The following is a 461,373-nucleotide window of genomic DNA, read 5'->3' as shown; positions in this document are numbered from 1 at the left end:
GCTGGCGTAGACGATGCGGCCGAGGCCCACCCACGCGTGCGCCGCTGAGCACATCGGGCAGTGTTCGCCGGAGGTGAAGACGACAGATTCAGCTCGTTGTTCGGGTGTGAGATGTTCGGCTGCCCAGCGAGCGATTTCGAATTCGGGGTGACGGGTGTGGTCGCCGCCGGCCACCCGGTTGCGGTCGGCGAAGAGTTCACGACCGTCGGCGTCGACGAGCACGGAACCGAATGGTTCGTCTCCGGCGGCAAGGGCTTCGCGTGCCAGGTCGACGCTTCGGGTGAGGAATCTGCGGTCATCATCATTGAGATCAAGTTGAGGTTCCATGTTCCTCATCCAATCACAGCGGGCAATTCTATGGTCCATGCCGTTCGAAGCCGTGTCATTCACCGAGGTCACCACCGAAGGCCTCGAGTCCTCTCCCGTCGCCGAGGCGCTGGCGAGCCTACGTGCCAACGAGGCACGGTACTTCTCCAATAAGTACAAACACACGTTCACCGTGACGCCGGCTGCTGAAGCTCAGGACGTTCTGAGGTGGGTCGAGGAGATCCTCGAATCCGGACGTGAGATCGTTCCGACCTCGCCGGCACTCGAGGTCAGCATCAACGACGTCGACGGCGTCTACTGGGTGGAGGCCGCGAACGACCCTTTGACGGGTGGTCGTTCGCGGACTCAGCTCATCGGGTTCAGTCCTTTTCAGGTTCAGTCTCTGAGGATGTACTTCAGGGTTTCGACCACCTGGTCGGTCGTCTGGCACCAGGCCTTGGCTTCGGCATCGACCTCTTTGAGCGGATGAATGATGTCGGCGTCGTGGAGGGTCACATAGGGTGTGCCGAGCGCTGCGCAGTAGCCGGCGTCGAAAGCGGCGTTCCACTGCTTGTACTTGTCACCGAAGCGCACGACGACCATATCGGCCTTCTCGATCAGGGTGCGGGTGCGGATGGCGTTGACCTTCGACGACTGGTGATCGCGCCAGAAGGAGCTGTCGTTCTCGCCGAGGTGGTCACCGGCGGCATCGCTGGCGGGGTGGTCGGTCACCGGGGCGGTGAATTCGATGTCGAGTCCGGCCGCTTCGGCGCCATTTTTGATCTCCTCACGCCAATCGGTGTGGATCTCTCCGGTCAGGTAAACACTGAAACTCATGATCGAATACTCCTGATTGCAATTAGCGTGGGACCGGTAAAGCCCTTCTGGGACCACCATAACCAATTGGTGATCGTCAGTATCGGTCTCACCCTGGAAGTCGGGGTCAGCGAAAGCGTTCGGACAGGTAGGCCTCTGCGATGCTCAGGTGTCCCTGGCTGCCGATCGAGTTCTTCGCCTTCTGCGTATACGCATGATTGGCGAGAGGGACCTGCACTGTCTGGACGTCGACTCCACGGCTTCGGGCCGATTCAGCCCATGCCAGCTGGTCACTCGGTGTGATGACGTCATCGCGCATGGCAGTCATCATGAGCACCGGTGGAGCGGGTGCTTCCAAATGGGTGACGGAATCGGCCACGGCGTATCGTTCTGGGTATTCCTCAGGCGTGCCGCCCGTATAGCTGGTCGCAAACAGTCGGGTACCGGTTCCTGCACCTGGCCCGGTGGGAGCGTTCTCGTAAAGGCCGGTCACATCGAACGCCGGGTAGTCGGCAATGACCGCGGCCGGAGCCGGAACCTTGCCACCACATGATGATTCGGCGGTGCCTTGCGCTGCGGCACCGGCGGTATTGGCGACCATGTTGCTGCCCGAGCTCTCGCCCCAGAACGCCAGGCGGTCCATATCTGCGCCGAGCGCGTCTGCGTTGGTCTGAATCCAGCTTGCCGCACAGGCGACCTGCGAAGGTGCGCTCTGCCAGGTGGCGTTGTCCAGGGTGGCGAGTTCGTATTCGACAGATACGACGAGATAGCCGTGATCAGCGAGTTCGCGGAGCTCGGAACTCGCGGCGTTCGGTTCGCCAGCGATCCATCCGCCGCCGTGGACGTACATGATCGTCGGAGCCGGACCCTTCGTTCCCTTAGGTTCGTAGATCGATACGGAAAGGTCGTCACCGGAGGTGGACTTGTCGTACACCTCGTTGCGGTCAGGCGATGCGGAGTCGATCGCCGAGAGTCCGAATGTGGCAGTGAACAGGTTCACCGAGCCGCCGGCGGCCGAAATAGCGCTGACGAGAACGATGATGACAGCGACGTTTGTGACAGCGGCGACCCCGCCGAGCACTGTGGTGGCTGTTCCGGTTCGGCGGAACCCTATGCGTACAGCAGCGATTCCGATCACGCACACGATCAATCCCACGACGGCTATCGGCGGAGCCACGGTAGGCGCCCATCGAGCCGCGAGTGGGCTGAGCGGACCAAGCCCGGGAATGAGGGATGCGAGGCCGATGACTGCAGCGATCGCACCGAGCGCGAGCGCGAGAATCAGGCCGGTAGCCCGACGTGTTGTGCCGACGCGCTGAGGCACCGGGGACTGTCGCGAACTCTTGCTGCTTGTCATCTTCGGTCCTCGACTTTCGAACTTTCGGGTTGAGAATCCCTCTGCAGCAGATCTCATGACTGCGACCATGTGCTGACGCCAGGGGTCACTCTAACGCAGGCCGATTCTCACGATCTTGACGATTCGGGTACACAGCCGCTTCTTCGGGACATCGAAGATGGCACCGTTTTCGCCCCGAGTATTCCTGGTTTCCTTGACGCCGTCAGAAGTCCGTTGGCAGTGTAGCGACATGTCGCTCTTTCGCACGCCTCAAGTCGTGCTGTTCACTCGAGACATCGACCGCGCGTCGGCCTTCTACCAAGCTCTCGGCTTCGAGGAAGTGTTTCGCACCCCGCTGACCGGAACACCCATCCACGTGGATTTCGCCCTTGACTGCTACCGAATCGGGCTTGCCACGGAAGCCAGCACCTGCGACGACCACGAGCTCGACCCGGTCGCCGTGGGACAGCGAACGGCGGTGATCCTCTGGACGGACGACGTGCCAGCCGGCTATGAGCGCCTCATCGGGCTCGGAGCAAGGCCGGTCAAGCCACCGGAGTTATGGCTCGACCGGCTGCTCATCGCCTGGGTCGAGGATCTGGACGGACACCTGGTTCAGGTCGTACAGAGCGTCAGCTGACCAGTTCCCGCCCCGGTGACTGTCGGACACAGAAGCGGAACTCCACCGGATTTCACGCGGTCGAGCCATTTGGAGCGCCGGACAAGTCAGCGACGCGACGAGCGCCCGATCCGAATCCCAGCCAAGTGTGCCGATTGTTCCACCAGCACCAGCCCAGTTTCGGTGGGCCTTTGCGGTCGCGACCGTCCCTGCCCGTACCGTTCGATATCCAGAGCGCAGGCGTTCGCGAATCGAATCCCTTCGCCTTTCGCCGACGCGATCCAATCATCATGTAGCAGGCGTTACGGTCGAGGGCAGCAGGCAGCTGCAACGCCAAATGCACACCTTCGACGACGGTGAAAGGTGTGCGTCCGCCCTTCGACAGCTCGTCCTGAGCCTCCGCCGGAGACCAATTGAGCATATCGTCGCCGCGCCGCGGATCTTCGAGCGCGTACACGAACGTGCCAGGCTCGGGCGCTTCGGCAGTGGGCACGAAATGGTCAAGGTCGTCCATGTCGACCACCACGAAGCCCTCCCGATCCTGCCCGCCCGAGGTGCGCCTCACATGTTGCACGAGAGTTCTGGCTGGCAGAACCCGTTCCGATACGACGAGCAGCGCTCCAGGAGCGACACGTTCCTGCAAGTCGGTGACGGCTTGATGCAACACATCAGTGGTGAGCTCGCCGCCCTCATCGTCCAGAAGGCCCGTCGCGATCAGCCTCTCGGCTTGCATTGCCAGCGGCGGCAGCTGCGGCACGACCATTCCCGATTGCAGTTGCGAGACTGTGCCGTCGCTCTTCTCATCGATCGTTTCGCTCACATCGCCTCCTCAATGTTCAGCACCAAACGAAAGTCAACGAGGATGAGCGATCATCTATTCCGAAGAAAGCGCAAGCGCCCGCTGAACACTTGGGTCAGCAGGGATTCGTCGGGCACTTATCGCTCCAGAGATTGAACCGGAACGGGACTAGACGTTGAAGCGGAACTCCACCGCATTCCAGCACGGTCGACAATCATGGCCCGACTCGATTGACATCGCCCCACCGCTTTTGCCGTGCTCCACATACTCAGCGACTGCTCGCCAGTGTTCGCCATTCACACCACCTGCAGCGGAACGATCGAAGCGATCTGCTCACCTGCCCGCTCCTCGGCCCGGTCGAGCTCGTAATGACTCTGCAGGTTGATCCAGAACTCCGCCGAGGTACCGAAGTATTTCGCAAGCCGCAACGCGGTATCCGCCGTGATCCCCCGCTTGCCGTGCACGATCTCATTGATCCGCCGAGGCGGGACACCGATGGACACGGCGAGCTTGTTCTGAGTGATTCCGAAACCCTCGAGGAAGTCCTCCATGAGGACCTCCCCGGGGTGGAACGGCTCGATCTCGTCAATGGTAGTCAACGATCTCCACCTCCTCCAGTCCGCAACTGTCAGTAGCGACCAGATTCACCACGGATCGTTGATTCTGACAATTCTAGACGTTGAACCGCAATTCCACTCGTTTCGTAGCTGAATCACCTCTGTAATAAGACGACCGCGACCGGCCCGCCCCGACGACATCCGTGGATACGTTCACGATTCCACAGATGTTCACCTGAATATCGTGAGCTACGCCTGCACCGGAGATGACCTCCGAGACGATTCGCGGTCCCAAGCGACTTTAATCCCCATTCAGGTACTCATGAACGGCAACACTAAGCATTGCCGCACCAGCGGCGTTGACTTACTTAGTCGCACGGTTGTCTGTTCGTTGGAAACTATCGCGCCTGTCTCTCCCGGGTCCAGCTTTGCCACGTTCGGCTCCAGCTCGCTGATAGCTTCGCATTCGGTGGTTCCTTCCGCGGCGTCGTTCCGCAGCATTTGCAGCTCCTTGAGAAGGTCGCGGAGGTCGTTGAGCTGGAGTTGGTGGCCGTACGCCATCAACTACGCCATTTCGAAGCCGTTTGAGTAAGCTAACACCCGGTCGAGGGGTCGCCGGGTTGTCGATGAACATCGGTGGCCTGGTAGCGCTCCTCGGAGTCCATCATTATGTATGACGCGGACACAATGCCGGCATGTACGACGGCAAGCGCGTACTCTACGACTGGACCAATCGTCAGCATCTGAACGAGGTCTGGAGCATGGAAGCCTGGGCCATCGCGATCATCGAACAGGGTGTCGAAGGGGCCGCTTAGTGGATCGAAAATGCGAATCCCGTCCAGTTGTATCTCAGGCAGACGAGATCGCGCCAACGTCGAGCCCTCGAGCTGACCCCGAACCATTCCCGAATTGTGTCAATGGCACTTCGAACACATTACGACCGTGCCGCCTGCAGTCGAATCCTGTGATGTGCTTCCCGCAACTCCACGATTTCACGACGCGTCACGCCGGTCACTCGGTTGCGCACGACGTGCACCACGTCATCACGGAATTTCGCGGATAGGACTTAGCCTTGATGACGTCGCCCAGGCCAGCCCTCAGGTCTTGCCCGATCAAATTGTCACGTAACCGTGCAGCAGCCCCGCATTGATGGCCTCACTTTTGGACGCAAAAGGCTCGTTTAGAACTGATAAATGCACAGAAATTTGATACAGCAGTGACCGTTTAGTGGTTTCTGACGAAAGTCGCGCAGATTACTAATAGAGCAGCCGCAGCGACTGCTGAACTCACTGACCACTGCACGCGTTTGTGCTTCGTCCACGCGATCGTTGCCATCACGACGATCTGTCGACTCAGCTGATCGAGAAGATCCACCTCGGCCAGTGCGGTTTTCAGCACAGTAGCCTCCCAATGGCGTGCGTGGCCGAAATAGATAAAGTTGTCAGCTGACTCCGCTTTCGTGTGCCTACCCCTTAGTCGAGGGAACACAACCAAAGCAGCAAAGGCGATCGACACGAGAAGTCCGAAAAGTCCAGTGTAGTACAGCGTTAAGAGAAATCCGTTTCCGAGCTCGGAGAACAGGCGCCCGGGCGCGGACAGCCCAATGACTGTCGCAAGAGCTGCTGACTCTATAGCGAAGGCAAAAGCCGCCTTGGCATCGACTTTTCCCGTCCAGTCGATTTGAGCAGCGTGTATGCGCCACGCAGCGTCAATCGCTTTCGAGTTGTCCGGTGCACTTACCAGGTCGTTTCTTCGTCGCACGTGATTACTCCAAATCTTCAAGCGCTTAGCGAACGCCAGTAGCTGGTCTTGAAGAGATCGATCTTGTGCGGACCAACCGTTGTCCCGAAAGGACCGCGCCAAGGGTTATCGCCGGACTTTAACTTCTTCTTCTGTGCTGCGTCGAGGTAGCTGTAGACGTTCTTGGTAACGATTATCGATTCAGGCTCTCTGATCTCGCTCAATTTGGCTGCAACATTTGGAGCCTGTCCGATGAAAACTAGGTCATTGTGATTGTGTTCGTTCACCCTGTTGCGAACACCTGCACGCGCAACGAATGTCTCACCGCTATCGATGCCGATCCCATGCCGCGGTACCCACACGCTAGTTCCGTTTGCGTCATGGCGGACCTTTACTTGAGGAGCAATGACCCGCTGGACCATCCAATTGATAGCGAACGCAGCGAGCACGGCATTGTTGCGTTTCCGTTTGCCTGCGAAGACCCCCATCACACGGTCCCCGTCAAAGCTCTTGATTTGCCCGCCATAGTGGCGAATTATCTCTGAAGCTCCACCGAGGTACATGCGGATCGCTTTGGCGGCAAAGGTGTTCTTGTAGCCCTTCTGCAGGCGCGTGGATTCTGCCAGATCCGCGTATAGAAACGCGGCATCAATCTTGACCGCGCCATTCTTATGGGTAACCGAGTCGGTAGATGGGACTTCGTTGCTTTCTCGAATGTTCCATTCCTCATTGAGGATCGTTGAGATCTGATCCTCGATGTCTGCGACAGTCTTCGCCATCAGATCTCCCACGACGCGTCGGAATGGTAAAGCGTTGTGTAATTTCCCAGTGCGGCAATTCCGTTAGACGACGTCCAAAAATTCCTGCCGTCCGCGAGGAGGCGAATGCTTTCATCAAGATCTTCGTAGACGGGTTTCGTGATGTTTGTGTTCCATTTGCGATGTTCGCTCAATCGAGCTGCATCGTTGGGCGCGTCACCAATTGAAATCAGGTCATTGTTGTCTCGAACACCACCACGAACAATGAGCGCTTCGCCTGTATCGATTCCGACACCGTGATTGATTGTGTAGCTCTGAGACACGTCTGTCCATTTGGCCTCGATTGCCGGTTGTATCACGCGATACACCGCCCAGTTGATGCCAAGCGCGGCTCTCACGGCCTTTACGTTTTTATCCGAGCCCATAAAGATCGCCATAACTCGATCCCCGTCAAAGCTGCGAATATTACCGCCGCAGTGTCGAAGGATTCGCGATGCCGAGTTAATGTAAGCGCGAATGATTGTAGCCGATGCCTCCTTCTTCAGAGTGTGCGCGAGCTTGGTTGAGCCGGCGAGATCTGCGTAAAGATAGGTCGCATCAACGAGCCGGCCTCCATTCTTCATCACCACGTCTTCGGTCTTTGGAACGACGGTGCCATTTGAGATGTTCCACGCGGCAGCGAAGATGTCGCCTACGGACTTTGCTATGGTCGGGTACACAGAGCACTCCTCACGGGTTGGAGCGCCAGCTTAGCAGGGGCCACGGACGTCCAAAGTCGACTCACAGTAATTGAAGTAGTGTCGCGCGCTGACGACGACGGGTCCCAACCACATTCGGAGCGCGGACGACCATAACGAGGCCCTGCCACCAGTGGATCGCGGACGGGAACTGGGACCAGGTTTTCTGGCTACTCCCACACAGCGAAGCCAACGGAGTGCTCAACGCCGAAGCGACCCCGTGAGCTTCTGGTCGGCGACCGCCTTAGGGCGGGGACACCCTGTAGAATCGTCCACACACGGGCTACCTTGTGCCCGGCAGTCAGATAGGTCTCTAGTCCCAGGGTGTCGAATCCGAAGGGGCGAACAACAACTGCGCCCAGATTCATCGACTACGCGTCGAGACGTACGCAATCGGCGCAAACATCGACGACCCGAGCGGCCGCGGTGATCGCTTCAGCCACGTCTTGGTTCGTCGCAGTCGGCCGTTCGTCGTCGGGATACTCTGTCGCGGTACTCACTTGACGCATCCATTCAATCTCGCAAGTCTCTGTCTTTGACGAAACCCGTTGCCGCGATCCCGGAGTTGCGATGAGCTCCGCTGACAGGACGGGCACGGAGACCTTCGGTAGCAAGAACAGCGACGAGCGCTTCGCGCGCACCATCATACGCCGCTGTGAACGCCATCGCTTGATCGTCGGTATCGGCAAACAGCTCAGCCGTTCGGGCATGACGTTCGCTGGAATCGACTACGGCCAACGCATGCTCGCGACTCATCTCTACTCTCTCCAGTCTCCGGTTCGCGAGCATTTGATCGACGATGTCAGTCAACGATCTCACCGAATCTCACAACTATAAGCGCGCGAACAAATTGTCCAGAGGATAGGCGACGGCTCTTCGGAATCCCAGTCGACCAACGCGATTCGCGTGAAGTTAACAGGAAGGTAAAGTTGGTCGCCTGCCTCCGCGGCCAAGTCCGTGAGCGACCTCCGCGGTGCGTCGCCACCGAAAAAGACGTCCAAGTCGTTGGGTAACGCGCCGCTCCCCGGGACCGTCTCGCGGTCCAGGATCCGTAAATGAGCAGCTTCTCCACCCCGTCGATCCCATCGAAGAGCTCGCGCAACACCGGCACCTGCCCGTAGGTCGCAACGATCAGATCTCGCATCAAAGCTAACAATGAATTGTCGCATTCGCACTCACGACACTGTTTCGCCCCTCGTGGTGGTCACAAAGCACGGCCGATTCGACCGGTCGCCCGACTTTCGCGATAAACGAATGGACCGCTCGTATGTGTCCGCCTCCCAAGCTCAGCCAACGTAAACTCCCGCTCGGGGTGGCCGAGAGTCTCAGCCAGAATCGCTCCAACCGCATCTGAGCGCACGAAAAGCGTCAGCTGCGGTGTCAACTTCTTCACAGAACACGAAGATGTCTTCCAGTTATAGGAACTGTCAAGAGTGCGGCATCACACATTGAAGCAAGACTCCACCACTCCCTGTAGGCGAAATGCCGCAACAATCATTCAACTGAGAGTTTCGGAGCAGATCCTCCCCGAGTACCCACTTAGCCCGACTATGCGCATTCCTTTGTTGTCTCGAGGATCACCCTCCGCCGGATCCACGAACGGAAACACGTCGCCGTTAAGAGCGTAGCTGGAACGACGATCTGCTTCCCAGCCACCCAGAATGACGCCGCTTGATCCACCGGGGATCCCGATTGGACGCTCCTCCTTTTGCTGCTTGGCAGCAGCGACCTTCCACCACTTCTGCGCTTCACGGCAGGCCCAAGGACTGATATGTCTCCGATGCCTGCACGGTTATAGTTACTCGCACTTTCCTACCGTTGACTGAAACTCCGTCCTCAGCGTAGTAGACTGCCACCCCCGGGAACTTCGCGACATGAATCGCGATAGCTTCTGCCTTGAGTGCGTCGACTCGAGGCGAGAATGGCTCCTCAGTTTGCAGAGGCTGATATCCATACGCCGCATCGCGGACCGCTTCGGCATCTGCCCTGTGCTTCTCCCAATCGCGATCTAGGCGATCTTCGATCCCCGCGAATAGAAGCCTCTCACTGCGGTCCTCATAAAGGCACAGCCACGTTCCTCCGACCACGAATATCCGCTCAGCGGTCCTCGGGCAAAGCATAGTCGATGCGTTCGAAACCACTCTCGCTCCGCGCACAGCTTCGCCCACTCACAGAAGCGGAACACGCGCAAAAGCCACAAGCTAGCACAATGCTCCACCGCGTTCCATTGCCGACTCTGCTCAGTGCAACTTTAAGAGCGCCGAGAATGCCTGCCCGAATGTAGACAGTCCGAACGGTCGGCAAGCCAGCAGTATCCGACCTGAATGTATCCCAGACGGACTGACGCCCTCGCCTGGGCGAGAGGACCATCGTCGTGACTCAATTTAAGCGTGAAGCAATCGACGATAGAGCGCCTCATTTATCCAGGTACGTTCCTTGGAGTCGACCTGAATCTGATCGTACAGTTCTTTTACCCCCGTTGCCCAAATTATTGACAGGTCATCAGAAAGCGGGCTCAGCCCTTCATACATGGCCTCGAGTTGCCACTCAATACCGCTGGCCCATAGCGCCTGATCATTACTCTTAATGACATCAAACATTCTTTCCAACTCTCGCGCTCCGAGCCCGCGCATACATTTCAGCAGGATTTGCATGGTGGATTCGGCGGACCTAAAGTTTGGCGATTTCGCTAAGCGCCCGAGACACAAATCAATAAACTGCTCATTAGGCGCGTTACGGTCTATAATTCTTGTAATCTCATCGGTGGAAAGCTCAGAAAGACGCGAAGAGTAATCTTCGCGACATGCATTATCGCCAGGGAATCCCCCGTCAAACACACGGGAATCAATTAGAACATCAATATCACGATTTGCAATTAGGCTGCGCAGTCGCGTTGCTGCAGTGTCGGGCAAGCAATCCCAGAACAATTCAAGACTCGCGTATGTAGCGAACGCATTCAGAAGCTGCGATTCGCTAAGTGTGCCGCTTACCTCTCGCTTTTCAAGCACTGACCGCAGTTCTTGCTCGAACAGATTTGGGAGATGACTTTTAATTGCCAGGCTCGCTCTCCCGCAACGACTCTGAAAAGTGGCCGAATCAACTGCAATCTCAAGCTCTCCGGCATCGGGTGGACGCAATGCGCCCTTTACGAGTACTTGCATAAGATTCCGCTGAACAATTTCCCGCGTTTCCGAAAAATAGCGCGCGTATACATACTCATCCACTTCCTTGCTTGGCCACGACTCAGAACCAATTTCGCTACCTAGAATGCCGATCTGAACCTTGCCGGCGACTGGACGCTGGGACAGGACCGAATCGACGGCACTGACGATATGAGCTTTAACCAGTTCTGGAGTGGGTGTGTAGACCCAATCAATCGAGGAGAAATTGGGATGTGCACAAAGATTTCGGTCCTTGTAGATTCTCTCTATTTCAACGCGCTCCCGCGCCGTGAGCAATTCAAGTTTTGCTGAAGAAAGGTCCAATAGAGAGCTTTCAAATGACTGCATCTTAGGCACGTCTTCGGCGCCGATCGCTTGATCGAGCTCTTTGATTGCACTCGCAGCCGCGCCGCCTTCTATGTCGGCCATCAGCCTAATCTTGGCGGTCAGATCCAGCGCCACGGCAGTCCATATGGCAATAATGGACGCCCGAAAAGCGCCAGCCCCATACGCTTTAACTGCTTCGTCGTAAAGCTTCTTGGCTGACAGATTTTTGATAGTTGAACGCAGGTAGTCAAAGTCGGCCATTAAACCTCACCCCATCAGGTCACACGTTAAACCTGAACTCCACGACATCGCCGTCGACCATGACGTAGTCCTTGCCTTCCATCCGTACCTTTCCGGCGGACTTCGCGGCAGCCATCGAACCGTTCGCATCGAGATCATCGAACGACACGATCTCGGCCTTAATGAAGCCCTTCTGGAAGTCGGTATGGATGACGCCGGCCGCCTCGGGGGCGGTGGCACCCTTCGGAATCGTCCACGCACGGGATTCCTTGGGACCGGCCGTCAGGTAGGTCTGCAGACCGAGGGTGTCGAAGCCGACGCGGGCGAGCTGGTCGAGTCCCGCTTCATCCTGACCGGTCGACTCGAGCATCTCCCGAGCCTCTTCTGCGTCGAGCTCGGCGAGTTCGGATTCGAACTTCGCGTCGAGGAAGATCGCCTCGACGGGCGCCACGAGGGCCCGCATCTCGTCCTTCTTGTCCTCATCGGCGAGCACCTCGTCGTCGACATTGAACACGTAGAGGAAGGGCTTGACCGTCATCAGCTGCAGCTCACGCAGGGCACTGACATCGAACTTGTCGGCCTGCATCGCCTGGTAGAGCGTCCGCCCGCCTTCGAGGATCTCGGTGGCGGCGTCGATCGCGGTCAGCTGCTCGGCGGGCGCGCGCTTGCCCTTGACTTCCTTCTCGATCCTGGGCCGTGCCTTCTCCAATGTCTGGAGGTCGGCGAGGATGAGCTCGGTGTTGATCGTGTCGATGTCATCGGCTGGGCTGATCTTGCCGTCGACGTGGACGACATCGTCGTCGACGAATCCGCGGATCACCTGGCAGATGGCATCGGCTTCACGGATGTTGGCCAGGAACTGGTTGCCCAGGCCCTCGCCCTCGGAGGCACCACGCACGATTCCGGCGATGTCGACGAAGTCGACGGTGGCATTGAGGATGCGTTCGGAGGAGAAGATCTCCGCCAACCTGCTCAGCCGGGCGTCCGGCAGTGGGACCACGCCCACGTTCGGTTCGATCGTCGCAAACGGGTAGTTCGCCGCGAGAACTTGGTTCTTGGTCAGTGCGTTAAACATGGTCGACTTGCCGACATTGGGCAGTCCCACGATTCCGATAGTCAAAGCCACGGTATCCAAGTCTAGCCCTCGCCGAGGTGGTCCTCGAATTCTCGTGTCAGTGCCCTCTGTCACCCTGGGACCATGAATGCTTTCCCCGCCGCCGCAGTCATCATCGCCGTCATCGTGGCGATCGTCCTCGCCGCCGCGCTCGGATTCCTCCTCGGGCGCAGTCTCACCCGGTCTCGCTATCTCGAGAGACTCACCCGCGCAGAAACCACGTCACACATCCTGTCCCAACGCACGGAAGACCTCGAGGCCGATGCGCAGATGGCCGGTGAGATCACCGCGGCCATCGGACCCTTGGCGGCAAGCGTGAAGAACCTGCAGGAGAATCTGCACGCCCAGGACCGCACACAGATCGAACAGATCACTCGCTTGAATTCCCAGATCGGGCACCTCAGCCAACAGAACCTCCGCCTCCAGGAATCCACCGGGTCACTGGCCAACGCGTTGAACTCAACCACGCACCGCGGAGACTGGGGCGAGGTCCAACTCAAACGCATCGTCGAATACGCCGGCCTCCTCCCCCACGTCGACTTCGACACCCAGGTCAGCGCCGAACGCGATGGTAAGCGCCACCGACCCGATATGGTCGTCCACCTGCCCGGCGGCGGCACGATCGTCATCGATGCGAAGACCCCGCTGTCGGCACGAATGAACGAGGACTCCGCCGAGGCGCCCGACTCTGGCACAGACAGTCACGATCATGCCCGCGCGCTGCTGCGCCATGTCGATGCTCTGGCATCGAAAGAATATTGGAAGGCATTCGAGGCCTCCCCCGACTTCGTCGTCTGCTTCGTGCCCACCGACGGTCTGCTCTCCGCGGCCGCGGCAAGCTACCCGAAGATGATCGATCATGCACTGGGCAAGAACGTCGTCCTCGCCTCACCGGCGACTCTGCTGGTGCTGTTGAAGACCGTGGCGCTCAACTGGCGGCAGGCGGACATGTCCTCTTCGGCTGCCGAGGTGCTGCGGCTGGGCACGGAACTCTACGAACGTATCGGCACTCTGGTGGCCCATGTGTCACGGATGGGTGCCAGCCTGGACCGCTCCGTCGAGGACTACAACCGGTTCGTCTCGTCCTTGGAGTCCCGGTTCCTCGTCACCGCCAGAAAGTTCCCGTCGACCGGGATCGTCGCCGACGAGCTCGACGCCGTGGCCGAACTCGATACTCGTTCTCGCGGCATCAGCGCCGAGGAACTCAGTCGGCCGCGGGCCATGGACTTCGATGATCGTGGTCCGACTCATCTGCGCGGTCGGCAGACGGGGACAAGTTGAGAATCGACAGCGTTTGTCGACTCCGTTGAGTCGTGGATGTCCCCGTCGCGCCGCGCAGCGGAATTGCTCAGCTCAGCCGAGTTTGCGCAGTTCCTTCGGCAGCGAGAAGATGAGGTCCTCTTCGGCGGTGACGACCTCTTCGACGGTGTCGAATCCGTATTCGGCCAGCAGCTGCAGCACGTCCTGGACGAGGTTCTCCGGAACGCTCGCACCTGAGGTGACACCGACCGTGGCCACCTCGTGGAACCATGTCTCGTCGATCTCGCGGGCGAAGTCGACACGGTAGGCAGCCTTCGCCCCGTGTTCGAGAGCGACTTCGACGAGGCGAACGGAGTTCGAGGAGTTCGCCGACCCGACGACGATGACGAGATCCGCGTCGGGCCCGACCTTCTTCACCGCGACCTGCCGGTTCTGTGTCGCGTAGCAGATGTCATCGCTGGGTGGATTCTGCAGGTGCGGGAAGCGCTCACGCAGGATCTCAACCGTTTCCATGGTCTCGTCCACGCTCAAGGTCGTCTGGGAGATCCACACCAGCTTCTCGGCATCGGGAACCTCGATGGTGCGAGCCTCCTCGGGGCTCTGCACCACAGTGATGTGGTCCGGTGCCTCCCCCATGGTTCCTTCGACCTCTTCGTGTCCGGCATGGCCGACGAGGAGGATGCCGAAGCCGTCCCGAGCGAACCGGATGGCCTCCTTGTGAACCTTCGTCACCAGCGGACAGGTCGCGTCGATCGTCGACAGCCCACGCCCAGCAGCCTCGGTGTGCACGGCCGGTGAGACTCCGTGAGCGGAGAACACGACCCGAGCACCTTCCGGGACCTCCGCGGTGTCATCGACGAAGACGGCCCCGCGTTCGGACAGGGTCTCGACGACGTGGCGGTTGTGCACGATCTCCTTGCGGACGTAGATCGGTGCGCCGTAATGCTCGAGGGCGCGTTCGACAGCGATGACAGCCCGATCGACGCCGGCACAATAGCCGCGCGGCGCAGCCAGCAGCACTCTCTTGTCAGCATTGACCGGAGTGCGGATCTCGCTAGGAGCCAGACGCCGGCGCGGAATGGTCGGGGCAGGTACTGAAACGACACTCACCCATTCAGTCTAAGCCGGAGGCGTCGACGGCGGCCAGGAATGGGCTGTGTCAGTGCCGTTCGTTAGGCTGGGTGTTCGGAAGGGGACCCACATGGCGCAAAGAATCTCCGGCACTCCCGGCACGCTCGGCGAATCCGTCGAGCCGAAGGAGCTCGCCGCCACCGCAGCCGAGACCACGGCGGAGAATCCGTGGCCGCTGAGTCTGCTGTCGTCGAAGATGAAGTCCTATATCGACCGCATGTCGAGCGTGTGGATCGAAGGGCAGGTCGTCGAACTCAACCACCGCGGCAAGGCCAGCTACCTGACCCTCCGAGACACCGATGTCGAGATGTCCCTGCCGGTCCAGATCTGGAAGAACGTCCTCGACCGGACCGGGACGCCGCTGACCGAGGGCAGCCATGTCGTCGCCAACCTCAAAGCCGACTTCTGGACGAAGACCGGTCGCCTGACGATGCGAGCCAACGACATCCGCGCCGTCGGCCTCGGCGAACTCCTCGCCCGCCTCGAACGGCTGAAGAAGCAGCTGGGCGCCGAGGGACTCTTCGATCCCAGCCGGAAGCGTCGCCTGCCGTTCCTGCCGAACCGGATCGGGCTGATCACCGGACGGGATTCGGACGCTCAGAAGGACGTCATCCGCAATGTGCACCTGCGCTGGCCGGCCGCCGAATTCGAAGTCCGCAACTGTGCCGTCCAGGGCCCGGATGCTGTACCGGGAGTGATGAAGAACCTCGCCGAACTCGATGCGGATCCGCAGATCGATGTCATCGTCATCGCCCGCGGCGGCGGGAGCATGGAAGACCTCCTGCCGTTCTCCAACGAAGCACTCGTGCGCGCCGTCTCCGCAGCGCAGACACCGGTGGTCTCGGCGATCGGACACGAAGCCGACCGGCCCATCCTCGACGAGGTCGCTGACATGCGGGCGTCAACGCCCACGGATGCCGCAAAGAGGATCGTTCCGGATGTCGCCGAGGAAGGCATGAATCTGCTGCGAGCCCGAGCCGAGCTCGAAGCCGCCGTCAACCGCATCCTCGACCGCGAACAGGAGATGCTCACCGCCGTGCGATCACGGCCGGTGCTCGCCGAGCCGCAGACGATGATCACCGCGCATGAGAACGAACTGACGGTGATCCGCCGCCGCAGTCTGCAGGCAACGAACGGACTGCTCATCCAGGCGCAGAACGAGATCCGGCATCTGCGCTCCCAGGCCCGGTCCCTCTCACCCCTGCGGACGTTGGAGCGCGGCTACGCCGTGGTGCAGACTGACGGGGGTCAGGCCGTCCGCAATGCCTCTGAGGTCGTCTCCGGTGACACCGTCCACGTCCGCGTCGCTCAGGGCCGTTTCGATGCGGAGATCACCGAAGTCACTCCGGAAAAGGATGATTCGACGACCGAGGATTGACCACAGTTCCGCACTCTGCCCACGTTCCACTCACTCTGCGAAGGAGACACCGATGACCGAACCGACGACTCAAGAAGATCAGCCCGATATCAGCACGCTCAGCTACGAGCAGGCACGCGAGGAACTCGTCGTGACCGTCAAGCGCCTGGAGACCGGCAATCTGCCGCTCGAAGAGTCGCTGCGGCTGTGGGAACGCGGCGAAGCACTGGCCGACCGCTGCCAGGCATGGCTCGATGGAGCGCGGGAACGCCTCGACAAGGCCCGTGAGGAGACATCGGACGACGCCGAGTAGAACTCCGGGTCCGCCGGAGTCATTTCAGTTGGGCGGCCACCTGATCGGCGAAGGTGTTGATGGTGTCCGGTGCGGCAGTGGCGCTCAGGACGACATACATATCGCCCTTGTGCGTGACCCAGTATTCCTTCGCCTCTGCGGTCCGATAGATCTGGAAGTCGGCACCACCGACAGTCACTTTCTCGGCAGCGACGGACTCATCGGTCTTCCGCTTCGCCCAGTTCTCACTCGCTTCGGCCTGTTCGATGCTCACCCACTGGTCGTCGGGACCGATGAACGACATGTACCACGAGGTGTATTCGGAGTCGCCCACACGATCGAGGCTGGCTTCATTCGAGGTCCATCCGCGCGGGATCTGCGGAACGATGAGGTCGAACTCGGCATTGCCCTGGGACTGCTCGGCGATTCCCTGGTAGTCGACGACGCGCTCGGAGTCGACTTCGGGCTGCGGGGCGAGGAACAGGATCCCGACGGCGACCGCCAGGCAGGCGAGGATCGCGATGACCATATTGACCCAGTTCGAGTTCTTGCGCAGGAAGCGCATCTCTTCCCGGGACCCCGGCAGCATCACTCCGGACTCGTCAGCCATGGACTCTCCCTTAGGACTCGGAGTCGTCTCGTCGACGACCGTTCGAGCACCCGTCTCGTCGGCAGCATTTCGGACATTCACATCGCCATTGTCCTCGGCTCGCGCGCGAAGGGCCAATTCCGGCCCGAGGACGTGACCGCGGCCACAAGGGGACACCGCTGTCGCGACCCCGATCACAGGGGTGGCACAATTGGAAGCATGAGTGACTCCAAAGAGCCTGTTGACGTGAAATCTCACCATGACCGAGGACGAGTTGACGAGGAGACTCCGCCTGTCGCAGTGACCGACTCATGGTCACAGAAGGCTCAGGTCGAGTCAGATGCTCCCGACCGCAACTTGGCTCTGGAGCTCGTCCGAGTCACCGAGGCCGCAGCCATCGCCGCCGCACCCTGGGTCGGCCGCGGCGACAAGAACGCCGCCGACGGGGCAGCCGTGGCCGCGATGCGCAATGTCATCTCCACCGTCCGCATGTCCGGCACCGTCGTCATCGGCGAAGGCGAGAAGGACGAAGCTCCGATGCTCTTCAACGGCGAACAGGTCGGCGACGGCGGCGGCCCGCACTGCGATGTTGCTGTCGACCCGATCGACGGCACTCGCCTGACCGCGTTGGGCATGCCCAACGCGATCTCGGTCATGGCCGTGACCGAAGACGGTGCGATGTATGACCCCTCCGCCGTGTTCTACATGGAGAAGCTCGTCACCGGCCCGGATGCCGCCGATGCCGTCGATCTGCGTCTGCCGATCGCCGAGAACATCCGCCGCGTCGCCAAGGCGAAGGGAACGAAGGATCCCGCCTCGGTGACGGTGATGATCCTCGACCGCCCCCGCCACCAGCAGATGATCGATGAGATCCGCGCCGCCGGAGCTCGCATCCAGCTCATCACCGATGGCGACGTCGCCGGAGCCATCGCCGCCTGCCGTCCCGGCACGGGCGTCGACATGCTCATGGGCATCGGCGGGACCCCGGAAGGCATCATCACCGCCTGCGCCATCAAGGCTCTCGGCGGAGTCATCCAGGGCCGTCTGTGGCCGCAGGACGACACGGAGCGCGAGGCCGCCGCCGAGGCCGGTCTCGATGTCAATCAGGTGCTCAACACCGACGACCTCGTCACCGGTGACAACAGCTACTTCGTCGCCACGGGCATCACCAACGGCGACCTGCTCGACGGAGTGAAGTTCCAAGGCGGACACGTCACCACGCACTCGTTGGTGATGCGATCGAAGTCGGGGACCGTCCGTCAGGTCTTCGCCGAGCACCAGGCCGCGAAGACCCACTCCTACGTGGAGGCCGCAGAAGAAGCCGCACGCCGCGGCCTGGTCTGACCTCCCAACGCACCCGGTCCCGGGCGCGATGCACACAACTCGGAAGCAGGTGCGAAAGCAATGCCCAATCAGGCGTGGAAACGACTCCTCGAGGGAAACCAGCGTTTCGTCGACGATGTCCCTCGGCATCCCAACCAGGACACTGCACGGCGCGAGTCCCTGTCGGACAGCCAGACCCCGTTCGTCACGCTCTTCGGCTGCTCGGACTCCCGCGTCGCCGCTGAGATGATCTTCGATGTCGGCCTCGGTGACATGTTCGTCGTGCGCAATGCCGGACAGGTCATCGACCCGGTCACCTTGGGGTCGCTCGAATACGGCGTCGAAATGCTCGGCACTCCCCTGCTCGTCGTGCTCGGACACGACAGCTGCGGGGCCGTGACTGCGGCCTACAACGCCTACGACTCGGGTGAGACTCCTCCCGGGTTCATCTCCGACGTCGTCGCCCGCATCCTGCCGACGGTGGCCAGGGCCCGCAAGAACGGACGGACCACGATCAACGAGACCGTCGGTCAGAACACCATGGACACCGTCGACAAGATCATGCAGCTGTCGACGATCATCAAGACCGCAGTCGACGACGGCCGACTCATCATCGTCGGACTCACCTACCAGCTCCACGACGGCCACACCACGGTCGTCGCCCAGTACGGAGGCGACGAGGCCGCGGTCTCCACCTACGCTTCTTAAGCGACCGACCGCCTCGGTGGTCACCCATTCAGGCTCTCAACGACCCTGAACTCCGCAATCATTTCCCCGGCACCCAACGGAAAGGACAACAATGATCGAAGAATTCCGCATCGAACACGACACCATGGGTGAGGTCAAAGTCCCCAAAGACGCCCTCTACAGCGCACAGACCCAGCGTGCCGTCGAGAACTTCCCGATCTCGGGCAAGACCCTCGAATCCGCTCACATCGCCGCACTGGCACAGGTGAAGAAGGCCGCAGCCAAGGCCAACGCCGAACTCGGCGTGCTCGACGAAGCTCGTGCCACAGCCATCCAGAACGCCGCCGATCAGGTCATCGCAGGCGAATTCGACGCCCACTTCCCCATCGACGTGTTCCAGACCGGTTCGGGAACCTCGTCGAACATGAACACCAACGAGGTTCTGGCCTCGCTCGCGACGAAGGCGCTCGAAGCCGACGGAATCAACGTCCACCCGAACGACCACGTCAACGCCTCGCAGTCGTCGAACGACGTCTTCCCCACCTCGGTGCACCTGGCCGTGACCAAGGCCCTGGTCAACACCCTCATCCCGGCCATGGACACCCTGGCGACTTCGCTGGAGAAGAAGGCGAACGAGTTCTCCTCCATCGTCAAGTCCGGCCGCACCCACCTCATGGATGCCACTCCGGTGACGCTCGGTCAGGAGTTCGGCGGCTATGCCGCTCAGGTCCGTTACGGAATCGAGCGCATCGAGGCTTCCCTGCCGCGCGTGGCAGAGGTCCCGCAGGGCGGAACCGCTGTGGGCACCGGCATCAACACCCCCGACGGCTTCTCCTCCCGCGTGGTCGAGATCCTCGCCGAGGAGACCGGACTGCCGATCACCGAGGCACGCAACCACTTCGAGGCGCAGGCCAACCGCGATGGACTCATCGAGGCCTCCGGCCAGCTGCGGACCATCGCCTACGGCTACATGAAGATCTGCAACGATCTGCGCTGGATGGGCTCGGGACCGAACACCGGCCTCGGCGAGATCGCCATCCCCGACCTGCAGCCCGGGTCCTCGATCATGCCCGGCAAAGTCAACCCGGTCATCTGTGAGGCCACCATTCAGGTCGCCGCTCAGGTCATCGGCAACGACACCTCCGTGTCGCTGTCGTCGACCAACGGCGCGTTCGAGCTCAACGTCGGCATCCCCGTCATGGCCTCGAACCTGCTCGAGTCGATCCGCCTGCTCGCGAATGCTTCGACCGTTATGGCCGAGAAGATGATCGACGGACTCACCGCCAATGAGGAACGTGCCCGCTTCCTCGCCGAGGCGAGCCCCTCCATCGTCACGCCGCTGAACAAGGTCATCGGCTACGAGGCCGCTGCGAAGATCGCCAAGCATGCCGTGGCCGAGAAGATGACGGTGAAGGAAGCGACGATCGCTCTCGGCTTCGTCGAGAACGGCTCCATCACCGAGGCCGACCTCGACAAGGCCCTCGACGTCACCACGATGATCGGCAGCTACAAGTAAGCCTCCGGTCTGACAGATCGAGACGGCGCCCGGACGGAATCGTCCGGGCGCCGTTTCGTGTCCGCGGCCCATTTCGAGCCCCGTCGACCGCTCACCCCAGCGTCGACCGCTCACCCCAGCGTCGACCGCTCACTGCACAGCCCGATACATCGGCGGTAACGTGAGCGGTCGGCGACCGGAACAGAGGCTCAGGACCGGAACGGGTCGAACTCCTCGAGCACATCGGTGACCAGAGCCGCGATCTCCGACCTCTCGGACCGTGTCAGCGTGACATGAGCGAACAGTTCGTGGCCCTTGAGCTTCTCGATCACCGCAGCGACTCCGTCGTGCCTGCCCACTCGCAGGTTGTCGCGCTGGGCGACATCGTGGGTGAGCACCACCTTCGAGTTCATTCCGATGCGTGAGAGCACGGTGAGCAGAACATTGCGCTCCAACGACTGTGCCTCATCGACGATGACGAATGCATCGTGGAGCGACCGTCCTCGGATGTGCGTGAGCGGCAGCACTTCGAGGATCTCTCTGTTGACCACCTCGTCGATGACGTTCTTGCTCACCAGCGCGCTGAGGGTGTCGAACACGGCCTCCGCCCAGGGGTTCATCTTCTCACCTTCGCTGCCGGGCAGGTAGCCGAGGTTCTGCCCGCCGACGGCGTAGAGGGGGCGGAAGACCATGATCTTCGAGTGCTTGTTCTCCTCGAGCACCTTCTGCAGGCCCGCCATGAGGGCCAGCGCGGACTTCCCCGTTCCGGCTCGCCCTCCCATCGACACGATCCCCAGGGCGTCGTCGAGCAGCATGTCGATGGCGATCCGCTGTTCCGCCGATCGGCCGTGGACGCCGAAGATGTCACGATCCCCGCGCACCATCGACACTCGGTTGCCGCTGCGCACACGGCCCAGTCCGGATCCGCGCGGTGAGGTGATGACGACACCGGTGTTGACCACCTCGTCGGAGACCTCCTCGGTGACGACCGACCCCGAATCGTAGAACTCGCTCATCTGCTCGTCGTCGAGGCCGAGCTCGCTCATCCCGGTGAACCCGGAGTCGACGGCCAGCTCCGCCAGATACTCCTCCGCGTGCAGACCCAGGGCCGAAGCTTTCACTCGCATCGGCACGTCCTTGGTCACGACGACCACGTCACAGCCTTCGGCCGACAGGTTGCGGGCCACGGCCAGGATGCGGGTGTCGTTCTCCGTCCGGTCGAAGCCGACCGGCATCGTGGAGGCGTCGATGTGGTTGAGCTCGACCCGCAGCGTTCCGCCCGCATCGCCGACCGGAATGGGCTGATCCAATCGGTCGTAGTCGGAACGGAAGTCGTCGAGGATGTGCAGGGCTTTGCGAGCGGTGAATCCGAGTTCGGGATGATTGCGTTTGCCCTCGAGTTCGGAGACGACGATGAGCGGGATGACGACGTGATGTTCGGCGAAGCGCAGAAGCGCTCCGGGATCCGACAGCAGCACCGAGGTGTCGAGAACGTAGGTGTGGACTTTTTCAGCCATGAGGACCTCTGAGGCGTGAGTTCCGCCGAGATCCGGTTCTGACATCCCCCGATCTCGGGTTGGTGTCGACCAACTACAGTCAACCTAACCCGGTTCGCCCCCGCAGACGGCAGCGGCACGCGCGTTCGGGCAAGTCGAGGTCATGAACTTCGAGTGAATGCGGGATTCCACCGTCACTCGGCCTTGAATCGGCGCGGGCCGCCGGCAGGCCCTATTTGCCGAAGCGGCGCTGCCGCAGACCGTAGTCGCGCACGGCGCGGAGGAAATCCGTGCGACGGAAGTCCGGCCAGTAGGCTTCGCAGAAATAGAACTCCGAGTAGGCGCTCTGCCACATGAGGAAGCCGGAGAGTCGCTGCTCTCCCGACGAGCGGATGATGAGGTCGGGATCGGGCTGGCCCTTGGTGTAGAGGTGTTCGCCGATCTGCTCGGGAGACAGCTCGGAGATGATGGTCTCGAGATCCGTGCCGTCGTCGGCCTGAGTCCGCAGCAGGGATTTCACCGCGTTGACGATCTCCTGTCGGCCGCCGTAGCCGACGGCGACGTTGACGCGCATGCCGCAGTCCTCAGTCGTCGTCACGGCTTCCAAGCGGGCCCGCAGATCCGGTGGAACGATCTCGAGATCACCGACGAGTTGGACCCCGACGCCGTCGAGCGCTGCGATCTTCTCCACCAGATCCGAGATGATCTCGATGAGGATCGACACCTCTTCGGCGGAACGGGCGAGGTTCTCCTTGGACAGAACATAGAGAGTGACGATCTCCACGTCGATCTCGTGACACCAGCCGAGGAATTCGACGATCTTCGCCGCTCCGGCCCGGTGACCGTCTGCGGTCGTGGCCCCGAATTCCTTCGCCCACCGGCGATTGCCGTCGGTGATGACGCCGACGTGCCGCGGAACCGGAACCGACTTGTCGAGCTCACGCTTGAGCCGTCGCTCGTACAGCCGATAGAGCAGGTTCACGGGTCGCGCCACAGCTGTCCTCTTCCATATGGGTCGTCGGTCGGCTCGAACACTGTATAAGACTACTAGCCGACGATGCTGAACGCGGCCTCAGGCGCGCTGGCTACTATGGACCCATGAACGCTTCGCTCACCGATTCCTCTCCAGCCGTCCCCGACGGCTCCGGGCCCGTCGGTTCAGCCGGTGCGGATGATTCACCGCCCGCCGATGACCACCGCATCGCCCGTCGCCGCTCGGCTCTGCGAGCCGAACTGACGAAACTGGCCGGTCAGGTCAAGCCGAAGCTGCGTGGATGGTTCCACGCCGGTGCTTTCCCTCTGGCGATGATCGGCGGCCTGGCGTTGGTGATCATCTCCCCGACGATCGATTCGCGTATCGCCGCCGCGATCTTCGCCGTCACCGGCATGCTGCTCTTCGGCACCTCCGCCGTCTACCACCGAGGCCGCTGGCGCACCCGCGCCCGCCTGGTCCTGCGGCGGCTCGACCATGCGAACATCTTCCTCATCACCGCCGGCACGTACACTCCGCTGGCCGTGCTGATGCTCACCACCGACCAGGCGATCCTCCTGCTGTCCGTGCTCTGGGGTGCCGCCGCCCTCGGAGTGGCCTTCCGTACGATCTTCACCACCGCGCCGAGGTGGCTCTTCGTGCCCATCTACGTCGGGTTCGGGGTCGCCGGAGTCGGATACATCCCTCAGATCTGGGCGACGAACTTCGCCGTCGGCCTCCTCGTCGTCCTCGGCGGTGTGTGCTATATCGCCGGCGCCGTGATCTATGGGATCAAGCGGCCGAACCCCTCACCGAAGTGGCTCGGCTTCCATGAGATCTTCCATATCCTCACGATCCTCGGCTACGGCTGCCATCTCGCCGCGCTCATCATCGCCGCCGTCGCCGCCTACTGAACTCCATTCGACTGAGTCCGGACGGTCCGCCCCGGCTCTCCGTCCTTCAGCTGAGTCCGCACGGACGCAACCGGCGCGATCACCCATCGGTGATCGCGCCGGTGTCTATGGGCACAGGACCTCAGAGCCTCAGGCTCGGCCATTCCGTTCGTCGGAGGATTCGGAGGAATCGATCGGCTCCTCCGTCGCGCCGCCTCGGCGATCTGCATCGGATGGTCCGGTATCGGCGGCTGCGTCGGAGTCGGGCTCAGCGGTCTCCGGTTCGGGTGCATCCGGCCCTGAGAGCGTCGACTGATTCGGCACCACATGCCTACGCAGTGGGATCGGGTAGGCATCATTCGCACCCGATCGGGCCCGCACCCGACGGACACGACGCAGAGCGTCCCGGATGAGGAAGATCGTCAGGATCACGATGACGAGGGTAGCCAGGAAGCCGATCGTTCCGGGTGTCACCAGATCCGGGTCCGGTGCGCCTCCGTCCGGAGTCGGGGTCGGAGAGGACGCGAATATCATGCGCGGGCATCGCTTTCGGTCGGGACTGCTGCTTCAGCGTCGAGGTCGTCGGCGGCCGGTGATGCCGGGAGCATCCCCTCATCGGGAACGCGACGACCGTCATCGAAGGTCACACAGGCGAACAGATCGGTCTCCTGGAAGTCGAGATCGCGGTTCAGCGGTTCACGGCCGGTGAGGTCGAGAGCCAGTTCGAACTCCTCGGTCGGCCAGTACGTGCGAGCGGCCTTGCGAGAAGCAGAGAAGAAGCCGCCCTCGGGGTCGATCTGAGTGGCATGGGAAAGCAGCGCCCGATCGCGAGCAGTGAAGAACTCGGAGCAGTCGATGCGGGTGCTCAGCCAGTTGTGGCGTTGATTGTCGCGCTTCTTGAAATCCTCGAGGTGGTCGGCGAACGGGGATTCGAGTCCCGCCTCGAGCATCTTCTCGTGGATGGTGATCCACTTCTTCGCCGACAGGTCCTGATTGAAGTAGATCTTCTGCACCTGCCACGGCTCACCGAGCTCGGGATGAGAGGCCGCATCAGCGGCGGCCTCGACGGCGGCCATAGTCACGGCATGGTTCTTGATGTGGTCGGGATGAGGATAACCGCCGAGCTCGTCGTAGGTGGTCACCACCTGCGGCCGGAAGGTGCGGATGATGTGCACGAGGGGCAGCATCGCGACCTCATCGGGGACCCGATAGAAGCATCCCGGAGGAGTCTGGTTGTCGAAATCACCGTCGGGCAGCCCCGAGTCGACGTGCCCGACCCAGACATGTTCGGCACCGAGAGCGGCGGCAGCCGTCGCCATCTCCTCACGACGGAGACCGGCGATATCGCGGCTGGCCTTCGGGCTCTGCAGCAGAGCGGGGTTGAGGATGTCGCCGGCCTCACCGCCGGTCATCGTGGCGATGAGCACCCGCGCACCCAGAGACGCGTACTTCGCGGTCGTTGCCGCACCCTTGGAGGATTCGTCGTCGGGGTGGGCATGGACGGCCAACAGGCGCAGCCCATGGTACGGAAGCGAAGTCATATCCTAAATGTCCCTTTCGATTCAGCCTGGTGGCCACCTCCTGCCGGCGCTGCGGCTGACATGATCGCCGGCAGAGGATCGACTACTCTAGATTAGTGCGCGAAGTACTTAATGAGGAATTCAATGACTGAGGTAACAGTGGCACCACCACTGCATGATGATCGCTACGGCCGGACCAGCAGGCCCACACGAGAGCTGAGTCGTCGAGCGAAGATCATCGCCGTCGTCGTCCTCGCCGCTGTGGTCGCCGTCATCGCTGTCTGGGCCTTCCGTCCGCAGACGAATCCCACGACACCGCGCACTCTTGACTATTCGGTTGTCGACGACTCGTCAACGCACGTCAGCGTCGGAATATTTCCGGATCAGGAACGCGACGTGCACTGCATCGTCCAGGCCACGAATGAGCACGAAGCGATCGTCGGCTTCACCGAGGTGACCGTTGCTGCCGATCCGAATGCCGATCCGAATTCGCCGAAGCGCGTCGACGTCGACCTGGCCACGACTCAGCTGGCGGCCTCCGGTCACGTGGACTCCTGCTGGTTCGAATAGGCCCGTCGCTCGAGCTCATCGGCCCCTGGTGTGAGCACAGGAGGCCGGGCCGCCTGAGTCCCTTCGAATAGTTCTCGCACGAGGATGCGGCTTGCGGCTGCGAACTTCCGGCTCGCGGCAGTCAACGTGATCGAGCTCATCGTTTTTCTCTGCAGATGCGTTACACTGTAGTTTCATTCAACTTCCGGGCGTGCCCATACGCCCGGTTTTTTCGTTGCCTGACACGCCCGTCAGTGCACCGACCGAATAAGGAGAAGTCATGACCGAGGAAGTCACCCAGGAAGAGACATGGTTGACCCAGGAAGCCTTTGACCGCCTGTCGAAGGAACTCGAGCATCTCTCCGGACCGGGTCGTGCAGAGATTGCTGAGAAGATCGAAGCCGCCCGCGACGAGGGTGACTTGAAGGAGAACAGCGGTTATCACGCAGCACGTGATGAGCAGGGCAAGCAGGAAGCTCGCATCCGCCAGCTCGAGGTGCTGCTGCGCAACGCCAAGGTCGGCTCTAGCGACAGCGACGGCAAGACCGTGGCCCCCGGAACCGTCGTCACTGCGACCGTCGCGGGCAACAGTATGCGGTTCCTGCTGGGCAACCGCGAGATCGCCGGGGACTCCGATATCGACGTCTTCTCGGAGAAGTCGCCGCTCGGAGCGGCTGTCCTCGGCGTCAAGGCCGGAGACACGACCTCATACGAGGCTCCGAACGGCAAGACCATCGAGGTCAAGGTCGATTCCGTCGAAGCCTTCACCGGCTGATCATCGACAGACGGAAGTGGGCGGGTGCGATCGCACCCGCCCACTTCTCTATTCACTCCGGTTCAGACGCGTCGTGCCGGGTCGCCTGGTCCGAGGTTCAGGCGTCGTCGGGGCTCTTCTTCGGCCGTCCGGGCTCTGCCGAACCGGGCTCACCCGACGTCGTCGAACCGGTTGTTCCGGTTCCTGCCGAATCGGGCGGTTCGGTATCTGATGCGCGTTCGACCTCCGCGGATTCGCGGACGGCATCGGTGAGCCGTTCCTTCGCTGTCTCCAGGACAGCGGTGGCTTCGCGCTCGTCCGGGTCTCGCTTCGGGTCTCGCACCGGATCATCCTCTGCGGCCTCGGAATCACCGGCGTTCGTGCGCACGATATAGCTGACGACGCTGTTGAGCACCGCCACCAGGGGAACGGCGAAGAGGGCACCGACGATGCCGAAGAGGAAGCCGCCTCCGGTGACCGCGAGGATCACGGCCAGCGGGTGGACGGACACGGCCTTGCCCATCAGGAAAGGCTGCAGGACCTGGCTTTCGATCTGCTGGACCGCGATGACCACGGCCAACATGATCACCGCGCTGACCAGTCCGTTCGAGACCAGAGCGACGAGCACGGCGACCGCGCCGGAGGCGATGGCGCCGACGACGGGGACGAACGAGGTGAGGAAGACGAGCACGGTCATGGGAATGACCAGAGGGATCCCGAGGAACGCAGCGCCGATGCCGATGCCGATCGCATCGACTGCGGCGACGAGGATCTGGACCCGCACATACTGCACGAGGGTCGTCCACCCGCGCCGAGCGGCTCCCGTGGCGACGGGGCGGGCGGGAACCGGCAGCAGGTTCATGACCCACCTGAAGATGTTCTCTCCGTCATAGAGGAAGAAGAACGTCGCGAACAGGCAGACGGCCATACCGGTGAGGAAGGTGCCCACCGAGGAGGTGGCCTCCAGAGCACCGCCGAGAAGTTGGCTGCTGTTGTTCTGGAAGAAGCTCGTCGCGGTCTTGATCGCCTCGTCGATATAGCTCGAGATGGTCGAGGCATCGATGCCGAAGGGACTCGTGGCCAACCAGCCGCTGATTCCGGACACACCGGCGATGACCTGTCTGACGAGATCGGGCATGCCGGAGTAGATCTGCTGACCGACGAGGCCGAAGAGGCCGAGCACGATGACGATGAACCCGATGAAGGAGATCGCAGCGGCCCCGCCGCGCGGTACACGCTTCTTCTTCAGCCACCCGGTCAGCGGAGCGAGCAGAGCGGCCAACAGCAGAGCGATGAGCACGGGCAGCACGACGCTGGAGATCTTCGACAGGAGCCACAGTGCCACGCCGATCGCCACGAGCACGACGATCGACCGCCACGACCACGCAGCAGCGAGTTTGAGACCCGGAGCCACATACGGTTTGGCCTCGGCCTCGATTCGACTGAGTGCGATCTCCTCGGGACTGACGGCCTGCGACGGGGTCATTTCGGATTCGGACTGGGAACGCGAGGATCCGCGTCCCCGCCGGAACGCCTCCCATGCCCCACGGAATCGGTTCGGAGGATGCTGCTGATCGTTTTCGGTCATGCTCCAACAATAGTTGTTGATGCACTGACAAAGGTGCAATGATGACGCCGGAGGAGGGAAACAGTGGGAAGACGCTTGATCTATACGCTGGCGACCATGGGAGCGACCGTCGTCGGCGCCGGTGCCTCGGCTGCGGGGCTGCTCCGCCACCAGGCAGGATCGCTGCGCAGCTCCTTCGACGACGACAAGAACCGTCACTTCTCCACCTTCACCGAGGCGATCGCCGCTCCACGGGACAACGACGATGATGACTCCGCCGCCCTGGCCATCATCGGCGATTCTTGGCTCTGCGGGGTCGACGTCGACGCCGATCAGGCGCCCCCGACTCTCATCGGCCGCGGTCTGGCGCGGATGCTCGGCACCACTGTGCGGGTCCAGACCACGGCGCGCCCCTCGGCACTGTCGGATGATCTGCATCGGCAGGTCGACGAGATTCTGCGCTCGCCGTGGCTCTCTCGTCAGCTCTCGGATCGCTGGAGCGAAGACCGCCGATTTGCGATCATCTCGATCGGCACCGGCGACATCATCCACCCGATCCAGGCGACCATCGGCGTTCCCGTGCTCAACCAGGCCATCAACAGGCTCCAGCGTGAGGGCCGTTACACCGTATTCGTCCTCGTCTGTCCCAATCTCGGCGGTCTGCCGGGGCTGCGCGATCCGCTCAAGACGTCACTGCGGCGGACCTCTCGGGTCCTCGCCGGTTCTCAATGGCTGGCAGCGCTGGCCGCACGTGCGGTTCCGCTGCGGTCGACGGGATCGCTGAGCGGAACGACGCGCCGGTCTCTGCTCAATGGCTCGGGACGATTCCCCAGCGAACTCGGCTATGCCCAGCTGTCCTCGACTCTGCTGTCCGCGATCGCCGAACGCATCGAAGCACCGGTCGTCGTCGATCGCAGCCTCGACATCCCTGAGAAGGGCGAAACCGCCCGCCGACACGAACTGGTCCCCGGTGCCGAGGCGCAGTCAGATGCCGAAGAATCAGCGGTGACAGAGGACATCAGGGCCGAACCGGTCCCGAATCACTCGGAGACCGTCTCGTGATCCCGGTCGTCCTCGCCTCCCAGTCTCCTTCACGTCGCCAGATCCTCCGGGACGGCGGAATCGACCCGGTCATCATCGTCTCCGAGGTCGACGAACGTGCCCTCGAGGACGATTTCACCGGCTCCGTCGGCGAACTCACCACAGCGTTGTCGGAAGCGAAGGCTCGTGCGGTCATCGACCGGATCATCGGATCCGCTCCCCCGGCACTCGAGGGCGCGGACACCGTGGTCGTAATCGCCGGGGACTCTCTGCTCGAATTCGACGGGCGAGCCATCGGGAAACCGGGAACGGCAGAACGCACTCGCGACGTGTGGTCGGCGATCGCCGGCCGATGGACGCAGCTGCATTCGGGTCATACGGTCGCCGTCCTCCTCCGGACTCCGCAATCGAACGGCGCAGCCGGGCTGACGGGAGCTGACGACCGCAGAGACACTGCCGATCGCGCCGATCGAACCGCCTCGGCGCCATTCGAACTCAGCGCCCTGCGCTCGAAACGGTCGGCCACCTCGGTGCTCATCGGCTCACCCAGCCCGGAGGAGCTCGAGGCGTACATCGCCACCGAAGAGCCCTTTCACGTGGCCGGGGCGCTGACGATCGACGGATTCGGCGGAGCCTTCGTCGACCGGCTCGACGGCGACCATCTCACCGTCCTCGGACTCAGCCTGCCAGTCGTTCGCGAACTGGTCACCGACATGGGCCTGTTCTGGCCCGATCTGTGGACTCTCCAGCGGTAGACTCGGTTCTGGTTCGGTGACACGCCCGAGGACATTGAAGTTCTCGTCCCAATTTTTTATCGCTGTCCTACAAACCCTTGGTGCTGTTCTCTAAATTGTTCTGTGATCATACAAAGGAGCACCATGACCACAGTCCTCTCCGACTCCACGACCTCGGTTCTGAGCACCACGGTTCCGACCGGGGCCGTCCGCCGAGTCCTCATCGCCAACCGCGGTGAGATCGCTCTGCGCATCATCCGGGCCGCCCACGACCTCGGCATCAAGGCCGTCGCCGTGTACACCCGCGCCGATTCCGATGCCGACTTCGTCGAACTCGCCGATGACGCGTGGCTGCTGGACGGGTCCGGGGCCGGGGAGACGTATCTCGACATCGACAAGATCCTCGCCCTGGCCAAGCGCTCCGGTGCCGATGCCGTCCACCCCGGCTACGGCTATATGGCCGAGAACGCACAGTTCGCGCAGGCCGTCATCGATGCCGGGCTGATCTGGGTCGGTCCTCCTCCGGCAGCGATCGAGCTCCTCGGCGACAAGTCCGGAGCTCGGGCCGTCGCCGAGGCTGTCGATGCTCCGGTCGCTCCCGGTTCCGACGGGGCCGTGGCCGATCTGACCGAGGCCGCCGAGGTGGCCGACCGGATCGGGTTCCCCGTCGTCGTCAAGGCCGTCCACGGCGGAGGCGGACGCGGTTTCCGCGCCTGTGCTGCCGCCGAGGACCTCGAAGCCGCCTATACTGCGGCGACCCGAGAGGCCCAAAGTGCTTTCGGCCGCGGTGAGTGCCTCATCGAGAAGCAGATCGTGCGCCCCCGCCACCTCGAGACCCAGTGCCTGGCCGATGCCCACGGCAATGTGCGGGTCGTGTCCACGCGCGACTGCACTCTGCAGCGCCGCAACCAGAAGATCATCGAAGAGGCGCCCGCCCCGTTCCTCACCGCCGAACAGGAGCGCATCGTCTCCGAAGCCTCGGCTCGTCTGCTCGCCCACGTCGGCTACGTCGGCGCCGCGACCTGCGAGTTCCTCCTCGGCGAGGACGGCACCATCATCTTCATGGAAGCCAATGCGCGCATCCAGGTCGAGCACACCGTCACCGAGGAGGTCACCGGAGTCGACCTCGTCGGCTGGCAGGTGCGCATCGCCTCGGGTGAGGCTCTGCCGGATGAGTTCCCCGCTGTGCGCGGGCACTCCTTCCAGTTCCGCATCAACGCCGAGGATCCCACGACGTTCTTCCCCGCCACCGGCGCAGTGAAGAACTACCGTGCTCCGTCGGGTCCGGGCGTGCGCCTGGACTCCGGCATCGGCGAAGGCAGCGTCGTCGGCACGGACTTCGACCCGATGCTGGCCAAACTCGTCGTCACCGGAGCCACCCGTGATGAGGCCCTGGCCCGAGCACGTCGGGCGCTGTCCGAATACCGCATCGAAGGCGTCTCGACGCTGCTGCCGCTGCACCGGGTGCTCGTGGACGAGCAGGCGTTCGCCGCCGACTTCATGGTCTGGACCAACTGGCTCGAAACCGCTTTCGTCAATCCGCTTGTCGATCCACAGCTAGGAGAACAGATGAGTACTGCAACCGACAGCTTCAGTGTTGTGGTCGAGGTCGATGGCCGTCGGATGACCGTTTCGGTCCCCAAGGACGTCATCTCGGACCTCGGTCATGTTCCCAGCCCCAGCGTGCCACGGCGCAAGCGCGGGCTGAGCAGCCGCAAGGGTGCGAAGATCGCCGACGACTCGAATGCGCTCAACGCTCCCATGCAGGGCACCATCGTCTCCGTCGCCGTCAATCCCGGTGACACCGTCGAAGTCGGTGACACCCTTGCCGTCATCGAGGCGATGAAGATGGAGCAGCCGCTCAAGGCCGGTCACTCCGGCACCGTCTCCGAGGTGCTCGTCGACGCAGGTGCCTCGGTGAAGTCCGGTGAGCCGATCATCCGCTTCGCTGCCTGAGGAGCATCGACTCCGGTGTTCAGTTCGTCCCGAACGCAGGAGTCCCGCGTCCACCAGTCCCTGCCCGGGTCACCGCTGAAGATCGGTGATCCGGGCAGTGATGTATTCGGACTCGGCATCGTTTCCGGGGCACTCGAGACCGGCGGCATAGGCGTCCTCGGCCTCGGCCGTGCGGCCGAGCTCGTCGAGGGTGATGGCTCTGGCGATGTGGAAGGGCCTGTGCCGCAGCAGCCGCGGATCTTCGGCAAGTTCGTCCAGGGCGCTCATGGCAGCTTCGGGGCCCGAGACCTGCCCGAGGGCGATCGCAGTGTTGAGAGCCACGACCGGCGACGGGTCGAGGTCGGTAAGCATCCGATAGAGCACGAGGATCTGCTTCCAGTCCGTTTCGGCGAACGTCGCGGCGTCGGCGTGGAGGGCAGCGATCGCCGCCTGGATGGTGAAGGCACCGGCCTCCGGCTCCCCGGCGGCCGTTCCGACGAGCCCGGTGCCTTCGGCGATGAGGCGGGAGTCCCACCGGCTGCGGTCCTGGTCGGCCAACGGCACCGGCCGACCGTCCTCGCTCACCCGAGCACGATCACGCGCCCGTGTGAGCAGGAGCAGAGCCAGCAGACCGCGAGCTTCGGTCTGTTCGGGCAGATATCCGACGAGCAGTCGGGTCAGTCGGATGGCTTCGAGCTGCAGGTCGACTCGAGTATGGTCCGGTCCTGCAGTGGCGTTGATGCCCTGAGTGAAGATGAGGGAGAGGACGCGCAGCACTCCGGGCAACCGGTCACCGACCTCAGCGGGCGCAGGGCGGCCGAAGGGAATCCCGGTCTTGAGGATCCGCTGCTTGGCGCGGACGATCCGCTGCTGCATCGTCGCGGTCTCGATGAGGAATCCGGCAGCCACCTCGGCGGTGGTCAGTCCCGAGAGGAAGCGCAGGATGAGCACGATGCGTTCCTCCTCGCGCAGGGTCGGGTGGGAGCAGGTGAAGAACAGGCCGAGGCGTTCGTCGGGCATGTCTGCCGCGTCCAACTCCTCGGCGAAGCGCTCCGCGTGGTCGTCGTGGTCACCTGGTCGCAGCTCGTCCTCGATGCGCAGGCGGGCGAGGTGCCGGGTGCGCACATCATCGGAGCGGATGAGATCGATGGCGCGGTTCTTCGCCGTGGTCATCAGCCATGCCTGAGGGCGTTCCGGCACTCCCCTGCCCGGCCATGTCTCGACCGCGCGCAGCACGGCGTCGTGGAGGGACTCCTCGGCGAGGTCGAAGTCCCGGAACCGGGTGACGAGCGCCGCGAGCAGCCGCCCGTAGTCCTCCTCGCCGATGGCGCTGAGGACTCGAGCGGCCGAATCGGGGGCGGGGTCCATCAGTAGTCGGCCACCGGACGGATCTCGATGTGTCCGGCCTTGGCTGCGGGGCTCTTCTTCGCCCAGGCGATCGCCTCGTCGATGTCGGCGACGTCGATGACGTAGCTGCCGCCGACGAACTCGTTCGATTCGGCGAACGGACCCGAGGTGACAAGCGCTTCGCCTCCGGACCCGCTCACCCGAACCCCGAGTTCGGGTCCCTCGAGGGCGAAGCCGCCGACGACGACCCCGGCCTCGCTGATCTCCTTATCGAATGCCATGAACTCGGTCGGATCCGCTCCGCCGTCCTCACCGCAGTCAGGATCCTGTGGGCGTCCCATCAGCAGAAGTGCGTATTTCATGTCGTTCTCCTTCGTCGTTCCTCATGTCATGCCGGGCGGCCTGACACCATGATGACGGTCGAGGAGCGAGAAGATCGACAGCTGCGGAGCAGAACTTTCCCGCGATCGTCGATTCGAGACTTCAGAGGTGGCGGTGGAGCTTCCGTGCCGCTTCGGTCAGCGATCCGCTCACCGAGGGGTAGACGACGAAGGAGGCGGAGAGCTGGTCGACGGTCAGCCGGTTCTCCACGGCCATGGTGATCGGCAGGATGAGCTCACTGGCCCGCGGTCCGACGACGACGCCGCCGAGGATGGAGCCGGATCCGCGCCGAGCGAAGATCTTGACGAACCCGTCCTCGATGCCGAGCATCTTGGCGCGCGGATTCGTGTCCAGAGGCAGCATCACGGTGTCGATGTCCGTCGGGTTCTCGCGGTAGTTCTGCTGAGTGAAGCCGACGGTGGCGATCTCGGGTGCGGTGAACACGTTCGAAGCGACATTGCGCAGCTTGAGCGGCTGCACAGCGTCGCCGAGTGCGTGGTTCATGGCGATCCGGCCCTGCATCGCGGCCACCGAGGCCAGCGGCAGCACACCGGTGCAGTCACCGGCGGCATAGATCCCGGCCCGCGAGGTCCGCGAGACCCCATCGACGACGATGTGTCCGGATTCGCTGACCCGCACACCGGCTTTCTCCAGGCCGAGGCCTTCGGTGTTCGGAATCGAACCGACGGCCATGAGGCAGTGGGATCCCTCGACGCGGCGGCCGTCGGCGAGCACCACCTCGACTCCGTCGTCGGTGCGGGTCACCGAGGCGGCGCGGGAGCGGGAGAGGACGTTCATGCCCTTGTTGCGGAAGACGAATTCGAGCACATCGGCTGCATCTTCGTCCTGCCCGGGCAGGACCTTCTCACGCGAGGACACGAGGGTCACCTCGGTGCCCAGGGCACGGTAGGCCGAAGCGAACTCGGCGCCGGTGACACCGGAGCCGACGACGATGAGGTGCTCGGGCAGCTCGTCGAGGTCGTAGAGCTGGGTCCAGGTGAGGATGCGCTCACCATCGGGCTGCGCAGTGGGCAGCTCACGCGGGTGGGCGCCGACTGAGAGCAGGATCGTCGAGGCCTCGAGGGTGTACTCGGTGCCGCCGGATTCGACGACATGGACCTGGTCGCGACCGGCCAGCGTCGCCGTGCCCTGAATAGCTTTGACACCGGCCCGGATGAGGCCTTCGTAGATGTCGTTGGCCTGGGCGTCGGCCAGGGAGAGGATGCGCTTGTTGACCGCTTCGAGGTCGGCGGTGACTCGGCGATCATCGGAATCGGTGTCCTCGGCGTTCTCGATCCGGATTCCGAGCCCGCCGGAGCGCTCGATCTCATCCATCATCTCGGCGGTGGCGATGAGCGACTTCGACGGCACGACATCGGTGAGCACGGCGGAACCACCACACCGATTCGCCTCGATGAGCATGACATCTGCACCGAGCTGAGCCGCGACGAGCGCGGCTTCGTAGCCGCCGGGGCCGCCGCCGATGATGACGACGCGATCTGCAGTGGAATCAAATTCAGTGTTCACACTCAGATTGTCTCAAATCGCCACGATGCTTGCGAACGGCCCCGCCGGATCGGTTCGGGATCGGTCCGATCAGCTCGGATCGACCACCTCGGCGGTGTCCTTGTGCAGGGTCGACAGGTGCACATAGGACTGGGCGTTCTGCCGGACCTTCTCCACTCCTTCATCCGTCATCTCCCGACGCACCTTCGCAGGGACACCGGCGACGAGCGACCGTGCCGGAATCTGTGTGCCTTCGAGGACGACGGCGCCTGCGGCGATGAGGGACTCGCTGCCGATGTGGGCGTCGTTGAGCACTGTGGAGTGCATTCCGATGAGCACGTCGTCGTCGACGACGGCACCGTGGACGAGAGCCTGGTGGCCGATGGAGACCCGGGCGCCGATGACGACAGGTTTGCCGGCGTCGGTGTGCATGACGGTGTTGTCCTGGACATTCGAGTCCTCACCGATCGTGATCGGGGCGGCCTCGGCGCGCAGAACACAGCCGTAGAAGACGCTCGCTCCCTTCTTCACATGCACATCACCGACGAGGGTGGCGCCGGCCGCGACGAACGCATCCGGATCGACCTGCGGCGTGTGGCCGCCGACGGAGACGATGCGGGGGCCGGCGAGATCGTTGGTCATGAGTCCTCCATCGGTTCACGAGATGTCTGTCTGCATTCATCTGCTGTCTGCATGTGCCTGACAGTCTAGGCCCAGACGCCGCAACAGGGGCGGAAAGACGAATCGCGGACCGATTTGCGCGATCGCCCTCATAGCAGGACAATGGTGAAAATTCTTGTCAGAAATTTCACACTGCCGGACCCTTGTGCGCCCAATTGCGTTATGTGAACCTTGACTGTGAGAGTTGCACGCCCGGAATTCGGGCGTGATCAACTGCGTTCACTGAATTCGTCGAAAGGTCACCATGGATTGGCGACACCGTGCAGCATGCCTCAATGAGGATCCGGAGCTCTTCTTCCCGATCGGCAACACCGGACCCGCGCTGCTCCAGATTGAGGAAGCAAAGACTGTCTGTCGCCGCTGTGAAGTCGCAGAGACCTGCCTGCAATGGGCCCTCGAATCCGGTCAGGATGCCGGAGTCTGGGGTGGTCTGAGCGAAGACGAACGTCGCGCTCTCAAGCGTCGCGCCGCTCGCGCCCGCCGCGCCGGCTGAGACGCCGGACATCGGGAGGCAGTCCCCTGAAGCTGCCGGACCCCTCACCGCATCACCCAGCACAACCGAAGACTGAGTCCCTTGTCTCCACGACGAATGATCGTCGTCGAGACAAGGGACTCAGTCGTGTGCGGGTCACTTCAGTCGTGTGCGGCTCAGTCGTAGGAATCCGGGCGCAGCGGCACATCGAGGACGGCGACGGTTCCGCCGCCTTCGCGGGCCTGCCATTGGATCGAACCGGCCAGATCGGCGGAGACCAGGGTGCGCACGATCTGCGTACCCAGACCATTGCCCGGATTCTGCGTCTCCCCCAGCCCGATGCCGTCATCGGCGATCGTCACACTCAGATGGTCGCCATTGCGCTCAGGAGTCACCCACACGTGGCCGTTGAGCGTCTCCCCCGGTTCCAATCCCTCGAGGTTCTCGGTGGGGAATCCGTGTTCGATCGCGTTCGTGATCAGCTCCGTGATGGCCAGGGCCAAGGAGGTGGCATCGGCTGAGGAGATGGTACCGAAGCTTCCGCAGCGTTTGAGTTCGATGTGCACCAGCGGACTGGTCAGCTCGGGCGTCAGACGCAGCCCCTTGTCGACGACTTCGTCGAAGTCCACCTCGGATTCGACGCCTTGGCTGAGCACGTCATGGACCACGGCGATGATCGAGACGCGGCGCATCGCCTCGGTCAGCGCGCCTTTGGCCTCGGGGCTGTCGATCCGGCGGGTCTGCAGCCGCAGCAGGGCGGAGACGGTCTGCAGATTGTTCTTCACCCTGTGGTGCATCTCCTTGATCATCGCGTCGCGCGAGAGCAGCTCCCGCTTGCGGCGACGGATCTCGGAGACGTCGCGGGCCAGCACGATCGCACCGATGCGCTCCCCCTCATCCGTCAGCGGAATCGCACGCAGGGACACACTCGTGCGCCCGACTTCGAGCTCGGTCCGCCACGGGGCACGTCCGGTGAGCACCAACGGGAGGGTCTCATCGACCTGCCGCAGATCTGCGCTGAGGCTCGAGACCACCTCGGAGAGGTAGCTGCCTTCGATCTCTCCTTCGTAGCCGAGCCGGTGCATCAGCGATACGGCGTTCGGGGACGCGTACTGCACATGCGAATCGCGGTCGAGGATGAAGATGCCGTCGCCGACTCGTGGTTCGCCGTGCCGGGCTCCGGACGGGGCGTCGCGGTCGGGGAACGTTCCCTGCACGATCATCCGCATCAGGGCCATCGCCGTTTCCCGGTAGTACTTCTCCAACCGGGACGAACCCCTGCGCCGGACCTCTTCCGAGTACCGGACGACGAGCGCTATGGCCTCACCGTCACGGATGATCGGAACCGCCTCGGCGAGGATATCGACATCGGAGGATCCTGCGCTGATTCCCATCTCTCGGGCCGCTGCGACGTGGGTGACATAGCTGCGAGTGCTGCTGGCCTGATCGAGCAGCTCCTTCTCCAGGCCGGTCGCCCGCGCTCCGATCAGGTCCCGGTTGAACAGTGTCGCTCCGGTCGTCGATCGCGCATGGGCCAGCACCGTATAGGCGCCGCTGGGCGACGGCACCCACAGCACGAGGTCGGCGAAGGAGAGGTCGGCCAGCAGCTGCCAGTCCCCGACGAGCAGATGGATGTGTTCGACGTCCGACTCATCCGTGAGGCCCTCGGCCGCCAGCAGTTCGTTGAGCACGATACGTTCCTCCCAGGTGAGATCAGCAGACCCGGGAGAACCGCGGATCTGCTGAGATGTCGATGTTCAGACGCTACCACTGAATCGGTCCGCGTTCTCACGCGCCGAGGCCGTGCCGTCCGGACGCTCACGACCGACACGGCGGCCGCGGCCGACCGTGGGGTCGGCCGCGCCCGAGATCAGCGTCAGCCGTTGTGTTCGCTCTCCCAGGCCGAGGAACGGACCATCGACCGCAGGGAGCGCAGCAGCACCGACAGCGGTGCCTGAGTGACCGTGTCGAGTCCGAGGATCGTCTCCGTCGTCTCCAGCACCCGACCGACGACTGTCTCGTTGCGTTCGAGCCATTCCGCCAGCCGCTGCTTCGCTCGCTCGTCCGGGGTTCCCGAGATCGGCGAATCCGTGGCGGCCAAGACCGTTCCGGTCACCGACAGGATCGCGGCGTAGTAGTCGTCGCGCATCGATCCGCGGGCCAGCGCCGACCACCGATCGCTGCGGTCGAGTTCGCCGATGAGGGTCAGTACCTGCGAACCGGAGAAGCGTTCGTTCACGGCGTAGTAGACCTCGGCGACATCCTCGGCGGATTCGTTCGCCCGGGCGGCCAGCTGGGTGATGTCGAGCAGCACGAACTCGTCGAGGAGGGCAGCCGAGCGCCAGGCGAGTTCGCTCGGCACACCTTCGTCGATGTAGCTCTGGGCCTTCGCGCGCATGGTCTCGGCGTCGTAGCCGTCGACGAGGTCCGGAACCCTGGAGCGCAGAGCCTCGACGACCTTGCCGTACATCTCGATGCCGGAATCGACGTCGAGGCTGTCAGGTGCCTGCTGCACGAGCCAGCGCGACGACCGATCGAGGAGTCGCACATAGTCGTGCTGGAGCTTCACCTGCACCTCGGTGGGCACCTGATTGTCGAGCGCGCACACCGCGTCGAAGAAGTCGTCGAGGCCGAAGATCTCGGAGACCACGACGAACACGCGGGCGATCTGCGGCACCGAAGCCGGGGTCTCTTCCAGCATCCGGTAGATGTAGGTCAGTCCGCCGCGGTCGACGAGCCGGTTGACGAGCTTCGCCGTCGCGATCTCACGGTGCAGCGGGTGTTCGGGGATGAGCTCACCGTACTTCTCCTGCAGGGCCTCCGGGAAGTAGGACACGAGTTCGCGACGCATCCACGTCTCGTCCGGCACGGTGCTCGCAAGGACCTCGTCGGCGGCGTGCATCTTCACATAGGCCAAGAGCACGGCGAGTTCGGGTGACACGTAGGAGCTGAACTCGCGTTTGGCCAATTCCTCGGCGTTCGGCAGGAATTCGACCGCACGATCGAGGTCGGCGTTCTTCTCCAGGTAGTTCAGCAGCCGACCGTACGTTCCCGACATCGATTCGGTCTGGGCCCGAGCCTCACCGAGGACGACGTTCTGCGAGTAGTTGTTCGCCAACACGCGGTCGGCGACCTGGTCGGTGAACGAGTGCAGCACCTGTTCCCGCTCCTCGGCCGCGAAGGCCCCCTTGTGCACGAGCGTGCGCAGGAGCAGCTTGATGTTGACCTCATGGTCGGAGCTGTCGACGCCGGCAGAGTTGTCGACGGCATCGGTGTTGACCTCGACGCCGCTCAGCGCAGCCTCGACACGCCCCAACTGGGTCACACCGAGGTTGCCGCCCTCACCGATCACGCGTGCCCGCACATCGGCGCCGTCGATCCGGATCGCGTCATTGGACTTGTCGCCGACATCGGCATGGCTCTCGGTCGAGGCCTTGATATAGGTGCCGATTCCGCCGTTGTAGACGAGGTCGACGGGTGCCCCCAGGATCTCGGACATGAGATCGGCCGGGCTGCGCTTTCCGGGTTCGACTCCGAGCACCGAGGCGGCCTCACGGCTGAGGTCGATCGACTTCGCCGAGCGGGAGAAGACTCCGCCGCCTGCGGAGATGAGCTCCCGGTCGTAGTCCTGCCAACTCGAGCGCGGCAGGTCGAACAGACGCTGGCGCTCGACGAAGCTGCGTGCGGCGTCGGGGTGCGGATCGAGGAAGATGTCCCGGTGGTCGAAGGCCGCGACCAGGCAGATGTGATCGCTGCGCAGCATTCCATTGCCGAAGACGTCGCCGCTCATATCGCCGATGCCCACGACCGTGAAGTCCTCGGCGGCGGTGTTGAGGCCGAGTTCGCGGAAGTGGCGTTCGACGGACTTCCACGCACCCCGGGAGGTGATGGCCATCGCCTTGTGGTCGTAGCCGACCGATCCTCCCGAGGCGAAGGCGTCGCCGAGCCAGAATCCGCGGCGTTCGGCGATCGCGTTGGCCACATCGGAGAACCGTGCCGTGCCCTTGTCCGCGGCGACGACGAGGTAGTAGTCGTCGCCGTCGTGGCGGACGACGCGCTCGGGATGGACGACGACGCTGGAGTCATCGGTGCCGTAGGTGAGGTTGTCCGAGACCTCGAGCATGCTTTCGATGAACACCTCGTAAGCGGCCTGGCCGGCGGCCATCCAGGCGTCCCGATCGCTCATCGGCGGCAGCTGTTTGGGGAAGAACCCGCCCTTGGCGCCGGTGGGCACGATGAGGGCGTTCTTGACCATCTGCGCCTTGACGAGGCCGAGCACCTCGGTGCGGAAGTCGTCGCGACGATCCGACCAGCGCAGGCCGCCGCGCGCGACGGTGCCGAAACGCAGGTGCACGCCTTCGACCTGCGGGGAGTACACCCACATCTCGAGCGCCGGCTTCGGCTTCGGTACGAAGCTGAGTTCGTCGGGCCGGATCTTGAGCACCAGTGCCGTCGGCAGGGCACCGGATTCGTCGATGTAGTAGTTCGTGCGCAGCGTCGCCCGCAGCAGCTCGAGTGAGGAGCGCAGCACTCGGTCGGCGTCGAGACTGGCGACCTCGCTGAGCGAGGACTCGATGGAGTCGTCGAGCTCGGTCATCGCCGTTTCGCGTCCGGCATCGTCGACGTCCGGATCGAACTTGGCGGAGAAGTAGTCGACGAGCAGCTTCGAGATCTGCGGATTGTCGCTGTAGACCTCGCCGACGTAGGCGTCGGAATAGGTGAAGCCTGCCTGGCGCAGGTATTTGCCCAGGGCGCGGATGATCGTCACATGCTGCCAGGAGAGTCCGGCGACGACGAGGCGGTCGAAGACTCCCGCTTCCTTCTTGCCGTCCCAGCCGGCCATGAAGGCCTCTGCGATGCGGTCGTAGTCGTCATCGGCCAACTCCTCGGGGAAGCTGAGTCCGAAGTCGTAGATGTACCGATGCGTTCCGTCGGCGAGGTCGAGTTCGTGGGGACGTTCGTCGACGACGTCAGCGCCGAACGCCGTGAGGAAGGGCAGGACCTCGGACAGGCTGACCCGGTCACGGCGGTAGAGGACGAGGCGGACGGAGGCGTCGGTGTTCTGGTCGGGACGGTAGAGGCGCACCGCCGGTCCCTGCCCGGCCTCGAGGGCTTCGAATCGGCCGACGTCGGCGACCGCCTCGGCGGGGGTGTGGTGCTCGCCGTAGCTGGGAGGGAACGACTTCGACCACAGGTCGGCCCGGGCGTGTGAGGCCCCGGTGTCGCCGGATTCGGCGGGAACGAGGAACGCGTGGACATCTTCTGACCAGGAGCGCACGGCTCCGACGATGCGGGATTCGACCTCATCGGCTCCGATCTGCGGCAGCTGGGAGTCCCTGGCGACGCGGGCCACGAAGTGGATGCGCGCCAGGGCCGATTCGCTCAGCAGCACGTCGAAGTCGACGCTGTCGGCGTTGTAGAACTTGCGCAGCACTTCCTGCACGCGCACACGAGCATCGGTGTTGTAGAGGTCGCGCGGAAGATAGAGGATGACCGAGACGAAGCGCTGGTACGGGTCGGTGCGGACGAACACACGCGATTCCCGGCGCTCCTGCATGTCGACGATCTCCATGACGACGTCATAGATCTCCTCGGTGTCCTCATGCAGCAGATCCTCGCGGGGGTAGTTCTCGAGGACTCCGAGGAGCTCGTTGGCCGAATGGGATCCGGTGGGGAATCCGCTGGCCGAGAGGATCTTCGCGACCTTCCGGTCGATGACCGGGATGTTGAGGACGCTGTCGTTGTAGAACTCGGGTTTGAACACGCCGACGAAGCGGCGTTCGCCGACGATCTCACCATCGGCGTCGAAGGTCTTCACGCCGATGTAGTCCATGAAGGAGGACCGGATGACCCGGGAACGCGAGTTCGCCTTCGTCAGCACCAGCACATGCGGTTCCAGGGCCTTGTCGGCGACGGCCCGGCTGAGCGGTGACTTCACGAGCGGGCGCAGGGCCGAGATGCCCATCGACGTGTCCTCGATCGGTTCGAGGCTGCTGTGCTCAGCGTCGTGGATGTAGTCGTATTCGCGGTAGCCGAGGAAGGTGAAGTGACCATCGAGCCAGGTGAGCAGGGCGGCGGCGGATTCGGCCTCGGAGGCCAGTTCCGGGCGCGGTGCGTGTGCGCTCAGCTCGGCGGCGATGTCCTTGGCCTTCGCGGCCATCGCCTGGGCGTCACGGGCTGCCGCGGCCACATAGTCGAGGACTCCGCGCAGGCTCTTTTCGAGTGCGTCGAAGTCGTCGTCTGAGATGCGGTCGATCTCGAGGCGGATCCAGGACTGCTGCTGTGGGGCACCGTCCGTGCTGTCGGCAGCGGCCTCGGAGACCGTCGGAATGCTCGCCGTGTCCGCGCTGAGCGCGGGAGCCTCTGCCGGCGAGAGGATCTTCTCGCCGGGGCCGGTTCCGGTGACCGTGATGATCGGGTGATGGACGCGGCGGATCGCCCTGCCGTTGGCGGCGAGGTCGCTGACGATCGAGGACACGAGATGGGGCATATCGGCGAGCACGATGGCGATGACCGTGTGGTTGTCGCGGAATTCCGGCGAGTCGACACTCGGATTGTAGATGGCGATCGCCGGCGACCGACCGTCGTATTCGGTGCCGAGCGCAAAATGACGGGCAGCCGCGGCCGCATACGCCTCGGGGTCGTTGGCCCCTGTTTCGAACCGCGGATAGTACGCTTCGAGGAAGTTCTCGGGAGCCGACTGTCCCCTCTGCTTCCTCCACTCTTCTGCAACGTCCGAAATTGAGACCTGAGTCACTGTTTCACCTCTATGATCAACGAGCATTCGTCATGCGATTCGACCTCGAATCGTCATTCCCCACACTATGCCCAAATATCGAGAAAGGCACGCCGAGCCGCATACGGTGGTGTACCGTTCATTCGCTGGCAAACTGGAGCTATGCGATCTCTGACTCTCAATCATGAATACTCGGTTGATCTGTCGACTTTCCTGGCCAAACTCGCCGATCCCGGCGTGTGGGAGAAGCTCGGCTCCGAGGCCGGTGCCGAATTCATGGACCCCGACACCGAAATGACCGTGCGGACCCCGATGCCCAAGGCCGAGCTGCCCGCGGCACTGGCCTCCAGGCTTCCGGAGAACACCGTGCTGGTCGAGGTGTACATGATTCCCGGGGATGTCCTCGGCGACGAGGCCGAGATCCGCATGACCGCACGTGCCGCAGGCGTACCTGTCGAGATCGATGCCGTCCTCGAGCTGCGCGAGGCCGAGTCAGTCACGAAGCTGGCCGCTCATGCAGAGATCAGCTCGTCGATCCCGATGTTCGGGGCGATGATCGAACAGGCCGTGGTCCCGATCCTGCAGAAGCGACTGAGCGATCGGCTGCGCCGCTTCGAATCCGCCTGAGGCCTCGGATTCGCCTGAGGCGTCGATTCCGTTCGGGGTGCGACCGACTCAGTTCGCGTCGGCGAGCAGCTGCGGCAGCTCAGATGCGTCATACCACAGCAGATCCGAGGCGCCGAGGCAGTCCTCGGCCGCGCTGACGCCCGTGACCTGTCCCAGTCGCACCGCTTCGTCCCAGACGAGGTCTTCGTCGAGATGGAAGCTGGCTGCCCGGGTCATATCGACCTCGGCGACGGTGATGAGATCGAAGCCGTCGGTCAGCGGTTCGGCCGGGCTCGACTCGGGGGCGTCATAGGCCACGATCACACGGCGGGCGGGAGTCGCCTCGGCGCCGGACTCGGTGTCAGCCGTGTCGGCATCAGCGGGATCGAAGGCCGCGTTCGCGGCCAGGGCGGCGGCGATGCACATGGCATCGAATTCGGCGGTTTCGAACTCTTCGCCGCGCAGGCCGCGCCCCTGAGCATCGGGGGCGACGGCGCGGACATCGGCCAGCGTCGAACGCAGCGCGGTCAGGGTGGTGGGAATATAGCAGCGAATGGCCATGCCCCTCATCCTAGTCCCGCGGTCCGGTCCCCTGGCTCACCCGCTTATTCTGTGTGCGTCCGCGACGACCGGTGCCGCGACGTTCACGGCCTCCTGGCGATCTGCGGGAGCGGCGCCGACCCGGCAGGAGTTCGTCGATCATCGCGGCGATGTCACCGACGAGGACGGACCTGGGATTCTGCTCGTGCAGGGTATGGCCGGCGAGCATCGCCGCCTCGGCGGTGGAGCGGTCGTCGGAGAGCAGGAAGTCCGGAGTGATGCGGACGAAGCGGTCGAGGACTTCCCTGATCCGCGTCTCGGCAGGATGGCCGACCGCGCCCGATCGCACCTTCGTGATCACCAGCCGCATCTTCTCCCGCACCGACTCGGCCCGCGGAGTGCCGAGGAGTTTGACCAGCCGCTGCAGACCGATCGGCTCTCCCGCGGCGAGGACGAGCACGATATCGGCGGCCTCGAGCGCGGCGCGGGTGGCGCAGTGCCGGTCATAGAAGGGATCGGCGAGGTCGTCATCGGGATCGATCCGATCGCTGACGTCGACGATGACCACCTCGTAGGCCTTGGCCAAGCGCTGCAGCACCGTCTCCAGAACGGAGGCTCGGATCTCCGGCCACCGCTCGGGCCGCGTGAGTCCCGTGACGACGTGGAAGTTCTCGCGGATCACCGCATGCGGCACCGAATGGGGGTGAAGACGTCCCGACGGGTCGGTCTGCGACCGGCAGAGGCTGGCCAGGTGGGAGGATTCCTCCGTCAGCCCGAGTGTGGACGCGACCATCCCAGAGACCGTATCGGCGTCGACGACGACGCTGCGCATTCCCTGACGGGAGGCCTGATCGGCGAGATTGACGGCCGTGAGGGTGCGCCCGGGCGACGACCCCGTCCCCCAGACCGCGATGATCACCCCAGCTGCACCGACGCCGCCCGGAGGCGTCGGCGGCCGCGGCGGCACCACGGTGGCGGCGCGGATGTCCTCGATGGCGGCGGCCATCGTGGGTGCATCCGCATCCGTTGCGACGACCGAGCTGATGCCGACGGCCTCGAGTGCGTGCTCGTCATCGCCGAACCCGAGCACCTTCGCCCCCGACGCCGTGATCGCGGCGATCACCTCGGCGTCGAGTCCGGGAAAGTAGCGGCCGATGATGACGACGTCGGCGCCCCCTGTGCGACAGTGGGCAAGCAGCTCCACCTCGTCGGCGGGTCGGGCGACGATCGTGACATCGTCGATCTCGCTGAGCAGCTCGAAGAGGATGAGGTCGTACTCGAAGTCGACGGCGAGCAGAATCTGTGTCATCACTGCTCGCCGTCGTCTGCCGGAACGGACGGAGCACCGACGACCGAGAGCACGTTGCGTCCGTCGAGGGCGGCGAGTACGCCGGGCAGATCGACCGAGCCGACGAACACTTCGATACGGGCGCCGTCACCGGCCCCGAAGCTGCCGACGTCTCGACTGATATGAGCGACCGGAGCGGAATCGACGATCTGCTCCGGTGGTGTTCCGTCGTCGTCGAGCCCGTTCTGCTCCGGCTGCGCCCAGACGTCGACGAGGCTGCCCGAGTCGACGACGCTCGGCACGGAACCGGCGATGTCGATCGCCACGACTCGACCGTCGAGCTCGGACAGAGGCGCTACCGCCGAGGCGGCCAGCAGCTCTCCTGCCGCGACGACGCTGCGTACGCTCGTGTTCGGCGGCAGTTCGGCATCGGCGGCAAGGTATTTCTTGCCGAGATCGGCGAGGTTGACCTCCGCGACGGTGAGGTCGGCCGGTCTCAGGACCTCACCGGGAACGAGTGCGTGTGCGCTCGCCCAGACTCGCGTGGTCGAATTCGCCGAGGTGACGAGCAGATAGGTGCCGACGACCGCGAGGACGACGAGCATCGCGCCAACCAAGAGCCGGGCATCGGTCCAGCGGGGGCGTCGGATTCGTTTCGAGAGCTCCATTGCATCTCCAGATTCGCAGAAGATTCACTGACAGAAACTGTTTCTCAGTGATAATATTGAGCATCAAATGATGCCAAAGCAAGGTTTTTGGCAAAATGCACCAACAAGCAGATGGACATCTGGTGGCAGATGGACATTTGGAACGGGAGAATTCACCTCATGGCCGTCGAAAGTCGCTTCCTGCCGCTGACCGATGTCGCCGAGCTGCTCAATGTCTCGATCGCTCAGGCTCGGGCCCTGGTCCGCTCCGGCGATCTCCGCGCCATCAAGGTCGGCGGGCGCGGGCAGTGGCGGGTCGAGAAGTCCGAGATCGAAGCCTATATCCAGCGCATGTACGAACGCACCGAGTACCAGATCAAGACCGGATCCATCGACGACTGACCTTCGCTCTTCGACTCTGCTCTTCATTGCGCCCGAATCATCCGAAAGGGTTCGTCCGGGCGTGGATGGCGCTGATCGCCGCAAAGGGAATGATCCGGCCGGCGATTTCGACATAGTCCGCGGCGACGAGGGCGCATCGTCCGCGAATCGCGCCCGAGCGGTCGGCGACGTCGATCGATACCTCTTCATGGGCCGCTGACCAGCGCCGCAGCGCCGAGCCCATCCCCAATCGCTCCAACCCACCGGCTTCGAACCGATGCACTTTCGTGGGCAGCCTGAGTCCGCGAACAGCCCTGAGCGCAATCGCGGAGACCTCGACCCCGGCGAGGACGACGATGTCCCGGCCGAGGAAGCACACTGTCCCGGTGATGTCACGATCGGACATCGTCACCTGCACCGTCGATCCCAATGATCCGCGCAGCCGCTCGAGCAGAGTCCTCTCGGCAGCCTGCCCGGCGACCTCATCACCGAATTCGCCCCTTCTGGCATGCGTCTGCGCCGCCGAGTCGGCGGCTTCGATATCCGCCAGGAGTGCATCAATGCGATCGTCCATAGTCGCCAAGCTTGCCCCAGCTGTAGTCCACTTTCAAGACTTGATTCGACGACACACCGAACTACAGTCATGTAGTTATAGACGATCTATTGACATCAAATTACATCTAACGGCACTATTAGATTCAATATCCAATGGAGGATGTCTAGATGTATCTCTTGATTGCATGTGCGGGTTCATGGCTGATTCTGCTCGGTTCCTTCTTCACCGCGTGGACACAATTGCCACCGCCGCGCACGACCGGCGACATCATCGTCATCGTCATCATCGGTTCCGGAGTGCTCCTGTTCTCGCGGATCGGCATCGTCTCGCTGCTGACACTGCTGCTGCGGGTTCTCCCATCGGGCCGCGTCCGGGCCGCACTGGCAGGAGCGGTCGTCACGGCGATGCCCCGGATACTCGCCTCGAGTGTTCTTGCCGTCGTCTCAGCCGGTTTGGCCGTCCACTCGGTTCACGCGGCACCGGTCGGAGACTCCGCACCCGGACCCGCATCGTCGCCGGACGCGGCCTCCGCTCCGGCCGATCCCGGATGGCCGACGGTCGGCGATGATGCACGGTCGCCGACCCCCGCTGACAATGTGGAGGGGTCCGACGTCGAGGAGCCGCCAGAGGAATCCGAGGCAGCCGATCGCCTACTTCCACCCGACCCCGGCTGGCCCGCCGAGCCGCCGGACGAGCGAGCATCGGATACGTCCGACGAAGCCGACGATGAATCACATCAGGCAGACGCACCCGACCACAGCGGGAATCCCAGCGAACCGGGTGAGAACGACGATTCCCCTGTTCCTGCGGATTCGGCAGCCGCCGCACATACTGTGACCCGAGGCGAGAGCCTGTGGTCGATCGCTGCGGAACTGACCGACACGCCGGCAGAGGTCCCCCAACTCGTCGCTGACATCTATACCGCCAACGAGGACACCATCGGACCCGATCCGAGCCTCATCATTGCAGGTCAGAGATTGGAGATCCGGACATGACCGCCCCGCTCACCCTCACCCGACCTCAGGCTTCGGCACCGCCTCGGCGACAGGTCTCACCGCGCTCCACGGCGCAGCCTCCTCGCCGGGTCAGCCGGCAGTCCCGAGGGCCGGACGATGCAGACGACCGGGCGAGGATCGCGGCCACGGCCACCTCGTTGGCGGTTGCCTGCCTCGAGGTCCTCTCCGGGGTCAGACGCAGCGAGACGATCGCCCGCTGGGTCGAACCGGAGCTACTGGCGAAGATCGATCACCGTTGTCAGCTGCGCGCCGAGGTGGCGCCGCACCGGGCGACCGCGCCCGGCGCTCGTACGGTGAGGCCGGGGACAGCGCACGTCTGCCAGGTCAGCCCCGAGATCGCCGAGGTCACGGTCATCGTCGCCGCCGCAAATCGCGTCCGGGCGGTGGCAGTCCGCTTGGAACTGCTCACCACCCGGTGGACGCTGACTGCCCTGGAGACGATGTGAGCCGCTGAGGGCTCGGTCTCAGCTCTTGGCCTTCTTCTTCGCGCGGCGTTCGGCGCGGTTCGCCGGAGCCGGTTCGTCGTCGTCCTCGGTTTCGGAGATCGCGGCCGAACCGGTCTCGGACGGGGCCGAAAGCTGCATCTTCGGAGTCGTGTGACGCAGCTCCTCGGCGTCGACCTCGACCTCGGCTTCGGCATCGTCGGAACCGGCCGATGACGTCACCTGAACCTGCAGCGTGTTGGTGAGGCGAACGACGTCCTCCTTGATCCCGTCCTGCATGGTGGTGAACATCTCGAAGCCCTCGCGCTGGTATTCCACCAGGGGGTCGCGCTGTGCCATCGCCCGCAGTCCGATGCCGTTCTTGAGGTAGTCCATCTCGTAGAGGTGCTCCCGCCACCGCTTGTCGATGACAGAGAGCACCACGCGGCGTTCGAGTTCGCGGGTGGCATCCTCGCCGAGTTCCTCTTCGCGCTGCGAATAGAACAGGGCGATGTCGGACTGGATCTCCTGGTTGAGACGGTTCTTCGTGAGGTTGCCGAGTCCGCCGAGTTCCTCGGCGAGGTCATCGGATGAGATCGACGGTGAGTAGATCTTTCCGAGGGCGTCGAAGAGCTCGTCGATCTGCCAGTCTTCGACCGGTCCCGTCGTCGCCTGGGCGACGTAGGCGTCGATGATCTCTTCGCGGAAGTTCGCGACCTGCTCCTCGAGGTCGGCCCCGTCGAGAACCCGGCGGCGCTCGTCGTATATCACGGTGCGCTGACGGTTGAGCACATCGTCGTATTTGAGCACGTTCTTGCGCTGTTCGGCGTTGCGCTGCTCGATCTGCGACTGAGCCGAGAGGATGGCACGCGAGACCATCTTCGATTCCAGCGGCACATCGTCGGGCACGTTCGCCGTCGCCATGATCCGTTCTGCGGCTCCCGAACCGAACAGGCGCATGAGATCATCGGTCAGCGACAGGTAGAACCGGGATTCACCGGGGTCTCCCTGACGGCCGGAACGTCCGCGCAGCTGGTTGTCGATGCGACGGGACTCGTGGCGTTCGGTGCCGAGCACGTAGAGTCCGCCGAGTTCGACGACCTCTTCGGCCTCTTCCTTCACCTTGTCCTCGGCGGCCTTGAGCACCTCCGGCCATTCGGACTCGTACTGCTCCTCGTTCTCGGCCGGGTCCAGACCGCGGCGTTCCATCTCTGCAACCGCGAGGAACTCGGCGTTTCCGCCGAGCATGATGTCGGTGCCGCGGCCGGCCATGTTCGTGGCCACCGTGACCGCGCTCTTGCGTCCGGCCATCGCCACGATCGAGGCCTCACGGGCGTGGTTCTTCGCGTTGAGGACCTCATGCTTGACGCCGCGTTTGGCCAGATGCTTCGACAGGTATTCGCTCTTCTCGACGCTCGTCGTGCCGACGAGGACGGGCTGACCGGTCTCGTGGCGTTCGACGATGTCGTCGACGACGGCGGCGAACTTCGCGACCTCGTTCTTGTAGACGAAGTCGGACTGGTCGACGCGCTGCATCGGTTTGTTCGTCGGGATCGGGACGACGCCGAGCTTGTAGGTGGACATGAATTCCGCGGCCTCGGTCTCGGCCGTACCGGTCATTCCGGAGAGCTTCTCGTAGAGACGGAAGAAGTTCTGCAGGGTGATCGTGGCCAAGGTCTGGTTCTCGGCCTGGACCTTCACTCCCTCCTTCGCCTCGATGGCCTGGTGCAGGCCCTCGTTGTAGCGGCGGCCCTTGAGCACACGACCGGTGTGTTCGTCGACGATGAGGACTTCGCCGTCGAGGACGACATAGTCCTTGTCCTTCTTGAACAGCTCCTTGGCACGGATGGAGTTGTTGAGGAAGCTGATGAGCGGGGTGTTCTCCGCGTCGTAGAGGTTCCCGATGCCCAGATAGTCCTCGACACGTTCGATACCGGGTTCGAGGACGCCGACGGTGCGCTTCTTCTCATCGACTTCGTAGTCGCGGTCGGTCTTCAGGCGCTTGACGACCTTGGCGAATTCGCCGTACCAGCGGTTCGCATCGCCTTCGGCGGGACCGGAGATGATGAGCGGGGTTCGGGCCTCGTCGATGAGGATCGAATCGACCTCATCGACGATGGCGAAGGCATGTCCGCGCTGGACCAGTTCGTCGGCCGACCACGCCATATTGTCGCGCAGGTAGTCGAAGCCGAATTCGTTGTTCGTGCCGTAGGTGATGTCCGCGGCGTACTGTTTGCGGCGCAGATCCGACGGCATGTTCGCCTGGATGCAGCCGGTCTCCATGCCGAGGAAGCGGAACACGCGTCCCATCAGCTCGGACTGGTAGGTGGCCAGATAGTCGTTGACCGTGATGATGTGGACCGGATCGCCGGTGAGTGCGTTGAGGTAGGCCGGGGCCGTAGCGACGAGGGTCTTGCCCTCACCGGTCTTCATCTCGGCGATGTTGCCCAGGTGCAGGGCGGCGCCGCCCATGAGCTGAACGTCGAAGTGTCGCATGCCCAAGGTCCGGCCCGAGGCTTCGCGCACGGTGGCGAATGCTTCGGGCAGCAGAGAGTCGAGGCTCTCGCCGTCCTTGTAGCGTTCCTTGAACCGGCCGGTTTCCTCACGCAGTTCGGTGTCGGTCATCTCGCTGAACTCATCAGACAGCTGGTTGATGGCATCCGTGTATCGGCGGAGCTTCTTCAGAGTTCTGCCTTCACCTGTGCGCAGAAGCTTCTCGAGGAAATTAGCCACTTTTCTCCTAATCGGCATGTCTGCCGGACAACGACTCGAACGACTGTATAGCCCCTAGCTTAATGGCAGGTGAGTACCTTCGAGGTCCACGGCGGTCAGGCCCAGCCATGTGGCCATCGTCGTGAGCTCGTCAGCGAGCTCCGCGGTGTGCTCCTCCCCCGGCTCCCATGTCACCTGGTGAGCACGCAGTATTCCCGCGGCGCCATCCCGGTGCAGGTCGACTCGCCCGACGAGCCGATCGCCGAGGAGGAACGGAGTGACGTAGTAGCCGTGGACCCGTTTGGCCGCTGGTGTGTAGATCTCGATGCGGTAGTGGAAGTCGAAGAGCCATTCGATGCGCGGCCGGTAGAAGACCAAGGGGTCGAACGGTGCCAGCAGGGCGCGGGCGTTCACGGTGCGCGGGGTCCGAGCCTCGTGCCATTTCAGGGCCGGGACGCCTTCGACGTCGACTTCGCGCAGCTCACCTGAGTCGATGAGCTCACTGATGGCGGCGTCGGTCGGTGCGCGCCGCTGCCGAAAGTAGTCGGCGATGTCCTCGGGGCGGGAGATCCCCAGAGCACGTGCCGCGATGCGGGTGAGTTCGACGACATTGTTCTCTGCCCCGGAGATTCCGCGTGGAAGCGGCGCATTCGGGTCCAGTCCCAGCGAAGGTTCATCCGGGGGCCCATAGGCCAGAGGCAGCTGCGGCAGCTCGGGTGAGACGTCGCGGGCCAGGGCATAGATGCGTTCGAAGTGGTCATTGCGTCCGGCGGCGCTGATGATGCCTCCGGCGAACAGCGCTTCGAGGGCGACTTTCACCTGGCTGGGATTCCAACCCCAATGGCCGCGGTGGATCTCCGGCAGATCATGGTCGACCACCTCGGCGACTTCCCGGGCCGTCATCGGCCGGGCGGACAGGGCGGTGAGGACGCCGACTTGGAGGTTCCGGAATTCTTCGCCGGTCTCCGGGTGGCGCTGTCCGAAGTCGTTGCGCCACCATTCGCTGTGCGCGCGGGCGAAATGCTTCCACGTCTGCGGGGGCACGAAGGCCGCGGCATGGGCCCAGTACTCGACGCCCATGCGCGGCGAAGTGTAGAAGAGCCGGTCCAGGGTCTCCCGCGGGTAGGGACCCAGGCGGGAGTAGTACGGCAGATAGTGGGATCGGACGACTCGGGCGACGGAGTCGATCTGAGTCAGCCCCATGGTGGCGAAGACATTCTTGAGGTGTCGGGCGGTGACCTTGGCCGGTCGCGGCCGGTCCAGTCCTGTCGCCGCGATCGCCGTCCTGCGGGCCGCGGCCCGTGTCATCCTCTGCATACCCCCACGCTATACCCCAATTACTACCTGACGGCGGCCCAGCAACCTTGCGCGAGGTTGCTGGGCCGCCGTCAGGTAGTAATTGGGTCAGTCGATGGCTTCTTCGAGTTCGTGGTCGAGGGCGATGACTCCGTAGCTCCAGCCCTTGCGGCGGTAGACGACGGAGGGTTTGCTCGACTCCTCGTCGATGAACAGATAGAAGTCGTGTCCGACGAGCTCCATCCGGTTCAGCGCCTCCTCGATGCCGATCGGTGAGGCGGTGAAGGACTTCTCACGCAGCACGACCGGCGAATCGCCTTCGGCCTTGATTCGGCCGTTCGTCTGATCGACGCCGCGGTCCTCATCACGCTTAGCCTTATCGGCGTCCGCATCGGGAATCATCGGCTCGGCCACCGGCATCTTCGCCAGCACCTCGGCAGTGGATTCCTTACGGTGATGACCCGACCGCGGCACCTTGTGCCGGTCCCTCGCTCGCCGCAGACGTTCGACGAGCTTCGCCCATGCCAGATCGAGTGCCGCATACTTGTCGCTTGCCATGGCCTCTGCCCGAATTGCCGGTCCCTTCGCCACAACCGTGAGTTCGACCCGCTCGCTCGTCTCGGGCTGGCGGGAGTTCTTTTCGTGAGTGACATGCACTTCGACACGCTGAGCGCGAGGGGCAAGCTGTTCGACCTTGGCGATCTTGTCCTCGATGTGGGCTCGAAAGCTGTCGGAGATGGTCAGTTGACGGCCGTTGACAACAATGTCCATGATGTGTCCTTAGCGACTCGCTCGTCGGATTCATCCGATCCCATGCCCTTGGATGGGTAAACACCGTTATACAGTAAAGGGAGAGACAAATCGAGTGCCCCCGCGACCGAGACCGAGAACAGCTCCTGCAGCGGGTCTGATCTGCACCGATGCTAGCAGACGTGCGCTTTCTGCCAAGGTTGCGCCGGTGGTGGAGAAGTCATCGATGAGCAGATCCGCAGACGCGGATCCGGCACCCGATACGCAACGTGTCTCCGAGAGCTCGGCGAGTCTCCTGCGGTCGAGATACTGCGTCCGCTCCGCATTCCGAGCCCGTTCGATCGCCCCGAGTCCGACCTGGTCGCGCGAACGCTTCGCCGCGAGCACGTCGTGGACTTCCAGAGGCAGCTCCGGTGACAGTTCCTTGGCCCGATTCGCCAGAGCCGCGGTATGCGATCCGCCCCGACGACGTCTGGCCCGATCCGAACTCGGTGCCGGGAAGAGTCGGATCGCACCACCCGCATAGCCGATGAGATCGAGGGCAGCGACAATCGACCGAGTCAATGCCAGGGCCAAGGGATCGAGGATGTCCCGACGTCCCTCGTCCTTGTACCCGACGACCATCTTCGAGATCTGCGAGTTGTATTCGCAGACCCCGACGATCGGGATCGTGCCGTAGCGCGGTTCCATCGCCCGTGGGATCCCACCGAGCAGCTGCAGGCAGCGGGTGCACAGCGAGACGTTCTCCCGCCCGCATCCGGCGCACCGGCGAGGCAGGAGCAGTTCGCCGACCTCCCCGAGCAGCCCCATGGGAGCAATCTACTCCATACCCGGCCCCACATGGCGGCTGCCTGCTGCCCTCCGTGCCACCTCCACCACCGCACTGCCCCTCGGGTCAGCCGGGGTACGAGGGATCCTTGGCGGTGACGTCGACGAGCTTCTGCCACGCGTTCGAGTTGTAGCTGTACAGCGCACCGTCGGAACCGGTGACGAGGATCGAGCGTCCGTCCGCTCCGCCGGCGATACGGCTTCCGCCGGACACCTCGCCGAGCTGTTCTGCAGGCCCGGTGACTCCGATGCGGAACGGCTGCGCAGCATCTCCCTCCTCTGCGGCCAGAGCCACGAGATTCGTCGATCCTGCCCAGGAGACGTCCTTGACCTCGTCGAAGTTCGCGCCCACTTCGATCGGTGTCTCGGAGACATGGCCGGCTGGATTGCCCGCCTTGTCCCTGGGCACACCGACCACGTCGACACGGTCCGGCTCCCCCTTGTGCCGACTGAGCAGAGCGACACGGGTTCCGTCGCGTGAGACCTCGATATCGACAAGCCGTCGTCCGTTGAGGAAATCGGCGGCCACGGTGAATGACTCGCCGTCTCGACCGACGGCTTTGAGCTCGCCCTTGTTCTCTGCCTCGCCCGTCCACGTCGTATTGAAGCGATCGATGCTGGGGCGCACGAGCTTCTTGCCCTTGAGGATCGGGGTGGCATCGACGGCATCGGATTTCAACCGCATGAGCTGCTTGCCGTCATCGGCCAGATACACATAGAGCGAGTCGTCCAATGACACCGCAGGATCGCTGGCCTTCGCCTTCCTTAGATCCGGACTGTTCTCGACCTTGGCGACGGTCGTTCCCGAGACTCGGGAGAGGTGGTCATCGGCGAGAACCACGGGTGGCCCGTCCACCTGGACCGAGGTGTCGGTCTTCGGCTGCAGGCTGGCCGGAATCGTCTGTCCGCCGATGCTCAGCTCGATGGCCGAGATCGAGGGTATGACCTGCAGAGTGGTGGCGATCTGCTGCCGGATCAGCCCCTTCTCGCGGTCGGACGGAGCCGGATTCTGTGCTCCCAAGGACACATGGGCAACACCGTTCTCGATCGTGACCACATTCGAGTCGCCGAGCTTCGCCCCATCGGGGATCGCGGTGATCACCGCTCCCGAGAGGTAGGGCGCAGGACCGCTGAGCAGCTCGTTCATCAGCACAGTCGGAGTCGAGGAGGACCGGAGGAACCAACGGGAGTCAGGAACGAGATACGAATAGTCGGAGGTGAAGAACTGCAGCGAATAGTTGAGGAAGATCGTGCGGAAGTCGGTCTGGCTGATGAGCAGCCCGTCCGGCGCCGAGGATATCCTCCACTCCCCGTTCTCCTGCCGCAGCGAGAACTCCAGGGTGGAACGAGTGCCCGGTTCGGTCGAGTTGTACACCCCGGAGGAATCGACGAGGCCGACGACCGGAGGCGAGATGCTCATCGACTTCTGATCAGAGGTGGTCCCGACGTTCAAGGAATCGAGATCCGTGCCGTTGGGCAGCACCGACACCGATTCCTGCGGACTCCATTTCTGTGCCTCGCTTTCGGTGAGGAATGACCGGGCCACGGAGAAGTTGTTGCCGGCACCCGCTCCGGCCCGGAGGAAGCCGCGCACGATGTCCGATGGGCTGTCGCCGGGTTCGGGACCGTCGGGGATCCGCGCATTGTTCGCACCTGCATCACCCGAGTCGTCTTCGATATGGCCGACGGGTGATGAGGTCGGGATCGACGAGCAGCCGACGAGAGCCACGGCCGTGAGGACGGAGACCAGCATGGTCTTCACCCGGGAGCTCCTGGGCGTCGAGCGGATCATGAGCGTCCTCCTCTGCTGTCGTTCACGCTGTCGCCGTCCGGGTCCGGTTCGATGATGTCCGGGGACTGGTCGCCCGCCTCGGCGGTGTCCGGCTCGCCGATTCGCTCGGTCTCCTGAGGCGATGCGGACTGCGAGGCCGCGGCGGCGGGGGTGTCCTGATCGACGTCGAGCATCTCCGGCTCGGTTTCGACGACGATGGGGATCGATCCGGTCTGGATGCGGACGGATCCGTCCGAGGACAGAGGTCCCGCCACGAGTGCGGAACCGCGGATCTGCGCATCGCGAGGCGGCAGGGGCAGCGGCGAGGAGGTGATCTCCTGGTCGGGGCGACGCGGGATCGTCAGCCGGAAGCACGACCCCTCGCCCGGTTTGCCCCAGACCTGCAGCCAGCCGTTGTGCAGGTGGGCGTCCTCGAGTGAGATCGCCAGCCCCAGACCCGACCCGCCGAGGGTGCGCTTGCGTGCCGGATCGGCACGCCAGAACCGGTCGAAGACGTGTTCGACCTGTTCTTCGTTCATGCCGACTCCGTGGTCGCGCACGCTCACGGCCACCGCCTCGGCGTTGGAGGCGACATAGACGTCGACGGGGTTGTTCTCACCGTGTTCGATGGCGTTGACGACGAGGTTGCGCACGATCCTGGTGATGCGCACCCGATCGACCTCGGCCATGACCGGCGACGACGGTGCGTGGACGACGATGGCCGTCGCCATCTGTTCGGCCACCATCGACACGGTCTCGATCACGGAGGTCACGATCGCGCCGATATCGACGGGTTTGGGCACGAGGGCCGCGGCGCCGGCATCGTAGCGGGAGATCTCCAGCAGATCGGAGAGCAGGTTGTCGAAGCGTTCGGCCTGCGAGTTCAGCAGTTCCGCACTGCGTGCGGTGACAGGGTCGAGGTCGTCGCGGGAATCATAGATGAGGTCCGCGGCGGCACGGATCGTCGTCAGCGGTGTCCGCAGCTCATGGGAGACGTCGGAGACGAACTGCCGCTGCAGCACCGACAGCCGCTCCATCTGCTCGATCTGGTGCTGCAGGGTGTCGGCCATATCGTTGAAGCTCTCACCGAGGACGGCGATCTCGTCATTGCCGTGCACGGGCATGCGTTCGTCCAGGTCGCCATCCGCAATGAGCCTGGCCACCTCGGCGCCGGTGCGCACCGGGGTGACGACCAGCCGAGTGACGATCCAGGCGACGGCACCGACGAGGACGACGAGGACGAGGGCAGCGACGAACATCGACCGCTGCACGAAGTTGAGCGTGTCCTGCTGTTCACTGAGATCGCCGAGGTAGTACAGCTGGAACTGGCCGGCCCCCGGAATCTGCAGCTCCTGCGAGATGAGCAGCCCCGGCCCCGTGCCGTCGGGCAGGCTCACCGACTGGTAGAGCTTGTCATCATCCGGAGCTTTGCGGATGGCCTCGCGCAGCTCATCGGAGATGGGCACCTGCGGTGACTCTCCGTCTTCGTTCGCCCCACCGGCCGTGATCGTCGAGAACGAGGAATTCGGATCCTTCGGCTGCAGGGTCAGCGAATACACGGACCCCGCCGAACGGTTGTAGATCGATGACAGCTGCGAGCTCAGCGTGTCCTGAGTGATCGCCTGACCGTCGACCGGTGCCAGTGAGCGCAGCTCGGCCAGGATCGACCGTGTCTGTGAGGACAGGGAATCCAGGCGGGTGTCGAAGAGGCCGCGGGCGATCTGCTGGGACATATAGGTGCCGACACCGAAGATCGCCACCGAAGTGAGCACGATGGTGAGCACGACGATGCGGACCTGCAGGGAGTGGCTGAACGATCGGAGGATGAAATTCCAGAACGTCTTCAGTGCCGAGGCCGCGGTGCGGACGGGTCCGTCCGCGACCGACTCGGAAGTCACGCGGCTCGGCCGGCCTTATAGCCGACGCCGCGGACGGTGACGATGATGTCCGGCTTCTCCGGATCGCGCTCGATCTTCGACCGCAGGCGCTGCACATGGACATTGACCAGCCGGGTGTCGGCGGCGTGACGGTAGCCCCACACCTCTTCCAGCAGGGTCTCGCGGGAGAACACCTGCCACGGCTTGCGGGCCAGGGCGACGAGGAGGTCGAATTCGAGAGGAGTCAGCGACACCGGCGATCCGCCCTTGGTCACCGTGTGACCGGCGACGTCGACGACGACATCGCCGACGGTCAGCAGCTCGGGAGCCTGCGGCTCTGAGATCCGCAGGCGAGCCCGGACGCGGGCGATGAGCTCCTTGGGCTTGAACGGCTTCGGCACATAGTCATCGGCGCCGGATTCGAGGCCGAGGACGACGTCGACGGTGTCGGACTTCGCCGTGAGCATGATGATCGGCACCGATGAGACCTCGCGGATCTCCCGGCAGACTTCGAGTCCGTCCTTGCCGGGCAGCATCAGGTCGAGGAGCACGAGGTCCGGATTGACCTTCTGGAACTCTTCGAAGGCCTGGTCTCCGGTGGCACAGAAGAAGGGCTCGAAGCCTTCGCTTTTGAGCACAATTCCGATCATCTCGGCCAAAGCCGTGTCATCATCAACTACGAGGATTCGAGCGTTCATGCTCCCATTGTCCCTTATGTTCGCGTGTTCTTCGGTTCTCGACACTCCTAGCCTATCGGGCGTTGTCGACGACCTCATGCACCGCGTCCGATGACAGCGGCCGCCGATGCTTCGGCCGCGGCCCCGAACAGGGCCCGGCAGGGACCCGATCAGGGACCCGACAGACTTCCGAGAGCACGGATCTGCGCGGTCGACGCGCACCGATCGGGACAGGGAGACCTCTCGGCGCTCTCCGGTGAATCATGGCAGGATTGGTGTGATGGGACAGACGAATGCATGGACCTCGGAGGTCGACTGGCGCACCGGCCGGTGGCAGCGTCGTTCGCCGTCCCCGCCCTCTCGCGGCTGGCAGCCGCCTCCACCGCGCGGGCTCCTGCCCAAACGCCCGCTGACCTTCATCGAGGCCCTGGATTCCGGCTTCCGCCTGCTGCGTTTCATCCCGACTCTGTCCGTCGGCTCCTCCCTCATCGTCTTCACCCTCTGGAGCCTGCTGCTCACCGCGATCGGCGCCGTCATCGCCGTGCAGTTCCTTCCGTTCTTCACCGACCTCAGCGGCAATGACGAAGCCGTCTCCGGCTTCATCGCCGTGGCCCAATTGGGGTCGGTGGCGGTGAGTCTGCTCAGCCTCGGATTGGCCCACCTGCTCTCCGGACTCATCGCCACGGGCACCCGTGCCTCCTTCGGCGCCCGCCGAACCACCTTGTCGACGGCATGGAAGTCCCTCTCCGGTCGCCGCTGGCGCCTCGTCCTGGCCACTCTGCTCATGAGCGGAATCAATCTCGGCCTGCTGCTGGCCCTCACCGCTCCGACTCTGCTGTTCGCAAGCGCCGATTCGGCGATCCTCGCCTTCGTCTGGGCCGCCCTGGCCGCACTGCTGTGGTTCGTCGCGCTCATCTGGATCAACCTGCGGCTGGCATTCCTCGGTTCGGCGATCGCGGTGGAGAATCTGAGCGTCCGCGCCGGACTCCGACGCTCGTGGAGGCTGACCGGGCGCGGCTTCTGGAGGATGCTCGGCCAACTGGCGCTCGGGTACTTCCTGTCCAATCAGCTCGTCCAGCTCATCATCACCCCGATCGTCTTCATCATCTCGCTGGCTCTGGGCGTCGGGATGTCGACGACCACCGAGTCGACGACGGCGCAGGCGGCCATCGCGATCGTCTCCGTCGGTCTGCTGCTCGGACTCACGCTCGTCTCCTCGGCCGTCCTCTTCGCCTATTTCGCCTGCCTGGTCACGGTCTGCTTCTTCGACCAGCAGATGCGGTCAGAGGGACTCGACCTCGTCCTCATCCGAGAAGAGGAGGACCGATGATCCTCTCCCCCATCGCCGAGGCGAGCATCGACCGGGACACCGGTCGCGAATGGGTCGAGCACGAACTGTCGAAATCCGAATACGCCGCCAACGATCTCACCCCCTTGGAGCAGATCGGCCGGTGGCTTGCCTCCCTGTGGGATTCGCTCGTCGGTGCCGCCCTCGGCGCGAACTCCCCGTGGCTGCTCATCGGCGTCGTCCTCGCACTCGCCGCGATCATCGCCGGAATCGTCTGGCGCGTTCGTCGGGCGGGATTCCGTCGTGTCGGCGTCCCGCTGTCAGCATTCGACCCGGTCGTGTCCCAGCCCGAACCGGGCCCGTGGCGCGAGAGCGCGGCCCGGGCCGCCCGCATCGGGGAGTTCGAGACCGCGGTCATCGATCAATCCCGTGCGATCTTCGCGGTCCTGTCTCTCAAACAGGTCGTCTCGCTCGAGTCCTCTGCCACGGCGAGTGAGATCGCCCGTTCCGCCGAGGCGGCCCTGCCCGACCACGGTCCCGCAGTCCACGGTGTGGCCGAGGTCTTCAACGACCTCCGCTACGGGGAGGCGACCGCGACGCAGTCACGTGCGAACCGCCGCCTCGACGAGGTCTATGCGGAGCTGTGCGCACTCGACCGGAGGCTGAGCGTCCTGCCGATCCGCCACCGCGACCGCCAGGGCGCAGGCCGGCAGGAGGCACCGGCATGAGCGCACAGTTGGACGTCGCCGCCCGTGGCACTCGCTCGACCGTGCGGATCCCGCTGCGTGCTCGTCTGCGTTCGGCTTCGGTGTGGATCGTCGCGGCCTTCGTCATCCTCATCACCGTGATCGCGCTCGTGCTGCTGACCGGTGATGACGAGTCCGAAGAGCCCCTGCACTATGATTCGACGGCGCGCACCGGCACGAAGGCCCTCGTCGAGACCCTGCGCGATCATGATGTCGATGTCACCACCACAGAGGATCAGGAGCAGGCTCGCACGGCCGCCGCCCGCGCCGACACCACCCTGCTCATTCCCACGAACACCGCTGCCCTGTCGCCCGGAGACATCGACGGTCTCCAATACGCCCTGGCCACCCACGGCAACCGGCTCGTCCTCGTCGACCCGGGTCCGACGGTCTCGGAGTTCACCGACCGGATCACCGTCAACGACAACCTCAGCCCGCTGGCGAACCCCGATGCGACATCCCCGGCGGCCTGCGACTCACCGCTGGCCCGCGGCGCCGGTGCCGTGACCACGGGCGAGGTCGAATACGCGGAGGCGAAGAAGGGCACCGACGGGGTCACCGCCTGCTACCCGTTCACCGGGCCCGGGGTCGCTGAGGTCGACGGCGCCGAGGTGGCCCCCGGGTCTGCCCGCGGACAGCTCGTCACCGATACAGGCGGTTCCGTGCCGCTGACCGTGCTCGGCAATCCCGACTGGGTGACCAATGAGAACATCGACGAAGAGGGCAATGCTTCCCTCGTGCTCTCGCAGCTGTCCCAGACGCAGAACCTCGTCGTCTACTATCCGACCTTCGACGGTTCGGGACAGCAGCAGCCCCCTCCGTCGACGATCGATTTCGTGCCCGGCTGGTTCCTCGCCGGAGTCCTGTGGCTGGTCCCCTGCCTGGTCGTCCTGCTGCTCGTCATCGGGCGCCGATTCGGACCGCTGGCCCTCGAGCGCCTGCCGGTCGTCGTGCCCGCTGTCGAGACCGTGCACGGCCGGGCCGCGCTGAGCTCTCGCAGTCACGATCGGGACGGGGCTCTGCACACTCTGCGGACCGGTGCGCTGCTGCGCATCGGCAGACGGCTGAGCCTCGGCCCCGATGCCCGCACCCCCGACGTCATCGCCCGTATCGCAGCCGCCACGGGAGCCGACCCGGGCCGACTCCACCACGTCTTCGTCTCCGCGTCGGCGCACACCGACGCCGAACTCACCGAACTCGTCCATCAGCTCACCCAGATCGAAAGTGAGATCCCATGACCCAGCCGCCCCAGGGCCCCACGACCCCTCAGGAACCGGTCGCCCCACAGCCGCCGGCCGCACCACGGCCCCAGGAGCCGGTCGCGCAGCAGACTCCCGCCGCGGACAGCGCAGCGACTCCGCAGGCGGAGCCGGACCCGGTCCGTGAGGCGTTCACCGGTGTGCGCACCGAGATCGCCAAGGCCGTCGTCGGACAGGACCAAGCAGTCACGGGGATGCTCATCGCGCTGCTGTGCCGAGGGCATGTGCTGCTCGAGGGAGTTCCCGGAGTGGCGAAGACCCTTCTCGTGCGCAGCTTCGCCGCCGCGGTCAGCCTGGACAGCTCGCGTGTGCAGTTCACGCCCGACCTCATGCCCAGCGATGTCACCGGGTCGTTGGTCTACGATGCGTCCGCCTCCGACTTCTCATTCCGGCCCGGCCCGGTGTTCACGAACATCCTCATCGCCGATGAGATCAACCGCACTCCGCCGAAGACCCAATCGGCTCTGCTCGAGGCGATGGAGGAACATCAGGTGTCCGTCGGCGGCCGCTCCCGGAAGCTGCCAGAACCGTTCCTCGTCGCGGCCACACAGAATCCCGTCGAATACGAAGGCACCTATCCGCTCCCGGAGGCCCAGCTCGACCGGTTCCTGTTCAAACTCGTCCTCGACCTTCCCGAGCGGGATCACGAATTCGAGATCCTCGACCGTCATGCCAGAGGCTTCGACGCCGGGTCCCTGACAGCGGCAGGTCTGCGTCCGGTCGCCGATGCCGACCTCATCGCCCGTGCTCGCGACGCGATTGCGAAGATCTACGTCGCCCCGCAGATCATCACCTATATCGTCGATCTCGCCCGAGCCACCCGCCAGACCCCGTCTCTGGCCCTGGGAGTCTCACCTCGTGGAGCGACGAGGATGCTCGGTGCCGCCCGTGCTCATGCGTGGCTGAGCGGCAGGCACTATGTCACCCCCGACGACGTCAAGGCCCTGGCCCATATGTCGCTGTCGCACCGGGTGATTCTGCGCTCCGAAGCGCAGATGGACGGTCTGGACGTCGGTCAGGTCCTCGATTCGATCATCGCCACCACCGAAGTGCCCCGCTGAATGACCACCCGTCTGTTCCTGCTCACTCTCCTCGGCCTCGTCCCCGTCATGTTGGTGCCCACGTGGCCGACGGCATCGATCGTGGCCGGGGTGATCGTCCTGGCCGCGATCCTCGATTTCTTCCTCGTTCCCCGGATCCACGGCTTGGAACTCCAGCGCACCCCGGGACCGATGGTCCGCCTCGGCGATGGCACCCATTGCACTCTGACCCTGATCAACGGAACGAACCGCCGACTGCGTCTCCACGTCCGCGACGCCTGGGCACCGAGCGCCGGCGCCGTTGCGACCCGCTCTCACCATGTGCTCGAACCCGGTGAGCTGGCGGAGGTGACCACCGAGCTGGAGCCGACGAGGCGAGGAGCGCTGCCGGGCGATCTGGTGACGGTGCGCAGCCGCAGTGTGCTCGGGCTGATCCACCGGCAGAAGAGCATCGATGTTCCCGCCTCGGTGCGGGTCCTGCCGCCGTTCGTGTCTCGGCGGGAGCTGCCGTCGAAGACGCAGAAGCTGCGCGAGCTCGAGGGGCGCTCGGCGGTGATGATCCGCGGAATGGGCACCGAATTCGATTCGCTGCGCGACTATGTCGACGGTGACGATGTCCGGTCCATCGATTGGCGGGCCAGTGCACGCGCTCAGGACCTCGTGGTCAAGACCTGGCGACCGGAGAAGGATCGTCGCGTCGTCATCGTCGTCGATTCCTCCCGTTTCGCCGCCCGTCGCTGTGGCGAAGGCACGGTCTTCGACGCCGCTCTCGAGGCATCTCTGCTGCTGACGGCACTGGCCACCGGTGCCGGCGACCGGGTCGATGTCATCGTCGCCGATGCCCGGGTACGTGCAGCCGCATCGAGCCATCGCGCTCACGACCCGGTCCATGACCTGTCGGTCGCTCTGACGCCGGTGCATCCGGAGCTCTACGAGGCGAACTGGGAGTCGATCGCCGCAGCAGTTCTGCAGACGTCCAGGCAGCAGGCGCTCGTCGTGCTGGTCACACAGCTCGACGAAGCGACGGTCGCCGAGGACATCCTGCCCGTGCTGCCGACTCTGACGGCACACCACCGCGTCGTCGTCGCCGGGGTCGACGATCCGGCATTGTCAGCGTTGGCGTCCCAGCGCGGCGATGTCGACGATGTCTACACGGCTGCGGCCGCCGAGGCCGAGATGCTCGCGACGGCGTCGCTGCAGACTCGACTGCGCGGGATCGGCGTCGCTAGCGTCCATGCTCTGCCCGAGAAGCTTCCCGGAGCATTGGCCGACCTCTACATTCGGCTCAAAGTCACCGGCGGGCTGTGACCGGTGCCCCTGTCACCGTCGAGCTGTGACCGTGACGCCGGTCAGCGGTCGGTCGAGATGACCGAGTACCCGGCCTGGTGATCGTCCAGATCAGCACTGAGTCCGGCGGCGGCAGCCCGCTTGCCGAAGTACCAGGCATAGACGACGACCGCGGCGGTGTAGGCCACGCCGATCGCAATCTTGAGCGCCGGCGGAATCGGGTTCGGGGTCACGAACCCTTCGATGAGACCCGAACCGAACAGCAGCAGCACGAGACCTCCGGCGACGACGAGCAGCGACCGGGCCTCGCTGGCAAGCTTGTCACGGCGCAGCCTGGGCCCCGGCACCACCCAGGCGAAGAAGAGACGCAGGCCTGCGGCAGCGGCGAGGATGATGCAGCTTATCTCCGGAACCCCGTGCGGCAGGATGTAGAGGAAGAAGTCGGAGGCTTTGTCGAACTCGAACATCATCGCCCCGGAGAAGCCGACGTTGACCGCATTCGAGAACAGTCCGACGATGACGTAGCCGCCGGTGATGCCCAGGAGAACGAACTGGACGGCGATCCAGGCGTTGTTCGTCCACACGCCGACGGCGAAGAAGCCGTTCGGGTTCTCCTTGTAGTAGTCGACGAAATCGTGTTCGGCGAATTGTCGTCGGAACTCACGATCGCCGAAGGTCTCGAGCACTTCCGGGTGTGTTCCCGCCCAGATGCCCGACACGACGGCGACGGCGAGGAATCCGGCGGCCACGATGACGAAGTCCCAGCGCAGCCGGTACAGCGACAGCGGCAGACTGATGACGAAGAACCGTGACAGCCCCGACAGTCCTCCGCTGGGCACCGACGAGAGATGATTGCGACTGCGGTGGACGATGGCCGAGAGCCGTGCGGCTTCGAGAGAGTCGGGGGCCACCGTCGTGATCCGTGAGAGATCCTTCGACGCGGTCCGGTAGAGCTCAAGGAAACGGGTCGTCTGCTCAGGTGTCAGCGTGTTCTTCTTCGCCAATGCCGACAGTTCCAGCCAGTCATCGCCGTGCAGCTGGGCCAGCAGGTTCGGATCCATCCCTCCAGCCTATCGGAGACGACGCACAGGCACCTCCGACGCCGCGAGAGGCACCCGGCATGCTCTCGGCGAAACGTCCGCCTCGGAACGCGGCGATATGGCACGATGGTCGGGTGAGTACTCTGATCACCGGTGAAGCCGTCGAACTCAATGTCCAGCCGGCCGCTCTGGCGGCTCGGGCATTGAGCGCTCTGATCGACTACATCGTCTATTCGCTGGTGAATATCGGATTGCTCATCGCGATGTTCTGGCTCATGCTCAAGGTGCTCGACCTCAACGGACTGCTTCTCGGCTCGCTCATGACCGTCATGACGATCTTCGTCTTCGTGCTGATGCCGATGCTCGTCGAGGTGCTCAGCCACGGCCGCTCGCTGGGCAAGCTCATCCTCGGGCTGCGGGTCGTCCGTGACGACGGCGGTGCGGTGCGCCTGCGGCATTCCTTCATCCGCGCCCTGCTGTGGCCGTTCGAGATCGTCTCCTCAGGCGGTGGCATCGCAGCCCTGTCCGGGCTCCTCTCACCGCAGGCCAAACGCCTCGGCGACTATCTGGCCGGAACCATCGCCGTCAGCGAACGCAGCCGACCTCTGCCGCCCATGCACACTCACGTGGCTCCGCATCTGCACGACTGGCTGGGCCGCACCGATGTGACGACGATCCCCGACGGCCTGCATCGGCGCATCGTCCAATTCCTCGCCATGGCGCCCCAGCTCGGAGCGGAATCGCGGTGGCAGCGAGCGATCGAGCTCGCGACCGAGCTCAATGCCTATGTTGCTCCGGCCCCGCCGGAGGGAACGTTTCCCGAACAGTTCCTGTCCGCGGTCATCCACCGCCGTCGCATTGCAGAAGTCGAGAAGCAGCGCCGACGTACGGATCGCGCGAATGCGTTCCGGTCCCGAGTCGACACGCTCCCCTACGGTCTCAGCCTCACCCGCCGCCGGTCCGGTCAGTAGCGGTAGTGCTCGGGTTTGAACGGTCCCGCCACGTCCACACCGATGTATTCGGCCTGTTCCTTGCTCAGTTCGGACAGCTTCGCCCCGAGAGCCGGCAGGTGGAGACGCGCCACCTTCTCGTCGAGTTCCTTCGCCAACCGGTGCACCGTGTTGCCGTAGTCGTCGTGGGCGTTCCACAGTTCGATCTGGGCGAGCACCTGATTGCTGAACGAGGCACTCATCACGAATGACGGATGGCCGGTGGCGTTGCCCAGGTTGAGCAGCCGTCCTTCGGAGAGGACGAGGAAGTCCGTGCGGTCACGGTCGAGTCCCGCCTCGGCGGGCACGGGTACGCTCCACTCGTGGACCTGGGGTTTGATCTCGATCTTCGTCACTCCGGGCAGACGGGACAGCCCGGCCAGATCGATCTCCTCATCGAAGTGGCCGACGTTGCCGACGATGGCACCGGGCTTGAGCGTCTGCAGCACCTCGACATCGAGGACCCGAGTGTTCCCCGTCGTGGTGATGATGATGTCGGCCTGGGGAGCCGCCTCGGCGAGGAGGTCGACCTGATATCCGTCCATCGTCGCCTGCAGCGCACAGATCGGGTCGATCTCGGTGACGATGACGCGCGCACCCTGCCCGCGCAGAGCCTCGGCGGCGCCCTTGCCGACGTCGCCGTAGCCGATGACGACGGCGATCTTTCCTCCGATGAGGACGTCGGTGGCGCGGTTGAGTCCGTCGGGCAGCGAATGGCGGATGCCGTAGCGATTGTCGAACTTCGACTTCGTCACCGAGTCGTTGACGTTGATGGCCGGGAACGGCAGTCCGCCCTGTTCGGCGAGGCGGTAGAGGCGGTTGACACCGGTCGTCGTCTCCTCGCTCACCCCCTTGATCCCGGCAGCCAGGCGGGCGAACCGGCCGGGAGTCGCCTCGATGGACGTGGCGATCTGCTTGAGCAGGACTGCGAATTCCTCCGAGTCCTCGGCTCCGGCGGTGGGCACTCCCCCGGCGGCTTCGAATTCCGTGCCCTTGAGCACGTACATGGTGGCGTCGCCGCCGTCGTCGAGGATGAGGTTGGGACCGTCTGCGAAGTCGAAGATCTTGTCCGCAGCCCACCAGTACTCTTCGAGGGTCTCGCCCTTCCACGCGAAGACCGGGACACCGGCCGGGGCGTCGGGAGTGCCGGAGCCGACGACGACGGCCGCCGCGGCTTCGTCCTGGGTGGAGAAGATATTGCAGCTGGCCCACCTGACGTCTGCGCCGAGGGCGACGAGGGTCTCGATGAGCACCGCGGTCTGCACGGTCATGTGCAGGCTGCCGGCGATGCGCGCCCCGGCCAGCGGCACCGTCGATGCGTACTCCTCACGCAGCGCCATGAGGCCCGGCATCTCCCTTTCGGCGAGGCGGATCTGGTGCCGGCCGGCCTCGGCCAGGCTGAGATCGGCGACCTTGAAGTCAGTGGAATCGAGCACGGTACCTCCATACGGCGGGCTGTCGGATCGGCTACGAGTCTATTGCCGGGTGGCCGGCTTGTCGCGTCGTGCCCGATCTGCGGACAGCACCGGCTTCAGGCGCGAGCGGTGACGAAGTCCGAGACCTGGCGGGTGAGTGCGTCGACCTGCGCCGGATCGGCGGCTTCGACATTGAGTCGGACGAGAGGTTCGGTGTTGGACTTGCGCAGGTTCACCCACCAGTCCGACCCCTGCAGACCGATTCCGTCGAGGTCATCGACGGTGCTGTCGGGGAAATCTCCGGCATGGGCGACGAAGTCGGCGAGCACGGCATCGGGATCGGAGACGGTGAAGTTGATCTCACCGGACTGTACGAACCTGTCGTAGTCGGCGACCAGACGAGAGGCGGGAGCCTGTGACCCGGCGAGGGCGGCGATGAGATGGCAGGCGGCGAGCATTCCCGAGTCCGCGCCGAAGAATTCGTCGAAATAGAAATGTGCGGAGTGTTCGCAGGCGAAGACGGCTCCGGTTTCGCGCATGAGCGTCTTGATGCCCGAATGACCGACCTTCGACCTCAGTGCATGGCCGCCGGCGGCTGTGATCGTCGCGGCCACACTGCGGGAGGTGATGAGGTTGTGGATGACGGTCGGGCGGTCATTCCCGAGCGCTCGGGCCCGGGCGATCTCCCGTTCGGCGACGAGTGCGCCGACGGCTGAGGCCGACATCGTCGCCCCGGTCTCGTCGATGAAGAAACAGCGGTCGGCGTCCCCGTCGAAGACGAGGCCCAGGTCGGCTCCGTTGTCGACGACGGCGCGTGCGGCGTCGACGAGGTTCTCGGGTTTGAGCGGGTTCGCCTCGTGGTTGGGGAAGGTCCCGTCGAGTTCGGTGAAGAGGCCGATGACGTCGAAGGGCACCGAGGCGGCTCCCGCGTCCGTGCCGAAGACCTCCCCGAGGAGGCGCCCGGCCATGCCGTTTCCGGCGTCGAGCACGATCGACAGTCCCGTGACCTCGTCGACGTGGGTGAGTTCGCGGATCCGGTCCGCGTACTGCTCCCGCATCCGGGATGCTGCGTTCTCATCGTCGGCGATGGTCCGGCCGTCGCTCTGCGGTGCGGTGATCGCAAGTTCCCTGACTCTCGAGAGTCCGGAGGCCAGGCTGACGCCGGCGGCGCTGGGTCCGCAGATTTTGATCCCGTTGTAGTCGGCGGGATTGTGGCTGGCGGTGATCATGGCGCCGGGCAGGTCGAAGATGCCGGAGGCGAAGTAGAGCTGATCGGTCGAGCACAATCCCAGCAGGACGGCTCTCGATCCGGCCGCGTCGACTCCGGCGGCGAAGGACTGGGCGAATCCGGGAGAGCTCGGTCGCATATCGTGACCGATGACCACCTCGGTGGCGGTGTGGATCTCTGCCATGGCGCGGGCCGTCGCCCAACCGAGGGCGAACAGGATGTCCTCGTCGAGCTGATCGGGAATCCGACCGCGGATGTCATAGGCACCGACGGCGGCGTCGAGCGCGACCGTCCGGGCCCGACCGAGTTCGGAGTCCGTCGGGATCTGCCGTGCGGGATCGGTACCGGACGAGCTCGGTTCGGGATGGTTCATGAGTCGCCGATGATGCGCAGGTGACCGTGTCGGCGTCCTGCGGCCGCCGGGTCGTCGGCCAGGGTCGGCGCGGTCCTGGGCGGGGTCCGATCGGCACCGTCGGCGGCTTCACGGACGGCGTCGGCGATGGCCAGCAGGTCATCGTGGCTGCGTTCGGGCGGGGCCTGCCCGGAGTCGATGCGGATGAGCTGCCAATCCACGGGTGGGGTCAGCTTCGCCGCATGTTCGGCGCACAGGTCATGAGCGCCCGGCTCGGCTCGCCTGCCCAGAGGTCCGATGACGACGGTCGCATCGGCGTGCACGTACGTCATGGTGGCGGCGGCGGGGCGCGAACAGCTGACTTTTGAACACATTCTCACGGCTGACACAGTCCCACACTCTACACGCCGCGACCCGCCGATTCGCTCAGGCACGGCGGCCCCGCACGTAGAATGAGATGCTATGAGACCACGGCGACATCGCGACCGACATGGGCGGGGACTGCGGTCTCCGCTGCACCGGGCCGAGGTGCCCGCGCGGCAGAGTCGGGCGGAGAGTTTCGCCGCGGTCGCAGCCGCCGAGTTCGCCCGGATGCGCAGACGCGAACCCGCTCTCCTCGCCGAGGTGGTGCTGGCCGTCGATTCCGTCCCGCCGGCGAGTTCGACCGAACCGAGCTTCGGTCGCGTCTTCCCGCCGGCCGGGGACCGACCCACCCATATCGTCCTCTATCGGCGAGTGATCGAAGACCATGCCGGCAGCGAGGCCCGCGATGCGCTCATCGCCGAGGTGGTGGCCGACCAGATCGATATCCTCCGTCGCACCTGAGACTGCTCGGTGGGCTTCCTCAGCGCACCGAGCGGGCCCGCCCACATCAGTTCACGGGACCTCAGCCGAGACGGATATCCCGGTAGGCCACACCCGCCGGGGCCGGCGCCGGAACGACAGTGGAGATACCGTCCTCGGTGGTCACGACGAGAGTCGCATGCACCCCATCGGCCTGCGACCCCGAAGCTTGGGCCCCCTTGAGGACGAGCGCGCGCACCGACTCCTCGGAGACGTCGCTCGGATTGAGCACGGTCGTTCCCGTCGGATTGAGATCGATCGACCGCGGGTCGGTAAGCGTTCCGTCGTCGAGCATTCCCTGCACCTGCACTTGTCCCTGACCGGGCGAGAGATTCAGGGAGGATTCTCCCGTGCGCGGAAGCGCCACGAGCTGGGTGTCGGCGAGAGACTCGGTTGACGGGATGCTGCCGAAGTCGGCGGCACCCTTCTCACCGTCCTTGCCGATGAAGCCCCCCGCCTGCACGCGCTGAGACGATTCGACGACGAGGCTCGTGGCATCGAGATCGCCGAGCTCGGCCTCGGCGACACCGCGGCCGACGACGGTCATGGACGAACGGGGGATGTCGATCTCACCGTCGGGTCCGTACGCCTTCAGGGACACCTCGGCGAGTTCGCTGCTCGGGTTCGCCACCCGCACCCGCACATCCTTGCCGCTGAGTCCGGTGAGCACCTGCTGGCGATCGGCCCCGGCACCGCCGGCGGCGAGGTCGATGCCCTGCGGTCTGAGGCCGTCGAGGACGGTCTCCTGGACCGAGCCGGCCAGCACTCCGCCGTCGACGGTGACATCGACGGCCAGGGCTTCGGCTCCTCCGGCCAGACCGCCCAGCGGGACGGCACGCTGCTCACCGGCCTTGATGCTCAGTTCGGTCGGTTCTGCAGTCTCACCGCCGGGAGTCATGAGGGCGACCTTCGCCTGGACGGGAACGTCTCCCGGATTGCTCAGCAGCAGCTGCGAGTTCGAGCCGGTGGCGCCGGATCCGGCGACGATCCGGAAGCTGCTCGACGCCTGGGCACAGGTGAGTGTGGCGAGGCCGGTGAGGTCGCCGGAACTGCCTTCGACGGTTTCGAGACCGGTCGTCAGGGCAGGCGCGCCGGGACGGGCGAAACCGGTGACGAGCTTCGTCGAGTCGACGCTGTCATCGCCGGAGACGAAACCCTGACCGGAGGGATTGTCGAAGTCGATCGAACCACCCAGATCGGCGACCTGGAGGCGAGCCGATGAGGTCGAACCGTCTGCAGCGCCGATCGGAGCGGAAGCGGAGACGACCCGGGTCGAGACCTTCGAATCGTCGACGAACTCGGCATCGGTGCCTTCGGCGTCACCGGCGGTGAGCAGCGGGCCCGGACAGACGACGCGGGTATCCGCGGTAGGCATGCGCACCTGTTCGGGGCTGCGGTCCAGCGTGCCGGGAGTCAGCGGAGTCAGGAACGAGGTCATGGCCACGAGCACTCCCGGCACGGCAATGGCCGCGAAGGTGACGATGCTGCGCTGATGCTTCATGCTCTCTCCTCCGCGCGACCGGACTTCTTCCCTGCCCGGCCGAAGGGAATGGCCACGATGAGGCTGAGCAGGCCGAGCACCCATCCGACGATGACTCCGACCGGGTAGAGCGGTGAGTTCAGCGTGATGTCGACCGTCCCTCCGGACGCGGGGAGGTCGAACTCGCTCGCCCACTCCTCTGCGCCGGGCTTCGGCTGCGGCAGCGGCTCGCCGTCGATGCGGGCGGTGATTCCGTCTGAGGCGTCGGCAATGGTCAGTGTGCGCCCGTCCTGGCCGGCCGGCACCGTCGCGGTGGTGCCCGTCATCGCCGCGGTGGTGACCTGCCCTTCGGAGTCGCGGATGAGGAATCGTCCGCTGTAGGGCTTGTCGACGCGCCACAGCTGTCCCGACGAGGTGGGGCCGACCGGCAGGAGACCCTCCGAGACGGACACGGAGTTGGTCAGGCTGCCGGCGTTCGGGCCGATGAGGACGAAATCGACCCCGAGCTCACCGAGGATGCTGCCGACGTCACCGGCGTCATCGGCCGAGAGCGCGGACGCGGCCTGAGCCACGAGCACCTGGTCGGGGGTGATCGGCAGCGGACGACGCTGCCACGGCCATCCTCCCACGGTCTCGGCCGAGGTCACGGTCGAGGTGCCCAGAACCGTGCCGTCGGCAGAGGAGACGAGAGTGGCCAGCACCTCTCCGTCGACATTGTCCAGACGGAGAGTGCGCGCCTGGGTCGCCCCGTCTGCGCGATCGGCGGCCAGGGCGGGGACAGTGCTCTCGGACGTCGCGGTGACCGGATCCGCCGAAGACGTGGCCCGTCCGGCGCCGATGGCGATGAGCCCGATGGCCGCCACGGTCACGAGCCCGACGAGGCCGCGCATGGGCGCACGACCAGCGGTCGCGGAGCTCGCTTCGGTGCCGCTCTTCCGGGGCGTCGAACCCGCGGTCCGGCCGCGCCCGGGACGTCGTCCGGCCGCGCGGTCGGCTCCCAGGGACAGCAGCAGGATCGAGCCGAGGCTGACCAGAGTCAGTCCCGCTGCAGGGTAGGACCCGATGAGATGGAACGGCCCCGTCTGCGCGGGCAGATGCACTTGGACCGCGGCGAGGATGAGACCGCCGAGGTAGAGCCCGACAGCCCAGGTCAGGCGGGAGAGTTCGAGCCGGGTTTCGATGAGGGCGAAGAAGGCCAGGATGAGCATCGGCAGCACGAGGACCGGTGCCCAGAGCTGGAGGGCACCGGCAGAGACCTCGCCGAGACCGAAATCGGCGATGAGGTTCGCCAGCCAGGTCATGTCGGTCGGAGCGGGGAAGCCGACGGCCAGAAGATACGTCGGCGCAGAGTCCGTGGCCGTGGTCTGCCCGGGCATGGTCAGCAGCGTTCCGGGTTCGCGGACCACGGCCCACAGCCATGGCCATCCCAGGAACACGGTCGGGGCGAGCAGCCACAGATGACGCAGACCGCGACCGGCGACCAGCAGCACCGCTGTGCCGAGGATCGTGACCAGCAGGAGGAGCGGAACTCCGGCGGTGATGACGAACAGCAGCAGCCCGGTGCCGGCCGCTGCCGCTATCGATCCGGTGGCCAGGCTGCGGCGCAGAGTCAGCACCACCAGCGGTGCGCAGATCCAGACGAGGATCACACCGAGGCGACCGTCCGACAGCGCGGTCGTCAGCAGCGGGGACGCGATCCACAGCAGAGCGGCGAAGCCGCGCACCCAACGCCTCGCCAGCACGCTGCCGGCACCCGCGTAGGCGGAGACGGCGGCCAGGATCGGCGCGGTCAGAAGCAGGGAGCGGACCATGACGTCGACATGGCCGAAGAAGAGCAGCGAGAGAGCACCGATGACGAGATGATAGGGGTCGGCAGGCACTGCCGCACCGGTCGAGACGTCGAGGTGGCGGCCGAGCAGGCGGTCGACGATCTCACCGAGGCCGATATCGGTCGAGCCCAGGGCGCCGCCGTCGAGGTGACCGGGGCCGAAGAGTCGAAAGCTGATGACACCGCTCATCACCACGGCGGCAAGGATCACATAGGTCAGGGGTGCGCGGAGCAGACTCGAACCGCCGGAGATCTCCAGACGGGAGAAGGAGTCGATGGCCTCCTCGGTGTCGCCGACCGGGTTGAGTTCGGCATCGGCGTCGGGTCCGCCGGTGGGAACCTCTGCCGGGCGCGGCTCGTCGCTGTCTGTGCTCATCGTCCGGCGCTGGACGGCAAGTTCTTCGTCGTCGGCGTAGAGAGCGGCGACGTGGGTGGTGTTCGATCGCTTGGCCGCTCGGTTGCGGCGGGCGTTGGCACGGCGCAGCGGCGCGGTGGTCGACACGTCGGCGGGCAGGCCGAAGAGCGCGGAGAGGTGCCATCCGGCAGGCTTGAAATTGTTCGCCAGCAGCCCGCCGACGATTCGACCGAGGTGGCCGAGAGCCAGCAGGCAGAACAGTGCGAACAGCCCCTGTCCGGCAAGGCTGAGGCGGTAGCGCTGCTCGGCCCGGATCTGGGCCTTCGACCTCGGCGGGTGGGGTGAGGAGCCGAGCCGGGCGGCCGAGGCCGAGGAGATCTCCAACCGCGCGCGGGGCGCCAGCAGAACTCGAGCGCCGAGGTCGCGGAGACGACGGGAGTATTCGAGACCGGAATAGGCGGGGCCGAGCACGCGGGACGGTGCTCCGATGCGCTCAAGTTCCGTGGTGGCCATGAGCAGGCCGGGCAGGTCGAGACCCAGCGTTTCGATCTGACTGTCACGCTGGCCCTGGTCGATCTCCCCGGAGCCCACGGGGTTGAACCGCTCCCCCGCCGAGGTGGTGCTCACTCCGGCGGAGACGATGCGACCGGAGGACATGAGCTTCGGTCCGACGGCGGCGATGGATTCGGTCTCCCCGATGGCGTCGAGCAGCTCATCGAGGCAGTCGGGTTCGGGACGGGAGTCAGGGGTGAGGAACCACAGGAAATCCGATTCCGCGACGTCCGGCATCTCGCCGGCTTCGCGGACCGTCCGACCCCCGAGATCCACCACAGGGACCTCGGGGAAGTGCGGACGAAGAGCTGTTTCGAGCTCGACCTTGCTGGCATCGTCGCCGGAGACGACGACGATGGTGACGGCTGGACTCACACGACCTTTTTCTTGAGCCGGCGGCGTTCGCGTTCGGACATTCCGCCCCAGATGCCGAAGCGCTCATCGTTGGCGAGAGCATATTCGAGACATTCGGAACGGACGTCGCAGGAGGCGCAGACCCGCTTGGCTTCACGAGTCGATCCGCCCTTCTCCGGGAAGAACGCCTCGGGGTCGGTCTGAGCGCAGAGGGCCTGGTCCTGCCAGGACAGTTCACCGTCGTCTGCAGCACCCAGGAGCAGCGACAGCGGAGAGACCGCGGAGTTGTCCGGCTGCAGCGGTGTCAGATCACTCGGATCGACGGCCAGCGGATCAGGCAGTGTCTCGGGTGTACGTGCTCCCGGTTCGATGAACCAGTCTTCGGCACGGCGGGAGGTGACTCCCGGTGCGGCGGCGAAGTCTTCTCTCTCCCGCCATTCTCTCTGTGCACTTTGCACGGTTTTCCCCTTTCTCACGCTTGAGCAGGTCCAGTACCGTGACTGAGGCGATCAGTCCGATGTACGGTCGAATCCTGAAGGATCCCTGCTCGGCGCGTTCCCCTTAGGTATAAATTACACGCGTGTCATTACCGCCCCGTCAAGCCCTTATGGAGTACTGAGACGCCCCATGAGACGCGATTCGAACACGCGTTCACATGCACACGCACCCAGAACCCCATATATAGGTCACGGTCCGGTCATAGGGCACAACCTGTGGGATCCGCCTGAACAAACCTGGAGAATTTAGAAAGTGGGCACCCGCAATGGGATTATGGAGGAATGAGAGTGGAATCACCGGCGGTCCGGCATGAATGATCGTCTGCTCACCGTCTACGCGCCTCCCGTCGAGGAAGAGATCGGGCAGGGTTCCGACCTCTCTGCGATCCTCATCAACGCTCTGCGGCGCAACCGCATCGACCTCAAGGACGGCGATATCCTAGTCGTCGCGTCGAAGGTCGTCTCCAAAGCCGAGGGCCGCCTGCGCACGGTCTCCGATCGAGCCGAGTTCGAAGAACTCGTCGCGGAGACCGGCACCCACCTCGTCGCCGAACGCTCCTATCGCTCCGGCACCACCGTTCAGGTCGTGCGCACTCCGGCGGGCACCGTGCAGGCCGCAGCGGGCCTCGACCAGTCGAACTCCGGCGGCGCCGTCATCCTCCACCCTCTCGACAGCGACCGGTCCGCCGATGGCCTGCGCCGACGGGTCGAACAGGCCTTCGAGGTGCGCATCGGTCTGGTCATCTCGGATACGAGTTCGCGGCCGTGGCGGGTCGGTGTCGGCGATATCGCCATCGGACTGTCCGGGTTCTCCGGCCTGGACGACCAGCGCGGGCGCCCCGATGACGACGGACGCGTCCAGACCGTGACTGTGCGCGCTGTCGCCGACGAGATCGCGGCGGCCGCGGACCTGGTCAAAGGCTCCTCCCGCGGACTGCCGATGGCGTTGGTCCGCGGGGCCGGCGGATACCTCGACAACGGCAGCGACGGTGCCCGGGCGCTGTCCCGCGATCTCGGCGAGGACTGGTTCCGCCACGGTCACGTCGAAGCCATTCAGCGCGGGCTGGGCGTCACCGACCTGCCCGGCAGCGCCCCTGCCGGCGACAACAGCGACGACATCCTCGAACGCGTCTCTCGAGCGATCCGCGTCGTCCGCGCCGGGCAGTCGCGGACTCCCGGCCATGCGGCGTGGCGGATGCGCATCGAAGGCTCCGGATCGCGGATCACGCTCAGCCCCTCTGATTCACCGGCGACCGCTCAGTCGGGCGGTCCCCCGCTGCTCGAGGCGATGGTCGGACTCGGATCTTTGGTCGAACGTCTCCACACCGCCCTCTTCGCCGAGGATCTCAGTGCTTCCACCCGCTATCACTGGGTCGACGGAGAGCTGGGGGCCTTCCCCCGCGGGGTGACGATCGACATCGGCCTCATCGTGCCCTGATCTGCCCGGCCGACACCACCCGACGTACACCGAAGAAAGCGGATATGGATCTCTCAGTCATTGCGCACACCGGCGGACCCGTCCTCATCTGGCGCGGCCCCGATTTCGATCGCCTCGATCTCACCGGCCCGGTCGTCTCCAACTGGGTGAATAAGGGAGTCGGTCTCTTCGGCGACTATGACCTCGGCCCGGACTTCACACTCTTCGCTCCGCTTCCGGAGGGACTGCACTGGCGCGAACTCGTCGCTATCCTCAGCGTCCTGCTGGCCGGAGGCCGCGTCAACATCGCAGCAGAACCGCCGACGGAGGACTTCATGGCTCTCGTTCCCGTCGGTCATGAGGATGATGACGCGGTGTCCGATGCCGACGAGGTCTTCGTCTTCAATCCCCCGGCCCTGGCGCTGAGCACTCCGGTCGATACCGATTTCATCGACGTCAATTCCGCGATCCGCGCCTACCCCGATGTCACTGCACGCCGCCTCGACGCTTCGGGAATCCTCGAAGTGGACGGTCAGGTCATCGACTGGACGCGCTCGGAGGCGACCGCGAAGACCCGCCCGCAGGGACTGCTCGTCTCGAACTCGACCCCGCTGCCAGGCGAATGGCCGCGCTTTCTGCAGCACCTCCTCGGTGGTGGTGAAGTCCTGCTCACCAGCAGAGTCGACGATGCTCGCATCACGGACCTGGCGGCCGGGCTGGGAGTGGTCCATGGCACACTGGGCACATGGACAAAGTAGTTGATACCCCCGCAGCAGCGGTGGCCGACATTGCAGATGGATCATCGATCGCCGTGGGCGGCTTCGGTGTCGTGGGCGTGCCCGAATTCCTCATTCGGGCTCTCCAGGACCAGGGAGCCAAGGACCTCGAAGTGATCTCGAACAACGCCGGCGTCGACGGCCGCGGCCTGGGCATCCTGCTCGCCGACGGGCGACTTCGCCGCATCATCGCCTCCTACGTCGGCGAGAACAAGGAATTCGCCCGTCAGTACCTCTCCGGTGAACTCGAGGTCGAACTCACCCCGCAGGGCACCCTGGCGGAGAAGCTGCGTGCAGGAGGCGCCGGAATCCCGGGCTTCTACACCATCACGGGCGCAGGCACCCAGGTGGCCGAAGGCGGCATGCCCTGGAAGTACGACTCGGACGGCAACGTCGTCACGGAGTCCCCGGCCAAGGAGACGAAGGTCTTCGACACCTTCGGCGAAGAGAAGGAATACGTCCTCGAGAAGGCCCTGGCCCCCGACTACGCACTTGTGCGTGCGGCAATCGGCGACCGGCACGGCAACCTCGTGTTCCACTCCTCGGCCAGGAACTTCAATCCCCCGGCCGCACAGTCGGCTCGCATCACCATCGCCGAGGTCGAAAAGCTCGTCGAACCCGGCGAGATCGATCCGGACATGGTCCACGTGCCGGGCGTCTTCGTCCACCGCGTGGTGCCGCTGACACCTGAGCAGGTGGCGGACAAGCCCATCGAGAAGCGCACCGTACGAGAAGCCTGAGGAGACACAGAAATGTCATTGACACGCAATCAGATGGCGGCCCGTGCCGCCCAGGAACTCGAAGACGGCAGCTACGTCAACCTCGGCATCGGCATGCCGACCCTGGTTCCGAACTTCCTGCCCGAGGGCGTCCACCTCGTCCTCCAGTCGGAGAACGGGCTGCTCGGCGTCGGCCCCTACCCGACCGAGGATGAGATCGACCCCGACCTCATCAACGCGGGCAAGGAGATCGTGACGATGAACCCGGGCGCCGCATACTTCGACTCGGCGGCGAGCTTCGGCATGATCCGCGGCGGCAAGATCAACGCCGCGATCCTCGGCGCCATGCAGGTGGCCACGAACGGCGACATCGCGAACTGGATGATCCCGGGCAAGATGGTCAAGGGCATGGGCGGCGCGATGGACCTCGTGCACGGCGCCCAGCGCGTCATCGTCATCATGGACCATGTCGCCAAGGACGGCTCGCACAAGCTGCTGACCTCCTGCGACCTGCCGTTGACCGGAAAGGGCGTCGTCGAACGCATCATCACCGATATCGCCGTGCTCGATGTCAGCGGTGATTCCTTCACCCTCGTCGAACTCGCCCCGGGCGTGACCGTCGACGAGGTCAAGGAGAAGACCGGCGCCGAGGTGATCGTCCCCGCCGACGTCCCGACCGTCGAGGTCGCCGCCTGATTCAGAACTGACCGGCCGGCTGCTCTGCCCCGCGCGAGGAGTGTCCGAACGAGGACACCTGCCGATCGACCTGTGGTCACGTTCGGATGCTCTGAACGCTCAGAAGTATCCGAACGTGATCACAGTTCTGTGTTCAGCCGCCGGCGGGGAGTCCGGTCCGTTCGCCGCAGACTCAGCGGCCGGCTGCTCCGGAGTCCAAGCCGGTGGTCGCCACGAACAGGTCGCCGTGGCCGTCTGCCGTCACAATCGGTTCGTTCGCCGCGATGAAGGCGCTCTGCCCACGCTCGAGGGTGAGCGTCGAACCGAGCGAGCTGAGTGTGACAGCACCCGCGGTGCACAGCGCGATCGCAGCACCGCGTCGCTCCACGGTCGTCGCCCGTGGGCACCGCAGCGCCTGCAGAGCGAAATCGTCGGTGGGGCCGAGCAGCATTCCGGAGCGGTCGGGTTCGACCATCCGCGGGGTGCCGGCGCGGAAGTCCGTGATCGTCGCCAGCTGTTCGATGTCGACGTGCTTCGAGGTCAGTCCGCCGCGCACGACGTTGTCGCTCGAAGCCATGATCTCGATGCCCGTGCCGAAGAGGTAGGCGTGCAGAACCCCGGCGTCCATGGTCAGCGCCTCACCCGGCTGCAGGTGGACTCGGTTGAGCATGAGCCCGACCAGAGCGCCCGGATCGTGTGGGTAGTCGGTGACGAGCTCGCAGAACGTCTGTGCTGGGTCGACCGCACTGCCGGACCGGCTGATGTGCCCGGATGGCTGTTCGTCGATTCCGTGGGCGGCCACCTCGTCGACGAGCCCCGGTGTCCGCGGGTCGCTGAGGATGATTTCGACGGCACGGGACAGGGCCTTGGACTCACTGAAGGACTTCAGCGCGCCGATGATCGCTCCCAGGACGTCCAAGGACGGCGGAGTCAGCGGCTGAGAGAGCATCCTTTCGAACGTCGCCCGCACAGCCTTGCGCGGGCGGAACCCCGTGAGCGCGTGGAAGTCCGTGAGTGCGTAGATGAGCTCCGGTTTCGCCGAGGCGTCCTTGAAGTTCCGGTCGGGAGCGTCCAGCGCCGGACCGTTCGCTTCCTCGGCGGCGAATCCTGCCCGCGCCTGCTCGCGATTCGGGTGCACCTGGATCGACAGGGCCTTACTGGCCGAGAGCACTTTGAGCAGGAACGGCAGTCGCGTACCGAAGGACTCGAGGGAATTGCGGCCGAGCAGGCCCTCCGGGTCCCCCGCCAGATATTCGATGAGGTTGGGCCCGAGCCGAGGCTCGGCCTCGGTCGCCACGCCGCCCGCTGCCTCCTGAGCGCCGAGGCGGTTCTGATGTTCCAGCGGAGATTGGGCGCGAGTGCGGCTGACGTCGAGTCGAGAGGGGCTGACCGGGTGGGCTCCGAGCCAGAGTTCCGCGCAGGGGGTGCCGTCCGGAACAGTGCCGAGGATCGCGGGAATCGCGTCGGTGCTGCCCCATTCGAAGTTCTTGACCGTGTTGTGCAGACGATGCACTGCGGGCCCCCTTCTGACAGTTGAGAGTCGTCATCACATCCGGTGTGTTCCGGGTGTGCTTCGACAAGCCTAGTCCCACCATCACACGCCGAGGCGGCACTTCACTGACTGTTCAACCGAAGTCACGATCAATTCACCGCTTGTCACCTGGGCTGATGCTTTCACACCGGTCACCATCGCCCGCAGGATCGTGGGGAGAACCAGAGAGTGCCCCGAGGGCGATCCGCAGTGGGATCGTCCTCGGGGCACTGTCTGGCAGACGCTGACCGCCCTGTCCTCGAAGCCAGGTGTCAGCCGACGACGCGGATGACCTTGGCTCCGCGGTTCAGCATCCAGCTGTAGCTGCGCTTCGTGGTGTTCGTCCGCGACGAACCGGCGTCGTACATCTGGCCCTTGGTCTCGGAGATGATTCCGATGTGACCGGGGATCCAGATGAGGTCGCCGGCCTTGGCGTCCTTGAGAGAGATCTCTTTGCCCGCGTAACGCTGCTGGCTGGTTGTGCGCGGCAGTTTGATGCCGTTCTTGCCATAGACGTACTGGGTGTAGCCCGAGCAGTCCCAACCGGTCTTCGGCGAGGTGCCGCCCCAGACGTACCTCACGCCGAGATTGGCCTTCGCGTCCTTGATGATGGACGCACGCTGGGCCGCGATCTTCTCGGCCTTGGACGGCTTGTCGTCCTTCTTGGAGTCATCCTTGGACTTGTCGTCCTTCTTGGAGTCATCCTTGGACTTGTCGTCCTTCTTGGAATCGTCCTTCTTGGAATCGTCCTCGGACTTGTCATCCTTCGAGTCCTTGTCGTCTGCAGAACCTTCCCCGGAGTCTGCAGGCGACTTGTCATCGGTGGAATCGTCTCCTGGCGGTGTCGTGCCGCCCGGAGAGTTATCGTCGCTGACTCCCCCGGCGATCGACCCCTTGGGAGAGAACTCGGTGGTTCCGTAGCCTTCGGCCCAGACCAGACGTGCGCCCTGGAAGAGCTGCTCACCGCGGCCCTTCTTGTAGACCACGTCCGACTTGGGGTAACCGAGGTGACCCTTGACGGTCCCCTTGTCACCCCAGTACTTCATGATGGTGCCGGAGGTGTAGTGAGCGCCGGTGTCCTTCGACCAGTAGAACGAGCCCTTTTCGAAGCGCTGCGCGGCGCCCCCGCCCTTGAGGCCGCCCTTCTCCGAGAGGTGGGCAGCCCCAAGTCGGTGACTGCATTGCCCTTGTACGCCGAGGCGATCGCCCCGGACAGGTGGTAAGCGCCGGTCTTCTTGGACCAGTAGACGGTGCCCTTCTCGAACTTCTGCGCCTTGGCGCCCGAGATGCCCTTGACGTCATATTCCTTGCCGAGAGCCTTGCCGAGCTTGTTCTTCTCGGCGTACTTCTCGATCGTGGTCTTCGCCTTCGGCTTCTCAGTCTTCTTGTCGTCGTCCTTCTTGTCGTCGTCCTTGCTGTCGCTGGGCTGCTCGCCGGTCTTCAGGATCGTGTTGACCGTCGAACGCATCTCGCCCAGCTTGGCGTAGAAGGCATCACCCGGGCACTCGGTCTGTCCCAGGTCGCGGTGTCCGACCAGGTTCGACTTCGTCGCCTTCGAGATTCCGTTGATCGAGAACTTCCACGCGATCGCCGAGGCGACGGCATCGCGGGTCTTCTTCGGCGGAGCCGCGCTGTTGTAGGTACCCAGCACGGAGATGCCGAAGGTTCCGGTGTTGTGCCCGGCGACGTGTGCGCCGATGACGGCCTTCGAGATGTCACCGCCGCGGGCCTGCCAGAGGCGACCGTACTTGTCTGCGACGACGTTGTATCCGATGTCGTTCCAGCCGCGACCCTGCTGGTGGTAGGCCTGGATACCACGGATGATTCCGGGAACGTCGGCCGCCGAGTAGCTGTTCGAGCCGGAGGTGTGGTGGACGACGGCCTGTTTGATGCCGCTGGCGTAGTCGGGGCTGCCGCGGTAGGCCTTGGCACCCCACGAGCTGCGTGAGCCGATCTTCGGCTTCGACACCTTCTTCGCCACGGTGTCGACTGTCGACGATCCGGGCACGTAGTTCTGATTGGTCACGGTCGCACCGGCGGCCGCGTCGACGTTCTCTGCAGATGCCGCCTCGGCGTCGGTCGAGTTATCGGTCGACTGCTCGGGCGCGGTCTCCGCGCCGGTGGAGTCGCCGCCGACCTGGTCGTCGAGTTCGACAGGATCGTTCTCGGCCACCGCCTGAGCGTCGCCGGCGTCTCGCTTCGGGTCGACGAGCACGAGCTCGGCCTCACTCGGCGCGGAATCACCGAGGATGCGCATCTGCACAGCAGAGGCGTTGGAGACCGTCATCGGTTCCGAGCCCTGGTTCTGTGCCTCTTCCTGCTGCTCTTCGTCCAGGGTGTTCCAATTGCCCCATTCCGAGCCCTGCTTGGTGCGGACCTGGATGCGGATATTGGACTTCGCCTGGGAGAACGTGAAGCCGATGAGGCTCGGGTTGTTCGCGGGAACGTCGAGGACATCGGAGATGAGCGCGATGTTCACTCCGTCTTCGGTCTTCTGACGGACCGAACCGGAGATGTCGTCTTCGTCCTCAGTCTTCGACTCGTCGGACGAATCCTTCGCACCCTCGTCCCCGGCATCGTCGGACTTCTCGTCGTCGGACTTCGGGGACTCGTTCTCTGCGCCTTCGGCGGGAGCCTGCTCGGACTCGGACGGAGCCGATCCCTCGGACGGCACGGCCTCGTCGGCTCCGGAGGTCAGTCCGGCGGAGACATTGCTGACCGAACCCGCAGACGCCGACGCCGAGGCGTTGACGATATCGGGCACCTTGGCCGATGCCAGGGCAGTCTGCGACTTGAAGATGTTCGGCAGATTGCTCGTGGCGCTCTGGTTGGCGGCAGTGGCGGTGGAATCACTGGAATCGCGGGCACCGGGGACGTTGAGTCCCTCTTTGCTGACGTTCAGCGCCTCTTTGGACACATCAGGCGACGTCGTAGCTGCGGTAGCCGACGGTGCCGTGACCGCTAAGGTGCCGACCAGCGCAACAGAAGCGCAGCCCGCAACAGTGGGCAATAGATATTTCATCGTTACAGCCTTTTCGAGGAAGACAGGGAAGTTCAGGCCTCGAGGTCCCCTTCACCGTTGGCAGAACGGTGGGCAACCCCAACATCTCAAAATTGTTACACATTTTCGGCGTGTCAGACTAGCCACAGAACGGAATATTCTAGTTACACGAGTGTGGTTCCCAGTATTGGCAAGCGACACACCGAGCAAAAGATTTTCCGGGAATCGTCATGGGATCGGCCGATTCGGTCATCGGACGCATCACGACCAGTCCCACAGCAGCGCCTCAGGGCACGTAGCAGATCGCCTTTGCGTCGGCTTCTTCGCCGTTGTCAGAAGAGGAGTCGCCGGCACCCTGGGCCAGCAGCTGCGGCCCTGAACCGGGGTTCGGATCGAGTTCCGCATCGACTCCCGCAGCGGCTGACAGGTCGCTTCCGGGAACCGAGAACGCGCCGTTGTCCTCGTCCGAGGATTTCGACGACTCCTCGATCTTATCGGCTACCAGCCGATGTGCCACATCGAAGTCGGGCCGCGACGGAGTGATGCGCGGCGGGGTGAGGTCGACGGACTCGATCTTCTGCGACTTGACCTTGAGCGCGAGATCGACGAACGAATCCACCTGAGACGACGGGATGTCCGTCGACACGGCCCCTGGAGTGGCTTTCGCGATCGACTGATAGCGAGTGAGCACTGTGGCCGGGTCGAGCTGCTTGACCATCGCCGTCTGCACACAGCGCTGGCGCACCATTCGCTCGTAGTCGCTGGAGAATTCGCGGGAGCGCGCGAACCACAGCGCGTGGAATCCGTCGAGCTTCTGCTTGCCCGGTTCGATCCACCCTTTGACCGGCCCGTGCTGGCCCGTGGTCGGATCGACCTTCGACGAGATCGGCACCCGTTTGCCGGAGACGAGGGTGATTCCGCCGAGGGAGTCGATGAGGTTCTCGAACCCCTTGAGGTTGATCATCGCGTAGTACTGGACCTCGAGGCCGGTGACACCCGAGACAGCATCCATCGTCGCCTGCTCGCCGGCCGTCTTCGGATCCTCGAACTCGTCCTTGTGCTGCTCGCCCTGCTGGAAGACGGCGTTGAGCAGACATTCGTCTCCGCAGTTGTACCCCTGCGGGTAGTGCTTGTGCAGCGGAGAGTCGTCGGGGAAGGGCACGTTCTCCATATTGCGGGGCAGACCGATGATGACGGGCTTGCCGGTCTTCGCATCGATCGAGACCAGAGACAGGGAGTCCGGGCGGATTCCTGTCCGGCCCTTTCCGGCATCCGAGCCCAGCAGCAGGATGTTGTACCGGCCGTCGACGGGCTTGAGCGCCTTGCCCGAGGCGAACAGGTCGCTCATCAGTCCGCGCTGTGAGTTGAGAATCGTCGTCCCCCAGGCCAGAGGGCCCACAACGATGAGCAGGAGAGCGCAGAAGGCCGCGACGAAGCGTCTGCGTGCCTTCCGGGAGATCGTGACGATCCGGATCCGGCGCAGGGTGTCCAAGAGACACACCGCCCAGTTGATCGCGATCACGGGCACCCAGATGGTCAGGAAGGTGAGGATGAAGGGGTTCGTGCCAATGGTGAAGAGGAACGTCCGGCTGATGAGGACGATCACTCCGGCGATGAGGGCCAGGATCCAGCTGATGGCGGTGATCGACAGAGAGATCTTCGCCCAGCGGCGGTTGCCGAAGAGGAGCTGCACTCCCCCGGGCACGAGGGCCGTGACGAGCAGCAGAAGCCACGCCCGCACATCACGCGTCGGCTGCGAGGCATACGACGGATGGCGGATCGGGTCCACATATCTCGTTTCGGCCACTGACTTCCCTTCGCTTCGGGCTCTGCTCACGGACTGATTCCGGCGTCGACATCCTCAGGAGGCCACGCACAGGTCGCCTCGCCTCATCGGGTGCCCACAGCAGACAACTGTGCCAAAGTCACTTCAGAGTCCACTGTGTTCACCTATTGTGTCGCGTGAGAACCGTCGATTCCGGCACATCCGCGCCGCGCATGTCGCATTCTTCGCGTGTGCGATTCTTCACAGGCAGAAAGCGGGCGCGGCAGACTCCCATCTGGGGAATCTGCCGCGCCCGTTCGTCACCGACCGACTGACACCGCGCACGGTCGGCCGCGGAGAGTTCGGAGCCCGGCTCAGGCGAGGAGCTTGCGCCCCATCACCATGCGCTGGATCTGGTTGGTGCCTTCGTAGATCTGCGTGATCTTCGCATCGCGCATCATCCGCTCGACCGGGTGGTCGACGACGTATCCGGCTCCGCCGAGCAGCTGCACGGCATCCGTGGTGATCTCCATCGCGGCATCGGAGGCGAAGGCCTTCGCGGCGGCACCGAAGTAGGTGAGGTCGTCGTCGCCGCGCTCGCTCTTGGCGGCGGCGGTGTAGGTGAGCTGACGTGCGGCCTCGAGCTTCATGCCCATATCGGCGAGCATGAACTGGATCGCCTGGTTGTCGGCAACGGACTTGCCGAACTGCTGACGGTCCTTGACGTAGGCCAGAGCGTAGTCGAGAGCACCCTGGGCGACGCCGACGGCCTGCGCGGCGATCGTGACTCGAGTGTGGTCGAGGGTGCGCAGGGCGATCTTCAGACCCTCCCCGGGCTCGCCGACGATGCGGTCGCCGGGCAGGCGGACATTGTCGAAGAGGAGCTCTCGAGTGGGCGAGCCCTTGATGCCGAGCTTGCGCTCCTTGTCACCGAAGGTGAAGCCCTCATCGGACTTCTCGACGACGAAGGCGGAGATGTTGCGTCCGCGTGCTCCGTCGGGGTCGGTCACGGCCATCACCGTGTAGTAGTCGGAGACTCCGGCGTTGGTGATCCAGGTCTTGACCCCGTTGAGGATCCAGTCGTCGCCGTCACGTTCGGCACGGGTCTTCATCGATGCGGTGTCCGATCCGGCTTCGCGCTCGGACAGGCCGTAGGAGAATCCTGCTTCACCGGCGGCCACGGACGGGAAGTACTTCTTCTTGATCTCTTCGCTGCCTCCGAGCTGGACAGGCATGCTGCCGAGCTTGTTCACAGCCGGAATCAGCGAGGACGAGACGCAGCCGCGTGCGACCTCTTCGATGATGATCGACACGGCCAGCGCATCGGCGCCCATGCCCCCGTACTCTTCGGGGATGTGCGCGGCGAAGAAGTCCGTCTCGACGAGGGCGTCATGCGCCTCCTGCGGATAGCGGGAGTCTGCGTCGACTTCGGCGGCGAACGGCGCGACCTTCTTCTCGACGACGTTGCGGACTGCGGCGCGGATCTCTTCGTGCTCTTCGCTGGGCTGGTACAGGTCGAACATCATTCTCCTCAGACTTATCAAACGTTCAGCAAGCCCTATTATTCCTGCAGCGCCCGCCCTTTGTCGAGAGCTACCTGCCGCAGCTGGGACCGATAGTCATCGAGACGAGTGCGCAGAGCCTCGGCTTCGGCACCGTGACCTGCCCCGAGGATGCGCGCCGCCAGCAGACCGGCGTTCTTGGCACCGCCGATCGAAACGGTGGCCACGGGCACTCCGCCGGGCATCTGCACGATGGACAGCAGCGAGTCCATTCCGTCGAGGTGCTTCAGCGGCACGGGAACACCGATGACCGGAAGTGAGGTCATCGACGCGATCATCCCGGGCAGATGAGCCGCTCCCCCGGCACCGGCGATGATCACACGGATGCCGCGGTCGGCCGCGGACTTCGCCCAGTCGACCATGTCCTCGGGCATCCGGTGAGCGGAGACCACCTCGGCGCTCGATTCGATACCGAGCTCATCGAGGGCATCGGCGGCGGCCTTCATCGTCGGCCAGTCCGAGTCCGAGCCCATGACGATGCCGACCGGAGCCGCCGTGTCAGTGGAGCCTTCATTCGCTGTGGTCATCAGTGCGTCCTTCGTTGCAGGCGATTGGAATCCGTCGGTGCGGATGGGTGGCGGATGGTGTCAGGGTACGGGTGGTGCCGGGGTGCAGACGGCGCCGGTACTCAGCGTGTGCTGGATTCGCCCTCGGCCCGGAGGTCCTCCGGAGCGGGCATCTGCGGGTGCGGATCGACATCGACGCCGGCGATGAAGTCCGCGGCATGCCGCGCACGGGCGAGCACGAGCTGTCGATCGTCGCCGTAGGCATTGACGTGGCCGACCTTCCTCCCCGGCCGCACGCCCTTGCCGTACAGATGGACCTTCACTGCCGGGTCATGGGCCATGACGTGCAGGTACGGCTGATAGAGGTCGTCGTGATCGGCGCCGAGGATGTTGACCATCACGGACACGTCCTCCCGTGCCGCGGGGCTGCCGAGGGGAAGGTCGAGGACCGCGCGGAGGTGCTGCTCGAATTGGCTCGTCACCGCTCCGTCCTGGGTCCAGTGCCCCGTGTTGTGCGGGCGCATCGCGAATTCGTTGATGAGGAAGCCCTCGTCGGTCTCGAACATCTCCATCGCCATGACGCCGGTGACCTCGAGGGTGCCGGCGACCGTGAGGATCGCTTCGGTGATGGCCCGCGCCTTCTCCTCGGACAGATCCGGTGCCGGGGCGATGGCCTCCTTGCACACGCCGTTCTGCTGCCAGGTCTCGACGACCGGCCACACGGCGGTCTGCCCCATCGGGGAGCGCCCGACCATGACCGCGAGCTCGCGGGTGAAGTCGACCTTCTCCTCGGCGAGCAGCTGAGGAACCTCGTTCAGCCATTCGACGGCCTCGTCGAGGTTGTCGATGACGCGCACGCCCTTGCCGTCATAGCCGCCGCGGGGCGTCTTGAGGATGAAGGGGTATCCGACGCGAGCGGCGAACGCCTCGACATCGGCAGCCGAGGTGATCTCCGCCCAGGCGGGGTTGGGCAGACCGAGTTCGTCCATCCTCCTGCGCATCCGGATCTTGTCCTGGGCGAAGATGAGGGCATCGGGGCCGGGGCGCACAGCGTGTCCGGCCGCGACGAGAGCCTGCAGGTGCTCCGGTGGGACGTGTTCGTGGTCGAAGGTGATGACGTCGACGGTCTCGGCGAAGGCCTTGAGCGTCGGATAGTCCGTATAGTCACCGACGGTCACCTCACTGATGACCTGCGTGGCGGGGGCGTCGGCGGTCTCCGCGAGAACGGAGAAGCGGACGCCGAGGGCTTCTGCGGCGGGGGCGAGCATACGTGCCAGTTGACCGCCGCCAATGACACCGATTCGAGGAAAAGTCACGTGTGCCATCCTATCGTGGACGTTCAGACTAAAAGGAGCGGGATCTGCAGTTCCTGCTCCGTGGTGGAGCCGTGGTGACCGATGAGCGCCAGCGCCGAGGCGGATTCCACATCCGAATCGACCACGGCGAAGCCGTCGGTGCAGATGACGAGGAAGTCCCCGATCCGCGGATGGACGTGCGGGGCGACGGGGCCGAAGTAGCCGCGGGCGATCGCCGCGGACTTCGGCAGGATGAGCCCACGGTCGCCGATCGTCTCCTGCCAGGCCGAGAGCACGTCCGCTTCGGCGCCGTCAGCGGCGTAGAGGTGCAGTGCTCGCGGCTCTCCGCCGACGTGGCGCAGACCGGCCTTGAGCTCGGGAAGCTCGGCGAGGTCGAGACGACGTTCGTGGTCGACGTCGACCATTCCGTGGTCGGCGGTGATGAGCATGGTCGCGTCGTGCGGCAGGTCGGAGGCGAGTCGGGACAGAGCGAGATCGACGCGTTCGAGCTCTTCGGTCCAGGCCGCGGAGTCCGCACCGTGCACATGCCCGGTCTTGTCGAGGTTGCCCCAGTAGAGGTAGACGAGGCGACGACCGGGAGCCTTCGCCTCGGCCAGGGCCTGAGCGCAGCGTTCTTCCAGGGTCTTCGAGTCCCGGAATCGGCCGCCGCGCAGCGATGCCCGGTTGAGCCCGCGCCCGGCGAACTTCTTCTCGCCGAGGCTGACCACATCGATCCCGGTATCCGTGAGGCGTTCGAAGAGCGTCGCATCGGGAACCCAGGCGACCGGGTCGACATCGAGGTTCCACGTCAGCTGGTTGAACACTGCGTCCTTCTCCGGGTCGAGCACGCGGTAGCCGACCACCCCGTGTGCACCGGGCAGGCGGCCCGTGGCCAGAGATGACAGGGAGTTCGCCGTCGTCGACGGAAACCCGGCGGACAGTGTCCGGCGAGTCCCGGCCTGTGACCGGAAGAAGGGAGTGTATCCGCTGTAGCGGCGCAGCTGCTGCTCGCCGAGACCGTCGATGAGAACGACGATCGTCGCCCGGGATTCCCGGTCGAGCCCGAGCGTTCGGGCACGATCGGACATCGACCCGTCGAGGGCCTCGGCCGCACCGAGTCCCAGCGCCGCAGCGGGGACGACATCGGAGAGCATCGGTCCGGCATAGTCCGGAGGCTCCAAGGGCTCAGCGCCGGATGGGGACGGCAGTCCGTGCCGCGTCGAGTCCTCGATCATCAGCGACGCGACCGCAGCCGGGCGTGGAAGACCGCGGCACGCAGCTTCCCGGCGAAGTCGGCCATGCGGTCGACGGCGGCCTGCCCCTCGGCTTCGGCCGAGACCCGGAGCATGACATCCTCGGCGAAGAGCGACCCTCCGTAGCCGTGATCGCCCACGCAGTTGGGATCTCCGCAGGTCTCGGGGAACGCCTCGAAGCGCTTCGACGCGCCCCAGGACATCGTCAGCGAGACCTCGACTGGCTTGTCACCGGGTTCGAAGGCGGCCGGATCGGCGAAGGTGCGGCCGACCATCACGGTGCCCAGGCGATCGAGTTCGATGTCCTCGCTGCTCGTGACCGCGCGCGGCTTGGAACCGGGTTCCGCGTTCGGATCGTCATCGACGTGGGCCAACAGCAGTCGGGTCTCGGTGAGCACGAAGGCGGTCACATGCCGGTGGATGGATTCGATGTCGACATGGGTGTCGATGTGGACGAAGTGAGCCAACACCGGTTCGTCGTAGAGAGAGTCGGCGAGTATGCCTTGAGTGAGCTGCGGGTAGTAGCCGGCCGACTGCAGATCGTGAACGAGAACCTCGGGTAATGCCATGCCCACCATTGTGCCCCACTCCCCTGACACATCCCAGCGAGGACCGCCATAACCGGGCGTCCGACGCATATGCTGGAACCATGGAAGACTATCCTGCCGGGTGGGAAGCCGATGTCGTCCTCCGTGACGGCGGCACCGCCCATCTGCGTCCGATCACCCCCGACGATGCCGCTGCCCTGGCCCGCATGCACGAGGCCCAGTCACCGGAATCCGTCTATCTGCGCTTCTTCGCTCCGCTGCCCCGGCTGCCGCAGCGCGATCTCGATCGCTTCGTCAACGTCGACCACCGCGACCGGGTGGCTCTGATCATGCTCATCGGCGATGACATCATCGGCGTCGGTCGCTTCGACCGGATCAGCGACACCGACGCCGAGGTGGCGTTCAACATCGCCGATGCCCACCAGGGCCGCGGGATCGGTTCGATCCTGCTGGAGCACTTGGCCGCAGCCGCGCGCGAATCCGGGATCCAGCGCTTCACCGCCGAGGTGCTGCCCCAGAACCGTTCGATGCTGCAGGTCTTCCAGGCCGCCGGCTACGAGGTCTCCCGCGGATTCGACGACGGCGTCGTGGCCGTGAACTTCGATATCGATCCCACGGCACGGTCCATCGAAGTGCAGGCGTCTCGGGAGCACAGGGCCGAGGCCCTGAGCGTGCGCACGGTCCTCCACCCCACCTCGGTGGCGGTGATCGGCGCCAGCCGCAAACGCAACTCCACCGGCCATCTGCTCATCCGCAACATCACGGCCGCGAAGTTCACCGGCGACCTGTGGGTCGTCCACCCCGAAGCCGATCAGATCGCCGGAGTCCAGGCGTATCCGAGCCTCGACGCGCTGCCGGGCAAGGCCGACCTCGCGGTCATCGCCGTTCCGGCCGAAGCCGTCACCGAGGTGGTCAAGGACTGCGCCGTGCACGGCGTCAAGGCCGTGCTCGTCATCTCCTCCGGATTCGCCGAGACCGGTCCCGCCGGGGCCGAACTCCAGCGCCGCATGGTCGCGACGTCCCGCGCCTACGGAATGCGTGTGGTCGGGCCGAACTCCTTCGGACTGGTCAACGAGGCCGCCGACATCTCGCTCAACGCCTCCCTGGCCCCGTTCCTCCCGGCCTCCGGTACGCTCGGCCTCTTCAGCCAGTCCGGAGCGCTGGGCACCGCTCTGCTCGCGGCCGCGAAGACTCGCGGCTTGGGCATCTCCACCTTCGTCTCCGCCGGCAACCGCGCCGACCTCTCCGGCAACGACCTCCTCCAATATTGGGAGGAGGATCCGGCCACGCAGACCGTCGGCCTCTATCTCGAATCCATCGGCAACCCGCGCAAGTTCTCGCGCATCGCCCGCCGAGTCTCCCGCGTCAAACCCGTCGTCGTCATCAAATCCGACCTCACGGGCCGGGAGCTGCCGCCCGGGCATATCGTGCGCACCTCGTCCCTGGCACCGAACACCCTCGACCAGGTGCTCGAGCAGGCGGGCGTGATCCGCGCGGATACGATCCACCAGCTCTTCGACCTCACCCAGGTGTTCTCGACTCAGAAGCTGCCGGCGGGCCGACGGGTGGGGGTCATCGGCAACTCTGCGGCGATGAGCACCCTGATCATGCAGCGTGCCCGTTCAGAGGGCCTGCGCGTCGACACCGAGCCGGTGTCCATGCACCCCGAGGTCGATGCAGACACCTTCCGGACCGAACTCGATGCGATGTACGCCCGCGACGATGTCGATTCGGTCATCGTCACCTTCACCCCGTCGACCGGCGCGGAGGAGACCGAGATCGCCGGACTGCTGTCCGAATCAGCGGCGCGGTCGGGAAAGACCACGGTCGCCTGCTTCCTCGGCATCCACGGTGTCCAGGACGAACTGACCACGTACCTCACCGATGACAGCGGCAACCGGGTCTCTCACACCGTCCCCAGCTACATCGGACCCGAAGACGCCGTGTGGGCTCTGGCACGGGCCACGGACTATGCGCGGTGGAGGGCCGCCGACCATGGTCGCTACACCGAATTCGACGATATCGACGACAAGTCGGTGCGGGCGATCATCGACGCCGCCCTGGAAGGGGCGCAGCCGGGAGCCCCCGTCCGGCTCGAACGCGACGACGTCCGGGATCTGCTCAGCGCCTACGGAATCGACGTTCTGCCCTATCTCACGGCCTCCTCGGTCGACGAAGGCATCGCTGCGGCGGAGAAGATCGGCTATCCCGTTGCGCTCAAAGCCGTGACCAAGGTGCTGAGGCACCGGATGGAACTCGGCGGTGTGCGCCTGAATATCGACACTCCCGAGGAGCTCGCCGAGGATTTCACCGCGATCCAGGACACGATCCGGCAGCTGGCCGGTGAGGAGGAGCCGCTCGTCGATGTCCAGGCCATGGCCCCGCACGGTGTTCCCTGCGTCCTCCGCGCCGGAGAAGACCCCCTGCTGGGCCCGCTGCTGGCGTTCTCTTTGGCGGGAGACACGACGGAGCTGCTCGGCGATGTCGCTCATCGGGTCGCCCCGATCACCGACAAGGAGGCCGGGGACATGATCCGGTCGATCAAGGCCTCCCCGCGGCTGTTCGGCTATCGCGGTCTGCCGCCGATGAACATCGAACCGCTGCGCAATGTGTTGGAGAGGCTCGCGGTGCTGGTGGAGAACCATCCGCAGATCCTCGAGATCGTCATCCACCCGATGGTCGCCACGGAGACCGAGTCGCATGTGCTCAGCGCCCACGTCGACCTGCTGCCCGACCCGACTCGGATCGACGGCACACGTCGCCTGCTGAGCTGAGTCGGCGCAGAGAGGTGACCTGCTGAGCTGAAAGGAGAATCCACGACCGCCGCAGGCTGTCTTCGAATTTCACTGTCCGAGCGCAAGATTGGCGCGTCCTATACCAATTCGCAGACTTGACGGGTAGTGTCTGTATCCGTTCACCACGAAATGTTATGAATTCGTGTTTTAATGAGTGGCCGCTCCGGCGGCCACTGTCTGTGGCCAGTCACTGGCCATCCACCGTCCCAGGCGTCCGCGGCCAGCGGGTGTCCCATGAGAGCGAGGCCTCACAGTCATGATTTCGCGCAGAGACGTCGTCACCGACTCCGCGATCGCCGTAGTCGCCGAACAAGGAGTCCGCGGACTCACCCACAGGGCGGTCGACGCCCTGGCCGAACTGCCGGTCGGGTCGACTTCGAATGTCTACCGCACCCGCGACGCCCTGATCACCGGAATCATGGAGCGCATCGGAGAACTGAACTCCCAGCAGCTCGAACGCCTGCCGGAACTCGTGGCTGCTCCGGGCGCCGATGTCATCGAAGTCGCCATCGATTTCTGCATGAACTGGCTGACCACCGACCGCAACCGGTTCTACACGATGATGATGCTCAGCCTCGATCCGGCGCTGCCGCCCGAGGCCGTGGTCGCCAAGGAGAAGAACCTCCGCGCGATCAGGGAATTCATCATGCGCTTCGCCGGTGTCGACGCCGAATACGCCCAGCGGGTCAACAGCTCGGTCGCGGGCATGATGGTCAGCGAACTCGTCGCCGGCACTGCGGATCGTTCGCATGTCGAGGCGTACCTCAGGGAGTTCTTCAAGTGGCTGCGCGGCAGCCGCGACAGCGCCTGAACTCCGACACGACCCCTCCGGGATCGCTCGATTGAGCGGGAGTTCGCAAATCGAACGCTAGAATCGACGGGTGCCCTCCCCCGCTGAGGTCCGGCTTCGGCGCGGGCGGGTGTTCGAATCGAACAGTTCGTGCGTCAAAGGAGTTCCATGCCCGAAGGCAGAGTCATCGAAGTCGACGTCTCCTCAGAGATGGAGAGCTCGTACCTCGAGTATGCGTATTCGGTCATCTACTCCCGTGCTCTGCCCGATGCCCGAGACGGTCTCAAACCCGTCCAGCGTCGCATCGTCTACCAGATGGGCGATATGGGGCTGCGGCCCGACCGTGGGCATGTGAAGTCCTCCCGCATCGTCGGCGATGTCATGGGCAAGCTCCACCCGCACGGTGATTCGGCGATCTACGACGCTCTGGTCCGACTGAGCCAGGACTTCATCATGCGTGTGCCGCTCGTCGACGGCCACGGCAATTTCGGTTCCCTCGACGACGGTCCCGCTGCCCCGCGCTATACGGAGGCCCGGCTGACGACCGCGTCGATGCACATGATCGCCGGACTCGACGAAGATGTCGTCGACTTCGTGCCGAACTACGACAACACGCTGAGCCAGCCGGAGGTTCTGCCCAGCGCCTTCCCGAACCTGCTCATCAACGGCGCCTCGGGCATCGCTGTGGGCATGGCGACGAACATGGCCCCGCACAACCCCGGGGAGGTCATCGCCGCCTGCGCCCACCTCATCCGCAATCCCGACGCCGGGCTCTCGGAGCTCATGCGCTTCATTCCCGGCCCGGACCTGCCCACCGGCGGTCGGATCATCGGTCTCGACGGAGTGCGCGAGGCCTATGAGACCGGTCGCGGCACGTTCCGCACCCGCGCCACCGTCTCCATCGAGAACATCAGTGCCCGCCGCAAGGGCATCGTCGTCACCGAACTGCCCTATCTCGTGGGACCGGAGAAGGTCGTATCGAAGGTCAAGGACGCGGTCGGGGCGAAGAAGCTGACCGGTATCGCCTCGATCGACGACTATTCGGACCGCAAGAACGGACTGCGGCTGGTCATCGGCATCAAGAACGGCTTCAATCCCGAGGCGGTGCTCGCCGAGCTCTACCGGCAGACTCCGCTCGAGGAGTCCTTCGGCATCAACAACGTCTGCCTCGTCGAGGGTCAGCCCTCGACCCTGGGACTGCGCGATCTGCTCATGGTCTACCTCTCCCACCGCATCGACGTGGTGCGCAGGCGCACGGTCTTCCAGCTGCGCAAGGCCAAGGATCGACTCCACCTCGTCGAGGGTCTGCTCATTGCGATCCTCGACATCGATGAGGTCATCCAGCTCATCCGCTCCTCGGATGATGCGGCCACGGCGCGCACTCGCCTCATGGATGTCTTCGAGCTCTCCGAGCTGCAGGCGACGTACATCCTCGATCTGCAGCTGCGTCGGCTCACGAAGTTCTCCCGGCTCGAACTCGAGGCCGAACGTGACGAGCTGAAGAAGAGAATCGACTACCTCGAATCGCTGCTGGCCGATGAGGCGAAGCTGCGTGAGCTCGTCGCCGCCGAGCTCGAGTCCACCGCCGAGGTCATCGGCTCGCCTCGCCGCACCGTCCTCATCGAGGGGTCGATGAAGGAGCTGACGGCCAAGGGCAAGAAGGCTCCGACGAACCTCAAGATCGCCGATTCCCCCTGCCGGGTGCTGCTGTCGACGTCCGGACGCATTGCGCGGACCTCGGATGCCGCTCCGCTGGCACGCGAGGGTCGACGCTCCAGCCATGATGCGCTGGTCTCCGAGATCGTCACCACCACTCAGGGCAAGGTCGGCGCCATCACCACCACCGGTCGCCTGCACATGGTCGATGTCGTCGATCTGCCGGCCCTGCCGCCGGCCGCGGCACGGCCCAATGTCGCCGGCGGTGTGAAGATCGCCGAATACGCGGCGCTGGAGAAGAACGAGAAGATCATCGGCCTGGTCGACCTCGACCGCGAATTCGTCCTCGGCACCGCCGACGGCGTCGTCAAACGCGTGTCGGTGGCCGGTCGGCCGAACAAGAACGAATGGGAAGCCATCACCCTCAAGGGCAAGGACTCCGTCGTCGGAGTCGCTCAGCCCGAGGACATCGACGACTCCCTCTCCGTGTTCGTGACCTCGAATGCCCAGCTGCTCGCCTTCGACGCCTCCGGTCTGCGCGCGCAGGGCTGGACCGCCTCCGGTGTGGCCGGGATCAAGGTGGCCGCCGAGGCGAAGGTGATCTTCTTCGGAATGACCCCGAAGGCGGCGAAGACCGACGAGGACGGTGCCGCGGATGCCGAGCTCGGCAGCTTCGCGGTCGTCACGATCGCCAGCGGTGAGAATTTCTACGGTGCCCCGTCGTCGTCGATCAAGGTCAGCGAATTCTCCGAGTTCCCGACCAAGGGCCGAGCCACCTCCGGGGTGCGCGCCCACAAGTTCCTCAAGGGCGAGACCGAACTGTCGCTGGCCTGGGTCGGCGACTCTCCGCAGGCCGCGGCCACCGCCGGCGGTGCACGCACGCTCCCGGCCGAACTGTCCCGTCGTGACGGGACGGGATCGCCGTTGGAGTCGAAGATCGATGTCATCGGCACCCTGCCCCGCCTCGGCGGCGCCGAAGCCCACGACCATTCAGCGAGCACCGACGATGGCGCCTCTGCCGATGCCTCCACCGAGGCGACTGCGGAGGCCGAGTCCGGGGCCGACCAGAAGGCGGCCGAATCCGGCGGAAAGCGATCGACCGGCAAGGGGCAGCGGGGACAGCAGGGACTGGCCACGAGCCTCGATGAACTCGACCTCGACCTCGATGAGGCCAAGGATGAGATCGCACGGTCGAAGTTCGACACCGATGGTGCCGTGATCGTCTCCCACGATGATGACGACGGAGACGACGACTCCGCCCTGTTCTGAGTCCTCTCAGCTCTCGGGTTCGTCGTCGAGGTCGAGGCGCATCTGAGCCGCGGTGCCGCGCTTCATCTCACCGATGGAGGTCTCACCGAGTCCGTGCAGCGATATCGAATCGCGGGGTTCGAAGACGTAGTCATCCGAAGCCGAGAGCACTCGTGCGGTCTCCTCGTCGGTGAAGATCGTGCCGGGATCGGCCACCGCCGTCAGACGTGCGGCGAGGTTGACGCTGGAGCCGAAGATATCGCCGAGGCGGGAGAGCACCCTGCCCCAGACGAAGCCGACGCGAGCCTGCGGCAGATCCTCGGCGGCGGTGACGCGTTCCATCAGCGTCATGGCGATCTCGGCTCCGGCCAGAGGGGTCGACGCGGCGAAGAACACTTCATCGCCGACGGTCTTGATGACCCGTCCGCCGCCGGTGGCGACGATGTTGTAGGCCATGCCCTGGAACTCCTGGACCATGTCCGCCAACTGGCGCGGCTCCATCTTCTGCGACAGACGGGTGAAGGAGACGAGGTCGATGAATCCGACGGCGCGGGCCAACGGCATCGACGAGTCATACCAGCCCTGTCTGTTGTCCATGGCCAGTCCGTCGGAGACATTGACATTGAGACGGCCCATGACGTCGGCGAGATTGCGTCGCCAGGAGTAGGTGAGCATCTTCTGCAGCGGGTCGATCATCTCTTCGACGACGGCCAGGGCGTCACGTCTCGCTTCCGGGTCGGTCAGCCCCTTCTCCTCGGTGAGGAACTCGACGAGGGTCTCCATCTGCCAGACGACGAGGCGGTCCGTCGTCTGTCCGATGGCCCGGGCCAGGGACAGTGCGGTGGTCTGGTCGATGAGACCGTCGGCGACGGGTTTGGCCCAGATCCGCAGGGCATGCGCATCGCTGACGGTGTAGGCCTTGTCCGTCGGCTTCGCCTGGGACATGCCGAGTGCCCGCCACATCTTCCTGGCCGAGACCGTGGAGATCCCGCCGAGTTTCGCGGCCTCCCGTCGGTCGAGGACGCGCTTGCCGTCGAGCAGGATCTCTTCGAGCCGTTCGGCCGCGGTCCTGGTCTCATAGATCGTGTCGTCGAAGTCGGGACCGTCATCATCGACCGCATCGTCGGCGTCGTCGATGATCGGCAGCGCTGTGGTGCGCGGATCCTCACGCAGTCCGCTGAAGAAATCCTCATCGACGTCGACGCCCGGTGCCGTGTCGGTGGAAGCCGTGTCGGTGGAAGCCGTGTCGGTGGAAGCCGTGTCGGCGGATGCCGGGTCCGGATCGGCCGCCACCTCGTCGGCGAGCTCTGCCCCGACCTCCCCCGCCTGCGGAGCGGAGCCTGTCAGACCGCCGACAGGTTCGTCGTCGCCGACGTCGTCGAACAGGGCGTCCGCGCTCGACTCGTCGTCCTCGCCGGTGAGGGCATCCGCGGGTCGGTCGTCCGCCTCGGGGTCCGCCGTCTCGGGCTCAGCAGCCGAGCGCACGTCGCGACCAGATGTTTCGCGCTCCGGCTGTGCCGCATCGTCAGACGGCTGACCGTCCGTGGAGGCGCCTTCACCGTCGGCGATCTCAGGACTGCCCAGCTGGTCGGGTTCGACGATGTCGAAACCGGCGGTGAAGTCCGACACCGCCATCAGCGATCGCTCCTTCCCGGAGCTGTCGGGGACGCTGCAGGACGCAGATGATGGACGTCTCCGGCGCTTAAGCACACACGATCGTCGATGATGAGGTCGGCACCGGAGTCGAGCCCCGTGGCGATGCCGATGATGTCGGAGCCGTCGGGCTTCTCCACGCGGACCTTCGAACCGAGCGTCACCATATGATCACGCACTCTCCGCGCTGTGCGGCTGTCGCGGAAATCCTCATCTCCATAGTCGATCAGCTCTCTGTAGCAGGGGATCAATGTGCTCAGAATTGAGACTAGCAACGCTTCATGATCAATTTCTGAACCGTCGACTCCGGTTTCGATCGCCAGAGAGCTCGCGTCCTCCCGTGGCAGATCCGCAGGCTCCGAACGGGTGTTCAGGCCCATGCCCAAGACGATCTGGGCACCGCCGGCCGAAGGTTCGACACGAGCGAGGATGCCGCACAGCTTCCTGCCGTCGGCGGTGAGCACGTCATTGGGCCATTTGATCGCGGCGGGCACCCCCACCTCGGTGACGGAGGAGTGCACGGCCTCACCGGCGATGAGCGGGATCCATCCCCATTGGGAGAAACCGGCCGGAGGTGTGAGCAGTATCGACCACGTCAGGGACCGGCGGGCGGGCACCGTCCAGGCCCGGCCCAGACGGCCGTGTCCGGCGTTCTGAAAATCTGTGCCGCGGATGGTGAACTCGGCCACCGGCGAATCGGTGCCGGCGCCCTCCCGGACCACTCGCGCAAGTTCGTCATTCGTCGATGCGCAGGTATCGTCCCAGATCAGCGGCGGGAGCGAGAGTCCACGATCCGCAGCGATGCGGCGCACTGAGTCGACGTCGACGAGAAGAGAGTTGTGTTGGCTGTTCACCAGTCCACTCTAGATTCTTTTGGTGAGAGTGCACAACGAAGTCTCACGTCATCGTTATTGTGGAGACATGACGGATACTCCACGGACCACAGCCGAGCGCATCGACGCTTTCACCCAGCGCAGGGAAGCGGCCCACACGGGCAATCAGCGCTCGGTGGACAATCAGCACAAGCGCGGCAAGCAGACCGCCCGTGAACGCATCGCGGCACTCCTCGATGCCGACTCCTTCCAGGAGATCGACGAATTCGCCCGCCACCACAATCACCAGTTCGGGATGCAGGACAACCGCCCCGACGGAGATGGAGTCGTCTGCGGTCTGGGCACGATCGAAGGCAAGACCGTCGCGGTCTTCGCCCACGACTTCACCGTCCTCGGCGGGTCGCTGGCCGAGGCGAACGGACGCAAGATCGTCAAGGTCCAGAAGCTCGCGCTCAAGCTCGGCTGCCCGATCATCGGCATCAACGACTCCGGCGGCGCCCGGATCCAGGAAGGCGTCGGATCGATTGCGCTCTTCGCCGAGATCTTCCGCCTCAACGTCGCCTCCTCGGGCGTGATCCCGCAGATCTCGCTGATCATGGGCCCCTCCGCCGGCGGCGCCGTGTACTCCCCCGCACTGACCGATGTCACGATCATGGTCGACCAGATCAGCCACATGTACATCACCGGTCCCGACGTCATCAAGACCGTGACCGGCGAATCGGTCGGCCATGAGGAGCTCGGCGGCGGACGGACGAACAACACCGTGTCCGGAAACGCCCACTACCTGGCCTCCGATGAGGATGACGCGCTCAACTATGTCCGCGATCTGCTCTCGTTCCTGCCGCAGAACAACCTCGATCCGGCCGATTCCGACGAGTTCGTCTCCGACCTGTCACTGACTCCCGAGGACGAGGCGCTGGATACGCTCATGCCGGATTCGCCCTCGCAGCCCTACGACATCCTCGACGTCGTCACCACGATCCTCGACGACGGCGAATTCCTGCAGGTCTCGGAGCTCTTCGCTCCGAACGTCGTCACCGGCTTCGGCCGCGTCGAGGGCGTGAGCGTCGGCGTCATCGCCAACCAGCCCATGCAGCTGGCCGGCACCCTCGACATCGATGCCTCGGAGAAGGCCGCACGCTTCGTGCGCCTCTGCGATGCCTTCAATCTGCCGATCCTCACCTTCGTCGATGTGCCCGGGTTCCTGCCCGGCACCGATCAGGAGTACGGCGGCATCATCCGCCGCGGTGCGAAGCTCATCTACGCCTACGGCGAGGCCACCGTTCCGCTCGTCACCCTCATCACCCGCAAGGCCTACGGCGGTGCGTACTGCGTGATGGGGTCGAAGCAGCTCGGTGCCGATATCAACCTCGCCTGGCCGAGCGCGCAGATCGCGGTCATGGGTGCTCAGGGCGCGGCGAACATCGTCTACCGACGCAAGCTCAAGGCCGTCGAAGAAGCCGGTGAGGATGTCGAGGCGGCACGTACCGAGCTCATCCAGGACTACGAGGATGCGCTTCTCAACCCGTATCTGGCTGCCGAGGAAGGCTATATCGACGCCGTCATCAGACCGAGCGAGACCCGCAGCCGAATCGTCCGTTCCCTGCGGGCGCTGAAGAACAAGCACGTCGACGCGCCCGCGCGCAAGCACGGTAACATCCCCCTATGAGCGATGATCTGCAGACCGACGCCGAGGCGAATCTGCCGGGCGAAGTCGACGCCGAGGTGACCGCGCCCGGTGAGGATTCCGTCACCGCGGAGGGTCTGGCCCCAGCCTCAGATGGGGCGCTGCGAGCGTCCTCTGTGTCGGGACGCTCACAGGTGCGCGCCGATGACGGCGAACCGATCAGCGACGAGATGGCCAGTGCGGCGGCTGTGGCCGCGGTCGTGGCGATCCGTCAGGTGGCGATCGCCTATGCGGCCCAGCAGGCCAGTGCGCAAGCCGAGTCCGAAACCCGCAAGGGTGATCGGGCCGGCTTCCGGGCTCCACGTCGAAATGTGCGCAAGCGTCTCCCCCAGACCTGGGACCAGCACCTGGGTCGCTGAGGCGCCGCCGGCCCCGGACTTCGTCGGACTCCCGTACTGGGGTCGGACTCCCGTGCCGACTGTCGCCTCAAGCGGCAGCGGCGAGCGACGGTCCTCAGTTCCAGTCGGCCGCTTCTCTAGTCGGCTTCTTCGCGGAAGAGCGCACGCAGTTCGTCGAAGAGCCTGTCGATCACGGGTCCCGGATCTCCGTCGACCCGCCGCATCCGGGTGAATGTCGCCTTGAGCGCCATCATCGCCAAGGCGGCGACGGCTTCGGCTCGCGGGGAGACTTCGATATCGTCGTCGGCATAGTCACCGGAGTGAGCCCCCATGACGTCCACCGGCGCCGAGGGGGTTCCGTCGAGGCGGCGTTGGATGATCTGCCGAAAGAGCCGTTCGTTGTTGCCCATCCGCGACATCTGCAGCGGTATCAGCGACGGGTCCTTTTTGAGCATGAGATGGTACTGGTGCATATCGTCGCGTTTCTCCATCCGAGTGGCGACGATGAATGCGAGCAGGTGTTCGAGGTCGGCGACGAGGCGTCCATGGGGTCCCCCGGCTTCGAACTCCTCGATGGCCGGTTGGTCCTCTTCGTCGAAGACGGTGTCCGCGCGACCGAGCAGCGCCTCGTCCTTCGATGAGTAGTAGTTGAAGAAGGTCCGTCGGGAGACTCCGCAGCGCTCACAGATGTCTTCGACGGTGACATTGTGATAGCCCTTCTCCAGGGCCAGGTCGATGGCGGCACGGCGCAGCGCCTGCCCGCGCTCGCGCTTCTTGCGTTCGCGCAGTCCCTCGACCGGCGGTGACGCTTGGACCTCTGAACCAGAACTCATGAGAACAGTATTGCAGTCAGCGCATTTTCACCGGAAATGCGCTGAGCGACCGTCTCGAGCTCAGTACCCGAGTTTCGCGTTCGTGAGCACCGGGACCGTCTCCGCCGCGGTGTCGGCGGCGTTGAGGTCGATCTCGACGATCTCGAGCCGTTCGGCGCCGTCGAGTGAGTTGAGCACCTCACCCAGGGGGTCGGAGACCAGACTGTGGCCGACCCCGGTCGGTCCCTTCTTCGGCACGGGGACCCCGGTGACTTCGGGATCGGCTTGGCCGAGGGCGGCGATGAACATGTTCGAGTCCAGGGCCCGAGCCCGGGCGAGGATCTCCCACTGTTCGGCCTTGCGCGGTCCTGCACCCCAGGAGGCGGCGACGACGGTCAGGCGTGCACCGCGACGGCTGAGTTCGGCGAAGAGCTTCGGGAACCGAATGTCGTAGCACAGGGCCAGGCCGATGTCCTCGCCGTCGACGGTGAAGAGCACCGGCTCCTCCCCCGCTTCGACGGTGTCGGATTCCTTGAAGCCGAAGGCGTCGTAGAGATGGATCTTCGCATATTCGCTGCGCCGGCCGTCAGGGGAATAGACGGCGAGCAGATTGATGACCTTGTCGTCCGTGGCCGCGAATTCACCGACGACGACGGTGATCCCGGTCTCGGCGGCGAGGTCACTCAGCGCCCTTCTCCACGACTCGGAGTGCTCCTCGGCGATGGTGCGCAGGCCGGATCCGAATGCCGACATCGTCGCTTCGGGGAAGACGACGAACCGGGCACCCGTCGCGGCGGCCCGACGGGCATAGGAACGGACCTTCTCGAGGTTGTCGGCCACCTCGGTGGTGGTGTTGATCTGAGCGAGCGCGAACTTCATCCTCATCCTCCGGGGGCGGCAGACTTTGGGGACTCAAGCCTATCGCGATCCCACCACCCCCAAAACTCCCCCTATTGCTACCTGACGGCGGCTCAGCAACCTCGTGCGAGGTTGCTGAGCCGCCGTCAGGTAGTTCGGGGAGTGCGGGAGCCTCAGCCGAGGTACTCGCGGCCGGGACGACCGCCGCGGCGACGCCCGTGCACCCAGAAGTACACGCCGATGGCGAGGACGACGAGTCCGGCGCAGACGAGGAACATCCCGTTTCCGCCGGTGAACGGGTAGAGGAAGCCGAGGATGACGGGGCCGATGCCGGACCCTGCGTCGAGGAGGAGGAAGAACGAGGCGGTGGCGACGGGCACACGGCTCATCGGCACGGATTTGACGGTGATGGCCTGCATGCACGGCATGAGAGAACCGAAGCCGAGGCCGATGAGCACTCCGGCCAGGACGATCCCCGTCATCGTCGGCGACAGTGCCAGCAGGACATTGCCGGCGATATCGGCGATGAAGACGGGGAAGATCACCGCATTGTCACCGAAGGTGTCCTGCAGCCGACCGACGAACAGACGGGCGAACAGAGACGCCACGGCAAAGGCCACGAAGAACAGGGACGCAGCGGAGGCGACGCCGTGTTCGGCCGCATAGCCGGCGAGGAACACCAGCGCTGCGGCGTAGGCGATGCCGGCCAGAAGCATGACCGAGCCGATCCGCAGACCGTCCCGATCGACGAGTGTGCCGAGTTTGAGATGCCATTTCGTGCGCCGCTGAAAGTCGCTGATCTCCTGCACCGGCAGGCGGATGAGGAAACAGCAGATGAGAGCGAGGACGGACATGAACGCCGAGGCGACGAAGAGCATGACGAAGTCGAACTCGCGGGGCAGGATGACTCCCAGATACGGTCCGAGCGCCGTCGACAGGGTCGTCGCAGTGCCGAAGTACCCGGTGCCCTCTCCCCGGCGAGAGGCGGGGATGATGCTCTGGATGGCCGTCATGATCGCGGTGTTCCCGGCCCCGAATGCGATTCCGTGGACGATGCGCAGAGTCAGGAGCACAGAGAGGTCGCCGGCGTAGATATAGGCCAGGGAGGCAAGCACGGAGACCGCCATGGTGATGATGAGCAGCTTGCGCCGACCGATGAAGTCGAGATACTTCCCGGTGAGCACGCGAGCGACGACGGCACCGACGACGAACGAGGATGAGGCGAAACCGGCAGCGGCCTCACCGGCGGAGAACCGTGCCACCGCGTACCCTGCCATCGACGTCATGAGCAGGTAGAAGACCATCGACATCGAGAGGTTGAGCCCGATTCCGACGATGAAGTCCTTCGTCCACAGCTTCGCTCGTGCCACGGGAGATCGGTCTCACTTTCTGCTGTCTGCGGGGAACAGTGACACATTAGCGGGTTCGCGCTGATTGCGCGGTCCGGTCCACCGCTGATGTGACTCAGCTCGCGATAGGGTGGTCACCATGACTGAGAAGAGAACCCCGTCCGCCGTCGATGCGGTCGCCGAAGACTACGTCGATGACATGCTCGCCCTCTCCCCTTCCCTCGCCCTCTACCTCGGACTCGACGGTGCGCAGGGCTTCGACGACTTCTCGCCGGCCGGACTCGCCGCGGTCAACGACGTCACCGTGGCGACCCTGTCCCGCCTCGATGAGGTCGCCGACCGCCCCGACCTCGACGAGGTCGACCTCGTAACCATCGATGCGATGCGTGATCGCCTCGGGGTCGACCGCGACTACTTCGCCGCCGGGATCAAGCACGCCAGCCTCAACGTCATCGAATCCCCGCTGCAGCAGGTCCGCGATGCCTTCGACCTCATGCCCACGGAGACCGTGGCCGATTGGGAGACGATCTCGACCACGCTGGCAGCCGTGCCCGGCTCGCTTGCCGGCTACCAGGAGTCCCTGGCGATGGCGCGCGACAACGGGCGCGTCGCCGCCCGCATCCAGGTCGAGAAGGTCATCGAACAGGCCCGTGCCCTGGCCGAGCCCGGCAGCAACTTCGATCGTCTCGTCGCCGGAGCCGACGTTCCCGACGCTCTGCGTTCGGATCTGGACACCCACGCCGAGGCAGCTCGCAAGTCCGCCTCGGGACTGGCCGATTTCCTCGGCGAACAGGTGCTGCCCGCCGCTGGAGACGATGAAGCGTGCGGTCGCGACGCCTATGCGCTCTACTCCCGGGACTTCCTCGGTGCTGAGGTGGACTTCGACGAAACGTACGCCTGGGGACTCGAGGAACTCGAGCGCATCGATGCCGAGCAGCGCGAGGTGGCAGAGAAGATCATGCCCGGCGCAGACCTGTTCGAGGTCATGGACGCCCTCAACAACGATCCGCAGCGGACCCTGCACGGCACCGAGGCGCTGCGGACCTGGATGCAGGAGGTGGCCGATGAGGCCATCCGCGAACTCGGCAAGTCTCATTTCGATATTCCCGAACCCGTGCGCACGATCGAGTGCATGATCGCGCCTTCGGCGACCGGCGGCATCTACTACACGGGCCCGACCGATGACTTCTCCCGCCCCGGCCGCATGTGGTGGTCGGTCCCCGAAGGCGTCACGGACTTCGCCACCTGGCAGGAGAAGACCACCGTCTACCACGAGGGTGTCCCCGGCCACCATCTCCAAATCGGCCAGGCCACCTACGTCTCCGACACCCTCAACCGCTGGCGCCGCCTCATGTGCTGGGTGTCGGGCCACGGCGAAGGATGGGCGCTGTACGCGGAGAAGCTCATGGCCGATCTCGGATTCCTCGACGACCCCGGCGATTATCTGGGCATGCTCGATTCGCAGCGGCTGCGTGCCGCTCGCGTGGTCCTCGACATCGGCTTCCACTTGCGTCTTCAGGCACCTGAGAGCCTCGGCGGAGGAATCTGGAACCGCGAGAAGGCCTGGCAGTTCCTCACGGACAATGTGGCCATGGACCGGTCGTTCCTGGCTTTCGAACTCGACCGCTACCTCGGTTGGCCCGGACAGGCGCCGAGCTACAAGATCGGCCAGCGTCTGTGGGAGCAGTACCGTGACGAGGCGAAGTCTGCGGCAGGATCCGACTTCGATCTCAAGGACTTCCACACTCGGGCATTGGGACTCGGCTCGGTCGGGCTCGATACTCTGGGCCGTGCCCTGAAGCGCTCACGGTGAGGGACCGGATGAAATCTGCTGAGAGTCCCCAGTCGGAGACCGTTCGGGTCACCGAGGCGCTGCGCAATGAGATCATCGAAGGTCATCGTCGACCGGGTTCGCGCCTCGTCGAACGCAACCTCGCCACCGAGCTCGGCGTCTCCAGGGTGCCAATCCGCGAGGCGCTGAAGAAGCTTGCCTCGGAAGGTCTGGTGACGAACCGGCCCAACACCTGGTCGACGGTCAGGGAGTTCTCCCCCAGCGACATCGCCGACCTCAACGAGGTGCGCACGGTCTTCGATGTCCTCTCCTTCGAACTCGCCGCTCAGCGCCATACCAGGGAGGGGCTGGCACGGTTGGAGGCCACGATGCTCAAGGGCCGGGAGCTCGCCGACGCCGGGGACGTCGCCGGTGCCCATCGCTGTGCCGCGGAGTTCCACGCCATCGTCACCGAGCTCTCGGGCAATGAACTCCTCGGTGAGATCGGCGCCCTGCTGGATTCACGGATGCGCTGGCAGCTGAGTCAGCATGATGACCTCGCGGTCGTCGCCACCGAGCATGCCGAGCTCTTCGACGCCATCGCCCGCCGGGATCAGGCGCTGGCCGGATCACTGGCCGGCCGCCACCTGGGAACGAGTCAGGAGCAGCACGACAAGCATTCGAAGCGGTTGGCCCGATCCGGTCCCGTCGAGGGTCAGGCCGACCCTGCCGCCGCCGATCCCGCTGAGGTTTCGGACGCTGGAGATCCGGCCGGCGCCGACTGACCGAACGGCCAGCCGCTGAGCTTCTTCTCCCGGGCAGGCGCATACGTGCGCACCTTCGACGTGCTCAACCCCAGTCCGACGAGAGATTCGGCCAGGCGCACGGCGGCTGCGACTCCGTCGACGACGGGCACGGAGCAGCGCTGCGTGATCGTCTCGCCGAGCTCCGCCATTCCACCGCAGCCGAGCACGATGACCTCGGCACGGTCACGGTCGACCGCCTCGGCGGCCTGATCGGCGATCGCCTCGATCGCGGCCTGCGGGTTCTCCTCGAGCTCGAGCACGGCCATCCCCGATGCCCGCACGGACACGCAGTGGGCGTCGAAGCCGGCCAACAGCAGTCGGTCCTCGATGAGCGGAACGGTCCGGTCGAGCGTGGTGACGACAGCGAAGCGGCGCCCGAGGAACATCGCCAGGGCCGCTCCCGCCTCGGTGATGTCGATGACCGGCACGTCCAGCAGCTCTTGCAGGCCTTCGCGGCCGTGCTCGCCGTACCCGGCTTGGATCACGGCATCGAACTCGCCGGGGTATTTCAGAACCGCATCCATGACGCCGAGGGCTGCCAGATGGCTTTCGACATTGCCTTCACAGGATTCGGCGCCGAAGTCGGGAGTCAGACCGATGATCTCGGTTCCCGCCGAGGCGGCCTGCCGTGCCGCGCGGGCGATGCCCTCGGTCATGGACTCGGTCGTGTTGACGTTGACGACGAGGATTCTCATCAGTCGGCTCCGATCAGTGGTGGGTGGGGACGGCGATCTCCTCGCCGTCGACCTCGCGGAAGGTGAAGTCGCGGCGGGCGATGACGAAGTAGATGAGGGCGGCGATCGCGGCCCCGGAGAACCAGGAGAACTCGGAGATCCCGGAGAAGGCGGGCACGAGAGCGAAGACGAGTGAGATCGCCGAGGCGGGGATGAAGGCTCCGATGGCTCTCCAGTTGACCCCGCGGTGGTAGAAGTACTCTCCGTCGCCGGCCTCGGTGTAGAGCTGGGGCACGTTGACCTTCGTCTTGCGCACCACCCAGTAGTCGACCATGATCACGCCGAACAGGGGTCCGAGCAGGGCGCCGAGTCCGCCGAGGAAGTAGACGATGACCACCGGGGAGTCGTACAGGTTCCACGGCAGGATGACGAAGCCGATGACGGCGGAGATGATGGCGGCGCTGCGGAAGTTCAGGTGGCGCGGAAACAGGTTCGTCAGCGCGTAGGTCGGAGCGACGAAGTTCGCCATGAGATTGACCGCGACGGTGAGCAGGAGCAGCGACAGGGAAGCCAGCACGAGCAGGACCGGGCTGCCGATGGACTGGACGATATCGGCTGGTGAGGTGATGACGGTGCCGTCGATCTTGTACTGCGCGCCGGCCAGAGAGATCACGACGAGACCGAAGACGAGCATGTTCACCGGGATGCCCCAGAAGTTGCCGACGACGATCGATCCGCGCTTCTTCGCTGCCCTCGTGAAGTCGGAGAAGTTGAGGACGAAGGTTCCGTAGATGGACACCCACAGCGCACCTCCGCCGAAGATGTGCGCCCACATCTCCCAGCCGCTGAGCGCATCATCGGTCGACCACGCGATGGAGAAGTCGACGCGGATGAGCATCCAGACGGCCAGGGCGAGGAAGGTGACGAGGATGATCGGTCCGGCGATGGCTTCGTAGCGGCGGATCATCTCCATCCCGTAGCTGACGATGATGACTTGGATGACCCACAGCAGGGTGAAGGAGAACCAGCCGAGTCCGGAGAGTCCGAGGAACTCGGCACCGACCCAGGACTGCAGGCCCGGGAACATCGTCAGCAGCATGACGTTGAGGACGCTCGAGGCCAGGTAGGTCTGGATGCCGAACCAGGCGATGGCGACGATGCCCCTCACCGAGGCGGCCAGCTGGGCCCCGTGGATGCCGAAGGAGATCCGGCTCATCACCGGATAGGGCACTCCCGTCTTGTATCCCATGAAACCGGAGAGGGTGAGCAGGAAGAACAGCAGAGCGGCACCGACGAGGAGCGCCACAAGGATCTGCCAGGCACCGAGGCCGAGAGCGAAGAGTCCCAGTGCGAACCCGTAGTTGCCCAGAGAGTGGACATCGTTGGCCCACAGGGTGAAGACGCTGTAGGCCGTCCAGCTGCGTCCCTCCTTGCGGGACGGGGCGAGGTCCGCATTGTAGAAGCGCGGACTGATGCGGTGGGCCGCCAGCTGATCGGGGCTGGGCCCCAGGCGAGTGGGCACGGGGGCCTCCGCCGTCTCGGTCTTCCTCATGCAGTCCACTCCTTGGATCCGATCAATGCCCAACTGGGATACCAAAAAGCAAACACAGCTCTGTGGCACCGGCTATCTGACGAATTCAGAGTAACCCAGCTCACACCGCCATGGCAATGAGTCGGGCCGGACGAATTCGCTTTGAGCCGATGTTTGCGGCCATCCACCACGACGGCAACGGGCGAGGGCGCGAAGCCAGCACCACCGGACGAGCGCGCCGAGCTATGGCATACCATTCGTGTTCAGCCTGGCCGTTTCACCTGGTCTTGGCCGTTTCAGCCGGTCGCCTGCAACGGACACAGTGGTGAGGCGAGAACACCCGGCGAGGCTCTCAGCTCTCGTGTTCGACATCCTTGGCGGTCGGGTCCCAGGCGACGATGCCGACCGCGATCGCGCCGGCCAGCGGTGCGCAGGCGACGATCCAGAACACTCCGGTGCCCAGGGAGGCCGCGAGGATCGGGAACATGATGAGCGAGACGATCGAGAACGCGCGCAGGACCGACTGATTGAATCCGATGCCGATTCCGCGCAGTCGCGTCGGATAGGACAAGGTCGCATAGTTCATGAGGTTCGCTCCCGGCCCGCCGGCCTGAGCGAAGACGAAGGCCGCGAGCATGGCCACGGCCACGAGGACGAGAGCCCCGTTCGGGATGCCCACCAGGGCCAGCGTTCCCAGAGCGAGTGCCTGGATGACGAATCCGATGAGGGTGATCTTCCGGGTGCCGAAACGGTTGACGATGCTCATGCCCAACAGGCCGCCGATCGTTCCGAAGCCCAGGTTGATGACCAGTGAGGCGATGATCGTGATCAGCGGGGTCTGGTGGAAGAGCGTGGTGATGATCAGCGGGGTGCCGTAGGCGACGGCGTTGTATCCGAAGGTCGAGAACACGGAGACGCAGAGCGCGACGATCGTGCGCACCCGGTAGCGCGGGGAGAAGAGTTCGGCGAAGCCGGCCCACCGTCCGCCCTTGACCGGGGCGGACGAAGCGTTCGGGGTCTCGCGGGCGTCGGCGGGAGCGAGTTCGACGTTGAGGTTGTGGTGGCTGCGCATGACTTCGACGGCGCCGCGCAGGTCGCCCTGGTTGGCCAGCCATTCGGGTGATTCGGCAAGGTAGCGGCGGCGGACGAGGAGGACGACGAGGGCGGGGACGGCACCGAATCCGACGACGATGCGCCACAGGATCGCATGCTGGTCATACGGCAGGGTGATGAAGATGATGAGCACGATGACGTAGCCCATGCCGGTGGCGAAATACCAAGCCGGTGACCAGGCGTTGACCCTCTGCGAGCGATTGCCTCTGCCTTTGAGCTTCGAGAATTCGGCGAGGAACGCCATCGCCACCGGCAGATCGAGTCCGACGCCGATGCCCATGACGAAGCGGAAGGCGATGAGGACCCATTCGTTCGGGGCCACGGCACAGCCGATGGCGGCGACGACGAAGAAGACCATATCGGCCATGAAGAGCCTGTAGCGCCCGAAGCGATCGACGAGGTATCCGCCGAAGAGTGCGCCGATGACGGCTCCGACCATGATCGCGGCGTTGACGAGTCCGGTCATGAAGCCGGAGAGGCCGAACTGCTCCTGGATGGCAGTGATGCCGAAGGCCAGGGAGGAGAAGTCGTAGGCGTCCATGAAGATCCCGCCGAGGGCGAGGATGATCACGGCCGTCGTCTTCGTCCCCTGGGAGCCGAATTCGGCGAGGATCGAGTGGATATCGGCTGCGGAGGAGACGATGCGCGGAGTCGGCATCGCCGCCTGCCGGTCACGAGCGGATGCGGATGGTGTCTGTGCCGCATTCGCGGCGGGATCTGTCGAAGTCACAGTCGATAAGTATGGTGTCGCGGCGGCCGGGCGCCGTCATCTGCTGTCACAGTTCGTCACGAGCACCGCGGGAAGGAGCGGTGGCGCCAGGTGCCCTGCCGACATGAGCACCATCGGCAGGCAGAGCATGGTTGGCCCGCCGCTCAGTCGAGGCGGTGTCCGCGCCTGTCCGGAATGAGGAACATCGCGAGCAACTGGATGAGATAGATGAGCGGCAGCAGCGCCAGCGCGAAGCCGAAGCCCAGATGTCCTGCGAGCAGGGCGATGACGACCGGGGCCAGTCCCCCGATGGCACGGCCGAGGTTGAAGATGACGTTCTGGGCCGTCGCCCTGATCGCCGTGGGATAGAGCTCGGCCAGCAGCGCCCCATGGCCGCCGATCATTCCATTGGCGAAGGCGCCCATGAAGAACCCGCCGGCCAGCAGTGCGCTCGGATCGGTGAACTGGCTGTAGGCGAGGATGGTGACGATGGCTCCGGCCTGGAAGATCCAGAAGGCGGGCCGGCGACCGAGACGGTCGGCGACCTGACCGAAGATGAGGATCCCGGCGAGCATTCCCATCACCGTCACTGCCGTCCACAGCGACCCCTTGGTGACACCCAAGCCGATCTGCTCGGACAGATAGTTCGGCAGCCAGGTGATGATGCCGAAGTAGCCGAAGTTCTGCACACTGGTGAGGACCGTCAGCGCCAGGGTGATCGTCGCCGTCTCCCGATCCCTGAACAGTCCGGCGATCTTCGCTCCGAAGGAATTCGGCACTCCGCTCGCTTCGTGATCTCCACCGGCCGCCTCGGCGCCCCTCTCCCGCTGTTCCTGGGCCCGGACGAAGGTCTCCGGCTCCTCGACGCCGCGCCGGATGATGAAGGCGAAGACAGCGGGGACGAGCCCGATGACGAACAGTGCCCGCCACCCCCACAGGGCGATGACGGGAGCCGAGACGACGGCTGCGGCGAATACGCCGAGTTGGAATCCCACTCCCACCCATGAGGTGGCGCGCGCTCGCCGGTCGGCACGAACCGCCTCGGCGGCCAAAGCCATGCCGATGCCGAACTCACCGCCGATTCCGATTCCGGCGATGAACCGGTAGGCAGCGAGGTCCCAATACCCCTGTGCCAGTGCCGACAGCCCGGTGAATACCGCGAAGATGAGGACCGTCCAGGTGAGCACCCGCACCCGACCGTACCGATCGGCAAGGGCGCCGAAGACGATTCCGCCGACCACGGCGCCGAGCAGTGTGATCGTCGACAGGGATCCGGCTGCGACGTCGCTGAGCCCGAAAGTGGCGATGATACCCGAGAGAGCGAAGCTGAGGATGAGGAGATCGAAGCCGTCGAGTCCGTAGCCGACGGCGGCGGCGACGAGCGCTCTGCGCCGGTATCCGCGATCCTCGGCAGTGTCTGTGGTGGTCAGCGGAGTCGATGCACTCATACGCGGTCTCAGTTCGGTTCACGGATCGGAAAACGGCCGCAGACCATTATGCCCCACGGCCGTTCCCCGGTACTTCAGCTTCTGTTCGCTCAGACGCGGGCACCCTCGCCGAGGCGGTACCGGGCACCCGTGTGATCGTCGGCCAGGCGGGGGCCGGCCCCGGTGAGCTGTTCGCGCACCGTGGCACCCGCGGTCGGTTCGGGCAGGAGTCCGCGGCGGCGCAATTCGGGTGAGACGTACTTCGTGAAGCGTTCGGCATCGGCCGGGCGCACGGCCGCGGCGATGTTGAATCCGTCGATATCGGCCTCGTCCATCCACCGCTGGAATTCGTCGGCGACCGTGGCAGGCGAACCGGTGATGACCGGCCCGCGTCCTCCGAGGGCGACGAACTCCGCAAGGTCGCGGATCGTCCAGGCCCTGTCTCCGGCCATGGTGGTGAAGGAGGCGAGCGCGGACTGGTTGGCGTCGGTGGAGACGTATTCGAGGGTGTCATCGGGCGAAGCGCCCGAGAGATCGACGCCGGTCCATCCGCCGAACAGGGACAGTGCGGATTCGGTGTCCACGTAGCGACGATAGTCGGCCAGCCGTGCTTCAGCCGCCTCATCCGTGTCGTCGACGATGACGGTGGCCAGGGCGAAGATCTTCACTGCGTCACGGGCACGTCCGCGCTCTTCGAGTCCATCGCGGACCTTGTCGACCCAGCTGCGCACGATCTCCGGTGTCGGTCCGGAGAAGAAGATCGCCTCGGCGTGGTCGAGCGCGAATTCCTGCCCGCGCTTGGACGCCCCGGCCTGGAAGAGCAGCGGGGTGCCCTGCGGTCCGGGGACGGCGAGCGCCTGGCCGGGGACGGTGAAGAACTTGCCCTCGTGGCCGATGTCGTGGACCTCGTTCGGGTCGACGAAGACGTTCGCGTCGGCATCGGCCTTGAGCGCGTCCGGGGTGATCGAGCCCTCGAACAGTTTGTACATGACCTCCATGAACTCATCGGCGCGGTCGTAGCGCTCATCGTGCGGGATCTGGCCCTTGAGTCCGAGGTTGCGGGCGGCGGAGTCGACGTAGCTGGTGACGATGTTCCAGGCCACCCGACCGTTGGTGAAGTGATCGAGGGTGGTCAGGGTGCGGGCGAGCAGGTAGGGCTTCTCGTAGGTCACCGAGGCGGTCACACCGAATCCCAGCGTCTTGGTGGCTGCGGCCATGGCGGGAACGGCGACGAGAGGGTCGAGCAGAGGGAACTGCACTCCCCCACGGTTCGTGACATCGGCGTTTCCGCCGTACACGTCGTAGACGCCGAGGATGTCGGCGAGGAAGAGAGAGGAGAATCCGCCGTCTTCGAGGGTTGTGGCCAGGTCCGTCCAGAAGGACAGCTGGGTGAATTCGTCGACTCTCGATTCCGGATGGCGCCACAGTCCGGGTGACTGGTGGACCGGGGTCATCATGTCGAAGGCGTTGAGCAGGATCGGTTTTGTCATGGGTGTCTCCTCTGGGTGGTGCGATGAGTGTGGGCCGACGAATCGGCTGGTGGCTTCAGGCCGCGGTGCGCGCGAGCGTTCGGGCAGGATCTTTGGCGCCGATGGCGGCGATGAGCGAGAGGACGCACAGCAGGGTGAGGTAGCCGCAGATGAGCCAGGGCGAATGGCCCCCGGCAACGTAGAGCAGTGCCGCGACCATCGGCATGATTCCGCCGCCGATGACGGTGCCCAGCTGGTAGCCCATGTTCACACCCGAGTAGCGGACCTCGATGGGGAACTGTTCGGCGAACCAGGCCGCCTGGGGACCGTAGACGGCATCGTGGGCGAGGTTCATGCCGAGGATGACGACCAGGGGCAGCAGTCCCAGTGGGCCCGCATCGAGGAAGGCGAAGAAGAACCAGCCGAATACGGCGATGCCGATGAGTCCGACGATGGTCACGGGTTTGCGACCGATCCGGTCCGAGGCCCATCCCCATGCCGGTCCGGTCACCAGACCGACTGCCGAGGCGATCATCACCGCCGTGACTCCCGAGGTCGAATCGCCGCGATTCTCCGCCAGGTAGCTGAGCATGTAGACGGTGATGAGGTAGAAGACGCTGTTCTGTGCCAGGCGCAGCCCGATGGTGACGAGCAGGACGCGCGGGTGAGCGGTCAGCACCTCCCGCAGCGGTGCCTTGGCGACCTTTCCGGAGTCCTTGAGCTCCTGGAATTCAGGTGCGTCGGAGACGCCGAGGCGAATCCACAGTCCCAGTGCCACGAGCAGCGCGGAGGCGAGGAAGGGGATGCGCCAGCCGAAGGCTTCGAACGCTTCGGCGCTCATGAGGTTCTGGACGAGGAAGAAGGAGCTGGTGGCCAGCAGCATTCCCGCTGCGGATCCGATCTGTGTGAAGGATCCGAAGAGACCGCGCTTTCGGACGGGGGCGTGTTCGACCGACAGCAGGGCCGATCCGCCCCATTCGGCTCCTGCCGACAGACCTTGGACGATGCGCAGGACGACGAGGGAGGCTGCGGCCCACCAGCCGATGGCGTCGAAGTTCGGGACCAGTCCGATGAGCGTCGACGCCGTCCCCATGGACAGCAGGGACACGACGAGCAGAGCCTTGCGTCCGACACGATCACCGAGGTGACCGGCGATGATTCCGCCCAAGGGTCGGGCGAAGAACCCGACGGCGAGGGTGGCGAAGGAGGCGAGTCGGCTGCCGAGTTCACTGTCGGAGGGGAAGAACTGGACGTTGAAGATCAGGGCCGCGGCGGTGCCGTAGAGGTAGAAGTCGTACCACTCGATGGTCGTCCCGGCGAAGGCCGAGGCCAGGACCCGCTTCTTCCCGGACAGGAACCGCTGCGGTGGGTCCTGGGTGCTCGGTGCGGTGACCGGCGTCTGCGTCATGCGGTGCTCCTCTGCGGCGGGGTTCGGGTCGGCTCGCTGCCAGTCGAGCGCGTGTTTCGTTGAGCAATCTATGCCCGGACGCCGCCGACACCTGCCTGCATGTGTCACGTCTCGACTCTCAGCGTCATATGTGGTCATAAGTCGTCTTCATATGACCTCGGCCACGACGTCGACGCCGTGGCTTTGCGATGATCGACTTCATCGACACCGACAGACGGCCCCGTCGGCATTGTCTGCTCAACGTCTGCTCAACGAAAGCAGCGGGCACCTGAGACACCGACGACCACACGAGCACAGAGGTGAAGGAATGACGCTCTTGGCAGACCGCACCGCACAATCACCGGCCCCGGTGAATCCGGCAACACCCGAGGCTCTCCGCGAGACCTTCTCCCATTTCCCCCAGGGGGTCGCTTTCATCGGCGCCGAAATCGATGCGGCACCACTGGGCCTTGTCGCCTCCACCCTCACCGTCGGCGTCTCCCTCGACCCGCCCCTGGTCAGCGTCGCCGTCCAGAACACATCGTCCACCTGGCCCACCCTGCGACGAGCCCCCGAGCTGGGCATCTCCCTGCTGGGCACCGACCAGGAGCACCTGGCCAGGCAGTTGGCCGCCAAGGACCGCAGTCGACGATTCACCGGCGTCAGCCCTGAGGTCACGGCCGGAGGCGCGCTGACGATCCCCGGCAGCTCGGCGTTCCTCTGGACCAGGCTCTACGATGAGGTCGCGGCGGGCGATCACACGGTGGCACTGCTCGAGATCCTCGGCACCCGAAACGATGACGGCCCCGAGGCCCTGGTCTTCCACCGCAGTGAGTTCAAGGGACTGCGCGTTTCCTGACCTCGCCTGAACGCTATGCCCCACCCTTGACTCGCATTCGAACTCGTGTTCGAATTATGCCATGCGGTGGAACGAAGCGAGCGGCAGCACCGACCCCGGCACACCTGTCCTCTTCGGGACGAAGGGCCTGGTCCGGTCGGTGCAGACGCCGGAATTCTCAGGAATCACCTTCCACGAGGTGCTGGCGAAGTCGGCGCTGAACAAGGTTCCCCAGTCCAGCTCGATGCCCTTCTCCTGGACCGTCAACCCCTACCGCGGCTGCTCACACGCCTGCGTGTACTGCTTCGCCAGGAACACTCACCGCTACCTCGATCTCGATTCCGGAACCGACTTCGATCGCCAGGTCGTCGTCAAGATCAATATCGCCGACGTCCTCGCCGCCGAGGTGGCGCGTCCGACATGGGCGAGAGACCATGTGGCCCTGGGCACGAACACCGACCCCTATCAGCGCGCCGAAGGCCGCTACTCCCTCATGCCGGGGATCATCACAACTCTGGCCGAGCAGTCGACTCCGATGTCGATTCTGACCAAGGGCACACTGCTGCGACGGGATCTGCCTCTGCTGGCCCGCGTTGCCGAAGACGCTCCTGTTGAGATCAGCATGTCGATCGCCGTTCACGACGACGCTCTGCAGCAGAGCCTCGAACCCGGCACGCCGACGACGAAGGCCAGGCTGGCCACCGTGCGCGCGGCCGCCGAACTCGGGTTCGATGTCACCGTCTTCATGATGCCGATCATGCCGAAGCTCACCGATTCCCGTGACCACCTCGAATCGGCTCTTCGGGCAATCAGAGACGCCGGGGCCGCGCGGGTCGTCTACGGGGCCCTGCACCTGCGCCCCGGTGCCCGCGAATGGTTCTTCGAATGGCTCGAGCGCGAACACCCAGAGCTCCTCCCCCGCTATCGCAGGATGTACGCAGGCTCCTCCTACGCGTCGAAGGAGTATCGACGGTGGCTGGGCGAACGCATCAACCCGCTCATCGACCGCTATGGTCTGCGCGGACGCAGCGATGACGACTACCCGGCGACATCGAGAATGCGCGGTCGACCGGGTGCGGACCGGACCTCGCAGCAGGCGGGTGCGCTGGCGGCACCGGTTCAGCTTTTCGCCGCTCCGAAACAGCAGGCGCTGTTCTGATCAGGAGGTCTGGAATAACTGCACAGCCGGCGCGGTTTGCCCTGATATGAAGATTGAGATCTGGTCGGACATCCCCTGCCCCTGGTGCTATATCGGAAAACGTCGCTTCGAGGATGCCCTCGACGACTTCGCTCACAAGGATGACGTCGACGTCCAATGGCGCAGCTTCCAGCTCGACCCGAGCCTGCCCGATCACTTCGACGGCACCGAGACCGAATACCTCAGCCAGACGAAGGGCATGCCCACCGCCCAGGTACGACAGATGTTCGACCATGTCACACAGCAGGCCGCCGGAGTCGGCCTGAACTACGACTTCGACTCGATCATCGTGGCCAACAGCTTCACCGCCCACCGCTTCCTCCACTTCGCCAAAACTCACGACCTCATGTCCGGGGCCAAGGAAACGCTGCTCTCGGGCCACTTCGAGAAGGGGCGCGACATCGGTGACATCGACTACCTCGCCGAGGCGGGAAGTGAGATCGGCCTCGATCCCGACGAAGTCCGCCGGATCCTCGCAACCGATGAATTCTCGGACGAGGTTCAGGCCGACATCAGTGAGGCCCGCGCGCTCGGCGCCAATGGAGTCCCGTTCTTCGTCATCGACCGCAAGTACGGCATCTCCGGAGCACAACCCGCGGAGGTCTTCTCTCAGGCCCTCGAGACCGCTTGGGAAGAAGGACAGAAGCTCACGGTCCTCGCCGGCACTCCGCAGTCAGCGGCCGAGGACTTCGCCGACGGCGCGGCATGCGGCCCGAACGGCTGCAGCTGACTCAAAGATCTCCCTCTAATTGCTACCTGACGGCGGCCCAGCAACCTCGCGCGAGGTTGCTGGGCCGCCGTCAGGTAGCAACAAAGGGGGTCAGGGCAGAGCCGTCTGCTGATCAGAGCAGCGGAACGCTCGGGTAGCGCACGGCACCGTCCGGGTCGGTCACCGGCGCTCCGAGCATCCCGGCTGCGGCATCGATGAGGAAGCGGCCGACCTGCTCCCAGCTGCCCTGGTTGGCGTCCTCATTCATCTTCGCCTCCTGGTCGGCGCAGACGCCGACGACCATGCTTCCCAGCAGGTAGGCGCGACCGCGCAGAACCCCTTCAGGGATCCCGTCGACCGCACCGTTGATGAAGCGCAGGTCATCGGGCAGGTCCGCGTCCCCGATCACCTCTCTGGCCACCTCGACGGCCGATGGGACCGCCGAGATCTGCGACATGAACTGCGCCCGCCAGCTCGGCTTCGGAAGACTGTCGAGCAGCTCGATGAGCGGGCGCAGACGAGTCGTGACGAGCTCGTGGATGTTCGGCGTCTCGTCCAGCTGCGACATCAACTCACGCCTGCGCCGAGACATTTCGTCGTGGTGGCGCTCGACGAGCGCGCGCAGCAGTCCGTTGCGGCCGCCGAAATGGTAGGCGATCGCCGAATGATTGGCTGCCCCGGCGTGTTCGACGATCCGCCTGTTCGATACCGCATCGATCCCATTGCGTGCGAACAGCTCTTCGGCGGCATCGAGCAGGGCATCCCGCGCCCGGTCACTCTGGATGGTCATTCCCACATCTTTCCATTCGCTCTGGAATTCACAAGTTTCCGATTTCACGATTTTAAGTCACGCGTCTTAAACTGGCGAAGTTCACAGTGGTCGACGAGGATCACACGATTTCCGATCCTTGAAGGGGACGACAATGTCCGATCGCCAACCACGGACGAGACGAGAAGCCCTCGAGTCCGAGCACCCGACATCGCACCTGGCTTCCGATTCCGGGTCCGGCTCGACTGTGACCACCGAGGACCAAGCAGCGGCCAAGCGCGCGAAAGCCGAATTCATCGGCCGCACCGTTGCGATCTTTCTCATGCCGCTCATCTTCGTGGGCATGATGATCACGAGCTACCTGGGAACGATGCACTCCCCCGAAGCCAACGACATGCCCATCGTCGTGGCCGGGTCATCGGCCAAGGCCGATGATGTGACATTTGCGATCAACGGCGCCGAACCCGACGCCTTCGATATCGAGACGACCGACGACGTCTACTCCGCTCGAGAAGACGTCTACAATCGGGACGCCTCGGCGGCGATCATCGTCACGGGCGATACCGCGACGATCGTCACCGCCAGCGGAGCCGGGGTCCAACAGTCGACCACTGTCGAGCAGCTCGTGCGTCCTGCCCTCGCGGCCGACGGGCTGAAGGTCACAACCGAGGACCTCGCCCCACTGCCGGACCGCGACCCCACGGGAATGGCGGCGATGTTCCTCATGACGTCCATCGTCATGGCCGGCTATATGCCCTTCAGCGTTCTGCGGTCGAATTCGCCTGAGCTGCTGAAGTTCAAACGCATCGTTCCGATCCTCGCCGGGTGGTCGGCTGCCATTGCCGGCCTCGTCTGGACCGTGGCCTGCCCGATCCTCGATGTCGTCGATGTCAAGGACACGGTGGCCGTCCTCGGCATCGCCTGGCTGGGCGTCTTCGCCATCTCCTCCGTCCAGCTCTTCATCACCCGCCTCGTCGGGGCCCTGGGTGTGATTCTCGGAATCCTCTTCCTCATGGTCCTCGGCATGCCGTCGTCGAATGTGGCGATGCCGGTGTACAGCATGCCGGAGTTCTTCCGCTTCACCCACGAGTTCCTTCCGATGCCGGCGATCGGTGAGTCTCTGCGCTCCGTCCTCTACTTCGACGGCAACGGCGTCATCGGTCACCTGTTCGTGCTCGCTCTCGGGGCGGTGGCCGGTCTGCTCCTGACGAAGGTCTATGACCACTTCTACGCAAAGCGAAATTCGCACCCTGTGCCCCTGGATGTCAATGTGGCGGCGATCCACGGCGGTCGGAGGCCGGATACGAAGCTCATGCGCTATATCTCGCTGACGCTCTTCCCCTTGGCGATGGTGACGATGATGATCACGTTCATGCTCGGCGCGATGCATTCGCCGACACCGAAGGATATGCCGGTGGCGGTCGTGGGGTCCTCGGTCGAGCAGGCCGAGGACACGATCGAGCAGCTCGATGAACAGATGGACGGAAAGTTCGAGTTCACCGCACTCGATGACAAGGGCGAAGCACGTCGACTCGTGGAGAACCGCGACGATGTCGCCGCGCTCGTCCTGCCCAGTGAGAAAAATCCCGAATTCGAGCTCCTGGCCAACCAGGCCGGCAACAACGCCTCCTACCGTGTGGCCGTCCAGGTCTTCGAGCAGGTGGCTCAGGCACAGAACTCCGATCTCACCGTCGACAACCTCGCGCCTCTGCCCGATCGGGACAAGAACGGCGTGGTTGTGATGTACGTGGCGATGGGCTGGATTCTCGCCGGATTCATGGTTGTCATCGTTGCCGCGAACGCCAACCCGTGGGTTCGGCCGCTGAAGCGGATGCTGCCGATCATCGTCGCCTACGCTCCATTCATGTCGCTGGTCGTCGCGACCATCTCCGGTCCGATCACCGGAGCCGTCGACGGGCACTTCGCGGCACTGTGGGGCGCCGGCATCATCGCCATCGCCTGCATCTCCATGTTCGCCATGGTCTTCGAAAGGCTCCTGGGCATGTTCGCGATCATCCCGGTCATCGGCACGCTCATGTTCGCCGGTGTGCCGTCGTCGAACGGTGCGCTTTCGCAGTACTTGGTGCCGCCGTTCTTCGCCACCCTGCACGACTTCCTGCCGATGGCCGCCTCGGTCGAGACGATCCGCTCGATCCTCTACTTCGACGGCGATGTCGTCACCGAACACCTGCAGGTCCTGGGCCTGTGGGGTCTGGTCTCGCTCGCGCTGGTCTTCCTCATCGACGGCGTCAAGCCGCCGCGCACGGCCCATGACTTCGGCAACCTCCATCTCGAACGTGAACGAGAGATCGCCAGGGAACAGCGGAAGCAGGCGCTGGCGCTGGGCATGTCCCCGGAGACATCGGATTCCGACGCCGAGGCGGTCGATGACCTGGCATCGTCCGGCGACTATTCCCACCAGACTGTCCAAGGATCCGTCGTCGATGACGAGGCCGACGCTCAGCAGTCCGTCCACAGAGCCCCGACAGCAGGCGACGGCCTGACCCGGCACCGCAGCCCCCACGAGGAATCAATCCCCTCCACAGTCTGACCTGCTACCTGACGGCGGCGCAGCAACCTCGCGCGAGGTTGCTGCGCCGCCGTCAGGTAGTAAATAGGGGTTGGTCGTTGGGCGTGGGGCTATGGTGAAGGCACTATGGTCAACTCCGCGTCGTTTGAGAACATCCTCAGCAGCACCGGGATCCTCGAGGCTGGCCTGCTGCTGGCCAGCTTCGTCCTGTGTTCCCTCATCGGCTTCGAACGGCAGTTCCGACAAAAGGCGGCCGGGTACCGAACTCATGTGCTCGTGGGCATCGGCACCTGCGCCTTCACCCTGATCTCCGCGTATGGATTCGCCGGAGTGCTCGAGAACGACGTCCGCCTCGACCCGTCACGGATCTCCGCGCAGATCGTCTCCGGAATCGGGTTCCTCGGCGCCGGAGTCATCTTCAAGGGACGCAACATGGTCCGCGGACTCACCACCGCCGCGACGATCTGGGTCACCGCGGCCGTCGGCATGGCCTGCGGCGCGGGAATGCTGCCCTTGGCCACGATGCTCACCGCCCTGCACCTGTTCACGCTGTTCGTCATTGCGCCCCTCATCCGCAAGATCCCCGACAGCGACCACCGCAAGCTCCTGCGCATCACCTACCACGACGGGGCCGGTGTCCTCCGCGAGATCCTCGCCCTCGCCGGCCGAATGGGATTCGCGAACACCATCGTCGATTCGCGGCGCTTCGAGTCCGCCGATGGGACGCGAATGGTGCAGGTCGACGTGAGGTTCGACGGCAAACGGCCGCTGCACCTGCTCGTCGCACCGCTCATGGAGCTGAGTGGAGTCGAAACGGTGAGTATGCGCGAAGACCGCGTCCACTCAGTCGATGATGACGGCGATTCCGTCTGAGCAGCAGACAGACTCAGAAATCGACACTCGAGAGCACGGCCTCGATTCCGGTCCGGACCCGCAGCCGGGAAGGCTCACCGAAGACGGTCGCCTGGACGACGGCCCCTTGGATCATGGCCAGCAGCCCCGGCACCATCACCGACGCCCGAACCCGGGCGGTTTCGGCGTCCACTCCCCGCTGATCCTGCAGATAGAGAGCGAGATAGTCGGTGAATTCCTCGATGAGGGATTCGAAGACACCGCCGGCGAAGCTCGCGAATTCTTTGTCATAGGAGGACTCACCCCACACCTGGACCATCACCGAGGCGAACGGATTGTCGATGAGCAGGGAGTCGATGAGCTCGAGGAACACCTCGACCGGAGCCGTCACCTCGCCTCCGGACTTGGCCGTCTCGAGCACCGCCATGCGCGGCTCCATCACCCGGCGGGCGACGTCGATCATCAGATCGGCCTTCGACGCATAGTAGACATAGACGGCTCCGGCCGACAGTCCGGCCTCCTTGACGATGTCGGCCATCGACGCGCCGGCGAACCCCCTGCGCGCAAAACAGGCCAGCGCGGCATCTTGAATCCTGGCACGCATCGCACTCTTGTGCTCCTCGGTGACCTTCGGCACATCTCCCCCAAAAACGAATGACCATTCTTGATATATCGTAGCCGATGGATTCATAATGAACGAGTATTCGTTTTCGATGATTGGACCGACATGCCGACCCAGATACTCAGCAGAGAAGACAAGGCCGCCACCTCGGCGGTGAGCGAGACACCGGAGCAAGCGGCGCCGGCCGCTTCCCTGCAGTTCGGGCGGGCCCTGCTCGTCGCCGTCCTCGCAGCCGCCGTCGTCAGCCTCGTCATGCTCGCATTCAGCTGGCCGACCGTGACCTCGGACCCCAAGGATCTGCCGATCGCCGCGGTCGGGGACGAGGAGCAGATCGACCAGATCGCCGGCAACGCACCCGACGGCATGCTCGATCTCACGACCGTCGATACCCGCGCCGAGGCAGTCAAGCTCATCGAGGAACGTGAGGTCTATGGCGCCTTCGTTCTCGAGGACGAACCGGAGATCCTCATCGCCAAGGCGGCCTCCCCCGCAGTCGCGCAGCAGCTCAGCACAATCGGCACCCAGATGCAGCACAGCATCGACCAGCAGGCGATCTCGGGCCTCCAGGAGGGTTCGAAGAAGATGCAGGAGCAGATGCAGAAGGCTCTCGAGGCCGCTGCCGCCGGTCAGGCCCCATCACAGGGCAGCCCAGCCGGCGATGGCGCCGATCCGGTCGCCTCCGCGCAGGAGGTACCGCAGGTCACGATCACCGACGTCGTGCCGCTGTCCGATGACGATCCCTCCGGTGCGGGCCTGGCCATCGCGGGTCTGCCGCTGACCCTCGGCGGCATCATCGGCGGTGTTCTGACGAGCATGGGCATCCGCTCACGGCGGATGCGCTTGGTCGGCACCCTCGTCTACGGAATCGTCGGAGGTCTGGCCCTGGCACTGATCATGCAGACCTGGTTCGGCATCCTGCAGGGGGATTTCGCGATCAACGCCCTGGCGATCGGTTTGTCGATCGCGGCCACGGTCGGCCTGATCAACGGCTTCGTCTCGCTCATCGGCCCTGCCGGCATCGCCGTCGGTGCGGTGCTGACCATGTTCATCGGCAATCCGATCGCCTCGCTCAATCAGCCGAAGGAGTTCCTCGCCGGCTCCTGGGGAGAGATCGGCCAGTTCTTCGTCCCGGGTGCGGCGGGCACCCTGCTGCGCGATCTCTCCTACTTCCCCGACGCGCCCCTGGCGCTCCAGTGGTGGGTGCTCAGCGCTTGGCTCGCCGTCGGCATCGCACTCATCCTCGTCGGCCACGTCATCGCCCACAGAAAGGCGCACGCGGCCGCCCACTGACGAGCCGTGCAGGTGCTGGACTCCCATCGATCCTGGTCTTCGCTTGATCGGAGGACTAGGCTCGGTGGGAGTCTGTGGTTTCACATGTGAGACCGAGAGGATGACATGGTGGCACCGAGCGATGTGACGATCTGCCGCACCTGCGGGGTGGAGACGACGACGCCTCCGCCTGTATTTTGTCCGATCTGTACCGACGACCGGCAATGGGTTCCGGCCTCCGGCCAGCAGTGGACGGCTCGGGCAGAGCTCGAGTCCGAGGGCCATCGCATCAGCACTGCGGAGCGGGAACCGGGCCTCTTCGCCATCCGCGTCGAACCGAAGCTCGGGATCGGGCAGACCTGCTATCTCGCCTGCACCGATTCCGGCAATCTGCTCTTCGACGTCCCCGCTTATATCGACGCCGAGGCGGTCGCGGCGGTCCGCGAGCTCGGCGGAGTTGCGGCCATCGCCGCCAGCCACCCGCATATGTTCGGCACCCAGCTGGAATGGAGCGCCGCATTCGACGATGCCCCTGTCTTCGTGTGCCGGGCCGACCTCGAATGGGTGCAGCGGACCGGGCCGGCCATCTGCCCCTATTTCCACGAGACGGAGCCGGTTCCGGGAGTGAGACTCCGGCGCGTCGGCGGTCATTTCCCGGGCAGTGCGGTGGCGATGTGGACGGGCTCCGACGGCACCGGAGTCATGCTCAGCGGAGATTCCATCGGCCCGGTGGCACGGACCGGGTGGGTGACCTTCATGCGCAGCTTCCCGAACTATCTGCCCCTGTCGGCCGCGGTCGTCAGGCGCATCGCCGCCTCGGTGGCAGAGCTCGACTTCGACCGCATGTACGGCAACTTCGGCCAGTCGATCGGTTCCGGAGCCCAGGCCGCGGTCCAGACCTCGGCGGAACGCTATGCCGAATGGGTCTCCGGCGAGAACGATCACCTCACCTGAGTTCTCCGCCGGTCGGTGGGACAGGAGCCGAATGCGCCTCGTCGGTCAGCGAGACCGGAACTGCGCGATGACCGGGCAGTCGAAGGGATCGGCTTCGCCGAGGCCCACCCGGTTGAGGTAGGCGATGATGATCTTGTAGGACTCGAGCAGGGTCGTCTCTGTGTAGGTGATGTCCTTCCGGCGGCAGTATTCGCGGACCATCGGCTGCACCCGGTGCAGATTGACGCTCGGCATGCTGGGGAACAGATGATGTTCGATCTGGTAGTTGAGCCCTCCCATGAGGAACCCCATGAAGCGACCGCCGGAGATATTGCGTGACATCAGCGTCTGACGACGCAGGAAGTCGATCTTCACATCTTTGGGAACGATCGGCTGGCCCTTGTGGTTGGGGGCAAAGGAACCGCCCATATGCACGCCGAAGACGGCGAGCTGGACGAGGAAGAACACGCTGCCGATGAGGGGACCTGCCGCCCAGATGGCGAGCGCGGGGAACCCAATGAGGCGGATTCCGATGAAGACGCCTTCGATCCAACGGCGTTTGATCGATGACTGGCCGCGGACGATGGCTTTGATGGATTCGACGTGCAGCTGGAGACCGGCCAAGGTCAGCAGGGGCAGGAAGAACCAGCCCTGACGTGCCGCGAACCATTTGGCCAGGCCCGTGCGTTCACGTGCATCCTCAGGAGTGAAGACGAGGGCGCCGGGAGCGATGTCTCCGTCGACTCCGGCCTTGTTCGGATTGGCGTGGTGAAGCGCATTGTGCTTCTTCAGCCACCATCCGTAGCTGAGTCCGATGAAGAGGTTGCCGATGATCGTCGACACCCACTCCCCCACTTTTCCGCTGGTGAAGATCTGCCGGTGGGCCGCGTCATGAGCGACATAGGCGGTCTGGGTGAACAGGGCGCCGAAGACCACTGCGGTCGCCAGCTGCCACCAGCTCTCGCCGATGAGGAAGAGCATGGCGAAGGACACGACGTAGCCGAGTCCGAGGAGGACGAAGCGCAGAGTGTTCCAGCCCGGTCGTCTGGCCAACAGGCCCGCTTCTTTGACCTGGGCCATCAGCGCAGTGAAATCGCTGGTGAATTCCTGCTCGGCGGTGCCCCTCTTCGCTCTCCTGCGTTCGAGCACTGCGGCCCGCGTGGACCGATCCGGTGCCGGAGTCGACAGTGCGGTCGCAGTTGGGGAAGACGGTTCAGAGGTCATGAGGTCAGACGGGTTCATGGTCCCCACTGTATGGATGTCCGCGCCGTTTTTCGTCACCCCTGGGAGCCGTTCTTCACCCCCTACTCGGGTAGGGGGTGTCCGAGCTGAGACCGTGTCCGGGGCTCAGCTGTTGGGGATGACGAGACCGGATTCGTAGGCGGCGATGACTGCTTGGGCGCGATCGCGGGCGTCGAGTTTGTACAGGATCCGGGACACGTGGGTCTTCACGGTCTGCACCGCGATGTGCAGGCTCGCTGCGATCTCTGTGTTCGAGGCTCCGCGGGCGACCTGGATGAGGATCTCACGTTCCCGGTCGGTGAGTTCGGGCAGGGCCGTGCGGTTGGGCGTCTGCCCGCCGGTGGCGAAGTGCTCGATGACCCGTTTGGTCACACTCGGGGCCAGCAGCGCCTCGCCTCCGGCGACGATGCGCACCGCCTCGGCGAGTTCACCAGGTGGAGCGTCCTTGAGGAGGAATCCGCTGGCCCCGGCACGGATGGCGTCGAAGACGTAGTCGTCGATGTCGAAGGTGGTGAGCATGATGATCCGGGTCGCGGCATTCGCGGCGACGATCGTGCGGGTCGCTTCGATTCCGTCCATCAGCGGCATCCGGACGTCCATGAGGACGATATCGGGGGCAAGGTCGGCGACGAGTTCGACGCAGCGTGCACCGTCTTCGGCTTGTCCGATGACGTCGATATCCGGATGGGCGCTCAACAGTGCGGCGAAACCGGCGCGCACCATCGCCTGGTCATCGGCGATGACGGTCCTGATCATGAGATCTCCTTGTCCGTGCCCGACGTGTCCGTGCCCGACGTGTCCGTGACCGGTGTGCCGGTGGTCGGTTCACTGCCGTCGGTGAGAGGTTCGCGCGGCGCCAGCGGCAGCACTGCTTCGACTTCGAAGCCTCCGTCGGCAGTGGCTCCGGTGCGGATCTCTCCGCCGACGGAGGCGGCGCGTTCGCGCATGCCGATCAGTCCCTGCCGGTCGTGCTTGTCGTGTTTCGCGGCTTCGCCGGGGCCGTCGCCGTGATCGTTGGTGACGCTGATCCAGACGGCGGAACTGCCGCCGCGGATGCGGATGGCGATGGTGGAGTTGCGGGCGTGGCGGATGGCGTTGCTCAGCGCCTCTTGGATGATGCGGTAGCCGACGAGTCCGGTGCTGTCGCGCATGAGGTCGTCGATGGGTTCGCCGCTGCGTTCGACGCTGACCTGGACTCCCGCCTGTCGGGCTTTGTCGACGAGCGGATCGATTTCGGAGAATTTCGGCTGGGGCGCCAGTTCGCCTCTGCCTTCATCGTTGCGCAGGACGCTGAGCAGCCCGCGCATCTCCGTCAGCGCGGTGCGGGCCGAGGTGGAGATGACGTCGAACTCTTTGGCCACCTCCGGGTCGATACCGGCATGACGGAAGGGTGCGCTGGAGGCCTGGATGTTGATGATCGACATGCTGTGGGCGACGATGTCGTGGAGTTCCCGGGCGATGCGCGCCTTCTCCTCGATGGTCACTCGTTTGGAGTGCTCCTCCGCGGTGTTCTCCTTCTCCTGGACCAGCTGGGAACGGATGAGCTGCCATTGTTGGATGATGACCGCGGCGAGATAGACGCCGCCGGCGATGCAGGAGTAGATGAGGATGTTGACGATGGCGCCATCGGTGCGGGTGTCTGCGACGAGCAGATGAGTGATGAGCACCGCGGCTGCCGAGCCTGCGATGCTGCCGAGCAGTGCGCCAAGGGCGACTCCCCAGTGGGCGCGGAGTCCGATGATGAGGATGATGACGATCTGAGTGATCATCATCGGGACCATCCACGGCCAGGGCACCCCGGACACGTGTGGCCCCAACAGCGGCAGCACCGTGCAGGCGGCGATCGACATGAGCGTGCCGAAGAGCGGGCGCAGCATGGACAGCGGCATCGATCCGACATGGACGATGGTGACGATGAAAGCCAGTGCGACGGGGGCATCGTTGACGGACACGGCGATCGACGATTCCACCGCCAGCATGACGATGGCCAGCACGATCACCGCGACCCAGGCCAGCGCCTCGGGGTTGAGTCGACGGTTCGGCGGCATGAACCTGTCGAATACTTTTGTGACCATCACAGACACCCGGTTCCCTTCTGCGATTCCGGTCGACCGTTGCGATCATAGCGCCTGGACTGCGTCATCACCTGGGAACGGCACATGGTGGTCGGCCGGGCCGGGACCGGGCACGCCCGTTCAGTCTCTGCGGATTCCTTCGGCCAGGTGCGTATGTTCTGTTCCCGCAAATCTCTCCCGGCTGCCCCAGGACAGCACGAGGTAGAGCACGAAGGAGATGGCGAAGGACGGGATCGTCGCTCCGATCGGGCTCGGATAGGCGTAGGTGAGCACGTAGGAGGCAAGAGCGCCGAGGATCCATACGCCGACGGCCACCCAATTGATTCCACGCGTGTAGGAGTAGTCGCCGCCGGAGTCCTTGAGGATGTCGGGTGAGTAGGCACGGCGTTTGATGATGTAGTAGTCGACGATGAGGATCGCGAAGACGGGGACGAAGAAGGCCCCGATCATCACCAGGAAGTCGGTGTACTGGTCGAGCAGGGCCAGCCAGGTCGACCCGATGATCGAGATCGCGCCGAGGATGAGCGCCGTCGGCAGGAATCTCAGCTTCGTCTTACTCTGTGCGCCGACGACGGAATTGACCATTCCATAGACGACCATCGTGTTCGTGGCCATGACGGAGAGGAAGATGACGATGGCCAGTGCCCAACCGAACTCGGCGGCCAACGCCGTCGGGTCGAATTCGGCCGGGTCTCCCCCGTCGAGCAGGATGAAGCTGAACGCCGTGAGACCGAGCAGCATCGCCAGCACGGTCGAGCTCAGGTAGCCCAGCCCCGATCCGACGATTCCGGCTTTCTGGGTGCCGGCCAGACGGTTGAGGTCACCGGAGAGCACGGTCCAGGAGATGGCTGTGGAGATGACGATATCGAGCGCGAGAACCGGAGTGAAGCCGAGTTCCGGCAGGCTCTCGATCCCTGCGTATTCGCTCGGTGAGTGTCCGGTGAAGGCGATGACGAAGACATAGGCCATGACCAGCAGGATGAGGAGAGCGAACCAGGGCTCGGCCTTCTCGATCCCTTCGTGGCCGAGGATCGCCAATCCGACGACGAGCGCCTGGCAGAGCACGGAGAAGAGGATCGGGTTGGAGAATCCCGTCGTCTGGGCGACGACGTAGTTGACGCTGATTCCCGCCAACATGGCCTGCACCCAGCTCCACCCCATGAGGATGATGACGTTGGCGGCGACGGGCAGGAAGCTGCCCTTGGCACCGAAGGCACCCCGGGTGATGGCCATGGTCGCCAGGCCCGTACGGGTGCCGATGTTGCCGATGAGCGTGAGCACGACGGTGCCGATGATCGTTCCGCCGATGATGACGATGACCGCCGTGGTGAAGTCGACGCCGGGGACGAACAGAGTTCCGGTCAGCAGGGTCGTGACGACGAGGTTCGCGGCCAGCCAGATCATGAACATCCGTCCCCCGCTCAGGGTGCCGCGGATGACCCCGGAGTCCTGACCGGATTCCAGTCGCTGCTCCAAACGGCGGTACCAGTTCACTGCGCGGCCTCCTCGGTGTCGGTTGTGCTTTGAGCGGCACCAGGCCCAGCGGCCGAGGAGTCCCCGGCCGCGTCCGGGACCGTGGAGAGGTGTTCGTGGATGGCGATGAGCTCACCATCGCCGAGGCGGCGGAAGATGATCGATTCGCGCTCCCGATACGATTCGCTGCCGTCCACCGTGTTCACAGTGGTGTCAACGGTATGGGAGAAGACGGCTCCGCCGGGGAAGGTCTGCACCAGCCGATCCGACGAGGTGCAGGCGGCCACTGACCATCCGTCGGCCAGCCACGAAGCCCACTCACTTTCGTACTCCGCACGAGTGTTCAGACGTCGGGTTTCAGGATGGAAGACGAACGAGGCGTCCTCCGCGAAGGCGGCGAAGTACGCGTCGGTGTCGGTGGCGGCAAAGGCCTCGACGATCGCCGAGGCGGCCGTGAGCACAGCGGATTCGCTGGGTTCCGGTATGAATTCGTGCATGGTCGACGGCGACCTTTCGTTGGCTGAGACGGAGAGTTGCGCACCCAGAACCAGTGGACTCCGAGGCGGTCAGTGAGAGCTGAGAAACACAATAGCGATCCAGTGACCAGGCGCACTATCCATGATGGACGAATTCTGTTCGACTCTATACGGGGCGGCGAAACTGCGGCAGAGTCCTTCCGGGGAACGTCGCTCTGAGTTCAGATGCCGAATGGGCCTGATCACACCAGGTGACATGCATTAATTTGTGTCGCGTGCCCCTGTGCCGGCGTATATTCGCCGGCTGACGTTCAATGGAGAGGCTGAGTCCATGAGTGCAGAACTGATCTGCGTCGTCGTCCTCGGACTGATGTTCGTCATCGGAACCTGGCGGGACATCAATATGGGTCTGCTCGGGTTCATCGCGGCTGCCGGCGTCGGCGGCCTCGTCCTCCACCAGGCTCCCGAAGAGTTCCTTGCGGGTTTTCCCGCCGATCTGCTCCTCACGCTCGTGGGCCTGACCTACCTCTTCGGCTTCGCGCAGAACAACGGCGTGATCGAAGTGATCGTCCGTTGGTGCGTGAAGCTCGTCGGCGGGCGGATCGGGCTCATGCCTTGGATCTTCTTCGCACTCACGGCGGTGCTCATCTCGCTGGGAGCGCTCTTCGCTGTGGCCATCATCGCGCCGCTGGCCCTGTCGTTCGCACGCCGGCATAGGATCAATCAGTTCATGGTCGGTCTGCTCGTCGTGCACGGAGCCTTGGCCGGCGCCTTCTCTCCGATCAGCGTCTACGGCATCTTCATCAATGACTATCTGACGAAGAACGGCCTCACCCCGACACCGGAGATTCTGTTCCTCGCCCCGTTCGTGTTCAACATCGTCTTCGCCGTCGTGGTCTGGCTCGTCCTCCACAGCAGGCCAGGACTGCGCGCCGATGCCGACGTTACGCTCGCAGAATCCGATTCCGCCTCTGACAGCGGAACGACGATTCGTCTCACGCGGTCCCAGATCCCGACTTTGATCGGGCTCATCGCCATGGCGCTGTCAGTGATCATCTTCAGTTGGGATGTGGGCCTGGTGACCATCACGATCTCGGTTGTGCTCGCCGCCGTCGACCCCTCCGCCGGCAAGGCTGCGATGTCGAAGGTCTCGTGGTCGATCGTCATCCTCATCTGCGGAGTGCTCACCTACATCGCAGTTCTGCAGGAAGCCGGGACCGTCGAATGGGTGTCGGCCGGCATCTCGGCGATCGGCGTCCCTCTGCTGGCGGCACTGCTGCTGTTCTACATGTCGGGTCTGATCTCGGCGCTCGCTTCGTCCTTGGCGATCATCGGAGTCGTCATCGCACTGGCAGTGCCGTTCCTCGAATCGGGAGACGTGCATATCGGAGGATTCGTCGCGGCTCTGGCGATTGCGGCGACCATCGTCGATATCAGCCCGTTCTCGACCAACGGCGCGATGCTCCTGGCCAATGTCCACCCGAGCATTCGCGACCGCTACTACAGGCAGATGATCGGCTACGCCGGTATCATGTGCCTCATCGGGCCCGGACTCGCCTGGGTGGTCGCCGCGGTTCCGACCGTGATAAGCGGCTGAAGATCCACCGCGGCGGGGCCGCGCAGGCCCGATGCGGCTCACATATGCCCGGTGGTGAGGAACTTCTCGTGCCAGGACAGAGCCTCGCCGAGGATGTGCGGGGTATGCCGGCCTCTCTGGTTCGCGGCGATCGACCGCTCAAGGTAATCGGTGAGGCGGTCCCGGTAGTCCGGATGGGCGCAGTTGTCGATGATCTTCCGTGCCCGGGCCACCGGCGGCAGTCCGCGCAGATCGGCCAGGCCCCGTTCGGTGACGAGGATCTGAGTGTCGTGCTCGGTGTGGTCGATATGGCTGGCGAACGGCACGATCGCAGAGATCGCTCCCGCCTTGGCCTGCGAGTTCGACACGAAGAAGTTGAGGTAGGCGTTGCGCGCGAAGTCACCGGAGCCGCCGATGCCGTTGATGATCGACGAACCGGTCACGTGCGTGGAATTCACATTGCCGTAGATATCGGCCTCGACCATCCCGTTGATGGCGATGACGCCGAGGCGACGAATGGCTTCCGGGTGGTTCGACATCTCCTGAGTGCGCAGCAGGATCCTGCCCTTGTACGACTCGATCCGGTCGTTGAAGTCCGTGGCCCGCTCGGCCGAGAGCGAGAACGCCGTCGCCGACACCGAGGTGAGCTTTCCGCTGTCGATGAGGTCGAGCATTCCGTCCTGGATGACTTCCGTATAGGCGGTCAGTCCCTCGAACTCACTGTCGGCGAGATTGCCCATCACCGCGTTGGCGACATTGCCGACGCCCGACTGCAGCGGCAGCAGTTCCGGCGGCAGCCGATCTGCGGCGATCTCATGACGGAGGAAATCAACGAGGTGACCGGCAATCGCCTTCGAGTCCTCGTCGGCAGGTTTGAACGGCAGGTTCCGGTCCGGAGCGTGAGTCTCCACCACGGCGACGACTTTTGCCGGGTCGACACGCAAGTAGGGGTCACCGATGCGCTGCATCGGCTCGAGCAGCTGGATCGGCAGCCGCTCGGGAGGACGCCGGGTTCCGTAGTAGACGTCGTGGAAGCCTTCGTAGCCGCGCGGATGCCAGTCGTTGACTTCGAGGATGACCTTATCGGCCAAGTCCAGCCACGTCTTCGAATTCCCCACCGAGCTGCCGGGCACCAGCAGGCCGTTGGGCAGGATCGCTGCTACTTCGACGACGGCGACATCGAGGTTGCCGTAGAAACCGAACCATGCCTGCTGGGCCGAATGGCTGAGGTGCGTGTCGACATACGCGGTGTCACCGGAGTTGATCGACGCCCGCATCGCCGGATCGGATTGGAACGGCAGTCTCTTGCTCACCGCGTTCGCCTCGGCGAGCACTCCGTCGAGCTCCGGCGCCGTCGATGCTCCCGTCCACAGTTCGACGCGGAAGTCTTCGCCCTGATCGTGGGCGGCGCGAGCGCGTGCAGCCACTGCCCCCGGCACTGCTTTCGGGTACCCCGAACCGGTGAAACCGCTCATCGCCACGCGTTGGCCATTGTCGATGTGGCGGGCCGCCTCCTCGGCGGTGACGGTCTTCGTGCGCAGTTCCGGGCAGGTGATTCTCGACATGGCTCGCAGTCTATCGGGCGGCCGTGTGCTCGGCCGAGGCGGTCCCGCTGTCGTTGCCGGAGACTCCGTATCCGCTGTCGAAACGTTCGGCGCCGACGTCGCCGAGTGTCGACTCGGGTTCGCTGCTTCGCATCGCAGGCTCAGCCTTCGACTGTCGAATCGCCGTCTGAGACAGGCTCGGCACTGGTATCGCGACGATCGTCGCCAACAGCAGAGCCAAGGTGAAGATCATCGTGCCGATGACCAGAGGCATACTCAGTGCCAGCACCCCGACGATCACAGCCGGCGCACCGGCCCCGGCGTAGAAAGCGAGATAGAGTGCCGCGGAGATGCCGGCCCGGTGCTTCGGCGGAGTGAGCACGTCGATCTCCCGGTTGGCTCCCCAGTAGCTCAGCCCGTGCCCGACACCCGTGGCCACGGCCGCGAACACCATGATGATCTTCACCGCCGCGGGGCTGATCTCCGGCAGATTCGATGACAGCAGGAGTGCCGCACCGAGCCCCATGAGCGTCAGCCCCAGGGTCTGCGCCGCACGAGGTTGGAGTTTCGGCGCTATCAGTTGGCTCGTGGCCGAGACGACAAGGACCGAGCCGACGATGAGTCCGGAAGTCAGGGTGTCCGAATTCGGGATGATCGATTGTGCCATCGACGGCAGCAGAGCAAGGAAGAGGCCAAGGGCCGTCCAGCCGATGAAGCCGGTCAGTGCGGCGATGTTGAAGTTTGTGCGCATGGCGCCGGGCACCGACGGCCACGTCGGCCTCCACCGCTGGCGTGTGATCGGCCGCTGCAGCGGCATCATCGCGATGAAGACCATGACGATGATGATGAGGACCACCATGACGAGGAAAGGCAGAACGAGCGGCGCGGTCGACAGAGATAAGACGACACCCGCGAGTATCGGGCCGAGTCCCGACCCCAGGACGAATGAGATCGTCGCCAGAGTCGATCCCAACCAGACTCTCCGTGCCGGTGAGGCCTCGACCATCAGAGCGATTCCGGCACCTGTGCCGAGTCCGAGTCCGATGCCGACCAGCGCCCTGCCGATGAACAGACCGGCGATTCCCGCGGTGTCGATCCCGAAGATCGCCGTACCGAACCCGACCAGCCCGATCGCGGCCAGCAGCACCGGCTTGCGGCCGAAGGCGTCCGCCGCCGATCCGAACAGCAGCAGGGACGGCAGACAGCTGAAGACATAGGTGGCGTAGAGCGACGTCATCAGGGATTCCGACATGCCGTGTGCTTCTTGCAGCAGCGGATACAGAGGGCTGGCCATATTCGCGGCCGCAGAGAGGATGAGCAGGACCAGCGCACCGAAGCACAGCTGTCGCCTCGTCCCTCTGATACGTGCGTTCTCAGCCAATCGGAACCTCCATCTCTTCGTCTCAGCATCTGTGGCCGCAGGGGCCGCAGGTGCGTCCCCAAGTCTGATCTGCGGATCGTGGAGACCAATTCGTCGCGCCCTGTCGGTTCCATGATGGAGCCACACGAGTATTGTTGTCTATCGTAAGAACTTACACGTAACCATTCGATAGGATCACATGATCGACAGTCGGCTCACCATGTTGAGCATGATCCACCGACACGGCACGGTCACGGCCGCGGCACACTCATTGCGCTACTCGCCATCGACGGTGTCCCACCAGGTCAAACAGCTCGCCGCGGAGCTCGGAGTCACTCTGCTCGAACAGCACGGACGCAATGTCAGGCTCACTCCGGCGGCCGAGGCGCTGCTGCGACATGTCGATGTGATGTCGGCAGAATGGGAGATGGCGCTGGCCGATCTCGGTCGCTTCTCCGAGACTGTGTCCGGCTCGTTGGGTCTGTGCGGTTTCTCCACCGCCGCCAGTCTGCTGCTGCCGCCGACGATGCGGGCTCTCAATGAGCAGTTCCCGCATATGCAGACCCAGACGATCGAGGCCGAACCCAGCGAATGCTTCGACTTTCTGCTCTCCGGAGATGCCGATATCGGCATTGTTGTCGCGGCTCCCGACATCCCTGCCGGCGGTGATGATCGGTTCAGTCACCACTTCCTCATCGACGATCCGCTCGATCTCATGGTTCCCCTCGACCACAGATTGGCGGACCGCGCATCGGTCACGATCGCCGAAACCGTCGACGAGACATGGATTCTGGGCAGGCCCGGCACCGGATACCACCAACTCGTCATGGCCAGCTGTGCGGCAGCCGGGTTCGCACCCCGCATCGGGCATTTCGCCGACGACTGGAACACCGGAACTGCGCTCGTCCACGGCGGCTTCGGAGTTTGTGTGGCCTCACGGATGTCGCGGTCACAGGATCTCCATCCGGTGCGCCGGATCCCCATCAGCGGTGACAATGCCCCGTCACGACATATCACGGCCGTAACTCGGACCGGGGCAGATACTCGTGAGACGGTGGCTTTCGCGCTCGAGACGCTGTCGGTTGAGACGAAGCGTCTGATGAGCAGCCTCGGGGAGGGACTTCGAGGTTGACGACAGCGCTCAGTGTGCCTCTCTGACGACGCGGAATCCGATATTCGATGCCGAGGAATCAGGTGTGTTCGAGGAGCGGGCTGCCACCCGATAGCGGTTGCAGTAGGAGTCGTGGCACAGGAACGATCCTCCGCGCATGATCCGCTTCTCTCCGGTGTCAGGGCCGCGGGGATCGGTGTGCGGGGAATGCTGGTAGTAGTCGCGAGCGAACCAGTCGGCGCACCATTCCCACACGTTGCCGACGGGGTTGTACAGCCCCAGTCCGTTGGGGGTGAAGTGTCGGGCCGGTGCGGTGCCGACGAATCCGTCGTCGAGGGTGTTCATACGCGGGAATTCGCCCTGCCAGATATTGCAGTTCCACTCCCCGTCGATCAGCAGCCGGTTGCCCCACGGGTAGCGGCGGCCCTTGAGTCCGCCCCGAGCCGCGAGTTCCCACTCGGCCTCGCTCGGCAGCCGAGTCCCGGACCAGTTGCAGAAGGCGCGGGCATCGTCCCAGCTGATGTGGACGACGGGATGGTCTCCCCGACTGTCGATGGTGGATCCGGGCCCTTCGGGTGCGGCCCAGTTCGCCCCTGAGACTTCGACCCACCAGGGCACACCCGGGGCCCGCCCGAGGACGTGAGCTCGCGCCCCTGGGTTGGACTCCAGGAGCATGGCGAACACCGCCGAGGTGCCCAGGTGCTCAGCAGTGGTGACATACCCGGTGTCGGCAACGAACCGGGCGAAATCGTCGTTCGTCACGCTTGTCGTCGCGATCTCGAATTCGGTGAGGCTCACGCGGTGACGTGGTCCCTCACCGTCGGAGGGATGCCCGTCGCCGAAGGGATCGCCCATGTCGAAGGTGCCGCCGGAGGTCACGAAGTCGAAGCTCAACGCGGGCGTCGGTTCCGGGCGCACAGGCGGACCAGCGACAGGATTCGAAGGATGACTGTCCGCCGCCACGGCACGGCTGACCGCAGGGGCGCAGCACGAATGGCCGTTCTGTTCCCCGGCGGCGCTCAGATCTCCGGTCGTCGTCACGTCTGGGCTCCCTCTTCTCTCCGGTTCCGCCTCTGTATCGGGCAGAGTCTGGGTTCACCTTATGACCTCGGCAGGGGTCGGGGACAGTCCGGGACCTGCCGGTCAGGTGAAAAGACTGCCATCTCGCGGCCTCGCCGTGAGAACCTGTACTCGCTGTCACGAATGCGAGACAGTAGGCAGATGAACAGATCAGCTTCGCACGAACCGCTGTTGCATGCCGCCCTCAACGGTGATCGCGACCACCCGGCGACTCCGCGGACACCACAGACCATCGCCGCTGAGGCGGCCGCAGCCGTGGCAGCAGGTGCTCAGGTCATCCACTTCCACCCTTTCGATGCGACGGGCCGACAGACCTTCCGTGCAGAGGCGGTCACGGCCGCGATCGCTGAGGTGCGTGCCGCGTGCCCGGGGGTTCCCATCTCCCTGAGCACCGCCGCCGAGATCGAGACGGATCCACAGCGGCGTCTGTCACTCCTCGCCGAGTGGACGGAGTTGCCTGACTTCGTCAGTGCGAATCAGGGCGAGTCCGGAATTCGCCACGTGTGCGAGCTGCTCATCGGGCGCGGTATCCGAATCGAGGCGGGCCTGCTCAGCGTCGACGATGCGATGGCGTTCGTCAATTCCGGTCTGGCCGACCGCTGCGAACGCGTGCTCGTCGAACCCACTGCGACTGATCCGGACCGTGCTTTGGCCGACGCCGCCGCGATCGAACGAGTCCTTGCCGAGGCGGGCATCGAACTGCCGCAGGTCCACCACGGGGAAGGCATCGCCTCCTGGGTCGTCAATGCCAGAGCCATCAGGCGCGGCCACGGTATTCGCACGGGCTTGGAGGACACTCCGGTCCTCATCGACGGTGCTCAGGCGGTCGGCAACGGAGAGCTCGTTTCGGTTGCCGCCGGTCTCCTCGCCGAGCTCGGGAACTGACTCGAGGTCAGACAGTCAACGGCTCCCCCGACTACCCTGGCCCCATGACTGATTTCCTCAAACTGCGGAAGTCCGCCCCGGACGGCTTCTTCGCCGCCGAGGCCGCCGGGCTGAGATGGCTGGCCGAACCGGGGGTGGTCTCGGTCGTCGAAGTGCTCGAGCACGGGCCGGATTTTCTGCGGCTGCGCCGTCTCGAAGAAACAGGTCCCGACGCCGAGGCGGCCGCCGCCTTCGGTCGCGACCTCGCTCGGCTCCACGATGCCGGTGCTCCCGGTTTCGGTTGGTCACCGGCCCCGCAGGCATTCTTCGGCCCCCTCGACAACCCTTTCGAAGTTCGCGCCGAGCCCGTTGGCGACTTCTCCGGCTATTGGGTCGAGCAGCGTCTGCGCCCTTTGGTCACAGCGATTGCCGGAGATCTCAAGGGCGAGGATCGGGCCATGGTCGCCTCGGCGATCGATGCCATCGCGTCGGGAGCCTTCGCCGGGATCTGCGGTGAAGGTGAGGAGGCACCGGCGCGCGTCCACGGCGATCTGTGGGCGGGTAACCTCATGTGGACACCGACCGGCGTCAGTCTCATCGATCCGGCCGCACACGGCGGTCACCGACTGGAAGACCTCGCCCTGCTCGCGCTCTTCGGCACCCCGTTCCTCGAAGAGATCTTCTCCGGCTACGAACCGACCCACCCGATGCCGGCCGGCTGGCGGGAGGACCTGCCGGCGCACAGCTTCTTCGCTCTGCTCGCTCATATCCGTCTGTTCGGGCGCGGGTTCCTCGGGCGGACGGTCAGTGCCGCCCGGTCGATCATCTCCCGGGCGGCACAGCTGGATCGGTGAGGTCACTGCAAGGAGATCTCCACCGGGTCGGAGAAGATCCCGCCGGCGAAAGTCAGTGTGTTCGGGTCAGCATCTTCGGGCACGTCGAAGACGAGGACGCCTTCAGCGGTGTTTCCGGGATTGATCTCTTCGAGGAAGAGGATGTTGTTCTCGGCCGCGTAGATTCCGGCTTCTGAATCCGCAGAGTAGGTGTTGCCGGCATCATCACCGAGTTTGATGTCGTCTTCGAAGAAGAAGTTCGGATCCGATCCGGTGTTCTTCACCGACAGTTCGATCTGGACGAACTGTCCCTGTGCCTGGGCGTTGAGGAATTCGTCGCCGACCTGTGAGACAGCATCGTCGACCTTGGCGACGGTGATCTCCCAGTCATCGGCGGCCACAGTGTCTCCGATACCGTATGAAGCTTCTTCGGCAGGCTTGTCCGCGGCTTCCTTCTCAGCGGCCTCATTCTCCGCAGGCTCCCCCGACTGCTGAGCGTCGGCCGAACCGCCCTCCGCAGTACCGGTGTCGTCTCCCCCGCCTCCGATCGCGCTGGCAACGGCGATGATGGCGATGACGACGAGCAGCCAGAACCACCAGCGCTTCAGCAGCGGCTTCTTCTGCTTCGGCGGCTTCTGCCAGTAGGGCTGCTGCTGCGAATAGCCGGCGGCTCCGTAGGTTGGTGCGGTCTGTGCGGGTGCCCATTGCTGGGGGTCGAAGTTCTGGGCTGGCTGCTGGTGGTGGGTGTTGTGAGGGGGCTGGTGCTGCGGGGACCATTGGTGCTGAGGCTGTGGTGACTGCGGCTGGTGCGGGGTGTTCCGGGGATTCCGCGAGTGGGACATGACGCTCCTTCGAAGCTGGATCTGGCTGACTGCTCCAGCTTCGTCCGTTCCGAGCCCCGGCACGTCCGCAATCGGGCTGGATCACTCCAGCCGATCGGTTGACTTCGTCCAGCCTGAAGGTGGACTACGTGTGTCAGCCCTCGCGGTTACGATTCTCTTGTGTCAGAACAATCCGTCCCTCGCCGCAGAATCCCGCGCGGAGTGCGCATCGCCGGGAGCATCCTCGTCGGCGTCATTGCCTACCTCTTCGGGTTCCTCACCTCGTCGATGGCGGTGACGGCGAACGCGTGGGCCTTCTCCGACGGCGAACTCAACGACACCGGGCTCGTGGCCATCCTGCTGCTGTTCTTCGTGTGGGGGCTCGTCTTCCTTCGACACCGATGGCCATGGGTGCCCTTCATCGCGGGCGGACTGCTCACAGCGGGATGGGGCGATGCGCTGATGCTGCTCATTGCGGTCTTCCACCTCGTCATCCGAGCGCCCAGGCGGCAGGCGATCACCGCCTCGGCGGTGGGCACCGGACTGATCGCGTTCTCCACGTTGAGGATGTGTCTGGCACCGGTCGAGCACAATCCCTTCAGCATCTTCTTCCTGCCCGACCCCGCGCAGGTCACGGGCCTCGAGGCGACCATCCCGCCGGAGGATTCGCACTTGGCGATCAGAATCATCACGATCGCGGCCGGGGTCATCGGGTTGTGTACGGCTCTGGGCGTCGGCGCGCTGCTGCGGCGGACTCGTCGGATGAGAGCGGTCGAATCGATCGCCGAACGTGAAGCCCTGCGCAATGAGTCGCTCACCGCCGAGATCGCGCGGCAGTCCGAACGAGAGCTCTTGGCGCGCGAGCTTCACGACACGCTCTCCCACCGGCTGTCGGTGATCTCTCTGCACACCGGTGCCCTTGAGGTCGGAGCAGGCACCGACCCCGAAGTCGCGTCGACGGCGTCTGCCCTGCGGGAGGAGGCCCGTGCGTCCATGGAGGATCTGCGCCATCTTGTCGGTGGCGTGAGGAACGGCAATCTGGCTTCTCCGCGACCGGGCCATGGCAGCTCCTCACCGCCGCGCCGCGCGACGATGTCAGCGATTCCCGAGCTCATCTCCTCCGTGGCCTCCACCGGTACGATCATCCGTCCTCTCGTCGTCATCCAGGACGTGGAATCATGTCCGCCTGCGCTCGACCGTGCGGCCTATCGCATTGTTCAGGAGGCGCTGACGAACGCGATGAAACATGCTCCGAGCCTGCCGGTGACGGTGGACGTCGCCGTCTCGGCAGCTCGCGGAATCCAGATCTCGGTGAGCAATCCGCTTCCTCGTGGTTCAGGTTCGGTCGGTGTTCCGCCTCGTCCTCGATACGCACCGGACTCGGCGCGGGAGCCCGGTGCCGGTGTGCCCGCTCACGGGTGGGCGCCGCCCGGGTCGAATCCGGTGCCTCAGGGAGCTCACCTGGGGTCGACCGGGTCGGGATCCGGGCTGATCGGCATCCGGGAGCGCGCCGCGATGTTCGGCGGCGAAGCCTCGATCGGGGTGGTCGGCAATGAGTTCCGTGTGCAGGTGAGCTTCCGATCCTTCATCCCTCCGAACTGATTCGCACCCGGTTCGGGCCGAGTGGGATCTCGCCGGACTGATTCGTATCCTCTCGGATCGTCGGCCGACAATCGCCGAACGGTCGATGTGGAACTGGGACTTCAGCACCGCGAGGAGCCGTGACAGGGGCCTCGGGTATTGTGACGTTCATGAACCAAACCGCCCCGATCCGAGTCATGGTCGTCGATGATGACCCCATGGTCATCACCGGGATCACGGGAATCCTCCAGGTGGCCGACGACATCGACGTCGTCGCTTCGGCGTTGAGCGGGGAAGAGTCCATCGAGAAGGTGTCTCGGCACTTTCCCGATGTTGTGCTCATGGACATCCGGATGCCGGGAATCGGCGGGATCGAGGCCACGCAGCGTCTGCTCAACAGCGTACGACCGCCGAAAGTGGTGTCCCTGACGAGCATGAGCAGTGACGTTCACCTCTTCAAGGCGCTCGAGGCGGGGGCCGCCGGATACCTGCTCAAAGACATCGGCCCTGTGGAACTCGCCGCCGCAGTCCGCAAGGTCCACGCCGGTGAGCCCATTCTCGCCCCGCAGTCCATGCGGCAGGTCATCGCCAAAGTCAGGTCGAGTTCCGATCATCGTCTGCAGCAGGAAGCCGTGGCACTGCTGTCGGAACTCACCGACCGCGAGCGGCAGGTCGCCGACCTCGTGGCCGAAGGTCTGTCGAATCAGCAGATCGCCGAGGAGACGTTCATGAGTCTGGCCACGGTCAAGACTCACCTCAATCGGATCAACGTCAAGCTGGACACGAATAATCGCGTGCGCATCGCCACGATGGTGGTCAGGGCTCAGAAAGGCTGAAGCCCGCCGGTCGGCCCAGACCGGCCCATTCAGCGTTTCTCGATCCGCCACATCCCGGAGCTCTGCTCGTCTTCGTTCGCCACTGACAGGTCGATGCCCTTCCTGTCACGGACCAGCGACACCGCCAGCAGTGAGATTCCCGCCATGACCAGCAGGTAGAGCGACACCGAGGCGGTGGTCCCTGTCGCCTGCAGCAGCCCTTGGGCGATCGTCGGGGCAAATGCCCCACCGAGGACGGCGCCCAAGGCGTAGGAGATGGCCACTCCGCTGAACCTGATCGATGCGGGGAAGAGTTCGACATAGAGGGCAGCCTGCGGACCGTATGAGAGTCCCAGCCCGATGGAGAAGACTCCCAGTGCCAGATACAGCAGGCCGAGGTTTCCGGTGTCGATGAGCCAGAACAGTGGGAAGGCCGTGATGATGAGGATGATGAAGCCGATGACGTAGGTCTTCACCCGGCCGATGAGATCGGCCAACAGCCCCGAAACCGCTGTGGAGATCAGCCAGATGAACGATCCGAATATGATGGCCAGCAGCACATCCGTCTGGTCGAAGCCGACGGGGTCGGTCGCATATTTCGTGACGAATCCGCCGGTCGTCATGTACCCGCTGGCGTTGTTGCCGGCGAAGATCAGCGCGGCGACGAGAACCAGGGGAAGGTGCTTCTTGAGGAGCACGAGGATCGGAGCCTTGCGTTTGGCGGTCTCGGCGTTCATCTCCTGGAACACCGGCGTGTCTTCCACGGCACGACGCACCCAGTAGCCGACACCGATGAGGACGACGGACAGTAGGAACGGGATTCGCCACCCCCATTCCATGAAGGCCTCACCCGGAGAGATGACACCGGTCATCAGGGCGATCACGCCGGAGGACAGCAGCATTCCCAGCGGAACGCCGAGCTGAGGGTATGAGCCGGCCCGTCCGCGTTTGTCAGCATCGGCGTGTTCGACGGCGAGAAGCGCCGCGCCGCCCCATTCTCCGCCTGCCGACAGCCCTTGGACGATGCGCAGAAGGATGAGCAGAACCGGTGCGGTGATGCCGATGGTCTCGTACGTGGGGATGAGTCCGATGAGCGCTGTCGCCACGCCCATCGTGACGAGGGTGACGACGAGGATGGCTCGACGCCCGAGCCGGTCGCCGAAATGCCCGGACAGGAATGCGCCCAGAGGACGGAAGAGGAACGAGATGCCGATAGTGGCGAAGGCCAGCATCTGGCCGATGCCCTCCCCCGCCGGTGCGAAGTACAAGTGCGCGAAGATGAGTGCCGCCGCTGTCGAATAGGTGAAGTAGTCGTACCACTCGATGGTGGTGCCGATGACGGCGGCGAAGGCGACACTGCGCTGGTTCGTCTTCTGCGTCGGCGCCGTTGTCGCCGAGGCCGGTGTCTGTGTCATGTGAACGTCCTTGTTCGGTTGTGGTCGGTTTACATCGTCCGGACTGGAGAGGTCGCCGTCAGACGGCAGCGAATGTGGTGCCGATTGTGGTGAGTACTCCTTCGGCCCACTCGCATGCCGCTTCGGATGCAGGCACGGCTCCGCCGGCATCGTGGCGGCCGTATTCGGCTTCCCGCACCGCGCCGCGCGCTTCAAGAGCTTCGGTGAGAAGCTCGCTTCCGCGCGAGTAGGTCCGTGTGTAGCTGGCATCGCCGAGGCCGAACATGGCGAAGCGGATTCCCTGGAGGTCGACGTCCCGAGCCTTCAGCGTCTGGTAGAAGTCGGTGGCCGATCTCGGCACGTCCCCATCGCCGTAGGTGGAGCAGACGATGAGATGGAACCGATCGGGGTCGAGATCATCCGGAGAGACCTCTGCGAGATCGGTGATCTCCAGGTCGTCACGGTCGCCGAGGTAAGTGCCGATCTCCTCGGCGACGAGTTCGGCATTGCCCGATTCCGTTCCGAACAGGATCGTAACCGGTTGACCAGCGGCCAGGCTCGCCGCTGAAATCGCCGTGGTGGCCTGCAGCGACTCGTCCAAACTGAGGTCGGCGGCTGCTGCCATGAGTTCGGCTCGCGAGGTGATCTTGGACCTGCACCGTCCGGGTCCGGCACCGAGGCGCTCCTTGAGATCGACGCGCCGCCATGAAGCGAAGTCGGTGGCAAGGGCATGCGGAGTCAGTCCGGGAGCACCGGTTGTCACCGATCCGGCGTTCCGTTCTGCCGCGATCTGCGCGGCCAGGCTTCGTGCATCGGCCCGCTGGTCGGAAATGGTCCCTCTGCCGTTGCCTTTGAGCCAGCCGATCGCGAAGAGACCGTCACTGATCCTTCCGTCGCCGGGAATCGGTGAGACGGGGCAGATGCCCTGTCGGGCACTCGTCATCGGATCGCGGACGAATCCGATCGCGGTGATGACCGAGTCGACGTCGAGGCGGATGCTGTGGTCGCCGGCGCGCCGCAGCTCGACCCCGGACACGGCACCGTCGCCGGTGAGCGCCTCGGGAATGGTCTCGAACCACCAATGGACGTGGATCGCATCGTGTGCAGTCGGTGATCCCGAGGTGCGGGTGAGTTCGGCGAGCGCGTCGAGCTTCGCGTCTTTTCCGGGGACTCGCGTGGTGAGGTCGACACCGTGGAGTTCGTGGACAAGGCCCGAGACTCGTCCGACTTCGCGGATCATGACGGGATCGAATCTCGCCGTGCCGGCAGGTGAGCGGCCGATGATGTCGATCCGAGAGATGTTCCGTCGCAGTGGGGTGTAGGCGCTGTCGTCGATGTCGCTGCCGTCGAGTGCCTGGGCGTCGCAACTGAGGAGTCGGAGCACATCGATGGCGACATTTCCCTGACCGATCACGGCCACTCGTGAACCGAGATCGGGAGTGTGGGTCCTGCCGTCATCGTCTCTCTCGTCGGGATGGCCGTTGAGCAGGCGGGTGATTCTGCCGGCCGAATAGACGTGCTTCAGGTCGGCACCAGGGATGTCGAGGGGACGGTCGTGGGACAGACCGCTTGCGAGGACCACCGAGTCGTAGCCGGACTTGAGTTCGTCCATGGTCACGTCGACGCCGAGTTCGGTGTTGCCGATGAATGTCGCACGGGGATCGGCGAAGAGGCGGTCGAACTGTGCGGAGACGGATTTCGTCCCCTGGTGATCGGCGGCCACTCCGTAACGCAGCAGTCCGTAGGGGACGGGAAGTCTGTCGAAGACGTCGACTCGACTTCCCGGCACCTGGCGGAGGATCTCCTTCGCAGAGAAGCAGCCGGACGGGCCGGCGCCGACGACGGCGATTCTCGGGCCTGCTGTGTCCGGCGCGGCACCGGCACCGTCCTGGGAACTGGAATCGGTTCGGTCATCGCTCTTGGTGCGGGAGATTCCGTAGTTCGGAGTGTCTTCTGCCGAGTCCCAGGTGACCGGAAGACTGAGCATGCCGCGGAAGACCCAGCCGCCTATTCGAGTTTCTCGGGTGCGGTCGATGTCGAGTCCCTTGAGGGAGTTGAAGAGCAGGGGAAGCGCCACCTCGGCGATCTCCGCCCGTGCCGCCCAGTTGCCCAGGCACACGTGCACACCTTTGCTGAAGGCCAGATGCGGTTTGACTTCACGGTGGATGTCGAAGCGATGCGCGTCGTCCCAGACGTCTTCGTCACGATTGGCCGAGAGCACGCAGATGCCCAATTTCGCACCCGCGGGAAGCAGTTTGCCGGCGAGTTCGGTTTCGCATGTGGTCTGGCGGGAGTACATCCCGATGGGAGCAACCCATCGGATGGTCTCTTCGAACACGGTCGGCCACAGTGCCGGGTCGGCGATCGCGGCTGCTCGCTGTTCGGGATTGTCGAACATGGCCAAGGCGGCGACGCCGAGGGCGTCGCGCGGTTCGTTGAGACCGCCGCCTATCGTCATCTTGATATTGGCCCGGATCTGCTCGATGGGCATCTGATCACCAGGCATAAACAGCAGTCCGGAGATCAGCGAGTCGTCGCGGTGGGTCAGGTGGTATTCGAGCATCTCGTCGAGCGCGGCGTCGACTTCGTCGAAGGACTTCTTGCCCTTCGCCCAGACGTCGGGGTCATCGGCGTAGTTGCCGGTGGCGTCGATCATCGTCTGCGACCAGCGCTGCAGATCCGACTGGTCGGCGTTGTAGAGACCGAGCATGCGGCGCAGCGTCTCACTCGCGTACGGAGCGGCGAAGTCCCAGATGAGATCGGCTCCGGGGCCCTTGCCGATGAGTTCGGCCAAGAGGTCCTCGGCGACCTCGCGGTACATCTTCGTCCAGACTCGTTTGACGTAGCCCGGTTTGAGGACCGGTTGCCAGGCACGTCGCTGTTCGTAGTGCATGGGATCGTCGCGGCGCAGCATCGAGTGCCCCATGGCTCGAATCTGCAGCGACCCTTTCTCGTCTGCGGAGAAGACTTCCTGGTCGTGCTCGGTGGCACTGACGGCTTCGTAGCTGGTGATGAGATAGCGGTTGACCGCAGGAACCCAATGCACGCCGCCCTCGGCGCGCAGACGTTCATAGATCGGGAACGGGTCATCGTAGAGCTCGGGGATCGTCACCCAGTCGGCGACCGGGATCGCCGAAGCCGTGTGGTTCGCCCTTTCGGATTCAGTGGGGGCATGCAGTTGAGAAGTCATCGCCGTCTCCTCTTCGTCGAGCGTATCTGTGAGGCTGTTCACATCAGTATGTGCACTACGCTTAGAAAGGAAAAGCGGAACTAACCGGACAACTAAATCGGATTAGCGAATATGAACTCTGACCAGCCACCGAATTTCACACTGCGACAGCTGTCCTATCTGATGACGGCTGCTCGATTGGGGACGATCTCGGCTGCGGCGCGGGAGCTGCACGTGTCGTCGTCGGCGATCTCCGACGCGATCACCACGCTTGAGCATGACCTGCAGTCTCAGCTGTGCATTCGGCGGAAGTCGCAGGGGCTGGCGCTCACAGCCGCGGGCCGACAGGTCCTCGACAAGGCCCGCCCTCTGCTGGCCGATGCACGTGATCTCGAGCGTCAGTTGAAGACGACGAACGGCGAACTCGCCGGCCCGATCACCATCGGCTGCTATCCGACATTGGCACCGATGATCCTCCCGGTCCTGCTCGATGGATTCGGGCGACTGCACTCGAAGGTGAGCCTCGAGATCATCGAGAACACACAGGATCTGCTGGTCGGCAAACTCGACTCAGGTGAGATCGATCTGGCCTTCGTCTACGAGACCCTCGTCCCGGGCACACCGAACCGCGCCCAGCTCTTCGCTCAGCCGGCACACGTCGTCCTGGCCGCCGATGATGAGTTCGCAGATCGGGAGATGATACGACTCGAGGATCTCGAGAAGAGGGACCTCATCCTGCTCGATTCGCCTCCGTCGAGTCACCACACCCTGTCGATGTTCGCCGAACGACAGCTCCACCCGACGATCCGCCACCGCACGACGAGCTACGAGGTGGTCCGGACACTCGTCGCCCGTGGACTCGGCTATGGAATCCTCGTCCAACGACTGTCGAACTCGAACAGCTACGAAGACCTGCCGCTCATCGTCAAAGAGATCGATCCCGCAGTGAAGCCGGTCAGCGTCGAGGTGATCTGGCCCGCACATACGACCATCGCACCCAGAGTGCAGGCGCTCATCGAATTCGCCCTGGCGCAGGAGTGGATCTGAGACCAGACACCCTGTCCCTGTGGGCGTAGATACCGCCGATGCAACTCGCTTACTCCAAAGTGCCCGCGAAGAAATCATCGACCACGGACGCCTCCGTTCGGCTCATCTGATCATTGAGGTCTTTGAACAGTCGCGCCTGCCTCGTTCCCGGCCAGCCCTCCGGCAGCAGCTGAGCGGGAAGCTGCGGGTCCGCCCGAGTCAACCCCAACCACTCGCACTGCAGCTTCACTCGTGCCACTAATGCCTCCACCGGCGAGGCCGATTCCGGGTCATACTGACCCCACCTGTCGCCGAACGCAGCGTACTCTGCGGACAGTTCATCCAGATCGAAAGCTCCAACGAGCTGGTCGTCGGTCGTCGGGGGTTGCGGCTTGCCGCAGATAACGATCGGTGAGACCCCAGCCCGCCCCAAATCAAGCGCAGACGGCAACTCCTGTTCCCCCGGCGCCACCCAAGTGCCTCCGTCGACCTGGCCGAACCCCGCCCACGACAGCTGGGACCAGATCTTCTGCCGCAGCGATCTCCGCGCCTCGGGAACCTGTAACCTCACCATCGTCCAGTTACCGTCCCAGCTATCGGGCTGCCAGTCGGCGAACATCTTCCGACCTCCCTCGCCGAGGATCCGAGAGCCGGTCTCGGTCAACGTGTAAAACGTCTTCCTGCCCTGCTTACGACGGGCGACGAAGCCCTTGGCAGTCATTCGCTGAAGCACCGACCTTGCCGCGGTCTCACCGACACCGAGCCTCTTCATGACGAAAACGATCGAAGCTCCACTGAGTGGACGAGACGATCCAAGCAAGTGCTCCCCGACGAGAGCAAAGAAAAGCGACTGCGGACGAAGGCTCATGCCCCGATTCTATGTGAGCCTTCCATTCGAAAGTGGCAATTACCCGCAAACTATTGACGTTCCGTAGACAGTTTGCATAGTATCGGAACCGGTTCGATCGCCGCCGATCAGACCGCCAATCAAGTGAGCCGTTCAGTCAGCGAGGATTACATGGCTTCCGCGAACTCCACCTCAAGCAAATCAACACCGATGCTCAAGCGAGCTGCTGCGTCGGCATACCTTGGCAGCGTCATCGAATACTACGACTTCTTCGTCTACTCGGTCTGCGCCGCCCTCGTATTCAAGGACGTGTTCTTTTCCAACCTCTCCCCTGCAGTCGGCACTCTCGCCAGTCTGGCCACATTCGCCACCGGCTATCTGGCTCGTCCCCTCGGAGGCATCGTCTTCGGGCACTTCGGGGACAAGCTCGGCCGCAAACGCATGCTCGTGCTCAGCATGTTCACCATCGGTATTGCCTCAACGGCAATCGGCTTACTGCCGACCTACGAGCAGGCGGGCCTCACCGGACCAGTTCTCCTCATCGTCATCCGTGTCGTGCAGGGCGTGGCTATCGGCGGAGAATGGGGCGGAGCCATGCTCATGTCGGCCGAGCATTCGACGAAACACCGCGGCTTCTGGGCCAGTTTCACCAGTGCGGGCGCACCAACCGGGCAACTTGTCTCCGCGCTCGTCATCGCCGCAATCCTGGCGGTCATGGGCCCTGAGGAATTCATCGCCTGGGGCTGGCGTCTGCCGTTCCTCGCCTCGATCCTCCTGCTCGTCGTGGGCCTCATCGTCCGCTCGGCTGTCGCCGAATCTCCTGAGTTCCTCGCCGCGAAGGCGCGTACACCCTCCCGTCGCATCCCGATTATCGCCGCTCTGCGCGGACAGCCGGTGACCCTGCTGTTCGCCGTCGGAGTAGGCCTGTCGGCCTTTATGTTCCAGGGACTGCTCACTACCTATTCTGTGGCGTACGGGGTGCAGATCGGTGTCGAACAGCAGACGATACTCAACGCCCTGTCCTTCTCCTCGTTCTTCGCGATCTTCGGCATCATCGGCTGGTCCCGACTGTCCGATACGATCGGTCGTCGACCATTGGTCATCGCCGGGGCCATACTCATCGCCGTGTGGGGCTTCGCACTCTTCCCGATGATCGAGACCAAGAACGGCGTCATCATCACCATCGGCATGATCATCGGCCAGGGCGTCATCCACCCGATGATCTATGGACCTTTGGCCGGTCTCTACTCGGAGCTCTTCGACACCGAGCACCGCTATACCGGGGCATCCCTCGGGTACCAGATCGCCGGAATCGGCGCAGGCATTTCTCCAGTCCTGTTCGCCGCGATCATGAGCTCGACCGAATCACCGTCCACCATCCCCTTATCGATCGTCATCACGGTCGTCGCCGCCATCAGCATCCTCTGCATCTGGAGGCTCGGCGAGACGAAATCCCGCAGCCTGTCAGCCCAGAACATCGTCGAGTCGCGGCCCAGCACTCAAAACGGCACTCCGTCAGCAGCAACGGAAGGGCAGGCCCCGTGACCTTCTGCCACCCCACTCTGACCCGACTCTCCGAAGTCCAGGCCATCGACTACGGCGACAAGCCTGCAATCACTTTCGCCGGTGTCCAACACACCTACACCGAGATGCACAAACGCACCTTGACCTGCGCGGCAGAGCTGCACGCGCAGGGAGTCCGTCGTGGTGATCGCGTTGCCTACCTCGGCCCCAATCATCCGGCCCTGATCGTCGCCCTGCTCGCCTGCCTCCGCCTCGGCGCGATCTTCATCCCACTCAATTGGCGACTCGCGCCACCCGAACTCGACTACCAGCTCGCTCTCACAGAAGTGTCTCTGTTGTACGTGGCGCCCGAATCGGCCAAGGTGGCAGCAGAGCTGCAGACCGATGTCGCCCAGGAAGCGGTGCCGTGGCACGCTGCGCCCAACTCGACGATGGGTCCGCTCTTGCCGGCGGCCGATGTCGACGGCGAGCACCCGGCGTTCCTTCTCTTCACATCCGGGACTACCGGGCGCCCCAAAGGCGCGGTCCTCTCTCATGCCAACCTGATGTGGAATTCTTTCAATCTTCTCCTCAACACGGACCTCACCGCCGACGACGTCACGCTGGTCACTGCGCCTCTCTTCCACGTAATCAGCCTCAACCAGCAGGTGATGACCAGTTACCTGCGTGGGGCGCACATGCTCATCGAACCGCGGTGGGACATCGACCGCGCGTTCGATGCCGTCGAGCACGAAGGGCTCACCTGGATGGCCGGGGTCACAACGATGTTCGCGGACATGCTGCAGTCGTCGAGGTGGGAAAGTGCTGACCTGTCCTCGCTGCGATTCGTCAATTCAGGCGGTGCACCGATCCCTGTCTCCCTGATCAAGAGCTACCAAGCGAGGGGCATCATGTTCTGCCAAGGCTACGGACTCACCGAGACCTCCCCGGGCTGCACTTTCCTGCCCGCTGCGCACGCCCTCGACAAGGCCGGATCGGCCGGACGTGCCGTGCCCTTCACCGAAGTCGATATCCGCGATGTCTCCGGAAATTCGTGCTCCCCCGGAGTCAAGGGCGAAATCGTCGCCCGCGGCCCCAACGTCACCAATGGCTATTGGCATGATTCGAATGCCACCGGTCAGGCATTCTCCCCTGGCGGATGGTTCCATACTGGCGACATCGGCTACCTCGACGACGACGGATTCCTCTTCATCGTCGACCGGCTCAAGGACATGTTCATCTCCGGTGGTGAGAACGTCTATCCCGCCGAGGTGGAGTCAGCGCTCTTCGAGCATCCAAGTGTCAGCGAAGCCGCGGTGGTCGCCGCAGCCGATGAGAGGTGGGGCGAGGTCGGCCATGCCTTCATCGTCGCAGCTGATTCGGACACCCGACCGACGCCGGATGAACTGAGCGACTACCTGATCGCTCGCCTAGCCAAATACAAGGTGCCGAAGTATTTCAGCCTCGTCGACGAACTCCCACGCACCGGCTCAGGAAAGATACACAAGGTCTCCTTGCGCGCCGCTGATGGGCTCGGCGCACACTCGAATCCCACAGCGACGACCACAAACCCGGAATATCCAGCACCATCCGCACCATCGAAGGACCACAGATGACCCACCTCCCCTCGTCCCGCGTCACAGGCGTCTCCGAAAAGCCGAAGTCGACCGAAATCTCCGAAGCCCTCCGGTTCGCTGCCGAGGGTGACATCGGAGTTCTCACTCTCGATCGGCCTGCCAAGCGCAACGCCCTCGACGATGCGACGATTGCCGCTCTCGGCGAATTCTTCCGCACCCTGCCCGCGGTCTCGGCCATAGTGCTGACATCCGTCGGCGAGCATTTCTGCGCGGGGCTCGATCTGTCCGAGATGGCTGAGCGCGACGCCGTGGGCGGACTCCACCACTCACGTTCCTGGCACACGACGATGAATGCGATCACCGATTCCGAGATCCCCGTCATCGCCGTCCTACAGGGCGGAGTCATCGGCGGCGGCCTCGAACTCGCGACCGCCGCGCACCTGCGGGTGGCCGAGGAGTCCGCATACTTCGCCCTGCCCGAGGGCAAACGCGGTCTCTTCGTCGGCGGAGGCGCCTCGGTACGGGTGCCCCGCCTCATCGGACTCAGCCGAGTCCAAGACATGATGCTCACCGGCCGCCGCTTCGACGCCTCCGAAGCCGAGAGCATCGGACTCGTCAACTACCGCGTCCCCGCCGGCGAAGGTCCGGCCAAGGCCCGGGAGCTAGCGGCGTCGATCGCTTCGAACTCCCCGGTGACGAACTATGCGATCACCCAAGCGCTGCCGCGCATCGCCGAAACCGGCCGCGACGAAGGTTACCTGCTGGAGGCACTCATGGCCTCCGTGGCCCAGTCGAGTGCCGAGGCAAAGGGGCTCATGCGTGCCTTCCTCGATGGCTCGGGCCCCAAAGTGAGGAAGTGAACATGGCTTCGATCATTCGAGAAGTCCCCTCCGGAGCAATCGGAAACAGCAGAATCGGCGACTTCCTGACCTGGGTGAACGAAAAGCACGGAATGTTTCTCACCAGCTGGAACGAGCTCTACAACTGGTCGGTCACCGACATCGAGGACTTCTGGGAATCTGTGTGGGACTATTTCGGCGTCTCCAGCCACACACCGTATGAGTCGGTGCTCGAAGAGCGTGTCATGCCTCATGCGAAATGGTTCACCGGTGCCACGCTCAACTATGCCGAGCACTCCCTCGGCGCCCCCGAGCAGGCAGACGACCTCGCCGTCACCGCGGTCTCCCAGACCCGCGACGGCTTCACCCTGAGCTTCGACGACCTGCGCTCCGAGGTCGCTCGAGTCCGTACCGGTCTCATCTCGCTCGGCGTGACCAAGGGAGATCGTGTCGTGGGCTACCTGCCCAACCAGCCCGAGGCACTCGTGGCGTTCCTTGCCGCTGCGAGTCTCGGCGCAATCTGGGCAAGCTGCGCGCCCGAGTTCGGCACCCAGTCGGTCATCGACCGCTTCTCCCAGGTCGAGCCCACCGTTCTGCTGGCGATCCCCGGCTACAGATACGGGGCCAAGGACGTCGCACGCTCCGACGAACTCGCCGAGGTGGTCGCCGCCCTGCCGACACTGACCCACCTCGTCCACGTCGAATACGGATCGTTCAGTCTCGACGCGGAACTGCACGAGGCCTTCACAACAGGCGCCGGGCTCGACCATCCGATCGCCGTCGTCGACTACGTTGAGTTAGGGACCACATCTGCGGGAATCGACGAGCCGACGACGGTCGAAAGTTCTCCGGACACGGCACTCACCGGGGTCGAATTCGAGCCGGTCCCCTTCGACCACCCCCTGTTCATCCTCTTCTCCTCGGGAACAACGGGGAAACCGAAGGCCATCGTGCACAGCCACGGAGGCATTCTGCTCGAGACGCTGAAGAATCACGGCCTGCACTTCGACCTGGGCCCGGGCAGCCAATTCTGCTGGTTCTCGACGACCGCGTGGATGATGTGGAACGCGCTGGTCGGCGGACTCGTCGTCGGCTCGGGAATCGTCATGATCGATGGCAATCCGAACTACCCCGATTCGAAGGAACTGTGGCGCATCGCGGCGAATACCCGCACTACGCTCATGGGTATGGCTCCCGGATCGATCATGAGCGCACGCAAGGAAGGCACTCGTCCCACGGAGGAATTCGATCTGGCCTCCGTCGAACAGTTCGGAGCGGCTGGCTCCCCGCTGCCGGCCGAGGGCTTCGAATGGCTTGTCGAACAGTTCGGGCAGGATGTGTTGGTCAATGTAGGCTGCGGCGGCACTGATGTGTGCACCGGAATCCTCCAGGGCTCACCACTGGCCCCCGTGTATTCCGGTGAGATGACGGCGCCCTCGCTTGGATTTGCCGCCAAAGCCTACGACTCGGACGGGCAGGAGGTCCTCGACGAGCTCGGAGAGCTCGTCATCACCGAGCCGGTTCCCTCGATGCCCGTGACTTTCTGGGGTGAGGATGGCGATGACCGATTCGAGAAGGCCTACTTCGAGAAGTTCCCCGGTATCTGGCAGCACGGCGACTGGGTGCGCTTCTCCTCCGACGGTGGAGTCGTTGTCACCGGCCGCTCCGACGCTACCCTGAACCGAGGCGGGGTGCGGCTGGGCACTGCGGACTTCTATTCCGTCCTCGACACGCTCGACGAAGTGGCCGATGGCCTGGTGATCCACCTGGAAGATCCTGACGGCGGAATGGGAGAACTCGTGGTCTTCGTCCAGACCGAATCCGGCGTGCCCTTTACTGACGACCTGTCGGTCCGCGTCCGCAGGGAACTCAAGACTCGGCTCTCCCCTAGGCACATTCCTGACGAGATCGTTCCGGTGACGAAGGTGCCGCTCGGACGCACGGGCAAGAAGCTCGAAGTCCCGGTCAAACGCATCGTCCAGGGCGCCGCTCTCGACGAGGTCGCGAGCCTCGGTGCCTTGCAGGATCCGAACTCGCTCGACGAGTACGTCGCTTTTGCCGAAGCACGGAGGGAAAGGGATTCAGCATGAACGCTGCGGAGAACACGCGGTCGCCGAATCATCAGGATGAAAGACTCGCAATCGCTGTCGTCGGCACCGGAGTCATCGGGGCGGCCTGGGTATCGGGCTTCCTGGCCGCAGGTCACAGCGTCACCGCCTTCGACCCTGCTGATGGAGCCGAGGAACGACTGCTTGAGCAGGTGAAGAGCAATCTCGAGATGACCACCGGAGTCAGCCACTCGCAGCTGAATCGCCTGGCCTTTGCGTCCACACTCGCCGAGTCGGTCGGCTCTGCCGACTTCGTCCAGGAGAACGGCCCAGAGCGCCTCGAAGTCAAGCAGGCGATGCTTGCCGAGATCGACGCAGCGGCACCCGAGGCGACAATCATCGCCTCATCGACGTCGGGCTTCGCCCCGAGCGAGATCTCAGCGGAAGCGACGAAAGCTCCGAGCCGCATCGTCGTCGGACACCCCTTCAACCCAGCCCACCTCATCCCGTTGGTAGAAGTGGTCCCCACGCCCGGAGCCTCCCCAGAGCTCGTCGACCGGGCGCTGTCGATCTACCGGTCGATTGGGAAGAAACCCATCCTCGTCCGAGCCGAGCTCCCAGGCCACGTAGTCAACCGTCTCCAGGCCGCGCTGTGGCAGGAGACCTATTCATTGGTCAATGAGGGCGTGGTCTCTGTGTCAGACATCGACACTGCGATCTCATACGGCCCCGGCCTGCGGTGGGCGATCCTCGGGCCGTTGGCTCAGCAAGCATTGTCCGGAGGCGCCGGCGGAATGCGTCACGTCCTTGACCATCTCGGACCGCCGCAAGAGGTGTGGATGCACGACCTCAAGAAGGTACATCTCGACGAAGATCTCAAGGGGAAACTCATTGCCGGCGTCGACGACGAACTCGTGGACAGGGACACCACTGCCATCGCTCGCCAACGCGATGAGATGCTCATCCGCCTGCTCGAGCTCAAGCAGCGCTATGAGGAGCTTCCCTGACCCGCAAAGTTCCTGTTCACACCACCACGAGGAATGACACCGATGATCTACAAGTCAGCCATCGACACCGAAACGATCCGTGCCATCGACGTCCACACCCACGTCGAAGCCGACGACCACCAGCACACTTCGCTCGACCAAGAGCTACTCGACGCTTCGGCGGGGTACTTTCGGGCATCGGTTCCACGCACCCCGACCGTTGCCGATCTTGCCGACTACTACCGCGAGCGGAAGATGGCGGCAGTGATCTTCACGGTCGACGCCACGTCAGCGCTCGGCGGACATCCGCCGGTTTCATCCGAGATGATCGCCGAACAGGCGGCGGAACACAACGACGTCCTCATTCCCTTCGGATCTGTCGATCCTCGAAAGCCGGCCGAGGCGGTCGACCGCATTCATGACCTCGCGACGAACTACGGAGTCAGAGGCATGAAGTTCCACCCCAGTCTGCAGGGGTTCGATCCGAGCGACTCCGCCTGCTACCCGATCTACGAGGCGTGTGCCGAACACGATCTCGTCGCGCTCTTCCACACGGGCCAGACCGGAATCGGTGCCGGGCTGCCCGGGGGCCGCGGGATCAAGCTGAGGTATTCGGACCCGATGCTCCTCGACGATGTCGCGGCAGATTTTCCAGGACTGACTATGATCCTCGCTCACCCGTCCGTGCCCTGGGCAGACGCATCGATCTCGATCGCCACGCACAAGGCCAACGTTTTCATCGACCTCTCCGGGTGGTCGCCGAAGTACTTCCCACCGCAGCTGACCCGGGCCATCGGATCGATGCTCAAGGAGAAGGCTCTCTTCGGTTCCGACTTCCCTCTCATCACCCCCGAGAGATGGATCAGCGACTTCGAGAAGCTGGGTGTCAAGGAAGACGCAGTGCCTCTGATCATGAAGGACAATGCTCTGCGCGTACTGCGCCTGTGAGAGTCAGACCGGGCTGCCGTCGGCCGGAAAAGCACAGTTGGCCGAGAAGCTTGCCTTCACCCCTCGAGGTGCTCGGTCAGCTTGAGCCCTCGCTGTGCCCACGCGATCTCACTTCGGGCACGATCAGCGAGTCCTTCGTAGGCGAACCGCTTGTAGGTGATTGTCATCTCACGGTCCTCGTCGGCCGTGACCGCAAGCCGCCGGTTGAGCATCGGTGATTCGAGCCCATCGATATTGGCGATCTCGTCTTCGATGTACTCGAGTTCACCTGTCCATACTTCGATGTGATTGCGAAGGAAGGAAATGCGCGCTTCGTGGTTCGCCGACTCGAGGTAGGCGGCTTTCAGATGAGATGCATCGCGCGTGCGCTGATACTTCAGAGGAGAATTCATCCACTCGATGAATGATGCCTCGCCTGACTCGGTGACGTGATAGACCCGACGCATCCCGGCGGTGCCTCGCGTCTGTTCTTCGGGAAGGATGAGTCCTTCTGCGGCCATCTTGCGCAGTTCCGGATAGATCTGCGAGTCGGGGGCGTGCCAGACATGGCCCACCGAAAGTGAGAACTGCTTGGCAAGATCATAGCCCGACATCGGTTCGATCCGGAGAAGCGCAAGGATGGCACTGCGTAGACTCATCTCGTTGATCCTGTTCTGTTTATCCGAAGACGAAGAGGGTCCGGGCTGTTCAACCCGGACCCTCTCACACTATCGTTCTCAGGCTTTGTAGCCGGTACGCCATCCTCCCTGGTAGGTCTGACGCGCAACAGTCGAGTACGGCACGGGGCTGACTACCGCGCGAACCTCGGTCTGCTCGTGTGGCTCGACTGAAGCCTTGGTGGTCCCGCCGTCCGGCTCGCCCCAGACGACCTTGAGCTCTGCCCCTTCGGGAACGTCAGGATCGACGACGGCCAGGGAGAGCCCCCGATGCTCGTTCGCCGAATAGCCTGTGAACATCGAGAAGCCGACCGTGTTGCCGTCGGCGTCGATCACCTTGTCGTAATTGGCCGAACCGTAGTTCGCCAGCGGAAGGTCGAAGTACTTGAAGTTCGGACCATCGACGTTCAGCGGCGAGGAGAGAACTTTGCCCAGATCGTCGGCGTCCCACGCGAGGGTGACCTTCCTGCGCTGCGCGGCCGGATCCATCTTCTCCAGGGCGCTGCGGCCGATGAAGTCGTGATCGAACTTGACGAACGATCCGTAGCCGAGTTCCCAAGGCGTCAGATAGTAGTCTTCGATGTTCTCCGAGACGAACGAACCTGCAAGAGTTCCGGTCGCTTCGTAGCTGTCGGCGCCGAGCCATTCGCGGAATGTCCGTTCTGCCTCGCCGGTGTAGATCGCGGGCAGCGGGGAGGGAATCCATCCCGATTCGAGGGTGTTCGATGGGTAGGCGCGCGAACCGACCTGGAGCATGCCGAACTGACTGCCGGCCTCAACGATAGCGTCACGGATGACCTTGTGGTCATCATATGGACCCCACAGCTCCAGGCCGGGGGCACCTGCCATGCCGTGACGCAGTGTGCGCACCTGCTTGCCTGCAATGGTCATCGACGCCATATTGAAGAAGCCGATCTTCTCCAGCGGTCCGCCGTTGAGCTCCTCGATGATGTCCCATGCTTTGGGGCCTTGGATCTGGTAGCGGTAGTAGCGACGACTGACGGGATCACCGTAGGGACGCGACGGAGATCGACGGTCGACCTCGATGTCGAGATCCTTGTAGTCGCCCGTCTCCGCGTGGAACATCAGCCAGTTCGACGCCGGCGCACGACCGACGTAGACGTACTCGTTCTCTGCTTCATGGAAGAGGATTCCGTCGCCGATGACGTGTCCCGACGCTGTAGTCGGCACGTACTGCTTGGCCTTGTTCACAGCGAACTTCGCAACCGAGTTGATTGCTGTGTCGGAAATCAGCTTGATGGCGTCAGCACCGCGCAGGAAGACATTGTCCATGTGGTGCGATTGGTCATAGAGGACAGCCGTTTCTCGCCAAGCGCGCTGTTCCTTGATCCAGTTCGAGAAGTCCGCAGGAACAACAGGATAGATATAGGATCCGATCTGCGAGTTGCGGAGCAGTTCGACAGGATTGCTCTTGTCGAGAATCTGTTGGAGATTGTCAGTCATCGTCGATGAACCTCTCTTGTTGTCAGGGATGCTCCGTACTGAAGCATCCGTTCTTCTTTGGTGTTGGTCGGGAATTGATGCGTTGATGTGGCCGACTCCGACGGACGGGGGGGGGAACAGGCCTCAGATCAGTCGAACACGATGGTCTGGTTGCCATGCCGGATGACGCGGTCATCGGCATGCAGTCGTACTGCCTTCGACAGCACTGCCCGTTCCACGTAGGCGCCTCTCGCCTGCATGTCTCCGGCAGTCATCGTGTGGTCGACCCGGGCGACGTCCTGTTCGATGATCGGCCCTTCGTCGAGATCCTTCGTCACGTAGTGGCTGGTCGCTCCGATGAGCTTCACACCACGTTCCTTGGCTTTCCTGTATGGCCCCGCGCCGATGAAGGCGGGTAGGAACGAATGGTGGATGTTGATCACGGGAACTTCGACATCATCGAGAAACGACTCGGACAGGATCTGCATGTACCTGGCAAGGACGACGAGATCGACGTTGCCAGCCAGCAGCTCGATGATGCGTACTTCTGCTGCGGATTTGTCCGGCCCCTGCGAAGGTACGTGGAAGAACGGGACGCCGAAGCTTCGCACCGCATCGGCGACGTCGGTGTGGTTCGAGATCACCAGGGGAATCGAGACCGGTAGTTCACCGCGCTGATGCCTCCACAGCAGTTCGAGCAGACAGTGATCACTCTTCGAGGCGAGCACAGCCATGCGCTTGAGAATCTTCTGCTCCACAAGGCGGTAATGCACTCCGAGGGGATCGAGAGTAGACGCAAGATCCGCCTGAATTTCAGGAACCGCAGCAGAGAGCCCCTCCCTGTGGAAGACGACACGCTGAAAGAAGTCCCCGCCTTCAGGATCGGTCGTGTGTTGGTCGAGGGAGACTATGTTGCCGTCGTTTCGCGCAATGAATGAGGTGACGGTTGATACCAGTCCGGATTGATCGGGGCCGGTGACGATCAGGGTTGCGTAGTCTTTGCGCTTTTCGGCGAGGTCGGTCATTCGATCACCACCTCACGTTTCTGCGTCGAACTTCTGCGCCCACTCGGCGGTGGCCAGCAGTCCGCCGAAGGTATAGAAGTGCGTCTTCAGGGTCTCCGGTGATTCCAGCCCCTCAGCCCGGTCAGACAAGTCTCGAACGAACCTGTCTGGACCGGCGGTGCCGACGAGATTCGTCAGTGAGAACCCGTACTTCTTGACGATTCCTGCACTTGTCCCTACACCGAATCGTCGGGCGTAGCCGAGCAGTCTCTTGATACCCGCCGGACCAGGTGTGCCTATCCGGATGACCGAATCGATGCCATGTTTGCGAACATCTCTGACCCATTCGCTGACGCGCTGCGCGTCGAATGCGAACTGGGTGAGCACAACCTGGTCCAGATTCTGTTCAGCCAACGCAGACGTCTTTGCGTCCAGGTGATACCAGAGAACGTCGTCGCTGATATCGGGATGCCCCTCGGGATAGCCACCGAGGCTGACTTCGGCAACGCCGTAGTCCTGCAGGATTCCAGTACGGATAACCGACAGCGAATCCTCGTAGGGACCTTCCGGCGCAGCGGGATCGCCCCCGACGACGAATATATGGTTCGTCGCATTGACTTGCTGCAACGCATCGAGAAAATCTCTGAGCTCCCGTTCGGACTTGAGCCGACGGGCGGAGATGTGGGGAACCGGAACGAATCCCATATCAGCGACGGCCTTCGACGCCTCGACTCGCATCGGGAGATCTTCATTGCCGAGGAAAGTCACGTTGATCCGAGTCCCCGGCGGGATCGCATGGGCTGCTTCTCTGAGATTGGGAATGTCCTTTCCTGTCATCTCGAGCGAGAAGTCGTCCAGTAGGTCCGTTGCAGTAAGTGACACCACGGTGAAAGTCCTTTCGTCAACACTGCTTCGTGTTTTCCAAATCACTATATGCATAGGTACTTACCTATGTCTATAGGTAACACTTCGAGCAGTCGATTCCTGCGTGCCCCACATAAATAGCAGGCGTCGACACCATCTGCAGAGGCAATCAGGCAACAGCCGGACATTGCCGACACAAACGGACGCTGATAATGTGCACCACATCACCATTTACCTATCGGAATAGGTATGCCGCAGCGAGGCGGCTCCAGCCGATACATCTGAATCGGAGAAATGCGTGGATCTACGAGAACGAATCAACAATTCCCACATGTCGGCGTATCAATGGCTGATCGTCGGCATCTGCACTTTCCTCAATGCACTCGACGGGTACGACGTCCTGGCCATCTCATTCACATCGAACGAAGTCAGCGACGAGTTCACCCTGTCAGGGACTGCATTGGGGCTCGTCATGAGCTCAGCACTCCTCGGTATGGCAGTCGGCGCACTGGTACTTGGCCCGATTGCCGATCGGATCGGACGCAAGAACATGATGATGTTCGCGCTCGTCGTCAATGCCGTCGGGCTGTTCTTCACCGCCACCTCGTCGTCGGCTGCTGAACTCGGCCTCTGGCGCGTCGTCACAGGGCTGGGCATCGGCGGCATCCTTGTCAGCACCAACGTCATCTCGGCCGAATACGCATCGCGCCGACGACGCGGCCTGGCTATCAGCATCTACGCCGCCGGCTACGGGATCGGCGCCGCCATCGGCGGAAGCATAATGATCAGCCTCATCGGAGCATTCGGCTGGCGGTCAGTCTTCGTCTTCGGCGGTAGCTTGACTGTCGTGTCTTTGATCTTCGTCGTTTGGCTGGTGCCAGAGTCCGCGTCGTACCTCTACAACAGGAAGCCGTCCGACGCGCAGAAGCGCCTCGACACCATCGCCTCGAAACTTGGATATACGGAACCGGTCGACCTCTCTGCAGCAGAAACGAATATGGAAGCTGGTGCGGGCACCGGCAAGGGCATGGGATCACTGCTCAACCGCCGCAATCGTCGAGTCACCCTCGTCGTCTGGGCTACTTTCTTCATCGTCATGTTCGGGTTCTATTTCGTCAACTCGTGGACTCCGCGCCTGATGAATGAGACAGGGCTCAGCGAGTCATTGTCTATGGTTGTCACTGTGGGCCTGACTGTAGGCGGGGCCATCGGTTCAGTGGTCTTCGGACTCTTCACCGCGCGCTGGTCGACCCGAACCGTCCTGATGGCCTTCTCGGTCCTGGCCGCGGTATTCATGGCAATCTTCGTCTTCACCGCACAGTGGCTGGCGATCGTCATCGTCTTCGGTGTGTTGGTGGGAATGTTCACCAACGGCTGCATCGCCGGCCTCTATGTCCTCACACCGCAGTCCTACTCGGCGCCGATGCGGTCGACGGGGTCAGGATGGGGAATCGGCATCGGGCGTTTCGGTGCCATCATCGCTCCGACAGCCACCGGCGCCCTGCTCGACAGCGGCTGGAGCCCGCAGGCGATCTACGTGCTCGTCGGCGTCATCTTGCTCCTGGCAGCGCTCGCATTGCTCGGCATGCGCGGCATCGATGTCGAAGCGAATCGAAAGCCGGAGCCTGTGACCAACACTGCTCCCTAGGGAGTTTCTCCTACGCGGAAATTCGAATCAAACGACGGAGAGTAGAGCCCACCAAGGGACTCCCCATCGGCGCTCGGGAGCCGAGAGGCTGACATGTCTGCGACTCAGACGAATGCGGATTCCCCCGTCAGTGCCCGACCGACGATGAGCGCAGTGACTTCGTGTGTGCCCTCATAGGAATAGACCGCCTCGGCGTCGGCGAAGAACCGCGCCGCGCCGTTCTCGAGCAGGATCCCGTTGCCTCCGAGAACCTCACGAGCCAGCGCAACGGATTCCCGCGCCATTCGGGCAGTCTGCATCTTCGCTAAGGCAGAATTCGCATCGACGAAGTTGCCGGCGTCCTGCTGCGCCGAGAGCTGGACGACCATGCCCAATGATGCAGTGAGATTGCCCAGGATCCGCGCGAGCTTTTCCTGGACCAACTGGTAGCCGCCGATCGGCCGGCCGAACTGCTCACGCTTCTTCACGTACGCGAGTGCCGCGTCAAGAGCTCCGGCCTGCAGACCGGTGGCGATCCACGCCACGTCCGATCTCATCACACGCAGAATCCGGTTAACGTCACGCCAGGAATTCACCTCGAGCAGTCGGGCCGATTCGGGGACCTCTACATCTGCAAACCTGATCGTAGAGTTCTCCATCGGACGCAGAGCGACCTTGCCGACCATGGTGTCCATACTCAGACCCCGGCTGACACGCGGAACCAGAAAGACTTTGACCTGGGAGTCCGCGACATCGCGCGCGAAGACCGCGATCAGGTCAGCCGTCGACGCGCCTCCGATCCATCGCTTCGCGCAGCGATGATCCACCGGCCTTCGCCGTTTCCTGCGTCCCCGTCGAATCGCGCAGTGGTGGCAAGACTTCCGGCGATGTCGGACCCGTGGTCAGGCTCGGTCAGAGCGAAGGCTCCCGAGAGGGCGAAGGAACGCACTTTCGGGTCGAGGTCCGCGACCTGCTCGGGCGCGCCGCCGTGGCGGACAGCGGCCCGGAAGAGTCCCGACTGACCGTTGTACATCGTGGCCACGGACACGTCGGTGCGCGCGAGGACATAGTTGCGGAAGCCTGAGAACATGCTCGAATCCGCTTCCACCTCAGCGACGCCTTCGGGTCGCATGAGGTCAAGTGACACCAGAGCCTCGCGTACGGCGGGAGGCATCGACGCTGACTCCCAGGCCCGAGACATAAGTGGGCCCACCTCCTCTGCGAGCACTGAGCGTAGCTTGTCAAGTGCGTCTCTGGCGGCTTGGCTCAGATGCGTCGAGGCAAACCCGTACGGGTCGAGTCCGATGGTTGTCCCCGAATCGATGATCGGCATTCTGCAGTATTTCCGTCCTTCGGCCTGTGTCCAGTGTGAGTGGGTTCACATAGAATCAAAAGCACAATAATCCTGATAACCAATCCGGAGATGCGAACATGCACACCTGACGAGTCCCGGATCTCAGCCTGCGTCAGCGCACCTTGGCCATCCGGACGGCCAACTTCAACGAGTCACCTCGGGCTGGTCAGCTCACCCTCTCGAACTCTTCTGAACAGATCCGCTTCATACAGCCGTCGCACCGCACCTCCGATCATCAAGTGATGGGGCCTCCCGTAGGACGAAAGTCAGATGACGACACGCTGGAGCAGGAGTGGAGTTGCCGCTGAGGGGAATGACCGCGCAACCGGTGCAGAATCAGACGCTGCGGTCGAACGACAACGTTGGAACTCCGAACAGAATTCACCGTTTCTTTATCCCCCACAGCAGAAGTGATTGTCCACTCCGTCTAAAATCGACCCTGATGGTTGCTGAACACTATGTCGAATCCGAGAAGACGATCAGCAGCCCCTCAGATCGCAGTCAGTGGACGGAACGAGCACAGGGGTTGCTGTCCTGGGCAACCTCATTCTGGGTCTTGGCGATCGCCTTCGTCATCGTCACAATCGCTGCGGCCGGTCCCCTGCGAGTCTGGGACTACAAGCTCAATCGACGATGGCTCTATCTCTTCGAACCCGACCTCGTCTGGTTCTTTCAGCACATCCTCGATCCCATCGCCGGTCAGGCCGTCTGCCTTCCCGTTCTGGTGATCACCGCGATCGTTCTGGCACGCAGACGCCGGTCCTGGCGACCGATCGTCTTCGCGATCGCCGTCGAAGCGGCTTTCTATCTCGGCGTCGGTTCGCTCAAGGTCCTCCTCGCCCGACCGGCGACGACCCTGCACGATCCGCGATTCTTCCACGGCGGTCTGATCGAGATCGGCGGCCGTGGAATCAGCTACCCGTCCGGGCACGCGGCCGAAGCCGTACTCATCTATGGTGCAGTCGCCTATCTCATCGCCACATACGGCAACGTCACCACACGCACCGTGCGCCTGCTGTGGTGGGGTGTCGCCGCGGTCAGCGTGAATTCAGTGGTCGTGTCCTTCACCCTCGGCTGGCACTGGGCCACCGACCTCATCGGGGGGCTGCTGATCGGCGGAGTCTTCCTGCGACTGCTCATCATCGCCGACAGGCGAATACCCGATCTCAACACCTGAGGGCAGTCACAGCCAAGTGTCATCGAGATCGGCGAACGTCGTCACTCTGCTTTCAACAAGATCGAACCACGGTCCGGTCTGCGGCAGTTCGTGGGCGAAGAAGTACCGCGCCGCGGCGATCTTGCCGTTGAGGAACGCCGACTCGCCGTGGTCGCCCGCGGTCGCTTCGGCCGCCATTCCCTGTTGCAGCCACAGCCACGCCATCACGGTGTGTCCGACTGCTTCCAGATAGGTCCACGCGTTGTCGAGCGCCGCCGCAGGATCCCCGCTCGACCATACCGTCGCGGTCACGGATTCGATGCGATCGACGGCCTTCCTCAGCGCTGCGGTCTCAGCGGACCAAGTCGAACGGCCGGCCGCCTCGGCGAGGGTCTCCCGCATCTGCTCCAGCAGCACCTGCAAACCCGCACCACCGTTCATAACGACCTTGCGACCGAGAAGATCCTTGGCCTGGATGCCATGCGTGCCCTCGTGGATCGGGTTGAGCCGATTGTCACGGTAGAGCTGTTCGACATCGTGATCGCGGGTGTAACCGGCCCCGCCGAGAACCTGGATGGCGTGGTCGTTGGCCTTCAGGCACCACACGCTCGGCCAGGTCTTGACGATCGGCGTGAGCACGTCCAGCAGCAGTGCGGCACGATCGCACTCCGCCTGGGTCTCAGCGGTTTCGGATTCGTCGAGCAGACGTGCGGCATAGAGGATGAGTCCGAGCCCGCCCTCGACGTAGCTCTTCGACGACAGGAGCATGCGACGGACATCGGAGTGCTCGGCGATCGGGACCGTCGGAACATCGGATCCCTTGGCACCGTCGGGACGACCCTGACGGCGGTCGCGGGCATAGCGGAGGGCATCGAGGTACCCGTGGTAGCCCAGCCCGACCGCACCGGCACCGACACCGATGCGGGCCTCGTTCATCATGTGGAACATGCAGGCCAGCCCCTTGCCCCGCTCCCCCACAAGGTAGCCGACCGCACCGGCAGAACCGGCCGGGGTGTGCGCCCCCTCGCCGAAGTTGAGCAGCGTGTTCGTCGTTCCGCGCCATCCCATCTTGTGGTTGAGTCCCGACAGCACGACGTCATTGCGTTCGCCGAGGCTGCCATCGACGTTGACGAGGTACTTCGGAACGAGGAACAGACTCAGCCCCTTGACCCCTGGCCCGTCGCCCTCGGCACGGGCCAGGACAAGGTGGACGATGTTCTCCGAGAGTTCGTGATCGCCACCGGAGATCCACATCTTCGTCCCATGGACACGGAAGGCATCGTCGCCGCTGTCGGGATCCGGTACAGCTTTCGTCGTGACGTCGCCCAATGAGGAGCCGACCTCGGGTTCGGACAGGCACATGGTGCCGAAGAACCGGCCATCGAGCTCGGGCACAACGTACTTCTCGATCTGCTCCTCGGTTCCATATTCGAGCAGCAGATTGGCATTGGCCATGGTCAGCATCGGGTAGCTGGCGGTGCCGATGTTGGCCGCCTGGAACCAGGCGAAGCAGGCCTTCGCGATCGTCTGCGGCAGCTGAATGCCGCCGACGCTCTCATCCATCGTCGCCGACAGCAGGCCGATGCCGGCGAACTGGTCGAGCGCAGACTTGATCTCAGGAATCAGCGTCACCGCGGTACCGTCGAAAGTCGGCTCGTTGAGGTCGGACTTGCGTGCATGAGTGGCGAACCGTTCCTTGGCAAGCTCCTCGCTGGCTTCGAGCACGGAATCGAAGACCTCACGAGAATGATCGGAGAAGCGAGGACGTTCGCAGAGTTCGTCGACCTTGAGCCAGTCATAGAGTTGGAACTCGATGTCCTTGGCGGAGAGGATGGATTCTGTCGCAGTCGTCAAGACGCCATTGCCTTCAATCTGTTCGGTCACGAGACCAAGCTATGGCTAAACATTCGTTAAGTAAAGTGATTCGCTCTCTCACGGTGCAAGGATTTGGCTGATGCCCAGCCGTGAGGTCATCCAGACGCTCCCCACCTCTGGGTTTCGGCCCCCGGGAGAGCTATAATTCTCTCCACAATCTGCGTGGGAATGGGGCGAAGGATCATGACCGCAGACACGAATCGGCCGTCGAAGTTGGCTCAGACGTTCAAACAGATCTCGAAGGCGTTCAAGAGCGCCAATATCGGCCAGGGACAGAAAGTCGGCTACCGAGAAGACAGCTCCGAAGAACGGCTGCAAGCCACGGCTGAGCACGAAGGAGTGAAGCTCTACCGCAATCCCGACGGATCACATCTCGCCGTCGACGAATCCCACTCGAGCTACGATGACTGAACATCGGCTCAGTATCCGGCGCTGCGTCTGCAAGCGAGGCACCCCCTGGACGAATCAATGAAAACGACTATGGTCACGAGTACAGCGTCTTCGCAACAGTGAGGTGGTGACAGATGACCGACCAGACTGATTCACAGAAGAAGGTCGACAAGATCAACGACACGCTCGACGAGCTCGGGGCGAGGGCCAGCGGACCCGATGTCGCCTATGGCGCGACTCCCGGATATGCCGAGGATGTGTCCGAAGAGGACCTGGAGAAGCTCGCCGAAGCGGAAGGTGTGACCCTCCGACGCCTCCCGGACGGCTCGCATGAGGCGATCGACGAGTCCGCCGTGACTCCATCCTCGGACACTTCGAACGCCGAGGATTCCACGACGTCAGCTGAGAGCTGATTCGTCGGCTCGAGCGAACATCGACAACCCGGTACATGGTCATCCATGTGCCGGGTGTCGCTGTGCCCCAGGTAGGATCACCGGGGCCATGGCGCCACACCGCACAGTCGGCGGAACAACGATGCTGATATGAAAGGCAGAGCCTATGCCCTCCCCCGCCGCCTCGCCTGCGCAGACCTCCGCGACGAAGACGGAGCCGTCAGGCTTCCTCCGGATTCTGCGCAACTACCGCTTCCCGATCTTCATCCTCACAGGGGTGGTCATCGGCGCGATCATCGGCCTCGTCTTCGGGAAACGCGCCACCGTCATCAAGCCGTTCGGCACGCTGTTCATCAATATGATGTTCACTCTCGTCGTGCCGCTCGTGTTCTTCTCCATCGCCTCCGCGGTCGCGGGAATGTCCTCGGCGGCGCGACTCGGCAAAATCATGGGCAGTATGCTCGGAGTCTTCGCCGTCACCGGCATCATCGCCTCCATCGTCATGGTCGCCGCGCTGCGCATCTTCAACGCCACCGCCGGCGTCGAAGTGGAGATGCAGGAGCCGGAGAACGTCGAGGACGTCGGGTCCATCGGTGACCAGCTCGTCCAAACCGTCGTCGTCGACGACTTCTCGAAGATCCTGTCCGCCGAGCACATGCTCGCCCTCATCGTGTTCGCCGTCATCGTCGGCTTCGCCACCAGCAGGATCGGCGACGCCGGCAAGCCGTTCGCCCAGTTCCTCAATTCCGGCACCGAGGTGTTCCTCAAGTTCACTTCAATCATCATGTACTACGCCCCGATCGGCCTCGGCGCCTACTTCGCCGCACTCATCGGCGACCTCGGCGCCCAGCTCGTGGGGGACTATGTTCGCGCCTTCCTCGTCTACTATCCGGTGGCGATCGCCTACTCCATCCTCGCCTTCACGTTCTACTCCTTCGTCTCCGGCGGCCGCCGAGGCGTCTCCCGCTTCTGGGGCAATATCCTCGAACCCACAGCGATCTCCTTGGGTACGTCGTCCTCGGTGGCGGCGATCCCAGCGAACCTGCGTGCCGGAGAGAAGATCGGAGTCCCACGGGACATCCGGGAGACGATCGTGCCGATCGGCGCCACGATCCACATGGAAGGATCGAGCCTGTCCGCGATCCTCAAGATCGCCTTCCTCTTTGCCGTGTTCCAGCGCGACTTCTTCACTCCGGAGAATATCCTCATCGCCATCGCCGTGGCGCTGCTGGCCGGAATGGTCATGGCAGGAATCCCCTCCGGCGGCTTCATCGGCGAGCTCATGATCATCACCCTCTACGGCTTCCCAGCAACGGCGCTGCCGATCATCCAGATCATCGGAACCGTCATCGATCCGCCGGCCACCACGGTCAATGCGGTCGGCGACCAGGCGAGTTCGATGATGGTCGCTCGCATCCTCGATGGAAAGGACTGGATGGATCGGACAGAGGACGATCACGATTCGATTCCGTAACCGCTGTGAATCTGTCACAGTCCGGAATCCACGGATTCGGACAAGACTCTTTCTGACGGAATGTCTCGGAGATGTCATCGCAACGCAATAGAACCTCCGTATTTCCGACGACGCGTCTCAGCTTCTGTTCAGGCTCGGGGACTCGGCTCTCACCTGGGATGACGATACTCGATTCCAGCAATGTTCCTGTCCCGGAAGAGGAGAAGTCACCATGCCCGCCTTCATCAGCACTCACGCCGCAAAGTGGGGCGTCGCTGCACTAGCCGGTCTCACATCTCTGGGCCTCGCAGTCGGTCCGGCATCGGCCTCCGTTGATTCAGCACCCGCGCCCAGTGCCGCTCAGGCACCCCAGAGTTCGGGACACCCGAAGCGTGCCGTCAAGTACGCGGACAAACTGATCACCGCCTACGGCATCGGTGATGACTCGGTCATGGATCGTCTCGCCACACGCAACGTCGTCGCTGCCCTCGCCGAACACAACGACGGGCACGCCACACGCTGGCACCGCACCTCAGCCGACTCCGGCAAGGGGTACACCTGGGTGTCCTACACGAACCTGGACACCCACGAGGTCATGACCCTGACGGTCAGAGACGCCAACGCCGTAGGCAAGGGCGGCGACGCTGTTCGTGAGGTCGAGTTCGTCGGCTGAGGACGACCCGCTGTCACGCCGTGACCCGAATCCTGAACGGCGTCTTGTCAGCACTGCCGACCTGCTCGGTAGACTCGGGAACCATGGTCGCCTTGAACGAAATCCCCCGTCGCCGCTACACCGCCGGCCCGACACCGCTCGAGCATCTGCGGCGACTGTCCGCCGAGCTCGGCGGACCGCAGGTCTGGATCAAACGCGACGACCGGCTGGGGCTGACACAGGGCGGGAACAAGACACGCAAGCTCGAGTTCCTCATCGCCGACGCTCTGAAGCAGGGAGCGGACACGCTCATCACCGTCGGCGGGGTCCAGTCCAACCACTGTCGGCTAACCTTATCCGCTGCGCGCACCGAGGGCCTCGACTGTCATCTCATCGTCGAAGAGGACCTTGGTCCCGACGGCACCGCCCTCGGTCCGGCAGGGGCGAACCCGCCGGAGCACACGGGCAATTTCCTGCTCTTCGACCTCCTCGGCGCGGATTCGGTCACCGTACTCGGCCACGGAGCTGACCTCCTCGGCGAGGCCGAGATTCTGGCCGAGAAGCTGCGCGACGAGGGCAGGATCCCCTATGTCATCCCGGTGGGCGGGTCGAATCCGATCGGCGCGCTCGGCTATGTCGACTGCGCCCACGAATTGCTCGATCAATTCGCCGCAGTGGGGCTGGACTCCCCCACGATCGTCACGCCGAGCGGCTCGGCCGGAATGCAGGCAGGACTCGTCGTCGGGCTCCATAGTGAAGGAAGCACTGTCCCGATCATCGGCATCAACGTCAGCCGGACACAGGCGGAGCAGGAACCGAAGATCGTCAACCTCGTCGATTCCACGGCACGGTTCCTCAACCTGCCGCCTGCCCCCCGCGATGCCACGACGGGACTCGGCGACTATGTCGGGACCGGCTACGCCTTGCCGACACCCGAGATGGTTGAGGCCGTGCGACTCTTCGCCCGCACCGAGGGAATCCTCCTCGACCCCGTCTACACCGGCAAAGCTGCGGCCGGCCTCATCGACCTCATCAGATCCGGCCGCTTCTCTTCCGAAGACGCGGTCGTCTTCGTCCACTCCGGCGGAGTCCCCGGACTCTACGCCCGCACCCAGGCGTTCGCCTGAGCACCTCCCACCACCCACAATCGACGGAAGGCAGACAGATGACAGTTTCGACAGCAGACCTGTGGGACGAACGCGGCGACGACCTCTATTCGATCGCTCTGAACTTCGGCGACTTCGGAGCCAAGACCTCATTCTCCGGACCGGCCCGCACGATCCGCTGCTTCCAGGACAACGGACTGGTCAAGCAGACCCTCAATCAGCCGGGCGACGGCGCCGTGCTCGTCATCGACGGTGACGGTTCGATCGCCACCGCCCTCATGGGTGACATGATCGCCGAGGCCGGGGTCCGAAACGGCTGGAACGGTGTCGTCATCAACGGCGCTGTCCGCGACCGTGAAGCTCTGGCCGAGATGGAATTCGGAATCAAGGCTCTGGCCAGCAATCCGCGCAAGAGCGCGAAAGACGGTGCCGGTGAGATCGACGTGACCGTGGAGATCGGCGGCGCGACGATCCGCCCAGGAGCGATGATCTTCGCCGACGCCGATGGGGTCGCCATAGAAAAGTAGAGGGGCAGAGACTCAACGATGAATGGTGTCGAAGCTCTGTTGAGCCGAGTCCCAGATGTCGGCAACGTCGATCCGACCGTCGGCGGTGAGATCCTCGACGGTCGAACGGTCGTAGAGGTATCTCCATTCCCCCGCCGCGACGTCTCCCGTGACCACGAGGATGTCGTAGTCGAAGGCTGCCTGTGAGGTCGCCTGGACGATGAACGCCGTGGCTTCCAAGTCCTTGGCCCTGTTCTCATCGGAGGCGAACTCGACATGGAGGCGTTCGGGTTCGGCCTCCTGGTTGAAGTCGGGGTTCGTCTCGGACTCGAGACTCACCTCGACACCGTCCAAGGACTGCGCCACATAATCCGAGAGCTCATCAAGGGAGTCGAAGCCCTGCTCCACGACATCCAGAGTCACCGTCGGAGTCGTTTCGGGTTCCGACGATGAGCCAGAATCGGAGCCGCAGCCGCTGAGGGCGATGAGTGCGGCGGTCAGGAGCCCGGCGAGAGCAGGGGCGGACTTCGAATCGAACCTCATGGCACCAGCCTATCGACGAGAGTGCGCTGGTGCCGCATCGCCTCAGTCGCATAGTGCGTGGTCGCACTGGGCGCAGTCACACGTTGAGCGGTCTCACCGCTTTCGGTGGATCGATTTGTACGTGATGTACTGGCTGAGCCCTTCGACGCCGTATTCGACGCCGAGGCCGGAATCATGGCGTCCGCCGAATGGTGCCGAATGGTTCGAACCGAAGAAGTTCACTCCCACCGATCCGGAGTCGACCTGTTCGGCCACCGCCTGAGCCGCCTCTGCGTCGGCGCCGAACACGATGCCACCGAGCCCGAACTCCGTGTTGTTGGCCAAGGAGATGGCTTCGTCGGGGCCTTGCGAATCGTCGTAGCGCAGGATCGAGATCACGGGGCCGAAGATCTCCTCCCTGGCGATGCGCATCTGCGGGGTCACCTCGGCGAAGACCGTCGGTCGGATGAACAGCCCGGCTTTTCCGTCGATGTCGACATCGGCGGCGGCTCCCCCGGTGACGGCGCGAGCGCCCTCCTCGTGGCCTGAGGCGATGTATTCCATGACGGTCTTGTACTGGGATCGCGATGCCACAGGCCCGAACACTGTGTCCTCGGCGAGCGGATCCCCTTGCTGCCCCTCGGCGATCGTCCGTCCCACCACCTCGGCGACCTCGTCGTACCGGGATGCCGGTGCGATGATCCGGGTGGAGATATAGCAGGTCTGCCCGGTGTTGCGCATGCACGATCGCACGAGCACCCGCCCCATCGCTTCCAGATCGGCATCAGGCAGCACGATCGCCGAGGATTTGCCGCCGAGTTCCAGCGTCACCGGACGTAGCAGCTCGCCACAGGCAGCGGCGATGCGCCGGCCCACCGGGGTCGACCCGGTGAACGCCACCTTGCTGATGCCCGGGTGACGGACGAGTGCATCGCCGAATCGGCCGGGACCGGTGAGCAGATTGACCACGCCGGCGGGCACTCCGGCAGCGGCGACGGCATCGATGATGAAGCGGATGGACAGCGGAGTCACCGACGCGGGTTTGATGACTACGGCGCACCCGGCCAGAAGCGCGGGAGCGAGCTTGACGACGACGAGGTTGATCGGGAAGTTCCACGGTGCGATGAGTGCACAGACTCCGATCGGGTCCCTGCGCACCACCGAATAGGAGTCGGCGGCGGCAGGGAAGTCACGAATGTCCTCGTCGTCGATCCACGCGGACAGGGTGGCGAAGTGGCGGAAGATTCCAGCCGCATTCGCCGCCGCTCCCCGGGTCTCGGAGATCGGGGTGCCGTTCTCCAGGGTGTTCGTCCGTGCCAGGTCTTCGCTTCGCGCTTCGATCTCCTCGGCGATCCGCACCAGGTATTCCGCCCGCTCGGCCGCGGTCAGGCTCGCCCATTCGTTCATCGATGACTGGGCTGCGGTCACGGTGCGATCGAGCTCCGCCGAGGTGGCTGCCGGCACCGAGCCCCACACTTCGTCCGTCGCCGGATCGATGACCGGGTTGCATTCGGAATCGGCAGCGGGTGTCCAGACGCCGTCGATGAAATGGTCGTCAACATGGCTGTACGGCAGGTCTCGGCGCAGGTCGGCTCGGGTCAGTGTCGCCGATACGATGTCAACGGTGCTCATCGGATGACCTCGGTGCGCAGCAGTTCCCGCTGACGATGCAGGTCTGCTTCGGCCATGGTCACTGCGGCTTCGGTGATGAGTTCGGGAATGATCTCCCGCTCCAACCTGTCGGTGTAGGTGGCCATGTCCATGTCGAACCACGACGCGGACAGGGCGATTCCCGCCCGGTCGAAGCGCCACTGACGGTCGGCGTCACGGACCAGGGCGTCTTCGAGGCTGAAGGCGACCGGGCGGGTGTCGTGGCCGTCGATGATCTCGCAGACGCGTTCGATGAACTCCTCGGAATAGCCGAGGTCCGGCAGAACCCGGCGTGCAACGAGGCAGCCTTCCCGTTCGTGCTCGAAGCGGATCGTGGCCTTGCGCCAGTCACCGCCGAAGCCTTCTGAGATGATCCGCGACTCGTCGACATGTGCCCAGCCGGTGTCGTGGAGGATGATCGTGACGAGCACGAGCTCACGGTCGGCCGAGGGGTAGGCGTCGCAGAGACGCTCGGCATAGGCGGCCGAGATCGGCAGGTGCACGTCGTTGCCGCGGGTGCGTGTCTCGGGTTCGATCTGCTTCCACAGTGCTTCGAATCCGCAGCTCGGGGTCGAACAGATCGGCTGAGTGTCGACCGTGCCCTCCATCGGGATGGGGCGGACGGGGTAGTCGGTGGCGAAGCGGACGGCGCGAGGGTCGGCTGCGGTGTCACCGGACTCTGCTGCCGCCCAGCTCGGATAGTCCTGTTCGCGGCTGCTGCTTTCGGTTCGGGTATTCATCGGGGATCCTCTCGGTCGACGGCGATGGATTTGAGCATGACGCTCATATCGCCGGCCTGGTCGGCAGGTATCTGTTGGTTCTTGGCCAGAGCGGTGCGCACGGCCATGAAGTCCAGCGGAGCATTGATGCAGTCGGCCGCGATGATCTGGCCATCGCGGTAGTACAGGACGCTGAACTTGCCTTTCTCGTCGTCGCGACGAACCACTGTGGAGTCGAACCCCATCGACAGTCCGGCGATCTGCAGCTTCATATCGGCCTGGTTCGACCAGAACCAGGGAATGCCTGCGTATTCTTCGCGTCGGCCTGAGACCGAATAGGCGGCGACCTTCGCATGTTCGATGGCGTTGTTCACGCTCTCGAGGCGGATCCGCTCCCCGTCCGGTGCGTCCGGCAATGGGTTGGGCATGTTCGCCACGTCTCCCACCGCGATGGTCGTACCGTCGGAGGCGAGCGCATAGCGATCGACGACGATTCCGTTGTCAGTCTCCAAGCCCATCTGCTCGGCCAATCCGGTGTTCGGGATGACGCCGATGCCGACGATGACCAGTTGAGCGGGGACCACAGTCCCGTCGGCCAGTGCCACTCCGGAGACGTTCCCACTGCCGTCGTCGATCAGTGTTTCGACCCGGGAGTTGAGGATGATGTCGAGTTCACGTTCCCGGTGTGCCTGGTAGAAGTACTCGGAGGTCTCCTCTCCGACAGCGCGCCCGATGAGGCGGGGACCGTGTTCGAGCACGGTGGCGTTCTTGCCCATCCCGTGCAGGGAACAGGCGACTTCGAGACCGATGAATCCGCCGCCGATGACGACGACGTCGGTGAAGTCATCGAGGCTGCCCTTCAGCGACAGTGCATCATCGGCGCTGCGCAGATAGGTCACGCCCGCAAGGTCGGCGCCGGGAACCTCGAGCGGTCTGGCCCGCGCACCGACGGCAAGTGCCAGTCGTGCGAAGGGGTATTCCTCACCGTCGGTGGCGATGGCGACGCCAGTTCCGTCCGGGTTCTTGTCGATCGTCTCGATGCGCGTGTTCTTGACGAGTTCGATGTTGTGCTCGTCCCAGTATTCGGCGCTGCGGAAGATGAGGTTCTCTTTGTCGACCGTTCCCTGCAGGAACTCCTTCGACAGGGCCGGCCGCTGATAGGGCCGATGGTCCTCTTCGCCGAGGAGGGTGATCGATTCGGTGAAACCGGTCCCCCGCAGTGAGATCGCCAGCTGCACTCCGGCCTGGGAAGCTCCGATGATGAGCATCCCGGTCTGTGTGCGAGCCGGTCGATCCTGTGCGCCGATCGGTCGCGTCTGCGTTGTCGTCGTCATGTCACACCTGTGTTTCCGGAGTGGTCACGTGCAGGTCGGTGTCGTCGGTGATCTTGAGCTGGCAGGACAGGCGGGAGTTGTCCTCCCGGTCCTCGGTCGTGCCCCACAGCATCTCGTCTTCCATCTCCGACATCGGGGCGAGCCCGTCGAAGTCGGATTCGTCGACGAAGACGTGACAGGTGGCGCATGAGAGGGATCCGCCGCATTCGGCGACGATGCCGGGCACTCCGTTGCGCACAGCGGTCTCCATCACGGAGTCGCCGACTTTGGCGTCGATGTCTCGAGTAGTGCCGTCGGAATCGGTGAAATGTACGGTCGGCATGTCATTCCCTTTCCTACAGTGGTGCTGGTGGTCTGTGGTTGCGGTGTCAGTGTTCAGATGAACTGTCGGCCGCCGTCGACGACGAGTGTCTGGCCTGTGATGTATCCGGCGTCGGGTGAGGCGAGGAACATCGTGGCGCCGACGATGTCGTCGGGTCGGCTGGCACGGCGGATGGCGCCGCGGTCGACTCCGTAAGTCTCGGCGTCGTCCATGAGCTCGTAGCTGGCCTCGGTGAGCGTGAACCCGGGAGCGATCGCGTTGACCGTGATGTCCCTGGTGCCCAGTTCCTTCGCCATCACCCTGGTGAGTGCGATGACTCCGCCTTTGGATGCCACGTAGTGAGCCCACTGGGTGGACCCGGACATCACCGTGGCCGAGGACAGGTTGACGACTCTGCCGCCCGCCGGCAGATAGGGACTGACTGCCCGGGTCACCTGCCAGGGTCCCTTGAGATTGACACCCATCACGAGGTCCCATTCGTCATCGGCGATGTCCTCGAAGGGTGATCGCGTGATTCCGGCGTAGATCGCAGCGTTGTTGATGACGACGTCGATGCTGCCACCGCCGAAGTCCGCGGCTGCTTCGGCGAGTCTCACTGTCGAGTCTCGGTCGGTGACGTCGACCTCGCAGGCCAGGGCCTCCACCGAGGCGGCGCGCAGAGCCGTGGCCGTGTCCTCTGCGCCGGCGAGGTTGATGTCGGCGACGATCACTCGATCGCCGTCCGCTGCGAATCCTTCGGCGAAGGCGCGTCCCAGTCCCCCGGCGGCGCCGGTGATGAGCACCGTGCGTGGATCACTCATCGTTCAGCTCGCGGCCGTGGCGTGGGCGTGGCTGTGGGCACCCGGGCCGCTGACTTCGGGGACCGCGTCCTCGAGGTCGAGGATCTCCACGGTGCCGCGGGTTCCGTCCACGCGCAGTCTCTGACCTGTCTGGATCGTCGTTGATGCGTTGCCTGTGCCGGTCACAGCCGGCAGCGCGTATTCGCGACAGACGATGGCGGCGTGGCTCATCATGCCGCCGATGTCGGTGACGGTGGCCTTGAGTTTGCCGAAGATCGGCCCCCAGCTGGGTGCGGTGACCGGGGCGACGAGGATCTCGTCCTGTTCGATCTCGTGGATCTGTGCGGCATCCATGACGACTCGGGCCACTCCTTCGACGACGCCGGGTGAGGCAGCCATCCCGCGCAGACCGGTGACGTTGTCGGAATCGGCCTCGAGCCAGGATTGGACCTGTTCGGTGGTGATTCCCCACAGCATCCGGGTGAAGGGTTCGGTGATGGCCTCCGGCGGGGTGTTCAGTGCCGGCTGCGGTCGTGCGGTTTTGAGAGCTGCGACGATCTTCTTGCGCTCTTCGACGATCGGCGGCCAGTAGGCGGGGGCGATCGGACCCTGCGGTGCGCCCACACCCCACGCAGTGACGAGGTCGAAGAGGACATCCCGGACTTCATTGCGGTTGAGGTAGAGGAAGTCGCCTGCTTCGGCGAAGACTCCGTGTTCGACGAGGGTTGCGGCGAGTTCGCGGACCTTGCGCCAGAACACGCCCATCGTCCAATGCTCGATGTAGAAGTTGTGGTTCTCCACATACGGGTAGGCGGTCGCAGCCAGCTGCCGTTTGGCCTCGAAGGTCGCACCCTGCTCGTCATCGAGAAGATCGCGATATTCGGAGACGATTCGGTCCTTCTCCTCGATGAGAGCTTCGGTCGGTCGCATGATCGTCTGCCCCTCGTCGAGGCGGCGGATGTAGTCGGCAATGAAACCGAGCGGGATCGAGAAGTTCTCTTTCCAGTATTCGTCGTGGGCGTAGAAGCCGTTGCCGGTGGTGAAGTTGAACCAGGGGTCCTGCGCCTTCTCCCACTGAGCCAGCCAGGCGGTGCCGCCGTCGGCTGCGGCGATGGCCTCAAGCGTCGCCTCGGCGTCGTCGGTGTTGTCGAACGCCGACTGCAGGCCGAGCTCGACGGCCGTGGTGGCCAACTGTTTGAGTTCGTCGTCGGGGCGGAAGAGCTCCATGTTCACCCCTTGGACCATCGTTGCGATCGACTGGTCGGGAATGTCGGGGAAGATCTCCTTGCAGTAGTTGAAGAAGTCGAGGTAGGCGATGTAGCCGAGGTTGAGGAACTCGAAGTGATACTGCCAGTTCTGATAGGCGAGCTGGATGAGGTGATCGAAATTCTCGAGCAGTCGCTCGGACCCGTCCTTGGCCTTCCCGGAGAGGATGTCATCCATGGGGACCATGTCGGGAAGCTTCGAGAAGTCGAGCGCCTCGATCTCGTCGATGGTTCCGCGGACCTTCGTCTTCCACTGTTCCAGCAGCGGTTCCCAGTTGGCGAAGTAGTGCCCGATGCGGGCTTGGAATTCCGGCAGTCGAGCCTCGATCTGATCGTCCGGCACGGGGATGGGCGACATGTACAGGTAGCCATGGTGGACGCGGAAGTCGATGCCGTTGGCATTGGGGATCATCAGGTGGCGAGCGTTGTACTGGCCGAGGCACTTGACGGCGAACTCTCCGCCGATGGTCTCGAACGGTTTGAACACGGTCGGCCAGTGCTGCGAATCGCAGAACCAGAACTTCTCGTCCTCGATCTCCTTGAGGCTGTCCTGGAAGACGAGGTAGTAGGGGTAGATCTTCTCCCAGCCTTCAGCGCCGGCGGGAACGGGAAGATCAGAGGGACGGGGAAACGACTTCATTGACATTGTCTGCTCCATTGCATCGGTGGTTCGTGAGTTCGGTCGTAGGTGAGTTGCGCTGCGGACGGGTTCAGCCGCTCTTCTTCATCAGGGAGGCAGTGATCGATCCGAGGTCGATTCCGCCGGTCGACGCTGCCGCCGGCGTCGCTGCGGCAGCCGGTTCCTTCTCAGTCTTCTTCTCTGCAGAGGAATGCACCGTCTCCGGACGGGACTGCAGCAGGAGCAGATTCTCACCCTCCGGCAGATCCCGATCGAGTGCCCACTCGATGTCCTGCGGGCATCTGTAGTGCTTCTCCGCCTGCTTGGCCAAGGTCGCCACTTCGGTCAGCTCCTCATCAGAGAGGCACCGGACTTCGGCGCGCTCGGCCGGAACCTCACGTTCGGTGAGCTCCCCGTCGGCGGGGACGAGTTCGATGTGCTTCTCCCCGATATGTTCGTTGACGACTTGGAGGGTGATCTTGTCCAACAGAATGTTGTCGGGGGTGACGAGACCGGAGACGACGGTCTCTCCGACGCCCCATGAGGCATCGACGGCGATCTTCGACCGGTCTCCGTTGGCGGGGTTCATCGTGATCGCCACTCCTGCGGTCTTCGCATTCACCATCTTCTGCACGACGACGGCCATGGACAAGCCCTCATCGGGAATGTTGTTCTTCAGCCGATAGATGATGGCTCGGGACGTGTACAGGGAAGCCCAGCATCGGCGGATGTGTTCGGTCACCGCTGCATATCCGGTCAGCCACAGGTAGGTGTCCTGCTGGCCGGCGAAGCTGGCATCGGGCAGGTCTTCTGCCGTGGCCGAGGACCGCACAGCCATGGGCACCTCTCCCCCGCAGGCATCTGCGAGCTCGTCGTAAGCGCTCTTCGTGGCGCTCCGAACAGTTTCGGGCACCTCGGAGTCGGTGAGCCGACGGCGGATGCGAGCGGAGATCTCGTCGACCTCAGTTACGTCATCGGGATCGAGCGCGCCGAGTTCGGTGACGATCTCCTCGGCGATGCCGGATTCGGAGACGAAGGAGTCGAAGGATTCGGTCGTGACGACGAATCCGGGTGGCACGGGCATTCCTGCCTGCGTCATGGTCACCAGCGAGGCGCCCTTGCCGCCGAGGTCTTCCAGGCGGGGTTCGGACGTGGAGTCGAATGACTGTACGAGACTCATGAACTTCTCCTTCACCAGGTCACCGGGACAGTCTTGGGAACACGGAACGAGAGGTTCTCCCGGAAGTCGATGCCCTCACCGTCGACGAGCTTGAGATTCGGTGCCAGGCGCGTGATCTCCTGCAAGCAGATCTTCGCCTGCAGCTTCGCGAGCATATTTCCCAGGCAATAGTGGATGCCGAATCCGAAGGACAGATGTTCGCGGGCGTTGGGTCGGTCGATGTCGAAGTCCTCTCCGTCGTCGAAGCGGGACTCGTCACGGTTGGCCGAACCCATGAGCAGCAGCAGTTCGTCGCCCTCGGCGATCTTCACTCCTCCCACCTCGGCGTCCTTCAGCGCTTTGCGGCGCCAGCCGACGATCGAACCGGAGTACCTGAGCACCTCGTCGACCGCTTTGGGGATCTTCTTCTCATCGTCGATGATCGCCTGCCATTGGTCCGGATGGGCAAGCAGCACTCGCAGCGTGTTGCCGATCAGCGTCGTCGTGGTCTCGTGGCCGGCGAAGAGGAGCGAGTAGAGGACGGAGGCGATCTCATGGTCGCTGATCTCCGCGCCTTCGGACTGTGCCGTGACGAGGTCGGCGGTCATCGAATCTCCGCCGTGCTCATGGGCGTCGGCAACGATGCTCAGACATTCCTGCCAATACTCGACGAGGTTGTGGGCATGTGGGATCTGTTCCTCATCCGACAGGTCTCCCCACGTCATGGCGGCACGTGAGTCGGACCACCGCTTGTAGGTGTCGACTTTGCCGATATCGGCACCGATGAGGGTCAAGATGGTGATGGTCGGGATGTCGTAGGCGAGATCGCGGATGATCTCACCGTCTTTGTCAGGACGCTTAAGCATCGTTTCGATGCGGCTGACGACGTTGTCGCGAATCTCCGGCTCGAGCTTCTTGAAGCGTCGCGGCGTGAATGCCTTCTGCACGATCTCACGAATGCGGGTGTGCTCCGGCGGGATCCGAGCCGAGAGTCCGGAGTAAGCGGTGAAGCCTCCGTCTTTCATGATCTTCGTGGCCTGTGGGCCGCGTTTGCGCACCGGGGCCTGCGCGTTCTCCGAGGAGAAGGTCTCCCAGTCTTCGAAGACCGCCTTGATGTCGTCGTAGCGTGTGACGACCCAGTAGCCGACCCGCTCATCGAACATCACGGGTTCTTCCTTGCGCATCTCGGCGTATGCCGGGAAGGGATTCTTCATGTCGAAGGGCTCGTACCCGTGGTGAGAGCCTTCAGCCGCGCCGCTGTAGGGGCACTTGCCGGTCTCTGCTGCGGATTGCAAAGTCATTCCATCTCCTGTGATGCGGGTCACTGCTGACAGTGATGATCACCCTACAGCCACGAACGAGATTCTCGATGGCGTGGCTTCCATTCAACGGAAGTTAGTTGGTAGCGCCGCGGTAATCGCCGCCCGAGGCTCCGATGACGCTTTTCTCGAGGTCAGCGGTCCAACAATGAGACGGACGCAACTTCAGCGAAGCGCTTGAGGCCAAGACTGCACCCGGTCTCGATCCCGCCATCATCAACAGCCCGGCAACCGACAGCTGGCACTGCCGGCGCTCCCCCTCACCGGTGCGAGCCCAGCAGAGTCTCGAGAGGAATCCTCGCAGTTGCCGCTTCGAGGCGCTCACTGATCCCCTTGAGCGCCGCCAGGTGCCGAGTCAATGTACTTGCCTTCTCGGATGCAACGACGAGGCCGATGCTCGCACCGATCCGGCCGGTGTGGAAGACGGGGACCGCGATCGAGCACGCGCCGGGCCGCTGCTCTTCGTTGGTCACAGAGAACCCCTCGGCTCTGATCTGCTCGAGCTGCTCGGCAAGCAGACCGGGGTTCGTCACCGTCCGCGGTGCCACCTGATCGAGCGGCTGCCGCAGGTATGCCTCTGAGAGCCAGTCTTCCTCGAAGGCGAGCAGCACTTTCCCGACAGCGGTGGAATGCATCGGCAGGCGGCCTCCGACCCGTGACGCCCGCGGGACCCGCTCGGTTCCGTAGACCCGGTCTATATAGAGCACCTCACGACCATCGCGGATCGCAAGCTGAGAAGTCTCACCCGTGAACGAATAGAGATCCTGAATGAATGGCCGGGCCGTCTCACGCAGCTGCCGGCCGACGTTCTGCCCCATCTCCCACAGCCGCAGCCCAAGCTGGTACCTGCCCTGCGGAGTCCGGGAGAGGAACTCCCATTCGACGAGCTCACCCACCAGTCGGTGCGCAGTACTCAGCGGAATCTGCGCCGCCTCGGCGAGTTCGGTGAGCGTGAAGCTGCGACGGGGCTCTTCGAAGGTCGTCAGCAGACTGAGGACCTTGTGAGTCACGGTGCGACCCCCCTTCGGCACCTCCGGGCGCTGATTGTGCTCCATGACCAAGAATCTATCGGATCTGTCAACGCTGCCGTCGAGAAGATCACGGACGGCAGGTCACCTCGGCGGGGAGCTGGAATATTTCCGACATGAGTCTTGTTGAACGTTCAACTACTTCGATATACACTGGACCCAACAGCCCATCCGCTCAGGAGAACAGCATGACCACCACCCCAATCCAGGCACCAACTTCCACCGCCCCGCAGACACCCGCCGTCGATGAGAAACGACTCAGCGCGGCCACCGGAATGGACGCGGTGACCCTGCGCGTCGGCGACCTCGAGAAGATGTCGAACTACTACTCGAACGCTCTGGCGATGGAACCACTCGAAGAGACCGCCCGCGATGGCGAAGTCCACCGTGTGCTCGGCCGCGGCGCCACTCCCCTGGTCAAGCTCGTGGCCACCCCGGGCCTGCCCGGAGTCGACGCCAAACAGGCAGGCCTGTTCCACACCGCCTTCCTGTTCGACACCAAGGAAGCCCTGGCCGCCACGGTCGCCCACGCCGCGCAGAACACCAACAGCACCTTCGTCGGCTCCAGCGATCACCTTGTCAGCCAGGCGTTCTACTTCACCGATCCCGAAGGCAACGGCATCGAGCTCTACGTCGACCGCGCCCGTTCGGAATGGACTCACTCGCTCGACGGTGAGGTCCAGATGGACACGCTCTACCTTGACCCGAACCGCTTCCTCGAACGCCACCTGAATCAAGACGTCCTCGCGAACACTGCCGCCGAACCCGGCATCGTCGGCCACGTCCATCTGCAGGTCGGCAACATCCCTCAGGCTCGCGAGTTCTACGTCGATGCCCTCGGCTTCGAGCCGTCGCTGTCGTCAATGCCCGGAGTCCTCTTCGCGGCGGCGGGCGGATACCACCACCACGTCGCCATGAACACCTGGAACAGCCGCGGCGCTGGTCCTCGCGCGGCCAGCCTCGGCCTCGGGGACGTCGCGATCACCGTTCCCGGACGCGAGGACCTCGACGCGCTCGTCGCTCGCCTGCGCACGCACAACCTCGATTTCGCCGATAACGGACGCTCCGTGCGCGTCGTCGACCCGTGGGGCACGCAGGTGACCCTGGCCACCGGAACCAGCTCCATCGACGAGACACTGGCGCGCTGACGACCTGCCGGTGCGAACATCTCCACCGGATACAACGCGCTGAGGCGGGTGATGCTCAATGGCATCACCCGCCTCAATCGTCTGCGCCGAGATCAGCTCGTGGAGTGCACTCGCTCGACAGCCGCCCGCGGATGCAGGTCCAGCCGACGCAGCAACTGAGCGTTGAGGGCGACGACGATCGTCGAGATCGACATCAGGATCGCACCCACGCTCATCGGCAGCACGAATCCGACAGGAGCGAGCACTCCTGCCGCCAGCGGCACCGACAGCAGGTTGTACCCGGCCGCCCACCACAGGTTCTGCTTCATCTTCCGGTAGGTCGCCCGAGAGAGTTCGACGATCGAGAGCACGGATCGCGGATCGTCGGAAGCGAGGATGACTCCGGCAGAGCCGATGGCCACATCGGTTCCGGCCCCGATGGCGATGCCGACATCGGCCTGCGCGAGCGCAGGAGCGTCATTGACACCGTCACCGACCATCGCCACACGACGCCCCTCCCCCTGCAGCTCGGAGACCTTCGCCGCCTTGTCGGCGGGATGAACGCCGGCGAAGACACGGTCGATGCCGAGCTCGGAGGCCACAGACTGCGCGACCGCCTCGGCGTCTCCGGTGATCATCACGACCTGTGCACCGATGGCGTGGAGAGCATCGACGGCATCGCGAGACTCCGGCCGGATCTCATCGGCCAACCGCAGGGCACCGACGACAGATCCGTCGACGAGCACGTGGAGGATGATGGCACCTTCGGCTCGCCAGGCCTCCGCAGACTTCGCCTCGGGCGCGTCATGCGCCTCGAGCAGTCTGGGACCACCCACCTCGACCGTCTGGCCCGCGATGACGGCCTTGACCCCCACCGCAGGTGACGACGAGAAGTCGGAGGCTGTCGGCACGTCGATCCCCCGTTCAGCCGCAGCCGTGACGATGGCTGCGGCCAGCGGGTGCTCGCTGTCGGCTTCGGCCGCAGCCGCCAGGCCGAGCACTTCGCTCTCGGTCCGCGTGGCCCCGGCACCCTCGACGACTTCGATGGCGGTGACCGTCGGCTGCCCCTTCGTCAGGGTGCCGGTCTTGTCGAAGAGCACGGAATCGACCGTGCGCATCGTCTCGAGCGCGAGCCGGTCCTTGACGAGGACGCCGGCACGGGCGGCACGTTCGGTGGCGATCGACACGACCAGCGGAATGGCCAGGCCCAGGGCGTGAGGACAGGCGATGACGAGCACGGTGATCGTGCGCACGACCGCCGAGTCCGGCATGCCGATGAGCGACCAGACGACCGCTGTGATCACGGCAGCGCCGAGAGCGAACCAGAACAGCCAGGCCGAGGCTCGATCGGCGATGCGCTGGGCTCGAGATGACGAGCTCTGAGCGTCGGAGACCAGCTTCTGGATACCGGCCAGCGTTGTGTCGTCACCGATCGCGGTGATCTCGACCCGAAGCCCGGAATCGGCGGCGACGGTGCCGGCCACAACCGAGTCGCCTTCGCCGCGTCGGACCGTCGCGGATTCTCCGGTGACCATCGATTCGTCCATATGGGCCGAACCGTCGATGATCCGTCCGTCGGCGGGCACCGAGGCACCGGGTCGAACGAGGACGATGTCCCCGACGACGAGGTCGGACGGAGCGACGCTCACCGTCTCCCCATCGATGATCTTCTCGGCCTCATCCGGCAGCAGCGCGGCGAGACTGTCCAGCGCCGAGGTGGTCAGTGCCAGAGAGCGCATCTCCATCCAGTGACCGGCGAGCATGATCACGACCAGCAGAGCCAGCTCCCACCAGAAATCGAGCTGCGGGTCGAGCAGGCCCAGCGACGACCCCCAGGAGGAGATGAAAGCGACCGTGATCGCCAAAGCAATGAGCAGCATCATGCCCGGACTGCGCCCCTTGATCTCGTCGAGTCCGCCGGCCAGGAACGGCTTTCCGCCCCAGACGTACATGACGGTGCCGAGGATCGGCGAGAGCCAGCGAAGCGCACCGAGGATGCCGGTGTCGGGAACCTCGTATCCGACGAGGTGGCCGAACATCGGACTGAATGCGACGACGGGCACGGCGATGACGAGCATGATCCAGAACAGCCTCCGGAACTGCGCGACGTGATCGCCATGGCCGGCATGACCCGCGTGGCCCGAATGGCCGGAGTGAGCCTCGTGACCGGAGTGGTCGCCATGACCACTGTGGTCATGGCGAGCGTGATCGGAGTGGGCCATGGTCTCAGTGTGTGCGGAATGGCCTGTCTCAGCAGACTGCATTCCGTATTGCTGATGATTCTGCGGCTTGTCCATACCCACAATCTATACCCCTATGGGGTATGGATCAATGGTGATGCCCCACACATGCAATCGCCTGCAACCCTGGCTCTCACGTCGCAAGCGCTCTAGCGTCGAAGAACACCGAATGGCACGGATACGCCCCACGAAAGGACTCATCATGAGGGCAGCACGATTCCACGCTCGCAAAGACATCCGAATCGAAGACATCCCAGAACCCGAACTGCGGCCAGGCACAGTCGCCATCGACGTCGCCTGGTGCGGGATCTGCGGAACCGATCTCCACGAATATCTGGAGGGGCCGATCTTCGTCCCGCCGGCGGGCCACCCGCATCCGATCTCCGGCGAATCAGCCCCAGTGACCATGGGGCACGAGTTCTCCGGCACGATCACCCACCTCGGCGAAGGCGTCACCGACCTGGACGTCGGCCAGAACGTCGTCGTCGAGCCCTACATCATTGCCGAAGACGTCGACACCGGCCCCGGCCAGAGCTATCAGCTGTCGAAGGACATGAACTTCATCGGCCTCGGCGGCCATGGCGGCGGACTGTCGGAGAAGATCGTCGTGCAGCGTCGCTGGGTGCACCCGATCGGCGATATTCCGCTCGATCAGGCTGCGTTGATCGAACCATTGTCAGTCGCCCACCACGCAGTCATTCGCTCGGACGCCGCATCCGGCCAGACCGCCATCGTCGGCGGCGCAGGACCCATCGGCCTCCTCACTGCCGCCGTCCTCAAAGCCAAAGGACTGACCGTCTACATCTCCGAGCTCTCCGAGGCGCGCAAGCAGATGGCACTCTCAACAGGCGTCGCCGACGAGGTCTTCGACCCGCGTGAGTCCGACGTCGCCGAAACCGTCCGCGAGCGCACGGGCGGACGTGGAGCCGACGTGGGATTCGAATGCTCGTCCGTCCCCGCGGTTCTGGACATGCTCCTCGACGCCGTCCGTCCCGGCGGAGTCATCGTCAACGTCTCCATCTGGGGGCACAAGCCCGAGGTCGATATGCCGAAGCTGGTCCTCAAGGAGATCGACCTGCGAGGAACGATCGGCTACTCCGGCGACCACCCGGAGACGATCAGACTGGCCGCCGGCGGCACCATCGATCTCTCAGCCTTCATCACCGCACGCATCGGCCTGGACGAGCTCATCACGGGCGGCTTCGACGAACTCATCAGCAACAACGAGCACCACGTGAAGATCATCGTCGACCCTCGCGCCTGACCCCGCATTCACGCACCCTCCCCGCGGGAGGAACGCACCTCCGCGAACATTGCATCAACGTGCAGTTATGACTCATACTTGCTCATACTGTTCAACTTCGCTTCTGATCGTCGACTGCCCTCGGGCATCGCAGGTCGTGTCGAAGTCAATGAGAACCACACACCCTGGCTCGCCTGCGAGCCGGCCTCACCGCGGAGGACCCCATGGACCTGCAACTCATACTGGCGTTGGCCGCCGGCATCGTGACGATCGTCGTCATCGTGCTCGCAACCCGACTCGACGCCTTCATCGCCCTGCTTCTGGCGGCCGTCGTCACCGGCATCGTCGCCGGTCAGGATCTGCTCTCGATCATCGACTCGATCACCACCGGCTTCGGCGACACCCTGGCCAGCATCGGCATCGTCATCGGCCTCGGCGTCGGCATCGGCAAGATCCTCGAAGTCTCCGGAGCCGCCGACTCCCTCGCCCGCGCCTTCCTCCGTGCCTTCGGCAAGGGCCGTGAGCCGTGGGCGATGGGAACCGTCGGCTCGCTCGTGTCCATCCCCGTCTTCTGCGACTCCGGCTACGTGATCATGAATCCGCTGGCTCGTTCGATCGCCCGCGTGAAGAAGGGCGGCTACGTCACCCTCGCGCTGGCTCTGGGCTGCGGTATGACCCTGACTCATCACATGGTGCCGCCGACGCCGGGCCCTTTGGCTGCCACCGGCATCCTCGGTGCCGACATCGGATCGGTCATCCTCGCCGGCATCGTCTTCACCGTCATCCTCCTGCCCGTGGTCGTCGTCTACGCGCGCTGGATCGGGCCGAAGCTCGAACCCGTGCTCAACAGCAAGGTCAGGCACGACGTCTATTCCGAGGTCTCGGCCGCCTCGGCGGAGGGCACCGACGAAGGATCATCCAGGGTGTCCACCCTCACGGGCGACCATGAGCACTCCGGCGACAGCTCCACCGACTCCGCGACGTCGGAGGACGCGGCCGGCGCCGACCGGTCCGCTGGCCCTGTCAAGAAGCCCGGCGCCTTCCTCGGCTTCCTGCCGCTCATCGTCCCGCTGCTGCTCATCGTGGCCAACACGGTCGGCACCGCAATCGACAAGAGCGCACAGGGAGAGCTCGCCGGCGACGCGTACGAACCCTCCGCCTGGGTCGCTCCGCTGGCATTCTTCGGCAACCCGGTCGTCGCCCTGATCATCGGCCTCATCCTCGCCGTCTACACGCTGCTGCCCCGTGTGACCCCACGCAATCAGGTGCAGAGCTGGCTGGCCGACGGTGCCGCCTCGGCCGGTCTCATCCTCCTCATCACCGGCGCCGGCGGCAGCTTCGGACTGGTCCTGCGCGAATCGGGTGTCGGTGACGCCCTCGCCGAGGCGATCGCCTCGATCAGCCTGCCCGCGCTTCTCGTCCCGTTCCTCATCGCCTCCTTCGTCCGCCTGGCTCAGGGATCGGGTACGGTCGCGATGATCACCGCTGCCTCGGTGACGGCTCCGCTCATCGCCCCGCTGGGACTCGATCCGCTCGTGGCCGTCATGGCCTGCACCGCCGGTTCGATGGTCTTCTCCTACTTCAACGACTCCTACTTCTGGGTCGTCACCCGATTCGCCGGACTCGACGGCATCAACGCCATCAAGGGCTGGTCGGGAATCACCACTGCCGTGTGGATCTGTTCCCTTCCGCTGCTGTTCGTGCTCGACTTGATCGTATGAGCACCTCCCACATGCCGGATCCCGGCACGACGGCAGCTTCCCCCTCGGCGCAGGCGAGCCCGCGCATCCTCATCGTCGCCGACGACCTCACCGGCGGCAACGCCTGCGGGGCCCTGTTCGCCGAGGCGGGGCTGCGAACGATCACCGTCACCGACACCAGCCCGGCCGGTGGCGTCGACCTCGGAGGACTGCTCGATGACTTCGATGCGGTCGTCGTCAACGCCGACTCCCGCCACCTGCCGCCGCAGCAGGCCGGCATGGTCTACTCAGACCTCATCGAGTCCGCCGGTGCCGTCGACCTCGTGGCCTGCCGCATCGACACCACTCTGCGCGGCAACGTCGGGCCGGCTGCAGCCGCCGCCATCTCGGCGCGCAGGCGTGCACTGACCGCGCCCGACGGTCAGCAGCACCGCGTCCTGGGACTGTGCGTGCCGGCCTTCCCCGCCGCCGGCAGAACCACCGTGCAGGGGCGGCAGCTGCTGGGCGGTCGCCTGCTCGAACACACCGAGCTCGCCTACGATGTCCGCTCCCCCATGCACACCTCCGTCATCGAGGAGATCCTCGCCGCCGGCACGGATCTCGACTGTCACGTCATCGCTATCGCGACCGTCCTGGCCGGCCGTGAGGCCGTGGCCACCGCCGTGCTCGACGCCATCGGGGAAGGGGCCGACGTGCTCATCGCCGATGCCCTGACCACCGACCATATCGAGCTCGTCGGTTCCGTCATCGCTGAGATCAGCAACGACCTCGCCGAGGCGGCCACTCCGGAGATCCGCAACCGCGCAGGTCTGGCCGACGGTGAGCTGTTGGACTGGGTGACCATCGATCCCGGACCCGGCAGCCTCGCCCTGGCCCAGTCACGGCTGCCTGCTCGTGCCGATGGCATCCTGCTCGGCATCTCGGGTTCGGCCACCGAGGTCACCCGCTCTCAGCTCGCGGCCGTGGCCGAGGACCCCACGGTCACGGTCCTCCGTGCACCCGTGGACGACGCGGGCCTGCCCGATGTCGAGGCCACACTGGGCCTCATCGATCAGGCCGCCTCGGCGCGGGCGATCGTCATCGCCACCGTCCTCGAGTCCAGCGATCTGCGCGAACTCACCGATGCCGAATCCGAGCAGACGACACGGCGATTGGCGCTGATCGCCTCAACGGTCATCTCCACCATCCCGATCTCCGGCCTCTACACGACCGGCGGAGACGTCACCGCCACGGTGATGCGCGAGCTCGGCGCGATGGGGATGGAGATCGACAAGGAGATCGTGCCCCTGGCCGTGGGCGGCCGCCTCGTCGGCGGGCGCGCCGACGGACTGCCGATCGTCACCAAGGGCGGTCTCATCGGCAACGCCGGCACTGCCGTCGAATGTCTCGAGTTCCTGTCGACCACCGCCCGCGTCAGACGAGACTGAATCGTGCACGACGAACCTTGCACCCCCATCGACCGACAAAATCCGAACCATCTGAGGAGACAGCAATGACAGCACCAGCACTCGCCGTGACCGTGGGCGATCCCGTCGGAATCGGACCGGAGATCACCGCCACCGTGCTCGCGGAGTTCGCGGGCAGAGACGATCAGCACGGAATCGCCGTCGCGGATCTGGCCGTGATGAGACGTGCCGTCGACGTCCTCGGACTCGATGTCGAGCTGCGCGCCATCTCCGACTGGTCGACCCCGTCGGCCGGTGAAGGTGTCATCGACGTCTTCGACATCGGCGTGCTCGACGATGACCTTCCCGAGTGGGGCGTCGTCGACGCGCGCGCCGGCAGGGCTTCGGTGGCCGCGATCGAGATCGCCACACAGGCGGCCATGGATCAGCAGGTCGCCGGAATCGTCACCGGCCCCATCAACAAGGAAGCCGTGTGGAAGTCCGGATCGCAGCACCTCGGGCACACCGAGATGCTCGGTGAGCTGACCGGAGTGACGAAGCAGGACACGATGTTCGTCGTGGAGAACACGAAGGTCCCCGACCACAAACTCCAGATCTTCTTCGCCACCCGCCACATGTCCCTGCGCAAGGCCATCGACGCCCTCACCGTCGAGACCCAGATCGACTCGATCGAACGCGCCCATCGTGCCCTGCAGCTCTACGGCGTCGCCTCGCCGAGGCTGGCCGTCGCCGCGCTCAACCCGCACGGTGGTGAGAACGGCGCCTTCGGCGACGAGGAGATCGAGATCCTCCGTCCGGCCGTCGAGAAGGTCAATGCCGGTGGCGCCTTCGAAGTCGCCGGACCGATCCCGGCCGATTCCGTCTTCCATCAGGGGCTGACCGGCCGCTTCGACGGCATCCTCTCGCAGTACCACGACCAGGGACACATCGCGTCGAAGACCTTCGACTTCGATGGGACGATCTCGGTCACTGTGGGCCTGCCCATCCTGCGCACCTCCGTCGATCACGGCACGGCCTTCGACATCGCCGGTCAGGGCATCGCCGATGCGGGCACCATGCGCTCGGCCTACCGGGCGGCGATCGGTTACGCGCCGTTCGTCGACGGCATCCGCGCGGAGTACCTGCCGAAGTAGGCTGAGTCATATGACCGACCGCGGCGACTGAGCCGCGGTCGGCTCTGTGACCGAGGAGAGGAAGACAGATGGCGATCCGATCAGGGACCCAGCGGCGCCGCGAAGCCATTCTCGGCCTGCTCAAGACCGGATCGTGGAGCATCCCCCGCCTGGCCGGGGCTCTCGAGACCTCGGAATCGACGATCCGCCGCGACCTGCGCGATATGGCCGCAGACGGTGAGATCATCCGCACCATCGGCGGAGCCGCTGCGGCAGGGTACGTCGAACCGCCGCTGGGTGAACGGATGGAACAGCAGGCCGAAGCGAAGGACGCCATCGCCGCCCGCGCCCTCGCACGCCTCGACGATGCCCGAGTGCGCACCGTCTTCCTCGATGCCGGATCGACGGCTGTGCGTCTGGCCGAGAGGATCAGGGACCGCAGCGAGCTCACCGTGGTCACCCGCGGCCTCGAGATCGCACTGACCCTTGCCCATCCTGCCGGACCCACTGTCATCATGATCGGCGGTGAGGTCTCGACCCTGTCCCACGGAACGACCGGGGCGCTGTCGGACCATGCGCTGGCCCGCATCCATGTCGACATCGCGTTCCTCGGCGCTGATGCCGTCGACACCGCTCAGGGGCTCGGCGAACCGAGCCTCGACGAGGCCCGGACGAAGGAGCTCATCGCCGAGCGGGCCGGCGCTGTCATCGTCCTCGCCGACAGCTCGAAGGCAGGCCGCGAGGTCGCCGCCTGGGCACCGTTGCCGCCCGGTTGGACGTGGATCGACGAACACGGTGAGCACACCCAGGGCTGACGGCCCGCAGCCGCCGGTCCGAGCGTTCTCACACCTTCTGTTCGCGCGCCATCTGCCGGACGTAGACAGGAGCGGCGACCAGCGCCGGCAGCATCACGAAGCCCACTGGCACAGCGGTGATGACGATCGCCGACTGCAGAGCCTCCACTCCCCCGTCGCCGAGGCTGATGAGCACGGCGGCTGTGATGCCGATGAGCAGAGCCCAGGTGGCGCGCAGCCTCGGAGAGGGTTCCCCGGAGGTCATGCACGACTGGGACATCGCAAACGACATCGAATCCGTGGTCGTGGCGACGAAGGTCATCGTCAGGACGAGGAAGCCGAGGCTGATGACCAGCGACAGCGGCAGGTGACCGCTGATCGCCATGACCGCCGCGGGAAGTCCGCCCTCCATAAGCGGCTCCGAGATCGCCCCGTCCGACTTCTGCTCAAGGAAGATGCCTGTGCCGCCGAGCACTGTGAACCAGAAGGTCGTGGCCACGGGAGGCAGCACCGTCGTGCTGATGAGCAGATCGCGGACCGTGCGGCCCTTGGAGATCCGGGCGACGAAGATCGCCATCAGCGGCGCATAGCCGAGGAACCAGCCGAAGAAGAAGACGGTCCACCCGGACAGCCACTCGGTGTCACCGCGGTAGAGGGTCATGCTGAAGAAGTCGGTGACGTAGAGGGCGAATCCGTCGAAGAAGCTCTTGACGACGAACCACGCCGATCCGAGCACGAGCACCGCGGCCATGAGGCCGAGCGCCAACCACACGTTCGCGGAGCTGAGGAATCGGATGCCTCGGTTGACTCCGGAGAAGACACTGACTCCGGCGACCGCGGTGAGCGTGGCGATGACGAGGAGCTGGACGGGATAGACGTCGGGGATCCCGAACAGCGAATTGAGGCCGTAGGAGACTTGGAGGCCGAGGAAGCCGACCGGGCCGATGGTGCCCGCCGCGACTGAAATCACGCACACGACGTCGACGATCGCAGCGATCGGTCCGGTGGCCGCGCGCCTGCCCATGATCGGATACAGAAGGCTGCGGGGGCGAAGCGGCATGCCTTTCTCGGCAGCGCGCATCATGACGATGGCACCCAGCGAGCCGAGAATCGCCCAGGCGAGGAAGCCCCAGTCGATGAAGCTTGTGGCCAATGCTGCAGCCACTGCGTCGACTCCGCCGCCGTCGGAGAAATACGGTGGTCTCGAGGTGTAGTGGTACATCGGTTCGGCGGCCGCCCAGAACACTCCCCCTGCCGCGAGCAGGGTCATCATGATCATCGCGATCCAGGAGAATCGGTTGAAGTCCGGTCGCGCCTGGTTGCCCAATCTGGCCTTCGCCCAGGGAGTGAAGACGAGGACGAGCGCGATGAGGAATGTGGCCAGCAGCAGGATCTGCCAGTACATCCCGAAGATCTCGGCACAGGCGGCGAACCCGGCCCCCACCCAGCCCGACATCCGATCAGGAACGATGAGAGCAAGGGCGACGAAGCTCGCGAGGATCCCCACGCTCGCCCCGGCCACGGGCCGGTCGAGGCGGCGGGGGCCGATATGGCCGGGGTCGTCTGTCGCAGGAGGCGGCTCAGCCGCCTGATCGGCGGAGACCGTGCGGGTGCTGGTCTGGCTCATGGGTGGCGCTGCCTTCCGTGCCCCGCTGACTCTGCCGTCGGCTGCGGGGCTGTTGGGTATCGATGCTCGTTCCGTCTGGAATCGCAGCGGCCCAGTCTAGGGGGCGGAGCACCGAAACGGTCCGGCGGCCGAGGGATTTCCGCTCGAATGTGGGACGACTCACCCGCCTCGGTGGTCTGCCCTGGGACATCCGCGCCGTTCCCGGATGAGCGCGGTCGTCGCCGGTCTCACTCCCCCGCGATCTCGAGCAGCACCTTGCCGATCACGGAGCGGGATTCGAGTTCCTTGATCGCTGCTGCCGCCTGCGCCAGCGGATACCTCGCATGGTTGCGCGGATTGAGACGCCCGGCGGACACATACTCGGCCACGGCCTGCCACTGTTCGTCGATGAGAGACGGATGACCGACAGTCGCCGCGCCCCACGCGACACCATCGACGGAGATGTTCTTCAGCAGCAGTCGGTTGACCTTGATCGAGGGAATCTCGCCGGCAGTGAACCCGAGGACGAGCAGCCGGCCGAAGGGTGCGAGCACTCGCGTCGAATCGGTGAAGCGGTCGCCGCCGACAGGGTCGAAGACGATGTCGACGCCGCCCGGGAAGATCTCCTTCGTCGCGTCTTTGAAGCCGTCGGCGAAGACGACATGCCTCGCGCCGATCTCACGAACCGCGTCGGCCTTCGCCTCGGTCGAAACGACGGCGACAACGTCGAGTCCCATCGCCGAGCCCAGCTGCACCGTGGCCGAGCCGAGGCCACCCGCAGCACCGTGGACGAGGAGACTCTGGCCCGGCCGGGCATCGGCGCGCACACGCAGCGCGAAGTCAGCAGTGAGCACGTTCATCGGCATACCTGCGGCATCGGCCAGAGAGACCGTGTCCGGCACCTTCACGGTGGCCTCGTCGGCGGCCACAAGGTACTCGGCGAAAGTGCCCGAGCCCGTGATCGCCGCGACCCGATCACCGACGGCGAACCGGGAGCCCGGCCCCGCCTCGGCGACAGTTCCGGACGCTTCGGAACCCAGGGTGAATGGCAGGTCATGCTTGACCTGATACATCCCGCGCGTCTGCAGCAGCTCGGGGAAGGTCACTCCGGCGTAGGCGACCTTGATGAGCACTTGGCCCGGCCCCGGAATCGGACGCTCCACATCGAGATGCTCCACATCATCGGGCCCGGTCAGAGCAGTGACGCGAATGGCTTTCATAGTTTCCTCGCTAACGTTGTGGCCCACGCGGAACGCCCCGGCTCCGGTGGCAGCGGTCTTCTCACCTCTATCACACCGCGCGGCTATGACCGTGATCACTTTCACGGCTTGACTCCCCCGCCCGGGATGAATACTGTGAACTCTACTGAACGATTGTTCACTCGGGAAGGTCAAGGATGACACAATCACCGGCAGGGTTCGATGTGGACAGCATCGGCAGATGGATCGAGCAGAGATTCGGGGTCAGCGACTTCGAGGTCGAAGTGATGTCGGTCGGTCGCTCGAATCTCACGTTCACCATCCTCGTCGACAGCAGTCCGCGCTGGGTGCTGCGACGCCCGCCCCTCGGCCACGAAGGCGGCAGTGCTCACAACGTCGCCCGCGAAGGCCGGATCATAGCTGCTCTCAACGACAGCAGCGTTCCGGTGCCGACCGTCCTCGACATCGTCGATGACCCGGAGGTCCTGGACGTGCCCTTCGTGTTCATGGATCACTGCCCCGGGTTCCCGATCAACACTCCCTCCGAGTGGGAGTCCATCCCTGCTGAGAATCGCCGCGACTGCGCCTTCGGCATGGTCGACGCCCTGGCGGCGATCCATTCCGTCGACGTCGATGCTGTCGGTTTGTCCGACCTGCGCCGGCCGGGCGGACTCATCGACCGACAGCTGCGTCGCTGGATCGGGCAGGTCGAGAAGATCGCGATGCGCGAGACCCCGATCATCCATGAGGTCCACGACGTCCTCCGCGAGGCCATGCCCGACCCGGCAGGCTCGCCCGTGGGAATCGCGCACGGGGACTTCAAACCGAACAATCTGATCTTCGGACCTTTTGGCGTGGTCAACGCCGTCGTCGACTGGGAGCTGACGGCCATCGGTGAGGTGCTCACCGACCTCGGCTATTTCGTCGCCATGCTCACAGTGCCCGAGCAGTACACCAGCATCTGGGTGCCCCGAACCGATGACGGCTTCCCGACCACAGACGAACTCATCGACCGCTACCAGGAAGTCAGCGGTCACGAAGTCCACGATGTCGGCTACTACTCGGCGTTTGCGATGTGGAAGCTCGCCTGCATCCGTGAAGGCGTCTACACACGGCTGGCGACAGGAAAGATGGGTGACCTCGATCTCGACCCGGACGAGACCGGAGCCGGTGTCGAAGACCTCGCTCGCCAAGCACTCGACCTGCTGGAGAGATCATGACCTCGCCTCTGGCCGGCAAGCGCGCAGTGGTCACTGGGGCCGCCGGCGGAATCGGTGCCGCAATGTCCGCCGAGCTCATCGAACGCGGGGCGACAGTCGTCCTCGCCGACCTCTCCCCCACAGCCGGCGGCACCGCCGCCGAACTCGGCCCCTCGGCATACGCATGGACAGGGGACGTGTCAACGGTTGAGGGGATCGCCGCGCTCATCGAATTCTCCGACGACCGCCTCGGCGGGATCGATCTGTACTTCGCCAATGCCGGGATCATCGGTCCGGCGATGCTCGGGGAGACCGATGCGGACTGGGATGCGATCATCGACATCAACATGCGCGCTCATATCCGGGCCGCGCAGGCCCTGGTCCCCCGCTGGCAGGAGGCCGGATCCGGTTATTTCGTGGCGACCGCTTCGGCGGCGGGTCTGCTCACACAGATCGGTTCGGCCGCCTATTCGGTGACGAAGCACGCCTCGGTCGGATTCGCGGAATGGCTGGCCATGACTTATCGCGATGACGGGATCCGTGCCTCGGTGATCTGCCCGATGGGTGTGAACACGAATCTGCTCGACGATGCCGGATCCGGCGGAGGAACCGCCCAGAAGGCCGTAACCTCGGCCGGGACCGTCCTGGAGCCCGCCGAGGTGGCCGTCATCGTCCTCGACGCGGTCGAAAACGAGCAGTTCCTCATCCTCCCGCATCCCGACGTCCTCGACATGTACCGGATGAAAGGCAGCGACTACGACCGCTGGCTGCGGGGAATGTCCCGTTACCAGTCCCGACTCAGCGAACAGTGACACCGAGACTGACCACCGAGTGAGACCCGTCTGAGACCAGACCTCTCAGCAATGTGAGCCCATCGAGAAGCAAGGAGCCCCCGTGTTGGAAATCAGCGAACGCGGACGTGAGTATCAGCAGCGTCTGAACGCGTTCATGGACGAATTCGTCTACCCGGCCGAGCCGGTCTATGCCGAGCAGATGGCCGCGGCGGCCAGCCCTCACACGCAACCGCAGATCCTCGAAGACCTCAAGGTCGAAGCGAAGAGGCAGGGCCTGTGGAACCTCTTCCATCCGCACCCGGAATGGGGACCCGGCCTGACGAACCTCGAGTACGCTCCGCTGGCCGAGATCACCGGACGCAGCCTGGAGATCGCTCCCGAAGCGATCAACTGCAATGCACCGGATACCGGAAACATGGAGGTCTTCACGGTATTCGGCACCGATGAGCACAAGGAGAAGTACCTGGGGCCCCTGCTCGAGGGTGAGATCGCCTCGGCCTTCGCGATGACGGAACCGGCTGTGGCCAGCTCCGATGCGACGAACGTCGAGATGAGCATGGAACGCACCGACGACGGGTTCGTGCTCAATGGCCGCAAATGGTTTGCGTCGAACGGAATGCACCCGAATTGTCGGGTGCTCATCGTCATGGGCAAGACCGACCCCACTGCCGAGGTGCACCGCCAGCAGTCGATGCTCGTCGTGCCGATCGACGCCCCCGGAGTCACGGTCGTGCGCAACCTGCCCGTGTACGGCTACGCCGACCGGGAAGGCCATGCCGAGATCGTCTTCGAAAACGTGCACGTGCCTCTCAAAGACATCCTCAAGGGTGAGGGCGAAGGCTTCGCCATCAGTCAGGCACGCCTGGGCCCGGGCCGTATCCACCACTGCATGCGTGCCATCGGAGCCGCCGAGCGGGCGCTCGAACTCATGGTCAGACGCGCCGAATCCCGGGTGACCTTCGGTGAGAAGCTGTCGAACCGGGCGAACATCCAGGACTGGATCGCCGAATCCCGGATCGAAATCGATCAGGCTCGGCTGCTGACCCTGCACGCCGCGGACAAGATGGACAAGTACGGCAACAAGGTCGCGAAGAACGAGATCGCAGAGATCAAGGTCGTCGCACCGACGATGGCGCTGAAGGTCATCGACAGGGCCGTTCAGGTCCACGGCGGCGGCGGAGTCACCGAGGACTTCCCCCTGGCCCGCATGTGGGCGCATATGCGCACCCTGCGTCTGGCGGATGGACCGGACGAAGTGCACAAACGCTCCATCGCCCGCAATGAGATCAAGAAATACCGCGGCTGAGATCGGCTCTTCCGCGCTGCAGCGAGACCCCGCCGGGCCCGCGGCATGGTGTGCGAGCCCGGTACCACCTGCGAAAGGATGTTCAATGACGAACAGTTGGTTCGACGACCGACCATGGATCACCACTTTGGGCGATATCGCTCAGGAGCCCTATGTGCTGCCGGAATCGACGCCCTTGGCCGATCTGGCCGCCACGGTCGAAGCCCGCGGCGACGAGGAGGGCATCACCTACTACGGATTCACCCTGACCTGGACCGAATTCGACCGGTGGTCGACGGCGTTCGCCGCCTTCCTCTCGGCCCACGGAATCAAGCCCGGCGACAGAGTCGGAATCTATGACCAGAACACCCCCGCGTTCGTGATCTCCACCTACGGGATCTGGAAGGCCGGAGGCACCGTCGTCCCTCTCAACCCCATGTACCGCGGCGAGCTCGAGCACATCTTCTCCGACTCCGAAGTCAAGGGACTCATCGTCTCTCAAGCCGCCTACCTCGATCGGGTCAAGGACTATACGGCAGACGTGCCACTCGTCGTGCTCAGCGACGACCGAAGCTTCCAGACGGACGGCCCCGAAGCGATCTATGCAATGTTCGACTCGCTTCCGCGGTTCGACGAGCTGCCGCCGGCCGAGGGACGCTTTGCATTCGCAGACGCGGTGCAGAGCAATCTCGATGCCGATTTCACCCCGCACTCCCCCGCCCCTTCAGACCTCGGGCTCATCGCATACACGTCCGGCACCTCGGGGCGGTCGAAGGGAGCGGCAGCCACACATGCGAATATCTCGAGCAATTCGCGCTACTGCCTGCGCAACCCGATACTGGGCCCCGGTGACGGCTACGTCTCACTGGCGCCGCTGTTCCACATCACCGGATTCATCTGCCAATTCCTTGCTGCTGTCGCCGGCGGCGCCCGTCTCATCCTCAACTACCGTTTCGAGCCCGGTTCGCTCATCGCCCTGTGCGAACGGGAGAAGCCTGCATACATGGCAGGTCCGGCCACGATCTACACAGCGATGATGGCCCACCCTGAGTTCAGCGCCGAGAAGTTCGCGTCCTTCAAATCGCTCATGTCCGGCGGTGCACCGCTGCCCGAGGGTCTGGTGAATAAGTTCGAGCAACGTGCCGAGATCTATGTCGGTCAGGGCTACGGCCTGTCGGAGACCTGCGCTCAGGTCGCCACCGTGCCGCACGGATTCCAGGCCCCGGTCGACCCGGACAGCGGGAACCTCGCCTGCGGTCTGCCGCAGGCGGACGTGATGATCCGCATCCTCGATGATGACGGTCAACCGGTGGGGCCCGGGGACGTCGGGGAAGTTGCGATCTCCGGACCTCAGGTGGTCTCCAGCTACCTCAACAACCCACAGGCCACGGCCGAGCAGATCCCGAACGGCGAGCTGCACACCGGCGATGTCGGATTCATGAATGAGGACGGGTGGCTGTTCATCGTCGACCGGAAGAAGGACATGATCAATGCCTCGGGCTTCAAGGTGTGGCCGCGTGAGGTCGAGGATGTGCTCTACACTCACCCGGCGGTGCAGGAGGCCGCTGTCGTGGGCATCCCCGATGACTACCGGGGAGAGGATGTGGCGGCCTTCGTCACGCTGCAGCCCGGCGGCGAGGCGACCGCAGAGGAGATCATCGCCTTCTGCCGACAGAGGCTCGCCTCCTACAAGGCTCCGCACCGGGTGACGTTCCTCGATCAGCTGCCGAAGACGAGTTCCGGTAAGATCCTGCGGCGGACGATCCGCGCCGATGCCGTCGAAGCCGCCCAGGCGGCCCGAGCAGCGGCGGGTCCCGCCGACTGAAGGCAGCCGCCTCGAGTTCCGGAGTCTGCTCGGCTTCCTCGACTATGCCTGCTAGCTCCCATCGGCCATGGACCGGACAGCGCTGGAAGCGGTAGGCACCGAAGCGGATCGATTTGAATGAGACCAGCGGAATCCAGCGCGTGCGGTAGTACCCGCCACCGGAGCAGCGGACGATGACTTCATCGGCATACGTCTTCTCGCTCATCACCTCAGGCTACTGCATGGTGCCTTAACGACGCCGAGGCGGGACGCTGAGGTTCAGCTCAGGCTGACGGTTTCGGCACCGCCGATGGAGGCAAAGCGGTCGGGCTGACAGGTGAGCAGGATGACCTGGGACTTGCGCCCGACATTGCCGAGGATGACGTTGAGCGCAGCCAGACGCTGCTCATCGGAGAAACCGAAGGCATCGTCGAGGATGACCGGGGCACCGGATTCCCCATCGACGAGCGTGGCCACGGCGAGGCGGCCGATGAGCGCCAGCTGTTCCTTCGTCCCGCCCGAAAGCGCCTCGAAGGCGACGGTGCGCCCATCGAGCGTGCGAGAGACGATTTCGAGATTCTCGGAGATCTCCACCGACAGCCCCTGCCCGAAGATCACTCTCCCCAGCTTCTCGATCGCCTCCTTGAACGGGGCGACGTACCTCCGCTGAGCCTCTTCCTTATGGGTGAGCACGGTCTCGCGCAGCAGCCGGATCGCATTCGCCTGTCGCTGCAGACGCGAGAGCCGCGCACGCAGAGATTCCAAGGATTGCTCTGCGGATTTGAGCTTGTCGTAGATGCCTTCGGCGGCACGATCGTCGATGAGGGCAGAGAGCTGGTCGACCTCTTGCCGGTCCTTCTCCTGCTGCTTCTGCTTGCTCTCGACGAGCTGGCGAGCGTTCTGCAGACGCATCTCCAGGGTCTCGGGGTCGGCGGCCTCGTACTTCGAGCGTGCGGCCGCGGCCTCGTCTTCCAATTGCGTCAGCGTCTCCGCAGCGGCAGTCAGGGCTTCGTCGAGTGACTCATCGGAGTTCGCTTCCCTGTCCGTGCTGAGCCGGGTGCTGAGGTTCTGCAGCGTCGTCGCGGCCTGCTCACGCGTCGACTGCGCACGCACGGCCGCCACACGTGCCTCATCCCGGTCAGCACGGATGCGGTCGAGTGCAGTCCTGGCCGTCTCGACCTGAGCAGTCGCGTCGTCGACTGCTGCCGTCGTCGATTCGACCCTGTCCTCGAGATCGTCGATCGACGTTGCCGGCTCGCTCGTGTCAGCCGAGTCTCCCGCCACGTGTTCGGCTCGGGTGAGGGCCGCATCGAGTCCGTCGCGGTCGTCGTCTCCGATGAGCACGCGCAGAGTCGATGTGGCCTCGGCCAACACAGCCTCGGCATCGGTGCGCACTTCGCTGCGTTCGCGTGCTTCGTCGAGGGTGGTCACGCCGAGGCGGCCGAGTTCGGCATCGAGACGGGACTGTGCGGATTCGAGTGCCCGGTCGAGTTCGGCCGGAGACTGTCCAGGGCGAACGGTGATGTCGACAACGGAGTCGATATGGATCTGCAGGTCCGTGGTGACGGCGAATTCCTCGGCCACGTCCTTCGGCACATCGGTTCCGTCGATGCTCACTGTGGTGTCGCCGAGGCGATGGGCGATGATCTGGGCGGCAGCTGAGGTCTTCGCGTTCTGCGCAATGCGCAGCTCGGTGAACAGTCCTGCGAGTTTCTCCACGTCTTTCGCGGTCACAGTGATCGACCCGATCGTCGCTCTCGCTTCGGCAGCTCTGCGCTCCTGCTCGCGGATGTCGGTCAGCCTCTTCCGCAGAGCGTCGACCTGACTGCGAGCGCGGGTCCGATTGAGATCGGCGGCTGCGGTCTTCGCCTCCTCCTGAGCGCTGACAAGTGCGGCCTGTTTGGCCTCGAGGCTCTTCTGCGCTTCAGCGAGAGACGAGTCCTCTTCCTGCTGTGCGGTCGTGACCTTCTCGAACGCGTCGTCGGCAGTCTTGACCGCCCGTTCAGCATCAGTCACCTCGGTGATGAGTGCCCGGCGACGGTCTCGCGCCTCCTCGGCACGCTGGCGTTCTCTCCGTGCGACGCCTGCGCGTTCGAGAGCTCGATCGAGTTCGGTCTTGAGCCCGGACACGGACTGCACAGCCTGTTCGGCGTCTTCGCGTTCGGTCACGGCCGATTCCAGCTGAGAGCGCCCGTTCGTCAACCGTTCGGTTGCTCGAGCATGCCGGTCGACCAACGCGTCCATGTCGGCACTGCGAGCCTTCAGCTCGCGATACTGTGCTTCGGAACCGGGGATTTCCTCGGTGAGTCTGCGCAGCTCACCTGTCTCCTTCCCTTTGGCCGTGAAATACCTCAGAAATTCGGATTCGACCCGATCGAGGAAGACATCGTGGTCGGCCAGCTCTTCCCCGGCCTCGCCCAGAGCTCCGTGCAGAGCCTTGATCTCGGCCAAGGACGCCTGGTCGAGGCTGTGGCCCTGCGCGACGTCGAGGGCGTCGAGCAGGTCGACGTCGACGGTCTCGTCGAGGATCGCCAAGAACCTCTCATGTGCTTCGGTGCCGCTGAGTTGTTCGGGCACGGGTGCGAGGATGCTCAGCTCGGTGAAGGGCTGTTTGATCCAGCGTTTGCTGTAGCGGAGTTCGTAGTCCCCGGTGCTCAGGTGCAGTTCGACCTGCGGGCCGACGTCGGAGCCGACCGGTTGAGTGTCTTTGACACTGGCCTTGCGAGAGCTGTCCTTGTCCTCGCGCAGCTGGGTGATGGCCTGATGGATCGAGGACTTCCCGACCTCGTTCGGACCTTCGACGATCGTCACTCCGGAGCTGAAGACGACGGTGGCGTCGGTGATGGCGCGGTAGTCGATGAGGCGGATGGAATGGAGTCTCATGAGCCGCTCCTGGCGAATCGGTAGAGCAGACCGAGTGCGTCTTGGGCCGTAACTGCTGAGTCGTCGTCTGCTGTGGCTCGTGCGGAGAGCTCGTCGAGGGCCTCCTGCAGGTATCCGCTCAGTCCGAGATCGGCGAAGTCGTCGTCGGCGGCGACGACAGCCAGGTCCATGTGCCGCTCCCAGAGGGAGACGAGTGCGAACAGGTCGGCGAAGTGGTCGAGCTGTTCATCGAGGCGGGCTTTCGCCGCCGTCGGCAGAGTGCCGCGCAGGACCAGCCACACCGCCGTGCGGTCCTTGTCCGGAACGGCGTTCATCCGCTCTTCGAGCTCGGTGACATCCTCGGCGGAGTTGAGGTCGGCTTCGATGACGGTGAAGGCCCACGTGCCCACTTGGACCTTGTCGACCTCGGCCCGGTGGGTATCGGCGTCGATGTCGACGACGAGCACATTGCCCGGATCGGTCTCACGTCGGGAGGTCACCTCTGGTGCTCCCGGGTACCAGATGCGGTCGGCGACTTCGAAGGTCGCATGCCGGTCACCGAGCGCGACGAACTGGGCGCGATCCTCACGGAGCAGAGACTGCAGATGGTCGGTGTCGATGGTGGCCAGCGATTCCCGGTCGGGGTCGAGGACGCTCACGGCTCCGTGGCCGGCGATGATGCGGATGCCACGGTCGGCCACCTCGGCGAGGTCATTCGTCGCTGCGGCGACGAGATCCCCCTGGGGATGTTTGGAGAACCAGGGGGCTCCGACGATGTCGACCCCGGGGACGACGGTGAACGGATCGCTGCTGCGCAGGACGTGCACATGGGAGGGCACTTGCGAGGAGAAGGCCTGAGAGTCGTAGATCGATGCGGCGTCCAAGGGGTCGTGATTGCCGGGCAGCAGCACGACAGGGACCGTGAACGCGTTGAGAACTTCGAAGGTGCGGGCGATGATGGCTCGGTCGAGCTGGTTCGTTTCGAACACGTCTCCGCAGACGAGGACGAACTCCGCGTCCGTCTCGGCGGCGAGCGCACCGATGCGGGCGACGGCGTCGAGGCGGGCACGGTGGAATCTCGGGCGCGCCTCTTCACTGAGGTAGTGCGCTGTCATACCCAGCTGCCAGTCCCCCGTGGCGATGAATCTCATCTGCTCCTCCTCGATCGGTCCCATCTTACGGTCGCGGGTTCACCCTATCGGCAGCCACTGACGTGAGTGATCTGCACCACATATATGCCCTCAGATCGGAACTTAGGTTAGGCTAAGCATTTGTGAACGCGATTGCACTGACTGCCACCGGCCTCAACCTGGGCTACGACCGCACCGAGGTCGTCCACGACGTGAGCCTGACGATCGTCCCGGGACGGGTGACCGCCCTGCTCGGACCCAACGGGTCGGGCAAGTCGACCGTCCTGCGGTCGCTGGCCCGGCTGCACCCGATCGCCTCGGGCGATGTCGTCATCACCGAGGCTGATGCCGACACTCCGGCAAGCACTCTCACGGCCAGAGAATTCGCCCGGTTCGTCACCCTGCTGTCCCAGTCACGCCCGCACCCGTCGGGACTGAGCGTCCGTGAGATCGTCACCTTCGGCCGCCACCCGCACCGCAAGCGCTTCGCCGGGCTCACCGACGCCGATCGCGCTGCCATCGATCGCGCTCTCGTGCTCACCGGCACCATGACGATGGCCGACCGCCCGGTCGACCAGCTCTCCGGCGGCGAACTCCAACGCGTATGGCTGGCGACCTGCTTGGCTCAGGACACCGGTGTGCTGCTGCTCGACGAACCGACGAACCATCTGGACCTGCGCTACCAGGCAGAGATCCTCGACCTCATGCGCGAACTCGCCGATGACCACGACATCGCCGTCGGCGTCGTCCTCCATGACCTCGACCATGCCGCCACCGTCGCTGACCACGTGGTCCTGCTCGAGCAGGGCCGCATCCGCTCGGTCGGCACCTGCGAGGACGTCTTCACCGCCGAGACGCTCAGCGAAGTCTACGGACTGCCCATCGCGACACGCATCGATGCCGACACCGGATTGGTCCGGGTCGAGGCTCTCCACCGACGGACCCGCCGCCCGGCCGCAGCCATCTGAGCACCCCCACCGCACCATCTGACGTTCACACTCCGATATCGCACCACCCCAGACCCGATCGCTGATCGGCCCACAGAAAGAAGACCATGACCACAACTCCTCTGTCGCGCACCTCGTTCGCCGCCTTCGCATCGGCGACGGCGGTCTGCGCACTCGCCCTGACCGGGTGCGGGACGACCGACACCGATGCTCCCGCCGATGCGACGTCACAGACCTCGGCCTCATGCGCGGACGACTCGAGCACCACCTCGGCGGATCCGGTCACGGTCACCGACGACACCGGTCACGAGATCACACTGGACAAGCCGGCGGCGAATGTCGTCTCGCTCGAATGGCAGTACACCGAGGATCTCCTCTCCCTCTGCGTCGACCCCGCCGCCGTCGCGGACGCGAAGGGCTTCACCACCTGGGACACAGCAGAGAAGCTGCCCGACTCCACCACCGACGTCGGCACGCGCCAGGAACCCAATGTCGAGTCGATCCTGTCGGCCGATCCGGATCTCGTCATCATCGAAACGACGAACCGCAAGGACAAGATCGTCGGTCAGCTCGAGGACCAGGGAATCCCCGTGATGGCGATGGCCGGCGCCGACGGCAAGGATCCCGTCACGTACATGAAGGACACGTTCACCACCGTCGCCGAGGCGACCGGTCGCACCGAACGCGCCGAAACCGTGCTGGGCGACTTCGATGCGAAGCTCGACGAATCGAAGAAGGCCATCGCCGAGGCGGACCCGGCGACCACCGAATTCGTCTACTTCGACGGCTGGGTCAATGGTTCGAATGTGGCACTGCGCCCCTTCGGTCAGGGATCGCTCATCGGCGAGCTCGGCGAGGAGTTGGGCTTGAAGAACGCGTGGACCGGTGAGGTCGACCCCGCATACGGACTCGGCCAGACCGACATCGAAGGCATCTCGAAGGTCGGTGACGCGAACTTCTTCTACACCGGAACCGAGGACCCCGAGTCCGAGGACTATGTGGAGCTGCTGCAGAAGAACGACATCTGGGCGAACATCCCCGCCGTCAAGGACGACCGCACCACGGCCTTCCCTGCAGGGATCTGGACCTTCGGCGGACCCAGGTCATCCGAACAGGCCCTCGACGCATACGTCGACGCACTGACCAAGTAGACCGTGGCCTCTCCCCTGACCCGCCCGAGCGCCTCCCAGCAGACGGCTGCGGCACCGGAACCGACCGAGGTTCCCGTCCGCGGTCGCGGCCTCGTCGGCGTCCTGTCGACCGTCGCCGCTCTCCTCGGACTCGTCGCCGTCCTCCTCATCGCCTCCGCATGGCATATCACGCAGGGGACCTCGGGGATCGGTGCCCGAGAGCTGTTCACGGCCGTGACCGGTACGTTCTCCCACGCCGAGGATGGTCCCAGTGCCCGTCACATCCTGCTGGGATCCCGGCTGCCGCGTGTGGGAGCGGGCATCCTCGTCGGCATCGCCTTGGGCGTTGCCGGCGCCCTGTTCCAGTCGCTGGCACGCAACCCTTTGGCGTCGCCGGACACGCTGGCGGTCACCGGCGGTGCATACTTCGCCGTCACCGTGGTCACTGCCTTCGGCATTGCGATTCCGCTCTGGGCCTCGGGTGGGGTCGCCTTCCTCGGCGGTCTGCTCGCCGCAGCCCTGGTCCTCGGCCTGGCTGGAGGCGCAGTCGCCTCGACGACTCGGCTCGTGCTGGCGGGCACGGCCACGGCGATGGCGCTGCAGGCGGGGACGTCGACTCTGCTCATCCTCTTCGCCGAAGAGACGACGAGTCTCTTCTCCTGGGGCTCGGGCACGCTCAACCAGCTCGACGGCACTGCGGCCCTGCGCAGCATTCCGGTCATCGTCGTCATCGTCGGCGCCGCGATTCTGCTGTCGAGGCGGCTGGATCTGCTCGGTCTCGGTGATGATGCCGCCTCGGTGCTCGGAGTTCCGGTCAGGTCGACCAGGGCCATCGGGATCCTGCTGGCCGTCATGCTCACCGCCACTGCGGTGACTCTGGCCGGGCCGATCGGCTTCGTCGGTCTCTGCGCTCCGGTCATCGCCAGGCTGTTGGCCCGCGTGGTACCGGGCCTCGGCCGTCATGCCGTGCTCTTTCCGGCCGCCGGTCTCATCGGCGCGATCATCGTCATCGTCGCCGATGCCTTGCCGCGCGCCATCGTCGGCGCCACCGAGGCGATCACCCTGCCGTCGGGTGTGACGACGACCGTGCTCGGGGCGCTCGTCCTCGTTCTGCTGGCGCGGTCGATGCGCACGGCATCAAAGGCGGCGACCACCTCGGCGGCGAATTCGACGGTGGTCGGTCCTCGACGGGCCGGCCTCGTCATCGTCACCGGCACTGTCGTTCTCGTCGCCGTCGCCGTGATCGGGCTGCTCACCGGGGAACGGTTCTACCTCCTCGGCGATATGCTGCTGTGGTTCCAGGATCGGGCGGCACCCGTCATCGACTTCGCCTTCGATTCCCGGGCGCCACGGGTCGCGGCCGCCTTGACGGCCGGTGCTGCGCTCGGACTCTCCGGCACCCTCGTCCAAGCCAGTGCACGTAACCCTCTGGCAGAGCCCGGCCTGCTCGGCATCACCGGTGGAGCCGGACTGGGAGCCGTCATCGTCGTCACCCTCGTCCCCGGCGCCGGGGTCGGTCTCGTCTCCGCGGTCGGCATCGTCGGCGCCCTGGTCGCCTTCGCCATCGTCTACGGGCTGTCGTGGCGGGGCGGGATGAATACGGATCGTCTCGTCCTCATCGGCATCGGCCTGTGGTTCGGATTCACGGCTCTGACCACACTGTTCCTCGTCCGAGCGAATCCCTGGGACACTCCGGCGCTGTTCACCTGGCTCTCCGGGTCGACGTACGGACGGACGTGGGCCGATATCGCACCGGTCGCCCTCGCTCTGCTCGTCGCCGTACCACTGGCGGTCGTCTGGACGCGCGAACTCGACCTGCTCGCCCTCGATGATGACACCCCACGACTGGTCGGAGTTCCGCGTGAACCGGTGCGACTGGCGGTGCTCATCACCGCTGCCGTGCTCGCAGCGGTGAGCGTATCGGCCGTCGGCGTCGTCGGATTCATCGGTCTCGTCGCCCCGCATGCAGCACGAGCTCTGGTCGGGGCTCGGCATATCCGGGTCGTGCCCACGGCGATGCTGCTCGGGGCCGTGGGCCTCGTCGTCGCCGACGCCGTGGGACGCACGGTCATCGCTCCGGCGCAGATACCGGCCGGGCTCATCGTCGCCCTCATCGGCGCCCCGTACTTCGTCTATCTGCTGGCACGTTCGCGGGCGTGAGCGCGGTGTAGAATCGTCCCTACTCTTATCCATCTCCGACAGGGGCGTCCGGTGGAGTTCGTCAAGTTCGACGGCATCGAATTGGCCGTGGACCGCTTCGGGTCGTCCCAGGCTGAAGCGGTGCTGCTCATCGCCGGTGGTGCGCAGTCGATGGATTGGTGGACGCCCGATTTCTGCCGAATGCTCAGTGGGCAGGGCTTCCAGGTCATCCGCTACGATCACCGAGATACCGGTCGGTCGACCTCGAGTCCGCCCGGCCACCCGCGGTATACCGGAGAGGAACTCGTCACCGACCCCGTTCGCATTCTGGACGAATTCGGAATCGCGTCCGCTCATCTTATAGGGCTGTCCATGGGTGGTGGCATAGCGCAGGTCATCGCGGTCAGATTCCCCGAACGGGTGCGGACCCTCACGCTCGTGGAGTCCTCACCTGCCGGAGGAGACTCAGGGCGCCTGCCGCCGCCGACTGCGGAACTCCAATCCACCTTCGCCGCAGATCCGCCGGACGTCGACTGGTCCGACCGAGCTGCCGTCATCGAACATCGCATCGACGTCGAACGCCCGTACGCGGGGTCGTCGGGTTTCGACGTCCGCCGGGCTCGGGAGATCGCCACAGCTGAGGTCGAGCGGACCGTGGACATGGAATCGTCGATGACCAATCACTTTCTCATCGCCACGAGTCCCGAGTGCGATCCGGCGGCCATCGACGCGCCCACTCTGATCATCCACAGCACCGACGACCCACTGTTTCCCGCAGCACATGGTCGGGCGCTGGCCGAGATGATCCCCCAAAGCGACATTCTCATGCTCGAAGGAACGGGCCACGAAACTCCTCCTCCCAGCCATTGGCACACTGTGGTTCCTCGGCTTCTCGCACATATGCGGCAATCGATGGGCCCGGCCGGCGGGCTCGGCGGCGACCCAATGCTGTCCGACTTCGGCTGGTTGGACGACATCCGCAGGAGCTACGACATCGATGCCGAAGGCTACGCCCACGAAGTGGACGGACTGCTCGAGTGCAGCCCCCACCTACGGGCAGGTCTTCGCCTCTTTGCGGAGCTGATCGGCGAAGACTCGGAGGATCGCGTCGCCGACGTCGGCTGCGGCACAGGCTACGTGACCGGTTATCTCAATGGCTTGGGATTGAACGCTTTCGGCATCGACATCTCTCCTGAGATGCTGAAGATCGCTCGCCGTGACCATCCCTCATGCCATTTCGAATGCGGCACGATGACGCAGCTGAGTACAGAAGATGCAGAGCTGGCGGGCATTGTCGCCTTCTGGTCGATTGTGCACGTTCCCGACAGTGCCATGCCCGGCGTGATGGACGAGTTCAGACGGGTTCTGCGGCCCGGAGGCCTGCTGCTCGTGGGATTCCACGTCGGAGACGGTGCGAAACACACCTCACGGGGGTATTCCGGTCAGGGCGTCGACATCGACAGTTTTCTGAGACAGCCGAACACCGTCGCGCAGTGGATGCGCAATGCCGGATTCACTGTGCTCTCCGAGTTGGTGCTCAGGCCCGCCGATCCTTCCCCGGGTGCACTCCTGCTCGCCCGTGCCGATTCTCAGCCGACTGCTGCGTGACAGGGCCTGCTTCCGTTTCCGAGAGCGCTCACGAATGAGGTCGATTCGCGAAGGAACTCGCCGGCTCGAACCCGATCGCTCCGATCTCATCTGCTCAGATCCCACCCTGCGATGAAGTCGCGCAGGCGCTCGACGACGCGGCCGGGCCGGCGCACGGCCGAACACAGGGCGATCTCACGGACATAATCAGGGCCGTCCAGGGCCACCTCGGTGATTCCGTCGACCGGACGCACCGCGGGCGGGATCAGTGCCACGCCCATTCCGCGGCCGACGAATTCGCGGATCGTCGAGAATTCGGTGACCTCGATCTTCACCTCCGGATCGAATCCGCTCGCCCGACACCACCGGTCGGTCAGCACCCGCAGGTTATAGCTCGCAGGGGTGGCAATGAATTCCTCGTCGGCCAGCCGCTCCAGGGTGATGCTGCGAACGCCTGCCAACGGGTGCACATCGGGCAGGGCCGCGATGATCGTCTGCCGCGCGAGCACCTCGTGGTTGACCTCGGTCGGAGGCGGAATGATGATCGCCAGATCGAGGGTGCCTCGCTGCAGATCAGCGACGAGCTCGGCACCGTGGGCCTGTTTGAGATCGAGTCGGATACCGGGATGAGCACGATTGAACGCCGCGAGCAGATCGGGTACCTCACCGGCACCCATCGTCAGCGGAAATCCGAACCGGATCGTTCCGTGTTCGGGGTCGGCCGCCTCGGCGAGATCGACCAGCGCCGCATCGATCTCCGTCAGCGGGGCACGCACCGCGGCCACGAGATCCAGTGCCGCCGTCGTCAGACCGATGGCGCGTCCGCGCGGGACGGTCAACGGCACGCCGAGGTGGCTCTCGAGGGCGTGGATGCGTCGGCTCATCGTGGACTGGGGAATCCCTGCAGCGGCGGCGGCCTCGGTCAGATGCCCGTCCTGATCAGCCAGTTCCACGAGTTCCCGCAGTGCCGGCAGCGGAGCCGTGCGGGAATCGGATGATCGTTCCATATTCGGATCATACAGTTCCGATCACTCATTGGACGGATTATTCCTGCGGGCGCATGGTGAGAACATGACTGCGAACCCCCAGCACACCGACCACCTGCCGGATGCCGATGTCGTCCTCATCGGTGCGGGCATCATGTCCGCGACTCTGAGCTCGATGCTGACCCTGCTCGATCCTGATCTGCGGATCCTCGTCCTGGAGAAAGCCGAGGACATCGCCGGTGAGAGCAGCGACCCGTGGAACAATGCCGGCACCGGTCATTCGGGGTACTGCGAGCTCAACTACATGCCCGATCCGGCTGACGCGGCGAAGCCTGCCGAGATCGCCGGGCAGTTCCACCTCACCCGGCAGTGGTGGGCCCATCTCGTCCGACTCGGGCTCCTCGACCCGGCGGAGTTCGTCCATTCGGCCCCGCACATGAACCTCGTCTTCGGCGACACAGACGTCGCCTACCTGCGCCACCGAGTTGACACCCTCAAAGCCGATCCGCTGTTCTCAGAAATAGAATACACGGAGGACCCGGACACCATCGCCCAGTGGGCTCCGCTGACGATGGAGGGACGCGTCGACAGCGACGAACCCATGGCGGCGGCGCGGCATCCGCGCGGCACCGACGTTGATTTCGGGGCGCTGACCTCTCAGCTGCTGAGGATCGGGTCCACCGAGGTGCGCACGGGTCACGCAGTGACCGGGATCGAATCGCGCGCATCGGGCTGGACGGTCAGCGGTTCGACGCCGACGGGACCATTTGCCGTGCACGCCAAGACTGTGTTCGTCGGGGCGGGCGGTTTCGCGCTGCGGCTCCTGCAGAAGGCGAAGATCCCCGAAGTCCGCGGCTATGCGGTTCTGCCGGTCGGCGCCGCCTTCTACCGGTGCTCGACGCCGTCGGTCGTCGCCCGGCATGATGCGAAGGTCTACGGTCAGGCCGACGTGGGTGCCCCGCCGATGTCGGTGCCGCATCTGGATCGGAGAGTCGTCGATGGCAGGGAGCATCTGCTGTTCGGCCCGTATGCGACCTTCAGCACGAAGCTGCTCAAGCACGGTCGCCTCTCGGATTTCTTCACGACCGTCCGGCCGGGCAACCTGCACGTCATTGCGGCGGCCGGTCTGCAGAACCTCAGCCTCGTGTCGTTCCTCGTCAAGGAGCTCGCGGCCAGCCCGTCGCGGAAGTTCGCGCAGCTGCGTCGCTATGTCCCGGCGGCCCGACGCAACGAGTGGACCCTGCTGCCGGCCGGGCAGAGAGCGCGGCTGGTCAAACCGGATCCGAAGAGGATCGGCGTCCTGCAGCAGGGCACCGAACTCGTCGTGTCCGCCGACGGTTCGATCGCAGGCCTCCTCGGCGCCTCCCCCGGAGCATCCACGGCGGTGCCGATCATGGTCGACCTGCTCGCGCGGGCCTTCCCCGCCCAGTGGCACGGCGGCTGGAAGTCACAGATCACCGAGGCGGTCCCCGACCTCGACCGCACCGACTGGACCGCCGAGGCGGTCGCCCGCTCCCAGAGCGACACCGACGAGGCGCTCGGGCTGACCGCGCTCAGCCGCGGGTGACCCGCGCGGACTTCCGCTGCGCGTATTCGGCGGGGCTGAAGCCGGTGACGCGAACGAAGTCCGTGCTGAAGTGCGATTGGTCGAACCATCCGTAGTGCGCTGAGAGGTCGGCCAGAGTTCCGTCCCAGCCGCGGTCGATCGCACCGACGGCGTCGATGATCCGCGCCCTAGCCAGGACCTTCTTCACGCCGACCCCGCAGAAGCTGCTGAACATCCGCTGCAGGGTACGTTCACCGATATCGGTTCTCTCCGCCAGGATCGTCAGGCTCACGACGTCGGGGTCGGAAAGAATGTCAAGCACCCGTTTCAGCCGTTCGAACGACGGGGTCATCTGCGGTCTCCACGACAGCAGCCAGCTCTCCACCGACGCGGCCAGCCCACCGAACTCCGGTGCCCCAGCCGTCTGCGACTGCGCAAACATCTCTGCCAGTCCGAGGTCGGCCTCCAACCTCGGAAACCACTGCTCGGCCGGGACCGTCGAATCACGGATGCTCGCCGGCTTCCCGTCGGAGAAGGCCAGAGTCGCGCCCGGCTGAAAGTTCACGCCGAAGACTCCGCCACGGCCGAAGATTCCCACATCGAAGCGCCGCTTCGTGACCGGACCGGTCACCCACGCACCTGGCCCGTCGACGTGGGCCCGACGGCTGTTGCCGAACTCGAAGGTCAGATGGATGGTCGGTTCGGACAGAGTCGCCGTCTGGTAGCTCTCACCGTCCGGCAGGTCCCATTCGACAGCCCAATAGCGTTTGACGAATGGACGCAGACGCTCGGAGACAACGCGCACGGACGAATAGCGCGCGTGCTCGAGCATCTCCCCCGGCTTGAGCACACGGCCGAGGAAATGCTGCGGCATCTCTTCTGCCGGTGACGCATTTTTCCTAGTGACGTCATCGTCCATGACACAAGAATGTCAGACATGACTGACACACAGAAGACCGACACCGCCGACAACACCACTGCTGCCCCCGTCGCCACCTTGGCGATGGTCACCCTCGACGCCCCGAACGCCGCAGTGCTCGGAGAGTTCTACTCCTCCGTCCTCGGCTGGCCCATCGCCTACTCGGACGAGAACTATGCGATGCTCACCGGCCCGAGCCATGCTCTGGGCATCGGCACGATCCCGGACTATCAGCGGCCGAGCTGGCCCGACGACGGACACAAACAGTTCCACCTCGACCTCGCCGCCGACGACATCCAGGCGGCGGCCGATCGCTGCGTCGAACTCGGTGCCACCCGAGCCGAACCGCAGCCGGGCGAGACCTGGGTCGTTCTCCTCGACCCCGCCGGTCACCCGTTCTGCATCTCGGACGCGAAGAACTGGGGATAGCAGTCCGGCACCCCACCACACCCGCACGACCTCAGCTGAGCCCTCAGCTCTGTCCGGCCTTGTCCACCCGCACGATGTAGTGAGACCCGTCGAGACCGTCGACGAGGATCGTCGCCGAATGCTTCGCGTTCCCACCGGTGACGATCCAGTTGGGTTTGAGCACTCCGCGCAGACCGCCCGCGGGAGTGACCTCGATGCCCATTCCGAGCTTGACCGTCTTGACGACCTTCGCACGCGCCAATGATCGCGCGGTCCGCTCCGCCTCTCTCCGAGCCGGCAGCGGTCCCGACTGCTCGCCGATCAGACTCAACCACTCCGATGATCCCGCAGTGGCGCCGCGAGGGGTGAAGTCGGCGATCATGCCCCGTCCGGAGACAGCATTGACGAGCACATCCAGGCGCTGCCCCGGTCCGGACGCATCCCGGCGGAAGAGCCCGCGAATGCGCACATCGAGCGCGGCCCACCAGAAAGGATGATGCGTCTGCCTGACCTCGGCGAGCGCGCCCGGGAGCTTGCGCTGGAAGACGGCGAGCGCCTCGGCGGCGGTGACGTGCGGTTCCATCCGCACCGGGTCCTCGACCTGCAGGTCCGGGCGAAGCGAGTGCCCGGTTCCGATCTCAGCACTCATCTCAGGCGTCCTTCGGAACCTGACCGGCCAGGGAATCGTTCTGACCGGTGAGCATGTGGGCGGGAATCGCACCGATCTTGTCGGTCTCCTGCATTGCCTCGAGAACGTGGCCAGGCACCGGATGCGACCGCTGGGTGGCCAGGGAGACGAGGATGAGAGCCAATGTCGAGCAGACGATGCCGATTCCCATCGGGTCGACTCCGGTGACGTCGACGAGTCCGGTCAGCTGCCAGACGACGGAGGATACGGTGCCCAAGATCATCGAGGCGATCGCACCGGGCACGTTCGCCTTCTTCCACCAGGCGGCGGCGATGTAGACGGGAACGAACGCGGCACCGAGCACCGTGGTGGAGAAGATGACCACCTCGGCGACGGCAGGAGGATCGTTCACGGCGACGAGGTAGCCGATGACCGCGAGGGCGAGGACGGTGAACCGTGACACCCACACGGACTGCTGGTCGGACATGTCCTTCTTGACGAACCGTTGGAACAGATCCTGGCTGGCAATCGTGCCCGACTGCAGCAGCAGAGCGTCGGCGGTGGACATGATCGCAGCCATGATTCCGGCCATGACGATGCCCACGGCGAAGTCCGGCAGCACTGTGTCGGCGACTTCGAAGACCGCGAGCTCAGGGTTGTCCAAAGTCGGCAGCAGGATGAGCGCCATGATGCCGACGATGTAGGGAGCAGGGATGAACAGCAGGTTGAAGCCTGTCGCGTAGAGGCTGGCGCGCCTGGCCACCGACGGCCGCTTCATCGCCATATGGCTGACGTTGACGTGCGGCCAGCCCATATAGCCGATGGAGAAGACGAGGACGGCACCGACGATGACTCCCCATTGGACGGATTCGATGCCGTCCGGTCCCCACATGGTCAGCAGGTTCGGGTTGATCTGCCCGACCGCCTCGTTGCCGGCCGTCCATCCGCCCACCGCCTGCAGGCAGGCGATGAGGATCCACACCATGCCGATGAGCATGATGATCGCCTGCACGAAGTCGGTGTAGGCCACGGCGAGGTAGCCGCCGAGGAAGGTGTAGAAGACGATGACGCCGACAGCGATGAGCAGCGCCCACGCATACGGGATGCCGGTGACCATTTCGAGTCCGCGCCCGCCGGCGATGAACTGACTCATCACATAGAAGAAGATGCAGAACACGGCGACCGGTGCGGCGATCGCGCGGATCCACTTCGACGGATACCGATGTTCGAGGTATTCGATCGACGTCAGCGACCCGAGGATCTGAGAGAGCTTGCGCATCCGCCGGCCGAGGATCGAGAGATTGAGGACACCGCCGCCGATGTCGCCCATCGCGTACCAGAGTGAGAAGTAGCCCTTCGTGTAGGCCAATGAGCCCGCACCGAGGAACATGTACCCGGACATCGACGATGACTGCAGACGCAGAGCAGTGACCGCAGCGCCCAAGCTGCGTCCGCCGAGCAGATAACCCTCGCTGCCCTTCGACCCGACCTTGAGCGTCCACACACCGATCCCGGCCATGGCGGCGAAGTAGATGAGCAGGAACCAGGTTTCGATATTCATGCCGCTCCCCCGTTCCCCTTCGCCGAGGCGGCCCCGCCATCTCGTCCGCCCCCTCCGTTCGCGCTTGACGCCAGGACCTGATCCTCGGCCACGTCCTCGGCCTTCCAACCGCGGGAGAGGAAGACGAAGACGAGGGTGTAGATCACCCAGATCGCAGGAATGCCGGCAATGATGACGACCGTCGCCGTCGGGAGACCGAACACGTAGACCACCTCGTTGTGATGCGGGGAGACTGATGCTGTGAGTGAGATTACAACTTATCGCGAGAAGGCTGAGGCTGCCGCGCCGGGTTCGCATGGTGGGAACCCGCCCGAACTGCATGTCCGCACTTCAATGACCGGGCCCGACCGCAGCGCGGCCTCACTCGACGGTGAACTGGCGCTCGTGAAGCCCCGTCGCCGCACCCGGAATAGCCGGTCGGCGCTCCGAGGTCTGCACGTTCCCGGCTTGGTCGATCGCGCGCACGGCGACCGTGTGCGTGCCGGTGCTCAGTCCCGTGTGCTCGCATCGCCATTGTCGCCACGTATCTGCGGTGAGCTCCTCGCTGAGTTCCGCTTCCGTCCAGTTCCCGTTGTCGATGCGCACCTGCACCTTCGCGATGCCCGTGTGCTGCGCCCAGGCCATTCCTGCGGTGACGATCCGGTCGCCGCTCTTGGGTGTCACGGTGGCGCCGGGGCGAGGCACATCGATACGCGAGGCCACCAAGACGGGTCCGTGCGTGGACCAGCCGCGAGTCGTCCAATACGCTTCCCTGTCCGCGAACCGGGTGACCTCGAGATCGGTCACCCACTTCGTGGCCGAGACGTACCCGTAGAGCCCCGGGACGACCAGCCGGGCCGGGTATCCGTGCTCGAGAGGCAGGGCATGGCCGTTCATCGCCACGGCCAGCAGGGCCGCGCGGTCGTCGGTGAGCACTTCGAGCGGGGTGGAGGCGGTGAATCCGTCATCGGAGCCTGAGAGCACCATGTCTGCGCCGGAGTGCGGTTTCGCCCGGGCCAGAAGGTCCCGAATCGGATAGCCCAGCCATTTCGCATTCCCCACCAGGTCGCCGCCGACTTCATTCGAGACGCAGGTCAGGGTCACATAGTGCTCCTGAAGAGGGAGGTCGAGGAGTTCGGCCATGGTGATCGTGAACTCGTTCTCGACCATGCCGTGGACGCGCAGCATCCACGTTCCCGCGTCGATCGACGGCGGGAAGAGCGCTGTGTCGATGCGGTAGAAGTCCGAGGTCGCCGTGACCAGCGGAGTCAGTCCGGACACGTCGAGTTCCGCGCCCGCGGGGATCTCCGGCGCCGAGGTGGCCGGCCGTGGCAGGACGAGTTTCGTCACAGTGCCCGCCGCACTGCGTGCCAATGTGGCCGCGGACTGTCCGGCCGCGACGGCGGCGATGCCGACCGCACTCAGTCCCGCGGCCAGCCCGAAGAAGGCCCGCCGCCCAGGTCGGGCAGGTGATCGATTCGGCTGGTCGTCTCCCGCCGCCGCTGTATCGGCCGAGGAGTGATCCGCCGTGCCCGCGAGGTGGAGAAGGACGAGGAAGGCTGCGGCCCCGGCGGCGACTCCGCCGAGACTCGGCAGAGTGGCCGCAAGACCGGCACCGGAGCTGAAGCCGACGACGGCGGGCAGCAGTCCGAAGCCGATGAGCAGCACGAGCGCGAGACCTCGACGACGGGCACCGATCCACCCGATGATCGCACCGCACCCGGCACCTCCTGCGACGATGGTGATGACGAGCGCGAGCTTGTCGTGGATGCCGAAGACCGCGATCGCGGACTTGATGAGCACGGTGGGCATCAGCGGGATGAGAGCTTGGCCGATGAGCAGTGCCGGGGCTGACGCGACATCCAGGCTGCGGGCGATGAGTTCGGCGGTGCCGAAGTAGATGAGGGTCGCGACGACCCCGGTGACCACGGACAGCCACGCGCGCCGAGTGCCCGCCATCATGCCTCCCCCGTCCGCATTCTCAGGCCAGGGCGCGACGCAGACGCACGGCCGCCTCGGTGAGGGTGTCGATGCGATTCTCACGGTCGGGTTCGGGCAGCGTCTGAGCCGAACGCAGACCGTGTTCGAGGAGCACGACGACCTGGTCGGCCAGGTTCTGATCGGCGAGCTCCGGGACCGGTCGGGCCTCGGAGCCGACCTGCGAGAATTCGGTCAGGGCCTCACGGATGGCGGCACGCCTGCTCGGTGCCGGCGGGGCCGCCTCGTCGAGTTGGGCAGTGGTCAGGGAGATGATCCGGATGCGCAGACGGCGCACCTCCGTCTCGAGTTCCGCCGCTGCTGTGGTCATGGACTCATGATAGTCCTCATCGAACGGTGCAGCGGCGGAACATCAGACGATGCTCAGGCGTCTCCCACCCAGACGGTCATGGTCTCCTGATAGGTCTCCAGAGCTTCCGGGCCGTTGTCTCGGCCCCAGAATCCGGACTGTCGCATTCCGCCGAACGGGGTGGCTTCGGTGCCTTCGCTGTAGCCGTTGACGGCGAGTGTGCCTACGCGGATTCGGCTGGCCCACCACCGCACTTGGGCGATGTCCTCGCACCACACGCTCGAGGCCAGCCCATAGGGTTCGCCGTTGATGAGGTCGACGGCGTCGTCGCGGCTGGTGCGTCTCAGCAGCTGGGTGACGGGGCCGAAGATCTCTCCCCGGCCGAGTTCGCTGTCATCGGGCACGTCTTCGATGACGGTCGGCGGGTACCAGGTGCCGGTGGCCGGGACATCGGCACGAGCGTTGAGGATCCGAGCTCCCTTCTCCACGGCTTCGTCGACCCAGGCGGTGATGCGGTCGTGGGCGCGAACGTTGATCACCGGCCCGATGTCCGTGTCGGCGTCGAACGGGTCGCCGACGGTGAGTGCCTCGGTCGCGGTGATGAGCGCGGTGCGGAACTCGGCGAACCTCTCGTCATCGTCGCCGACGTAGATCACCCGAGATGCGGCGGTGCAGTTCTGGCCGCTGGTGCCGAAGGCGGCGCCGGCGATGTCGGCGGCGATCGCCTCGAAGTCCGTGGCGTGCGCGGAGTCGACGATGTAGCCGGCTCGACCGCCGAGTTCGAGGGAGACCTTCTTGAGGTTCGACCGGGCCGAGGACTCGAGGAAGGACCTGCCGACGGGACCCGAACCGGTGAAGGTGAGCACGTCGATGTCGGGGTGCAGGCCCATGGCGGCGCCTATCCCTGGGCCGGTGCCCGTGAGCACGTTGAGGATGCCGTCGGGCACACCTGCCTCGGCGGCGAGCCTGGCAAGGTGGAGGGCGCTGAGCGTCGAATCCTCGGAGGTCTTGACGACCATCGCATTGCCGGCGGCCAGAGCCGGGGCGATCTTCCACCCGAGCATCGCCACCGGATAGTTCCACGGCAGGATCGCTCCGACCACCCCGCTGGGCACCTTCGTCACCCACCCCCAGCCGTCGGGACTGCGCAGGTAGCGTCCGTCATCGCGGGAGATGAGGTCGGCGCTCAGGCGGAGGTTCGCGGCGACGTCGGGGACGTCTTCCTCGAGGCTGCCGAGGGCGACCTTTCCGGCTTCGATGCCGTCGAGATAGGCGATCTCTTCGGCGTCGGCCTCGACGAGTTCGGCGAGGCGGCGCAGCACTCGGGCCCGCAGCGTCGCGTCCTCGGCCCAGTCGGCCTCGTCGAAGGCGGCGCGTGCTGCGGCGACGGTGTCATCGAGCTGCTCAACGCTGGCCGCGGAGAGACTGCCGATGACCGTTCCCTGACTCGGTGAGATGAGACCGATCTCGTCTCCGGCACCGGTGACGGCGCGGCCGCCGATCCACTGTCCGAGGTCGCCGTCGATGATGGCCCGCAGTGCGGTGCGACCGCGGTCGATGAGGGTGTTCTGCGCTGATGACGTGGTCATGCTGTGTGTGTCCTCTCCAGTCCGGCGATCGCATCGAGCAGCGCCGCCAGTGCTTCGGGGTCGGCGGTCGGCAGGGGCGGACGCACCGGTCCCTGTTCGCGGCCTCGTCGACCCAGCGCCTGTTTGATGAGTGAGATGAAGGCGGAGTCGCCTTCGATGAGCCCGAGGGCCTGCCCGAGGCTTCTCCACAACTCGACGGCGCCGGCCCATTCACCGCTGTCGGCCAGCTCCCACAGTCTCTGGCAGTGTTCGGGCAGCAGCCAGGCCGAGGCCGCCACCCAGCCGCTGGCGCCCTGAGCGAAGCCCTCGAGTGCGATGCCGTCGGCGCCGACGAAGATATCGGTGTCCTCGCCGAGGCGGCTGCGCAGCTCCCGGATCCGAGTGGGCTCGCCGGAGGTTTCTTTGACGCTCCAGAGCCGGCCGGTGTCCTGGAGCGCGGCGAGGTGGTTCGGGAGCAGGTCGGTTCCGGTGGAGTGGGGATTGTTGTAGACCATGACCGGCAGTTCCGACGTGGTGAGGACGGGTCGCAGGGCGGCGATGACGGCGTCAGGTTCGAGTCCGCCGTAGAAGGGAGGGGTGACCATGACGGCGTCGGCGCCCCAGCCGGCGGCATCCGAGATATGGGCCGATATCTCCGCCGGAGTGTAGGCCATACATCCGATGGCCACATGCGCCCGACCGTCGACGGCGGAGACGATGGTCTTGATCTGTGCTTGGCGCTCGGCGGCGCTCAGCGCCAGCGCCTCCCCTGTGGCGCCGAGGCCGAGGAGTCCGCTCACACCTGCGGCGAGCACCTCCTCGATGCGACCGCCCAGGGCGTCGAGGTTCTGGTCTCCGTCTTCGGTGTAGGGAGTCGTCGGAACGGCGAAGACACCGCGCATCGGATTCGTCATCGAATCGTCCTCTCTGCCATGAGATCTCTGGTCCGCACTTCAACGATAAAGCCGGTCCGCCGACGCTTGTCGGCGGTATCTCAGACGATAGGCAGAAAAGTGATCACAAGCAATGGGGGCTCGCAACGCACGACAAAGGGCGGACCCCCGATCCGGGGATCCGCCCTTCGTTCAGCCATCGACGGCAGCTGACCTGGCAGCTGCGGTCGGCGCTGCTCTCAGTCTCTGAAGTAGGAGATGAGGCGCAGGATCTCGATGTAGAGCCACACGAGGGTGACCATGAGCGAGAAGGCGCACATCCAGGAGTACTTCTCCGGGATCTTGTGCTTGACGCCCTCTTCGATCATCTGGAAGTCCATGATCAGGGTCATCGCGGCGAGCACGGTGGCGACGATGCCGATGATGACACCGAGCGGGAACGTCATTCCCATGATGTTGACCTCGACGCTGCGGGCGCCGCCGGTGCCGGTGAACATGGCGATGCCGAAGTTGATGAGCGAGAAGATCGCGTAACCGCCAACGGCGATCATCATGAACTTCATCATCTTCGAGCCGTAGCGCACACCCTTGAACTTGAACAGGGCGAGCATCACGCCGAAGACGCAGAGCGTGGCGAGCACGGCCTGGATGACGATTCCGGAGTACATGGACTCGAAGATCGCGGAGATGCCGCCGAGGAAGACGCCTTCGAATGCGGCATAGCCGATGATCAGGGCCTTGCTCGGCTCCTTCTTGAAGGCGTTGACGAGGCCGAGCACGAGCGCGATGAGCATCGCCGGGAAGGCGAGCATCGGCACGAACCAGCCGACGGCGGCTCCGGCGAGGAGGATGCCGAAGAGCACTCCGGTCTTCATCATCACATCGTCGTAGGTCATCGCTCGGTCGGCGACCTGGGGTCCGGCGTTGCGGTTCTGCGCGGCCGGCTGATTGAACAGGTTGTTGAGTTCCTGATCGGACATGACCGGCTGATTGCGGCCGGCCTGGGCGCCTTGGTTGATCGCCCGGTTCATCATGGGGTTACTCACGGTCGAGATCCTTTCGATCTGAGCAGAATGTGCACAGCCGAGAAGCTGCACATCAGTCGTTCACGATCACAGTCTAACCGGACGGTCTGGACGGGAACTGAGGATTCCGGCCTGCGGCACCCGACGTTGCATGATCGTGATCATGTCGTGGACAACGCCCGCATCGGCCGGAGAATTCCCGGTTCAGCCCATCTGGTAGTGGGTGGCCGAACCCGGGCCCCAGGGGATGCCGGTGGCCCACCAGATGAAGAACAGCAGCCCCCAGAGGACGAACATGGAAAACGACAGCGGGATCGTGAAGGAGAGCACCGTGCCGATGCCCGCATCCTTCTTGTACCGCTGCACGAAGCCGAGGACGACGACGAAGTACGGGCTCATCGGGGAGATGATGTTCGTCGTCGAGTCGCCGATGCGGTAGAGCGCCTGAGTGGTCTCCGGGGCGATGGACAGGAGCATGAACATCGGTACGAGCACCGGAGCCATGAGCGTCCACAGTCCCGATCCGGAGGTGAGGAACAGGGCACCCAGCGCCACGAGCAGCCAACCGCCGAGCAGGATGACGAACGATCCGGTGTTGAGCGCCCCGAAGACCTCCGCCCCTTTGATCGCGAGGATCTCACCGAGGTTGGACATCTTGAACAGGGCCAGGAACTGGCTGGCCGCGAAGAACAGGACGATGACCGGAACGAAGGGCAGCAGACCCTTGCCCATCATCTCGGGGATGTCGGCGGTGCGCTTGATCGACCCGGTGGCGTAGCCGTAGACGATGCCGACGATGAAGAAGCCGAAGCCGATGATCGCGGCGATTCCGGCCATCAGGCCCGATTCCGGACCGAAGCCTCCGGCTTCGTCCCGGAGGAACGATCCGGCGGGCCAGGCGAGGGCGAACAGCACTGCGGCGCAGACGACGATGGAGATGACGGCGATGACGATTCCGCGCTTCTCCCTGGCGTCGAGCGCCATCTTGACGTCGAAGCTGTCCGGATCGTCATCGGTCTCCTCGTCGAGTTCGATCTGGTCGGCGCGTTTGGACAGGACCAGCTCGGTCACCAGGGTCACGGCGATGGCGACGACGAACATGGAGACGAAGTTGAAGTAGAAGTTCGCGACCGGGCTGACGGTGTAGTCCGCGTCGATGATCTGCGCGGCCGAAGTCGAGAGACCGCCGAGGATCGTGTCGAGCGAATTGACCATCGGCGCTGCCGAATAGCCTCCCGAGGTCGCGGCATAGGCGACGAGGCAGCCGAGCAGCGGATTGCGGCCGACAGCTTTGAATGCGAGCCCGCCGAGGGGAATCATGATCATGTAGGAAGCATCGGAGGCGATCGACGCGGCGGTTCCGGCCAGGGCGACGATGAACGTGATCCACCGCGGCGAGGCTCCGGCGATGGTGCCGCGCAGCATCGCCGGGATGAGTCCGGACTGTTCGGCCACGGCCACGCCGATGAGCACGATGAGCACGAGTCCCAGCGGTGGGAAGGTGACGAAGTTGTTCGTTGCTCCCGCGACGATCTCTCGCAGCGATTCGGTGGCGAAGAGGTTCGTCACCGTCACCTTCTCGTCCGTGGCCGGGTTGACGGCGTTGAGACCGGTGGACGAGAAGATCGCCGAGAGGATCATGACGATGACCGCCAGCGACAGGAACAGCCAGAACGGGTGCGGCAGTTTGTTGCCGGCCTTCTCGATGATGACGAGAACGCGCATGAGCCAGCTCAGCTCGGAACCGTCGTTCCTCTTCTCTGCGGTCGCAGGTGTGGTGCTCGACATCAGTTCTCCTCGGTCGGTGTGGCGCTGGCGAATGCGTTGAGCCCGGTGTCGCTCATGTGAGTGCGATCACCTCAAGGTGCAAGTCTCATGGACAATCAGCATTGTGTCGCGGGAATCTCATATTCCGGATGTTCGGAGGCTGACCGGCGCACCCGTCCCCCGCCGAGGCGGCCGTGTGGTCTCGTACTCACCGACGTTGGTGAATGTGACAGGGCGCCGACCGCAGAAGTCTGCGGTCGGCGCCCTGTCAGCCGGACGGCGGCTCAGCTCTCGGGCTGAGGGTGGGCCGCCTCGGCGAGATCAGCGTTCGATGTCGCCGCGGATGAAGGCTTCGACGGCCTCGTGGGCGGCGTCGTCGTCCTTCTGCTCCGGCGGCGACTTCATGAAGTATGACGAGGCGGAGATGAGGGCTCCGCCGATTCCGCGGTCGAGGCCGATCTTCGCCGCACGCACGGCGTCGATGATGACGCCGGCAGAGTTCGGCGAATCCCACACCTCGAGCTTGTATTCCAGGGACACGGGAGCGTCGCCGAAGTTGCGGCCCTCGAGGCGGACGAACGCCCACTTGCGGTCGTCGAGCCATTCGACGTAGTCGCTGGGTCCGATGTGGACGTCGCGGTCGGACAGCTGAGCCGACGTGTTCGAGGTCACGGCCTGGGTCTTCGAGATCTTCTTCGACTCAAGACGCTGACGCTCGAGCATGTTCTTGAAGTCCATGTTGCCGCCGACGTTGAGCTGGTAGGTCCGGTCGAGGACGACGCCGCGGTCTTCGAACAGCTTCGCCATCACACGGTGGGTGATGGTCGCACCGATCTGGGACTTGATGTCGTCACCGACGATCGGGACACCGGCGGCACGGAACTTCTCGTCCCATTCCTTGGTGCCGGCGATGAACACGGGCAGGGCGTTGACGAAGGCGACCTTCGCGTCGATGGCGGCCTGAGCGTAGAACTCGACGGCCTGCTGGGAACCGACGGGCAGATAGCACACGAGGACATCCGCCTCGGCGTCCTTGAGAGCCTTGACCACGTCGACAGCCTCACGGTCGGATTCGACGATCGTGTCGCGGTAGTACTCACCGAGACCGTCGAGGGTGGGTCCGCGCAGGACCTCGATGCCGGTCGGCTCCACGTCGGCGAGTTTGATGGTGTTGTTCTCGCTGGCGGTGATGGCCTCGGCGATGTCGACGCCGACCTTCTTGCCGTCGACGTCGAAGGCGGCAACGAAATCGATGTCACCGACGTGATAATCCCCGAATTCCACGTGCATGAGGCCGGGAACCTTCGTCCCGGGCGACGCGTTCCGGTAGTACTCCACGCCTTGGATCAGGGACGAGGCGCAGTTGCCCAGTCCGGCAATCGCGACTCGAATCGATTTCGTTCCCACAATTCTCCTTTGTCTGTACGGGTTTCACCGAGCGGCGGGAGGGTCCCACACGGGCGGTTGGCCCTGCGGGGCTTCGCTTCGGCCCCGACTAACCATAATAATGTCCGCGTCAAAATGCCGAACACCGGCATCCGAACACGGCAGCGTTCGTCTCAGCTGACGACCAGAGGTTCGAGGACCAGGTCGGGGTGGTTCTTCTGCACGCCCTGCAGCCGCCACCGGTCGGAGAACAGCGCCAGCAGCTCTCCGTCGGAACGGTGGAGGACCTCGACCGAGCGCTCCCGGGCCAGGGTCGGCACGCATTCGGCTGTGGTGCGTCGGGCGAGGGAGAAGTTCAGACGCTCCAGGGTGCAGGGAGCGTTGAATTCGTTGGTCATCCGGTCTTCGGCCACTTCGAACTGCATGGGGCCGACCGCCCCGAGCACGGGCGCCTGGTCACCGCGCAGATCGGAACGCAGCACCTGGATGACACCTTCGTGGTCGAGCTGTTCGATGCCGCGGCGGAACTGCTTGTACTTCGAGGAGTCCTTGGCACGAATGACCATGAAGTGCTCGGGAGAGAACGTCGGGATTCCGGGGAACTCGACCTTCTTGTGGAGGTAGAGGGAATCACCGACGCGCAGCGCGGAGGCGTTGACCAATCCTACGACATCGCCGGGGAACGCTTCGTCGACGACGTCGCGGTCGCGGCCGAAGACCTGCTGAGCGTACTTCGTGGCGAAGGGTTTGCCGGTGCTGGCGTGGGTGAGCACGGTTCCGCGTTCGAAGACTCCCGAGCAGACGCGAATGTAGGCGAGCCGGTCGCGGTGGTTCGAGTCCATTCCGGCTTGGACCTTGAAGACGAAACCGGAGAACGGTTCGTCGACGGGACGCGGTTCGTCGTTCTTGTCCAGGCGTGCCTCTGCCGCTGGGGCGAGGTCGACGAGGAGGTCGAGGAGTTTGTGGATGCCGAAGTTGAGCACGGCCGAGGCGAACATCACCGGGGTCGACTTGCCCGCCAGGAAGGTCTCCTGGTCGTGGTTCTGGTCCTCCATCTCCAGCAGATCGGACTCATCGACAGCGGTCGTCCAGGCATCGCCTTCGAGGTCGGCAGCCGCCTCGTGGGTGTACGTGTCCTCACCGGCGATCGTGGCGCCTCCGTCGGTGCGGGTGTACTTCGTGTACTCGCCGCTGGCGCGGTCGAGGACTCCGCGGAAGTCGCCGGACTGGCCGACGGGCCAGGTGATCGGGGTGGGCAGGAGGCCGGTGCGCTGCTGGACCTCGTCCATGAGTTCGAGCGCGTCGAGGCCGGGACGGTCCCATTTGTTGACGACCGTGATGATCGGGATGTTGCGGTGGGCACAGACTTCGAAGAGCTTCATCGTCTGCGCCTCGAGGCCTTTGGCAGCGTCGATGAGCATGACGGCGCAGTCGACGGCGGAGAGCACACGGTAGGTGTCCTCGGAGAAGTCGGCGTGGCCCGGGGTGTCGACGAGGTTGAACACGGCGTCGCGGTACTCGAACTGCAGAGCAGCCGAGGAGATCGAGATTCCGCGGTCCTGCTCCATCTGCATCCAGTCGGAGACGGTGGCACGGCGACCGGCCTTGCCATGGGTGGCTCCTGCCTGGCCGATGGCACGGGCGTGGAGGGCGAGCGCCTCGGTGGTCGTCGATTTGCCCGCGTCGGGGTGCGAGATGACAGCGAACGTGCGGCGGCGGGATGCCTCGCGTCGGATGTCCTTGTCGGAATACTGGCCAGAAGTCACCGCAATATCCTATCGTTCTTCGTCACTCTCCGGCGTGTCCGTTCAGTCACAGTGGCCGAGGCCGGGTCTGCCGGTCCGCGTTGCGTCCAGCGTCCTGTCGGAATCGGCCCATATGCTGGGGTGCGATGTCTGAGGAATTCGTCGAATATGCCGGCCGTTCGGAACCGAAGGAACGGTGGCTCAAGGCCCTGCCGCTCATCGTTGCGGGAGTCCTGGGTGTCCCGCTGCTGTGCGCGGCGATCTGGTTCTCCTGGCAGATAGCGCAGACGACGAAGTACCTCTTCGATCTCGGCACCTCCGGCGGCGAGGCGGCCGGAATGGTGCTGCTGAGCCTCTCGGGAGCCTTCTGCCTCGTCTTCTATCTCGCGTTCCTCTTCATCGGCACCCGCCGTCGCACGTGGAAGTGGCGCATCTGGTGGAGTGTCGCGACCCTTCTTGCCGCCGGAGCTCTGCCGCTGTGGTGGCTCTTCAGCGGCTTCTTCGCCGACGTCTGACGTTCGCGGGCCCCGGCGGCAGCTACCGCCCTGCATCCCTGACCACAGTTCGCATTCCCTACCCGCCGCGGCAGAACCTCCCGCCCGCGGCTTGTCCTACAGGTACTCACGCATCAGTCACTCTTCGCGCCAAAACATCCCGCTGCAACGGGGCGTTCTGCCACCAAGGGTGAGGGATGGTGTACTCAGAGCTGGGCGAGAGCCTTCGCGATGCGCTTCTCCGACACCGGATGTGCCGTGCCCAGCGAGTTCGCGAACAGTGAGACGCGCAACTCTTCGAGCATCACGACGACCTCGACCCATTCAGTGGGCAGCGACACGATCAGCTGCGACCACTCGGCCTTCGCCAGTGCCGGGAAGCGGTTGCCGATCTTCCTGACCACATCGCTGCTGCAGCCGGTGACTCGATCCATGAGCTGCTTGTCACGGATCGGCGAGTCCTGCATTCCGCCGATGCGCCCCACTTCGGCCTGCACCCAGCGGGGCAGCTCGCGCAGCATCTGCGGAGTCATCGCCGCAATGGCGCCTGCAGTCATCCGGGCGGCTCGCCACGCCTGCACATCGGCGAGGTTGGAGAGGATCGCCAACGAGGAGGCTTTCGAGACGAGCTTATCGAGCTCGGTCGCCGCCTTCAGCGCCTTCATCAGGGACGGCAGCAGCGATGAACAGGTCAGCGGCAGCTCGGCGTCGACGTCCCTGCGCAGCCGCGCGAACTCATCGGCGGTGGCCACCCATGACGTTTCAGCCGGCCCCAACCGGTCGGCGACGAGTCCGCGGATCCCCACTCGAATCAGCCCGACCAGCAGCTCATCGGCGGTCGTCTGATGACCGGCGAGAATGAGCTTCTCCTGAGTGGTCAGCCCGTCCTGCAAGTACTTCAGCGCATCAGCAGTGTGCCGCCCCAGCAGGGTGATGATCGCCTCTCGTGTGGCCAGGCGTGCTTGCGCTGCGGTGTCGAAGGCAACCAAGTCCACCGAATCCGTACGGTCGGCAAGCCCTGGGACGACGCCGGCTGCGGCCTGATCGGGGTCGGCCAGTTGACCGAACGACCAGTCCGTCAGCCCCGTCTTCGGGGTGAACGCGCTCTGCTTCTGGCGGGCCTTGCGCACCTGCGGTGTGGCCTTCGTCGTCAGTGCGGTCAGGTCCTCGCCGAGACCGACGGTCTTCTTTCCATCGACGACCCGGAAGGTCAGCCGCAGATGAGCGGGAATCCGCGATCGGTCGAAATCGTTGGCGGTGACCGTGATCGGAACGAGGTCGTTCAACCCTCCCCCGCCGGCGCGTTCGCTCAGAAACGCGGCGAGCACCTCCGGCAGGCTTCCCTGGTACGGAGTGAGCGCCGGCAGAATCTCGCGGGCGACGTCGGGAGCGGGAACGAAGTAGCGGCGCTTGTTCTTCGGCAGCGACCGGATATAGGCGGCGACGAGTTCTTCGCGCAGGCCCGGGACCTGCCAACTGAATGCGTCCGCGTCGACCGCGGGCACCGCCTCGGCGGGGATCTCCACGGTCACCCCGTCCTCGGTGCTGCCGGGGTCGAACGAGTAGCGCAGCTTCGCCCGCGTGCCATCGGTCAGTTCCCATTCCATCGGGAAGTCCGAGGCCACCGAGGCGGTCAGTTCCTCACTGTCGTCACTGAGCAGCACCGAGGTGGTGAGGTCGAGCAGGTGCGCGTCCCGTCGCTTCTGCTTCTTCCACCAGCCCCGGAAATCCGCCGCCGAGGTGATCCCCTCCGGAATCCGTTCGTCGAAGAACTCGTAGAGGGCATCGTCTTGGTCGAGCACCCGACGATTCCGTGTCCGCGATGCCAGATCTTCGGCCTCGTCGATGACGGCCGCGTTGTGGTCGAGGAAGCCGAAGCGTTCGTGCCAGTCGCCTTCGATGAGACCCTTGCGGATGAATGCGTCCCGGGCGGCCTCGGCGTCGATGGTGCCGTAGCCGACGCGGCGGTCGCTGACGAGTGTGACTCCGTAGAGGGAGATCTTCTCGTACACCATCGATGCGCCGGCCTTCGTCGACCAGTGCGGATCCGAATGCTGGCGGGTGACCAGATCACCGGCGGCTTCGACGACCCAGTCCGGGTCGATCGCGGCCACGGTGCGTGCCCACAGACGGGAGGTCTCGACGAGTTCGGCGGCCATGACGAAGTCCGGGTTGACCTTGAAGAGTCCGGACCCGGGGAAGATCGCGAACCGGGTGCCGCGAGCCCCCTGATAGTCCTTGTGCCGCTCCGACCGTGAGCCGATCATCGTCAGCAGACCGGTGAGCAGCGATCGGTGGATGGCGGCGGCGTGCGGGTCGAGTTTCGCGGCCGCCACCTGCTTCCCGGTGTCCGCTGCCGGTCCGGTCGCTCCCTGCTTCTTCGCGCTGCGTTTGGCGGCGCTGAGTTCGGCGAACCCGATCTTGCCGTTCGCGCCTCGCCGGCCTTGAGCATGTCCTTCGCCCCGACCGCCACGGGTGTCCTGATCGCCACGAGCAATCTGGCCCCTGCGACCACGACCGCCACGACCACGGTCGGAACCGTCACCGGACTCAGCAGGATTCGCCTTGCCGCCGTCGCCGTCGAGGTCTGTCCCATCGGACGTCGCGTCGTCGCCCGGCTGCCAGACGGATTTCTCGATCCTGATCCCTGCGGAGCCGAGCAGAGAGCGCAGCTGTCCGACGAGATCCTGCCATTCGCGGATGCGCACGAAGTTGAGGAACTCGTCCTTGCAGCGCCGACGGAACTTCGATGATCCCATGTCCGCCTGCAGGCTCTGCAGGTAGTTCCACAGGTTGAGGTAGGACAGGAAATCACTGCCCCGGTGAGTGAACCGGGCGTGCTTCTCATCGGCTGCGGCACGGAATTCGGCCGGTCGTTCCCGGGGGTCCTGGATCGACAGTGCGGCGACGATGACGGTGACCTCTCCCCCGCAGCCGGCTTCCGCGCCGGCGATGACCATCCTGGCCAGGCGGGGGTCGATCGGCAGCACGGTGAGTTTCCGACCGATCTCGGTGACGTGGATCTTCCCGGCAGAGTCGCTGGTCAGCGCCCCGAATTCGGTGAGCATCGTGCGTCCGTCGCGGACCGCTCTGGCCTCCGGCGGGGTGAGGAACGGAAAGTCGAGGATCTCCTGATCACTCGAGGCGAATCCCAGTGAGGCCATCTGCAGGATGACGCTGGCGAGGTTCGTGCGCAGGATCTCGGGATCGGTGAATGCGGGCCGCGACTCGAAGTCATCCTGTGAGTACAGCCGGATGCAGATACCGTCGCTGGTGCGCCCCGAGCGGCCCTTGCGCTGGTTCGCACTGGCTTGGGAGATCCGTTCGATCGGCAGTCGCTGCACTCGGGTGCGGTTGGAGTAGCGGGAGATGCGGGCGGTGCCGACGTCGATGACGTATTTGATTCCGGGCACCGTCAGCGAGGTCTCGGCGACGTTCGTGGCCAGGACGATGCGAGGTCGCGAATGCGGTTGGAAGACCTTCTGCTGCTCGCCGGCCGAGAGCCGGGCGAACAGCGGCACGACCTCCCAGCTGCTCATCCGCGGGCGTCTGCGCAGGTGGTCGGTCAGGGCGTCGGCGGTGTCACGGATCTCGCGTTCACCGGAGAGGAAGACGAGGATGTCACCGGGGTCCTCGGCGGCGAGTTCGTCGACGGCGGCGATGATTCCATCCGTCTGCTCCTCGACTCCGGTCTCGTAGTTCCCGGATTCGCCGGGTCCGTCGACATCGTCATCGGCAGGATCGTCCCCGAGCGGCCGGTACCGGACCTCGACCGGATAGGTGCGGCCTTCGACGGAGATGATCGGAGCGTCGTCGAAATGAGCGGAGAACGATTCGGGGTCGATCGTCGCCGAGGTGATGATGACCTTGAGATCGGGACGTCGGTCGAGGACTTCCTTGAGATAGCCGAGGAGGAAGTCGATGTTGAGGCTGCGTTCGTGGGCTTCGTCGATGATGATGACTTCGTAGTCGCGCAGCAGTTTGTCCCGGGAGAGCTCGGAGAGCAGGATGCCGTCGGTCATCACCTTCACCCGGGTGGAGTCGGCGACCTGCGCAGTGAACCGCACCTGATAGCCGATGGTGCTGCCGAGTTCTTCGTCGAGTTCGTCGGCGATGCGCTCGGCCACGGTCCGGGCGGCGATGCGCCGAGGCTGGGTGTGGCCGATGAGTCCGTCGATCCCGAGGCCGAGGTCGAGGCAGATCTTCGGCAGCTGGGTGGTCTTTCCCGATCCCGTCTCACCGGCGATGATGACGACCTGGTTGTCCCGGATCGCCTCGGCGATCTCATCCTTCGCCGCGGTGACCGGCAGATCCTCGGGGTAGGAGACGGTGACCGGATGAGCCGCGCGGGCGTCCTTGAGTCGGGCCCGGCGCTGCTGATGGTGCGCCGCCGTAGTTCTGCGTCGCTGAGACGCACGCCCACGTCCGTTCTTCCCGCGCCGAGGCGGCCGTCCCGGATTCGTGTTCGCTGGAGTGGTCGACGGGGTCGGGTTCTGTTCTGCCATTGCGTCTCCCAGCTTAGCGGCAACCCCACAGCAGAGGCTGACGACCGGGCAGAGCCCAGGTCAGCTTCCGCCGCCCCACAGCGGTGCCAGCGCCGAGTAGAGCTGCTGGATGCCGAGGATGATGAACAGCAGTGCGGTGATCGCCAGGGCGACGTTCGTGTGCAGCTTGTTCGCCCATTCCTTCGGGATCTTCTTGCCGTTGAGCAGCCCGAGGAGGGTGATGGCCAGGAACGGCATGAACAGCGAACCGAGGACGCCGTAGGCGAGGATCAGCCCGATCGGCTTGCCGAGGATGAACAGCAGCATCGGCGGGAACGTCAGCCACAGCACATAGAACTTGAAGTACTTGCCGCCGGTCAGGGTGTCGGGGTGCCCGCCCGGCTTCTTGCGCATATGCCCCCAGAAATCGGCGAACATCAGGGACACACCGTTCCAGACGCCGATGATCGAGGAGAAGGACGCGGCCCAGAAGCCGACGAGGAATCCGATGCCCACGACCTCGCCGTAGCGGGCCTTGAGGACGTCGGCGAGGTCGAGCAGCCCCTTGTCCTCGGCGGAGATCGAGACTCCCGCGGCACGGACGACCTCGGCACCGACGACGAGCATGGCGATGACGAAGATGCCGGTCATCACGTACGCCATCGAGTTGTCGATGCGCATCACTTTCATCCATTTCGGGGTGTGCCAGCCCTTCTCGCGCAGCCAGTAGCCGTAGGCGGCCAGCGTGATGGTGCCGCCGACGCCTCCGGCAAGCGCAAGCGTGTAGATCACGCCGCCCTCGGGGATGATCGGGATCAGACCGGTGAGCATGTCGGGAATGTTCGGGGCGGCGATGATCGCCAGCCCCACGACGGTGATGAACATGATTCCGACGAGGACGGCGGTGATCTTCTCGAACACGGCGTAACGGCCGAACCACACCATGGCGAAGCCGGCCAGGCCCATGAGCACCGACCATACTGTCAGGTTGATCCCGGGGAAGAGCGCGGCCAGCGGCAGTGCCGCCGAGCTCATCGCGGTGGCTCCGTAGACGAAGCCCCAGATGATGATGTAGGGACCGAAGTACCATGTGGTCCAGCGGCCGAGTGATCGCCAGCCTTCGAAGATCGTCTTTCCGGTCGCGAGGCTGAACCTGCCGGCGCCTTCGACGAGGACGATCTTGAGGATGACGCCGACGATCACCGCCCACAGCAGTCCGTAGCCGAACTGGCTGCCGGCCACCAGGGTCGCCACCATATCGGCGGCTCCGACACCCGTGGCCGCGACGACGAGGCCGGGACCGATGACCTTCCATTTGGCCGGGCCCGAGGCCTCTTCGATTCCGGATACGGTTTCCGCATCACCCGCGTCGCCGGGGCCGGAACCGTTCGACTGCTCACTCATGGTGTCTTTCGCTTTCGTCTTCGGCCGCGCACAGACTCACGATGTGGTCGGGGGGTCGCTCATCGGGCTCTCCCGCACATCGGCGACGCAGCGGTCTCCGTATTTCCTCAGTCATGATAGGTGACAACCGTGCTTTCGTCTCTGCGGCGTCTCACCAGTCGCCTCTCACGACGGTCCGCCTCGGAATGACGCGGAGCGTTCCTGCTCAGAACCGGTCGGCGATGCTGCGCAGGCGTTCGAGATACGCATCCTGGTCGAAGTCCTGCGGCAGGTTCGGAGCCTCCTCGGAGAGTCCGGCGGCACCTGCCCCGGCGAATCGAGACTGAGCGACTCGACGGTCTCGTCAGCGAACTCGGCGACTCGGGAGTAGAGGTCGAGCAGGTGCTCGGTCGTCTCGAACTCTGTCGCGCACCAGTCAGCCTGTGGGTCGAGCGCGATGTCGGCGTCGGTGACGAGCTCGTCGGGATTCGGCCAGGCGCGGCCGAAGGTGTCGCCGAAGTAGACGATCTCGACCTGCGCCATGTGTTTGAGTGCGCCGAGGAGGTTGAAGCCGGTCGGGGTGCGCGGCCATCTCAGCGACCTTTCGTCGAGTCCGGACAGCTTCCACCGCAGGTTCGTCCGGCCTCGGTCGAGGGACTGCTGCAGGAAGGACTTCATCGACTCGTCGTCGCCCATGAGCTCAGGGTTCCACACATGCCGCACACCGTCTACCGCTATCCTCGAAGGGTGAGTGAGAACAATTCTTCGCAGGACTCCCGCAGCCGCATCGCCCGTCGGGTCTTCCCCGACGGCGTCGACCCCGATCCGCGCTTCACCCTCGCCAACGAACGGACCTTCCTGTCCTGGATCCGCACCGCCCTGGCCTTCATCGGCGGCGGCATCGCCGTCGAGGCCTTCACCTCGGAGATCTTCTCGACCGGTCTGCGGGCGACCCTGTCGATCGTGCTCATGGTCATCGGGTTCATCCTCGCCGCCGGTGCCGCGTTCCGCTGGCACCGCATCGAATCGGCGATGCGGCGCAAGACCTCCCTGCCGCTGCCGCTCATCATTCCCATAGTCAGCCTCGCCTCGGCGTTGGGTGCGGGTCTGCTCGTCCTGGTGTTCGCCGGCCTGCTGCGATGAGTCCTCGCACTCCGCGACCTCGGCGGCCCCGGCCGCTGCCGCACCCCGATCCGGGGCTGCAGCCCGAACGCACCACGCAGTCATGGCTGCGCACGAGCCTGACCATGACCGTCGTCAGCCTCATCTTCATGCGCTTCATCCATGTCTTCGGAGGCTGGTCGGTCGCGCTCTTCGTCGTGTGCATCGGCCTGGCCATCGCTGCGCTGTCCATGCAGGTCAGGCGCTACCGGCTCGGCTCGGACTCGATCCAGGCCGAGCGCAGCCGCCCGACCCCCTGGGCCGTGGCCTTCCTCACCGCTTCGGTGTGCCTCATCGCGGTCATCAGCATCGCCTCGGTCATCAAGATCTCGCTGCTGTGATCACCAAGACGCCGCATCGGAGTTCCTCGTTATGAGACCACCGTCCGAGCCGATGACCTGCGCGCCTAAACTGGTCCGCATGAAGGATGCACGCGAAGTCTCCACCGCCCCGCTCGTCGCCGTCGGACTCATCGGCGGTTTCCTCACCGCCCGCGAAACCGGGATCCGTCCCCTCGGCGGGGTCGTCCTCGCCGCCGCGGGCGCCTACGCAGCCCGCTCCTGGTATGTGAAGAAGGGCTGGCCGGCCGCCACCGGGCTGAGCTTGGCCTACCTCGGCGGGTTCGGCGCTTCCCATCCCCTGGCGAAGAAGATCGGTGCGTGGCCGGCCGTGTTCGCCGTCAGTGCGGTCAGCGCCGCAGCGTCCTATGTCGTCTCCGATATCGCCGAGGCGGACTGACACCACCGCCCCAGACGCAGGAAGCGAGGACCCGAGCAGCCCATGCTGGCCGTATTCGAAGGTTTCGCCGTCATCGCCGGAGTCATTCTCGTCGGGTTCGTCCTCGGCCGCTCCGGCGTTCTCGGTCCTCACGGCCAGCAGGTCATCGCGAAGCTCGTCTTCTACGCCGGCACCCCGACCCTGCTCTATGTCACGGTCTCCGAGACCGACCTCGGGCTGATCTTCAACACCGCCCTCTTCGCCACCGGCGGGTCGGCGCTCATCGTCGGTGCCGCCCTCTTCGCCCTCACCAAGTGGATCCGAAGACGCAGCACCGGCGAAGCGATGTTCTCCGCGTGGGCCACCAGCTACGTCAACATCGGCAACCTCGGCATCCCGATCGCCGCCTATGTCCTCCATGATATCGGCTACGTCGCCCCGGTCCTGCTCTTCCAGCTGCTCATCCTCGCCCCCATCGGCATGGCCGTGCTCGACGGCGCGGGCAAGAAGCAGCATGATTCGCACTGGTACTCCGCGATCCTCCAAGTGCTCAAGAACCCCATCGTCCTCGGCGCCGCAGCCGGAGTGGCCGCCTCGGCGACGGGTTTCGAGCTGCCGCGGTTCATCTTCGAACCCATCGACATGATCGGCGCCACGGCCGTGCCGGGCGCCCTGCTGGCCTTCGGCATCTCACTCAAGGACGGGTGGGGAATCCCCGTCAAGGGCAGCCGCGCACAGCTGAGCTACATCACCGGTGCCAAACTCATCGCCCAGCCGGTCATCGCCTGGGCCATCGGCGGCCCCCTGCTCGGTTACACCGGGATCGACCTGTTCGCCATCGTCGTCACCTCGGCCCTGCCGACCGCGCAGAACGTCTACATCTACTCGATGCAGTACCGACAATCCGAGGCGCTCATGCGCGATGCCGTCTTCATCACCACGGTCCTGTCCGTTCCGGCGCTCGTCATCATCGCCGCCCTGCTCGGCTGACTCCGCGAAATCGACCGCCGTGGCGTGTCCTCCCCCGCTTGGACCCGGTGGTCACTGACAATGGGGATGTGTCCAGAGACGAGAAGAACGAGACCGAAGACCTCCTGAGCAGGCGGATGAGTTCAGGGTCTGCCAGTGCTGCCGAGAAGCAGTCGCAGGCTCCTCTGGAGGCGGCGAATGATCCCTCTACCGACACCGAGGCGTTCGATCCGATCACGGATCCCATCGCCGAGGATGCCCCTGAGCATTCCGCGGATGCGAAGCCCTCGACGGGTCCGGTGAGGGTGGCTCCCGCCCATTCGACGAATCCGCACTCCCAGCCCGCGACCGCGAGCACGCGTGCCGCCGAGCAGAATGCTGCGCAGAAGTCCGCCGGCACGGATTCGGCCGCCGCTGCATCGACGGCCGATACCGGGGCCACCCGTGAGGTGCCTCAGAATGCGCGCACCGCGGTGATGAGCGAAGCCGATTGGGCAGCGGTGTCGAAGGCGGCGACGTCGACCGATGTCCGCGACCCCGAGGTGCCCGAGCGGCGCCGGTCGGTGCTCGATGTCATCGGCACGATCTGGATCATGCTTGCCACCCCGTTCGTCCTGCTGGCTCTGGCGGTGCGTTTCGTCGCCTCCGGGATCTTCCTCAAATTCGAGTACTTCCGACCCGGGTTCCCGGCCGACCAGTTCGGTTTCAGTGCCGCCGACCGTGAGCACTACGGGACCTATGTCATCGACTACCTGCACAACTTCGATTCCCGGCGCTACCTCGCCGACATCGTCATGCCCAACGGAGAGCCGATCTTCATCTCCGAAGAGCTCAGCCACATGGCTGACGTCAAGGGTCTGATCTCGCTGCTCTACCTTGTGGCTCTCGTCGGGATCATCGGGTCCGTACTCTTCGGCATCTACATGTGCCGCAAGAACGGATCGGGCATCCACGCGGGAGTGCGTCTGGGGTCGATCTTCAGCATCATCTTCATGGCCGCCGTCGCCGTCGTCGCCGTGCTCGGCTGGGACAGCTTCTTCCGCGGGTTCCACAAGGTGTTCTTCGCCGATGGGACGTGGGAGTTCTACGCCGATGATTCGCTCATCCGCCTCTTCCCGCCCCAGTTCTGGGTCGATGCGGGCATCGCCGGCGGCGGGCTGTTCGTGCTCCTGGCGATCATCCTCTTCCTGCTCAGCTTCACCGGTCACAAGAAGCGCCGTGCGCTGCGCAGGGCACGGAAAGACGCCGCAGCAGAAGTCTGATTCTTCTTCACTCCGCGCCGGCGGTCCGGCTCCGGGCGGCGGCCCGGTTCCGGGCGGCACAGCAGCACGTCACTGCACAGCGGGTTCGAGTCCCGCTCCACGGTTCCGGCCGGGTGGTCTTTCCCCTTCCACCCGGCCGAATCTCTGTCCGGAGTCGGTCGACCGGACCAGCGATCCCCCGCCTCGGTGACGGTGGACGGTGACTGAACTAGTCGTCGACGGCGTCGCGGCCGCGACGGACGAGCAGCGGGTCGGCGTCATAGACGACCGATCGGTCTTTGTCCGCGTAGTCGAACTGATTGAGGAAGTAGCGCATCGCATTGAGGCGGGCGCGCTTCTTGTCGTTGCTCTTGATCGTGATCCACGGAGCGTGATCGGTATCCGTGCGGCGGAACGTCTCTTCCTTCGCTTTCGTGTAGTCGTCCCAGCGATCGAGGGACTCGAGGTCCATCGGTGAGAGCTTCCACCGCCGCACCGGATCGATCTGACGGATCGCGAACCGGGTCCGCTGCTCTCTCTGGGTCACGGAGAACCAGAACTTCGTGACGTGGACTCCGGAGTCGATGAGCATCTTCTCGAACACGGGGGCCTGTTCCATGAAGGTCTCGTACTCGTCGTCGGTGCAGAATCCCATGACCCGCTCGACATTGCCCCGGTTGTACCAGGATCGGTCGAACATGACGATCTCCCCGCTCGTGGGCAGGTGGGAGATATAGCGCTGGAAGTACCACTGTCCGGCTTCGCGGTCGGAGGGTTTGTTGAGTGCGACGACGCGGGCGGCACGCGGGTTGAGGTGTTCGGTGAAGCGTTTGATCGTCCCGCCCTTGCCGGCGGCGTCACGACCTTCGAAGACGATGACGTGTTTGGCGCCCGTGTCCTGACCCCAGTACTGGAATTTCAGCAGTTCGACCTGCAGTTTGTACTTCTCGAGTTCGTATTCTTCGCGGTCCAACTGTTCGTCGTACGGGTACCCTTCCCGCCACGTTTCGACGGCCCGGCCCATGGGGTCGATCAGGTGCGGATCCGTCGTCTGGCTGTCCGCGACGGCGTAGCCTTCGAGGCGGAGTTTGTCGATGTACTCCCGCAGATTCTCTTGGAACAGACTGTTCACGAGATCCTTCCCTTTCACTGTCGACACCGGAGTGTGCCTCGTGCACGATAATGTGCCGAGATGAATATCAGGTTATGCGATCGACGTCGCGTCGCGGGATGATTCCGACGCTCAAAAGTGGGGCCAGCGCGATGAGTCCGAAGGACAGCGGATAGCCGAACGCCGTCACCAGGGCACCGAATCCGGGACCGAGCAGAGCCGACATGACGAACTGTCCCGTGTTCTGGGCTCCCAGCGCCTTGCCTGACCACCGCGGTCCGGCGGCTTCGGCCACCGAGGCGAAGGCCAGACCGTTGTCGGCCACCGACACAGCAGAGGCGAGGATGAAGACGATAGCTGCGAGCGCGGGCAGCTGTGTCAGCGACAGGACGGCGATGGCGACCACGACGATCACGGCCGCGACGGCGACGATGCGCATGAGGCCCACGCGTGATTCCGTGCGGTCGGAGAGTCCGCCGACAACCATGCGACCGACAGCGCCGACGATCTGCGCGATCGCGACGATCGCTCCGGCGGTGCCCGCCCCGATCCCTTGGACGACGATGAGCCAGACGAGTCCGTAGGTGGAGAACGCGAACTGCGGGACGACGAGGAGCGCGGAGACAGCGTGGATGCGCCACAGGAAGGAATCGCTGCGGTAGGGATTGATCGCCGAGGCGGTGCTGGGCTGTCCGCCCCCCGCCGAGGTGGTGCCCGGTTCGGTGTCATCGGTGCGCGTCGTCTGGGGATCGGTGTCCTGGTCGAGTTCGGCCACCTCGGTGCGGGTGGGCGTCTGGTCCGGTGGGTTGCGGATGACGGCGAAGCAGACGAGGCCGAGCACCCCGGTCACGGCGGCGACGAACCAGAGGTAGGCGGGGAATCCGCCGGCCGCGGCGATCCCCGGGATGGTCACGGCGGCCACGCTTGTGCCCAGGGGCTGGGACATCTGGCGGATGCCCATGGCCAGTCCTCGGCGGTGGCGGGGGAACCAGCCCATGACGACGCGGCCGGACGCAGAGTTCACCGAGGCGGCCGCGGCACCGGAGGCGGCGATGACGATGACCATCCAGATCGGCGAGTCGACGACGAGGACAGCGGCGGCCGAGAACGCAGCGGTCAGCCCGATCCCCAAGGTCATCGCCAGTCGTTCGCCGAAACGGTCGGCGAATGCGCCCCAGGCGATGAGGGTGAGGATGAGGCCGAAGCTCGGAGCGGCTGCGACGGTGCCGGCCTGGGTGAGTGTGAACCCGAGGTCGGAGTGCATGTAGGGGATGAGGAAGGCGGGTCCGGCAATCGCGATGGTCGCCGCCATCTGCGTGAGGACACCGACGACAAGGATCACCCAGGCCTGCCCGGTGGGTCCGTTCGTCGTCATCGTTCCAGGTTAGCCGTGTGCCCGGATCGTCCGCGGAATGTCTCAGATCGCGGTGGCCGGGCTTTGCCGGTAAAGTGTGTTCTGAGCATTCCCCCCCCTATAGCCCAATCGGCAGAGGCAGTCGACTTAAAATCGATTCAGTGTGGGTTCGAGTCCCACTGGGGGGACCACATAATTTGCGCCTGACCTGCAACGATTCACAGTGACGACCAGGCTGATTCCTTCACCGCCTCTGCGATCAGGACAGCCGCAGCCACCCAGGTGCCCGGGCAGTGAACTCGTTCCGATCGAGCCTGTCTCCGACCCCGGCGGGAATCGCTCCGAGGACAGGTGCCATCGCCGACAGTGCAGCCAAATTGTCACGGTCAACCGGAGACGCCTTTTCGGGCCACGAACCGATGATGATGCCGGTGGTCGAAACCCGCCGTCTCTCAAGGGCTTCAGCGGTGAGAGCGGTGTGGTTGAGAGTCCCTAAGCGTGAGCGGACGACGATGGCGGCACCGACCAAGTTTTCTCCCTCCGACAGTCCGGCTGCGATGTCGGCGAGGGTAAGCCCTCCGAAATCGACGAGGACTCCCCCGGACCCTTCGACGAGGACATGGTCGGCATCGGTTCGTGCCAGTGCCGTACGTATGAAGTCCACATGCTCGGCCGCGCTCGGCAGATTCGAGACTCTGTCGGCTCCTGAAAAGTCCGGAACGGGTCGTACAGCGCCAGCTGACTCATCATCGACTGACTCAGGGTCTGCTGGCCATGGGTCGGCTGATTTGGCATCAGCTGATTTGTCGTCGGCCGACTTGTTCTCGTCCGATTCGGCTTTGGCGGCGGGAACCGGAGCCATCGGCAGGCGGAGGGTGGTGTTCGTGAACGTATAGATGCCGGTCAGCCGCGCCACCGCCTCCGCGTCAGATTCTGTGACGACGTCGCAGTAATCGGACTCGAGCTGCTCACGTGCAGGATCGTCGGCCCTGATATGCCCCGTCTGGATCGGCTTGCACATGATCACTCGACGCCCAACCGCCGTCAGTGCCGCGGCCAGCGCCGCGGTGGCGATGGTCTTGCCGACGCCGGTGTCCGTTCCCGTGACGAGCAGAAAGCGCGGGATCATGCTGCCGACTCCGCAGCGCAGATTTCGGTGATCGCCCGAATGCGCTCACAGGCATAGGCCAGCTCATCAGGGCTGAATCCGGCGCGAGCGGTCAGCCGCAGACGCGTGATGCCGTCGGGCACCGAAGGTGGGCGGAAACAGCCGACGAGGATGCCTTCCTCGCATTGCAGTTCGCGTGCCCGGACGCCGGATTCCGGGCTCGGCATCGGAACGGACAGCACCGCACCGGCTGGAACCGGCACATCAAGCACGGCTGCCAGTTGTGCGCGGGCTGCCTTCATCGAGGCCACCCGCTCAGCGGTGATGAGGTCGAGAGCGGCACGCGCAGCGGCCGCCCCGGCAGGGGAAAGACCGGTGTCGAAGATGAAGGTACGTGCAGTGTTGACCACAGCATCACGGATGAGATCGGCTCCCAGCACAGCCCCTCCTTGGGAGCCGAGCGCTTTCGACAGCGTTGCGGTGACGACGAGACGGTCGCGGAATTCGCTCACCGCGGCAGCCGCCCCCATTCCGACGAATTCCTCGGTGCCGGTCACACCGATCCCGTGGGCTTCGTCGACGAGCAGCAGAGCGTCGTAACGAGCGCAGAGGTCAAGAAGTCGGGGCAGGTCCGCGGCGTCACCGAAGACGGAGTACACCGATTCGACGATGACAAGCGCCTCGGACTGCTGACGACCAGCCAGTGCGGCTTCAACGGCGCCCTGGTCGTTGTGGGCGACGATACTCGTCGGAGCTTTCGCCAGACGGCAGGCATCGATGAGTGACGCATGGTTGTGGGCGTCGGAGATGATGAGAGTATCGGGACCGGCCAGAGCAGTGACGGCAGCGATATTGGCCAGATAACCGCTGGAGAAGGTCACACACGCAGGGTGCCGCAGCCGTTCGGCCAGCGCAGCTTCCAATCGGTGGTGGGCGTGTGTGGTTCCGGTGACGAGTCGGGACGCGCTGGCCGAGGTGCCGCTGCGTTCGATCTCCTCGATCGCTGCGGCACGCACCAGCGGATGCGCCGAGAGTCCGAGGTAGTCGTTCGAGGCGAGGTCGAGTCCGTCGAGCACGAGGTCACTGCGGTCCAGACCGGCAGCACTTCGGCGCTCGGCCGCGGCGGAAAGGCGGGAGAAGAAGGCGTTCACGATGCAACCTCGAACTCGCACCCATCCCCGTGTGCCGCGGCTGCCGCGACCATCGCCGCCGTGATGGTGTCCACCACCTCCGGAGACGAGATATAGGGAGGCATCGTATAGATGTGCCGCCGAAACGGCCGCAGCCACACCCCATGTTCGGCGGCTATGCGCGTGGTCAGCCCCACGTCGACCGGGCGGTCGAGTTCGACGACGCCGATACCACCGGTCACACGCGTCTCGGCCACGTGCTCGAACCCTCGAGCGGGAGCGAGCCCGGATTCGAGAGCCGGGGCGATGCGTGCGATGGCCGCCTCCCACCCGCTCTCGTCGGCGGCGAAGAGCAGACTGATCGAGGCAATGGCTGCCGCGCAGGCCAAAGGATTAGCCATGAACGTGGGCCCGTGCATGAGTGCTCGGTGGGACGAAGCGGTGATGACGTCTGCAACCGTTTCACTGCACATCAGCGCCGCCAATGTGAGATAGCCGCCGGTCAGAGCCTTGCCCAGGCACATGACGTCCGGGGTGATCCCGGCGGCCCGACAGGCGAAGTCAGAGCCCGTGCGTCCGAAGCCGGTGGCGATCTCGTCGGCGATGAGCACGGCATCGATCTCAGTGGCCAACCGTCGCAGTGACTGCAGGGCGGCTGGGTGATACGGGCGCATGCCTCCGGCACCTTGGAAGAGGGGTTCGACGATGATGCCGGCGATCTCTGCCCCGTGCGCATCGACGAAGTTTTCAGCCTTGATCACCCATGCGTCCACTTCGGCGGTGGAAGCCTCCGGCAACGGCGGACGAGGTAGGAACAGCTGAGATGCCAGCAAACCTGCGAAATCGGTGTGCATCCCACCGACCGGATCGCACACACCCATCGCTCCCGTCGTGTCACCATGGTAAGCGCCTTCGAGTGCGAGGAAACGTCTGCGATCGCGCCCGCGAGCCCGTTGATATTGGAACGCCAGCTTGAGCGCGACTTCGACCGAGACCGAGCCAGAGTCGGCCAGGAAGACATGGTCGAGTCCCGGCGGTGTGACTGCGACGAGGCGCTCGGCCAGGTCGACGGCCGGACCGTGCGTCAGACCGCCGAACATGACATGTGAGAATGACCCCAGCTGAGCGGTCAGCGCCGCGTCCATGAACGGATGCCGGTAGCCGTGGACGACCGACCACCACGAGCTCATGCCGTCGACAAGCCGGTGAGAGGCACCGGCGACATCGCACAGGTCCACGTAGGGACCAGCCGCGCCGGTGACTGAGAAGTGCGCGCCGGCGTCGAGCGGAGCGTAGGGATGCCATAGGAGCCCGGAGTCGCGTTCCAGAGTGCTCAAAGGATCACGTCGCGCAGGATCAGGCATTGGGTGAGAGCTCCGTCCCTGCGCCTCGACGACGGATCGTCGGGATCGTGACGCCGGAACCGTCTGCCTCGTGACCGACGGGCGGCGACGGCTTGCCGCACGGCAGAGTGCCGGCTGCCGATGGCACCGAGGCGGGCGCATTCGCCATGTCGGCGGCGGTGGTGTCGTCACTTTCATCGGGGGTTGCGCTGCCGAAGGCCGCGAGATGGGCGGCCCGGTGGGACTTGAGCTCATCACGCAGCTGTTGGGCACTGTCCGCGCCGACGATCTCGAATCCGCCGTCGACGATCATGTCGAGGTCCTCTTCCGCGGCCTGTCCCTCCGAGGTGAGGTAGTCGCCGAGGAAGAGGGAATTGGCCACGTGCAGCGACATCGGCTGCAGCGAACGCAAGTGCATCTCCCGGCCGCCGGCGATGCGCAGCTCGCGGTCCGGGCAGAGGAACCGGACCGCACAGAGAATCCGCATACAGTGCTGCGGGGTAAGCGCCCAGGTACCTTCGAGTGGCGTACCGTCGAATGGAATGAGGAAGTTGACCGGGATCGAATCGGAGTCGACGGCCTTGAGCGCTTCAATGGCCTCGATGATCTGTTCGTTCGTCTCCCCCATTCCGACGATGAGCCCCGAGCACGGGGAAAGTCCTGCACCGCGGGCCTTGTCCACAGTGTCGACGCGATCGGCGAATGTATGAGTCGAGCAGATGTCGGCGTAATGGGACTCAGCGGTGTTGAGGTTGTGGTTGTACGCGTCGACCCCGGCGTCCTTGAGCCGCTTCGCCTGACCGTCCTTGAGGAACCCGAGGCACGCGCACACCTCGACGCCGGGCGATGAGGATTTGATTTCCTCGACCATGCCAGAGACTCGTTCGACGTCCCGGTTCGAGGGACCGCGTCCTGAGGCTACGAGGCAGACCCGCGAGGCTCCTCCTGCCAGACCGAATTCCGCCTGCCGCTTCGCCTCTTCCCTGGGCAGCCACGAGTATTTGAGGATGTCGGCTTCGGAACCCAAGCGCTGCGAACAATAGCCGCAGTCTTCTGGACACAGCCCTGATTTGAGATTGACGAGGTAGTTGACCTTGACGAGATTGCCGAAATGTTCGCGGCGCAGCCGTGAGGCAGCCGCGATCAGATCGAGCAGATCCTCATCGGGCGACGACAGGATCGCGCAAGCATCGGAGGCGGTGGCCGAATCGCCGGCGAGCACGCGCTCGGCGAGTATTTGATAGCTATCCATATTGCCATTATTGAACACTGTTCAGGAGGGTGCAAAATCCCACGTTGTTGCCCGAGCAGGCAGAATGGTGTGATGACTTACGCGCTTCTCACCGTCAGCGGCCACCCACAGTGCGTCGATGGAACGGACGACCCGCGCCTCGCCGAGGCGGACGGACCGGCCGCACTCCTCGACGTCGACAGCGATGTTGCGGACTCTGGAGCACCGCCGCTCGGCGAATGCATCAGCGCTCCCTGCCGCCCCCTCGCCTACCGCGAGATCGGTGGCGAATGGACGGAGGTCGGCTTCGAAGCCGCCGATCATTGGGTGCAGATGGGTCCGGACCTGCGCAGCCGCCTCGTCGCGGACCATCTCTCGACGCTCGACGTCGCCGAGTTCAAACAGGCGACGAACGGCGGCAGCGCCTCGATCATCACGAACAACTGGGTCTACTCCGGCCAGCCGCGGATCTATCGGGTCGCAGGGGGCCTGCGTGATTTCGTCACCGTGTTCGGACAGCTCGCTCGTGCTTGATGTGCCGCACTCGGTGTGCCGCCTTCATCGCCTGCCCGGGCCGATCGAGACGACCTTGATAGCATTCACCCCACACCGATGACCCGCATCGGACCGATGCCCTCTCGGCCCCCCTGCGTCCAAGGACGGACAGCACATGGCGCATCAGAGATCGAGCCCAACTCCCCTGAGTCCGCCTCCCACTCCCCTGAGTCGACGATCGGTGCTCATCGGTGGTTCAGCGGCTGGGGCATCCAGCGCATGGTGCTCGACCACGCGGAGAGACTCGAGGACGCACTCGACCTCTTCGACGACCACAATGTCGATTTCACCGGCGGGCCCGGACTGCACTATCTGATCGCCGACGGCACGGGGGCGAAAGCCGTCGTCGAATACGACGCCGGCACGATGCAGGTCATCCGTCCTCCGCAGGGGCAGCCGTGGATGTGCTTGGAGAACGTCCACATGTCCACGACGTCCGAAGATCAGCGCAGCGGACAGTGGCGTTACTCCACCTGCGCGGACACGCTCTCGGCCGCCGCTGGGAAGGTTTCCGTCAATGATGCGGTCGGCCTGCTCGACGATGTGCGCCAGGCCCACACTCAATGGCAGTGCGTCTACGACCTCGGCGAAGGCACCCTGCGGGTGATCGCGGAGAAGTCACACGACTTCACCCTCTCCAGCTGATCGCTCGGGCTCTGTCTTGGGAACTGTTCACATGCCCGCGGACACCTGTGCTTCGTCGTGGCGGTCCCGGTTCTCGACGATCTCCGCGACATTGGCTTCTGCCCACGTCCGGAGTGCGGCCACGGGTTCCTGCAGTGACCGGCCGAGGTCGGTGAGCGAATACTCCACCCGCGGCGGCACCTCGGCGAAGACCTCGCGCTCGATGAGGCCGTCGGCGACAAGCGACCGCAGGGTCGAGGTCAGCACCTTCGGGGTGATTCCGCCGATGGCCAGACGGATCTCGTTGAAGCGCTTCGGACCGGCATCGAGGATGTCGACGATGAGCACCGTCCACTTGTCCCCGACTCGATCGAGAACCACTCGGGTCGGGCATTCGGGGTCGAAGGCATCGCCTTCCCATCGAACTCTCACACTCATGGCTCAATAGTATCCTTGAGGTACTCGATATCCCAAAGATATCTTAGGAAGGTCAGACTACGACTTCCACCGTGCATCGCAGGCGCGCTGCACGTCGAACGAATGGACTCATATGAAGATCGCACTCTTTGGAGCATCGGGAATGATCGGCTCGCGCGTCGTCGCCGAGGCGGCCTCCCGCGGGATCGAGGTCACCGCCATCACCCGCTCCGGCACCGAGGTGAACGGCGCGACGCGCTCGATCACCGGTGATATGGCCGATGCGGAACTCGGAGCACGCATGGCCGCCGACCATGATGTCATCGTCTCCACCACCGGGCCCAGCCGCACGGGCGGGGACCACCAGGAATGGCTCGATGCGTTGTCGACCGTGGCGAAGGCCAGCGGTGAGACCCGACTGTTCGTCGTCGGCGGTGCCGGTTCCCTGTTCGCCGGGGACACGATGCTCAAGGACACCGAGGGTTTCCCTCCCGCGTACAAGGCTGAAGCCGAGACCGGCACCAAGGCACTCGAACTGCTGCGTGCGGCGAACCCGTCCCCGTGGACGCTCATCTCCCCCGCACCGGAGATCGCTCCGGGTGAGCGCACCGGTTCCTACAACGTCGAGCTCGAGGTGCCAGCGGGCGACTCGATCTCGGCCGAGGACTTCGCTGTAGCCATGGTCGATGAGATCGCCGAGCCTGCGCACATCGACGCCCGCTTCACCGTGGCGAACTGAGCAGGGCTCACTCACTGCAGAGTCTGCAGATATGACTGACGCCGGGGATGCGGTTGCATCCCCGGCGTCAGTCGTCTCATCAGGGCGTATCGCCGGATGGCACCGGCTGCCTCGAATCAGGCCTTGGCAGGCTCCTTCTTCGGAGCCGGCTTCGAGTTGGCGGCCTCGACGAAGTTCTTGCGCGGAACATCGAGGTCTGCCAGCGGCATGACGTCGCGGCCGAGGACGGCGTTGAGGAACCAGTTGCCGAAAACCTTGACCTTGCGGTCCATGGTCGGGATGGCGTAGCCGTGGTACGCCCGGTGCATGAGCCAGGCGAGAATTCCGCGGGCTTCGAAATCGCCCATCTGCGAGACGCCCTTGTACACGCCCAGACCGGCGACCGTACCGATGGTCTTGTGGAAGTACTGCTTGAACTCGGCCTCTCCGCGCAGTGCGGCGAGCACATTGGCAGCCAGTACGGGGGCCTGACGCACGGCGTGCTGAGCGTTGGGCACGCAGAAGCCTGCCACTCCGCCGCCGGACAGGTCGGGAACAGCGGCGTTGTCGCCGGCGGCCCAAGCGCCCTCGACGACTCCGTCATCGCCCTCGACCCGCAGGTCGGCGCGCACGGTGACGTTGCCGCGTTCGTTGATCGGCAGGTCGGAGTCGATGAGCATCGGGTTGGCCTTGACACCGGCGGACCAGACGATCGTGTCGGCGTCGAACTCTTCGCCGTTCGAGAGCTTGATGTGCTTGTCGGTGCAGTCCTGAAGGAAGGTCTCGAGGTAGACGTCGATTCCGCGTTCGCGCATGTGCTCGACGACCCAACGGGCCTGAGCTTCGCCGACCTCGGGCATGACGCGGCCGAGAGCCTCGACGAGGACGAAGCGGACATCGGCTTCGGTCAGAGTCTCGTACTGGGCGATGGCCGAACGGACCATGTCCTCGAGTTCGGTCAGCAGCTCGATGCCGGCGAATCCGCCGCCGACGAAGACGAAGGTCAGAGCCTTGCGGCGCTCTTCGTCGTCCTCCATCAGAGCGGCGTCGGCCAGGCGGGACAGCAGGTGGTCACGCAGCGCGACGGCTTCTTCGATGCGCTTGAGCGCGATCGCGTTCTCCTTCAGGCCCGGGATCGGCAGCGCACGGGCAACCGAACCGGAGGCGAGGATGATGTGGTCGTAGTCGAGTTCGAACGCTTCATCGTTCTCGGGTTCGATGGTGGCGAACTTCTCAGCGTGATTGATCGAGGTGACCTTCGCGGTGATGACCTCAGCGCCCGGCAGGTTGCGGCGCAGCGGCACCACAGCGTGACGGGGCTCGATCGACCCGGCTGCCACCTCGGGGAGGAACGGCAGGTAGGTCATGTACGGATTGGGATCGACCACGGTGACGGTGGCTTCGCCCCGACCGAGGTTCTTCAGCAGATTCTGAGCGGTGAGCAGGCCGACAGAGCCACCACCGACGACGAGGATTCGTGGACGCAGTTTTGAGTTTCTGATGAGTGCCATAATCCCATGCTAGACCCTTGTGAAAACTTTCACTAATTGTTTGTCTCGCGGACTCGAACACCGCAGATCAGAGCAGTTCCGTCTCCCGGTTTCAGCGTCGACGGCGGGCGAAGGAGACGACCGAGACGATCATGAGAACCAGGGCGATCAGGGCACCGGCGCCGAGGACGGCGAAGCCGAGAGTCGGTGTCGACTGCGTGGCGACGATGTCGGTCGGCGCGAGTACCTTCGGGCTCTCGGACTCATCCGGAGCGGCGGTTTCGGTCTCTTCGGCCTTCGCATCCCCGCGACGATGCATCTTCACCCAATCCGCCAGTTCATCCTCGGCGGAGGATACGTTCTTGGGCACTTTCGCTTTGACGGCGCCCTGCGGGTCGACGCGCCCCCACCCGACGATCGGGTCGGGCTTGTCCTTCTTGCTCACCCCCTTGTGCCCGTCGACCGGTTCGGCGCTCGACTGCAGTTTGGCGCGGACCTCATCGGCGCTGAGGTCGGGGTTCTCGGAGCGGATGAGCGCTGCCACACCCGAGACGACGGGTGAGGCGAAGGAGCATCCCTGGCCTTCGGCGTAGCCGCCGCTGTAGTACGGGATGGGAATGTCCTCGGCCGGCCCCATGAGGTCGACGGCGGTGCCGGGGGCGGTGGAGTCGTCGAGGACCTTTCCGTTCTGGTCGAGTCCGCCCACCCCGATGACACCAGGGACCGTCGACGGCGACCACGCCTGGGTCGCTCCCTGTGAGGCGTTGCCGACGCAGGCGACGACGAGCACGTCCTTCTCATAGGCGTAGGCGAAGGATTCGTCCCAGCTCTCCGGCCAGCCCGGATCGTCCCAGCCCAGCGACATGTTGATGACCTTCGCACCGGAGTCGACGGCCCACCGGATGGCCTGATCGGCCTGTTCTCGAGTCGATCCGGACTCTTTCGGGCGGTCGGGGCCCAGCCACATCGACGCCGACAGGATCTCTGCGTCCGGGGCGACGCCGGTCGGTCCGGCACCGACTCCTCGGCCGGCGATGACTCCGGCCACGGCGGTGCCGTGGTGGATCGTGGTCTTCCCGCCGATCGGGGTCTTTCCGTCCTTGCCCAAGCCGCTGAAGTCCTTCGACTTCTTCACCACGCCTTTGAGGTCTTCGTGGTCGGTGTTGACGCCGGAGTCGATGACTGCGACTTTGACGCCCTTGCCCGTGGACTTCTTCCAGACCTTGTCGATCCCGTAGTCCTTGATGAACCACTGGCCGGGCCCGGCCTTCGGCGCCGCCATGACCGGCTGGGTGGTGCCGACGACGAGTCCGAGGACGACGGTCGTGACGGCGAGGAGTCGGGCGGCGGCTCTCACGAGCTCGTCAGCGCAAGATCGAGCGCGGTCCCGTCGAGGATGTCGGTTTCGGAGACCCGAATGTCCAGCGATCCCCCGGCGGCCGTCACTGCCTGGTCGAAGCGGTCGACGGTCCGAGCGAAGAGCAGCGATCCGGCGCCGATGACATCGACGCGTCCAGGGTGCATGTACGGCAGATCCGTGCGAGCCCGGCGGTCCATGGACAGAAGACTGCGGGATTCGTCTGCCACGTCCGCGACGCTGATATGCGCTCCGTGGATGCGCTCTCGCTGGTAGCTCTCGAGTCCGAGGATGCCTGCGGTGATGGTGGTGACGGTGCCGGCGACTCCGATGAAGGTGCGCGGTGCGGAGAAGTCGACGATATGGGCCGCCTGGTCGAGCTGGGCGTCGATATCGGCCAGTGCTGCCTGAATCTGAGCGTCGTCGGGTGTCTCAACGGGCATATGGCGCTCGGTCAGACGCACCGACCCGATGTCCATGCTCACTGCTGCTTGGACATCGTCTCGGCCGAGGACGAGTTCGGTCGATCCGCCGCCGAGGTCCATGACGACATACGGTCCCTCGGCATCCGTGAGCCCGGCAGTGGCGCCGAGGAAGGACAGTCGGGCCTCTTCCTCACCGGCGATGACGTCGGGGACGACACCGAGGATCGAGAAGATCCCGGCGAAGAACTCATCACGGTTCTTCACGTCGCGGCTGGCCGAAGTCGCGACGAATCTCAGCTTCTCCGGCTGGTAGTCGGCGGCCACCTCGGCGAATTCCCGCGCCACGGTGAAAGTGCGCTCGAGCGCCTCCGGAGCGAACTCGCCGGTGGCGTCGACGCCTTGGCCGAGGCGGACTATCCGGGTCTCACGGCGCAGGTCTGTGAGGGTGCCGTCGGCGGCGACATCGGCGATGAGCAGACGCAGGGAGTTCGTCCCACAGTCGAAGGCGGCAACACGCATGGCAGGTCCTAGTCGGTCGGTTCTGTGGTGGCAGCGGCCTCGGCCAGCGGCGGCACGTCGCTCATGAACGACAGCGCGCGATCACCGATCGGGTTGACACCGAGCCCGGCGGACAGCGAATGTCCGACGAGGGCGTGGAGGCATTTCACCCGGTTCGGCATTCCGCCGGCTGAGTAGTCCTTGATCTCCTCGACGTCCGCCAGGCCCGCTGCGGACCCGATCTCTGAGCGGACGTCGAGATAGGCGCGGTGCGCGGCGGCATAGGCGGCGGCAAGTTCCTCATCTTCACCGATCTCGGCGGTCCAGTCGGCCATGATTCCCGATGCTTCGAGGCGTGAGCATTCGGCCACATAGGCGGGATGGGTGAGGTAGAAGGTCGTCGGGAACGGTGTGCCGTCTTCGAGGCGGGGTGCCGTGGCGACGACGAGCGGTTCACCGGCGGTGCTGCGAGCGGCGATGCCGACGACGCCTCGGGGAATGCGTCCGAGTTGGTCTTCGAGGACTGCGAAATCCGCCTCGGTGCACTCTGTGATCATCAGCTCTTCTCCACGGTGTTTCCGGTCTCCTGAATGGACTCCAGCAACTCAAGGTACCAGGCCTGCTTGCGAACCGGCCGTGCGGACTCGGTTTCGTCGTCCACGGCTTCTTGGTTCGTGACGATGACCGCGTTCTTGCCCTTCTCCACGTAGTACTGGTCTTCGCGGGCTTTGCGCTTGATGTAGTCGGGATCCCTGAGATTCTCGTTCTTCTCCTCGAGGCTCTTGACCTCAGCTTTCGTCGTCTCGATCTCATCGTTGAGAGCGGCGATCTGCTGGGCCTGCTTGAGCGCGGAGTTCAGGGGCGAGAGGAAGGCGAGGAGGACGACGGCGATGACGAGGAGGAAGATGCCCGTGCGCAGCGATATGCGGCGGCTCCGCGCCTCGGCGTCCATGTCGGCATCCGCTTCGATGACCGGTTTCGGGCGTCGGCGAGGGGTGGCTTTGCCAGGAGCCGATTTCGGGGCACTTCGTCTGGGCTTGCTCGGGACCATGCTTCTTTCCTCTGCGACTGGGGATCGGGGAAGAGTGTCGCAACATCTCCAAGTGTGCCGTGTCCGCATTCTCTGCGCGAGGATTTCGGACCCGTGGCGTGTTCGATTCTCACGTATCTTCCATCACGTTGCAGCGTGCTCGCCGACCCTCTACATCCGGAGCCTCCCCTTCACCTTTACCGCCACTCCCTCCCGGCGGCCGCTTCTCCTACACCTGGCAACGCACCCCACACCGTTCACGGCAAACCCCCTCGTTCCTGCACTGGGTTATGCGGCTAACGGTGATGTATGCCCGCAATCTCCCGCCGTCGGACCTCCGATGCCTGCCGGTCGCTCCGCGCAAACCTCGACTATCCACAAGGTTATCCACAATGCAAGGGTGATCTATTGTCTTTTGTTGTGATTAGGCGCATTTTAGTGACATGTACAAACTGCTGAGCACCGAGGAATCGTCCGACTCGGATTCAACCACGCGGACATCCGACGCGCCCGCGCCTGTTGTCTGCGCAGACTCTCACGCGGCATGTACTTGGTCAGCCGAGTCTGCGAGCGAGACTTCCACCGCCCTCTCTGGGCCAGCATCGACGAGCGGATCCATGAGGTCTTCATCGACCACGGCGACATCCGCGACGAGGTCAACGAACTCAACGCTTCTCTGTCTGGGCACTTCAGCCAACGGGCCGATCAGAGAACGGACGATTCGAAACCCGACCCGCCGGAGGAGATCTACTCGCACATCTCGGCGGCTCTCATCCACGGCCTGCCGGTCGCCTACCCCGTCACACACCAGATCGAGGTCGTCCGTCCCGGCGTCAACCGTCGCTTCAAGAGCATCCATGTCCGCGGCAATCAGATTCCCCAGGCTCATCGCGCCACGATCGGGGGCGCCGAGCTCACCACGCTCGAACGCACACTCATCGACGTCGCCCGCAGCTACAACCTCGACGTCTCCGTGCCCATGATCGATGATGCGCTGCACCGAGAGCTGACGACCAGAGAGACGATCCTCACGACCCTCGCCCAATGTCTGGAGAAGCGCAACGGCTTGAAAGTGCGGTTGGCCATCGATCTGGCTGATGCCCGGCGCGAATCACCCGCCGAGGCGGTCGCGGCGGTGCGATTCTACGAACACGGAATCACGGGCGTGGAACCGCAGGTGACGTTCCGCGCCGACAGCTTGAACCGGGATATCCGCGCCGACTTCTGTCACCGCCGGGCGCGTCTCATCATCGAGATCGACGGCATCGGCAAGCTCTATCTGGGCTCAGGTGTTCCCCGACAAGAGCTCGAAGCGGAACGCCGCCGTGAGCAGTGGCTGCGCGACCAGGGTTGGCAGGTGATTCGGATCAGTTGGAAGGAACTGTTCGAAGAGGCGAAGTTCCATGACATCCTCTTCGCCATCCGCCGCGCGCAGAACGCCACCGCCTGAATCGGCGGCGCATCCCGCACCGCTGCTGTCACACACTCCCATTGCGTCGAGCACGCAGTCTCGAATGGCGCGATCTGCGGAGTTTCATCCCGCACCGCTGCTGACAGCTCATACACGTGCTCGACCACCCCTCACCCGTAGTGACTCGTCAGAGTGGTGCAACGGTGCCAATTGCGAGGAAGGCGAGGGAAAGTCGCCGATGGGCAGGCATGAGACGACTGGTGACAGATGGTGGCACGAAAACCGACTACCGGCAGCAGGGAATCATCGCGGCAGGCAGGTGTGGGAGACCATGAGGTGGGGAGGCCGACGTGAATAGCGCCGAGGCGGGGCCGGGCGATCGATGTGATCGTCCAGTCCCGCCTCAGGGTGTTCAGGGCCCTGCTGACCTCAGGCTTCGAAGCGCGGGAAGGCGCTGCGGCCCGCGTAGCGTGCGGCATCGCCGAGCTGCTCTTCGATACGCAGCAGCTGGTTGTACTTCGCGACGCGCTCGGACCGGGCCGGCGCACCGGCCTTGATCTGACCGGCGTTGGTCGCCACGGCCAGGTCGGCGATCGTCGTGTCCTCGGTTTCGCCGGAACGGTGCGAGATCATCGTGGTGTAGCCGTTCGTCTGAGCCAGAGACACAGCGTCGAGGGTCTCGGTCAGGGTGCCGATCTGGTTGACCTTGACCAGCAGCGAGTTCGCCGTGGCGTTGTCGATTCCGCGCTGCAGACGCTCGGGGTTGGTCACGAACAGGTCGTCGCCGACGAGCTGGACCTTCGACCCGATCGTCTCGGTCAGGGTCGCCCAGCCGTCCCAGTCGTTCTCGTCGAGGGGGTCCTCGATCGACACGAGCGGGTACTTCGCCAACAGCTCTTCGTAGTAGGCGGCCATCTCCTCAGCGGACTTCTTGCCGCCTTCGAACTCATAGGCTCCGTCGGAGTAGAACTCCGAAGACGCCACGTCGAGGGCCACGGCGATATCGCGTCCGGGACGGTGGCCGGCGATGTCGATGGCCTCGATGATGAGGTCGAGTGCAGCGGCGTTCGAGTCGAGGTTCGGAGCGAATCCGCCCTCGTCGCCGAGCCCGGTCGAGAGTCCGCGTTCCTTGAGCACGCCTTTGAGCGCGTGGTAGACCTCGACGCTCCACTGCAGCGCTTCGTGGAAGCTGGCGGCGCCGATCGGGGCGATCATGAATTCCTGGATGTCGACGTTCGAGTCGGCATGGGATCCGCCGTTGAGGATGTTCATCATCGGCACGGGCATGACATGCGCATTCGGTCCGCCCAGGTAGCGGTAGAGAGGCAGATCGGCCGAGACCGCTGCTGCGCGGGCCACGGCCAGCGAGGTGCCGAGCATCGCGTTCGCGCCGATGCGAGACTTGTTGTCGGTGCCGTCGAGTTCGATGAGCGCTTGGTCGACGAGACGCTGATCGTCGCTTTCGAGTCCGACGATGACTTCGTGGATTTCGTCGACGACAGCGTCGACGGCCTGGGTGACGCCCTTGCCCAGGTAGCGCTCGGGATCTCCGTCGCGCAGCTCCACGGCTTCGAACTCACCGGTGGAGGCACCGGAGGGAACTCCGGCGCGACCGACGGACTCATCGGCCAACAGCACTTCCACCTCGACGGTGGGATTTCCCCGGGAATCCAGGATTTCACGGGCGTTTGCGGCAACGATCTCGGCCACTGAGTACTCCTTAGCATTCGGTTTCACATGGGGAACATGTGCCTGCAGGACAGCTTAATGCACCGCGCGTCCGGGCTCACCCTCGGTCCGAGCCCCGGTTGGACTCGGGCTCGAGCAGGCAGTGCCGCAGTCGTTCGGGCGTCGCCGGGTCCATCCCGTGCGCGCGCAGGTAGGCTTCGACTCCCCCAGGCACTCCCCCGTCCTTCGCCGAGGCGGCCCCGTGCTCGGCTGCGATCCGATCGAGGATCTCGTGCATGAGTTCGGCAGGGGCGGCAGTGGCCGTCGCAGCGAGGTTGCCGGAGATCCCTGCATCGGAGAAGTTCCGGGTGATCGCTTCCAAGAAACCCCCGGACAGATGGGTGGAGGTGATGGCGTATTCGGCGACGATCTCCTGTCGTCCCACGCCGAGGAGGTCGAGCAGGAACGCTCCGATCACGCCGGTGCGATCCTTCCCGGCAGAGCAGTGGAAAACCACGCCTTCGGTGCAGTGTTCGGCGATCAGATCGACGGCGGCTGCCAGTCGGTGGCCGAAGTGGACGATCATGAGTTCGTAGATGCGGCTGAGGCTCCGGTCGCGCAGATCCATCCCGGTCGCCTCGGCGGCGGCTTCCATCTCTTCCCTGCTCAGCGGTCGGCTGGGGAAGAAATGATCGTCGAAGACAGGCAGCTCGATAAGACGGACGTCGAGTCCATCGAGCGCATCGGGCAGCTTCGCCCGCTCGCCGATATCACGCAGATCGATGACTGTGCCGATGCCGAGTCCGCCGATGTCCGCACGCCCCCGATCGCTCAGCTGCGCCAGACCGTCAGCACGGAACACCTTCCCGGATCGCACTCGATGCTCCCCTGCCTCGGTGGCGGGTCCTCCGAGGTCACGGAAATTGAAGGTGCCTTCGATCGCGAGTCTCTCCAGACTCATGGGGTTCTGCCCTCGTCCCGCACTGCGGCCTTCTCCTCTGCTTTGATCCGACGGTACTCGCGTTCGACGTCGTCCAACGATGCCATCTCGTCCCCGGAATCATCGGTGAACGCCAGGGGATGACGACGGATGAGTTTGGCCTCGAGGCCATCGATGATGGCGCCGAGGCTGTGCCCGTATGCGTGCCCGCTGCTCTCATCGAGCAGGGCGGAGTGGAAGAGCACCTGGTAGAACACGTCGCCGAGCTCTTCGATGACGGCCGCCCGGTTCTCAGGAGTGGGTTCTGTCGTGAATTCTTCGACAGCGTCGATGAGTTCGTCGGTCTCCTCCCGAGCGTATTTCTCCAGGCTCTGGTGATCCTGCCGGCTCGACCAGGGGCAGCGTCGCCGCAGAGTCGCCATCGCGTCGATCACCGCTTGCAGTCGCGGTTCGACCTGTCCCGGTCCGACCGCACCCTGGTCGACCGAGCTCTGCTCGTCACGTTCACCCACGAAAGATCCTCCGGCCGGCACGAAAGACCCTCACCGCAACAACGGTGAGGGCCGGTTCGCCGGTCACTTCGAGAATTTGTCCTTGACCGATGCGCCGAGGTCCTTGACGGACTCGCCGACATCCTTGGCCTTGGCCTTGAGCTGATCGGTGGCGCCTTCGGCCTTGAGTTCGTCATCACCGGTCACATCACCGACGGTCTCCTTGGCACGACCGCCGAGATCTTCGGCCTTGTTCTCGAACTTGTCGTCAACACCCATGGGGATACTCCTTAGTAGACAGCTGCGTGAGTAGCACTTGCTGCGGATGCCTCCGCGCTTCGCACTCTACGCCACTGCACGGGCACGTGGGACGGTCGACGATGAACAGTCGGCGAGTTCTCAACCGTTGTTCGCGGCACCGGTCTCCTTGATCTCCGTGGCTTCGGACTCGATGACCGGCAGGATCGCGTCGAGGAACTGGTGTGCCCACCGCAGGATGTCAGAGTCGGTCATCTCCTTGGTGTCGAATCCGCTGCCTGCCATCGGTTTGGGCACGAGGACCGAGCGCAGCGCCGGTTTGAGCAGCGACTTCGGATACAGACGTTTGAGCCGGACCACTTGGGAGTCGGAGAGTTCGACGGGCCCGAAGCGGATGAAGTTGCCCTGCATGACGATGTCGTTGACCCCGGAGGCTCGGGCGCGGATGCGCAGCCTGGCCACATCGGCGAGGACACCGACGGGTTCCGGATAGGGGCCGTAGCGGTCGGTGAGTTCGTCGAGGACCTCCTGCAGCTGTGCTTCGTCGGTCGCTGCGGCCAGCTTTCGGTAGGCCTCGAGTCGCAGTCGTTCGTGATCGACGTAGTCGGCCGGCAGGTGGGCGTCGACGGGCAGTTCGATGCGCATGTCGGCCTCGGGTTCGGTCTCCTCACCGCGGAACTTCGCCACGGCCTCGCCGACGAGCCGAACGTAGAGGTCGAAGCCCACACCTTCGATATGGCCCGACTGCTGACCGCCGAGCAGGTTGCCGGCTCCGCGGATCTCGAGGTCCTTCATCGCCACCTGCATTCCGGCTCCCAGTTCGGTGTGCGCGGCCAGGGTCGTCAGACGGTCGTGTGCGGTCTCGGTCAGCTGCGTGTCCGGCGGGTAGAGGAAGTAGGCGTAGGCGCGTTCGCGTCCACGGCCCACACGTCCGCGCAGCTGATGGAGCTGAGAGAGTCCGTAGCGGTCCGCATTGTCGATGATCAGCGTGTTCGCGTTGGCGATGTCGATTCCTGTTTCGACGATCGTCGTGCACACGAGCACGTCGTACTTCTTCTCCCAGAAGTCGACGATGACCTGTTCGAGTCGCGTCTCGTTCATTTTGCCGTGGGCGATGGCGATTCGCGCCTCGGGCACCATTTCGGCGATGTGACCGGCAACGGCTTCGATATCGCGGACCCTGTTGTGGATGTAGAAGACCTGGCCTTCGCGCATGAGTTCGCGGCGGATCGCTGCCTTGATCTGCTTGTCTTCGCGTTTGCCCACATAGGTCAGCACCGGGTGCCGCTCTTCCGGCGGTGTGGCCAGGGTCGACATCTCGCGGATGCCGGTCACGGCCATTTCCAGGGTGCGCGGGATCGGGGTCGCCGACATGGCGAGGACGTCGACGTTCGTCCGCAGCGCCTTGAGCGTCTCCTTGTGTTCGACGCCGAAGCGCTGCTCCTCGTCGATGATAACGAGCCCGAGTTCCTTGAACCGCACTTCGCCGCTGAGCAGCCGGTGGGTGCCGATGACGAGGTCGAGTCTGCCGTCGGCCAGATCCTCCTTGACCTTCTCCGATTCCTGTTTGGTCTGGAACCGGGAGAGAGCGCCGATGGTCACGGGGAATCCCGAGTAGCGTTCGGCGAAGGTCTCATAGTGCTGTTGGACGAGCAGCGTCGTCGGCACGAGCACGGCGACCTGTTTGCCCTCCTGGATCGCCTTGAACGCGGCACGGACCGCGATCTCCGTCTTCCCGTAGCCCACATCGCCGCAGATCAGACGGTCCATCGGCACGGTCTTCTCCATGTCCGACTTGACCTCGTCGATGGTAGTCAGCTGGTCGGCCGTCTCCACATAGTGGAAGGCGTCCTCGAGTTCGCGCTGCCAGGGGGTGTCGGGCCCGAACGCGTGGCCGACGGTGGCCTGGCGGGCGGAATACAGGCGGATGAGTTCTCCGGCGATCTCCTTGACTGCCTTGCGGGCCTTCGCCTTCGTCGTCTGCCAGTCGGCGCCGCCCATCTTGTTGAGGTTCGGGCTCTCCCCGCCGACATAGCGGGTGACCTGGTCGAGCGCATCGCTGGGAACGTAGAGGCGGTCGCCGGGCTGTCCGCGTTTGGCGGGTGCGTACTCGATGATGAGGTATTCGCGGGTGTGCTTGTTCGCACCCTTGCCCGCGGTTCGCTGCGTCATTTCGACGAATCGCCCGACACCATGCTGGTCGTGGACGACGTAGTCGCCGGGTGCCAGATTGAGCGGGTCGACCTGGTTGCGCCGACGGCGGGTGGGCAGCTTGCGCATGTCCCGCGTCGAGGTGGCCGCCGCCCGACCGAGCACATCGGCCTCGGTGAGCACGGCGAGTTTGAGATCGTCGAAGACGAATCCACCGAAGGAGGCGGCTGTCGTCACGGTCACCAGGGCTTCGGGCAGATCGGTGGGGTCATCGACGAAGGTGGCGGGCACTCCGGCTTCGGAGAACACCTCGACCATGCGTCGGCCGGGCCCCTGGCCCTCGGTGAGCACGAGGACGCGCCACCTGTCGTGGATGAGTCCTTTGACGTCGGCGAGGATCGCCTCGACGTCGCCGGCATAGCCCTTCGGGATGCGCGCGGGAACGGAGAAGATGTTCTCCTCGGGGCCGGCGAGTTCCTCGTCGGCGGCGAATCCGCCGATCTCCCACCATGCCAGGCCGATGAGGCGAGCGCCCTCGGCCATCTCGGTCACGGTGCGGAAGCTGGCGGCCGACAGGTCGATCGGGGTCTCTCCCCCACCGGCGGCTCCGGTCCAGGCGGCTTCGAGGAATTCGTTCGTCGTCTCCACGAGATCCGCGGCGCGGGCCTCGACGCGTTCTGGTTCGGTGATGATGATCTTCGATCCGGCCGGCAGCAGAGCGATGATCGGCTCCATCCCGTCGGCGAGGACGGCGGTGAGCGACTCCATGCCTTCGACGGCGACTCCGCCGGCGATCTTGTCGAGCATATCGGCGGCGCTGGGGACCTCCTCGGCGAGTTCTGCGGCCCTCTTCCGCACCGAATCGGTCAGGAGCAGCTCCCGGCACGGCGGTGCCGACAAGCGCAGGGGTTCGTCACCGTCTTCGGCGGGTACTGAGCGCTGGTCACTGACGGAGAATTCGCGGATCTCGTCGACCTCGTCGCCGAAGAACTCCACACGCAGCGCCCGCTCCGAGGTGGCCGGGAAGATATCGACGATTCCGCCGCGGACCGCGAATTCGCCGCGTCGGGAGACCATGTCGACGCGGGAGTAGGCGAGTTCGGTGAGCCGTTCGGCCAGCGCATCGATCTCATATTCGTCGCCGACGGCCAGCTCGACCGGTTCGATGTCGCCGAGCCCCTTTGCCAGGGGTTGGAGGAACGCGCGCACGGGCGCGATGATGAAGGTCAGCTCCCGACCGGGAGTGGGATGGGCCAGGCGGCGCAGCACCTCGAGACGCTGACCGACGGTGTCCGAACGCGGCGACAGCTTCTCGTGCGGCAGGGTCTCCCAGCTGGGGAAGATCGCGATCGACGCCGACGGCACCCAGTCGGCGAGCGCCTGGGTGAGGTCTTCGGCCTCACGCGTCGTGGCCGTGACGATGAGCTGCGGCGCAGAGGCCCCGTCGGTGGTGACGGTGCGGCGCAGGATCGACGGCCACAGTCCCTTGATCGCCGCGATCGTGCCACCGGCGGTGTTCGCGTCGTTGAAGGCCGCGACGAGTTCGGTGATGGTGGGATTCCGGCGGGTGAGATCAAGTCCGTTGAGCACCCGAACAGTCTAGGCCACGCAGCTGACACGACACATTCGGTGCCCGATTCGAAACGGCTGAAGGGCGCGGGGGCCCAAAACGTGTGAAGATGAGCATATGCCGATGAAGAGAACAGTCCTATCAGGCTTGGCCGCAGCGGTTCTCCTGCTCACCGGGTGCACGGCCGATGCCGATGACGACATCGCCGTCGCCGAACGCTGGGACTTCCACTCCCGCCCCGAACTCGCCCCGCCGAAGGTCGACATCGACTCCGGGTCCTTCCCCGACGACGACGGAGATCTGGAGACGTTCCTCGCTCCGAAGGGACAGACGCAGACCGACGACAAGTCCTGGGTGGGCGGCCTCATCCTCGACTCCGCCGGTGACCCGGTGTGGATTCGAGACGAGGCCGAGGCACTGTGGGATCTGCGCGTCCAGGAATATCAGGGGAAGCCGGTGCTCACCTGGTGGGAGGGACTGGCCGAGACCCCGCACACCGCTGGCGAGGTCGTCATCCTCGACGACTCGTATCAGGAGATCGCCCGTGTCGGCATGGGCGGAAAGCTCCCCAAGGACACCTCCGACCTGCACGAGACGACGATCACCGCCGATGACACCATGTTCCTCATCTCCTATGTGAAGACGCAGACGGATCTCAGCTCAGTCGGCGGAGCCGAGGACGGCTGGGCCTGGGAGGGCATCGTCCAGGAGGTCGACATCGCAAGCGGTGATCCCCTGTTCGAATGGCGCTCCCTCGATGCCGTACCCATCGATGAGACCGAGACGGAGCTCAAGGAGGGTGAGGGCACGAAGGACGAACCCTTCGACTACATCCACCTCAACTCCGTGTCCGAGGACGACGACGGCAAGTCCCTACTCGTCTCGGCACGCAATACCCACGCGGTCTACCAGCTCGACCGGACGAGTGCCGATCTCAACTGGGTCCTCGGCGGCAAGGCCTCGGACTTCGAGATGGGCGAGAGCGCACAGTTCGCCTGGCAGCACGATGCCCAGCGCCGGTCCGATGGAACGCTGACCCTGTTCGACAACCATGCCGCGCCTCGGCTCGGCGACACCCGCGGCCTGCGCCTCGACGTCGACGAGAAGAAGAAGCGCGCCGAGGTGGTCACGGAGTATCCCGCCCCCGACGACCGTTCGTCGGGCAGTCAGGGCAACTTCCAGGAGCTGCCGGGCGGCAACGTCGTCCTCGGCTGGGGTTCGGAACCCTACGTCTCCGAGTTCTCCAAGGACGGGAAGCTGCTCGCCGACCTCACCTTCACCGGCGGATCGAACTACCGAGCCTACCGCTTCGACTGGCATGCCCAGCCGACTGCTCCCCCGACCGCTACGAAGTCGCGACCGCAGGCCGACATCACTCGGGTGCACATGAGCTGGAACGGTGCCACTGAGGTGGCTTCGTGGAGGGTGCTCAGCGGAGACGACGAGGAGCACCTGATCGAGAACACCGAGGTCGAACGCACCGGCTTCGAGACGGCGGCGGACATCACCCCGAACGGCTCGACGATCGTCGTCGAAGCCCTCGACGCCGACGGCAAGTCCCTCGGGTCGACCAGGGCGGAGTCCCGGAACAGATAGTTTCAGGGACTTGCCGGGTCGTGAATATTGCGAGTCGATAACGCGACTAACGGTACGATCACGATTGCCCCGGCGGCCCGGATGTTCGGGGTTCTCCAATCTTCATCACTCACAATTGGACCATGAGCTCCGACCACTCCCCTCGTTTCTCCGCCGAGGAATCCCGCCTCCTCTTCGGCCCTGACTCCGCCGATTCCGGATCTCCCCGCTCCGGTCGTTCCGCGAATCCCCCAGTCGCGCACCTGAACACCACCGTCGACCGGCCGCATCTGCTCTCCCGGTTCTCTCCGGTGCTGATCGTCCTGGCCGTCATGTGGGTCATCGAGATCGTCGATACGATCCTCCCCGTCGACCTCGACGCTTTCAGCCTGCAGTCATGGAATCCGCTCTCGCTCTACGGCTTGGTCACCTCGCCGCTGCTGCATTCGGGATTCGGCCATCTGCTGGCCAATACCTTCCCGTTCCTCGTCCTCGGCATCGTCATCGCCTTCGAGGGCAGGCGGCGTTTCTGGACGGTCACGGGCATCACGGCGCTCAGCTCCGGGCTCGGGGCGTGGCTGACCACACTGCCCGGCCAACACATCGTCGGCGCATCGGGCATCGTCTTCGGATTCTTCGGCTACCTCGCGCTGCGCACCTGGTTCACCGATGACCTGCTGCGCAAGATCATCTACTTCGCCATCGGCCTGTTCATCTTCGTCACTTACGGCGCATCGATGATCTTCGGCATGCTGCCCCAGACCAACGACATCTCCTGGCAGGGCCACCTGTTCGGATTCGCCGGCGGCATCGTCGCCGCATGGTGGCTGCACCGCCGCCCGGAGACGCAGAAATCCGCCTGAGTCCAGGGCACCCTATGCTCGATCAGCGCCCGACGTGTGATCAGCGGGAGTGGAACTTCTGCTGCATATCGGTGAGTCCGTTGACGATGAGCTCTTCGACGGCGTCGGCGAGGTCGGAGACGAAGATCGGCAGCGTCGTGCGTTCGTCCTTCGAGAACGGGCGCAGCACATAATCGGCGGTGTCCTGTCGTCCCGGCGGTCGTCCGACTCCCGCTCGCACCCGCAGATAGTCCTTCGTCCCCAGCACCGAGGTCATCGAACGCAGACCGTTGTGCCCGCCCTCTCCCCCGCCGAGCTTGGCTTTGATGGCGTCGAAGGGGATGTCCACATCGTCATGGACGGCGATGATCCGGTCGGTGTCGATTCCGTAGAAGTCCGCCAGCGCGCGCACCGGTCCGCCGGATTCGTTCATATATCCCGTCGAGGTGGCCAACACCACCCGCGGACCGGGCAGTCCCGGAACGCTGCCGGCAGGCAGCCGCCCGGTGCCGACGTTCGCGCGCAGCTTCGTCCGCGTCAGCGTGGTTCCGATGCGAGAGACGAGTTCGGCGATGACCATCTGTCCGATGTTGTGCCGTGTCGTTTCGTACTTGGGGCCGGGATTGCCCAGTCCGAAGACCAACCATGCTTCGTTCGACATTGCCGTCCTTGTCCGTCCTGTCCGTGCCCGCTGACCGGGTGGTGGGGCTTCTGCTCGCCGCCGGGCGAGACAGCTGCCGGGTTCTCTCCTGAGAAACATATTCGGTGGGCCGCCCAACAGGCGACCCACCGAACAGCGTAGTCAGTCAGTGCTCCTCACGGCACCTTGAGTGCCGGGCGGAGAGAAGATCACTCCTCTTCGGAGGCCTCTTCCTCACCGGACTCCTCAGCGGCCTCTTCCTCGGTCGACTCTTCAGCAGTCTCTTCCTCGGCATCGGACTCGGTGTCCATCTCGATCTCTTCGGAGACGTTGACGATGAGCTGCTCTTCGTCGGCGACGAGCTCGACGCCTGCAGGCAGCTCGACCTGGCCGGCCAGGAGGTGCTCGCCCGCGGGACGGCCTTCGATGGAGACCTCGATGAGCTCGGGCAGCTTGGTCGCATCGGCCTTGACGGCGATGGTCGACTCTTCCTGCGAGACCATGGTGCCGGGAGCGGCTTCACCGATGACGTGGACGGGCACGTCGACCTCGATCTTCTCGCCGCGCTTGACGATGATCAGGTCGAGGTGTTCGATATCGCGACGGACGGGTTCGATCTGCACGTCACGCGCAATGGCGAGGACGTTCTTCGATCCGTCGGTGCTTTCGATCTCGAGCAGAGCGTTGGCGTGCTTGAGAGCCAGCATGGTGGCGTGGCCCTCGAGCGACACGTGCACGGGATCTCCGCCGTGACCGTAGATGACAGCGGGGATGCGTCCCGCGCGGCGGATGCGGCGCGCTGCGCCCTTGCCGAACTCGTTGCGAGCTTCGGCCAGAAGTTTGAAGTCAGCCATTTTCTCTCCTTCGTGGTGAACTTACCTTCGAGCACCACGGCGAAACAGCCTGAGCACCCACGCGAACGTCGAACCCCGTGGGCTCGCTTCGTGGGACAGGACCGCGTCGATCACGGAGACATCAGTCTCCCTCGCCGAGGCAACCCGGCTATTCTACGGCACCGTCCGTCTCGGCACCAATCCGAGAGGTCACAGCCGCAGCACACGCGTCGATTCCCGATTCGGTGAGAAGGATGTCGTAATGGTTCGTCCCCTGCACGTCGACGATGTCCATCCGCGGCCACTGACGAGCGAAGTCCTCGGTCGTCTCCGGCGGGTACAGTCCCGGCTCGGCGGCGACGAGGTCGCGTTCGGCGAAGAGGAAGACCACCTCGGCCTGGGAGTCATGACTGCCCATGACCGTATCCAGGGCTTCCCGGTAGGCGGAGCCGGTGTACATATCGGCCGAATCGGCCTGCATCGCCTCCACCGAGGTCGACGGCTGGAACGAGTGATCGTCCTTGGCCGCCAGATCGTAGACGAAGCTCTCGGTCGCCACGGTGTCGAGGCCGTCGACGAACGCGGGATGAGCGGCGAAGAACGCCAAGTACTCCTCCACACTGCCGAAGCTCATCGACAGCCGCTCAGCGGCCGGGCCGAGGACCGCGGCGATGAGGTCATCGGTGTCGAGGTCCTCATCGTTGAGATCATCGACCGGGCCGTCACCATGGGGCTGCCCCACCGGCAGGGGAAGGCCCCCGTCGATGAGGACGGGTCCGCGGAAACGGCGGGCCGCCTCGGCGCCGGTCTCAAGGTTCTGCCCGTCCGCCGTTCCGGCCAAGGTCATCGCGACGAACCCGCCCATGGAATGCCCGACCAGGGTGACCGGGCCCTCAGGAGCGAAGGCATCGACGGCGGCGATGACATCCTGCGCATGGGCGGCCATCCCGAACGGGCCGGGGAGGGTACGGGAGTCGGCTCGTCCGCGCAGGTCGGGGCCGATGATGCGGACGCCGGGCAGGGCGGAGACGAGGCCCGCGAAGAAGAGGTGGTTGGAGGTGATGCCGTGGATGACGCATACGGTGGGGACACGGCCGGGACCGCTCGCCACCGGCTCCCACACGCCCACGGACAGCTGTCCGCCGGGGACGTCCACGCGGTATCGGTTGTAATCGTGTGAGGACATCGTCCCTGATCCCTTCGCCGAAGTCTTGCCTCCAGTGTAGGACCTCACGGCAGTCCAGACGATGCGAACCCCGAGCCGCATCGACTCGGGGTTCGCATCAGATCCGGCGCGACTGCGCGGATCACGGGGCCTCAGCCTTCGGGATCAGACCTCGAAGAGGCTCGTGACCGATCCGTCTTCGAAGACCTCGTGCACGGCACGAGCGATGAGCGGAGCGATCGAGAGCACGGTGAGCTTGTCGAAGATCTTGTCCTCGCTCAGCGGCAGAGTGTTCGTGACGATGACCTCTTCGGCCACGGAGTTCGACAGGCGTTCGACGGCCGGGCCGGAGAACACGGCGTGGGTGGACACGACGATGACCCCTTTGGCACCGGCTGCCATGCAGGCATCGGCGGCCTGGACGATGGTGCCGCCGGTGTCGATCATGTCGTCGACGAGCACGCAGGTGCGCCCCTCGACCTCACCGACGACGCGGTTGGCCTTGGTCTCGTTCGGTCGGGTGATGTCACGGGTCTTGTGGATGAAGGCCAGCGGCACTCCGCCCAGCGAGTTCGACCAGTTCTCGGCGACCTTGATGCGGCCGGCGTCCGGCGAGACCACGGCGAGGTCGCCCGGGTACTTGTCCTTGACGTAGCCGGCGAGGATCGGCATAGCGATGAGGTGGTCGACAGGGCCGTCGAAGTAGCCCTGGATCTGCGCGGTGTGCAGGTCGACGGTGATGATGCGGTCGGCGCCGGCGGTCTTGTACAGATCGGCGACGAGGCGGGCGGAGATCGGTTCGCGTCCGCGGTGCTTCTTGTCCTGCCTGGCGTACGGGAAGAACGGGGCGATGACGGTGATGCGCTTTGCCGAAGCACGCTTGAGCGCGTCGACCATGATCAGCTGCTCCATCAGCCATTCGTTGATGGGAGCGCAGTGGGACTGCAGGACGAAGACGTCGCTGCCGCGCACTGACTCGGAGTAGCGGACGTAGATCTCGCCGTTCGCGAAGTTGTAGATGTCGGTGGGGAGGAGTTCGGTCCCCAGATTCTCCGCGACTTGTTCGGCGAGTTCGGGATTCGCCCGACCGCTGACCAGGACGAGCTTCTTATCGCCCGCCGTCGTTATCTCATTCACTGATCCGTTCCCCTTCGGACGCGTTTTCGGCTGCCTGCGCTGCAGGCGTGCCGGGACGGTTTGTCTGGACCCAGCCCTCCAGGTTGCGCTGCGGGGCCACCGAGATGGCCAGCGCTCCTGCAGGGACATCCTTGCGCACCGTCGTGCTTGCACCCGAATAGGCGCCGTCGCCCACGGTGACAGGGGCGACATACATATTGTCCGAGCCCATGCGTGCATGCTTGCCGATGACGGTGCGGTGCTTGTTGACGCCGTCGTAGTTGACGAACACCGAGGCGGCTCCGATGTTCGAGCCCTCTCCGATCTCCGCATCGCCGACGTAGGAGAGATGGGGCACCTTCGCACCCTTGCCGATGTCGGCGTTCTTCGTCTCCACGAAGGTGCCGATCTTTCCGGACTCGCCGAGTTTGGTGCCCGGGCGCAGGTAGGCGAACGGTCCGACGTTGGCTTCCGGGCCGACGACGGCGAGTTCGCCGTGGGTGCGCACGACCTGTGCGTTCTCCCCCACTCCGGTGTCCTTGAGCGTGGTGTCGGGGCCGACGACGGCACCGGCTCCGATGTCGGTGGCGCCCAGCAGCTGGGTGCCCGGCAGGATCGTCGCATCAGCAGCGATGGAGACATCGACGTCGATCCATGTGGTGTCGGGATCGATGATGGAGACTCCGGCACGCATGAACTTCTCGCACTGCCGGCGGTTGAGCTCTTTGCCGAGGTTCGCCAGCTGCACGCGGTCGTTCGCTCCCTCGACCTGCCACAGGTCGTCCGTGGCGGTGGCGGCGACGGACAGACCGGCCTGGCGGGAGAAGCCGATGACATCGGTGAGGTATTTCTCACCCTGCGCGTTGTCGGTGGTCAGAGAGGCCAGGCCCTGCCGCAGTGCGGAGGCGTCGAAGGCGTAGATTCCGGAGTTGATCTCACGGATGGCCCGTTCGGTCTCGCTCGCATCCTTCTGCTCGACGATGCTCAGCAGGGATCCGTTCGCATCGCGGACGATGCGGCCGTACCCGGTCGGGTCGTCCACCTCGGCGGACAGGACGGTCACGGCGTTGGCGTCGGATTCATGGATCTCGACGAGCCCGTTGATCGTCTCCGTGGTCAACAGGGGCACATCGCCGTATGTGACGACGACGGTTCCGCTGAGGTCCTCGGGCAGCTGTGTCAGTGCGCATTCGGTGGCCCGTCCGGTGCCCGGGACGTCATCCTGGTCGGCGATGAGCAGGCTCTGCTGGGAGGTGACGGAAAGGGAGTCGAGGTGGGCGACGAGCTGATCGCGTTCGTGGCGGACGACGACGATGAGATGGTCGGGAGAGGTTCCCGCCGCTGCGGCGACGGAGTGGTGGAGCAGGGAGCGTCCGCCGATGGGATGCATCACCTTGGGAAGAGCCGACTTCATTCGAGTGCCTTGGCCCGCTGCCAGAACGATGACGGCGGTCGGATGAGTCTGCGACATAGTTGAATCCTTCGCATGTCGGTTTGGGCCAGCTCCGCCCATAGGATTCGAACCTATACTGCACGGCTCCAAAGGCCGGCGTGCTGCCATTACACCAGGGCGGAACAGCGTGCACCAGTAGAGGGGCCCGCGCTCACGAGACACCATCATGCCACTACGATTAACTGTATGGAAATTCTACGCGAGATTCTGCTGACCCTGCATCTGCTGGGCATGGCCATCATCGTCGGCGGCTATTTCACCGTCGTCCGCTCCCCCAGAGTGATGCCGGGAATGCTGCACGGCGCCTATCTGCAGCTGATCACAGGTCTGCTGCTCATGGGCCTGGCCGAGATGGGCGATGACGACGTCAATCATATGAAGCTCGGCATCAAACTGGTCGTGGCGATCCTCGTCACCGTCTTCGCCTTCATCGGCAACAAGAAGCAGAAGGCCTTCGCCGCCTCTGCCCCTGCCGAAAGCGGGGCAGGCGTGAAGGTGGCGAACCCGTCGGCAACCATGGCTCACCTGGTGGTGGCCTTCGCGGTGATCAACGTCATCGTAGCCGTCTTCATCCACTGACCCTCCCCAATTGCTACCTGACGGCGGCCCAGCAACCTCGCGCGAGGTTGCTGGGCCGCCGTCAGGTAGTTCTGAGGGGTGTGGAGGTCGTGTCCGGGGCTGACGGTATCGTTGGGGGCGACATGACTGCTGCAGCTGAACACACCGACCATGCCGCCGGCGCCGACTCCCGGGCGGCCGAACTCCTCACCGGGCTCAACCCCAGGCAGCGCGAGGCCGTGATCCATACGGGATCCCCGCTGCTCATCGTCGCCGGGGCCGGATCGGGCAAGACGACCGTGCTCACCCGACGCATCGCCTACGCCCTGGCCACCGGTCGAGCCCATCCCGGCGAAGTCCTGGCGATCACGTTCACGAACAAGGCCGCCAAGGAGATGGCCGAACGCGTGTCCTCGATCGTCGGGCCCGCTTCCCGCGCCATGTGGGTCTCGACCTTTCACTCCTCGTGCGTGCGCATCCTCCGCCGCGAGGCGAAGGTGCTGGGCATGAAGTCGAATTTCACGATCTACGACGCCCAGGATGCGCAGCGGCTCGTTGCCCAGATCCTCAAGGAGCTCGGACTCGACACGAAGAAGTACGCTCCGCGGGCGATCCTGCACCGGATCTCGAATCTCAAGAACGAACTGCAGACCCCCGATGACTTCGTCCCGCGGCCCAACAATCCCGCCGACGAGGTGCTCGCCGACGTCTTCAAGCGCTACACCTCCCGCCTGCGGCTGGCCAATGCCTTCGACTTCGACGACCTCATCGCAGAGACCGTCCATCTCTTCGGCGCCTTCCCCGAGGTGGCCGATTCCTACCGCCGTCGGTTCCGCCATATCCTCGTCGACGAGTACCAGGACACGAACCCGGCACAGTACGCCCTGATCAAGGCCCTCGCCGGTGACGGTGCGGGAGGTCCGACGGGAGCCGAACTCACCGTCGTCGGCGACGCCGACCAGTCGATCTATGCCTTCCGCGGCGCCACGGTGCGCAATATCGTCGAATTCGAGAAGGACTTCCCGAACGCGGACACCATTCTGTTGGAACAGAACTACCGGTCGACGCAGAACATCCTCGACGCCGCCAACGCCGTGATCGCGAACAACGACGACCGTCGGGAGAAGAAGCTGTGGACCTCGGAGGGCTCCGGCGAACAGATCGTCGGCTGGGTGGCCGAGAACGAACAGGGTGAAGCCCGGTTCATCGTCGACCGCATCGATGACCTCATCGATGAAGAGAAGTACACCTACGGAGACTTCGCGGTCTTCTATCGCACCAACGCACAGTCACGCGCCATCGAAGACGCACTGGTCCGCTCCGGAATCCCGTACAAGGTCGTCGGCGGCACCCGCTTCTACGAGCGCAAGGAGATCAAGGACGCCCTCGCTTATCTGCGCGTCGTCGCCAACCCCGATGACGACGTCAACCTGCGCCGCATCCTCAATGTGCCCAAACGCTCCATCGGCGACCGCACCGAGGGCATCATCGCCGACTTCGCCGACCGAGAGAACATCAGCTTCTATACCGCCCTGGGCCGCCTCGACGAGATTCCGCATCTGAGTTCGCGCGCCCTGACGTCGGTGCAGAAGTTCTACGACCTCATGCAGGATCTGCGCTCCACCGCCGAGTCCTCCCCGCTCTCCCGCGTCATCGAGGCGATCCTCGAACAGTCCGGATACCTCGAATCCCTGCAGAAGAGCACCGACCCGCAGGACGAATCCCGAGTCGACAACCTCGCCGAGCTCGTCGCCGTGGCCGAGGACTTCGTCGCCACTCGCGAAGCCGCCGCGGTCGCCGAACCGGACACCCCGGATGACAGCGACACAGACAACGGCGCCGAGGCGACCGCCGAAGATCCGACCGCTGCAGAGACCGAAACCCCCGCCGAGGCGGTCGATCCCGACGTCGATGACGCCGGTTCCGCTGACGCCTCTACCGCCCCAGGCGTCGGCGCGGCGGCCATCGATCAGTTCCTCGAGCAGGTGGCTCTGGCCTCGGATACGGATCAGATCCCCGATGCCGAACTCGGCCAGGTCACGCTGATGACTCTGCACACGGCCAAGGGCTTGGAGTTCCCGGTGGTCTTTCTCACCGGGCTCGAAGACGGAGGATTCCCGCATTCGCGTTCCTTTGAGAATCCGCAGGAGCTGTCGGAAGAACGACGTCTGGCCTATGTCGGGCTCACCCGAGCTCGGCAGCGGCTGCTCGTCACTCGCGCCGAAACACGGAGCATGTGGGGTCAGCCTCAGTACAATCCGCCGAGCCGGTTCCTCTCCGAGATCCCGGAGAACCTCATCAACTGGGAGAACACGGGAAGCTTCTCCGGTGGCTTCGGGTCCAGAGGCTTCGGCTCCGGTGGTTACGGTTCCAGTGGATTCGGCTCCGGCGGTTACGCCTCCGGCGGCTACTCCGGCGGTTTCGGGTCGTCGCGGTCGTCCGGCGGCAGTTCCCGCTCACGCTCGAGTGCGAGTTCATCGACACCGGTCGCCGGATTCCCCAACCGGATCCGCCCCAACCGCGAGGTCATCTCCGTCGAGGTCGGCGAGAAGGTCTCACACGAGTCCTTCGGGCTCGGCACCGTCACCGAGGTCAATGGCCTCGGAGACAAGACCGTGGCCGTCGTCGACTTCGGCTCGGCCGGATCGAAGCGGCTGCTGCTGCGCTACGCCCCGATCGACAAACTCAGCTGAGCCGACCGCTTCGGTGGACGCACGGTCCGGCACCGTGCCGCGAATAGAGAGAGCGCCGAGGAGAACTCACGTTCTCCTCGGCGCTCATCCATGCCGGACGCGGCTATGGCTCAAAGATCATTCGTTGCCCAATTTGCCATCGGCACCTTCGCGACCCTGGTTGATCTGGTCTTCGAATTTTCCGCCGGTGGCGTTGTTGGCGGCGTCAGCAGCCTTGTCCAGGCCCTGGTCGCTGATCTCTTCACCCTTATCGCTATTCAGGGCGTCCTTGGCTTTGTTCGTAAGATCGTCGAGTCCCATGCTGTCTCCTTTCATCGGAAAAGGTTCTGAGCGAACCTCTGACGCCACTCACCTTGCCATTGTTACCGGCGTGGCAACACCTGCGCGTCGCAGTTCTCAGCGAATGCACATAAAGAATGTCGCCGAGACCGAATCATCAGCGGGTCAATGGCACGAGGAACGCCAGCACGACCAGCAGTCCGGCGAACAGCAGACAGGTAGCGATGTCAGCGGTCTTCGACCGGTTCGTCCACACATCGGTCCACGGCGGCATCGCCCGGAACCCGGCGAGCCCGGCGGGGACGACCGCGAGGACGACAGCACCGAGGCGGAAGTCGACGATGGAGTACGCCGCTGCCGCGGCGACGCCCAGAAGACAGCCGAGCAGCACCCAATCACGCCTGGTGGGATGCGCGTACCGCCGTTTCCAATAGATCCATCGTTTCGAGATCGGCCCTCTCCCCCGCCGTGCATGGCGGGGATGAGGCCGTTTCATCTCAGTGGAAGAAATGGCGGCTCCCGGTCAGGTACATCGTGACTCCGGCCGCCTCCGCAGCCGCGATGACCTCATCGTCGCGGATCGATCCGCCCGGCTGCACCACGGCGGTGACTCCTGCATCGATGAGGATCTGCAGACCGTCGGGGAACGGGAAGAAGGCGTCCGAGGCAGCGACCGCTCCCGTGGCGCGTTCGGCTCCGGCACGTTCGACGGCGAGTTTGGCCGAGTCGACGCGGTTGACCTGACCCATTCCCACACCCACCGAGGCACCGTCCTTGGCGAGCAGGATGGCGTTCGACTTCACGGCCCGCCCGGCCTTCCACGCGAATTCGAGATCCGCGAGGACCTCGGGTGCAGCTGCCGGACCGGCGACCAGGGTCCAGTTCTCGACGGAGTCACCGTCGGCTTGGAAAGCGTCACGGTCCTGGACGAGGAATCCACCGCTGATCGGCTTGACCTCGTCTGTGGGCACAGCGATGTCGCCGAGTTCGAGCAGTCGCAGGTTCTTCTTCGTCGCAAGTACCTCTAGCGCCTCGGCGCTGAACGACGGAGCCGCCAGGCATTCGGTGAAGATCGGCTTGATCGAGGCGGCCAGTTCGGCGTCGACCTCCCGGTTCGTGGCGATGACACCGCCGTAGGCCGACAGCGGATCGCATTCGTGGGCGGCCTTGTGCGCCGCGGCTGCGGTCTCACCGACGGCGAGTCCGCAGGGATTCGCGTGCTTGATGATGGCCACGGCCGGCTGGTCGAAATCGAACGCGGCGCGGATTGCGGCATCGGTGTCCGTGTAGTTGTTGTACGACATCGCCTTGCCGCCGAGCAGTCTCGCCCCCGCGATTCCCACGGTTCCGTCGGAGTAGACGGCCGCCGCCTGGTGCGGGTTCTCTCCGTACCGCAGGTCGGCGATCTTCTCCCCGGTGAGACCGGCGAATGCGGCCTTCTCATCGGTGGCGAGCTGCGCGGCGAACCAGGAGGCGACCGCCGAGTCGTAGGCCGCGGTGTGGGCGAAGGCGCGGGCGGCGAAGGTGCGACGGGCCTCAAGGTCGAAGCCGTGACCGGCAGCAGCGTCGAGAACGGCCGAATAGTCAGCCGGATCGGTCACGACGGTGACCGTGGGATGGTTCTTCGCCGCCGCACGCACCATCGAGGGACCGCCGATGTCGATCTGTTCGATGCAGTCATCGAAGCCGGCTCCGCTGGCGACGGTGTCGGCGAACGGGTAGAGGTTGACGACGACGAGGTCGAAGGGTTCGATCTCGAGTTCGGACAGCTGCTCGAGATGCTCGGGCTTGCGGGAGTCAGCGAGGATGCCGGCGTGGACGCGGGGGTGCAGGGTCTTGACTCGTCCTTCGAGGCATTCGGGGAACCCGGTGAGCTCTTCGACCTTCGTCACCGCGGCTCCCGCCTCGGCGATCTTCGCAGCCGTGGATCCGGTCGACACGATCTGGACTCCGGCTGCGTGGAGACCGCGAGCCAGCTCCTCCAGCCCGGTCTTGTCGTAGACGCTGATCAGCGCTCTCTTGATCGCGCGGGTTCCTGTCACAGATCCTCCTCGAGGTTCGGTTGCCGGTCGGTTCTTCTCACGGCGGGGTCAGTGGGCGGTCATCGCCGAGGCGACATATCCGCGGACATGTCGACCGTCGACGACGAGGTCGGTATGGGCCAGGTGTGCGAGCAGGCGCACGAGTTCGTCGCGTTCACGGGCTTTGATGTTCTCGTGCACGGTCTCCTCGGTGTCGTCATCGCCGATGGGCACCGCGTACTGGGTGATGATCGGTCCGGTGTCGACTCCTGCGTCGACGAGGTGGATGGTTCCACCGGTCAGCTTCACCCCGTGGGCGAGCGCGTCGCGGACTCCGTGAGCGCCCGGGAACGATGGCAGCAGCGCCGGGTGGGTGTTGATGATCCGGGATGGGAAGGCGTCGACGAAGACGGGACCGAGGATGCGCATGAATCCGGCGGAGACCACCCAGTCGGGGGCAAGCTCGGCCACCGTGTCCTTCAGTGCCCGGTTCCATTCGTCACGGTCGGCGAAGTCCTTGGGTCGGACGACGAATGTGGGAATCGCATGCCGTTCTGCCCGCTGCAGGACCCCGGCGGTGGTCGAGTCGGCTCCGATGGCGACGATATCGACTCCGCGGGTCCCATCGGCGAATGCGTCGATGACAGACTGCGTGAGGGTACCGGATCCTGATGCCAGAAGAACGATGCGCACCCGCACAGTCTAACGTCTGCAATACGTGGACGATGCTCGGCGGTCACCGTGCGGACACGGGCTGCCGAGGCATTTGTCAGTCGACTGTGAGAAACTGATCCGGTGACGTCACCGCAGAATACCGAAGAGAAGAAGGCGCCGACTCCCGAAGAGGAGGCACAGGCCGCACCCGCACGGCATGGACTGGTCCTGATACTGCTGATCCTCGCCTCGGTGCTGACGTTCACGTATCAGCTGCCGTTCAAGCTCGCCGCCATCGGCTTCGCCGTCGCCGCGGTCGTGTGGTCGGTGAAGTACATCGTCGCCGTCGTCAGGGCCAAGCAGCGCCGGAACATGTCCTTGGGCATCCTCGGCGGTCTGCTCAGCATCTATCTCATCTTCTCCACGATGTCCTCGGTCATCCTCTGGCCGGTGCAGTCGAAGTACGAAGAATGCCTGCGCGATGCGATCACCCAGCAGGCCCAGATCTCGTGCACGAGCGACTATCAGTCCGGCCTGGGCGACTGGTTCAAGCAGATCACCGGCCAGGACCTCGATCTGCCCGGCACCAACTGATCCACGGGGCCCGGACTCGATCCTTCAGCGCTGTCCTTCAGCGCTGCTCCCCTCACCGAGGATGCCCTCGACTCACGCTTGACCCCTCACCGAGGCGGCATTCCCGTCTATCGCGGTTCGTCGTCGCTGACGACGCTGTCGACCGGCTCCGGCTCGTCCTCGCCGAATGCCTCTGATCTGTCTGCCTCGTCGAAGGCATCCTCGTCGTCGTCTCCATCCTCGTCGTCATCGGCGGAATCCGAGTCGACGGCGTGCAGACCGGAGAGTCTGATCAAGAGGAGTCCGACGGTCATGCCCGCACCGATCCATCCCGTGATCGCCGGTGCCGACGTCAGTGCCGAGGGTCCGAACCCGGACAGACCCAGTGGGCCCATGGCTCCGCCGGCGAACAGGGCGAGGACCTCGAAGGTGACGAACAGTATCCCGATCGCGATTCCCAGTCCGGTCCACGACTGCTCGGCGATGTCGCGGGCTCGGTCGCGGCCGAGGATGACGCACAGCAGGCCGAGCAGCACAAGGAGTCCCGGTGCGGCCGCCGTCCACGCCGGATAGTCCCCGCTCAGCAGCTGCAGCACGTGCACATCGGGCACCGGAGCAGAGGTCGAGGTGAATGCCGAGCTCGTCCCGGCCCCACCGATGCCCACTCCCGTCCCGGCGGTCCATGACACGGCTGAGTAGATGATGCTCGGAGCGAAGAGCACCTGGACGACGATGAGGCCGATGCCGGCGGCGACCGGTGAGCTGTAGACCTGCAGAGTATCGGCGACGTCGCTCCAGCGGATCGCGATTCCGACGAGGAGCACGATCACGCCGAGTGCCACGGTTGCCCACAGCAGACGGCGGACGAGTCGGACGGCGACGTTCCAAGTCTCATCGGCGATCATGGACAGTCCGGGAATGTCACCGATTCCGCGGACCCGAATGAGTGCCCAGGCCACAGCCGTGAGGAGGAAGAGGACGAGCCGGAGGAATCCGAATGGCGTCACCGTGGCCTGCCCGACCAGGATCGCCAGCACCAGCAGAGGACCCGTGTAGGCCACGACGTAGGTGCCCAGAGCCGTTCCCATGAGTGCCCACCATCCGCCGGGGTCGTCCTCGCTCTCGGTCGGACTGTCCGCTGCCGTGCCGCGGGCGACTCGTTTGGCGCCCGCCGCCACCAGCAGCCACAGGCCGAGGGTCACGAGACTCGGTGCGAGTGAGAAGTCGAATCCGAGGGTCGAGACGCTCAGCCCTGACACCGTCGCCCACAGTGCGAACGCCCATTCGGGAATCGCCGAGTAGGGCAGCTGCGAGCCGAGTCCGATGATCCAGAAGACGGTGGCGATGACGAATCCTGCGGGCACGACGATGAGATCGATCTTCACGACTTCCATGAGGACCGCGAGGATCGTCCGACGGTAGGGCTGAGGGTGTGGAGAAGTGTGCATCAGGACCATTTTCGCTTAACCCGTCTCGGCTTCCCGGTATTGACCACGCGATTCCCTGTTCCGGGAAGTACAATTGCGCCAGGACAGGCTTGTACACGCAAAGGATGACCCCACGATGAGCAACGGGAACGATCACCCCAATTTCCCGCCACCACCCAGCGAGCCTCCGGAGACCGGCGGACCGAAGCCTGAGTCGGAGCCGCCGACGGACGAGGACCTTCCGGATTCGACCTCCGGCGACACCCCCTCGGCGTCCGATGGTCCGACTCAGTCCGGCAGCGGCGCCTCGGTGCCCGATGACCAGGCACCTCCACTGGGATCCCCGACCGGCGATACGCCGTCACGTCCCACCGTCGCCCCTGCCTCTCCACAACAGAACCAGCCACCGCTGTACTCGGGTCCCGGCGCACAGAACGATGAGCCCTTCGGCCCCGGTCCGCAGGGCGGAGCGAATGGCCCGCACGGCCCACAGGCGGGCCCCTTCCCCGCTGCCCCGTCTCCCGGTGGCCCGGCACAGAGTGGGCAGGTCCCGAACGGCGGTTACCCCGGCGCCCAGCCGCAGGACGGGCAGCAGCCAGGCGGCCAACAGTCGGGCGGGCAGCAGCCAGGCGGCCAGTACTCGAATGCGGCTTATCCGGGAGCACAGAATCAGCCCCCGTACCCCGGCGCCCAGAACCAGCCGGGTCCGTACAACTCCGCCCAGAACCAGTCCGGGCAGTACCAGACGGGGTCGGGTCCGAACGCCCAACAGACAGGATCCGGCCCGTCCCAGGGGATACCGCAGCCGGCTCCGGCCCCGGGCTTCGCCGGCGGACAGAGCACTGCCACGCGGGCCGAGAATCGCCCCGAGAAGAAGAAGGGCAAGCTTCCCCTCTTCATCACTCTCGGCGCGGTCGCACTCGTCATCATCCTCGTCCTCGTCGGGTTCTTCGTCATCGGCAGCGTGAACAAGAACAAGTACGGACCCGACAAGGTCGCCGAAGACTACGTCGAAGCCCTGAACAAGGGTGACTTCGCGGCCGCAGAGAAGATCGCACCCTCCGCACGCCCGGAGGGCACGAACCTCGACCTGCTGCAGAAGGAATTCACCGATTCCTCCTCGGCGAAGATCGAGAAAGCCAGGGTGGAATCGTCGAAGACAGACGGAGACAAGGGAACCGTCGTCGTCTCCTACGAGCTCGACGGCAGCCCCTACAATGTCGAGCTCTCCGCGACGAAGGACGGCAAGCAGGACCTGTTCTTCGACAAGTGGACGATGGAGGGCCCCGACCTCAACGTCATCTCCCTCGATATTCCCGCCGCCGACGGTCTTTCCGTCAACGGCGAGGACTACAAAGCGAAGTCGGGCACCACCTCGTTCGCCGTCTACCCCGGCAGCTACGACTTCACGATCCCGAAGAGCAAATGGATCTCAGAGGCGTCCGATACGGCCAAGGTGAACTTCCCGAAGGCCTTCGCTCCCGGTGGACAGCCGAATACGGGTCAGGTGTCACCCACCACCCTCAACCTCGATCTGTCCCCGACCGGCGCCTTCGACAAGGAAGTTCAGAAACAGGTCGAGAAGGAGCTCAAGAAGTGCTTCGACAACAAGAGCATCGAGCCGAAGTGCGACTTCATCAAGTACGACCCGACCGAGATTCCCGTCGGCGGTTCGGACAAGAAGCTCGATGATCTGGCGAAGAAGAACACCGCCGACTGGAACATGAAGGAGATGCCGAAGGTCAAGGCGAGCTTCGGCACCGGAGACACGAGCACCGGCTCGTTCTTCACCGAGGAGCCCGGCAAGTTCGACTTCTCCGTCGACGGCAAGAGGGCCGGATCCTCGTACTTCTCCAACGGCAACTCCCTGTCGGTGTCCGGAAGCGTGAAGATCGACGGAGACAAGCTCTCAGTCGAATTCTTCGACTTCTGATCCCGGAGTCCGCCGCCTCGGTGCCGTGCGCCTCCCCAAGGTGAGGCATCACCGTCACCGAGGCGGCACCTCAGACACAGCGGGCCTGTGACGACCGTTCCCCGGTCGTCACAGGCCCGCTGTCGTCGTTCTCTCAGCCCACCACCGACCGTGTCGGCAGCTCGAGTCCGGCCGCGGCCTCGAACCAGGCGCCGGCGGCCATGACGAGTTCGTCGGCGAACCGCCGTCCGGCGATCTGCACACCGATGGTCCGACTGTCATCCATGAACCCGGCCAGCACCGTTGCCGCCGGCTGTTCGGACATGTTGAACGGCATGGTGAAGCCGATATGGCCCATCGGTTCGTGCACGTGCGGGTACGGCATGGGCTGCTCGGCCGGGAATGCCGCATCCGGAGCCGTCGGAGAGATCACCAGGTCGAATTCGGCTGTGGCGGTGATCGTCCGACGCCGGATCTCCTGAACACTGTGATAGCAGCGCATCAGCTCGACTCCGCTGGTGTCGGCCCCATCCTGAGCCCACTGTCGGATATAGGGCAGGATGAGCGCCTGTTCGTCGACGGGCAGCGCCTTGAGGTCGGCCCACGATCGCACCCGCCAGAACAGGTCCATGTCATGGAGCAGATCATCGTCGATGAACGGATCGAGCGTGACGATTTCGGCTCCGGCAGCGGAGAACCTCTCGGCCGCCTCGGTGACGGCAGAACGCACCTGTGCATCGGCGGCGACGCCGCACCCGGCGTCGAGCTGGACACCGATGCGCAGTCCCTGCGGATCGAACGTCGCAGTCGACTCCCTGCCCGGCAGAGATTGCGCGTCATCGGAGGCGAAGCGCGGAAGCCGCGAATAGTCGCGATCGTCAGGGGCGGAGATGATGTCCATGGCGGCTTTGACATCGGCCGTCGTCCGCGCGAGCGGTCCTGCACACCTGCCCAGATAGGGGGCGTCGAGCGGGACTCGACCGAAGCTGGGTTTGAGTCCGGCCAGACCGAGCCAGGTGCACGGCAGGCGGATGGACCCGCCGATGTCGGAGCCGATGTGGATGGGTCCGTATCCGGCCGCCGCTGCGGCTCCGGCGCCGGCGCTCGACCCTCCGGTCGTCAGGTTCGGGTCAAGGGGCGAGCGGGTGATTCCGTGCAGAGAGGACACACCTGAGGAGAGCATTCCCCAGTCGGGCATCGTGGTCGATCCGAGGATGACGGCGCCGGCTTCTTCGAGGCGCTGGGTGATCGGCGCGTCGTGGTCGGCCACCGGAATCTCCGCCCACGCATGGCCGCTGGGCAGCGGGACTCCGCGGCGTGCGATGTTCTCTTTGATCGTCACGGGAACCCCGTCGAGGTCGCTCAGCGGGCGGCCCTCACGCCACCGGGCGGCGCTGGCCGCGGCGGCGTCTCGGGAGCGGTCGTCGTCGCGGTGGAACAGCGCATTGATGGTCGGTTCGCAGTCGTTCATGCGGTCGACGACCGCGGAGTGCACATCGAGCGGGTCGAAGTCCCCGCCGGCGAAACCGGCCGCCAGTTCGGCCGCACTGTGGTCGGCAAGCGTTGTGGTCATGTGCTGCCCTTTCTCTCGATGGTTCGTCGCTGCTCGCATGCGCCCAACCCGCTATCCGGCGGCGAGCGCCTCGGCCAAGCTCGGCGTGGCGGCGATGAGGCTCCGTGTGTACTCCTCCTGCGGGTTCGCGTAGATGTCCTCCGTGGCCCCCGATTCGACGATCTGCCCGGCCCTCATGACGATGACGTCGGAGCACAGGTGTTTGACGACGCCGAGGTCGTGGGAGACGAAGAGGAGGGTCAGCGCGTACTCGTCGACGAGGTCGGTGAGCAGGTTGAGCACCTGCGCACGCACCGAGACGTCGAGGGCGGAGACCGGTTCGTCTGCGACGAGGATCTGCGGTTTGGTCACCAGTGCGCGGGCGATCGAGATGCGCTGCCTCTGCCCGCCCGAGAACTGGTGCGGGTACCGGCGCAGGGAGTCCGCTTCGAGGTCGACGGCTGTGATCATCTCCTCGACGCGTGCGTCCCGTTCGTCCTTGTCGATACCCGCAGCGATGAGCGGTTCGGCGACGATATCGGCGATGCGCATTCGCGGGTCGAGCGAGGCGAACGGATCCTGGAACACGATCTGCAGGTTCTCGCGCAGGCGACGCAGAGCCTGAGAGCTCGCGGCTTCGACCCGGATGTCACCGACGCGCACATGCCCGGTGGTCGGTCGGTCGAGACCGGAGAGGATGTTCAGCAGAGTCGACTTCCCCGACCCCGACTCGCCCACGATGCCCAGCCGGGCCCCGGCCGAGACGCTGAAGTCGATCCCGTCCAGAGCGGTGACGTCCGATCGTCTGCGGCCGAAGAGTCCGCGTCCGCGGAAGACCCGGGTGACGTCCGAGACGTCGATGAGCGGCGCCGATTCCCGCACCGAGGCGGTCCCGTCGTCGTCCCGCACCGAGGCGGTCCGGTCGTCGTCCCGCACCGAGGCGGTCCCGTCCACGGAATCCCCCGGCTCCACCAGCTCTGCCGACGACTCTGCCGCATCAAGCCGCGGACCCGAGTAGGTGAGCGCGGTTTTGAGCGTGAAGAGCCGACCGCGGTCGTCGGTGGCATCAAGGTCGGAGGACGCCAGGAGCCCGCGCGTGTATTCGTGCTGGGGTGCGGTGAAGATCTGGTCGACGCTGCCGGTCTCGACGATGCGGCCGCGGTACATGACGATGACCCGATCGCAGATTCCGGCGACGACGGCGAGGTCGTGGGTGATGAACAGCAGCCCCGCCTCGACGGCCGAGACCCTTTCGGCGATGAGGTCGAGCATCCTCTTCTGCACCGTGACGTCGAGGGCGGTGGTGGGTTCGTCGCAGATGAGCAGCCTCGGCGAATTGGCCAGGGCGATCGCGAGCATGACGCGTTGCCGCTGCCCGCCCGACATCTGGTGCGGGTAGGCGAACCGGGCACTGTCCGGGTCGGGCATGTGGACGTCGTGGAGCAGTTCGCGCACACGTGCCGGGATCTGCGCTCGGGGCACCTTGCCGTGGATGCGCAGCACTTCGGCGATCTGGTCACCGATGCGCATGAGCGGATTGAGGGCGCTCATGGGTTCCTGGAACACCATGGACACGATGTCCGAGCGCAACCCGGCCAGGGTCTTCTCGTTCGCGTCGAGCAGGTTCCCGGAGTGCCCCTGCAGGTGCACCTGGCCGCGGGCGTGCAGCTCTTCTGGCAGCAGACCCATCACGGATTGAGCGGTCAGCGATTTCCCCGACCCGGATTCGCCGATGAGTCCGACCCGCTCGCCCGGCGCCAGGCTGAGGCTGACATCGTGGAGCACCGGTGTTTGTGTTCCGGCGGGGGTGATGGTGAGGTCGCGGACCTCGAGCAGGTTCTCAGGCACCTCGAGCCTCCATCTTCGGATCGAACCGGTCACGCAGACCATCGCCCAAGAGGTTGAATCCGAGCACGGCGAGCGCAATGAACACGCCCGGCCACAACGCGAGTTCGGGGTGAGTGGACAGGTACTGCTGGGACTCCTGCAGCATCCGGCCCCACGACGGGGTCGGGGCCTGGGTGCCGAGTCCGAGGAAGGACAGCCCCGCCTCGGCGAGGACCGAGATCGCGAACGCCACGGATGCTTGGACGATGACCATTCCTGCGATGTTCGGCAGCACATGGACGACGGCGATGGCCGGGATCCGACGGTTCGATGCTCGTGCGGCGCGCACGTATTCGGTGCCCAGGACCTGCAGCGTCCCGGACCTCGCGACTCGAGCGAACCCGGGGATCGCGGCGATGCCGACGGCGACCATCGCCGGGCCCGTCCCCGGCGAGTAGACGGCGGCGAAGATGATCGCCAGCAGCAGGGCCGGGAAGGCCAGCAGAATGTCGTTGGCGCGCATGATCACCGCGTCGATCCACATCCCCCACGGCTGCTTCGCGAAGAGGGCGGAGATGATTCCGACCGGGGTGCCGATGAGCAGGGCGATGCCGACGGCGACGACGCCGACGAGCAGCGTGATCCGTGCCCCGACCATCACCCAGGTCAGCGTGTCCCGGCCGAACGTGTCGGTGCCGAGCGGATGGGCGGGGCTGCCGTTGTGCAGCCGGGCCGCGGGATCGATCGCGTTCGCATCGTATGGGGTCCATACGAAGGAGACGAGGGCGAGTGCGACGATGAGCACGACGAGGCCCGCACCGATGACCATCGATGCGTTCATCCGCCGCCCGCCCTTGCGGGACCGGGCTGAGCCGCCGTTCGCCGAGGCGGTCGTGGCGGTCGCGTTGGGATCGACGGGATCGACATGGTCGCGGGGACTCTGGGCACCGCTCGGGGTCGGGTTCATGCGGCGTTCCTGATCCGGGGATCGACGATGGGCACGAGGATGTCGACGATGAGGTTGATGATGAGCACGAGCAGGACGAGGACCATGACGATGCCCTGGACCGCCACAAGGTCGCGGTTGGTCACGGCGCGGACGAGTTCGGATCCGATTCCGGGCAGAACGAAGATCTGTTCGATGATCACGGCTCCGACCAGCAGGGTCGCCAGCTGGACTCCGGCGACGGTGATGACGGGGATCGCCGCATTGCGCAGCCCGTGGACGAACAGTGCCTTCGTCCGGGTCAGTCCCTTCGCACGGGCAGTGCGGATATAGTCCTCCCGCATCACGTCGAGGACGGCCGAGCGAACATAGCGGGTGAGGATCGCCGCCTGTACGAGCGCCAGCGATACGACCGGCAGGACCAGACGAAGGAGGAAGCCGCCGAGGCCCTCGATCGGAGCCATCCAGCCTTGGGAGGGGAACCAGCCGAGGGTCAGTGAGAAGATGATGACGAGGATGATCGCGGCCAGGAAGTTCGGGATCGCGATGCCGACCTGGCTGAGGCCTGAGATCGTCACACCGATCCAGTTGCGCTGTTCGAGGGCGGCGAAGGTGCCCAGGGGCACGGCGATGAGGATGGACACGACGATGGCGGCGACGACGAGGATCGCCGTGACCTGGACGCTGCCCACGATGACGGGGGTGATCTCGGCACCGGTGACGTAGGAGGTGCCGAAGTCTCCGGTGAGCATTCCTCCCATCCAGTCGAAGTACCGGATGAGCGGTGGCCGATCAAGCCCGTACTGTGCTTCCAGCGACGCTACTGCCTCCGGGGTGGCGTTCGTTCCCAGCGCCACCTGTGCCGCATTGCCCGGCAGCAGGCTCATCAGGGCGAAGACCACCACCGAGGCGACGAGGAGGGACAGTGCGAACTGGACTGCACGGTTGATTGCGTAGGTGAGCATCGACGTGTGCGGTCAGGCCCAGCTGAGGTCGGCGATCTTGAACGCGTCGGAGACGCGGTTGGCGGGTATTCCCTCGACGCCGGACTTGGCGATGACGAGGTTCGGGAACAGGAACAGGAAGTCCGAGGCGGCATCCTCGGTGATCGTCCTGGCGATCTCCTTCATCCCCGAGATGTATTCCTCTTCGGTGCCCGTGTCGGCCTTCTCCGCGAGCTTCGTGATCGTCGAATCGTCGTAGCCGATGTAGTAGTCCTTCGAGAACACGGTGAGGATGTCGCGTGGTTCTGCGTGGTTGATCACGGACATGTCGTAATCGTGTTCGGTGAACGTCTTGTCCAACCACACGGCGGGGAACTCCTGCGTCTCGGTCTTCGCCTTCAGCCCGACCTCATCGAGCTGGGCGGAGACGATTTCGGAGATCGCTTTCGCGTACGGCAGGTTCGGCACGGTGAAGGCGAACTCCTCACCCTTGATCCCGGCCTCGTCGACGAGCTGCTTGGCTTTCTTCGGGTCGTACTTCCACTCTCCGGTGAGGTCTTCGTAGTACGGGTCGGTCGGGGGCACCATCGAGCCGATGAGCTCGCCGTAGCCTGCCCACGCCGTGTCGAGGACCGCCTTGCGGTCGATCGCATACATCACGGCTTCACGGGCCTTTTTGTCTTCGAAGATGCCTTCGGCGTTGTTCATCGACAGCACGACTTCGCCGTTCGTGGTGCCGGAGACGATCTGATAGTCGTCGCTCTGGAACTCTCCGGCCAGTTCGGGCGCCTGGAGGTTGGAGACGAGGTCGATCTCTCCTGACTTCAGAGCGTTCGAGGCTGAGACCGCATCCTTAAAGTATTTGAACTGGACCGCGTTCAGGGACGGCTTCTCACCCCAGTAGTCGTCGCGGGCGGTGAAGTCGATGGACTGACCGCGCGTGAATTCCTCGATCGCGAAGGGACCGGTGCCGATGGCTTCGTTCGCCAGGTCGTCGGTTCCCTCGGTGTCGAAGACGGCACCGACGAGACTGGTGAGGTTGAACAGCCAGGTGTTCGACGGCCTTTTGAGTTCGATCGTGACGGTGGAATCGTCCGGTGTCTCGATGGACTCGACGATGTCCATCTTCGACTTCAGCGCGTTCTTCCAGTCGTTCTGCACTCGTTCATAGGAGTACTTCACGTCTTCGCTGGTGAAGTCCGCACCATTGGAGAACTTCACACCCTCCTGGAGTTCGAAGGTGTAGGTCTTGCGATCATCGGACAGCGACCAGTCCTCGGCCAGGGCAGGCTGGATCTCCCCCTCGCCGTCCAGGCGGACGAGCGATTCGTAGACGTTCTCCATCAGCGCTTCGGGAATCGCGACTCCAGAGGTGGAGGTGAAGTCGAGGTTGACCGGTTCGGCGGTGAAGGCGATCGTCATCGAGTCCTTCTTCTGCGCATCGCCTCCGCTGTCGGAGGCGCCGGCCGAACAGCCTGTGATCAGCAGACTCGTGGCGGCCGCTGCCGCCACCCATGTCATGATGCGCGGAGTCTTCATTGTTCTCCTCGAATTCGCCGACCACGAAGAAGGTCGTTCGCCAACACTCAAGCATCGTCAGTGTATCCGAAGTTCTCAGCTGCTGAGGCAGTTGCGTTCAGATGCTGGGCGTCGTGGGCGAGCGTTTCAGAGATTCGGCTCCTCGGCGAGAATCGCGGCCAGGGCGTCGAAGGCGAATCGGCGGTGGGAACGTGAGTTCTTCTCCTCAGCACTCATCTCGGCGGCACTGAGCTCAGAGCCGTCGGGGACGAAGATCGGGTCGTAGCCGAAGCCGTTCTCACCCTTGGGGGCGGTGGCCAGCCGTCCGGGCATGACTCCCTCGGCGGTGAACTCGCGACCGTCGGCGGTCACAGCGGCAGCCGTGCAGCGGAACTGCGCTGCGCGGTGTTCGGCCGCGATATCGCCCAGCTGGGCGAGCAGGAGTTCGAGGTTCGCGCGGTCGTCGCCATGTCGGCCGGCCCAGCGAGCGGAGAAGATCCCCGGTGCGCCGCCGAGCACGTCGACGCTGATTCCGGAATCGTCGGCGATGGCGGTGTGTCCGGTCGCGGCGGCCGCGGCACGCGCCTTGATGAGCGCGTTCTCCGTGAACGTGACTCCGGTTTCGGCGACATCGCGAAGTCCCGCCTCGGCGGCGGTGAGCACTTGGGTGTCAGCGCCGAGGACTGGCCCGAGGATGGTCAGCAGCTCTCGCTTCTTGCCCTCATTGTGAGTGGCGAGGACGAAGGTCGTCATCCGGCGAGCACATCGGACTGGATGCGGGTGAGTTCGGTGCACCCGTGGCCGGCGAGGTCGAGCAGTTTGCCGAGTTCGTCGCGGTCGAACGGTGCTCCCTCGGCCGTGCCTTGGACTTCGATGAACTTGCCGGACCCCGTCATGACCACATTCATATCCGTTTCGGCTCGCGAGTCCTCGACGTACGGCAGGTCGAGGAGGGGCTGTCCGTCGATGATGCCGACGCTCACGGCCGCCACCGAGTCGATGAGCGGCTGGTGGGCAGCAGGGATGAGCCCAGTTGAGCGTCCTTTGTCGATGGCCTTCGCCAGCGCGACGTAAGCGCCGGTGATCGAGGCGGTGCGGGTGCCGCCGTCGGCCTGGAGTACATCGCAGTCGAGGACGAGGGTGTTCTCCCCGAGCTTGTCCATGTCGATGATCGCCCGCAGGCTGCGGCCGATGAGGCGCGAGATCTCGTGAGTGCGTCCGCCCTGCTTGCCCTTGACCGACTCGCGGGTGCTGCGAGAGTCGGTGGCGCGTGGAAGCATGGCGTATTCGGCGGTGACCCAGCCGCGCCCTTGGCCCTTGAGCCACCGCGGCACGCCTTCGGTCAGCGAGGCCGCGCAGAGGACACGGGTGTTGCCGAACTCCACGAGCGCGGACCCTTCGGCGGTGTTGATCCAGTCCGGGGTGATCCGGACGTCACGGAGTTCGTCTGCTGCACGGCCGTCTGCTCGCACTGGCTGCCTCTTTCGTCTCGATGGTGGTGTCTGCTGGTCGTCGCCGATTCACACGGTCCAGGTGGCTCCGGGTTTCGCCAACTCGATGGGTCCACGGTACTCCCCGGCTGCCTCACCGCGCACGATGGAGCAGTCGGTCCAGGTCGGGATGTGGGTGAGCACGAGCGCGGATGCCTCTGCGTTCTGCGCCACGCGTCCGGCGCGCTTGCCTGTGAGATGGATGCCGCGCGCCGTGTCACGGTCTTCCTGGAAAGCGGCTTCGCAGAGGAAGAGGTCCGCGCCCTTGGCCGCCTCGACGAGGTTCTCGCACTCATCGCTGTCACCGGAATACGTGATGACTTTGCCGACCGCGTCCGTGATCCGCAGGGCGTAGGCCTCGACGGGGTGGTCGACGAGGAAGGATTCGATCGTCAGCGATCCGATCTGATGCCGACTGCCGTGGTCGATGTCGGTGAACTCGAAGGCATGGTCGAAGTCCGAGTCGTCTCCCCCATTGGCGACCGGGGACTTGCCGGGATCCGTGTAGTAGGCCCGGAAGAGACGCTCCTTCGCGCCGGCCGGAGCGAACACCGGAGTGCGGGTGCGGATCGTCCCGGTGTCGGAGATGTCGCCGTTGAAGTACTTCGGGTCGAAGCAGTGTTTGACGTAGAGGCCGGTCATATCCATGCAGTGATCCGGATGGAGGTGGCTGAGCACGATGCCGGAGAGGCGATCGGTGTCGATCGTCTCCTGCAGAGGGCTGAGTGCACCGGACCCGAGGTCGAGGATGATGCGAGTGGGTGTGTCCTCATCGGTCTCGATGAGGTAGCAGCTGGCGAGGGCGCCGCGCCCCGGGAAGGAACCCGCGGTGCCGATAGCGGTGAGTCTCATATCTCGTCATCCCCCTGCATCTGGTTGAGCAGGGTCGTTGTCAATCGGTCCTGAATCCACGTCAGGAAGTCGTACAGGGTCAGGGTGAGGTCTTCGGACTCGGAGAGGTCCTCACGGTGGGCGTACTTCTCCTCCTGTGCCTCCTCGGTATCGATCTCGAGGCGCACGGCGAGGACGAGTCGCAGATCGTTGAGTCCCTTCATCCAGGCGAGCACCTCGTCGCGGGTCAAGGAGATGTCGTTGCCCTTGCTCAGTCCCAGCAGCACGATGCGCACATTGTGTGCCTTGGCCTGTTTGAGGTCGAACTCGGTGAGGCGGCGGAACTCCGCCGAACGTTCGTCATCATCGGGATCGACGTCGGGCAGCAGTCGCAGCAGTGCCGGGTCCTCCGGGCGCGGCCGGTCGACGAGTCCGAGCCGGGCTTCCCAGTTCTCCGAGTCCGGGCGGTCGTCATCGCTGTCACCGTCTTCGGCCAGCAGGGCCGCGAGATCGGTGAACACGGTGAGCATGAGCGAGCGTTCGTTGTCCTGCAGTGTGAGGACGACGTCGTCCCCTCGTGCGTCGATAGCGGCCATGTGTCAGTCGGATCCTGAATCGGGTTGGCACGCGGCCCACAGGCCGTACTCGTGCATCGCTTGGGTGTCTCGTTCCATGGCTTCACGACCTCCGGTGGCAACCACGGAGCGCCCGTTCTCATGGACTTCGAGCATGAGTGAGTGGGCCTTCTCCTCGGAGTAGCCGAAGTAGGTCTGGAACACGAAACTGACATAGCTCATGAGGTTGACCGGGTCGTTGAAGACCACTGTCCTCCAGGGCTTGGCCAGGTCCTCGGCGGGTCGGACGTCGACCTCCGGCTCCAGGACTGGTGTCGTTGGATTGCTCACGTTTCCACCATACGGCAGAACACTGACACTGTCGTGACGTAAGATCGCGCCTATGAGTGATCTCACACGGACCGATTCGACGGCTTTCTTCACGGATCAGTACGAATTGACGATGGTGCAGGCGGCCCTCGAATCCGGTGCCGCCCACCGCAAGAGCCTCTTCGAGGTGTTCGGCCGCAGTCTTCCCGCAGGTCGCCGCTACGGTGTCGTCGCCGGTACCGGCCGGATCCTCGAGATGATCCGCGACTTCCGCTTCGACGATGCCGAACTCTCGTTCCTCAGCAGGGAGAACATCGTCGATTCGCGCACCATCGACTGGTTGGCCGACTATCGGTTCTCCGGCAATATCCGCGGCTATGCCGAAGGGGAGATCTATTTCCCCGGCTCACCGCTGCTCACGATCGAATCGACATTCGCCGAGGGCGTCATCCTCGAGACGCTCATCCTGTCGGCGATGAACTATGACTGTGCAGTCGCCTCGGCGGCGTCCCGCATGGCTCAGGCGGCCGGCGATCGCCCCTGCGCGGAGATGGGCGGGCGGCGGACGAACGAGCATGCGGCTGTGGCTGCGGCTCGGGCCGCTGTCATCGGCGGTTTCGCCTCGACGTCGAACCTGGCCGCCGGCCTGCAGTACGGACTGCGGACGATCGGCACCTCGGCCCACTCGTTCACGCTCCTCCACGATTCCGAGCGAGAGGCCTTCGCCGCCCAGCTGAAGTCGCTGGGCACCGAGACGACTCTGCTCCTGGACACCTACGACGTCGAGGAGGCGCTGACCACGGCGATCGAACTGGCCGGGCCGAACCTCGGCGGCGTGCGCATCGATTCCGGTGACCTCATCGAACAGGCCAGCGAGGTTCGTGAGAGCTTGGACCGTCTCGGTGCCCGCGACACGACGATCACCGTCACGAGCGATCTCGATGAGTACGCAATCGCTGCACTGGCCGCCTCCCCCGTCGACTCCTACGGAGTCGGCACACGAGTGGTCACCGGTTCAGGCGCCCCCGCCGCCGGGCTGGTGTACAAGCTCGTGGCCCGCGCCGATGAGGCAGGCGAGTGGACCTCGGTGGCCAAACACTCCTCCGGCAAGCCCTCACGCGGCGGACACAAAGAGGCGCTGCGCCTCATCGACGGTCCGATCGCGGTCGAGGAGGCCGTCGGCATTCCGAGCCTGCCCGATGACCTCGGTGACGGTCGTCGGCTCAGCGTCGATCTCGTCGTCGACGGAGAGGTCGATGAGTCGTTCACCGGTGCGGCAGGCGTGAAGAAGGCCTGCGCCCGACATGATGAGTCGTTGGCGGAGCTGCCGCGTTCGGCCAGGCGCCTGCAGGACGGCGAGCCCGCCATCCCGACAGTGTTCTATTCAGCCTGATCCGGACCCGGCCCACCGCGAATCGATGAAGCCGCCGAGGCAGACGCACTGTCTGCCTCGGCGGCTTCATCGGTCCCATGCCGACCGGGCTTCCCCCGCCGGCAGCCGGTGTCACTTTTTGCCGATGAACCAGCCCTGCAGCTTCTTGATCCGAGCCTGGATCTGCTCCCGTGTGGCTTGAGCGACGGCCGGTCCCCCGCATGCCTTGCGCAGCTCGACGTGGACGTTCTGGTGAGGTGTGCCGGTGCGTCTGGACCAGGCGCCGACGAGGCTCTGAAGCTGGTTGCGCTCTTCCTTCATCGCGCGGTGCTCGAGTTCGCTCGTCTCCACCTCGGGTGCCGGAGGGGCCGCCGCGGTCTTGCGCTTCGCCTGCCGTGCCTGCTGAGTGCTCAGCAGCTCACGCACCTGATCGGGTTCGAGCAGACCCGGAATGCCGATGAAGTCGAGTTCGTCCTCGGAGCCGATGGCTCCGCCGGTGCCGAATTCGCCGCCGTCGTAGAGGACGCGGTCGAACAGTGCCTCAGCACCGAGCGCTTCGAAGGATCCCAGCTGGTCCGACGAGGCGCCTTCGTTCCGATTCGCCTGCTCCATGGCCTGCTCGTCGAAGACGACGACATCGTTCTCGTCCTCGTTCTTCGGGCGATCGAGGGCATGGTCGCGTTCGGCTTCCATCGAGTTCGCCAGGGCCAGCAGCACGGGCACCGAGGGCAGGAACACCGAGGCGGTCTCGCCGCGTTTGCGGGCACGTACGAAGCGGCCGATCGCCTGGGCGAAGAACAGCGGCGTCGACGAGGAGGTCGCATAGACGCCGACACACAGTCGGGGAACGTCGACGCCTTCGGAGACCATCCGCACGGCGACCATCCATCGGTCGGTGGAGTTCTGGAACTGCTCGATCCGCTCCGAGGCTCCTGCTTCGTCGGACAGAACCACAGTCGGTTTCTCTCCGGTGATCTCGTGTAGGCGCTTCGCGTAGGCTCGGGCGGCCTCCTGGTCGGTGGCGATGACGAGACCGCCGGCATCGTGGACGGTGCGCCGGACTTCGGTCAGTCGGATATCTGCGGCCTTGAGGACCGCCGGGATCCAGTCGCCCTTCGGATCGAGTGCCGTGCGCCAGGCCTGCGAGTTGATGTCCTTCGTCGTCTCCTCGCCGAGGACGTGCGACATCTCGTCGCCGGCCTTGGTCCGCCAGCTCATGGCGCCGGCGTAGGCGAGGAAGAGGACGGGGCGGACGACGGAGTCCTTGAGCGCACGACCGTAGCCGTAGGAGTAGTCCGCCACCGAGGTGCGGATGCCGTTCTCGTCGGGAGCGTAGGTGACGAACGGGATCGGTGAGGTGTCCGACCGGAACGGGGTTCCGGTCAGGGACAGTCGGCGGACCGCGGGGCCGAAAGCCTCCCGCACGGCATCGCCCCACGACAGGGCGTCACCTCCGTGGTGGACCTCGTCGAGGATGACCAGGGTGCGGCCGGCGGCCGTCCGGTTGTGGTGGAGAACGGGTTTGGCAGCGACCTGAGCGTAGGTCAGAGCCACGCCGTGGTAGCCGGGCGCGTGTTTGCCCTGGGAGTTCTTGAAGTGCGGGTCGAGTTTGATGCCCACACGTGCCGCCGAATCGGCCCACTGCACCTTGAGGTGTTCGGTGGGAGCGACGACTGTGACACGGTTGACGACTCTTTGGGCCAGCAGTTCGGCAGCCAGCCGCAGAGCGAAGGTGGTCTTACCGGCCCCGGGGGTCGCGACCGCGAGGAAGTCCTTGGGCTGCTTCTGGAAGTAGAGTTCGAGAGCCTCCGCCTGCCAGGCACGCAGCTTTCCCGCCGTTCCCCACGCCGCGCGCTCGGGGAATGCCGGTGGAAGCTGTTCTGCTGCGGAGGTCCCTGGTGCTGTTGGGAGACGATCCGCGGACATCTACTCCTGCGGTCCTTCGGACATCGTCTCGTAGATCTCTTTGCACTTGGGGCAGATCGGGAACCGCTCGGGGTCGCGCGTGGGCACCCACACTTTTCCGCACAAGGCGATCAGCGGAGTCCCGGTCACCATGGACTCCATGATCTTGTCCTTGGGCGCGTAGTGGCTGAAGCGCTCGTGGTCGCCGGGCTCGACTAGCTGCTCGGACTGCTCGCGCTCGATCGTTGCTGAACCGCCTGAAGCTGGAATGGTCATGGCTCCATTGTAGTTCCCTAGAATGAGACTCATGGACCAGGCCTACGACGATTCCCTCACAGAACGCTACCGCGAGCTCAGCGACGACATCGCTGCGGCGGTCGCCGTGGTCTCTGCCACCCGCGGCAGTGCCCTGCATGCGATCACCGTCGATTCGTTTCTCGACGTGTCGTACGATCCCCCGACAATGGCGGTGAGCGTCTATTCCGGCTCTCGGATGATGGAGACTCTGGAGACGAGTTCTCACTTCGCCATCTCGCTGCTCAATTCCGACCAGCGAGACATCTCTGAACGCTTGGGGGCTTCGGGCCAGCCGCTGTACGGGTCGCTCAAAGGCATCGACACCTTTCCCGCCCCGCAGGCCGGGCAGCCGGTGCTCACCGAGGCGATCGCCTGGTTCGAACTCGAACTCACCGAGGTGCTCGAGGTCGCAACGCACAATCTCGTCGTCGGTGAAGTGGTCTCCATGGGTGCGGGTGCCGATGCGGGAACGTCCCGTCCCCTGCTGCGCTGGCGCAAAGGCTACGGGACGATCGGGAAACGCTGACCGGGCCGACGGACGGGGCGTACTCCCGCCGGCGAGGCCTCGTCCTACTGACAGAATTGGAGCAGTTCGGTTCGACTGCGCACGGCCGATACGACAGAGGCCCTGCTCAGGACCATCGTGCTTCTCTTGGAAGCGCAACCGTCCTCAGCAGGGCCTGTCAGGTGGGTCAGTCGATCACACGACTCCCTGAGCGAGCATGGCCTCGGAGACGCGGATGAAGCCTGCGATGTTGGCGCCGGCGACGTAGTCTCCGGGCGAACCGAATTCGTCGGCAGCGGCGGCACAGCTGTCATGGACATCGCCCATGATCTCGGCCAGGCGGGCCTCGGTGAAGTCGAAGTCCCACGAGTCGCGGCTGGCGTTCTGCTGCATTTCGAGAGCACTCGTGGCGACGCCGCCGGCGTTCGCGGCCTTGCCGGGAGCGAAGAGCACGCCGGCATCGGAGAAGATCTTCACGGCTTCCGGAGTGCAGGGCATGTTCGCACCTTCGGCGAGGGCGATGACGCCGTTCTTGACGAGCGTCGCTGCCGATGCTCCATCGAGCTCATTCTGAGTCGCACATGGCAGTGCGACGTCGACCTCGACGTCCCACACGTTTCCACCCTCGTGGTAGCTCGCGCGACCCCCGCGCTGCTCCACGTATTCGGAGATGCGTCCCCGCTGTTCGAACTTGATGCGCTTGACGAGTTCGGTGTCGATTCCGTCCGGGTCATGGATGAAGCCGGCCGAGTCGGACATCGTGATGACGGTGCCGCCGAAGGCCGTGACCTTCTCTGCTGCGAACACCGCGACATTTCCGGATCCGGAGATCGAGACGGTGCGGCCGTCGATGTTCTTCTTCGCGGCGGCGAGCATGTCCTTGAGGAAGTACACAACGCCGAAGCCGGTGGCTTCGGTGCGGACCATGGATCCGCCGTAGGACAGCCCCTTGCCGGTGAGCACACCTGCTTCGTAGGAGTTCGTCATGCGCTTGTATTGGCCGAAGAGGTAGCCGATCTCCCGACCACCGACGCCGATGTCCCCTGCGGGCACATCGCGATATTCACCGATGTGACGGTACAGCTCGGTCATGAACGACTGGCAGAACCGCATGACTTCGCGGTCGCTGCGGCCCTTTGGGTCGAAGTCAGATCCGCCTTTGCCGCCGCCGATGGGCAGGCCGGTGATGGCGTTCTTGAAGATCTGCTCGAAACCGAGGAACTTGACGATGCCGAGGTTCACCGAGGGGTGGAATCGCAGTCCGCCCTTGTAGGGACCGAGAGCCGAGTTGAACTGCACGCGGAAAGCGCGGTTGATCTGCACGACTCCGGAGTCATCGATCCAGGGAACCCGGAAGATGATCTGGCGTTCGGGCTCGCAGAGCCGCTCGAGCGCGGAGAGTTCCAGGTATTCGGGGTGCTTGTCCACGACGGGGCCCAGGGAATAGAGAACTTCCTGTACCGCTTGGTGAAACTCCGACTCTCCAGGATTACGCTGGAGCACTGTGTCGAAGATTGGCTGCAGTGATGGATGTAGACTCATGCGCACAAACCTACCGTGACCCGTATAACAACACTCCAAGCGACCAGATATTGGACAGCGTTGTCCGGCCACTTCAAGTGGGATATAAGTCATCCTCGCAGTTCCAGGGCCACTGAACAGGAAAGAATGGACACAAGGCACGTGGACATCTCGGAGATCTGGCCGCCGGTCGCACTTCATCTGCGATCGGGCAATATGGAACTCTCACCCGTAAAAGAGGCCGATATTCCGGAACTCGCACAGATCGCGTGAGGCGGAGTGAAACGTAATGGAATCGAAGCCTTCACCCCTATTACTACCTGGCGGGGGCGCAGCAACCCCGCGCCAGGTAGCCCGGCCCCCATCAGGTAGCAACAAGCACGGGCAACACACTATTGGATTCTCAAACCACAAACACACACCCATCACCACACCACAAAGACAGTGTGTTCACTGGGGGTATCAGTTTCTGTTTGCACTATCTGTCTTGCGACTCGCTGTGCCAGCGGATGTCTACTCTACATGGTTGTTTCGATCCGTGCAACTCGAAGTTCATCTTCGGTTTGCCCGTATCGGTCCCGATCAGAGCGACTGTTGCCGTTCCTTGCGGCCTGGCAACCTGCACAACAATACACACATCTGCGGTCGCCTGCAAAACCGCTCCGGCCATGCCCACTCCCCCGTCTGGAGGAACCCCGAGAATTCGGGCCAGAGTCTCGCCTGCACCCGCAGCAAAGGAGACCTACGCCACGGGTTCGGCGAGTTCCGGAGAATCGTTGCGGACGTTTCCGACGGCTTTGCCGACCTTGTGTCGAGTGACGCTTGCGGGATCGACCTGATCGAGCGTCGCCGCCAGCAGTACCGGCACATCATTCGTCAGGACTCCAGGATCGATCCAGTCACTGATCTGGTCGCGCCCGAGGAATACGGGCATCCGATGGTGAACATCGCTGAGGTGGCCCGCGGATTCCATCGTCAGGATCGTCGTCGAGACCAACCAAGACTCATCCGGCTGCTTCCAGAACTCGAAGAGCCCGGCCATGAAGAGCGGGTCTTCGCCGGCGGCGGTCATCATCCATGGCTGCTTGCCGTCCTCGGTGTTCTCCCATTCGTAGTAGCCCGGGATCGGCAAGGCACAGCGACGACGTCGGATGGCCTGCCGGAACATCGGCTTCTCGAGCACTGTCTCGGACCGTGCGTTGAACGCCTTGAAACCGATCTTGGGATCTTTCGCCCACGCCGGAACCAGTCCCCAGGAGGCGGTTTCAAGACGGCGGTGCAGCTGCCCGTCCTCGTCGAGTCGTTCGACGACGATCGGCACGAATGATCCCGGGGGCACGTTGAAGCGCGGCGCGTATTCATATGAGACGACATCCAACCGCAGCTCATCGGCGAGATCTGCCGGATCGAGAGACATATTGAGTCGACCGCACATGCGCCCATCTTCTCACTTCACTACACTGTCGACAATGGCGGCAGAAGAGAATACAGGCAAGGCGTTCGACCCGATCGAAGAGTCCCGTCGGCAATGGCTGGCCCACGGGTGGGACGACGCAGCCGACGGCATGACCACGGTGATCTCGGTGATGAGAATCCACCAGCTGTTCCTGGCCCGAGTCGACGCAGCTCTCAAGCCCTTCGCACTGACATTCTCGCGCTACGAAGTCCTCACGCTTCTGTCCTTCACCAGAGCCGGGACCCTGCCGATGTCGAAGATCTCTGCACGCCTGCAGGTGCACGCGACCTCGACGACGAACTCCGTCGACCGCCTCGAGAAAGCCGGGCTCGTCGCCAGGCGCAGCCACCCCGATGATCGCCGGACGACTCTCGTCGACCTCACTGATGCCGGTCGTGAGCTCGCCGCTCAGGCGACGAAGGCGCTCAACGCCGAGGTCTTCTCCTCCCCCGATTTCAATGGGATTGACCTCGACTCTCTGCTCCCCTATCTCGAAACACTGCGCTCTGGACTCGAAGCCGGCAGCTGAGCGGACCGACGGACGGGCCGCCTCGGCGAGGAATTAGTTGGATGTCCAAGTAATATGGACGTATCGTGGTGTCGATCACCGAATACGCGTCCGATTCTTGGAGGAATCATGTCCCGCAGTACAGCCGCTGCCCTACCTTTCGGTCTCACCGACGAACAGCAGACCGTCGCCGGGATGGTGCGCGAGTTCGCCGATACCGAAGTCGCCCCACATGCCCTCGAATGGGACGCCGAGCACATCTTCCCCGTCGACGTCATCAGGAAGTCCGCCGAGCTCGGCATGGGCGGCATCTACGTCAGCGAAGAATCCGGCGGAACCGGAATGGGCCGGATGGATGCGGCGCTGATCTTCGAGGCGATGTCGACCGGATGCCCCTCCGTCGCCGCCTATATCTCCATCCACAATATGGTCGCGTGGATGATCGACAAGTTCGGCAACGACGAGCAGAAGGCCACATACCTCGAGAAGCTCGTCTCCATGGAGCACCTCGGCAGCTACTGCCTGACCGAACCCAACGCCGGCTCCGACGCGGCCGCCCTGCGCACCTCCGCCCGCGAGGACGGCGACCACTACGTGCTCAACGGAGTCAAGCAGTTCATCTCCGGCGCGGGCACCTCGGACACCTACCTCGTCATGGCTCGCACCGGCCAGGACGGAGCTCGCGGAATCTCCGCATTCATCCTCGAGAAGGGGATGGAGGGCCTGAGCTTCGGCCCCAATGAACAGAAGATGGGCTGGCGCGCCCAGCCGACCCGACAGGTGATCATGGAGAACGTGCGAGTTCCGAAGGAGAACATGCTCGGTGCACCCGGTCAGGGTTTCAAGATCGCGATGTCCGGGCTCGACGGCGGACGTCTCAACATCGGTGCCTGCTCGCTCGGCGGCGGGCAGGCAGCTCTGGAGAAGGCCATCGCCTATATGGGTGAGCGTCAGGCCTTCGGCACCGAGCTCGCCGGCTTCCAGGCTCTGCGCTTCGAGGTCGCGCAGATGCAGGCCGACCTCGAAGCTGCCCGCTCCCTGCTATGGCGGGCAGCAGGGGCCTACGATACAGGCGATCCGAACACCTCCCTGCTCTCGGCCATGGCCAAGCTCAAGGCCACCGACACCGGCTTCGACGTCGCGAACAGGGCACTCCAGTTGCACGGCGGCTACGGCTATCTGACAGAGTATGGAATTGAGAAGCTGGTGCGTGACCTGCGAGTCCACCAGATTCTGGAAGGCACCAACGAAATCATGCGCGTGATCATCTCGCGCAAGAGCACAGGAGTGGGCTGATATGACAGAACCTTCGGCAGAGCAGGCGGACGCCTCCGTCATCACCTCGGTATCCAACGGGGTCGGTCGAATCGAACTCAACAGACCGAAGCTGATCAATGCGCTCAGCCAGGACATGGTGGGCGCCATCGATGACGCCCTGAAAGCATGGCGCGACGATGATTCGGTCAAGCTCGTCCTCGTCACCGGTCGAGGCGAACGCGGACTGTGCGCGGGCGGCGACATCAAGGCCGTGTACAACGACATCGTGGCCGGCAGCGACGAGAACGCGAAGTTCTGGAATCGCGAATACAAGATGAACCATGCGATCTCCGAATTCCCCAAGCCCTACGTCGTGATCATGAACGGCATCACAATGGGCGGCGGGGTCGGCATCTCCGGACACGGATCACACCGCATCGTCACCGATTCGACGAAGGTCGGGATGCCGGAGACCGGAATCGGGCTCTTCCCCGACGTCGGCGGCACCCACCTGCTGGCCAACGGTCCCGGAGAGTTCGGAACGCACCTTGCGCTCACCGGACAGCCCGTCGGAGCCGGCACCGCGATCGGTCTCGGACTCGCCGACTATTTCGTCCCCGATGCGCAGATTCCCGATCTCATCGCCGACCTCACCGCCGGTGAGGATCTCGAGTCCGTCCTCGGCAAATATGTCGGGGAGGCACCTGCCGATGATCTCGCCGAGGCGGCCGACTGGATCAACGCCTGCTACGTCGGCGACGACGCCGAGGCCATCGTCGCGGCTCTGGCCGCGCACGAGAACCCCGATGCCCGGACCACCGCGGAGCTCATCGGCACGAAGGCCCCCACCTCGGTGAAGGTGACCTTGGCCGCGATCCGCAATGCGGAGACGATGTCGCTGGCCGAGGTCCTCGAACAGGACTACCGCGTCGCCGTCACTCTCACCGGACTGCCGGACCTCAGGGAAGGCATCCGCGCACAGGTCATCGACAAGGACCGCAATCCGCAGTGGAACCCCGCATCACTTGCCGAGGTCAGCGACGAGCAGGTCCATTCCATCCTCACCACCGATCACGCAGATAAGGTGTTCTCATGAGCGAATTCGAAACCATCCTCACCGACGTCGCCGACGGCGTCGCCACGATCACGATCAACCGGCCGAAGGCGCTCAATGCGCTCAACCTGCAGGTGCTCACCGATATCACCGAGGCGGCCACAGGCTTCGACGCCGACGACTCGGTCAAGGCGATCATCATCACCGGCAGCGACAAGGCCTTCGCCGCCGGCGCCGACATCAAGGAGATGTCGAGCCTCGACTTCTCGACGGCATTCAAGGCCGATTGGTTCGCCGGTTGGACCCGGCTGACCGATGTCCGCAAGCCGGTCATCACCGCTGTCGGCGGCTACGCCCTCGGCGGCGGCTGCGAGCTGGCGATGATGGGCGACATCCTCATCGCCTCGACGAAGGCGAAGTTCGGTCAACCCGAGATCAACCTCGGAGTGCTGCCGGGCATGGGCGGATCGCAGCGCCTGACTCGCGCGATCGGGAAGGCGAAGTCCATGGACATGTGCCTGACCGGTCGGATGATGGGCGCCGAGGAGGCCGAACGCTCCGGTCTCGTCGCGCGCGTCGTCGAACCCGAGGAGCTGCTGACCACGGCCAACGAGATCGCGCAGACGATCGCGGCCAAGTCCCGGGTCGCCTCGGCAATGGTCAAGGAAGCGGTGAACACCGCCTTCGAGACCACCCTTGAGCAGGGGCTGCGCTACGAGCGTCGTCTCTTCCACTCTTCCCTGGCCACGAACGATCAGTCCGAGGGCATGGCCGCCTTCGTCGAGAAGCGGGACCCGAACTTCACGGATTCCTGATCCAGCTTCTTATCACTGCCGAAGGCGCAGACTCCCCCGAGAGTCTGCGCCTTCGTCGTCTGATCAGCCGAAATGCGGGCCAGGAGATGAAAGAGAATGTGCTCCGTCTCGCATTTAACAATCGTTCAGTTAGAGTGGGCGTATGCATTCATCTTCGCAAGGAGGCACCGTGACAAGTTTCACCGATCTGCGCTCCCAACTCCGTCTGCCCGTCGTCGGCTCCCCCATGTTCATCGCCTCGGGGCCCGAATTGGTCAAGGCCCAGTGCCAGGCCGGAATCGTCGGATCCTTCCCATCGCTGAACGCCCGTCCCGCCTCGCAGCTGACCGACTGGCTCGATGAGATCTCCGAGTCGAACGCCGCCCACACCGCGGCGAATCCGCAGCAGCCAGCCGCTCCGTTCGCAGTCAACCTCATCGTCCACCGGTCGAACAATCGCCTCGAAGAGGACCTCGCCGAGGTGGTCCGCCACCAAGTGCCGATCGTCATCACCTCCCTCGGTGCCCGTGAGGAGGTCAACGAAGCCGTCCACTCCTACGGCGGCGTCGTCCTCCACGACGTCATCAACAACCGCTTCGCCAACAAAGCCGTCGAGAAGGGCGCCGACGGCGTCATCGCCGTGGCCGCCGGTGCCGGCGGTCACGCCGGGGCGCAGTCGCCGTTCGCTCTGGTCCAGGAGATCCGCTCCTGGTTCGATGGTCCCCTGCTGCTGTCGGGCGCCATCGCCCACGGCCGTTCGATCCTCGCCGCTCTGGCCGCCGGTGCCGACTTCGCCTACGTCGGCTCGGCCTTCCTGTCCACGCCCGAGGCGAATGTCGTCGACGACTACCGGACGATGATCGTCGAATCCGGCGCCGACGACGTCGTGTACTCGAACTACTTCACCGGTGTGAAAGGCAACTACCTGCGCGGGTCAATCGTCGCCTCGGGCCTCGACCCGGACAATCTGCCCGACGCCGATCCCACGAAGATGGACTTCAGCTCCTCTTCGGGATCGGATTCGAAGGCCTGGAAGGACATCTGGGGCTCGGGCCAGGGCATCGGCGCGCTCGGACAGCAACGGAACACTGCCGAACTCGTCGAGACCTTTGCCGCACAGTTCGATGAGGCGAAGCAGCAGCTGCTCGCACAGCTGCACTGACCCGACCGAGCGCCTCAAAGACCACCTCACCCTCAATTGCTACCTGACGGCGGCTCAGCAACCTCGCGCGAGGTTGCTGAGCCGCCGTCAGGTAGCAATTGAGGTTTCGTTCAGATGGTCGAGATGATTCCGCGTTCGGTCAGGCGGGAGGCCAAGCCGGCGCCGTCGGGGGCATAGATCCACGGCACGCCCTGGCCGCGACCGTGACGCTTCGACCGGCCACCGGCCCACACTGCCTCACCGACGGTGAGCTGGCGGATCGCGACGGCGGCGACGTTCTTCGGATGGTTCTCGACGAACTCTCCGTAGATCTCCTCATCGTTCTGCCCGTCGTCTCCGATGAGCAGCCACTTCATCCACGGAAACTCCCTGGCCAGTCGTTCCAGCGAATTGCGTTTGTGCTCCTTGCCCGACCGGAACACCCGGGTCGTCGTCGGCCCCCAGTCGGTGAGCAGCAGCGGACCCATCGGGTAGAGGTTGCGGGAGAGGAAGCGCTTGAGCGTCAGCGCCGAATTCCATGCACCTGTCGACAGGTAGACCATCGGAGTGTCCGGCCGCATGAAGGTGATCCGGTCATAGAGCACGGCCATTCCCGCCACCGGGGACCTCGCATGCTCGCTGAGGACGAAGGTGTTCCACGCTGCGAGGAAGGGACGCGGCAGAGAGGTGACCATGACCGTGTCGTCGATATCGGAGATGATGCCGAAGGTCGAGTCCTCGCCGATGATGCGCACGGCCGCGGAATCGACGAGCGAACCGTCGGTCCACAGTTCGATCTCCGTCTCCCCCGGTTCGAAGTCTCCGGGGATGACGGTGTCGATGATGCCTCCGCGATCGGAGGTGACCATATGCTCTTCGTCATTGACACGCACCCAGGCGGTGTCATTGGGCAGAGGCACGCTGACGAAGGACTTCCATCCACGGATGCTCGCGTGGACGTCGGCGGCCGGCTGTCCGTTCGGGGTGAGCACCAGGCGTCCGAGCACCCGCACCCAACCCGTCCCACCGTATGTGTCGTAGGCGATGACGGTGCGATGGTAGGCGTGATCGGTGGCCCGATTCTGGATCCAGCCGTTGAACCGATCCTCCACCCGCGCAGCGGTGTGGAGCATGTCCGGTGTGAGGTTGAGCGGTCCGTCCTCGGGTTTCTTCTTCGCCACGATCAGATGAAGCCGATCTTGTCATAGACATCGCGGAGTGTCGCCTCAGCGATGGCGCTGGCCTTCTCCGCCCCGCGGTCGAGGATCGTCTGCAGCTGCGCTCGGTCTTCGAGGAGTTCCACCGTACGCTCCCGCACCGGCGTCAGGGTCTCCACGGCCACCTCGGCGAGGTCGACCTTGAGGTGACCGTACATCTTCCCTGCGTACTCGGCGACGATATCGTCGACAGGGCGCGAGGTCAGGGATGAGTAGATCGTCAGCAGGTTCGACACTCCCGGCTTGTTCTCCGGGTCGAAGGCGATCTCGGTTCCGTCATCGGTCACCGCGGACTTGATCTTCTTCGTCAGTGCCTTCGCGTCGTCGAGGATGTCGATGCGGCCCTGCGGGCTGGGCTGGGACTTCGACATCTTCGCACCCGGATTCTGCAGGTCGTAGATCTTCGCGGTCGCCTTGAGGATCTGCGCCTCGGGGACGGTGAAGGTCCTGCCGAAACGATAGTTGAACCGTTCGGCGAGGTTGCGGGTCAGCTCGAGGTGCTGACGCTGGTCCTCACCGACGGGAACGAGCTGCGGGTTGTACAGCAGGATGTCAGCAGCCATCAGCGCCGGGTAGGTGAGCAGCCCCAGGGACACATGCTCCTGCTTCGCGGACTTGTCCTTGAACTGGGTCATCCGGCTCGCCTCACCCATGGAAGTGGTGCACTCGAGCACCCAGGACAGCTGCGGATGGGCAGGCACCTGGGACTGGACGAAGATCGTCGACTTCTCCGGATCGAGACCGGCGGCGATGAACTGCGCGGCCGTGCGCAGGGTGCGTTCCCGCAGCTCTGCCGGATCCTGCTCGACGGTGATCGCGTGCATATTCGCGATGAAGTAGAAGGCATCGTGCGAATCCTGGTGAGTCACGAACTGCTGCAGGGCTCCGATGTAGTTGCCGAGATGGAGGGAATCGGAGGTGGCTTGGATACCTGAGACAGTGCGCGGCTGTGAAGAGTTCGTCATAGTCCTATGATGCCATCTCACCTGCCGGGGACCGATCAGGCCTCCGGCCTGGTGTCGGGGATCATACTGACGTCCCGGGCAGCAGACTCGGGACCGGCCCGCAAGCTCCGTCGACGAGCAGATCTCGGGGAGCCGCCTCGGCGAAATCTGCCTGCGGGCCGACGAATACGGCCCGGTCAGCCCTTGACGGCCGGGAGGTCGTAGTCGATGACCAGCGGGGCGTGGTCCGACCAGCGTTCGGCCCAACTGTCGGCCTTGTCCACGGTGGCTGTGACCGCGACATCGGCGAGGGCAGGAGTGGCCATCTGGTAATCGATGCGCCACCCGGTGTCATTGTCGAAGGCCTGACCGCGCATCGACCACCAGGTGTAGGGTCCGTCGACGTCGCCGCTGAGTGTGCGGTGGACGTCGACATATCCGATCTCACCGAAGAACCTGTCGAAGTAAGCGCGTTCCTCCGGCAGGAATCCTGACTTCTTCCGGTTGGCTTTCCAGTTCTTCAGATCACGCTCGGTGTGGCAGACATTGAGGTCGCCGGTGATGAGCACATGGTCCGCCGTCTCGGCCAGCTGCGGCATACGTTCGATCATCCGGTCGAGGAACCGGTACTTGTCGTCCTGTTTGGGAGTGTCGGCCTCACCCGAATGGACGTAGGCGGACACGAGGGTGAGAAGCGAACCGTCACCGAGGCGGAAGTCCGTCTCCACCCACCGTCCGGCCCGATCGAAGTACCCGTCATCGCCGAGTCCTTCACGCACCGACTCGGGTTCGCAGCGGGCCATCACGGCGACGCCGGCTCGGCCCTTGGCCTCGGCATCATGGCTGATCGTGGTGTAGCCCGTGTCGGCGAGGACGCTGTGCGCGATATCGTTCGCGGCGCGCACCTCCTGGAGGGTGATGAAGTCCGGTTTCGCGGCATCGACCCAGGTGGGCATCCCCTTTCGCCATGCTGCGCGGACTCCGTTGACGTTGACTGAAGCAATCCGAATCATGTGATCTATGATGACATGGAGCGCTCTATTCTTCCGGAACAGGGCGTTATAGAGTGAGGGTAAGCACGAACACATCAGGAGGCGCAATGGCCGTTGACGAAACTATCGATACCGAGCAGCTGAGCATCAGTCCGCTCGATGAGGTCGACGCCCGCGAGATGCGCGAATTCCTGCTCGATGCCCAGGCGAACTTCTGGGGAGACCGTGATCTCAGCGGTGACCACGACGCCTACTGGTTCCGGCAGTTCGTGACCTCAGGACTCGTCGCCCGCTATCGTTCGGAGATCGTCGGCTACCTGCTCGGCGTCATTCCCCATGACGGTCCCGCGTACATCCACCTGGTGGCAGCGCGTTCGGACTTCCGTCACCAGGGAATCGGCCGTCACCTCTACAAGCACTTCATCGACCATTCGCGTCAGCTCGGGGTCTCCTCCGTGCAGGCGACGACGATGCCGGAGTCGTCGGGTGCGATCTCCTTCCACTCCTCCATGGGCTTCAGCGGTGAGCTCATCGAGGACTATGCCGGCCCGGGCAACCCCCGCGTCTTCTTCGAACTCAAGTTCTCCGACGACTGATCACCCGGCAACGACCTTTCTGAACTAGACCTCCCAGAACTACCTGACGGCGGCCCAGCAACCTCGCGCGAGGTTGCTGGGCCGCCGTCAGGTAGTAATTGGGGTCAGGTGGTTGAGCGTTGGGCGGTGTCGACGACGTTCTTGAGCAGCAGGGCTCGGGTCATCGGACCGACGCCTCCCGGGTTCGGTGAGACCCAGGACGCCACCTCGGCGACCGCCGGATCCACGTCTCCGACGATCTTCGACTTCCCCGTCTCCGGGTTCGTCTCCCGCGAGACACCCACGTCGAGGACGATCGCGCCGGGCTTGACCGCCTCCGCCTTCACGATGCGAGCGGCACCGGCGGCCGCAACGATGACATCGGCCTGAGCCAGCAGCTCGTCGAGGTTGCGGGTGCCGGTGTGTGTCAGAGTCACCGTCGCATTGTGCTCACGTCGGGTCAGCAGCGACCCGATCGAACGGCCGACGGTGACCCCGCGGCCGATGACGACGACGTGCTTGCCGGCCAGTTCGATGCCGTTGCGGGAGATCAGTTCGATGACCCCGCGCGGAGTGCACGGCAGCGGGGTCGTGATCTCCGAGTTGACGTTGAGCATGAGACGCCCGAGGTTCGTCGGATGCAGTCCGTCGGCGTCCTTGGCCGGGTCGATCGCCTCGAGGATCGTGTCCGTATCGATGTGATCCGGCAGCGGCAGCTGCACGATGTAGCCGGTGCACTCGTCATTGCTGTTGAGTTCGTCGATGACAGCCAACAGCTCATCTTGGCTCACCGACTCCGGAAGGTCACGGCGGATCGACTGGATCCCGACCTCGGCGCAGTCACGGTGCTTGCCCGCGACGTACCACTTCGACCCGGGGTCCTCCCCCACCAGGACGGTGCCGAGGCCCGGGACGATCCCGGACTCGGCCAGGGTCGCCACCGCCTCGGTGAGTTCGTCCTTGATCTGCTTCGCGCAGGCTTTGCCGTCGAGAATCTGTGCGCTCATCAGTACTGCTCCAGTCCATCGTAGAGGGGGAAGTCGTCGCTGAGCTTCTTCACGCGGGCAGCCAGCGCTTCGACGTCGGCGCCGGGCTTGAGCGATTCGGCGATGACGTCGGCGACCTCGGTGAACTCCTTGTCCCCGAAACCGCGGGTGGCCAGTGCCGGGGTGCCGATGCGCAGGCCGGAGGTGACCATCGGCGGGCGCGGATCGAACGGCACGGCATTGCGGTTGACGGTGATGCCGACCGCGTGGAGAAGATCCTCGGCCTGCTGTCCGTCGAGGGCCGAGTTGCGCAGGTCGACGAGCACGAGGTGGACATCGGTGCCGCCGGTGAGCACGGTGGCCCCGGCTTCGGCGACATCGGAGGCCAGCAGACGGTCGGCCAGGATCTGAGCACCGCGGACGGTGCGTTCCTGACGTTCCTTGAACTCGGCGGAGGCGGCGAGCTTGAAGGCCACGGCCTTGGCAGCGACGACGTGCATGAGCGGTCCGCCCTGCTGGCCCGGGAAGACAGCGGAGTTGAGCTTCTTCGCGTACTCCTCCTTGCCGAGGATGAAACCGGAGCGAGGTCCGCCGATCGTCTTGTGCACTGTCGAGGACACGACATCGGCGAACGGCACGGGGTTCGGGTGCAGACCGGCGGCGACGAGCCCAGCGAAGTGGGCCATATCGACCCACAGCTTGGCATCGACTTCGTCGGCGATATCGCGGAAAGCCTGGAAGTCCAGCTGACGAGGGTAGGCCGACCAGCCGGCGACGATGACGTCGGGGCGGTGTTCGAGAGCCGTCTCGCGCACCTTGTCCATATCGATGCGATAGGTGTCGGGGTCGACCTCGTAGGAGGCGACATCGTAGAGACGCCCGGAGAAGTTGATCTTCATGCCGTGGGTGAGGTGTCCGCCGTGGGCCAGGGACAGGCCGAGCATCTTGTCACCCTGACGGGCCAGAGCGTGCATGACTGCGGCGTTGGCCGAGGCACCGGAGTGGGGCTGGACGTTCGCGTAGTCGGCCCCGAAGAGGCTCTTGGCGCGGTCGATGGCGAGGTTCTCTGCCACGTCGACGTATTCGCAGCCGCCGTAGTAGCGCTTGCCGGGATAGCCCTCGGCGTACTTGTTCGTCAGCACCGACCCCTGTGCTTCCAGCACGGCGCGGGGGACGAAATTCTCCGAGGCGATCATCTCAAGCGTCGACCGCTGGCGGCCCAGCTCGAGATCGAGGACTTCGGCGATCTGCGGGTCGATGTCGGCAAGCGAGGCCTGCATCGAGTTTTCGGTCATGAGTACTCTCCTGTGGCATCCGATGATGGGAGCGAAGCAACGCGCATACTGCGGCCGTCACCCGGCACCAATGCTAACAGCGACATCGCCGGCTTCCGGGGCCGCGACCGCCATTCGGATGCCGACTCGGAGTGGGCGTTGAGCGCAGCCACCGATTAGGATCGAGACCATGAGCTGCGAATGGATCCTGAGAGTCACCTGCCCCGATTCGACCGGCATCGTCCATGCCGTGACCGGTGTGCTCGCAGGCCTCGGCGGCAACATCACCGAATCGCAGCAGTTCTCCTCCCCCGATTCGCGTCAGTTCTTCCTGCGCGTCCAATTCTCGACGCCCACGGGGACCACCGCCCAGCCCGTGGAAGACGCCCTCGCCGAGGTGGCTCCCCGGTTCGCGATGACCGTGAGTCTGCAGCCGGTGGAGAAGAAGACCCGCACACTGATCATGGTGTCCAAGGCCGCGCACTGCCTCAACACTCTGCTGTTCCGGCATTCGGCCGGTCAGCTGCCCATCGACATCGTCGGCGTCGCCGGCAACCACGACGACCTGCGTCCGCTCGCCGAGTTCCACGGCCACGATTTCCACCATATTCCGATCACCCGGGACACGAAGGCCGACGCCGAGGCGAGGCTCTCGGCTCTCGTCGACGACCTCGATGTCGAACTCATCGTCTTGGCCCGGTACATGCAGATCCTCTCCCCCGACCTCTGCGACCGCCTCGAGGGTCGGGTCATCAACATCCACCATTCGTTCCTGCCCAGCTTCAAGGGCGCGAAGCCCTACCATCAGGCCCATGCCCGGGGTGTGAAGATCATCGGGGCGACCGCCCACTACGTCACGAGCGACCTCGACGAGGGTCCGATCATCGAACAGGATGTGGCCCGCGTCGATCACAATCAGGCGATCGCCGATTTCGTCCGGCACGGTCAGGACGTCGAAGCGGCCGTGCTCGCCCGGGCCGTTGCCTGGCATGCGGAGGGCCGGGTGCTCATGGACGGCCACCGCACCGTCGTCTTCGACTGAACCATCACCTCGCCGAGGCGACGTGCCCCTGACCGGGCCCGCCGCGGTGGGCGGATCGACCGATTCGGTCCACCTCGCCGAGGTGATCCGGCGTCGGGTGGGCCGCCTCGGTGATGGTCGGGGTTCGCCCCGTCGTTTGATGCGGTTCTGACACATCTTCGAAGTTTTCCGTGTGCCCGGACCTGAGGCTGGGTTAGCCTCGGAACATGAGAGAGACCCACCTCACACCGGAAGCCGAACTCCGTCGTCTGCCGATCCCCCGCGGACCGGTCAACCTGGCCCGGCAGGCTGTGCTGCGGCTGGCGAACGTCGGGCTCACCGCCGCCTACGGCGCCTACCGGGCACACCCCGCGATCTGGCGCTTCACCGCCCGCCATTACAACCCGCGGCTCGAACCCTTCGCGAAGCTCAATGCATGGATGATCTGCCAGCAGGCCTCCCTCGATGTGCCGGCATACCAGGACTTTCTTGCGCGTTCCGGATTCGAGTTCCGGTGGTGGGATCTCGAGGCCTACACGCCGACGTCGAAGGACGAGTTCGTTCGCCGCTACAGCGAGGAACATCGCTGCTGGGACGGTCGGATCGACCGTGTCGGCACCGTCGTCGACGAATCCTCGGGTTCCTCGGGCACCCCATTCAACTGGATGCGGTCGAAGAAGGAGCTCGACACCGTCCATAAGAACGTCGCCGGCTACGTCACGATGCTCTTCGACCACACGGACCTGTTCTGCATCAACGCCTTCTCGATGGGGGCCTGGGCGACGGGGACGAATACGGGTCTGGCCATGGCCAAGGTGGCGATGGTGAAGAACACAGGCCCGGATCTCGATAAGATCCTCGACACGATGCAGCATTTCGGACCGAATCACTCCTACCTCATCAGCGCCTATCCCCCGTTCCTCAAGCATCTCGTCGACCGGATGGACACCGAACCCGAGAGATGGGCCGACTTTCGGCTCAATGGATTCGTCGGCGGAGAAGCGATGACGGAAGGTCTGCGCGACTACCTCGAGGCGCGTTTCGACCGGGTCTATTCCGGGTACGGCGCCAGCGACCTGACGATCGGGATGGCCGGCGAATCCGACCTCTCCGTCGTCATCCGTCGGGCGCTGGCCCACGATCTCGACTTCCGTGCCGACGTGCTCGGCCCCGACGAGTCACGCGTGCCGATGGTATTCCAGTACAACCCGTTGGAGACCTATTTGGAGACCACCGACGACGGTGAACTGGTCGCCACGATCAACTCGGCGGCGGTGATGAGTCCACGGCTGCGTTACAACATCGGAGACGAGGCCACGCTCATCGACTTCCCGACCATGGTCGAGCTCACCCGTCGCCATCCGGATCTGGCGCGAGCGTGTTCGGCGGCGTTCGCTGGCAATGGGATGAAGCTGCCGTTCGTGCTGCTGTTCGGGCGCGCGGATTCGACGATCTCGTATATGGGCGCCAACATCTACCCCCTCGACATCGAGAACGGGCTCTACCGAGACAATCCCCGGGCCCACCTCATCGAGTCCTTCCGTATCGAACTGCGTGAGATCGCCGGGCACGAACAGCGCCCCGCCCTGCACATCCAGCTGCGGGAAGAGACCCCGTCCATGGACGGGGCTGCGCGGCAGGACCTGGCTGAGACGATCCGGGCCGGAGTGCTCGGGCACCTCGCGTCGGTGTCGAGAGACTTCGCGCAGAGCTTGGAGGAGGACCCGACGACCGCGGAGATCCACGTCGAGATCCACGATCACGCCACAGGCCCGTTCGAAACGGCGACCACGAAGATCAAGAACGTCTATGTCCAACGAACACAGGAGGGTGACGATGCGATCGAATGATTTCTCCCTGGCTCCGCCGCAGGCCCGAGCCGGGGCGTTCTTCCTCGGCGCGAACCGCTACCGCAATCCGCTGGCGATGGTGGGCCAGCTGCGGAGGTGGCCGCGGGTGGCCAAGGGGCTGAAGGCCTCAGCCGGATACCTGTGGCATCGCAGCTACTTCGAGTTTCCCGATCGCATCGGACTGATGGTCGCCTTCGCCACCCGTGACGATCTTCTCGCCTATGCACGCACCCCCGAGCATCGGGAGATCATGAGGTGGCTGGTCGGCAGCGGCAAGGACTCCCCGGCCCGAGGCGGCTTCATCCGGATCCTCACAGCCGACGAATGGGGATACACGAATGGTGAGTTCCGAGCCGAGGACGGTCGGCTGGGCATGATCGACGATTTCACGAAACTCAGTTCCGAATGAGACCGCGGCGGGTGCGTTCCCGGGCCGATCTCGCCGAGTTCATCGACCTGGCCCCACGCCTGGCGCGGGCGCGCGGCGAAGAGGACCACTATGTTCCACTCTTCGCCGCCGATATCCGCGACTGGTTCGCCGGGCGCGGCTGGTTCGACGAACCCGTCGAGCTGTGGCTGTTCGACACCGCTCAGGGTAAAGCGGCGGCCCGCGTCATGTGCCACCGGTCGGCTGCGTTGGCCGCCGAACTGGGTTCTGCTGACGCAACCGCTGCGCCTCTGTTCTTCGGCGCCGTCGAAGTCGCCGACGAGGAGGCGCTGGACGTGCTGATCGCGTTCCTCGTCGAGCGAGCCGAACATGTGGGAGCAACACGGATCTTCGGTCCCGTCTCTCCCCTGCCGAACGTCACCGGCGGTCTGCTGACCGACGGTGTCCGCCATCCCGGCTTCTTCGACACAGCGTGGAATCCCGCCTTCTGCTGGCCGGCGTTCGCCGCGGCCGGTTTCGAGACCTGGGGTCCCGCACACACGTGGGAGGTGCCCGTCGGATCCATTCCCGCAGCCCGCGCGACTGCGGTCACCGCTGACGAATGGCGTCGCCAGGGGCTGCGTCGCCGCCCTGTCTCCCGTCTCGGTCTGCGCCGTTTCGCCGACCGGCTGCTGCCTTGCCTCAACGCCGCCTTCTCCGAACTGCCCTATTACACGTCCATCACACCCGCTCAGCTGCGCTCGCAGATGCAGGGCCTGTCCTCCCTGATGGATCCGGATCTCATCATCGACATCACCGGTGCCGGCGATCCTGCCGACGCCCCGCCTCGCTGCTTCGCTCTCGTCATTCCCGACCCGGTGCCGGTCCTGCGTCGCCACGGCGGCCGCCTCGGTGTGCGCACCATCCTCGACCTGCTCGTGCACCGTCGCACGATGAGCGACGCGGTGCTCATCATCCAGGGCACCGACCCCCGCTATCAGGGGTCGGGCCTGCTCAGCCTGGCCATCCGCGAACTCAACTGTGCACTGGTCGCCAAGGGATATCGACGACTGCGGGTCACGTTCATCGCCGAGGACAATCCCGCCTCGGCGGCGGTCTTCGCCCGTTCCGGGGGCAGGCAGCTGCACCGGCTCGTGTTCGTCGACCGCACCCTGCCTCCGTCCCCGCCCGAGGAGCACCATTGACACTGACCGCCGCCCTCGTCGAGTCTCTCTTCACAGTCGCCGCCTCCGCCCCATCCGCCCACAACACCCAACCGTGGGTTCCTGAGATCACGAGCTGCACGCCCGCCGTCGCCGAGGTCCGGGTCGGGGCCGACCCGGCCCGTCTGCTGCCGCACGGGGACCCGCGCAGTGAGGATCTCCACCTGAGCATGGGCTGCTGGGTGGAGTCGCTGGCGATCGCCGCCGCCGACGCGGGGGTGCACACCGAATCGGTCGCCGTCCGAGGGCGCGGGCCCACCGTGGACATCCGGGTGCGCCTGGCCACTGCGGAATCCGTCGCGGACCCCACCGCCTGGGATTCGGCGCCGGCGGACGGCAGTGCGTGGCCCGGGTTCGGGAACGCGGACCTGGGCCATCGGCAGGTCGACCGCGGCCCCTTGGACCGGGCAGAGGCCCGCTTCGCCGAGGCGACCGCGATCTGCCGCGGCGCCATGGCCGACACAGCGGTCGACCTGGTGGAGATCCCCGACCGCGCCTGGCGGGCATGGCTGCGTCGTGCCGCTCTGCATTCCTTCGGTGATCGGCCGGTGTTCGCCGAAACCCTGCGCTGGCTGCGCTTCGATCCCGCCGACCCGCGCTACCACCGGGACGGACTCACCGCCGAGTGTCTGCGTATCCCGGCGGCAGGGGCTCGAGCCGCGGCCCTGCTCGATCACGCATGGCTGCACTCCTGGATCGTCGGCCTGACATCGGTGGGGCTCAGACCATTCGCGCTGGCGGACTCCGCGATGCGGTCGTTCGCGAAATCGGATCAGGACGCACCGCTGTCAGCGCTGCCGCGTTCATTGCGTGCAGGACTTCGTGCGACCTCTGCGGCAAAGCCCGCCTCGGCTGCTCGTCGCGAACGACGTCATCCTCATCATCTGGTCCTGTCCGTCCCCGATCGACCGACACTGTCGGCCGCGGACGAGGTGGAGGTCGGACGGATCCTGCTGCGGATCTGGCTGACGCTCGACCGTCACGGGCTGCGGGTCGATGTCCATTCCGAACTCAAGGACAGCCCGACCGTCCGACGCGAACTGGCGACTTTCCTCCACGGTCGGCCGATCGCGGCCTTCTCGGTGGGGGCCTCCACCACGCCGGTCCCCCGAGCACCCCGTCTGCCGTCTGTCTGACGCTTCCGTCTATCGAGCCCTGCCGTCGGAGGCAGGTCGAGGTGTATCCTCACACCAGGTGGGCGCACAGGCAATTCACACCTTCGGCCTCTTGTGCTGTAGGGTCGGCTCGGCCTATCGAAGGAGCTGAGCTCGGATGTCAGAAACCACTTTCCGCACGATCGCAATCGTCCTCTACTTCATCGGCATGCTGGCCATCGGCTGGTTCGCCTATCGCAGAACGAGGAACAGCCTCGATGACTATATGCTCGCCGGCCGTGGACTGCGGCCCGGCGTTGCGGCGCTCAGCGCCGGCGCCTCGGATATGTCCGGTTGGCTGCTGATGGGTCTGCCCGGCGCCATCTACGTCTCCGGTCTCATCGAGGCCTGGATCGCCGTCGGCCTGACCGTCGGCGCGTGGATCAACTGGAAGATCGTCGCACCTCGACTGCGCGCGTTCACGGAGAAGGCCGGCGATTCGATCACGATCCCCAGCTTCTTCGAACAGCGGCTGAAGGATCGGACTCGACTGCTGCGCATCGTGTGCGGCGTCATCATCCTCGTCTTCTTCACCTTCTACGTCTCCTCGGGCATGGTGGCGGCCGGCAAGTTCTTCGAGTCGAGCTTCGGACTCAACTACCTCGGCGGAATGCTCCTCGTCGCCGCGATCACCATGGTCTACACACTCTTCGGCGGCTTCCTCGGCGCGACTCTCACCGACGTCGCACAGGGGCTGCTGATGTTCGCCGCTCTCATCGCCGTGCCGATCGTCGCCGTCATCAACGCCGGCGGACCGTCGACCGTGATCAGCAACGTCTCCGAGATCGACCCCGGCCTGCTCAGCCTCGTCGGCTCGGGCGACTTCTGGACCTTCGCCACGATCGCATCCATCGTCTCCGCCCTGGCCTGGGGACTGGGCTACTTCGGACAGCCGCACATCATCGTGCGCTTCATGGCGCTGCGCACACCCGCCGATGCCGGCGTCGCCCGGCGCATCGGCGTCGGCTGGATGGCGATCTCCGCCCTCGGCGCCATCGCCACCGCCATCGTCGGCATCTCCTACTTCTCCCAGCACGCGGACATGGAGCCCGCCGATGCCGAAACCGTCTTCCTCGACCTGGCGCAGATCCTCTTCCACCCGTTCATCGCCGGCCTAGTGCTGGCAGCGGTGCTGGCCGCGATCATGTCGACGATCTCCTCGCAGCTCGTCGTCACATCGTCGGCTCTCATCGAGGACCTCTTCAAGATCGTCGCCCTGCGGACCGGTTCCACACGCACTCTGCACGACAAGACCTATGTGCTGCTCGGCCGCCTCGGCGTGCTCGTCGTCGCCATCATCGCAGTGGTGCTCGCGATCTCGCCGTCGAACAGCATCCTCGACCTCGTCGCATTCGCGTGGGCAGGCTTCGGCGCGTCCTTCGGCCCGATCGTCCTGCTCACACTGTTCTGGAAGCGACTGAGCAACTGGGGCGCCCTGTTCGGCCTGCTCTCCGGTGCGGTGGTGGCCTTCGTCTGGGGGCAGGTGAGCACTCCGATGACGGATGCGATCTACGAGATCATCCCCGGCTTCATCGTCAACCTCATCGTCGCCGTCGTCGTCAGCCGCTTCACCTACAAGCACGATGCGGCCTCTGACATCGAGTTCGACGAATCCGTGGCCCTCTCCCGGGTGAAGTGTGAGAACAGACTCGTGACGTGAGAGCCGACGCACGACGTAAGAGTCGACGCAAGCACAGCGAAGGCCGGGGCATGATCGTGCCCCGGCCTTCTTCGTGCCCCGGCCCTCGTCATATCGAGACGTGTGTATGGCCCATGGTTTACCCACCGTCGGTGCATTGAGCGGATCGCGCCTCAGGTTGCGTACCGGAATAATCGCTTTTCGTTCCAATCATCTGAATCGAGAGCGATGATTGGAACGAAAAGAGATTATTCACGCCGAGGTGGCCGGACAGGTGCGTGCAAACTGACCCCGCCGAGGCGGCCTGCACGTCCTTGCCGATCCCCGCACCAGCGCTGAATACACTTCGGGCGGGCACCTGTGCAGGTGCCCGCCCGAAGTGTATGACTTACGGCGTGGGAGATCCCAGCCGGGAGTCGGTCGAGGAGTTTACTTCTCCTCGGCAGCCTCGTCAGCGGTCTCGGCGTCAGCCTCGACTGCCTCGGCCTCGACAGCGGCGTCCTCGGCGGGCGCCTCGTCGACGACCTCGGCCTCAACCGGTGCCTCTTCTGCCGGAGCGGCAGCAGCGGCGGTCGCCTGCTCGGCTTCCTTCACGGTTGCCTGCTTCGGCGAGTAGGGCTCGAGGACCAGTTCGATGACGGCCATCGGGGCGTTGTCGCCGGGGCGAGGACCGATCTTGGTGATCCGGGTGTATCCACCGGGACGCTCGGCCATCGTTTCGGCGATCGAGGTGAAGAGCTCGTGCACGATCGACTTGTCGGAGATCTGGCCGAGCACGCGACGACGTGCGGCCAGGTCACCCTTCTTGGCGTTCGTGATCATGCGCTCGGCAACCGGGCGCAGGCGCTTGGCCTTGGTCACGGTCGTCTTGATCTGCTTGTGCTCGAACAGCTGGGCTGCCAGGTTGTTGAGCATCATGCGCTCGTGTGTGGGCGATCCGCCGAGGCGGGGACCCTTGGTTGGGGTTGGCATTGTCAGTTACTCCTAGGTCTTAATCAGTACTGTTCGTCTTCGACGTAGGACTGGTCCTCATCAACGAGACCGGCTTCGAAGCCGGCAGGACTGTCCTTGAGGCTCAGGCCGAGCTCGTTGAGCTTCGCCTTGACCTCGTCGATCGACTTCGAACCGAAGTTGCGGATATCCATCAGATCGGCTTCGCTGCGAGCAACGAGCTCACCGACGGTGTGGATGCCTTCGCGCTTGAGGCAGTTGTAGGAGCGCACGGTCAGGTCGAGATCTTCGATCGCCAGCGCCAGGTCGGCGGCCAGTGCCGCGTCCACAGGCGAGGGTCCGATCTCGATGCCTTCAGCTTCGACGTTGAGCTCTCGAGCCAGGCCGAAGAGTTCGACCAGGGTCTTGCCCGCAGATGCGATGGCATCGCGCGGGGTCATCGAGGGCTTGGTTTCGACGTCGAGGACCAGTCGGTCGAAGTCGGTGCGCTGTTCGACACGCGTGGCTTCGACCTTGTAGGTGACCTTGAGAACCGGGGAGTAGATCGAATCGACCGGGATCCGGCCGATCTCTGCATCCGCGTTCTTGTTCTGAGCGCTCGAAACGTATCCGCGTCCACGTTCGATGGTCAGTTCCATGTCCAGACGACCCTCACCATTCAGCGTGGCGATGTGCAGGTCCGGGTTGTGGATCTCGACCCCGGCGGGAGCAGAGACATCGGCAGCGGTCACGGTGCCAGGTCCCTGCTTGCGCAGGTAGGCGACGACCGGTTCGTCGAATTCGGACGATACGACCAGGGACTTCAGGTTGAGGATGAACTCGGTGACATCCTCCTTGACTCCCGGTACGGTGCTGAACTCGTGGAGCACTCCGTCGATCCGGATGGACGTGACGGCGGCACCAGGGATCGAGGACAGCAGGGTCCGGCGAAGCGAGTTGCCGAGGGTGTAGCCGAATCCGGGCTCGAGCGGTTCGATGGCGAACCGTGAGCGGTTATCGGAGACGACTTCTTCCGTGAGCGTTGGGCGCTGTGCAATGAGCACGTGGGCTTCCTTTCAGCGAACATCCGCTATATGACGTTCGCACTGCACGTCATGGCTCTGCGGCCATGAAGAACGGTTCGGGTTATCTGGGAATCCGTTCTGCGACCGATGTCGGACAAGTGCCCGTCATCCGTTGCAGTTCCACGGAAGGATCAGCCGCGGCGGCGCTTGGGGGGACGGCAGCCGTTGAACGGAACGGGGGTGACATCCTGGATGGTTCCCAGTTCCAGGCCGGCGGCCTGCAGCGAACGGATGGCCGTCTCGCGGCCCGAGCCCGGTCCCTTGACGAACACGTCGACCTTCTTCAGGCCGTGTTCCTGTGCCCGGCGAGCAGCCGATTCAGCAGCCATCTGAGCGGCGTACGGGGTCGACTTGCGCGAACCCTTGAAACCGATCTCACCTGAGGAGGCCCAGGAGATGACAGCACCGGTCGGATCGGTGATCGACACGATGGTGTTGTTGAAGGTTGATTTGATGTGAGCCTGGCCGGCAACGATATTCTTCTTCAGCTTGCGGCGAGGCTTGCGCACTGTAGCGGCGCGTGACTTGGGAGGCATATGTCCTACTCCTGATCGAGGTGGTTGGCGCTGGCCAACCGGGTGAGCGTGTTACTTCTTCTTACCGGCCACGGTGCGCTTGGGTCCCTTGCGGGTACGCGCATTCGTCTTGGTCCGCTGACCGCGAACCGGCAGACCGCGGCGGTGACGCAGGCCTTCATAGCTTCCGATTTCGACCTTGCGGCGGATATCGGCGGCCACCTCACGACGGAGGTCACCCTCAACCTGGAATGTGCCCTCGATGTAGTCACGCAGCTGGACGAGCTCTGCGTCGCTCAAGTCCTTCACACGGGTATCAGGGCTGATTCCCGTTTCGGTCAGGGTCTGGCGCGCACGGGTGCGGCCCACACCATAGATGTAAGTCAAGGCGACTTCCACACGCTTTTCACGCGGGATGTCGACTCCGGCAAGTCGTGCCATGGGTACTGTCTCCTGTTGTTGTTTCGGAGGTGCTGATGCAGACCTGTCCTTGGTCTCCCAAGGTCTCCGGCCCCCGACCGGAGGTATCGTCCTGTGTCCGTTCCGCGGAAGCTCTCACTTCTCGCGGGTCCGAACGCAGATGGCGAGGTCTGCGCGGGTGTGGTGCTGCTGAAGCCCCTCTCGGAGGAGCCTCGATCTGCTCGGAACGAGCTGCTCAGCCCTGGCGCTGCTTGTGGCGCGGGTTGGAGCAGATGACGATGACCCGGCCGTGACGGCGGGTAATCTGGCAGTTCTCGCAGATCTTCTTGACGCTGGGCTTAACCTTCATCGTTTTTCCTTCTTTCGGTCCCTGCCCGGCAGGACAGGACGCGAATGATCGAAGATCCTTACTTGTAGCGGTAAACGATTCGTCCGCGCGAGAGATCGTATGGAGACAGCTCCACGATGACCCGGTCCTCGGGAAGGATGCGGATATAGTGCTGACGCATCTTTCCGGAGATATGTGCGAGCACCTTGTGCCCGTTGCTCAGCTCCACCCGAAACGATGCGTTCGGCAGAGCTTCGACAACGGTGCCCTCGATCTCAATGACCCCTTCTTTTTTGGCCATATCGTTCGCTAACCTCGTATTCCCGCGAAACCTTCGCGTTCGACGTAATCGTGTATCACCGACTCAGTGCCGGTGACCCCTCGGCCTGCCGTCCTCGTCACCACATGAAAAGGTGTGGATGGCAGAAGCCGCCCACAACTGGAAAAAGGTGAGTTGAATGAGAACAGACCAATCATCAACCCTACACTACGAAGAAAGATTCTTCCACACGGTGTTCGCTTCTGGGCGTGAAGTCCCTTACAATCCCATCCTCGCCGAGGCGGCCGACCACTCCCGTGACCGCTGAAGTCGAATGCACCCCGCCTTCGCCGCCGCGACTGCTAGCGTGAGAACCGCACCCGACGCAGTCCCCGAAGAGGAGTACACAGATGTCCGATTTCGATGCCATCACCGAGGAATCCCTGGTCACGAAGGGTGGGCGCAAGTGGTCGTCCTTCCCCGGTTCCATCGGAGCGTTCATCGCCGAGATGGACTTCGGGGTCGCACCCGCAGTGCGTCAGTCGCTGCAGACCATCGACGACCGCGACCTCTACGGCTACGCTCCTGCCGATCTCGTCGCCGATCTGAAGACCGCGACCTCGAGCTTCTGCTCCGAGCACTACGGCTGGCGCATCCCCGTCGGCCACATCGAACCGGCCAGTGACGTGCTGGCCGCGTTCCTCGGCGTGCTCACCCACCTCACCCCGTCCGACACTCCGATCGTGCTGCCGACACCGGCCTACATGCCGTTCTTCGACGTCGCGCGGGTGACCGGCCGCGAACTCATCGAAGTTCCGATGCTGCGCTCGGAATCCGGCTGGTCCCTCGATCTCGACGCCATCGCCTCGACCCTGACGCCCGGCGCGACGTTCGTCCTGTGCAATCCGCACAATCCGATCGGCAAGGTCTACACCGAGGCCGAGCTGTCGGCACTCGCGGACGTCGTCGAGGAAGCCGGAGCCCGCGTGTTCTCCGACGAGATCCACGCTCCCGTCGTCTATGCCCCTGCTCGGCACATTCCGTATGCTGCTCTCACCGAGGCGACCGCCGCACACACGGCGACCGCGACGGCTGCGTCGAAGGCCTTCAACATCCCCGGCCTCAAATGTGCTCAGCTCATCCTCACCTCTTCTGCCGACCGTGACGTCTGGGCCGAGAAGGGGCAGTTCGTCTCCGGTGCCGCCTCGAATCCGGGAATCCTGGCGACGACCGCCGCATACTCCCGTTCGAAAGACTGGCTGAGGGAGGTCAACGGCTACCTCAAGGGAAACCGGGATCACTTCACCGATCTCGTCGGCTCGCTGCTGCCGGGCGCCGCCTACATCGAACCGGAAGGCACGTATCTGGCGTGGCTGGATCTGCGCGGCTACGGCTTGGAGTCGGGCCTGTCCGATCTCATCCGTTCCCGCGCCGAGGTGGCCGTGACCGAGGGTCGCCTGTGCGGTGAGGTCGGGGCCGGGCATATCCGATTCAACTTCGCCCTTCCTCGTCCTCTGCTCACCGAGGCGGTTGAGAGGATCGCCCGGATCCTCTGAGCTTCGGACTGAGGCACGTCAGCATTCGGTGCTTCAGTGCTCGGGCAGCCATTCGATGAGGTCGAAAGAGGAGCTGGCTCCCGCACACTCGCGGATCTGCTGATCGAAGCGCAGATAGTACTCGAGATTGCACTGCTGCATGAGAGCGCGGAACCGCACGGCCGGCTGAGTGCCGTCGACGAGGGCCTCGGGCAGCAGCGGGTGGGTGATCACGGCACGGGCGATGTCAAAGTACAGATCGAAGAAGCCTCTCAAGCTCAGCTCCGGACATCCGGTTCCCGGCGCTGATCCGCCCGAGGTCAGTGCGTTCATGCGCTGCTCCAACGGAGGCAGTTGGGCGAGAGCGGAGTCGAGTTCGAAGGCCCGAGTCGTCATCCTGCGAGCCGCGGCGGTGGAGTCGGGTGTCAGCTCTCCCGCCTCGGACCAGCTGGGATCTGACATCTCGGGCAGCCGCGCCGACAGCTGAGCGGACCGGTCTGCGAAGCCGATGAGGATTCCCGGCCTCAGCTGCCTGTATCCCAGGCTCCGGGCAATATACTGCAGTCGGTCCCGCAGACCGCGCGAAGACTCCGGAACGGAATACAGCACAGTGTGGAAGCGACCCTCATAGTCCGGAAAGACATGGTCGCCGGCGATGTCGCCGAAGTCCGAGAGGATGTGTTCGCTCAGGCGGTAGACGGAGACCCGCCCGATTCGTTCGCTGCTGATGATGCCTCGTTGGACCATCCGCACGAGTTGATTGTGCACGCTCGAGGAAGAATACCCGTGCTCGCCCAACACACTGACGATGACGGGCCCCGGCAGTCCGCTCGCCTGCAGACACCCGAAAGCGGAGATCACATCGAAGGCGATACGTGTCATCCGATAGCGATCGCCCACATCTGTCCGACGTTTCGGGACATCGTGGACACTCGTCATGGCCAGATCCTACCGTGAAAACACAAGGATCGGTGCCGACAAGGACCGAGATCGCAGCGAAGCGACGAGGAGCCACGACATGGATGACGAGAAGCACTCAATCGATCAGCGCGCGTACCAGATGTCCCGCACATCGGGACTGCTGGCGGGGGCCATCACGGCCTTCATCGCCTTCTGCGCGTTCCAGATCTTCGGGTTCACCATCGCCGAGACCGCAACATGGATGTTCGCACTCGGGCTGATGGCTGCGTCCGGAACCTTCGCCGCCGTCTACTTCGTCGGCAGGTCGACCCTGAGGAGGCAGATGGCGGCCACCTGAGTTCGGGCTCGGGCCCCCTCCCCAAGGATCTCCCCTCAGATGCCGTTCGGAGGCACGGGAGCGATTCCGAACGGCGCCAATCCGGCTGCTCCCCCGTCGGCGGCCGTGAGTACCCAGACTCCCCCATCGTGGCGAGCCACGCTGTGTTCCCAGTGGCTCGCCCGTGAACCGTCTGCCGTGACGACCGTCCAGTCATCGGCAAGGGTCCGCGTGTCCGCGCCGCTGGTGGTGAGCATCGGTTCGATCGCCAGGCACATTCCGGGCTTGATCTTCGGGCCGTTCGAGCGTGCACGGTAGTTGAGCACCTCGGGAGCCATGTGCATGGAGGTGCCGATCCCGTGTCCGGTGAACTCCTCGACGAGACCCAGGTGGGGGAAGGAATCGGAGACGAAGTCATCGATGGCGTCTCCGATGTCGCTGACTTTCGTCCCGGTTGCGAACGCCGCGATGCCTGCCCACATGGCCGCCTCGGTGGCGGATGAGAGCTCACGATCGGCGGCAGTGCCCGCTTCGTCGCCGCCGACGATCATCGTCAGTGCGGAGTCCCCGTGGAAGCCGTCGACGATCGCGCCCCCGTCGATCGAGACGATGTCGCCGGCGTGGAGGACACGAGGCCCCGGGATGCCGTGGACGATCTCCTCGTTCACGGAGATGCACACGACCGCAGGAAATCCCTGGTAGCCCTTGAAGTTCGACCGTGCCCCGGCGGAGTCGATGACAGCCTCGGCCGCGGCGTCCACCTCGGCTGTGGTTGCCCCGGGAACGGCCGCGGACCGGGCCGCTGAGAGCACTTGTCGTGTCAGCTGCCCGGCCCGATGCATGAGCTCAAGCTCCGCGGGAGTCTTCAGCTCGATACGTGGTCCGAAGATCATCGAATGGTCGACAGGATGCGTTCGGTGATGTCTTCGACTTCACCGAGGCCGTCCACCTGGCGCAGAAGTCCGCGGCTGCGGTAGATATCGGTCAGCGGCTGCGTCTGCTCTTCGTACACATCGAGTCGGTGCCGGATGACGTCTTCGCTGTCATCGCTGCGGCCCTCGGTCTGAGCACGAGCGAGCAGGCGCGCGACAACCTCGTCGGTGTCGGCCGTGAGCTCGACGACGTGCTCGATGGCTTTGTCCTCGGCCGCGAGGATCCGATCGAGCTCATCGACCTGGGCACTGGTGCGGGGGTATCCGTCGAGGAGGAACCCATCGGCGGCATCATCCTGTGCCAGACGGTCGGCGACCATGGAGTTCGTGACCTCGTCCGGCACGTATTCGCCGGCATCCATATAGCGTTTGGCCAGCTTGCCCAGCTCGGTCTCACCCTTCACATTCGCCCGGAAGATGTCTCCGGTCGAGATCGCCGGGACGCCGAGCGCCTCGGACAGGCGGGCGGCCTGCGTTCCCTTGCCGGCGCCGGGAGGGCCGATCAGGATGATGCGTGAACTCATAAGGTGTCCTTCCAATGGGATGTCCGCTGAACGTCAGCGTCCGGTCATATCAGCGCAGCAGCCCCTCATAGTGGCGCTGCTGCATCTGCGCGTCGATCTGCTTGACCGTTTCGAGGCCGACGCCCACGACGATCAGCAGGGAGGTGCCGCCGAACGGGAAGTTCTGATTGGCGTTGATGAGCACCAGCGCGATCAGCGGGATGAGCGCGACGAAGGCAAGGTAGAGCGAGCCGGGGAAGTTGATGCGGCTGAGCACGTAGCTCAAGTATTCGGCGGTCGGGCGACCGGCCCGGATACCGGGGATGAAGCCTCCGTACTTCTTCATATTGTCCGCGACCTCTTCGGGATTGAAGGTGATGGCGACGTAGAAGTAGGCGAAGAAGATCGTCAGCAGGGCGTACACGGTGATGTAGAGCGGATGGTCACCGCGTGTGAAGTAGGTGTTGATCCATTCGACCCACTTCGATTCGGGATCGAAGAACTGCGAGACCAGGCTCGGCAGGTAGAGCACCGAGGAGGCGAAGATGACGGGGATGACACCGGCCATGTTCACCTTGATCGGAATATAGGTCGAGGTTCCGCCGAACATCCGACGGCCGACCATGCGCTTGGCGTACTGGACGGGAATCCTGCGCTGCGACTGCTCGACGAAGACCACGAGGGCGACGAGCACGAGACCCACGACCATGACGATGAGGAAGATGTCGACGCCCTGCTCGCGGAAGATCGCGCCGAGCGAGGAGGGGAAGGCCGATGCGACGGAGGTGAAGATGAGCAGCGACATTCCGTTGCCCACACCGTGTTCGGTGATCTGCTCGCCGAGCCACATGATCAGCCCGGTGCCTGCGGTCAGAGTCAGCACAAGGACCGCGATGCCCCACCAGGTGTCGTTGGCGATGAGGTCCTGGCAGCCTTCGACATTGCCGAAGAGCGCACCAGAGCGGACGGTCGCCACAAGCGTGGTCGAGTTGAGGATCGCAAGGCCGATGGTCAGGTAGCGGGTGTACTGAGTCAACTTCGCCTGACCCGATGCGCCTTCCTTGTGGAGGGCTTCGAAGCGCGGAATGACCACGCGCAGCAGCTGGACGATGATGCTCGCGGTGATATAGGGCATGATGCCCAGGGCGAAGATCGACAGCTGCAGCAGCGCGCCGCCGCTGAAGAGGTTGATCATGGCGAATCCGCCCTCATTGAGCTGAGGCGAAGCCACACATTCCTGCACCTTGGTGTAGTCGATGCCAGGCGAAGGAATGAACGAGCCGAGTCGGAAGATGACAAGAATGCCCAGGGTGAAGAGGAGTTTCTTCCTCAAGTCGGGCGTTCTGAAGGCCCTCCGGATTGCGCCGATCAAGCGTCCTCCTCGTTGGGGGATGAAAAGTCAGAGTCGTGGTCGCGACCTGGCGATTGAGACAAATACCTGCAAAAGACTACCAGGGTATGGCCTGCAGGCCGAAACCGACCAAGCCCGGTGCAGGGTCCGCTCAGGCTTCAGGTCCAGGGGGATTCGCAGCGGTCTCGGGCCGGATCACAGACCGTCTCCGTGACCTTTCCGAGCATGCAGAAGGGGGCGGCCACCGAAGTGACCGCCCCCTTTCCGGCGATGAGGCCGGGATACCGTCCGCGTGGAACGGATCAGGCCTCGTTGGCGCTTCCGCCTGCAGCCTTGATCTTCTCGGCTGCAGAGCCGGAGAACTTGTCTGCTGTGATGTTCAGGGCCACGGTGATCTCACCGGTGCCGAGAACCTTGACGGGCTGCTTTGCGCGCACAGCGCCCTTCTCCACGAGATCGGCGACGGTGACGTCTCCGCCCTCGGGGAACAGGCTGGACAGCTTGTCGAGGTTGACAACCTGGAACTCCACCTTGGCGGGGTTCTTGAATCCACGCAGCTTGGGCAGACGCATGTGCATCGGAGTCTGGCCGCCCTCGAAGCCGTGCGGAACCTGGTAGCGGGCCTTCGTGCCCTTGGTTCCGCGTCCGGCAGTCTTGCCCTTCGAAGCCTCACCACGACCGACGCGGGTCTTGGCGGTCTTGGCTCCGGGGGCAGGGCGCAGATCGTGCAGCTTCAGCGAGTCGTTGTTCGACATATCAATCGACCTCTTCCACAGTCACGATGTGGCGGACAGCGTTGATCATTCCCCGGATCTCGGGGCGATCTTCCTGCACCACAACGTCGTTGGTCCGCTTGAGACCGAGCGAACGCAGCGTGTCGCGCTGGCTCTGACGGTATCCGATTGCGGACTTGCGCTGAGTAATCTTGAGCTTTGCCATCAGGACTTCGCCCCACTTTCAGCGGCTGCTCGCAGCAGTGCGTGCGGAGCAACCTCGTCGACGGGCAGGCCACGGCGAGCCGCAACCTCTTCCGGACGCTCGAGGCCCTTCAGCGCGGCGATCGCGGCGTGCACGATGTTGATCGCGTTCGCCGAGCCCAGCGACTTGGACAGGACGTCCTGGACGCCTGCCGCATCGAGCACCGCACGAACGGGTCCACCGGCGATGACTCCGGTACCCGGAGCGGCCGGACGCAGCAGGACGACACCTGCGGCTTCCTCGCCCTGGATCGGGTGCGGAATGGTCTTCTGGATGCGGGGAACGCGGAAGAAGTTCTTCTTCGCTTCCTCGACGCCCTTGGCGATGGCGGCAGGAACTTCCTTCGCCTTGCCGTAGCCCATGCCGACCATACCGTCGCCGTCTCCGACCACGACGAGAGCCGTGAAGGAGAACCGACGTCCGCCCTTGACGACCTTCGACACGCGGTTGATCGTGATGACGTGTTCGATGAACTGGTTCTTGTCTTCACGGTCGTTGCGACCGCCGCGTCCACGGCCTTCGCCGCGTCCGCGACCCTGACCGCCCTGTCCACCCTGGCCGCGGCCACGGGAGGAACGGTCACCGCTGTTGTCGGTGCGGGTCTCAGCAGCTGCCTGCTGTTCCTTGTTCTCTTCAGTGCTCATAGGGCCAATCCTCCTTCACGGGCACCTTCGGCGATTGCCTGCACACGGCCGTGGTAGGCATTGCCTCCACGGTCGAAGACGACGGATTCGATTCCGGCGTCCTTGGCACGCTGAGCAACCAGCTCGCCCACCTTGCGGGCTTTGCCGGTCTTGTCGCCTTCGAATGTCCGCAGGTCGGCTTCCATGGTGGAGGCCGAGACCAGGGTCTTGCCGACGGTGTCGTCGATGACCTGGACGAAGACGTGGCGCGTGGAGCGAGTCACTGAGAGGCGAGGGCGCTCGGTCGTGCCGCTGACATGCTTGCGCAGTCGAGCGTGACGACGCTTGCGAGCAGCTGCCCTGCCTTTGCCGTAGCTTTCCTTCTTGCCAAAGGCCATCTTTACTTACCAGCCTTTCCGACCTTGCGACGGACGATTTCGCCGGCGTAGCGCACACCTTTGCCCTTATAGGGCTCGGGCTTGCGCAGCTTCCGGATGTTCGCAGCGGTCTCACCGACGAGCTGCTTGTCGATTCCGTGGACAGCGACCTTGGTCTGGCCGTCGACGCTGAAGGAGATTCCCTCCGGCGGTTCGACGACGATCGGGTGGCTGTAGCCGAGGGCGAACTCGAGGTTCGATCCCTTGGCCAGGACACGGTAACCGGTTCCGACGATCTCGAGGGCCTTGGAGTAGCCATCGGTCACACCGACGATCATGTTGTTGATGAGCGTTCGGGACAGTCCGTGCAGCGAACGCGATTCGCGCTCTTCGTCCGGACGGGCCACTGTGATGACACCGTCTTCGAGCGATACGGTGATCGGCTCGGCGATGGTGACGGACAGCTCGCCCTTAGGTCCCTTGACGGCGACATCCTGGCCGTCGACCTTGACCTCGACGCCGCTGGGAACGGAGATCGGGTTCTTGCCAATACGTGACATGTTCTTCTCTCCTTCCTTTACCAGACGTAGGCGAGGACTTCCCCACCCACACCCTTCTTGGCGGCCTGACGGTCCGTCAGGAGGCCTGACGAGGTCGACAGGATGGCGATGCCGAGGCCGCCGAGAACCTTGGGCAGGTTCGTGGACTTCGCGTAGACGCGCAGTCCCGGCTTCGACACCCGGCGCAGGCCGGCGATCGAACGTTCCCGGTTGGGTCCGAACTTCAGGTCCAGGAGCAGCGTCTTGCCGACTTCGGCGTCTTCGACGCTCCAGCCGGTGATGTAGCCCTCGGTCTTGAGGATCTCGGCGATGTTCGACTTGAGCTTCGAGAACGGCATGCTGACGTCCTCGTGATAAGCCGAGTTGGCGTTGCGCAGACGTGTAAGCATGTCTGCGACTGGATCAGTCATTGTCATTTGGGCACGTGCCCTTCCTCGTTACGGTTTCCGCCCACATGCTGTGCTTGGACCTGCAACGTAGCGATTATTTTTGCTTGAACGGGAACCCGAGGTGACGCAGCAGTGCACGTCCCTCGTCGTCGGTTGCCGCGGTGGTGACGACGGTGATATCCATACCGCGGACGCGGTCGATCCGGTCCTGGTCGATCTCGTGGAACATGGACTGTTCCGTGAGGCCGAAGGTGTAGTTACCGTGTCCGTCGAACTGACGATCCGAGAGTCCGCGGAAGTCGCGGATACGCGGCAGTGCCAGAGTGATGACGCGGTCGATGAACTCCCACATCCGGGCTCCACGCATGGTCACGTGGGCGCCGATGGGCTGACCTTCGCGCAGTTTGAACTGAGCGATGGACTTGCGGGCACGGGTCACGACAGGCTTCTGACCGGTGATCAGAGTCAGGTCGTTGATCGCGCCTTCGATCATCTTGGAATCGCGTGCTGCGTCACCCACACCCATGTTCACGACGACCTTGGTCAGACCGGGAACCTGCATGGGGTTGGCGTAGTTGAACTCATCCTGCAGCTTCGCAACGATCTCTTCACGGTAAATCTGCTTGAGACGCGGTGCGGGACGGCTGGTGGTTGTTTCCGTCATCAGATCTCCTCCCCGGTGCGACGCGAGAAGCGAACCCGAATGGTCTTGGTGCGACCGTCGCGTTCGACGCTCTCCTCGCGGTATCCGACGCGGGTGGGCTTGTTGTCCTTGGGGTCAACGAGCGCCACGTTGGACACGTGGATGGGGGCTTCGTGGGTCTCACGGCCACCAGCGGTGCCGCCGGCCTGAGTCTGCGTAGCCTTCTTGTGTTTGATCACGCGGTTGACGCCCTCAACGAGGACGCGGTTGCGTTCGGGGTAGACGGCAAGGACCTTGCCCTGCTTGCCACGATCGCCACCACGGGACTGCCGAGCGCCGGCGATGACCTGGACGAGGTCGCCCTTCTTAATATTGAGCTTGTTCGCCATGCTCACAACACCTCCGGTGCCAGGGAGACGATCTTCATGAACTTCTTGTCGCGGAGTTCGCGTCCCACGGGTCCGAAGATACGGGTGCCGCGTGGTTCCTCATCGTTCTTGAGGATGACAGCTGCATTCTCATCGAACTTGATGTAGGAACCGTCGGGACGACGACGTTCCTTGGCAGTGCGAACGATGACGGCCTTGACGACGTCACCCTTCTTCACGTTTCCGCCCGGGATTGCATCCTTGACGGTTGCCACGATGGTGTCACCGATCGAGGCGTAGCGCCGACCGGAGCCACCCAGGATCCTGATTGCCAGGATCTGCTTGGCGCCAGTGTTGTCGGCGACTTTGAGTCGCGACTCTTGCTGAATCACTATTTTCTCCTGTCGTCGCGCTGGTTCTCACGCCTTGAGCGCGAGCCTTGCGGAACGGATTCATTGACATTTCACCCCGTTCCCGGTAGCCGCCCGCGGCCTGCAGGAGGCCGCGGGCGGGACCGGGTGGGTGGGGTGGCGTTGACTACTTGGCGCGTTCGACGATTTCGACGAGCCGCCAACGCTTCGCGGCCGAAAGGGGCCGCGTCTCGGCCACGAGGACGAGGTCGCCGATACCGGCGGTGTTCTCTTCGTCGTGAACCTTGTACTTGACCGACTTGCGCATGACCTTGCCGTAGAGGCGGTGCTTCATGCGCTCCTCAACCTCGACGACGATGGTCTTGTCCATCTTGTCGGATACGACGTAACCACGTGCGGTCTTGCGGGAGTTGCGTTCCGCAGCAGTGGCCTCGGTATTCGTGGTCTCCGCCATCACTTGCTCTCTTCCTTGGCATCAGCGGGGTTCGGACGGATGTCCAGCTCCCGTTCGTTGAGCACGGTGTAGATACGAGCGATGTCCCGACGCACGGCCTTGAGGCGACCGTGGCTCTCCAGCTGACCGGTGGCCGACTGGAAACGCAGGTTGAACAGCTCGGCCTTGGCCTTCTTGAGCTCTTCCTGCAGACGCTCGTTGTCGTAACCGTCAAGCGCGTCGATGGAAAGGTTCTTCGAACCGATAGCCATTCTCACTCACCACCTTCGCGGGCCACGATACGGGCCTTCAGCGGAAGCTTGTGGATCGCCAGGCGCAGAGCCTCGCGAGCAACTTCCTCGGACACACCGCCGAGTTCGAACATGACTCGACCGGGTTTGACATTGGCGATCCACCACTCCGGCGAACCCTTACCGGAACCCATGCGGGTCTCGGCAGGCTTCTTCGTCAGCGGGTGATCAGGGTAGATGTTGATCCACACCTTGCCGCCGCGCTTGATGTAGCGCGTCATGGCAATACGTGCGGCCTCGATCTGACGGTTGGTGACATAAGCCGGCTCGAGAGCCTGGATGCCGTAGTCACCGAAGGACACCGTCGTGCCTCCCTTGGCGGCGCCGCCCCGGTTGGGGTGGTGCTGCTTGCGGAATTTCACTCGACGAGGGATCAGCATTTCTCAGCCCTCCGATCCGGCCTCAGCCGCGGGGGCTTCGGCACTGTTCTCAGTATTACGGGCCTGGTCGCCTCGGCGCGGTGCGCCTTCCTGACCACGTCCGCGGCCTCCACGACCGCGCCCACGGCCACGCGGGCCACGAGCAGCAGGAGCCTTGGCCTGCTCGGCAGCAAGCTCCTTGTCGGTCATGTCGCCCTTGTAGATCCACACCTTGACGCCGATGCGTCCGAAAGTGGTGTGGGCTTCGTGAACGCCGAAGTCGATGTTCGCGCGCAGGGTGTGCAACGGCACACGGCCTTCGCGGTAGAACTCGGACCGGCTCATCTCAGCACCGCCGAGGCGGCCGGAGCACTGCACGCGGATGCCCTTGGCACCTGCGCGCTGGGCGCTCTGGATCGCCTTGCGCATCGCACGGCGGAAGGCCACGCGGCTGGCGAGCTGTTCGGCAACGCCCTGAGCGACGAGCTGTGCGTCGACCTCGGGGTTCTTCACCTCAAGGATATTGAGCTGAATCTGCTTGCCGGTGAGCTTTTCGAGCTGACCGCGGATGCGGTCCGCTTCGGCTCCGCGGCGACCGATGACGATGCCCGGACGTGCGGTGTGGATGTCGACGCGAACACGGTCACGCGTGCGCTCGATATTCACCTTCGAGATGCCGGCCCGCTCGAGACCGGTGTTCATCATCTGACGGATCTTGACATCTTCGAGCACGTAGTCGCGGTAGCGCTGCCCCGGCTTGGTCGAGTCAGCGAACCACTTCGACTTGTGATCCGTGGTGATTCCGAGTCGGAATCCATTCGGATTGATCTTCTGGCCCATTAGCGGTTCCCCTTCCGGCTCTTGCGCTGAGGCAGGTCGTCACCGCTGGCCAGAACCACTGTCACGTGGCTGGTGCGCTTCTCGATGCGAAAAGCACGACCCTGGGCACGCGGACGGAACCGCTTCATGGTCGGCCCCTCATCCACGAAGGCTTCGGAGATGACCAGTTCGTTCTCGTCGAACGCAACGCCTTCCTCGTCGGCCCGGACACGCGCATTGGCGATGCCGGAGGCCACGAGCTTGTAAATCGGATCTGATGCCGACTGTTCTGCAAACTTCAACACTGCAAGTGCTTCGGTCGCCTGCTGACCACGAATGAGGTCGATGACGCGCCGAGCCTTGCGAGGCGTAACGCGCAGGTAACGCGCCTTAGCCTTGGCTTCCATCGCTTCCTTCTCTCTTCTCTAGGATCGAAAGAGTGCCCCGCCTCAGCGGCGGCGCCCCTTGCGATCGTCCTTTTCGTGGCCACGGAACGTCCGTGTCGGTGCGAACTCGCCGAGCTTGTGTCCGACCATCGACTCAGTGATGAAGACGGGGACATGCTTGCGTCCGTCATGTACTGCGATGGTGTGTCCCAGGAAGTCCGGGATGATCATCGAGCGACGAGACCAGGTTTTGATGACATTTTTGGTGTTCTTCTCGTTCTGACGAGCCACCTTCTGGAAGAGGTGTTCGTCGACGAAAGGACCCTTTTTGAGGCTACGAGGCATAAGTCAGTACTCCAATCAGCGCTTCTTGCCGGTCCGGCGACGGCGCACGATGTACTTGTCGCTCTCCTTGTTCGGCCGGCGTGTGCGGCCCTCCAACTGACCCCACGGGCTGACTGGGTGACGACCACCCGAAGTACGGCCCTCGCCACCACCATGCGGGTGGTCGATCGGGTTCATCACGACACCGCGGACGGTCGGGCGCTTGCCCTTCCAACGCATGCGGCCTGCTTTGCCCCAGCTGATGTTCGACTGCTCGGCATTGCCGACCTCGCCGACCGTCGCACGGCAGCGCGCATCGACGTTGCGGATTTCGCCCGAGGGCATCCGCAGCTGTGCGAAACGGCCGTACTTCGCCACGAGCTGCACGGACGAACCGGCAGAACGAGCGATCTTGGCACCGCCGCCGGGACGCATCTCGACTGCGTGCACGACGGTGCCGACCGGGATGTTGCGCAGGGCAAGGTTGTTGCCCGGCTTGATGTCTGCACCCGGACCGGCTTCCACCTGCGCGCCCTGCTTGAGGTTCTGCGGGGCGATGATGTAGCGCTTCTCTCCGTCTGCGTAGTGCAGCAGAGCGATGCGAGCCGTACGGTTCGGGTCATATTCGATGTGTGCGACCTTCGCCGGAACGCCATCTTTGTCATGGCGGCGGAAGTCGATGACACGGTACTGACGTTTGTGACCGCCGCCCTGGTGGCGAGTGGTCACGCGTCCCTGACTGTTGCGACCGCCGCGCTTGGGCAGCGGGCGCAGAAGCGACTTCTCCGGTGTAGACCGGGTCACTTCGACGAAGTCGGCGACCGACGAGCCACGGCGGCCCGGGGTCGTCGGCTTGTGCTTACGGATTCCCATGAGTCTTGTCCTTCTTTGACGAAGGATCGCTTAGAGCGATCCACCGAAGATGTCGATCGATCCGTCCTTGAGGGCGACGATGGCACGCTTGGTGTCCTTGCGCTTTCCCCAACCGGTGCGGGTGCGGCGGCGCTTGCCCTGACGGTTCAGGGTGTTCACCTTGGCGACCTGCACATCGAAGATCGTTTCAATGGCTTGCTTGATCTCGGTCTTGTTCGAGTCCTGGTCGACGAGGAAGGTGTACTTGCCTTCGTCCATCAGGCTGTAGGTCTTCTCCGAGACGACCGGAGCGACGATGATGTCGCGCGGGTCCTTGAAGTTCAGACTCATGATGCGTCCTCCGATTTGCGGTTTCCGCTCAGGAACGCGGCAAGAGCTGCCTCGGTGAACACAATGTCATCGGCGAGCAGCACATCATAGGTGTTGAGCTGATCGGAGGTGAGCACGTGAACGTGGGGCAGGTTGCGCACGCTCAGGTAGGTGAGCTCGTCGTCACGCTCGAGCACCACGAGAGTGTTCTTGCGCTCGGACAGGCCGGCCAGTGCGGCCTTCGCCTGCTTGGTCGACGGGGTGTCGCCGGTGACCAGGTTCTTCATCACGAAGACCTGATCGAGGCGTGCACGGTCGGACAGGGCTCCGCGCAGAGCGGCGGCCTTCATCTTCTTGGGGGTCCGCTGCGAGTAGTCGCGCGGGACCGGTCCGTGCACGATTCCGCCGCCGTTGTACTGGGGAGCGCGGATCGAACCCTGACGGGCGTTGCCGGTTCCCTTCTGCCGGTAGGGCTTGCGACCGCCACCGCGAACTTCGGAGCGGGTCTTCGTCTTGTGCGTACCCTGACGGGCCGCAGCCAGCTGTGCAACGACGACCTGGTGGATCAGGGGCACGTTGGTCGGCACGCCGAAGACCTCGGCGGGCAGATCAACCGAACCGGCCTTGGCACCAGCGGCATCGATGACGTCGACTGTCTTGACATCAGTCATTACGTTCAGGCCTCCTTCACGGCCGAGCGAACGAGGACGACTCCACCCTTGGGGCCGGGAACGGCGCCCTTGATGAGCAGGAAGTTGTTCTCGTTGTCCACGGCGTGGATCGTGAGGTTCTGGGTGGTGTGCTTGACAGCGCCCATACGGCCGGCCATGCGCATACCCTTGAACACGCGACCAGGTGTCGCGGCTCCGCCGATCGAACCTGGCTTGCGGTGGTTGCGGTGCTGACCGTGGGAGGCACCGACACCGGCGAAGCCGTGACGCTTCATGACACCGGCGGTTCCCTTGCCCTTGGTCTTCGCGGTCACATCGACCTTGATTCCGGCTTCGAACGTGTCGACGCCGAGTTCCTGGCCGAGCTCGTAGTCAGCAGCGTCTGCAGTGCGCAGTTCGACCAGGTGACGGCGTGGGGTCACACCGGCCTTCTCGAAGTGGCCTGCGGTCGGCTTGTTGACCTTGCGAGGATCGATTTCGCCGAATGCGATCTGCACAGCGGGGTAACCATCGGTTTCCTCGTTGCGGACCTGAGTTACGACGTTGTTTCCGGTGGCCACAACGGTCACCGGCACGAGGTTGTTCTGCTCATCCCAGACCTGGGTCATGCCCAGCTTGGTTCCCAGCAGGCCCTTGACCTTGCTGGTGGTCGGGAGAGCGGATGAACGAGTGTTCGCCATTGCTGCCTCCCTTAGAGCTTGATCTCGATGTTGACGTCGTCAGCGAGGTCGAGACGCATCAGCGAATCGACTGCCTTCGGCGTCGGGTCGACGATGTCGATCAGACGCTTGTGCGTGCGCATCTCGAAATGCTCACGGCTGTCCTTGTACTTGTGCGGCGAACGGATGACGCAGTACACGTTCTTCTCCGTTGGCAACGGCACGGGGCCCACTACAGTCGCACCTGCGCGAGTGACGGTGTCCACGATCTTGCGTGCGGCACTGTCAATCACAGCGTGGTCGTACGACTTGAGCCGAATGCGGATCTTCTGTCCCGCCATGGCGTCGTCTCTTTCTTTAGTTGCTTCCGGCCATCAACTCGCGGAGGTCTGAAGACTCCCTGCCGTCTGTGCCGGCTGACCATGACCGACCCCCGAGGTCGGGCGTGTCGGCTGTTCCCGGCGGAGAAATTCTCACTTCTCCCCCAACCACCGACGGCGCTTCTACTCATTGGCTGCTCGGTCCGAACCCGCATGATGCAGATTCATCGATCCGATAGTGTTTCGGGCTGTTCGCGGTATCACTACCGCAGTGCAGGGGTCAACGCCCAAAACGCAACTTCACTATCTTGTCATAGAGCACTTCACCCGCGCAATTCCGGGGACCGTGCCTGTGAGGGAACTCTCAAGGATCCCGCGAAGCGCATCTGATCTCGCCTCGCGCTCCGCGACCCTCGGCAACTCACCCACCTGCACCGTCCGACCGAACACTGACGAACATCGCCTGGGTATGACGAACATCGCCCGGGCATGCGGAAGGGCCGCAGCTCCTAAGAGCTGCGGCCCCAGCCGATGGTACTCAGTGAGTCAGATCAGGCGTTGATCTTGGTGACTCGACCGGCGCCGACGGTGCGTCCACCCTCGCGGATAGCGAAGCGGAGGCCGTCTTCCATGGCGATCGGCTGGATGAGCTCGACCGACATGTCGGTGTTGTCGCCGGGCATGACCATCTCGGTGCCCTCGGGCAGCGTGATGACGCCGGTGACGTCCGTGGTCCGGAAGTAGAACTGCGGACGGTAGTTCGAGTAGAACGGGTTGTGACGTCCGCCCTCGTCCTTGCTCAGGATGTAGACCTGAGCTTCGAACTTGGTGTGCGGGGTGATCGAACCCGGCTTCACGATGACCTGACCGCGCTCCACGTCTTCGCGCTTGGTGCCGCGCAGCAGCAGACCGACGTTCTCACCTGCACGGGCATCCGGCAGGGTCTTGCGGAACATCTCGATGGCGGTGACGGTCGTCTTGGACGACTTCTCCTTGATGCCGACGATTTCGATTTCGTCGTTCGGCAGGAGGACACCGCGCTCGACACGGCCGGTGACGACGGTTCCACGACCGGTGATCGTGAAGACGTCCTCGACAGGCATGAGGAACGGCTTGTCGACGTCGCGCTCCGGCTCCGGAACGTTGTCGTCGACAGCTGCCATGAGATCCTGAACGCTCTTGACCCACTTCTCGTCGCCTTCCAGCGCCTTGAGAGCGGACACCGGAATGACCGGAGCGTTGTCTCCGTCGAAGTCCTGGCTCGAGAGCAGGTCGCGGACCTCGAATTCGACGAGCTCGATGAGCTCCTCGTCATCGACCATGTCGGACTTGTTCAGAGCCACGACGATGTAGGGAACGCCGACCTGACGCGCGAGCAGCACGTGCTCACGGGTCTGGGGCATCGGGCCGTCGGTAGCGGCGACGACGAGGATCGCACCGTCCATCTGAGCGGCACCGGTGATCATGTTCTTCACGTAGTCGGCGTGACCCGGGGCATCGACGTGAGCGTAGTGACGCTTCTCCGTCTGGTACTCAACGTGCGAGACGTTGATGGTGATGCCGCGCTCCTTCTCCTCAGGTGCGTTGTCGACCTGGTCGAAGGCGCGAGCCTCATTGAGATCCGGGTACTGATCCGCCAGGACCTTGGTGATCGCAGCGGTCAGGGTGGTCTTTCCGTGGTCAACGTGGCCGATGGTGCCGATGTTGACGTGCGGCTTAGTCCGTTCGAAACTAGCCTTTGCCACTGGGTTCCTCCTCGTGGTTGGAATAAGATATGCGGTTCATATCTTAGACCTTGTGTTGGTTATCTTTCATTCCGGAGATCATGTTCTTGATCACCGGGGCGACCGGAATTCGGAGATTACTCTCCGCCGCGCACCTTCTGGATGATCTCCTCGGCAACAGCCTTCGGGACCTCCGCATAGCTGGAGAAAGTCATCGAGTACACCGCACGGCCCTGGGTCTTCGACCGCAGATCACCGATGTAGCCGAACATCTCCGACAGCGGGACCACAGCCTTGACGACCTTCACACCGGAAGCATCGTCCATCGACTGAATCTGTCCACGCCGGGAATTCAGGTCGCCGATGACGTCACCCATGTATTCCTCAGGGGTACGCACCTCGACGTCCATGACCGGTTCGAGAAGAACCGGGTTCGCCCGCTGGACGGCCTCCTTGAAGACCATCGAACCGGCGATCTTGAATGCCATCTCCGAAGAGTCGACATCGTGGTAGGCGCCGTCGACCAGAGTGGCCTTGACACCGACCATGGGGTAACCGGCCAGGGCACCGAGCTGCATGGCGTCCTGGATGCCGGCGTCGACGCTCGGAATGTACTCGCGCGGAACGCGTCCGCCCGTGATGGCATTCTCGAACTCGTAAATCGTATCGCCTTCGACCTCGAGAGGTTCGAAGGTGACCTGGACCTTCGCGAACTGTCCCGATCCACCCGTCTGCTTCTTGTGGGTGTAATCGTACTTCTCGACAGTGCGACGGATTGTCTCACGGTAGGCGACCTGGGGCTTGCCGACGTTCGCCTCGACCTTGAACTCGCGACGCATGCGGTCGACGAGGATGTCGAGGTGCAGCTCGCCCATTCCGCGGATGACGGTCTGGCCGGTCTCCTCGTCAAGTTCGACCTGGTAGGTCGGGTCTTCCTTGACGAACTTCTGGATGGCCGAGGACAGCTTCTCCTGGTCGCTCTTGGTCTTCGGCTCGATGGCCACGGAGATCACAGGCTCCGGGAAGGTCATCGACTCGAGAGCGATCGGGTTGGCCGGGTCGCTGAGCGTGTCGCCCGTCGTGGTCTCCTTGAGACCGATGAAGGCGTAGATGTGGCCGGCGAACGCCTCTTCGACAGGGTTCTCCTTGTTGGAGTGCATCTGGAAGAGCTTGCCGACGCGTTCCTTCTTGCCCGACGAGGTGTTGAGCACCTGTTCGCCGGACTTCACATGACCGGAGTACACGCGCACGTAGGTCAGCGATCCGAAGAACGGGTGAGAGGCGACCTTGAAGGCCAGAGCCGAGAACGGCTCGTCCGTCGAAGGCTTGCGGGTCAGCTCCTCTTCGTCGTTGCTCGGGTTGTGTCCGATCATCGGAGGCACGTCGAGCGGTGAGGGGAGGTAGTCGATGACCGCGTCGAGCATGGGCTGCACGCCCTTGTTCTTGTAGGCGGAACCACACATGACCGGAAAGGCCTCGGACTTGATGACGAGTTCGCGGATGCCGGCCTTGATCTCAGCCGTCGTGAGCTCTTCGCCCTCGAGGTACTTCTCCATGAGCTCTTCCGAGTTCTCGGCGACGTCCTCGACGAGCTGTGCACGATACTGAACAGCCTTGTCCTTGAGATCCTCGGGGATCTCGACCTCGGTCATGTCCTGACCCATCTTGGTCTCGTCGGGCCAGATGTAGGCCTTCATCTCGAGCAGATCGACGACACCGGCGAATTCGCTTTCGGCGCCGATCGGCAGCTGGATGACCAGCGGCTTCGCGCCGAGGCGCTCCTTGATGGTGTCGACGGTGAAGTAGAAGTCAGCACCGAGCTTGTCCATCTTGTTGACGAAGCACACGCGCGGAACGTCGTACTTGTCGGCCTGACGCCACACGGTCTCCGACTGGGGCTCAACGCCCTCCTTGCCGTCGAACACGGCGACGGCACCATCGAGGACGCGCAGCGAACGCTCGACCTCGACCGTGAAGTCGACGTGACCGGGGGTGTCGATGATGTTGATCTGGTTGTTGTCCCAGTAGCAGGTCGTCGCGGCCGACGTGATCGTGATGCCGCGCTCCTTCTCCTGGTCCATCCAGTCCATGGTGCCGGCGCCGTCGTGGGTCTCGCCCATCTTGTAGTTCACGCCGGTGTAGAAGAGGATGCGTTCAGTCGTAGTTGTCTTACCCGCATCGATGTGGGCCATGATGCCGATATTACGGACCTTGTTCAGGTCGCTGAGCACGTCAAGTGCCACGGTGTCTCTCTCTCAATCGATGATTTGCTCGACTCCCCTGTGCCGCCGGTCGGCGGCACTCGCGGACGAGGTCCGCCGACCGGCGCGCAGGGCAGGCGATTACCAGCGGTAGTGGGCGAAGGCCTTGTTGGACTCGGCCATCTTGTGAGTGTCCTCTCGGCGCTTGACTGCTGCGCCGAGGCCGTTGCCGGCGTCGAGGATCTCATTCATGAGCCGTTCGGTCATGGTCTTCTCACGGCGCTGGCGGGAGTATCCCACGAGCCACCGCAGAGCCAGAGTGGTCGAACGAGCCGGACGAACATCGATCGGCACCTGGTAGGTCGCACCGCCGACGCGGCGGGAGCGGACCTCGAGGGACGGACGGATGTTGTCGAGAGCCTTCTTCAGGTTGACAACGGGATCGTTGCCGTTCTTCTCGCGGGTGCCCTCGAGGGCACTGTAGACGATCCGCTCTGCGGTCGAGCGCTTGCCGTCGAGCAGGATCTTGTTGATCAGCTGCGTGACGAGCGGTGAGCTGAAGACCGGGTCAACGACGATCGGTCGCTTGGGTGCAGGACCTTTGCGTGGCATTACTTCTTCTCCCTCTTCGCACCGTACTTGCTGCGGGCCTGCTGGCGACCCTTGACGCCCTGGGTGTCGAGCGAACCGCGGACGATCCGGTAGCGGACACCGGGCAGATCCTTGACGCGGCCACCGCGCACGAGCACGATCGAGTGCTCCTGCAGGTTGTGTCCCTCGCCCGGGATGTAGGCGGTCACCTCGATCTGGCTCGAAAGCTTGACACGAGCGACCTTGCGAAGAGCCGAGTTCGGCTTCTTGGGGGTGGTGGTGTACACACGGGTGCACACTCCACGACGCTGCGGGCTGCCCTTGAGGGCAGGAGCGTCCGATCCTGCTGTATTGACATGCCGTCCCTTGCGGACGAGCTGTTGGATTGTCGGCACTAAGCGTTCTCCATTTGCTTCTCGATAGACCTAATTCCCAATGCCGGCCACGACCGCAGTCGCCTCTGTGAACCGTGGGACATATCCGACCGGACACCGGGTGAAGCTTGGCTCCCGATGCCAGTAACCACGCGAGTAATCGACCCCTGCGCCCGGGTGTGTCGCAAGGACACGGAAGCACAGAGACGACATCTCGGCGGCCTGCATCGACGACTTCTCTCAGGGATTCCGAGCCTCACAGAACACTCGGCAGGATCGATCGACGACGCAGATAACACAATCAGTCGCCTACCAGAATATCTCTCTCGAGCACGTCTGGTCAAAATGGCGATCATCCATCCTACCTCTCCGCACCGGCGAAATCACGCAGCACTCCCCTCGCCCGATCAACCGCACGGCTCACCAGCGTATTCACAGACCGGCGGCGCACTTCTCAGCACTCGGCAGAACATGGTCGCCGCGTGGGCGGATTCACAGCGATTCCGGTCCGCCGCCTCGGCGAGGACCCATCCCCACTTTCCTTGACTCGTTCAAGAGAAGCAGGCATTCTGGTGCTGTGAACGGGACGAAGCATGAACACGACGACGCCGCTGCGGCTCTGCGGCAGACGTCGCTGCGCGTGACGAAACAGCGAGTCGCAGTCCTCGGTGCCGTGCGGGATCACCCGCATGCCGACACCGAGACCGTGATCCGCTCGGTGCGGGAATCGCTGCCGGCGGTCTCCCACCAGGCTGTCTATGATTCGCTTCACACTCTCACCGAGGTGGGGCTCGTCCGCTGCATCAGGCCCGCGGGCTCGGTGGCGCGGTACGAGCGTCGCATCGGGGACAACCACCATCATCTGGTGTGCCGATCGTGCAATCTCATCGTCGATGTCGACTGCACGATCGGGCAGGCTCCGTGCCTGACCCCGTCCCATGATGCCGGCTTCGTCATCGAGCAGGCCGAAGTGACGTTCTGGGGCCTGTGCCCCGACTGCGCGGCCGCCGGTGCTCAGCCGACCGGCGACGATCAGTTCTCGGTCGTGTGACTCCGGCTTCCGTTCACCACCACCCGTCTTCTCCCGAGGACACGACTATGCCCTTTCTGCGAGGGTTGCCCATCCCGTCATCCGAGTCGTCGAATGCGACTCGACTGTGAAAGGAACACGATGACCCAGACGACCACCGGCGGCTGCCCGGTCGCACACACTTCCACGGAACCGGCGGCGCCGGATTCCGACCAGTTGGTCAATCCCGTCCAGGGTGATGCCAATGCTCAGTGGTGGCCCAATCGGCTCAACCTCAAGATCCTCGCCAAGGGTCAGCCGGCACGCGACCCCATGGACCCCGACTTCGATTACGACGCGGAGTTCAACAGCCTCGACTACTACCAGCTCAAGGCCGACATCGAAGCACTGCAGAAGGACAACCAGGACTGGTGGTCCGCTGACTTCGGGCACTATGGTCCGTTCATGATCCGCATGGCCTGGCACTCGGCCGGCACCTACCGTGTGCAGGACGGCCGCGGAGGCGGCGGCGAAGGCCAGCAGCGCTTCGCACCGCTGAACTCCTGGCCCGACAACGTCTCACTCGACAAAGCCCGTCGCCTGCTGTGGCCGGTGAAGAAGAAGTACGGCAAGAAGATCTCCTGGGCCGACCTCTTCATCCTCGCCGGCAACGTCGCACTCGAATCGATGGGCTTCAAGACCTTCGGCTTCGCCGGCGGCCGCAAGGACGTCTGGGAACCCGACAACGATGTGTACTGGGGCTCCGAGACCGAGTGGCTGGGCACCGACAAGCGCTACGTGGGCAACCGTGAGCTGCAGAAGCCCCTGGCCGCGACCACCATGGGACTCATCTACGTCAACCCAGAAGGCCCCGAAGGCGAACCCGATCCGGTCAAGGCCGCGATCGACATCCGCGAGACCTTCGGACGGATGGCTATGAACGACGAGGAGACCGTCGCTCTCATCGCCGGTGGACACACCTTCGGCAAGACGCACGGCGCCGGCCCCGAATCGCACAAGGGCGCCGACCCGGAAGCCGCCGCGCTCGAAGAGCAGGGTCTGGGCTGGAAGTCCGACTTCGGCTCGGGCCAGGGCAATGACTCCATCGGTTCGGGCATCGAGGTCACGTGGACCTACCACCCGACCCGCTGGGACAACGAGTTCTTCCACATCCTCTTCGCCTACGAGTGGGAGGTCTTCGAGAACGAAGGCGGACACCTGCAGTGGCGGCCCAAGGACGGCGGCGGAGACGATATGGTCCCGATGGCCCAGGGCGACGGGCGCCGCGAGCCCCGTATGCTCACCACCGACCTGTCGCTGCGCTTCGACCCGGCGTACGAGAAGATCTCGCGCCGCTTCAAGGATGATCAGAAGGCGTTCGAGGATGCCTTCGCTCGTGCCTGGTTCAAGCTCACCCACCGCGATATGGGTCCGGCGACCCGTTACCTCGGCCCCGAAGCTCCGAGCGAGGAGCTCATCTGGCAGGACCCGGTCCCGGCCGGCACTCCGCTCGATGGCGCCGGCCTCGAGGCCGTGAAGGCTGCCGTCCGTGAGTCCGGTCTGACCGTCTCGCAGCTCGTGTCGACGACATGGGCCGCGGCATCGTCGCACCGCGTCTCGGACATGCGCGGCGGCGTCAACGGCGGTCGTCTCCGTCTCGAACCGCAGCGCAGCTGGGAGGCCAATGAGCCTGCCAAGCTCGCCGAGGTGCTCCCCGTTCTCGAGGGCATCGCGGAGTCCACCGGAGCATCGTTTGCCGATGTGCTGGCGATCGCCGGTGCCGTCGGAGTCGAAACCGCTGCCGCAGCAGCCGGGCAACCGATCACGGTTCCGGTCTCGACCGGTCGCGGCGACGCCACCCAGGAGCAGACCGATGTCGACTCCTTCGGCTACCTCGAGCCGACTCACGACGGCTTCCGCAACTACCTCACCGAAGGTCTTCCGCTCAAGGCCGAGTACCTTCTGCTCGACAAGGCCAGCCTGCTGGGTCTGACCCCGCCCGAGCTCACGGTTCTCATCGGCGGCCTCCGCGTCCTCGGTGCGAACTACGAGGACTCCGAACTCGGTGTCTTCACCGATCGCCCCGGCGAGCTGACGAACGACTTCTTCGTCAACCTGCTCGACCTCGGCAATGTGTGGAAACCAATCGGACCGTCCGAGACGGCCAATGTCTACGAGTGCTTCTCCCCCGAGGGCGAGAAACTCTGGACCGGCAGCCGGATCGACCTCCTGTTCGGAGCGAACTCCGAGCTTCGCGCGATCGCCGAGGTCTACGGCTCGGATGACGCGAACGAGAAGTTCGTCGCCGACTTCGTCAAGGCCTGGACGAAGCTCGTCGACGCCGACCGCTTCGACCTCAAACGCTGATCCGGCGACGGTCGCCGAGGTGACCGACGCGTCAGCATGACGATGCCCCCACCGACCGGTGGGGGCATCGTCTGTGCTGCGCTGATATCAGGCGGCGTTCACTCGTCCCGGTTGAGGACGGCGAATCCGGTGAAGATCCGCTCGAAGTGCGTGACGGCGGCGTTCTCGATCGTCGTCTCGTCGGTGCCCGCCGAGGTGGAGTCAGCGCTCGCGTCCGATCCGTCGGAGTCAGAGGCGCTGCCGTCCGAGCTGGTTCCGTCAGAACTGGATCCGTCGGAGGAGCCCCCGGAGTCGGCGCTGCCGTTCTGGCTTCCCGGCATTCCGTTGGACTGTCCGCCGGGCATGCCTCCGCCGTTCGACTGCCCCCCGGGCATGCCTCCGCCGTTCGACTGTCCGCCGCCCTGAGCACCGCCCTGCTGGCCGTCCATTCCGCCGGGTCCGTTCTGGCCTCCCGGCCCCTGACTCGTCCCCGAATCGTTCGACGCCATGGCCGTCGACGCACCGATCGCTCCTCCGGCGAGACCGCCGACGACGAAGAGGGCCGATCCGGCGACCACCGCAGGCACGAGCGGGACGCGTCGCTTCTGCTTGCGTGGTCCCCCGGGGCTGCCGGACTGTGGGATCTGGGCGGACCGGTCATAGGGGTTCACCCACGGTCGCTGTCCCTCCGGGATCCCGGCCTGCGGATCGGGTGCCGAGCGCGTGGTCTGCTCGGCCCATTCGTTCGCACGGCCTTGGTCGGTCGGTTGCGACTGCATTGCCCGGTCGGGTCCGGCATGAGGTCCTGCCGTGCCCTGCGCTTCGATCCTGCGAGTGGTGTCCACGCCGTTCGAGTCCGGCGCTGCATTCTCCGCGTGGTCCCGGTTCTCCGCGTGGTTGCGGTTCTGGTCGGGGTTCTGGTTCTCGCTCATGGAATCTCCTCTGGTTGTCGGTGATTCCACTCTCGGCCCCCTCGCTGTAGCCCTTCCCGGTCGTGCCTGTGGCCAGCCTGTGCGATTCGCCTCAGGCGGCAGGCAGGCGCAACTCGAAGGTCGTACCCGCGTCCGTGCTCGACATCGAGATGCCGCCGCGCATGAGTTCGATGAGTCCGGCGGCGATCGACAGTCCCAGCCCCGAGGAGCCTCCCTTGGCTCCGTCCTGCCGTGTCCGCGAGGGGTCTCCACGCACGAAGCGGTCGAAGACTCGGTCCCGGATCTCGGGCGGAATGCCCTGACCATCGTCGCTGATGCGGATCGCCACGACATCGCTGGGCAGCTGCCCGGAGACCGGTTTCCGGGCCGCCAGTGCCTCAACGTGCACGCTGGTGCCCGGGGGCGTGTGCACGCAGGCGTTCGTGAGCACGATCGACACGACCCGGCGGACCTGATCGGCTGCTCCGCGCACCTCGAGGGCCTCCGGGGGGACATCGAGGGAGATCGCATGGTCGGGGTTGACCACATGGGCGTCTTCGACGAGTTCGACGAGCAGGGAGGAGACGTCGACGGTATCCTCTCTCGTCGGCTGGCGGCCGGCTTCGAGCCGGGCGAGGAGAAGGAGATCATCGACGAGGGAGGACATCCGCATCGCTCCCGAATCGATCTTGCCCAAGGAGGTGGTCACCTCGGCGGGCAGATCATCACGGTACGGGCGGGTGAGGTCGGCCCAACCGCGGATCGTCGCGATCGGAGTGCGCAGCTCATGGGAGGCGTCGGCGACGAAGCGGCGCATCTGCTCCGTGCCGCGGTAGCGCTCCTCGAGGGCGGAGCCGACGTGGTCGAGCATCCGGTTGACCGAGGCTCCCACATCACCGACCTCCGTGCCCGGCACCGCGAGCTCGGCGGGAACCCGCAGGGCGAGCTCGGGTTTGCCGGCGCTCAGCTCAAGGTCGGTGACCTCCCTGGCAGTGCGGGCGACGTCACGCAGGTCCCGCAGCTGGCGGTGGATGATCACGGCCATGAGCGCGGCCGTGGCGATGACGCCGATGAGGACGACGAGCGCGGTCGTCCAAGCCGTGCGCTCGAGCGCGGAATCGACACTGCCCTGCGGAACACCGTAGACGGTGGTGGTTCCGCCGTCCTCGAAGGCCACGACCCGGTAGGCGCCGAACCCGGGCACCCGCACGGACTCATGGGCGGATTCGGCGCCCTCGGGCTCGACCTCGAGCAGGGCGTCGATCGCTTCTGCGGACAGCGCGCGCGGACGGGTCAGTCCCGCCTCGGCGATGAGCCCCTCTCCCCCGTCACCGGAATCGACGACGACGAGAGCACCATCGCCGACCCCCGGCTGGAAGAGATAGCGCAGAGCCGAATCGACCGCCGCCGCCGAGTCATCACCCCCACCGGAGGTGCCCGGATTGCCGCTCGCCCCGGGGCCCGCACCGGGGCCGTCTCCCGAACGTGCATGCGAGGTCATCGATGTCAGTTGGGCGTCGAGGTCGGTCATCAGCGAACCGCGCACGCTCAGCCAGGAGGCGGTGCCGATTCCGGCGCCGACGAGGAGGAGGACGAGTCCGGCGAGGACGATGAGCCTCGTCTGCAGCCGCCACCGGCGCAGAGTCACTGTTCCGCCCGCATGATGTAGCCGGCCCCGCGCTTGGTGTGGAAGAGATTCGGCAGGTCGGGGAACGGGGTGTCGATCTTCTTCCGCAGGTAGGAGACGTAGAGTTCGACGATGTTGCCGTTGCCGCCGAAGTCGTAGTCCCACACGCGATCGAGGATCTGGGCCTTCGACAGCACCACCCGCGGATTGCGCATGAACAGCAGCAGCACCTCGTACTCGCGAGCCGTCAGCTCGATCGGATGACCGGCGCGGGTGACCTCGTGAGAGCGTTCGTCGAGTTCGAGGTCGCCCACGCGCAGCACATCATCCTCATCGACCGGACCGTTCGAAACCCCCCGGCGCAGGCGCACCTCGATCCGGGCGATGACCTCATCGAGGTTGAACGGCTTCGTCACGTAGTCGTCCCCGCCCAGCCGCAGACCCGTCAGCCGGTCGTCGACCTCGTCTCTGGCGGAGAGGAAGACCACCGGAGTGTCGATGCCCTCGGCTCGGATCTTCTCGATCACGGCGAACCCGTCGAGGTCGGGCAGCATGACGTCGAGGACGATCGCGTCGAAGCGTGCGCTCCTGGCCAGCGCCACGGCCTCGCGGCCGGTGCCGACTCCCTCGGCTTCCCAGCCTCTGACGTGGCAGGCCATGACGAGGAGCTCGGAGAGATTCGCTTCGTCGTCGACGATGAGGATGCGCGCCGGCGGATTCGCTGTCGGGTTCATAGCTCGATTATCCCCTCAACCTGCACTGAGATCGTAGAGCGAAACGGAGTCGACGGTCGTCGCCTCGTAATTCGCCTCGACCCAATCCGCGATCTGGGACGAGGCAGAGTCCGAGCCCCCGCCGGGGCCCTGGCCGCTGGAGCCCGATCCGATGTAGTAGTGGATCTTGCCGTCGGCCACGAGCTGTTTGAACTCGGCGAGGGTCGGTGACGGATCGGTGCCGTTGAACCCGCCGATCGCCATCACCGGCTCTTCGAGCGCGAGCTGGTATCCCGCAGCCTGGTTCGCCCCCGTCGTCGCAGCCACCCACGTGTAGTCCGAGGCATCCTGTTCGAGCAGCTGTGTGAGTTCGTCCGAGGGTTCGGAGGCGCCCAGCAGACCGCCCATTCCGCCTCCGCCGCCTCCGGGCGTGCCGTCCGTGCCGCCGGCGCCGGCCTCGGAATTGCTGGTCCCGCCGGGCGAGCCACCGGGCGTGCCGTCCGTGCCGCCGGCGCCTCCGCCCGGCCCGGCTCCTCCGCCGGGCATTCCGCCACCACCGGGACCACCGCCCAGACCTGCGCTCGTGCCGGCGATCGTGACGATCGATCCCTGCGTCGACCCGGCGATCGTGCGCACGGCCAGCTGAGCCGGAATCGCAGCGCTGCCGAGGATGGCCACCGCGACGAGCACCGAGGCAAGTGCCGTGCCGATCCGCCGGTGCGCGGTGACGATGAGGACCAGAGCGCCGAGGATCGAGACGACGAGCACGCACCAGCGCAGCACGCCCGGGATCCCGGTCATCTGCGAGCTGATGATGAACTGCCACGCCCCGGTCAGGGCCCAAGCCACCGCCAGCAGCAGACGTGGGAGGAATCCGTCACGGGCGAGCAGCACCGCGACGCCGAGGCCGATGACGGCGGCGATCGCGGGAATGAGTGCAACCGTGTAGTACTCGTGGACGATCCCGTTCATATTCGACAGCACGAGCCACGTGACGATCAGCCACGCACCCCACATGAGCAGTCCCGCGCCGAGGCTGCCCGTGCCGATTGCGGCGGACGCGCTCACCGCACGGCCGGCCTCCCTGTCACCGTCCGTGACGGTGGGAACACGGCGACGGCGGGCCGCCTCGGCGAGGGTGAGGAGAACGACCGTCACGACCAGGAGGAACAATGCGGTGGGCAGGAACCACGACACCTGCTGGCCGAAGCTGCCGGTGAATAGGCGGGTGATGCCCGTTTCGCCCCATCCGCCGCCCTGACCGCCTCCTCCGCCGACGGAGCCGGTCTCGTTGCCGGTCAGCCGTCCGAAGCCGTTGTAGCCGAAGGTGAGTTCGAGGAAGGAGTTCGACTGGGAGCCGCCGACGTAGGGGCGGGAGCCGGCAGGGGTGAGTTCGACGAGGGCGATCCACCAGCCGGCGCTGACGATCATCGACCCGAGCGGGATGAGCAGCCACAGCAGGCGGCGGGGCCAGGAGGTGCGGGCGAAGAGCACCCAGGCCACAGCGAGGCCGGGGACGATGAGGAGGACCTGGAACTGTTTGGTCAGGAAACCCAGCCCGAGGCAGACTCCGGCGAGGACGAGCCAGCAGACGGTGCGGCGGGCCGAGGGTCGCCGGCGAGCCCCGGTGAGCGTGCGCAGGGCGTGCTGGGTCGCGACGACGGCACCGATCATCAGGGTCACAAGCAGCGCGTCCGGGTTGTTGAACCGGAACATCATCGCCACGACCGGGGAGACGGCGAAGATCGCACCGGCGCCCAGCGCGGCAGCCTTCTCAAGTCCCGGTCCGACATGGGACCGCAGGCTCAACCGCAGCGAATGGACGATGAGGAGCACGCTCACCCCGGCCAGGAGGACCTGAGGCAGCAGCATCGAGAACGATGAGAAGCCGAAGACGCGGGCGCTCAGGGCCATCAGCCACAGTGAGGCTGGGGGTTTGTCGACGGTGATCGCGTTCGCCGAGTCGAGGGAGCCGAAGAGGAACGCCTCCCAGTTCTCCGATGCGGCCTGCACGGCCGCCGCATAGAAGGAGTTCGCCCAGCCGTTGGCCGTGAGATTGGCGAGGAACGCCGCGATCGTGCCGAGTGTGAGCACGGTGAGTGTGATCGGGTACCAATGCCGTCGCAGTCCGCGGGTGCGGGCATATCGGGTGGGGGTCTCAGACATGGTCGATGTCCTTTTCGTTCGGGTGCGCCGTTCCGGCTGCAGCAGTCGTGGTGGCGCGGTGGACGCTGTGGTGGGAACCGCGGGCGAAGACCCATGTGCGCATGAGCACGAACCGGACCACAGTGGCGGCGAGGTTCGCCGCCGTCAGCACGGCGAGCGTGCCGACAGTTGCCCCCGGTCCGGTGAATCCGTCTGCGACGGCCAGACCTGCCGAGGTGAAGGCCAGGCACAGGCCGAAGGCCGCCATGCCTTTCAACTGGGAGGTCAGGCGGCGGTGCGGAGATCTCACTCCGAAGGTGTGGCCCCGGTTGAGGGCCGTGTTCGCGATCGTCGAAAGGAGCAGCGCAATGATGTTCGCCGCGGGCTCCGAGACGAATTGGATGCCGAGGAGGAACAGCACGGCGTAGAGCACGGTGCTGATGATCCCGACGTCGATGAAATGGAGGATCTGCGCTCCGGTGTTCGGTGCGGGGACTGCGTGACTGACCCGGGTGCGTCCGCCGGTGCGCAGCCGGACGATGCCCTTGATGTCCTTCCACGCCGTGCTGACCACGTCGACGGAGGAGTCCGGGTCATCCGTCCAGTCCGTGCCGAACTCGTGGATGCGGTACCCGGCCCACTCGGCGCGAGCGAGCAGCTCAGTGTCGAAGAACCATTCAGAGTCCTCGACCTGCGGCAGCAGTTCCTTCGCTGCCCGTGCCGACAGCGCTTTGAAACCGCATTGGGCGTCACTGAACCCGACGCCGAGGCTGAACTTGAGCAGTCGGTTGTAGCAGCGGGAGATGATCTCGCGTCTGATCCCGCGCTCGACCGCAACACCGGGCTGCAGGCGAGAGGCGATGGCGACATCGGCCAGCCCCGACCGGATGATCTCGACCATCGGGTCGAGGACTCGGATGTCTGTGGCCAGATCCACGTCCGTGTAGGCGACGACGTCCGCCGACGAGGCCTGCCACACCTGGTTCAGTGCGCGACCGCGGCCCTTCTGTTCGAGGCGGACGTACTCGACCTGCGGGTACGTCGCCGCCAGGGTCGCGGCGATGATGGGCGTCTCATCGGTGCTCGCATTGTCGGCGATGATGATTGTGACCTCGGTTCCGCGGGAGGGTTCGACGGCCAGGAGGGTCTCGACCGAGGCGGCCAGCGAAGCCTCCTCGTTGTACACCGGGACGACGAGGTCGACGGTCGTGGTCGGTCGGGTGGCCGTGTCTGCTGTCTGCGTCTCCGGCTGCTGCCAGGCGCTGCTCTCATGTCTCATGCCCTCCACATTCGCGGCGGTCGATAGGCCCAGCATTGGTCGAAGCTGTGGCCCTGCTGTGGAGTCCTCGTCACCGCAGTCCTCCCTGCTCGCGAATGTGAAGACCGCTACACTGGGCTTCATGGCCGATGACGACTCCCCTCCTCCTCAGCGGCGCATCCGCGCCTCCGACCAGGACCGCGACGATGTCCTCTCAGTGATCACCGATGCCGTGACGAACGGTCGCCTCGACCCCGAGGAGACGGCGCAGCGACAGGACGACGCGATCGGAGCGAAATTCCTCGACGAGCTCATCCCTCTCATCGACGACCTCCCCGAGGGCGACTCGCTCCACCGGAAGCTCGCCCGCCAGACCGGTCAGACGCCGGGTCCCACAGATCCGGGCTCCCAGCTGCAGCGGCGCGGACCGAGCGAACTCTCCCCGGCTGCGGAACCGGGATCGGCTTCGCCGATGAACTCCGTGGCCATCATGTCCGGACGTCAGCTCGACGTGCCTCCCGGCACCGCCGAGGTCACCACCTACGCCCTCATGGGCGGTGACAACATCGACCTCTGCGAGGTCATGGGTCCCGGAGTGACCGTCGAACTGAACTCATATGCGATGTGGGCCGGCAACGACATCTTCGTGCCGCCGGGAGTGCGCATCCGCGACGAGACCATCAACATCATGGCGGGCAATGAGGTCCGCCGATCCGCGCAGGGTGACGGGTCCAACGGGACCGTGATCCTCAAGGGCTTCTCCCTCATGGCCGGACACGACGTCCGGCTCGCCAAAGGCTATCGAGCAAAGGATCAGGGTCAACTGGAATGAAGATCGGTGTACTCACCTCGGGAGGCGACTGCCCGGGCCTCAACGCTGTCATCCGCGGCATCGTCCGCAAAGGCATCCGCGCCTATGACGCGGAGTTCGTCGGCATCCGCGACGGCTGGCGGGGTCTGCTCGACGACGACATGTTCGATATGACCATGCTCGACGTGCGCGGACTGTCCGGACGCGGCGGAACCATCCTCGGCACCTCCCGCACCCACCCCTATGAGGACGGCGGACCCGAGCGGATGCGGGAGGTCATGGCCGCCCACGGCATCGATTCGCTCATCGCCATCGGCGGCGAAGGCACCCTGGCCGGCGCCTCACGTCTGGTCCATGAAGAGGGCCTGCACATCGTCGGCGTGCCCAAGACCATCGACAACGACCTCGGCAACACGGACTACACTTTCGGCTTCGACACCGCCCAGTCCATCGCCACCGAGGCCATCGACCGACTCCGCACCACCGCAGAGTCCCACCACCGCTGCATGGTCATCGAGGTCATGGGACGCAATGTCGGATGGATCGCCCTGCACGCCGGCATGGCGGCAGGCGCACACGCGATCCTCATGCCCGAGTTCCCCGTCTCCTTCGAACAGATCTCGGACTGGGTGCGCTCGGCAAGGGATCGCGGGCGCGCACCCATCGTCGTCGTCGCCGAAGGGTTCATCCCCGAAGGATTCGACTCACAGGTCGCCGACCACGGCGTCGACAACAAGGGACGGGTCCGCCTCGGCGGGATCGCGAACTACCTGGCCCCGAAGATCGAGGAGATCACCGGCATCGAATCTCGGGCGACGATCCTCGGACACCTGCAGCGAGGCGGCTCCCCCACCGCGTACGACCGGGTCCTGTCGACCCGGTTGGGCATGGCTGCGGCCGACCTCGCCCAGCACGGGCACTGGGGCAAGATGGCCAGCCTCAAGGGCACGGACATCGTCTCGGTGGAGATGTCATCGGCCGTCGACAGCCTCAAGTCCGTGCCGCTGCATCGCTGGGAAGAGGCACAGGTTCTCTTCGGCTGAGTGAGTCCGACATCTTCACCGAGAAACGGGTGGAGTGTCGAAACACGGGCGCACACACCCGTGTTTCGACACTCCACCCGTTTCTCGATGTCGCAGCGTGAATAGCAGGAGGGGCGTCCACCGTGTGGTGGACGCCCCCTCTTCGCGTGCCTCTCTCAGACGCTGCGACTCAGCCGCTCAGTCTCAGCTGAACGCACCGTAGTCGTAGTCCTCCAGCGGGATGGCGGAGCCGGAATCGGCGCCGATGCCCGCGTAGAAGTCGCCGTAGCTGTTGGTGAACATCTCGGCCTTGGCCTCTTCGGTCGGCTCCACCACGAGGTTGCGGTGGGTCTGCAGGCCGGTGCCGGCAGGGATGAGCTTACCGAGGATGACGTTCTCCTTCAGCCCCATGAGCGTATCGGACTTGCCTTCCATGGCCGCCTCGGTGAGGACGCGGGTGGTCTCCTGGAAGGATGCGGCCGACAGCCACGACTCGGTGGCCAGCGAAGCCTTCGTGATGCCCATCAGTTCGTCACGAGCCGAGGCAGGCTGGCCGCCTTCGGCGACCACACGACGGTTCTCCGCCTGGTAGCGGCCGCGGTCGACGAGCTCACCGGGCAGCAGGTTCGTGTCGCCCGACTCGATCACGGTCACGCGACGCAGCATCTGCCGCACGATGACCTCGATGTGCTTGTCGTGGATGCCCACACCCTGCGAACGGTAGACCTTCTGAACCTCCTCGACGAGGAAGCGCTCGGCCTCACGGCGACCGCGGATGCGCAGCACCTGCTTCGGATCGACGGCACCGACGATGAGCTGCTCTCCGGCCTTGACGTGCTGGCCGTCCTCGACCATGAGACGGGCACGCTTGGACACTGCGTGCTCGATCTCCTCGCTGCCGTCATCGGGGGTGATGATGACGAAGCGGGTCTTGCGGCTGTCGTCGATCTTCGCCCGTCCGGTCGCCTCGGCGATGGGAGCGAAGCCCTTCGGTGTGCGAGCTTCGAAGAGCTCGGTCACACGCGGCAGGCCCTGCGTGATATCACCGGTCGAAGCGGCGGCACCACCGGTGTGGAACGTACGCATCGTCAGCTGGGTACCGGGCTCACCGATCGACTGGGCAGCGACGGTGCCGATGGCCTCGCCGATGTCGACGAGCTGACCGGTCGCCATCGAGCGACCGTAGTGCTCGGCGGAGATCTGCGCATCGGAATCGGCAGTCAGCACGGAGTGGACCTTGAGCTCCTCGATGCCGTTGGCCACGAGCATATCCACCACAGCGCCGGTGACATCGGACTTCGCCGGCAGGAGCACATTGCCCTCGGCGTCAGTGACATCGGAGACGGTGAGACGCCCGTAGACGCTGGTCTCGGCGTACTCGTGCGGAACCAGGTTGCCCTCGTGGTCGCGTTCGGCGATCGGCAGGGTGATGCCCTTGTTCGACTCGGCCTCTGCGGCACGGATGATGACATCCTGGGACACGTCGACGAGACGACGGGTGAGGTAACCGGAGTCAGCGGTACGCAGAGCGGTGTCGGCCAGGCCCTTACGCGCACCGTGCGAGGCGATGAAGTACTCGAGCACGGCGAGTCCCTCACGGTAGTTCGACACGATCGGACGCGGGATGATCTCACCCTGCGGGTTCGTCACCAGACCACGCATACCGGCCAGCTGACGAACCTGCATCCAGTTGCCGGATGCGCCGGACTCGACCAGGCGCAGCACCGAGTTCTCCGCGGGGAAGTTCGTGCGCATGATCTGGTCGACCTTCTCGGTCGTCTCCGTCCACAGCTTGACGAGCTCGTTGCGACGCTCGTCGTCGGTCAGTGCACCGAGTTCGTACTGCTGCTGAACCTTCGTATCGATGACTTCGGCATCGTCGATGATCTCGGTCTTCGCCTCGGGTGAGACGACGTCTGACATTGCGATGGTGATGCCCGAGCGGGTAGCCCAGTGGAAGCCGCCGGCCTTGAAGTTGTCCAGCGTGTGTGCGACCTCGACCTTCGGGTATTCCTCGGCCAGGTGGTTGACGATCCGGCTCAGGGCCTTCTTGTCGATCGTCGAGTTCACGAAGGCGTAGTCGGCAGGCAGGTACTCGTTGAACGTCGCACGACCGAGAGTGGTCTGCACGTCCAGCGGGTCTCCGGCCTCCCAGCCCTCGGGAAGCTCCATGTCCGCGCTGGGAACGACGTCTTCCAGGCGGATGGTGATCGGCGAGCCCAGGTCGAGCTCTCCGTGGTCGAAGGCCATGATGGCTTCGCCCATTCCGGAGAACGCGCGTCCTTCGCCGGGCAGTCCCTTGCGCTCGGAGGTGAGGTGGAACAGACCGATGATCATATCCTGCGAAGGCATGGTCACGGGCTTGCCGTCCGAGGGCTTGAGGATGTTGTTGGCCGAGAGCATGAGGATGCGAGCCTCGGCCTGCGCCTCGGGGCTCAGCGGCAGGTGCACAGCCATCTGGTCACCGTCGAAGTCAGCGTTGAACGCCGAGCAGACGAGCGGGTGCAGCTGGATGGCCTTACCCTCGATGAGCTGCGGCTCGAACGCCTGGATGCCCAGGCGGTGCAGGGTCGGTGCACGGTTGAGCAGCACCGGGTGTTCGGTGATGACCTCTTCGAGGACGTCCCACACCTGCGGATGCTGACGCTCGACCATGCGCTTGGCCGACTTGATGTTCTGAGCGTGGTTGAGATCGACCAGACGCTTCATCACGAAGGGCTTGAACAGCTCCAGCGCCATGGTCTTGGGCAGACCGCACTGGTGCAGGTGCAGCTGCGGACCGACGACGATGACCGAACGGCCCGAGTAGTCCACACGCTTACCGAGCAGGTTCTGACGGAAACGTCCCTGCTTGCCCTTGAGCATGTCCGACAGCGACTTGAGCGGGCGGTTGCCCGGTCCGGTCACCGGGCGTCCGCGACGTCCGTTGTCGAACAGCGAGTCCACGGCCTCCTGCAGCATCCGCTTCTCGTTGTTGACGATGATCTCGGGAGCACCGAGGTCGAGCAGACGCTTGAGGCGGTTGTTGCGGTTGATGACGCGACGGTAGAGGTCGTTGAGGTCCGAGGTCGCGAAGCGTCCACCGTCGAGCTGGACCATCGGGCGCAGCTCCGGCGGGATCACCGGGACGACGTCGAGGACCATGCCCTCGGGGTTGTTGTCGGTGGTCAGGAACGCGTTGACGACCTTGAGCCGCTTGAGTGCACGGGTCTTGCGCTGTCCCTTGCCGGTGGCGATGAGCTCGCGCAGCTTCTCGGCTTCGCCTTCGAGATCGAAGTCGATGAGGCGCTTCTGGATCGCCTCGGCGCCCATGGCACCGGTGAAGTAGAGGCCGAAGCGGTGGAACATTTCGCGGTACAGGCTCTCGTCACCTTCGAGGTCGTTGACCTTGAGGTTCTTGAACCGATCCCACACCTGCTCGATACGGTCGACCTCGCGGTCGGCGTTCTTGCGCAGTTTGTCCATTTCCTTCTCGGCGGTGTCGCGCAGCTTCTTCTTGGCCTGGGCGGTTCCGCCTTCGGCCTCGAGCGCGGCGAGATCCTCTTCGAGCTTCTTGGCACGACGGTCGATGTCGGCGTCACGGCGGGTGCCGATCTGCTGCTTCTCGACGTCGATCTTGTTCTGCAGGCTGGGCAGATCGCGGTGACGGGAATCCTCGTCGACCGAGGTGATCATGTAGGCCGCGAAGTAGATGACCTTCTCGAGGTCCTTCGGAGCCAGGTCCAGCAGGTAGCCCAGACGCGAGGGCACACCCTTGAAGTACCAGATGTGGGTGACGGGAGCGGCGAGCTCGAGGTGGCCCATCCGCTCACGACGCACCTTGGCACGGGTGACTTCGACGCCGCAGCGTTCGCAGATGATGCCCTTGAAGCGGACTCGCTTGTACTTTCCGCAGGCGCACTCCCAGTCACGGGTGGGGCCGAAGATCTTCTCGCAGAAGAGTCCGTCCTTCTCCGGCTTCAGGGTGCGGTAGTTGATGGTCTCAGGCTTTTTCACCTCACCGTGTGACCAGCCGCGGATGTTCTCCGTGGTGGCAAGACCGATGCGCAGTTCATCAAAGAAATTGACGTCAGGCACGTAAATCCTCTTTCCTGGCGATGAACGAATCGTTCATCAAAAAGTTGTGTCGGTTGAAGTGGAAGTCCTCAGACTTCTTCTACGGTCTGTGCTTCGCGGCGGGAGAGGTCGATGCCCAGCTCTTCGGCTGCGCGGTAGACCTCGTCCTCCGACTCGCCCATCTCGACATGGCCTCCGTCGGAAGACAGGACTTCGACGTTGAGGCACAGGGACTGCATCTCCTTGATGAGGACCTTGAACGACTCCGGGATTCCCGGGTCGGGCAGGTTCTCACCCTTGACGATGGCTTCGTAGACCTTCACACGGCCCGGGATGTCATCGGACTTGATCGTCAGAAGCTCCTGCAGGGTGTAGGCGGCACCGTAGGCCTCGAGGGCCCAGACTTCCATCTCACCGAAGCGCTGACCACCGAACTGCGCCTTACCACCGAGCGGCTGCTGGGTGATCATCGAGTACGGTCCGGTCGAACGCGCGTGGATCTTGTCGTCGACGAGGTGGTGGAGCTTGAGCATGTACATGTAGCCGACCGAGATCGGGTACGGGAACGGCTCACCGGAGCGGCCGTCGAACAGCTGGGCCTTGCCCGAGGAGTCGATGAGGCGGTCCCCATCGCGGTTCGGGGTCGTCGAATCCAGCAGTCCGCGCAGCTCCTGCTCGTGCGCACCGTCGAAGACCGGGGTGGCCAGGTTGGTGCCGGCCTCGGCTTCGCGGGCGGCATCGGGCAGCTCGGCGGCCCACTCGGGGTTGCCCTCGATCTTCCAGCCCTGCTTCGAGATCCATCCGAGGTGGATTTCGAAGACCTGTCCGATGTTCATACGACGGGGAACACCGTGCGGGTTGAGGATGACGTCGACGGGGGTGCCGTCGGCGAGGAACGGCATGTCCTCGACCGGCAGGATCGTCGAGATGACGCCCTTGTTTCCGTGACGGCCGGCCATCTTGTCGCCGATGGTGATCTTGCGGCGCTGGGCCACGTAGACGCGGACCATCTGGTTGACGCCGGGCGAGAGCTCGTCGTCGTCCTCACGGTCGAAGACGCGCACACCGATGACGGTGCCGATCTCGCCGTGGGGAACGCGCAGCGAGGTGTCGCGGACCTCTCGCGACTTCTCACCGAAGATAGCGCGCAGCAGGCGCTCTTCCGGGGTCAGCTCGGTCTCACCCTTCGGGGTGACCTTGCCGACGAGGATGTCACCGTCGGTGACCTCGGCGCCGATGCGGATGATTCCGCGATCGTCGAGATCGGCCAGAGCGTCGGGCGAGATGTTCGGGATGTCCCGAGTGATCTCTTCGGCACCGAGCTTGGTGTCGCGCGCATCGACCTCGTGCTCCTCGATGTGGATCGAAGAGAGCACATCGTCCTGGACGAGACGTTGCGAGAGGATGATCGCATCCTCGTAGTTGTAGCCTTCCCAGGACATGAACGCCACGAGGAGGTTCTTGCCCAGAGCCATCTCACCGTTCTCGGTGGACGGTCCGTCGGCGAGGACGGTTCCGGCTTCGACGCGGTCGCCTTCGTCGACGAGGATGCGCTGGTTGTACGAGGTGCCGTGGTTCGACCGCTTGAACTTCGCAGCCTTGTAGGTCAGCTGGGTTCCGTCATCGGCGAGCACAGTGACGTAGTCGGCCGAGACCTCGGTGATGACACCGGACTTCTCGGCGGTGATGACATCGCCGGCGTCGACGGCGGCACGGTATTCCATGCCGGTGCCCACGACCGGGGATTCGGCCATCACCAGCGGCACGGCCTGACGCTGCATGTTCGCTCCCATGAGGGCGCGGTTGGCGTCGTCGTGCTCGAGGAACGGAATCAGAGCCGACGCCACAGACACCATCTGACGTGCGGAGACGTCCATGAAGTCGATCTGGTCGTGCTGGACCAGCTCGGCCTCACCGCCGCCGCCCTTCGGACGGGCCAGGACCTCGACCTCGGCGAAGCGCTGGTCGTCGGTCAGCGGTGCGTTGGCCTGGGCGATGTTGAACTCGAGTTCGTCATCGGCGGTCAGGTACTGCGTCTCATCGGTCACGACTCCGTCGACGACCTTGCGGTAAGGCGTCTCGATGAAGCCGAAGGGGTTGATGCGGGCGTAGGACGCCAGCGAACCGATCAGACCGATGTTCGGACCCTCGGGGGTCTCGATCGGGCACATGCGGCCGTAGTGCGAGGGGTGCACGTCACGGACTTCCATGGCGGCACGGTCGCGTGAGAGGCCGCCCGGTCCCAGTGCGGAGAGACGGCGTTTGTGGGTCAGACCCGCGAGCGGGTTGTTCTGATCCATGAACTGCGAGAGCTGCGAGGTGCCGAAGAACTCCTTGATCGCAGCCACCACGGGGCGGATGTTGATCAGGGTCTGCGGGGTGATCGCCTCGACGTCCTGAGTCGTCATGCGCTCACGCACGACGCGCTCCATCCGGGACAGGCCGGTGCGGATCTGGTTCTCGATGAGCTCACCGACGGCGCGGATGCGGCGGTTGCCGAAGTGATCGATGTCATCGAGCTTGACGCTGATCTCGACCTCTTCGCCGTCGCGGGTGCCCTTCGCCGTGTCCACTCCTGCGTGCAGCGACACGAGGTAGCGGATGGTAGCGACGATGTCGTCGGTGGAGAGCACCGAGTCCGACAGCGGGGCTTCGACGCCGAGCTTGCGGTTGACCTTGTAGCGACCGACCTTGGCCAGGTCGTAGCGCTTCGGGTTGAAGTACAGGTTGTTGAGCAGGTTGCGGGCGGCCTCAGCGGTCGCGGGCTCTGCCGGGCGCAGCTTCTTGTAGATGTCGAGCAGCGCTTCGTCCTGCGTGGTGACGGTGTCCTTGGCCATCGTCTCGCGGATCGATTCGAACTCGCCGAACTCCTCGAGGATCTTCGCTTCGGACCAGCCGAGAGCCTTGAGCAGCACTGTCACGGACTGCTTGCGCTTGCGGTCGAGGCGCACGCCGACCTGGTCGCGCTTGTCGACCTCGAATTCCAGCCAGGCACCGCGGGACGGGATGATCTTCGCGGAGAAGATGTCCTTGTCCGTGGTCTTGTCGACGCTGGATTCGAAGTAGGCGCCGGGCGAACGCACGAGCTGGGAGACGACGACGCGCTCGGTGCCGTTGACGATGAACGTGCCCTTGTCGGTCATGAGGGGGAAGTCACCCATGAACACGGTCTGGCTTTTGATCTCGCCCGTGTTGTTGTTCATGAACTCGGCGGTGACGTACAGCGGCGCCGAGTAGGTCATATCGCGTTCCTTGCACTCATCGATCGAGTACTTGGGAGCTTCGAACCGGTGCTCACGGAACGACAGCGACATGGATCCGCCGAAGTCTTCGATCGGCGAGATCTCTTCGAAGATGTCTTCGAGACCCGAGGTGGTGGCGACGGAGTCGTCTCCGATCTCGATGGCCTCGGCGACGCGGTCCTGCCACGCCTCCGATCCGATCAGCCAGTCGAAGCTGTCCGTCTGCAGACCGAGCAGATCGGGAACCTCGAGGGGCTCGCGAATCTTCGCGAAGGAAATTCTCTTGGGGGGATTAGCGGTCCTGGTGTTGTCGTTGGCGGCGGCCAATTGGTTCCTTCCGAGTGCTTCACCATCTGATACTTCGTCTGCCCACTCGCTCCGGCGACGTCCACGGGGTGTGTCAGATTTCGACTCCCGGCGTCGGCATGGTTCACTTGAGTGGAAATGCTGTGCCCACCGCTATATGAAGGCACACCACAGGCAGAACGATGCAAATATCAAGCTTATAGCATCAGGTCAAGCCTGGCAAGACGGACAGTTTCAGGGCAGATTCTTCGTCCACAGTCCCACCCATGCCCAGGTGCCGAATCCGGCCTGATCGTTGATCGCCAGCATCCACGAGTTCTCCACGGCGTTCCAGGTGTACACGCGCTCGACCGCCGAATGCTGCGCGAGGCTGCGGTGATTGGCGACCTTGAGCCGGGCACCGAGGCGGTGCCCACGGTGCTCGCTGAGCACCAGGGTTCCTCCTTGCCAGCCCACGGTCGGTCTGTCGGCTGAGGACCCGACCTGTGTGTACCCCGCCGGTTCCCCGTCGAGGAGGGCGAGTGCCGTGGCCATGGATTCTCCCTTGGCCGTCTTCTCTGCATCGAGGGCCCTCACGCGCTCACCGTCCCAGCTCTCCTCTCCCCCGAATTTCGCAGCTCCCGGCACGTCGGTGCTCAGCCGGCGTTTGCACAGAGCGATGTGCTCCAGTCGATGCTCCGGGACCGGCCCTCGCCAGGTCTCGATGACGTAGTCGTCGACGTGGGCACCGAGGTCGAGTTCGGCCGCGGTTGCAGTCGGCGCGACCGAGCACCGTTCGATCTGTGCGAGCCCGTACCCGCGGCTGCTGAGAAAAGACACCTCCGGCAGAGCGGCCGGCAGCGTCCCGGCACCGGTTTCGGCGGCCAGACGGGCACCGCGCAGATTCGCAGCCCTGACGGATTCCGGAATCTCGCAGAAGCTCGACAGCGCTGTCCGGCCCTCTGCTCGCAGCTCGGCCTCCATCACCGTCAGCAGCGCGGCACCCAGTCCACGACGGCGATGGTCCGGATGCACTCCGCACCAGACCTCCGCAGTGTCGGTATTGCTGGTCAGGCGAAGTTCGGCCACGCCTTTGGCCACGATCACCCCATCGATGCGCCCGATCCAGGTGAGAGTGGTCCGATATTCGCTCGTGCTGGTCAACGCGTGCCGCACCTCGTCGGGAATCGGGTCGAAGTCCTCCCCCAGCCCGGAGGCACGGTTGATGACGGTGTCGAAGTCCAGCAGCTCGGGCATCAGTGCCTCGATCGCCGCGGGATCGACGTGTCCCGACCTGATCCGGGTGATCTCCATCTGTGACCTCTGTCGTCGCAGGTGGCCGCCTCACTGCGATGCCTCCTTCGCGCATCGTCGCGCTGACAGCCGGTGGGTGACATTCTAGACTGCGAACATGACACGAGTGAGAGTTCTCAGCTTCGATCCTGCCGCAGTCAACTGCGGAGTCATCATCGGCACCGATCGCACCCTGCTCGTCGATGCCGGGCCCGGCCCCGCGGCTGCCGAGCACCTGCTGGAGCGGGCGGGCCGCCTCGGCGAGGAGATCGGCGGTGACCGTCCGCGCGCGATCGAACTCGCGATCACCCACGACCATTGGGATCACTTCTTCGGCGCCGCCGCCGCCGTATCCGCCGGGGTCACCGCCGTATACGCGTCATCATCGTTCGCTTCGGATCAGGAAGCCACGGCCTGGATCGCCCTCGACGGAGTTGCGGGCGGCGACTTCCCGGAGGACTATCGGTCAAGCCTCCCCGACAATCCCGGCGACCTCGTCGTCGACGTCTCCCCTGTCGATCCGTCCCCCGGGGACGTGCGACACCTCGACCTCGGCGACTGCCCGGTCGAATTCCATGTCCTCGGCGGTCATTCGACGGCCGATCTGGTGATCCGGCTGCCCGAACTCGGAATCGTCTTCGCCGGCGACCTCGTCGAAGAGGCGGCCGCCCCTCAGGCCGGTGCCGATGCCGCCTTGAGCGAGTGGGCCGAGAGCCTGCACACCCTGCTGTCGTTTCCCGAGGCGACAACGTTCGTTCCCGGTCACGGGGTCCCGGTCGATCGTGATTTCCTCGCCCGTCAGCTCGCCGATGTCGAGGGGCTGATGGTCGATCAGGGAGACGCCGAGGTGGCTCTGCCCGCCCGTTCCATGCCGGGCGACCATGATCGGACGATTCCCCGGGAGCATCGCCTGGTCTGACCGGACGGGTCGAGTATGCGGCCCGGGATCAGGAACCCCGACGGTGCAGGGCGGTGACGAGATCGCGGCCGATGGCCCCGAACAGCGTCTGCGCCCAGACGCTGTCACCCTCGACATAGGGACGGTCGCCGTCGAAGATCCACTGCAGTTCGCGGCCGGACTGCAGATCGGACAGGCAGCTGCCGCAGACGGGGACGCGGACGCTCTTTCCCGCCAGGTGACCCTTGCGCTCGGTGCTCACCTGCCGATTCGACCGTGCTTCCCCGTGCAGAGGGTTGACCGTGCACAGACTCTGCGGCAGTCCCCGGGTCCGTGCCGACCTCGTCGAGCCGGAGGCCCGTGCGACATCGGGCTTCCGCGCCCGTGCTCCGTGCTTGGCCGATCTGTGCAGCTTCACCTCGGCGATCTCACGACCGGCCTGACGCAGCAGCACCATGGCCCCCGCGAGGTCGATGCGTTCAGCTTCGGTGTCGTCGACGATCGTCCTGGCCATCTGGTAGGCGTCGAGTGCCCGTTCCACTCCCTCGGTGTCCGTCGCACCGAGGTTCTGGGTCTGCAGCTGCGTGATCTCTTCGGCCAGTTCCGTCGTGTCCTCGTTCAGTCCTTCCCGCAGCGTCTTCCGCTGCAGATCATCGACTCGGTCGAGCAGTCGGGCGGGCAGTTCGAAGCGGCGGCGGGTGCGCGCGGCTTTCGCCCTCTCCCGCCGTGAGCGGGCGAACCAGATGACGGCGATGACAAGGGCCAGAACCAGAACCGCTCCCCCGAGGAACAGCGTTGCCGTGGAGCTCGCCCCGTCGACAGTCTGCACTTCGCTGCCCGGTGCCTCCTGGCCAGTCTCCCGTTCGGGTGCTGCCTGCGGGTCGGCGTAGAGGTCGAGGAGCATGTTCAGCTTCGTCTGCGACGGCGTGCTGTGGCTCCATTGGTCACGTCCGACGGACATCTGCTCCATCACCTGCATCTGCAGGTCGTGCTGGTCCTCGAAGGTGTAGTCGACGACGAGGTCGGTGTTCGTGTCGATCATGATGAATGCACCTTCACCGCCGTTGTAGACCTTGACCTGCTCGAGCAGGTCCCGGTCGGCTCCGTCGTCTCCGGAGACGATGACGTAGACATCGAAGTCGAGGCCGTCGATCTTCGTCTCCGCCTTCTGCAGCAGGGTCTCATTCACCTCTCCCTGCGCGGACTTCGTCACGTAGACGGGGTCGGTGCTGAGCGCCTCGGCGATCGTCTGAGCCTGTTGGGTCACTGGTCGGCTGTCCGTTTCTTCAGTGCGCGGCGGATGAAGTGGATTCCGGCTCCGACTCCCCCGCCGACGAGGATGCCGACGACGGCTCCGGCCACGGCGCCGCCGGTGCTGTACTCGAGGTCGTGTGGGTCGGTCGCGGTATCCCGCTTGACCAGCAGCGGGTTGCCGTTGTCATCGTGCTTGTACGAATAGCTCGAGGCGAGGTCCTCGGTCTCTGCGGAGCTGAGCTGTTCGACGCCTTTCAGCGCGCTGCGGGACTCAGTGTCGTCGAACTCACCACTGAGATGGGCCATTTGGGGTCGGTACACCCCTTTCTCGCCCACGCCCATGATGCCTGAGGCGTCGACGGTGAGCACAGCCGCCTCGGCGTCGTCCATCTCGGTGACGATTCGGGCCGCGAGCAGATCGAGGTCGCCGTCCGCGTCGTCGAGGTCTGAGGTGTTGAGGAAAGCGACGTAGATGGGGGTGTCGGCATCGGCGACGGCGGCCCTGATCTCCGCGATCTCATCGTCTTCGATCTCGAATTCCGGGTAGCCGTCGAAATAGACGGGATCCTGGGCCAACGATTTCGCGATCGCCTGGTACCGAGACGGATCGTAGTCGGGGTCGATGGCGCCCTCGATGCGGTCGGTGAAGATCGAGTCGACATCGATCCGTCCGCTGTCGATCGTCTCGATGCGCTCGGCCTTCGTCTGGTCGAAGAAGTGGCCGCTGAGCAGGGCGGCGCCGATCGACACGGCGGCGACAGCGATGACGGCGATGACCCAATCGAGTGGGTTGATCGAACGGGCAGTTCCGGTGGCCATCATCGGCTCCTTCCGAGGGCGGAGTGCCGTGGGCTCATGGTCTCCAGCACCGCCTCGTCGAGGGGCTGGAAGCTGCCGAAGCCGGAGAGCGCGTAGGCGTCGTCGCGTTGGAAGTACGGGACAGCGCGGGCGGAACCGGGGCGCTTGGGCACCATCAGTCGTTCCGGATCGTGGCCGGCCGCCAGGTCCTCGCGACAGTCGACGCACAGCGCCGCGGTGAGGCTGCGCCCGGACTGTCTGAGCACATGATCATCGATGTCTCTGCGGTGGTGCGGGAAGAGGAAGCAGAAGCGCGGTTCGTCGTCCAATCTGTTGGAGCGCCTGCGCAGCCCTCGACGCACCCAACGGTCGAGGGTGACGAGGGCGCACACTGCGTGGCGGTGGGCGAAGTCGACGGATTCGGCCCAGTCCGGATGGGCTGTGGTCAGGACGGCCAGAGCGTCCTGGATTCGTCGCCCTCGGTCATACAGAGCCCACGTGTCGTCATCGGGATGCTCGGGTTCGGGGATCGGGGCGGCCGCCTCGGTGACGGCTTTCTGGAGGTTGCGGGACTTGACCAGTTCCGGTGTCGTCGTCAGCTTCGTCCGCCAGGAATAGCGATTGCGGCGGTGCAGCAGCCATAGGGTCGCGCCGAGCGCCGCGGCGGCCGTCGCACCGAAGACGAGCGCGTCGGGGTCGGAGTGGTCGAGGCCGAAGCGTTCGATGTAATCCTCGCTGCGGGTACCGACGTCGCGGGTGTCGAAATCCGGGGCAGAGGGTGGTTCGGTCCCGTCGGCGGCGGCGACGAGGACCTGCAGATAGTAGGGGACGGCGAGTTCGACGGGGATGAAGTCATCGCTGCGGGACCTCATCAGTTCGGGTGCGCCCGAGGGGACGACGGGTCCGTTGTCGGTGACGAGATAGGCGAATGAGCGGGCTGAGGTCTCGCCTTCGGTGAAGAGGACAAGGGTCTGCTTCTTCCCCGACTCTTCGTGCATGGCGAAGGCGAAGTCGGAGGTGAACTTCGCCCAATCGCCGTAGCCCATGGTCTGGAGGCCGGGAGTGATCGCGAGGTAATGAGTCAGACCGGTGTCCTCGGTCTGCTGTGAGGCCCGCCGGATGGCGGTGAGCTGGTTCTCGGTCAGTCCGGGTCTGACGATCTCATCGATATAGAGGGGTTGCTGCGCCCAGGTGTCGCGGATGCGATCGCGCAACTGCTGCTGCGCGCGGGCGTAGCTCGTCGTCTCGGTCACCATACAAGGATAGTTCAGGTTCTGCCAAGCCTCCGTCCGACGGTGTTCCGAATCGGTCACATGGCGGCGGGACGGGATGGGCATTCGCGGCGGGGGTGGGCCGCCTCGGCCGGGATGCAAAGAACCCCCACGGTGGACCGTGGGGGTTCGAAGCCTCAGGCAGCAGTCAGACCGCTGCTCGGGAAATCACTTGAGGGTGACGGTGGCGCCGGCAGCCTCGAGGGTTTCCTTGGCCTTCTCGGCGTCTTCCTTCGAAGCGCCTTCGAGGACGGCCTTGGGAGCTCCGTCGACGAGGTCCTTGGCTTCCTTGAGTCCGAGGGAGGTGAGTCCACGGACTTCCTTGATGACGGGAACCTTCTTCTCGCCGGCCGATTCGAGGATGACGTCGAATTCGGTCTGCTCTTCAGCGGGAGCGGCGTCTGCGCCACCGGCTGCAGGGGCAGCGGCAACGGCGGCCGGAGCGGCAGCCTCGACGTCGAACTCTTCTTCGAACTTCTTGACGAACTCGGACAGTTCGATGAGGGTGAGCTCCTTGAAAGCCTCGAGGAGCTCGTCGGTGGTGAGCTTAGCCATGGTGGCTAGTCCTTCCTGTTTTGGTCACGATCAGTGACCGGTTCGGTTTGGGGTGATGCTCAGGCGTCGGAAGCAGGAGCGTCGTCCTGCTTCTCGCGGAGGGCATCGACAGTGCGCACGGCCTTGACCAGCGGAGCGGTGAAGAGGTAAGCCGCCTGGTGGAGGCTTGCCTTCATGGCACCGGCTGCCTTTGCAAGCAGCACTTCGCGGGATTCGAGGTCGGCGAGCTGGTTGACCTGTTCGGGGCTGAGCGCGGCTCCATCGAAGTAGCCGCCCTTCACCACGAGCTTGTCGTTCGCCTTGGCAAAGTTACGCAGAGCCTTGGCAGCCTCAGGTGGTTCGCCGTTGACGAACGCGATCGCGGTGGGCCCATTGAGGTGCTCATCGAGACCGGTGACTCCGGCTTCCTTGGCTGCAATCTTGGTCAGCGTGTTCTTTACCACGGCGTAGCTGACGTTCTCACCGAGAGAGACGCGCAGTTCTTTCATCTGCGCGACGGTGAGACCGCGGTACTCGGTCAGCAACACAGCGTCGGAGTTCTCAAACTGCTGTTTGATCTCCTCGACTGCGGCTGCCTTGTCTGGCCTCGCCATGGTGTTCCTTTCATAAGTCGTCCGGCCTGTCCCGACAACAGAAAAAGCGCTCCACGCAGGATGGCGTGAAACGCTTGGCCGACGATTCCATGAGGAATCCGACGGAAGAATCTCGAGCTCACCTGCGTGGGTCACTCCTCACGGAGTCTTCGTCTGCGGGCACCGAGATTCGATGGCGAATCACGGTGATTCCACAGAGACCGACGGTCTTGGGTGTCTCAAGTCTAGCGAAGTCATTCCCGGCAAGTCCAATCCGCCCGCCGAGACTCCTCCCACACTACCTGACGGCGGCGCAGCAACCTGGCGCGAGGTTGCTGCGCCGCCGTCAGGTAGTTCTTAAGGCGCGGGTGTGTGGGTGTGTCAGTATTCGATCACGACACGGCCGTCGATCTTGCCGTGGATCATCTCGTCGAAGATCGCATTGATGTCACCCAACGGCCGCTTCGTGAACGTCGGATGGATCTTTCCGGCGGCGTAGAACTCGAGAGCTTCGACCATGTCCTGGCGCGTGCCGACGATCGATCCGCGAATCGTCAGACCCTTGAGCACGATGTCGAAGATCGGTGCAGGGAAGTCTCCGGGCGGCAGACCGTTGAAGACGATGGTGCCGCCTCGGCGAGTCATTCCGATCGCCTGACCGAACGCAGCGGGATGGACCGCGGTGACGAGGACTCCGTGGGACCCCCCGACCTTCTCTTGGATGATCTCAGCAGGATCCTCGGCGAAGGCATTGACGGTGATTTCGGCTCCGTGCTTCTTCGCCAGCGCCAGTTTGTCGTCGGCGACGTCGACTGCGACGACGCGCATACCCATGGCCACGGCGTACTGGACGGCGATGTGTCCGAGTCCGCCGATGCCGGAGATGACGACCCATTGTCCGGGTTTGACCTCGGTGCGCTTGAGTCCCTTGTACACGGTGACTCCGGCACACAGGACAGGGGCGATCTCATACGGATCGGCACCATCGGGAATGGTCGCGGCGAACTTCGTGTCGACGAGCATGTACTCGCCGAAGGATCCGTCGATGCCGTAGCCGCCGTTGACCTGAGATTCGCAGAGCGTCTCCCATCCCTGACGGCAGTGTTCGCAGGTTCCGCAGGCTGACCACAGCCAGGCGTTGCCGATCATCTGGCCGACCTCGACATCGGTGACGCCTTCGCCGACTTTTTCGACGATGCCGACACCTTCGTGACCGGGAATGAGTGGAACCTTCGGCTTGACCGGCCAATCGCCATGTGCGGCATGGAGGTCGGTGTGGCAGACGCCTGAGGCGATGAGCTTGACCAATGCCTGGCCGGGACCGGGCTCGGGAATCGGGTTGTCACCGACGACCAGTTCCTGGCCGAAGCCTTCTACGACTGCTGCTTTCATTTCGGACATCATTCGCTCCTTTGTGATGATGAGGATTCATTTGGCAAACGGGGCTTGAGTCTGTGGTGGAACTACCCGACGACGCCCCAGCACCGTGGCGCGAGGTTGCTGCGCCGCCGTCGGGTAGCAATTGGGGTCAGAAGAAGCCCTGGGCGTTCTCCGAGTAGCTGACGAGCAGGTTCTTCGTCTGCTGGTAGTGGTCGAGCATCATCTTGTGGTTCTCGCGTCCGATGCCCGAAGCCTTGTACCCGCCGAAGGCCGCATGTGCCGGGTAGGCGTGGTAGTTGTTCACCCACACGCGTCCGGCCTGGATCTCGCGACCGGCCCGGTAGGCGGTGTTGCCGTCGCGCGACCAGACTCCGGCGCCGAGGCCGTAGAGCGTGTCGTTGGCCGTGGCCATTGCGTCCGAGTAGTCGGAGAACGTCGCGACAGAGACGACGGGTCCGAAGATCTCCTCCTGGAAGATCCGCATCGTGTTCGTGCCCTTGAAGATCGTCGGCTGCACGTAGAAACCGCCGGCCAGATCCCCGTCGAGGTCGGCCCTGCCGCCGCCGGTGAGCACCTCGGCACCTTCCTGACGGCCGATGTCGAGGTAGGACATGATCTTCTCGAACTGGTCGTTCGAGGCCTGGGCGCCCATCATCGTGTCCGTGTCGAGCGGGCTGCCCTGGACGATCTTCCTCGTCCTGGCCACGACCTTCTCGAGGAAGGTGTCGGCGATCGATTCCTGGATGAGCGCACGCGACGGGCAGGTGCAGACCTCACCCTGGTTGAGCGCGAACATCGTGAAGCCCTCCTGGGCCTTGTCCGCGTAGGAGTCATCCTTGGCCAGCACATCCTCGAAGAAGATGTTCGGCGACTTGCCGCCGAGCTCCAAGGTCACCGGGATGATGTTCTGCGAGGCGTACTGCATGATCAGACGACCGGTCGTCGTCTCTCCGGTGAACGCGATCTTCGAGATCCGCTTGTTCGACGCCAGCGGCTTGCCGGCCTCCAGACCGAAGCCGTTGACGACGTTGAGCACACCGTCGGGCAGCAGATCGGCGATGAGTTCGACGAGGACGAGGATCGACGCCGGAGTCTGTTCGGCGGGCTTGAGCACGATCGCATTTCCGGCAGCCAGCGCCGGCGCGATCTTCCACACACCCATGAGAATCGGGAAGTTCCAGGGAATGATCTGTCCGACCACACCGAGCGGCTCATGGAAGTGATAGGCCACGGTGTCATCGTCGATCTGCGAGAGTCCGCCCTCCTGTGCTCTGATCGCTCCCGCGAAGTAGCGGAAGTGGTCGACCGCCAGCGGCAGATCGGCGTTGAGGGGCTCGCGGATCGCCTTGCCGTTGTCCCAGGTCTCGGCGACGGCGAGCATCTCGAGGTTGTCCTCGATGCGATCGGCGATCCGATTGAGGATGTTGGCCCTCTCGGCCACCGCCGTCTTGCCCCAGGCCGGAGCCGCCTTGTGCGCGGCGTCGAGCGCGAGTTCGATGTCCTCAGCCGTGCTGGCCGGGATCTCAGTGAAGGTCTTCCCGGTGACGGGGCTGGGATTCTCGAAATAGCTGCCCTTGACCGGCGGCACCCACTGACCGCCGATGAAGTTCTCGTAGCGGGACTTGAAGGTCACGAGCGACCCGTCTTGACCAGGCTGTGCGTAGACAGTCATTGCAACTCCTTTGATGCGTCTGATTCCACCGGATTGTCTCCGTGTGACCACGACGCTACCGAGGGCAACGTTGCATATGGGTTGCATCCCGTCGCCGAGGCGGCCGCCCCGTTACCGCGCACCCAACCGCAGTCGGTTCGCGGCGGTCAGAGACCCAGCGCCTCCAGACGCACGACCGCGGCGTTGCGTTCGGCGGCCTCGGGCGGGGCCAGTCGCAGCACGGTCATGAGGACGTCGACGTCATCGCGGAAGTCCGGCAGGTTCGCAAACCGCCACAGCTGCTGCCAGGTCCCGTCCTGCAGCAGAGTCTCGCGCATGAGCGCATCGACCTCCGCCGCGATCTCGCGCACCCCTGGTGCTTCGGAGCCCGGCAGAACGGTTCCCGTGAACTGCTCGAGGGCCGAATCCGCATCTCCTCTGGCCAGTGCCTGAACGGTTCGCTCAAGATCCGAATCGACGTCCCCGCGCAGCCGGTAGGGGCGGGCGTCGATGCGCAGATCACCGAGGTTGCCGATCGTTCGGCGCAGACGGTTGATCTCCGCCCGGACCGTGACTTCGCTGCCGCCGACCGACCACAACCGCTCCGCCAGTCCGGCGCTGCTGATGCCGTCGGGGAAGCGATGCAGCAGCAGCAGGATCTCGGCGTGCCGCCGGGTAAGCGGAATTCGGGCTCCGTCAGAGCCTTCCACGGCAGGGCTGGGACCGAGCACGGTCAGCCTGGTTCCGGCCGCCTCGGTGCCGGTGCGGATCTGCTGCGGAGCGAAGAGCTGGGACAGTTCGGCGCCCGCGGCCCTCGCCGTCGAGGACAGCAGCGGCAGCACGATGGACGAGACGGCGTCATCTCCCCCGGTGACGTCGATGATTCCGATGACGTGCCCGGTCAGCGGGTGGGTGACGGGGACCGCGCTGCAGCTCCAGGAATGGACGTCGGGAGCGAAATGCTCCGCCCGGCTGACTTGCACGGGTCGGCCCGAGCGCAGAGCCAGCGCCGGGGCGGAGGTGCCCATCACCTCTTCTGACCAGTCCGACCCGGAGACGAAACCCATGGCTTCGGCACGGTCGCGCACACGTCGCTCCCCCTCGACCCACAGCAGACGACCCTGTTCGTCGCCGAGGGCGGCGAGAAGCCCGGCATCCTTGGCAGGTTCGATGAGGTGGGACCGCAGCAGCGGCATGATCGCATGGAAAGGATGGCGTCGCCGCACCTCGGCGAGACGATCGGTTTCGAGTGCGACGTGGGCCCGGACCCTGTCGGGGTCACGCAGCCGGGCCAGAGACCGATCCCATGATTCCAGCACCGAAGTCCGCACCGCGGGACCTGACGATGGAATGTGGAGGCCCGAAGCCGCTGGACCGGACAGCCTTTCATGTGCACGCCGAACGGCACACTGATAGGTGTCTTCGAGCAGCAACGTCGAATCCATGGCGGACGGTCCACCTCCATCGGCGGGTGTCGGAAGAGAGCCTCAACTGCTCATAATCTAATCGCGAACCCCTCCGCGAACAAGGCCCCGTCCACGCCCAGAACTACCTGACGGCGGCTCAGCAACCTCGCGCGAGGTTGCTGAGCCGCCGTCAGGTAGCAATTGGGGAAGGGAAGAGGGCGGGACGCGAACGAATCGCCTCCCGCCCTCTCGCAGTGCATCGATCAGATGCGCAGACCAGAGTGGTCGACCGGAACGGCCGGGCCGTTCGAGGTCGTGATCGTGGCCTTGCTGATGTAGCGGCCCTTCGAGGAGGACGGCTTCAGACGCAGGATCTCTTCGATCGCAGCATCGAAGTTCGCCTGCAGAGCTTCCTCGGAGAAGGAGACCTTTCCGATGATGAAGTGCAGGTTCGAGTGCTTGTCGACGCGGAATTCGATCTTTCCGCCCTTGATGTCGTTGACGGCCTTGGCGACATCCATGGTCACGGTGCCGGTCTTCGGGTTCGGCATCAGGCCGCGGGGACCCAGCACCTTACCGAGACGACCGACCTTGCCCATCATGTCGGGGGTCGCAACAGCGGCATCGAAGTCGGTGAACCCTCCGGCCACCTTCTCCAGCAGGTCATCGGAACCGACGTAGTCAGCACCTGCTTCACGGGCAGCTTCTGCACGGTCGCCGGCAGCGAACACCAGGACCCGAGCGGTCTTACCGGTACCATGCGGAAGGTTGACGGTGCCGCGCACCATCTGGTCCGCCTTGCGGGGGTCAACACCCAGGCGGAGAGCGACCTCGACGGTGGCGTCGTACTTCGCCACTGTGGTCTCTTTGGCCAGGGCGATCGCCTGAGCCGGTTCGTAGTTCACATCTGCGGCGATCTTCTCAGCCGCGGCCTGGTAGGCCTTGGAACGCTTTGCCATCTGCTTTACTCCTTGCAGTCGTGGTGTGGGCTGCGTGGGCCCTGCCACTGTGTGGGGTGAGGTCTCAGACCTCGATGTCGGTGGTGATGCCCATGGAACGCGCGGTTCCGGCGACGATGCGGTCGGCCTGGTCCAGGGTGTTGGCGTTCAGGTCGGGCATCTTCGTGGTGGCGATCTCGCGCACCTGGTCGGCGCTCAGGTGAGCAACCTTGACGGTGTGCGGGGTGGCCGAACCCGACTTCACTCCGGCGGCCTTCTTGATCAGTTCGGCTGCCGGCGGGGTCTTGAGCACGAAGTCGAAAGAACGATCTTCGTACACGGTGATCTCGACGGGAACGATGTTTCCGCGCTGGGATTCTGTGGCGGCGTTGTAGGCCTTGCAGAATTCCATGATGTTGACGCCGTGCTGGGCAAGCGCCGGACCGATCGGAGGAGCCGGGTTAGCGGCACCTGCCTGAATCTGGAGCTTGACGAGGCCGGCTACCTTTTTCTTGGGAGGCATGTACGGTCCTTAATCTTGAGGTTTCGATGTGCCAGACATATACAGCACATCGTTCGATGGCGGCCTTCCGATAAGGGCCGCAATCAAACCACACCAGTATTCCATGCGCGCACGCCTGTGGGCAAATGCTCGTGAGGGGCATCACCCAATCGAATTCTCGCCATCGAATTCTCGCCGAGGCGGCCCCACCGGGGAACGGCGAAGGGGCCCGGATGCTTCCGGGCCCCTTCGGTCGGGATCGCGCCGAGGCGATCAGTCCACGTGTGCGGTCGTCAGAGCTTCGAGACCTGGTCGAAACCGAGTTCGACGGGAACATCGCGTTCGAAGATCGACAGCAGCACGGTGAGCTTCTGCGACTCCGGACGGATCTCCTGGATCGTGGCGGGGTGCCCCTCGAAGGAGCCCTCCTTGACGAGCACCGACTCGCCGACCTCGAACTCCACCTCGGTGACGGGTGCGGACTTGGCAGCGGCTTCGGCGGCCGGGCCCTCGGCAGCGGCGGCTTCGGCCTGGCGCTCTTCGAAGATCGGGGCGAGCATCGAGAAGACCTCGTCGATCGACAGCGGGGTGGGGTCGTAGGCGTTGCCGACGAATCCGGTGACGCCCGGGGTGTGGCGCACGGCGCCCCACGACTCGTCGGTCAGTTCCATGCGGACGAGCACATAGCCGGGGATCCGCACCCGGCGAACCTGCTTGCGCTGTCCGTTCTTGATCTCGACGACGTCTTCCATCGGCACCTGCGACTCGAAGATGAACTCTTCGAGGTTGAGGCTGACTGCGCGGTTCTCGAGGTTCTGCTTCACGCGGTTCTCGTAGCCTGCATAGGAGTGGATGACGTACCAGTCACCTTCCTGCATGCGCAGCTCGGCCTTGAATTCCTCGGCCGGATCGACCTCGTCGGCGGCGGCAGCATCCTGCTCGCCGTCGGCCGAGTCGGCCGAGTCGGCAACGTCAGCGGACTCAGCGTCATCCGAGTCCGTCGCGTCTGCGGTCTCGGCGGCGAGCGCCTCGGCGTCGTGGGCCGTCTCTTCGGTTTCGGGCACCACAGCGGCACCCGACTCCTCGGGAGTGACGTCCTGGGTCTCAGGGGTCTCCTGCTCAGGTGAGTTGGTATCCGACACCGATCAATTCCTCGCTTCGCGTTTTGTGATTCCCGATTGGGGGTGAAGTTTGAGCTTAGGGGTGGGTCACGGCTGAGGCCGTGTCACCACAGGGGCCACAGCGGAGTTCCGCCGAACACCCATCCGACGAGTTTGCCGAAGACCAGGTCGAGGCCCGTGACGAGAAGCATCATGAACAGGATGAAGCCCAGCACGACGAGCGTGTAGTTGAGCAGCTGCTTCCGGGTCGGAGTGACGACCTTCTTGAGCTCTGCCACAACTTCGCGGAAGAACTGCAGGATTCGTCCGAAGAATCCGAGCTTCTTGGGACCGGAGGCACTGTTGGGTGCGCTGCCAGTCTTCTTTGCCGGTGTGTCGCTCACACATCCCCACTCGGTCGGTTTCGTTTGGCTTCACAATTGTTCGTGCCGGTCGAGGACGGCGCCTGGCCGATGAGACTTCGGCAGAGTCAACTGCGCAGGGGTGACAGGACTCGAACCTGCAACCTACGGTTTTGGAGACCGTTGCGCTACCAATTGCGCCACACCCCTCTGATCGGCCCAGAGATCGACTCGATCCCTGTGGTGTCCGACCACGAGAAACGAGCATACCGTGCCCGACCGTCGTTCGTCGAACCGAGGGTCGACGCAATGTCTCGAACGTGTCGATGCTCACTCACCGACCGGTTCGTCGACCGGCGGCTGACCCACGAGGGGTCTGGGTTCGGGGAAGCGCATCCACGGCTCGATCTGCACCTGTTTGTCCGGTGTGACGGTGATGATCTGCACGTCGATGGGGCGCTTCGTCTCGTTGTCGACGCGGATGATGCTCAGTTCCGCGTTCATCTTCAGCGGTCCCGGTGTCAGTGCATTCGCCAGGGCGCCCCCGGTCGTCGAGCTGACGTAGCGAGTGCCCGAACCGAAGTTCTCCGGTCCGACCCGTCGGTGCCAGTGTCCGCTCAGAGCGTAGTCGGCGCAGCCCGAGCGCAGACTCGGTGCGCCGACGGCGGGGTCGTGGATGAGCATGATGTCGAAATCGGCCGCGCAGGCTTCGTCGCGCAGTCGCTGCGCATACTGGTCGGCGGTGAGGTCCGTCTCCAGCTGCGGACCGGACCCGAAGACTGTGCGACGCGGGTCGGCGGCGCCGAAGAAGGTCACCCCGGCCAGCTCCGCCGCGGAGTCCTCGAGCACCGCCCAGCCGCGGGTCTTCGCGTGCTCGGTCGTTTCCATCGAATCGTGGTTGCCCTTGACGATCATGCGCGGCAGCTTCTCCGGCAGTTCGTCGTCGAGGACGTCGAGGCAGTAGTTCTCTGCCGATGTGCCGGTCATGGAGATGTCCCCGCCGTCGATATAGGCATCGGCCCGGCTCATTCCCGCGACCGCACCGACGACGCGCGCCATTCCGATGTTGCAGTGGATATCGGATCCGTAGACGAACGTGGACACGCCCTTTCGGCCTTCGCCATCGCCGCTGTCGGCGGCGGGTACGCCGACTCCGGCGGGCGGGACGAGCCCCCGATCGGACCAGTTGCCGGTGATCGGACGGGAGTTCCATTGCGCCCGCAGCGCCTCGAGGACATCGTCGTAGAAGGCGTCGTTGTCCTCGGCGAAGTCCTGCACCGCGCCGAACGCCGTGTCGATGATCCCGCCGAGGCGGCCGGTGACCTGGGATCCGGCCAGTGGCGTGTCCGCGAATGCCGGATCGGCGACGATCGGCTCCGGACGGTTGAGCACGGCGATCCCCAGCCCGGTGAGGACGAGCACGAGCACCAGGCCGATGCCGAGGAGTTCCTTGCCGGCGAAGGCGCGGATGACGATATCGGCTCGGGCGGGTCCGAGGAAGAGGGCAAGGCCGACGAGTCCGCCGGTGATGAGGCAGACGGCCAGAGCCCATCGGGTGAGGATCTCCTGGCTGAGACCGCCGATGACCTGGTCGATCTGCGCCTGCGGGGCCGAGAACAGCGAAGCATAGGAGGCGATGTCACCGCCGAGGGCGTCGACGGTTCCCCCGCCGGGGTCGGCTACCGCTTCGGGGTCGGCTGCCGGCCGCTCTTCGTCGTCCGAGTCGCCGGACACGGGGATCTCCCCGACGTCGACATGGAGTCCCAGACCGAGGGGGATGACATCCTCGGCGGGCACGAGCAGTCTGCCCAGGGGGCCGAAGTCGACGGTGAGCCGGGAGTCAGCGGTGACCCGGTACTGCGCCTCATGCGGGCCGAAGGTGAGATCGGCTCGAGAGGTGAACAGCGCCCAGGGCAGAGTCACGAGTGCGACTGCCGCGAGGGTGATGACGAGTGCGGTGATTCTCCGACGTGATGACACGACCACCAGTCTAAGGACGCTGCCCGTCGTCGATGGAGCAGCCGATGAAGGTCGGTTCGGGTTCGAGGGTGATGCCGAACGCGTCCTCGACGCCGGCGACGATCGTCGCCGCGAGATCGATCACATCGGCCGTGCTCGCGTGTCCCCGGTTCGTCAGAGCCAAGGTGTGCTTGGTCGACAGCGTCGCCCGCCCTTCACCGAGGCTGTAGCCCTTGGAGAAGCCGGCGTGCTCGATCAGCCAGGCCGCCGAGGTCTTCGTCTTCCCCTCGATCTTCGCCCCGCTGAGCGGGTCGGTCACCGGGTAGCGAGGAGCCTCGGCCGGCAGGATCTCGGGGTTGTCGACGATGGGGTTGGTGAAGAACGACCCGGCAGACCATGAATCATGGTCGTCCGTGTCGAGGACCATGCCCTTCGACCGGCGCAGCTCGATGACGTTCTCGCGCACGTGGGCCGCCGGGACGCGGGTGCCGATCTCGACGTCGAGTGTCGATGCGAGCTGAGCGTAGCGCACCGGCAGCGACTCGTCGCTGCGCTGGAGGTCGAAGGTCACCGAGAGCACGACGAACTGCGGCGTCCCGGCCGCGATCTGGGCGCGTTTGAGCGCCGAGGTGCGGTAGCCGAATTCGAGTTCGCCGGCGGTGAGGTGGCGGACCTGACCGGCGACGCGGTCGAAGACCTCGACGGAGGAGATGAGCTCGCCGACCTCCGTGCCGTAGGCACCGACGTTCTGGATCGGGGTCGCGCCGACCGATCCGGGGATCCCGGACAGTGCTTCGAGTCCGGACAGCCCCAGGCCGAGAGTGCGGGCGACGAAGGCATCCCAGTCCTCCCCTGCCTCGGCGGTGACCCGGGTGTCGGTCGGCGAGGTCTCGGTCGTCTCCACTCCGGTGGTCCGGACCACGCAGACCGCACCGTCGAACCCGGCATCGGCGATGAGGAGATTCGATCCGCCGCCGATGAAGAGGACTTGCACCTTCTCCTCACCGCTGAGGCCGAGCGGGTGGGCGGTACAGAAGTCGAGCAGTTCGTCTCGGGTGTTCGCGACAGTGACCTCCGGGGCCGGCCCGCCGAGGCGGAAGGTGGTGAAGCCGGAGAGTTCCTGCGGGTGGGATTCGGTCACGCCGAGATCCGAACCTGGGTGCGGCTGAGGACATCGGCACCACCGGACTTCACGGTGATGTCGATGCGGGCGGTGCCGACGGCGGGGTCGACGGCCCCGACCGTGGCGGTGAGTCTGAGCGAAGTCGTCGGGGTCGCCGGTGATCCGGAATCGGCGTCGGGGACGACGACGGGCGCGGAGAAGCGGGTCCGGTAGTCGACGATCGCACCGGGGTCGCCGAGCCATTCGGCCACCGGGGCGATGACCGCCGCCATCGAGAGCATTCCGTGGGCGATGACATCGTCGAGACCGACCTCGCGGGCAAAGCGTTCGTTCCAGTGGATCGGGTTGTGATCGCCCGAGGCCGCGGCATAGTCGACCAGGGAGGCACGGGAGAGCGGGATCTCGGATTCCACGACGGTGTCTCCGATGGTCAGCGTGGAGAAGTCGATGGGGCTCATTCTCCGTCTCCTCTCACGACGATGGTCGAGGTCACGGTGACGACGGGCTGCTCCGCGACATCAGTGATCTCGGTGCGGGTGGTGATCATGGCGTTGCTGCCCGCGGCCCGGACTCCGTCGACATGGGTGACGGCCGCCAGGACGTCGCCGGCGACGATGGGACGGGTGAAGGAGAACTGCTCGGAGCCGTGGACGACCTTCGAGAAGTCGATACCCGAATCGGGGTCGGAGATGTAGGCGGCTTCCGATTTCTGCGCGATGATCACGGCAAAGGTGGTCGGGGCGACGACATCGCGGTAACCCAGTGCGGTCGCCGCCTCGGTGTCGAAATGGTAGTCGGCCTTCGCTCCGGTGGCGAGCGCGAACTCCGCGATCGCCTCCCTGGAGACCTCGTAGGGCTGCGGCAGGGAGAACGTGGCCCCCTGCTTCTCCGTATTCACCGGCATATGCGCTCTCTCTTCTGCTGGGGTCGGTATCGACACCAGCCTAAAGCACGGCCTCCGGATGAGGTTCACCGGCGAAGAATTGATCGCGCGTTCGTATCCGGTTCACACAATTCCTGCACCATCGGGCTCATGGCTTCGAAACTGGTATATGTTGTCCACATCACATTTGGTAAGGAGTAGTGCGATGACGAACGAATCCCCCAGCGCAGACCTGACGAGCCCCGAGGCGCAGACACCGCAACCCGGTGCGCGAGTCAAAGACGCTGTCGCGGTCCCCTCACCGCAGGCTCCGGGTCCCGACGCCCCCGCCGCCGGTGCCCCCGCCACCGGTGCGCCGGCAACCGCTGCGCCGGCAGCTGCGACAGCCGCTTCGGGACCGGCCGCTGCCGATGACGCCCCACCGCAGGTCGAGGTGGCCGTGGCCACCGACGCCGCCTACGCCGGCAAGGAAGCCGACAGGGTCCAGCTGCGTCGACCGCTGCGCAACGTCTCCGAGGTCCGGCACTTCTTCCGCACGAATCAGACCCCGATCTTCTTCGTCGGAGCCACTCCGTTCAACCTGCTCGGTCTCGACCGGTGGGTGCGCAATTTCTCGTACATCACCTACTACGACGGCTGGGACGGCGGGCATCCGCGCGTGTTCTCCCCGCGTTACAAGCCCTATGTCGAGTTCGAATCGGGTGAGGCGATCAACAACTGGCTGCTGCTCAACGCCGAGGTGCGTGCTCATATGACGCGCAACATCCCCCATGGTGAGCGGGTGAAGGTCGCGATGGTCTTCTTCGACGAGGAGACGGAGCGGATCTGCCGAGAGCTCGGCTACGATCTCATCCTGCCGTCGGCCGCTCTGCGCAATCAGCTCGATTCGAAGATCGAGACGACGAAGCTCGGCAATGAGGCCGGTGCGTTCTCCGTGCCGAACGTGCTGACCACCGCTGACACCTATGACGAGCTCAATGAGCGGGCCGCCGAGGCGGGGCTGGGCACGGATCTCGTCGTGCAGACCCCCTACGGCGATTCCGGGAAGACGACGTTCTTCATCTCCGATGCCTCCGGTTGGGAGACGCACAAGGACGACATCATCGGCGAGCAGCTGAAGGTGATGAAGCGGATCAACAACACTCCGGTCGCCGTCGAGGCGGTCATCACCTCCAGCGGTGTCGTCGTCGGCCCGTACCTGACCGAGCTGGCGGGCTTCGCCGAACTCACCCCGTACAAAGGCGGCTGGTGCGGCAACGAGATGAAGCCCGATGTCCTCAACGCAGAGCAGCGGGCGCAGACCCGTGAGCTCGTGCGCAAGATGGGCGAAGGTCTGCGCAAACGCGGCTACCGCGGGTTCTTCGAAGTCGATGTCCTCGTCGATCTCGACAACGACGACTGCTACCTGGGTGAGCTCAATCCGCGCATCTCCGGGGCCTCGGCGATCACGAACGTCACGGCAGGCGCCTATGCCGATGTGCCGCTGTTCCTGTTCCATCTGCTCGAATACCTCGATGTCGAGTTCGACCTCGACGTCACCGAGATCAATGAGCGCTGGGAGGAGCTCTCCGGAGCCGATGAGTGGAGCCAGATGATCATCAAGGAGACGGCTCCGATCACCGAGTACATCACGCATTCCCCGCTGACGGGTCAGTACTATCTCGACCAGTACGGGACGCTGACGTACAAACGTGCCGCGCTCGACTGGCACCCGCTGCAGAACGGCAGCGAGGTGTTCTTCCTGCGCATCTTCGGGGCCGGAGACTACCGCTGGAAAGGTGCGGACCTCGGAGTCCTGGTGACGAAGAATCCCCTGCAGACGAATGTCGGCGGACCCGATGCGCTGAGCATCCGGGCCAAGCACTTCATCGACTCGATCCGCGCGATGTATGCCGGAGTCCCGGTCGTCGCCGACGATCCGTCGCCGGCCCTCGGCGGGCCGGGAGCCAAGGGCGACTGAGCCCACACATCCACGGTGGACAGAGCCGCCTCGGTGGTAACCTCAACACGAACCGAGGCGGCTCCCAGCTGCCGTCCGCGGACACATTCCGCGCACGAACCGAGGCGAGAATCAGAGGTGCAGAGTGATCGAACCGTCACCGGAGCAGACCGCGGCCACTCCCCCGGCGGACCAGACCGTGACCCCATCGGCACCCGCCGACCCGGCGGCCGGAATCGACCGGGACAACTGGCAGGATCCCGACAACGTCCGCTGGTCCTTCCAGAACGTCGCTCGGGTGCTTCCCACGACGCCGATCTCCCGGGGCGCCGGACCGGTGGCGGAACTGCCCGCGGCCCCGCGGGACCTCGGCGAGGTCGAAGTTCCCGCAACCGAGTATTCGGAGGCGCGCAGTGTCCGCAGCGTCATCGAATCCACCGATACCGATGCCTGGATGCTCATGCACAACGGGACCGTGCTCACCGAGGAGTACTTCGGGGACATGACCCCGTCGACCGAGCATCTGCTCATGTCGGTGTCGAAGTCGCTCGTCGGCACCGTCGCAGGTGTCCTCGCCGGTTCCGGTGACCTCGACCCGAACCGCCTCGTCACCGACTATGTGCCCGAACTCGCCGAGTCCGGCTATGCCGGCGCGACCGTTCGCCATGTCCTCGACATGCGTTCGGGCATCCGCTTCTCCGAGAACTACCTCGACCCGAAATCCGAGGTCAGACAGATCGAGGAGCAGATCGGCTGGGCCGAAGCGAAGCGGAAGAACCCCGGCATCGGCATGTACGAGTTCCTCACCACGCTGGAGGCGAAGTCCGAGCACGGCGGAGTCTTCGAGTACCGGTCGTGCGAGACCGATGTGCTCGGATGGGTGTGCGAGAAGATCGCCGGCGAACGCATGCAGTCCCTGATGTCACGGGTGCTGTGGTCGCGGATCGGCGCCGAACATGACGCGATCATCGCCACCGACCAGTACGGGGTGGGGATGTTCGACGGCGGCATCAACACGAGTCTGCGTGATCTCGCCCGATTCGGCTACGTCTACATCAACCGCGGCCAGTCGCTGACCGGACAGCAGGTGGCTCCGACGACGTGGATCGGCGATACGCTGACCACTTCCGAGGATGTGCGTCAGGCGTTCGCCGATGGGCCCGGAGACAATCGGATGCCGGGCGGGGCGTATCACAACCAGTTCTGGTTCCCGTTCCCCGACTCCCATGCCTTCCTGGCGCTGGGCATCCACGGGCAGATGATCTACATGAATCCGGGCGCCAACGTCCTCGGCGTCAAGCTCTCGAGCTGGGGGCTGCCGCAGGATGCGACGAAGATGTTCCCGACGATCCGCGCGTTCGAGGCTCTCGCGAGGGCCGTCAACTCCCCCACCGCTGAGTAGCCGGGAGCCGGCGGGCCGCCGTCACGCACCGTCACCCGCGACCTGCACCGTTGCACTCGCTTCGCACCGGCGGCGTCATCTCCTACAGGTGCTCGATCATCGCGGCTCGTTCCTCGCATAACCTCCCGTTGCAGCAGGTGTGTGTGCGGGGAATCGTGAGGGATGCTCACGTCGCTGCCAGAGTCGGGGTCGTCCCCCGGTGCGAATGTGCCCGAATCGCTACAGGTGTCGCCGGATCCGCACACCGAACCGGGGGTTCTCGACAACCGACCGTGGCAGAATCGTGGTGTATCGACAACGCTTGTGATCGCCGAAGCGCGAAGGAGAAACACGATGACCCCGATTCGCCGGACCACCTGGATGCCCCGCCTGCTGACAGCGGCCGCTGGAGCCGCTCTCGCCCTGTCCCTGACCGCCTGTGGCGGTTCCGGAGGGGACGAGCCCGCAGAGGACCAGAAATCCGAAGCGGCGCAGACCGACGAGGGAGGATTCGGCGGCGGCGCCGTCGGATCGGAAGCGGCCGAAGCGTCCGAATCCGAACCCGCCGAGGCGGAACCCACCGACACGAAGTCGACCGATCCGTTCGCCGATGCCGCGAAGACGACGAACTGGGCCAGCGACGACGGCATGAAGATCGACAAGAAGGGCAACGGTGTCGTGCCCGCCGCATCCATCGAAGCCGACCTCATCGACCTGTTCGAGAACAAGCTCGAATTGACGGTCAAAGAAGCCAAGTGCGACTCGGATATGGACCTCCGCGAGTGGTACGGCTTCAAATCGTGCCAGGTCACCGTCAAAGACAAAGACGCCTACAAAGGTCGGAAGAAGTATTTCGGCACCGTCAAGATCGTCGATCACAAGGACCAGATGGTCAAGTACGAGCTCATGTTCCCCGGCATCGACAAGGACGACTTCGACTTCAAGGACTGATCACCGAGGCGGCCTTCTCCCGGCCGAAGCGATCCCCGACCTCCCGGGCCGCACGCAGAACGCCGAGGCGGCTCTCCCCTCACCGCCCGGTCGCCGAGTTCTCGTCAGCGCTTACTTCGTCGCCCGTGCGGCTGTCGTCCGTACGGGCGATGAAGCGTCTCCGCGGATGTCCGGACGAACCGGTGATGACATAGCTGCCGGCCGCCTCGGCGGGCTCCGGATTCGGTGCGTCGAGGGCGTCGCGGATGATCCGCCGCGGATCGTATTGTCTCGGATCGAGCGCCTGCCAGTCTTCAGCGCCCACGGATTCGGCGGCTCGTTTCCGCGCGGCCTCGGCCTGGGCACGGAGCAGGCGAACCATTTCGCCGAGTTTCTCAGCGTAGTGGGGCAGCCGGCTCGGGCCGAGGATGATCGCGGCGATGATGCCGACGAGGACGATCTTCTCGAAGCTCAGGCCGAACATGTCCGGCTCCTTTCCGTGGGCGCGGTCTGCGCTCGTCCGGTCTCCAGCTCATCTGCAGTCGGTGCCTCGAGGTTCGAGCGGTACCCGCGGGTCCGGTCGTGGAGCCATGCGATGGCGAGCGCTGCGAGGAAGAGCAGGACCATCGGGGCGGCGACGAAGAACATGGACAGCACATCGGCGGCGGGGGTGACCAGGGCGGCGAAGACGACGATTCCGACGATGCTGACCCGCCAGGCCTTCGCGATCGAACGGGCAGGGAGCAGTCCGATGAAGTTGAGGACGACGAGGAAGACCGGAAGGACGAAGGCGATGCCGGTGGCGATGACGATCTTGAAGACGAAGTCGAAGTAGTAGGACGCCTGAAGGATGGTGCTGTCCTCGCTCGAGGCGAATGAGGTGAGCACCTCGACCATCCGCGGGAAGACGTAGAGGCCGGTGAGGCAGCCGACGACGAAGAGAGGAAGTGCGGCGCCGAGGAAGCCGAACGTGTACTTCTTCTCCTTCGCGGTCAGCCCCGGGGTGAGGAATCCGAAGATCTCCCCCAGCCACACCGGGCTGGAGAGGATGATTCCGGAGTACACGGCGATGCGCAGCTGCAGGTCGAAGGCCCCGGTGACGCTGTCGTAGTTGAGCGAAGCGCTGCGAGATGCGGCGAGGTCGGTGATCGGAGCGCGGAGGACGTCCATGACGAAGTCCGACGTGAAATAGCCGACGACCGTGCCGACGAGCAGTGCCACCGCCGCGCGCACCGCCCGTGTCCGCGCCTCCCGCAGGTGCGCGGACAACGGCATCTTCGCCGCGGCGGCGGTGCTCATGATCGCGGCCGCGTCTGATCGGCTGGGCCGGCCTCGGCGGTGGAGTCGTCCCTCGCCAAGGCGGGCGCAGGGGTGGGATCGGTGACGATCGGGTCGGTCACCGCTTCGTATCGCGGCGCAGCCGCCGCCTCACCCGACCGGGTGTTGGCCGATTCGTCCTTGAGGATGCGCACGGACTGTCCGAGGCTCTTGGCGAGCGCGGGCAGCTTGGCCGCGCCGAAGACGAGGATGATGATGGCCAGGATGACGAGGGCGTGCCAGCCCGTGAGATTGTGCAGCATGATGATGAGCCTTTCTCTGAGTTGTCAGGGATTTTCGGGGGCGCCTTCGGGAGGGGTTCCTCCCTGGCCTCCGCCTCCCGGGGCACCGCCGCCGGTCGGTTCGGTGTCGGTGTCGACGGGGACGTCGAGTGTGGCGGTGTAGCCGGAGTCGGTGTCACCGCTGATCGTGGCGATCTGGTGCTCGCCTCCGTCGTCGCCGAAGACGTTGTCGTCGTCGAGGCTGACAGCCGAGAGGTTCTTCACCGATCCGTCATAGGCGTCGAGTTCGTAGACGGCATTGCAGGCGTCTTCGGGCAGGGCCATCTGCGAAGTGGCGATGGCATTCTCGGCATCGGTGATGGAGTCGACGTCCGGGTAGACCTCGAAGTGGATGTGCGGCCACCTGCCGGAATAGCAGGCAGGGAAGATCGAGGTGAAGGTGACCTCGCCGTTCTCATCGGCGACCTGGACGCCGCGCAGCCAGGTGGCGTCCTCGACACCCTCGGAATACATCGAGTAGCGACCCTGAGCATCACAGTGCCACGCGTAGACGGCGGCACCCTCGAACGGGGCATTGTCACCGGCCATATCGGTGACTGTGAGGGAGAAGGTCAGAGGCACCCCGTCGACGGTGTCGGACCCGTCGATGTTCGAACGGATGTCCGAGCGCACGATTCCCGAGTCTTCGAGGATGTCCGGACCGTTCGTTCCGTCCGCCGGGTACGGGCCGGCCGTCTCGTCGGGGATCTCGGTGACCGATCCGCTGCCGCTCGAGGCCGAGCTCGTCGAGCCGGAGGCCTCGGAGGTGCAGGCGGCCAAGGCCATTGTGCCGACCCCGGCGCCGACGAGCCCGAGGACTCCACGTCGGCTGAAGAGAGTGCGGATGTCGAACGAGGCGCCCTGGTCGACGACCTCCTCCTCAGGTCGATCGAGGAGCCGTCCTTCGTAGGCGGGTCCGTTGGGGGTCTGGTCCGGTTCGGGTACGCGAGCCATGAGCTGTCCTTCCTTCGATGATGTGATGACACCATCGTGGACATCGGCTCTGGCGCGGGACTGTGGCGTTCCTGGGCGGCGACTGTGGAAGCTCAGACCGGCTGTGTTCCATCCCACCAGTCGAGGACCCGTTGGGCCTGCAGAGTCACCCATCTCGAGGGTTCGCCGACCGGGGCGTCGACGTGGAACCAGACCTCGCCTGCCAGGCGGTGTTCCTGGTCCCAACGGCCGTCGTCACTCCTGCGGGAGCGGATCGACTCCACGGCTTCGGTCATGCGCGGGTCCGCCTCGGCGCCGTCGATGCTCGTCGCTTCCCGGAAGTAGTCGAGTGCGGGCAGAATCCCGTAGAACCACCGTCTCGGATGGAACAGCGCGAGGGCACGACCGTCGAAGGGTTCACCCGTGCTGCGCCTGCGGAACAGGTCCCTCGACAGCAGGTATTCCTCTCCCCTGGCCCGCGCCTCGGCAACTCGTCCTGTGTCACCCGTGGTCCTCTGGTAATCGAGGAGTGCCACCAGCGCATTGAGTGTGGAGTGGTAGGACGCGACCGTCGACCCCTCGACCCATTCGCAGTTCCACCCTCCGTCTTCGAGCTGGTGGTCGATGAACCAATCGACGAGGCCGTCGACATCGGCGCCCAACCACAGGCCGTTCGACAGGGTCCACGAGTTGATGCAGACGTCGACTTCGCCGTCCCAATACGGCAGGTTCTCGTATTCCCAGCGTACGGATTCGAGCTTCTCGGCCGTGCCCTCCAGCGCCGAGGCGGCCATCCCCCACTCGCGCAGATCCTTCAGTGCCCACGTGGTCGCCGTCCATGGCTGTGATCCCTCATCATCGAAGGCGAAGTCGGAGGGGAAGAATGCCCCGCCGGCCCATTGCCCGTCCGGACCCTGCTGGGACAGCAGCTCGGCGCCGAAGCCTTCGTGCTCCACTCGAGCGCGGGTTGACTGCCAGATCGCGTCATCTGCACCGAGCAGGTCGCGTTCGACCTGCCAGCGCAGGGCCGGGTCCGAGTCGAGCAGCCAGTCGGACAATTCTGTGCTGATCATCGTCGATCTCCCACGTCGGTCGAACAGTCTCTTCGAGACTAGACCCCGAAGCGTGCGATGACCATACCCCGACCCGCACTCCGCTCAGCTGCGCAGTGTCCGTTCCCACGCCAGGGTTGCCAGCGCTGCGGCCTGGTCCGGGAGATGGGCATCATCGAACTGGACTTCCGGCGAATGATTCGTCGCAGCCGTCTCCGGATCGATGCCTTCAGGCGTGACGAAGAAGAACACGAAGGCGCCGGGCACCTGCTCGAGCACGAAGGAGAAGTCCTCGGACCCCATGAGCGGGTCCGGCACCTGCACCACTCGGTCGGCGCCGAAACGATCGGTCAGAACTCGCATGGCGAAGTCGGCTTCGCCGCTGTCGTTGACCGTGACGGGGTACTGCTCCGTCCACACCACCTCGGCCGTGCACCCGTGAGCGGCCGCGATCGATTCCGCGAGCCGTGCGGCACGTTCGGGAAACCTTCGCGTCGTCTCGTGGGAGAGTGTGCGCACGGAGGCTCCGAGCTTCGCCGAGGCCGGGATGACGTTGACGGCCGCTCCTGCTTCCAGCTGCGTCACCTGGGCGACGATGGGATCGAAGACGCTGAATGAACCGGTGACCATCGAGTGCATCGCCTGTCCGAGTTCCAGAACCGGACGGACCGGGTCGACGGCGTCTTCCGGCCGAGAGCTGTGACCGCCGCTGCCGTGCATCGTCACGTGCAGCGTATTCGCCCCGGCCATGATCGTGCCCGGTTTGGTCACGAACGTTCCCGGCACCCCCGGAGCCACGTGGATCGCATAGGCCGCATCGGGTTTGTGTCCGATGGCGTCGTACATCCCTTCTTCGAGCATGATCTTCGCCCCGCCCAGGCCCTCTTCGCCCGGCTGGAACATGAAGGCCACGGTGCCGCGGAGGTTCGCACGGTGGGCACAGAGAAGACGGGCTGCCCCGACGAGACCGGCCACATGGAGATCATGTCCACAGGCGTGCATGTTCCCGTTGGTCGAGGCGAATTCCAGGCCGGTCGCCTCGACGACGGGCAGGGCATCCATGTCCCCCCGCAGCAGCACCGTGGGCCCAGGCAGCTCTCCACGGAGAACTGCGACGATCGAGCTCAGCTCTCGACCGAGGGTGATCTCGAGCGGCAGGCCGTCCAACGCGTCGAGGATTCGCTGTTGGGTCTCCGGCAGGTCGAGGCCGACTTCGGGGTTCCGATGGAGGTCGCGACGCACCTCGCGCAGGTCGTCGGCGAGGACTCGGGCTTCGCTGGAAAAATCGAGTGTCACGATGGGCTGTCCTTCTGAGGTCGGGGCGGGAAAGGGGTGGAGAGTCGGCACGGGTCAGTATGAGATCTGAGCCCTCGCCGGCGGGTCGGGGAACCACGCCTCACGGTCCTTGACGAGGGCACCGCCCTGGAGGACCGCTTTGACGTTGTCCGGGTCTGCCAGCGGCGTGATATCGGCGATGGGATCGAAGTCGACGACGATGATGTCGGCGAGTCTGCCCGATCGGAGTGTGCCGATGTCTGCATCGAGGCGGAGGAGTTCGGCGGCATTGCGGGTGCCGGCCACGATGGCCTCCATCGGGCTCAGACCGAGTTCGACTGCATGGACCGGTTCCCGGAGATTCTGACCGTGCGGGCACACTCCTGCGTCCGTGCCGAGAGCCGTCCGCACACCGGCGTCGAGCGCTGCCGCCACACGTTCGCGTGCGATCGCCGACCACTTCACCTTCTTCTCATAGAGATAGGCGGGAACATCCCTCGGACCGGGCACACGCAGCGCGCTGGAGAGCGTGGGGACGAGGAACGTCCCGTGTTCGAGCATGAGATCGATGCCCTCATCGTCGATCCCATAACCGTGTTCGACCGATGCGGCACCACCGCGAACGGCAGCTTTGATCCCCTCGGTGCCTTGTGCGTGGGCGGCGACCGGCTGGCGCGAGCGCTTCGCAGTCTCGGCGACGATGAGACGCACATGCTCCTCGGGGACGCCGATGTCGTCCGGGGTGTCGGTGGGACTCGACACTCCGCCGGTCGTGCAGACCTTGATGACGTCGGCACCGCCGCGGATGAGGAGCCTCACCATGCGCTTGACGTCGTCGTCGGTGTCGATGATCGGGTCCATCGGCAGACCCATCGGGACCGGACGTCCGTTGGGCAGAGTGAAATCGGTATGACCGCCGGTCGGAGAGAGGGGGACGACGGCGATGTGCATCCGCGGTCCGCGGATGAGATCGGCTTCGACGGCATCTCTGACTCCACGGTCGATTCCGCCGAGGTCGCGGACCGTCGTCACACCGGCCATCAGGGTCTGATTCGCTCGCACCCCCATCCGGAACACGCGCTCGGACTCGAATCGCGCCGCCTCGGCGGGTTGGTCTTCGACGGCCAGCCCCAAGTGGACGTGCGCATCGATGAACCCCGGCAGAATGGTCTTGCCCGTCAGATCGACGACGGTGGCGTCCGGAACACCGTCCGTGGGTTCGGCACGTCGGCGGGCCGGGCCCGCATAGACGATGCGGGCTCCGTCCACCTCGATCTCGGAATCGAGGACGACCTCGCCCCCGGTCCCATCGATGAGTCTGGCACCGCGGAGGATGAGTCGGCCGACGCCTTCAGGCGTGGTGGGAAGGTAGGCAGACGCCCTGCTTGACTCGCTGTCATCATGGCCGGTGGCGTGCTTCACACGGCAAGACTGGCACGGGCGGAGCGAATCGCGCAATATCGGAGCTGGGAATTCCCGAATACAGAAACTCCCCCACCGGACTCGTCGTCGCGATGAGGGAGTTGAACGGTAGCGGGAGGGGGACTCGATCCCCCGACCTCACGATTATGAGTCGTGCGCTCTAACCAGCTGAGCTACCCCGCCCCAGCGCCGCATTCGAGGCGGCACGAGAGCCCCGAAAGGGAATCGAACCCTTGACCTTCTCCTTACCATGGAGATGCTCTGCCGACTGAGCTATCGGGGCAACAGGTAAGAATTTACACGGGTTCGCGCTGCCAGGGCAAATCGGGGCGAAGTGACGTCACTCACACGCGCTCGGTGCCGTCTCGGTTCATTCCGCAGACGGCGCAGAGTCACCCTCACCGCCGGAGGAGACCCCTACTGCACCGGGTCGAAGCGCCCCGCCAGGAAGCCCTGCAGACGACCGGGATGATTGGTGATGATCCCGTCGACCTCGGCGGTGAGGAGCTCCCGCCACTCGTTCATCTCGTCAGCGGTCCAGACGAAGACGCCGAGGTCGTTGTCCATGATCTCGGTGACCACCGATCTGCGCATCGTGAATCCCTTGTACGAAGGATTGATCGCCACCGCTCCGAGTTCCCGAGCGATCTCGATGTCCTCGGGCTTGGGAACCATGCGCAGCAGGAAGCGAGCCACCATCGGCAGCATATCCCGACAGGTCTCAAGCGTTTCGATATTGAACGATTGGACGATCATGCGGTCGGCGATGCCGGTCTCGACGACGAGTTCGGCGATCCGCGCCACCGCACCGGAGGACCACTCCCCCTTGAGTTCGAGCAGGAGTTCGCCGCCTCGGTGCTGGATGTCGCGCATCACGGCGGCCAAGGTGGGGATCCGCACTCCGTGGAATCCGGGGCCCATCCATGATCCCGCGTCGACGAACGACAGCTCCTCGGCGGTCAGGCCGGCCACGGGGCCCTTGCGGTTGGTGGTCCGGTCCAGATCCGCATCGTGCAGGATCACGGGAACCCCGTCGGCGCTCGTCGAGGTATCGACCTCGATGAAGTCGACGCCGAGGGCTCGCGCGGCATCGACCGCGGCCAAACTGTTCTCGGGCACGACCGCCGAATACCCTCGATGCGCGATCACCAGCGGCCGGCGCCCCGCGCCGGGACGTTCAACGATGCCTCGCTCGTGGAGGAACTGCAGAAAACTCATGCCTTCAGCCTATGCCCTGCCCCCGATGACCGTCGCCCCGCTGCAACGGTCAGGTCCCGGCTATCAGGAAATCTCGCCGAAACCTCCGAGCGCGGCCCGCGACGTAGTATCTTGTGAGCTGGTTCACTCAATGACTGTAAGGATCGTCCATGGAAGCCATCTTCGCTGCCGCAATCGTCCTCGCCTTCATCGCTCTCGGCGAGCTGGTCTCGATCTGGTCGAAAGCGCGGATCCCCAGTCTGCTGGTCGCGATGCTCGGCATCTTCGTCTTCGCCAAGATCGGCATCGTTCCGGAGTCGATCGTCGACGATTCGATGCTCGTGCAGATCTACACGATCCTCGTCGCTCCGCTGCTGTTCCATATGGGCACGCTCATCCCGCTGCGGGTGATGGCCAAGCAGTGGCGTTCGGTGATCATCGCCGTCTCGGGCATGCTCGTCGCCGTCCTCCTCATCCTCGCAGTCGTCGCCCCGATCTTCGGCTTCGACACCTTCGTCGCCGGTTCCGGACCGCTGGCCGGCGGCATCGTCGCCACCAGCCTGACGACCGAGGGGCTCACGGCTCAGGGGGCCGCCTCGGCGATCATCGTCCTCCCCGCGCTCGTGCTCATGCTCCAATCCCTGCCGTCGATGCCGCTGACGAACTTCCTGCTCCGCCGCTATGCGACGAAGCTGCGCGACAGCGGCGAACTCCACGAGCTCGCCGCCGCCCACCACGAGGAGGAAGAGGAGGCCGCGCAGAAGAAGAAGCTCGTGACCCTGCCGTCCTTCCTCGTCGACAATCAGCTGTTCATGCTCTTCCTCATCCTCGTCGGCGGATCGATCGCAACGCTGCTGGCCGTGCCCACGCACATCCCGTCCTCGATCCTCGCCCTCCTGCTCGGCATCGCCGCGGCCGCGATCGGTCTCTCACCCGACAAAGCCATGGAGCGGTCGAACTCCTTCGGCGTCGCCATGGCCGGCGTCATCGCGATCGTCATGGCCCCGCTGGTCTCCGCGTCCGTGCAGGACGTCATCAACGCGTTCCTGCCGACGATCACCATCCTCGTCGTCGGCGGTGCCGGCATCGTCATCGGCGGCTTCGTCGCTACGAAGCTGCTGCGCTGGAAGGCCCCGCTGGGCATGTCGGTGGCGCTGACAGCGATGTACGGCTTCCCGGCCGACTATCTGCTCACCAATGAGGTCGCCCGGTCCATCGCCCGCGACGACGATGAGAAGGAAGCGCTGCTCAATGTCATGCTTCCGCCCATGCTCGTCGGAGGCTTCACCTCGGTGTCGGCCGGCTCCGTCGTCATCGCCAGCGTGCTCGTCAGCCTACTCTGACCACTCTGCCGACTGCCAGGGCTCTCGCCCCGACGACGCTGACTCCCCACCGGAAAGGCCACCATGCACGATCTGCTCGCCGATGGCCGGGCTCTGCTCCCGACGCTGCAGGAGCTGCGACGTTCCCTGCACACGTTCCCAGAGGTCGGTCTCGACCTGCCCCGCACGCAGGCGGCGGTCCTCGATGCCCTGTCCGGGCTCGATCTCGAGGTGACCACGGGTGTGGGCACCACCTCGGTGGTGGCCGTCCTGCGCGGATCGCACCCGAACAGGCCGGCCGCCGCTCCAGCGGTGCTGCTGCGCGGAGACATGGACGCTCTCCCGGTGACCGAGGAGACGGATGAGCCGTTCGCCTCGACGAACGGACATATGCACGCCTGCGGACACGACCTGCACACGGCTGGTCTCGTCGGAGCCGCGCGACTGCTCCACGCGCATCGCGACCGGTTGGCCGGGGACGTCGTCTTCATGTTCCAGCCCGGAGAGGAAGGCTGCAACGGAGCGTCGGTGATGATCGACGAAGGTGTGCTCGACGCCTCCGGCACGAGGGCGATCGCCGCGTTCGGAGCGCATGTGTTCCCGGGCCCGCGCGGCGTGGCCGCCACCCGGCCGGGAACTCTGCAGGCGGGGTCGAACACCCTGCGGGTGACCATTCACGGTCGCGGCGGTCACGGTTCCCAACCGCAGACCGCGGTCGATCCGGTGCCGGCCCTGGCCGAACTCGTCACGGCGCTGCAGAACATGGTCAGCCGCCGCATCGACGTCTTCGACCCGATCGCGATGTCCGTGACCCAGCTGCACGCCTCGGACGCGATCAACGTCATCCCCGCCTCGGCTACCATGGGCGCGACCGTGCGTACGCTGTCCGACGAATCACTCGACATCGTCCGTACCCGGTCGAAGCAGCTGGCCGACGGCATCGCCGCGGCCCACGGATGCACTGCGGAGGTCGACTTCGCCGTCCAATATCCGGTCACGGTCAACGACACCGACGAGACCGCATGGGCGATGGACGAACTCCGCGGCTTCCTCGGCGAGGACCGGGTGCAGCTCCTCGAGCAGCCGATCATGCCGAGCGAGGACTTCTCGTTCGTCCTCCGCGAAGTCCCGGGCACGTACCTCATGTTCGGGGCCGAACGCACGGACGTTCCCGCGGAACGACAGGGAAACAACCACTCCCCCTTCGTCATCTTCGACGATTCGGTGCTCGGCGATCAGGCGGCGCTCCTGGCCCACCTGGCGGTCGAACGCCTGGCGAAGGAGACGCACACGGACTAGCCGCAGGCGTGCGCGACGGCTTGCACGGCGGCGTGCGGCGTGCGCGGCGGAGTCCAGCTGGTGTGGCTGCCGATGCCCGATCCCGCATCAGCGACGGAAACGATGCCACCATCGCCGAGGTGAACCCACCGACTCCGGATCGACGGGCTGATCCCCCGGTTCCGCCTCGGGATCCCCGGGTTCCGCCTCGGTGACGGAGTCGTTCTTCTTCGCATTCCGACGCCGCCGCCATGCGGCGACCTCCTTCTCCACGTCGCGGGGCGGAGTGAACACGGGCGGGCCCTCGCGCAGATCCATCACGGCCTCGCGGACTCGGGCGTTGAAGCCGGCGAGGTAGTCTCGGACGTCAGATTCTTCGGTGAAGGCGTCGACGGTGTCCTCGAGGACGGCGTTCTCCTTGCGCAGCTGGAAGGCGGCCGGAGCGACACCGTTGATGCCTTCGGAATCCATCTTCTGCTTGATCCACCAATCGGGATCGGATGAGCCGTGCAGACCGGTCAGCGGTTTGCCGAGGCCCGGCAGATCGTCGAAGTCACCGCGCTTGATGGCTCGGTCGAGAGCGGATTCGACGACGGCGTTGCGGTCCTCGAGCGAATTCAAACGCCGAGGCGACTGCGCATCGTCCGTGTCATCGCTCATCGGTTCGGCCCTCCTCGACGGAGCTTTTCCGCTTTGTCCTCACACGGTAGGCGTCGGTCGGGCGACTGGGCAAGGGAACGGGTGGAAAATGAGAGAAGCTCCGTGACCCCTCGGTCACGGAGCTTCTCCGTTCTGCGTGGCAGATATAGGATTCGAACCTATGAAGGCAATGCCGGCTGATTTACAGTCAGCTCCCTTTGGCCGCTCGGGCAATCTGCCGCAGTCAGCGCTCGATGAGCACCTGAAAAGAATACAAGGCCCGGACCCGAATCACCAACTCGGTAGACGCAGATCACAATTCGGGGCCTCGACTAGACTCGGGGGCACCAGCCTCGCCCGTTTCAGGCGGGCACCACCGATTGCAGACAAAGGAGCATTCATGGCCAGCGAATCCTCATTCGACATCGTCAGCAAGGTCGATCGTCAGGAAGCCGACAACGCGCTCAATCAGGCGGCGAAGGAGATCAACTCCCGCTACGACTTCCGCGGCACCGATGCGTCGATCGCCTGGAGCGGGGAAGCCGTGCAGATGAAGGCCAACAGCGAGGACCGGGTCAAGGCCATCCTCGACGTCTTCCAGTCGAAGCTGGTCAAGCGCGGAATCTCACTGAAGTCCCTCGAGGACGGTGAGCCGTACCCCTCCGGCAAGGAGCACCGCATCGACGCGTCCCTCAAGGAGGGCATCGACAAGGACAATGCGAAGAAGATCTCGAAGATCATCCGCGACGAGGGCCCCAAGGGCGTCAAAGCGCAGATCCAGGGCGATGAGCTGCGCGTGAGCTCGAAGAAGCGCGACGATCTGCAGGACGTCATCGCCCTGCTCAAGGGACAGGACCTCGACGTCGACCTGCAATTCACCAACTACCGCTGAGCCGGTGTCGCTCGGGGAGACCTACCCCGAGCGCCTCCGACGCGAGCTGCACTCCCCCGAGATCGGAGCCTGAGCGCAGCTCGCGTTTGTGGTCAGTGCGCCGAGGAGATGCCGCAGAATTCGCAGATCCACCTCGGCGAATCGGACCACAAACGGAGACTCCGCAAACACGACCGCATACCCCATTAACACGCTGACTGCCTGACTGTGACGGACTGTGTCCCCATCTGACCGAACCATACGTTCCTTGACCCGCACGTGACGGGCTGTGACGCCGATCATCGGCTCGGCCCCCGCGCATCCGCCGCCGCTGTGAAGATGGCGGCATGTCCACCACACTCATCACGCCGCGGATCTCCGCCTCGGCACCGGCTTCTGCGATCGAACCGCACCCGGAGGCTCGGCACCGTCTGCGCCGAGCGCTGTCCTTCGAGGTCATCCCACCCAGGTCCGAAAAGCAGGCCGCACGGCTGCCCGAACTGCTGCGATTCCTCGACTCGCTGAGCCCCGATTACCTTGCCGTGACCTCCTCAGCAAATAGCGGCTGGCTGCAGGGCACTGCGGACTTCATCGCCGACATCACCGCCACCACCTCCCTTCGACCCTTGGCGCATCTTGCCTGCACGGCCGGCACCGAGGCGCAGCTGCTGCCCTGGATCGACCACCTCCTCGGCGTCGGGGTGCGAGGATTTCTCGCCATCCGCGGGGACTTCCCCGCCGGAGAATCGAGCCTGCCGCCCGGGCACCTGCCCCACGCCGATGCCCTTGTGCAGCTGCTGCGCACCGTCGAGACCGACAACGTCGCCCGGCTGGCCGCCGGACGCCTCGGCATCGGCGTCGCCGCCTATCCTTCCGGGCACCCCGAGTCCACAGGGCCGGAAGAAGACCTCGACGTGCTGGCCGCCAAACAGCGCAACGGTGCCGACTTCGCGATCACGCAGCTCTTCTTCGACCCGCACGCCTACGCCAGGCTGCGCCGTCGCGCCGAGCATGCCGGCATCACCATTCCGATCATCCCCGGCATCCTGCCGATCACCGACATCAAACGACTGCACACGATGGGACGCCTCTCCGGACTCCCCGTCCCCGACCACCTCATCGCCCGCTTCGATCACGCCGGAGATGCCGCCGCCGCTCGACGCATCGGGCTCGAGATCACCGCCGAACACACGGCCGCGATCCTCGACCAGGGGGCCGACGGCCTCCACTTCTACACCTTCAACGACCAGAACACGACCGAAGACCTGCTCACCGCACTCGAACAGAAAGGAATCTCAGTGAGCTCCTTCCCACCCCAACCCCCGCCTCGGCGCTGGCCGCCATCAACCGATCTTGAATCAACGACAGCGAAGGAGAACCACGCATGACCGCCCCATTCCCGACCGCCACGATCACCGGCTATCCGCGCATCGGTCCCCGACGCGAGCAGAAGAAGGCCCTCGAATCGTATTGGGCCGGACGCATCGACGCCGCTGAGTACGCCCAGGCCTTGCACACTCTGCGCATCGACACCTACCACCGACTGCGCGAGCTCGGGCTCACCGAGGACTATGCGATCCCCGTGTCCTACAGTCACTACGACCACCTCCTCGACACTGCGCTGAGCGTCGGCCTCATCCCCTCCGAGACCACGGGCACCGACTTCGACCTCGACGAATACTTCGCCCTCGCCCGCGGCACCGCGCAGCGTTCCCCGCTCGAGATGACGAAGTGGTTCGACACCAACTACCACTACCTCGTGCCCGAACTCGAGGACTCGACGAACTTCAAGGCCCACCCGCAGCACCTGCTCTCCCTCGTCTCAGAGGCCCGGGCAGCCGGCCACCTCGTCCGCCCCGTCCTGGTCGGACCGGTCACCCTGCTGACCCTGGCGAAGACCGCACCCGGTACCACTGCCTCGCCGCTGGATCGGCTCGAAGAGCTCACCGCGGTCTACCTCGACGTCATCTCCATCCTCGCCGCCGCCGGCGTCGACTGGGTCCAGCTCGACGAACCGGCGCTCGTCACCGACGACCCCGGGTTCACCGATGAGCAGCTCGCCGAGGCGGCCGGGCGCGCCTATGCCACCCTGTCCGGGGCGGGCACCCACCCGAAGATCTTCGTCACCGCACCCTACGGATCACTGAGGTCCGGGCTCTCGACGCTGGCGACCTCGGGCGTCGACGCCCTCGGCGTCGATATCTCCGCCGCCACCCGCGCCCACGCCCCCACCTACCTCGACCGTGTGGCCGCCGAGGTGCCCGAGCCGACCCACCTCGTCGCCGGCATCGTCGACGGACGCACTGTGTGGGCCGCTGACCTGCGAGAGAGCCTCGATGCGCTCACTGGTCTGGGACGAAAGTCGCTGAGCGTGTCCACGTCGACTTCCCTGCTCCACGTCCCCTACACAGTGGCCAACGAATCCGCGCTCCCGGTCGACGTCGCCTCGTGGCTGTCCTTCGCCGAGGAGAAGGTCACCGAGGTCGAAGCCCTGGCCACGGCCCTGTCCTCCGGACCCGAGGCGCGCGCCGCGGCGTTCAACCGCTCCGACCGTGCCCGTCGCACCCGGGCCGAATCCTCCCGAGTGCACAACGCCGAGGTGGCCGCCCGCACCGCAGCCGTGGCCGGTGACAGCGGCTTCCGCACCGACTATGCGACGAGACGACGGGCTCAGTCGGTCCTCGAGGTCCCGTCCCTGCCGACGACGACGATCGGGTCGTTCCCGCAGACGGCCGAGGTTCGTCGGGCTCGTGCCGATCACCGAGCGTCTCGGATCGACGATGCCGCCTACGAGCAGGCGATGAAGGCGGAGATCGATCGGGTGGTGACCCTGCAGGAGGACCTCGGACTCGACATCATCGTCCACGGCGAACCCGAACGCAATGACATGGTCCAGTACTTCGCGGAGAACCTCGACGGCTTCGCGACCACGGACAACGGTTGGGTCCAGTCCTACGGTTCACGCTGCACCCGGCCGCCGATCCTCTTCGGCGACGTCTCTCGCCCGGCGCCGATCACCGTCGAGTGGTCGAGCTACGCCGCGACGCGGACCCAGAGGCTGGTCAAGGGCATGCTCACCGGTCCGGTGACGATCCTCGCGTGGTCGTTCGTCCGCGATGACGTCCCACTGGCCGAATCGGCCGATCAGATCGCACTGGCGCTCTCGGACGAGGTCGCCGACCTCGAGGCGGCCGACATCGGCATCATCCAGGTCGATGAGCCGGCCCTGCGAGAGCTTCTGCCGCTGCGGGAGGCCGACCGTCAGGCCTATCTCGACTGGTCGGTGCGTTCCTTCCGGCTCGTCACTTCTCGCGTCGCTCCTGGCACGCAGATCCACACCCATCTGTGCTATTCGGAGTTCGGTGAGATCATCGAGGCGATCAACGCCCTCGACGCGGATGTCACGAGCATCGAAGCGGCTCGGTCACGAATGGAGGTGCTCGACGACATCGCCGACTTCGACTTCGTGCGCGGGATCGGGCCTGGCGTCTACGACATCCATTCGCCGCGGGTGCCCTCGGTGCCCGAACTCACCGAGCTCATCGATGCGGCACTGGCGAAGGTTCCGGCTGAGCGGCTGTGGATCAATCCGGACTGCGGTCTCAAGACCCGCAGCTATTCCGAGGTCCGCGCCTCACTGGCCAATCTCGTCGCCGCCCGTGATGAGGTTCGTGCCAGGAAGGCACCCACGGTGGCGGTCTGATCCGGTCGGGCGGGAGGGCGTGCCTCGGTTCCGTGCCACAGGGCGCGCCGCCCGTCCGACGCCGGCTTCAGCCTCGGGGCAGCTCGAGGGGAATGTAGTACAGGCCCTTCGAGTCCTCTTCCGCACTGACCCGCAGCCGATCGTCGACGGCGATGTAGTCGTTGACCTTGATGGTCCCCTTCGTCTCGCTGAGCTTGCGTACGGCGAAGGCCGGGATGAGACCTTGACGACCCGAACCGTCGACGGCCAGGGCGTATTTGGGTCCGGTGGCACGCACCCGGACGTCGATGGCGCTTTCCTGTTCGCGCAGCGCCACCGGATCGAGTTCGTGTTCGGGGTCGGTCAGTGCGGTGAGCTCGACGGCCAGCGTGTCGGCCATGTCATCGACCGTGGCGAGCATGTTCGCCATGGCGCGAGCGAATTCGCCGTGCAGCTTGCTCGGCTTCATCGCCGCACCCGGTTTGTACATGTCTTCATGGGTCAGTTCGCTCCAGGCGTCCTGGAGGCGGGTCTTGACCTGAATTTCGGCGAACACCGGCTGCCCCTGGTCCGAGGGGATGCGGAGGATGACGTGGCAGGCTCGGTAGCCGCTGGCCTTCGGAGGGTCCGTATAGTCCCGCGACTCGATGAGTTCGAAGGAGCCGAGTTGGTCGGGGTCGCGCAGGGCCGCGAACATCATCTTCTGGTCGCGTGGGGATTTGCACAGAACCTTGATGCCGACGATGTCGCGGATCTGATCCTCGACCTCGTCGGTGTCACGGATGTCGAGCTGCGGATCCTCATCGAACTTCTCTGTCAGCTTGGCCAGGGTCCGCGCGGCGTCCTTGATCCGATGCCCGTCGACGTCGAGGCGTGAGATGTCCTTGTCCTTGAGCAGGCCCTTCTGCTGTTCGGTCAGCCAATGCTTGATCCGCACAGCCGCCGTCTGCCAGGCGTCGAGGCGTTCGACGTAGGCTCGTTCGACGATCGTTCTCAGCCGCGAATCGTCGCTCACGGTGCCTCCCTGCCGGTTGACGGCCCGCAGACTGGTGCGCAGCGGACGTCTCCGACTCTACGCGCCGGAACCATCCCACACCGGCAGCGACTCGTCACCCCGTTGCACCGGGTGGAATCGGTACGAACGGTGACCGATGTCGTTCGGAGTGTAGGCGTGCCGCGACCGGTGAGGGATACTTGAGCCCTGGGAGACGACACAATCGTGCGTGGTGCGCGATCGGCGCGAAATGCTCCGAACCTTCAGCTGCCGGCGGACGGCTGGCCGACGGATTCGGCAGTGACGTGGCCGCGCGCCTCGGCGAGCATCGCCTCACGGGTGGCGAGTTTGATCCGCTCACGTCCCACGGTCTCACCGGCCGCCTTCTCGGCGGCCTCGACGCGGTGGTAGCCCTCCCAATCGGCGAATTCGACGCCCTTGGATTCGAGAAGGTCGACGATGGCCGATTCGTCCGGGTACACGGGATCGGTGAGCACACCTGCGGCACGGTCGTCGAGGATGTGGCCGATGGTCTCGAGCGCATCGCCCTTGGTGTGGCCGATGAGCCCGACGGGTCCGCGCTTGATCCATCCGGTGGTGTACACGCCCTGAACGACATCGGCTTCGGCGGCCGTGGTCTGATCATCGGAGTCGACGACGCGCCCCTCATGGTTCGGGATCACGCGATTGCGATCGTCGAAGGGCAGCTGTGGCAGCTTTGTGCCCGCATATCCGACGGCACGGTAGACGGCGTCGATCTCCCAGTCGTGGAAGCTGCCGGTGCCGGTGGCACGGCCGGAGCCGTCGAGTTCCATGCGTTCGGTGCGCAGCCCCGTCACCGTGTCCTCGCCGAGGATAGCGACCGGTGCGTGCAGGAAGTGCAGGTGGAGACGCCGCTTCGCTCCGGTGGGTTCACGCATGGTGAAGTCCGTGAGCGTCTTGGCGACCTGCTTGGTCTGGTTGCTCGACTCGATCGCCTGCATCGACCCTTCGTCGAACTCGAAGTCCTCCGGGTAGACGATGAGGTCGACGTCCTTGACGGCGCCGAGTTCACGCAGCTCCAGCGGGGTGAATTTCGCCTGGGCCGGTCCGCGACGGCCGAAGATGTGGACATCGGTGACCTGCGAGGACTTCAGCCCCTCGTACACGTGATCGGGGATCTCTGTGGTGTGCATATCGTCGGCCTGCTTCGCGAGCACGCGGGCGACGTCGAGGGCGACGTTGCCGTTGCCGATGACGGCGACGCGCTGCGCATCCAGCGGCCAGGACTGCGGGACGTCGGGGTGCGAGTCGTACCAGTTGACGAAGTCCGCGGCACCGTAGGATCCGGGCAGATCGATGCCGGGCAGATCGAGTGCGGCGTCGACGAAGCAGCCGGTGGAGAAGACCACCGCGTCATAGCGGTCGGTGAGCTCTTCGAGGTGGAGGTCGACTCCGTATTCGACATTGGAGAACAGGCGGATATCGCCTCGGTCGAGGACCTTGATCAGGGCGTTGATGATGCCCTTGATCCGCGGGTGGTCGGGAGCGACTCCGTAGCGGACGAGTCCGAAGGGAGTCGGCAGGCGATCGAAGAGATCGATGCTCAGATCGAAGTCGCGCTCTGCCTTTGTCATGAGGTCGGCCGCGTAGATCCCAGCAGGACCGGCGCCGACGATGGCCACCCGGAAGGGACGAGTCATTCTCACACCTCTCTTTTCAGTCCCATCGAGTCTATCGTCAATGTAGGTCATCCTTACAATGACGTGACCAAACTCGCATTGTCGCCGGCAGAGCAGCAGACAGCGGGCATCCACACGCCGCAGTCTCACCGGCAGTCCCACCGTCTCCCCCGCAGCCTGTCCTCACTAGACTGAAGCCCGTGAGCCAGAACCCTGCCCCCGATGAGAGCGCAAGACGCCGTGCCGGACTGATCAACGGATTCTCCGCCTACCTGCTGTGGGGTGTGATGCCGCTGCTCTTCGCGGCCGCGGCACCCACCGGCGCACTTGAGCTCGTCTCCCACCGAGTCATCTGGTCGCTGGTCTTCTGCGCGATCCTCCTCATCTTCACCGGCGGTTTCCTGCGCACCTGGCGGATTCTGCGCTCACCGCGTCTCTTCGGCGTTCTGCTGCTGGCCTCGGTGCTCATCGCCATCAACTGGACGACGTTCATCTTCGGGGTCGAAACCAACCAACTCGTCGAGATCTCGCTCGGCTACTACCTCAACCCGCTCATCTCCATCGGCCTGGGCGTGATCTTCCTCGGCGAGAAGCTGCGGCCCCTGCAGTGGACTGCGGTGGGCTTCGGTCTGCTCGCGGTCATCATCGTCGGCATCGGCCTCGGCCGCGTCCCGTACCTCGCGTTCACCGTCGCCCTGTCCTTCGGCCTCTACGGACTGGTGAAGAACAAGGTCGGCAGCCGAGTCGGCGCGCTCGAAGGCATGGCCGTCGAAAGCCTCGTCCTCGCCGTGCCCTCGGCGATCTACCTCATCGTCCTCGGCTCGCTGGGGCTGCAGACGTTCAGCGGGTTCGGCGGTTGGCACGTCTTCGTCATCATCATCACCGGCCCGGCCACCGCGATCCCGCTCATCCTCTTCAGCGCCGCCGCCCGCCGCATCCCCCTGTCCTGGGTGGGCATGCTCCAATACCTCACCCCGACCATCCAATTCACCCTCGGCGTCACTGTGCTCGGAGAGATGATGTCGACGACTCGTTGGATCGGCTTCTTCGTCATCTGGATCGCCGTGATCCTGCTGTGCACGGACATGATCCGCCACAGCCGACGCCCCTCTATTACTACCTGACGGCGGCTGAGCAACCTCGCGCGAGGTTGCTCAGCCGCCGTCAGGTAGTAATTGGGGCGGGCCCCAGAATTACCCACACCGTCACCGAGGCGGTCCCACCGTGCCGTGATTCAGCTCAGGACTGCCAGCGCTCCTCCGGCCAGTACCGCGGCGACCGCGACGGCCGCGCCCATTGCTGCCGTCGTCTTCCACCCCATCGCCTTGCCGACCATGACCATCGACGGAATGCTCAGGGCCGGCAGCGCGATGAGCAGTGCACCCGTGACACCGACGCCGACGCCGAGTGGCACGAGGGTGAGGATGATCGGAATCTCTCCACCGGTGGGAATGACCAGCAGGGTCGCCACGACCGCCACGATCAGGACCGCGCCGGCACCCAACTGAGCTTCGAGCCCGAAGACCCCGGTCAGCCACGGTGCGATGAGTCCGATGACGAACACGAGCGCAAGGTGTTCGGGCACAAGGATGAGTGTGAACCTGGCCAAGGACCGCAGGTAGCGGGTGGGCAGCGACGACAGACGCGCCGAGGCGGCGTCGGGCTCGGGTGCCACCTCGGCGGGACCGCTCACCCACCGTCCGATGAGAGCAGCCGCACCGACGGCGATGAGGAGCGCGAAGACGATGCGCACGACCATGTACTGCCATGGCAGGACGAGGGCCAAGAAGATGAGGACTGCGGGGTTGAGCAGCGGATTGCCCACCCAATAGGCAAGAGCGGCCGACCGCCGGACGCCCGAATCCCGCAGACCTGCGGCGACCGGCGCCGCACAGCAGGTGCACATCATCGACGGCATCGACAAGACGGCACCGACGAGGGACTGACCGGTGTGGCTGCGACGATTGAGCAGCCTCAGCAGCCAGTCACGCGGCACCAGGGCATCGACGGCGGCCGCGACGAGCAGCGCCACGAGCAGGGCCTTCCACACGGCGGTGAAGTACACCAACGTGAACTCCCACGCACCGGACAGCGACACCGAGTCCCCGGCGGCGTCGAAGAGCGGCGAGCCCTCCCACAGCGAGGTCTGGCTCAGGGTGAGAGTCTTGTCCCAGTACGGCAGCCATTTCGACCAGCTCAGGCCGACGACGAGCAGCAATGCGAGCACGCCGAGTCCGACCCAGTCGGCGGCACTGAGTCTCTGCGGGGGCCGAACTGGTGCCGAAGCCGAGGTGTGCGTCATCGCGGTATGTCCTATGTGCCTGTGCCGAAACGGCCGAGAAACTGATCAGAAGCGGTCGGAAGAAGGTTTCAGGAGGTGCGGGCGACGACGGAGTCGGCGAAGGCGAACAGCGAGTCCTTGACACGTCCCTCCGGCAGCGGGGCCAGAGCCGACTTGGCCTCATCGGCCCAGCGCAATGCTTCTGCTCGGGCCTTCTCGGTCACTGGATGGGCCGCCAGCGCAGCACGAGCGGCTTCCAGAGCGTCATCGGAGGTCAGATCCGCATCGAGGAGGTCGACCACCTCGGCGGCGGCGGCATCACCCTCAGCGGCAGCGGCCCTCACGTAGAGCACGGGCAGGGTGGGCACGCGTTCGCGCAGATCCGTGCCCGGGGTCTTGCCCGACTCGGAGGATGTCGTGGTCAGGTCGATGATGTCATCGGCGAGCTGGAAGGCCACGCCGACGCGTTCGCCGAAGACCCGGACGGGCTCGGCCAGCGCCGCATCGGCTCCGGAGAACATGACGCCGAAGCGCGCCGAGGTCGCGATGAGCGATCCGGTCTTGTCGGCGAGCACCTGGATGTAGTGCTCGATCTCGTCGGCGTCCTCCGGCGGGCCGGCGAATTCGTTGAGCTGACCGAGGACGAGACGCTCAAATGTCTCGGCCTGGATGCGCACGGCTTCGGGGCCGAGGTTCGCGGTGACGCCGGAGGCCTTGGAGAAGAGCAGATCGCCGGTGAGGATCGCCACCGAATTGCCCCACACCTCATGGGCGGCCGGTGCTCCGCGGCGCACGGGCGCGTCGTCCATGACGTCGTCATGGTAGAGCGATGCGAGATGGATGAGTTCGACCGCGACGGCCGCGTCGATGATGTCGTCGTTGTTCGCATCGCCGAGGCGGGCGGTGAGCAGAACCAGGTTCGGACGGGCGCGTTTTCCGCCGGCGGCCAGCAGATGCTTCGATGTCTCGTCGGGCAGTCTCCGCGTCTGTTCGGTGACCTCGTAGAGACGGGCCTCCACGGTTTCCAACTGAGTCGAGATCTCTGCCGCGAGCTGGGCGTCGTCACCGGTGAAGGTGGCCGGAGAGGCTAGGTGGCTCATGTCCTCGTCATTCGTCGTAGTCGTTCTCGGCATGCCGTTGTCACAGCCCTTGCGCTCGGAGTTCCTCACTGTGGTCTCACCGTGGTCCGTGCGCTCAGACATTGCTGGTGGCCGGGACGATTCGGGTCAGGGCGGAGATCACCCTGTCGATGAGATCGGCCTCGGAGACCTTCGGGTCGCGGTAGAGGTTCGCCAACAATTTGACGACGAACTCCATCACAACGTCAACACCCATACCGTACTTGATTCCGAACTGCATGAGCGCAGGATGGCCGATGATCGAGGCGAAAACCCGGCCCAGGGTGAAGTATCCGCCCAGGGAGTCCCCCAGCAGCGACGGGTACTCCTCGAGACGACGACGCATCACGGCCTGCGGGTAACGGGAGTAGGTGGAGATCACCTCGGCGGCGATGCGTGCGGACTCCAGGGCGTAATCGATGCCTTCGCCATTGAACGGATTGACCATTCCGCCCGAGTCGCCGACGAGCAGCAGACCGCGGTGGAAGTGCGGTGTGCGGTTGAAGGCCATCGGCAGGGCCGCGGACTTGATCGGTCCCAGGGAAGTGGTTTCGTCGATGCCCCACTCGTGCCCCATGTCAGCGATCCACTGGTTCATCATTCCGCGCAGATCCACGGACTTGAACTGCGGTGAGGAGTCGAGCAGTCCGGCACCGATGTTCACGGTGCCGTCGCCGAGGGGGAAGATCCACCCGTATCCGGGCAGGGTCTCGGATTCCCCGGCCGCATTCGTCGACCGCATCTCCACCCAGGATTCGATGTAGTCATCGGCATGCCGCGGCGTCGTGTGATAGGCGCGGGCGGCGATTCCCATCGGGCGATCGTCGCGCTTCTCCAGTCCCATCGAGACGGCCAGCCGGGAGGAGACTCCGTCAGCGGCGATGACGATCGGTGCCCGGAAGTGGGCCTCGGGTCCGACACGGCGACCACGGTGGTCGGTGCCGGATGCGTGGACTCCGCGGATCCATCCGTCCTCGCCGACGTCCGGCGACATGGCGCGAACCTGTTCGAAGAGCCGTGCCCCGCTGCGCTGAGCGTGGCGGGCGAAGGCTTCGTCCATGCTCATGCGCGGGCGGGTCACCCCGTAGTTCGGTGTGCCGTCGATATCGGGCCAGTCGAGTTCGAGACGGTGGCCGCCCCCGATGAGTCGCAGGCCCTTGTTCCTGTGCCAGCCGTCGGACTCCGACAGCTCCATACCGAGGTAGCCGGCCTCTTTGACCGCACGCGGGGTCAGGGCATCGCCGCAGATCTTGTCGCGCGGGAACCCGGACTTCTCCAGGATGATGACCTCGTGCCCGGCCTGGGCGAGGTAGGCGCCGATCGCGGAGCCGGCCGGGCCGGCACCGACGACGACGACTTCGGCATCGAACTCATTCATCGTCAAAGCTGGGCCGACTCCGCGGTGTCGGCCGCCTCGGCGGGTTTGAGAGCGTGGTGGACGGCGACGATTCCGCCGGTGAGGTTGCGGTACTTCACCTGGTCGAAGCCGGCGTCGAGGATCTGGTGGGCGAAGGCGTCCTGGTTCGGCCACTCACGGATCGACTCGGCGAGGTAGACGTAGGCTTCCGGATTCGAGGACACGGCACGTGCCACGGCGGGCAGGGCCTTCATCAGGTATTCCTTGTACACGAGGCTGAAAGCGTCGAGTGTCGGAGTGGAGAATTCGCAGATGACGAGGCGTCCGCCGGGTTTGAGCACGCGCAGCATCTCGGTCAGAGCCTGATCGACGTCGTTGACGTTGCGGATGCCGAAGGAGATCGTGACGACGTCGAAGCTCGAATCGGCGAAGGGCAGGTCCATCGCATCGGCGTAGATGAAGTCGATCTGCGGGTGCCGGCGGCGGCCCTCGGTGAGCATACCGGTGGAGATGTCCCCGGCCACCACTTCGGCGCCGTGGTGGGTGAACGTCATCGAGGAGGTGCCGGTGCCGGCAGCCAGATCGAGCACGCGCTCACCGGGCCCGGCGGCCACGGAATGGGCGACGGTGCGCCTCCAGACGCGGGTGAGTCCGAAGGAGAGGACGTCGTTCGTGAGGTCGTATCGGGAGGCGACATCATCGAACATCGACGCGACGTCGGCGGGCTGTTTGTCCAGCTTGGCACGGTTCATGACCATATTCTCTCAACACCTCAACCGGGAGGGCGAATCCGGATCCCTGGCAGGGTTGATACTGAACTAGAATCGAGGCGACATGACTTTGACTTTCGGCACTTCCGACATCCTCTCCGCCCCTCCCCGTCTGCGCGTGCGGTCCCGTTTCGTCGACGACGTCGATCCCGGACCCGGCTTCCCCTTCGAGTCGGGTCTGCCCACCACCGTGGAGCAGACGCTCGAACTGCTGCCGACCGACGGCTTCTCCTGTTGGGTCCGAGACACCTCCGGTCTCATCGGCTTCGGCCGCACCCTGCGCATCCGTGCTCGCGGTCGGCAGCGATTCACCGAGCTCTCGGATGCGTGGAAGGCCATCACCGAGGCGGCCCAGATCGAGGACGAGGTCGATCTGCTCGGATCCGGGCTCATGTGCTTTGCCACGGTCGCATATTCGGGCGAATCTGCGGTCGATTCGATCATCCACGTCCCCGAGTTCGTTCTCGGCCGCCGCGGCGGCCGCGTGTGGCTGACCTCGATCTCGACGGCCGAGGAGCCGCCGCTGCCTCCGGTCCTGCAGGCCGAACCGCTGCAGCGCGTGCAGTCGGCCCGCGCCGAAGCCGGGCACCTCGGTCCCGAGAAGTGGGCTCGGCTCGTCGAGCAGGTCGCCGGCATGCTCACCCCGATCGACACCTCCGCAGAAGTGGATGCATTCTCGGAGGATCCGACTCTGCGTAAGATCGTCCTCGCCCGCGACGAGGTCGTCACCACCGATGAGGACATCGACGTGCGTGCGGTGCTCGGCGCACTCAACCGCAGCTACCCGAGCTGCTGGACTTTCGACATCGCCGGTCTCATCGGGTCGACCCCGGAACTGCTCATCGGGGTCGAGAACGGCAGAGTGACCTCACGTGTGCTGGCCGGGACCTACCGCGTGGAGAAGGACCCGATGGAGGAGATGCCTGCGGCCCGGAGGCTGCTGAGCGCGCACAAGGACAGCACCGAGCATGCCTTCGCCATCGCTTCGCTGCAGCGCAGTCTCGGTTCGGTCGCCGAGGATGTCACCGTCGATGAGCGCCCTCACCTGCTGCCCTTGGCCAATGTCATCCATTCGGCGTCGGACGCGCAGGCGAACCTTGCCACCGAGTCCGGGCTCACCGCCCTCGACGTCGCCGCAGCGGTCCACCCGACCGCGGCCGTCGGCGGGTACCCGCAGGCGAGCGCGGTGGCGCATGTCGATGAGCTCGAACCCCTCGACCGCGGCCGTTACTCCGGTCCCGTCGGGTGGATGGACGGGCGCGGAAACGGCCAGTTCGGCATCGCACTGCGCTGCGGTCAGCTCGAGGACCGCAATCGGATACGGCTGTATGCCGGGGCCGGAATCATGCCGGATTCGGATCCCGCCACCGAGGTGGCCGAGACGGATGCGAAGCTCAAGCCGATGCGTCGGGCGCTCGGTTTGGACTGAGGGTCCTCATAGTCATCGGAACTCCCCGACGCTGTCCCGCGCCCAATCGGCGAAGGTGAGCGCCGGGCGGCCCACGAGGCGGGCCATGTGCCCACACCGAAGGCCATCGACTCAGTAGTGGTAGCGGGCCTGAAGAATCACGAGGTCTTCGTCGACGACGAGATAGACCAGTCGGTGCTCATCGGTGATGCGCCGCGACCACGAGCCCTGGGCTCCGTACTTCAGCTGTTCGGGCTTGCCGATCCCCGAGAACTGTGCAGGCGGACACGGTCGTAGGCATCGAGCAGGCGGCGAGCGTTGGTCGATGAGCGGAACAGGTAGGCGGTCTCTTGCCATGCGGCGTACTCGGCGGCCGGCATCAGAACAGCATTGCCCTTGCGAGAGACGATCTCGACGGCAACACGGTCTTCATTCACTCGCTCTATGAGCGGGAACAGGGTCTTGCGCGCCTCGCTTGCGCTGACGGACATGATGAGAGCCTCCCCTTTCGAACGAGTGGTACATGTTTTTGGTACCACCAATCGCAATGATCGGTCACAGGAACTACCCAGCGATAATCCCGCATAAGGCTGCGCAGTCTCAGTCGAGTCGGACTTCGATGATGCGACGCGTCCCGGCGGTGGTCGCGCTGCGATCGTCGGCGGCGCCGAGGCCCTCGTCCATGGCATGGTCGAAGCTCACCAGGTCGCTGACTCGCATGTACTCCCATCCGTAGGCTGCGGCGAGATCGGCGAATCCGCGACCGTGGGGGACCGTGAAATAGCGCTCCAGGAAACCTTCGAGGTGGGGCTGAGAATGTTCGAGCCCGGAGAAGATCGCTCCCCCGTCGTCGTTGAGTACGACGATCGTCACGTCACCGGCAGCCTCGGCGCTCGGGGTGAGCAGTCCGCCGATGTCGTGGAGCATGGCGATATCACCGATGAGCAGGAAGACCGGCTCCCCCAGGCCCAAGGACAGACCTGTCGCTGTCGAGATCAGTCCGTCGATTCCGGCGAGCCCGCGTGAGGCGTGTATGCGGGCGCGGATGTCGGTGGCGTCGCTGAGGTAGCGCACCGAATTCGAGCTGGCCAGGAAGAGCGTGAGGTCCTGCACGGCCAGCCGCTCGGTGATCGTCCGTGCGGTCGACTGGAATTCCCTCGCCGAGGCGTCACCCGAGGTCCCGGTCCCAGTCGGCTCCGGGCGGGATTCCGCGGCCCGCTCTGCTCGTGCGGCTGCCACGAGGGACGTCCCGGCGTCGATCCAGGCGCGCACCCAAGCCGGCCCCGAGGCGGCAACCCCCTCTGCCTCGCCCGCTGCCGTCAGCCCACCGGGCCTCTCGTCGCGGGCGGTCAGATCGCACGCATCGATGGCGTCGGGAACGTGCTGCACAGTCACGGATTCGTCGGCCAACAGTGCCGCCACGGGCCTGGTCAGGGTCGGTTTTCCATGGACGATGACGGTGCGGATCGCCTCGCGCAGATCGGGATGATCGCTGAGCACACGGGCATGGGCAGGCACGATGGTCGACGGCTCGGCTGCTCCGGTGGCCGACAGGTCAGCAGCGGTGCGAGCCAGCGGGCTCGACGGTTCGGCAAGCACCGGAAGGTGTTGGTCGGCGGCGAGCGCATGCAGAGATTCGGCCGGATACCCGCCGGCGTCCCCGGCGACGAGGACGGTCCCGTCGGTGATGGTGACTCCGACGCGCGCACGAGGCTCAGACACGGTCGGCCTCACACGTCGCCCTGCGTCGTTGCCAGCCAGCGCGCCGATCTCGTCCGTCCACGCGTTCAGCTCCCCCGGGGTGGGAACCAAGGGGGTGTCGAACTGCACATTGAACTGGACGGGGCCGGCCGCCTCGGTGACGGTGCCTCTGTGTGATCCCAGTGCCGCGGCCACGGCGTCTGACACGGATCGGGCGACCGCCTCGGCGCTGTCCCCGGCGGGGACATCAAATCGGGCACGGACATCGGAGAGCACCTGTGACTGGTCGTCGATGGTCTGGTTGGCTCCGGTACGGCGCAGCCGAGCGGGACGGTCGGCGGTCAGCGCCAGCAGCGGCAGATGCCCGTACGAGGCTTCGAGGACGGCGGGATGGAGGTTGGCCACGGCCGATCCGGACGTCGTCACGACCGCCACGGCGGACTCGCTGCCGCGCGCACGCAGACCACGGGCCAGGCCGAGGGCGAGAAAGGCAGCATCGCGCTCATCGACGCGCACATGAGTCCGGACGAGCCCCGCCTCGTTCAGCGGTGCCACGGCATAGACCAAGGGCGCGGACCGTGAACCGGGGGCGAAGACGACATCACTGACACCGGCGTGAACCAGGCTTCGGGCAATCTGCTGCGCCACCGCGCTCGAATTCGACATCACCTGATATTCAACCACCTGACCACCTGTGGTTCACCTCTGCCCTCTAACCTCGAGAAATGCGCCGCTCGTTGATCTTCGCGATGGGGGCACGTGCCATCCGCACACTCACCGCGGCCCGCTCCCAGCGCGGACGCTATCCCGCCCGCGACCAGACCACCTCCTTCCTCGGACCCGAGCCCCGCGGGAAGGACGCCCGGACCTGGCATATCCGGGACAAACGGAAACTCTCGCCGAGGCTGCGCGAATTCTTCCTCTACTCCCCCGCACTCGGCCGCACCGTCGGGGTCCGTGTGCTGTTGCCGGGCATTCCCGCCGAGGTCAGCCCCGTCATCCACCTCTTCCACGGCGGCGGCGATGATTTCCGCTCATGGACGGATTTCGGATCCGCCGAGGAACTCACCCTCGACTCCCCGTACCTCGTCGTCATGCCCGACGGCGGGGCGGGAACGTATTCGCGCCTGGCCGTCGGCAGCGAGGTCCACGACTGGCCGCGCTTCCACACCGAGGAGATCCCGGCCTTCCTCAAAGCGAACTTCTCCGTCGACTGGGCGCCTGCCAGCCAGCTGCTGGCGGGACTGTCGATGGGCGGATACGGGGCGATGAAGTATGCGGCCTGGCATCCCGACAGGTACGGATCGGCCGCCGCGTTCTCCTCACCCCTGGATCCCCTGTCGACCGTCCCGGCCTTCGATATCATCGCGATGCGCGAAGGAGCCCGATCACTGAGCCTGTTCGGTGACCCCGGCACCGACCGCAGCGAATGGCTGGCGAATTCCCCGTATGCTCTGGCCGAGAACCTCCGCGGCCTCGACCTGTGGTTCAGTGCCGGCTCCGGCAGCCTCGAAGGGGCAAAGGATCGCGACCTGCTGGAGACGATGATCAGCTCGCAGGGCGAGCGCTTCTCCGCGCGACTCAACTCCCTCGGCATCCGGCATTCCTGGTTTCCGCGCACCAGCGGCCTGCACAACTGGACGAGCTGGGAACGCGAACTCGGCGCTTGGCTGAAGACCCTCGCCAAACGGCGCAACTATGCGAGTTCGGATCGCGGACGGACCGATCGCGTGGCCGATGGCGGACAGTTCACCTTCCTCACCGGACATGCCCTCTTCGACATCCACGGGTGGCGGGTGGAGATCTCCCGTCGTCGCGCGCAGGTCGTGCGCTTCGACGCCGTCAGCGCCGCCGGCTTCTCCCTGAGCGGAACCGGCAGCTTCCGTGTGCGCACTCCCGGGCTCTTCGATCCCGGATGCCGCTACGACATCAGCGTGTCCGGTCCCAGCGGGGACAACGCCTATCAGCAGAAGGCGGACAAGAAGGGGCGACTGACGTTCACCGGTCGGCTGGCCGCGGCCATGCACGATCCGATCATCCCCGGCAAGCGCACTGCGCACTTCGCCAGGCTGGGACAGGACGAGGTGACCACGGTCAGGATCGCCTCGGCGACGGTCGATGAGGCGGTCGATCGCAGGCGGTCCACAGCCGATGTTCCAGATCCGGCACAGACAGAATCCACGAACGATCCCGCTGGCGTCTATATTGAGAGCGGTCGCGAATCGTCGGCCGCCGATTCCTCAGAACGCTGACTCGAGAGGTCATCCATGAAACGCATACTCCCAGCCATCGCTCTTTTCGCCGGACTCTCCCTCGTCGGCTGCACGGGCGGAGGAGACAAACCGGATCAGGCTGACGGCGGCGACTCCTCGCAGGCGGCAGCCGAAGAGACCCCGCAGGCAAGCAAACTCGACGAAGCGAAGCTCAAGGAAATCCTCGAGTCGACCCAGGCCGACGGCCAGTCGTTCAAGGCCGTCGACGGTGCAGGCAATGCCTCCAGCGAGGCAACCAAGGCCCTGGAGAGCTCCGAGTTCGAACCGGCCAAGTGCAAAGACATCACCATGAACCTCCTCAACGCCAACCTCGCTGCCAAGGGCACCACCGTCGCTGGAACTTCCACCGACAACATCCTCTCCGCAGCCCTGTCGAGCTATGACGATGTGGACGGAGCACAGACCCAGATCGAGGGTGCCTCGACGATCGCAGAAGAATGCAGCGATGTGAAGATCAAGACCGCCGGCGTCGAGATGTCCATGAAGTACAAGACTTTCGACGCCGAGGTCGACGGGGCAGACGAGACCAATGGAATCGTCGCCTCCGTGGAGGCCGGCGGACAGACAGCCATGAACCTGCGTATGGTCTACGCCCTCGTCGGCAACAACGTCGTGGCCGTATCCAATATCGCCGATGTCGAAGAAGCGACCGTGACGAATGCCGCTGACGCTTTCGTCGAGTCCGTGAAGAAGGCCGGCTGACCCGGCTCAGCCAGAGCCAGTTCAGCCGCGCAGGGCGCTCCAGCAGTCCTGGAGCCGGTCGGCCCACCACTCGAATCGTCCCGGATCCACCGCCAGCTGGTGCAGGCGGTCTGGGTCCGGGACGATTCGCGTGACCGGGACGGCACCGTCGACCGGTGTCAGCGCTTCGTGTTCGGCGACGATATCGGCGGTGAAGAGACGGCCGGTGCCCAGTCCGCAGGCCACTCGTTCGCCGAGGATGTCCCGGCTGCGGTCGGTGTGCGGCAGTCTGGCGGCGAGTTCGGCACCGGCGGCCAGGCCGACAGAGGATTCGAGAGCCGAGGACACGACGGCCGGCAGGCCCGAAGCACTGATGACATCGAGGGCGGCGCCGATTCCGCCCAACGGCTGGACCTTGACGATGATGACCTCGGCTGCCCCGAGCTCTGCCACGCGCAGCGGATCCTCGGCCTTGCGGATGGATTCGTCGGCAGCGATGACGATCGGCAGTCCTCGCCGGGAGAGTTGCCCGCGCAGCTCGGCGAGCTGCTCGACCGCGGGCACCGGCTGCTCGAAGTATTGGAGATCGAATTCGGCGAACGCTTCGCAGGCCTCGAGAGCTTCGGTCGGTGAGTAACCGGCGTTCGCGTCCAGGCGCAGCGTCGTATCCGGGAAGAGCCTGCGGAACTCCCGCAGGCGCTCCAGATCCTCTGGGAGGGAGTCGATACCGTGTTCGGCGACCTTCGCCTTGACGGTGCCGACCCGGCCATAGCGAGACAGGATCGGTTCGACCTGATCCGGTGGGCAGGCGGGCAGGGTGCCGTTGACGGCGACGGTCTCACCGCTCGCCACCGCAACCGGAGCGCAACCGCGCCCCTGATCGGTGGAGGGCACCGCCTCGGCGAGGGCGGCGGGCTGCGGGATCAGCCCGGAGAACTCGAGGGAGGCGCGCAGCCACCGGCTGGCCTCCTCGGTGCCGTATTCGACGAACGGGGAGAACTCCGCCCACCCGGCAGGGCCCGAGAAGAGCGCCACCTCCCGCTCCGTGATCCCCCTGAACCGCGTGACCATCGGCAGCCGCACCACATGCAGGTCCTCGATGACCTCATCGAAGCGTCGGGGAAGATCGAGCGGTGCTGAGGAGAGGGAAACAGGTTTGGGTGCATAGGAATGCGAACGGTCAGAATCGGCCATGAGCCCAGACTAACTCTCACCGTCCCTGCCACGCCTGCCTGCCGCTGGGAACCGCACCATTCGCCACCCGGGCCCGGACCGTGGGCGAAGGTCCACGCGCTAGGCTGGGGACCATGACGGTTTCAGAAATCTTCGACCCTTCTGCCTGGCGTGAAGTCTCCGGCTTCGACTTCACCGATATCACCTACCACCGGGCCATCGATCCTGCCACCGGCAGCGACATCGGCTGTGTGCGCATCGCCTTCGACCGCCCCGAGGTCCGCAACGCCTTCCGTCCGCACACCGTCGACGAGCTCTACCGCGCCCTCGACCATGCCCGCCAGACCTCGGACGTCGGCGCCGTGCTGCTCACCGGCAACGGTCCGAGTGAGAAGGACGGCGGCTGGGCGTTCTGTTCCGGCGGTGACCAGCGCATCCGCGGTCGTTCCGGCTACCAGTACGCGTCAGGTGAGACCCGCGAGAGCGTCGATCCGGCCCGTGCCGGACGCCTCCACATCCTCGAAGTCCAGCGGCTCATCCGCACCATGCCGAAAGTCGTCATCGCCGTCGTCCCCGGCTGGGCCGCCGGCGGAGGGCACAGCCTCCACGTCGTGTGCGATATGACCATCGCCTCCCGCGAGCACGCGAAGTTCAAGCAGACCGATGCCGATGTCGGCTCCTATGATGCGGGCTACGGCTCCGCCTATCTGGCGAAGATGGTCGGGCAGAAGAAAGCCCGTGAGATCTTCTTCCTCGGCCGCACCTACTCCGCTCAGGAGATGGCAGATATGGGTGCCGTCAACGAAGTCGTCGACCACGCCGACCTCGAAGCCGCCGCCCTGCAGACGGCTCGCGAGATCCTCGGCAAGTCCCCGAACGCACAGCGCATGCTCAAGTTCGCCTTCAACCTCGTCGACGACGGACTCGTCGGCCAGCAGGTCTTCGCCGGTGAAGCCACCCGACTGGGCTATATGACCGACGAAGCCGTCGAAGGCCGCGATGCCTTCCTCGAGAAACGCGACCCCGACTGGTCGCCGTTCCCCTGGTACTACTGAACCGAGTCCGCGCATGACCGCACGCGAACTGCAGCCCGCCGAGCTGCCCGAGGCCATCGATCGGGCACTGACCGGGACGTCGATCCTCATCCTTCCGTCGGATCGCGACGGCGCCGTCACCGAGGCGGCTTTCCGCAATTGGGCAGGACCGGGCCCCGCTCCGGCGCTGATCCTCTTCACCTCCGGGTCGACGGGGAAGGCGAAAGCGGTGGCGTTGTCAGCAGACGCGCTCACAGCCTCGGCCCGGTCGACCGAACGGTTCCTCTCCGGACCCGGCGACTGGCACCTGTGCCTGCCGGTCAACCACATCGCCGGGTTCCAGGTCGAGCTGCGCGCCCGCTTGGCGGGCCGCGCCCCGGTCAGGGCCGCCTCGGCGAGGTTCACCGCCCAGTCCTTCGCCACCGAGGTCACCGCCTTGGTTGAGCGGGCGGGTGACCGACCGACGTACACCTCGATCGTGCCCACCCAACTCCACCGGATCCTCGAGGACGGCTCCGCCACCGAGGCGGCCGGACGGATCGCGCACATCCTCCTCGGCGGAGCGGCGATCTCACCGTCGCTGCTCGACCGGGCCGAAGCCGCGGGGCTGGCGATCGTGCGGACCTACGGGATGAGCGAGACGGCGGGCGGCTGCGTCTATGACGGGGTGCCCTTCGACGGGGTCGAGGTGACCATCACCGAGGCAGGGACGATCGACCTGACCGGACCCGTCGTCGCCGACGGCTACGTCGAGATCGGCGACGACGGGACCATCGGCCCGGTCGACTCCCCCGACCTCACCGTCGACGAAGCGGGACGGAGGATCATGCACACCAGTGATCTGGGACGGATCGACTCCGGCGTGCTCAGTGTGCTCGGTCGCGCCGATGACATCATCGTCTCCGGGGGCACGAACGTCTCCCCGCACGCCCTGGAGACCGGACTGCTGCCGAGCTGGCAGCAGGCGGGAATCGCGGAGATGCTCGTGACCTGGGTGCCCGATGAGGAATGGGGCAAACTCATCGTCGCACTCGTCCGGACTGCCGACGACGGTGGAGTCGAAGCGGAGAATCCGCGAGAATCGGCACAGCGACTCAACGCCCTCGACCATGGGATGACGGGGTATCTGCTGCCGCAGCTCGTCTTCCCGGTCGCGGAGATTCCGAACCGCTCGATCGGCAAACCCGATCGCCGGGCGGCGGCCCGGATCGCCGCGGATCTCATGGCGAACGATCCGAATACCCATACCGGTGAACAACCGGTAATATAAGACGGCTCCACAAACCGACAGGAAGGTGAGCGAGACCTATGGCTGATGCCGCCCAGTGGATTTCTGGAGCTCGACTGCGAACTCTGCCCCTGGCTCTCGCACCCGTCCTCATCGGAACCGGCGCCGCTATCGGTTCACTCGGCGGATTCACCGCCTTCATCCTCGACGACATCTCCGGCAACGACGAGCATGTCAGCCTCACGCAGATCCTGCTGCGCGGGTTTCTCGCCCTCCTCGTCTCTCTGTGCCTGCAGATCGGTTCGAACTACGCCAACGACTACTCCGACGGCATCCGCGGCACCGATGACGAACGTGTCGGACCCGTCCGTCTCACGGCGACCGGGCTGGCCGAACCCCATGCGGTCAAACGGGCGGCTTTCATCTTCTTCGGCCTGGCCGGGGTTGCAGGCATCGTGCTCATCCTTATCTCGCAGGCGTGGTGGTTCCTCATCGTCGGGGCCGCCGCCGTCGCCGCCGCCTGGTTCTACACCGGCGGCAGACGCCCCTATGGCTACATGGGCCTCGGTGAGGTGTTCGTCTTCGTGTTCTTCGGCCTTGTCGCCACCTTGGGCACGATGTGGATGCAGGTCGGTCACCTCAGCCTCAGCGGCTGGGCCGGTGCCGTTGCGATCGGATCACTGGCTTCGGCCGTGCTCATGGTCAACAACCTCCGCGACATTCCCACCGACATCGAGGCGGGCAAGATCACTCTGGCCGTGAAGATGGGCGACAATGCCGCGCGCATCGCCTACGCGGTGCTCGTGCTGCTGCCCTTCGCGCTGCTGGCGCTGGCGATCCTCGACGGACATCCCGCCGTCGCCTTGGCGATCCTCGCCCTCGTCCCAGCGCTGAGTCCGCTCAAGACGGTGCTCAGCGGCACGACGGGTCCAGGGCTGATTCCGCCGATCAAATCCACCGGACTGACCGGATTGGCCTTCTCCGCGCTGATGGGCCTCGGTTTGGCGCTCTGAGGCGCGAGGTTCAGTTGGACTGGCCGCCGTCTTCTCCGAGACGCTCTTCGACGATCTCGTCCTCTGCCGCCTCATCGGCGCCGACGCGCTTAGGCTTCGACGCGCGCTTGGCCACCTTCGCTTCGATCTCGGTCGCCGCCTTGGCGCGCATCTTGCCCAGCAGCAGATAGCTCAGCAGTGCCCCGATGATGATGGCGGCGATCGCCATGACCAGATTGAAGCCGAGGAACGGAAACAGGACGAGGCCGGCGGCGATGATGAGGCCGAAGCGTGCGAGTGTGTAGAGCCAGAAGGTGCGCATTGTCCTAATTTTAGCCTCCGATCGTGACAGTCTTGTCACCGCCCGCTGGAGGCCGCGCTCAGGTTGGTGGACTATCCTTGGTGCATGGCTCGATTACTCATTGCCGCGATCGTCCTGGCGGCAGCGGTGACACTGTACGGACTCTTCGATTGCCTGCTGCGCGATCGGGGTCTGATTCGAGTCCTGCCCAAACCTGCGTGGGCACTGATCATCCTCATCATTCCCGTCCTCGGATTCATCCTCTGGTACCTGTTCGGTCGCGGTTCGGAGGACAAGCCCACGCGCGGCACACGCCCTCGCGGTCAGGTCGCCCCCGATGACGATCCGGACTACCTGCGACAGGTGGACCGCGAACTCAAGCTCGGCAAGCACGCGCCTCCGGCGGAGGACGGCGATGAGACGAATCCCCCGCACGATGACTCCACCGAATCGGACGACGACAGCGGTCCCGCTGACTCCTCCGCCGACTCCGATGACCGGGGCACCAAAGGCGACGGCCGCGGCCGCTCCAACTGAGCACATCCTCGGCGCACTATCGCCTCAGCGGTGCGAGACCATCCTCGCGTGAAGACCCATCTGGTGTGCGAGACCATCCTCGCGTGAAGACGCCTCCGCGATAAGAGACCCCTCGCGGGCCAGCTGCTGTTGTGAACCAGGTGCGTTGCCATGCTGCGATTCGGCGAATAGTCATTGCTTTCTCTGAATTGCACACCGAAGAACGTGGTGATTTCAGAGCAGACTGAGCCGAAACTGTCGTCCGCCGCCTGATCACGGCATCGAACCAACACGCAAACGGCACGGTCTGAGATGGAGAGCCCAGTTTCAAACATGGGCTGTTCGCCCCTGACTGGGCTGTCAGCAGTTATGGCTCCCGAGTGCGGGCGGTGGTCCCGAGTGCGGCGGTGGCTCCCGATGCAGGACGTCAGAGCGGCCCTGAGAGCGACGCAGCGCCTCAGTCGAGGCCGGAGTATGAGTGCAGGCCGTTGAAGTACATGTTGACGACGGTGAAGTTGAAGATCACCGAGGCGATGCCGATGAGGTTGAGCACCGCCACCTTCGTCGGACCCCAACCGCGGGTCGCACGGGCGTGCAGGTACGCGGCGTAGATGACCCAGACGACGAACGTCCAGATCTCCTTCGAGTCCCAGCCCCAGTAGCGGCTCCAGGCCACCTCGGCCCAGATGGCACCGGCGATGAGGGTGAAGGTCCAGGTGATGAAGCCGACGGCCGCGATCGTGTACGAGGTGCGCTCCAGGTCGGTGCTCGAGGGCAGACGGTGCAGGAACCGCAGCCACTTCGGGTCCTTGGTCTCATGCACGCTCTTCAGGATCTGGAAGACCGCGAGGATCGCAGAGATGTAGAGCAGTGAGGTCGAGAGGATCGCGATCGGCACGTGGATGGCGATCCAGTACGAATCCAGCGCCGGGATGAGCTTCGCGGCAGGGGTGTAGAAGACGGTGATCGCCAGTCCCAGGCACAGCAGCACTCCCCCGGAGACGAACGTTCCCAGGTAGCGGACGTCCTTCTTCGTCAGCACGAGGAGGTAGACGATGACGGTGATCGCTGTGGCCGTCAGCACGTACTCCATCATGTTGCCCCACGGCACACGAGCCACCGACAGGGCACGGGTGAGCACGCCGCCGACATGGAGGAGCATGGCGAGCACGAGCAGCGAGGTGCCGATGCGGGCTCCGCGGTGCCGGTTCTTCCGGGACGACTCCACCGCGCCGGAGTCGTCGCCCGGCCGGTCGAGGACCGCAGTCGTCGCCGTCTTCCGATTCGTCCGCCGCACCGTGCTGGCCTTGGCCGAGGTGGTGATCTCGGATTCCGAGGTCTTGAGTTCGCGTTTGCCGAAGAGATCGAAGGCGTAGAAGATCATGGCGACGGCGTAGACGATCATCGCCGAGATGATCAGCTGGTTCGACCACATTGCGAGGTCAGTGTTGACGTCCATTCATCCTCCGCACCACAGGAGTGCTCTTCTATCGCATGCTGCTGCCAGACTGTCTGTCTGTCCTGATGTCGTTGTGCGCCCGTCCGATTCCGCGAGGAGACCGGAGGCAACACACTCCGCGGCTATTCTACTCCCCGTAGTACTTCGGGTTCATCTTTCGTCGTCCTCACCGTCTGCGCCCTCATCGGGCTCCGGATCGCGCAGGGCCTTCACCAGGTCATCGACGGCGCGTTCGACCATCGGATCCTCACCACGGGCCAGGGCGGCCACCTCGGCGTCGCCGTTCCTGATCCGCACCCAGACGCGGCGGCGGGGAATGAACAGGGACAGGCCGAGCCCACCCAGAACGAGGATCGCACTGATGAGCATGAGCGCCTGCGTCGGGTCCTGGGAGATGTCGACGGCGATGTACTTCTTGACTCCGTCGAAGGTCACCGAACCGCCGTTCGGCAGGTTCTGCGTCTCCCCCTCGGCGAGCTGGATGACGAGCGGATTACCCGACTCATCGGTCATCTCCGTCATGTTGTCGGCATCGAGGGTGTACACGGACTGCGGGACTCCCGAATCAAGGCCGAGGTCACCGGTGTACCCGCTCATCACGAGGTAGGGATTGCGCAGCTCGGCGAAGCTCGAGATCAGCTCCCCGTCCTCATTCTGTCCGGCCGTGGGCAGGAACACGCCGACGAACCCCATCTGCGTGCCGGCCGAGTCCGGGACCTTGATGACGCCTTCGGAGGTGTAACCGGGGTCTCCGCCGTCCGGGATGAACACCTGCGGACCGGACTGGACGATATCGCCCTTCGCATCTCGCACGGTCACCTCGGGGGCGTAGCCGTTGCCGGTGAGGTAGACGCCGACGCCGCCCACGCGCACCGGTTCGTTGACCTTGAGCACGTGCGATTCGGTCTCCCCGTCCGCCGTCGTCGTCACCTTCGCATCGAAGGTGCGCGGCTGACCGAACTGATTGCCCGCCGCCTGATCGTCGAAGGTGGAGGTGAAGGAATCGAGCTTGAGCCGGAAGTCCGGCAGATTGTCCGCATCGTAGTAGGAACCGGGTTCGAAGGAATCGTAGGAGACCAGCGAGTTCGAGAACGTCTCACCCTCGACGAGGATGCGCTGACCTTCGTAGCCGAACAGCGAACCGATCGCCATCGTCAGGGTCGCCATGAGAAGCGCGATGTGGAAGACGAGGTTGCCGGTCTCGCGGAGATATCCGCGCTCTGCGGCGATGTGATCGGACTGCCGATTGATCCGGTAACCGGACTTCTTCAACCGGGCTTCCGCGGCGTCGAGGAAGGCCTCGTCCGCGTGTTCACGGGTGTGTGCGTCTGCCTGCTCCGAGGTGAAGGAGGCGTATCCGGGCATCCGGGACAGCCGCCTCGGTGCTTTGGGCGGGGACGAGCGCATCGCCTTCCAGTGCTGTTTGGTGCGCGGGACGACGCAGCCGACGAGCGAGATCATCAGCAGCAGATAGATCGCGGAGAACCAGATGGACGAGTACACGTCGAACATCTGGATGGTGTCGAGGAACTGCCCCCACGCACCGTTGTTCTCCAGGAAGGTGTTCACCCGGCCCGGGTCCTGGATCCGCTGCGGCAGCAGAGAGCCGGGGATCGCAGCGAGCGCGAGGATGAGCAGGAGGATCAGAGCCACACGCATCGTCGTCAGCTGCGTCCACGCCCACCGGCACATACCGCGGAACCCGAGCTGCGGCTGCGTCACCGTCGACTTCGCGACAGGCTTGTCCCCCTGCTTCGCCGTCGATGTCGCACCCGATGTCGACTGCGTCTTCTCCGAGTCGTCGGTTGAGCCCGCCACTAGATCACCACTTCGAATCCATTGATGAGACCTTGCAGAGAGGTCATCCACATGTTCCATACGCCGCTGGCCATGAGCACACCGAGGATGATGAGCATGATGCCCCCGGCGCGCACGATCGCGGTCTGATGCCTGCGCACCCAAACGAGTCGTCCGGCGCCCTTGTGGATCGCCAGCGCCAGGAGGATGAACGGGATGCCCAGACCCAGGCAGTAGACGAAGGCCAGCAGCGCTCCGCGCCAGATCATCCCGTCACCGCCGAAACTCACCGACATGCTCAGCACAGCTGACAGGGTCGGACCCACACACGGTGCCCAGCCGAGGGCGAAGGTCGCTCCGAGCACCGGTGCACCCCAGAGCCCGGCCTTCGGTCTGGCACGGATCCGATGTTCGTTCTGGAGCAGGCCGAAACCGCCCATGAACACGAAACCGGCGAGGATGACGATGACGCCGAGGACGCGGAGGATGATCGACTGCCACTGGGAGAACAGCGCTCCGAGCGCGGAGAAGCTGGTTCCCAACAGCACGAAGACGACTGTGAAGCCGAGGACGAACAGGCTGATGCCCACGACCACTCGCCACGTCTGCTTGTCCTTCAGCGAGGATCCGGACAGCCCCGTGACGTACCCGACGTAGCCGGGCACCAGGGGCAGCACGCACGGAGAGACGAACGAGACGAGACCGGCCAGGGCCGCCGCGCCGGCAGCCAACAGCAGCGGTCCCGAGAGGACGGTCTGGGCGAAGTCCGCCCCGAGCCCACTCACTCGGACAGCACGTCCTCGATGAGTCCCTTGAGAGTCGACGAGTCGACCTCGCCGACGACTCTGGCTGCCGCCCGACCCTGCGCATCGAGGACAACCGTCGAGGGGGTGGCCTGCGGAGGCAGGACGCCGGAGAGCAGAGAGACCATCTCACCGTTCGAATCGAGCATGTTCGGGTACGGCACCTGGTAGTTCTGAATGAACGCGTTGGCCGCGGCCTCTTGGTCGCGGACGTTGACGCCGATGAACTGGGCCTTGTCCCCGAACTCCTCGGACACCGATTTCAGGTCCGGGGCTTCCTTCCGGCACGGCGGGCACGCCGCGTACCAGAGGTTGACGACGACCGGAGTCGGGCGCAGATCTGCCAGCGACATCGACTCTCCGTCGAGGGTCTCGAAGCTCAGTTCAAGAGGCTTCCCCCGATCCTCGACCGCCACCTGCGAGACGACGCCCGAACCGGAGACGTAACCCTGGTCGGATCCGGCCTGATCGGCCAGCTCATCGTTCTCGCTGCAGGCGCTGAGCGCCAGGGCCGTGCCGGCGGCGAGCGCCGAGGTGAAGAGGGCCCGCCGGTTGAGGGGATGGCGACCGAGACTCATGCTCCCGCCACCGCGGTGCCCGGCTGCAGATCCGCACAGATGCTCTCGTAACTCACGGACACCAGTGTGGAGGAATCGAATGTGAAACTGGTGATAGAAGCCAGGTCACACTCACGTCTGCGCGGGTCGTGGACGAGCGAACGTCCCTCCCCCGACAGGCGGGTCATCCAGATCGGAAGCTGGTGGGAGACGATGACGCCCTCGGCGTCGGGACCATGGAGGTCGAGTTTGGCACGCAGACTCGCCATCGCCGCCCGCATCCGCAGCACGATCTGCTTGTACGGCTCTCCCCAGGACGGGATGAGCGGGTTGTAGAGGCGCACCAGGTTCTTCGGTTCGGCGAGCCTGCGGGCATTGAGCTTCTGCCCCTCGAAGGAGTTCGCCGCCTCGATGACCCGGTCGTCGTCGAACACCGGCAGGTCGAGGGACTTCGACAGCGGACGAATCGTCTGCTGGGCCCGCAGCAGCGGAGAGGCGACGAGTTCGACCGGACGCGTGGACGCGGCGTGGAAGTGCTCGGCGACGCGCACGGCCATCTCATGTCCGCACTCGGTGAGGCCGAAATGCGGCAGACGACCGTAGAGGACGCCATCGGGGTTGTCGACTTCGCCGTGGCGGACGAGGTGGATGGTCGTCATGACTGTGCCTTCCCGGCCTCCGGAACTGCGGCCGCGGCCTTGGCCGCCGCAGGCAGGGCGCTGATGATCCGGTCGAGGATCTCATCGGTGTGGGCGTACGAGAGGAACCAGGCTTCGAACGCGCTCGGGGGCATGTGGATGCCCTGATCGAGCATGGCATTGAAGAATGCGGTGTAGCGGTCGACGTTCTGCGCCCGGGCCTGGTCGTAATTCGTCACTTCGGTGTCGGTGAAGAACACGGAGAACATCGAGTTCGCGGACTGGATGACGTGGGCGACGCCTTCGGCCTCCAGGCTCGCAGCGACTGCTGGACGGAGAATGTCCGCGGCACGACCGATATGCGAGTACACGTCCAGTTCGGTCGTCAGCGTGAGCGTGGCCAGCCCGGCAGCGGTGGCCACCGGATTGCCCGACAGCGTTCCGGCCTGGTAGACGGGCCCGGAGGGGGCGAGGTGCGCCATGACGTCGGCGCGACCGCCGAAGGCCGCTGCCGGGAAGCCTCCGCCCATGACCTTGCCGAAGGTGAACAGGTCGGCCGGCCCGTCAGGATAGCCGAGGGTGTCGGCTTCGTATCCGTACCAGCCGGCGGCGGAGACGCGGAAGCCGGTCATCACCTCGTCGCTGATCATCAGCGCGCCATGAGCCTTGGTCAGGCGGCGGATCGTGTTCGTGAAGCCGTCGCGGGGAGGCACGACACCCATATTGCCGGGGCTCGCCTCCGTGATGACGCAGGCGATGTCCTCGCCGTGTTCGGCGAACACGGCTTCGAGCCCGGCAGCGTCGTTGTAGTCGACGACGATCGTGTCCTGCGCCTGGGCTCCGGTGACTCCGGGAGTGTCGGGCAGGGAGAAGGTGGCCAGTCCGGAGCCGGCCTGGGCCAGCAGCGAGTCGACGTGACCGTGGTAGCAGCCCGCGAACTTCACGACCTTGGACCGGCCGGTGTATCCGCGGGCCAGGCGGATCGCCGACATCGTCGCCTCGGTGCCCGAGGACACGAGACGCACCTGGTCGACGGGATCGACGCGGCGAACGATCTCCTCGGCGAGTTCGACCTCACCGGTCGACGGAGTGCCGAAGGAGAAGCCCTTGACGGCGGCTTCCTGGACGGCGGCGACGACCTCGGGGCGGGAGTGGCCCATGATCATCGGACCCCAGGATCCGATGAGGTCGATGTAGTCGTTGCCGTCGGCGTCGCGCAGCCACGCACCGGTCGCCTCGGTGATGAACCGGGGGGTTCCGCCGACGGCCTTGAACGCGCGGACCGGGGAGTTCACTCCACCGGGGATGACCGCCTCGGCGCGGGTGAAGAGGGCGGCGGACCGATCGGTGGTGTGACCGTTCGTCTCTGCTGTCGTCATGGTTCTCCTCTGATTCTTCGCGGGTCGGGTTGCGTCCCGGGATCGTTCTCAGTTACGCGTGCGGACGGCTCAGGCGCCGTCGATGTCGGTCATATGGTCGAACACTTTGGTGAAGATCCGGCCCAGGGTCGCCATCTCCTCGGGGTCGAGGAGATCGACGAGGTGGCTGCGGACTCCGGAGACATGGTCGGGAGCGGCGGCCTGCAGCAGCTGCCATCCGGCCTCGGTCATCACACAGTTGACTCCGCGGCCGTCCTCGGGGATGGCGGAGCGCTCCAGCAGTCCCCGCTTCTCCATGCGGGCGACGCTGTGGGTCAGCCGGGATCGGGACATGGTCGTGTCGGTGGCCAGCAGCGCCATCCGCATCGTCCGGTCATCGTGTTCGGACAGACGCACGAGGATCTCATATTCGGGCAGGCCGATGCCGTGCTTGTCCCGCAGCTCCTTGTCCAACTGTGTGCTCAGCAGCTGCGAGCCGTTGAGATAGCTGCGCCAGGCCCTCTGGTCGATGGCCGACAGCCAGCGTGGCTCGGTCATCACCGGCCTCCGGCTGCTGTGCGGTTCGGCAGGTGACCTTCGGCCTCGGTTCGGAGGCGCTGGGCGACCTCGGTGGCCCAGTAGGTCAGTATCGCGTCGGAGCCGGCACGTTTGAAGGCGATGAGGGATTCGTCGATCGCCTTCTCCCGGTCGATGGCTCCGGCGGCGGCCGCGAATTCGATCATCGCGTATTCCCCGGACACCTGGTAGGTCCACACGGGGACGATGGATTCCTGGGCCACCTCGGCGAGCACATCGAGATACGGCAGGCCGGGCTTGACCATGACGATGTCGGCGCCTTCGGCGAGGTCGAGGCCGAGTTCGCGCAGCGCTTCGCGACCGTTCGCGGGATCCTGCTGGTAGGTCTTGCGGTCGCCCTTGAGTTCGGAGTCGACGGCTTCGCGGAAGGGACCGTAGAAGGCGGAGGCGTATTTCGCGGTGTAGCCCATGACGACGGTATCGGTGAATCCGGCGGCGTCGAGGGCCTCGCGGCAGTAGGCGACCTGGCCGTCCATCATCCCCGACAGGCCCAGCACCTCGGCCCCGGCGCGGGCCTGGGCCAGTGCCATCGAGGCGTAGCGATCGAGGGTGGCGTCGTTGTCGACTGCCCCGGCCTGGTCGAGGACTCCGCAGTGGCCGTGAGAGGTGAATTCGTCGAGGCACAGATCCGCCATGATCACGGTGTCATCACCGAGTTCGCGGGCCAGCAGCGACAGCGCCCGGTTGAGGATGCCGTCCGGGTCGTCGGCCTGTGAGCCGATCTCGTCCTTGTGTTCGGGGATGCCGAAGAGCATGAGGCCGCCGACTCCGGCCGCCACGGCTTCTCGGGCGGCTTCGAGCAGGGAGTCCAGAGTGTGCTGGACGACTCCGGGCATTCCGCCCAGCGGCAGCGGTTCGCTCAGGCTCTCCTTGACGAACATCGGCAGGATGAGCTCCGAAGGGTGGAGTCGGACTTCGGAGACGAGGCGACGCAGGGCCGGGGTCGACCGCAGCCTGCGGGGACGGACGGTTCCGGGAACCAATGACATGTCAGGCCTTCCTTCTGCGGCGCTTCTGACTCGGACGCTGCGGGGAGATCCCGGCTTCCACGTCTTCGGCGCGCTGGGTGAGTGCGAATTCGACGAGACCGTCGATGAGCGAAGTGAGGTTGGCTTCCTCGGCGAGGACGTCGACGCGCAGTCCGTGTTCGGCTGCGGTGTTCGCCGTCGCCGGTCCGATGCAGCAGATCACCGAGGTGGGGGCGGGCTTGCCGGCGATGCCGACGAGGTTGCGCACCGTCGAGGAGGAGGTGAAGAGGAAGGCGTCGAAGTCGCCGGCCTTGATCGATTCGCGGATCGGCGCCGGCGGCGGGGAGGCGCGCACGGTGCGGTAGGCGGTGACGTCGTCGGGGTCCCACCCCTTCTCCAGCAGTCCGGCCACGAGCACCTCGGTGGCGATATCGGCGCGCGGCAGGAGCACCGTGTTCATCGGGTCGATGTCATCGACGAAGTCCGGCCAGGCGGCGGCCAGCCCCCGTGCGGAGTGTTCTCCGTCGGGAACGAGGTCGGGGGTGATTCCCCAGTCGACCAGTGCCGCGGCGGTGCGACCGCCCACGGCTGCGACTTTGACTCCGGCCATCGAGCGGGAGTCGAGTCCGAAGTCTTCGAACCACATGCGCACGGCGCGCACGGCGTTGACCGAGGTGAAGCCGACCCATTCGTAGGATCCGTCGACGAGGCCGCGGATCGCCTTCTCCATCTGGGTCGGTGTGCGCGGCGGCTGAACGGCGATCGTGGGCACGACGGTGCCGACGGCGCCGAGTTCGGCCAGGGCCTCTGCGGTGGAGGTTCCCTGTTCCTTCGTCCGTGGGATGAGGACCTGCCAGCCGAAGAGCGGTTTGGATTCGAACCAGCCGAGTTCTCCTCTGGATTCCACTCCCTGCCCCATGATCACCACCATACGATCGGTTCCTGACTGCGCCATGGACAGCGCCTGCTTCAAGGTCGTCTCCACGCTTGTCTGCTCGACCGTGGAGATGCCCCACCCGAGGAGGACATTCGTGTCCTCGTCCCAGCCATCGGCGAGCAGTGCCTCGATGGCCTGTTCGTGGGCGGCGGCGCTGCCGGTAAGGACATGTGTGGTGTTGCGGTGGCGGGAGACGTCGACATGGGTCTGCGGTCCGGCTTCGATGAAGCGCACGGATCGGACGCGGTTGGTCGTCAGCGCGGTTCCGGTGTAGGCCGCTGTCGAGGCGGAGAGTCCGACTCCGGGCACGATCTCGACCTCGACCTGTTCCTTGCGGCAGACTCCGGCTTCAGCGGTCGTGGTCGTGAAGATGATTCCGTCGTCCGAGCTCAGCCGCACCACGGTCTTGTCCGGGCGGGCGAGTTCGGCCATCCGCCGGCCGCGGGTCGAGGCGGCGACTCCGAGGTCGGCGGCATCAATGAGCGTGGCGGCCTGCGGCACATAGGCGGTGACGATCTCGGAATGGACGTCGGCGTCGTAGACGACGGTTTCGGCGGTGGCGAGGATTTCGGCGCCGCGCATCGTCATCAGACCCGATTCGCCGGGTCCGCTGCCGATGAAGACGACGCGCGGGGCTGCCGGCAGGAGTCGGCGCGGCTGCACCTGGCCCGTTGTCGGTTGGCTGTTCATCCCTGCTCCTGAACCTTGACTGGGGTGAGGTGATCGGCGCTGGCTGCCGGATCGATGCCGAGCCTGCCCAGGAGGTCCTCGGCGGCGGCGGTGCCGAGTTCGTCCGCGACACGGGCCAGTTCCTTCTCGGTCACCGACAGCTGCTGATCGCCGGCGGTGCTCCAGTCGACGTCGAGGAGTGCGGGCAGTTCGGCACTCTGACGGGTACGGGCGAGCTTGCCGTCATCATCGGCCATGACGGCGTCGACGATGAATTCGGTGCCTTGGATCTTCGCCAGCGCGCCGATGGGAGCCGAGCAGCCGGCTTCGGCGCGGGAGAGGATCGCCCGTTCGCAGGTCACGGCGAGGTCGGTGGTCTGGTCGTGGATCCGACGCAGAGCGGCCCGGACCTCGGCATCCCCGTCGAGGATGTCCGCAGTGGTGGCGAAGGCGCTGTCGGCGCTGCGCGTCTCCACCGCCAGTGCTCCCTGGCCGGGCGCCGGGAGCATGACGTCGAAGTTGAGCGAGTCGGTGGCCTCGGCGAGACGGCCGATGCGACGGACGCCGGCCGCGGCGAGGACGACGGCATCGAGGCGGCCGTCGCGGACGTGGGCGATGCGGGTGTCGACGTTTCCGCGCACACCCCGGACCTCGATATCGGGACGTGCCGCACGCAGCTGCACGGCACGACGCGGCGAACCGGTGCCGATGACGGATCCGGCGGGAAGGTCGGCCAGACCGAGCCCGTCACGGCCGATGAGGACATCGGCCGGGTCGACGCGCGGCGGGATGGCTGCCATCTGGATTCCCGCCTCGGGGGTGGTGGGCAGGTCCTTGAGCGAGTGCACGGCCAGATCGATCTTGCCCTGGTGGAGGGCCTGTCGGACGGCGGAGACGAAGACTCCGGTGCCGCCGAAACCGGCCAGGGGCGACATGTTGACATCGCCCTCGGTGACGACCTCGACGATCTCGACGCGCCAACCGGTCAGCGCCGCGATCTGGTGGGCGATCGCTGTGGACTGGGACCGGGCGAGCTGGGACCGGCGGGTGCCCAGACGCACGGTGCGACCGCTGAAGTGTTCGGGTTCGACGATGTCGAGGGTGTGATCGGCGACCGGGCGGATGCCGTCGGCTTCGACGTGGTGGGCGCTGGCGGCCTTTGCGACCTTCGTCTCGGGCGTGGTCTTGGCGTGGGCGACCTTGTTGACCGGCAGGTCGAAGAGCTGCATGAGCGCTTGGGCGTAGTCGACCTCGGATTCGGTCACGGCGAGTTCCTTGACCTTCACGGTCGGGGTGTGGATGAGCTTCTCCGCCACGCGGTGCAGGGATTTTCGGATCTCTGCGAAGGCCTTGTCGTCGACGGAGTCACCGAGCTTCTTCTCCAGGCGCTGGGTCTCGGAGGCGAGCACATCTTTGGCGTGGGAGCGCAGAGCGGTCACGGTCGGAGCGACCGAACGCTCCCGGTAGCCGGTGGCGATGTTCTCCAGCTCGGCGGAGATGATGGTGCGGACTTCGTCGATGGTGCCGGCGACCTTCGCATCGCTTTCCCTGTCGGACCCGCGCAGCAGTTCGCGGATCTCTCCGAGACCGAAGAGGGCGACATGTTCGAACTCGCGGACGCTGGGGTCGATGTCGTGCGGCAGGGCGAGGTCGATGAAAGCCTTGTTCGCGGCGCCCTTGGGGTTCTGTGAAAGCCCTGCGACGATGTCGTCACGGCTGACCACGACTCCGCGAGCACCGGTGCAGGAGACGATGAGGTCGGCGTCGGCGATCTCTTCGGCCATGATCCGCGGGGTGAGTTCGCGCGCTCGTCCGCCCACCTCGGCGACGAGGCGTTCGGCCTTGTCCAGGGTGCGGTTGAGCACGGTGATGTGGGCAACGCCTTCCTTGTGCAGTCCGGACACCACGAGGCCCGACATGGCTCCGGCGCCGATGACCAGGGCATTGGCGGCGCGCAGGGAGCCGATATGCGCGGCCGAGGCTTCGAGGCCGGCACCGAACAGGGACCGGGCGACATCACCGAGGTCGGTCTCCGAATGGGCGCGCTTGCCGACCCGCAGCGCCTGCTGCAGCGTTTGGGAGAGTTCGGACGTCAGTGCCTTGTCCGACTGCGATTCCGTGAACGACGAGCGCAGCTGACCGAGGATCTGAGCTTCGCCGATGGCCATCGAGTCGAGCCCGCAGGCGACCTTGAGCAGGTGCTCCATGGCCTGATGGTCGTAGTGCGCGTAGAAGTGCCCGGCGATATCGGACCACTCTTTGTCGATCGAGGACACGAGTGCATTGCCGAGGTCGGCCAGTCCCCCGTGGAAGGCGGAGACATCGGCGATGAGTTCGAGACGATTGCACGTCGAGAGCACCGCGAGTCCTTCGACATTCTCTCCGGCCAGGGCGTCGCGGCGCAGAGTGCCGACCTCACCGGCGCCGAAGGCCATGCGATCGAGCATGTCGATCGGAGCCGACTGATGTGAAATGCCGAGAACCAAGAGAGTCAATTCCTGTGCTCCTCAAAACCAGGGTTGAGCGGTGCCGTGTCCAGCGCCGAATAGTATGCGAGTACTTGCAGCTCACTGGCCAAGTCGACTTGATGGACACGGACGGTATCCGGTGCGTCGAGCACGGTGGGTGAGAAATTGAGAATGCCGCGCACACCTGCTTCGACGGCCCTCTGGGCCGCCGCGGATGCCGCGGCTGCGGGGACGGCCATGACCACCAGGTCGATGTGCTCGGACCAGGCGGGCAGGTCATCCAGGGAGGAGACGGTCAGGGCACCGATGGAGGTGCCGATCTTCTCTTCGTCGATGTCGAACACGGCGGTCAGCCGCAGACCGCGGCGCCGGAATCCGGCGTAGTCGGCCAGCGCCGAACCGAGGCGTCCGGCCCCGATGATGGCGACGCGCCGGTCGCGGTCGAGGCCGAGGAACGTCCGCAGGGTCGCGGCCAGCTCCGGACAGGAGTAGCCGACCCCGCGGGTTCCCGATCGCCCCAGCTGGGACAGGTCCTTGCGCAGAATCGACGGGGACACACCGCTGCGCGCGGCGAGGTCCTCCGACGAAATTGTGTCCTGGCCGGTGGCGGCGACCGTCTCGACGGTCTGCAGATAGATCGGGAGCCGGGATATCACGCGCTCGGGGACGTCCTTGCGAACGACACCCTCAATCCTGTTGGCGGACAGAATCTCGCCCACGAATCCGCCTCACTCCTTCAATCGATCTCATGCGCCCAAGGCGTCGAGCGCCTTGGACAGCCGATCCTTGTCGACTCGATGAAAACTGTGTTGTCGCCCGTTGAGGAGAACGACCGGAACGTCCCAGCCGTACTGTGCGGCCAGATCGTCATCGGTGTCGATGTCGATCTCCGTCACGGTCACATCTCTGCCCGCGGCCACCTCGGTGACGGTCTGGAGCGCGTCAGCGCACAGATGGCAGTCGACACGCGTGAGAAAGGTCAGGTCGACCATGGCTCACTCCTCATCGGGTGCAACAAACCCCGCCGAGAAATCACTCGAGCGGGGGCGTAGGACCGTCGGGTCTTACTTCTTGTTGCGACGCTGGTGACGTGTCTTGCGAAGCTGCTTGCGGTGCTTCTTCTTCGACATACGCTTGCGGCGCTTCTTGATGACTGAGCCCACTCGGGTACCCCTTGTGCTTGTCGGTGGAGGGTGAACTTCAGGTGCCCACCCATTGAACTAACCGTGCAATTCTATCGCTTGGCCACCTGCTTTCCCAAAACTGTGTCCAGATCCACAACGGCCGCGCCGGGCGATCCGCGCGGGCCCGGGGGTCGGGTTCGGTTCGGGCAGCGTGCGCGGCAGGGCCGGGTCCGGTTCCGCCGGGGTCGGCTCCGACTGTGCCGGGATCGGCTCCGACCGAGCGGTCGTCGGCCGACGGGGCTCAATCGAAGTAGGGGTCGAGGGCGTAGAAGGGGAAGATGTTCTTCCGGGTGCCCATCACGGCACGGTCGAGTTCCGCTTCGGGATCGAATCCCTTCGACCAGGGTTCGAAGGCCCCGTCGAATCCGTCGGTCATCGACAGCGGAGCTTCCCGCCCGGTCGTCGTCTGCGCGTACGAGGCCCAGCGTCCCGGGATCCGCGCCCCGGGATCGATATCGCGCCCGGCGGCGACGGCTAGGAGGTTCGTCCAGGCTCGGGGCACGACGTCGATGATCGCGTATCCCCCTCCCCCGACGGACAGCCAGCGGCCGTCGGCATGGTCGACGGCAAGATCGCGGATGCGTTCGGCGGCGATGCGCATGGCGTCGACGCTCAGGCGCATATGGGTCAGCGGGTCCTCCCGGTGGCCGTCGCAGCCGTGCTGGGAGACGATGACCTGGGGTTCGAAGGCGGCGACGACCTGCGGGACAGCGGCATCGAAGGCGCGCAGCCAGTCCGCGTCCCCTGTGCGCGGGGGCAGGGCGATATTGACCGCCGAGGCGGCCGCCTTGAGTCCCCCGATATCGGCGGGGAACCCGGTGCCGGGGAAGAGGAACTTCCCCGATTCGTGGATCGAGATCGTGAGCACTCGAGGGTCGTCCCAGAAGAAGGCCTCGACCCCGTCGCCGTGGTGGGCATCGGTATCGAGGTAGACGATGCGTTCGTATCCGGCGTCGAGGAATTCGGTGATCGCTCCGGCTGCATCGTTGTAGACACAGAAGCCGCTGGCCTTGCCCGGCATCGCATGGTGCATGCCGCCGCAGAAGTTCACCGCGCGACGAAACTCCCCGGAGATGATCGCGTTCGCGGCATTGACGCTGCCTTGGAACAGCAGCGCCGAGGCGGTGTGCATATTATCGAACCCGGGAACATCCTCGGTGCCGATGCCGTATCTGTTCGCGTCCTCCTCCTCGAGCCCCTCCTCGGTGCCGGCCTGCTTGACCGCGGCGATGTAGTCGGGGTCGTGGAGGCGGGCGAGCTTCGCCTCGTCGATCTCACCGATGGGATTGACGTGGACGTTGGCCGCGTCGAAGAGTCCGAAGTCGGCGGCGAGCTTCGCTGTCAGGTCGAGCCTGAGGGGGTGCATGGGGTGGCTGGGACCGAAGTTGTAACCGGTCACTTCGTCGTCCCAAACGACATACACATCATTTTCGGCCATGCCCACCATGCTATATGGCACAGCTCACTTGCACCGATTCCGGGGCCACCGGCTCTACCATGGTGCCTGTGCCCAAGAATTCCTCGCCTCGCTACGACCGGCTGCTGAAGCCGGGCCGGTGGGTCCGTGACTTCGTCGACGACCTCGCCGTCGCGTCACCGGCGCGCCTGGCCATCGGGTCCTTCGTCGCCGTCGTCGCCGCGTTCGCGATCCTGCTGATGCTGCCGGCGAGTGTGCGTGAGCCCGGTTCGGTCGATCAGGCCACGCACATCGCGAACTCCGTGTTCGTGGCGGTCTCCGCCGTGTGCGTGACCGGGCTGACCCCCGTCGTCACGGAGGAGTACTGGTCGGACTTCGGGATCTCGGTCATCACAGCCGGCATTCAGGTCGGCGGTCTCGGGATCCTCACTCTCGCCTCGGTGCTGGGCATGGCGGTCTCCCGCCGCCTGGGTGTGCGGCAGCGCCTCATCGCTCAGCAGGCCACCTCGGCGCTCAACCTGGGGCAGGTCGGCACCCTGCTCAAAACGGTCGTCGTCACCATCGTCACCGCCGAGGCGATCCTCGCGGTGCTCATGTTCCCGCGGTTCCTCATGCGCGGGGAATCGCTCGGCGATGCCACCTGGTACTCGGTGTTCTATTCGATCTCGGCCTTCAACAACGCCGGGTTCACCATCCATCCCGGCGGAGCGGCTCACTTCGTCTCGGATCCGTGGATCCTGTCGCTGATCATGGTCGGCGTGTTCGTCGGGTCGCTGGGCTTTCCCGTCGTGCTCATGGTCACGATGTTCTGGAATCGGCCGAGCCGCTGGGATCTGCATACGAAGCTGACGCTGACGACCACGACGGCCGTCCTGGCCGTCGGGCTGCTGCTGTTGGCGCTGTTCGAGTCGGCGAACCCTGCGACGCTCGGCGACAAGAACGCCGGTCACACATTCGTCGAAGTCCTATTCATGGCCGTGATGCCGCGATCGGGAGGGTTCTCGACGATGGAGATCGCGGACATGAGTCAGGCCTCGCACCTGCTCATGGACCTCATGATGTTCATCGGCGGCGGATCGTCCTCGACGGCCGGCGGAATCAAGGTGACAACGGTGGCAGTGCTCATCTTGGCAGCATTCGCCGAGGCCAGGGGCCTGCAAGACGTCCACGTGTTCGGCCGGCGGCTGACATCCTCGACGATCAAGCTGTCGATCTCGATCCTGCTCACGGGTGCGATGATCGTCTTCGTCGGCACGCTCGCAATGCTTCAGATCAGCTCCGAACCGCTCGATCGGGTCCTGTTCGAGGTGATCTCGGCGTTCGGCACCGTCGGGCTGAGCTCCGGAGTGTCGGCGTCCTCACCGAATCTCGGCCTCTATGTGCTGGCGGTGATCATGCTCATCGGCCGACTCGGTACGATTACTCTTGCGGCTGCTCTGTCCATGCAGGACTCCGCCCGTCTCTACCGCTACCCCGAGGAAAGGCCGGTCGTTGGCTAACGAACACACCTCAATCCTGGTCATCGGACTGGGACGCTTCGGATCCTCGACTGCGGCGACTCTGGCCAAACTCGGTCGCGAGGTGATGGCCATCGAGCACAATCCCGAACTCGTCAAGGACTGGAGCGGCAAACTCACGCACGTCGTCGAGGCCGACTCGACGAACATCGACGCTCTGCGCCAGGTGGGTGCCGGTGACTTCTCGACCGCCGTCGTCGGCATCGGAACCTCGATCGAGGACAGCGTGCTGACCACGGCCAACCTCGTCGACCTGGGCGTCTCGCAGGTGTGGGCGAAGGCGATCTCGCCGTCGCACGGCAAGATCCTCCACCGCATCGGCGCCCACCATGTGCTCTATCCGGAGTCGGATGCCGGCCGCCGCGTCGCTCACCTGGTCAGTTCGCGGATGATGGAGTACATCGAGTTCGACGAGGGCCATTTCGCCGTGGTGAAGATGCGTCCGCCGCGGGAGATCCAGGGCTTCACCCTCAGCGAGTCCGGTGTCCGCGACAAATACGGTGTGACGATCGTCGGCATCAAGAGTCCCGGCCGCGACTTCACCTACGCCGACCCGACGACGCGGGTGGGCAAACAGGACCTGCTCATCGTCGCCGGGCACGTCGAGCTGCTGGGTCGGTTCGCCGGCCGCCCATAGGCTGTGGGGCGGTGCCAGAGGTAACCGCGGGTTCAAAGTGTGAAAGCAGTGACTTCGATCAGGGCATCTGCATTTCGAAGCAGTTGGTGCATCGGTCAAGTCCGACAACACCGCAGTGGCACACCCCACGTGAAGCGATCGCCCCGCATCATGGGTCTCGGAACGCTGGCACAGGAAGTGTGAGTGCGCGGCATGAGAGCGGGCGACGGGAATCGAACCCGCGTCATCGGCTTGGGAAGCCGAAGCTTTACCATTAAGCTACGCCCGCGCGTCGCCACCGAATTCAAACTGTTCGCCCAGGCAGAGCCCGGTGCGATCATGCCGTGGTCAGCGACTCGAACCAGTCTACAGCGTCTGGCCCGAGGTGCATCCGACAACCGCGGGTTCAAAGTGTGAAAGCAGTGACTTCGATCAGGGCATCTGCACTTTCAAGCAGTTGGTGCCGTGGTTGAGTGCGAGCTCAGGAACGCACCCGTGGGGCAATGAACTTCCTCAGGTGCGGTGCCTGCCCGAAGAGTTTGGTTGCGCATTCTTCAAGGTGAGTCACCTCGGTGAAGTTGAGACGAACGATTCGGTAGCCCAGCTCCAGCAGCCGGTTGTACTGACGAACCTCTTTGCGCATCAGCCCAACTCCGTTGTCGGCATATTTGGAGAAGCCGTCGACGAGAACGATCGTCCGCGATTCTCTGTGCAGAAAGTCCACACGAGCGATGACTGCGCGCCTATCCCAGATCCTGGCCTGCCGACTGAATCCGGTCAGCCTCAGCTGCGTGAGGTTGTACGCGAAGCGACTCTCTCCGTAACTCTCCGACAGCGGACCGATCGCCGACAGCAAGCGCTGCGCTCTCACCTGGCCTTTCGACAGTCGGCCCAGCACGGGCAGGAAATCCTCGGCGATTCGGCGCTCGGCCAATGCCAGCGTGTCCGGTGGGTAACCGAACCTGGCCGCTGCGTCCGCTCCTACGTCGGAACCGAATGTCGATCTGCGCAGACAGGACTCCAGCGCGGCGAAGCCCTCCGGTTCACCCAGCTGGCCGATGAGGTCGAATGCGGTGCGAATGGGCGAGGTGAGCGCCATCTTGCCGATGCGGACGACGTCCTCGTCAGGAATGGTCTTGGAGGTCCTCGACACATCGGCACTGCTGTGCCGCCTCGTCGGATGAGCGATGAAGACCTTCCCCCGAGGCGGTCGATGCAGCGGAAGGTCATGGACGAATGCGGCGGAGACTCCCCAGATCACGTCGTCGAATCGGTAGTGCGGGTACGAAGCCACCCGCAGCTTCTCGAACATGTCGAGGAGTTCGAAACGAGGCCTCCCCGACTCCGGGTCGGTCTGCTCGACGACTCTGTGAATCCACGCTTCATCCGTGATGAACCCCGCTATCGCGCCATGTCTGGGATTCGAACAGCGGGCGATGACCGAATACATCCCTTGAGTGAGTGCCAAAAGGCAGCAGTCTTTGGCGTCACGGATGCATCTGCTCTGCACCCCACGCGCCCTGAGTTCACTGGTGCGGACCACGTTGTACATGCGGCAAGACTGTCGCTGCGCCTGAGACTCCGACAAGGCCTCCTCAACCGCCTGTGGAATCGCCCTCGGCATCCACACCCATGAGACGTCCGAGTCCGCATGCTGTCAACAGTCCACGGCGTTTGAGTCACCGGTGCCTCCGGACTCGCGTGGTACTCGATCGAAGCCGAGTTCTCAGCGCAATGACGCATGCGCCGAGGCGGTCACGACGCAGCCACAACGCTGCGGTATCCACAACCGCGTGTTCGAAGTGCATGCGTCCTGATCGGAATCGGGTCGCCTGCACTTCGAACACGCGGTTGGCGGACGGGGTCAGTGCTCGACGGCCTCCTCGGCGCCGAACCCGGTGTGGGCACGGACGTCCATCTCTGCGGCAAGCTCGGGGCTCTCGACGGTCCGGTCGGTGATCGACGCGATCCAGCCGAGGATGAATCCGAGCGGAATCGAGATGATTCCCGGGTTGGACAGCGGGAAGATCGCGAAGTCGGCACCAGGGATCATTGCGGTCTCGGAACCGGAGACGACCGGCGAGAAGGCAATGAGCACCATCGCCGAGATCAGGCCGCCGTAGATCGACCACACCGCACCGCGAGTGGTGAAGCGCTTCCAGAACAGCGAGTACACGATCGTGGGCAGGTTCGCGCTGGCGGCGACGGCGAAGGCCAGCGCCACAAGGAATGCGATGTTCTGCCCCTGCACTCCGATGCCGCCGATGATCGCGACCGCACCGATGACGATGACCGTGCGACGGGCGATCTTGACCTCCGCATCGGAGTCCTCGACCTTGCCCTTCTTGATGACGTTCGCGTAGATGTCGTGGGCGAACGAGGCCGCCGCCGTGATGGCCAGACCCGCCACCACCGCGAGGATCGTGGCGAACGCGACCGCGGAGATGAAGCCCATGAGGATGGGCCCACCGAGGTGGAGCGCGAGCAGCGGTGCCGCCGAATTCACTCCGCCGGGAGCATTGTTGATCGCGTCGGCACCGACGAGCGCGGCGGCACCGTAGCCGAGGACGAGAGTGAAGAGGTAGAACGCGCCGATGAGCCAGATCGCCCACACCACGGAACGGCGCGCTTCCTTCGCAGTGGGAACCGTGTAGAAGCGCATGAGGACGTGCGGCAGACCGGCGGTTCCGAGCACGAGGGCCAATGCCAGGGAGATGAAGTCGAGAGGATTCTCGCCGTACTTCAGTCCCGGCTCGAGCACCGCCTCACCGACGCCGCCGGCCGCGTTCTCCACTGCCGAGGCCAGCAGCGTGGAGAGATTGAAGCCGTTGAGGGCGAGCACCCAGACGGTCATGGCGAAGGCACCGGCGATGAGCAGGACCGCTTTGACGATCTGCACCCAGGTGGTGCCCTTCATCCCGCCGACGAGGACGTAGATGATCATCAGCGCACCGACGACGGCGATGACGAGCGACTGACCGACCTTGCCGTCGATGCCCATGAGCAGGGAGACGAGACCGCCTGCTCCGGCCATCTGGGCGAGGAGGTAGAAGAAGCAGACCGCCAGAGTCGACAGTGCTGCGGCCATGCGCACGGGACGCTGCTTGAGCCGGAACGACAGCACATCGGCCATGGTGAACTTGCCGGTGTTGCGCATGAGCTCGGCAACGATGAGCAGAGCAACGAGCCAGGCGACGAGGAAGCCGATCGAGTAGAGGAATCCGTCGTAGCCGTTGACGGCGATTGCACCGCAGATGCCGAGGAAGGACGCAGCTGAGAGGTAGTCGCCGGAGATGGCGAAGCCGTTCTGCGGTCCGGTGAACGACCGGCCGCCGGCGTAGTAGTCCGAAGCGGATTTGTTGTTGCGGCTGGCCCGCAGGACGATGAACATCGTGACCGCGACGAATGCGGCGAAGATCGTGATGTTGAGGACCGGGTTGTTCTCGACCTCGGTGGTCGCTGCGCTGAGGAGGTCGACTCCCGAGGCGACGAAGTCTCCGATTGCCAGAGTGCTCATGAGCGGGTTCCTTCCGATTCGGCCAGCAGTCGTTCACGGATCGCCTCCGCGGGAGGATCGAGCTTCTTATTGGCGAACGAGACGTAGAACATCGTGATCGCGAAGGTCGTCACGAACTGCAGCAGCCCGAAGACGAGCCCGACATTGATCTCCCCCACGACCTTCGTCGACATGAAGTCATGAGCGTAGGTGCTGAGGATCACGTAGAGGAAGTACCAGACGAGGAACGCGATCGACAGCGGGATCACCACCGAGAATCGTCTGCGCTTGAGGGCCTTGAACTCCGGGCTCTCCTCCTCTGCGAGGAAGTCAACTCCGGTGTTGACAGGGTCAGTCATTCTTTCTCCTTTGAATGGACAGAACATCAGTGTCCTGAATCACATGACCCCAAGGTAACGTTCAGCATGCACTGGGGAATACCACCGAAAGTTGGTAGCTTGTTCACATGAATGCGCATGCCAAGGAAACACGGGCACTCAAGGTCGAGACCCGTCGCCTGTTCGTCGAAGCCGTCGACTCCCTGCATGAGAGCGGAACGGGCGACGTCGTCTTCGGAGGCATGGTCGAAGAGGGTTCGGTCGCGGTCGAAGCCGTCGCCGGCGCCGACAAGGACCTGCTCTCGTCGCTCATCGTCAGCACCGGGCGCGGTCTCGGCGGACGGGCCATGACCGAAGGCACCCCGCAGCTGACCCGCGACTATGAGATCGACCCGCTCATCACCCATCACTACGACGAGGAGGTGCTCGGTGAGGGCATCCGCGTCCTCGTGGCCGTGCCCACCCTCCACGGTGGTGAGGTCACCGGCATGGTCTACTGCGGCCATCGCGCGGACTACGACGCCGCCGCCCCGCAGACGGGAGACCTCGTGAGGCGAGTGCGACAGCTCTCGGTCGATCTCGCTCGACTCGGCTACCGGCAGCAGCCGCTTGGCCCGGTCAAGGAGGAACCGCTCTATCCGGATCTTGATCCCTCGGGACGCGAGGCTCTCCGGCACACCTATGCGGAGCTGCGAGCCATCCGCTCCGGCATCGTCGACGAGGAGACCCGGGAGAAGCTCACCGGCGTCGAGGCGCGCCTGGCCGATATCCTCTCCGGGCACAATCCGGAGAACTTCCAAACCCCGGTGCCCGCGGTGCGGCTGTCGCCGCGGGAGACCGACATCCTTTCGCACGTCGCCCTGGGATGGCCGAATGCCCGCATCGCCGAGGCGCTGTCGCTGCGCGAGTCGACGGTGAAGTCCTATCTCAATACGGCGATGGTCAAGCTCTCGGCACGGACCCGGCATGAGGCCGTGTCGATCGCCCGCTCGTCCCACGTCCTCCCCTGAGCAGGGAGAATCGGCTCAGCCGTTGATGACCTCGGAGTTCTCCCGTTCCATCTCCACGGAACGGTCCGCCGCCGCCTGCGCGGCCGCCTCGGCGATATCGAAGATCCCGGAGTCGAGGAACTGCTGGAGACCGGCCAGGGTCGTGCCGCCCTTGCTGCTCACGGCCTGACGCTGAGCGGCGGGATCGGGCTTCTCGGTCAGGAGTCGGCCGGCGCCGTCGGCGGTGGCCACGACCATCTGGCGAGCGACGTCCTCACTGAGGCCCTGCTTGACGCCGGCGGCGATCATGGCCTCGGCGAGAAGGAAGAAGTACGCGACCCCGGACCCGGAGATTCCGGTCATGGCAGGTATCTGGGATTCGTCGAGATCGACGACGATGCCGGCGCCCGACAGCAGGGACCTCAGTGTGTCCACGCTGGCGGCGGTCACCTCGGCGGAGGGGGCCAGCGCGATGACGCCGTGACCGATGGCGCTCGGAGTGTTCGGCATGATCCGGACAATCGGATTCTCGGGGGCGAGCTTCGCCAGGTCCGCAGCGGCGACACCGGCGGCCATGGACACGAGCACGGAGTTCGGGTCGAGGTCGTCGGCGAGTTCGCGCACGGTCGCGGCCATCATCCACGGCTTCACACCGAGGAAGACGAAATCGGCTCCGGCTGCGGCCCTGCGGTTCGCCTCGGGATCGTCCTCCACCGAGGTGACCGCCGCAGTCGGCAGATCATGGAGGAGGCGCTGCGCCGAGGCGGTCGAGTTCGTCGTCGCGCGGACGGTGATGCCCGCGTCGGCGCTGAGGATTCCCTGGATGAGGGCCGTGCCCATGTTGCCGGTTCCGATGGAGGCGATGGTTGTCAAAGTGCGCCAGCCTTTCGTTGGGGGTGGAGTGGTCGGTGGGTGTTCCTGCGTGTGGGCGTGCCGATGCAAGGTTCGACGGGAGGTCGTGATCGGTCCCGGGGTCAGCTCTCGCCGCCGAATGTGCCGGATCGCGAGGGCTTGTGCTCGGTGGTGCGGGTGTGGCTGTGGGTGTTGCGTCGGGGAGCATCAGCCTCGAGGCCGAGGTGCTCGCGGGCGAAGGCGATGGAGTCGGCGAGCATCTGCTCGCGGACGGACTGTCTGCGCACGAATCGGGTGTTGACCTCGACGACGACGTCGCCCTTCCAATTGTGTTTGGCCAGGTACTGCAGGGTCTCAGCGACGGGCATCGTACCTTCGCCCGGAACGAGGTGTTCGTCCTTGAGGGAGCCGGCACCGTCGGTGAGGTGGACGTGGCGGAGCTGATCGAAGATCTCGCCCACCGTCTCCAGGGCGTTCATGCCGGCGGTGGAGGCGTGGGAGAAGTCGAAGGTGAGGTCGTCGTAGTCCTCGTCCAAGGGGTTCCAGTCGGGATAGTAGACCTGGATCTCGCGCAGGCCTGCACGCCAGGGGTACATGTTCTCCACGGCCAGTCTCACTCCGGTCTCGTGGGCGACCTGGCGGACGCCGTCGACGAAGCCGAGGGCATATTCGCCCTGCCATCGGAACGGCGGGTGGAGGACGACGGTGTCGGCGTGGACCTCTTTGGCGAGGTTCGCGGTGATCCGCAGCTTCTCCCAATGGTCTTTGTGCAGCACCCGGGGCAGGAACAGCAGGGTCGGGGCATGCAGGGAGAGGACGTCGAGACCGGTGTCGCTGGCGAGTCCGTTGATGAGGTCGACATCGCGGGTGTCGGCATTGTGGGTGATCATGATCTCGACCCCGTCGTAGCCGTGTTTGGCTGCTTGGGCGAAGGTCTCCTCGACGGTCATGGGTGAGACGGAGGAGCTGGAGAGGCCGAGTCTGATCCGGTTGTCGGAGACGTGATGAGCGTCTTTCTCATAGATGTCGTGTTTGTCGAAGTACTCCTTGTGGCGTTTCGAATTCGAGCGCGCGGAATTCTTGGTGGTCAACACCTTCCGCTGGGACTTCGACTTCCTGCTCATCCCTTCCAGTCTAACGCGGCTCCCTCACCCCAGAACTACCTGACTGCGGCCCAGCAACCTCGCGCGAGGTTGCTGGGCCGCCGTCAGGTAGTAATTCAGCCGTAGAGGGTTTCGGTGTCCTCGTCGACCCAACCCTTGGAGCGTTCGACGGCCTTGTTCCAGAGGCGGTAGAGACGGTCGACCGTCTCGTCGTCCATCGACGGATTCCAGCGCTTGTCCTCACGCCAGTTGCCCTTCACGTCGTCCTCGCCGTTCCAGAACTTCACGGCGATGCCCGCCGCATAGGCCGCGCCCAGCGCCGTGGTCTCGATGACCTCGGGACGGATGACGGGCACGCCGAGGAGGTCGGCCTGGAACTGCATGAGCGTTTCGTTCGCGACCATGCCTCCGTCGACCTTGAGCTCGGTGAGTTCGACACCGGAGTCGAGGTTCATCGAGTCGAGCACCTCGCGGGACTGGAAGGCCACGGATTCCAGGGCCGCACGGGCGATGTGGTTCTTGTTCACATACCGGGTCAGACCCACCATCACGCCGCGGGCGTCGGACTCCCAGTGCGGGGCGAAGAGCCCGGAGAAGGCGGGCACGATATAGCAGCCGCCGTTGTCCTCGACCTGTTTGGCCAGGGTCTCGACCTCGGGGGCGTCCTTGATGATGCCGAAGTTGTCGCGCAGCCACTGGACGAGCGAACCCGTCACGGCCACCGATCCCTCGAGCGCGTAGACGGCTTCGTCCTCGCCGATCTTGTACGCGACCGTGGTGAGCAGGCCGTTCTTGCTGGCCACCGGTTCATTGCCGGTGTTGATGAGCATGAAGTTGCCGGTGCCGTAGGTGTTCTTCGCCTGCCCCTTCTCGAAGCAGGCCTGGCCGAAGGTCGCGGCTTGCTGGTCGCCGAGGATGCCGCAGATCGGGGTGTCGATGATGAGTCCGTTCTTCGCCCCGTATCCGTAGATCTCCGAGCAGGACCTGATCTCCGGCAGCATCTCGACGGGAATGCCCATATCCGCCGCGATCTCGGGGTTCCAGTCGAGGCTGTCGATGTTCATCAGCATCGTCCGCGAAGCGTTCGTGACATCGGTGACGTGGATTCCACCGTTGACTCCGCCGGTGAGGTTCCAGATCACCCAGGTGTCCATGGTCCCGAAGAGGAGGTCCCCGGCCGCGGCGGCTTCCTTGACCCCGTCGACGTTGTCGAAGATCCACTTGGCCTTCGGACCGGCGAAATAGGTCGCCAGGGGCAGACCCACCCGGTCCTTGTACTTGTCCGGTCCTTCGTCCCCGGCAAGCTCATCGCAGACCTTCTGGGTGCGCGCGTCCTGCCACACGATGGCGTTGTAGACGGGTTCGCCGGTGTGCTTGTTCCAGATGACGGTGGTCTCACGCTGGTTGGTGATGCCCACGCCCTCGAGCTGGTGGCGGTTGATGTTCGCCCGGGTCAGGGCCTGACCGATCGCCTCGTTGGTGTTCTTGATGATCTCGATCGGGTCGTGCTCGACCCAGCCGGCGCGAGGGAAGATCTGCTCGTGCTCGAGCTGACCGGAGGACACGATCTGTCCGTCATGGTTGAAGACGATCGCCCGCGACGAGGTGGTGCCCTGGTCGATGGCGAGGATGAACTTTTCCTGACTCATTGTGACTCCTGTGTCGAAGTGATTGTCTGTGATCGTGGTCGGTTGTCTGCGATCGTACTCAGACGAATGCCTGCGAGGCCAGACCGGCCGCGACGCCGCCGACGAGAGGCCCGGCGATCGGCACCCACGAGTAGGCCCAGTCGGAGCCGCCCTTGTTCGGGATCGGCAGCAGTGCGTGGACGATGCGCGGCCCCAGGTCACGGGCCGGGTTGATGGCGTAGCCGGTGGGGCCACCCAGGGAAGCACCGATGACGACGACGAGAAGGCCGACGGCCAAGGGGCCGAGCTCGTGCGGGGTCTTGCCGAAGAGGAGGATGACGAACACGAGGACGAAGGTTGCGATGACTTCGGTGACGAAGTTCCAGCCGTAGGAGCGGATCTCCGGGCCGGTGGAGAAGGTGCCGAGGATGTTGCCCGCGTCCTTCTCTTCGTCGTAGTGCTTCTTGTACACGGCCCAAGCGAGGACGGCACCGAGCATCGCACCGATCATCTCCGCCGCCAGATAGGCGACGGTGTGACCGAAGGTCACGGCGATGCCGGGAGCGTATTCGTCGGCTCCGCTGGCGAGGATGCCGAAGGTCACGGCCGGGTTGAGGTGCGCTCCGGTCTTGTAGGCGACGAACACACCGGCGAAGACCGCGAGGCCCCAGCCGAAGGAGATCAGCAGCCAGCCGCCGCCGTTGCCTTTGGTCTTTCCGAGGACGACGTTGGCGACGACACCGACGCCGAGCAGCATGAGCATCGCCGTTCCGGCGATCTCGAAGAGGAAGATGGTGCCCATATCTCACAAACTCCTATTGTTTGTCTTTCCGGTGGGTTCTCCGGTCGTTGGTCGCCCCGGAGGGTGCTCCGAGGTCGGTCGATATTCGATTGTCGGTATTCGGTTGTGGTCCCGCACTTCGCTGTGAACGGTTCAGTGGAGGGTCGCACCGACCAGGGCCGCCGCCGAGGCGTCATCGTCGGTGGACTCGGCCGCGACCTGGGCGTCGACGTGGGCTTTGAACGCCTCGACTTCGGCCGCCCGACGGTCGTCGTCCCAGCCGAGGACGGGTGCGACGATGGCCGCGACCGCCTCGGCGGCGTTCTTTCCCCGGTCCCGGGATTCGTAGTTCAGCCGCATTCGCCTCTCGAGGATGTCGCCGAGGTGGACGGCCCCCTCTGCGGCGGCCGCGTAGTGGGCTTCGACGCGCAGGTAGCGCTGCGCGCCGTCCAACGGCTGGCCGAGTTCCGGATCCTCATCGACGAGGTCGAGCAGTTCCTCGATGAGGGTGCCGTAGCGGCGGATGAGACGTTTGACGCGATCTTCGTCCCACCCGTACTTCTCCGCGATCCCGGACTGGCCGCGCCGCAGCGCACCCACCCCCTGGGCACCGAGCAGCGGCACGGATTCGGTCAGCGACCTGCGGTCCTTCGCATCGTCGCCGAGGACGAAGTCGACGGCGTCTTCGGCCATCACTCGGTAGGTGGTGAACTTGCCGCCGGCGATCGCGGCCAGGGCCGGTTCGACTTCCATCACGGTGTGTTCCCGGGAGACCTTCGTCGAGGCCTGTCCTTCTTTGACCACCGGTTGGAGCAGCGGGCGCAGTCCGGAGTAGACGCCGATGACGTCGTCGCGGGTGAGTTTGTCGGCGAGGATGGCGTTGGCGTGTTCGAGCAGGTAGTCGATGTCCTGCGAGGTCGCGACCGGTGCGTCGACGTCTTCGTTCCACGGGGTGTCGGTGGTGCCGATGACCCAATAGCCTTCCCACGGGATGACGAAGAGGACGGATTTCTCGGTCTTCGAGATGATTCCGGTATTCGGGTCGGCCTTGATCTTGTCTTCGGCCACGGTGATGTGCACGCCCTTGGAGGCGAGCACCTTGAGTCCGGCGTCGGCCTTCGCCAGATCCTGCTGCTCTTCGGTCCAGACGCCTCCGGCGAGGATGGTGCGGCGGGCGTGGATGTCGAATTCTTCACCGGTGATCTCGTCCCGGGCGTGGACGCCGGTGACCTGGTCGCCGTCGTGGAGGTAGCCGATGACGGAGACGTGGTTGGCGGCAGCGGCCCCGTAGCTCACGGCCGAGCGGACCAGAGTCATGACGAAGCGGGCGTCGTCGACCTTCGCGTCATAGTATTCGAGGGCGCCGACGGCGGCGTCGTCGGCCAGTCCCGGGAAGTGGGCGCTCAGCGCCTTCTTTCCCAGGTGACGATGCATCGGCACGGCGCGTTTGCGACCCGGTCGGGTGGCCATCGTGTCGTAGAGGAGCACACCGGAGCCGATGAAGGCCCGATCGATGAGGCGGTGCTCGAAGGGGAAGACGAATGCGACGGGTTCGACGAGGTGAGGCGCGGTGTGCTGGAGCAGCAGGTCACGTTCCTTCAGCGCCTCGGCGACGAGTTTGAAGTCGAGCATCTCGAGGTAGCGGAGTCCGCCGTGCATGAGCTTCGAGGACCGGGATGAGGTTCCCGAGGCCCAGTCCTTCGCGTCGACGACACCGACCTTGAGTCCGCGGGTGGCTGCGTCGAAGGCCGATCCTGCTCCGGTGACTCCCCCACCGACGACGAAGACGTCGAGCGGGTCCGCCGCACTTGTCGTCTTCAGGGTCTCCAGAGCCTGGTCACGGAAGTTCGGGGACAGTTCACCATTTCGCATCAGCTGGTTCGTGCTTTCTGTCAGACGTTTCGGACTTCGACCGAGGCCGGCACGGGCAGATCAGTGCAGGTGCCGCCTCGGCGACTAATCAAAAACTAGCAGGTGAACCTGAATTCCGATACCGATCGGCGGCCGCGCGGGCGGCTGCCGATTCCGGGGAACACGGGAGCACGGCCCGACAGTGACTCAGTCCAGGGCAGCGACGGGCTCGACGCGCATCGCCGAGGACTGCTCGGCCGAGTCGAGGAGGTCGAGTTTGCGCATGATGATGCCTTCACGCAGTGCCCATGGGGAGATGTTCATGACGCCGATGTCGAAGATCGTGAAGGCCGCCTCGGCGACGATCGCTCCGGCCAGCACCTGACCGGCACGAGCTTCGGACACGCCCGGAAGGGTTGCCCGTTCCTCGGGTGTGCGGGAGGCGAGGGTATCGATGATGCCGTCGAGGTCGCGGCGGAAGAGCTTGCGCGGAGCGTAGATTCCGTCTCCGCTGGGGGCGGCGCCGGCGATGCGGGCCAGGGAGCGGAAGGTCTTCGATGACCCGACGACCTGGTCGGGCACTCCGACCCTGTTGATGTCGCCGGCGATGCGTCCGATCTGCGCCCGGGCATGCTTGCGCAGGCGGTGGATGTCGTCTGCAGTGGGCACCGGGTCAGGGAGGAAATCCGAATAGGTGCGTCCGGCTCCGAGCGGAACCGACACGGCTGCCTGTGGGTATTCGTCCTGGCCTGCCGCGATCTCCAATGAACCGCCGCCGATGTCGAGCAGCAGGATCTTCCCGGCCGACCACCCGAACCAGCGGCGGGCGGCGAGGAAGGTCACGCGGGCTTCGTCACGGCCGGACATGACGTTGAGGGTGACCCCGAGCTGGGCGTTGATCGATTCGATGAGGCCGACCCCGTTCGGGGCTTCCCTGACCGCCGAGGTGGCGAATGCGAGGATCTGCTCCGCCCCTTGGTCTTCGGCGATCTCGACGGCATCGGCGATGAAGGAACGCAGTCGTTCCTGACCTTCTGCATCGATCGAACCGTCGTCGCTCAAGTATTCGGCGAGCCGGAGCACCTCCTTGTGCGAGGTGGCCGGCAGGGGCGGTGCTCCGACGTGGGCGTCGACGACCAGGAGGTGGACGCTGTTGGAGCCGATATCGAGGACTGCTAGGCGCATTCGCTCAGTTTATCCTCTCCTCGGGACTCCTTGCCCACGAACTCAGGAACCGTTCTGCCAAGCAGATTTGGTGAAACCGAATTCCGGCGGTTCCTTGGCGAAGAACGCCTCCTGGCCGCGGGTGATCTCTGCACGGTAGGCATCATCGAGCCACCGAGGCGGCCGTGTGCCCTCGGTCAGATCACCGTCGAGGATCGCCTTGGCTCCGACCTGGCTGAGTCGGGACAGTCCCACGATCCGCTCCCCCAGAGCCTGCGCGGTCTCCGATGGGGTGTCGGAGACCTCGTGGAAGAAGCCGAGTTCGGCCATCGTCTCGAACTTCACGATCGAGGCCGTGATGAGCAGATACCTCGCCCAGGCATCACCGAGGATTCGAGCCAGTCGCTTCGTGGGTCCGGCCGGGTAGACGAGTCCGAGCTTTGCTGCGGTGACGCCGAAGATCGATCCGGGGGCGGCGATGCGGATATCGCAGGCCGCGGCGATCTCCGTTCCCCCGCCCACGCAGTTGCCGGTGATGGCGGCGATCGTCGGTGTCCGCGAGTTCGCCAGGGCCGCCTCGGCGGTGGAGTTGAGTTCCCAGAAATCGTCGAGCGGCACATTGAGGTCGGCGATGTCCGAACCGGCGGAGAAATGTCCGCCGGCCCCTGTGATCACCAGCGCGCCGATCGAATCGTCGGCATCGACGTTCGCGATGATCTGCGGCAGCGCCCGCCACATGGGCCGGGAGATCGCATTGCGTTTCTCGGTCCGATCAATGACGAGGGTTCCGACCCCGCCGGAGACGGTGAAGTCGAAACCCTCGAGATCGACCGGACGGTATGAACCGTCTGGTCTCATCTGTGTGTTCTGCCTTTCGAGAGGTCAGCCCCGGTTGTCGGGAACCTCGCGCTGGTCCTCACCGTCGTAGGCGCTCAGGGGACGGATGAGAGCGTTGTTCGCCTGCTGCTCGAAGATATGAGCGGTCCAGCCGGTGATGCGGGCCATCACGAAGATCGGGGTGAACTGGTCGGTGTCGAAGCCCATGAGGTGGTAGGCCGGGCCCGAGGGGTAGTCGAGGTTCGGGTAGATGCCCTTGCGCCCGACGAAGTCCTCTTCGAAGGTGTTGTACAGATCGAGCAGATCGTTCGCACCCTTGACGGCGACCATGTCCTCGAAGGCCCTGCGCATGGTGGGAACGCGCGAATCGCCGTTCTTGTACACGCGGTGGCCGAAGCCCATGATCTTCGCCTTCTTGGCCAGTGCCTCGTCGATCCAGGCCGAAGCCTTGTCGGCGGTGCCGACCTCTTCGAGCATCGCCATGACGGCTTCGTTCGCTCCGCCGTGCAGCGGACCCTTGAGCGCGCCGATGGCACCGGCGACCGCCGAGTACAGGTCCGATGTGGTCGAGGTGATGACGCGACCGGTGAAGGTCGAGGCGTTGAACGAGTGCTCGGCGTAGAGGATCATCGACACGTCGAAGCAGCGCACGACTTCCTCGGCGGGAACTTCGTCGAAGACCATCTTGAAGAAGTTCGCGGCGTAGCCGAGGTCCTTCGTCGGGGCGATCGGGTCGAGGCCGTGACGACGACGGTGGTCGATGGCCACGATCGTCGGCAGCTGGGCGTAGAGACGCTCGGCCTTCGCGAGGTTCGCCTCGGCGCCCTCGGTGTCGGCCTCGGGGTCGACGGCACCCAGGTAGGCCACGGCCGTCTGCACGACGTGCATCGGGTGGCAGTCCTTGGGCAGGCCGAGAATGAGGTCGACGAGCTTGCTGTCGATCTCACGCTGGGAGCGTTCGCGTTCCTGGAATTCTGCCAGCTGCGCCTCGGTGGGCAGTTCGCCGTTCCAGATGAGGTAGGCGACGTCTTCGAAGCTGCGCTTGGCGGCGAGCTCCTGCACGGGGTAGCCGCGGTAGGTCAGCGAGTTGGTCTCCTGGACCACTTTGGACACTGCGGTGGTGTCGACCACGACACCGGCGAGGCCCTTCTTGATTTCTTCGGTCACTGGTGACCCTCCTGTGAGAAGTTGAATACTGCGGCGTCGAACTCGTTGTACGCCGAGTAGTCGATCGTGTCATACAGGTCCGCACGGGTCTGCATGCCCTCGAGCAGGTCCACCTGAGTGCCCTTGTCCCGAATGGTCTGCAGGCCCGATTTGATCGCACCCATGGCGATGCGCAGAGTCGTGACCGGGTAGATCACTAGTTTGACTCCGACATTCGCCAACTGTTCGGTGGTGAACAGTTCGCTCTTTCCGAATTCCGTCATGTTCGCCAGGATCGGCACGTCGACGGCCGAGGCGAATCTCTCGAACTCTCCGAGATCTCGCATCGCCTCGGGGAAGATCATGTCTGCTCCCGCATCGGCGTAGGCCTTCGCCCGGTCGATGGCGGCGTCGAGACCTTCCCCAGCGCGGGAGTCGGTGCGGGCGCAGATGACGAAGTTCTCGTCGCGGCGTCCCTTGACGGCGGCCTTGATGCGCTTGGACATCTCGGCCGCGGTCACGACCTCCTTGCCGTCGAGGTGGCCGCAGCGCTTCGGGTTGACCTGGTCTTCCAGGTGCATGCCCGAGATTCCGGCGTCCTCGAACTCCTGGACGGTGCGGGCCACGTTCATGGCTTCGCCCCATCCGGTGTCGGCGTCGATGAAGGTCGGCAGGTTCGTCACTCGGGCGATATTGCGTCCGTGGTCGGCCACCTCGGTGAGCGTGGTCAGCCCGATGTCGGGCAGGCCCATGGCCGCGGAGAACGCGCCGCCGGAGATGTAGACGCCTTCGAATCCGGTCTGCTCGATCAGCTGAGCATTGATCGGGTTGATGGCGCCGGGGAACTGGACGATCTCGTCGCCTGCGAGCAGCTCGCGGAACGTGGCGCGGCGCTCGGCGGGGGTTGCCTGTGCGCCGAGCATCAGAAGATGCCCTTCGATCCGCTGTGCTCGAGTCCGTCGACGACGAAGCTCAGTTCGGCAACGCCCTTGGCGTCGAGGCTCTCGAGGTTCTCGGCCAGATCGAGGAAGCGAGTCTGCTCCGAGTCGGAGACGATGCCCTCGGCCAGGGTCTTGAACTTCTCGATGTAGTTCGCACGGGCGAAGGGACGGGCACCGAACGGGTGGGCGTCGGCGACGGCGATCTCGTCGGTCAGCGTCGAGCCGTCTTCGAATTCGATCTCCACGCGTCCGCCGAAGGCCTTCTCGTTGGGGTCGATCGAGTGGTAGCGGCGGGTCCACTCGGGATCCTCGGTGGTCTCGATCTTGTGCCACAGTTCGACCGTGTCGGGACGACCGGCGCGCTCGGGGGCATAGGAGTGCTCGTGGTGCCAGCCCTGGTCCTGCATGGCCACGGCGAAGATGTACATGATCGAGTGGTCGAGGGTCTCGCGGCTGGCACGAGGATCCATCTTCTGCGGATCGTTCGCACCGGTGCCGATGACGTTGTGGGTGTGGTGCGAGGTGTGGATGACGATGCGCTTGATCTTCGTCAGGTCCTCGATCTGTCCGCCGAGCTTGCGGGCGAGGTCGATGAGCGCCTGGGCCTGATATTCGGCCGAGTGCTCCTTGGTGTAGGTGTCGAGGATCGCGCGCTTCGCTTCGCCCTTGCCCGGCAGCGGGATGGTGTAGCGGGCTTCGGGGCCGGAGAGGATCCAGGCGATGAAGCCGTCCTCGCCTTCGTAGATCGGGTTCGGGGCGCCCTCGCCGCGCATGGCACGGTCGACGGATTCGACGGCCATCTTGCCGGCGAACGCCGGAGCGTGGGCCTTCCAGGACGAGATCTCGCCCTTGCGCGACTGACGGGTCGCCGTCGTCACGTGCAGTGCCTGCTGGACGGCCTGGAAGGTGACCTCCGTGGGCAGGCGGAGCATTGCGCCGATACCAGCTGCGGCCGAGGGGCCGAGGTGGGCGACATGGTCGATCTTGTGCTCGTGCAGGCACATTCCCTTGACGAGGTCGACCTGGATCTCGTAGCCGGTGGCCACACCGTTGATGAGGTCTTTGCCGCCGATGCCCTTGTGCTGGGCGACTGCGAGCACGGCCGGGATGTTGTCACCGGGGTGCGAGTACTCTGCGGCGAGGAAGGTGTCGTGGAAATCGAGTTCGCGCACGGCCACACCGTTGGCCCAAGCGGCCCATTCCGGTGAGAAGCGGTCGCTCACCGGCAGACCGAAGATGTTGGCACCGGGATTGAACGGGTGGGCCTGGGCCTGTTCGCGAGCATGGGTCGGAGCGGAGCGACGCACGGATGCGGCAGCCACAGAAGCGTTGTCGATGACGCGGTTGATGACCATTTCGGTAACTTCGGAATCGACCGGCGTCGGGTCGGATGCGACCTCGGCGATCTTCCATGCGAGCTGATCTTCGCGAGCCAGGTTCTCTGAGCTCTTGTAGGTGCGGACTTCATGATTGATCATGGATACCCCTTCATAGTCCTTGACCGGAAACGGTCACGTAGTGCTGACACAACTGTAGGCCACGTCACTCGACAGGTCCCTGCCGGTCGGAAATTTATCTCGACATCAAGATATTTTACCCGAAGCGTGTCCCAGTTCACCAACGGGGTCTCCATGCTCTTCTGCCGCGAGGGATGGTTGTGGGAATATTGGGTCATGACTCGGACTGCCCTGGACTTCGACGAGAACTGGTTCGACGACGCGGAATATGCGCGCCTGCGCAGACGCATGCCGATCCCCTATGTCAACGCCATCCCGGTGCGGGTGAGCGAGACCGGCAACGTCGAACGCATCGGCCTGCTGCTGCGCAGCCTCGAGGACGGCACCCTCGGGCGGGAGGTCGTGGGCGGGCGGATCCGCTTCCATGAGACGATCCGCACGGCGCTGGTGCGTCACGCCGAGAACGACCTCGGCCCGATGGCGCTGCCGGTCATTCCGCCGGCGATCAGCCCGTTCCACATCGCCGAATACTTCCCCACCGAGGGTTCGGCGCTTCTCCATGATCCGCGCCAGCACGCGATCGCCATGTGCTTCATCATGGAGGTCCGCGGCGAATGCACTCCGCGGGCCGATGCCCTCAGCCTCGATTGGCTGACCCCCGAGGAGACTCTGCGCCCCGATATCGTCGGCGAGCTCTGCTACGGCCAGGACCATATTCTGCGCATCGCGCTGGCCCACCTGGGCTTCCGCGTCTGAGCCACGAGCGCGCCCGGATGAGACGAAGCTTCTCACCTCCGGACTTTTTCTACAGCCCGTAGAACCTACTTGGTAGACTGAAGGCGACGCGGACGATACCGCCTGTCGGGGCCGTCGTCGGCGTCAGGGTTGACCAGGCCCCGATCGAGAGGTGCGAGATGTCTGCTCAATCCAATCCGTCCGAATCCGGCCTGAACCTCGAACTCGGCGTCCTCGTCGGCTTCGACGGCTCCGAACTCGCCGCCCAAGCCGTCCGCTACGGCTCAGTCGAGGCCGAACGACGCAGAACCGTTCTCACCGTCGTCACCGCCTATGAGCTGCCGACGATGATCTACCCGAATATGGCCTCCATCCCCAGCGAGCCCGAGGATGACAAGGCGAAGACGAAAGCAGAGAAGACCCTCGCCGAGGCGGTCGACCTTCTGCGCGACTACTCCGGTGAGACGTCCTTCCGCACGGCGCCCGGCAACTCCGCCGGTGCGCTCGTCACGCTCAGCGCCGATGCCGAGGTCGTCATCGTCGGTGCCCGCGGGCGCGGCGGCTTCATGGGCCGCGTCCTCGGCTCCGTGTCCACGGCTCTGCCTGCCCACGCTCACTGCCCGACGATCGTTGTTCCCGAACGGTCGACTTCAGCATCTGCGGACACAGACCCGGTGGTCGTCGCCGTCGACGGGTCCGAGACCAGTCGGGTCGCCATGTTCACGGCAGCCGCCGAGGCGACCCTACGCGGAGCGGAGCTCGAACTCGTCGTGGTGCTGCCGGCCGGTGAGGAGTGGCTCTATTGGTACCCCGATCTCGAACTCAGCTCCGAGGTCACCGCGCGTCGGCAGAAGCAGCTGGCCGAAGGTCTGGAGAAGGAGGCCGCGACGCTGTCCGAGCAGTTCCCGGATCTGACGGTGACCACCTCGGTGCCGGTCGGCGATCCGACCGAGACCCTCGTCGAGATCAGCTCCCGCGCTCAGCTGACCGTGTTGGGCACCCGCGGGCGCGGGCGGATCCGCAGCGCTCTGCTGGGATCGGTCTCGCGCGGAGTCCTCAACCATGCAGAAGGACCGATCATGGTGGTTCCGAGCTGATCGGCAGCGCCGTGCTGATCAGCCAGGAAGTGCTGATCAGCCGAGCCCGGCACCTCGACGGCGACGGCTCACCAAGAGAAGTGTCGCGCCGAGTGCCAGCGCTCCCGCGCCGACGGCCAAGGGTAGTGCGAGCCCACCGCCGGTGCGGGGCAGGTCTCCATCCCCACTCGCCGAGGCGGTCCCGGAGGAATCCGAATCATCGCCCGTTCCTACGGCGTTCGCCTCGGCTGCATCTGCCTCGGAGCCGGAGTCGGCAGTGCCGGCATCTGCCGTGCCGGCATCGAATCCGTTGCCGTCGTCGGTACCGTCAGACCCGACATCACCCGAGGCAGCACCGTCGGAGCTGGCGCTGTCGGAGGCGGTGCCGCCCGTACCAGCGTCGGCATCTGCACTCGGGCCATCGGCACCTGCGTCCACGTCGTCGCTGGTTCCGGCATCCTCGGAACCTGCGTCTGCGTCGTCGCTCGTTCCTGCACTGTCGGCGTCATCGTTTGCACCTGCATCATCAGCACCTGCCGCGGAGTCGGAGCCGGCATCGGAACCGGCGCCGGCCTCCGCATCGTCATCCGGGGCTGGTTCTTCCGCCTCGGCGCGCCTGAGTTCGACATCGTCGATCTGCTCGGATGCGGCCTGAGCTTCCGCGCGCTCACCATCGGCGGGTGCCCCGCCTGCCGGCACCTCATAGGTCGTCGCTCGCAGCGCTTCGTCGCTGACTCGAACCCGGGTGAAAGCGGGCACGTCGTTGTGGACGCTCTTGCCTTCCCAGTCGAGGCCGGGAACGTAGTCATAGAACTTCGACCCTGACGAGGAGGTCAGCGTGAGGTAGAGCGTCTGCCCGTCTTCCTTCTCTTCCTCGGCTCCCGCTTCCGACCCTTCCACTCGCTTGCCTTCGCCGTCCATGAGGAAGGTGCGGTTGAAGATGTGGTCATGGCCGGAGACGACGAGGTCGATGTCATTGCGGGCCGCGACCGGAGGGATCGCCTTCCGCAGCCGTTTGACGTCGATGTCGTCCCAATGGGTTGCCGTCGAATAGATCGAGTGGTGGAACCCGAGAACAGTCCAGCGTGCCTGGTCTCCGTGCTCGGCGACGACCTCGTCGATGAACTCGGCGTGGGCATCCACGTCCGGGCTGTTCGAGTTGATGTTGAGGAACAGGACTCCATCTTCGATGAACCAGTAGTCGCCGCCGGAGGTGATGACGCCGCCACCGCCGTGGTCCTGGCTCACATTGGGTCGGTTGAAGTGCTGCTCGTAGGCTTTCGAAGACACATCGTGGTTGCCGATCGTCGTCGCCTGCGGGATCGTGCGGGTCGCTTCCGGTGCCAGGTATTGAGCATACTGCTCCTGGTTGCCGGCGGAGTTGACCTGGTCTCCCAGCGAGTAGAAGAAGCTCGGGTCGTCGGCGGTGGCCACTGCCGAGGACAGGGTCCGGTCCCAACCGGCCGCGTCGTCGGGATCTCCGCCTCCGGCGCCGACCTGGGGGTCGCCGAAGACGAGGAATTCGTCATCTCCTCCGGACGATCCCGTGGTGAACCGCTGCACCTCGGTGAACCCGTCCTCGTCGCTGCCGACCTGGTAGGCGTAGTCGGTGTCGGGTTCCAGGTCGGTCATGCTCGCGTGGTTGTAGTGGCGTTTGAGGTCGGTGGCGAGACCGGAGTCCGTGGTCTCAGCCGCTGCCGCGTCGGCGGGAAGTTCACCCCCCTCGAGTTCACTCACCGGTGCCCACCGGACCTCTCCCCCGCCGGAGCTCTCACTCATCCACGAGAGGTTGCGCGTCGTCGAGTCGGCCCCGACCTGCAGCACCGCGTCGGTGATCGCCTCACTCCCCGCATCCGCCTCGGCGGGCGTGTCCGTCGGGTCCTGGCTCGCGGTCGCACTCGGTCCGCCCGAGCCGAGAGATGGTTCGGCGCGCACGGGCACCGGGGCCGCCACCAGAGCGGCGAGCAGGGTGGCGGCGGACAGGGCACTGAGTGGTCGCTTGAGTCGTTGAGTGTTCACCCGCCCATTCCTACCGATCAGTAGTGTCTGGTCGTTCGAGGCCCGTCGACGAGACAGGGAACGGGAGGTGAATCGTCGATGACGGATCCCGGCCTCCGCGTCGCTTCCGCTCCCGGTCGCTGCTTCGCTCACCTGTTGTACAGTGGTGGCTACGACAGGGGAGCGCCGTCAGGGGCGCTGAGAGTGCAGAAGAAGCTGCAGACCCTCGAACCTGATGCGGTCAGTACCGCCGAAGGAAGTCGAGACTCTTCACCCCTCCTTGATATGAGGAGGCACAATGCCGGAAACCACCGCGCCGACCACCACCCCCGCCCGCGCGCGGGCCTTCACCGCGGCGCCGAAATCCAAGCAGTGGCGGGTCGTCGACTATGTCACCACCGCCGTGCTCGGCATCGCGGTGGGACTCGTCTTCTGGGTTCTCGCGCTGAGCTGGAAGGTTCTCGAACTCGCCTTCCAGGCATTCCCGCCGTCGATCGGCCTCATCGCCGGTCTCTGGGTGCTGGCCGGTCCGCTGGCCGGTGCCATCATCCGCAAACCCGGTGCCGCGCTCCTGTGCGAACTCATCGCCGCCATCGTCGAAGCCGTGCTCGGCTCCCACTTCGGGGCGACCGTTCTGCTCTCGGGACTGCTGCAGGGCCTCGGTGCCGAACTCGTCTTCGCCGCTTTCGGCTACAAACGCTTCACCCTGTGGGTCACCGCCGCTTCGGGCGTGCTGGCCGCGGCGTTCATGGCCGTGAGCGAGAACATCATGTACAACGCCGAATGGCAGTTCGGCTTCCAGGCGATCTACGCGGTCTGTGCGATCATCTCCGGCCTCGTCATCTCCGGGATCGGCGCGTGGTACGCCTACCGGGCGATCGCGGCCACCGGGGCTCTGAGCTCCTTCGCCTCCGGCCGTCGCTGATGGCGCTGCCGATCACGGCCGCGGGCTTCTCATGGACGCACACCGACCGTGAGGCACCGGCGGTCGGTCCGCTCGACCTGGAGATCGCGGCCGGAGAGAAGGTGCTGCTGCTCGGCGCCTCCGGAGCCGGGAAATCGACGTTCCTCCACGCCGTCGCCGGTGTCCTGCCCGAGGAATCGGGTGAGGCCACCGGTGAACTCCTCGTCGGCGGTGAGAAACCGGATCCTCGCCGAGGATGCACCGGGCTGGTCCTCCAAGATCCCGATTCGCAGGTGATCTTCTCCCGCATCGGTGATGATGTGGCGTTCGGGATGGAGAACCTCGGACTCCCGGCCGCGGTCATCGAGGCTCAGGTTCCCAGATCTCTGCAGGCCTTGGGACTCGATCTGGCCCCGGAGCATCCGAGTGCCGCTCTGTCCGGCGGGCAGAAGCAGCGGCTGGCTCTGGCCGGGATCCATGCGATGGCCCCGGAGGTCATCGTCCTCGACGAACCGACCGCCAATATCGATCCCGCCTCGGCGACCGAGGTCCGCGATGCCGTGCTCACCGTGCAGGCCGAGACACAGGCGACCATGCTCGTCGTCGAACACCGGGTCGAGCTGTGGATCGAGCACGTCGACCGTGTCGTCGTACTCGGCCGTGACGGGATCGTCGCCCAAGGTCCGCCCGAGCGGATCTTCTCCGATCCGGACCTGACCGAAACGCTCATCGGCTGCGGCATCTGGATTCCGCAGGACTCCCCCACCCCGCGCCGAGGCGGGGCCGCAGGAAGCGGTGGGACGTCGGGCCGCCTCGGCGAGGTTCTGCTGCGCACAGATCGGCTCAGTGTTGCTCGACCGCGCATGGCCACCCCCGCCGCGACCGGCTTGGACCTGAGACTGAGCGCCGGTCAGGCGCTCGGAATCGTCGGCGCCAACGGGGCAGGCAAATCAACCACGGCCCTGACCTTGGCCGGCCTGCTGCCCGAATTCTCCGGGCAGGTCTTCGCCGAGGCGGCCCTGCGGGAAGGAGCCAAACGACCCCGACCGTTCGCGTGGCCGTCGAAGCAGTTGGCGGCGCGCATCGGCATGGTCTTCCAGGAACCAGCCCACCAGTTCCTCACTTCGAGCGTGGCGGCCGAACTCGAACTGGGTCCCCGGCTGGCAGGGTGGTCTGCCGCCGAGTCGCAGGCACGGGTGGATGAGCTTCTTGAGGGGCTCGGGCTCGTCGGGTTGGCGCAGGCTCATCCGCAGAGTCTCTCCGGTGGGGAGAAGCGACGCCTGTCGGTGGCGGCGATGCTGGCTCCCCGGCCCCGGGTGCTCATCGTCGATGAGCCGACCTTCGGTCAGGATGCGCTGACGTGGGCGGGGTTGGTGGAGATGTTCCTCGATGCTTTGGAACACGGCTCCGCGGTGGTCGCGGTCAGCCACGATCTGGCGCTCCTCGAGGCCATCGGCGCCGATCTCCTCGAGCTCGGCGACCGCAGCAGCGCTGCACGAGTCGGCGACAATGAGTCGGATTCGCATGTCAAGGCGGGTGATAGCGGTGAGTGACAGTCTCGATATGCATTCTCTCCCCGCACCCGAGGCCGCCGTAGAAGATCCGGGGCAGCTCATCCCCGTGGTGCGTTCCACCGCTTTGGCTCGGTGCAATCCGCTGACGAAGATCGCAGTCGCGCTCATTCTCATGGTCGGGGCGCTGCTGAGCATCGATCCGGTCTCTGCGGGGGTGGTGCTGCTGGCAGCAGTGCTGGCGCTGCCGGCGACGGGACTCGATCTGGTGGCGGCGGCCAAGCGGCTGTGGTTCCTGCCCGCCGGCGCTCTGCTCGCCGCTTGGGGCACGGCTCTGTTGGCGGAGAAGACCGGGGATGTGGTCGTCGACTTCGGCCCCGTCCTGTTCACCACAGGGTCCCTGGCCGCGGCTGCGGCGATCTTCGTCCGCGCCCTCGCCTTGGCGATCCCGCTCATCGTGCTCGCATCGACGATCGATCCGCGTGACCTCGCCGATGCGCTCATTCAGCACCTGCGGCTGCCAGAGGTCGTCGTGGTCTCGGTTCTCGCGGCCTCTCGTCTGCTCGGACTGTTGGTCAGTGAGTGGCAGGTGCTGGCGATGGCGAGGAGGGCCAGGGGTGTCGCGGGTGGTTCGCTTCTGCGGCGCACGGGCAGCCTCTTCAGCGGGGTGTTCGTCCTGCTCGTGGTCTCGATCCGCCGGGCGACGACCCTGGCGATGGCGATGGAGGGTCGGGCATTCGGTCGTCCCGGACGCACGTGGCGCAGGCGGTCGAGGTTCGCGGTCCGAGATGTCGTGGCGGTGCTTCTCAGCCTGGCTGTCTGCGCGGTCGCGATCGGTGCGGCTCACATGCTCGGAGTCTGGAACCCGATCGTCGGGTGAGGCGACGCGGATATGGCACGACTCAGAGCTGTTTGAGGAGGTCCTTGCCGAAGGCCCGCCATTCCTCCAAGGCTTCGGGGCTGGGCAGTTTGGACGCGGTGAGGACGAAGAGCGTCTTGTCATCGCTCTTCGTCTCGGCTGCGGCTTCGACCTTGATGCCGCCGTCGAGGTTGGCTCGCCAGAAGGAGCGCTTCGTCGTCTCCGAGGTGCGGGGATCGCCGTCGAGGGCCACCTCGTTGAGGGTGTCGCCGACGAGGGAGGCGAACTTGGCGATGAGTTCGGAACGATCGCCCGGGATGGTGCGGGAGACGGCGACGTCGAAGGTGCCGTCGGCGCGCTGGCCGGGGACGCGACGGCCGATCTCCTGCTCATAGGCGACGACGGCGCCTTGGACCCACCAGCCGTGGTTGTCGACTCTGCCGTCGAACTGGGGATAGAGAGCGTCGGCGAGTTCTTTGTGACTCGCCGACGCTCCCCCGGCCGCCTCGAGGCGTCCACGGGTGTCTGCCCATGGTTCGCCGAGGGCCTTTTCGATCGATCCGATGTTCTGCGCTTTGGTCGCCATGGCAGAAGTCTATGTGCTCGTTCGACCCGGGATGAAGGCCTGGAAGGGGTTCAGTCGATCTTGAGTTCACCCATCTCGTCCCAGCCCTCACCGTCGATCTTGCGGGAAATGATCTTCGGGGTCGAGACCAGATGAGGGCGCATGGCTTCGAGACCGGCGGCGAAGTGATCGCTGGTGACGTGTGGTTCTGCGCCCTCGTCGGTGAACGCCTCGACGAGGACGAACTCGTTCGGGTTCTCCAGGCTCTTCGACCATTCGAAGAAGAGGTTGCCGGGTTCGGCGCGGGTCGCCTCGGTGAAGGCCCGAACGGCTTCGGGGAACTTATCGACGCTTTCGGGTTTCACGTCATACTTCACGACGATGAAGATCATGGTTATTCTCCTTCAGCTGATCAGCAGTACGGGTCGATCCCAGCTTAATTCTGCCGCAATTGCGAATCGACCGCTGTTCAGTCGAATACTTTGCTCGCTTCCACAATGATCAAGCGTTCTTCTGCCGATCCGGTGAAAGGAGTCCGGTGCCAATCGCTCCACAGATTGTCGACCCGCAATCCGACTGAGTGAAGATCACGTTGCAGTGTTTCGGCAGACCGGAAACGCAGTCGCAAAGCAGTTTCAATGGTTCGACCGGCGCCGATGAACTCATGACTAGTTGTCATCGTCACTGTTCCATCTGCGTCGGGACCCGAGACTGATTCGGACTCTCGCAACGTACCCGCCGAAGTCTCGCGAACTTCAGTCGGGCCGCCCCACGCCTTCCACGATTCGTTGCGTGGGTTTCGGGTCTCGAATACGAGACGCCCGTCTGGCTTCAACCCTTGAGCGATATCGAGCAGAGTTGTCTCCCATGCCTCGTCGATGATGTGCATGGCGACGTTTCCGCTCATGAGAATCAGATCATTAGCGTCGCGGTCAATGAGTTCGGAGGTGCCCATTCGCCATTCGACCCGGTCGCCGCCGGGCCGATTTGCCGCGTGAGAAAGCATCGCAGCCGCAGGATCGATACCGACGATTCTGCGTCCCTTCTTGGCGAGGGTGACAGTCAGAATTCCGGTTCCACAGCCGAGGTCGGTGATAAATGAAGCCGAGAGATCGTCAGCCATCGCACGAAAGTAGTCGTGGTCAGGTCCGTGGCCGTTGTCCTCGTCATAGATTCCGACGAGAAGCTCGTCGTCGTAGCCGGCATCCTCCATCCGACCGGCTCACAGCCTTTCGGCGATGAGGACGAGGAAGTCGCTGTCAGCTTCGAAGGGACGGAGTTCCCAGGTGGAGAACTTCTGGTCGACGAACATCCCCGTGGCTTTGACGTCCTCGATGAAGTCGTCGAAATCGTACCCGCGTCCGGCACCGAAGCCGGACACGAATCGACCACCGTGCTTGAGGGTCGATTTGATGTTGCCGAGGGTCTGCCGACGCGAGGCGGGATCGAGGAAGGACAGGACGTTTCCGGCGCAGAAGGCCACGTCGATCTCGGTGATTCCGGCACCGGCGAAATCGAAGTCGGCGAGGTCGCCGGTGTGCCATTCCCCGCTGGGGAAGTCCTCCTCGGCGACGGAGATGAGGAATTCGTCGAGGTCGACGCCGAAGACGGTGTGTCCTTCGTCGATGAGCTGTCCCCCGGCCCGTCCGGTTCCGCAGCCGGCGTCGAGGATGCGCGATCCCCGCGGAGCCATGGCGTTGACGAACCTGGCCTCACCGCCGATGTCGTGCCCGGCGGCCGCGAGATCGCGCCACCGCTGCGCGTAATTCGCCGAATGGTCGGGGTTGGCCCTGCGTACCTTGTTCCACTGATGGTCGAAGCTCATGCCCTCATCCTAGGCCGGAATCTCAGGCGAAGACTTCGGTGACCACCTCGGCGACCGCCCGGACGGGATCGCTGGGGTCCGGGGAAGTCAGCACGATGATCTCGCGTCCGCCCGCCTCGGCGACCGGGTGGAGGTCGACGTCGGGCCCGCCCAACGACATCATGATCGGCGTCGCCAGGGTCAGACCGAGCCCCGTTCCGGCGAGTGCCAACGCGACCGCGGTGTCCGTGACGATGTGGGTCTCCTTCGCATTGATTCCCAGCGCCGAGGTGGCCAACCGCATCGCGCGGCCGAAGAGCTCCTCGGCCGGTGGGAGGATCCAGTCGGCCTCGGCCAGATCGTCATCGCTCGGCCGGGTCGTCCCCGCGGGGACGACGATGCCGAAGTCCTCCACGGCCACCGCCTCCCAGCGCAGCCCGCGCATCGGCGGCAGCGGCGCGGCCGGGTAGTTGATCCCGATGCCTAAGTCGATGACTCCGTCGATGACGGCGGCCGACATGGTCTCGACATTGATCTCCCGCGCCCGGACTTCGATATGCGGATGACGCTCGGCCAGCGCCCGCACCACCTTCGGCAGCGCCGTCGTCGATGCCGACCCGAAGACGCCGAGGGTGACGATGGCCTCGCTGCGGAAGTCCCGGCCGAGCATCGCCATCTCCGCCTGCTGCTGAGCGGCGAGGATGCTCCGGGCCCTGGGCAGCAGGGTGCGCCCGGCTTCGGCGAGGACGAGCCCGCGGCCGCGACGTCGGAACAGGTCGGAATCGACGACTCGGCGCAGCGCTGAGATGTGCTGGGACACGGCCCCGACGCTGTAGCCGAGGTGGTCGGCCGCCCGCGTCATCGACCCGAGTTCGGCCACTGCGACGAATGTGCGCAGCTGTCCGAGCGTCCATGTCATGGCAGCACTCCCTTGTCTTTAGGTTTCTTGAACACTGTGTTCACAAACTCTCCCTTGCCCTTAAGTGTGATGGCAACCACAATGAAGTCAAGACATAAACGCCGACATCGCCGTCGGCACTCTCCGTTTCCGGGGTGACCAATGACGGTCGCCCCGGCAGCAGACAGCGAGGTGAACCGTGGAATCTCCCACCGCATCGACCACCGCCCCTAACACCCACGGGGTCCCCGGCACGTCCAGAGCCCTGCCCGCCGAAGCTTCCGTGGTCATCATCGGCGCCGGCGTCATGGGAGCGGCCATCGCCTACCACCTGGCCGAACGCGGAGCCCGCGACGTCGTCATCGTCGAACGCGACACCCCCGGAGCCGGATCGACGTCGAAGGCCGCCGGAGGTGTGCGCTGCCAATTCTCCGACGAGGTCAACATCGCCCTGGCCGCCCGCGGGCTCGACGTACTGCGGAACTTCGAGACCGATTTCGGCGTCGACATCGACCTGGTCAGCAACGGCTACCTGTTCCTCCTCGACAACGATGACGACGTGCGCGCGTTCACCGACAACGTCGCCCTGCAACAGCGGATGGGCTTGGACTCGCGGATGCTCACCATCGCCGAGGTGGCCGAGCTGGCCCCGTTCGTCAACACAGAAGGGCTGATCGCCGGGGCGTTCAACCCCGGCGACGGTCACTGCACCCCCGAGGCCGTCGTCGCAGGCTTCGTCACCGCCGCCCGCGAGCGCGGGGTCACGGTGGTCAAGAACTGCGAGGTCACCGGATTCGACACCGGCGGCGGGACGGATCGCAGAGCCACCTCGGTGATCACGAATCAGGGCGCGATCAGCTGCGAACAGGTCGTCGTCGCGGCGGGAGCCTGGTCCGGCCCCATCGGGGACATGGCCGGGGTCGACCTGCCGGTCAAGCCGCTGCGGCGGGAGATCATGGTCTCCGAACCCGTCGATTTCGACACCTCGCGGATGCCCTTCACGATCGACTTCTCCACCAGCTACTACGTCCACCCCGAAGGCGCCGGGCTGCTGTTCGGCTGCCCCGATGAGGTCGATGACTGGTCCTTCAACGACAAACGCGACCCCAACTGGCTGGCCACCCTGGCCGAGCACATCGACGCCCGCACCCCGGAACTCGGCGATGTCGAAGCGAAACACGGGTGGGCGGGACTGTATGAGATGACGCCCGACCACAATGCGCTCATCGGCGAGGCCGAGGAGAGGCCGGGATTCTTCTACGCCTGCGGATTCTCCGGTCACGGCTTCCTCATGGGCCCGGCCGTCGGAGAGGTCGTCGCCGACCTCATGACCGGCCGCAGCCCCTTCGTCGATGTGACTCCCATGGACAAACGACGCTTCACCACCACCGGACTGCGTAAGGAGCTCAACGTGATCTGAGTCCTCGCACACCCGCCCTCACACCCGACCTCCCCAACAACGACGGAACACCGCCGACCGGCCAAGCGGCCGATCGACACAGCAGATGACGAAAGGACAGCAATGACCGCACTGCCCACCGATCAGACCATCACCGACCTCCTCACCTCAGGGCTGAGCGCCTGCGGAGTGGACGCATCCGTGCTTGAGGGATCGACCGCCTCGGCGAGCCTTCCGGCCCGCTCCCCCATCACGGGACAGGACCTCGGCACGATCGCCGCGGACACCGCGCAGACGGCGGCGAACAAGATCGCCGCGGCCCAGTCTGCGTTCGAGACCTGGCGGGACGTGCCCGCTCCGATCCGCGGGCAACTGGTGCAGCGGTGGGGACAGCTGCTCGGCGAGCACAAGGAGGATCTGGCGAAGATCATCACCGTCGAAGCCGGCAAGACCCCCTCCGAGGCGGCCGGTGAGGTGCAGGAGATGATCGACATCTGTGAGTTCGCACTCGGTCAGTCCCGGCAGCTGTGGGGCAAGACCATGCCCAGCGAACGGCCGGGTCACCGGCTCATGGAGACGTGGCATCCCCTAGGCGTCGTCGGTGTCATCTCCGCGTTCAACTTCCCGGTGGCCGTGTATTCCTGGAACACAGCTCTGGCCTTGGTGGCCGGTGACGCGGTTGTGTGGAAGCCCTCGGAGAACGCCGTGCTCGCAGCCCTCGGGGCACAGTCCCTGCTGGCCAGGGCCGCCGCCGAGGTGGGGGCACCGGAGAACCTCGCGCCCGTCCTCATCGGCGGCCGGGACATCGGCGATGTCATGGTCCGGGATGACCGCGTGGCCCTGGTCTCGGCGACGGGATCGGTGCGGATGGGTCGCGAGGTCGGCCCCGTCGTGGCCGAGCGCTTCGGCAAGATCCTGCTCGAGCTCGGCGGCAACAACGCCGCCATCGTCGCCCCGAGCGCCGATGTCGACCTGGCACTGCGCGGAGTGGTCTTCGCGGCCGCCGGAACGGCCGGTCAGAGGTGCACAACACTGCGACGGCTCATCGTGCACGAGTCCATCGCCGACGAGTTCGTCGCCAAGGTCGTCGCCGCGTACAAGACGCTGAGCATCGGATCGCCGACCGATGACGGAGTGCTCGTGGGACCGCTCATCAATTCGGGTTCGTACGAGGCGATGCAGGCAGCCCTCAAGCAAGCAGAGGCAGAGGGCGGCGAGATCCTCTGCGGAGGCGGCCGGGTGCTCGCCGATGAGCGCCCGAACGCCCACTACGTCGAACCGGCAGTGGTGCGGATGCCCAGTCAGAGCGCCGTGGTCAAGGAGGAGACGTTCGCCCCGATCCTCTACGTCGTCACGTATTCGGATCTCGATGAAGCGCTCGAGATCCACAACGGGGTGCCGCAGGGTCTGTCCTCGGCGATCTTCACTGCCGAACTCGCCGAGTCCGAGAAGTTCCTCTCCCGCTCCGACTGCGGCATCGCCAACGTCAACATCGGCACCTCCGGCGCGGAGATCGGCGGTGCCTTCGGCGGTGAGAAGGAGACCGGCGGCGGACGCGAGTCGGGTTCGGATTCGTGGAAGGCCTATATGCGTCCGGCCACGAACACGATCAACTACTCCGGCGAGCTGCCGCTGGCGCAGGGCGTCGAGTTCCTCTGAGGAACCGTCGCCGACCGCCTGCCTCGTCCAAGGGCTGGCGCAGATATCACCCCGTCCACGAATGGATATCTGCTGCCAACCCTTGACCGAGCGAGTCGGGAGGGAGGCGCCGCGCGACTGTCTGCTTGCCCACAGATCCGGGTGCGGCCGCGACTTCGGCATTGCCGAGGACTAAAATCGAGTCTGGACCAGTGAACGCCGTTGAAACCCCGCACCTCATTGAAGGAGACCCCTGTGATTGAGCTGAAGACGCCCGCCGAGATCGACAAGATGGCGGTGACCGGCCGTTTCGTCGCGAAGACCTTGGCCGAGCTGACCTCGATCGCAGAACCGGGCATGGACATCATGCACCTGGAGAAGACCGCGCGGAAGCTCATTGAGGACGCCGGAGCGAAGTCCTGCTACTGGGACTACGCCCCGTCCTTCGGCTCCGGCCCCTTCCGCAATGTCGTCTGCCTGTCCGTCAATGACGGCGTCCTCCACGGCAAACCGCACAACTACGTGATGAAGGACGGCGATCTGCTCACCCTCGACTTCGCCGTGTCCATCGACGGCTGGGTCGCCGACGCCGCCCGTTCCGTCGTCGTCGGCGACGGCAGCGATGAGGACCAGCGCCTCATCGACACCACCTGGGCCGGCCTCGAAGCCGGCATCGGCGCCGCCCAGGCCGGCAACCGCCTCGGCGATATCTCTAAGGCCATCGGTGACGTCGCCGATGCCCACCGCATCCCCGTCAACCTCGACTTCGGCGGGCACGGGCTCGGCCACACGATGCATGAAGATCCGCATGTGCCCAACCGCGGCAAGGGCGGTCGCGGGCTGGTCCTCAAACCAGGACTGACCCTGGCCATCGAACCGTGGTGGTCGTTCACGTCGAAGAAGCTGTCCGTCGACAAAGACGGCTGGACCCTGCGTCTGGCCGACGGTTCGAATGGTGCCCATTCGGAGAACACGATCGCCATCACCGAGGATGGTCCCCGAGTCCTCACCACGCTCGACTGACCGAGCTGCCGCACTCTGCCGGCAGGGGCGTCCGACGAACTCATCGTCGGACGCCCTTTCTAATGTCTCGCCGCTCCTCAGATCTGCCATGTCAGCGGTCCGTGCCAGAATTGCGGTATGTCTTTCACGTGCTCGGAATGCGGCTATTCGACGGTCAAGTGGTTGGGACGCTGTCCCGAATGCCAGGCCTGGGGCACTCTTGAGGAGAAGGGTGCGAACTCGTCGAAGGTGAAGACGAAGGTCAAGAAATCCAGCGCGGCGAAGCCCATCAGCGAGATCGACTCGACGCTCGCGCAGGCACGGTCGACATTCGTCCCCGAGTTCGACCGGGTGCTCGGCGGGGGCATCGTACCCGGCGCGGTCGTCCTGCTCTCCGGAGAACCCGGTGTCGGCAAGTCGACGCTGCTGCTCGACGTCGCTGCGAAGATCGCGATGTTCGGAGTCAAGGTCCTCTATGTCACCGGTGAGGAATCCGCCGGCCAGGTGCGGCTGCGCGCCGAACGGATCAACGCCCTGGCCGACTCCCTGCTCCTCGCCGCCGAGACCGATCTGGGTTCGGTGCTGGGAATGATCGAGGCCGAACAGCCGGAGCTGCTCGTCGTCGACTCTATCCAAACTTTGGCCTCTTCCGAGGTCGAAGGCATCCCCGGCGGAGTCACCCAGGTCCGCGAAGTCGCCTCCGCCCTCATCCGAGAAGCCAAGGCCCGATCTCTGCCGACAGTGCTCGTCGGCCACATCACGAAGGACGGCACAATCGCCGGCCCTCGCCTCCTCGAGCACCTCGTCGATGTCGTGTGCACCTTCGAAGGTGAGAGGCATTCGCGGCTGCGCATGCTGCGAGCGGTGAAGAATCGCTTCGGCCCCACCGACGATGTGGGCTGCTTCGATATGGAGGAGAACGGGATCAAGAGTCTCGAGGACCCCTCGGGCCTGTTCCTCTCGCGCAGCGGGGCGAACCCGCCCGGCACCTGCCTGACCGTGACGCAGGAGGGCAAGCGTCCGCTCCTCGTCGAAGTCCAATCGCTCATCACCGAATCCGCCGGCGGCCAGTCCCGTCGGTCCGTCTCCGGAGTCGACTCCTCACGTGTGGCGATGATGCTGGCCGTGCTCAGCCAGAACGTCGCGCAGGCGAACCTCGCCAAGAGCGACGTCTTCACCGCTACGGTCGGCGGAGCGAAGCTGTCGGAACCGGCCAGCGATCTGGCGATCTGCATGTCCCTGGCTTCGGCGCTGCTCGGCAAGCCGCTGGCTCGCCACCTCGTTGCGATCGGCGAGGTCAGTCTGTCCGGAGAGATCCGCAACGTCCCCAATCTCGGCCAACGCCTCAACGAAGCCAAACGTCTGGGCATCACCCATGCCGTCGTGGCCAAGGGCGCGATGACCAATGTGGCGACGCCGGAGAAGATGAAAGTCGAGGAGTGCGAACACATCGCCGGGGCGGTCGAACTCATGCTGACGAATGGCGCCCTGCGGGAGCAGAAGTGAGAAAGTTCGGGACTTTCGCACGGTTTTGGCGCATCCTGGTGTCATGACCACGACAGTATTTCCAACGTTCCGGACCACCGATGCGGCAGCGACGATCGAGCTGCTGGTCACGCTCGGATTCACCGAAAGACTGCTCGTACGCAATGAGCAGGATCCTGCGCTCGTCGATCATGCCGAATTCGCACTCGGAAACAACGGCGGGATCATGTTCGGCTCGGTCCGCCACGACGGATCGGCACTCGACGCGGTGGGCGGCAGCTCGATCTACGTCGTCGTCGACACCGAACGCGAAGTCGACCGGCTCTACCAGGAGATCGTCGACCTGGGGCATGCGATCGTGCGACCGGTTGCGACTCAAGACCACGGCGGCCGCGAATTCGACTTCCGCGACCACGATGGCAACTCGTGGGGAGTCGGCTCCTACCGCGGTGCCTGAGGGCTCAGTCCTGCGGTTCCT

General features: G+C 64.7%; 419 protein-coding genes, 7 tRNA genes, 2 pseudogenes and 1 riboswitch (2 of these 429 running past the window's edge). Of the genes and pseudogenes, 149 read left to right on the top strand and 279 right to left on the bottom strand.

Annotated elements, in window-relative coordinates:
- A protein-coding gene (locus QYM46_RS07520) for a nucleoside deaminase (protein WP_432791429.1) crosses the window boundary here: on the bottom strand, positions 1–327 show its 5' portion. It extends 171 nt beyond the left edge of the window; only the first 327 of its 498 coding nucleotides appear in the window; the start codon lies at positions 325–327; its stop codon lies beyond the left edge, outside the window.
- Between the two features lie 37 nt (positions 328–364).
- Here QYM46_RS07520 and QYM46_RS07515 point away from each other — a divergent pair, with 37 nt between their 5' ends.
- Positions 365–796 (top strand): hypothetical protein, encoded by a 432-nt coding sequence (locus QYM46_RS07515; RefSeq protein ID WP_432791428.1) that lies wholly within the window; start codon positions 365–367, stop codon positions 794–796.
- Here QYM46_RS07515 and QYM46_RS07510 read toward each other — a convergent pair.
- On the bottom strand, positions 703–1,143 hold the full coding sequence (locus QYM46_RS07510) for a YtoQ family protein (RefSeq protein ID WP_432791427.1): 441 nt from the start codon (positions 1,141–1,143) through the stop codon (positions 703–705). The two genes, QYM46_RS07515 and QYM46_RS07510, sit on opposite strands and share 94 nt — an antisense overlap.
- A 106-nt stretch (positions 1,144–1,249) precedes the next feature.
- Positions 1,250–2,260, bottom strand: coding sequence for an alpha/beta hydrolase (locus QYM46_RS07505; RefSeq protein WP_432791426.1), 1,011 nt, complete (start codon positions 2,258–2,260; stop codon positions 1,250–1,252).
- A 448-nt stretch (positions 2,261–2,708) separates the two neighbouring features.
- Here QYM46_RS07505 and QYM46_RS07500 point away from each other — a divergent pair, with 448 nt between their 5' ends.
- Entirely contained in the window at positions 2,709–3,098 is a 390-nt protein-coding gene (locus QYM46_RS07500) for a VOC family protein (protein WP_432791425.1), read from the top strand.
- Positions 3,099–3,150: 52 nt separating this feature from the next.
- Here the strand turns inward: QYM46_RS07500 and QYM46_RS07495 are convergent, their stop codons facing one another.
- From QYM46_RS07495 to ychF, 9 genes are all read right to left on the bottom strand, one after another.
- The gene (locus tag QYM46_RS07495) at positions 3,151–3,897 is read right to left on the bottom strand and encodes a DUF5701 family protein (protein ID WP_432791424.1); all 747 of its coding nucleotides are present in this window, start codon (positions 3,895–3,897) and stop codon (positions 3,151–3,153) included.
- A gap of 275 nt (positions 3,898–4,172) precedes the next feature.
- A complete protein-coding gene (locus QYM46_RS07490; RefSeq protein ID WP_432791423.1) occupies positions 4,173–4,475 on the bottom strand; it encodes a HigA family addiction module antitoxin in 303 nt (100 codons plus the stop codon).
- Positions 4,476–4,745: 270 nt separating this feature from the next.
- Positions 4,746–4,994: a hypothetical protein gene (locus QYM46_RS07485; RefSeq protein ID WP_432791422.1), complete on the bottom strand. Its 249-nt coding sequence runs from the start codon at positions 4,992–4,994 to the stop codon at positions 4,746–4,748.
- A gap of 663 nt (positions 4,995–5,657) precedes the next feature.
- On the bottom strand, positions 5,658–6,194 hold the full coding sequence (locus QYM46_RS07480) for a Pycsar system effector family protein (protein WP_432791421.1): 537 nt from the start codon (positions 6,192–6,194) through the stop codon (positions 5,658–5,660).
- 17 nt (positions 6,195–6,211) lie between these two features.
- Positions 6,212–6,952, bottom strand: coding sequence for an adenylate/guanylate cyclase domain-containing protein (locus QYM46_RS07475; RefSeq protein WP_432791420.1), 741 nt, complete (start codon positions 6,950–6,952; stop codon positions 6,212–6,214).
- Positions 6,952–7,650: an adenylate/guanylate cyclase domain-containing protein gene (locus tag QYM46_RS07470; RefSeq protein WP_432791419.1), complete on the bottom strand. Its 699-nt coding sequence runs from the start codon at positions 7,648–7,650 to the stop codon at positions 6,952–6,954. The genes QYM46_RS07475 and QYM46_RS07470 overlap by 1 nt, the downstream gene beginning before the upstream one ends.
- A gap of 531 nt (positions 7,651–8,181) precedes the next feature.
- Positions 8,182–8,478 (bottom strand): hypothetical protein, encoded by a 297-nt coding sequence (locus tag QYM46_RS07465; RefSeq protein ID WP_432791418.1) that lies wholly within the window; start codon positions 8,476–8,478, stop codon positions 8,182–8,184.
- 1,574 nt (positions 8,479–10,052) lie between these two features.
- On the bottom strand, positions 10,053–11,417 hold the full coding sequence (locus tag QYM46_RS07460) for a hypothetical protein (RefSeq protein ID WP_432791417.1): 1,365 nt from the start codon (positions 11,415–11,417) through the stop codon (positions 10,053–10,055).
- 19 nt (positions 11,418–11,436) lie between these two features.
- Positions 11,437–12,522, bottom strand: coding sequence for a redox-regulated ATPase YchF (gene ychF, locus QYM46_RS07455; RefSeq protein ID WP_432791416.1), 1,086 nt, complete (start codon positions 12,520–12,522; stop codon positions 11,437–11,439).
- A gap of 72 nt (positions 12,523–12,594) precedes the next feature.
- Between ychF and QYM46_RS07450 the strand changes: the two genes are divergently transcribed.
- Complete coding sequence (locus QYM46_RS07450) at positions 12,595–13,791, top strand: DNA recombination protein RmuC (protein ID WP_432791415.1); 1,197 nt, start codon at positions 12,595–12,597, stop codon at positions 13,789–13,791.
- A 72-nt stretch (positions 13,792–13,863) separates the two neighbouring features.
- Here QYM46_RS07450 and QYM46_RS07445 read toward each other — a convergent pair whose 3' ends face one another.
- Complete coding sequence (locus tag QYM46_RS07445) at positions 13,864–14,880, bottom strand: 4-hydroxy-3-methylbut-2-enyl diphosphate reductase (protein ID WP_432791414.1); 1,017 nt, start codon at positions 14,878–14,880, stop codon at positions 13,864–13,866.
- Positions 14,881–14,971: 91 nt separating this feature from the next.
- Between QYM46_RS07445 and xseA the strand changes: the two genes are divergently transcribed.
- Together xseA and QYM46_RS07435 are read left to right on the top strand one after the other, a co-directional pair.
- Complete coding sequence (gene xseA / locus QYM46_RS07440; RefSeq protein ID WP_432791413.1) at positions 14,972–16,279, top strand: exodeoxyribonuclease VII large subunit; 1,308 nt, start codon at positions 14,972–14,974, stop codon at positions 16,277–16,279.
- A 52-nt stretch (positions 16,280–16,331) separates the two neighbouring features.
- Complete coding sequence (locus QYM46_RS07435; RefSeq protein WP_432791412.1) at positions 16,332–16,571, top strand: exodeoxyribonuclease VII small subunit; 240 nt, start codon at positions 16,332–16,334, stop codon at positions 16,569–16,571.
- A gap of 19 nt (positions 16,572–16,590) precedes the next feature.
- On the opposite strand, the gene QYM46_RS07430 is transcribed toward QYM46_RS07435, so the two are convergent.
- Positions 16,591–17,160, bottom strand: a complete 570-nt coding sequence (locus QYM46_RS07430) for a DUF4245 domain-containing protein (RefSeq protein WP_432791411.1) — start codon at positions 17,158–17,160, stop codon at positions 16,591–16,593.
- Positions 17,161–17,358: 198 nt separating this feature from the next.
- On the opposite strand from QYM46_RS07430, the gene glpX reads away from it, so the two are divergent.
- From glpX to QYM46_RS07415, 3 genes are all read left to right on the top strand, one after another.
- Complete coding sequence (gene glpX, locus QYM46_RS07425) at positions 17,359–18,483, top strand: class II fructose-bisphosphatase (RefSeq protein ID WP_432791410.1); 1,125 nt, start codon at positions 17,359–17,361, stop codon at positions 18,481–18,483.
- Positions 18,484–18,543: 60 nt separating this feature from the next.
- Complete coding sequence (locus QYM46_RS07420) at positions 18,544–19,170, top strand: carbonic anhydrase (RefSeq protein ID WP_169251950.1); 627 nt, start codon at positions 18,544–18,546, stop codon at positions 19,168–19,170.
- A gap of 91 nt (positions 19,171–19,261) precedes the next feature.
- Entirely contained in the window at positions 19,262–20,665 is a 1,404-nt protein-coding gene (locus tag QYM46_RS07415; RefSeq protein ID WP_432791409.1) for a class II fumarate hydratase, read from the top strand.
- A gap of 188 nt (positions 20,666–20,853) precedes the next feature.
- Here QYM46_RS07415 and QYM46_RS07410 read toward each other — a convergent pair whose 3' ends face one another.
- Together QYM46_RS07410 and QYM46_RS07405 are read right to left on the bottom strand one after the other, a co-directional pair.
- On the bottom strand, positions 20,854–22,161 hold the full coding sequence (locus QYM46_RS07410) for a PhoH family protein (RefSeq protein ID WP_169251949.1): 1,308 nt from the start codon (positions 22,159–22,161) through the stop codon (positions 20,854–20,856).
- 211 nt (positions 22,162–22,372) lie between these two features.
- On the bottom strand, positions 22,373–23,134 hold the full coding sequence (locus tag QYM46_RS07405; protein ID WP_169251948.1) for an isoprenyl transferase: 762 nt from the start codon (positions 23,132–23,134) through the stop codon (positions 22,373–22,375).
- A gap of 104 nt (positions 23,135–23,238) precedes the next feature.
- Between QYM46_RS07405 and trhA the strand changes: the two genes are divergently transcribed.
- The gene (gene trhA / locus QYM46_RS07400; protein WP_432791408.1) at positions 23,239–24,024 is read left to right on the top strand and encodes a PAQR family membrane homeostasis protein TrhA; all 786 of its coding nucleotides are present in this window, start codon (positions 23,239–23,241) and stop codon (positions 24,022–24,024) included.
- Between the two features lie 129 nt (positions 24,025–24,153).
- On the opposite strand, the gene QYM46_RS07395 is transcribed toward trhA, so the two are convergent.
- Together QYM46_RS07395 and mca are read right to left on the bottom strand one after the other, a co-directional pair.
- Positions 24,154–24,537, bottom strand: coding sequence for a hypothetical protein (locus tag QYM46_RS07395; protein WP_432791407.1), 384 nt, complete (start codon positions 24,535–24,537; stop codon positions 24,154–24,156).
- A complete protein-coding gene (mca, locus tag QYM46_RS07390; protein WP_169251946.1) occupies positions 24,534–25,544 on the bottom strand; it encodes a mycothiol conjugate amidase Mca in 1,011 nt (336 codons plus the stop codon). Before mca ends, QYM46_RS07395 begins: the two co-directional genes overlap by 4 nt.
- Before the next feature lie 123 nt (positions 25,545–25,667).
- On the opposite strand from mca, the gene QYM46_RS07385 reads away from it, so the two are divergent.
- Both QYM46_RS07385 and greA read left to right on the top strand, forming a co-directional pair.
- Complete coding sequence (locus QYM46_RS07385) at positions 25,668–26,093, top strand: DUF4307 domain-containing protein (protein WP_432791406.1); 426 nt, start codon at positions 25,668–25,670, stop codon at positions 26,091–26,093.
- Positions 26,094–26,352: 259 nt separating this feature from the next.
- A complete protein-coding gene (greA, locus tag QYM46_RS07380; protein ID WP_152347873.1) occupies positions 26,353–26,847 on the top strand; it encodes a transcription elongation factor GreA in 495 nt (164 codons plus the stop codon).
- A gap of 97 nt (positions 26,848–26,944) precedes the next feature.
- Here greA and QYM46_RS07375 read toward each other — a convergent pair whose 3' ends face one another.
- Entirely contained in the window at positions 26,945–28,414 is a 1,470-nt protein-coding gene (locus QYM46_RS07375; protein WP_169251944.1) for an AI-2E family transporter, read from the bottom strand.
- Between the two features lie 63 nt (positions 28,415–28,477).
- On the opposite strand from QYM46_RS07375, the gene QYM46_RS07370 reads away from it, so the two are divergent.
- From QYM46_RS07370 to QYM46_RS07360, 3 genes are all read left to right on the top strand, one after another.
- Positions 28,478–29,455 (top strand): SGNH/GDSL hydrolase family protein, encoded by a 978-nt coding sequence (locus QYM46_RS07370; RefSeq protein ID WP_432791405.1) that lies wholly within the window; start codon positions 28,478–28,480, stop codon positions 29,453–29,455.
- On the top strand, positions 29,452–30,189 hold the full coding sequence (locus QYM46_RS07365) for a Maf family protein (protein WP_169251943.1): 738 nt from the start codon (positions 29,452–29,454) through the stop codon (positions 30,187–30,189). The genes QYM46_RS07370 and QYM46_RS07365 overlap by 4 nt, the downstream gene beginning before the upstream one ends.
- Positions 30,190–30,312: 123 nt before the next feature.
- Complete coding sequence (locus QYM46_RS07360) at positions 30,313–32,124, top strand: acetyl/propionyl/methylcrotonyl-CoA carboxylase subunit alpha (protein ID WP_432791404.1); 1,812 nt, start codon at positions 30,313–30,315, stop codon at positions 32,122–32,124.
- A gap of 69 nt (positions 32,125–32,193) precedes the next feature.
- On the opposite strand, the gene QYM46_RS07355 is transcribed toward QYM46_RS07360, so the two are convergent.
- The 4 genes from QYM46_RS07355 to QYM46_RS07340 form a co-directional block, all read right to left on the bottom strand.
- Positions 32,194–33,471: an RNA polymerase sigma factor gene (locus tag QYM46_RS07355; RefSeq protein WP_432791403.1), complete on the bottom strand. Its 1,278-nt coding sequence runs from the start codon at positions 33,469–33,471 to the stop codon at positions 32,194–32,196.
- Positions 33,471–33,812, bottom strand: coding sequence for a YciI family protein (locus tag QYM46_RS07350; RefSeq protein ID WP_169251940.1), 342 nt, complete (start codon positions 33,810–33,812; stop codon positions 33,471–33,473). Before QYM46_RS07350 ends, QYM46_RS07355 begins: the two co-directional genes overlap by 1 nt.
- 121 nt (positions 33,813–33,933) lie before the next feature.
- Complete coding sequence (locus tag QYM46_RS07345; RefSeq protein WP_169251939.1) at positions 33,934–35,358, bottom strand: NAD(P)H-quinone dehydrogenase; 1,425 nt, start codon at positions 35,356–35,358, stop codon at positions 33,934–33,936.
- Between the two features lie 69 nt (positions 35,359–35,427).
- On the bottom strand, positions 35,428–35,979 hold the full coding sequence (locus tag QYM46_RS07340) for a gamma carbonic anhydrase family protein (protein WP_432791402.1): 552 nt from the start codon (positions 35,977–35,979) through the stop codon (positions 35,428–35,430).
- A 283-nt stretch (positions 35,980–36,262) separates the two neighbouring features.
- Here QYM46_RS07340 and QYM46_RS07335 point away from each other — a divergent pair, with 283 nt between their 5' ends.
- Entirely contained in the window at positions 36,263–36,511 is a 249-nt protein-coding gene (locus QYM46_RS07335) for a WhiB family transcriptional regulator (protein ID WP_009374875.1), read from the top strand.
- Positions 36,512–36,666: 155 nt separating this feature from the next.
- Here QYM46_RS07335 and QYM46_RS07330 read toward each other — a convergent pair whose 3' ends face one another.
- On the bottom strand, positions 36,667–38,181 hold the full coding sequence (locus QYM46_RS07330; protein WP_432791401.1) for a sensor histidine kinase: 1,515 nt from the start codon (positions 38,179–38,181) through the stop codon (positions 36,667–36,669).
- Between the two features lie 185 nt (positions 38,182–38,366).
- Positions 38,367–43,247, bottom strand: coding sequence for an NAD-glutamate dehydrogenase (locus QYM46_RS07325; protein WP_432791400.1), 4,881 nt, complete (start codon positions 43,245–43,247; stop codon positions 38,367–38,369).
- Between the two features lie 141 nt (positions 43,248–43,388).
- On the opposite strand from QYM46_RS07325, the gene QYM46_RS07320 reads away from it, so the two are divergent.
- Positions 43,389–43,853 carry a DUF2505 domain-containing protein gene (locus QYM46_RS07320; protein WP_432791399.1) on the top strand — a complete coding sequence of 155 codons (465 nt, stop codon included), beginning with the start codon at positions 43,389–43,391 and terminating at the stop codon, positions 43,851–43,853.
- A 48-nt stretch (positions 43,854–43,901) separates the two neighbouring features.
- On the opposite strand, the gene QYM46_RS07315 is transcribed toward QYM46_RS07320, so the two are convergent.
- From QYM46_RS07315 to QYM46_RS07305, 3 genes are read right to left on the bottom strand one after another with little or no spacing between them, the layout of a single operon-like run.
- Positions 43,902–44,393, bottom strand: a complete 492-nt coding sequence (locus QYM46_RS07315; protein WP_432791398.1) for a DUF6912 family protein — start codon at positions 44,391–44,393, stop codon at positions 43,902–43,904.
- 10 nt (positions 44,394–44,403) lie between these two features.
- A complete protein-coding gene (locus QYM46_RS07310; RefSeq protein ID WP_432791397.1) occupies positions 44,404–45,681 on the bottom strand; it encodes an AAA family ATPase in 1,278 nt (425 codons plus the stop codon).
- Positions 45,681–46,328: an SAF domain-containing protein gene (locus QYM46_RS07305; protein ID WP_432791396.1), complete on the bottom strand. Its 648-nt coding sequence runs from the start codon at positions 46,326–46,328 to the stop codon at positions 45,681–45,683. The genes QYM46_RS07310 and QYM46_RS07305 overlap by 1 nt, the downstream gene beginning before the upstream one ends.
- A 159-nt stretch (positions 46,329–46,487) precedes the next feature.
- On the opposite strand from QYM46_RS07305, the gene QYM46_RS07300 reads away from it, so the two are divergent.
- The gene (locus QYM46_RS07300; protein WP_169251932.1) at positions 46,488–46,709 is read left to right on the top strand and encodes a helix-turn-helix domain-containing protein; all 222 of its coding nucleotides are present in this window, start codon (positions 46,488–46,490) and stop codon (positions 46,707–46,709) included.
- A 37-nt stretch (positions 46,710–46,746) separates the two neighbouring features.
- On the opposite strand, the gene QYM46_RS07295 is transcribed toward QYM46_RS07300, so the two are convergent.
- A complete protein-coding gene (locus QYM46_RS07295; protein ID WP_432791395.1) occupies positions 46,747–47,262 on the bottom strand; it encodes a hypothetical protein in 516 nt (171 codons plus the stop codon).
- Positions 47,263–47,411: 149 nt separating this feature from the next.
- Between QYM46_RS07295 and QYM46_RS07290 the strand changes: the two genes are divergently transcribed.
- The gene (locus QYM46_RS07290; RefSeq protein WP_432791394.1) at positions 47,412–48,239 is read left to right on the top strand and encodes a LysM peptidoglycan-binding domain-containing protein; all 828 of its coding nucleotides are present in this window, start codon (positions 47,412–47,414) and stop codon (positions 48,237–48,239) included.
- Positions 48,236–48,706: an Rv3235 family protein gene (locus tag QYM46_RS07285; protein WP_169251929.1), complete on the top strand. Its 471-nt coding sequence runs from the start codon at positions 48,236–48,238 to the stop codon at positions 48,704–48,706. Before QYM46_RS07290 ends, QYM46_RS07285 begins: the two co-directional genes overlap by 4 nt.
- Positions 48,707–48,724: 18 nt before the next feature.
- On the opposite strand, the gene secA is transcribed toward QYM46_RS07285, so the two are convergent.
- The 7 genes from secA to mtrA all read right to left on the bottom strand — a co-directional run bounded on the left by secA (position 48,725) and on the right by mtrA (position 58,614).
- The gene (gene secA, locus QYM46_RS07280; RefSeq protein ID WP_432791393.1) at positions 48,725–51,415 is read right to left on the bottom strand and encodes a preprotein translocase subunit SecA; all 2,691 of its coding nucleotides are present in this window, start codon (positions 51,413–51,415) and stop codon (positions 48,725–48,727) included.
- A gap of 54 nt (positions 51,416–51,469) precedes the next feature.
- Positions 51,470–52,711 carry a winged helix-turn-helix domain-containing protein gene (locus tag QYM46_RS07275; protein WP_432791392.1) on the bottom strand — a complete coding sequence of 414 codons (1,242 nt, stop codon included), beginning with the start codon at positions 52,709–52,711 and terminating at the stop codon, positions 51,470–51,472.
- Positions 52,712–52,798: 87 nt separating this feature from the next.
- A complete protein-coding gene (hpf, locus tag QYM46_RS07270) occupies positions 52,799–53,461 on the bottom strand; it encodes a ribosome hibernation-promoting factor, HPF/YfiA family (protein WP_432791391.1) in 663 nt (220 codons plus the stop codon).
- Positions 53,462–53,527: 66 nt separating this feature from the next.
- The gene (locus QYM46_RS07265; RefSeq protein ID WP_169251926.1) at positions 53,528–54,250 is read right to left on the bottom strand and encodes a ComF family protein; all 723 of its coding nucleotides are present in this window, start codon (positions 54,248–54,250) and stop codon (positions 53,528–53,530) included.
- A gap of 85 nt (positions 54,251–54,335) precedes the next feature.
- On the bottom strand, positions 54,336–56,060 hold the full coding sequence (locus QYM46_RS07260; RefSeq protein WP_432791390.1) for an LpqB family beta-propeller domain-containing protein: 1,725 nt from the start codon (positions 56,058–56,060) through the stop codon (positions 54,336–54,338).
- Entirely contained in the window at positions 56,057–57,937 is a 1,881-nt protein-coding gene (gene mtrB / locus QYM46_RS07255) for an MtrAB system histidine kinase MtrB (RefSeq protein ID WP_169251924.1), read from the bottom strand. The genes QYM46_RS07260 and mtrB overlap by 4 nt, the downstream gene beginning before the upstream one ends.
- Positions 57,934–58,614, bottom strand: coding sequence for an MtrAB system response regulator MtrA (mtrA, locus tag QYM46_RS07250; protein ID WP_025777175.1), 681 nt, complete (start codon positions 58,612–58,614; stop codon positions 57,934–57,936). Before mtrA ends, mtrB begins: the two co-directional genes overlap by 4 nt.
- Positions 58,615–58,873: 259 nt before the next feature.
- Here mtrA and QYM46_RS07245 point away from each other — a divergent pair, with 259 nt between their 5' ends.
- From QYM46_RS07245 to QYM46_RS07225, 5 genes are read left to right on the top strand one after another with little or no spacing between them, the layout of a single operon-like run.
- Positions 58,874–59,923, top strand: coding sequence for a hypothetical protein (locus QYM46_RS07245; RefSeq protein ID WP_432791389.1), 1,050 nt, complete (start codon positions 58,874–58,876; stop codon positions 59,921–59,923).
- Positions 59,920–60,609, top strand: coding sequence for a DUF4129 domain-containing protein (locus tag QYM46_RS07240; protein WP_432791388.1), 690 nt, complete (start codon positions 59,920–59,922; stop codon positions 60,607–60,609). Before QYM46_RS07245 ends, QYM46_RS07240 begins: the two co-directional genes overlap by 4 nt.
- Positions 60,606–61,865: a DUF4350 domain-containing protein gene (locus QYM46_RS07235; protein WP_432791387.1), complete on the top strand. Its 1,260-nt coding sequence runs from the start codon at positions 60,606–60,608 to the stop codon at positions 61,863–61,865. Before QYM46_RS07240 ends, QYM46_RS07235 begins: the two co-directional genes overlap by 4 nt.
- The gene (locus QYM46_RS07230) at positions 61,862–62,947 is read left to right on the top strand and encodes an AAA family ATPase (protein ID WP_432791386.1); all 1,086 of its coding nucleotides are present in this window, start codon (positions 61,862–61,864) and stop codon (positions 62,945–62,947) included. Before QYM46_RS07235 ends, QYM46_RS07230 begins: the two co-directional genes overlap by 4 nt.
- Positions 62,948–64,234, top strand: a complete 1,287-nt coding sequence (locus QYM46_RS07225) for a DUF58 domain-containing protein (RefSeq protein ID WP_169251919.1) — start codon at positions 62,948–62,950, stop codon at positions 64,232–64,234.
- 41 nt (positions 64,235–64,275) lie between these two features.
- On the opposite strand, the gene QYM46_RS07220 is transcribed toward QYM46_RS07225, so the two are convergent.
- Positions 64,276–65,274 (bottom strand): stage II sporulation protein M, encoded by a 999-nt coding sequence (locus tag QYM46_RS07220; RefSeq protein ID WP_432791385.1) that lies wholly within the window; start codon positions 65,272–65,274, stop codon positions 64,276–64,278.
- 113 nt (positions 65,275–65,387) lie between these two features.
- On the opposite strand from QYM46_RS07220, the gene QYM46_RS07215 reads away from it, so the two are divergent.
- Positions 65,388–66,224: an RDD family protein gene (locus tag QYM46_RS07215; protein WP_432791384.1), complete on the top strand. Its 837-nt coding sequence runs from the start codon at positions 65,388–65,390 to the stop codon at positions 66,222–66,224.
- On the opposite strand, the gene ahcY is transcribed toward QYM46_RS07215, so the two are convergent.
- The 3 genes from ahcY to QYM46_RS07200 all read right to left on the bottom strand — a co-directional run bounded on the left by ahcY (position 66,218) and on the right by QYM46_RS07200 (position 69,569).
- Positions 66,218–67,678 (bottom strand): adenosylhomocysteinase, encoded by a 1,461-nt coding sequence (gene ahcY / locus QYM46_RS07210; protein WP_432791383.1) that lies wholly within the window; start codon positions 67,676–67,678, stop codon positions 66,218–66,220. The two genes, QYM46_RS07215 and ahcY, sit on opposite strands and share 7 nt — an antisense overlap.
- Positions 67,679–67,773: 95 nt before the next feature.
- On the bottom strand, positions 67,774–69,258 hold the full coding sequence (gene manB / locus QYM46_RS07205) for a phosphomannomutase/phosphoglucomutase (protein ID WP_432791382.1): 1,485 nt from the start codon (positions 69,256–69,258) through the stop codon (positions 67,774–67,776).
- Complete coding sequence (locus QYM46_RS07200; protein ID WP_240812098.1) at positions 69,255–69,569, bottom strand: DUF3499 family protein; 315 nt, start codon at positions 69,567–69,569, stop codon at positions 69,255–69,257. The genes manB and QYM46_RS07200 overlap by 4 nt, the downstream gene beginning before the upstream one ends.
- 130 nt (positions 69,570–69,699) lie before the next feature.
- On the opposite strand from QYM46_RS07200, the gene QYM46_RS07195 reads away from it, so the two are divergent.
- Positions 69,700–70,062, top strand: a complete 363-nt coding sequence (locus tag QYM46_RS07195; RefSeq protein ID WP_169251914.1) for a hypothetical protein — start codon at positions 69,700–69,702, stop codon at positions 70,060–70,062.
- Between the two features lie 61 nt (positions 70,063–70,123).
- Here the strand turns inward: QYM46_RS07195 and QYM46_RS07190 are convergent, their stop codons facing one another.
- The 3 genes from QYM46_RS07190 to QYM46_RS07180 are packed head-to-tail and all read right to left on the bottom strand — an operon-like array spanning position 70,124 to position 75,107.
- Positions 70,124–71,581: a DUF5719 family protein gene (locus QYM46_RS07190; RefSeq protein WP_432791381.1), complete on the bottom strand. Its 1,458-nt coding sequence runs from the start codon at positions 71,579–71,581 to the stop codon at positions 70,124–70,126.
- Positions 71,578–74,670, bottom strand: a complete 3,093-nt coding sequence (locus QYM46_RS07185; protein WP_432791380.1) for a glycosyl transferase — start codon at positions 74,668–74,670, stop codon at positions 71,578–71,580. Before QYM46_RS07185 ends, QYM46_RS07190 begins: the two co-directional genes overlap by 4 nt.
- Positions 74,667–75,107: a WhiB family transcriptional regulator gene (locus QYM46_RS07180; RefSeq protein ID WP_432791379.1), complete on the bottom strand. Its 441-nt coding sequence runs from the start codon at positions 75,105–75,107 to the stop codon at positions 74,667–74,669. Before QYM46_RS07180 ends, QYM46_RS07185 begins: the two co-directional genes overlap by 4 nt.
- Before the next feature lie 349 nt (positions 75,108–75,456).
- On the opposite strand from QYM46_RS07180, the gene QYM46_RS07175 reads away from it, so the two are divergent.
- The 4 genes from QYM46_RS07175 to QYM46_RS07160 are packed head-to-tail and all read left to right on the top strand — an operon-like array spanning position 75,457 to position 78,754.
- Complete coding sequence (locus QYM46_RS07175; RefSeq protein ID WP_101555251.1) at positions 75,457–76,584, top strand: coenzyme F420-0:L-glutamate ligase; 1,128 nt, start codon at positions 75,457–75,459, stop codon at positions 76,582–76,584.
- Between the two features lie 44 nt (positions 76,585–76,628).
- On the top strand, positions 76,629–77,321 hold the full coding sequence (locus QYM46_RS07170) for a hypothetical protein (RefSeq protein WP_169251911.1): 693 nt from the start codon (positions 76,629–76,631) through the stop codon (positions 77,319–77,321).
- Positions 77,309–78,079, top strand: a complete 771-nt coding sequence (locus tag QYM46_RS07165) for a CoA transferase subunit A (RefSeq protein WP_432791378.1) — start codon at positions 77,309–77,311, stop codon at positions 78,077–78,079. Before QYM46_RS07170 ends, QYM46_RS07165 begins: the two co-directional genes overlap by 13 nt.
- A gap of 12 nt (positions 78,080–78,091) precedes the next feature.
- Positions 78,092–78,754, top strand: a complete 663-nt coding sequence (locus tag QYM46_RS07160) for a 3-oxoacid CoA-transferase subunit B (RefSeq protein WP_101594807.1) — start codon at positions 78,092–78,094, stop codon at positions 78,752–78,754.
- Between the two features lie 172 nt (positions 78,755–78,926).
- Here the strand turns inward: QYM46_RS07160 and manA are convergent, their stop codons facing one another.
- The 9 genes and pseudogenes from manA to QYM46_RS07115 form a co-directional block, all read right to left on the bottom strand.
- Entirely contained in the window at positions 78,927–80,246 is a 1,320-nt protein-coding gene (manA, locus tag QYM46_RS07155) for a mannose-6-phosphate isomerase, class I (RefSeq protein WP_432791377.1), read from the bottom strand.
- Positions 80,247–80,536: 290 nt separating this feature from the next.
- Positions 80,537–81,310, bottom strand: a complete 774-nt coding sequence (locus QYM46_RS07150) for an NlpC/P60 family protein (RefSeq protein ID WP_432791375.1) — start codon at positions 81,308–81,310, stop codon at positions 80,537–80,539.
- Positions 81,311–81,504: 194 nt separating this feature from the next.
- Positions 81,505–82,521: pseudogene (locus QYM46_RS07145) on the bottom strand (N-acetylmuramoyl-L-alanine amidase); the annotation flags it as partial.
- A gap of 1,030 nt (positions 82,522–83,551) precedes the next feature.
- Positions 83,552–85,072, bottom strand: coding sequence for an LCP family protein (locus QYM46_RS07140; RefSeq protein WP_169251909.1), 1,521 nt, complete (start codon positions 85,070–85,072; stop codon positions 83,552–83,554).
- 332 nt (positions 85,073–85,404) lie between these two features.
- Complete coding sequence (locus QYM46_RS07135) at positions 85,405–86,556, bottom strand: acyl-CoA dehydrogenase family protein (protein ID WP_432791374.1); 1,152 nt, start codon at positions 86,554–86,556, stop codon at positions 85,405–85,407.
- A gap of 35 nt (positions 86,557–86,591) precedes the next feature.
- Positions 86,592–87,119 carry a 5-(carboxyamino)imidazole ribonucleotide mutase gene (gene purE, locus QYM46_RS07130; RefSeq protein WP_169251907.1) on the bottom strand — a complete coding sequence of 176 codons (528 nt, stop codon included), beginning with the start codon at positions 87,117–87,119 and terminating at the stop codon, positions 86,592–86,594.
- A gap of 101 nt (positions 87,120–87,220) precedes the next feature.
- On the bottom strand, positions 87,221–88,423 hold the full coding sequence (locus QYM46_RS07125; protein WP_432791373.1) for a 5-(carboxyamino)imidazole ribonucleotide synthase: 1,203 nt from the start codon (positions 88,421–88,423) through the stop codon (positions 87,221–87,223).
- Between the two features lie 14 nt (positions 88,424–88,437).
- The gene (locus tag QYM46_RS07120; RefSeq protein ID WP_432791372.1) at positions 88,438–89,628 is read right to left on the bottom strand and encodes an alkaline phosphatase family protein; all 1,191 of its coding nucleotides are present in this window, start codon (positions 89,626–89,628) and stop codon (positions 88,438–88,440) included.
- Complete coding sequence (locus QYM46_RS07115) at positions 89,628–90,215, bottom strand: DUF5998 family protein (RefSeq protein ID WP_169251904.1); 588 nt, start codon at positions 90,213–90,215, stop codon at positions 89,628–89,630. Before QYM46_RS07115 ends, QYM46_RS07120 begins: the two co-directional genes overlap by 1 nt.
- Before the next feature lie 80 nt (positions 90,216–90,295).
- Here QYM46_RS07115 and QYM46_RS07110 point away from each other — a divergent pair, with 80 nt between their 5' ends.
- The 3 genes from QYM46_RS07110 to QYM46_RS07100 all read left to right on the top strand — a co-directional run bounded on the left by QYM46_RS07110 (position 90,296) and on the right by QYM46_RS07100 (position 96,704).
- Entirely contained in the window at positions 90,296–92,968 is a 2,673-nt protein-coding gene (locus QYM46_RS07110; RefSeq protein WP_432791371.1) for a GNAT family N-acetyltransferase, read from the top strand.
- 277 nt (positions 92,969–93,245) lie between these two features.
- On the top strand, positions 93,246–93,800 hold the full coding sequence (locus QYM46_RS07105) for a TetR/AcrR family transcriptional regulator (protein WP_432791370.1): 555 nt from the start codon (positions 93,246–93,248) through the stop codon (positions 93,798–93,800).
- Between the two features lie 147 nt (positions 93,801–93,947).
- Positions 93,948–96,704, top strand: a complete 2,757-nt coding sequence (locus tag QYM46_RS07100; RefSeq protein ID WP_432791369.1) for a DNA gyrase/topoisomerase IV subunit A — start codon at positions 93,948–93,950, stop codon at positions 96,702–96,704.
- 6 nt (positions 96,705–96,710) lie between these two features.
- On the opposite strand, the gene QYM46_RS07095 is transcribed toward QYM46_RS07100, so the two are convergent.
- Together QYM46_RS07095 and QYM46_RS07090 are read right to left on the bottom strand one after the other, a co-directional pair.
- Entirely contained in the window at positions 96,711–98,318 is a 1,608-nt protein-coding gene (locus tag QYM46_RS07095) for an adenylate/guanylate cyclase domain-containing protein (RefSeq protein WP_432791368.1), read from the bottom strand.
- Positions 98,318–99,190: a biotin--[acetyl-CoA-carboxylase] ligase gene (locus QYM46_RS07090; RefSeq protein WP_432791367.1), complete on the bottom strand. Its 873-nt coding sequence runs from the start codon at positions 99,188–99,190 to the stop codon at positions 98,318–98,320. Before QYM46_RS07090 ends, QYM46_RS07095 begins: the two co-directional genes overlap by 1 nt.
- 67 nt (positions 99,191–99,257) lie before the next feature.
- Between QYM46_RS07090 and QYM46_RS07085 the strand changes: the two genes are divergently transcribed.
- Together QYM46_RS07085 and QYM46_RS07080 are read left to right on the top strand one after the other, a co-directional pair.
- Positions 99,258–100,838: an acyl-CoA carboxylase subunit beta gene (locus tag QYM46_RS07085; RefSeq protein ID WP_169251899.1), complete on the top strand. Its 1,581-nt coding sequence runs from the start codon at positions 99,258–99,260 to the stop codon at positions 100,836–100,838.
- Positions 100,835–101,215 (top strand): hypothetical protein, encoded by a 381-nt coding sequence (locus tag QYM46_RS07080; protein WP_432791366.1) that lies wholly within the window; start codon positions 100,835–100,837, stop codon positions 101,213–101,215. The genes QYM46_RS07085 and QYM46_RS07080 overlap by 4 nt, the downstream gene beginning before the upstream one ends.
- Before the next feature lie 116 nt (positions 101,216–101,331).
- On the opposite strand, the gene QYM46_RS07075 is transcribed toward QYM46_RS07080, so the two are convergent.
- From QYM46_RS07075 to QYM46_RS07065, 3 genes are all read right to left on the bottom strand, one after another.
- The gene (locus QYM46_RS07075) at positions 101,332–102,027 is read right to left on the bottom strand and encodes a TetR/AcrR family transcriptional regulator (RefSeq protein ID WP_432791364.1); all 696 of its coding nucleotides are present in this window, start codon (positions 102,025–102,027) and stop codon (positions 101,332–101,334) included.
- 60 nt (positions 102,028–102,087) lie between these two features.
- On the bottom strand, positions 102,088–102,885 hold the full coding sequence (locus tag QYM46_RS07070; protein ID WP_432791363.1) for a nitrilase-related carbon-nitrogen hydrolase: 798 nt from the start codon (positions 102,883–102,885) through the stop codon (positions 102,088–102,090).
- A gap of 152 nt (positions 102,886–103,037) precedes the next feature.
- Entirely contained in the window at positions 103,038–104,234 is a 1,197-nt protein-coding gene (locus tag QYM46_RS07065; RefSeq protein WP_432791362.1) for an MFS transporter, read from the bottom strand.
- Between the two features lie 118 nt (positions 104,235–104,352).
- Between QYM46_RS07065 and QYM46_RS07060 the strand changes: the two genes are divergently transcribed.
- Positions 104,353–106,026, top strand: coding sequence for a DUF885 domain-containing protein (locus tag QYM46_RS07060; RefSeq protein WP_432791361.1), 1,674 nt, complete (start codon positions 104,353–104,355; stop codon positions 106,024–106,026).
- A gap of 8 nt (positions 106,027–106,034) precedes the next feature.
- On the top strand, positions 106,035–106,769 hold the full coding sequence (locus QYM46_RS07055) for a GntR family transcriptional regulator (protein WP_432791360.1): 735 nt from the start codon (positions 106,035–106,037) through the stop codon (positions 106,767–106,769).
- On the opposite strand, the gene QYM46_RS07050 is transcribed toward QYM46_RS07055, so the two are convergent.
- The 6 genes from QYM46_RS07050 to QYM46_RS07025 all read right to left on the bottom strand — a co-directional run bounded on the left by QYM46_RS07050 (position 106,700) and on the right by QYM46_RS07025 (position 115,121).
- On the bottom strand, positions 106,700–107,485 hold the full coding sequence (locus QYM46_RS07050) for an aspartate/glutamate racemase family protein (protein WP_432791359.1): 786 nt from the start codon (positions 107,483–107,485) through the stop codon (positions 106,700–106,702). The genes QYM46_RS07055 and QYM46_RS07050 overlap by 70 nt on opposite strands.
- 13 nt (positions 107,486–107,498) lie before the next feature.
- On the bottom strand, positions 107,499–109,016 hold the full coding sequence (locus tag QYM46_RS07045) for an NCS1 family nucleobase:cation symporter-1 (protein ID WP_432791358.1): 1,518 nt from the start codon (positions 109,014–109,016) through the stop codon (positions 107,499–107,501).
- Positions 109,017–109,347: 331 nt separating this feature from the next.
- Entirely contained in the window at positions 109,348–110,838 is a 1,491-nt protein-coding gene (locus tag QYM46_RS07040) for an MFS transporter (RefSeq protein WP_432791357.1), read from the bottom strand.
- 143 nt (positions 110,839–110,981) lie between these two features.
- A complete protein-coding gene (locus tag QYM46_RS07035) occupies positions 110,982–112,265 on the bottom strand; it encodes an MFS transporter (protein ID WP_432791356.1) in 1,284 nt (427 codons plus the stop codon).
- A gap of 89 nt (positions 112,266–112,354) precedes the next feature.
- Positions 112,355–113,734 (bottom strand): LLM class flavin-dependent oxidoreductase, encoded by a 1,380-nt coding sequence (locus tag QYM46_RS07030; protein WP_432791355.1) that lies wholly within the window; start codon positions 113,732–113,734, stop codon positions 112,355–112,357.
- 55 nt (positions 113,735–113,789) lie between these two features.
- Positions 113,790–115,121, bottom strand: coding sequence for an MFS transporter (locus QYM46_RS07025; RefSeq protein ID WP_169251889.1), 1,332 nt, complete (start codon positions 115,119–115,121; stop codon positions 113,790–113,792).
- A gap of 307 nt (positions 115,122–115,428) precedes the next feature.
- On the opposite strand from QYM46_RS07025, the gene QYM46_RS07020 reads away from it, so the two are divergent.
- From QYM46_RS07020 to QYM46_RS07010, 3 genes are all read left to right on the top strand, one after another.
- Positions 115,429–115,959 (top strand): flavin reductase family protein, encoded by a 531-nt coding sequence (locus QYM46_RS07020; protein ID WP_169251888.1) that lies wholly within the window; start codon positions 115,429–115,431, stop codon positions 115,957–115,959.
- Between the two features lie 61 nt (positions 115,960–116,020).
- On the top strand, positions 116,021–117,097 hold the full coding sequence (locus tag QYM46_RS07015; protein ID WP_432791354.1) for an Rv2578c family radical SAM protein: 1,077 nt from the start codon (positions 116,021–116,023) through the stop codon (positions 117,095–117,097).
- 46 nt (positions 117,098–117,143) lie between these two features.
- Positions 117,144–117,866 (top strand): DsbA family oxidoreductase, encoded by a 723-nt coding sequence (locus QYM46_RS07010; RefSeq protein ID WP_432791353.1) that lies wholly within the window; start codon positions 117,144–117,146, stop codon positions 117,864–117,866.
- Positions 117,867–117,978: 112 nt separating this feature from the next.
- On the opposite strand, the gene QYM46_RS07005 is transcribed toward QYM46_RS07010, so the two are convergent.
- Entirely contained in the window at positions 117,979–118,635 is a 657-nt protein-coding gene (locus tag QYM46_RS07005; protein ID WP_432791352.1) for a TetR/AcrR family transcriptional regulator, read from the bottom strand.
- Positions 118,636–118,768: 133 nt separating this feature from the next.
- Here QYM46_RS07005 and QYM46_RS07000 point away from each other — a divergent pair, with 133 nt between their 5' ends.
- Positions 118,769–121,165: an ABC transporter permease gene (locus QYM46_RS07000; protein WP_432791351.1), complete on the top strand. Its 2,397-nt coding sequence runs from the start codon at positions 118,769–118,771 to the stop codon at positions 121,163–121,165.
- 105 nt (positions 121,166–121,270) lie between these two features.
- Positions 121,271–122,017, top strand: coding sequence for an MgtC/SapB family protein (locus QYM46_RS06995; RefSeq protein WP_169251884.1), 747 nt, complete (start codon positions 121,271–121,273; stop codon positions 122,015–122,017).
- Between the two features lie 13 nt (positions 122,018–122,030).
- Here the strand turns inward: QYM46_RS06995 and QYM46_RS06990 are convergent, their stop codons facing one another.
- Entirely contained in the window at positions 122,031–122,633 is a 603-nt protein-coding gene (locus QYM46_RS06990; protein ID WP_432791350.1) for a TetR/AcrR family transcriptional regulator, read from the bottom strand.
- A 90-nt stretch (positions 122,634–122,723) separates the two neighbouring features.
- On the opposite strand from QYM46_RS06990, the gene QYM46_RS06985 reads away from it, so the two are divergent.
- Positions 122,724–123,908, top strand: coding sequence for an ABC transporter permease (locus QYM46_RS06985; protein WP_432791349.1), 1,185 nt, complete (start codon positions 122,724–122,726; stop codon positions 123,906–123,908).
- A gap of 105 nt (positions 123,909–124,013) precedes the next feature.
- Positions 124,014–124,841, top strand: a complete 828-nt coding sequence (locus QYM46_RS06980; protein ID WP_432791348.1) for a hydrolase — start codon at positions 124,014–124,016, stop codon at positions 124,839–124,841.
- Between the two features lie 45 nt (positions 124,842–124,886).
- Here the strand turns inward: QYM46_RS06980 and QYM46_RS06975 are convergent, their stop codons facing one another.
- The 5 genes from QYM46_RS06975 to QYM46_RS06955 all read right to left on the bottom strand — a co-directional run bounded on the left by QYM46_RS06975 (position 124,887) and on the right by QYM46_RS06955 (position 130,107).
- Positions 124,887–126,062 carry a fatty acid desaturase family protein gene (locus QYM46_RS06975; protein ID WP_432791347.1) on the bottom strand — a complete coding sequence of 392 codons (1,176 nt, stop codon included), beginning with the start codon at positions 126,060–126,062 and terminating at the stop codon, positions 124,887–124,889.
- A 105-nt stretch (positions 126,063–126,167) separates the two neighbouring features.
- The gene (locus QYM46_RS06970; RefSeq protein WP_432791346.1) at positions 126,168–126,818 is read right to left on the bottom strand and encodes a response regulator; all 651 of its coding nucleotides are present in this window, start codon (positions 126,816–126,818) and stop codon (positions 126,168–126,170) included.
- Positions 126,815–128,137, bottom strand: coding sequence for a sensor histidine kinase (locus QYM46_RS06965; RefSeq protein WP_432791345.1), 1,323 nt, complete (start codon positions 128,135–128,137; stop codon positions 126,815–126,817). Before QYM46_RS06965 ends, QYM46_RS06970 begins: the two co-directional genes overlap by 4 nt.
- 120 nt (positions 128,138–128,257) lie before the next feature.
- Positions 128,258–129,631 carry a purine-cytosine permease family protein gene (locus tag QYM46_RS06960; RefSeq protein WP_432791344.1) on the bottom strand — a complete coding sequence of 458 codons (1,374 nt, stop codon included), beginning with the start codon at positions 129,629–129,631 and terminating at the stop codon, positions 128,258–128,260.
- Positions 129,628–130,107, bottom strand: a complete 480-nt coding sequence (locus tag QYM46_RS06955; protein WP_432791343.1) for a YybH family protein — start codon at positions 130,105–130,107, stop codon at positions 129,628–129,630. Before QYM46_RS06955 ends, QYM46_RS06960 begins: the two co-directional genes overlap by 4 nt.
- A 310-nt stretch (positions 130,108–130,417) precedes the next feature.
- Here QYM46_RS06955 and QYM46_RS06950 point away from each other — a divergent pair, with 310 nt between their 5' ends.
- A complete protein-coding gene (locus QYM46_RS06950; protein ID WP_432791342.1) occupies positions 130,418–131,683 on the top strand; it encodes an SLC13 family permease in 1,266 nt (421 codons plus the stop codon).
- Positions 131,684–131,721: 38 nt separating this feature from the next.
- Here the strand turns inward: QYM46_RS06950 and QYM46_RS06945 are convergent, their stop codons facing one another.
- A complete protein-coding gene (locus QYM46_RS06945; protein ID WP_432791341.1) occupies positions 131,722–133,227 on the bottom strand; it encodes an acetyl-CoA hydrolase/transferase family protein in 1,506 nt (501 codons plus the stop codon).
- A 10-nt stretch (positions 133,228–133,237) separates the two neighbouring features.
- On the bottom strand, positions 133,238–134,587 hold the full coding sequence (locus tag QYM46_RS06940) for an MFS transporter (RefSeq protein WP_432791340.1): 1,350 nt from the start codon (positions 134,585–134,587) through the stop codon (positions 133,238–133,240).
- A gap of 208 nt (positions 134,588–134,795) precedes the next feature.
- Here QYM46_RS06940 and QYM46_RS06935 point away from each other — a divergent pair, with 208 nt between their 5' ends.
- The gene (locus QYM46_RS06935; RefSeq protein ID WP_432791339.1) at positions 134,796–135,698 is read left to right on the top strand and encodes a LysR family transcriptional regulator; all 903 of its coding nucleotides are present in this window, start codon (positions 134,796–134,798) and stop codon (positions 135,696–135,698) included.
- A 9-nt stretch (positions 135,699–135,707) separates the two neighbouring features.
- On the opposite strand, the gene QYM46_RS06930 is transcribed toward QYM46_RS06935, so the two are convergent.
- Positions 135,708–136,718 (bottom strand): formylglycine-generating enzyme family protein, encoded by a 1,011-nt coding sequence (locus QYM46_RS06930; protein WP_432791338.1) that lies wholly within the window; start codon positions 136,716–136,718, stop codon positions 135,708–135,710.
- 180 nt (positions 136,719–136,898) lie between these two features.
- Between QYM46_RS06930 and QYM46_RS06925 the strand changes: the two genes are divergently transcribed.
- Both QYM46_RS06925 and QYM46_RS06920 read left to right on the top strand, forming a co-directional pair.
- Positions 136,899–137,642 carry a 3-keto-5-aminohexanoate cleavage protein gene (locus QYM46_RS06925; protein ID WP_432791337.1) on the top strand — a complete coding sequence of 248 codons (744 nt, stop codon included), beginning with the start codon at positions 136,899–136,901 and terminating at the stop codon, positions 137,640–137,642.
- 44 nt (positions 137,643–137,686) lie between these two features.
- Positions 137,687–138,475: a fructosamine kinase family protein gene (locus tag QYM46_RS06920; RefSeq protein WP_432791336.1), complete on the top strand. Its 789-nt coding sequence runs from the start codon at positions 137,687–137,689 to the stop codon at positions 138,473–138,475.
- Between the two features lie 2 nt (positions 138,476–138,477).
- Here QYM46_RS06920 and QYM46_RS06915 read toward each other — a convergent pair whose 3' ends face one another.
- The gene (locus QYM46_RS06915) at positions 138,478–139,296 is read right to left on the bottom strand and encodes a DUF4352 domain-containing protein (RefSeq protein ID WP_432791335.1); all 819 of its coding nucleotides are present in this window, start codon (positions 139,294–139,296) and stop codon (positions 138,478–138,480) included.
- A gap of 159 nt (positions 139,297–139,455) precedes the next feature.
- On the opposite strand from QYM46_RS06915, the gene QYM46_RS06910 reads away from it, so the two are divergent.
- Both QYM46_RS06910 and QYM46_RS06905 read left to right on the top strand, forming a co-directional pair.
- The gene (locus QYM46_RS06910; RefSeq protein WP_432791334.1) at positions 139,456–140,877 is read left to right on the top strand and encodes a sensor histidine kinase; all 1,422 of its coding nucleotides are present in this window, start codon (positions 139,456–139,458) and stop codon (positions 140,875–140,877) included.
- A gap of 149 nt (positions 140,878–141,026) precedes the next feature.
- Positions 141,027–141,692 (top strand): response regulator, encoded by a 666-nt coding sequence (locus QYM46_RS06905; RefSeq protein ID WP_432791333.1) that lies wholly within the window; start codon positions 141,027–141,029, stop codon positions 141,690–141,692.
- A 29-nt stretch (positions 141,693–141,721) separates the two neighbouring features.
- Here the strand turns inward: QYM46_RS06905 and QYM46_RS06900 are convergent, their stop codons facing one another.
- Positions 141,722–143,086, bottom strand: a complete 1,365-nt coding sequence (locus QYM46_RS06900; protein WP_432791332.1) for an MFS transporter — start codon at positions 143,084–143,086, stop codon at positions 141,722–141,724.
- Between the two features lie 58 nt (positions 143,087–143,144).
- A complete protein-coding gene (locus QYM46_RS06895; protein ID WP_432791331.1) occupies positions 143,145–146,255 on the bottom strand; it encodes a cytochrome P450 in 3,111 nt (1,036 codons plus the stop codon).
- Positions 146,256–146,366: 111 nt separating this feature from the next.
- On the opposite strand from QYM46_RS06895, the gene QYM46_RS06890 reads away from it, so the two are divergent.
- The gene (locus QYM46_RS06890) at positions 146,367–147,281 is read left to right on the top strand and encodes a LysR substrate-binding domain-containing protein (RefSeq protein ID WP_432791330.1); all 915 of its coding nucleotides are present in this window, start codon (positions 146,367–146,369) and stop codon (positions 147,279–147,281) included.
- A gap of 49 nt (positions 147,282–147,330) precedes the next feature.
- Here QYM46_RS06890 and QYM46_RS06885 read toward each other — a convergent pair whose 3' ends face one another.
- Positions 147,331–148,128, bottom strand: coding sequence for a PaaX family transcriptional regulator (locus QYM46_RS06885; RefSeq protein ID WP_169251863.1), 798 nt, complete (start codon positions 148,126–148,128; stop codon positions 147,331–147,333).
- 150 nt (positions 148,129–148,278) lie between these two features.
- On the opposite strand from QYM46_RS06885, the gene QYM46_RS06880 reads away from it, so the two are divergent.
- From QYM46_RS06880 to QYM46_RS06855, 6 genes are read left to right on the top strand one after another with little or no spacing between them, the layout of a single operon-like run.
- Positions 148,279–149,652, top strand: a complete 1,374-nt coding sequence (locus tag QYM46_RS06880; protein WP_432791329.1) for an MFS transporter — start codon at positions 148,279–148,281, stop codon at positions 149,650–149,652.
- A complete protein-coding gene (locus QYM46_RS06875) occupies positions 149,649–151,226 on the top strand; it encodes an acyl-CoA synthetase (RefSeq protein ID WP_211168083.1) in 1,578 nt (525 codons plus the stop codon). Before QYM46_RS06880 ends, QYM46_RS06875 begins: the two co-directional genes overlap by 4 nt.
- Complete coding sequence (locus QYM46_RS06870) at positions 151,223–152,047, top strand: crotonase/enoyl-CoA hydratase family protein (protein ID WP_432791328.1); 825 nt, start codon at positions 151,223–151,225, stop codon at positions 152,045–152,047. Before QYM46_RS06875 ends, QYM46_RS06870 begins: the two co-directional genes overlap by 4 nt.
- Before the next feature lie 2 nt (positions 152,048–152,049).
- Entirely contained in the window at positions 152,050–154,116 is a 2,067-nt protein-coding gene (locus QYM46_RS06865) for an acetoacetate--CoA ligase (RefSeq protein WP_432791327.1), read from the top strand.
- Positions 154,113–155,081: a 3-hydroxyacyl-CoA dehydrogenase NAD-binding domain-containing protein gene (locus tag QYM46_RS06860; protein ID WP_432791326.1), complete on the top strand. Its 969-nt coding sequence runs from the start codon at positions 154,113–154,115 to the stop codon at positions 155,079–155,081. The genes QYM46_RS06865 and QYM46_RS06860 overlap by 4 nt, the downstream gene beginning before the upstream one ends.
- A 42-nt stretch (positions 155,082–155,123) precedes the next feature.
- Entirely contained in the window at positions 155,124–156,008 is an 885-nt protein-coding gene (locus tag QYM46_RS06855) for an amidohydrolase family protein (protein ID WP_432791325.1), read from the top strand.
- A gap of 56 nt (positions 156,009–156,064) precedes the next feature.
- Here QYM46_RS06855 and QYM46_RS06850 read toward each other — a convergent pair whose 3' ends face one another.
- The 4 genes from QYM46_RS06850 to QYM46_RS06835 form a co-directional block, all read right to left on the bottom strand.
- Positions 156,065–156,646, bottom strand: a complete 582-nt coding sequence (locus QYM46_RS06850) for a PadR family transcriptional regulator (protein WP_432791324.1) — start codon at positions 156,644–156,646, stop codon at positions 156,065–156,067.
- A 78-nt stretch (positions 156,647–156,724) separates the two neighbouring features.
- Positions 156,725–158,128, bottom strand: coding sequence for a vanillate/3-O-methylgallate O-demethylase (gene ligM / locus QYM46_RS06845; protein WP_432791323.1), 1,404 nt, complete (start codon positions 158,126–158,128; stop codon positions 156,725–156,727).
- Positions 158,129–158,256: 128 nt separating this feature from the next.
- Positions 158,257–159,132, bottom strand: coding sequence for a formyltetrahydrofolate deformylase (gene purU / locus QYM46_RS06840; RefSeq protein ID WP_432791322.1), 876 nt, complete (start codon positions 159,130–159,132; stop codon positions 158,257–158,259).
- 12 nt (positions 159,133–159,144) lie between these two features.
- Positions 159,145–159,996 carry a methylenetetrahydrofolate reductase gene (locus tag QYM46_RS06835; protein WP_432791321.1) on the bottom strand — a complete coding sequence of 284 codons (852 nt, stop codon included), beginning with the start codon at positions 159,994–159,996 and terminating at the stop codon, positions 159,145–159,147.
- A 310-nt stretch (positions 159,997–160,306) separates the two neighbouring features.
- Between QYM46_RS06835 and QYM46_RS06830 the strand changes: the two genes are divergently transcribed.
- Positions 160,307–161,623 carry an MFS transporter gene (locus QYM46_RS06830; RefSeq protein WP_248279146.1) on the top strand — a complete coding sequence of 439 codons (1,317 nt, stop codon included), beginning with the start codon at positions 160,307–160,309 and terminating at the stop codon, positions 161,621–161,623.
- A 104-nt stretch (positions 161,624–161,727) separates the two neighbouring features.
- On the opposite strand, the gene QYM46_RS06825 is transcribed toward QYM46_RS06830, so the two are convergent.
- Both QYM46_RS06825 and QYM46_RS06820 read right to left on the bottom strand, forming a co-directional pair.
- Positions 161,728–162,297, bottom strand: a complete 570-nt coding sequence (locus QYM46_RS06825) for an acyl-CoA dehydrogenase family protein (RefSeq protein ID WP_432791320.1) — start codon at positions 162,295–162,297, stop codon at positions 161,728–161,730.
- A gap of 77 nt (positions 162,298–162,374) precedes the next feature.
- Complete coding sequence (locus QYM46_RS06820; RefSeq protein ID WP_432791319.1) at positions 162,375–162,935, bottom strand: hypothetical protein; 561 nt, start codon at positions 162,933–162,935, stop codon at positions 162,375–162,377.
- Positions 162,936–163,398: 463 nt separating this feature from the next.
- On the opposite strand from QYM46_RS06820, the gene QYM46_RS06815 reads away from it, so the two are divergent.
- Positions 163,399–164,133 (top strand): phosphatase PAP2 family protein, encoded by a 735-nt coding sequence (locus QYM46_RS06815; RefSeq protein ID WP_432791318.1) that lies wholly within the window; start codon positions 163,399–163,401, stop codon positions 164,131–164,133.
- A 6-nt stretch (positions 164,134–164,139) separates the two neighbouring features.
- On the opposite strand, the gene QYM46_RS06810 is transcribed toward QYM46_RS06815, so the two are convergent.
- Positions 164,140–165,996, bottom strand: a complete 1,857-nt coding sequence (locus QYM46_RS06810) for an acyl-CoA dehydrogenase (RefSeq protein WP_432791317.1) — start codon at positions 165,994–165,996, stop codon at positions 164,140–164,142.
- A 174-nt stretch (positions 165,997–166,170) separates the two neighbouring features.
- Between QYM46_RS06810 and QYM46_RS06805 the strand changes: the two genes are divergently transcribed.
- From QYM46_RS06805 to rraA, 6 genes are all read left to right on the top strand, one after another.
- Positions 166,171–166,398 (top strand): hypothetical protein, encoded by a 228-nt coding sequence (locus QYM46_RS06805; RefSeq protein ID WP_169251851.1) that lies wholly within the window; start codon positions 166,171–166,173, stop codon positions 166,396–166,398.
- Between the two features lie 113 nt (positions 166,399–166,511).
- A complete protein-coding gene (locus QYM46_RS06800) occupies positions 166,512–166,790 on the top strand; it encodes a hypothetical protein (RefSeq protein ID WP_432791316.1) in 279 nt (92 codons plus the stop codon).
- 145 nt (positions 166,791–166,935) lie between these two features.
- Positions 166,936–168,243, top strand: coding sequence for a dicarboxylate/amino acid:cation symporter (locus QYM46_RS06795; protein ID WP_432791315.1), 1,308 nt, complete (start codon positions 166,936–166,938; stop codon positions 168,241–168,243).
- A 211-nt stretch (positions 168,244–168,454) separates the two neighbouring features.
- Complete coding sequence (locus tag QYM46_RS06790; RefSeq protein ID WP_432791314.1) at positions 168,455–168,895, top strand: hypothetical protein; 441 nt, start codon at positions 168,455–168,457, stop codon at positions 168,893–168,895.
- Between the two features lie 83 nt (positions 168,896–168,978).
- Positions 168,979–170,001, top strand: coding sequence for a D-cysteine desulfhydrase (locus QYM46_RS06785; protein WP_432791313.1), 1,023 nt, complete (start codon positions 168,979–168,981; stop codon positions 169,999–170,001).
- Positions 170,002–170,039: 38 nt separating this feature from the next.
- Complete coding sequence (gene rraA, locus QYM46_RS06780) at positions 170,040–170,507, top strand: ribonuclease E activity regulator RraA (protein WP_432791312.1); 468 nt, start codon at positions 170,040–170,042, stop codon at positions 170,505–170,507.
- Positions 170,508–170,519: 12 nt separating this feature from the next.
- On the opposite strand, the gene QYM46_RS06775 is transcribed toward rraA, so the two are convergent.
- The 10 genes from QYM46_RS06775 to QYM46_RS06730 all read right to left on the bottom strand — a co-directional run bounded on the left by QYM46_RS06775 (position 170,520) and on the right by QYM46_RS06730 (position 181,229).
- Positions 170,520–171,029: a hypothetical protein gene (locus tag QYM46_RS06775; protein WP_432791311.1), complete on the bottom strand. Its 510-nt coding sequence runs from the start codon at positions 171,027–171,029 to the stop codon at positions 170,520–170,522.
- Between the two features lie 93 nt (positions 171,030–171,122).
- Complete coding sequence (locus QYM46_RS06770) at positions 171,123–172,640, bottom strand: aldehyde dehydrogenase family protein (protein WP_432791310.1); 1,518 nt, start codon at positions 172,638–172,640, stop codon at positions 171,123–171,125.
- Complete coding sequence (locus QYM46_RS06765) at positions 172,637–173,398, bottom strand: HD domain-containing protein (RefSeq protein ID WP_432791309.1); 762 nt, start codon at positions 173,396–173,398, stop codon at positions 172,637–172,639. Before QYM46_RS06765 ends, QYM46_RS06770 begins: the two co-directional genes overlap by 4 nt.
- The gene (locus tag QYM46_RS06760) at positions 173,395–174,711 is read right to left on the bottom strand and encodes an NAD(P)/FAD-dependent oxidoreductase (protein ID WP_432791308.1); all 1,317 of its coding nucleotides are present in this window, start codon (positions 174,709–174,711) and stop codon (positions 173,395–173,397) included. The genes QYM46_RS06765 and QYM46_RS06760 overlap by 4 nt, the downstream gene beginning before the upstream one ends.
- 1 nt (position 174,712) lies before the next feature.
- Positions 174,713–175,033, bottom strand: coding sequence for a 2Fe-2S iron-sulfur cluster-binding protein (locus QYM46_RS06755; RefSeq protein WP_432791307.1), 321 nt, complete (start codon positions 175,031–175,033; stop codon positions 174,713–174,715).
- Positions 175,034–175,086: 53 nt separating this feature from the next.
- On the bottom strand, positions 175,087–175,833 hold the full coding sequence (locus QYM46_RS06750) for an SDR family NAD(P)-dependent oxidoreductase (RefSeq protein WP_432791306.1): 747 nt from the start codon (positions 175,831–175,833) through the stop codon (positions 175,087–175,089).
- Positions 175,834–175,836: 3 nt separating this feature from the next.
- Positions 175,837–177,717 carry a PEP-utilizing enzyme gene (locus tag QYM46_RS06745; protein ID WP_432791305.1) on the bottom strand — a complete coding sequence of 627 codons (1,881 nt, stop codon included), beginning with the start codon at positions 177,715–177,717 and terminating at the stop codon, positions 175,837–175,839.
- Positions 177,718–177,787: 70 nt separating this feature from the next.
- The gene (locus tag QYM46_RS06740; RefSeq protein ID WP_432791304.1) at positions 177,788–178,876 is read right to left on the bottom strand and encodes a PEP/pyruvate-binding domain-containing protein; all 1,089 of its coding nucleotides are present in this window, start codon (positions 178,874–178,876) and stop codon (positions 177,788–177,790) included.
- Between the two features lie 11 nt (positions 178,877–178,887).
- Complete coding sequence (locus QYM46_RS06735; RefSeq protein ID WP_432791303.1) at positions 178,888–180,156, bottom strand: cytochrome P450; 1,269 nt, start codon at positions 180,154–180,156, stop codon at positions 178,888–178,890.
- Between the two features lie 278 nt (positions 180,157–180,434).
- On the bottom strand, positions 180,435–181,229 hold the full coding sequence (locus tag QYM46_RS06730) for an IclR family transcriptional regulator (RefSeq protein WP_432791302.1): 795 nt from the start codon (positions 181,227–181,229) through the stop codon (positions 180,435–180,437).
- A gap of 161 nt (positions 181,230–181,390) precedes the next feature.
- Here QYM46_RS06730 and QYM46_RS06725 point away from each other — a divergent pair, with 161 nt between their 5' ends.
- Positions 181,391–182,350, top strand: coding sequence for a VOC family protein (locus QYM46_RS06725; RefSeq protein WP_432791301.1), 960 nt, complete (start codon positions 181,391–181,393; stop codon positions 182,348–182,350).
- A gap of 92 nt (positions 182,351–182,442) precedes the next feature.
- On the opposite strand, the gene QYM46_RS06720 is transcribed toward QYM46_RS06725, so the two are convergent.
- Positions 182,443–184,593 carry a heavy metal translocating P-type ATPase gene (locus tag QYM46_RS06720; protein WP_432791721.1) on the bottom strand — a complete coding sequence of 717 codons (2,151 nt, stop codon included), beginning with the start codon at positions 184,591–184,593 and terminating at the stop codon, positions 182,443–182,445.
- 178 nt (positions 184,594–184,771) lie between these two features.
- Between QYM46_RS06720 and QYM46_RS06715 the strand changes: the two genes are divergently transcribed.
- The 5 genes from QYM46_RS06715 to QYM46_RS06695 all read left to right on the top strand — a co-directional run bounded on the left by QYM46_RS06715 (position 184,772) and on the right by QYM46_RS06695 (position 190,845).
- Complete coding sequence (locus QYM46_RS06715; protein WP_432791300.1) at positions 184,772–185,833, top strand: 2,3-butanediol dehydrogenase; 1,062 nt, start codon at positions 184,772–184,774, stop codon at positions 185,831–185,833.
- A 203-nt stretch (positions 185,834–186,036) separates the two neighbouring features.
- Positions 186,037–187,533 carry a GntP family permease gene (locus QYM46_RS06710; protein WP_169251842.1) on the top strand — a complete coding sequence of 499 codons (1,497 nt, stop codon included), beginning with the start codon at positions 186,037–186,039 and terminating at the stop codon, positions 187,531–187,533.
- Positions 187,530–188,939, top strand: coding sequence for a four-carbon acid sugar kinase family protein (locus QYM46_RS06705; protein ID WP_432791299.1), 1,410 nt, complete (start codon positions 187,530–187,532; stop codon positions 188,937–188,939). The genes QYM46_RS06710 and QYM46_RS06705 overlap by 4 nt, the downstream gene beginning before the upstream one ends.
- A 65-nt stretch (positions 188,940–189,004) precedes the next feature.
- Positions 189,005–190,051 carry a 4-hydroxythreonine-4-phosphate dehydrogenase PdxA gene (gene pdxA, locus QYM46_RS06700; protein ID WP_432791298.1) on the top strand — a complete coding sequence of 349 codons (1,047 nt, stop codon included), beginning with the start codon at positions 189,005–189,007 and terminating at the stop codon, positions 190,049–190,051.
- A gap of 68 nt (positions 190,052–190,119) precedes the next feature.
- Positions 190,120–190,845 carry a DeoR/GlpR family DNA-binding transcription regulator gene (locus tag QYM46_RS06695; RefSeq protein WP_432791297.1) on the top strand — a complete coding sequence of 242 codons (726 nt, stop codon included), beginning with the start codon at positions 190,120–190,122 and terminating at the stop codon, positions 190,843–190,845.
- Between the two features lie 28 nt (positions 190,846–190,873).
- Here the strand turns inward: QYM46_RS06695 and QYM46_RS06690 are convergent, their stop codons facing one another.
- The gene (locus tag QYM46_RS06690) at positions 190,874–192,451 is read right to left on the bottom strand and encodes a BCCT family transporter (protein WP_432791296.1); all 1,578 of its coding nucleotides are present in this window, start codon (positions 192,449–192,451) and stop codon (positions 190,874–190,876) included.
- A 227-nt stretch (positions 192,452–192,678) separates the two neighbouring features.
- Complete coding sequence (locus QYM46_RS06685; RefSeq protein WP_432791295.1) at positions 192,679–193,650, bottom strand: NADPH:quinone oxidoreductase family protein; 972 nt, start codon at positions 193,648–193,650, stop codon at positions 192,679–192,681.
- A 176-nt stretch (positions 193,651–193,826) separates the two neighbouring features.
- Here QYM46_RS06685 and QYM46_RS06680 point away from each other — a divergent pair, with 176 nt between their 5' ends.
- The 4 genes from QYM46_RS06680 to QYM46_RS06665 all read left to right on the top strand — a co-directional run bounded on the left by QYM46_RS06680 (position 193,827) and on the right by QYM46_RS06665 (position 198,732).
- Entirely contained in the window at positions 193,827–194,849 is a 1,023-nt protein-coding gene (locus QYM46_RS06680; RefSeq protein ID WP_432791294.1) for a phosphotransferase family protein, read from the top strand.
- Complete coding sequence (locus tag QYM46_RS06675; protein WP_432791293.1) at positions 194,846–195,640, top strand: SDR family oxidoreductase; 795 nt, start codon at positions 194,846–194,848, stop codon at positions 195,638–195,640. The genes QYM46_RS06680 and QYM46_RS06675 overlap by 4 nt, the downstream gene beginning before the upstream one ends.
- An 82-nt stretch (positions 195,641–195,722) precedes the next feature.
- The gene (locus QYM46_RS06670) at positions 195,723–196,928 is read left to right on the top strand and encodes an acyl-CoA dehydrogenase family protein (protein ID WP_432791292.1); all 1,206 of its coding nucleotides are present in this window, start codon (positions 195,723–195,725) and stop codon (positions 196,926–196,928) included.
- A gap of 85 nt (positions 196,929–197,013) precedes the next feature.
- Entirely contained in the window at positions 197,014–198,732 is a 1,719-nt protein-coding gene (locus QYM46_RS06665) for a class I adenylate-forming enzyme family protein (protein WP_432791291.1), read from the top strand.
- 258 nt (positions 198,733–198,990) lie between these two features.
- Here the strand turns inward: QYM46_RS06665 and QYM46_RS06660 are convergent, their stop codons facing one another.
- Complete coding sequence (locus QYM46_RS06660) at positions 198,991–201,594, bottom strand: AAA family ATPase (protein WP_432791290.1); 2,604 nt, start codon at positions 201,592–201,594, stop codon at positions 198,991–198,993.
- Positions 201,591–202,724 carry a metallophosphoesterase family protein gene (locus QYM46_RS06655; protein WP_432791289.1) on the bottom strand — a complete coding sequence of 378 codons (1,134 nt, stop codon included), beginning with the start codon at positions 202,722–202,724 and terminating at the stop codon, positions 201,591–201,593. The genes QYM46_RS06660 and QYM46_RS06655 overlap by 4 nt, the downstream gene beginning before the upstream one ends.
- Before the next feature lie 122 nt (positions 202,725–202,846).
- On the opposite strand from QYM46_RS06655, the gene QYM46_RS06650 reads away from it, so the two are divergent.
- The 4 genes from QYM46_RS06650 to QYM46_RS06635 all read left to right on the top strand — a co-directional run bounded on the left by QYM46_RS06650 (position 202,847) and on the right by QYM46_RS06635 (position 208,527).
- The gene (locus QYM46_RS06650; protein ID WP_169251830.1) at positions 202,847–203,671 is read left to right on the top strand and encodes an ABC transporter ATP-binding protein; all 825 of its coding nucleotides are present in this window, start codon (positions 202,847–202,849) and stop codon (positions 203,669–203,671) included.
- 86 nt (positions 203,672–203,757) lie between these two features.
- On the top strand, positions 203,758–204,801 hold the full coding sequence (locus tag QYM46_RS06645; RefSeq protein WP_432791288.1) for an ABC transporter substrate-binding protein: 1,044 nt from the start codon (positions 203,758–203,760) through the stop codon (positions 204,799–204,801).
- A 3-nt stretch (positions 204,802–204,804) separates the two neighbouring features.
- Complete coding sequence (locus QYM46_RS06640; protein WP_432791287.1) at positions 204,805–206,940, top strand: iron ABC transporter permease; 2,136 nt, start codon at positions 204,805–204,807, stop codon at positions 206,938–206,940.
- 51 nt (positions 206,941–206,991) lie between these two features.
- Entirely contained in the window at positions 206,992–208,527 is a 1,536-nt protein-coding gene (locus tag QYM46_RS06635; protein ID WP_432791286.1) for an alpha/beta fold hydrolase, read from the top strand.
- Between the two features lie 86 nt (positions 208,528–208,613).
- Here QYM46_RS06635 and QYM46_RS06630 read toward each other — a convergent pair whose 3' ends face one another.
- Positions 208,614–209,513 (bottom strand): LysR family transcriptional regulator, encoded by a 900-nt coding sequence (locus QYM46_RS06630; RefSeq protein WP_432791285.1) that lies wholly within the window; start codon positions 209,511–209,513, stop codon positions 208,614–208,616.
- A gap of 64 nt (positions 209,514–209,577) precedes the next feature.
- Between QYM46_RS06630 and QYM46_RS06625 the strand changes: the two genes are divergently transcribed.
- Entirely contained in the window at positions 209,578–211,059 is a 1,482-nt protein-coding gene (locus tag QYM46_RS06625; protein WP_432791284.1) for a malate:quinone oxidoreductase, read from the top strand.
- Here the strand turns inward: QYM46_RS06625 and QYM46_RS06620 are convergent.
- Positions 211,046–211,957 (bottom strand): DUF6597 domain-containing transcriptional factor, encoded by a 912-nt coding sequence (locus QYM46_RS06620; RefSeq protein WP_432791283.1) that lies wholly within the window; start codon positions 211,955–211,957, stop codon positions 211,046–211,048. The genes QYM46_RS06625 and QYM46_RS06620 overlap by 14 nt on opposite strands.
- 18 nt (positions 211,958–211,975) lie before the next feature.
- Here QYM46_RS06620 and QYM46_RS06615 point away from each other — a divergent pair, with 18 nt between their 5' ends.
- Entirely contained in the window at positions 211,976–212,386 is a 411-nt protein-coding gene (locus QYM46_RS06615) for a VOC family protein (protein ID WP_432791282.1), read from the top strand.
- 43 nt (positions 212,387–212,429) lie between these two features.
- On the opposite strand, the gene QYM46_RS06610 is transcribed toward QYM46_RS06615, so the two are convergent.
- The 11 genes from QYM46_RS06610 to QYM46_RS06560 form a co-directional block, all read right to left on the bottom strand.
- Positions 212,430–213,014, bottom strand: a complete 585-nt coding sequence (locus tag QYM46_RS06610; protein WP_432791281.1) for a hypothetical protein — start codon at positions 213,012–213,014, stop codon at positions 212,430–212,432.
- Position 213,015: 1 nt separating this feature from the next.
- The gene (locus QYM46_RS06605; RefSeq protein WP_432791280.1) at positions 213,016–214,554 is read right to left on the bottom strand and encodes a sodium/proline symporter; all 1,539 of its coding nucleotides are present in this window, start codon (positions 214,552–214,554) and stop codon (positions 213,016–213,018) included.
- On the bottom strand, positions 214,551–214,757 hold the full coding sequence (locus QYM46_RS06600; protein WP_432791279.1) for a hypothetical protein: 207 nt from the start codon (positions 214,755–214,757) through the stop codon (positions 214,551–214,553). Before QYM46_RS06600 ends, QYM46_RS06605 begins: the two co-directional genes overlap by 4 nt.
- Positions 214,758–214,914: 157 nt before the next feature.
- The gene (locus tag QYM46_RS06595; protein WP_432791278.1) at positions 214,915–216,495 is read right to left on the bottom strand and encodes a molybdopterin-dependent oxidoreductase; all 1,581 of its coding nucleotides are present in this window, start codon (positions 216,493–216,495) and stop codon (positions 214,915–214,917) included.
- Between the two features lie 19 nt (positions 216,496–216,514).
- Positions 216,515–216,841, bottom strand: coding sequence for a hypothetical protein (locus tag QYM46_RS06590; RefSeq protein ID WP_169251818.1), 327 nt, complete (start codon positions 216,839–216,841; stop codon positions 216,515–216,517).
- 53 nt (positions 216,842–216,894) lie between these two features.
- Positions 216,895–218,409 (bottom strand): aldehyde dehydrogenase family protein, encoded by a 1,515-nt coding sequence (locus QYM46_RS06585; RefSeq protein ID WP_432791277.1) that lies wholly within the window; start codon positions 218,407–218,409, stop codon positions 216,895–216,897.
- A complete protein-coding gene (locus QYM46_RS06580) occupies positions 218,406–219,302 on the bottom strand; it encodes a dihydrodipicolinate synthase family protein (protein WP_432791276.1) in 897 nt (298 codons plus the stop codon). The genes QYM46_RS06585 and QYM46_RS06580 overlap by 4 nt, the downstream gene beginning before the upstream one ends.
- A gap of 218 nt (positions 219,303–219,520) precedes the next feature.
- Complete coding sequence (locus tag QYM46_RS06575) at positions 219,521–220,315, bottom strand: Bax inhibitor-1/YccA family protein (protein WP_169253790.1); 795 nt, start codon at positions 220,313–220,315, stop codon at positions 219,521–219,523.
- Between the two features lie 195 nt (positions 220,316–220,510).
- Positions 220,511–222,094, bottom strand: a complete 1,584-nt coding sequence (locus QYM46_RS06570) for an AbgT family transporter (RefSeq protein WP_169251815.1) — start codon at positions 222,092–222,094, stop codon at positions 220,511–220,513.
- A 300-nt stretch (positions 222,095–222,394) separates the two neighbouring features.
- Entirely contained in the window at positions 222,395–223,480 is a 1,086-nt protein-coding gene (locus QYM46_RS06565) for an inositol-3-phosphate synthase (protein WP_169251814.1), read from the bottom strand.
- 152 nt (positions 223,481–223,632) lie between these two features.
- On the bottom strand, positions 223,633–225,225 hold the full coding sequence (locus tag QYM46_RS06560) for a peptide chain release factor 3 (protein WP_432791275.1): 1,593 nt from the start codon (positions 225,223–225,225) through the stop codon (positions 223,633–223,635).
- 125 nt (positions 225,226–225,350) lie between these two features.
- Here QYM46_RS06560 and QYM46_RS06555 point away from each other — a divergent pair, with 125 nt between their 5' ends.
- Positions 225,351–225,719 (top strand): hypothetical protein, encoded by a 369-nt coding sequence (locus QYM46_RS06555; protein ID WP_169251812.1) that lies wholly within the window; start codon positions 225,351–225,353, stop codon positions 225,717–225,719.
- A 185-nt stretch (positions 225,720–225,904) separates the two neighbouring features.
- Here QYM46_RS06555 and hrpA read toward each other — a convergent pair whose 3' ends face one another.
- The 3 genes from hrpA to QYM46_RS06540 all read right to left on the bottom strand — a co-directional run bounded on the left by hrpA (position 225,905) and on the right by QYM46_RS06540 (position 232,261).
- Positions 225,905–230,203 carry an ATP-dependent RNA helicase HrpA gene (gene hrpA, locus QYM46_RS06550; RefSeq protein ID WP_432791274.1) on the bottom strand — a complete coding sequence of 1,433 codons (4,299 nt, stop codon included), beginning with the start codon at positions 230,201–230,203 and terminating at the stop codon, positions 225,905–225,907.
- A 60-nt stretch (positions 230,204–230,263) separates the two neighbouring features.
- The gene (locus QYM46_RS06545; RefSeq protein WP_248279138.1) at positions 230,264–231,586 is read right to left on the bottom strand and encodes an Nramp family divalent metal transporter; all 1,323 of its coding nucleotides are present in this window, start codon (positions 231,584–231,586) and stop codon (positions 230,264–230,266) included.
- 165 nt (positions 231,587–231,751) lie between these two features.
- Entirely contained in the window at positions 231,752–232,261 is a 510-nt protein-coding gene (locus QYM46_RS06540) for a DUF664 domain-containing protein (RefSeq protein WP_432791273.1), read from the bottom strand.
- An 18-nt stretch (positions 232,262–232,279) separates the two neighbouring features.
- On the opposite strand from QYM46_RS06540, the gene QYM46_RS06535 reads away from it, so the two are divergent.
- The 5 genes from QYM46_RS06535 (at position 232,280) to QYM46_RS06515 (ending at position 235,674) form a co-directional block, all read left to right on the top strand.
- Positions 232,280–232,708, top strand: a complete 429-nt coding sequence (locus tag QYM46_RS06535; RefSeq protein ID WP_101555385.1) for a YidH family protein — start codon at positions 232,280–232,282, stop codon at positions 232,706–232,708.
- On the top strand, positions 232,705–233,067 hold the full coding sequence (locus QYM46_RS06530) for a DUF202 domain-containing protein (RefSeq protein WP_432791272.1): 363 nt from the start codon (positions 232,705–232,707) through the stop codon (positions 233,065–233,067). Before QYM46_RS06535 ends, QYM46_RS06530 begins: the two co-directional genes overlap by 4 nt.
- Before the next feature lie 79 nt (positions 233,068–233,146).
- The gene (locus QYM46_RS06525) at positions 233,147–233,464 is read left to right on the top strand and encodes a hypothetical protein (RefSeq protein WP_229663872.1); all 318 of its coding nucleotides are present in this window, start codon (positions 233,147–233,149) and stop codon (positions 233,462–233,464) included.
- Positions 233,465–233,506: 42 nt separating this feature from the next.
- Positions 233,507–234,433, top strand: coding sequence for an AEC family transporter (locus QYM46_RS06520; RefSeq protein WP_432791271.1), 927 nt, complete (start codon positions 233,507–233,509; stop codon positions 234,431–234,433).
- Between the two features lie 68 nt (positions 234,434–234,501).
- A complete protein-coding gene (locus QYM46_RS06515; protein ID WP_432791270.1) occupies positions 234,502–235,674 on the top strand; it encodes a TIGR01906 family membrane protein in 1,173 nt (390 codons plus the stop codon).
- A gap of 208 nt (positions 235,675–235,882) precedes the next feature.
- Here QYM46_RS06515 and ppk2 read toward each other — a convergent pair whose 3' ends face one another.
- Positions 235,883–236,785 (bottom strand): polyphosphate kinase 2, encoded by a 903-nt coding sequence (gene ppk2 / locus QYM46_RS06510; RefSeq protein WP_169251806.1) that lies wholly within the window; start codon positions 236,783–236,785, stop codon positions 235,883–235,885.
- Between the two features lie 67 nt (positions 236,786–236,852).
- The gene (locus QYM46_RS06505; protein ID WP_432791269.1) at positions 236,853–238,139 is read right to left on the bottom strand and encodes an MFS transporter; all 1,287 of its coding nucleotides are present in this window, start codon (positions 238,137–238,139) and stop codon (positions 236,853–236,855) included.
- A gap of 93 nt (positions 238,140–238,232) precedes the next feature.
- Between QYM46_RS06505 and QYM46_RS06500 the strand changes: the two genes are divergently transcribed.
- Positions 238,233–238,309, top strand: a tRNA-Leu gene (locus tag QYM46_RS06500).
- Positions 238,310–238,377: 68 nt separating this feature from the next.
- On the opposite strand, the gene bioD is transcribed toward QYM46_RS06500, so the two are convergent.
- Genes bioD through bioB form a run of 4 tightly spaced genes read right to left on the bottom strand, consistent with a single transcriptional unit; the run spans position 238,378 to position 242,951 of the window.
- Entirely contained in the window at positions 238,378–239,247 is an 870-nt protein-coding gene (bioD, locus tag QYM46_RS06495) for an ATP-dependent dethiobiotin synthetase BioD (protein ID WP_432791268.1), read from the bottom strand.
- Complete coding sequence (locus QYM46_RS06490; RefSeq protein WP_432791267.1) at positions 239,244–240,377, bottom strand: aminotransferase class I/II-fold pyridoxal phosphate-dependent enzyme; 1,134 nt, start codon at positions 240,375–240,377, stop codon at positions 239,244–239,246. Before QYM46_RS06490 ends, bioD begins: the two co-directional genes overlap by 4 nt.
- On the bottom strand, positions 240,374–241,720 hold the full coding sequence (bioA, locus tag QYM46_RS06485; RefSeq protein ID WP_432791266.1) for an adenosylmethionine--8-amino-7-oxononanoate transaminase: 1,347 nt from the start codon (positions 241,718–241,720) through the stop codon (positions 240,374–240,376). The genes QYM46_RS06490 and bioA overlap by 4 nt, the downstream gene beginning before the upstream one ends.
- Positions 241,713–242,951 carry a biotin synthase BioB gene (gene bioB, locus QYM46_RS06480; RefSeq protein WP_432791265.1) on the bottom strand — a complete coding sequence of 413 codons (1,239 nt, stop codon included), beginning with the start codon at positions 242,949–242,951 and terminating at the stop codon, positions 241,713–241,715. Before bioB ends, bioA begins: the two co-directional genes overlap by 8 nt.
- A 72-nt stretch (positions 242,952–243,023) precedes the next feature.
- Here bioB and QYM46_RS06475 point away from each other — a divergent pair, with 72 nt between their 5' ends.
- Positions 243,024–243,464 (top strand): hypothetical protein, encoded by a 441-nt coding sequence (locus QYM46_RS06475; protein ID WP_432791264.1) that lies wholly within the window; start codon positions 243,024–243,026, stop codon positions 243,462–243,464.
- A 96-nt stretch (positions 243,465–243,560) separates the two neighbouring features.
- The gene (locus QYM46_RS06470) at positions 243,561–244,130 is read left to right on the top strand and encodes a carcinine hydrolase/isopenicillin-N N-acyltransferase family protein (RefSeq protein ID WP_432791263.1); all 570 of its coding nucleotides are present in this window, start codon (positions 243,561–243,563) and stop codon (positions 244,128–244,130) included.
- Between the two features lie 27 nt (positions 244,131–244,157).
- Here QYM46_RS06470 and QYM46_RS06465 read toward each other — a convergent pair whose 3' ends face one another.
- Positions 244,158–244,547, bottom strand: coding sequence for a winged helix-turn-helix transcriptional regulator (locus tag QYM46_RS06465; RefSeq protein WP_025777669.1), 390 nt, complete (start codon positions 244,545–244,547; stop codon positions 244,158–244,160).
- A gap of 112 nt (positions 244,548–244,659) precedes the next feature.
- Between QYM46_RS06465 and QYM46_RS06460 the strand changes: the two genes are divergently transcribed.
- On the top strand, positions 244,660–245,265 hold the full coding sequence (locus tag QYM46_RS06460) for an NAD(P)-dependent oxidoreductase (RefSeq protein ID WP_432791262.1): 606 nt from the start codon (positions 244,660–244,662) through the stop codon (positions 245,263–245,265).
- 116 nt (positions 245,266–245,381) lie between these two features.
- Here the strand turns inward: QYM46_RS06460 and QYM46_RS06455 are convergent, their stop codons facing one another.
- From QYM46_RS06455 to QYM46_RS06435, 5 genes are all read right to left on the bottom strand, one after another.
- Positions 245,382–246,755, bottom strand: a complete 1,374-nt coding sequence (locus QYM46_RS06455) for an NAD(P)/FAD-dependent oxidoreductase (protein ID WP_432791261.1) — start codon at positions 246,753–246,755, stop codon at positions 245,382–245,384.
- 91 nt (positions 246,756–246,846) lie between these two features.
- Positions 246,847–248,091 carry a S8 family peptidase gene (locus QYM46_RS06450; RefSeq protein WP_432791260.1) on the bottom strand — a complete coding sequence of 415 codons (1,245 nt, stop codon included), beginning with the start codon at positions 248,089–248,091 and terminating at the stop codon, positions 246,847–246,849.
- Positions 248,088–249,035, bottom strand: a complete 948-nt coding sequence (locus QYM46_RS06445; RefSeq protein ID WP_432791258.1) for an exopolyphosphatase — start codon at positions 249,033–249,035, stop codon at positions 248,088–248,090. The genes QYM46_RS06450 and QYM46_RS06445 overlap by 4 nt, the downstream gene beginning before the upstream one ends.
- An 8-nt stretch (positions 249,036–249,043) precedes the next feature.
- Positions 249,044–249,571 carry a DUF501 domain-containing protein gene (locus tag QYM46_RS06440; protein WP_432791257.1) on the bottom strand — a complete coding sequence of 176 codons (528 nt, stop codon included), beginning with the start codon at positions 249,569–249,571 and terminating at the stop codon, positions 249,044–249,046.
- Complete coding sequence (locus QYM46_RS06435; RefSeq protein ID WP_432791256.1) at positions 249,571–250,065, bottom strand: FtsB family cell division protein; 495 nt, start codon at positions 250,063–250,065, stop codon at positions 249,571–249,573. Before QYM46_RS06435 ends, QYM46_RS06440 begins: the two co-directional genes overlap by 1 nt.
- 523 nt (positions 250,066–250,588) lie before the next feature.
- Between QYM46_RS06435 and QYM46_RS06430 the strand changes: the two genes are divergently transcribed.
- Positions 250,589–251,494: a DUF559 domain-containing protein gene (locus QYM46_RS06430; protein ID WP_432791255.1), complete on the top strand. Its 906-nt coding sequence runs from the start codon at positions 250,589–250,591 to the stop codon at positions 251,492–251,494.
- 390 nt (positions 251,495–251,884) lie between these two features.
- Here the strand turns inward: QYM46_RS06430 and eno are convergent, their stop codons facing one another.
- From eno to mfd, 5 genes are all read right to left on the bottom strand, one after another.
- Positions 251,885–253,165, bottom strand: coding sequence for a phosphopyruvate hydratase (gene eno, locus QYM46_RS06425; protein ID WP_432791254.1), 1,281 nt, complete (start codon positions 253,163–253,165; stop codon positions 251,885–251,887).
- Between the two features lie 76 nt (positions 253,166–253,241).
- On the bottom strand, positions 253,242–254,084 hold the full coding sequence (locus QYM46_RS06420; protein ID WP_432791253.1) for a tyrosine-protein phosphatase: 843 nt from the start codon (positions 254,082–254,084) through the stop codon (positions 253,242–253,244).
- Positions 254,081–254,575, bottom strand: coding sequence for a MazG nucleotide pyrophosphohydrolase domain-containing protein (locus QYM46_RS06415; protein WP_432791252.1), 495 nt, complete (start codon positions 254,573–254,575; stop codon positions 254,081–254,083). Before QYM46_RS06415 ends, QYM46_RS06420 begins: the two co-directional genes overlap by 4 nt.
- Before the next feature lie 63 nt (positions 254,576–254,638).
- Positions 254,639–254,833 (bottom strand): CsbD family protein, encoded by a 195-nt coding sequence (locus tag QYM46_RS06410; protein WP_432791251.1) that lies wholly within the window; start codon positions 254,831–254,833, stop codon positions 254,639–254,641.
- 120 nt (positions 254,834–254,953) lie between these two features.
- Complete coding sequence (gene mfd, locus QYM46_RS06405; protein ID WP_432791250.1) at positions 254,954–258,553, bottom strand: transcription-repair coupling factor; 3,600 nt, start codon at positions 258,551–258,553, stop codon at positions 254,954–254,956.
- Positions 258,554–258,656: 103 nt separating this feature from the next.
- On the opposite strand from mfd, the gene QYM46_RS06400 reads away from it, so the two are divergent.
- Positions 258,657–260,129, top strand: a complete 1,473-nt coding sequence (locus QYM46_RS06400) for an arylsulfotransferase family protein (protein WP_432791249.1) — start codon at positions 258,657–258,659, stop codon at positions 260,127–260,129.
- A 122-nt stretch (positions 260,130–260,251) separates the two neighbouring features.
- A complete protein-coding gene (locus QYM46_RS06395) occupies positions 260,252–260,971 on the top strand; it encodes a rhomboid family intramembrane serine protease (protein WP_432791248.1) in 720 nt (239 codons plus the stop codon).
- A gap of 40 nt (positions 260,972–261,011) precedes the next feature.
- Here the strand turns inward: QYM46_RS06395 and pth are convergent, their stop codons facing one another.
- The 6 genes from pth to QYM46_RS06365 all read right to left on the bottom strand — a co-directional run bounded on the left by pth (position 261,012) and on the right by QYM46_RS06365 (position 266,279).
- On the bottom strand, positions 261,012–261,611 hold the full coding sequence (pth, locus tag QYM46_RS06390) for an aminoacyl-tRNA hydrolase (RefSeq protein ID WP_432791247.1): 600 nt from the start codon (positions 261,609–261,611) through the stop codon (positions 261,012–261,014).
- 188 nt (positions 261,612–261,799) lie between these two features.
- A complete protein-coding gene (locus QYM46_RS06385) occupies positions 261,800–262,444 on the bottom strand; it encodes a 50S ribosomal protein L25/general stress protein Ctc (protein WP_432791246.1) in 645 nt (214 codons plus the stop codon).
- A gap of 148 nt (positions 262,445–262,592) precedes the next feature.
- Positions 262,593–263,609 (bottom strand): alpha/beta fold hydrolase, encoded by a 1,017-nt coding sequence (locus tag QYM46_RS06380; RefSeq protein ID WP_432791245.1) that lies wholly within the window; start codon positions 263,607–263,609, stop codon positions 262,593–262,595.
- Between the two features lie 144 nt (positions 263,610–263,753).
- Entirely contained in the window at positions 263,754–264,725 is a 972-nt protein-coding gene (locus QYM46_RS06375) for a ribose-phosphate diphosphokinase (protein ID WP_025777652.1), read from the bottom strand.
- On the bottom strand, positions 264,718–266,175 hold the full coding sequence (gene glmU, locus QYM46_RS06370) for a bifunctional UDP-N-acetylglucosamine diphosphorylase/glucosamine-1-phosphate N-acetyltransferase GlmU (protein WP_432791244.1): 1,458 nt from the start codon (positions 266,173–266,175) through the stop codon (positions 264,718–264,720). The genes QYM46_RS06375 and glmU overlap by 8 nt, the downstream gene beginning before the upstream one ends.
- A gap of 32 nt (positions 266,176–266,207) precedes the next feature.
- Positions 266,208–266,279: transfer RNA gene (locus tag QYM46_RS06365), tRNA-Gln, on the bottom strand.
- A 64-nt stretch (positions 266,280–266,343) separates the two neighbouring features.
- Here QYM46_RS06365 and QYM46_RS06360 point away from each other — a divergent pair.
- Both QYM46_RS06360 and QYM46_RS06355 read left to right on the top strand, forming a co-directional pair.
- Positions 266,344–266,736, top strand: coding sequence for a hypothetical protein (locus QYM46_RS06360; protein WP_169251773.1), 393 nt, complete (start codon positions 266,344–266,346; stop codon positions 266,734–266,736).
- A 122-nt stretch (positions 266,737–266,858) separates the two neighbouring features.
- The gene (locus tag QYM46_RS06355) at positions 266,859–269,408 is read left to right on the top strand and encodes a UvrD-helicase domain-containing protein (RefSeq protein WP_432791242.1); all 2,550 of its coding nucleotides are present in this window, start codon (positions 266,859–266,861) and stop codon (positions 269,406–269,408) included.
- A 117-nt stretch (positions 269,409–269,525) separates the two neighbouring features.
- Here the strand turns inward: QYM46_RS06355 and QYM46_RS06350 are convergent, their stop codons facing one another.
- The 4 genes from QYM46_RS06350 to purN form a co-directional block, all read right to left on the bottom strand.
- Entirely contained in the window at positions 269,526–269,708 is a 183-nt protein-coding gene (locus QYM46_RS06350; protein WP_025779915.1) for an Rv0909 family putative TA system antitoxin, read from the bottom strand.
- Between the two features lie 136 nt (positions 269,709–269,844).
- Entirely contained in the window at positions 269,845–270,078 is a 234-nt protein-coding gene (locus QYM46_RS06345; RefSeq protein ID WP_432791241.1) for a hypothetical protein, read from the bottom strand.
- Positions 270,079–270,184: 106 nt separating this feature from the next.
- On the bottom strand, positions 270,185–271,729 hold the full coding sequence (gene purH / locus QYM46_RS06340; RefSeq protein ID WP_432791240.1) for a bifunctional phosphoribosylaminoimidazolecarboxamide formyltransferase/IMP cyclohydrolase: 1,545 nt from the start codon (positions 271,727–271,729) through the stop codon (positions 270,185–270,187).
- A 48-nt stretch (positions 271,730–271,777) separates the two neighbouring features.
- Positions 271,778–272,401 carry a phosphoribosylglycinamide formyltransferase gene (gene purN, locus QYM46_RS06335; RefSeq protein WP_432791239.1) on the bottom strand — a complete coding sequence of 208 codons (624 nt, stop codon included), beginning with the start codon at positions 272,399–272,401 and terminating at the stop codon, positions 271,778–271,780.
- Positions 272,402–272,503: 102 nt separating this feature from the next.
- On the opposite strand from purN, the gene QYM46_RS06330 reads away from it, so the two are divergent.
- Positions 272,504–272,956 (top strand): hypothetical protein, encoded by a 453-nt coding sequence (locus QYM46_RS06330; RefSeq protein ID WP_127364092.1) that lies wholly within the window; start codon positions 272,504–272,506, stop codon positions 272,954–272,956.
- 107 nt (positions 272,957–273,063) lie between these two features.
- Here QYM46_RS06330 and QYM46_RS06325 read toward each other — a convergent pair whose 3' ends face one another.
- Positions 273,064–274,383 (bottom strand): cell division protein PerM, encoded by a 1,320-nt coding sequence (locus QYM46_RS06325; RefSeq protein WP_432791238.1) that lies wholly within the window; start codon positions 274,381–274,383, stop codon positions 273,064–273,066.
- 115 nt (positions 274,384–274,498) lie between these two features.
- On the opposite strand from QYM46_RS06325, the gene QYM46_RS06320 reads away from it, so the two are divergent.
- Entirely contained in the window at positions 274,499–276,295 is a 1,797-nt protein-coding gene (locus tag QYM46_RS06320; RefSeq protein ID WP_432791237.1) for a hypothetical protein, read from the top strand.
- A gap of 133 nt (positions 276,296–276,428) precedes the next feature.
- Here QYM46_RS06320 and QYM46_RS06315 read toward each other — a convergent pair whose 3' ends face one another.
- From QYM46_RS06315 to clpS, 10 genes are all read right to left on the bottom strand, one after another.
- Positions 276,429–277,847 carry an amidase gene (locus tag QYM46_RS06315; protein ID WP_432791236.1) on the bottom strand — a complete coding sequence of 473 codons (1,419 nt, stop codon included), beginning with the start codon at positions 277,845–277,847 and terminating at the stop codon, positions 276,429–276,431.
- A 51-nt stretch (positions 277,848–277,898) separates the two neighbouring features.
- Positions 277,899–279,716 (bottom strand): dipeptide ABC transporter ATP-binding protein, encoded by a 1,818-nt coding sequence (locus QYM46_RS06310; protein WP_432791235.1) that lies wholly within the window; start codon positions 279,714–279,716, stop codon positions 277,899–277,901.
- Positions 279,667–280,494, bottom strand: coding sequence for an ABC transporter permease (locus tag QYM46_RS06305; protein WP_432791720.1), 828 nt, complete (start codon positions 280,492–280,494; stop codon positions 279,667–279,669). Before QYM46_RS06305 ends, QYM46_RS06310 begins: the two co-directional genes overlap by 50 nt.
- A 122-nt stretch (positions 280,495–280,616) precedes the next feature.
- Complete coding sequence (locus tag QYM46_RS06300) at positions 280,617–281,564, bottom strand: ABC transporter permease (protein WP_432791234.1); 948 nt, start codon at positions 281,562–281,564, stop codon at positions 280,617–280,619.
- Positions 281,565–281,576: 12 nt separating this feature from the next.
- A complete protein-coding gene (locus QYM46_RS06295) occupies positions 281,577–283,082 on the bottom strand; it encodes an ABC transporter substrate-binding protein (RefSeq protein ID WP_432791233.1) in 1,506 nt (501 codons plus the stop codon).
- Between the two features lie 126 nt (positions 283,083–283,208).
- Entirely contained in the window at positions 283,209–283,814 is a 606-nt protein-coding gene (rdgB, locus tag QYM46_RS06290; protein WP_432791232.1) for an RdgB/HAM1 family non-canonical purine NTP pyrophosphatase, read from the bottom strand.
- The gene (rph, locus tag QYM46_RS06285) at positions 283,811–284,533 is read right to left on the bottom strand and encodes a ribonuclease PH (RefSeq protein WP_432791231.1); all 723 of its coding nucleotides are present in this window, start codon (positions 284,531–284,533) and stop codon (positions 283,811–283,813) included. The genes rdgB and rph overlap by 4 nt, the downstream gene beginning before the upstream one ends.
- A 48-nt stretch (positions 284,534–284,581) precedes the next feature.
- On the bottom strand, positions 284,582–285,403 hold the full coding sequence (locus QYM46_RS06280; protein ID WP_432791230.1) for an MBL fold metallo-hydrolase: 822 nt from the start codon (positions 285,401–285,403) through the stop codon (positions 284,582–284,584).
- Positions 285,400–285,978 carry a DUF2017 family protein gene (locus tag QYM46_RS06275; RefSeq protein WP_432791229.1) on the bottom strand — a complete coding sequence of 193 codons (579 nt, stop codon included), beginning with the start codon at positions 285,976–285,978 and terminating at the stop codon, positions 285,400–285,402. Before QYM46_RS06275 ends, QYM46_RS06280 begins: the two co-directional genes overlap by 4 nt.
- Before the next feature lie 3 nt (positions 285,979–285,981).
- On the bottom strand, positions 285,982–286,287 hold the full coding sequence (clpS, locus tag QYM46_RS06270) for an ATP-dependent Clp protease adapter ClpS (protein ID WP_025779886.1): 306 nt from the start codon (positions 286,285–286,287) through the stop codon (positions 285,982–285,984).
- A 52-nt stretch (positions 286,288–286,339) separates the two neighbouring features.
- Between clpS and QYM46_RS06265 the strand changes: the two genes are divergently transcribed.
- Complete coding sequence (locus QYM46_RS06265) at positions 286,340–287,659, top strand: nicotinate phosphoribosyltransferase (protein ID WP_432791228.1); 1,320 nt, start codon at positions 286,340–286,342, stop codon at positions 287,657–287,659.
- Positions 287,660–287,770: 111 nt separating this feature from the next.
- Here QYM46_RS06265 and QYM46_RS06260 read toward each other — a convergent pair whose 3' ends face one another.
- Both QYM46_RS06260 and QYM46_RS06255 read right to left on the bottom strand, forming a co-directional pair.
- The gene (locus QYM46_RS06260) at positions 287,771–289,564 is read right to left on the bottom strand and encodes a DEAD/DEAH box helicase (RefSeq protein WP_432791227.1); all 1,794 of its coding nucleotides are present in this window, start codon (positions 289,562–289,564) and stop codon (positions 287,771–287,773) included.
- The gene (locus QYM46_RS06255; protein ID WP_035320920.1) at positions 289,565–289,819 is read right to left on the bottom strand and encodes a DUF3039 domain-containing protein; all 255 of its coding nucleotides are present in this window, start codon (positions 289,817–289,819) and stop codon (positions 289,565–289,567) included.
- Between the two features lie 31 nt (positions 289,820–289,850).
- Here QYM46_RS06255 and QYM46_RS06250 point away from each other — a divergent pair, with 31 nt between their 5' ends.
- Positions 289,851–290,366, top strand: coding sequence for a flavin reductase family protein (locus tag QYM46_RS06250; protein WP_432791226.1), 516 nt, complete (start codon positions 289,851–289,853; stop codon positions 290,364–290,366).
- Between the two features lie 174 nt (positions 290,367–290,540).
- Here the strand turns inward: QYM46_RS06250 and gdhA are convergent, their stop codons facing one another.
- Positions 290,541–291,887, bottom strand: coding sequence for an NADP-specific glutamate dehydrogenase (gene gdhA / locus QYM46_RS06245; RefSeq protein WP_432791225.1), 1,347 nt, complete (start codon positions 291,885–291,887; stop codon positions 290,541–290,543).
- 126 nt (positions 291,888–292,013) lie between these two features.
- Between gdhA and QYM46_RS06240 the strand changes: the two genes are divergently transcribed.
- A complete protein-coding gene (locus tag QYM46_RS06240; protein WP_432791224.1) occupies positions 292,014–292,139 on the top strand; it encodes a hypothetical protein in 126 nt (41 codons plus the stop codon).
- A gap of 469 nt (positions 292,140–292,608) precedes the next feature.
- Here QYM46_RS06240 and QYM46_RS06235 read toward each other — a convergent pair whose 3' ends face one another.
- The gene (locus tag QYM46_RS06235) at positions 292,609–293,283 is read right to left on the bottom strand and encodes an SOS response-associated peptidase (RefSeq protein ID WP_248279132.1); all 675 of its coding nucleotides are present in this window, start codon (positions 293,281–293,283) and stop codon (positions 292,609–292,611) included.
- 52 nt (positions 293,284–293,335) lie between these two features.
- Here QYM46_RS06235 and QYM46_RS06230 point away from each other — a divergent pair, with 52 nt between their 5' ends.
- The 5 genes from QYM46_RS06230 to QYM46_RS06210 all read left to right on the top strand — a co-directional run bounded on the left by QYM46_RS06230 (position 293,336) and on the right by QYM46_RS06210 (position 298,097).
- Positions 293,336–293,851: a MarR family winged helix-turn-helix transcriptional regulator gene (locus tag QYM46_RS06230; RefSeq protein WP_169251754.1), complete on the top strand. Its 516-nt coding sequence runs from the start codon at positions 293,336–293,338 to the stop codon at positions 293,849–293,851.
- Between the two features lie 108 nt (positions 293,852–293,959).
- A complete protein-coding gene (locus QYM46_RS06225; protein ID WP_169251753.1) occupies positions 293,960–295,126 on the top strand; it encodes an acyl-CoA dehydrogenase family protein in 1,167 nt (388 codons plus the stop codon).
- A 1-nt stretch (position 295,127) separates the two neighbouring features.
- The gene (locus QYM46_RS06220) at positions 295,128–296,183 is read left to right on the top strand and encodes an enoyl-CoA hydratase/isomerase family protein (protein WP_432791223.1); all 1,056 of its coding nucleotides are present in this window, start codon (positions 295,128–295,130) and stop codon (positions 296,181–296,183) included.
- The gene (locus tag QYM46_RS06215) at positions 296,180–296,956 is read left to right on the top strand and encodes an enoyl-CoA hydratase (RefSeq protein WP_432791222.1); all 777 of its coding nucleotides are present in this window, start codon (positions 296,180–296,182) and stop codon (positions 296,954–296,956) included. The genes QYM46_RS06220 and QYM46_RS06215 overlap by 4 nt, the downstream gene beginning before the upstream one ends.
- A 169-nt stretch (positions 296,957–297,125) precedes the next feature.
- A complete protein-coding gene (locus QYM46_RS06210) occupies positions 297,126–298,097 on the top strand; it encodes an NAD(P)H-dependent flavin oxidoreductase (protein ID WP_432791221.1) in 972 nt (323 codons plus the stop codon).
- A 110-nt stretch (positions 298,098–298,207) separates the two neighbouring features.
- On the opposite strand, the gene QYM46_RS06205 is transcribed toward QYM46_RS06210, so the two are convergent.
- The 3 genes from QYM46_RS06205 to QYM46_RS06195 form a co-directional block, all read right to left on the bottom strand.
- A complete protein-coding gene (locus QYM46_RS06205) occupies positions 298,208–299,257 on the bottom strand; it encodes an App1 family protein (protein WP_025780904.1) in 1,050 nt (349 codons plus the stop codon).
- Between the two features lie 2 nt (positions 299,258–299,259).
- On the bottom strand, positions 299,260–300,258 hold the full coding sequence (trpS, locus tag QYM46_RS06200; RefSeq protein WP_432791220.1) for a tryptophan--tRNA ligase: 999 nt from the start codon (positions 300,256–300,258) through the stop codon (positions 299,260–299,262).
- Between the two features lie 176 nt (positions 300,259–300,434).
- A complete protein-coding gene (locus QYM46_RS06195; RefSeq protein ID WP_432791219.1) occupies positions 300,435–301,250 on the bottom strand; it encodes an exodeoxyribonuclease III in 816 nt (271 codons plus the stop codon).
- Between the two features lie 86 nt (positions 301,251–301,336).
- Here QYM46_RS06195 and QYM46_RS06190 point away from each other — a divergent pair, with 86 nt between their 5' ends.
- Positions 301,337–301,825 (top strand): GNAT family N-acetyltransferase, encoded by a 489-nt coding sequence (locus tag QYM46_RS06190; protein WP_169251746.1) that lies wholly within the window; start codon positions 301,337–301,339, stop codon positions 301,823–301,825.
- A 104-nt stretch (positions 301,826–301,929) separates the two neighbouring features.
- Here QYM46_RS06190 and QYM46_RS06185 read toward each other — a convergent pair whose 3' ends face one another.
- Together QYM46_RS06185 and glyA are read right to left on the bottom strand one after the other, a co-directional pair.
- Complete coding sequence (locus QYM46_RS06185) at positions 301,930–302,811, bottom strand: bifunctional methylenetetrahydrofolate dehydrogenase/methenyltetrahydrofolate cyclohydrolase (protein WP_432791218.1); 882 nt, start codon at positions 302,809–302,811, stop codon at positions 301,930–301,932.
- On the bottom strand, positions 302,811–304,085 hold the full coding sequence (gene glyA, locus QYM46_RS06180; RefSeq protein WP_432791217.1) for a serine hydroxymethyltransferase: 1,275 nt from the start codon (positions 304,083–304,085) through the stop codon (positions 302,811–302,813). Before glyA ends, QYM46_RS06185 begins: the two co-directional genes overlap by 1 nt.
- A 169-nt stretch (positions 304,086–304,254) precedes the next feature.
- On the opposite strand from glyA, the gene purU (QYM46_RS06175) reads away from it, so the two are divergent.
- From purU (QYM46_RS06175) to putP, 6 genes are all read left to right on the top strand, one after another.
- Positions 304,255–305,106, top strand: a complete 852-nt coding sequence (gene purU / locus QYM46_RS06175) for a formyltetrahydrofolate deformylase (protein WP_432791216.1) — start codon at positions 304,255–304,257, stop codon at positions 305,104–305,106.
- A gap of 206 nt (positions 305,107–305,312) precedes the next feature.
- Entirely contained in the window at positions 305,313–306,935 is a 1,623-nt protein-coding gene (locus tag QYM46_RS06170; RefSeq protein ID WP_432791215.1) for a phenylacetate--CoA ligase family protein, read from the top strand.
- Positions 306,922–307,344 (top strand): hypothetical protein, encoded by a 423-nt coding sequence (locus QYM46_RS06165; RefSeq protein WP_432791213.1) that lies wholly within the window; start codon positions 306,922–306,924, stop codon positions 307,342–307,344. Before QYM46_RS06170 ends, QYM46_RS06165 begins: the two co-directional genes overlap by 14 nt.
- 11 nt (positions 307,345–307,355) lie before the next feature.
- A complete protein-coding gene (locus QYM46_RS06160; RefSeq protein WP_432791212.1) occupies positions 307,356–308,507 on the top strand; it encodes a hypothetical protein in 1,152 nt (383 codons plus the stop codon).
- Positions 308,504–309,661: a hypothetical protein gene (locus tag QYM46_RS06155; protein ID WP_432791211.1), complete on the top strand. Its 1,158-nt coding sequence runs from the start codon at positions 308,504–308,506 to the stop codon at positions 309,659–309,661. Before QYM46_RS06160 ends, QYM46_RS06155 begins: the two co-directional genes overlap by 4 nt.
- 136 nt (positions 309,662–309,797) lie before the next feature.
- Entirely contained in the window at positions 309,798–311,339 is a 1,542-nt protein-coding gene (gene putP, locus QYM46_RS06150; RefSeq protein ID WP_432791210.1) for a sodium/proline symporter PutP, read from the top strand.
- A gap of 408 nt (positions 311,340–311,747) precedes the next feature.
- On the opposite strand, the gene rplQ is transcribed toward putP, so the two are convergent.
- The 6 genes from rplQ to infA all read right to left on the bottom strand — a co-directional run bounded on the left by rplQ (position 311,748) and on the right by infA (position 314,897).
- A complete protein-coding gene (gene rplQ, locus QYM46_RS06145) occupies positions 311,748–312,290 on the bottom strand; it encodes a 50S ribosomal protein L17 (RefSeq protein ID WP_432791209.1) in 543 nt (180 codons plus the stop codon).
- 23 nt (positions 312,291–312,313) lie between these two features.
- Entirely contained in the window at positions 312,314–313,312 is a 999-nt protein-coding gene (locus QYM46_RS06140) for a DNA-directed RNA polymerase subunit alpha (protein ID WP_025777903.1), read from the bottom strand.
- A gap of 152 nt (positions 313,313–313,464) precedes the next feature.
- A complete protein-coding gene (gene rpsK / locus QYM46_RS06135) occupies positions 313,465–313,869 on the bottom strand; it encodes a 30S ribosomal protein S11 (RefSeq protein ID WP_025777904.1) in 405 nt (134 codons plus the stop codon).
- A 51-nt stretch (positions 313,870–313,920) separates the two neighbouring features.
- Positions 313,921–314,289 carry a 30S ribosomal protein S13 gene (gene rpsM, locus QYM46_RS06130; protein ID WP_025777905.1) on the bottom strand — a complete coding sequence of 123 codons (369 nt, stop codon included), beginning with the start codon at positions 314,287–314,289 and terminating at the stop codon, positions 313,921–313,923.
- Between the two features lie 214 nt (positions 314,290–314,503).
- Entirely contained in the window at positions 314,504–314,617 is a 114-nt protein-coding gene (rpmJ, locus tag QYM46_RS06125; protein ID WP_009884960.1) for a 50S ribosomal protein L36, read from the bottom strand.
- A 58-nt stretch (positions 314,618–314,675) separates the two neighbouring features.
- The gene (gene infA / locus QYM46_RS06120; RefSeq protein WP_009379245.1) at positions 314,676–314,897 is read right to left on the bottom strand and encodes a translation initiation factor IF-1; all 222 of its coding nucleotides are present in this window, start codon (positions 314,895–314,897) and stop codon (positions 314,676–314,678) included.
- Positions 314,898–315,265: 368 nt separating this feature from the next.
- Between infA and QYM46_RS06115 the strand changes: the two genes are divergently transcribed.
- Entirely contained in the window at positions 315,266–316,411 is a 1,146-nt protein-coding gene (locus tag QYM46_RS06115; protein WP_432791208.1) for a MalY/PatB family protein, read from the top strand.
- 33 nt (positions 316,412–316,444) lie between these two features.
- Here the strand turns inward: QYM46_RS06115 and QYM46_RS06110 are convergent, their stop codons facing one another.
- On the bottom strand, positions 316,445–317,329 hold the full coding sequence (locus QYM46_RS06110; protein WP_169251736.1) for a PaaX family transcriptional regulator: 885 nt from the start codon (positions 317,327–317,329) through the stop codon (positions 316,445–316,447).
- A gap of 79 nt (positions 317,330–317,408) precedes the next feature.
- On the opposite strand from QYM46_RS06110, the gene QYM46_RS06105 reads away from it, so the two are divergent.
- Positions 317,409–317,648: a hypothetical protein gene (locus QYM46_RS06105; protein ID WP_169251735.1), complete on the top strand. Its 240-nt coding sequence runs from the start codon at positions 317,409–317,411 to the stop codon at positions 317,646–317,648.
- A 35-nt stretch (positions 317,649–317,683) separates the two neighbouring features.
- Here the strand turns inward: QYM46_RS06105 and map (QYM46_RS06100) are convergent, their stop codons facing one another.
- The 27 genes from map (QYM46_RS06100) to rpsL form a co-directional block, all read right to left on the bottom strand.
- Complete coding sequence (gene map / locus QYM46_RS06100) at positions 317,684–318,520, bottom strand: type I methionyl aminopeptidase (RefSeq protein WP_432791207.1); 837 nt, start codon at positions 318,518–318,520, stop codon at positions 317,684–317,686.
- Positions 318,517–319,083 carry an adenylate kinase gene (locus QYM46_RS06095; protein ID WP_169251733.1) on the bottom strand — a complete coding sequence of 189 codons (567 nt, stop codon included), beginning with the start codon at positions 319,081–319,083 and terminating at the stop codon, positions 318,517–318,519. Before QYM46_RS06095 ends, map (QYM46_RS06100) begins: the two co-directional genes overlap by 4 nt.
- A gap of 49 nt (positions 319,084–319,132) precedes the next feature.
- On the bottom strand, positions 319,133–320,434 hold the full coding sequence (gene secY, locus QYM46_RS06090; RefSeq protein WP_432791206.1) for a preprotein translocase subunit SecY: 1,302 nt from the start codon (positions 320,432–320,434) through the stop codon (positions 319,133–319,135).
- Between the two features lie 281 nt (positions 320,435–320,715).
- Entirely contained in the window at positions 320,716–321,168 is a 453-nt protein-coding gene (gene rplO, locus QYM46_RS06085) for a 50S ribosomal protein L15 (protein ID WP_025777913.1), read from the bottom strand.
- Between the two features lies 1 nt (position 321,169).
- The gene (rpmD, locus tag QYM46_RS06080) at positions 321,170–321,352 is read right to left on the bottom strand and encodes a 50S ribosomal protein L30 (protein WP_025777914.1); all 183 of its coding nucleotides are present in this window, start codon (positions 321,350–321,352) and stop codon (positions 321,170–321,172) included.
- A complete protein-coding gene (gene rpsE / locus QYM46_RS06075; RefSeq protein WP_025777915.1) occupies positions 321,352–322,035 on the bottom strand; it encodes a 30S ribosomal protein S5 in 684 nt (227 codons plus the stop codon). The genes rpmD and rpsE overlap by 1 nt, the downstream gene beginning before the upstream one ends.
- The gene (rplR, locus tag QYM46_RS06070) at positions 322,032–322,412 is read right to left on the bottom strand and encodes a 50S ribosomal protein L18 (protein WP_025777916.1); all 381 of its coding nucleotides are present in this window, start codon (positions 322,410–322,412) and stop codon (positions 322,032–322,034) included. The genes rpsE and rplR overlap by 4 nt, the downstream gene beginning before the upstream one ends.
- A gap of 2 nt (positions 322,413–322,414) precedes the next feature.
- On the bottom strand, positions 322,415–322,951 hold the full coding sequence (gene rplF, locus QYM46_RS06065; RefSeq protein ID WP_025777917.1) for a 50S ribosomal protein L6: 537 nt from the start codon (positions 322,949–322,951) through the stop codon (positions 322,415–322,417).
- A gap of 17 nt (positions 322,952–322,968) precedes the next feature.
- Positions 322,969–323,367 (bottom strand): 30S ribosomal protein S8, encoded by a 399-nt coding sequence (gene rpsH, locus QYM46_RS06060; RefSeq protein ID WP_025777918.1) that lies wholly within the window; start codon positions 323,365–323,367, stop codon positions 322,969–322,971.
- Between the two features lie 67 nt (positions 323,368–323,434).
- On the bottom strand, positions 323,435–324,004 hold the full coding sequence (gene rplE / locus QYM46_RS06055; RefSeq protein ID WP_169251731.1) for a 50S ribosomal protein L5: 570 nt from the start codon (positions 324,002–324,004) through the stop codon (positions 323,435–323,437).
- Positions 324,004–324,372 carry a 50S ribosomal protein L24 gene (gene rplX / locus QYM46_RS06050; RefSeq protein WP_092015649.1) on the bottom strand — a complete coding sequence of 123 codons (369 nt, stop codon included), beginning with the start codon at positions 324,370–324,372 and terminating at the stop codon, positions 324,004–324,006. Before rplX ends, rplE begins: the two co-directional genes overlap by 1 nt.
- A 2-nt stretch (positions 324,373–324,374) precedes the next feature.
- Positions 324,375–324,743, bottom strand: coding sequence for a 50S ribosomal protein L14 (gene rplN / locus QYM46_RS06045; protein ID WP_025777921.1), 369 nt, complete (start codon positions 324,741–324,743; stop codon positions 324,375–324,377).
- A gap of 145 nt (positions 324,744–324,888) precedes the next feature.
- The gene (gene rpsQ, locus QYM46_RS06040; RefSeq protein WP_025777922.1) at positions 324,889–325,176 is read right to left on the bottom strand and encodes a 30S ribosomal protein S17; all 288 of its coding nucleotides are present in this window, start codon (positions 325,174–325,176) and stop codon (positions 324,889–324,891) included.
- Positions 325,176–325,427: a 50S ribosomal protein L29 gene (gene rpmC, locus QYM46_RS06035; RefSeq protein WP_025777923.1), complete on the bottom strand. Its 252-nt coding sequence runs from the start codon at positions 325,425–325,427 to the stop codon at positions 325,176–325,178. The genes rpsQ and rpmC overlap by 1 nt, the downstream gene beginning before the upstream one ends.
- 2 nt (positions 325,428–325,429) lie before the next feature.
- Complete coding sequence (gene rplP / locus QYM46_RS06030) at positions 325,430–325,846, bottom strand: 50S ribosomal protein L16 (RefSeq protein WP_025777924.1); 417 nt, start codon at positions 325,844–325,846, stop codon at positions 325,430–325,432.
- A gap of 3 nt (positions 325,847–325,849) precedes the next feature.
- Positions 325,850–326,665 (bottom strand): 30S ribosomal protein S3, encoded by an 816-nt coding sequence (rpsC, locus tag QYM46_RS06025; RefSeq protein WP_139468552.1) that lies wholly within the window; start codon positions 326,663–326,665, stop codon positions 325,850–325,852.
- On the bottom strand, positions 326,665–327,051 hold the full coding sequence (gene rplV, locus QYM46_RS06020) for a 50S ribosomal protein L22 (RefSeq protein WP_025777926.1): 387 nt from the start codon (positions 327,049–327,051) through the stop codon (positions 326,665–326,667). The genes rpsC and rplV overlap by 1 nt, the downstream gene beginning before the upstream one ends.
- A 42-nt stretch (positions 327,052–327,093) precedes the next feature.
- Positions 327,094–327,375 (bottom strand): 30S ribosomal protein S19, encoded by a 282-nt coding sequence (rpsS, locus tag QYM46_RS06015; protein ID WP_025777927.1) that lies wholly within the window; start codon positions 327,373–327,375, stop codon positions 327,094–327,096.
- A 15-nt stretch (positions 327,376–327,390) separates the two neighbouring features.
- On the bottom strand, positions 327,391–328,227 hold the full coding sequence (rplB, locus tag QYM46_RS06010; protein WP_169251730.1) for a 50S ribosomal protein L2: 837 nt from the start codon (positions 328,225–328,227) through the stop codon (positions 327,391–327,393).
- A gap of 30 nt (positions 328,228–328,257) precedes the next feature.
- Positions 328,258–328,557, bottom strand: a complete 300-nt coding sequence (gene rplW / locus QYM46_RS06005; protein ID WP_025777929.1) for a 50S ribosomal protein L23 — start codon at positions 328,555–328,557, stop codon at positions 328,258–328,260.
- Complete coding sequence (rplD, locus tag QYM46_RS06000; protein WP_169251729.1) at positions 328,554–329,207, bottom strand: 50S ribosomal protein L4; 654 nt, start codon at positions 329,205–329,207, stop codon at positions 328,554–328,556. The genes rplW and rplD overlap by 4 nt, the downstream gene beginning before the upstream one ends.
- Positions 329,208–329,212: 5 nt before the next feature.
- Positions 329,213–329,887, bottom strand: coding sequence for a 50S ribosomal protein L3 (gene rplC, locus QYM46_RS05995; protein ID WP_025777931.1), 675 nt, complete (start codon positions 329,885–329,887; stop codon positions 329,213–329,215).
- 11 nt (positions 329,888–329,898) lie between these two features.
- A complete protein-coding gene (rpsJ, locus tag QYM46_RS05990; RefSeq protein ID WP_009379191.1) occupies positions 329,899–330,207 on the bottom strand; it encodes a 30S ribosomal protein S10 in 309 nt (102 codons plus the stop codon).
- A 530-nt stretch (positions 330,208–330,737) separates the two neighbouring features.
- Positions 330,738–331,931, bottom strand: coding sequence for an elongation factor Tu (gene tuf / locus QYM46_RS05985; protein ID WP_169251728.1), 1,194 nt, complete (start codon positions 331,929–331,931; stop codon positions 330,738–330,740).
- A gap of 116 nt (positions 331,932–332,047) precedes the next feature.
- On the bottom strand, positions 332,048–334,153 hold the full coding sequence (gene fusA / locus QYM46_RS05980; protein ID WP_169251727.1) for an elongation factor G: 2,106 nt from the start codon (positions 334,151–334,153) through the stop codon (positions 332,048–332,050).
- A gap of 99 nt (positions 334,154–334,252) precedes the next feature.
- Positions 334,253–334,723 (bottom strand): 30S ribosomal protein S7, encoded by a 471-nt coding sequence (gene rpsG, locus QYM46_RS05975; RefSeq protein WP_025777934.1) that lies wholly within the window; start codon positions 334,721–334,723, stop codon positions 334,253–334,255.
- Complete coding sequence (rpsL, locus tag QYM46_RS05970) at positions 334,723–335,097, bottom strand: 30S ribosomal protein S12 (protein WP_025777935.1); 375 nt, start codon at positions 335,095–335,097, stop codon at positions 334,723–334,725. The genes rpsG and rpsL overlap by 1 nt, the downstream gene beginning before the upstream one ends.
- 556 nt (positions 335,098–335,653) lie before the next feature.
- Between rpsL and QYM46_RS05965 the strand changes: the two genes are divergently transcribed.
- Positions 335,654–336,127, top strand: coding sequence for a Fur family transcriptional regulator (locus QYM46_RS05965; RefSeq protein WP_169251726.1), 474 nt, complete (start codon positions 335,654–335,656; stop codon positions 336,125–336,127).
- A 120-nt stretch (positions 336,128–336,247) separates the two neighbouring features.
- Positions 336,248–338,452 (top strand): catalase/peroxidase HPI, encoded by a 2,205-nt coding sequence (gene katG / locus QYM46_RS05960; RefSeq protein WP_432791205.1) that lies wholly within the window; start codon positions 336,248–336,250, stop codon positions 338,450–338,452.
- A 98-nt stretch (positions 338,453–338,550) separates the two neighbouring features.
- On the opposite strand, the gene QYM46_RS05955 is transcribed toward katG, so the two are convergent.
- From QYM46_RS05955 to QYM46_RS05935, 5 genes are all read right to left on the bottom strand, one after another.
- On the bottom strand, positions 338,551–339,363 hold the full coding sequence (locus QYM46_RS05955; RefSeq protein ID WP_432791204.1) for a hypothetical protein: 813 nt from the start codon (positions 339,361–339,363) through the stop codon (positions 338,551–338,553).
- Positions 339,364–339,454: 91 nt separating this feature from the next.
- The gene (locus tag QYM46_RS05950) at positions 339,455–340,990 is read right to left on the bottom strand and encodes a sensor histidine kinase (RefSeq protein ID WP_432791203.1); all 1,536 of its coding nucleotides are present in this window, start codon (positions 340,988–340,990) and stop codon (positions 339,455–339,457) included.
- Entirely contained in the window at positions 340,987–341,703 is a 717-nt protein-coding gene (locus QYM46_RS05945; RefSeq protein ID WP_169251722.1) for a response regulator transcription factor, read from the bottom strand. The genes QYM46_RS05950 and QYM46_RS05945 overlap by 4 nt, the downstream gene beginning before the upstream one ends.
- A gap of 15 nt (positions 341,704–341,718) precedes the next feature.
- Complete coding sequence (locus QYM46_RS05940; protein ID WP_432791202.1) at positions 341,719–343,848, bottom strand: ArnT family glycosyltransferase; 2,130 nt, start codon at positions 343,846–343,848, stop codon at positions 341,719–341,721.
- The gene (locus tag QYM46_RS05935; RefSeq protein ID WP_432791201.1) at positions 343,841–345,106 is read right to left on the bottom strand and encodes a glycosyltransferase; all 1,266 of its coding nucleotides are present in this window, start codon (positions 345,104–345,106) and stop codon (positions 343,841–343,843) included. Before QYM46_RS05935 ends, QYM46_RS05940 begins: the two co-directional genes overlap by 8 nt.
- Before the next feature lie 121 nt (positions 345,107–345,227).
- Here QYM46_RS05935 and QYM46_RS05930 point away from each other — a divergent pair, with 121 nt between their 5' ends.
- Complete coding sequence (locus tag QYM46_RS05930; protein WP_169251719.1) at positions 345,228–345,917, top strand: DUF1707 SHOCT-like domain-containing protein; 690 nt, start codon at positions 345,228–345,230, stop codon at positions 345,915–345,917.
- Positions 345,914–346,939, top strand: a complete 1,026-nt coding sequence (locus QYM46_RS05925) for an ATP-dependent 6-phosphofructokinase (protein WP_169251718.1) — start codon at positions 345,914–345,916, stop codon at positions 346,937–346,939. Before QYM46_RS05930 ends, QYM46_RS05925 begins: the two co-directional genes overlap by 4 nt.
- A gap of 183 nt (positions 346,940–347,122) precedes the next feature.
- On the opposite strand, the gene QYM46_RS05920 is transcribed toward QYM46_RS05925, so the two are convergent.
- The 3 genes from QYM46_RS05920 to QYM46_RS05910 all read right to left on the bottom strand — a co-directional run bounded on the left by QYM46_RS05920 (position 347,123) and on the right by QYM46_RS05910 (position 355,815).
- Positions 347,123–350,995: a DNA-directed RNA polymerase subunit beta' gene (locus tag QYM46_RS05920; protein WP_432791200.1), complete on the bottom strand. Its 3,873-nt coding sequence runs from the start codon at positions 350,993–350,995 to the stop codon at positions 347,123–347,125.
- A gap of 68 nt (positions 350,996–351,063) precedes the next feature.
- A complete protein-coding gene (rpoB, locus tag QYM46_RS05915; RefSeq protein ID WP_169251716.1) occupies positions 351,064–354,543 on the bottom strand; it encodes a DNA-directed RNA polymerase subunit beta in 3,480 nt (1,159 codons plus the stop codon).
- A 213-nt stretch (positions 354,544–354,756) separates the two neighbouring features.
- On the bottom strand, positions 354,757–355,815 hold the full coding sequence (locus tag QYM46_RS05910; protein ID WP_169251715.1) for a GNAT family N-acetyltransferase: 1,059 nt from the start codon (positions 355,813–355,815) through the stop codon (positions 354,757–354,759).
- A 97-nt stretch (positions 355,816–355,912) separates the two neighbouring features.
- On the opposite strand from QYM46_RS05910, the gene QYM46_RS05905 reads away from it, so the two are divergent.
- Positions 355,913–356,713 (top strand): MBL fold metallo-hydrolase, encoded by an 801-nt coding sequence (locus QYM46_RS05905; RefSeq protein ID WP_169251714.1) that lies wholly within the window; start codon positions 355,913–355,915, stop codon positions 356,711–356,713.
- A 28-nt stretch (positions 356,714–356,741) separates the two neighbouring features.
- On the opposite strand, the gene QYM46_RS05900 is transcribed toward QYM46_RS05905, so the two are convergent.
- From QYM46_RS05900 to QYM46_RS05820, 17 genes are all read right to left on the bottom strand, one after another.
- Entirely contained in the window at positions 356,742–357,959 is a 1,218-nt protein-coding gene (locus QYM46_RS05900) for a hypothetical protein (protein ID WP_432791199.1), read from the bottom strand.
- Positions 357,956–358,765 carry a hypothetical protein gene (locus QYM46_RS05895; RefSeq protein ID WP_432791198.1) on the bottom strand — a complete coding sequence of 270 codons (810 nt, stop codon included), beginning with the start codon at positions 358,763–358,765 and terminating at the stop codon, positions 357,956–357,958. Before QYM46_RS05895 ends, QYM46_RS05900 begins: the two co-directional genes overlap by 4 nt.
- Positions 358,765–359,997: a hypothetical protein gene (locus QYM46_RS05890; protein WP_432791197.1), complete on the bottom strand. Its 1,233-nt coding sequence runs from the start codon at positions 359,995–359,997 to the stop codon at positions 358,765–358,767. The genes QYM46_RS05895 and QYM46_RS05890 overlap by 1 nt, the downstream gene beginning before the upstream one ends.
- 186 nt (positions 359,998–360,183) lie before the next feature.
- Positions 360,184–360,570 (bottom strand): 50S ribosomal protein L7/L12, encoded by a 387-nt coding sequence (rplL, locus tag QYM46_RS05885; RefSeq protein ID WP_025777952.1) that lies wholly within the window; start codon positions 360,568–360,570, stop codon positions 360,184–360,186.
- A 59-nt stretch (positions 360,571–360,629) separates the two neighbouring features.
- Entirely contained in the window at positions 360,630–361,163 is a 534-nt protein-coding gene (gene rplJ, locus QYM46_RS05880; protein WP_062244493.1) for a 50S ribosomal protein L10, read from the bottom strand.
- 360 nt (positions 361,164–361,523) lie between these two features.
- Positions 361,524–362,543: an alcohol dehydrogenase AdhP gene (gene adhP, locus QYM46_RS05875; RefSeq protein ID WP_169251710.1), complete on the bottom strand. Its 1,020-nt coding sequence runs from the start codon at positions 362,541–362,543 to the stop codon at positions 361,524–361,526.
- Between the two features lie 127 nt (positions 362,544–362,670).
- The gene (gene exaC, locus QYM46_RS05870) at positions 362,671–364,194 is read right to left on the bottom strand and encodes an acetaldehyde dehydrogenase ExaC (protein WP_432791196.1); all 1,524 of its coding nucleotides are present in this window, start codon (positions 364,192–364,194) and stop codon (positions 362,671–362,673) included.
- 146 nt (positions 364,195–364,340) lie between these two features.
- On the bottom strand, positions 364,341–365,492 hold the full coding sequence (locus tag QYM46_RS05865) for a GAF domain-containing protein (protein ID WP_432791195.1): 1,152 nt from the start codon (positions 365,490–365,492) through the stop codon (positions 364,341–364,343).
- 350 nt (positions 365,493–365,842) lie between these two features.
- Positions 365,843–366,538, bottom strand: coding sequence for a 50S ribosomal protein L1 (gene rplA / locus QYM46_RS05860; RefSeq protein ID WP_169251707.1), 696 nt, complete (start codon positions 366,536–366,538; stop codon positions 365,843–365,845).
- Positions 366,539–366,602: 64 nt separating this feature from the next.
- Positions 366,603–367,040, bottom strand: a complete 438-nt coding sequence (rplK, locus tag QYM46_RS05855) for a 50S ribosomal protein L11 (RefSeq protein ID WP_025776636.1) — start codon at positions 367,038–367,040, stop codon at positions 366,603–366,605.
- Between the two features lie 272 nt (positions 367,041–367,312).
- Entirely contained in the window at positions 367,313–368,161 is an 849-nt protein-coding gene (nusG, locus tag QYM46_RS05850) for a transcription termination/antitermination protein NusG (protein WP_432791194.1), read from the bottom strand.
- A gap of 83 nt (positions 368,162–368,244) precedes the next feature.
- Positions 368,245–368,523: a preprotein translocase subunit SecE gene (gene secE, locus QYM46_RS05845; protein WP_169251705.1), complete on the bottom strand. Its 279-nt coding sequence runs from the start codon at positions 368,521–368,523 to the stop codon at positions 368,245–368,247.
- A gap of 95 nt (positions 368,524–368,618) precedes the next feature.
- Positions 368,619–368,691 (bottom strand) — tRNA-Trp (locus QYM46_RS05840).
- 120 nt (positions 368,692–368,811) lie between these two features.
- The gene (locus QYM46_RS05835; protein ID WP_432791193.1) at positions 368,812–370,461 is read right to left on the bottom strand and encodes a metallophosphoesterase family protein; all 1,650 of its coding nucleotides are present in this window, start codon (positions 370,459–370,461) and stop codon (positions 368,812–368,814) included.
- A 10-nt stretch (positions 370,462–370,471) separates the two neighbouring features.
- Positions 370,472–371,581 (bottom strand): UDP-N-acetylmuramate dehydrogenase, encoded by a 1,110-nt coding sequence (locus QYM46_RS05830; protein ID WP_432791192.1) that lies wholly within the window; start codon positions 371,579–371,581, stop codon positions 370,472–370,474.
- Positions 371,578–372,021, bottom strand: coding sequence for a MaoC/PaaZ C-terminal domain-containing protein (locus QYM46_RS05825; protein ID WP_432791191.1), 444 nt, complete (start codon positions 372,019–372,021; stop codon positions 371,578–371,580). Before QYM46_RS05825 ends, QYM46_RS05830 begins: the two co-directional genes overlap by 4 nt.
- Positions 372,018–372,467, bottom strand: a complete 450-nt coding sequence (locus QYM46_RS05820) for an FAS1-like dehydratase domain-containing protein (protein WP_169251702.1) — start codon at positions 372,465–372,467, stop codon at positions 372,018–372,020. Before QYM46_RS05820 ends, QYM46_RS05825 begins: the two co-directional genes overlap by 4 nt.
- 184 nt (positions 372,468–372,651) lie before the next feature.
- Between QYM46_RS05820 and QYM46_RS05815 the strand changes: the two genes are divergently transcribed.
- From QYM46_RS05815 to QYM46_RS05805, 3 genes are all read left to right on the top strand, one after another.
- Entirely contained in the window at positions 372,652–374,406 is a 1,755-nt protein-coding gene (locus tag QYM46_RS05815; RefSeq protein ID WP_432791190.1) for a biotin carboxylase, read from the top strand.
- 124 nt (positions 374,407–374,530) lie between these two features.
- Positions 374,531–375,787 carry a serine hydrolase domain-containing protein gene (locus QYM46_RS05810; protein WP_432791189.1) on the top strand — a complete coding sequence of 419 codons (1,257 nt, stop codon included), beginning with the start codon at positions 374,531–374,533 and terminating at the stop codon, positions 375,785–375,787.
- A 333-nt stretch (positions 375,788–376,120) separates the two neighbouring features.
- Complete coding sequence (locus QYM46_RS05805) at positions 376,121–376,717, top strand: hypothetical protein (protein WP_432791188.1); 597 nt, start codon at positions 376,121–376,123, stop codon at positions 376,715–376,717.
- A 79-nt stretch (positions 376,718–376,796) separates the two neighbouring features.
- Here QYM46_RS05805 and QYM46_RS05800 read toward each other — a convergent pair whose 3' ends face one another.
- The 10 genes from QYM46_RS05800 to QYM46_RS05755 form a co-directional block, all read right to left on the bottom strand.
- On the bottom strand, positions 376,797–377,180 hold the full coding sequence (locus QYM46_RS05800; RefSeq protein ID WP_169251700.1) for a twin-arginine translocase TatA/TatE family subunit: 384 nt from the start codon (positions 377,178–377,180) through the stop codon (positions 376,797–376,799).
- On the bottom strand, positions 377,168–377,995 hold the full coding sequence (tatC, locus tag QYM46_RS05795) for a twin-arginine translocase subunit TatC (RefSeq protein WP_248279126.1): 828 nt from the start codon (positions 377,993–377,995) through the stop codon (positions 377,168–377,170). Before tatC ends, QYM46_RS05800 begins: the two co-directional genes overlap by 13 nt.
- A complete protein-coding gene (locus QYM46_RS05790; protein WP_432791187.1) occupies positions 377,992–378,276 on the bottom strand; it encodes a twin-arginine translocase TatA/TatE family subunit in 285 nt (94 codons plus the stop codon). Before QYM46_RS05790 ends, tatC begins: the two co-directional genes overlap by 4 nt.
- A gap of 24 nt (positions 378,277–378,300) precedes the next feature.
- Positions 378,301–379,248 (bottom strand): intradiol ring-cleavage dioxygenase, encoded by a 948-nt coding sequence (locus tag QYM46_RS05785; protein ID WP_169251698.1) that lies wholly within the window; start codon positions 379,246–379,248, stop codon positions 378,301–378,303.
- A gap of 92 nt (positions 379,249–379,340) precedes the next feature.
- Entirely contained in the window at positions 379,341–380,300 is a 960-nt protein-coding gene (locus QYM46_RS05780; RefSeq protein WP_432791186.1) for a squalene cyclase, read from the bottom strand.
- A gap of 84 nt (positions 380,301–380,384) precedes the next feature.
- On the bottom strand, positions 380,385–381,575 hold the full coding sequence (locus tag QYM46_RS05775; protein WP_432791185.1) for a M20 metallopeptidase family protein: 1,191 nt from the start codon (positions 381,573–381,575) through the stop codon (positions 380,385–380,387).
- 54 nt (positions 381,576–381,629) lie between these two features.
- Positions 381,630–382,976 (bottom strand): amidohydrolase family protein, encoded by a 1,347-nt coding sequence (locus QYM46_RS05770; RefSeq protein ID WP_432791184.1) that lies wholly within the window; start codon positions 382,974–382,976, stop codon positions 381,630–381,632.
- 109 nt (positions 382,977–383,085) lie between these two features.
- Positions 383,086–383,159: transfer RNA gene (locus QYM46_RS05765), tRNA-Met, on the bottom strand.
- A 27-nt stretch (positions 383,160–383,186) separates the two neighbouring features.
- Positions 383,187–383,259 (bottom strand) — tRNA-Thr (locus QYM46_RS05760).
- A 134-nt stretch (positions 383,260–383,393) separates the two neighbouring features.
- On the bottom strand, positions 383,394–384,194 hold the full coding sequence (locus QYM46_RS05755; protein WP_169251695.1) for a glycerophosphodiester phosphodiesterase: 801 nt from the start codon (positions 384,192–384,194) through the stop codon (positions 383,394–383,396).
- A 149-nt stretch (positions 384,195–384,343) separates the two neighbouring features.
- On the opposite strand from QYM46_RS05755, the gene QYM46_RS05750 reads away from it, so the two are divergent.
- On the top strand, positions 384,344–385,516 hold the full coding sequence (locus tag QYM46_RS05750; protein ID WP_169251694.1) for a hypothetical protein: 1,173 nt from the start codon (positions 384,344–384,346) through the stop codon (positions 385,514–385,516).
- Between the two features lie 63 nt (positions 385,517–385,579).
- On the top strand, positions 385,580–386,794 hold the full coding sequence (locus QYM46_RS05745; protein WP_432791183.1) for a M20 metallopeptidase family protein: 1,215 nt from the start codon (positions 385,580–385,582) through the stop codon (positions 386,792–386,794).
- Positions 386,795–386,881: 87 nt separating this feature from the next.
- Here QYM46_RS05745 and QYM46_RS05740 read toward each other — a convergent pair whose 3' ends face one another.
- Together QYM46_RS05740 and QYM46_RS05735 are read right to left on the bottom strand one after the other, a co-directional pair.
- The gene (locus QYM46_RS05740) at positions 386,882–387,433 is read right to left on the bottom strand and encodes a DUF1992 domain-containing protein (protein ID WP_432791182.1); all 552 of its coding nucleotides are present in this window, start codon (positions 387,431–387,433) and stop codon (positions 386,882–386,884) included.
- 137 nt (positions 387,434–387,570) lie between these two features.
- Positions 387,571–387,652: transfer RNA gene (locus QYM46_RS05735), tRNA-Tyr, on the bottom strand.
- A gap of 160 nt (positions 387,653–387,812) precedes the next feature.
- On the opposite strand from QYM46_RS05735, the gene QYM46_RS05730 reads away from it, so the two are divergent.
- From QYM46_RS05730 to metE, 3 genes are all read left to right on the top strand, one after another.
- Positions 387,813–388,304 (top strand): YajQ family cyclic di-GMP-binding protein, encoded by a 492-nt coding sequence (locus QYM46_RS05730; protein WP_169251691.1) that lies wholly within the window; start codon positions 387,813–387,815, stop codon positions 388,302–388,304.
- Between the two features lie 326 nt (positions 388,305–388,630).
- Positions 388,631–389,671 carry a methylenetetrahydrofolate reductase gene (locus QYM46_RS05725; RefSeq protein WP_211168072.1) on the top strand — a complete coding sequence of 347 codons (1,041 nt, stop codon included), beginning with the start codon at positions 388,631–388,633 and terminating at the stop codon, positions 389,669–389,671.
- Positions 389,668–391,986 carry a 5-methyltetrahydropteroyltriglutamate--homocysteine S-methyltransferase gene (gene metE / locus QYM46_RS05720; protein ID WP_432791181.1) on the top strand — a complete coding sequence of 773 codons (2,319 nt, stop codon included), beginning with the start codon at positions 389,668–389,670 and terminating at the stop codon, positions 391,984–391,986. Before QYM46_RS05725 ends, metE begins: the two co-directional genes overlap by 4 nt.
- A 67-nt stretch (positions 391,987–392,053) precedes the next feature.
- On the opposite strand, the gene QYM46_RS05715 is transcribed toward metE, so the two are convergent.
- Positions 392,054–392,980, bottom strand: coding sequence for a GTP pyrophosphokinase (locus QYM46_RS05715; RefSeq protein ID WP_432791180.1), 927 nt, complete (start codon positions 392,978–392,980; stop codon positions 392,054–392,056).
- Between the two features lie 242 nt (positions 392,981–393,222).
- The gene (locus QYM46_RS05710) at positions 393,223–394,641 is read right to left on the bottom strand and encodes an FAD-dependent oxidoreductase (RefSeq protein ID WP_432791179.1); all 1,419 of its coding nucleotides are present in this window, start codon (positions 394,639–394,641) and stop codon (positions 393,223–393,225) included.
- A 179-nt stretch (positions 394,642–394,820) separates the two neighbouring features.
- Here QYM46_RS05710 and rarD point away from each other — a divergent pair, with 179 nt between their 5' ends.
- A complete protein-coding gene (gene rarD / locus QYM46_RS05705) occupies positions 394,821–395,744 on the top strand; it encodes an EamA family transporter RarD (RefSeq protein WP_432791178.1) in 924 nt (307 codons plus the stop codon).
- Between the two features lie 110 nt (positions 395,745–395,854).
- Here rarD and QYM46_RS05700 read toward each other — a convergent pair whose 3' ends face one another.
- From QYM46_RS05700 to QYM46_RS05685, 4 genes are all read right to left on the bottom strand, one after another.
- Positions 395,855–396,922: a permease gene (locus tag QYM46_RS05700; RefSeq protein WP_169251686.1), complete on the bottom strand. Its 1,068-nt coding sequence runs from the start codon at positions 396,920–396,922 to the stop codon at positions 395,855–395,857.
- Between the two features lie 68 nt (positions 396,923–396,990).
- On the bottom strand, positions 396,991–398,001 hold the full coding sequence (locus QYM46_RS05695; protein WP_169251685.1) for a polyprenyl synthetase family protein: 1,011 nt from the start codon (positions 397,999–398,001) through the stop codon (positions 396,991–396,993).
- A 94-nt stretch (positions 398,002–398,095) separates the two neighbouring features.
- Entirely contained in the window at positions 398,096–399,397 is a 1,302-nt protein-coding gene (locus tag QYM46_RS05690; RefSeq protein WP_169251684.1) for a geranylgeranyl reductase family protein, read from the bottom strand.
- Positions 399,398–399,399: 2 nt separating this feature from the next.
- The gene (locus QYM46_RS05685) at positions 399,400–400,128 is read right to left on the bottom strand and encodes a demethylmenaquinone methyltransferase (RefSeq protein ID WP_432791177.1); all 729 of its coding nucleotides are present in this window, start codon (positions 400,126–400,128) and stop codon (positions 399,400–399,402) included.
- Positions 400,129–400,210: 82 nt separating this feature from the next.
- Between QYM46_RS05685 and QYM46_RS05680 the strand changes: the two genes are divergently transcribed.
- The gene (locus tag QYM46_RS05680) at positions 400,211–401,575 is read left to right on the top strand and encodes an isochorismate synthase (protein ID WP_169251682.1); all 1,365 of its coding nucleotides are present in this window, start codon (positions 400,211–400,213) and stop codon (positions 401,573–401,575) included.
- Between the two features lie 111 nt (positions 401,576–401,686).
- On the opposite strand, the pseudogene QYM46_RS05675 reads toward QYM46_RS05680, so the two are convergent.
- From QYM46_RS05675 to menD, 3 genes and pseudogenes are all read right to left on the bottom strand, one after another.
- Positions 401,687–401,827, bottom strand: a pseudogene (locus tag QYM46_RS05675) (Txe/YoeB family addiction module toxin); the annotation flags it as partial.
- Complete coding sequence (locus QYM46_RS05670; protein WP_432791176.1) at positions 401,797–402,045, bottom strand: type II toxin-antitoxin system Phd/YefM family antitoxin; 249 nt, start codon at positions 402,043–402,045, stop codon at positions 401,797–401,799. The gene QYM46_RS05670 and the pseudogene QYM46_RS05675, both read right to left, overlap by 31 nt.
- Positions 402,046–402,154: 109 nt before the next feature.
- On the bottom strand, positions 402,155–403,921 hold the full coding sequence (gene menD / locus QYM46_RS05665) for a 2-succinyl-5-enolpyruvyl-6-hydroxy-3-cyclohexene-1-carboxylic-acid synthase (RefSeq protein WP_432791175.1): 1,767 nt from the start codon (positions 403,919–403,921) through the stop codon (positions 402,155–402,157).
- A 59-nt stretch (positions 403,922–403,980) separates the two neighbouring features.
- Between menD and QYM46_RS05660 the strand changes: the two genes are divergently transcribed.
- Together QYM46_RS05660 and QYM46_RS05655 are read left to right on the top strand one after the other, a co-directional pair.
- A complete protein-coding gene (locus tag QYM46_RS05660; RefSeq protein WP_432791174.1) occupies positions 403,981–405,507 on the top strand; it encodes an alpha/beta hydrolase in 1,527 nt (508 codons plus the stop codon).
- Between the two features lie 15 nt (positions 405,508–405,522).
- Positions 405,523–406,230 (top strand): hypothetical protein, encoded by a 708-nt coding sequence (locus QYM46_RS05655; protein WP_432791173.1) that lies wholly within the window; start codon positions 405,523–405,525, stop codon positions 406,228–406,230.
- Positions 406,231–406,251: 21 nt separating this feature from the next.
- Here QYM46_RS05655 and QYM46_RS05650 read toward each other — a convergent pair whose 3' ends face one another.
- On the bottom strand, positions 406,252–407,403 hold the full coding sequence (locus QYM46_RS05650; protein ID WP_432791172.1) for an o-succinylbenzoate synthase: 1,152 nt from the start codon (positions 407,401–407,403) through the stop codon (positions 406,252–406,254).
- Between the two features lie 113 nt (positions 407,404–407,516).
- On the opposite strand from QYM46_RS05650, the gene QYM46_RS05645 reads away from it, so the two are divergent.
- Genes QYM46_RS05645 through QYM46_RS05635 form a run of 3 tightly spaced genes read left to right on the top strand, consistent with a single transcriptional unit; the run spans position 407,517 to position 410,657 of the window.
- Positions 407,517–408,437, top strand: coding sequence for a 1,4-dihydroxy-2-naphthoyl-CoA synthase (locus tag QYM46_RS05645; RefSeq protein WP_432791171.1), 921 nt, complete (start codon positions 407,517–407,519; stop codon positions 408,435–408,437).
- Positions 408,438–408,450: 13 nt separating this feature from the next.
- A complete protein-coding gene (locus QYM46_RS05640) occupies positions 408,451–409,686 on the top strand; it encodes an AMP-binding protein (RefSeq protein ID WP_432791170.1) in 1,236 nt (411 codons plus the stop codon).
- Between the two features lie 38 nt (positions 409,687–409,724).
- Complete coding sequence (locus tag QYM46_RS05635; protein ID WP_169251675.1) at positions 409,725–410,657, top strand: 1,4-dihydroxy-2-naphthoate polyprenyltransferase; 933 nt, start codon at positions 409,725–409,727, stop codon at positions 410,655–410,657.
- Between the two features lie 10 nt (positions 410,658–410,667).
- Here QYM46_RS05635 and QYM46_RS05630 read toward each other — a convergent pair whose 3' ends face one another.
- Positions 410,668–410,958, bottom strand: a complete 291-nt coding sequence (locus QYM46_RS05630) for a DUF4229 domain-containing protein (RefSeq protein ID WP_169251674.1) — start codon at positions 410,956–410,958, stop codon at positions 410,668–410,670.
- An 84-nt stretch (positions 410,959–411,042) separates the two neighbouring features.
- Here QYM46_RS05630 and QYM46_RS05625 point away from each other — a divergent pair, with 84 nt between their 5' ends.
- Positions 411,043–411,474 carry a PLD nuclease N-terminal domain-containing protein gene (locus QYM46_RS05625; protein ID WP_169251673.1) on the top strand — a complete coding sequence of 144 codons (432 nt, stop codon included), beginning with the start codon at positions 411,043–411,045 and terminating at the stop codon, positions 411,472–411,474.
- A 436-nt stretch (positions 411,475–411,910) separates the two neighbouring features.
- Here the strand turns inward: QYM46_RS05625 and ccsB are convergent, their stop codons facing one another.
- The 14 genes from ccsB to QYM46_RS05555 all read right to left on the bottom strand — a co-directional run bounded on the left by ccsB (position 411,911) and on the right by QYM46_RS05555 (position 426,326).
- On the bottom strand, positions 411,911–412,912 hold the full coding sequence (ccsB, locus tag QYM46_RS05620) for a c-type cytochrome biogenesis protein CcsB (protein ID WP_169251672.1): 1,002 nt from the start codon (positions 412,910–412,912) through the stop codon (positions 411,911–411,913).
- A gap of 150 nt (positions 412,913–413,062) precedes the next feature.
- Positions 413,063–414,730, bottom strand: coding sequence for a cytochrome c biogenesis protein ResB (gene resB, locus QYM46_RS05615; RefSeq protein WP_248279124.1), 1,668 nt, complete (start codon positions 414,728–414,730; stop codon positions 413,063–413,065).
- Positions 414,730–415,494: a cytochrome c biogenesis CcdA family protein gene (locus tag QYM46_RS05610; protein WP_169251671.1), complete on the bottom strand. Its 765-nt coding sequence runs from the start codon at positions 415,492–415,494 to the stop codon at positions 414,730–414,732. The genes resB and QYM46_RS05610 overlap by 1 nt, the downstream gene beginning before the upstream one ends.
- Entirely contained in the window at positions 415,491–416,090 is a 600-nt protein-coding gene (locus QYM46_RS05605) for a TlpA family protein disulfide reductase (protein WP_169251670.1), read from the bottom strand. Before QYM46_RS05605 ends, QYM46_RS05610 begins: the two co-directional genes overlap by 4 nt.
- Complete coding sequence (locus QYM46_RS05600; RefSeq protein WP_432791169.1) at positions 416,087–416,728, bottom strand: histidine phosphatase family protein; 642 nt, start codon at positions 416,726–416,728, stop codon at positions 416,087–416,089. Before QYM46_RS05600 ends, QYM46_RS05605 begins: the two co-directional genes overlap by 4 nt.
- Positions 416,725–418,086 carry a glutamate-1-semialdehyde 2,1-aminomutase gene (hemL, locus tag QYM46_RS05595; RefSeq protein WP_432791168.1) on the bottom strand — a complete coding sequence of 454 codons (1,362 nt, stop codon included), beginning with the start codon at positions 418,084–418,086 and terminating at the stop codon, positions 416,725–416,727. The genes QYM46_RS05600 and hemL overlap by 4 nt, the downstream gene beginning before the upstream one ends.
- 69 nt (positions 418,087–418,155) lie before the next feature.
- Positions 418,156–418,623 carry a MarR family winged helix-turn-helix transcriptional regulator gene (locus QYM46_RS05590; protein ID WP_432791167.1) on the bottom strand — a complete coding sequence of 156 codons (468 nt, stop codon included), beginning with the start codon at positions 418,621–418,623 and terminating at the stop codon, positions 418,156–418,158.
- Positions 418,623–419,651, bottom strand: a complete 1,029-nt coding sequence (gene hemB, locus QYM46_RS05585; RefSeq protein ID WP_432791166.1) for a porphobilinogen synthase — start codon at positions 419,649–419,651, stop codon at positions 418,623–418,625. Before hemB ends, QYM46_RS05590 begins: the two co-directional genes overlap by 1 nt.
- A 1-nt stretch (position 419,652) precedes the next feature.
- The gene (locus QYM46_RS05580) at positions 419,653–421,257 is read right to left on the bottom strand and encodes a uroporphyrinogen-III synthase (RefSeq protein ID WP_432791165.1); all 1,605 of its coding nucleotides are present in this window, start codon (positions 421,255–421,257) and stop codon (positions 419,653–419,655) included.
- A complete protein-coding gene (gene hemA, locus QYM46_RS05575; protein WP_432791164.1) occupies positions 421,254–423,731 on the bottom strand; it encodes a glutamyl-tRNA reductase in 2,478 nt (825 codons plus the stop codon). Before hemA ends, QYM46_RS05580 begins: the two co-directional genes overlap by 4 nt.
- On the bottom strand, positions 423,728–424,360 hold the full coding sequence (locus QYM46_RS05570) for a redox-sensing transcriptional repressor Rex (protein WP_432791163.1): 633 nt from the start codon (positions 424,358–424,360) through the stop codon (positions 423,728–423,730). The genes hemA and QYM46_RS05570 overlap by 4 nt, the downstream gene beginning before the upstream one ends.
- A gap of 90 nt (positions 424,361–424,450) precedes the next feature.
- Entirely contained in the window at positions 424,451–424,696 is a 246-nt protein-coding gene (locus QYM46_RS05565; protein ID WP_025777775.1) for a glutaredoxin family protein, read from the bottom strand.
- 72 nt (positions 424,697–424,768) lie between these two features.
- Positions 424,769–424,867: a 30S ribosomal protein bS22 gene (locus QYM46_RS05560; RefSeq protein ID WP_009882927.1), complete on the bottom strand. Its 99-nt coding sequence runs from the start codon at positions 424,865–424,867 to the stop codon at positions 424,769–424,771.
- Between the two features lie 262 nt (positions 424,868–425,129).
- Positions 425,130–426,326 (bottom strand): acetoin utilization protein AcuC, encoded by a 1,197-nt coding sequence (locus QYM46_RS05555; protein ID WP_432791162.1) that lies wholly within the window; start codon positions 426,324–426,326, stop codon positions 425,130–425,132.
- 59 nt (positions 426,327–426,385) lie between these two features.
- On the opposite strand from QYM46_RS05555, the gene QYM46_RS05550 reads away from it, so the two are divergent.
- Both QYM46_RS05550 and QYM46_RS05545 read left to right on the top strand, forming a co-directional pair.
- Entirely contained in the window at positions 426,386–427,804 is a 1,419-nt protein-coding gene (locus tag QYM46_RS05550; RefSeq protein WP_432791719.1) for a TrkH family potassium uptake protein, read from the top strand.
- A complete protein-coding gene (locus QYM46_RS05545) occupies positions 427,797–428,459 on the top strand; it encodes a potassium channel family protein (RefSeq protein ID WP_169251660.1) in 663 nt (220 codons plus the stop codon). The genes QYM46_RS05550 and QYM46_RS05545 overlap by 8 nt, the downstream gene beginning before the upstream one ends.
- Before the next feature lie 197 nt (positions 428,460–428,656).
- Here QYM46_RS05545 and QYM46_RS05540 read toward each other — a convergent pair.
- The 4 genes from QYM46_RS05540 to QYM46_RS05525 form a co-directional block, all read right to left on the bottom strand.
- Positions 428,657–428,727 (bottom strand) — tRNA-Gly (locus tag QYM46_RS05540).
- 192 nt (positions 428,728–428,919) lie between these two features.
- Positions 428,920–429,906: a hypothetical protein gene (locus QYM46_RS05535; RefSeq protein WP_432791161.1), complete on the bottom strand. Its 987-nt coding sequence runs from the start codon at positions 429,904–429,906 to the stop codon at positions 428,920–428,922.
- A 396-nt stretch (positions 429,907–430,302) separates the two neighbouring features.
- Entirely contained in the window at positions 430,303–431,955 is a 1,653-nt protein-coding gene (locus tag QYM46_RS05530; protein WP_206516257.1) for a solute symporter family protein, read from the bottom strand.
- Positions 431,952–432,293 carry a DUF485 domain-containing protein gene (locus tag QYM46_RS05525; RefSeq protein ID WP_169251658.1) on the bottom strand — a complete coding sequence of 114 codons (342 nt, stop codon included), beginning with the start codon at positions 432,291–432,293 and terminating at the stop codon, positions 431,952–431,954. Before QYM46_RS05525 ends, QYM46_RS05530 begins: the two co-directional genes overlap by 4 nt.
- A 107-nt stretch (positions 432,294–432,400) precedes the next feature.
- On the opposite strand from QYM46_RS05525, the gene QYM46_RS05520 reads away from it, so the two are divergent.
- Positions 432,401–433,282, top strand: a complete 882-nt coding sequence (locus QYM46_RS05520; protein WP_432791160.1) for a LuxR C-terminal-related transcriptional regulator — start codon at positions 432,401–432,403, stop codon at positions 433,280–433,282.
- A 15-nt stretch (positions 433,283–433,297) separates the two neighbouring features.
- Here the strand turns inward: QYM46_RS05520 and proC are convergent, their stop codons facing one another.
- The 10 genes from proC to QYM46_RS05470 form a co-directional block, all read right to left on the bottom strand.
- Positions 433,298–434,134: a pyrroline-5-carboxylate reductase gene (proC, locus tag QYM46_RS05515; RefSeq protein ID WP_432791159.1), complete on the bottom strand. Its 837-nt coding sequence runs from the start codon at positions 434,132–434,134 to the stop codon at positions 433,298–433,300.
- Positions 434,135–434,235: 101 nt separating this feature from the next.
- Positions 434,236–435,237: a sugar phosphate isomerase/epimerase family protein gene (locus tag QYM46_RS05510; protein ID WP_432791158.1), complete on the bottom strand. Its 1,002-nt coding sequence runs from the start codon at positions 435,235–435,237 to the stop codon at positions 434,236–434,238.
- A 95-nt stretch (positions 435,238–435,332) separates the two neighbouring features.
- Positions 435,333–436,865 carry a glycerol kinase GlpK gene (glpK, locus tag QYM46_RS05505; protein WP_169251654.1) on the bottom strand — a complete coding sequence of 511 codons (1,533 nt, stop codon included), beginning with the start codon at positions 436,863–436,865 and terminating at the stop codon, positions 435,333–435,335.
- A 58-nt stretch (positions 436,866–436,923) separates the two neighbouring features.
- The gene (locus QYM46_RS05500; RefSeq protein WP_169251653.1) at positions 436,924–437,646 is read right to left on the bottom strand and encodes an MIP/aquaporin family protein; all 723 of its coding nucleotides are present in this window, start codon (positions 437,644–437,646) and stop codon (positions 436,924–436,926) included.
- A 132-nt stretch (positions 437,647–437,778) separates the two neighbouring features.
- Positions 437,779–439,497, bottom strand: coding sequence for a glycerol-3-phosphate dehydrogenase/oxidase (locus QYM46_RS05495; RefSeq protein WP_169251652.1), 1,719 nt, complete (start codon positions 439,495–439,497; stop codon positions 437,779–437,781).
- Between the two features lie 186 nt (positions 439,498–439,683).
- Positions 439,684–440,661, bottom strand: coding sequence for a Ppx/GppA phosphatase family protein (locus QYM46_RS05490; protein WP_169251651.1), 978 nt, complete (start codon positions 440,659–440,661; stop codon positions 439,684–439,686).
- Between the two features lie 42 nt (positions 440,662–440,703).
- Positions 440,704–441,498, bottom strand: a complete 795-nt coding sequence (locus QYM46_RS05485) for an enoyl-CoA hydratase/isomerase family protein (protein WP_169251650.1) — start codon at positions 441,496–441,498, stop codon at positions 440,704–440,706.
- Between the two features lie 24 nt (positions 441,499–441,522).
- Positions 441,523–442,644, bottom strand: coding sequence for a bifunctional 2-methylcitrate synthase/citrate synthase (locus QYM46_RS05480; RefSeq protein WP_169251649.1), 1,122 nt, complete (start codon positions 442,642–442,644; stop codon positions 441,523–441,525).
- Positions 442,641–443,546, bottom strand: coding sequence for a methylisocitrate lyase (prpB, locus tag QYM46_RS05475; RefSeq protein ID WP_025777995.1), 906 nt, complete (start codon positions 443,544–443,546; stop codon positions 442,641–442,643). Before prpB ends, QYM46_RS05480 begins: the two co-directional genes overlap by 4 nt.
- A complete protein-coding gene (locus QYM46_RS05470; protein ID WP_169251648.1) occupies positions 443,546–445,042 on the bottom strand; it encodes an MmgE/PrpD family protein in 1,497 nt (498 codons plus the stop codon). The genes prpB and QYM46_RS05470 overlap by 1 nt, the downstream gene beginning before the upstream one ends.
- Before the next feature lie 195 nt (positions 445,043–445,237).
- On the opposite strand from QYM46_RS05470, the gene QYM46_RS05465 reads away from it, so the two are divergent.
- The gene (locus QYM46_RS05465; RefSeq protein ID WP_169251647.1) at positions 445,238–445,777 is read left to right on the top strand and encodes a DUF4916 domain-containing protein; all 540 of its coding nucleotides are present in this window, start codon (positions 445,238–445,240) and stop codon (positions 445,775–445,777) included.
- A gap of 158 nt (positions 445,778–445,935) precedes the next feature.
- Positions 445,936–446,853: a universal stress protein gene (locus QYM46_RS05460; RefSeq protein ID WP_169251646.1), complete on the top strand. Its 918-nt coding sequence runs from the start codon at positions 445,936–445,938 to the stop codon at positions 446,851–446,853.
- A 36-nt stretch (positions 446,854–446,889) separates the two neighbouring features.
- Here the strand turns inward: QYM46_RS05460 and QYM46_RS05455 are convergent, their stop codons facing one another.
- The gene (locus QYM46_RS05455) at positions 446,890–448,851 is read right to left on the bottom strand and encodes an FN3 domain-containing metallophosphoesterase family protein (RefSeq protein WP_169251645.1); all 1,962 of its coding nucleotides are present in this window, start codon (positions 448,849–448,851) and stop codon (positions 446,890–446,892) included.
- A 146-nt stretch (positions 448,852–448,997) separates the two neighbouring features.
- Positions 448,998–449,106: riboswitch (TPP riboswitch) on the top strand.
- A 22-nt stretch (positions 449,107–449,128) separates the two neighbouring features.
- Between QYM46_RS05455 and QYM46_RS05450 the strand changes: the two genes are divergently transcribed.
- Genes QYM46_RS05450 through QYM46_RS05440 form a run of 3 tightly spaced genes read left to right on the top strand, consistent with a single transcriptional unit; the run spans position 449,129 to position 452,125 of the window.
- The gene (locus tag QYM46_RS05450; RefSeq protein ID WP_169251644.1) at positions 449,129–449,755 is read left to right on the top strand and encodes an ECF transporter S component; all 627 of its coding nucleotides are present in this window, start codon (positions 449,129–449,131) and stop codon (positions 449,753–449,755) included.
- On the top strand, positions 449,755–451,287 hold the full coding sequence (locus QYM46_RS05445; RefSeq protein WP_169251643.1) for an ABC transporter ATP-binding protein: 1,533 nt from the start codon (positions 449,755–449,757) through the stop codon (positions 451,285–451,287). The genes QYM46_RS05450 and QYM46_RS05445 overlap by 1 nt, the downstream gene beginning before the upstream one ends.
- Positions 451,288–451,297: 10 nt before the next feature.
- A complete protein-coding gene (locus tag QYM46_RS05440) occupies positions 451,298–452,125 on the top strand; it encodes an energy-coupling factor transporter transmembrane component T family protein (RefSeq protein ID WP_432791157.1) in 828 nt (275 codons plus the stop codon).
- Positions 452,126–452,147: 22 nt separating this feature from the next.
- On the opposite strand, the gene QYM46_RS05435 is transcribed toward QYM46_RS05440, so the two are convergent.
- The 5 genes from QYM46_RS05435 to QYM46_RS05415 all read right to left on the bottom strand — a co-directional run bounded on the left by QYM46_RS05435 (position 452,148) and on the right by QYM46_RS05415 (position 455,392).
- Positions 452,148–452,690, bottom strand: coding sequence for a hypothetical protein (locus tag QYM46_RS05435; RefSeq protein ID WP_169251641.1), 543 nt, complete (start codon positions 452,688–452,690; stop codon positions 452,148–452,150).
- Between the two features lie 50 nt (positions 452,691–452,740).
- Positions 452,741–453,061: a putative quinol monooxygenase gene (locus QYM46_RS05430; RefSeq protein ID WP_432791156.1), complete on the bottom strand. Its 321-nt coding sequence runs from the start codon at positions 453,059–453,061 to the stop codon at positions 452,741–452,743.
- 77 nt (positions 453,062–453,138) lie between these two features.
- Entirely contained in the window at positions 453,139–453,882 is a 744-nt protein-coding gene (locus QYM46_RS05425) for a class I SAM-dependent methyltransferase (protein WP_432791155.1), read from the bottom strand.
- Between the two features lie 9 nt (positions 453,883–453,891).
- Entirely contained in the window at positions 453,892–454,494 is a 603-nt protein-coding gene (locus QYM46_RS05420; RefSeq protein WP_432791154.1) for a class I SAM-dependent methyltransferase, read from the bottom strand.
- A 22-nt stretch (positions 454,495–454,516) separates the two neighbouring features.
- Positions 454,517–455,392 (bottom strand): LysR family transcriptional regulator, encoded by an 876-nt coding sequence (locus tag QYM46_RS05415; RefSeq protein WP_432791153.1) that lies wholly within the window; start codon positions 455,390–455,392, stop codon positions 454,517–454,519.
- 178 nt (positions 455,393–455,570) lie between these two features.
- Between QYM46_RS05415 and QYM46_RS05410 the strand changes: the two genes are divergently transcribed.
- From QYM46_RS05410 to QYM46_RS05390, 5 genes are all read left to right on the top strand, one after another.
- A complete protein-coding gene (locus QYM46_RS05410) occupies positions 455,571–456,791 on the top strand; it encodes an NAD(P)/FAD-dependent oxidoreductase (protein WP_248279122.1) in 1,221 nt (406 codons plus the stop codon).
- Positions 456,792–456,893: 102 nt separating this feature from the next.
- Entirely contained in the window at positions 456,894–458,429 is a 1,536-nt protein-coding gene (amaB, locus tag QYM46_RS05405; RefSeq protein ID WP_169251637.1) for an L-piperidine-6-carboxylate dehydrogenase, read from the top strand.
- Between the two features lie 234 nt (positions 458,430–458,663).
- On the top strand, positions 458,664–459,431 hold the full coding sequence (gene map / locus QYM46_RS05400; protein ID WP_169251636.1) for a type I methionyl aminopeptidase: 768 nt from the start codon (positions 458,664–458,666) through the stop codon (positions 459,429–459,431).
- 117 nt (positions 459,432–459,548) lie between these two features.
- Positions 459,549–460,916 carry a DNA repair protein RadA gene (gene radA, locus QYM46_RS05395; RefSeq protein ID WP_169251635.1) on the top strand — a complete coding sequence of 456 codons (1,368 nt, stop codon included), beginning with the start codon at positions 459,549–459,551 and terminating at the stop codon, positions 460,914–460,916.
- A 43-nt stretch (positions 460,917–460,959) separates the two neighbouring features.
- Complete coding sequence (locus QYM46_RS05390; protein WP_432791152.1) at positions 460,960–461,352, top strand: VOC family protein; 393 nt, start codon at positions 460,960–460,962, stop codon at positions 461,350–461,352.
- Between the two features lie 4 nt (positions 461,353–461,356).
- Here the strand turns inward: QYM46_RS05390 and QYM46_RS05385 are convergent, their stop codons facing one another.
- Positions 461,357–461,373, bottom strand: the end of a protein-coding gene (locus tag QYM46_RS05385) for a hypothetical protein (protein WP_169251633.1). The gene runs 721 nt beyond the window's last position; 17 of the gene's 738 nt are visible here — the last part of the coding sequence; the start codon falls outside the window, past its right edge; it ends in the stop codon at positions 461,357–461,359.

It is taken from the genome of Brevibacterium sp. K11IcPPYGO002, assembly GCF_050920635.1.
Lineage (GTDB): Bacteria > Actinomycetota > Actinomycetes > Actinomycetales > Brevibacteriaceae > Brevibacterium.
Note: the sequence above shows the minus strand (reverse complement) of the source record. Positions and strands in the feature narration are given on the sequence as shown.

Excerpts from the sequence above, each read along its gene's own strand:
- QYM46_RS07125 (WP_432791373.1), bottom strand. The coding sequence starts at position 88,423 with ATGGCACACGTGACTTTTCCTCGAATCGGTGTCATTGGCGGCGGTCAA.
- QYM46_RS06625 (WP_432791284.1), top strand. The coding sequence starts at position 209,578 with ATGACTGCGAACCCCCAGCACACCGACCACCTGCCGGATGCCGATGTC.
- QYM46_RS06705 (WP_432791299.1), top strand. The coding sequence starts at position 187,530 with ATGAGCACCTCCCACATGCCGGATCCCGGCACGACGGCAGCTTCCCCC.
- metE (WP_432791181.1), top strand. The coding sequence starts at position 389,668 with ATGACCGCCCCATTCCCGACCGCCACGATCACCGGCTATCCGCGCATC.
- QYM46_RS07275 (WP_432791392.1), bottom strand. The coding sequence starts at position 52,711 with ATGCAGAGGATGACACGGGCCGCGGCCCGCAGGACGGCGATCGCGGCG.
- QYM46_RS06950 (WP_432791342.1), top strand. The coding sequence starts at position 130,418 with ATGAGTGCAGAACTGATCTGCGTCGTCGTCCTCGGACTGATGTTCGTC.
- QYM46_RS06965 (WP_432791345.1), bottom strand. The coding sequence starts at position 128,137 with ATGGTCACAAAAGTATTCGACAGGTTCATGCCGCCGAACCGTCGACTC.
- QYM46_RS06095 (WP_169251733.1), bottom strand. The coding sequence starts at position 319,083 with ATGAGTTCACGCATCATCCTGATCGGCCCTCCCGGCGCCGGCAAGGGA.
- trhA (WP_432791408.1), top strand. The coding sequence starts at position 23,239 with ATGAACGCTTCGCTCACCGATTCCTCTCCAGCCGTCCCCGACGGCTCC.
- rpmD (WP_025777914.1), bottom strand. The coding sequence starts at position 321,352 with ATGGCAAAGCTCAAGATTACTCAGCGCAAGTCCGCAATCGGATACCGT.
- QYM46_RS06795 (WP_432791315.1), top strand. The coding sequence starts at position 166,936 with ATGCCCTCCCCCGCCGCCTCGCCTGCGCAGACCTCCGCGACGAAGACG.
- QYM46_RS05520 (WP_432791160.1), top strand. The coding sequence starts at position 432,401 with ATGAATGCGCATGCCAAGGAAACACGGGCACTCAAGGTCGAGACCCGT.
- putP (WP_432791210.1), top strand. The coding sequence starts at position 309,798 with ATGTCAGAAACCACTTTCCGCACGATCGCAATCGTCCTCTACTTCATC.
- QYM46_RS06315 (WP_432791236.1), bottom strand. The coding sequence starts at position 277,847 with ATGACCACAACGCTTGCCGACCACAGTGCGGCCGAACTGGCGGCCGGT.
- QYM46_RS06760 (WP_432791308.1), bottom strand. The coding sequence starts at position 174,711 with ATGACGACGACAACGCAGACGCGACCGATCGGCGCACAGGATCGACCG.
- QYM46_RS06715 (WP_432791300.1), top strand. The coding sequence starts at position 184,772 with ATGAGGGCAGCACGATTCCACGCTCGCAAAGACATCCGAATCGAAGAC.
- QYM46_RS07285 (WP_169251929.1), top strand. The coding sequence starts at position 48,236 with ATGACCGCCCCGCTCACCCTCACCCGACCTCAGGCTTCGGCACCGCCT.
- QYM46_RS06905 (WP_432791333.1), top strand. The coding sequence starts at position 141,027 with ATGAACCAAACCGCCCCGATCCGAGTCATGGTCGTCGATGATGACCCC.
- QYM46_RS06935 (WP_432791339.1), top strand. The coding sequence starts at position 134,796 with ATGATCCACCGACACGGCACGGTCACGGCCGCGGCACACTCATTGCGC.
- QYM46_RS06980 (WP_432791348.1), top strand. The coding sequence starts at position 124,014 with ATGGTGGCACCGAGCGATGTGACGATCTGCCGCACCTGCGGGGTGGAG.
- QYM46_RS07300 (WP_169251932.1), top strand. The coding sequence starts at position 46,488 with ATGGCCGTCGAAAGTCGCTTCCTGCCGCTGACCGATGTCGCCGAGCTG.
- QYM46_RS06665 (WP_432791291.1), top strand. The coding sequence starts at position 197,014 with ATGACGAACAGTTGGTTCGACGACCGACCATGGATCACCACTTTGGGC.
- QYM46_RS06255 (WP_035320920.1), bottom strand. The coding sequence starts at position 289,819 with ATGACCATTCCAGCTTCAGGCGGTTCAGCAACGATCGAGCGCGAGCAG.
- QYM46_RS07395 (WP_432791407.1), bottom strand. The coding sequence starts at position 24,537 with ATGATATTCGCGTCCTCTCCGACCCCGACTCCGGACGGAGGCGCACCG.
- QYM46_RS05590 (WP_432791167.1), bottom strand. The coding sequence starts at position 418,623 with ATGACCGAGCCACGCTGGCTGTCGGCCATCGACCAGAGGGCCTGGCGC.
- QYM46_RS07020 (WP_169251888.1), top strand. The coding sequence starts at position 115,429 with ATGACGCTCTTGGCAGACCGCACCGCACAATCACCGGCCCCGGTGAAT.
- QYM46_RS07170 (WP_169251911.1), top strand. The coding sequence starts at position 76,629 with ATGGATCTCTCAGTCATTGCGCACACCGGCGGACCCGTCCTCATCTGG.
- QYM46_RS05580 (WP_432791165.1), bottom strand. The coding sequence starts at position 421,257 with ATGAACAGCCAACCGACAACGGGCCAGGTGCAGCCGCGCCGACTCCTG.
- QYM46_RS05435 (WP_169251641.1), bottom strand. The coding sequence starts at position 452,690 with ATGGCGACCAAAGCGCAGAACATCGGATCGATCGAAAAGGCCCTCGGC.
- QYM46_RS07015 (WP_432791354.1), top strand. The coding sequence starts at position 116,021 with ATGCGGTGGAACGAAGCGAGCGGCAGCACCGACCCCGGCACACCTGTC.
- QYM46_RS06645 (WP_432791288.1), top strand. The coding sequence starts at position 203,758 with ATGACCACAACTCCTCTGTCGCGCACCTCGTTCGCCGCCTTCGCATCG.
- QYM46_RS06730 (WP_432791302.1), bottom strand. The coding sequence starts at position 181,229 with ATGGAGCACAATCAGCGCCCGGAGGTGCCGAAGGGGGGTCGCACCGTG.
- QYM46_RS07220 (WP_432791385.1), bottom strand. The coding sequence starts at position 65,274 with ATGGATCCGAACCTGCTGGCCCAGCTGCACGGCGATGACTGGCTGGAA.
- QYM46_RS06440 (WP_432791257.1), bottom strand. The coding sequence starts at position 249,571 with ATGATCACAGAGTGCACCGAGGCGGATTTCGCAGTCCTCGAAGACCAA.
- QYM46_RS06890 (WP_432791330.1), top strand. The coding sequence starts at position 146,367 with ATGAACTCTGACCAGCCACCGAATTTCACACTGCGACAGCTGTCCTAT.
- QYM46_RS06675 (WP_432791293.1), top strand. The coding sequence starts at position 194,846 with ATGACCTCGCCTCTGGCCGGCAAGCGCGCAGTGGTCACTGGGGCCGCC.
- QYM46_RS06280 (WP_432791230.1), bottom strand. The coding sequence starts at position 285,403 with ATGAGACTCACCGCTATCGGCACCGCGGGTTCCTTCCCGGGGCGCGGC.
- QYM46_RS06865 (WP_432791327.1), top strand. The coding sequence starts at position 152,050 with ATGGCTTCGATCATTCGAGAAGTCCCCTCCGGAGCAATCGGAAACAGC.
- purE (WP_169251907.1), bottom strand. The coding sequence starts at position 87,119 with ATGACCACAGCGAATGAAGGCTCCACTGACACGGCGGCTCCGGTCGGC.
- QYM46_RS05670 (WP_432791176.1), bottom strand. The coding sequence starts at position 402,045 with ATGTCCGTCAGCGCAAGCGAGGCGCGCAAGACCCTGTTCCCGCTCATA.
- pth (WP_432791247.1), bottom strand. The coding sequence starts at position 261,611 with ATGTCGAACGAAGCATGGTTGGTCTTCGGACTGGGCAATCCCGGCCCC.
- QYM46_RS06745 (WP_432791305.1), bottom strand. The coding sequence starts at position 177,717 with ATGAAGTCGTTTCCCCGTCCCTCTGATCTTCCCGTTCCCGCCGGCGCT.
- QYM46_RS07080 (WP_432791366.1), top strand. The coding sequence starts at position 100,835 with ATGAGCGATGATCTGCAGACCGACGCCGAGGCGAATCTGCCGGGCGAA.
- QYM46_RS06215 (WP_432791222.1), top strand. The coding sequence starts at position 296,180 with ATGAGCGAATTCGAAACCATCCTCACCGACGTCGCCGACGGCGTCGCC.
- QYM46_RS07295 (WP_432791395.1), bottom strand. The coding sequence starts at position 47,262 with ATGGACGATCGCATTGATGCACTCCTGGCGGATATCGAAGCCGCCGAC.
- QYM46_RS07105 (WP_432791370.1), top strand. The coding sequence starts at position 93,246 with ATGATTTCGCGCAGAGACGTCGTCACCGACTCCGCGATCGCCGTAGTC.
- QYM46_RS07075 (WP_432791364.1), bottom strand. The coding sequence starts at position 102,027 with ATGAGTTCTGGTTCAGAGGTCCAAGCGTCACCGCCGGTCGAGGGACTG.
- QYM46_RS05605 (WP_169251670.1), bottom strand. The coding sequence starts at position 416,090 with ATGAGTCTCGGTCGCCATCCCCTCAACCGGCGGGCCCTCTTCACCTCG.
- QYM46_RS05910 (WP_169251715.1), bottom strand. The coding sequence starts at position 355,815 with ATGGAGATCACCCGGATCAGGTCGGGACACGTCGATCCCGCGGCGATC.
- QYM46_RS06410 (WP_432791251.1), bottom strand. The coding sequence starts at position 254,833 with ATGGGTGTTGACGACAAGTTCGAGAACAAGGCCGAAGATCTCGGCGGT.
- QYM46_RS07410 (WP_169251949.1), bottom strand. The coding sequence starts at position 22,161 with ATGGCTGAAAAAGTCCACACCTACGTTCTCGACACCTCGGTGCTGCTG.
- QYM46_RS07035 (WP_432791356.1), bottom strand. The coding sequence starts at position 112,265 with ATGAGTGCATCGACTCCGCTGACCACCACAGACACTGCCGAGGATCGC.
- QYM46_RS05690 (WP_169251684.1), bottom strand. The coding sequence starts at position 399,397 with ATGAATGAGTTCGATGCCGAAGTCGTCGTCGTCGGTGCCGGCCCGGCC.
- QYM46_RS07265 (WP_169251926.1), bottom strand. The coding sequence starts at position 54,250 with ATGGGGCTGCTCGGGGAGGTCGGCGAACTGCTCCTGCCTCGCCGGTGC.
- rpmJ (WP_009884960.1), bottom strand. The coding sequence starts at position 314,617 with ATGAAGGTTAAGCCCAGCGTCAAGAAGATCTGCGAGAACTGCCAGATT.
- QYM46_RS06400 (WP_432791249.1), top strand. The coding sequence starts at position 258,657 with ATGAAGAGAACAGTCCTATCAGGCTTGGCCGCAGCGGTTCTCCTGCTC.
- QYM46_RS06850 (WP_432791324.1), bottom strand. The coding sequence starts at position 156,646 with ATGAGTCTACGCAGTGCCATCCTTGCGCTTCTCCGGATCGAACCGATG.
- QYM46_RS07010 (WP_432791353.1), top strand. The coding sequence starts at position 117,144 with ATGAAGATTGAGATCTGGTCGGACATCCCCTGCCCCTGGTGCTATATC.
- QYM46_RS07315 (WP_432791398.1), bottom strand. The coding sequence starts at position 44,393 with ATGGCCATTCGCTGCTATATTCCCACCACCCTGACCGCGCTGCGTTCG.
- QYM46_RS07420 (WP_169251950.1), top strand. The coding sequence starts at position 18,544 with ATGCCCAATCAGGCGTGGAAACGACTCCTCGAGGGAAACCAGCGTTTC.
- QYM46_RS05525 (WP_169251658.1), bottom strand. The coding sequence starts at position 432,293 with ATGACTGACCCTGTCAACACCGGAGTTGACTTCCTCGCAGAGGAGGAG.
- ccsB (WP_169251672.1), bottom strand. The coding sequence starts at position 412,912 with ATGGACGTCAACACTGACCTCGCAATGTGGTCGAACCAGCTGATCATC.
- purU (WP_432791216.1), top strand. The coding sequence starts at position 304,255 with ATGAGCTGCGAATGGATCCTGAGAGTCACCTGCCCCGATTCGACCGGC.
- QYM46_RS06610 (WP_432791281.1), bottom strand. The coding sequence starts at position 213,014 with ATGAGTGCTGAGATCGGAACCGGGCACTCGCTTCGCCCGGACCTGCAG.
- xseA (WP_432791413.1), top strand. The coding sequence starts at position 14,972 with ATGGCGCAAAGAATCTCCGGCACTCCCGGCACGCTCGGCGAATCCGTC.
- rpsM (WP_025777905.1), bottom strand. The coding sequence starts at position 314,289 with ATGGCACGACTTGCCGGAGTCGACATCCCGCGTGAAAAGCGTGTGGAA.
- QYM46_RS06815 (WP_432791318.1), top strand. The coding sequence starts at position 163,399 with ATGGTTGCTGAACACTATGTCGAATCCGAGAAGACGATCAGCAGCCCC.
- QYM46_RS07310 (WP_432791397.1), bottom strand. The coding sequence starts at position 45,681 with ATGACACAGATTCTGCTCGCCGTCGACTTCGAGTACGACCTCATCCTC.
- QYM46_RS05895 (WP_432791198.1), bottom strand. The coding sequence starts at position 358,765 with ATGGCCACCGGAACTGCCCGTTCGATCAACCCACTCGATTGGGTCATC.
- QYM46_RS06690 (WP_432791296.1), bottom strand. The coding sequence starts at position 192,451 with ATGAGCCAGACCAGCACCCGCACGGTCTCCGCCGATCAGGCGGCTGAG.
- rplB (WP_169251730.1), bottom strand. The coding sequence starts at position 328,227 with ATGGGAATCCGTAAGCACAAGCCGACGACCCCGGGCCGCCGTGGCTCG.
- QYM46_RS05695 (WP_169251685.1), bottom strand. The coding sequence starts at position 398,001 with ATGAGCCACCTAGCCTCTCCGGCCACCTTCACCGGTGACGACGCCCAG.
- rdgB (WP_432791232.1), bottom strand. The coding sequence starts at position 283,814 with ATGACGACCTTCGTCCTCGCCACTCACAATGAGGGCAAGAAGCGAGAG.
- QYM46_RS06355 (WP_432791242.1), top strand. The coding sequence starts at position 266,859 with ATGACTGCTGCAGCTGAACACACCGACCATGCCGCCGGCGCCGACTCC.
- QYM46_RS05470 (WP_169251648.1), bottom strand. The coding sequence starts at position 445,042 with ATGATCAATCATGAAGTCCGCACCTACAAGAGCTCAGAGAACCTGGCT.
- QYM46_RS05645 (WP_432791171.1), top strand. The coding sequence starts at position 407,517 with ATGACGGTTTCAGAAATCTTCGACCCTTCTGCCTGGCGTGAAGTCTCC.
- QYM46_RS05500 (WP_169251653.1), bottom strand. The coding sequence starts at position 437,646 with ATGGGCACCATCTTCCTCTTCGAGATCGCCGGAACGGCGATGCTCATG.
- glmU (WP_432791244.1), bottom strand. The coding sequence starts at position 266,175 with ATGTCGCAGACTCATCCGACCGCCGTCATCGTTCTGGCAGCGGGCCAA.
- rplA (WP_169251707.1), bottom strand. The coding sequence starts at position 366,538 with ATGGCAAAGCGTTCCAAGGCCTACCAGGCCGCGGCTGAGAAGATCGCC.
- QYM46_RS06955 (WP_432791343.1), bottom strand. The coding sequence starts at position 130,107 with ATGCACGAATTCATACCGGAACCCAGCGAATCCGCTGTGCTCACGGCC.
- rplP (WP_025777924.1), bottom strand. The coding sequence starts at position 325,846 with ATGCTGATCCCTCGTCGAGTGAAATTCCGCAAGCAGCACCACCCCAAC.
- QYM46_RS05445 (WP_169251643.1), top strand. The coding sequence starts at position 449,755 with ATGGCGCTGCCGATCACGGCCGCGGGCTTCTCATGGACGCACACCGAC.
- QYM46_RS07245 (WP_432791389.1), top strand. The coding sequence starts at position 58,874 with ATGGGACAGACGAATGCATGGACCTCGGAGGTCGACTGGCGCACCGGC.
- QYM46_RS06750 (WP_432791306.1), bottom strand. The coding sequence starts at position 175,833 with ATGAGTGATCCACGCACGGTGCTCATCACCGGCGCCGCCGGGGGACTG.
- QYM46_RS05460 (WP_169251646.1), top strand. The coding sequence starts at position 445,936 with ATGTCTGCTCAATCCAATCCGTCCGAATCCGGCCTGAACCTCGAACTC.
- QYM46_RS07115 (WP_169251904.1), bottom strand. The coding sequence starts at position 90,215 with ATGGCATTACCCGAGGTTCTCGTTCACGATCTGCAGTCGGCCGGCTAC.
- QYM46_RS06685 (WP_432791295.1), bottom strand. The coding sequence starts at position 193,650 with ATGAAAGCCATTCGCGTCACTGCTCTGACCGGGCCCGATGATGTGGAG.
- QYM46_RS06360 (WP_169251773.1), top strand. The coding sequence starts at position 266,344 with ATGGAAATTCTACGCGAGATTCTGCTGACCCTGCATCTGCTGGGCATG.
- manB (WP_432791382.1), bottom strand. The coding sequence starts at position 69,258 with ATGAACCATCCCGAACCGAGCTCGTCCGGTACCGATCCCGCACGGCAG.
- QYM46_RS06220 (WP_432791223.1), top strand. The coding sequence starts at position 295,128 with ATGACAGAACCTTCGGCAGAGCAGGCGGACGCCTCCGTCATCACCTCG.
- QYM46_RS06115 (WP_432791208.1), top strand. The coding sequence starts at position 315,266 with ATGTCCGATTTCGATGCCATCACCGAGGAATCCCTGGTCACGAAGGGT.
- QYM46_RS07070 (WP_432791363.1), bottom strand. The coding sequence starts at position 102,885 with ATGAAGTTCGCGCTCGCTCAGATCAACACCACCACCGAGGTGGCCGAC.
- QYM46_RS05600 (WP_432791169.1), bottom strand. The coding sequence starts at position 416,728 with ATGACGACCATCCACCTCGTCCGCCACGGCGAAGTCGACAACCCCGAT.
- QYM46_RS07225 (WP_169251919.1), top strand. The coding sequence starts at position 62,948 with ATGACCACCCGTCTGTTCCTGCTCACTCTCCTCGGCCTCGTCCCCGTC.
- QYM46_RS06975 (WP_432791347.1), bottom strand. The coding sequence starts at position 126,062 with ATGAACCCGTCTGACCTCATGACCTCTGAACCGTCTTCCCCAACTGCG.
- QYM46_RS07150 (WP_432791375.1), bottom strand. The coding sequence starts at position 81,310 with ATGAAGTACTGGGGTGACAAGGGGACCGTCAAGGGTCACCTCGGTTAC.
- QYM46_RS06310 (WP_432791235.1), bottom strand. The coding sequence starts at position 279,716 with ATGGTCTGCGTGACCGGTTCGATCCGAAGATGGAGGCTCGAGGTGCCT.
- QYM46_RS06350 (WP_025779915.1), bottom strand. The coding sequence starts at position 269,708 with ATGGGACTCGACGATCTTACGAACAAAGCCAAGGACGCCCTGAATAGC.
- QYM46_RS05700 (WP_169251686.1), bottom strand. The coding sequence starts at position 396,922 with ATGACGCACACCTCGGCTTCGGCACCAGTTCGGCCCCCGCAGAGACTC.
- QYM46_RS05940 (WP_432791202.1), bottom strand. The coding sequence starts at position 343,848 with ATGTCTGAGACCCCCACCCGATATGCCCGCACCCGCGGACTGCGACGG.
- QYM46_RS07305 (WP_432791396.1), bottom strand. The coding sequence starts at position 46,328 with ATGGAGCTCTCGAAACGAATCCGACGCCCCCGCTGGACCGATGCCCGG.
- rplE (WP_169251731.1), bottom strand. The coding sequence starts at position 324,004 with ATGACGGAAACAACCACCAGCCGTCCCGCACCGCGTCTCAAGCAGATT.
- QYM46_RS06240 (WP_432791224.1), top strand. The coding sequence starts at position 292,014 with ATGGACACAAGGCACGTGGACATCTCGGAGATCTGGCCGCCGGTCGCA.
- QYM46_RS06260 (WP_432791227.1), bottom strand. The coding sequence starts at position 289,564 with ATGTCCGCGGATCGTCTCCCAACAGCACCAGGGACCTCCGCAGCAGAA.
- QYM46_RS06860 (WP_432791326.1), top strand. The coding sequence starts at position 154,113 with ATGAACGCTGCGGAGAACACGCGGTCGCCGAATCATCAGGATGAAAGA.
- purU (WP_432791322.1), bottom strand. The coding sequence starts at position 159,132 with ATGACCGACCTCGCCGAAAAGCGCAAAGACTACGCAACCCTGATCGTC.
- hemB (WP_432791166.1), bottom strand. The coding sequence starts at position 419,651 with ATGTCATTGGTTCCCGGAACCGTCCGTCCCCGCAGGCTGCGGTCGACC.
- QYM46_RS07000 (WP_432791351.1), top strand. The coding sequence starts at position 118,769 with ATGTCCGATCGCCAACCACGGACGAGACGAGAAGCCCTCGAGTCCGAG.
- QYM46_RS06680 (WP_432791294.1), top strand. The coding sequence starts at position 193,827 with ATGACACAATCACCGGCAGGGTTCGATGTGGACAGCATCGGCAGATGG.
- QYM46_RS05685 (WP_432791177.1), bottom strand. The coding sequence starts at position 400,128 with ATGAACCGTGCCAAGCTGGACAAACAGCCCGCCGACGTCGCGTCGATG.
- amaB (WP_169251637.1), top strand. The coding sequence starts at position 456,894 with ATGACCGCACTGCCCACCGATCAGACCATCACCGACCTCCTCACCTCA.
- map (WP_432791207.1), bottom strand. The coding sequence starts at position 318,520 with ATGATCTTCGGACCACGTATCGAGCTGAAGACTCCCGCGGAGCTTGAG.
- QYM46_RS05905 (WP_169251714.1), top strand. The coding sequence starts at position 355,913 with ATGACACGAGTGAGAGTTCTCAGCTTCGATCCTGCCGCAGTCAACTGC.
- QYM46_RS05725 (WP_211168072.1), top strand. The coding sequence starts at position 388,631 with ATGTCCACCACACTCATCACGCCGCGGATCTCCGCCTCGGCACCGGCT.
- QYM46_RS07025 (WP_169251889.1), bottom strand. The coding sequence starts at position 115,121 with ATGACGCAGACGCCGGTCACCGCACCGAGCACCCAGGACCCACCGCAG.
- greA (WP_152347873.1), top strand. The coding sequence starts at position 26,353 with ATGACCGAGGAAGTCACCCAGGAAGAGACATGGTTGACCCAGGAAGCC.
- QYM46_RS06985 (WP_432791349.1), top strand. The coding sequence starts at position 122,724 with ATGCCGACCCAGATACTCAGCAGAGAAGACAAGGCCGCCACCTCGGCG.
- QYM46_RS06800 (WP_432791316.1), top strand. The coding sequence starts at position 166,512 with ATGACCGACCAGACTGATTCACAGAAGAAGGTCGACAAGATCAACGAC.
- QYM46_RS06250 (WP_432791226.1), top strand. The coding sequence starts at position 289,851 with ATGGACCAGGCCTACGACGATTCCCTCACAGAACGCTACCGCGAGCTC.
- QYM46_RS06505 (WP_432791269.1), bottom strand. The coding sequence starts at position 238,139 with ATGACGACGAACGGACCCACCGGGCAGGCCTGGGTGATCCTTGTCGTC.
- QYM46_RS07160 (WP_101594807.1), top strand. The coding sequence starts at position 78,092 with ATGTCATTGACACGCAATCAGATGGCGGCCCGTGCCGCCCAGGAACTC.
- QYM46_RS06465 (WP_025777669.1), bottom strand. The coding sequence starts at position 244,547 with ATGAGTGTGAGAGTTCGATGGGAAGGCGATGCCTTCGACCCCGAATGC.
- QYM46_RS06475 (WP_432791264.1), top strand. The coding sequence starts at position 243,024 with ATGACTTACGCGCTTCTCACCGTCAGCGGCCACCCACAGTGCGTCGAT.
- QYM46_RS07320 (WP_432791399.1), top strand. The coding sequence starts at position 43,389 with ATGCGATCTCTGACTCTCAATCATGAATACTCGGTTGATCTGTCGACT.
- QYM46_RS07175 (WP_101555251.1), top strand. The coding sequence starts at position 75,457 with ATGAATGATCGTCTGCTCACCGTCTACGCGCCTCCCGTCGAGGAAGAG.
- rpsE (WP_025777915.1), bottom strand. The coding sequence starts at position 322,035 with ATGAGCACTGAAGAGAACAAGGAACAGCAGGCAGCTGCTGAGACCCGC.
- glpK (WP_169251654.1), bottom strand. The coding sequence starts at position 436,865 with ATGAGTCAGGAAAAGTTCATCCTCGCCATCGACCAGGGCACCACCTCG.
- QYM46_RS05495 (WP_169251652.1), bottom strand. The coding sequence starts at position 439,497 with ATGCGAAATGGTGAACTGTCCCCGAACTTCCGTGACCAGGCTCTGGAG.
- QYM46_RS07095 (WP_432791368.1), bottom strand. The coding sequence starts at position 98,318 with ATGGCGGTGTCGGACTTCACCGCCGGTTTCGACATCGTCGAACCCGAC.
- rplW (WP_025777929.1), bottom strand. The coding sequence starts at position 328,557 with ATGAGTCTGAACTTCAAGGACCCGCGCGACATCATCGTCGCTCCGGTC.
- QYM46_RS06380 (WP_432791245.1), bottom strand. The coding sequence starts at position 263,609 with ATGTCCTCACACGATTACAACCGATACCGCGTGGACGTCCCCGGCGGA.
- prpB (WP_025777995.1), bottom strand. The coding sequence starts at position 443,546 with ATGCTCGGCGCACAGGCAACCCCCGCCGAGCGCCGCGCCACGTTCCGC.
- rraA (WP_432791312.1), top strand. The coding sequence starts at position 170,040 with ATGACAGTTTCGACAGCAGACCTGTGGGACGAACGCGGCGACGACCTC.
- rpsC (WP_139468552.1), bottom strand. The coding sequence starts at position 326,665 with ATGGGCCAGAAGATCAATCCGAATGGATTCCGACTCGGAATCACCACG.
- QYM46_RS06900 (WP_432791332.1), bottom strand. The coding sequence starts at position 143,086 with ATGACACAGACACCGGCCTCGGCGACAACGGCGCCGACGCAGAAGACG.
- QYM46_RS06590 (WP_169251818.1), bottom strand. The coding sequence starts at position 216,841 with ATGACCACAGCAGCGGCGGAACTCGAGACGGAGGTGCGCCGTCTGCGC.
- QYM46_RS06820 (WP_432791319.1), bottom strand. The coding sequence starts at position 162,935 with ATGCCGATCATCGATTCGGGGACAACCATCGGACTCGACCCGTACGGG.
- QYM46_RS07385 (WP_432791406.1), top strand. The coding sequence starts at position 25,668 with ATGACTGAGGTAACAGTGGCACCACCACTGCATGATGATCGCTACGGC.
- QYM46_RS06735 (WP_432791303.1), bottom strand. The coding sequence starts at position 180,156 with ATGACTTTGCAATCCGCAGCAGAGACCGGCAAGTGCCCCTACAGCGGC.
- QYM46_RS06595 (WP_432791278.1), bottom strand. The coding sequence starts at position 216,495 with ATGATGGCGGGCACTCGGCGCGCGTGGCTGTCCGTGGTCACCGGGGTC.
- QYM46_RS07340 (WP_432791402.1), bottom strand. The coding sequence starts at position 35,979 with ATGACCAACGATCTCGCCGGCCCCCGCATCGTCTCCGTCGGCGGCCAC.
- QYM46_RS06195 (WP_432791219.1), bottom strand. The coding sequence starts at position 301,250 with ATGATTCGGATTGCTTCAGTCAACGTCAACGGAGTCCGCGCAGCATGG.
- QYM46_RS05955 (WP_432791204.1), bottom strand. The coding sequence starts at position 339,363 with ATGAGCGAGAACCAGAACCCCGACCAGAACCGCAACCACGCGGAGAAC.
- exaC (WP_432791196.1), bottom strand. The coding sequence starts at position 364,194 with ATGACTGTCTACGCACAGCCTGGTCAAGACGGGTCGCTCGTGACCTTC.
- QYM46_RS06320 (WP_432791237.1), top strand. The coding sequence starts at position 274,499 with ATGAGCAACGGGAACGATCACCCCAATTTCCCGCCACCACCCAGCGAG.
- QYM46_RS07110 (WP_432791371.1), top strand. The coding sequence starts at position 90,296 with ATGGAAGACTATCCTGCCGGGTGGGAAGCCGATGTCGTCCTCCGTGAC.
- QYM46_RS06455 (WP_432791261.1), bottom strand. The coding sequence starts at position 246,755 with ATGGCACTCATCAGAAACTCAAAACTGCGTCCACGAATCCTCGTCGTC.
- QYM46_RS07430 (WP_432791411.1), bottom strand. The coding sequence starts at position 17,160 with ATGGCTGACGAGTCCGGAGTGATGCTGCCGGGGTCCCGGGAAGAGATG.
- QYM46_RS06110 (WP_169251736.1), bottom strand. The coding sequence starts at position 317,329 with ATGACGAGTGTCCACGATGTCCCGAAACGTCGGACAGATGTGGGCGAT.
- QYM46_RS07235 (WP_432791387.1), top strand. The coding sequence starts at position 60,606 with ATGAGCGCACAGTTGGACGTCGCCGCCCGTGGCACTCGCTCGACCGTG.
- QYM46_RS05750 (WP_169251694.1), top strand. The coding sequence starts at position 384,344 with ATGGAAGCCATCTTCGCTGCCGCAATCGTCCTCGCCTTCATCGCTCTC.
- QYM46_RS05390 (WP_432791152.1), top strand. The coding sequence starts at position 460,960 with ATGACCACGACAGTATTTCCAACGTTCCGGACCACCGATGCGGCAGCG.
- QYM46_RS07515 (WP_432791428.1), top strand. The coding sequence starts at position 365 with ATGCCGTTCGAAGCCGTGTCATTCACCGAGGTCACCACCGAAGGCCTC.
- QYM46_RS07190 (WP_432791381.1), bottom strand. The coding sequence starts at position 71,581 with ATGAAGCATCAGCGCAGCATCGTCACCTTCGCGGCCATTGCCGTGCCG.
- rpsK (WP_025777904.1), bottom strand. The coding sequence starts at position 313,869 with ATGCCTCCCAAGTCACGCGCCGCTACAGTGCGCAAGCCTCGCCGCAAG.
- QYM46_RS05430 (WP_432791156.1), bottom strand. The coding sequence starts at position 453,061 with ATGATCTTCATCGTCGTGAAGTATGACGTGAAACCCGAAAGCGTCGAT.
- QYM46_RS06995 (WP_169251884.1), top strand. The coding sequence starts at position 121,271 with ATGGTCAACTCCGCGTCGTTTGAGAACATCCTCAGCAGCACCGGGATC.
- QYM46_RS05930 (WP_169251719.1), top strand. The coding sequence starts at position 345,228 with ATGGCCGATGACGACTCCCCTCCTCCTCAGCGGCGCATCCGCGCCTCC.
- glpX (WP_432791410.1), top strand. The coding sequence starts at position 17,359 with ATGAGTGACTCCAAAGAGCCTGTTGACGTGAAATCTCACCATGACCGA.
- QYM46_RS06540 (WP_432791273.1), bottom strand. The coding sequence starts at position 232,261 with ATGGGCGACGACGAGTCGATGAAGTCCTTCCTGCAGCAGTCCCTCGAC.
- QYM46_RS06420 (WP_432791253.1), bottom strand. The coding sequence starts at position 254,084 with ATGAGTCTGGAGAGACTCGCGATCGAAGGCACCTTCAATTTCCGTGAC.
- QYM46_RS06430 (WP_432791255.1), top strand. The coding sequence starts at position 250,589 with ATGTACTTGGTCAGCCGAGTCTGCGAGCGAGACTTCCACCGCCCTCTC.
- QYM46_RS05630 (WP_169251674.1), bottom strand. The coding sequence starts at position 410,958 with ATGCGCACCTTCTGGCTCTACACACTCGCACGCTTCGGCCTCATCATC.
- rplR (WP_025777916.1), bottom strand. The coding sequence starts at position 322,412 with ATGGCCTTTGGCAAGAAGGAAAGCTACGGCAAAGGCAGGGCAGCTGCT.
- QYM46_RS06435 (WP_432791256.1), bottom strand. The coding sequence starts at position 250,065 with ATGGTCCCGAGCAAGCCCAGACGAAGTGCCCCGAAATCGGCTCCTGGC.
- QYM46_RS06525 (WP_229663872.1), top strand. The coding sequence starts at position 233,147 with ATGAAGGATGCACGCGAAGTCTCCACCGCCCCGCTCGTCGCCGTCGGA.
- rplQ (WP_432791209.1), bottom strand. The coding sequence starts at position 312,290 with ATGCCAACCCCAACCAAGGGTCCCCGCCTCGGCGGATCGCCCACACAC.
- QYM46_RS05415 (WP_432791153.1), bottom strand. The coding sequence starts at position 455,392 with ATGACATGGACGCTCGGACAGCTGCGCACATTCGTCGCAGTGGCCGAA.
- QYM46_RS05740 (WP_432791182.1), bottom strand. The coding sequence starts at position 387,433 with ATGAGCGATGACACGGACGATGCGCAGTCGCCTCGGCGTTTGAATTCG.
- radA (WP_169251635.1), top strand. The coding sequence starts at position 459,549 with ATGTCTTTCACGTGCTCGGAATGCGGCTATTCGACGGTCAAGTGGTTG.
- QYM46_RS06395 (WP_432791248.1), top strand. The coding sequence starts at position 260,252 with ATGAGCTCCGACCACTCCCCTCGTTTCTCCGCCGAGGAATCCCGCCTC.
- QYM46_RS05800 (WP_169251700.1), bottom strand. The coding sequence starts at position 377,180 with ATGTTCGGCCTGAGCTTCGAGAAGATCGTCCTCGTCGGCATCATCGCC.
- QYM46_RS05790 (WP_432791187.1), bottom strand. The coding sequence starts at position 378,276 with ATGCTGCACAATCTCACGGGCTGGCACGCCCTCGTCATCCTGGCCATC.
- QYM46_RS06920 (WP_432791336.1), top strand. The coding sequence starts at position 137,687 with ATGACTGATTTCCTCAAACTGCGGAAGTCCGCCCCGGACGGCTTCTTC.
- QYM46_RS07050 (WP_432791359.1), bottom strand. The coding sequence starts at position 107,485 with ATGAGAATCCTCGTCGTCAACGTCAACACGACCGAGTCCATGACCGAG.
- QYM46_RS05565 (WP_025777775.1), bottom strand. The coding sequence starts at position 424,696 with ATGGTCGACCTGACCTTTCTCACGCGTGTCGACTGCCATCTGTGCGCT.
- QYM46_RS07230 (WP_432791386.1), top strand. The coding sequence starts at position 61,862 with ATGACCCAGCCGCCCCAGGGCCCCACGACCCCTCAGGAACCGGTCGCC.
- adhP (WP_169251710.1), bottom strand. The coding sequence starts at position 362,543 with ATGTCCGAAATGAAAGCAGCAGTCGTAGAAGGCTTCGGCCAGGAACTG.
- QYM46_RS05625 (WP_169251673.1), top strand. The coding sequence starts at position 411,043 with ATGGCTCGATTACTCATTGCCGCGATCGTCCTGGCGGCAGCGGTGACA.
- menD (WP_432791175.1), bottom strand. The coding sequence starts at position 403,921 with ATGTCGAATTCGAGCGCGGTGGCGCAGCAGATTGCCCGAAGCCTGGTT.
- QYM46_RS07460 (WP_432791417.1), bottom strand. The coding sequence starts at position 11,417 with ATGGCCGACTTTGACTACCTGCGTTCAACTATCAAAAATCTGTCAGCC.
- rpsJ (WP_009379191.1), bottom strand. The coding sequence starts at position 330,207 with ATGGCGGGACAGAAGATCCGCATTCGGCTCAAGTCGTACGACCACGCT.
- QYM46_RS05440 (WP_432791157.1), top strand. The coding sequence starts at position 451,298 with ATGCATTCTCTCCCCGCACCCGAGGCCGCCGTAGAAGATCCGGGGCAG.
- QYM46_RS06695 (WP_432791297.1), top strand. The coding sequence starts at position 190,120 with ATGGCGATCCGATCAGGGACCCAGCGGCGCCGCGAAGCCATTCTCGGC.
- QYM46_RS06710 (WP_169251842.1), top strand. The coding sequence starts at position 186,037 with ATGGACCTGCAACTCATACTGGCGTTGGCCGCCGGCATCGTGACGATC.
- QYM46_RS05925 (WP_169251718.1), top strand. The coding sequence starts at position 345,914 with ATGAAGATCGGTGTACTCACCTCGGGAGGCGACTGCCCGGGCCTCAAC.
- QYM46_RS06530 (WP_432791272.1), top strand. The coding sequence starts at position 232,705 with ATGAGTCCTCGCACTCCGCGACCTCGGCGGCCCCGGCCGCTGCCGCAC.
- QYM46_RS07360 (WP_432791404.1), top strand. The coding sequence starts at position 30,313 with ATGACCACAGTCCTCTCCGACTCCACGACCTCGGTTCTGAGCACCACG.
- QYM46_RS05710 (WP_432791179.1), bottom strand. The coding sequence starts at position 394,641 with ATGACTCGTCCCTTCCGGGTGGCCATCGTCGGCGCCGGTCCTGCTGGG.
- rpsQ (WP_025777922.1), bottom strand. The coding sequence starts at position 325,176 with ATGGCGGAGACCACGAATACCGAGGCCACTGCTGCGGAACGCAACTCC.
- QYM46_RS05680 (WP_169251682.1), top strand. The coding sequence starts at position 400,211 with ATGACTTTGACTTTCGGCACTTCCGACATCCTCTCCGCCCCTCCCCGT.
- QYM46_RS06470 (WP_432791263.1), top strand. The coding sequence starts at position 243,561 with ATGCCCTCTCGGCCCCCCTGCGTCCAAGGACGGACAGCACATGGCGCA.
- ligM (WP_432791323.1), bottom strand. The coding sequence starts at position 158,128 with ATGACTGACAATCTCCAACAGATTCTCGACAAGAGCAATCCTGTCGAA.
- rplL (WP_025777952.1), bottom strand. The coding sequence starts at position 360,570 with ATGGCTAAGCTCACCACCGACGAGCTCCTCGAGGCTTTCAAGGAGCTC.
- QYM46_RS06765 (WP_432791309.1), bottom strand. The coding sequence starts at position 173,398 with ATGAATACCCGAACCGAAAGCAGCAGCCGCGAACAGGACTATCCGAGC.
- QYM46_RS07335 (WP_009374875.1), top strand. The coding sequence starts at position 36,263 with ATGGATTGGCGACACCGTGCAGCATGCCTCAATGAGGATCCGGAGCTC.
- rplD (WP_169251729.1), bottom strand. The coding sequence starts at position 329,207 with ATGACTGATGTCAAGACAGTCGACGTCATCGATGCCGCTGGTGCCAAG.
- QYM46_RS06895 (WP_432791331.1), bottom strand. The coding sequence starts at position 146,255 with ATGACTTCTCAACTGCATGCCCCCACTGAATCCGAAAGGGCGAACCAC.
- QYM46_RS06265 (WP_432791228.1), top strand. The coding sequence starts at position 286,340 with ATGAGTGATCTCACACGGACCGATTCGACGGCTTTCTTCACGGATCAG.
- QYM46_RS05935 (WP_432791201.1), bottom strand. The coding sequence starts at position 345,106 with ATGAGACATGAGAGCAGCGCCTGGCAGCAGCCGGAGACGCAGACAGCA.
- QYM46_RS06570 (WP_169251815.1), bottom strand. The coding sequence starts at position 222,094 with ATGTCGAGCACCACACCTGCGACCGCAGAGAAGAGGAACGACGGTTCC.
- QYM46_RS07060 (WP_432791361.1), top strand. The coding sequence starts at position 104,353 with ATGACTGAGAAGAGAACCCCGTCCGCCGTCGATGCGGTCGCCGAAGAC.
- QYM46_RS06925 (WP_432791337.1), top strand. The coding sequence starts at position 136,899 with ATGAACAGATCAGCTTCGCACGAACCGCTGTTGCATGCCGCCCTCAAC.
- QYM46_RS05745 (WP_432791183.1), top strand. The coding sequence starts at position 385,580 with ATGCACGATCTGCTCGCCGATGGCCGGGCTCTGCTCCCGACGCTGCAG.
- QYM46_RS06825 (WP_432791320.1), bottom strand. The coding sequence starts at position 162,297 with ATGGACACCATGGTCGGCAAGGTCGCTCTGCGTCCGATGGAGAACTCT.
- QYM46_RS07100 (WP_432791369.1), top strand. The coding sequence starts at position 93,948 with ATGCCCGAAGGCAGAGTCATCGAAGTCGACGTCTCCTCAGAGATGGAG.
- QYM46_RS06790 (WP_432791314.1), top strand. The coding sequence starts at position 168,455 with ATGCCCGCCTTCATCAGCACTCACGCCGCAAAGTGGGGCGTCGCTGCA.
- QYM46_RS05755 (WP_169251695.1), bottom strand. The coding sequence starts at position 384,194 with ATGAGTTTTCTGCAGTTCCTCCACGAGCGAGGCATCGTTGAACGTCCC.
- QYM46_RS05490 (WP_169251651.1), bottom strand. The coding sequence starts at position 440,661 with ATGCGCCTAGCAGTCCTCGATATCGGCTCCAACAGCGTCCACCTCCTG.
- katG (WP_432791205.1), top strand. The coding sequence starts at position 336,248 with ATGACCCAGACGACCACCGGCGGCTGCCCGGTCGCACACACTTCCACG.
- QYM46_RS05465 (WP_169251647.1), top strand. The coding sequence starts at position 445,238 with ATGACTCGGACTGCCCTGGACTTCGACGAGAACTGGTTCGACGACGCG.
- QYM46_RS05450 (WP_169251644.1), top strand. The coding sequence starts at position 449,129 with ATGCCGGAAACCACCGCGCCGACCACCACCCCCGCCCGCGCGCGGGCC.
- QYM46_RS06630 (WP_432791285.1), bottom strand. The coding sequence starts at position 209,513 with ATGGAACGATCATCCGATTCCCGCACGGCTCCGCTGCCGGCACTGCGG.
- trpS (WP_432791220.1), bottom strand. The coding sequence starts at position 300,258 with ATGACGAACTCTTCACAGCCGCGCACTGTCTCAGGTATCCAAGCCACC.
- mca (WP_169251946.1), bottom strand. The coding sequence starts at position 25,544 with ATGACTTCGCTTCCGTACCATGGGCTGCGCCTGTTGGCCGTCCATGCC.
- rplF (WP_025777917.1), bottom strand. The coding sequence starts at position 322,951 with ATGTCACGTATTGGCAAGAACCCGATCTCCGTTCCCAGCGGCGTCGAG.
- QYM46_RS06170 (WP_432791215.1), top strand. The coding sequence starts at position 305,313 with ATGAGAGAGACCCACCTCACACCGGAAGCCGAACTCCGTCGTCTGCCG.
- QYM46_RS05555 (WP_432791162.1), bottom strand. The coding sequence starts at position 426,326 with ATGGCCGAAAATGATGTGTATGTCGTTTGGGACGACGAAGTGACCGGT.
- QYM46_RS05550 (WP_432791719.1), top strand. The coding sequence starts at position 426,386 with ATGGTGCCTGTGCCCAAGAATTCCTCGCCTCGCTACGACCGGCTGCTG.
- QYM46_RS07355 (WP_432791403.1), bottom strand. The coding sequence starts at position 33,471 with ATGGACCCCGCCCCCGATTCGGCCGCTCGAGTCCTCAGCGCCATCGGC.
- QYM46_RS07510 (WP_432791427.1), bottom strand. The coding sequence starts at position 1,143 with ATGAGTTTCAGTGTTTACCTGACCGGAGAGATCCACACCGATTGGCGT.
- QYM46_RS06830 (WP_248279146.1), top strand. The coding sequence starts at position 160,307 with ATGTCGGCGTATCAATGGCTGATCGTCGGCATCTGCACTTTCCTCAAT.
- rplJ (WP_062244493.1), bottom strand. The coding sequence starts at position 361,163 with ATGGCGAGGCCAGACAAGGCAGCCGCAGTCGAGGAGATCAAACAGCAG.
- QYM46_RS06225 (WP_169251753.1), top strand. The coding sequence starts at position 293,960 with ATGTCCCGCAGTACAGCCGCTGCCCTACCTTTCGGTCTCACCGACGAA.
- rplO (WP_025777913.1), bottom strand. The coding sequence starts at position 321,168 with ATGTCGAACAACGACTCGCTGAAGCTGCACGATCTGCGCCCTGCCCCC.
- QYM46_RS06885 (WP_169251863.1), bottom strand. The coding sequence starts at position 148,128 with ATGAGCCTTCGTCCGCAGTCGCTTTTCTTTGCTCTCGTCGGGGAGCAC.
- QYM46_RS05530 (WP_206516257.1), bottom strand. The coding sequence starts at position 431,955 with ATGAGCACTCTGGCAATCGGAGACTTCGTCGCCTCGGGAGTCGACCTC.
- QYM46_RS06880 (WP_432791329.1), top strand. The coding sequence starts at position 148,279 with ATGGCTTCCGCGAACTCCACCTCAAGCAAATCAACACCGATGCTCAAG.
- QYM46_RS06545 (WP_248279138.1), bottom strand. The coding sequence starts at position 231,586 with ATGAGTGAGCAGTCGAACGGTTCCGGCCCCGGCGACGCGGGTGATGCG.
- QYM46_RS06870 (WP_432791328.1), top strand. The coding sequence starts at position 151,223 with ATGACCCACCTCCCCTCGTCCCGCGTCACAGGCGTCTCCGAAAAGCCG.
- QYM46_RS07030 (WP_432791355.1), bottom strand. The coding sequence starts at position 113,734 with ATGACAAAACCGATCCTGCTCAACGCCTTCGACATGATGACCCCGGTC.
- bioB (WP_432791265.1), bottom strand. The coding sequence starts at position 242,951 with ATGGATAGCTATCAAATACTCGCCGAGCGCGTGCTCGCCGGCGATTCG.
- mtrA (WP_025777175.1), bottom strand. The coding sequence starts at position 58,614 with ATGAACGCTCGAATCCTCGTAGTTGATGATGACACGGCTTTGGCCGAG.
- QYM46_RS07165 (WP_432791378.1), top strand. The coding sequence starts at position 77,309 with ATGGACAAAGTAGTTGATACCCCCGCAGCAGCGGTGGCCGACATTGCA.
- QYM46_RS06535 (WP_101555385.1), top strand. The coding sequence starts at position 232,280 with ATGCCGCACACCGTCTACCGCTATCCTCGAAGGGTGAGTGAGAACAAT.
- QYM46_RS06105 (WP_169251735.1), top strand. The coding sequence starts at position 317,409 with ATGGATGACGAGAAGCACTCAATCGATCAGCGCGCGTACCAGATGTCC.
- QYM46_RS07435 (WP_432791412.1), top strand. The coding sequence starts at position 16,332 with ATGACCGAACCGACGACTCAAGAAGATCAGCCCGATATCAGCACGCTC.
- QYM46_RS07135 (WP_432791374.1), bottom strand. The coding sequence starts at position 86,556 with ATGATGTTCGACCTGTACCAGCCCAGCGAAGAGCACGAAGAGATCCGC.
- rplV (WP_025777926.1), bottom strand. The coding sequence starts at position 327,051 with ATGGAAGCCAAGGCTAAGGCGCGTTACCTGCGCGTTACGCCTCGCAAG.
- QYM46_RS06655 (WP_432791289.1), bottom strand. The coding sequence starts at position 202,724 with ATGAGATTCATCGCCACGGGGGACTGGCAGCTGGGTATGACAGCGCAC.
- QYM46_RS06945 (WP_432791341.1), bottom strand. The coding sequence starts at position 133,227 with ATGTCGAGAATCACCTGCCCGGAACTGCGCACGAAGACCGTCACCGCC.
- QYM46_RS07500 (WP_432791425.1), top strand. The coding sequence starts at position 2,709 with ATGTCGCTCTTTCGCACGCCTCAAGTCGTGCTGTTCACTCGAGACATC.
- QYM46_RS06615 (WP_432791282.1), top strand. The coding sequence starts at position 211,976 with ATGACTGACACACAGAAGACCGACACCGCCGACAACACCACTGCTGCC.
- glyA (WP_432791217.1), bottom strand. The coding sequence starts at position 304,085 with ATGACCGAAAACTCGATGCAGGCCTCGCTTGCCGACATCGACCCGCAG.
- QYM46_RS05820 (WP_169251702.1), bottom strand. The coding sequence starts at position 372,467 with ATGCCGGTGAATACGGAGAAGCAGGGGGCCACGTTCTCCCTGCCGCAG.
- QYM46_RS05655 (WP_432791173.1), top strand. The coding sequence starts at position 405,523 with ATGAAACGCATACTCCCAGCCATCGCTCTTTTCGCCGGACTCTCCCTC.
- infA (WP_009379245.1), bottom strand. The coding sequence starts at position 314,897 with ATGGCCAAAAAAGAAGGGGTCATTGAGATCGAGGGCACCGTTGTCGAA.
- QYM46_RS06235 (WP_248279132.1), bottom strand. The coding sequence starts at position 293,283 with ATGTCTCTCGATCCGGCAGATCTCGCCGATGAGCTGCGGTTGGATGTC.
- QYM46_RS05805 (WP_432791188.1), top strand. The coding sequence starts at position 376,121 with ATGACCCCGATTCGCCGGACCACCTGGATGCCCCGCCTGCTGACAGCG.
- QYM46_RS07085 (WP_169251899.1), top strand. The coding sequence starts at position 99,258 with ATGACGGATACTCCACGGACCACAGCCGAGCGCATCGACGCTTTCACC.
- QYM46_RS07055 (WP_432791360.1), top strand. The coding sequence starts at position 106,035 with ATGAAATCTGCTGAGAGTCCCCAGTCGGAGACCGTTCGGGTCACCGAG.
- QYM46_RS07350 (WP_169251940.1), bottom strand. The coding sequence starts at position 33,812 with ATGAAATACGCACTTCTGCTGATGGGACGCCCACAGGATCCTGACTGC.
- hrpA (WP_432791274.1), bottom strand. The coding sequence starts at position 230,203 with ATGGCAGAACAGAACCCGACCCCGTCGACCACTCCAGCGAACACGAAT.
- QYM46_RS06190 (WP_169251746.1), top strand. The coding sequence starts at position 301,337 with ATGGCCGTTGACGAAACTATCGATACCGAGCAGCTGAGCATCAGTCCG.
- QYM46_RS06520 (WP_432791271.1), top strand. The coding sequence starts at position 233,507 with ATGCTGGCCGTATTCGAAGGTTTCGCCGTCATCGCCGGAGTCATTCTC.
- hemL (WP_432791168.1), bottom strand. The coding sequence starts at position 418,086 with ATGACGACAGCAGAGACGAACGGTCACACCACCGATCGGTCCGCCGCC.
- QYM46_RS07475 (WP_432791420.1), bottom strand. The coding sequence starts at position 6,952 with ATGGCGAAGACTGTCGCAGACATCGAGGATCAGATCTCAACGATCCTC.
- bioD (WP_432791268.1), bottom strand. The coding sequence starts at position 239,247 with ATGATCCCGCGCTTTCTGCTCGTCACGGGAACGGACACCGGCGTCGGC.
- QYM46_RS06855 (WP_432791325.1), top strand. The coding sequence starts at position 155,124 with ATGATCTACAAGTCAGCCATCGACACCGAAACGATCCGTGCCATCGAC.
- QYM46_RS06275 (WP_432791229.1), bottom strand. The coding sequence starts at position 285,978 with ATGGCCGCTATCGACGCACGAGGGGACGACGTCGTCCTCACACTGCAG.
- tatC (WP_248279126.1), bottom strand. The coding sequence starts at position 377,995 with ATGAGCACCGCCGCCGCGGCGAAGATGCCGTTGTCCGCGCACCTGCGG.
- rpsS (WP_025777927.1), bottom strand. The coding sequence starts at position 327,375 with ATGCCTCGTAGCCTCAAAAAGGGTCCTTTCGTCGACGAACACCTCTTC.
- rplX (WP_092015649.1), bottom strand. The coding sequence starts at position 324,372 with ATGGCGAACAAGCTCAATATTAAGAAGGGCGACCTCGTCCAGGTCATC.
- QYM46_RS06725 (WP_432791301.1), top strand. The coding sequence starts at position 181,391 with ATGACCACCACCCCAATCCAGGCACCAACTTCCACCGCCCCGCAGACA.
- rpsG (WP_025777934.1), bottom strand. The coding sequence starts at position 334,723 with ATGCCACGCAAAGGTCCTGCACCCAAGCGACCGATCGTCGTTGACCCG.
- QYM46_RS07240 (WP_432791388.1), top strand. The coding sequence starts at position 59,920 with ATGATCCTCTCCCCCATCGCCGAGGCGAGCATCGACCGGGACACCGGT.
- QYM46_RS05815 (WP_432791190.1), top strand. The coding sequence starts at position 372,652 with ATGACGAACGAATCCCCCAGCGCAGACCTGACGAGCCCCGAGGCGCAG.
- QYM46_RS06785 (WP_432791313.1), top strand. The coding sequence starts at position 168,979 with ATGGTCGCCTTGAACGAAATCCCCCGTCGCCGCTACACCGCCGGCCCG.
- QYM46_RS07415 (WP_432791409.1), top strand. The coding sequence starts at position 19,262 with ATGATCGAAGAATTCCGCATCGAACACGACACCATGGGTGAGGTCAAA.
- QYM46_RS05945 (WP_169251722.1), bottom strand. The coding sequence starts at position 341,703 with ATGAACCCGACAGCGAATCCGCCGGCGCGCATCCTCATCGTCGACGAC.
- QYM46_RS06185 (WP_432791218.1), bottom strand. The coding sequence starts at position 302,811 with ATGAGCGCACAGATTCTCGACGGCAAAGCCTGCGCGAAGCAGATCAAG.
- bioA (WP_432791266.1), bottom strand. The coding sequence starts at position 241,720 with ATGCCTGATCCTGCGCGACGTGATCCTTTGAGCACTCTGGAACGCGAC.
- QYM46_RS05730 (WP_169251691.1), top strand. The coding sequence starts at position 387,813 with ATGGCCAGCGAATCCTCATTCGACATCGTCAGCAAGGTCGATCGTCAG.
- QYM46_RS06720 (WP_432791721.1), bottom strand. The coding sequence starts at position 184,593 with ATGCAGTCTGCTGAGACAGGCCATTCCGCACACACTGAGACCATGGCC.
- QYM46_RS06620 (WP_432791283.1), bottom strand. The coding sequence starts at position 211,957 with ATGGACGATGACGTCACTAGGAAAAATGCGTCACCGGCAGAAGAGATG.
- rpmC (WP_025777923.1), bottom strand. The coding sequence starts at position 325,427 with ATGGCTATCGGTTCGAAGAACCTTTCCATCGACGCGCTTGACGGTTAC.
- QYM46_RS05425 (WP_432791155.1), bottom strand. The coding sequence starts at position 453,882 with ATGGAGGATGCCGGCTACGACGACGAGCTTCTCGTCGGAATCTATGAC.
- QYM46_RS06915 (WP_432791335.1), bottom strand. The coding sequence starts at position 139,296 with ATGTCCCACTCGCGGAATCCCCGGAACACCCCGCACCAGCCGCAGTCA.
- QYM46_RS06555 (WP_169251812.1), top strand. The coding sequence starts at position 225,351 with ATGTCTGAGGAATTCGTCGAATATGCCGGCCGTTCGGAACCGAAGGAA.
- QYM46_RS06300 (WP_432791234.1), bottom strand. The coding sequence starts at position 281,564 with ATGCTCACCTACGCAATCAACCGTGCAGTCCAGTTCGCACTGTCCCTC.
- QYM46_RS05510 (WP_432791158.1), bottom strand. The coding sequence starts at position 435,237 with ATGAGCAGGAAGTCGAAGTCCCAGCGGAAGGTGTTGACCACCAAGAAT.
- QYM46_RS05485 (WP_169251650.1), bottom strand. The coding sequence starts at position 441,498 with ATGAGACCAGACGGTTCATACCGTCCGGTCGATCTCGAGGGTTTCGAC.
- QYM46_RS07200 (WP_240812098.1), bottom strand. The coding sequence starts at position 69,569 with ATGACGTACGTGCACGCCGATGCGACCGTCGTCATCGGACCTCTGGGC.
- rplC (WP_025777931.1), bottom strand. The coding sequence starts at position 329,887 with ATGGCGAACACTCGTTCATCCGCTCTCCCGACCACCAGCAAGGTCAAG.
- QYM46_RS06295 (WP_432791233.1), bottom strand. The coding sequence starts at position 283,082 with ATGAAGACTCCGCGCATCATGACATGGGTGGCGGCAGCGGCCGCCACG.
- QYM46_RS06325 (WP_432791238.1), bottom strand. The coding sequence starts at position 274,383 with ATGCACACTTCTCCACACCCTCAGCCCTACCGTCGGACGATCCTCGCG.
- QYM46_RS06385 (WP_432791246.1), bottom strand. The coding sequence starts at position 262,444 with ATGGCTGACTTCAAACTTCTGGCCGAAGCTCGCAACGAGTTCGGCAAG.
- QYM46_RS06575 (WP_169253790.1), bottom strand. The coding sequence starts at position 220,315 with ATGATGAACCGGGCGATCAACCAAGGCGCCCAGGCCGGCCGCAATCAG.
- QYM46_RS06805 (WP_169251851.1), top strand. The coding sequence starts at position 166,171 with ATGACCGCAGACACGAATCGGCCGTCGAAGTTGGCTCAGACGTTCAAA.
- QYM46_RS06755 (WP_432791307.1), bottom strand. The coding sequence starts at position 175,033 with ATGCCGACCGTACATTTCACCGATTCCGACGGCACTACTCGAGACATC.
- QYM46_RS06605 (WP_432791280.1), bottom strand. The coding sequence starts at position 214,554 with ATGAATATCGAAACCTGGTTCCTGCTCATCTACTTCGCCGCCATGGCC.
- QYM46_RS07195 (WP_169251914.1), top strand. The coding sequence starts at position 69,700 with ATGAGACCACGGCGACATCGCGACCGACATGGGCGGGGACTGCGGTCT.
- QYM46_RS06660 (WP_432791290.1), bottom strand. The coding sequence starts at position 201,594 with ATGAGACTCCATTCCATCCGCCTCATCGACTACCGCGCCATCACCGAC.
- QYM46_RS05660 (WP_432791174.1), top strand. The coding sequence starts at position 403,981 with ATGCGCCGCTCGTTGATCTTCGCGATGGGGGCACGTGCCATCCGCACA.
- QYM46_RS07005 (WP_432791352.1), bottom strand. The coding sequence starts at position 118,635 with ATGACCATCCAGAGTGACCGGGCGCGGGATGCCCTGCTCGATGCCGCC.
- rpsH (WP_025777918.1), bottom strand. The coding sequence starts at position 323,367 with ATGACAATGACTGATCCAGTCGCAGACATGCTTACACGTCTGCGCAAC.
- rplK (WP_025776636.1), bottom strand. The coding sequence starts at position 367,040 with ATGCCTCCCAAGAAAAAGGTAGCCGGCCTCGTCAAGCTCCAGATTCAG.
- QYM46_RS05650 (WP_432791172.1), bottom strand. The coding sequence starts at position 407,403 with ATGGCCGATTCTGACCGTTCGCATTCCTATGCACCCAAACCTGTTTCC.
- QYM46_RS06230 (WP_169251754.1), top strand. The coding sequence starts at position 293,336 with ATGGCGGCAGAAGAGAATACAGGCAAGGCGTTCGACCCGATCGAAGAG.
- QYM46_RS07450 (WP_432791415.1), top strand. The coding sequence starts at position 12,595 with ATGAATGCTTTCCCCGCCGCCGCAGTCATCATCGCCGTCATCGTGGCG.
- QYM46_RS06305 (WP_432791720.1), bottom strand. The coding sequence starts at position 280,494 with ATGAACGCATCGATGGTCATCGGTGCGGGCCTCGTCGTGCTCATCGTC.
- QYM46_RS07375 (WP_169251944.1), bottom strand. The coding sequence starts at position 28,414 with ATGACCGAAAACGATCAGCAGCATCCTCCGAACCGATTCCGTGGGGCA.
- QYM46_RS06775 (WP_432791311.1), bottom strand. The coding sequence starts at position 171,029 with ATGAGGTTCGATTCGAAGTCCGCCCCTGCTCTCGCCGGGCTCCTGACC.
- QYM46_RS06165 (WP_432791213.1), top strand. The coding sequence starts at position 306,922 with ATGCGATCGAATGATTTCTCCCTGGCTCCGCCGCAGGCCCGAGCCGGG.
- QYM46_RS06445 (WP_432791258.1), bottom strand. The coding sequence starts at position 249,035 with ATGCGTGTTGCCGCCTTCGACTGTGGGACGAACTCCCTGCGTCTGCTC.
- QYM46_RS05420 (WP_432791154.1), bottom strand. The coding sequence starts at position 454,494 with ATGAGCTTCGACCATCAGTGGAACAAGGTACGCAGGGCCAACCCCGAC.
- gdhA (WP_432791225.1), bottom strand. The coding sequence starts at position 291,887 with ATGAGTCTACATCCATCACTGCAGCCAATCTTCGACACAGTGCTCCAG.
- QYM46_RS05825 (WP_432791191.1), bottom strand. The coding sequence starts at position 372,021 with ATGAGCCCCATCGACTTCTCCACGCTGACCATCGGAGACACCGTCGTG.
- QYM46_RS07045 (WP_432791358.1), bottom strand. The coding sequence starts at position 109,016 with ATGAGGAAGACCGAGACGGCGGAGGCCCCCGTGCCCACTCGCCTGGGG.
- QYM46_RS05635 (WP_169251675.1), top strand. The coding sequence starts at position 409,725 with ATGGCTGATGCCGCCCAGTGGATTTCTGGAGCTCGACTGCGAACTCTG.
- hpf (WP_432791391.1), bottom strand. The coding sequence starts at position 53,461 with ATGGACATTGTTGTCAACGGCCGTCAACTGACCATCTCCGACAGCTTT.
- QYM46_RS06970 (WP_432791346.1), bottom strand. The coding sequence starts at position 126,818 with ATGATCAGGACCGTCATCGCCGATGACCAGGCGATGGTGCGCGCCGGT.
- pdxA (WP_432791298.1), top strand. The coding sequence starts at position 189,005 with ATGACAGCACCAGCACTCGCCGTGACCGTGGGCGATCCCGTCGGAATC.
- QYM46_RS05780 (WP_432791186.1), bottom strand. The coding sequence starts at position 380,300 with ATGATCAGCACAGAATTGTCCGACTGGCTGCTCGACTCGGACCCGGCC.
- QYM46_RS05785 (WP_169251698.1), bottom strand. The coding sequence starts at position 379,248 with ATGGCTCGCGTACCCGAACCGGACCAGACCCCCAACGGACCCGCCTAC.
- QYM46_RS07120 (WP_432791372.1), bottom strand. The coding sequence starts at position 89,628 with ATGATCGAGGACTCGACGCGGCACGGACTGCCGTCCCCATCCGGCGCT.
- QYM46_RS07290 (WP_432791394.1), top strand. The coding sequence starts at position 47,412 with ATGTATCTCTTGATTGCATGTGCGGGTTCATGGCTGATTCTGCTCGGT.
- QYM46_RS07260 (WP_432791390.1), bottom strand. The coding sequence starts at position 56,060 with ATGATCCGCTCGACGCCCAGGAGCTCCCGGGTGAAGACCATGCTGGTC.
- QYM46_RS06740 (WP_432791304.1), bottom strand. The coding sequence starts at position 178,876 with ATGAGTCTCGTACAGTCATTCGACTCCACGTCCGAACCCCGCCTGGAA.
- QYM46_RS06460 (WP_432791262.1), top strand. The coding sequence starts at position 244,660 with ATGAAGATCGCACTCTTTGGAGCATCGGGAATGATCGGCTCGCGCGTC.
- QYM46_RS05640 (WP_432791170.1), top strand. The coding sequence starts at position 408,451 with ATGACCGCACGCGAACTGCAGCCCGCCGAGCTGCCCGAGGCCATCGAT.
- QYM46_RS06585 (WP_432791277.1), bottom strand. The coding sequence starts at position 218,409 with ATGACCACGTCATCAGCGCAGAACACCCTCATCGACCGCGGTCGCACC.
- QYM46_RS06770 (WP_432791310.1), bottom strand. The coding sequence starts at position 172,640 with ATGAGCACCGTTGACATCGTATCGGCGACACTGACCCGAGCCGACCTG.
- QYM46_RS06580 (WP_432791276.1), bottom strand. The coding sequence starts at position 219,302 with ATGACGAATCCGATGCGCGGTGTCTTCGCCGTTCCGACGACTCCCTAC.
- QYM46_RS07485 (WP_432791422.1), bottom strand. The coding sequence starts at position 4,994 with ATGGCGTACGGCCACCAACTCCAGCTCAACGACCTCCGCGACCTTCTC.